At 67.7% G+C, this 451,013-nt stretch carries 453 protein-coding genes, 10 tRNA genes, 11 pseudogenes and 1 riboswitch (2 of these 475 only partly in view); of the genes and pseudogenes, 218 read left to right on the forward strand and 256 right to left on the reverse strand.

The window, feature by feature from the left end; translation table 11 throughout:
- The 4 genes from F1D05_RS16660 to F1D05_RS16675 all read right to left on the reverse strand — a co-directional run.
- Positions 1-544 carry the start of a glutamyl-tRNA reductase gene (locus F1D05_RS16660; RefSeq protein WP_185448515.1) on the reverse strand. Its footprint begins 743 nt before the window's first position, so 544 of the gene's 1,287 nt are visible here — the first part of the coding sequence; its start codon is at positions 542-544; its stop codon lies off the left edge, out of view.
- A 61-nt stretch (positions 545-605) separates the two neighbouring features.
- Positions 606-1,361 carry a redox-sensing transcriptional repressor Rex gene (locus tag F1D05_RS16665; protein WP_185448516.1) on the reverse strand — a complete coding sequence of 252 codons (756 nt, stop codon included), beginning with the start codon at positions 1,359-1,361 and terminating at the stop codon, positions 606-608.
- Between the two features lie 140 nt (positions 1,362-1,501).
- The gene (locus tag F1D05_RS16670) at positions 1,502-1,735 is read right to left on the reverse strand and encodes a glutaredoxin family protein (protein WP_185448517.1); all 234 of its coding nucleotides are present in this window, start codon (positions 1,733-1,735) and stop codon (positions 1,502-1,504) included.
- Positions 1,732-3,177, reverse strand: a complete 1,446-nt coding sequence (locus F1D05_RS16675; RefSeq protein ID WP_185448518.1) for a class I adenylate-forming enzyme family protein — start codon at positions 3,175-3,177, stop codon at positions 1,732-1,734. The genes F1D05_RS16670 and F1D05_RS16675 overlap by 4 nt, the downstream gene beginning before the upstream one ends.
- Positions 3,178-3,512: 335 nt before the next feature.
- Here F1D05_RS16675 and F1D05_RS16680 point away from each other — a divergent pair, with 335 nt between their 5' ends.
- Entirely contained in the window at positions 3,513-4,055 is a 543-nt protein-coding gene (locus tag F1D05_RS16680; protein ID WP_041289570.1) for a sigma-70 family RNA polymerase sigma factor, read from the forward strand.
- A 614-nt stretch (positions 4,056-4,669) separates the two neighbouring features.
- Positions 4,670-5,326 carry a hypothetical protein gene (locus F1D05_RS40350; protein ID WP_246486758.1) on the forward strand — a complete coding sequence of 219 codons (657 nt, stop codon included), beginning with the start codon at positions 4,670-4,672 and terminating at the stop codon, positions 5,324-5,326.
- Between the two features lie 75 nt (positions 5,327-5,401).
- On the opposite strand, the gene F1D05_RS16690 is transcribed toward F1D05_RS40350, so the two are convergent.
- From F1D05_RS16690 to F1D05_RS16710, 5 genes are all read right to left on the reverse strand, one after another.
- Positions 5,402-6,523, reverse strand: a complete 1,122-nt coding sequence (locus F1D05_RS16690) for a lysophospholipid acyltransferase family protein (RefSeq protein ID WP_185448519.1) — start codon at positions 6,521-6,523, stop codon at positions 5,402-5,404.
- Complete coding sequence (locus F1D05_RS16695; protein ID WP_246486759.1) at positions 6,516-7,523, reverse strand: NAD-dependent epimerase/dehydratase family protein; 1,008 nt, start codon at positions 7,521-7,523, stop codon at positions 6,516-6,518. The genes F1D05_RS16690 and F1D05_RS16695 overlap by 8 nt, the downstream gene beginning before the upstream one ends.
- Positions 7,524-7,586: 63 nt before the next feature.
- Positions 7,587-7,688: a 30S ribosomal protein bS22 gene (locus F1D05_RS16700; protein WP_008356322.1), complete on the reverse strand. Its 102-nt coding sequence runs from the start codon at positions 7,686-7,688 to the stop codon at positions 7,587-7,589.
- 216 nt (positions 7,689-7,904) lie between these two features.
- Positions 7,905-8,414, reverse strand: a complete 510-nt coding sequence (locus tag F1D05_RS16705; RefSeq protein ID WP_185448520.1) for a GNAT family N-acetyltransferase — start codon at positions 8,412-8,414, stop codon at positions 7,905-7,907.
- A gap of 29 nt (positions 8,415-8,443) precedes the next feature.
- The gene (locus F1D05_RS16710; protein WP_185448521.1) at positions 8,444-10,411 is read right to left on the reverse strand and encodes a BTAD domain-containing putative transcriptional regulator; all 1,968 of its coding nucleotides are present in this window, start codon (positions 10,409-10,411) and stop codon (positions 8,444-8,446) included.
- A 64-nt stretch (positions 10,412-10,475) separates the two neighbouring features.
- Here F1D05_RS16710 and F1D05_RS16715 point away from each other — a divergent pair, with 64 nt between their 5' ends.
- Together F1D05_RS16715 and F1D05_RS16720 are read left to right on the forward strand one after the other, a co-directional pair.
- Positions 10,476-11,330, forward strand: coding sequence for an alpha/beta fold hydrolase (locus tag F1D05_RS16715; RefSeq protein WP_185448522.1), 855 nt, complete (start codon positions 10,476-10,478; stop codon positions 11,328-11,330).
- A 52-nt stretch (positions 11,331-11,382) separates the two neighbouring features.
- Positions 11,383-11,544: a hypothetical protein gene (locus F1D05_RS16720; RefSeq protein WP_185448523.1), complete on the forward strand. Its 162-nt coding sequence runs from the start codon at positions 11,383-11,385 to the stop codon at positions 11,542-11,544.
- Between the two features lie 56 nt (positions 11,545-11,600).
- Here F1D05_RS16720 and F1D05_RS16725 read toward each other — a convergent pair whose 3' ends face one another.
- Positions 11,601-12,560: a helix-turn-helix transcriptional regulator gene (locus tag F1D05_RS16725; RefSeq protein ID WP_185448524.1), complete on the reverse strand. Its 960-nt coding sequence runs from the start codon at positions 12,558-12,560 to the stop codon at positions 11,601-11,603.
- A 241-nt stretch (positions 12,561-12,801) separates the two neighbouring features.
- Positions 12,802-13,560: an AIM24 family protein gene (locus F1D05_RS16730; RefSeq protein ID WP_185448525.1), complete on the reverse strand. Its 759-nt coding sequence runs from the start codon at positions 13,558-13,560 to the stop codon at positions 12,802-12,804.
- A gap of 944 nt (positions 13,561-14,504) precedes the next feature.
- Here F1D05_RS16730 and F1D05_RS16735 point away from each other — a divergent pair.
- Entirely contained in the window at positions 14,505-14,984 is a 480-nt protein-coding gene (locus F1D05_RS16735) for an NUDIX domain-containing protein (protein ID WP_206686237.1), read from the forward strand.
- Positions 14,985-15,023: 39 nt separating this feature from the next.
- Here F1D05_RS16735 and F1D05_RS16740 read toward each other — a convergent pair whose 3' ends face one another.
- The gene (locus F1D05_RS16740; protein WP_185448526.1) at positions 15,024-16,271 is read right to left on the reverse strand and encodes an amidohydrolase family protein; all 1,248 of its coding nucleotides are present in this window, start codon (positions 16,269-16,271) and stop codon (positions 15,024-15,026) included.
- Between the two features lie 104 nt (positions 16,272-16,375).
- On the opposite strand from F1D05_RS16740, the gene F1D05_RS16745 reads away from it, so the two are divergent.
- Positions 16,376-16,900, forward strand: coding sequence for a MarR family winged helix-turn-helix transcriptional regulator (locus F1D05_RS16745; protein WP_185448527.1), 525 nt, complete (start codon positions 16,376-16,378; stop codon positions 16,898-16,900).
- 177 nt (positions 16,901-17,077) lie between these two features.
- Here the strand turns inward: F1D05_RS16745 and F1D05_RS16750 are convergent, their stop codons facing one another.
- Both F1D05_RS16750 and F1D05_RS16755 read right to left on the reverse strand, forming a co-directional pair.
- Positions 17,078-17,293, reverse strand: coding sequence for a helix-turn-helix domain-containing protein (locus F1D05_RS16750; RefSeq protein ID WP_112248247.1), 216 nt, complete (start codon positions 17,291-17,293; stop codon positions 17,078-17,080).
- A gap of 166 nt (positions 17,294-17,459) precedes the next feature.
- Positions 17,460-18,635, reverse strand: coding sequence for an acetoin utilization protein AcuC (locus F1D05_RS16755; RefSeq protein ID WP_185448528.1), 1,176 nt, complete (start codon positions 18,633-18,635; stop codon positions 17,460-17,462).
- Between the two features lie 193 nt (positions 18,636-18,828).
- On the opposite strand from F1D05_RS16755, the gene F1D05_RS16760 reads away from it, so the two are divergent.
- The 4 genes from F1D05_RS16760 to F1D05_RS16775 all read left to right on the forward strand — a co-directional run bounded on the left by F1D05_RS16760 (position 18,829) and on the right by F1D05_RS16775 (position 21,607).
- Positions 18,829-19,032 (forward strand): hypothetical protein, encoded by a 204-nt coding sequence (locus tag F1D05_RS16760; protein WP_185448529.1) that lies wholly within the window; start codon positions 18,829-18,831, stop codon positions 19,030-19,032.
- Positions 19,033-19,226: 194 nt separating this feature from the next.
- Positions 19,227-19,613 (forward strand): PPOX class F420-dependent oxidoreductase, encoded by a 387-nt coding sequence (locus F1D05_RS16765; RefSeq protein WP_185448530.1) that lies wholly within the window; start codon positions 19,227-19,229, stop codon positions 19,611-19,613.
- Positions 19,614-19,883: 270 nt separating this feature from the next.
- Positions 19,884-20,852 (forward strand): tryptophan--tRNA ligase, encoded by a 969-nt coding sequence (trpS, locus tag F1D05_RS16770; protein WP_185448531.1) that lies wholly within the window; start codon positions 19,884-19,886, stop codon positions 20,850-20,852.
- Positions 20,849-21,607 (forward strand): endonuclease/exonuclease/phosphatase family protein, encoded by a 759-nt coding sequence (locus F1D05_RS16775; protein WP_185448532.1) that lies wholly within the window; start codon positions 20,849-20,851, stop codon positions 21,605-21,607. Before trpS ends, F1D05_RS16775 begins: the two co-directional genes overlap by 4 nt.
- Before the next feature lie 115 nt (positions 21,608-21,722).
- Here F1D05_RS16775 and F1D05_RS16780 read toward each other — a convergent pair whose 3' ends face one another.
- Entirely contained in the window at positions 21,723-22,073 is a 351-nt protein-coding gene (locus F1D05_RS16780) for a winged helix-turn-helix transcriptional regulator (protein WP_185448533.1), read from the reverse strand.
- 89 nt (positions 22,074-22,162) lie between these two features.
- On the opposite strand from F1D05_RS16780, the gene F1D05_RS16785 reads away from it, so the two are divergent.
- A complete protein-coding gene (locus F1D05_RS16785; protein WP_206686238.1) occupies positions 22,163-22,594 on the forward strand; it encodes a PPOX class F420-dependent oxidoreductase in 432 nt (143 codons plus the stop codon).
- Between the two features lie 173 nt (positions 22,595-22,767).
- Positions 22,768-22,992 carry a translation initiation factor IF-1 gene (gene infA / locus F1D05_RS16790; RefSeq protein WP_185448534.1) on the forward strand — a complete coding sequence of 75 codons (225 nt, stop codon included), beginning with the start codon at positions 22,768-22,770 and terminating at the stop codon, positions 22,990-22,992.
- Between the two features lie 57 nt (positions 22,993-23,049).
- Here the strand turns inward: infA and F1D05_RS16795 are convergent, their stop codons facing one another.
- The gene (locus F1D05_RS16795) at positions 23,050-23,613 is read right to left on the reverse strand and encodes a hypothetical protein (RefSeq protein WP_246486760.1); all 564 of its coding nucleotides are present in this window, start codon (positions 23,611-23,613) and stop codon (positions 23,050-23,052) included.
- A gap of 89 nt (positions 23,614-23,702) precedes the next feature.
- Positions 23,703-24,512: a pyrroline-5-carboxylate reductase gene (gene proC, locus F1D05_RS16800; protein WP_185448535.1), complete on the reverse strand. Its 810-nt coding sequence runs from the start codon at positions 24,510-24,512 to the stop codon at positions 23,703-23,705.
- Positions 24,513-24,633: 121 nt separating this feature from the next.
- On the opposite strand from proC, the gene F1D05_RS16805 reads away from it, so the two are divergent.
- Positions 24,634-25,143 (forward strand): hypothetical protein, encoded by a 510-nt coding sequence (locus tag F1D05_RS16805; RefSeq protein WP_185448536.1) that lies wholly within the window; start codon positions 24,634-24,636, stop codon positions 25,141-25,143.
- 19 nt (positions 25,144-25,162) lie between these two features.
- On the opposite strand, the gene F1D05_RS16810 is transcribed toward F1D05_RS16805, so the two are convergent.
- The 4 genes from F1D05_RS16810 to F1D05_RS16825 all read right to left on the reverse strand — a co-directional run bounded on the left by F1D05_RS16810 (position 25,163) and on the right by F1D05_RS16825 (position 30,456).
- Positions 25,163-28,015 (reverse strand): tetratricopeptide repeat protein, encoded by a 2,853-nt coding sequence (locus tag F1D05_RS16810; RefSeq protein ID WP_185448537.1) that lies wholly within the window; start codon positions 28,013-28,015, stop codon positions 25,163-25,165.
- The gene (locus F1D05_RS16815; protein WP_185448538.1) at positions 28,012-28,668 is read right to left on the reverse strand and encodes a hypothetical protein; all 657 of its coding nucleotides are present in this window, start codon (positions 28,666-28,668) and stop codon (positions 28,012-28,014) included. The genes F1D05_RS16810 and F1D05_RS16815 overlap by 4 nt, the downstream gene beginning before the upstream one ends.
- Before the next feature lie 109 nt (positions 28,669-28,777).
- A complete protein-coding gene (locus F1D05_RS16820) occupies positions 28,778-29,392 on the reverse strand; it encodes a hypothetical protein (RefSeq protein WP_185448539.1) in 615 nt (204 codons plus the stop codon).
- 71 nt (positions 29,393-29,463) lie between these two features.
- Complete coding sequence (locus F1D05_RS16825) at positions 29,464-30,456, reverse strand: proline dehydrogenase family protein (protein ID WP_428995017.1); 993 nt, start codon at positions 30,454-30,456, stop codon at positions 29,464-29,466.
- A gap of 258 nt (positions 30,457-30,714) precedes the next feature.
- Between F1D05_RS16825 and F1D05_RS16830 the strand changes: the two genes are divergently transcribed.
- On the forward strand, positions 30,715-31,755 hold the full coding sequence (locus F1D05_RS16830; RefSeq protein WP_185448540.1) for a DUF695 domain-containing protein: 1,041 nt from the start codon (positions 30,715-30,717) through the stop codon (positions 31,753-31,755).
- Positions 31,756-31,762: 7 nt separating this feature from the next.
- On the opposite strand, the gene F1D05_RS16835 is transcribed toward F1D05_RS16830, so the two are convergent.
- The 5 genes from F1D05_RS16835 to F1D05_RS16855 form a co-directional block, all read right to left on the reverse strand.
- Positions 31,763-32,425: an ABC transporter permease gene (locus F1D05_RS16835; protein WP_246486871.1), complete on the reverse strand. Its 663-nt coding sequence runs from the start codon at positions 32,423-32,425 to the stop codon at positions 31,763-31,765.
- Between the two features lie 72 nt (positions 32,426-32,497).
- On the reverse strand, positions 32,498-33,220 hold the full coding sequence (locus F1D05_RS16840) for an ABC transporter ATP-binding protein (RefSeq protein ID WP_185448541.1): 723 nt from the start codon (positions 33,218-33,220) through the stop codon (positions 32,498-32,500).
- Between the two features lie 48 nt (positions 33,221-33,268).
- Positions 33,269-33,907 carry a TetR family transcriptional regulator gene (locus F1D05_RS16845; protein ID WP_185448542.1) on the reverse strand — a complete coding sequence of 213 codons (639 nt, stop codon included), beginning with the start codon at positions 33,905-33,907 and terminating at the stop codon, positions 33,269-33,271.
- The gene (locus F1D05_RS16850) at positions 33,904-34,770 is read right to left on the reverse strand and encodes a sugar phosphate isomerase/epimerase family protein (RefSeq protein WP_185448543.1); all 867 of its coding nucleotides are present in this window, start codon (positions 34,768-34,770) and stop codon (positions 33,904-33,906) included. Before F1D05_RS16850 ends, F1D05_RS16845 begins: the two co-directional genes overlap by 4 nt.
- Positions 34,767-35,735 (reverse strand): Ppx/GppA family phosphatase, encoded by a 969-nt coding sequence (locus tag F1D05_RS16855; RefSeq protein WP_428995018.1) that lies wholly within the window; start codon positions 35,733-35,735, stop codon positions 34,767-34,769. The genes F1D05_RS16850 and F1D05_RS16855 overlap by 4 nt, the downstream gene beginning before the upstream one ends.
- Before the next feature lie 146 nt (positions 35,736-35,881).
- On the opposite strand from F1D05_RS16855, the gene F1D05_RS16860 reads away from it, so the two are divergent.
- Positions 35,882-36,628, forward strand: coding sequence for a hypothetical protein (locus tag F1D05_RS16860; protein ID WP_185448544.1), 747 nt, complete (start codon positions 35,882-35,884; stop codon positions 36,626-36,628).
- On the opposite strand, the gene F1D05_RS38900 is transcribed toward F1D05_RS16860, so the two are convergent.
- Together F1D05_RS38900 and F1D05_RS43015 are read right to left on the reverse strand one after the other, a co-directional pair.
- Positions 36,625-36,786, reverse strand: a complete 162-nt coding sequence (locus tag F1D05_RS38900) for a hypothetical protein (RefSeq protein ID WP_206686239.1) — start codon at positions 36,784-36,786, stop codon at positions 36,625-36,627. The genes F1D05_RS16860 and F1D05_RS38900 overlap by 4 nt on opposite strands.
- Positions 36,787-36,977: 191 nt before the next feature.
- A pseudogene (locus tag F1D05_RS43015) lies at positions 36,978-37,574 on the reverse strand (NAD-dependent epimerase/dehydratase family protein); the annotation flags it as partial.
- Positions 37,575-37,789: 215 nt separating this feature from the next.
- On the opposite strand from F1D05_RS43015, the gene F1D05_RS16870 reads away from it, so the two are divergent.
- Both F1D05_RS16870 and F1D05_RS16875 read left to right on the forward strand, forming a co-directional pair.
- Positions 37,790-38,422: a VOC family protein gene (locus F1D05_RS16870; RefSeq protein ID WP_185448545.1), complete on the forward strand. Its 633-nt coding sequence runs from the start codon at positions 37,790-37,792 to the stop codon at positions 38,420-38,422.
- A complete protein-coding gene (locus F1D05_RS16875) occupies positions 38,419-39,135 on the forward strand; it encodes a peptidase E (protein ID WP_185448546.1) in 717 nt (238 codons plus the stop codon). Before F1D05_RS16870 ends, F1D05_RS16875 begins: the two co-directional genes overlap by 4 nt.
- Here F1D05_RS16875 and F1D05_RS16880 read toward each other — a convergent pair.
- The 4 genes from F1D05_RS16880 to F1D05_RS16895 form a co-directional block, all read right to left on the reverse strand.
- The gene (locus F1D05_RS16880; protein ID WP_185448547.1) at positions 39,132-40,604 is read right to left on the reverse strand and encodes a WS/DGAT/MGAT family O-acyltransferase; all 1,473 of its coding nucleotides are present in this window, start codon (positions 40,602-40,604) and stop codon (positions 39,132-39,134) included. The two genes, F1D05_RS16875 and F1D05_RS16880, sit on opposite strands and share 4 nt — an antisense overlap.
- 249 nt (positions 40,605-40,853) lie before the next feature.
- A complete protein-coding gene (locus F1D05_RS16885) occupies positions 40,854-42,179 on the reverse strand; it encodes a beta-N-acetylhexosaminidase (RefSeq protein ID WP_246486762.1) in 1,326 nt (441 codons plus the stop codon).
- Positions 42,137-43,030 (reverse strand): MFS transporter, encoded by an 894-nt coding sequence (locus F1D05_RS40360; protein ID WP_246486763.1) that lies wholly within the window; start codon positions 43,028-43,030, stop codon positions 42,137-42,139. Before F1D05_RS40360 ends, F1D05_RS16885 begins: the two co-directional genes overlap by 43 nt.
- Positions 43,027-44,298, reverse strand: coding sequence for an aminotransferase class V-fold PLP-dependent enzyme (locus F1D05_RS16895; RefSeq protein WP_343066610.1), 1,272 nt, complete (start codon positions 44,296-44,298; stop codon positions 43,027-43,029). Before F1D05_RS16895 ends, F1D05_RS40360 begins: the two co-directional genes overlap by 4 nt.
- On the opposite strand from F1D05_RS16895, the gene F1D05_RS16900 reads away from it, so the two are divergent.
- The 13 genes from F1D05_RS16900 to F1D05_RS16960 all read left to right on the forward strand — a co-directional run bounded on the left by F1D05_RS16900 (position 44,246) and on the right by F1D05_RS16960 (position 59,357).
- On the forward strand, positions 44,246-45,634 hold the full coding sequence (locus F1D05_RS16900) for a PLP-dependent aminotransferase family protein (protein ID WP_185448549.1): 1,389 nt from the start codon (positions 44,246-44,248) through the stop codon (positions 45,632-45,634). The two genes, F1D05_RS16895 and F1D05_RS16900, sit on opposite strands and share 53 nt — an antisense overlap.
- Positions 45,635-45,717: 83 nt before the next feature.
- On the forward strand, positions 45,718-46,977 hold the full coding sequence (locus F1D05_RS16905) for an MFS transporter (RefSeq protein ID WP_185448550.1): 1,260 nt from the start codon (positions 45,718-45,720) through the stop codon (positions 46,975-46,977).
- A 38-nt stretch (positions 46,978-47,015) separates the two neighbouring features.
- The gene (locus F1D05_RS16910; protein ID WP_185448551.1) at positions 47,016-47,477 is read left to right on the forward strand and encodes a GNAT family N-acetyltransferase; all 462 of its coding nucleotides are present in this window, start codon (positions 47,016-47,018) and stop codon (positions 47,475-47,477) included.
- A 49-nt stretch (positions 47,478-47,526) separates the two neighbouring features.
- Positions 47,527-48,222 (forward strand): class I SAM-dependent methyltransferase, encoded by a 696-nt coding sequence (locus tag F1D05_RS16915; protein ID WP_185448552.1) that lies wholly within the window; start codon positions 47,527-47,529, stop codon positions 48,220-48,222.
- Between the two features lie 121 nt (positions 48,223-48,343).
- Entirely contained in the window at positions 48,344-48,898 is a 555-nt protein-coding gene (locus tag F1D05_RS16920; RefSeq protein WP_185448553.1) for a hypothetical protein, read from the forward strand.
- On the forward strand, positions 48,885-50,141 hold the full coding sequence (locus F1D05_RS16925) for an ABC transporter substrate-binding protein (protein ID WP_185448554.1): 1,257 nt from the start codon (positions 48,885-48,887) through the stop codon (positions 50,139-50,141). The genes F1D05_RS16920 and F1D05_RS16925 overlap by 14 nt, the downstream gene beginning before the upstream one ends.
- On the forward strand, positions 50,141-51,916 hold the full coding sequence (locus tag F1D05_RS16930; RefSeq protein WP_185448555.1) for an ABC transporter permease subunit: 1,776 nt from the start codon (positions 50,141-50,143) through the stop codon (positions 51,914-51,916). Before F1D05_RS16925 ends, F1D05_RS16930 begins: the two co-directional genes overlap by 1 nt.
- Positions 51,913-53,232, forward strand: a complete 1,320-nt coding sequence (locus F1D05_RS16935; RefSeq protein ID WP_185448556.1) for a hypothetical protein — start codon at positions 51,913-51,915, stop codon at positions 53,230-53,232. The genes F1D05_RS16930 and F1D05_RS16935 overlap by 4 nt, the downstream gene beginning before the upstream one ends.
- Before the next feature lie 45 nt (positions 53,233-53,277).
- Complete coding sequence (gene radA / locus F1D05_RS16940; RefSeq protein ID WP_185448557.1) at positions 53,278-54,687, forward strand: DNA repair protein RadA; 1,410 nt, start codon at positions 53,278-53,280, stop codon at positions 54,685-54,687.
- Positions 54,688-54,854: 167 nt separating this feature from the next.
- Positions 54,855-55,793 carry a beta-ketoacyl-ACP synthase III gene (locus F1D05_RS16945; RefSeq protein WP_185448558.1) on the forward strand — a complete coding sequence of 313 codons (939 nt, stop codon included), beginning with the start codon at positions 54,855-54,857 and terminating at the stop codon, positions 55,791-55,793.
- Positions 55,794-56,053: 260 nt separating this feature from the next.
- The gene (disA, locus tag F1D05_RS16950; RefSeq protein ID WP_185448559.1) at positions 56,054-57,148 is read left to right on the forward strand and encodes a DNA integrity scanning diadenylate cyclase DisA; all 1,095 of its coding nucleotides are present in this window, start codon (positions 56,054-56,056) and stop codon (positions 57,146-57,148) included.
- A gap of 152 nt (positions 57,149-57,300) precedes the next feature.
- On the forward strand, positions 57,301-57,873 hold the full coding sequence (locus F1D05_RS16955) for a PadR family transcriptional regulator (protein WP_185448560.1): 573 nt from the start codon (positions 57,301-57,303) through the stop codon (positions 57,871-57,873).
- Positions 57,849-59,357, forward strand: coding sequence for a DHA2 family efflux MFS transporter permease subunit (locus F1D05_RS16960; protein WP_185448561.1), 1,509 nt, complete (start codon positions 57,849-57,851; stop codon positions 59,355-59,357). The genes F1D05_RS16955 and F1D05_RS16960 overlap by 25 nt, the downstream gene beginning before the upstream one ends.
- On the opposite strand, the gene F1D05_RS16965 is transcribed toward F1D05_RS16960, so the two are convergent.
- Positions 59,354-60,028 (reverse strand): hypothetical protein, encoded by a 675-nt coding sequence (locus tag F1D05_RS16965; RefSeq protein ID WP_185448562.1) that lies wholly within the window; start codon positions 60,026-60,028, stop codon positions 59,354-59,356. The genes F1D05_RS16960 and F1D05_RS16965 overlap by 4 nt on opposite strands.
- Positions 60,029-60,060: 32 nt before the next feature.
- Here F1D05_RS16965 and F1D05_RS16970 point away from each other — a divergent pair, with 32 nt between their 5' ends.
- Positions 60,061-60,954 carry an A/G-specific adenine glycosylase gene (locus tag F1D05_RS16970; RefSeq protein WP_246486765.1) on the forward strand — a complete coding sequence of 298 codons (894 nt, stop codon included), beginning with the start codon at positions 60,061-60,063 and terminating at the stop codon, positions 60,952-60,954.
- A 133-nt stretch (positions 60,955-61,087) separates the two neighbouring features.
- On the opposite strand, the gene F1D05_RS16975 is transcribed toward F1D05_RS16970, so the two are convergent.
- Positions 61,088-62,041, reverse strand: coding sequence for a DivIVA domain-containing protein (locus tag F1D05_RS16975; protein WP_185448563.1), 954 nt, complete (start codon positions 62,039-62,041; stop codon positions 61,088-61,090).
- 72 nt (positions 62,042-62,113) lie between these two features.
- A complete protein-coding gene (locus tag F1D05_RS16980) occupies positions 62,114-64,195 on the reverse strand; it encodes a kinetoplast-associated-like protein (RefSeq protein WP_246486766.1) in 2,082 nt (693 codons plus the stop codon).
- Between the two features lie 106 nt (positions 64,196-64,301).
- Between F1D05_RS16980 and F1D05_RS16985 the strand changes: the two genes are divergently transcribed.
- Both F1D05_RS16985 and F1D05_RS16990 read left to right on the forward strand, forming a co-directional pair.
- Positions 64,302-67,223 carry a hypothetical protein gene (locus F1D05_RS16985; protein WP_185448565.1) on the forward strand — a complete coding sequence of 974 codons (2,922 nt, stop codon included), beginning with the start codon at positions 64,302-64,304 and terminating at the stop codon, positions 67,221-67,223.
- A 117-nt stretch (positions 67,224-67,340) separates the two neighbouring features.
- Complete coding sequence (locus tag F1D05_RS16990; protein ID WP_185448566.1) at positions 67,341-67,913, forward strand: hypothetical protein; 573 nt, start codon at positions 67,341-67,343, stop codon at positions 67,911-67,913.
- Between the two features lie 210 nt (positions 67,914-68,123).
- On the opposite strand, the pseudogene F1D05_RS16995 reads toward F1D05_RS16990, so the two are convergent.
- The 4 genes and pseudogenes from F1D05_RS16995 to F1D05_RS17010 all read right to left on the reverse strand — a co-directional run bounded on the left by F1D05_RS16995 (position 68,124) and on the right by F1D05_RS17010 (position 74,356).
- A pseudogene (locus F1D05_RS16995) lies at positions 68,124-70,665 on the reverse strand (ATP-dependent Clp protease ATP-binding subunit).
- A 334-nt stretch (positions 70,666-70,999) separates the two neighbouring features.
- Positions 71,000-71,329: a histone-like nucleoid-structuring protein Lsr2 gene (locus tag F1D05_RS17000; protein WP_185448567.1), complete on the reverse strand. Its 330-nt coding sequence runs from the start codon at positions 71,327-71,329 to the stop codon at positions 71,000-71,002.
- A 273-nt stretch (positions 71,330-71,602) separates the two neighbouring features.
- On the reverse strand, positions 71,603-73,123 hold the full coding sequence (gene lysS / locus F1D05_RS17005) for a lysine--tRNA ligase (protein ID WP_185448568.1): 1,521 nt from the start codon (positions 73,121-73,123) through the stop codon (positions 71,603-71,605).
- 9 nt (positions 73,124-73,132) lie between these two features.
- Positions 73,133-74,356, reverse strand: coding sequence for an MFS transporter (locus tag F1D05_RS17010; protein ID WP_185448569.1), 1,224 nt, complete (start codon positions 74,354-74,356; stop codon positions 73,133-73,135).
- A gap of 58 nt (positions 74,357-74,414) precedes the next feature.
- Here F1D05_RS17010 and F1D05_RS17015 point away from each other — a divergent pair, with 58 nt between their 5' ends.
- The 4 genes from F1D05_RS17015 to F1D05_RS17030 all read left to right on the forward strand — a co-directional run bounded on the left by F1D05_RS17015 (position 74,415) and on the right by F1D05_RS17030 (position 77,143).
- A complete protein-coding gene (locus tag F1D05_RS17015; protein ID WP_206686240.1) occupies positions 74,415-74,999 on the forward strand; it encodes an ArsR/SmtB family transcription factor in 585 nt (194 codons plus the stop codon).
- A gap of 92 nt (positions 75,000-75,091) precedes the next feature.
- Positions 75,092-75,538 carry an NfeD family protein gene (locus F1D05_RS17020; protein ID WP_185448571.1) on the forward strand — a complete coding sequence of 149 codons (447 nt, stop codon included), beginning with the start codon at positions 75,092-75,094 and terminating at the stop codon, positions 75,536-75,538.
- Entirely contained in the window at positions 75,526-76,380 is an 855-nt protein-coding gene (locus F1D05_RS17025) for an SPFH domain-containing protein (protein WP_185448572.1), read from the forward strand. Before F1D05_RS17020 ends, F1D05_RS17025 begins: the two co-directional genes overlap by 13 nt.
- A gap of 46 nt (positions 76,381-76,426) precedes the next feature.
- Entirely contained in the window at positions 76,427-77,143 is a 717-nt protein-coding gene (locus F1D05_RS17030; protein ID WP_185448573.1) for a DedA family protein, read from the forward strand.
- On the opposite strand, the gene F1D05_RS17035 is transcribed toward F1D05_RS17030, so the two are convergent.
- Positions 77,129-78,412 (reverse strand): fibronectin type III domain-containing protein, encoded by a 1,284-nt coding sequence (locus F1D05_RS17035; RefSeq protein WP_185448574.1) that lies wholly within the window; start codon positions 78,410-78,412, stop codon positions 77,129-77,131. The genes F1D05_RS17030 and F1D05_RS17035 overlap by 15 nt on opposite strands.
- An 83-nt stretch (positions 78,413-78,495) precedes the next feature.
- Here F1D05_RS17035 and F1D05_RS17040 point away from each other — a divergent pair, with 83 nt between their 5' ends.
- Complete coding sequence (locus F1D05_RS17040; protein ID WP_185448575.1) at positions 78,496-78,897, forward strand: TIGR03668 family PPOX class F420-dependent oxidoreductase; 402 nt, start codon at positions 78,496-78,498, stop codon at positions 78,895-78,897.
- Between the two features lie 58 nt (positions 78,898-78,955).
- Here the strand turns inward: F1D05_RS17040 and F1D05_RS17045 are convergent, their stop codons facing one another.
- Complete coding sequence (locus tag F1D05_RS17045; protein WP_185448576.1) at positions 78,956-80,206, reverse strand: hypothetical protein; 1,251 nt, start codon at positions 80,204-80,206, stop codon at positions 78,956-78,958.
- A gap of 21 nt (positions 80,207-80,227) precedes the next feature.
- Positions 80,228-81,499 carry a hypothetical protein gene (locus F1D05_RS17050; RefSeq protein WP_185448577.1) on the reverse strand — a complete coding sequence of 424 codons (1,272 nt, stop codon included), beginning with the start codon at positions 81,497-81,499 and terminating at the stop codon, positions 80,228-80,230.
- Between the two features lie 247 nt (positions 81,500-81,746).
- Between F1D05_RS17050 and F1D05_RS17055 the strand changes: the two genes are divergently transcribed.
- Complete coding sequence (locus tag F1D05_RS17055; RefSeq protein ID WP_185448578.1) at positions 81,747-82,301, forward strand: carboxymuconolactone decarboxylase family protein; 555 nt, start codon at positions 81,747-81,749, stop codon at positions 82,299-82,301.
- A gap of 1 nt (position 82,302) precedes the next feature.
- On the opposite strand, the gene F1D05_RS17060 is transcribed toward F1D05_RS17055, so the two are convergent.
- The 8 genes and pseudogenes from F1D05_RS17060 to F1D05_RS17090 form a co-directional block, all read right to left on the reverse strand.
- Positions 82,303-83,760, reverse strand: coding sequence for a multicopper oxidase family protein (locus F1D05_RS17060; RefSeq protein WP_185448579.1), 1,458 nt, complete (start codon positions 83,758-83,760; stop codon positions 82,303-82,305).
- 16 nt (positions 83,761-83,776) lie between these two features.
- Complete coding sequence (locus F1D05_RS17065; RefSeq protein WP_185448580.1) at positions 83,777-84,217, reverse strand: hypothetical protein; 441 nt, start codon at positions 84,215-84,217, stop codon at positions 83,777-83,779.
- 160 nt (positions 84,218-84,377) lie between these two features.
- Positions 84,378-84,611, reverse strand: coding sequence for a hypothetical protein (locus tag F1D05_RS42560; RefSeq protein ID WP_343066669.1), 234 nt, complete (start codon positions 84,609-84,611; stop codon positions 84,378-84,380).
- A 67-nt stretch (positions 84,612-84,678) separates the two neighbouring features.
- Positions 84,679-85,137 (reverse strand): annotated as a pseudogene (locus F1D05_RS42565) (type III pantothenate kinase); the annotation flags it as partial.
- Complete coding sequence (gene nadC / locus F1D05_RS17075; RefSeq protein WP_185448581.1) at positions 85,137-85,991, reverse strand: carboxylating nicotinate-nucleotide diphosphorylase; 855 nt, start codon at positions 85,989-85,991, stop codon at positions 85,137-85,139. The gene nadC and the pseudogene F1D05_RS42565, both read right to left, overlap by 1 nt.
- Before the next feature lie 4 nt (positions 85,992-85,995).
- Positions 85,996-87,657 carry an L-aspartate oxidase gene (locus tag F1D05_RS17080; protein WP_185448582.1) on the reverse strand — a complete coding sequence of 554 codons (1,662 nt, stop codon included), beginning with the start codon at positions 87,655-87,657 and terminating at the stop codon, positions 85,996-85,998.
- Positions 87,658-87,679: 22 nt separating this feature from the next.
- Entirely contained in the window at positions 87,680-88,507 is an 828-nt protein-coding gene (gene panC, locus F1D05_RS17085; RefSeq protein WP_185448583.1) for a pantoate--beta-alanine ligase, read from the reverse strand.
- Positions 88,504-89,280: a Rossmann-like and DUF2520 domain-containing protein gene (locus tag F1D05_RS17090; protein WP_246486767.1), complete on the reverse strand. Its 777-nt coding sequence runs from the start codon at positions 89,278-89,280 to the stop codon at positions 88,504-88,506. Before F1D05_RS17090 ends, panC begins: the two co-directional genes overlap by 4 nt.
- A gap of 59 nt (positions 89,281-89,339) precedes the next feature.
- Between F1D05_RS17090 and F1D05_RS17095 the strand changes: the two genes are divergently transcribed.
- Entirely contained in the window at positions 89,340-90,053 is a 714-nt protein-coding gene (locus tag F1D05_RS17095) for a 2'-5' RNA ligase family protein (RefSeq protein ID WP_185448585.1), read from the forward strand.
- A pseudogene (locus tag F1D05_RS17100) lies at positions 90,050-90,694 on the forward strand (SAM-dependent methyltransferase); the annotation flags it as partial. The gene F1D05_RS17095 and the pseudogene F1D05_RS17100, both read left to right, overlap by 4 nt.
- Positions 90,695-90,804: 110 nt before the next feature.
- Here F1D05_RS17100 and F1D05_RS38905 read toward each other — a convergent pair.
- Together F1D05_RS38905 and F1D05_RS17105 are read right to left on the reverse strand one after the other, a co-directional pair.
- A complete protein-coding gene (locus tag F1D05_RS38905; RefSeq protein ID WP_206686241.1) occupies positions 90,805-92,229 on the reverse strand; it encodes a PH domain-containing protein in 1,425 nt (474 codons plus the stop codon).
- Positions 92,226-92,714, reverse strand: coding sequence for a PH domain-containing protein (locus tag F1D05_RS17105; RefSeq protein ID WP_185448587.1), 489 nt, complete (start codon positions 92,712-92,714; stop codon positions 92,226-92,228). Before F1D05_RS17105 ends, F1D05_RS38905 begins: the two co-directional genes overlap by 4 nt.
- 142 nt (positions 92,715-92,856) lie before the next feature.
- Here F1D05_RS17105 and F1D05_RS43020 point away from each other — a divergent pair, with 142 nt between their 5' ends.
- Both F1D05_RS43020 and F1D05_RS17115 read left to right on the forward strand, forming a co-directional pair.
- On the forward strand, positions 92,857-94,080 hold the full coding sequence (locus F1D05_RS43020) for an NADH-quinone oxidoreductase subunit D (protein ID WP_428995019.1): 1,224 nt from the start codon (positions 92,857-92,859) through the stop codon (positions 94,078-94,080).
- A 109-nt stretch (positions 94,081-94,189) separates the two neighbouring features.
- Positions 94,190-95,152 carry a hypothetical protein gene (locus tag F1D05_RS17115; protein ID WP_185448588.1) on the forward strand — a complete coding sequence of 321 codons (963 nt, stop codon included), beginning with the start codon at positions 94,190-94,192 and terminating at the stop codon, positions 95,150-95,152.
- 60 nt (positions 95,153-95,212) lie between these two features.
- Here F1D05_RS17115 and F1D05_RS17120 read toward each other — a convergent pair whose 3' ends face one another.
- The 14 genes and pseudogenes from F1D05_RS17120 to dacB all read right to left on the reverse strand — a co-directional run bounded on the left by F1D05_RS17120 (position 95,213) and on the right by dacB (position 107,119).
- Complete coding sequence (locus F1D05_RS17120; protein ID WP_246486768.1) at positions 95,213-95,587, reverse strand: hypothetical protein; 375 nt, start codon at positions 95,585-95,587, stop codon at positions 95,213-95,215.
- Between the two features lie 77 nt (positions 95,588-95,664).
- Entirely contained in the window at positions 95,665-96,183 is a 519-nt protein-coding gene (locus F1D05_RS17125) for a DUF3180 domain-containing protein (RefSeq protein WP_246486769.1), read from the reverse strand.
- 2 nt (positions 96,184-96,185) lie between these two features.
- The gene (gene folK / locus F1D05_RS17130) at positions 96,186-96,752 is read right to left on the reverse strand and encodes a 2-amino-4-hydroxy-6-hydroxymethyldihydropteridine diphosphokinase (protein ID WP_185448591.1); all 567 of its coding nucleotides are present in this window, start codon (positions 96,750-96,752) and stop codon (positions 96,186-96,188) included.
- Positions 96,749-97,138, reverse strand: coding sequence for a dihydroneopterin aldolase (folB, locus tag F1D05_RS17135; RefSeq protein WP_185448592.1), 390 nt, complete (start codon positions 97,136-97,138; stop codon positions 96,749-96,751). The genes folK and folB overlap by 4 nt, the downstream gene beginning before the upstream one ends.
- On the reverse strand, positions 97,135-97,599 hold the full coding sequence (locus tag F1D05_RS17140) for a nuclear transport factor 2 family protein (protein WP_219733005.1): 465 nt from the start codon (positions 97,597-97,599) through the stop codon (positions 97,135-97,137). The genes folB and F1D05_RS17140 overlap by 4 nt, the downstream gene beginning before the upstream one ends.
- Positions 97,596-98,393, reverse strand: a complete 798-nt coding sequence (gene folP / locus F1D05_RS17145) for a dihydropteroate synthase (RefSeq protein ID WP_185449208.1) — start codon at positions 98,391-98,393, stop codon at positions 97,596-97,598. The genes F1D05_RS17140 and folP overlap by 4 nt, the downstream gene beginning before the upstream one ends.
- A gap of 153 nt (positions 98,394-98,546) precedes the next feature.
- Complete coding sequence (locus F1D05_RS17150) at positions 98,547-99,464, reverse strand: S1 family peptidase (protein ID WP_246486770.1); 918 nt, start codon at positions 99,462-99,464, stop codon at positions 98,547-98,549.
- Positions 99,465-99,864: 400 nt separating this feature from the next.
- Positions 99,865-100,437 carry a GTP cyclohydrolase I FolE gene (gene folE / locus F1D05_RS17155; RefSeq protein ID WP_185448593.1) on the reverse strand — a complete coding sequence of 191 codons (573 nt, stop codon included), beginning with the start codon at positions 100,435-100,437 and terminating at the stop codon, positions 99,865-99,867.
- An 84-nt stretch (positions 100,438-100,521) separates the two neighbouring features.
- Complete coding sequence (locus tag F1D05_RS42030) at positions 100,522-100,650, reverse strand: hypothetical protein (protein WP_281389007.1); 129 nt, start codon at positions 100,648-100,650, stop codon at positions 100,522-100,524.
- A pseudogene (ftsH, locus tag F1D05_RS17160) lies at positions 100,651-102,559 on the reverse strand (ATP-dependent zinc metalloprotease FtsH); the annotation flags it as partial.
- 436 nt (positions 102,560-102,995) lie between these two features.
- The gene (gene hpt, locus F1D05_RS17165) at positions 102,996-103,547 is read right to left on the reverse strand and encodes a hypoxanthine phosphoribosyltransferase (protein WP_185448594.1); all 552 of its coding nucleotides are present in this window, start codon (positions 103,545-103,547) and stop codon (positions 102,996-102,998) included.
- A 4-nt stretch (positions 103,548-103,551) separates the two neighbouring features.
- Positions 103,552-104,577, reverse strand: coding sequence for a tRNA lysidine(34) synthetase TilS (gene tilS, locus F1D05_RS17170; RefSeq protein ID WP_185448595.1), 1,026 nt, complete (start codon positions 104,575-104,577; stop codon positions 103,552-103,554).
- Positions 104,549-105,643: a zinc-dependent metalloprotease gene (locus F1D05_RS17175; RefSeq protein WP_185448596.1), complete on the reverse strand. Its 1,095-nt coding sequence runs from the start codon at positions 105,641-105,643 to the stop codon at positions 104,549-104,551. The genes tilS and F1D05_RS17175 overlap by 29 nt, the downstream gene beginning before the upstream one ends.
- Positions 105,644-105,754: 111 nt before the next feature.
- Entirely contained in the window at positions 105,755-107,119 is a 1,365-nt protein-coding gene (dacB, locus tag F1D05_RS17180) for a D-alanyl-D-alanine carboxypeptidase/D-alanyl-D-alanine endopeptidase (RefSeq protein WP_185448597.1), read from the reverse strand.
- A 50-nt stretch (positions 107,120-107,169) separates the two neighbouring features.
- On the opposite strand from dacB, the gene F1D05_RS17185 reads away from it, so the two are divergent.
- Positions 107,170-107,658, forward strand: a complete 489-nt coding sequence (locus tag F1D05_RS17185) for an inorganic diphosphatase (protein WP_185448598.1) — start codon at positions 107,170-107,172, stop codon at positions 107,656-107,658.
- Positions 107,659-107,718: 60 nt separating this feature from the next.
- Here F1D05_RS17185 and F1D05_RS17190 read toward each other — a convergent pair whose 3' ends face one another.
- Entirely contained in the window at positions 107,719-108,147 is a 429-nt protein-coding gene (locus F1D05_RS17190) for a class F sortase (protein ID WP_185448599.1), read from the reverse strand.
- On the opposite strand from F1D05_RS17190, the gene F1D05_RS17195 reads away from it, so the two are divergent.
- Positions 108,134-108,370, forward strand: a complete 237-nt coding sequence (locus F1D05_RS17195) for a hypothetical protein (protein ID WP_185448600.1) — start codon at positions 108,134-108,136, stop codon at positions 108,368-108,370. The genes F1D05_RS17190 and F1D05_RS17195 overlap by 14 nt on opposite strands.
- A gap of 79 nt (positions 108,371-108,449) precedes the next feature.
- Here F1D05_RS17195 and F1D05_RS17200 read toward each other — a convergent pair whose 3' ends face one another.
- Entirely contained in the window at positions 108,450-109,580 is a 1,131-nt protein-coding gene (locus F1D05_RS17200) for an ice-binding family protein (RefSeq protein WP_185448601.1), read from the reverse strand.
- A 450-nt stretch (positions 109,581-110,030) separates the two neighbouring features.
- Here F1D05_RS17200 and F1D05_RS17205 point away from each other — a divergent pair, with 450 nt between their 5' ends.
- Both F1D05_RS17205 and F1D05_RS17210 read left to right on the forward strand, forming a co-directional pair.
- Entirely contained in the window at positions 110,031-110,924 is an 894-nt protein-coding gene (locus tag F1D05_RS17205) for a LysR family transcriptional regulator (protein WP_185448602.1), read from the forward strand.
- Between the two features lie 25 nt (positions 110,925-110,949).
- Positions 110,950-111,654 (forward strand): SDR family oxidoreductase, encoded by a 705-nt coding sequence (locus F1D05_RS17210; RefSeq protein WP_185448603.1) that lies wholly within the window; start codon positions 110,950-110,952, stop codon positions 111,652-111,654.
- A gap of 65 nt (positions 111,655-111,719) precedes the next feature.
- On the opposite strand, the gene F1D05_RS40370 is transcribed toward F1D05_RS17210, so the two are convergent.
- The 7 genes from F1D05_RS40370 to F1D05_RS17240 all read right to left on the reverse strand — a co-directional run bounded on the left by F1D05_RS40370 (position 111,720) and on the right by F1D05_RS17240 (position 117,482).
- Positions 111,720-112,391 carry a C40 family peptidase gene (locus F1D05_RS40370; protein WP_246486771.1) on the reverse strand — a complete coding sequence of 224 codons (672 nt, stop codon included), beginning with the start codon at positions 112,389-112,391 and terminating at the stop codon, positions 111,720-111,722.
- 106 nt (positions 112,392-112,497) lie between these two features.
- Positions 112,498-113,154, reverse strand: coding sequence for a hypothetical protein (locus F1D05_RS40375; RefSeq protein WP_246486772.1), 657 nt, complete (start codon positions 113,152-113,154; stop codon positions 112,498-112,500).
- Between the two features lie 293 nt (positions 113,155-113,447).
- On the reverse strand, positions 113,448-114,263 hold the full coding sequence (locus tag F1D05_RS17220; protein ID WP_185448604.1) for an endonuclease/exonuclease/phosphatase family protein: 816 nt from the start codon (positions 114,261-114,263) through the stop codon (positions 113,448-113,450).
- Positions 114,264-114,325: 62 nt separating this feature from the next.
- Positions 114,326-115,420 carry a WD40/YVTN/BNR-like repeat-containing protein gene (locus F1D05_RS17225; protein WP_185448605.1) on the reverse strand — a complete coding sequence of 365 codons (1,095 nt, stop codon included), beginning with the start codon at positions 115,418-115,420 and terminating at the stop codon, positions 114,326-114,328.
- A 104-nt stretch (positions 115,421-115,524) separates the two neighbouring features.
- Positions 115,525-116,271 carry an RICIN domain-containing protein gene (locus tag F1D05_RS17230; protein WP_246486773.1) on the reverse strand — a complete coding sequence of 249 codons (747 nt, stop codon included), beginning with the start codon at positions 116,269-116,271 and terminating at the stop codon, positions 115,525-115,527.
- A gap of 59 nt (positions 116,272-116,330) precedes the next feature.
- Complete coding sequence (locus tag F1D05_RS17235) at positions 116,331-116,543, reverse strand: hypothetical protein (RefSeq protein WP_185448606.1); 213 nt, start codon at positions 116,541-116,543, stop codon at positions 116,331-116,333.
- Between the two features lie 87 nt (positions 116,544-116,630).
- Positions 116,631-117,482 carry a helix-turn-helix transcriptional regulator gene (locus F1D05_RS17240; protein ID WP_185448607.1) on the reverse strand — a complete coding sequence of 284 codons (852 nt, stop codon included), beginning with the start codon at positions 117,480-117,482 and terminating at the stop codon, positions 116,631-116,633.
- Positions 117,483-117,582: 100 nt separating this feature from the next.
- Here F1D05_RS17240 and F1D05_RS17245 point away from each other — a divergent pair, with 100 nt between their 5' ends.
- Positions 117,583-118,326, forward strand: a complete 744-nt coding sequence (locus tag F1D05_RS17245) for an SDR family oxidoreductase (protein WP_185448608.1) — start codon at positions 117,583-117,585, stop codon at positions 118,324-118,326.
- Positions 118,327-118,358: 32 nt separating this feature from the next.
- On the opposite strand, the gene F1D05_RS17250 is transcribed toward F1D05_RS17245, so the two are convergent.
- Positions 118,359-118,658 carry a thiamine-binding protein gene (locus F1D05_RS17250; protein WP_185448609.1) on the reverse strand — a complete coding sequence of 100 codons (300 nt, stop codon included), beginning with the start codon at positions 118,656-118,658 and terminating at the stop codon, positions 118,359-118,361.
- A 417-nt stretch (positions 118,659-119,075) separates the two neighbouring features.
- Between F1D05_RS17250 and F1D05_RS17255 the strand changes: the two genes are divergently transcribed.
- The 4 genes from F1D05_RS17255 to F1D05_RS17270 all read left to right on the forward strand — a co-directional run bounded on the left by F1D05_RS17255 (position 119,076) and on the right by F1D05_RS17270 (position 122,009).
- Positions 119,076-119,522, forward strand: coding sequence for a MarR family winged helix-turn-helix transcriptional regulator (locus F1D05_RS17255; RefSeq protein ID WP_185448610.1), 447 nt, complete (start codon positions 119,076-119,078; stop codon positions 119,520-119,522).
- Positions 119,519-120,739, forward strand: a complete 1,221-nt coding sequence (locus F1D05_RS17260) for an MFS transporter (protein WP_206686242.1) — start codon at positions 119,519-119,521, stop codon at positions 120,737-120,739. The genes F1D05_RS17255 and F1D05_RS17260 overlap by 4 nt, the downstream gene beginning before the upstream one ends.
- 202 nt (positions 120,740-120,941) lie before the next feature.
- Entirely contained in the window at positions 120,942-121,499 is a 558-nt protein-coding gene (locus tag F1D05_RS17265; RefSeq protein WP_185448611.1) for a TetR/AcrR family transcriptional regulator, read from the forward strand.
- Positions 121,500-121,508: 9 nt separating this feature from the next.
- Positions 121,509-122,009 (forward strand): DUF2867 domain-containing protein, encoded by a 501-nt coding sequence (locus F1D05_RS17270; protein ID WP_185448612.1) that lies wholly within the window; start codon positions 121,509-121,511, stop codon positions 122,007-122,009.
- 9 nt (positions 122,010-122,018) lie between these two features.
- Here the strand turns inward: F1D05_RS17270 and F1D05_RS17275 are convergent, their stop codons facing one another.
- Positions 122,019-122,582, reverse strand: a complete 564-nt coding sequence (locus F1D05_RS17275) for a TetR/AcrR family transcriptional regulator (protein WP_185448613.1) — start codon at positions 122,580-122,582, stop codon at positions 122,019-122,021.
- A 134-nt stretch (positions 122,583-122,716) separates the two neighbouring features.
- Here F1D05_RS17275 and F1D05_RS17280 point away from each other — a divergent pair, with 134 nt between their 5' ends.
- On the forward strand, positions 122,717-125,269 hold the full coding sequence (locus F1D05_RS17280; RefSeq protein ID WP_185449211.1) for a bifunctional FO biosynthesis protein CofGH: 2,553 nt from the start codon (positions 122,717-122,719) through the stop codon (positions 125,267-125,269).
- Positions 125,270-125,667: 398 nt separating this feature from the next.
- On the opposite strand, the gene F1D05_RS17285 is transcribed toward F1D05_RS17280, so the two are convergent.
- Together F1D05_RS17285 and F1D05_RS17290 are read right to left on the reverse strand one after the other, a co-directional pair.
- Complete coding sequence (locus F1D05_RS17285; RefSeq protein WP_185448614.1) at positions 125,668-126,285, reverse strand: hypothetical protein; 618 nt, start codon at positions 126,283-126,285, stop codon at positions 125,668-125,670.
- Positions 126,278-128,215: an acyl-CoA dehydrogenase gene (locus F1D05_RS17290; protein WP_185448615.1), complete on the reverse strand. Its 1,938-nt coding sequence runs from the start codon at positions 128,213-128,215 to the stop codon at positions 126,278-126,280. The genes F1D05_RS17285 and F1D05_RS17290 overlap by 8 nt, the downstream gene beginning before the upstream one ends.
- A 108-nt stretch (positions 128,216-128,323) precedes the next feature.
- Here F1D05_RS17290 and F1D05_RS17295 point away from each other — a divergent pair, with 108 nt between their 5' ends.
- The 10 genes from F1D05_RS17295 to F1D05_RS17340 all read left to right on the forward strand — a co-directional run bounded on the left by F1D05_RS17295 (position 128,324) and on the right by F1D05_RS17340 (position 140,875).
- Complete coding sequence (locus F1D05_RS17295) at positions 128,324-128,728, forward strand: TOBE domain-containing protein (RefSeq protein ID WP_206686243.1); 405 nt, start codon at positions 128,324-128,326, stop codon at positions 128,726-128,728.
- Positions 128,728-129,519: a molybdate ABC transporter substrate-binding protein gene (gene modA / locus F1D05_RS17300; RefSeq protein WP_185448617.1), complete on the forward strand. Its 792-nt coding sequence runs from the start codon at positions 128,728-128,730 to the stop codon at positions 129,517-129,519. The genes F1D05_RS17295 and modA overlap by 1 nt, the downstream gene beginning before the upstream one ends.
- A complete protein-coding gene (gene modB / locus F1D05_RS17305) occupies positions 129,516-130,325 on the forward strand; it encodes a molybdate ABC transporter permease subunit (RefSeq protein WP_185448618.1) in 810 nt (269 codons plus the stop codon). Before modA ends, modB begins: the two co-directional genes overlap by 4 nt.
- Positions 130,322-131,383 carry an ABC transporter ATP-binding protein gene (locus F1D05_RS17310; RefSeq protein WP_185448619.1) on the forward strand — a complete coding sequence of 354 codons (1,062 nt, stop codon included), beginning with the start codon at positions 130,322-130,324 and terminating at the stop codon, positions 131,381-131,383. The genes modB and F1D05_RS17310 overlap by 4 nt, the downstream gene beginning before the upstream one ends.
- Positions 131,384-131,467: 84 nt before the next feature.
- Complete coding sequence (locus tag F1D05_RS17315) at positions 131,468-132,433, forward strand: hypothetical protein (protein ID WP_246486774.1); 966 nt, start codon at positions 131,468-131,470, stop codon at positions 132,431-132,433.
- 260 nt (positions 132,434-132,693) lie between these two features.
- The gene (gene lanKC / locus F1D05_RS17320) at positions 132,694-135,267 is read left to right on the forward strand and encodes a class III lanthionine synthetase LanKC (RefSeq protein WP_185448621.1); all 2,574 of its coding nucleotides are present in this window, start codon (positions 132,694-132,696) and stop codon (positions 135,265-135,267) included.
- A gap of 3 nt (positions 135,268-135,270) precedes the next feature.
- Positions 135,271-135,405, forward strand: a complete 135-nt coding sequence (locus F1D05_RS17325; protein ID WP_185448622.1) for a SapB/AmfS family lanthipeptide — start codon at positions 135,271-135,273, stop codon at positions 135,403-135,405.
- 150 nt (positions 135,406-135,555) lie between these two features.
- Positions 135,556-137,523 carry a prolyl oligopeptidase family serine peptidase gene (locus F1D05_RS17330; RefSeq protein WP_246486775.1) on the forward strand — a complete coding sequence of 656 codons (1,968 nt, stop codon included), beginning with the start codon at positions 135,556-135,558 and terminating at the stop codon, positions 137,521-137,523.
- Positions 137,520-139,190: an ABC transporter ATP-binding protein gene (locus F1D05_RS17335; protein WP_185448624.1), complete on the forward strand. Its 1,671-nt coding sequence runs from the start codon at positions 137,520-137,522 to the stop codon at positions 139,188-139,190. Before F1D05_RS17330 ends, F1D05_RS17335 begins: the two co-directional genes overlap by 4 nt.
- A complete protein-coding gene (locus F1D05_RS17340) occupies positions 139,187-140,875 on the forward strand; it encodes an ABC transporter ATP-binding protein (RefSeq protein WP_185448625.1) in 1,689 nt (562 codons plus the stop codon). Before F1D05_RS17335 ends, F1D05_RS17340 begins: the two co-directional genes overlap by 4 nt.
- Here F1D05_RS17340 and F1D05_RS17345 read toward each other — a convergent pair.
- Positions 140,854-141,486: a response regulator transcription factor gene (locus F1D05_RS17345; RefSeq protein ID WP_246486776.1), complete on the reverse strand. Its 633-nt coding sequence runs from the start codon at positions 141,484-141,486 to the stop codon at positions 140,854-140,856. The genes F1D05_RS17340 and F1D05_RS17345 overlap by 22 nt on opposite strands.
- 534 nt (positions 141,487-142,020) lie before the next feature.
- Here F1D05_RS17345 and F1D05_RS17350 point away from each other — a divergent pair.
- Positions 142,021-142,644, forward strand: coding sequence for a transglycosylase family protein (locus F1D05_RS17350; protein ID WP_185448626.1), 624 nt, complete (start codon positions 142,021-142,023; stop codon positions 142,642-142,644).
- Positions 142,645-142,716: 72 nt separating this feature from the next.
- Here the strand turns inward: F1D05_RS17350 and F1D05_RS17355 are convergent, their stop codons facing one another.
- Genes F1D05_RS17355 through F1D05_RS17365 form a run of 3 tightly spaced genes read right to left on the reverse strand, consistent with a single transcriptional unit; the run spans position 142,717 to position 144,646 of the window.
- Positions 142,717-143,364: a class I SAM-dependent methyltransferase gene (locus F1D05_RS17355; protein WP_185448627.1), complete on the reverse strand. Its 648-nt coding sequence runs from the start codon at positions 143,362-143,364 to the stop codon at positions 142,717-142,719.
- A gap of 15 nt (positions 143,365-143,379) precedes the next feature.
- Positions 143,380-144,048, reverse strand: coding sequence for a Pr6Pr family membrane protein (locus F1D05_RS17360; RefSeq protein WP_246486777.1), 669 nt, complete (start codon positions 144,046-144,048; stop codon positions 143,380-143,382).
- A 40-nt stretch (positions 144,049-144,088) separates the two neighbouring features.
- Positions 144,089-144,646 (reverse strand): 2TM domain-containing protein, encoded by a 558-nt coding sequence (locus F1D05_RS17365; protein WP_185448628.1) that lies wholly within the window; start codon positions 144,644-144,646, stop codon positions 144,089-144,091.
- Between the two features lie 77 nt (positions 144,647-144,723).
- Here F1D05_RS17365 and F1D05_RS17370 point away from each other — a divergent pair, with 77 nt between their 5' ends.
- From F1D05_RS17370 to F1D05_RS17380, 3 genes are all read left to right on the forward strand, one after another.
- The gene (locus F1D05_RS17370) at positions 144,724-145,323 is read left to right on the forward strand and encodes a TetR/AcrR family transcriptional regulator (protein WP_185448629.1); all 600 of its coding nucleotides are present in this window, start codon (positions 144,724-144,726) and stop codon (positions 145,321-145,323) included.
- 114 nt (positions 145,324-145,437) lie between these two features.
- Entirely contained in the window at positions 145,438-145,956 is a 519-nt protein-coding gene (locus tag F1D05_RS17375) for an AAA family ATPase (protein ID WP_185448630.1), read from the forward strand.
- 61 nt (positions 145,957-146,017) lie between these two features.
- Positions 146,018-148,120, forward strand: coding sequence for a molybdopterin-dependent oxidoreductase (locus F1D05_RS17380; RefSeq protein ID WP_185448631.1), 2,103 nt, complete (start codon positions 146,018-146,020; stop codon positions 148,118-148,120).
- A 76-nt stretch (positions 148,121-148,196) separates the two neighbouring features.
- On the opposite strand, the gene F1D05_RS17385 is transcribed toward F1D05_RS17380, so the two are convergent.
- Positions 148,197-149,216 carry a LacI family DNA-binding transcriptional regulator gene (locus F1D05_RS17385; protein ID WP_185448632.1) on the reverse strand — a complete coding sequence of 340 codons (1,020 nt, stop codon included), beginning with the start codon at positions 149,214-149,216 and terminating at the stop codon, positions 148,197-148,199.
- Between the two features lie 446 nt (positions 149,217-149,662).
- Between F1D05_RS17385 and F1D05_RS17390 the strand changes: the two genes are divergently transcribed.
- From F1D05_RS17390 to F1D05_RS17410, 5 genes are all read left to right on the forward strand, one after another.
- Positions 149,663-150,409: a sugar phosphate isomerase/epimerase family protein gene (locus F1D05_RS17390; protein WP_185448633.1), complete on the forward strand. Its 747-nt coding sequence runs from the start codon at positions 149,663-149,665 to the stop codon at positions 150,407-150,409.
- Complete coding sequence (locus F1D05_RS17395) at positions 150,406-151,503, forward strand: Gfo/Idh/MocA family protein (protein WP_185448634.1); 1,098 nt, start codon at positions 150,406-150,408, stop codon at positions 151,501-151,503. The genes F1D05_RS17390 and F1D05_RS17395 overlap by 4 nt, the downstream gene beginning before the upstream one ends.
- Positions 151,500-152,102 carry an SGNH/GDSL hydrolase family protein gene (locus F1D05_RS17400; protein ID WP_185448635.1) on the forward strand — a complete coding sequence of 201 codons (603 nt, stop codon included), beginning with the start codon at positions 151,500-151,502 and terminating at the stop codon, positions 152,100-152,102. Before F1D05_RS17395 ends, F1D05_RS17400 begins: the two co-directional genes overlap by 4 nt.
- Before the next feature lie 42 nt (positions 152,103-152,144).
- A complete protein-coding gene (locus F1D05_RS17405; protein ID WP_246486778.1) occupies positions 152,145-154,631 on the forward strand; it encodes a glycoside hydrolase family 2 protein in 2,487 nt (828 codons plus the stop codon).
- A 280-nt stretch (positions 154,632-154,911) separates the two neighbouring features.
- The gene (locus tag F1D05_RS17410; RefSeq protein ID WP_206686244.1) at positions 154,912-155,337 is read left to right on the forward strand and encodes an antitoxin HicB; all 426 of its coding nucleotides are present in this window, start codon (positions 154,912-154,914) and stop codon (positions 155,335-155,337) included.
- A gap of 6 nt (positions 155,338-155,343) precedes the next feature.
- On the opposite strand, the pseudogene F1D05_RS17415 reads toward F1D05_RS17410, so the two are convergent.
- From F1D05_RS17415 to F1D05_RS17445, 7 genes and pseudogenes are all read right to left on the reverse strand, one after another.
- Positions 155,344-155,525: pseudogene (locus F1D05_RS17415) on the reverse strand (gluconate transporter); the annotation flags it as partial.
- Between the two features lie 7 nt (positions 155,526-155,532).
- The gene (locus tag F1D05_RS17420) at positions 155,533-156,753 is read right to left on the reverse strand and encodes a glutathionylspermidine synthase family protein (RefSeq protein WP_185448637.1); all 1,221 of its coding nucleotides are present in this window, start codon (positions 156,751-156,753) and stop codon (positions 155,533-155,535) included.
- Positions 156,753-157,175 carry a hypothetical protein gene (locus F1D05_RS17425; RefSeq protein WP_246486779.1) on the reverse strand — a complete coding sequence of 141 codons (423 nt, stop codon included), beginning with the start codon at positions 157,173-157,175 and terminating at the stop codon, positions 156,753-156,755. The genes F1D05_RS17420 and F1D05_RS17425 overlap by 1 nt, the downstream gene beginning before the upstream one ends.
- Positions 157,172-158,533, reverse strand: coding sequence for an APC family permease (locus tag F1D05_RS17430; protein WP_185448638.1), 1,362 nt, complete (start codon positions 158,531-158,533; stop codon positions 157,172-157,174). The genes F1D05_RS17425 and F1D05_RS17430 overlap by 4 nt, the downstream gene beginning before the upstream one ends.
- A gap of 56 nt (positions 158,534-158,589) precedes the next feature.
- Entirely contained in the window at positions 158,590-159,468 is an 879-nt protein-coding gene (locus tag F1D05_RS17435) for a polysaccharide deacetylase family protein (protein WP_246486780.1), read from the reverse strand.
- A gap of 124 nt (positions 159,469-159,592) precedes the next feature.
- A complete protein-coding gene (locus tag F1D05_RS17440; RefSeq protein ID WP_185448639.1) occupies positions 159,593-161,053 on the reverse strand; it encodes an NAD-dependent succinate-semialdehyde dehydrogenase in 1,461 nt (486 codons plus the stop codon).
- 89 nt (positions 161,054-161,142) lie between these two features.
- Positions 161,143-162,225 carry an MsnO8 family LLM class oxidoreductase gene (locus tag F1D05_RS17445; RefSeq protein ID WP_185448640.1) on the reverse strand — a complete coding sequence of 361 codons (1,083 nt, stop codon included), beginning with the start codon at positions 162,223-162,225 and terminating at the stop codon, positions 161,143-161,145.
- A 439-nt stretch (positions 162,226-162,664) separates the two neighbouring features.
- Here F1D05_RS17445 and F1D05_RS17450 point away from each other — a divergent pair, with 439 nt between their 5' ends.
- The 4 genes from F1D05_RS17450 (at position 162,665) to F1D05_RS17465 (ending at position 170,257) form a co-directional block, all read left to right on the forward strand.
- Positions 162,665-165,592, forward strand: coding sequence for a type 2 lanthipeptide synthetase LanM family protein (locus tag F1D05_RS17450; RefSeq protein WP_206686245.1), 2,928 nt, complete (start codon positions 162,665-162,667; stop codon positions 165,590-165,592).
- Complete coding sequence (locus F1D05_RS17455) at positions 165,589-165,801, forward strand: hypothetical protein (RefSeq protein ID WP_185448642.1); 213 nt, start codon at positions 165,589-165,591, stop codon at positions 165,799-165,801. Before F1D05_RS17450 ends, F1D05_RS17455 begins: the two co-directional genes overlap by 4 nt.
- Before the next feature lie 123 nt (positions 165,802-165,924).
- Complete coding sequence (locus F1D05_RS17460) at positions 165,925-168,846, forward strand: helix-turn-helix transcriptional regulator (protein WP_185448643.1); 2,922 nt, start codon at positions 165,925-165,927, stop codon at positions 168,844-168,846.
- A 160-nt stretch (positions 168,847-169,006) separates the two neighbouring features.
- Positions 169,007-170,257, forward strand: a complete 1,251-nt coding sequence (locus F1D05_RS17465) for an ROK family transcriptional regulator (protein WP_185448644.1) — start codon at positions 169,007-169,009, stop codon at positions 170,255-170,257.
- A 12-nt stretch (positions 170,258-170,269) separates the two neighbouring features.
- Here the strand turns inward: F1D05_RS17465 and F1D05_RS17470 are convergent, their stop codons facing one another.
- Positions 170,270-171,016 (reverse strand): alpha/beta fold hydrolase, encoded by a 747-nt coding sequence (locus F1D05_RS17470; RefSeq protein WP_185448645.1) that lies wholly within the window; start codon positions 171,014-171,016, stop codon positions 170,270-170,272.
- Positions 171,013-171,726, reverse strand: a complete 714-nt coding sequence (locus F1D05_RS17475) for a DUF998 domain-containing protein (protein WP_185448646.1) — start codon at positions 171,724-171,726, stop codon at positions 171,013-171,015. The genes F1D05_RS17470 and F1D05_RS17475 overlap by 4 nt, the downstream gene beginning before the upstream one ends.
- Positions 171,727-171,758: 32 nt before the next feature.
- Between F1D05_RS17475 and lysX the strand changes: the two genes are divergently transcribed.
- Positions 171,759-175,115 carry a bifunctional lysylphosphatidylglycerol synthetase/lysine--tRNA ligase LysX gene (lysX, locus tag F1D05_RS17480; RefSeq protein WP_185448647.1) on the forward strand — a complete coding sequence of 1,119 codons (3,357 nt, stop codon included), beginning with the start codon at positions 171,759-171,761 and terminating at the stop codon, positions 175,113-175,115.
- Between the two features lie 84 nt (positions 175,116-175,199).
- Positions 175,200-176,156 carry a hypothetical protein gene (locus F1D05_RS17485; RefSeq protein WP_185448648.1) on the forward strand — a complete coding sequence of 319 codons (957 nt, stop codon included), beginning with the start codon at positions 175,200-175,202 and terminating at the stop codon, positions 176,154-176,156.
- On the opposite strand, the gene F1D05_RS17490 is transcribed toward F1D05_RS17485, so the two are convergent.
- Both F1D05_RS17490 and F1D05_RS17495 read right to left on the reverse strand, forming a co-directional pair.
- Positions 176,157-176,591, reverse strand: a complete 435-nt coding sequence (locus F1D05_RS17490; protein WP_185448649.1) for a PIN domain-containing protein — start codon at positions 176,589-176,591, stop codon at positions 176,157-176,159. It lies immediately after the preceding gene.
- The gene (locus tag F1D05_RS17495; RefSeq protein WP_185448650.1) at positions 176,588-176,827 is read right to left on the reverse strand and encodes a CopG family transcriptional regulator; all 240 of its coding nucleotides are present in this window, start codon (positions 176,825-176,827) and stop codon (positions 176,588-176,590) included. Before F1D05_RS17495 ends, F1D05_RS17490 begins: the two co-directional genes overlap by 4 nt.
- A 45-nt stretch (positions 176,828-176,872) precedes the next feature.
- On the opposite strand from F1D05_RS17495, the gene F1D05_RS17500 reads away from it, so the two are divergent.
- Complete coding sequence (locus F1D05_RS17500) at positions 176,873-177,076, forward strand: hypothetical protein (RefSeq protein ID WP_185448651.1); 204 nt, start codon at positions 176,873-176,875, stop codon at positions 177,074-177,076.
- Positions 177,077-177,695: 619 nt separating this feature from the next.
- Here F1D05_RS17500 and F1D05_RS17505 read toward each other — a convergent pair.
- Positions 177,696-179,069, reverse strand: a complete 1,374-nt coding sequence (locus tag F1D05_RS17505; RefSeq protein WP_185448652.1) for an L-serine ammonia-lyase — start codon at positions 179,067-179,069, stop codon at positions 177,696-177,698.
- Positions 179,070-179,148: 79 nt separating this feature from the next.
- Positions 179,149-179,241, reverse strand: a riboswitch (glycine riboswitch).
- Between the two features lie 625 nt (positions 179,242-179,866).
- Between F1D05_RS17505 and F1D05_RS17510 the strand changes: the two genes are divergently transcribed.
- Positions 179,867-180,313 carry a hypothetical protein gene (locus F1D05_RS17510; RefSeq protein ID WP_185448653.1) on the forward strand — a complete coding sequence of 149 codons (447 nt, stop codon included), beginning with the start codon at positions 179,867-179,869 and terminating at the stop codon, positions 180,311-180,313.
- Here the strand turns inward: F1D05_RS17510 and F1D05_RS17515 are convergent.
- The gene (locus F1D05_RS17515; RefSeq protein WP_185448654.1) at positions 180,310-180,639 is read right to left on the reverse strand and encodes a DUF3817 domain-containing protein; all 330 of its coding nucleotides are present in this window, start codon (positions 180,637-180,639) and stop codon (positions 180,310-180,312) included. The two genes, F1D05_RS17510 and F1D05_RS17515, sit on opposite strands and share 4 nt — an antisense overlap.
- A 353-nt stretch (positions 180,640-180,992) precedes the next feature.
- Between F1D05_RS17515 and F1D05_RS43025 the strand changes: the two genes are divergently transcribed.
- A complete protein-coding gene (locus tag F1D05_RS43025; RefSeq protein ID WP_246486781.1) occupies positions 180,993-181,244 on the forward strand; it encodes an alpha/beta hydrolase in 252 nt (83 codons plus the stop codon).
- Between the two features lie 3 nt (positions 181,245-181,247).
- Here F1D05_RS43025 and F1D05_RS17525 read toward each other — a convergent pair whose 3' ends face one another.
- The 3 genes from F1D05_RS17525 to F1D05_RS40385 form a co-directional block, all read right to left on the reverse strand.
- A complete protein-coding gene (locus tag F1D05_RS17525; protein WP_185448655.1) occupies positions 181,248-181,484 on the reverse strand; it encodes a hypothetical protein in 237 nt (78 codons plus the stop codon).
- 230 nt (positions 181,485-181,714) lie between these two features.
- Positions 181,715-183,139, reverse strand: coding sequence for an aminopeptidase P family protein (locus F1D05_RS17530; protein WP_185448656.1), 1,425 nt, complete (start codon positions 183,137-183,139; stop codon positions 181,715-181,717).
- 19 nt (positions 183,140-183,158) lie between these two features.
- Positions 183,159-183,248 carry a hypothetical protein gene (locus tag F1D05_RS40385; RefSeq protein ID WP_246486782.1) on the reverse strand — a complete coding sequence of 30 codons (90 nt, stop codon included), beginning with the start codon at positions 183,246-183,248 and terminating at the stop codon, positions 183,159-183,161.
- Between F1D05_RS40385 and F1D05_RS40390 the strand changes: the two genes are divergently transcribed.
- The gene (locus F1D05_RS40390; RefSeq protein WP_246486996.1) at positions 183,220-183,387 is read left to right on the forward strand and encodes a hypothetical protein; all 168 of its coding nucleotides are present in this window, start codon (positions 183,220-183,222) and stop codon (positions 183,385-183,387) included. The genes F1D05_RS40385 and F1D05_RS40390 overlap by 29 nt on opposite strands.
- Here F1D05_RS40390 and F1D05_RS38915 read toward each other — a convergent pair.
- Positions 183,374-184,105 (reverse strand): GntR family transcriptional regulator, encoded by a 732-nt coding sequence (locus F1D05_RS38915; protein WP_206686247.1) that lies wholly within the window; start codon positions 184,103-184,105, stop codon positions 183,374-183,376. The two genes, F1D05_RS40390 and F1D05_RS38915, sit on opposite strands and share 14 nt — an antisense overlap.
- A 171-nt stretch (positions 184,106-184,276) precedes the next feature.
- Here F1D05_RS38915 and F1D05_RS17540 point away from each other — a divergent pair, with 171 nt between their 5' ends.
- Genes F1D05_RS17540 through F1D05_RS17555 form a run of 4 tightly spaced genes read left to right on the forward strand, consistent with a single transcriptional unit; the run spans position 184,277 to position 187,843 of the window.
- Entirely contained in the window at positions 184,277-185,587 is a 1,311-nt protein-coding gene (locus F1D05_RS17540) for an NRAMP family divalent metal transporter (protein ID WP_185448657.1), read from the forward strand.
- A 14-nt stretch (positions 185,588-185,601) separates the two neighbouring features.
- Positions 185,602-186,354, forward strand: a complete 753-nt coding sequence (locus tag F1D05_RS17545) for a LamB/YcsF family protein (protein WP_185448658.1) — start codon at positions 185,602-185,604, stop codon at positions 186,352-186,354.
- Entirely contained in the window at positions 186,354-187,010 is a 657-nt protein-coding gene (locus tag F1D05_RS17550; protein ID WP_185449218.1) for a 5-oxoprolinase subunit B family protein, read from the forward strand. The genes F1D05_RS17545 and F1D05_RS17550 overlap by 1 nt, the downstream gene beginning before the upstream one ends.
- Positions 187,007-187,843 carry a biotin-dependent carboxyltransferase family protein gene (locus F1D05_RS17555; RefSeq protein ID WP_185448659.1) on the forward strand — a complete coding sequence of 279 codons (837 nt, stop codon included), beginning with the start codon at positions 187,007-187,009 and terminating at the stop codon, positions 187,841-187,843. The genes F1D05_RS17550 and F1D05_RS17555 overlap by 4 nt, the downstream gene beginning before the upstream one ends.
- Before the next feature lie 47 nt (positions 187,844-187,890).
- On the opposite strand, the gene F1D05_RS17560 is transcribed toward F1D05_RS17555, so the two are convergent.
- From F1D05_RS17560 to F1D05_RS17580, 5 genes are all read right to left on the reverse strand, one after another.
- A complete protein-coding gene (locus tag F1D05_RS17560; RefSeq protein WP_185448660.1) occupies positions 187,891-188,892 on the reverse strand; it encodes a proline racemase family protein in 1,002 nt (333 codons plus the stop codon).
- Positions 188,889-189,791, reverse strand: a complete 903-nt coding sequence (locus F1D05_RS17565) for a dihydrodipicolinate synthase family protein (RefSeq protein WP_185448661.1) — start codon at positions 189,789-189,791, stop codon at positions 188,889-188,891. Before F1D05_RS17565 ends, F1D05_RS17560 begins: the two co-directional genes overlap by 4 nt.
- Positions 189,788-191,542: an FAD-dependent oxidoreductase gene (locus F1D05_RS17570; RefSeq protein WP_185448662.1), complete on the reverse strand. Its 1,755-nt coding sequence runs from the start codon at positions 191,540-191,542 to the stop codon at positions 189,788-189,790. Before F1D05_RS17570 ends, F1D05_RS17565 begins: the two co-directional genes overlap by 4 nt.
- The gene (locus F1D05_RS17575; RefSeq protein ID WP_185448663.1) at positions 191,539-192,717 is read right to left on the reverse strand and encodes an NAD(P)/FAD-dependent oxidoreductase; all 1,179 of its coding nucleotides are present in this window, start codon (positions 192,715-192,717) and stop codon (positions 191,539-191,541) included. Before F1D05_RS17575 ends, F1D05_RS17570 begins: the two co-directional genes overlap by 4 nt.
- Positions 192,718-192,840: 123 nt before the next feature.
- The gene (locus F1D05_RS17580; protein WP_185448664.1) at positions 192,841-193,434 is read right to left on the reverse strand and encodes a helix-turn-helix domain-containing protein; all 594 of its coding nucleotides are present in this window, start codon (positions 193,432-193,434) and stop codon (positions 192,841-192,843) included.
- A gap of 62 nt (positions 193,435-193,496) precedes the next feature.
- On the opposite strand from F1D05_RS17580, the gene F1D05_RS17585 reads away from it, so the two are divergent.
- Positions 193,497-194,414, forward strand: a complete 918-nt coding sequence (locus tag F1D05_RS17585; protein ID WP_185448665.1) for a cation diffusion facilitator family transporter — start codon at positions 193,497-193,499, stop codon at positions 194,412-194,414.
- 121 nt (positions 194,415-194,535) lie between these two features.
- On the forward strand, positions 194,536-196,245 hold the full coding sequence (locus F1D05_RS17590) for a hypothetical protein (RefSeq protein ID WP_185448666.1): 1,710 nt from the start codon (positions 194,536-194,538) through the stop codon (positions 196,243-196,245).
- A 49-nt stretch (positions 196,246-196,294) separates the two neighbouring features.
- Here F1D05_RS17590 and F1D05_RS17595 read toward each other — a convergent pair whose 3' ends face one another.
- A complete protein-coding gene (locus F1D05_RS17595; protein WP_185448667.1) occupies positions 196,295-196,474 on the reverse strand; it encodes a DUF3099 domain-containing protein in 180 nt (59 codons plus the stop codon).
- Positions 196,475-196,581: 107 nt separating this feature from the next.
- On the opposite strand from F1D05_RS17595, the gene F1D05_RS17600 reads away from it, so the two are divergent.
- Together F1D05_RS17600 and F1D05_RS17605 are read left to right on the forward strand one after the other, a co-directional pair.
- A complete protein-coding gene (locus F1D05_RS17600; RefSeq protein WP_185448668.1) occupies positions 196,582-197,265 on the forward strand; it encodes a response regulator transcription factor in 684 nt (227 codons plus the stop codon).
- Between the two features lie 119 nt (positions 197,266-197,384).
- Complete coding sequence (locus F1D05_RS17605) at positions 197,385-198,668, forward strand: HAMP domain-containing sensor histidine kinase (protein WP_246486783.1); 1,284 nt, start codon at positions 197,385-197,387, stop codon at positions 198,666-198,668.
- Here the strand turns inward: F1D05_RS17605 and F1D05_RS17610 are convergent.
- The 3 genes from F1D05_RS17610 to F1D05_RS17620 form a co-directional block, all read right to left on the reverse strand.
- Positions 198,658-199,908 carry a DUF1501 domain-containing protein gene (locus F1D05_RS17610; RefSeq protein WP_185448670.1) on the reverse strand — a complete coding sequence of 417 codons (1,251 nt, stop codon included), beginning with the start codon at positions 199,906-199,908 and terminating at the stop codon, positions 198,658-198,660. The genes F1D05_RS17605 and F1D05_RS17610 overlap by 11 nt on opposite strands.
- Before the next feature lie 8 nt (positions 199,909-199,916).
- Positions 199,917-201,239 (reverse strand): DUF1800 domain-containing protein, encoded by a 1,323-nt coding sequence (locus F1D05_RS17615; RefSeq protein WP_185448671.1) that lies wholly within the window; start codon positions 201,237-201,239, stop codon positions 199,917-199,919.
- Between the two features lie 82 nt (positions 201,240-201,321).
- The gene (locus F1D05_RS17620) at positions 201,322-201,777 is read right to left on the reverse strand and encodes a MarR family winged helix-turn-helix transcriptional regulator (protein WP_185448672.1); all 456 of its coding nucleotides are present in this window, start codon (positions 201,775-201,777) and stop codon (positions 201,322-201,324) included.
- Between the two features lie 133 nt (positions 201,778-201,910).
- On the opposite strand from F1D05_RS17620, the gene F1D05_RS17625 reads away from it, so the two are divergent.
- The 4 genes from F1D05_RS17625 to F1D05_RS40395 all read left to right on the forward strand — a co-directional run bounded on the left by F1D05_RS17625 (position 201,911) and on the right by F1D05_RS40395 (position 204,886).
- Positions 201,911-203,095, forward strand: a complete 1,185-nt coding sequence (locus tag F1D05_RS17625) for an MFS transporter (RefSeq protein ID WP_185448673.1) — start codon at positions 201,911-201,913, stop codon at positions 203,093-203,095.
- Between the two features lie 168 nt (positions 203,096-203,263).
- Positions 203,264-204,061, forward strand: coding sequence for a S1 family peptidase (locus tag F1D05_RS17630; protein WP_185448674.1), 798 nt, complete (start codon positions 203,264-203,266; stop codon positions 204,059-204,061).
- A gap of 116 nt (positions 204,062-204,177) precedes the next feature.
- A complete protein-coding gene (locus F1D05_RS17635; RefSeq protein ID WP_246486784.1) occupies positions 204,178-204,729 on the forward strand; it encodes a TetR/AcrR family transcriptional regulator C-terminal domain-containing protein in 552 nt (183 codons plus the stop codon).
- Entirely contained in the window at positions 204,722-204,886 is a 165-nt protein-coding gene (locus F1D05_RS40395; RefSeq protein WP_246486785.1) for a hypothetical protein, read from the forward strand. Before F1D05_RS17635 ends, F1D05_RS40395 begins: the two co-directional genes overlap by 8 nt.
- Before the next feature lie 164 nt (positions 204,887-205,050).
- Here F1D05_RS40395 and F1D05_RS17640 read toward each other — a convergent pair whose 3' ends face one another.
- Genes F1D05_RS17640 through F1D05_RS17650 form a run of 3 tightly spaced genes read right to left on the reverse strand, consistent with a single transcriptional unit; the run spans position 205,051 to position 208,630 of the window.
- The gene (locus F1D05_RS17640) at positions 205,051-206,556 is read right to left on the reverse strand and encodes a dihydrolipoamide acetyltransferase family protein (protein WP_185448675.1); all 1,506 of its coding nucleotides are present in this window, start codon (positions 206,554-206,556) and stop codon (positions 205,051-205,053) included.
- Positions 206,553-207,539, reverse strand: a complete 987-nt coding sequence (locus F1D05_RS17645) for an alpha-ketoacid dehydrogenase subunit beta (RefSeq protein ID WP_185448676.1) — start codon at positions 207,537-207,539, stop codon at positions 206,553-206,555. Before F1D05_RS17645 ends, F1D05_RS17640 begins: the two co-directional genes overlap by 4 nt.
- Positions 207,540-207,541: 2 nt before the next feature.
- Entirely contained in the window at positions 207,542-208,630 is a 1,089-nt protein-coding gene (locus F1D05_RS17650) for a thiamine pyrophosphate-dependent enzyme (RefSeq protein ID WP_185448677.1), read from the reverse strand.
- 239 nt (positions 208,631-208,869) lie between these two features.
- Between F1D05_RS17650 and F1D05_RS17655 the strand changes: the two genes are divergently transcribed.
- Together F1D05_RS17655 and F1D05_RS17660 are read left to right on the forward strand one after the other, a co-directional pair.
- Positions 208,870-209,349: an Lrp/AsnC family transcriptional regulator gene (locus F1D05_RS17655; protein WP_185448678.1), complete on the forward strand. Its 480-nt coding sequence runs from the start codon at positions 208,870-208,872 to the stop codon at positions 209,347-209,349.
- 25 nt (positions 209,350-209,374) lie between these two features.
- Positions 209,375-209,872, forward strand: a complete 498-nt coding sequence (locus F1D05_RS17660; RefSeq protein WP_185448679.1) for a hypothetical protein — start codon at positions 209,375-209,377, stop codon at positions 209,870-209,872.
- A gap of 25 nt (positions 209,873-209,897) precedes the next feature.
- Here the strand turns inward: F1D05_RS17660 and uppS are convergent, their stop codons facing one another.
- The 3 genes from uppS to F1D05_RS17675 are packed head-to-tail and all read right to left on the reverse strand — an operon-like array spanning position 209,898 to position 212,255.
- Positions 209,898-210,674 carry a polyprenyl diphosphate synthase gene (uppS, locus tag F1D05_RS17665; RefSeq protein WP_185448680.1) on the reverse strand — a complete coding sequence of 259 codons (777 nt, stop codon included), beginning with the start codon at positions 210,672-210,674 and terminating at the stop codon, positions 209,898-209,900.
- Between the two features lie 51 nt (positions 210,675-210,725).
- Entirely contained in the window at positions 210,726-211,232 is a 507-nt protein-coding gene (locus tag F1D05_RS17670) for an AAA family ATPase (protein ID WP_206686248.1), read from the reverse strand.
- A gap of 21 nt (positions 211,233-211,253) precedes the next feature.
- Entirely contained in the window at positions 211,254-212,255 is a 1,002-nt protein-coding gene (locus tag F1D05_RS17675) for a magnesium and cobalt transport protein CorA (RefSeq protein WP_185448681.1), read from the reverse strand.
- A 225-nt stretch (positions 212,256-212,480) separates the two neighbouring features.
- Between F1D05_RS17675 and F1D05_RS17680 the strand changes: the two genes are divergently transcribed.
- The gene (locus tag F1D05_RS17680; protein ID WP_185448682.1) at positions 212,481-213,452 is read left to right on the forward strand and encodes a 2-hydroxyacid dehydrogenase; all 972 of its coding nucleotides are present in this window, start codon (positions 212,481-212,483) and stop codon (positions 213,450-213,452) included.
- Entirely contained in the window at positions 213,445-213,828 is a 384-nt protein-coding gene (locus F1D05_RS17685) for an MmcQ/YjbR family DNA-binding protein (RefSeq protein ID WP_185448683.1), read from the forward strand. The genes F1D05_RS17680 and F1D05_RS17685 overlap by 8 nt, the downstream gene beginning before the upstream one ends.
- Positions 213,829-213,851: 23 nt before the next feature.
- Here the strand turns inward: F1D05_RS17685 and F1D05_RS17690 are convergent, their stop codons facing one another.
- Together F1D05_RS17690 and F1D05_RS17695 are read right to left on the reverse strand one after the other, a co-directional pair.
- Positions 213,852-214,319 carry a DUF402 domain-containing protein gene (locus tag F1D05_RS17690; RefSeq protein ID WP_185448684.1) on the reverse strand — a complete coding sequence of 156 codons (468 nt, stop codon included), beginning with the start codon at positions 214,317-214,319 and terminating at the stop codon, positions 213,852-213,854.
- Positions 214,320-214,350: 31 nt separating this feature from the next.
- Positions 214,351-214,803, reverse strand: a complete 453-nt coding sequence (locus F1D05_RS17695; RefSeq protein ID WP_185448685.1) for a VOC family protein — start codon at positions 214,801-214,803, stop codon at positions 214,351-214,353.
- A 134-nt stretch (positions 214,804-214,937) separates the two neighbouring features.
- On the opposite strand from F1D05_RS17695, the gene F1D05_RS17700 reads away from it, so the two are divergent.
- Positions 214,938-215,315, forward strand: a complete 378-nt coding sequence (locus F1D05_RS17700) for a VOC family protein (protein WP_185448686.1) — start codon at positions 214,938-214,940, stop codon at positions 215,313-215,315.
- A gap of 7 nt (positions 215,316-215,322) precedes the next feature.
- Here F1D05_RS17700 and F1D05_RS17705 read toward each other — a convergent pair whose 3' ends face one another.
- Both F1D05_RS17705 and F1D05_RS17710 read right to left on the reverse strand, forming a co-directional pair.
- On the reverse strand, positions 215,323-215,472 hold the full coding sequence (locus F1D05_RS17705; protein ID WP_185448687.1) for a hypothetical protein: 150 nt from the start codon (positions 215,470-215,472) through the stop codon (positions 215,323-215,325).
- Positions 215,469-215,678, reverse strand: a complete 210-nt coding sequence (locus F1D05_RS17710) for a hypothetical protein (RefSeq protein ID WP_185448688.1) — start codon at positions 215,676-215,678, stop codon at positions 215,469-215,471. The genes F1D05_RS17705 and F1D05_RS17710 overlap by 4 nt, the downstream gene beginning before the upstream one ends.
- A 335-nt stretch (positions 215,679-216,013) precedes the next feature.
- Between F1D05_RS17710 and F1D05_RS17715 the strand changes: the two genes are divergently transcribed.
- Positions 216,014-217,294 carry an alpha/beta fold hydrolase gene (locus F1D05_RS17715; protein ID WP_185448689.1) on the forward strand — a complete coding sequence of 427 codons (1,281 nt, stop codon included), beginning with the start codon at positions 216,014-216,016 and terminating at the stop codon, positions 217,292-217,294.
- On the opposite strand, the gene F1D05_RS17720 is transcribed toward F1D05_RS17715, so the two are convergent.
- Positions 217,291-217,566 (reverse strand): YggT family protein, encoded by a 276-nt coding sequence (locus tag F1D05_RS17720; RefSeq protein WP_185448690.1) that lies wholly within the window; start codon positions 217,564-217,566, stop codon positions 217,291-217,293. The genes F1D05_RS17715 and F1D05_RS17720 overlap by 4 nt on opposite strands.
- 142 nt (positions 217,567-217,708) lie before the next feature.
- Between F1D05_RS17720 and F1D05_RS17725 the strand changes: the two genes are divergently transcribed.
- The 3 genes from F1D05_RS17725 (at position 217,709) to F1D05_RS17735 (ending at position 219,510) form a co-directional block, all read left to right on the forward strand.
- Complete coding sequence (locus tag F1D05_RS17725) at positions 217,709-218,143, forward strand: GNAT family N-acetyltransferase (protein WP_185448691.1); 435 nt, start codon at positions 217,709-217,711, stop codon at positions 218,141-218,143.
- A gap of 281 nt (positions 218,144-218,424) precedes the next feature.
- Positions 218,425-218,823: a hypothetical protein gene (locus F1D05_RS17730; RefSeq protein WP_206686249.1), complete on the forward strand. Its 399-nt coding sequence runs from the start codon at positions 218,425-218,427 to the stop codon at positions 218,821-218,823.
- A 48-nt stretch (positions 218,824-218,871) separates the two neighbouring features.
- Positions 218,872-219,510 (forward strand): hypothetical protein, encoded by a 639-nt coding sequence (locus tag F1D05_RS17735; protein ID WP_185448692.1) that lies wholly within the window; start codon positions 218,872-218,874, stop codon positions 219,508-219,510.
- Between the two features lie 13 nt (positions 219,511-219,523).
- Here F1D05_RS17735 and F1D05_RS43030 read toward each other — a convergent pair whose 3' ends face one another.
- From F1D05_RS43030 to F1D05_RS42575, 3 genes are all read right to left on the reverse strand, one after another.
- Positions 219,524-219,979 (reverse strand): pyridoxamine 5'-phosphate oxidase family protein, encoded by a 456-nt coding sequence (locus F1D05_RS43030; RefSeq protein WP_185448693.1) that lies wholly within the window; start codon positions 219,977-219,979, stop codon positions 219,524-219,526.
- A 92-nt stretch (positions 219,980-220,071) separates the two neighbouring features.
- A complete protein-coding gene (locus F1D05_RS42570) occupies positions 220,072-220,794 on the reverse strand; it encodes a VanZ family protein (RefSeq protein WP_343066612.1) in 723 nt (240 codons plus the stop codon).
- 95 nt (positions 220,795-220,889) lie between these two features.
- On the reverse strand, positions 220,890-221,288 hold the full coding sequence (locus tag F1D05_RS42575; RefSeq protein ID WP_343066637.1) for a VOC family protein: 399 nt from the start codon (positions 221,286-221,288) through the stop codon (positions 220,890-220,892).
- Between F1D05_RS42575 and F1D05_RS17755 the strand changes: the two are divergent.
- The 5 genes and pseudogenes from F1D05_RS17755 to F1D05_RS17775 form a co-directional block, all read left to right on the forward strand.
- Positions 221,257-221,466 (forward strand): annotated as a pseudogene (locus F1D05_RS17755) (hypothetical protein); the annotation flags it as partial. The gene F1D05_RS42575 and the pseudogene F1D05_RS17755 overlap by 32 nt on opposite strands.
- 345 nt (positions 221,467-221,811) lie before the next feature.
- Positions 221,812-222,474: a DUF3558 family protein gene (locus F1D05_RS17760; RefSeq protein WP_185448695.1), complete on the forward strand. Its 663-nt coding sequence runs from the start codon at positions 221,812-221,814 to the stop codon at positions 222,472-222,474.
- A gap of 286 nt (positions 222,475-222,760) precedes the next feature.
- A complete protein-coding gene (locus tag F1D05_RS17765; RefSeq protein WP_185448696.1) occupies positions 222,761-223,063 on the forward strand; it encodes a hypothetical protein in 303 nt (100 codons plus the stop codon).
- A 451-nt stretch (positions 223,064-223,514) separates the two neighbouring features.
- Entirely contained in the window at positions 223,515-223,694 is a 180-nt protein-coding gene (locus F1D05_RS17770) for a hypothetical protein (RefSeq protein WP_185448697.1), read from the forward strand.
- A gap of 944 nt (positions 223,695-224,638) precedes the next feature.
- The gene (locus tag F1D05_RS17775; RefSeq protein WP_185448698.1) at positions 224,639-224,956 is read left to right on the forward strand and encodes a MerR family transcriptional regulator; all 318 of its coding nucleotides are present in this window, start codon (positions 224,639-224,641) and stop codon (positions 224,954-224,956) included.
- A 797-nt stretch (positions 224,957-225,753) separates the two neighbouring features.
- Here the strand turns inward: F1D05_RS17775 and F1D05_RS17780 are convergent.
- From F1D05_RS17780 to F1D05_RS17800, 5 genes are all read right to left on the reverse strand, one after another.
- The gene (locus F1D05_RS17780; RefSeq protein ID WP_206686251.1) at positions 225,754-225,948 is read right to left on the reverse strand and encodes a hypothetical protein; all 195 of its coding nucleotides are present in this window, start codon (positions 225,946-225,948) and stop codon (positions 225,754-225,756) included.
- A gap of 477 nt (positions 225,949-226,425) precedes the next feature.
- Positions 226,426-227,624, reverse strand: a protein-coding gene (locus tag F1D05_RS17785; protein ID WP_185443068.1) for an IS3 family transposase whose coding sequence is annotated in 2 segments (ribosomal slippage) — positions 226,426-227,360 and positions 227,360-227,624 — 1,200 coding nt in all. Because the reading frame shifts where the segments join, the coding sequence is not laid out codon by codon here.
- Positions 227,625-227,954: 330 nt separating this feature from the next.
- Positions 227,955-228,314, reverse strand: a complete 360-nt coding sequence (locus tag F1D05_RS43035) for an HD domain-containing protein (protein ID WP_206686252.1) — start codon at positions 228,312-228,314, stop codon at positions 227,955-227,957.
- A complete protein-coding gene (locus F1D05_RS17795; RefSeq protein WP_185448700.1) occupies positions 228,304-228,771 on the reverse strand; it encodes an NUDIX domain-containing protein in 468 nt (155 codons plus the stop codon). The genes F1D05_RS43035 and F1D05_RS17795 overlap by 11 nt, the downstream gene beginning before the upstream one ends.
- A complete protein-coding gene (locus F1D05_RS17800) occupies positions 228,758-229,537 on the reverse strand; it encodes a helix-turn-helix domain-containing protein (RefSeq protein WP_185448701.1) in 780 nt (259 codons plus the stop codon). Before F1D05_RS17800 ends, F1D05_RS17795 begins: the two co-directional genes overlap by 14 nt.
- A 104-nt stretch (positions 229,538-229,641) precedes the next feature.
- Between F1D05_RS17800 and F1D05_RS38925 the strand changes: the two genes are divergently transcribed.
- The 10 genes from F1D05_RS38925 to F1D05_RS38930 all read left to right on the forward strand — a co-directional run bounded on the left by F1D05_RS38925 (position 229,642) and on the right by F1D05_RS38930 (position 239,132).
- A complete protein-coding gene (locus F1D05_RS38925) occupies positions 229,642-229,827 on the forward strand; it encodes a hypothetical protein (RefSeq protein ID WP_206686253.1) in 186 nt (61 codons plus the stop codon).
- Positions 229,802-230,329 (forward strand): HAD hydrolase-like protein, encoded by a 528-nt coding sequence (locus F1D05_RS17805; RefSeq protein WP_206686254.1) that lies wholly within the window; start codon positions 229,802-229,804, stop codon positions 230,327-230,329. Before F1D05_RS38925 ends, F1D05_RS17805 begins: the two co-directional genes overlap by 26 nt.
- 201 nt (positions 230,330-230,530) lie before the next feature.
- Positions 230,531-231,253 (forward strand): aminoglycoside phosphotransferase family protein, encoded by a 723-nt coding sequence (locus F1D05_RS17810; RefSeq protein ID WP_281388959.1) that lies wholly within the window; start codon positions 230,531-230,533, stop codon positions 231,251-231,253.
- 62 nt (positions 231,254-231,315) lie between these two features.
- Positions 231,316-232,514 (forward strand): IS3 family transposase gene (locus F1D05_RS17815; protein WP_185449045.1). Its coding sequence is split into 2 segments (ribosomal slippage): positions 231,316-231,580 and positions 231,580-232,514, totalling 1,200 coding nucleotides; the frame shifts between segments, so codons are not numbered across the junction.
- Between the two features lie 406 nt (positions 232,515-232,920).
- Positions 232,921-234,171 (forward strand): methionine adenosyltransferase, encoded by a 1,251-nt coding sequence (locus F1D05_RS17820; RefSeq protein WP_185448703.1) that lies wholly within the window; start codon positions 232,921-232,923, stop codon positions 234,169-234,171.
- Positions 234,171-235,106 (forward strand): aminoglycoside phosphotransferase family protein, encoded by a 936-nt coding sequence (locus F1D05_RS17825; protein ID WP_185448704.1) that lies wholly within the window; start codon positions 234,171-234,173, stop codon positions 235,104-235,106. Before F1D05_RS17820 ends, F1D05_RS17825 begins: the two co-directional genes overlap by 1 nt.
- Complete coding sequence (locus F1D05_RS17830; RefSeq protein WP_185448705.1) at positions 235,094-235,696, forward strand: histidine phosphatase family protein; 603 nt, start codon at positions 235,094-235,096, stop codon at positions 235,694-235,696. Before F1D05_RS17825 ends, F1D05_RS17830 begins: the two co-directional genes overlap by 13 nt.
- Before the next feature lie 78 nt (positions 235,697-235,774).
- Positions 235,775-237,067, forward strand: a complete 1,293-nt coding sequence (gene serS, locus F1D05_RS17835) for a serine--tRNA ligase (protein ID WP_185448706.1) — start codon at positions 235,775-235,777, stop codon at positions 237,065-237,067.
- Between the two features lie 248 nt (positions 237,068-237,315).
- Entirely contained in the window at positions 237,316-238,089 is a 774-nt protein-coding gene (locus F1D05_RS17840) for a glycosyltransferase (protein ID WP_206686255.1), read from the forward strand.
- Positions 238,083-239,132, forward strand: a complete 1,050-nt coding sequence (locus F1D05_RS38930; protein WP_206686256.1) for a hypothetical protein — start codon at positions 238,083-238,085, stop codon at positions 239,130-239,132. Before F1D05_RS17840 ends, F1D05_RS38930 begins: the two co-directional genes overlap by 7 nt.
- 121 nt (positions 239,133-239,253) lie before the next feature.
- Here F1D05_RS38930 and F1D05_RS17850 read toward each other — a convergent pair whose 3' ends face one another.
- A complete protein-coding gene (locus F1D05_RS17850; RefSeq protein WP_185448708.1) occupies positions 239,254-239,658 on the reverse strand; it encodes a hypothetical protein in 405 nt (134 codons plus the stop codon).
- Positions 239,655-240,383 (reverse strand): restriction endonuclease subunit S, encoded by a 729-nt coding sequence (locus tag F1D05_RS17855; RefSeq protein ID WP_343066613.1) that lies wholly within the window; start codon positions 240,381-240,383, stop codon positions 239,655-239,657. The genes F1D05_RS17850 and F1D05_RS17855 overlap by 4 nt, the downstream gene beginning before the upstream one ends.
- A gap of 78 nt (positions 240,384-240,461) precedes the next feature.
- Here F1D05_RS17855 and F1D05_RS38935 point away from each other — a divergent pair, with 78 nt between their 5' ends.
- On the forward strand, positions 240,462-240,992 hold the full coding sequence (locus F1D05_RS38935) for a type I restriction enzyme subunit R domain-containing protein (protein ID WP_428995020.1): 531 nt from the start codon (positions 240,462-240,464) through the stop codon (positions 240,990-240,992).
- A 12-nt stretch (positions 240,993-241,004) separates the two neighbouring features.
- Positions 241,005-241,817 (forward strand): DUF3387 domain-containing protein, encoded by an 813-nt coding sequence (locus tag F1D05_RS38940; RefSeq protein WP_206686258.1) that lies wholly within the window; start codon positions 241,005-241,007, stop codon positions 241,815-241,817.
- A gap of 449 nt (positions 241,818-242,266) precedes the next feature.
- Here the strand turns inward: F1D05_RS38940 and F1D05_RS17865 are convergent.
- Positions 242,267-242,342 (reverse strand) — tRNA-Thr (locus tag F1D05_RS17865).
- Positions 242,343-242,802: 460 nt separating this feature from the next.
- Here F1D05_RS17865 and F1D05_RS17870 point away from each other — a divergent pair.
- From F1D05_RS17870 to F1D05_RS17930, 13 genes are all read left to right on the forward strand, one after another.
- On the forward strand, positions 242,803-242,982 hold the full coding sequence (locus F1D05_RS17870; RefSeq protein WP_185448710.1) for a hypothetical protein: 180 nt from the start codon (positions 242,803-242,805) through the stop codon (positions 242,980-242,982).
- 238 nt (positions 242,983-243,220) lie between these two features.
- Positions 243,221-243,295, forward strand: a tRNA-Pro gene (locus tag F1D05_RS17875).
- Positions 243,296-243,389: 94 nt separating this feature from the next.
- Positions 243,390-243,463 (forward strand) — tRNA-Arg (locus tag F1D05_RS17880).
- 4 nt (positions 243,464-243,467) lie between these two features.
- Positions 243,468-243,541: transfer RNA gene (locus F1D05_RS17885), tRNA-Leu, on the forward strand.
- An 89-nt stretch (positions 243,542-243,630) separates the two neighbouring features.
- Positions 243,631-244,077 (forward strand): HNH endonuclease, encoded by a 447-nt coding sequence (locus tag F1D05_RS17890; protein WP_185448711.1) that lies wholly within the window; start codon positions 243,631-243,633, stop codon positions 244,075-244,077.
- A 31-nt stretch (positions 244,078-244,108) separates the two neighbouring features.
- Positions 244,109-244,181 (forward strand) — tRNA-Gln (locus F1D05_RS17895).
- A 145-nt stretch (positions 244,182-244,326) separates the two neighbouring features.
- Positions 244,327-244,418: transfer RNA gene (locus F1D05_RS17900), tRNA-Ser, on the forward strand.
- Positions 244,419-244,446: 28 nt separating this feature from the next.
- Positions 244,447-245,640 carry an RtcB family protein gene (locus F1D05_RS17905; RefSeq protein WP_185448712.1) on the forward strand — a complete coding sequence of 398 codons (1,194 nt, stop codon included), beginning with the start codon at positions 244,447-244,449 and terminating at the stop codon, positions 245,638-245,640.
- Positions 245,641-245,927: 287 nt separating this feature from the next.
- Positions 245,928-246,017 (forward strand) — tRNA-Ser (locus F1D05_RS17910).
- Positions 246,018-246,034: 17 nt separating this feature from the next.
- Positions 246,035-246,106, forward strand: a tRNA-Glu gene (locus tag F1D05_RS17915).
- 12 nt (positions 246,107-246,118) lie between these two features.
- Positions 246,119-246,194, forward strand: a tRNA-Glu gene (locus F1D05_RS17920).
- Positions 246,195-246,207: 13 nt separating this feature from the next.
- Positions 246,208-246,288: transfer RNA gene (locus F1D05_RS17925), tRNA-Tyr, on the forward strand.
- A gap of 36 nt (positions 246,289-246,324) precedes the next feature.
- Positions 246,325-246,522 (forward strand): hypothetical protein, encoded by a 198-nt coding sequence (locus tag F1D05_RS17930; RefSeq protein ID WP_185448713.1) that lies wholly within the window; start codon positions 246,325-246,327, stop codon positions 246,520-246,522.
- 276 nt (positions 246,523-246,798) lie between these two features.
- Here the strand turns inward: F1D05_RS17930 and F1D05_RS17935 are convergent, their stop codons facing one another.
- From F1D05_RS17935 to F1D05_RS17965, 7 genes are read right to left on the reverse strand one after another with little or no spacing between them, the layout of a single operon-like run.
- Positions 246,799-248,175 (reverse strand): FAD-binding oxidoreductase, encoded by a 1,377-nt coding sequence (locus tag F1D05_RS17935; RefSeq protein WP_185448714.1) that lies wholly within the window; start codon positions 248,173-248,175, stop codon positions 246,799-246,801.
- Positions 248,172-249,047, reverse strand: coding sequence for a U32 family peptidase (locus F1D05_RS17940; protein WP_185448715.1), 876 nt, complete (start codon positions 249,045-249,047; stop codon positions 248,172-248,174). The genes F1D05_RS17935 and F1D05_RS17940 overlap by 4 nt, the downstream gene beginning before the upstream one ends.
- 2 nt (positions 249,048-249,049) lie before the next feature.
- Positions 249,050-250,399, reverse strand: a complete 1,350-nt coding sequence (locus tag F1D05_RS17945) for a lactate racemase domain-containing protein (protein ID WP_185448716.1) — start codon at positions 250,397-250,399, stop codon at positions 249,050-249,052.
- The gene (locus F1D05_RS17950; RefSeq protein ID WP_185448717.1) at positions 250,399-252,291 is read right to left on the reverse strand and encodes an IlvD/Edd family dehydratase; all 1,893 of its coding nucleotides are present in this window, start codon (positions 252,289-252,291) and stop codon (positions 250,399-250,401) included. Before F1D05_RS17950 ends, F1D05_RS17945 begins: the two co-directional genes overlap by 1 nt.
- Complete coding sequence (locus F1D05_RS17955; protein ID WP_185448718.1) at positions 252,288-253,742, reverse strand: aldehyde dehydrogenase (NADP(+)); 1,455 nt, start codon at positions 253,740-253,742, stop codon at positions 252,288-252,290. Before F1D05_RS17955 ends, F1D05_RS17950 begins: the two co-directional genes overlap by 4 nt.
- Positions 253,739-254,635: a fumarylacetoacetate hydrolase family protein gene (locus tag F1D05_RS17960; RefSeq protein ID WP_185448719.1), complete on the reverse strand. Its 897-nt coding sequence runs from the start codon at positions 254,633-254,635 to the stop codon at positions 253,739-253,741. Before F1D05_RS17960 ends, F1D05_RS17955 begins: the two co-directional genes overlap by 4 nt.
- A 13-nt stretch (positions 254,636-254,648) precedes the next feature.
- Positions 254,649-257,201, reverse strand: a complete 2,553-nt coding sequence (locus F1D05_RS17965) for a UxaA family hydrolase (protein WP_246486788.1) — start codon at positions 257,199-257,201, stop codon at positions 254,649-254,651.
- A 53-nt stretch (positions 257,202-257,254) separates the two neighbouring features.
- Here F1D05_RS17965 and F1D05_RS40400 point away from each other — a divergent pair, with 53 nt between their 5' ends.
- The 4 genes from F1D05_RS40400 (at position 257,255) to F1D05_RS17980 (ending at position 259,290) form a co-directional block, all read left to right on the forward strand.
- Positions 257,255-257,398, forward strand: a complete 144-nt coding sequence (locus tag F1D05_RS40400) for a hypothetical protein (RefSeq protein ID WP_246486789.1) — start codon at positions 257,255-257,257, stop codon at positions 257,396-257,398.
- Positions 257,399-257,524: 126 nt separating this feature from the next.
- Positions 257,525-258,205, forward strand: coding sequence for a GntR family transcriptional regulator (locus F1D05_RS17970; RefSeq protein ID WP_185448720.1), 681 nt, complete (start codon positions 257,525-257,527; stop codon positions 258,203-258,205).
- Between the two features lie 262 nt (positions 258,206-258,467).
- Positions 258,468-258,824 (forward strand): hypothetical protein, encoded by a 357-nt coding sequence (locus tag F1D05_RS17975; RefSeq protein ID WP_185448721.1) that lies wholly within the window; start codon positions 258,468-258,470, stop codon positions 258,822-258,824.
- Between the two features lie 91 nt (positions 258,825-258,915).
- Entirely contained in the window at positions 258,916-259,290 is a 375-nt protein-coding gene (locus F1D05_RS17980; protein ID WP_185448722.1) for a hypothetical protein, read from the forward strand.
- On the opposite strand, the gene F1D05_RS17985 is transcribed toward F1D05_RS17980, so the two are convergent.
- The 9 genes from F1D05_RS17985 to F1D05_RS18025 form a co-directional block, all read right to left on the reverse strand.
- Positions 259,287-260,978, reverse strand: coding sequence for a phosphodiester glycosidase family protein (locus tag F1D05_RS17985; RefSeq protein ID WP_185448723.1), 1,692 nt, complete (start codon positions 260,976-260,978; stop codon positions 259,287-259,289). The genes F1D05_RS17980 and F1D05_RS17985 overlap by 4 nt on opposite strands.
- Before the next feature lie 65 nt (positions 260,979-261,043).
- Entirely contained in the window at positions 261,044-261,841 is a 798-nt protein-coding gene (locus F1D05_RS17990) for an arginase family protein (RefSeq protein ID WP_185448724.1), read from the reverse strand.
- 24 nt (positions 261,842-261,865) lie between these two features.
- Positions 261,866-263,062: a Gfo/Idh/MocA family protein gene (locus F1D05_RS17995; RefSeq protein ID WP_185448725.1), complete on the reverse strand. Its 1,197-nt coding sequence runs from the start codon at positions 263,060-263,062 to the stop codon at positions 261,866-261,868.
- Between the two features lie 138 nt (positions 263,063-263,200).
- Complete coding sequence (locus F1D05_RS18000) at positions 263,201-263,701, reverse strand: glycerophosphodiester phosphodiesterase (RefSeq protein WP_246486790.1); 501 nt, start codon at positions 263,699-263,701, stop codon at positions 263,201-263,203.
- Positions 263,698-264,714: a 2-hydroxyacid dehydrogenase gene (locus F1D05_RS18005; protein ID WP_185448726.1), complete on the reverse strand. Its 1,017-nt coding sequence runs from the start codon at positions 264,712-264,714 to the stop codon at positions 263,698-263,700. Before F1D05_RS18005 ends, F1D05_RS18000 begins: the two co-directional genes overlap by 4 nt.
- A 29-nt stretch (positions 264,715-264,743) precedes the next feature.
- Positions 264,744-266,186 carry an FGGY-family carbohydrate kinase gene (locus F1D05_RS18010; RefSeq protein WP_185448727.1) on the reverse strand — a complete coding sequence of 481 codons (1,443 nt, stop codon included), beginning with the start codon at positions 266,184-266,186 and terminating at the stop codon, positions 264,744-264,746.
- A 76-nt stretch (positions 266,187-266,262) separates the two neighbouring features.
- Positions 266,263-267,063, reverse strand: coding sequence for a DeoR/GlpR family DNA-binding transcription regulator (locus F1D05_RS18015; RefSeq protein ID WP_185448728.1), 801 nt, complete (start codon positions 267,061-267,063; stop codon positions 266,263-266,265).
- Entirely contained in the window at positions 267,060-267,677 is a 618-nt protein-coding gene (locus F1D05_RS18020) for a histidine phosphatase family protein (protein ID WP_185448729.1), read from the reverse strand. The genes F1D05_RS18015 and F1D05_RS18020 overlap by 4 nt, the downstream gene beginning before the upstream one ends.
- Positions 267,674-269,107 (reverse strand): FGGY-family carbohydrate kinase, encoded by a 1,434-nt coding sequence (locus F1D05_RS18025; RefSeq protein ID WP_185448730.1) that lies wholly within the window; start codon positions 269,105-269,107, stop codon positions 267,674-267,676. Before F1D05_RS18025 ends, F1D05_RS18020 begins: the two co-directional genes overlap by 4 nt.
- 591 nt (positions 269,108-269,698) lie before the next feature.
- On the opposite strand from F1D05_RS18025, the gene F1D05_RS18030 reads away from it, so the two are divergent.
- The 3 genes from F1D05_RS18030 to F1D05_RS18040 all read left to right on the forward strand — a co-directional run bounded on the left by F1D05_RS18030 (position 269,699) and on the right by F1D05_RS18040 (position 271,449).
- A complete protein-coding gene (locus tag F1D05_RS18030) occupies positions 269,699-270,388 on the forward strand; it encodes a phosphatase PAP2 family protein (protein ID WP_185448731.1) in 690 nt (229 codons plus the stop codon).
- Positions 270,325-270,999: a phosphatase PAP2 family protein gene (locus tag F1D05_RS18035; protein WP_185448732.1), complete on the forward strand. Its 675-nt coding sequence runs from the start codon at positions 270,325-270,327 to the stop codon at positions 270,997-270,999. The genes F1D05_RS18030 and F1D05_RS18035 overlap by 64 nt, the downstream gene beginning before the upstream one ends.
- Positions 271,000-271,176: 177 nt before the next feature.
- Positions 271,177-271,449 carry a hypothetical protein gene (locus F1D05_RS18040; RefSeq protein ID WP_185448733.1) on the forward strand — a complete coding sequence of 91 codons (273 nt, stop codon included), beginning with the start codon at positions 271,177-271,179 and terminating at the stop codon, positions 271,447-271,449.
- A 13-nt stretch (positions 271,450-271,462) separates the two neighbouring features.
- Here F1D05_RS18040 and F1D05_RS18045 read toward each other — a convergent pair whose 3' ends face one another.
- On the reverse strand, positions 271,463-271,720 hold the full coding sequence (locus F1D05_RS18045) for a hypothetical protein (RefSeq protein WP_246486791.1): 258 nt from the start codon (positions 271,718-271,720) through the stop codon (positions 271,463-271,465).
- 95 nt (positions 271,721-271,815) lie between these two features.
- Here F1D05_RS18045 and F1D05_RS18050 point away from each other — a divergent pair, with 95 nt between their 5' ends.
- Positions 271,816-273,255: a glycoside hydrolase family 43 protein gene (locus tag F1D05_RS18050; protein WP_185448734.1), complete on the forward strand. Its 1,440-nt coding sequence runs from the start codon at positions 271,816-271,818 to the stop codon at positions 273,253-273,255.
- Between the two features lie 174 nt (positions 273,256-273,429).
- Here the strand turns inward: F1D05_RS18050 and F1D05_RS18055 are convergent, their stop codons facing one another.
- Positions 273,430-273,843 (reverse strand): discoidin domain-containing protein, encoded by a 414-nt coding sequence (locus F1D05_RS18055; protein WP_185448735.1) that lies wholly within the window; start codon positions 273,841-273,843, stop codon positions 273,430-273,432.
- Positions 273,844-274,028: 185 nt separating this feature from the next.
- Here F1D05_RS18055 and F1D05_RS18060 point away from each other — a divergent pair, with 185 nt between their 5' ends.
- From F1D05_RS18060 to F1D05_RS18085, 6 genes are all read left to right on the forward strand, one after another.
- The gene (locus F1D05_RS18060) at positions 274,029-274,640 is read left to right on the forward strand and encodes a transcriptional regulator (RefSeq protein ID WP_185448736.1); all 612 of its coding nucleotides are present in this window, start codon (positions 274,029-274,031) and stop codon (positions 274,638-274,640) included.
- Entirely contained in the window at positions 274,637-274,786 is a 150-nt protein-coding gene (locus tag F1D05_RS18065; protein WP_185448737.1) for a hypothetical protein, read from the forward strand. Before F1D05_RS18060 ends, F1D05_RS18065 begins: the two co-directional genes overlap by 4 nt.
- 1 nt (position 274,787) lies before the next feature.
- Positions 274,788-275,336, forward strand: coding sequence for a hypothetical protein (locus F1D05_RS18070; protein ID WP_185448738.1), 549 nt, complete (start codon positions 274,788-274,790; stop codon positions 275,334-275,336).
- A gap of 129 nt (positions 275,337-275,465) precedes the next feature.
- Positions 275,466-276,185 (forward strand): hypothetical protein, encoded by a 720-nt coding sequence (locus tag F1D05_RS18075; protein WP_185448739.1) that lies wholly within the window; start codon positions 275,466-275,468, stop codon positions 276,183-276,185.
- A gap of 407 nt (positions 276,186-276,592) precedes the next feature.
- Positions 276,593-276,733 (forward strand): hypothetical protein, encoded by a 141-nt coding sequence (locus F1D05_RS18080; RefSeq protein WP_185448740.1) that lies wholly within the window; start codon positions 276,593-276,595, stop codon positions 276,731-276,733.
- Positions 276,734-276,798: 65 nt separating this feature from the next.
- On the forward strand, positions 276,799-277,239 hold the full coding sequence (locus F1D05_RS18085) for a hypothetical protein (protein WP_185448741.1): 441 nt from the start codon (positions 276,799-276,801) through the stop codon (positions 277,237-277,239).
- A gap of 26 nt (positions 277,240-277,265) precedes the next feature.
- Here the strand turns inward: F1D05_RS18085 and F1D05_RS18090 are convergent, their stop codons facing one another.
- The gene (locus F1D05_RS18090; protein ID WP_185448742.1) at positions 277,266-278,990 is read right to left on the reverse strand and encodes a serine/threonine-protein kinase; all 1,725 of its coding nucleotides are present in this window, start codon (positions 278,988-278,990) and stop codon (positions 277,266-277,268) included.
- A gap of 62 nt (positions 278,991-279,052) precedes the next feature.
- Between F1D05_RS18090 and F1D05_RS18095 the strand changes: the two genes are divergently transcribed.
- From F1D05_RS18095 to ptsP, 7 genes and pseudogenes are all read left to right on the forward strand, one after another.
- The gene (locus tag F1D05_RS18095; protein ID WP_185448743.1) at positions 279,053-279,613 is read left to right on the forward strand and encodes an RNA polymerase sigma factor; all 561 of its coding nucleotides are present in this window, start codon (positions 279,053-279,055) and stop codon (positions 279,611-279,613) included.
- Positions 279,614-279,683: 70 nt separating this feature from the next.
- Positions 279,684-280,052, forward strand: a complete 369-nt coding sequence (locus F1D05_RS18100; protein WP_185448744.1) for a hypothetical protein — start codon at positions 279,684-279,686, stop codon at positions 280,050-280,052.
- Positions 280,053-280,097: 45 nt separating this feature from the next.
- Positions 280,098-281,102, forward strand: coding sequence for a dihydroxyacetone kinase subunit DhaK (gene dhaK / locus F1D05_RS18105; protein ID WP_185448745.1), 1,005 nt, complete (start codon positions 280,098-280,100; stop codon positions 281,100-281,102).
- A 2-nt stretch (positions 281,103-281,104) separates the two neighbouring features.
- A complete protein-coding gene (gene dhaL / locus F1D05_RS18110; protein WP_185449223.1) occupies positions 281,105-281,725 on the forward strand; it encodes a dihydroxyacetone kinase subunit DhaL in 621 nt (206 codons plus the stop codon).
- A 76-nt stretch (positions 281,726-281,801) separates the two neighbouring features.
- Positions 281,802-282,215 (forward strand): annotated as a pseudogene (gene dhaM / locus F1D05_RS42580) (dihydroxyacetone kinase phosphoryl donor subunit DhaM); the annotation flags it as partial.
- 54 nt (positions 282,216-282,269) lie between these two features.
- Positions 282,270-282,485, forward strand: a pseudogene (locus F1D05_RS43040) (HPr family phosphocarrier protein); the annotation flags it as partial.
- An 84-nt stretch (positions 282,486-282,569) separates the two neighbouring features.
- Positions 282,570-284,168 (forward strand): phosphoenolpyruvate--protein phosphotransferase, encoded by a 1,599-nt coding sequence (ptsP, locus tag F1D05_RS18115; protein WP_428995032.1) that lies wholly within the window; start codon positions 282,570-282,572, stop codon positions 284,166-284,168.
- On the opposite strand, the gene F1D05_RS18120 is transcribed toward ptsP, so the two are convergent.
- Genes F1D05_RS18120 through F1D05_RS18135 form a run of 4 tightly spaced genes read right to left on the reverse strand, consistent with a single transcriptional unit; the run spans position 284,156 to position 286,313 of the window.
- A complete protein-coding gene (locus tag F1D05_RS18120) occupies positions 284,156-284,800 on the reverse strand; it encodes a hypothetical protein (RefSeq protein ID WP_185448747.1) in 645 nt (214 codons plus the stop codon). The genes ptsP and F1D05_RS18120 overlap by 13 nt on opposite strands.
- On the reverse strand, positions 284,797-285,021 hold the full coding sequence (locus tag F1D05_RS18125) for a hypothetical protein (protein WP_185448748.1): 225 nt from the start codon (positions 285,019-285,021) through the stop codon (positions 284,797-284,799). Before F1D05_RS18125 ends, F1D05_RS18120 begins: the two co-directional genes overlap by 4 nt.
- 14 nt (positions 285,022-285,035) lie before the next feature.
- A complete protein-coding gene (locus tag F1D05_RS18130) occupies positions 285,036-285,368 on the reverse strand; it encodes a YnfA family protein (protein ID WP_185448749.1) in 333 nt (110 codons plus the stop codon).
- 9 nt (positions 285,369-285,377) lie between these two features.
- Positions 285,378-286,313 carry a helix-turn-helix domain-containing protein gene (locus F1D05_RS18135; protein ID WP_185448750.1) on the reverse strand — a complete coding sequence of 312 codons (936 nt, stop codon included), beginning with the start codon at positions 286,311-286,313 and terminating at the stop codon, positions 285,378-285,380.
- 201 nt (positions 286,314-286,514) lie between these two features.
- Between F1D05_RS18135 and F1D05_RS18140 the strand changes: the two genes are divergently transcribed.
- Positions 286,515-287,063: an RNA polymerase sigma factor gene (locus F1D05_RS18140; RefSeq protein WP_206686259.1), complete on the forward strand. Its 549-nt coding sequence runs from the start codon at positions 286,515-286,517 to the stop codon at positions 287,061-287,063.
- Positions 287,050-287,880 carry a hypothetical protein gene (locus tag F1D05_RS18145; RefSeq protein ID WP_185448752.1) on the forward strand — a complete coding sequence of 277 codons (831 nt, stop codon included), beginning with the start codon at positions 287,050-287,052 and terminating at the stop codon, positions 287,878-287,880. The genes F1D05_RS18140 and F1D05_RS18145 overlap by 14 nt, the downstream gene beginning before the upstream one ends.
- Positions 287,881-287,889: 9 nt before the next feature.
- On the opposite strand, the gene F1D05_RS18150 is transcribed toward F1D05_RS18145, so the two are convergent.
- Positions 287,890-288,393, reverse strand: coding sequence for a DUF1707 SHOCT-like domain-containing protein (locus tag F1D05_RS18150; protein WP_185448753.1), 504 nt, complete (start codon positions 288,391-288,393; stop codon positions 287,890-287,892).
- 190 nt (positions 288,394-288,583) lie between these two features.
- On the opposite strand from F1D05_RS18150, the gene F1D05_RS18155 reads away from it, so the two are divergent.
- Together F1D05_RS18155 and F1D05_RS18160 are read left to right on the forward strand one after the other, a co-directional pair.
- A complete protein-coding gene (locus tag F1D05_RS18155) occupies positions 288,584-290,659 on the forward strand; it encodes a hypothetical protein (RefSeq protein ID WP_206686260.1) in 2,076 nt (691 codons plus the stop codon).
- Between the two features lie 34 nt (positions 290,660-290,693).
- On the forward strand, positions 290,694-292,964 hold the full coding sequence (locus F1D05_RS18160) for a hypothetical protein (protein ID WP_185448754.1): 2,271 nt from the start codon (positions 290,694-290,696) through the stop codon (positions 292,962-292,964).
- A 516-nt stretch (positions 292,965-293,480) separates the two neighbouring features.
- Here F1D05_RS18160 and purL read toward each other — a convergent pair.
- The 4 genes and pseudogenes from purL to purS form a co-directional block, all read right to left on the reverse strand.
- Positions 293,481-295,739, reverse strand: a pseudogene (purL, locus tag F1D05_RS18165) (phosphoribosylformylglycinamidine synthase subunit PurL); the annotation flags it as partial.
- A gap of 2 nt (positions 295,740-295,741) precedes the next feature.
- Positions 295,742-297,793: a hypothetical protein gene (locus F1D05_RS18170; protein WP_246486792.1), complete on the reverse strand. Its 2,052-nt coding sequence runs from the start codon at positions 297,791-297,793 to the stop codon at positions 295,742-295,744.
- Between the two features lie 98 nt (positions 297,794-297,891).
- Positions 297,892-298,563 carry a phosphoribosylformylglycinamidine synthase subunit PurQ gene (purQ, locus tag F1D05_RS18175; RefSeq protein ID WP_185448756.1) on the reverse strand — a complete coding sequence of 224 codons (672 nt, stop codon included), beginning with the start codon at positions 298,561-298,563 and terminating at the stop codon, positions 297,892-297,894.
- Positions 298,563-298,814: a phosphoribosylformylglycinamidine synthase subunit PurS gene (gene purS, locus F1D05_RS18180; protein WP_185448757.1), complete on the reverse strand. Its 252-nt coding sequence runs from the start codon at positions 298,812-298,814 to the stop codon at positions 298,563-298,565. Before purS ends, purQ begins: the two co-directional genes overlap by 1 nt.
- 115 nt (positions 298,815-298,929) lie before the next feature.
- Here purS and F1D05_RS18185 point away from each other — a divergent pair, with 115 nt between their 5' ends.
- The 6 genes from F1D05_RS18185 to F1D05_RS18205 all read left to right on the forward strand — a co-directional run bounded on the left by F1D05_RS18185 (position 298,930) and on the right by F1D05_RS18205 (position 302,852).
- Entirely contained in the window at positions 298,930-299,457 is a 528-nt protein-coding gene (locus F1D05_RS18185; RefSeq protein WP_185448758.1) for a PadR family transcriptional regulator, read from the forward strand.
- Positions 299,454-299,987 (forward strand): ATP-binding cassette domain-containing protein, encoded by a 534-nt coding sequence (locus tag F1D05_RS18190; protein WP_246486793.1) that lies wholly within the window; start codon positions 299,454-299,456, stop codon positions 299,985-299,987. The genes F1D05_RS18185 and F1D05_RS18190 overlap by 4 nt, the downstream gene beginning before the upstream one ends.
- Positions 299,908-300,135 (forward strand): hypothetical protein, encoded by a 228-nt coding sequence (locus F1D05_RS40405; RefSeq protein ID WP_246486794.1) that lies wholly within the window; start codon positions 299,908-299,910, stop codon positions 300,133-300,135. The genes F1D05_RS18190 and F1D05_RS40405 overlap by 80 nt, the downstream gene beginning before the upstream one ends.
- Positions 300,132-301,472 carry an FtsX-like permease family protein gene (locus F1D05_RS18195; protein ID WP_185448759.1) on the forward strand — a complete coding sequence of 447 codons (1,341 nt, stop codon included), beginning with the start codon at positions 300,132-300,134 and terminating at the stop codon, positions 301,470-301,472. Before F1D05_RS40405 ends, F1D05_RS18195 begins: the two co-directional genes overlap by 4 nt.
- Before the next feature lie 284 nt (positions 301,473-301,756).
- Positions 301,757-302,245, forward strand: coding sequence for a CDP-alcohol phosphatidyltransferase family protein (locus F1D05_RS18200; protein WP_185448760.1), 489 nt, complete (start codon positions 301,757-301,759; stop codon positions 302,243-302,245).
- 118 nt (positions 302,246-302,363) lie between these two features.
- Positions 302,364-302,852 carry a hypothetical protein gene (locus tag F1D05_RS18205; protein WP_185448761.1) on the forward strand — a complete coding sequence of 163 codons (489 nt, stop codon included), beginning with the start codon at positions 302,364-302,366 and terminating at the stop codon, positions 302,850-302,852.
- Between the two features lie 12 nt (positions 302,853-302,864).
- On the opposite strand, the gene F1D05_RS18210 is transcribed toward F1D05_RS18205, so the two are convergent.
- Positions 302,865-303,737, reverse strand: a complete 873-nt coding sequence (locus F1D05_RS18210; protein WP_185448762.1) for a phosphoribosylaminoimidazolesuccinocarboxamide synthase — start codon at positions 303,735-303,737, stop codon at positions 302,865-302,867.
- Entirely contained in the window at positions 303,734-304,894 is a 1,161-nt protein-coding gene (locus F1D05_RS18215; RefSeq protein ID WP_185448763.1) for an FAD-dependent monooxygenase, read from the reverse strand. Before F1D05_RS18215 ends, F1D05_RS18210 begins: the two co-directional genes overlap by 4 nt.
- A 74-nt stretch (positions 304,895-304,968) precedes the next feature.
- On the opposite strand from F1D05_RS18215, the gene F1D05_RS18220 reads away from it, so the two are divergent.
- Complete coding sequence (locus F1D05_RS18220) at positions 304,969-305,625, forward strand: TetR/AcrR family transcriptional regulator (protein WP_246486795.1); 657 nt, start codon at positions 304,969-304,971, stop codon at positions 305,623-305,625.
- 15 nt (positions 305,626-305,640) lie between these two features.
- On the opposite strand, the gene F1D05_RS18225 is transcribed toward F1D05_RS18220, so the two are convergent.
- From F1D05_RS18225 to F1D05_RS18270, 11 genes and pseudogenes are all read right to left on the reverse strand, one after another.
- On the reverse strand, positions 305,641-306,060 hold the full coding sequence (locus F1D05_RS18225) for a hypothetical protein (RefSeq protein WP_185448764.1): 420 nt from the start codon (positions 306,058-306,060) through the stop codon (positions 305,641-305,643).
- A gap of 173 nt (positions 306,061-306,233) precedes the next feature.
- Positions 306,234-306,818, reverse strand: coding sequence for a hypothetical protein (locus F1D05_RS18230; RefSeq protein WP_185448765.1), 585 nt, complete (start codon positions 306,816-306,818; stop codon positions 306,234-306,236).
- Between the two features lie 25 nt (positions 306,819-306,843).
- Positions 306,844-307,971 carry a hypothetical protein gene (locus F1D05_RS38945; RefSeq protein ID WP_206686261.1) on the reverse strand — a complete coding sequence of 376 codons (1,128 nt, stop codon included), beginning with the start codon at positions 307,969-307,971 and terminating at the stop codon, positions 306,844-306,846.
- Entirely contained in the window at positions 307,940-308,881 is a 942-nt protein-coding gene (locus tag F1D05_RS38950) for a glycosyltransferase family 39 protein (RefSeq protein ID WP_206686262.1), read from the reverse strand. The genes F1D05_RS38945 and F1D05_RS38950 overlap by 32 nt, the downstream gene beginning before the upstream one ends.
- Positions 308,881-310,101, reverse strand: a complete 1,221-nt coding sequence (locus F1D05_RS18240; protein WP_185448766.1) for a bifunctional glycosyltransferase family 2/GtrA family protein — start codon at positions 310,099-310,101, stop codon at positions 308,881-308,883. Before F1D05_RS18240 ends, F1D05_RS38950 begins: the two co-directional genes overlap by 1 nt.
- Positions 310,102-310,178: 77 nt before the next feature.
- Complete coding sequence (locus F1D05_RS18245) at positions 310,179-310,625, reverse strand: hypothetical protein (protein WP_185448767.1); 447 nt, start codon at positions 310,623-310,625, stop codon at positions 310,179-310,181.
- A 16-nt stretch (positions 310,626-310,641) separates the two neighbouring features.
- A complete protein-coding gene (locus F1D05_RS18250) occupies positions 310,642-310,998 on the reverse strand; it encodes a hypothetical protein (protein ID WP_185448768.1) in 357 nt (118 codons plus the stop codon).
- Between the two features lie 6 nt (positions 310,999-311,004).
- A pseudogene (gene purB / locus F1D05_RS18255) lies at positions 311,005-312,379 on the reverse strand (adenylosuccinate lyase).
- A gap of 125 nt (positions 312,380-312,504) precedes the next feature.
- Entirely contained in the window at positions 312,505-313,347 is an 843-nt protein-coding gene (locus F1D05_RS18260) for a hypothetical protein (protein ID WP_185448769.1), read from the reverse strand.
- Between the two features lie 15 nt (positions 313,348-313,362).
- A complete protein-coding gene (locus tag F1D05_RS18265) occupies positions 313,363-313,872 on the reverse strand; it encodes a SigE family RNA polymerase sigma factor (protein WP_185448770.1) in 510 nt (169 codons plus the stop codon).
- Positions 313,873-313,986: 114 nt separating this feature from the next.
- Positions 313,987-314,958, reverse strand: a complete 972-nt coding sequence (locus tag F1D05_RS18270; RefSeq protein ID WP_185448771.1) for an NAD(P)-dependent alcohol dehydrogenase — start codon at positions 314,956-314,958, stop codon at positions 313,987-313,989.
- A gap of 144 nt (positions 314,959-315,102) precedes the next feature.
- Between F1D05_RS18270 and F1D05_RS18275 the strand changes: the two genes are divergently transcribed.
- Positions 315,103-315,771: a TetR/AcrR family transcriptional regulator gene (locus F1D05_RS18275; protein ID WP_246486796.1), complete on the forward strand. Its 669-nt coding sequence runs from the start codon at positions 315,103-315,105 to the stop codon at positions 315,769-315,771.
- Here F1D05_RS18275 and purD read toward each other — a convergent pair.
- Complete coding sequence (purD, locus tag F1D05_RS18280; RefSeq protein ID WP_185448773.1) at positions 315,764-317,047, reverse strand: phosphoribosylamine--glycine ligase; 1,284 nt, start codon at positions 317,045-317,047, stop codon at positions 315,764-315,766. The genes F1D05_RS18275 and purD overlap by 8 nt on opposite strands.
- A 178-nt stretch (positions 317,048-317,225) precedes the next feature.
- Here purD and F1D05_RS18285 point away from each other — a divergent pair, with 178 nt between their 5' ends.
- Genes F1D05_RS18285 through F1D05_RS18295 form a run of 3 tightly spaced genes read left to right on the forward strand, consistent with a single transcriptional unit; the run spans position 317,226 to position 320,349 of the window.
- Complete coding sequence (locus tag F1D05_RS18285) at positions 317,226-318,074, forward strand: carbohydrate ABC transporter permease (RefSeq protein ID WP_206686263.1); 849 nt, start codon at positions 317,226-317,228, stop codon at positions 318,072-318,074.
- On the forward strand, positions 318,071-318,919 hold the full coding sequence (locus F1D05_RS18290; RefSeq protein WP_185448774.1) for a carbohydrate ABC transporter permease: 849 nt from the start codon (positions 318,071-318,073) through the stop codon (positions 318,917-318,919). The genes F1D05_RS18285 and F1D05_RS18290 overlap by 4 nt, the downstream gene beginning before the upstream one ends.
- A gap of 20 nt (positions 318,920-318,939) precedes the next feature.
- The gene (locus tag F1D05_RS18295; protein WP_185448775.1) at positions 318,940-320,349 is read left to right on the forward strand and encodes an ABC transporter substrate-binding protein; all 1,410 of its coding nucleotides are present in this window, start codon (positions 318,940-318,942) and stop codon (positions 320,347-320,349) included.
- Positions 320,350-320,599: 250 nt separating this feature from the next.
- Here F1D05_RS18295 and F1D05_RS18300 read toward each other — a convergent pair whose 3' ends face one another.
- Positions 320,600-321,037, reverse strand: a complete 438-nt coding sequence (locus F1D05_RS18300; RefSeq protein ID WP_185448776.1) for an SDR family oxidoreductase — start codon at positions 321,035-321,037, stop codon at positions 320,600-320,602.
- A 40-nt stretch (positions 321,038-321,077) separates the two neighbouring features.
- Here F1D05_RS18300 and F1D05_RS18305 point away from each other — a divergent pair, with 40 nt between their 5' ends.
- Positions 321,078-321,383: a hypothetical protein gene (locus tag F1D05_RS18305; RefSeq protein WP_185448777.1), complete on the forward strand. Its 306-nt coding sequence runs from the start codon at positions 321,078-321,080 to the stop codon at positions 321,381-321,383.
- 163 nt (positions 321,384-321,546) lie between these two features.
- Here the strand turns inward: F1D05_RS18305 and F1D05_RS18310 are convergent, their stop codons facing one another.
- Positions 321,547-322,290 carry a hypothetical protein gene (locus tag F1D05_RS18310; RefSeq protein ID WP_185448778.1) on the reverse strand — a complete coding sequence of 248 codons (744 nt, stop codon included), beginning with the start codon at positions 322,288-322,290 and terminating at the stop codon, positions 321,547-321,549.
- Between the two features lie 68 nt (positions 322,291-322,358).
- Between F1D05_RS18310 and F1D05_RS18315 the strand changes: the two genes are divergently transcribed.
- The 3 genes from F1D05_RS18315 (at position 322,359) to F1D05_RS18325 (ending at position 324,366) form a co-directional block, all read left to right on the forward strand.
- Positions 322,359-323,228, forward strand: coding sequence for an alpha/beta fold hydrolase (locus tag F1D05_RS18315; RefSeq protein ID WP_185448779.1), 870 nt, complete (start codon positions 322,359-322,361; stop codon positions 323,226-323,228).
- Positions 323,229-323,286: 58 nt separating this feature from the next.
- Positions 323,287-323,658 carry an FKBP-type peptidyl-prolyl cis-trans isomerase gene (locus tag F1D05_RS18320; RefSeq protein WP_185448780.1) on the forward strand — a complete coding sequence of 124 codons (372 nt, stop codon included), beginning with the start codon at positions 323,287-323,289 and terminating at the stop codon, positions 323,656-323,658.
- A gap of 96 nt (positions 323,659-323,754) precedes the next feature.
- Positions 323,755-324,366 carry a hypothetical protein gene (locus F1D05_RS18325; RefSeq protein WP_185448781.1) on the forward strand — a complete coding sequence of 204 codons (612 nt, stop codon included), beginning with the start codon at positions 323,755-323,757 and terminating at the stop codon, positions 324,364-324,366.
- 22 nt (positions 324,367-324,388) lie between these two features.
- Here the strand turns inward: F1D05_RS18325 and F1D05_RS18330 are convergent, their stop codons facing one another.
- The 6 genes from F1D05_RS18330 to F1D05_RS18355 form a co-directional block, all read right to left on the reverse strand.
- The gene (locus F1D05_RS18330; protein WP_185448782.1) at positions 324,389-325,372 is read right to left on the reverse strand and encodes a TolB family protein; all 984 of its coding nucleotides are present in this window, start codon (positions 325,370-325,372) and stop codon (positions 324,389-324,391) included.
- Positions 325,369-326,613: an MFS transporter gene (locus tag F1D05_RS18335; RefSeq protein ID WP_185448783.1), complete on the reverse strand. Its 1,245-nt coding sequence runs from the start codon at positions 326,611-326,613 to the stop codon at positions 325,369-325,371. The genes F1D05_RS18330 and F1D05_RS18335 overlap by 4 nt, the downstream gene beginning before the upstream one ends.
- Position 326,614: 1 nt before the next feature.
- Positions 326,615-328,231, reverse strand: coding sequence for a discoidin domain-containing protein (locus tag F1D05_RS18340; RefSeq protein ID WP_185448784.1), 1,617 nt, complete (start codon positions 328,229-328,231; stop codon positions 326,615-326,617).
- Positions 328,232-328,583: 352 nt separating this feature from the next.
- On the reverse strand, positions 328,584-329,522 hold the full coding sequence (locus tag F1D05_RS18345; protein ID WP_185448785.1) for an ABC transporter ATP-binding protein: 939 nt from the start codon (positions 329,520-329,522) through the stop codon (positions 328,584-328,586).
- Positions 329,523-329,535: 13 nt separating this feature from the next.
- The gene (locus F1D05_RS18350; protein WP_185448786.1) at positions 329,536-330,594 is read right to left on the reverse strand and encodes a FecCD family ABC transporter permease; all 1,059 of its coding nucleotides are present in this window, start codon (positions 330,592-330,594) and stop codon (positions 329,536-329,538) included.
- Positions 330,594-331,664 carry a FecCD family ABC transporter permease gene (locus F1D05_RS18355; protein WP_185448787.1) on the reverse strand — a complete coding sequence of 357 codons (1,071 nt, stop codon included), beginning with the start codon at positions 331,662-331,664 and terminating at the stop codon, positions 330,594-330,596. Before F1D05_RS18355 ends, F1D05_RS18350 begins: the two co-directional genes overlap by 1 nt.
- Before the next feature lie 116 nt (positions 331,665-331,780).
- On the opposite strand from F1D05_RS18355, the gene F1D05_RS18360 reads away from it, so the two are divergent.
- Entirely contained in the window at positions 331,781-332,605 is an 825-nt protein-coding gene (locus F1D05_RS18360; RefSeq protein ID WP_185448788.1) for a siderophore-interacting protein, read from the forward strand.
- 71 nt (positions 332,606-332,676) lie between these two features.
- Here F1D05_RS18360 and F1D05_RS18365 read toward each other — a convergent pair whose 3' ends face one another.
- Positions 332,677-333,894: an alginate lyase family protein gene (locus tag F1D05_RS18365; protein ID WP_185448789.1), complete on the reverse strand. Its 1,218-nt coding sequence runs from the start codon at positions 333,892-333,894 to the stop codon at positions 332,677-332,679.
- Between the two features lie 191 nt (positions 333,895-334,085).
- Here F1D05_RS18365 and F1D05_RS18370 point away from each other — a divergent pair, with 191 nt between their 5' ends.
- Complete coding sequence (locus tag F1D05_RS18370) at positions 334,086-334,385, forward strand: IS110 family transposase (RefSeq protein ID WP_206686264.1); 300 nt, start codon at positions 334,086-334,088, stop codon at positions 334,383-334,385.
- Positions 334,321-335,049 carry a transposase gene (locus F1D05_RS18375; protein ID WP_206686265.1) on the forward strand — a complete coding sequence of 243 codons (729 nt, stop codon included), beginning with the start codon at positions 334,321-334,323 and terminating at the stop codon, positions 335,047-335,049. Before F1D05_RS18370 ends, F1D05_RS18375 begins: the two co-directional genes overlap by 65 nt.
- 272 nt (positions 335,050-335,321) lie before the next feature.
- Here the strand turns inward: F1D05_RS18375 and F1D05_RS18380 are convergent, their stop codons facing one another.
- Entirely contained in the window at positions 335,322-335,879 is a 558-nt protein-coding gene (locus tag F1D05_RS18380; protein ID WP_185448790.1) for an RNA polymerase sigma factor, read from the reverse strand.
- 288 nt (positions 335,880-336,167) lie between these two features.
- The gene (locus F1D05_RS18385; RefSeq protein ID WP_206686266.1) at positions 336,168-336,590 is read right to left on the reverse strand and encodes an ISAs1 family transposase; all 423 of its coding nucleotides are present in this window, start codon (positions 336,588-336,590) and stop codon (positions 336,168-336,170) included.
- Positions 336,591-337,055: 465 nt separating this feature from the next.
- Here F1D05_RS18385 and F1D05_RS18390 point away from each other — a divergent pair, with 465 nt between their 5' ends.
- Complete coding sequence (locus F1D05_RS18390; RefSeq protein ID WP_206686267.1) at positions 337,056-337,736, forward strand: glycoside hydrolase family 88 protein; 681 nt, start codon at positions 337,056-337,058, stop codon at positions 337,734-337,736.
- On the opposite strand, the gene F1D05_RS18395 is transcribed toward F1D05_RS18390, so the two are convergent.
- Positions 337,716-338,306 (reverse strand): TetR/AcrR family transcriptional regulator, encoded by a 591-nt coding sequence (locus F1D05_RS18395; RefSeq protein ID WP_185448791.1) that lies wholly within the window; start codon positions 338,304-338,306, stop codon positions 337,716-337,718. The genes F1D05_RS18390 and F1D05_RS18395 overlap by 21 nt on opposite strands.
- A gap of 91 nt (positions 338,307-338,397) precedes the next feature.
- On the opposite strand from F1D05_RS18395, the gene F1D05_RS18400 reads away from it, so the two are divergent.
- Entirely contained in the window at positions 338,398-339,099 is a 702-nt protein-coding gene (locus F1D05_RS18400; RefSeq protein WP_185448792.1) for an SDR family oxidoreductase, read from the forward strand.
- On the opposite strand, the gene F1D05_RS18405 is transcribed toward F1D05_RS18400, so the two are convergent.
- Entirely contained in the window at positions 339,096-339,335 is a 240-nt protein-coding gene (locus tag F1D05_RS18405) for a hypothetical protein (protein ID WP_246486797.1), read from the reverse strand. The two genes, F1D05_RS18400 and F1D05_RS18405, sit on opposite strands and share 4 nt — an antisense overlap.
- Here F1D05_RS18405 and F1D05_RS40410 point away from each other — a divergent pair.
- The 3 genes from F1D05_RS40410 to F1D05_RS18420 all read left to right on the forward strand — a co-directional run bounded on the left by F1D05_RS40410 (position 339,316) and on the right by F1D05_RS18420 (position 342,405).
- Positions 339,316-340,017, forward strand: coding sequence for a sialate O-acetylesterase (locus F1D05_RS40410; RefSeq protein WP_246486798.1), 702 nt, complete (start codon positions 339,316-339,318; stop codon positions 340,015-340,017). The genes F1D05_RS18405 and F1D05_RS40410 overlap by 20 nt on opposite strands.
- An 89-nt stretch (positions 340,018-340,106) precedes the next feature.
- Positions 340,107-340,259, forward strand: coding sequence for a hypothetical protein (locus F1D05_RS18415; RefSeq protein ID WP_185448794.1), 153 nt, complete (start codon positions 340,107-340,109; stop codon positions 340,257-340,259).
- 133 nt (positions 340,260-340,392) lie between these two features.
- Positions 340,393-342,405, forward strand: a complete 2,013-nt coding sequence (locus F1D05_RS18420) for a serine/threonine protein kinase (protein ID WP_185448795.1) — start codon at positions 340,393-340,395, stop codon at positions 342,403-342,405.
- 35 nt (positions 342,406-342,440) lie between these two features.
- On the opposite strand, the gene F1D05_RS18425 is transcribed toward F1D05_RS18420, so the two are convergent.
- Entirely contained in the window at positions 342,441-343,733 is a 1,293-nt protein-coding gene (locus tag F1D05_RS18425) for an adenylosuccinate synthase (RefSeq protein ID WP_185448796.1), read from the reverse strand.
- 338 nt (positions 343,734-344,071) lie between these two features.
- Complete coding sequence (locus F1D05_RS18430; RefSeq protein WP_185448797.1) at positions 344,072-344,557, reverse strand: VOC family protein; 486 nt, start codon at positions 344,555-344,557, stop codon at positions 344,072-344,074.
- Between the two features lie 89 nt (positions 344,558-344,646).
- On the opposite strand from F1D05_RS18430, the gene F1D05_RS18435 reads away from it, so the two are divergent.
- Positions 344,647-345,468, forward strand: coding sequence for a helix-turn-helix transcriptional regulator (locus F1D05_RS18435; protein ID WP_185448798.1), 822 nt, complete (start codon positions 344,647-344,649; stop codon positions 345,466-345,468).
- Here F1D05_RS18435 and F1D05_RS18440 read toward each other — a convergent pair.
- The 3 genes from F1D05_RS18440 to F1D05_RS18450 form a co-directional block, all read right to left on the reverse strand.
- Positions 345,459-346,691 (reverse strand): MFS transporter, encoded by a 1,233-nt coding sequence (locus F1D05_RS18440; protein ID WP_185448799.1) that lies wholly within the window; start codon positions 346,689-346,691, stop codon positions 345,459-345,461. The genes F1D05_RS18435 and F1D05_RS18440 overlap by 10 nt on opposite strands.
- Before the next feature lie 162 nt (positions 346,692-346,853).
- On the reverse strand, positions 346,854-347,606 hold the full coding sequence (locus F1D05_RS18445; RefSeq protein ID WP_185448800.1) for a 2-phosphosulfolactate phosphatase: 753 nt from the start codon (positions 347,604-347,606) through the stop codon (positions 346,854-346,856).
- Positions 347,607-347,683: 77 nt separating this feature from the next.
- Complete coding sequence (locus F1D05_RS18450) at positions 347,684-348,091, reverse strand: DUF3151 domain-containing protein (protein ID WP_185448801.1); 408 nt, start codon at positions 348,089-348,091, stop codon at positions 347,684-347,686.
- Between the two features lie 145 nt (positions 348,092-348,236).
- Here F1D05_RS18450 and F1D05_RS18455 point away from each other — a divergent pair, with 145 nt between their 5' ends.
- Both F1D05_RS18455 and F1D05_RS18460 read left to right on the forward strand, forming a co-directional pair.
- Positions 348,237-348,686, forward strand: a complete 450-nt coding sequence (locus tag F1D05_RS18455) for an HNH endonuclease (RefSeq protein WP_164601105.1) — start codon at positions 348,237-348,239, stop codon at positions 348,684-348,686.
- Positions 348,687-348,787: 101 nt separating this feature from the next.
- Entirely contained in the window at positions 348,788-349,846 is a 1,059-nt protein-coding gene (locus F1D05_RS18460) for a type IV toxin-antitoxin system AbiEi family antitoxin domain-containing protein (RefSeq protein WP_185448802.1), read from the forward strand.
- Between the two features lie 25 nt (positions 349,847-349,871).
- Here F1D05_RS18460 and F1D05_RS18465 read toward each other — a convergent pair whose 3' ends face one another.
- The 4 genes from F1D05_RS18465 to F1D05_RS18480 all read right to left on the reverse strand — a co-directional run bounded on the left by F1D05_RS18465 (position 349,872) and on the right by F1D05_RS18480 (position 353,555).
- Positions 349,872-350,525, reverse strand: a complete 654-nt coding sequence (locus tag F1D05_RS18465; protein WP_185448803.1) for an ElyC/SanA/YdcF family protein — start codon at positions 350,523-350,525, stop codon at positions 349,872-349,874.
- Between the two features lie 59 nt (positions 350,526-350,584).
- Positions 350,585-351,400 carry an LLM class flavin-dependent oxidoreductase gene (locus tag F1D05_RS18470; protein ID WP_185448804.1) on the reverse strand — a complete coding sequence of 272 codons (816 nt, stop codon included), beginning with the start codon at positions 351,398-351,400 and terminating at the stop codon, positions 350,585-350,587.
- Between the two features lie 247 nt (positions 351,401-351,647).
- Positions 351,648-352,673 (reverse strand): class II fructose-bisphosphate aldolase, encoded by a 1,026-nt coding sequence (gene fbaA / locus F1D05_RS18475; protein ID WP_185448805.1) that lies wholly within the window; start codon positions 352,671-352,673, stop codon positions 351,648-351,650.
- Positions 352,674-352,835: 162 nt separating this feature from the next.
- A complete protein-coding gene (locus tag F1D05_RS18480; protein WP_185448806.1) occupies positions 352,836-353,555 on the reverse strand; it encodes a GntR family transcriptional regulator in 720 nt (239 codons plus the stop codon).
- 147 nt (positions 353,556-353,702) lie between these two features.
- On the opposite strand from F1D05_RS18480, the gene F1D05_RS18485 reads away from it, so the two are divergent.
- On the forward strand, positions 353,703-354,722 hold the full coding sequence (locus F1D05_RS18485; protein ID WP_185448807.1) for an SIS domain-containing protein: 1,020 nt from the start codon (positions 353,703-353,705) through the stop codon (positions 354,720-354,722).
- 112 nt (positions 354,723-354,834) lie between these two features.
- Here F1D05_RS18485 and F1D05_RS18490 read toward each other — a convergent pair whose 3' ends face one another.
- A complete protein-coding gene (locus F1D05_RS18490) occupies positions 354,835-356,094 on the reverse strand; it encodes an alpha-amylase family glycosyl hydrolase (protein WP_185448808.1) in 1,260 nt (419 codons plus the stop codon).
- A 42-nt stretch (positions 356,095-356,136) separates the two neighbouring features.
- Positions 356,137-356,409 carry a hypothetical protein gene (locus tag F1D05_RS18495; RefSeq protein ID WP_185448809.1) on the reverse strand — a complete coding sequence of 91 codons (273 nt, stop codon included), beginning with the start codon at positions 356,407-356,409 and terminating at the stop codon, positions 356,137-356,139.
- 228 nt (positions 356,410-356,637) lie between these two features.
- Between F1D05_RS18495 and F1D05_RS18500 the strand changes: the two genes are divergently transcribed.
- From F1D05_RS18500 to F1D05_RS18510, 3 genes are read left to right on the forward strand one after another with little or no spacing between them, the layout of a single operon-like run.
- The gene (locus F1D05_RS18500) at positions 356,638-357,135 is read left to right on the forward strand and encodes a SigE family RNA polymerase sigma factor (RefSeq protein WP_206686268.1); all 498 of its coding nucleotides are present in this window, start codon (positions 356,638-356,640) and stop codon (positions 357,133-357,135) included.
- Positions 357,136-357,158: 23 nt separating this feature from the next.
- Entirely contained in the window at positions 357,159-357,962 is an 804-nt protein-coding gene (locus F1D05_RS18505) for a hypothetical protein (RefSeq protein WP_185448811.1), read from the forward strand.
- Positions 357,959-359,005 (forward strand): hypothetical protein, encoded by a 1,047-nt coding sequence (locus F1D05_RS18510; RefSeq protein ID WP_185448812.1) that lies wholly within the window; start codon positions 357,959-357,961, stop codon positions 359,003-359,005. The genes F1D05_RS18505 and F1D05_RS18510 overlap by 4 nt, the downstream gene beginning before the upstream one ends.
- Here the strand turns inward: F1D05_RS18510 and F1D05_RS18515 are convergent.
- Positions 359,002-359,673, reverse strand: a complete 672-nt coding sequence (locus tag F1D05_RS18515) for a TrmH family RNA methyltransferase (protein ID WP_185448813.1) — start codon at positions 359,671-359,673, stop codon at positions 359,002-359,004. The genes F1D05_RS18510 and F1D05_RS18515 overlap by 4 nt on opposite strands.
- A 24-nt stretch (positions 359,674-359,697) precedes the next feature.
- Here F1D05_RS18515 and F1D05_RS18520 point away from each other — a divergent pair, with 24 nt between their 5' ends.
- Positions 359,698-360,366: a DedA family protein gene (locus tag F1D05_RS18520; protein WP_246486799.1), complete on the forward strand. Its 669-nt coding sequence runs from the start codon at positions 359,698-359,700 to the stop codon at positions 360,364-360,366.
- On the opposite strand, the gene F1D05_RS18525 is transcribed toward F1D05_RS18520, so the two are convergent.
- The 5 genes from F1D05_RS18525 to F1D05_RS18545 all read right to left on the reverse strand — a co-directional run bounded on the left by F1D05_RS18525 (position 360,337) and on the right by F1D05_RS18545 (position 366,482).
- Positions 360,337-360,741, reverse strand: a complete 405-nt coding sequence (locus tag F1D05_RS18525; protein ID WP_185448814.1) for a hypothetical protein — start codon at positions 360,739-360,741, stop codon at positions 360,337-360,339. The genes F1D05_RS18520 and F1D05_RS18525 overlap by 30 nt on opposite strands.
- A gap of 128 nt (positions 360,742-360,869) precedes the next feature.
- Positions 360,870-363,866 carry an AfsR/SARP family transcriptional regulator gene (locus F1D05_RS18530; RefSeq protein WP_185448815.1) on the reverse strand — a complete coding sequence of 999 codons (2,997 nt, stop codon included), beginning with the start codon at positions 363,864-363,866 and terminating at the stop codon, positions 360,870-360,872.
- A gap of 352 nt (positions 363,867-364,218) precedes the next feature.
- On the reverse strand, positions 364,219-365,022 hold the full coding sequence (locus F1D05_RS18535) for a LemA family protein (RefSeq protein ID WP_185448816.1): 804 nt from the start codon (positions 365,020-365,022) through the stop codon (positions 364,219-364,221).
- 187 nt (positions 365,023-365,209) lie between these two features.
- Entirely contained in the window at positions 365,210-365,755 is a 546-nt protein-coding gene (gene pyrE / locus F1D05_RS18540; RefSeq protein WP_185448817.1) for an orotate phosphoribosyltransferase, read from the reverse strand.
- Positions 365,756-365,855: 100 nt separating this feature from the next.
- Positions 365,856-366,482, reverse strand: a complete 627-nt coding sequence (locus tag F1D05_RS18545; RefSeq protein WP_185448818.1) for a class E sortase — start codon at positions 366,480-366,482, stop codon at positions 365,856-365,858.
- Between the two features lie 135 nt (positions 366,483-366,617).
- Between F1D05_RS18545 and tdh the strand changes: the two genes are divergently transcribed.
- The 6 genes from tdh (at position 366,618) to F1D05_RS18575 (ending at position 371,617) form a co-directional block, all read left to right on the forward strand.
- A complete protein-coding gene (gene tdh / locus F1D05_RS18550; protein WP_185448819.1) occupies positions 366,618-367,676 on the forward strand; it encodes an L-threonine 3-dehydrogenase in 1,059 nt (352 codons plus the stop codon).
- A complete protein-coding gene (locus F1D05_RS18555) occupies positions 367,676-368,854 on the forward strand; it encodes a glycine C-acetyltransferase (protein WP_185448820.1) in 1,179 nt (392 codons plus the stop codon). Before tdh ends, F1D05_RS18555 begins: the two co-directional genes overlap by 1 nt.
- A 40-nt stretch (positions 368,855-368,894) precedes the next feature.
- Positions 368,895-369,170 carry a ribbon-helix-helix protein, CopG family gene (locus F1D05_RS18560; RefSeq protein WP_185448821.1) on the forward strand — a complete coding sequence of 92 codons (276 nt, stop codon included), beginning with the start codon at positions 368,895-368,897 and terminating at the stop codon, positions 369,168-369,170.
- On the forward strand, positions 369,170-369,580 hold the full coding sequence (locus F1D05_RS18565; protein WP_185448822.1) for a type II toxin-antitoxin system VapC family toxin: 411 nt from the start codon (positions 369,170-369,172) through the stop codon (positions 369,578-369,580). Before F1D05_RS18560 ends, F1D05_RS18565 begins: the two co-directional genes overlap by 1 nt.
- A 64-nt stretch (positions 369,581-369,644) precedes the next feature.
- A complete protein-coding gene (locus tag F1D05_RS18570) occupies positions 369,645-370,730 on the forward strand; it encodes a winged helix DNA-binding domain-containing protein (protein WP_185448823.1) in 1,086 nt (361 codons plus the stop codon).
- Between the two features lie 62 nt (positions 370,731-370,792).
- Complete coding sequence (locus tag F1D05_RS18575) at positions 370,793-371,617, forward strand: aldo/keto reductase (RefSeq protein ID WP_185448824.1); 825 nt, start codon at positions 370,793-370,795, stop codon at positions 371,615-371,617.
- 1 nt (position 371,618) lies between these two features.
- On the opposite strand, the gene F1D05_RS18580 is transcribed toward F1D05_RS18575, so the two are convergent.
- Positions 371,619-372,485: a LysR family transcriptional regulator gene (locus F1D05_RS18580; protein ID WP_185448825.1), complete on the reverse strand. Its 867-nt coding sequence runs from the start codon at positions 372,483-372,485 to the stop codon at positions 371,619-371,621.
- A gap of 101 nt (positions 372,486-372,586) precedes the next feature.
- Here F1D05_RS18580 and F1D05_RS18585 point away from each other — a divergent pair, with 101 nt between their 5' ends.
- Together F1D05_RS18585 and F1D05_RS18590 are read left to right on the forward strand one after the other, a co-directional pair.
- Positions 372,587-372,841, forward strand: coding sequence for a hypothetical protein (locus F1D05_RS18585; protein WP_185448826.1), 255 nt, complete (start codon positions 372,587-372,589; stop codon positions 372,839-372,841).
- Positions 372,798-373,715: a LysR family transcriptional regulator gene (locus F1D05_RS18590; RefSeq protein ID WP_185448827.1), complete on the forward strand. Its 918-nt coding sequence runs from the start codon at positions 372,798-372,800 to the stop codon at positions 373,713-373,715. The genes F1D05_RS18585 and F1D05_RS18590 overlap by 44 nt, the downstream gene beginning before the upstream one ends.
- A 188-nt stretch (positions 373,716-373,903) precedes the next feature.
- Here F1D05_RS18590 and F1D05_RS18595 read toward each other — a convergent pair whose 3' ends face one another.
- Positions 373,904-374,275, reverse strand: coding sequence for a winged helix-turn-helix transcriptional regulator (locus F1D05_RS18595; RefSeq protein WP_185448828.1), 372 nt, complete (start codon positions 374,273-374,275; stop codon positions 373,904-373,906).
- A 122-nt stretch (positions 374,276-374,397) separates the two neighbouring features.
- Here F1D05_RS18595 and F1D05_RS18600 point away from each other — a divergent pair, with 122 nt between their 5' ends.
- A complete protein-coding gene (locus F1D05_RS18600; protein WP_185448829.1) occupies positions 374,398-375,267 on the forward strand; it encodes an SDR family oxidoreductase in 870 nt (289 codons plus the stop codon).
- A gap of 15 nt (positions 375,268-375,282) precedes the next feature.
- Here the strand turns inward: F1D05_RS18600 and F1D05_RS18605 are convergent, their stop codons facing one another.
- The 6 genes from F1D05_RS18605 to F1D05_RS18630 all read right to left on the reverse strand — a co-directional run bounded on the left by F1D05_RS18605 (position 375,283) and on the right by F1D05_RS18630 (position 380,859).
- Positions 375,283-376,074, reverse strand: a complete 792-nt coding sequence (locus F1D05_RS18605) for a hypothetical protein (protein WP_185448830.1) — start codon at positions 376,072-376,074, stop codon at positions 375,283-375,285.
- Positions 376,075-376,167: 93 nt separating this feature from the next.
- Positions 376,168-376,935, reverse strand: a complete 768-nt coding sequence (locus tag F1D05_RS18610; protein WP_185448831.1) for an SDR family NAD(P)-dependent oxidoreductase — start codon at positions 376,933-376,935, stop codon at positions 376,168-376,170.
- An 81-nt stretch (positions 376,936-377,016) separates the two neighbouring features.
- Positions 377,017-377,772 carry a lipoate--protein ligase family protein gene (locus F1D05_RS18615; RefSeq protein WP_246486800.1) on the reverse strand — a complete coding sequence of 252 codons (756 nt, stop codon included), beginning with the start codon at positions 377,770-377,772 and terminating at the stop codon, positions 377,017-377,019.
- 36 nt (positions 377,773-377,808) lie between these two features.
- Positions 377,809-378,645, reverse strand: a complete 837-nt coding sequence (locus F1D05_RS18620; protein ID WP_185448832.1) for a carbohydrate ABC transporter permease — start codon at positions 378,643-378,645, stop codon at positions 377,809-377,811.
- Positions 378,642-379,607 (reverse strand): carbohydrate ABC transporter permease, encoded by a 966-nt coding sequence (locus F1D05_RS18625; RefSeq protein WP_185448833.1) that lies wholly within the window; start codon positions 379,605-379,607, stop codon positions 378,642-378,644. Before F1D05_RS18625 ends, F1D05_RS18620 begins: the two co-directional genes overlap by 4 nt.
- 4 nt (positions 379,608-379,611) lie before the next feature.
- Positions 379,612-380,859: an ABC transporter substrate-binding protein gene (locus tag F1D05_RS18630; protein WP_246486801.1), complete on the reverse strand. Its 1,248-nt coding sequence runs from the start codon at positions 380,857-380,859 to the stop codon at positions 379,612-379,614.
- A 272-nt stretch (positions 380,860-381,131) separates the two neighbouring features.
- On the opposite strand from F1D05_RS18630, the gene F1D05_RS18635 reads away from it, so the two are divergent.
- Together F1D05_RS18635 and F1D05_RS18640 are read left to right on the forward strand one after the other, a co-directional pair.
- Positions 381,132-381,821 carry a FadR/GntR family transcriptional regulator gene (locus F1D05_RS18635; RefSeq protein ID WP_185448834.1) on the forward strand — a complete coding sequence of 230 codons (690 nt, stop codon included), beginning with the start codon at positions 381,132-381,134 and terminating at the stop codon, positions 381,819-381,821.
- 128 nt (positions 381,822-381,949) lie between these two features.
- Entirely contained in the window at positions 381,950-383,998 is a 2,049-nt protein-coding gene (locus F1D05_RS18640) for a glycosyl hydrolase family 28-related protein (protein WP_185448835.1), read from the forward strand.
- A gap of 48 nt (positions 383,999-384,046) precedes the next feature.
- On the opposite strand, the gene F1D05_RS18645 is transcribed toward F1D05_RS18640, so the two are convergent.
- Entirely contained in the window at positions 384,047-385,594 is a 1,548-nt protein-coding gene (locus F1D05_RS18645; protein WP_206686269.1) for an MFS transporter, read from the reverse strand.
- 110 nt (positions 385,595-385,704) lie between these two features.
- Here F1D05_RS18645 and F1D05_RS18650 point away from each other — a divergent pair, with 110 nt between their 5' ends.
- Complete coding sequence (locus tag F1D05_RS18650; protein WP_185448836.1) at positions 385,705-386,148, forward strand: MarR family winged helix-turn-helix transcriptional regulator; 444 nt, start codon at positions 385,705-385,707, stop codon at positions 386,146-386,148.
- Between the two features lie 21 nt (positions 386,149-386,169).
- Positions 386,170-387,321 (forward strand): pyridoxal phosphate-dependent aminotransferase, encoded by a 1,152-nt coding sequence (locus tag F1D05_RS18655; RefSeq protein ID WP_185448837.1) that lies wholly within the window; start codon positions 386,170-386,172, stop codon positions 387,319-387,321.
- Positions 387,322-387,367: 46 nt separating this feature from the next.
- On the opposite strand, the gene F1D05_RS18660 is transcribed toward F1D05_RS18655, so the two are convergent.
- The 7 genes from F1D05_RS18660 to F1D05_RS18690 all read right to left on the reverse strand — a co-directional run bounded on the left by F1D05_RS18660 (position 387,368) and on the right by F1D05_RS18690 (position 398,021).
- The gene (locus F1D05_RS18660) at positions 387,368-389,293 is read right to left on the reverse strand and encodes a hypothetical protein (RefSeq protein ID WP_185448838.1); all 1,926 of its coding nucleotides are present in this window, start codon (positions 389,291-389,293) and stop codon (positions 387,368-387,370) included.
- A gap of 499 nt (positions 389,294-389,792) precedes the next feature.
- The gene (locus F1D05_RS18665; RefSeq protein ID WP_185448839.1) at positions 389,793-390,146 is read right to left on the reverse strand and encodes an ArsC/Spx/MgsR family protein; all 354 of its coding nucleotides are present in this window, start codon (positions 390,144-390,146) and stop codon (positions 389,793-389,795) included.
- A complete protein-coding gene (locus F1D05_RS18670) occupies positions 390,146-390,697 on the reverse strand; it encodes a hypothetical protein (RefSeq protein WP_185448840.1) in 552 nt (183 codons plus the stop codon). The genes F1D05_RS18665 and F1D05_RS18670 overlap by 1 nt, the downstream gene beginning before the upstream one ends.
- 105 nt (positions 390,698-390,802) lie before the next feature.
- Positions 390,803-393,385, reverse strand: a complete 2,583-nt coding sequence (gene clpB / locus F1D05_RS18675; RefSeq protein ID WP_185448841.1) for an ATP-dependent chaperone ClpB — start codon at positions 393,383-393,385, stop codon at positions 390,803-390,805.
- 171 nt (positions 393,386-393,556) lie between these two features.
- Entirely contained in the window at positions 393,557-394,219 is a 663-nt protein-coding gene (locus F1D05_RS18680; protein ID WP_246486802.1) for a response regulator transcription factor, read from the reverse strand.
- Positions 394,216-396,150, reverse strand: a complete 1,935-nt coding sequence (locus F1D05_RS18685; protein WP_185448842.1) for a sensor histidine kinase — start codon at positions 396,148-396,150, stop codon at positions 394,216-394,218. The genes F1D05_RS18680 and F1D05_RS18685 overlap by 4 nt, the downstream gene beginning before the upstream one ends.
- The gene (locus F1D05_RS18690) at positions 396,147-398,021 is read right to left on the reverse strand and encodes a sensor histidine kinase (RefSeq protein WP_185448843.1); all 1,875 of its coding nucleotides are present in this window, start codon (positions 398,019-398,021) and stop codon (positions 396,147-396,149) included. The genes F1D05_RS18685 and F1D05_RS18690 overlap by 4 nt, the downstream gene beginning before the upstream one ends.
- A 325-nt stretch (positions 398,022-398,346) precedes the next feature.
- Between F1D05_RS18690 and F1D05_RS18695 the strand changes: the two genes are divergently transcribed.
- Positions 398,347-399,576, forward strand: a complete 1,230-nt coding sequence (locus tag F1D05_RS18695) for a glycosyltransferase 87 family protein (protein ID WP_185448844.1) — start codon at positions 398,347-398,349, stop codon at positions 399,574-399,576.
- On the opposite strand, the gene F1D05_RS18700 is transcribed toward F1D05_RS18695, so the two are convergent.
- From F1D05_RS18700 to dnaK, 5 genes are all read right to left on the reverse strand, one after another.
- On the reverse strand, positions 399,557-400,102 hold the full coding sequence (locus F1D05_RS18700) for a GNAT family N-acetyltransferase (protein ID WP_185448845.1): 546 nt from the start codon (positions 400,100-400,102) through the stop codon (positions 399,557-399,559). The genes F1D05_RS18695 and F1D05_RS18700 overlap by 20 nt on opposite strands.
- Before the next feature lie 188 nt (positions 400,103-400,290).
- The gene (locus tag F1D05_RS18705) at positions 400,291-400,746 is read right to left on the reverse strand and encodes a heat shock protein transcriptional repressor HspR (RefSeq protein ID WP_185448846.1); all 456 of its coding nucleotides are present in this window, start codon (positions 400,744-400,746) and stop codon (positions 400,291-400,293) included.
- A complete protein-coding gene (gene dnaJ / locus F1D05_RS18710; RefSeq protein WP_185448847.1) occupies positions 400,746-401,927 on the reverse strand; it encodes a molecular chaperone DnaJ in 1,182 nt (393 codons plus the stop codon). The genes F1D05_RS18705 and dnaJ overlap by 1 nt, the downstream gene beginning before the upstream one ends.
- A gap of 27 nt (positions 401,928-401,954) precedes the next feature.
- Positions 401,955-402,650 (reverse strand): nucleotide exchange factor GrpE, encoded by a 696-nt coding sequence (gene grpE / locus F1D05_RS18715; protein WP_185448848.1) that lies wholly within the window; start codon positions 402,648-402,650, stop codon positions 401,955-401,957.
- Complete coding sequence (dnaK, locus tag F1D05_RS18720; protein ID WP_185448849.1) at positions 402,647-404,515, reverse strand: molecular chaperone DnaK; 1,869 nt, start codon at positions 404,513-404,515, stop codon at positions 402,647-402,649. The genes grpE and dnaK overlap by 4 nt, the downstream gene beginning before the upstream one ends.
- Before the next feature lie 239 nt (positions 404,516-404,754).
- Between dnaK and F1D05_RS18725 the strand changes: the two genes are divergently transcribed.
- Positions 404,755-405,240 (forward strand): GNAT family N-acetyltransferase, encoded by a 486-nt coding sequence (locus tag F1D05_RS18725; protein WP_246486803.1) that lies wholly within the window; start codon positions 404,755-404,757, stop codon positions 405,238-405,240.
- 4 nt (positions 405,241-405,244) lie between these two features.
- Here F1D05_RS18725 and F1D05_RS18730 read toward each other — a convergent pair whose 3' ends face one another.
- Both F1D05_RS18730 and F1D05_RS18735 read right to left on the reverse strand, forming a co-directional pair.
- The gene (locus tag F1D05_RS18730) at positions 405,245-405,811 is read right to left on the reverse strand and encodes a phosphoribosyltransferase family protein (RefSeq protein ID WP_185448850.1); all 567 of its coding nucleotides are present in this window, start codon (positions 405,809-405,811) and stop codon (positions 405,245-405,247) included.
- Positions 405,812-405,852: 41 nt separating this feature from the next.
- On the reverse strand, positions 405,853-406,869 hold the full coding sequence (locus F1D05_RS18735; RefSeq protein ID WP_185448851.1) for an exo-alpha-sialidase: 1,017 nt from the start codon (positions 406,867-406,869) through the stop codon (positions 405,853-405,855).
- A 697-nt stretch (positions 406,870-407,566) separates the two neighbouring features.
- On the opposite strand from F1D05_RS18735, the gene F1D05_RS40415 reads away from it, so the two are divergent.
- Positions 407,567-407,992 carry an endonuclease domain-containing protein gene (locus tag F1D05_RS40415; protein WP_246486804.1) on the forward strand — a complete coding sequence of 142 codons (426 nt, stop codon included), beginning with the start codon at positions 407,567-407,569 and terminating at the stop codon, positions 407,990-407,992.
- Positions 407,993-408,010: 18 nt separating this feature from the next.
- Here the strand turns inward: F1D05_RS40415 and hutI are convergent, their stop codons facing one another.
- The 9 genes from hutI to hutH form a co-directional block, all read right to left on the reverse strand.
- Positions 408,011-409,243, reverse strand: coding sequence for an imidazolonepropionase (hutI, locus tag F1D05_RS18745; protein WP_185448852.1), 1,233 nt, complete (start codon positions 409,241-409,243; stop codon positions 408,011-408,013).
- Positions 409,240-410,553, reverse strand: a complete 1,314-nt coding sequence (locus F1D05_RS18750) for a formimidoylglutamate deiminase (protein ID WP_185448853.1) — start codon at positions 410,551-410,553, stop codon at positions 409,240-409,242. The genes hutI and F1D05_RS18750 overlap by 4 nt, the downstream gene beginning before the upstream one ends.
- Positions 410,550-411,743 carry an allantoate amidohydrolase gene (locus F1D05_RS18755; protein ID WP_246486805.1) on the reverse strand — a complete coding sequence of 398 codons (1,194 nt, stop codon included), beginning with the start codon at positions 411,741-411,743 and terminating at the stop codon, positions 410,550-410,552. Before F1D05_RS18755 ends, F1D05_RS18750 begins: the two co-directional genes overlap by 4 nt.
- The gene (locus tag F1D05_RS18760; protein ID WP_185448854.1) at positions 411,740-412,672 is read right to left on the reverse strand and encodes an ABC transporter substrate-binding protein; all 933 of its coding nucleotides are present in this window, start codon (positions 412,670-412,672) and stop codon (positions 411,740-411,742) included. Before F1D05_RS18760 ends, F1D05_RS18755 begins: the two co-directional genes overlap by 4 nt.
- 21 nt (positions 412,673-412,693) lie before the next feature.
- The gene (locus F1D05_RS18765) at positions 412,694-413,407 is read right to left on the reverse strand and encodes an ABC transporter permease (protein WP_185448855.1); all 714 of its coding nucleotides are present in this window, start codon (positions 413,405-413,407) and stop codon (positions 412,694-412,696) included.
- Positions 413,404-414,063 carry an ABC transporter permease gene (locus F1D05_RS18770; protein ID WP_185448856.1) on the reverse strand — a complete coding sequence of 220 codons (660 nt, stop codon included), beginning with the start codon at positions 414,061-414,063 and terminating at the stop codon, positions 413,404-413,406. The genes F1D05_RS18765 and F1D05_RS18770 overlap by 4 nt, the downstream gene beginning before the upstream one ends.
- 28 nt (positions 414,064-414,091) lie before the next feature.
- The gene (locus F1D05_RS18775) at positions 414,092-415,090 is read right to left on the reverse strand and encodes an ABC transporter ATP-binding protein (protein WP_185448857.1); all 999 of its coding nucleotides are present in this window, start codon (positions 415,088-415,090) and stop codon (positions 414,092-414,094) included.
- Positions 415,091-415,245: 155 nt separating this feature from the next.
- On the reverse strand, positions 415,246-416,901 hold the full coding sequence (hutU, locus tag F1D05_RS18780) for a urocanate hydratase (protein WP_185448858.1): 1,656 nt from the start codon (positions 416,899-416,901) through the stop codon (positions 415,246-415,248).
- A gap of 29 nt (positions 416,902-416,930) precedes the next feature.
- Positions 416,931-418,475, reverse strand: coding sequence for a histidine ammonia-lyase (hutH, locus tag F1D05_RS18785; RefSeq protein WP_185448859.1), 1,545 nt, complete (start codon positions 418,473-418,475; stop codon positions 416,931-416,933).
- Between the two features lie 573 nt (positions 418,476-419,048).
- Between hutH and F1D05_RS18790 the strand changes: the two genes are divergently transcribed.
- Genes F1D05_RS18790 through F1D05_RS18800 form a run of 3 tightly spaced genes read left to right on the forward strand, consistent with a single transcriptional unit; the run spans position 419,049 to position 420,964 of the window.
- Positions 419,049-419,987, forward strand: a complete 939-nt coding sequence (locus tag F1D05_RS18790; protein ID WP_246486806.1) for a GNAT family N-acetyltransferase — start codon at positions 419,049-419,051, stop codon at positions 419,985-419,987.
- A 2-nt stretch (positions 419,988-419,989) separates the two neighbouring features.
- Entirely contained in the window at positions 419,990-420,181 is a 192-nt protein-coding gene (locus F1D05_RS18795) for a hypothetical protein (RefSeq protein ID WP_185448860.1), read from the forward strand.
- 24 nt (positions 420,182-420,205) lie between these two features.
- Positions 420,206-420,964: an IclR family transcriptional regulator gene (locus F1D05_RS18800; RefSeq protein WP_185448861.1), complete on the forward strand. Its 759-nt coding sequence runs from the start codon at positions 420,206-420,208 to the stop codon at positions 420,962-420,964.
- Positions 420,965-421,066: 102 nt separating this feature from the next.
- On the opposite strand, the gene rpsN is transcribed toward F1D05_RS18800, so the two are convergent.
- Positions 421,067-421,372: a 30S ribosomal protein S14 gene (gene rpsN / locus F1D05_RS18805; protein WP_185448862.1), complete on the reverse strand. Its 306-nt coding sequence runs from the start codon at positions 421,370-421,372 to the stop codon at positions 421,067-421,069.
- A 3-nt stretch (positions 421,373-421,375) separates the two neighbouring features.
- A complete protein-coding gene (rpmG, locus tag F1D05_RS18810) occupies positions 421,376-421,543 on the reverse strand; it encodes a 50S ribosomal protein L33 (protein WP_185448863.1) in 168 nt (55 codons plus the stop codon).
- A 139-nt stretch (positions 421,544-421,682) separates the two neighbouring features.
- Between rpmG and F1D05_RS18815 the strand changes: the two genes are divergently transcribed.
- From F1D05_RS18815 to F1D05_RS18825, 3 genes are all read left to right on the forward strand, one after another.
- Positions 421,683-422,045 carry a hypothetical protein gene (locus F1D05_RS18815; protein WP_185448864.1) on the forward strand — a complete coding sequence of 121 codons (363 nt, stop codon included), beginning with the start codon at positions 421,683-421,685 and terminating at the stop codon, positions 422,043-422,045.
- On the forward strand, positions 422,042-422,290 hold the full coding sequence (locus F1D05_RS18820) for a type B 50S ribosomal protein L31 (protein WP_185448865.1): 249 nt from the start codon (positions 422,042-422,044) through the stop codon (positions 422,288-422,290). The genes F1D05_RS18815 and F1D05_RS18820 overlap by 4 nt, the downstream gene beginning before the upstream one ends.
- Before the next feature lie 438 nt (positions 422,291-422,728).
- Entirely contained in the window at positions 422,729-424,150 is a 1,422-nt protein-coding gene (locus F1D05_RS18825) for an aromatic amino acid ammonia-lyase (protein WP_246486807.1), read from the forward strand.
- 12 nt (positions 424,151-424,162) lie between these two features.
- Here the strand turns inward: F1D05_RS18825 and F1D05_RS18830 are convergent, their stop codons facing one another.
- Both F1D05_RS18830 and F1D05_RS18835 read right to left on the reverse strand, forming a co-directional pair.
- Positions 424,163-425,404 (reverse strand): SGNH/GDSL hydrolase family protein, encoded by a 1,242-nt coding sequence (locus tag F1D05_RS18830; RefSeq protein ID WP_246486808.1) that lies wholly within the window; start codon positions 425,402-425,404, stop codon positions 424,163-424,165.
- Between the two features lie 98 nt (positions 425,405-425,502).
- A complete protein-coding gene (locus tag F1D05_RS18835; RefSeq protein ID WP_185448866.1) occupies positions 425,503-426,357 on the reverse strand; it encodes a hypothetical protein in 855 nt (284 codons plus the stop codon).
- A 78-nt stretch (positions 426,358-426,435) separates the two neighbouring features.
- On the opposite strand from F1D05_RS18835, the gene F1D05_RS18840 reads away from it, so the two are divergent.
- Entirely contained in the window at positions 426,436-427,326 is an 891-nt protein-coding gene (locus tag F1D05_RS18840; protein ID WP_185448867.1) for an alpha/beta fold hydrolase, read from the forward strand.
- A gap of 78 nt (positions 427,327-427,404) precedes the next feature.
- On the opposite strand, the gene F1D05_RS18845 is transcribed toward F1D05_RS18840, so the two are convergent.
- The 8 genes from F1D05_RS18845 to F1D05_RS40420 form a co-directional block, all read right to left on the reverse strand.
- Positions 427,405-428,421 (reverse strand): magnesium and cobalt transport protein CorA, encoded by a 1,017-nt coding sequence (locus tag F1D05_RS18845; protein WP_185448868.1) that lies wholly within the window; start codon positions 428,419-428,421, stop codon positions 427,405-427,407.
- A 113-nt stretch (positions 428,422-428,534) separates the two neighbouring features.
- Positions 428,535-429,212 carry a response regulator gene (locus F1D05_RS18850; protein WP_185448869.1) on the reverse strand — a complete coding sequence of 226 codons (678 nt, stop codon included), beginning with the start codon at positions 429,210-429,212 and terminating at the stop codon, positions 428,535-428,537.
- Positions 429,209-431,794, reverse strand: a complete 2,586-nt coding sequence (locus tag F1D05_RS18855) for a sensor histidine kinase (RefSeq protein ID WP_185448870.1) — start codon at positions 431,792-431,794, stop codon at positions 429,209-429,211. The genes F1D05_RS18850 and F1D05_RS18855 overlap by 4 nt, the downstream gene beginning before the upstream one ends.
- Before the next feature lie 23 nt (positions 431,795-431,817).
- Complete coding sequence (gene kdpC, locus F1D05_RS18860) at positions 431,818-432,462, reverse strand: K(+)-transporting ATPase subunit C (protein WP_185448871.1); 645 nt, start codon at positions 432,460-432,462, stop codon at positions 431,818-431,820.
- Between the two features lie 43 nt (positions 432,463-432,505).
- A complete protein-coding gene (gene kdpB, locus F1D05_RS18865; RefSeq protein WP_206686370.1) occupies positions 432,506-434,503 on the reverse strand; it encodes a potassium-transporting ATPase subunit KdpB in 1,998 nt (665 codons plus the stop codon).
- A gap of 8 nt (positions 434,504-434,511) precedes the next feature.
- Positions 434,512-436,173, reverse strand: a complete 1,662-nt coding sequence (kdpA, locus tag F1D05_RS18870) for a potassium-transporting ATPase subunit KdpA (RefSeq protein ID WP_185448872.1) — start codon at positions 436,171-436,173, stop codon at positions 434,512-434,514.
- Positions 436,173-436,262 (reverse strand): K(+)-transporting ATPase subunit F, encoded by a 90-nt coding sequence (gene kdpF / locus F1D05_RS18875; RefSeq protein WP_185448873.1) that lies wholly within the window; start codon positions 436,260-436,262, stop codon positions 436,173-436,175. Before kdpF ends, kdpA begins: the two co-directional genes overlap by 1 nt.
- Positions 436,263-436,431: 169 nt before the next feature.
- Positions 436,432-436,749 (reverse strand): hypothetical protein, encoded by a 318-nt coding sequence (locus F1D05_RS40420; protein WP_246486809.1) that lies wholly within the window; start codon positions 436,747-436,749, stop codon positions 436,432-436,434.
- A 166-nt stretch (positions 436,750-436,915) separates the two neighbouring features.
- Here F1D05_RS40420 and F1D05_RS40425 point away from each other — a divergent pair, with 166 nt between their 5' ends.
- Positions 436,916-437,083 carry a hypothetical protein gene (locus tag F1D05_RS40425; RefSeq protein WP_246486810.1) on the forward strand — a complete coding sequence of 56 codons (168 nt, stop codon included), beginning with the start codon at positions 436,916-436,918 and terminating at the stop codon, positions 437,081-437,083.
- On the opposite strand, the gene F1D05_RS18885 is transcribed toward F1D05_RS40425, so the two are convergent.
- Entirely contained in the window at positions 437,080-437,904 is an 825-nt protein-coding gene (locus tag F1D05_RS18885; RefSeq protein WP_185448874.1) for a PhzF family phenazine biosynthesis protein, read from the reverse strand. The genes F1D05_RS40425 and F1D05_RS18885 overlap by 4 nt on opposite strands.
- A 79-nt stretch (positions 437,905-437,983) precedes the next feature.
- Positions 437,984-438,403, reverse strand: a complete 420-nt coding sequence (locus F1D05_RS18890; protein ID WP_185448875.1) for a RidA family protein — start codon at positions 438,401-438,403, stop codon at positions 437,984-437,986.
- Positions 438,404-438,551: 148 nt separating this feature from the next.
- Here F1D05_RS18890 and F1D05_RS18895 point away from each other — a divergent pair, with 148 nt between their 5' ends.
- On the forward strand, positions 438,552-439,670 hold the full coding sequence (locus F1D05_RS18895) for a TIGR03118 family protein (RefSeq protein WP_185448876.1): 1,119 nt from the start codon (positions 438,552-438,554) through the stop codon (positions 439,668-439,670).
- A gap of 43 nt (positions 439,671-439,713) precedes the next feature.
- Here the strand turns inward: F1D05_RS18895 and F1D05_RS18900 are convergent, their stop codons facing one another.
- From F1D05_RS18900 to F1D05_RS18910, 3 genes are all read right to left on the reverse strand, one after another.
- Positions 439,714-440,565: a bifunctional helix-turn-helix transcriptional regulator/GNAT family N-acetyltransferase gene (locus F1D05_RS18900; RefSeq protein WP_206686270.1), complete on the reverse strand. Its 852-nt coding sequence runs from the start codon at positions 440,563-440,565 to the stop codon at positions 439,714-439,716.
- Between the two features lie 149 nt (positions 440,566-440,714).
- Complete coding sequence (locus F1D05_RS18905) at positions 440,715-441,113, reverse strand: hypothetical protein (RefSeq protein ID WP_246486811.1); 399 nt, start codon at positions 441,111-441,113, stop codon at positions 440,715-440,717.
- 196 nt (positions 441,114-441,309) lie between these two features.
- Positions 441,310-442,122 (reverse strand): class I SAM-dependent methyltransferase, encoded by an 813-nt coding sequence (locus F1D05_RS18910; protein ID WP_185448878.1) that lies wholly within the window; start codon positions 442,120-442,122, stop codon positions 441,310-441,312.
- A gap of 200 nt (positions 442,123-442,322) precedes the next feature.
- Here F1D05_RS18910 and F1D05_RS18915 point away from each other — a divergent pair, with 200 nt between their 5' ends.
- Complete coding sequence (locus tag F1D05_RS18915) at positions 442,323-444,026, forward strand: HNH endonuclease signature motif containing protein (protein ID WP_185448879.1); 1,704 nt, start codon at positions 442,323-442,325, stop codon at positions 444,024-444,026.
- A gap of 687 nt (positions 444,027-444,713) precedes the next feature.
- On the opposite strand, the gene F1D05_RS18920 is transcribed toward F1D05_RS18915, so the two are convergent.
- Both F1D05_RS18920 and F1D05_RS18925 read right to left on the reverse strand, forming a co-directional pair.
- Entirely contained in the window at positions 444,714-445,277 is a 564-nt protein-coding gene (locus tag F1D05_RS18920; protein ID WP_185448880.1) for a cysteine dioxygenase, read from the reverse strand.
- A gap of 109 nt (positions 445,278-445,386) precedes the next feature.
- A complete protein-coding gene (locus F1D05_RS18925; RefSeq protein WP_246486812.1) occupies positions 445,387-446,295 on the reverse strand; it encodes an amidohydrolase family protein in 909 nt (302 codons plus the stop codon).
- A 173-nt stretch (positions 446,296-446,468) separates the two neighbouring features.
- Here F1D05_RS18925 and F1D05_RS18930 point away from each other — a divergent pair, with 173 nt between their 5' ends.
- Positions 446,469-447,482 carry a LacI family DNA-binding transcriptional regulator gene (locus F1D05_RS18930; protein ID WP_185448881.1) on the forward strand — a complete coding sequence of 338 codons (1,014 nt, stop codon included), beginning with the start codon at positions 446,469-446,471 and terminating at the stop codon, positions 447,480-447,482.
- Positions 447,483-447,626: 144 nt separating this feature from the next.
- On the opposite strand, the gene F1D05_RS18935 is transcribed toward F1D05_RS18930, so the two are convergent.
- Complete coding sequence (locus F1D05_RS18935; RefSeq protein WP_185448882.1) at positions 447,627-449,075, reverse strand: helix-turn-helix domain-containing protein; 1,449 nt, start codon at positions 449,073-449,075, stop codon at positions 447,627-447,629.
- 112 nt (positions 449,076-449,187) lie between these two features.
- Here F1D05_RS18935 and adh point away from each other — a divergent pair, with 112 nt between their 5' ends.
- A complete protein-coding gene (gene adh, locus F1D05_RS18940; protein ID WP_185448883.1) occupies positions 449,188-450,711 on the forward strand; it encodes an aldehyde dehydrogenase in 1,524 nt (507 codons plus the stop codon).
- Positions 450,711-451,013, forward strand: the 5' portion of a protein-coding gene (locus F1D05_RS18945) for a DUF779 domain-containing protein (protein ID WP_185448884.1). It continues 75 nt past the right edge of the window; the window shows 303 of its 378 coding nt (coding positions 1-303); it begins with the start codon at positions 450,711-450,713; its stop codon lies beyond the right edge, outside the window. Before adh ends, F1D05_RS18945 begins: the two co-directional genes overlap by 1 nt.

The following is a 451,013-nucleotide window of genomic DNA, read 5'->3' on the forward strand; positions in this document are numbered from 1 at the left end:
GCGTGCGCCGGCCTTCGTAGCCACCGACGGCGTCGAGTCCGGCGGTGACCACCGAGCGGCCGGCGGCGTCGATGCCGGTCTCGGCGCGAGCCCGCTTGCCGACCCGCAAAGCGTGCTGGAACAGGGCGTTCAGATCGGTGCCGATCGTCTCCAGGTCCTGGCCGACGCGCAGCGACTGCTTCACCTGGCCGAGGATCTGGCTCTCGCCGACGATCATCGCGTCCAGCCCGGCAGCGACCTGGAAGAGGTGCGCGACGGCGCCTTCCTCGAAGTGCACGTAGAGGTGCTCGGCCAGGTCCAGCAGGGGGACGCCGGTGATATCGGCGAGGATCGCGGTGACCTCGTCCATACCGGCGTGGAACCGGTCGACGCTCGCGTAGACCTCGGTGCGGTTGCAGGTGGCGAGCACGGCCGACTCGGACACCGCCGGCGTGTGCTGGACGGCGAGGGCGAGCTTGGTCGCCGCGTCCGGATCGAGCGCGACCCGCTCCAGGACCGAGATGTCAGCGGACCGGTGCGAAATGCCGACGACCAGGTAACTCACTTTCCACCTCGCTTCGCGAGGTGAAGTGAGTTGAACTCGCTGTGCTTATTGCTTCGCTCGTTCACGCGACACCTCCACCGACACTGGGCAGATCGGTGACGACGCCGTTCATCGCTGGTAGCTCGGGCACCTCGGGGAGCGCCGCCTCTCCGGACTTTCGTTGTTCGTGGTACGCCAGGATCTGCAACTCGATCGAGAGGTCCACCTTGCGGATGTCGACGCCGGCGGGCACGGACAGCACCACCGGCGCGAAATTCAGGATGCTCGTCACGCCGGCCGCGACCAGCCGGTCGCAGACCTCCTGGGCGGGACCGGCGGGAGTGGTGATGACCCCGATCGAGACCCGGTCGGCGGCGACGATGTCCTCCAGCTCGGCGAAGTCGCGGACGACCATGTCGCCGATCTGCTCACCGACCAGCTCGGGCGCGGCGTCCAGCAGGGCCACGATCCGGAAGCCGCGGGTGCCGAAGCCGGAGTAGTTCGCGAGCGCATGACCGAGGTTTCCGATCCCGACGATGACGACGGCCCAGTCCTGGGTGACGCCGATCTCGCGGGCGATCTGGTAGCGCAGGTACTCCACGTCGTACCCGACCCCGCGGGTGCCGTAGGAGCCCAGGTAGGACAGATCCTTGCGGAGCTTGGCCGAGTTGACCCCGGCGGCGGTCGCCAGATCCTCGCTCGACGCGGTGGCGATCCCACTGTCCGACAAGGCGGTCAGGGCCCGCAGATACACCGGCAAGCGCGCGACAGTGGCCTCGGGAATGCCGCGTTCGGTTCTCGTCGGCGCGCCGGGGCGACGGCTGCGGGCAGGCGTCACGATTCTCCTGGAAATGGTGGTTCTCGAGTCACCGCCTCACGGCTGGCGACTACCCCACTCTAGGAGCTTGTGAACGTGAGAACAAAATCGAGAACGCCCTCAGTGACAGACAGCACTCGGTTGTCAAGGGATAGGCGGTACTAACTAGCCAGGGCCTTCTTCAGTCTGACCGGGTCCACCCGCCAGAAGTCGTGCTGGCGGCCGTCGACGAAGGTGACCGGGATCTGTTCGCCGTACTCCTCGAACAGCTTCGGGTCGGTGGTGATGTCGACCTCGTTCCAGCCGACGCCCAGCTCGGCACAGACCTGCTCGACGATCGCCCGGGCGTCGTCGCAGAGGTGACAGCCCGGTTTCCCGTACAGCGTGACCCTCATCCGTCGGCCCGCAACCGGCCCTTGGCCACTTTTCCGGTGACCGAGTGCGGCAGGTGGTCGACGACCTCGATCTCGACCGGGCACTTGAACCGGGCCAGCCGCGTCTCGGCGAACTGCCTGATCCCGGCCGGATCCGCGACCGCGCCGGTCTCCCGGACGACGAACGCCTTCACCGCCTCGCCGGTCTCCCCGGACGGGATGCCGATCACCGCTGCCTCGCGGACGCCCGGCGCCTGGACGAGAACCTCCTCGACCTCGCTCGGGAAGACGTTGAAGCCGGAGACGATGATCAACTCGCGCAGCCGGTCGACCAGGAACAGGTCGCTGTCCGCGTCGAGATAGCCGACATCGCCGGTGCGGTACCAGCCTTGGTCGTCCGGTCCGTCCACACCGTCCGGCCAGTAGCCGGAGAAGAGGTTGGCGCCGCGGACCAGGATCTCGCCGGGGTCGTCACCCTCGACGTCCTCGCCTTGATCGTCGGCGATCCGCAGCTCGACATTGGGCAGTGGGCGACCCACTGAGCCGGCCTTCGGGTCGTGCTCGCCCAGCGTGGTGGTGACGCCTGGCGATGCCTCGGTCAGTCCGTATCCCTGGTGCACGAACAGCCCGGTCGCCTGCTCGAACCGGTCCGCCATCCCCCGGTCCAGGCTGGACGCGCCGGTGAGCACCACCTTGATCGTCTCGAGGGCTTCCTTCAGGTCGTCCCTGGCGAGCAAAGCATTGAGCGCCGGCGGTGCCAGCGGCAACCGCGTCACGCCGTACGAGCGGATCTGCTCGAGCGTGTGGGTCGAGTCGAACCGCCGGTCGACGACCAGCGCCGCACCGGTGGCGACCACCCAGCCGAGGACCGCGTTCAGGCCGAACGCGTGGAACATCGGCAACACGCCGAGCACCACGTCCTCCGGGCCCATCCGGCCCTCACCGAGGTCGGCGAGATTCTTCACGTTCGCCGCGAGTGCCCGGTGGGTGAGCATCGCCGCGCGCGGATCACCACTGGTTCCGGACGTGTAGAGGAGGACCGCGAGTGTCTCCGGGTCGGTCTGTGGCGTAAGCGGAGCGTCACCGGTGAGCTCGCCCGCGCGGACCGTCCGGATGCCCTCGATCTTGTCCGCGAGGTCTCCGTCGGCGATCGCGAGGCGGGCCCCGGAGTGCTCGATCACGGTCGAGATCTCGCTCTTCGTCAGGCCCGTGTTCAGCGGTACGGCGACCAGTCCGGCGCGGAGAATCCCCAGGTAGGAGATGACAAACTCGACACTGTTCGCCATCAGGACGACCACCCGGTAACCGGGCACGAGGCCGGCCGCGGCGAACCCGCGGGCGGTGCTGTCGACAGCCGCCTCCAGCTCGTTCCAGGTCAGCCGCCGGTCCCCGTCGACCAGGGCCGGACGTTCGCCGTGACGTTGCGCTGTGTCACGAAGAATGTCCGCAAAGTTGAAGTTCACCATGCGAGTCTGTCACGAGCCCATTAGGGTGCTCATCATGACTGGAGCCTCGACCCGTGGGTCGCATCCACGGGCCGGGCTCGCCGGAGGTGGGCTGGGAACGATTGCACACTCGCCCGGCGGCGGCTATACAAGTGCACCAGGGGACGATCTTCACAGGGGTGATTTCCGGTTCGGACCGAAGGCGGCACGCCGCGCGCTGTTGACAGCGGGTGCTTCAGGCGTAACGCTCGGTGCTGTCTCAGCCGCTGTGGCCATTCGCGGATGCACCAGTCGTAGACGTGTCAGTTGAACGGGGAGAGAACTTGACGACGCCGGAGCCAAGCCCGGACGGGATGAGACGCGCAGAGCTCGTCGATCGCGCCCAGGCAGGGGACGTCGGTGCGTTCGGCGAGCTGTACGACGAGTACTCGCTGACCGTGTATCGGTACATCTACGCGCGGGTGTCGTCGTCGGCACTGGCCGAGGACCTGACCAGTGAGACGTTCGTCCGGGCGCTGCGCGCGCTGGACTCGTTCCGCTGGCAGGGCCGGGACTTCGGGGCCTGGCTGGTCACCATCGCCAGGAACCTGATCACCGACCACTACAAATCGGGCCGGGTCCGGCTCGAGGTGGTCACGGACGAGATCGAGACGCACGACCGGCAGACCGAGGGGCCGGAGGTCGATGTTCTGGCCGCCGCCACCGCCGAGGTGCTCCGGGACGCGGTCGCGGCCTTGCCCGACGAGCAGCGCGACTGCCTGACGATGCGGTTCTTCGCCGGTCTGTCGATCGCGGAAACGGCCAAGGCGCTGGAGAAATCAGAGGGCGCAGTCAAGCAACTGCAACTGAGGGCCGTCCGGCACTTGGCGAAGGTTATCCCCAAGGACTTGAGGTGAGGCGAATGACAACGCATGTCTTTCGTAACCCGTCAGGGAGTTTCCTCGTTTGCCTGGTGAGGACCTGTCGGTGACCCCGACTGGCCATTGAGGAGAACGAGCAATCATGAGTGACCTACACAGGGCTCGAGCGCGCGCGGAGACATTCGCGCACGCCGTCGATCACGGGCCCCGTCACTCTTCGCGACTGAGCGATGACCCTGAGCTGATGGACGCTGTGGAGCTGGTCGGACGGCTGAGGACCGCCGGCACAGTGGTACCGCGACCGGAGTTCACTGCCGAGCTGAGGCACCGCCTCCTCGAGCAGGCCGCGGCCCGTGCCGCGACGACTCCGACCGTGGTGCGCAGCACTCCGGATAGCCCTGATGACCCGCTGCCCCGCGAGGACGACGCGTCCGTGACAGATATCCGCCATCGTCACGGCCGGCGTATCCGGCTAGTGGCCAGTACCGCCGCGCTGGTGCTGCTCGGAGGTGGCATCGGTTCTGCCGCCGCCGCTCAGCAGGCGATGCCCGGCGACACGTTGTACGGGATGAAACGCAGCATCGAGAACGTCTCCACCAACGTCAGCGTCGGGGACGACTCCCGGGGGCCGGCGCGATCTCGAGCACGCGATGACCCGGCTCTCCGAGGTCCGGGGACTGGTGAACAACGGTGGCGACCCGGCCACCATCGACAACACCCTCGATCTGTTCTCGGGGCAGGCCCGCAAGGGCGTGTCGAGACTGGTCGCTTCGTATCAGCAGGACGGCGACACCACGTCGATCACGGCAATCACGGAGTTCATCACCCGCGCCCGCCAGGCGATCGGTGACCTTGCCCCGAAGTTGCCACCGGCATCACTGAAGTCCGCTGTCGAGGCGCTGGCGACGATCGAGCAACTCGCCCAGCACACCAACGTGGCGTGCCCCAAGTGCGACAAGCCCAAGCCGGCCAAGAACGCCGGCCAGCCGACGGTGACCAGCCCGGGTGACCGGTCCACGGATCCGTCCGCCGGGCCGACCAGCAAAACCTCCGCGAAACCGTCGACGTCACCGACCCAGGTGCCGAACACGACCATCGTCGAGGACCCGACGTCGGTGCCGACAGACCTGAAGACCCCACCGAAGCCGTCGGGCAAGCCGACGACGACTCCGTCGGGGCCGACCCTGCCCAGCCTTCCGACCCCGGCGACACCAAGCTGGCCCTGGCCCTTTCCGACCCTGAGCCTGCCGTTGCCGACCCTCAACCTTCCGGGTGTCATCAATTCTCTGCTGCCACCTTGGAAGTAGTCAGTCCCAAGCACCAGAAGAGCCCCGGTCGACCACCTCGACTCGGGGCTCTTCTGGTTCTGCGAGCTGGAACTACTAGAAGAAGACGCTGCGCCGCTGCATCAGGAGCGCGTACAAGGTCTGCTGGATGGTCTCGCGGACCTGGTCGGTGACGTTGAAGACCAGCATCGGGTCGTCGGCGGCACCGTCGGGGAAGTCGTCGGTGCGGATCGGTTCACCGAACTCGATCAGCCACTTCGACGGCAGCGGGACCAGGCCGAGCGGGCCGAGCAGCGGGAAGAACGGCGTGACCGGGATGTACGGCACGCCCACCAGCCGGGCCAGCGACGCCATGTTGCCGACCAGCGGGTAGATCTCCTCGGCGCCGACGATCGAGCACGGCACGATCGGTACGCCGGTCCGCATTGCCGCGCTGACGAATCCGCCCCGGCCGAACCGCTGCAGCTTGTACCGCTCGCTGAACGGCTTGCCGAGTCCCTTGAACCCCTCCGGCCAGACCCCGACCAGGTTGCCGCCGCGGAGCAGCCGCTCGGCATCGTCGTTGTTCGCCAGCGTCGCTCCACCCTTGCGGGACAGCTCGCCGACGAACGGGGTCTTGAACACCAGGTCCGCCGCCAGCGTGCGCAGCGGCCGATTCGTATGGTCCGCGACGACCAGCTGGGTGATCAGTCCGTCCAGCGGCATCGTGCCCGAGTGGTTCGCGACGATCAGGGCGCTGCCGGTCTCGGGGATGTTCTCGATCCCGCGCACCTCGACCCGGAACCACTTCTCCGCGAGTGGGCGCAGGAACGGGAGCAGCACCTGGTCGGTGAGGTCGGAGTCGAAGCCGAACTCGTCGAGCTCGTAGTCCCCGGTCAGCCGGCGCCGCAGGAAGGCCAGCAGCTCGGCGACCTTGCGTTCGCCGTCCGCGCCGAGCGTGTCCCGGATCATCCGCTCGAACCCGGCGAACTGACCGGCATCCGTCGCGGCTGGTTCGTGGGTGTCCTCGCCGGGCTCCTCGATCAGGAGATCGGCGTCCTCGACCTTGCGCCGCGACCGGTCACCGGCGGGCTTCCGCTCGCGCGATTTGGCCGACTTGGCTCCCGAGGCGCCCGGTCCGGCGAGTGCACGAGCCGCGGACGACGGCGTCGTACGGCGTCCGCTGCCGCGGCCCGGGCGGCCGCCGGAACCGATCGGGATCACGTCCGCGTCAGCCACGGAGTGCTCCGAGTCCGGCGGTCAGCAGCCGCGAGGCCGAGGTGACCGCACCAGGCCGAAGCGAACGGCGGAAGTCGTCGAAGGCGGCAGCGGTCGTGTACTCCGGCTCGAAGCCGAAGTCGGTTCGCATCCGGGTGGTGTCGACCGCACGGCCATAAGTAAGGAAGGTGATCTGGTCCGGCGAGAAGTCGGCCAGCCGGGCCCGGCGTACGACGGCGGCGGTACCGCCCGCGGTGAACGAGGGCAACGGGAACGCGGGCCGGCCGAGTCGCCGGATCGCCTGCGACAGCGAGAGCACGCCGTCGCCGGCCAGGTTGAAGGTGCCGGGCAGGTCGTTGACCGTGGCGTGGTGGATCGCTTCGACGCCGTCGTTCTCGTGCAGGAACTGCAGGCGGGCGTCGTACCCGAAGACGGTAGGGACGACCGCCATCGCGAAGTACCGGGTGATCGGTGAGTCGGTCTGCGGGCCGATCCAGTTGGCCATCCGCAGTGTGGTGACCGCCACATCGGGACGGCGCCGGGCGAACCCGCGCACATATCCCTCGACCTCGACGGCGTCCTTGCTCAACCCGGTCTGGTGAATCGCCCGGGGAGCCATCTCCTCGGTGAACATCGCGGGGTCGCGTGGACCCGCGCCGTACACGGTGGTCGAGGACTTCACCACCAGCTTGCGGACGCCGGGCGCCTTCTGGCACGCGGCGAGCAGTTGCATGGTGCCGATGACGTTGATCTCTTTCATCGACGACCGGCCACCGGCGCTGCCAGGGGTCGCCACGACGCCCGTGTGGACGACAGTGTCGACGTCCTCACCGGCTATGACTTTGGCTATCACGGGGTTGCGGATGTCCGCGCGGACGAACCGGACCCGACCGAGCTCGGCACGTGGCGGAACCACGTCGATGCCGATCACGGTCCCGATCGCTGGATCCGCGGCCAGGCGGCGGGCACAACGAGCACCGGCGTCCCGGGAGACGCCGGTAACCATCACTACCTGTGCCACGAGAACCCCCAGCCAGACAGCAACTCCTGAGCGCCGCTCTGGTAACCAGAGCGGCGGGACCTGCTACTTGCCGAGCTTGCGGCGCTGCACCCGCGTCTTCTTCAACAGCTTGCGGTGCTTCTTCTTCGCCATCCGCTTACGGCGCTTCTTGATAACAGAACCCACAGTTGGACCTTCCAAACTTAAAGAGAGCGTCAGCGAAGCCTACCCGCAAGTCGCCACTCCGACCTAAGTGAGGCGGCATCGAGGCCTCCGTGAGGTTAGCCCCTGGTTCGCCTGGGGTTCGCCGGAGGCCTTGCCCAGGCTGGCATTTCCACGCAACTGGAGGCTGAAATGACCGCTCGCTACAACGGCCTGGCGGCCTCCTCGGGCGCGGCGGACCTAGCCGAGGTGTTCCCAGGTGAGCAGGGAGACCTCGCGGCCCTTGTCCGTCACGACGGTCGGCGGGAGGTCAGTGAGTCGATAGCCGGCGCTTCGGGCCACTCCTGAGCTGGCGGCGTTGTCCCCCTCGATCTCCAGGGTCACGCGGGGCAGCCCGGCCTCCTCGTGCGCGTACGCCGTCAGCAGCTTCAACGCCCGTACTGCGAGGCGCTGGCCACGGAAGGCGGCCCCGACCGAGTAGCCCAGCGCCAAGCGGTCCGGCATCAGCAAGACCTCACCCATCGGCTCTCCCCCATCGACGGTGATCGCAAGCTGGATCCGCCCGTTGTCGCTGTGGGCGCGATCCAGATAGGCCTTCGCCGCCTCCAGATCGAACGGCGACACCAACGGCGTCCAGAAGGCGACCTCGGGATCGTCGAACAGCTTCACCATCGCCGCGAGATCACCCCGCTCCCACTCCCGCAGTACCAGCCCGTCCCCCACCAACCGAAGCCCAGATCTGTTCGCCATGTCCCCAGTCTCCCTCGCGTTCTCCCGGCTCAATCTTCCGCCAGCAGGTCCGACACCCAGCCGAAGGTGAGCAGGCCGGAGCTCGCGCCTGCCAGTTCCCCCGCTGCGGGCGCGAGCTCAGCCCTGGCCCGATCGGTCATCGGTTGGTTGCCGACAGCAACGGCAGCTCTCAGGAGCAGGCACCACATCGCTTCGTACATCAAGTCCTTGGGCGGATCGGGGATCGCGGTCAATGATGCTGCGGCTTCGTCGGGCCGGTTGTCGGCGAGTAGGACCAGAGGACGAACCCAGGGCTCGTAAGGTCCCCAGTCCTCGTCTCTGCCCGGCTGTCCGTGGACAGCGAGGAGAGCGAGCGGCAGGAGGCCGTGCTGCAGGCCGGGCATGCCTGCACCGTCGAGCGACTTGGCTGCCTCGCGGTAGGCGGCGTCAAGGCCGGCGGTTGGTGTCTGACCTTCGGCGGCGAGGCGCAGTACGCGGTACCACTGGGTGAAGACGCCGACCAGGGGCAGCTCCCGGCGTACGGCGAGGAGGTCTACTGCAGCCGCATGGTGGTCGGCCTGGGTGAAGTCTCCGAGCGCGCTGAGCGCCTGGATCCGGATGAGATGGCCAAGGACTTCATAGCTGACGAGGTCGTGAGCGGTAGCCAGGTTGATGAGCTCGGCGCCGATCTGGTCTCTGCGTGGTGCGAGGCCTGCACGTTGGAAGGTCTGCATGAAGACACCGTTGAGCGCGAATCCCAGCAGGCTCGGATCGTCCAGCCGGCGGGCGAGCTGTTCCGCTTCGGCAGCCGCCTCGGGGCCGCGCGATTCCCTGGTACCGCGTGACTCCAGCGCGATCGTGGCGAGCAGCCGTGCTCTCGCAGCGGCACGGTCGGCGGGGAGAGCGACCAAGGTCCGCTCTGCCGCAGCGACCACCTGCCGCGCGTGTTCCTCGTCGTCCGACCGCGTCCAGATCGCCGGTACGTCGTACGCGCCAATCACTCTCGCCGTGAGCTCCACATCGCCGATCTCCTCGGCAGCAGCGATCGCTGCCAACCTGTGGCGTCTCGCCGCCTCCAGGCCGCCGCCGCCCGTGACAGCCAGGTTCCGCAGCAACCCGACCGTCGACTCCAGTCGCGCCCGGGCTCCCGCACCCACCGCTTCGTCGTACGCCGCGGCCGCGTCCTCCCACACCTTGCCGACGCCAGTACTACGTACGCCGGGTGCGCGCAGATGCTCAGCCTGGTTGAGGATGTCGGTCTCCAGGCGACGCAACGCCGGGCCCGGGTCCACCGCGAGTTGCTCGACGAGGAGGGCGCGGGCGCGTCGTAGTACGGCAAGGGCGTCGCCCTGGCGGTCGGATTGGTACAGCGCGAGCGCCAGCAGTCGCCAGGCGTCCTCACGCCAAGGGTGCTCGGTCACGTGCGCATCCAGGTCCGGGATCGCTTCCCCTGCCAGTCCTAGTGCGAGCCGCGCTTCTGCTTGTTGCTCGGCTGCCCGCAGACGCAGCTCTGTCAGCCGGGACCGCTCTGCTGTCGCCCAGTGCGCCTCAGCAAAGTCCGCGTACGCCGGTCCACGCCACCAGCCGAGTGCCTCATCCAGTCGCTTCAACGCTTGCTCTGGTGCGAGCGTGGTGGACACGACCCGCTCGAAACGCCAGGCGTCCACCGCGTCCGGCTCGGCTCGGAACGCGTAGCCCGGCCCTACCGTCACCAGCACGCGCGGCGGCGTACGAGGAGCTCTGTCGGGCTCCACCGCTCGACGCAGCGCGGCGACGAAGGTGCGTACGGCGCTGACAGCTCCAGTAGGTGGATCCGCCCACAGGTCGTCGACCAGGAGCTCGACCGGTACTACGCGGCCGCGGGCAACGATCAACCGGCCGAGCACCGCGCGGTGCTGCGGGCCCTTGAGCGCCACCGGCTCACCGGTCTCTTCCCAGGCCACCACGGGTCCCAGTACTCCGAACTGCACCAGCTCAGCCCTTCCCGCAGAGATGCCGCCACCGTAACGCGTGCTCATCGGATGCTCATCCGCGCCGGGGAGGGTTCGGAGTACCGATTCCTTCACAGAGAGCAGGCGCGCCATGAAGATCAGCGGGTTCGACTACCAGCGGCTGGAGGGTGCCGACGGGGTCCGGCTCAACGTGGCGGTCGGGGGCACCGGGAGCCCGATCGTGTTGCTGCACGGATTCCCGCAGACGCACCTCATGTGGCGGGAGGTGGCTCGCGACCTCGCGGCGGACCACACGGTCATCTGCCCGGATCTGCGAGGGTATGGCGACAGCGACAAGCCTGTCGAGGGCTACTCGAAGCGAGTCATGGCGGCCGACATCGTCGCGATCGCCGGCGCGCTGGGGCATGAGCGGTTCGCGCTGGCCGGCCACGACCGTGGCGCGTTGGTGGCCTTCCGTGCCGGGCTGGACCATCCCGGCACGGTCACCCACCTCGCCTGCCTCGACGTACTGCCGACGCTGGACATGTGGAACGCCTTACAGGGCGTGAACGCGGCCGTGGCGTTTCACCTGTACCTGATGGCGTTGCCGCCCGGTCTGCCGGAAGAGCTGATCGCAGCCAGCCCGGACGCGTTCTTCGGGTACTTCCTCGATCTGTGGGCCAAGAGCCCCTTCCCCGCCGACGTACGGGCCGAGTACCTGGACGCGTGCCGGAAGGCGGTGCCTTCGATCGTCGCCGACTATCGCGCGACGGCCGGGATCGACGTACAGGAGGACCAGGCAGACCTTGCTACAGGCAACCAATTGCAGATGCCGGTGACCGTGCTGCAGCAGGACTGGGGCGCCCAGCTCGGCTTCGACGCCGCCTCGCTGTGGCAGGCCTGGGCACCGAAGCTGGAGCACCTGACCGTCGACTACGGCCACTTCATGGCTGAGGAGGCGCCGGCAGAGATCGCGGCGATCCTCCGTGGCCTGCTGAAGCGCTGATCGGCGGCGGAAGTATCCTGCGGGTCGTTCGCCGATTCGAAGGAGCACAAGGATGTGCCGAGCCGTGAAGTGCCGCCAGTGCGGTAAGACGACCTGGGCCGGCTGCGGTCAGCATGTCGCGCAGGTCAAGGTGACAGTGCCGGCGGACGACTGGTGTGGCGGCCACCCGAAGGGTGAGGGCCGCGGGCTGCTGTCGCGCCTCTTCGGACGCTGATCCTCGCCCAGCCACTGATCCTCACCCGGCGCTGATCCTCACCCGGGCGCTGATCCTCACTCGGGCGGCTGGACCGAGCGCAGCAGCCGACGGCCGATCTCTTCGGCCGCGGCCTGCAGCTCGGGTGACTTGAGGATCTGGAACGGAGCCCGGACGGCGGTCAGCTGTTCGACGTACCAGCCGGGGTTCTCCGTACTGCCGATCAACCGGGTAGTGGTCGGTGTGATCGCGTCCAGCCGGCCGAGCGCGCGCGGGAGGCAGGGCGCGACTTCGTCGAACGGCGCTTCGATGACGACCTCGACCTGGTACTTCCAGCCCTCTGAGAGTTGCTCCTCGAGCGCCTGCTTCGGGTTCAGGTCGGCCGGCGGGGTGAAGGTTCCGTCGAGCGTCTCGACGGTCCGGATCCGGTCGATCCGCAGGGCACGGCGCGCATCCTTGGCGTGCGACCAGCAGAGCAGATACCAGCGGCCGTGCCGGACGACGACCGCCCAGGGATCGACGTCCATCGGCCGCTCGGTGCCGGAGTTCAGGCGATAGGCCAGCCGCAGTGGGCTGGTCGAGGAGCAGGCCTGGACCAGCTTCGCGGTGGTTTCGGGTTCGGGCGTCGGCGGATCCTGGCCGCGGCCGGCGGCGATCCGCCGGACGGCGTCGACCGGGTCGGCGACCGACGCGGGCAGGACCCGCATGATCTTGCCGAGCGCGCTGCCCACCGGATCGGCCGGGTCGGCGGCGTTGTGGTGTCCGTCGAGGGCCGCCATCACCAGCGCGAGAGCCTCGGTGGTGGTGAACATCAGCGGTGGAACCCGGGCTCCCCGGCCGACGCGGTAGCCGCCGTACGGGCCACGGGTGGACTCGATCGGGACGCCCGCCTCGCGCACGATCCCGACGTACCGGCCGATCGCCCGCTCGGACACCCCGAGCCGCTCAGCCAGCCGGGACGCCCCGATGCCCGGGCTGTTCTGGATCAACTCGAGCAGCAGCAACGCCCGCGAGGTCGGGCTCAGGTCGTCGTACACCGGCAAACTCCCCCGAAGATTTCGGAAGTGGATCGTCGTGAACAGACACTAGCCCCTCACGCACCGACGCCTCGCTCACCGGCGCCCTCGCTCACCTGCGCCTCGCTCACCGGCAGCTCGCTGGCAGACCGGTGGTCTGCAGCGCAAGACCACCTTCGCCTCACCAGCAGCTGGCTTCGAACAGGAGGCGCTCGACGCGGCGTACCGAGCGCCCGGTACGCCGCGCCGGCCAGGTCACAGGTCAGCGGCCGCCGAGAAGTCCGCCCAGCATTCCGGCCACGCCACCGTCCTGGCCCGCTTGCTGGCCGCCGCCGGAGCCACCGATGAAACCGCCTGGCGGCTCCTCGGACGGCTGGACGACGACGAACCCCTGGCCGTTGAAGCTCATCGTGAACGCCTCGCCGGTGCTCCGGCCGAGCAGCGTGCCGAGGCCGATCGAGTCGGCCCGGGTGTACCCGGTCTGCAAGCTGGTCGACCAGCAGACCGCCGCCTGCGGATCGGCGTACGTCGGCTGGTCCACCGTCAGCACGACCGGCGTGCCCTTGGTCGTGATCGCGATCCGGCCCCGGCCGGTGAAGTTGCAGTTGAACAGCCCGGAGTTCGACATCATGCCGGCGCCCTGGACCATCTTGATGTCCCAGCTGAGCGTCGGCTCGAAGGCGAGCACGTTCGCCCCGTTGATGCTGAGCCCGTCGTGTGGGCCCTCCAGGTCGATCAGGTAGATGTCCGCGGCCCGGTCGGCGAGGAACACGTCGCCCTCGCCGCGCATCTTCATCAGCGGAATGCCTTCGCCGGTGAGTTTCTGCTTCAGGAACTTGCCGATCCCGCCCGAGCCCTGCGCCTCGAACTGCACGTTGCCCTGGTACGCGACCATCGCCCCCTGCCGCGCGAACACCTCGCCACGGAGCTCGATCTTGAGCAACTTCGAATTCTGCAACCGCAGACCGGCCTGAGCAGACTCCTGCTCCTGATTGGTCGCGGCGAACAGTTCACTTCGCATGATGCTTCCCCTCCCACAGTGATACGCCTGAGCGTAGACATGGACGCGCCCCAGCCGCCCCCGGTGCCATCGATCCTGCCCCCAAAGCCCACACCCCTTGCCGATCCTCCCACCCGCAAGCAATCCCCACCCAGGTCAGGCGTCGCCGCTCGGGAGAACTGAGCGTGGCGAACGTCGGTGGGAACCCTCCACGACACGCAGCTCCTAATGGGGGTTAGCGAGTCGCCTTCGGGCAGACTCGGGACTGGTAAGCCGCTAGCGGGTGAGCACTGGTCGCTCTCCGTCGGGCGCTGGTTGGTGCTGCCCACCATGGTTCGCCGCCACCTGGTTCCCGGGGTGCGGGTGGACCCTGGGATCGGGTCCGCTGACGCGATGTTCGGCCGATAGCGCGCTATAAGTCCGGCAGCGGACGAAGGACCCGGCAGCCGACGACCCAGACCCGCCCTCGTCGAGCAGGCTAAGCAACGTTCAACCGGTAGCAGCTGACACCCTTCCGCAACGCGAACCCGGGGGGCTTGTGCACCAGATGAGCACGGCCACCGCGGGGGATGCTCAACCGGTGCTCAAAGACGCCGAATCGGGGGTCGATCGGTCGGGGGCAACCCCCGGCCGGGGCCGGTCTTACCAAGGCCGGCACGAACCCGGGCCGGGCTCGCCGACCACACGGGCGGGTCACACCTGCCCGCAGGATCCGCGGAGCCGCGTCCCCACAGCTTGACCTCCAAGCTCCTGGGAGGTCTCCGTCGCTGGTGGATCAGGAGCACCGGTCCGGGGGCTCCATCTCCCGGGTGAACGTGGTCAATCCGCGCAGGTCAGGTGACAGAGCGGGAAGGATGGTGCTGCTCGGCAAAAGCTAGGCCAGAATGTCCGGGGCATAGGGTCCGCGACAGCCGTGCGGGCATACGATCCTGGGGCCCGCGTCGTCGTCGTACCAGGAGAGCCTTGTGCCGTTCCGATCGGTTGTGATGCAGCTAGGTCATCGGGCCCGGCGGGCTTGGTGGAAGGTGCGGAAGCCGACGACGTACGGGGTGAAGGCCTTGCTGATCCATCCGGACGATCCGTCGCGATGCCTGGCTGTGCGGCATTCCTATGTGGATCAGGAGTGGTGGGCGCTGCCCGGCGGCGGCTACAACCCGAAGCGCGAGACCGCCGAAGCCGCTGCGATCCGTGAGGTCGCCGAGGAACTCTCGATGCCGATCACCGCGCGGCCGATCGTGTTGCAGACGTTGACGACCAACCGCGAAGGAAAGGTCGACAACCTCACGATCGTCCAGGCGACGCCGACCTCCGAACACTTCCAGCTGTCCGCGGAGCTCAGCGAGGCCCGCTGGGTCTCCACCGATCCGGCAGACCTTCCCACCGACGAACCAACCTCCCGCTGGCTCCGACTCGCCCTGGCCTGCCGCCCCACAACACGATCCTGAGCACGACCGGCGGTAAGAGCAGCGCCAGAACGACACCGGCTAGGCGGCCAGGTGTTCGACCGTACGGCGTACTGCGTCCAGCACGGCGGGGAGGCCGGGGGCCAGGAGGTGGCCGTTGCGTTTGACGGGTTGGCCGGCGACCAGGACTGTGTCGATGTTGCCCGGGTGAGCCGCGGTGACGACGGTGCCGATCGGATCCTGTGAACCGCCGATCAGGTTGATGTCGGAGGCGCGGAGAAGGATGATGTCTGCTTGCTTGCCGGGCCGCAGCGAGCCGATCTGATCGGTGAGGCCGAGAGCCCGGGCGCCTTCCAGGGTAGCCATCTGGAGTGCATCGGCGGCCGACAGTGTTTGGTAGCCGAGGGCAAGGATCGAGTGCATCGCACTGAACATGTCACTGGGCGCCGTGGTCACCACATCGATCCCCAACCCGGTCGTCACTCCGGCGGCGCGCAACCGGCCGGCCATCGGGCCACCGATCTCCATTCGCGCCTCGACCGCCGGCGTGATCGAGACAGCGGCCCCGGATTCGGCGACCAGCTTCAGCTCGGAATCGGCCAGTGAATTGCCGTGCACGTAGAGGACATCGGAGCGCAGCAGGCCCTCAGCTTTCAATAGGGCCAGCGGTTCGAGCGCTACCGGCCCACTGCCGACGTGCAGCACGATCGGTAACCCGAGCGATGCGGCCAGCTGCCAGTCGGCGCGGACTACATCCAGCGGCGCGTACGACGGCCCGATCGCGGCCAGCGCGGCGGTGACCCGACCCGAGACGCGATCCACGACATGCCGCATTCCGGCCGGGTCGACCCGCGCACCGGTCAACGGCGATTGCCCATACCCGAAGACGGCGCGGATCCCACTGCTCTCCAATGCGTCCATGGCGGCGTCCGCATGCTCGATTCCCTGCTGGACATGGGAATAGTCCTGCACCGTGGTGATCCCGGCATCCAGGCACTCGAGCGCGCCGGCAAAGTTGCCTGCCGCAACATCTTCGGGCCGGTAGCGAGCACCGTGCTCCCCCAGGACCCGTTGCAGATAGCCACCGAGATCCATGTCGACGGCGCTTCCCCGCAGCGCAACCTGCCACAGGTGCCGGTGCGTGTCGACGAAACCGGGCAGCACGATCCGGTCGGAGGCGTCGATCACTTCGGCATCCGTTACGCCGAGGTCCCGCCCGACCGCGACGATCTTGCCGTCCTCGATCAGTACGTCGGTGTCGCGGCGCACGACGGGCGCGGGCTCGGTGTCGATCACGAGTCCCGCACGTAACAGCAGACGCTGGCTCATGTAGATCCCCTCACTAGAAAGCTTTCTAAAAAGCTATCACCAAAGGCATCTAGAATGAAAGATCTGTAGAGAGGCGAATGAAAGGCCTGTGGAGAGGGGTAGTCATGACTGAGCAGACTGGCGATCGGGTGGATCAGCTGATCTCGACCTGGGAGCGGGAGCTGCCGGCGGTGCTGTACCCGACCACGGAGCTGACCAAGCGGGTGATGCTGCTCGCGGACGGCCTGGGTGTGCTGACCCGGCAGGTGCTCCGCGAACTCGGCCTGACCACCGCGGAGTTCGATGTGCTCGTCTCGCTCCGCCGCTCGGGCGCGCCGTACCGGATGAAGCCGTCCGACCTCAGCCGCGGCCTACTGCTCTCCTCCGGCGGCACCAGCAACGTCACGAATCAGCTGGTCAGCCGGGGCCTGGTGGTCCGCGAGCCCGATCCGGAGGACGGTCGCGGCACCCAGATCAGGCTGACCGAGCAGGGTGTCGAGGCCGCGGAGCGCGCAGTACAGGCGAGCGCCGTCGCGCACGACGAGATGTGGGCCGGCATCCCGTCCGAGCAGCTCGATGCCGCCGCCGCCGCGCTCCGCGCGATCTTCGCCGCCGACCGCCCGGCAGACCGCGCTACCGCCAGGCAATGACCGGCAGACCAACAGCGCACTGACCCACAGACCAAAGCAGGTCGTCGGCCGACCGAGCCAGACACTGACTGACAAATCGGACCGGGCGCTTAGCGATAGGTTGGACGCTGAGCGACAGGTTGGACAGGGCGAAGCGGCCGGTTCCCGGGGGAGTCCGGCCGCTTGCGCTTCTCGTGGTTATCCGGCCTGGAAGAAGGCGCCCTTGAGGTAGTCGTGCACGGCGTCCTCAGACACCCGGAACGACCGACCCACCCGCACCGCGGGCAGCTCTCCGGAGTGCACCAAGCGGTACACAGTCATCTTGGACACGCGCATGGCCGTAGCGACTTCCGCCACGGTCAGGAACTTCACCTCGGCGAGCGGCGACTCACCGCCGGACTTCTTTGATGCCATTGCGCACCGCACTTCCAGCACGGGTCGTGCGCCGGCTTCCCCTCCGGCACTTCCGCCCGTGCATGAGCCGAGCGTAGTGGCTGTTGGTGCGAATGGGAAAGAGGGGGACTCCTGTGACTCGAAACAGCCCGAAAACCGGACTCCGGAGCCGAACGCGGTCCCGGGATCAGTAGGTCGGGTCGAGACCGAGCAGCGGGAACGAGATGTCCCGGGTCGCCTTGATCGAACGATCGAGCCAGGTGTCCGGGTTGTAGCCGGTCGACCAGTCGGCGTACGCCGCGTCCCGGCCGTCCGTCATCCGCGACGGCGCGACCCGCCCGTACCGGATCCGGATGTCCTCACGCCAGCTCTCCGGCACCGGTGTCGCCGGATCGATCGGCTGACCGGCCACGATCGCCAGCAGATGGGTCCAGGCGCGCGGGACCACGTCGATGATCGCGTAGCCGCCGCCCCCGGTCGCGACCCATTTGCCCTCGCAGACCTCGTGAGCCAGGTCGTGCAATGCCTGGTACGCCGCCCGCTGACCGTCGATCGTCAGGGTCAGATGGGCCAGCGGATCCTCCACGTGGGAGTCGCAGCCGTGCTGGGTGACCAGCACGGACGGCCGGAAGGCCTTCACCACGTCCGGCACGACCGCGTGGAACGCCCGGAGCCAGCCGGCATCCCCGGTTCCCGGCGGGAGCGGCACGTTCACCGAACTGCCTTCCGCATCCGGCCCGCCGGTCTCGCCCGCCGTACCGGTGCCGGGGAACAGCGTGGTCGGCGACTCGTGCAGGCTGACGGTCAGCACCCGCGGATCGTTGTAGAAGACGGTCTGTACTCCGTCGCCATGGTGCACGTCGACATCGACGTACGCGACCCGCTCCGCACCATGGTCGAGCAGCCACTGGATCGCCACGGCCGGATCGTTGTAGACGCAGAATCCACTGGCCAGCCCGGGCATCGCGTGGTGCAGCCCGCCGGAAATGTTGGCGGCGTGCAGGACGTCGCCCTCCCAGACGGCGCGGGCAGCCTCGACCGATGCCCCGACCACGTGGGCGGACGCCTCGTGCATCTGCGGAAAGCAGTAGGTGTCGTCGGTACCGAGACCATGCTTCAGGTCCGCTACGTCGGGATGCTCGCCGGCCCGCTTCACCGCGGCGATGTACTCGGCCGTGTGCACGGTCCCGATCAGCGCGTCGTCGGCGATCGGCGCGGGCACCACCTTCAGCAGGTCCAGGACGCCGAGCGCCCGGGCCAGCCGGACGGTCAGGTCGACCCGGATCGGGCTCATCGGATGGCCGTGCCCGAAGTCGTACGCCGTCAGGCCCTCGTCGAAGACCAGCATCGCCTCACCACTCATGCCCCGACCTTAGGCCACCAAGCCGGCGCGGTGCTGTCCTCACGTCACCGGTCCGGCGCCGACGGGTTAGGCCGGCCGAAGCGCGTGTTCAGCCGATAAGCGCCACCTCGGGCATGGAAGACGACCATCACCACCGCCCCTGGAGCCAGCGCGCCAAGAGCGGCTCGGTGGTGGTTGCCGGGATCGGACGGCGATGATCGGGCAGCAGCGGCAGGTTGCCACGCTGATGCCGGGCGACAACGCCGTACTGCGGGCCGGCCTGATCGGCGCCTTGACGATCGGAACCGTGATCGGCCGGCACCTGCTCGAGTTCGACGGACTCGCGGATGCGACGCCGGATGAGATCACCGCCGTACTGCGTCCCCTGATCCACGCCCTGGTGGCCGGAGAGGGGTAGGTCCCTTCGACTACCCAACGGCTGCACGGGGTTCCAGGCAGGTGGAATTGATGCTGGGGCGCCGACGAGAGCCGACGATCGACTGAACCCCTTCCGTCATAGAGGAGACAGCCCTCCACCGGGCTCGACGCGATCGAGTCAGCCCGGTACCGACCGCTTGACCTCAACCTGGGTTCAGGTTGAATGCTGGCGGCATGAGCATCTTCACTGAGCCCGAGCTCAGCTTCCTGGCCGGACAGAAACTCGGCCGGCTGGCGACGAAGGTGCCCGACGGGTCACTGCAGAACAACCCCGTCGGGTACTTCGTGGCCGCCGACCACGTCGACATCGGCGGCCACGGCATGGGCGCCAGCCGGAAGTTCCACAACGTCCAGGCCGATCCGCAGGTGTCGCTGGTGGTCGACGACCTGTCCACCGACCAGGGCTGGCAGGTCCGCGGCATCGAGATCCGCGGCCGCGCGGAGGCGATCGCCGACGCCGAGCCACCGATGCCCGGCTTCAGCCGCGAGATCATCCGCATCCACCCGACCCGCATCCTCAGCTGGGGCTTCGAAGGCAGCAGCAAACGAAACGTCTCATAGCGACTACGACCTGAAGATGGCGACGTGCCCTGAGCACCACCGGCGAACACGCCCTAGCCTCCTCGACGAAGGCGGATCCGCGCTGGCCGTGCGATGCGGGAGTGGCGTCGGCGATCGTCGTACCGCTAGTCTGATGCCGTGAACATCAACCTGCAGCAGTGGTGGGCCGCCTGACGGCGGACCCCTCGCGTTCACACGCATCCAAAAGGCCGCCTCGCCGAGGCGGCCTTTTTTGATGCCCCGGGCGAGGCCATCTCGGAAGAAGGAACCATGACCTCGCTCTCCGGCATCACCCCGTCCGGCCGGCTCACGCTCGGCAACCACCTCGGCGCCCTGCGCCGGTTCACCGACCCGGACGGCTTCTACTTCGTCGCGAACCTGCACGCGATGACCACGAAACACGATCCCCGCCGGCTCGTCGCGCTGACCCGCGAGATGGCGACCCTGATGCTCGCCGCCGGTCTTCCACCGGGCACGGTGTTCATCCAGTCGGACGTCCCCGCGCACGCCCAGCTCGCGTACCTGCTCGAATGCACCTCGTACGTCGGGGAGCTGTCGCGGATGATCCAGTACAAGGAGAAGGGCAACGGCCGACCCATGACCCGGGCCTCGCTGTTCACCTATCCGTGCCTGATGGCGGCCGACATCCTCCTCTACGGCACGGATCGCGTGCCGGTCGGCGGCGACCAGGATCAGCACGTCGAGCTGGCCCGGGACGTGGCGGTCCGGTTCAACCGCGAGTACGGCGAGACGTTCGTCGTACCGCAGTTGCAGAAGGCGGCCCTGGCGATGCGGATCAAGGACCTGCAGAACCCCACCGCCAAGATGAGCAAGTCCGACGAGGACAACGCCGTCGGGACGATCCGGCTGCTCGACCCGCCGGACGTGATCCGCCGTCAGGTGATGCGGGCCGTCACGGATTCCGGCGGGGAGGTCCGGCACGACGAGGCGGCCAAGCCCGGGATCACCAACCTGCTGGAGATCCTCGCCGCCTGCACCGACGGCGACCCGGTCGAACTGGCGAAGGCCTACCCGACGTACGGCGCTCTCAAGGCGGACACGGCCGACGCCGTACTGGCTGTGATCGAGCCTCTGCAGAAGGAGTACGCGCGGCTCGCGTCCGACCCAGTGGCGGTGGACGACCTGCTCGCCGAGGGGCGCGATCGGGCGATCGAGGCGAGCCGGCCCCGACTCCAGGCTGCGGTCCACGCGATGGGTTTGGCAGGATCAGGTGGGTGAGCCGGCAGCTGCGAGTAGCGACGTTCAACATCCGGAACTCGTCGGCACCCGACGGTGACAACGCCTGGCCGGTACGCCGGCAGGCCACCGTCGCGGCGATCGAGGCCCTCGACGCCGAGGTGGTCGGGCTCCAGGAGGTCTTGCCCGACCAACTCGACTACCTACGTGAGCAGTTCGCCGACTGGCGGATCGTCGGCGCGGGCAGGGACGACGGTGTGCACGCTGGTGAGCACTCCGTCGTCCTGATCCGGCCCGGCGACTGGCAGGTGGAGTCGCACGAGACCCGCTGGTTGTCGCCCGAGCCGTCGCGGCCGGGCTCGGTCGGCTGGGACGCCGACCTGACCCGGATCGCGACGCTGGTGCGCTTGCGGCATGCCGACGGGACCAGGGTCGGAGTGGCGAACACGCACTACGACCACGCCGGAGAGATCGCCCGGGTCGAGTCGTCACGCCTGCTCGCGCAGTGGCTGGCGGCCGAGCCGTCGCTGCACTGGATCCTGATGGGCGACCTCAACGCGACACCGGGATCGCCACCGCTGAAGGCGCTGACCGGCGCGGGGCTGCTGGACGCAGTACCGGAGAGCGAGGGTGGCAGTGAGCACGGTGAGTTCACCGGCGCCACCGACCGGGACCGGATCGACCACATCCTGACCGACAGTTCGTGGCGGGTCGTGGACGCGGCCGTCTCGCACTTCCGTCCGGACGGGCGCCTCCCCAGCGACCACTGGCCGGTCGCGGCGACGCTCTCGCTCTAGAGCTTGTTGAAGACCTCTTCGCGCAGTCTTTCGAGAGCGTCGAAGCGGCGGGATCCCTGGCCCAGCAGTCCGTCGGCGCCAGCTCGATCCCGTAGATCTCGTGCTCGTGAGACTTTTATGCACTCTCCTGAGCGGCCAGGACGGCCTCCCCGTTGTCCGCGGCCCAGGTGGTCAGCAGCCGGATCGGTTCCATCAGCGTCTTTCCGAGCGGGGTGAGGTCGTAGTCGACGCGCGGCGGCACTCCGCCGTACTCCGTCCTGGTCACCAATCCGTTCGTCTGCAGCCGTCGCAGTGTCTGCGTCAGCACCTTCTTCGAGATCCCGCCGATCAGGGCCACCAGCTCGCCGTGCCGGCGCGGGCCCTCGCTCAGACCCCAGAGCACCACCACGGCCCACTTGTCGGCGATCACCTCGACCGCCAGCCGGGCCGGGCAGTCAGCGAGGAAAACGTCACCGATACCGTCCACGTCGATCAGGGTACCCAGGGGTTCCCGTTGGGCTGGCTAACGTCTCGAGGACCACCTCGGCTCATGGACCAACTCGGAAGGGAACTCCGTTGCCGGCCATCGCTTTGCCTGCCAGCACCCACCGGCTCTTCGCCACGGACAAGCACGTCACCCTGGTCACGATCGACGCGGACGGTTCACCGCAGGCGTCGATGGTGTGGGCCGAGCGGGACGGGGACCAGCTCCTGATCGGGATCGAGAGCTACCACCGCAAGACGCGGAACCTGCGGCGCGATCCGCGGGTCACGCTGATCGTGCAGGACGACCAGAAGAGCGAGCGCGGTCTGGTGCAGTATCTGGTGATCCGCGGCACCGTAGTACTGGAAGGGCCGGACATCCCGGACGAGTACAACGCCTTGATGGACAAGCAGTCCCAGCGCTACCTCGGCAAGGACTACCCGTTCGAGAACCGCGGCTCCCGTACTGCGCTGATCGCGCGCGTGACCCCGGAACGAATCACCGGCGAAGGCCCCTGGAGCTAGAAAATGGGTGGGCAGCGCGGTGGTCGGGTTGCTACGGTTCTGCCGACCGTGTCAGCACGCCAGGAGGTGAGACCCATGACCGCAGGATCAAGGGTGCTCCCCCACGTGTCACGGTCGGGCGGCTGACGTAGCCGCCGGGAGTGCCGTCAAAGGCACTCTCGAGAGGCACGAAAATGGCAAGAACAGTGAAGGGCATCGAGCTCGAAGGCATCGTCGTGGAGTGTCTTCGCAACGCCAACTTCAAGGTGGAGCTCAGCAACGGGCACGTGGTGCTCGCGCATATCAGCGGGAAGATCCGGAAGAACTACATCAAGATCCTGCCGGAGGACCGGGTGCTCGTCGAGCTCAGCCCGTACGACCTCACTCGCGGCCGGATCCTGTTCCGCTACCGGAACTAGACCGCGAGCGGAACTGGTCCGCTGCCGGCCGGTGGCGGGACGGCGTCCCGCTGCCGGTCAGAGCAGGTGCCAGCGGATCAGGAACGCGCCGACCGACAGCAGCAGGTAGACGAGGACCAGCAGCGCGCCGAGTCCCGGGTGCGGGCGCGAGCGGCGTACCGGCGAGGCGTCGGCCTGGGTGCGGACCGCCTCCATCACGGCGGCGACGTACCCGGGCCGGCCCTTCTCGATGCCGTTGATCTCGTTCTCGTCCTTGCCACTGGTCAGCACGACCGAGTCGTCGACGATCTCGATCCCGTCGACGTCCTGCCAGGCGAGGCTGCGGACCAGCAGGCTCGTGCGGGCCTTGACCGCGGTCTCGGTCAGGTCGACGCGGTACAGCACGACGCCGCCCGCGACCCGGACCACCGAGGCGCCGATGATGGTGAACAGGGCGACCGCGAGGAAGTCGCGAGCGCCCATCCAGAGCCACGAGTTCAGGATGGGCACGGCGACGAAGGGGACCACGAACAGCATCCACGCCCACCACGGCGCCGGATCCAGCGGTACCCGCCAGGGCAACGCGGGGATCTGCTCGGTGACCTCCTGGTCCGAACCCTTCTGAGCTGGCTGACCCGACATGACCTATCCCTTGAAAGGCGCAAGAGTGCGGCGCTCAGAATAGCCTGTCCGGCGCCTCTCTATCAGTACAACCTCTCCGGCCGCAGGTATTACTCAGCGGCCAGGGCGCGCGAGCGGTTTCGGGCGGCTTCGATAGCGGACAGGAACGCCGCGCGGACCTTGTGGTCCTCGAGTTCCCGTACTGCGGCAGCGGTGGTGCCGCCCGGTGAGGTGACGCGCTCCCGCAGTACGGTCGGGTGCTCGCCGGTCTCGCGCAGCAGCTTCGCCGACCCGACCAGGGTCTGGACGACGAGCTCCGTGGCGGTGGTCCGCGGCAGGCCCATGTGCACGCCCGCCTCGATCATCGACTCGACCACGAAGAAGATGTACGCCGGACCCGAACCCGAGATCGCGGTGACCGCGTCCTGCTGCTTCTCCGGCACCCGGATCACCCGGCCGGTCGCGGCGAGCAGGCCCTCGGCCAGGACGAGATGGCTCTCGTCGCAGTGCGCGCCGCGGGAGATCGCGGCCATCCCCTCGTCGACCAGCGCCGGCGTGTTCGGCATCACCCGGACCACCGCGACGCCCTCGGGCAGCCGCGACTCGATGAACCCGGTGGTGATACCGGCGGCCAGCGAGACCACCGTCTGGGTCGGCTGGATGACCGGAGCGATCTCGGCCAGCAACTCCGGCATGTCCTGCGGCTTGACCACCAGGACCAGGGTTTCCGCCTTCGCCGCGGCTTCCACGTTCGTCACCACGTCCACGCCGTAGCGCTCGCGCAGCTCGGTGGCACGCTCCTCACGGCGCTCGGTGATCAGCAGCTCCCCCGGTCGCCGCCCCGCCCGCAGCAACCCGGACAACAACGTCTCACCCATCACACCGGCGCCAAGAATGGCCACCTGCCCGTTCGTACTCATGCCGACAGCGTAGCGGCGCACTCGCCCGCGCTGATCGAGATTGGTCGGGATGCGGGACAGCAGGCGGGCGCGCGAAACAAGGTGATCGAGTCCTGTCACCGCCCTTTGGAAGGACCATCCAATGCCCAAGACGTTCCGAACCGTTCGCCGGACCCTCGGCGCCTTCGCCGGCGCCGCCCTGCTCGTGACCGGCGCCGCAAGCCTGGCGTCGGCCGCGCCGACCGGATCCGCGCCCCTCAGCGGCGACGGCACCCCGAACGCACCGGTCGCGGCGACCCCGATCGCGAAGACCACCTCGACGATGACCACCCTGGCCTCACCGCCCTCGGCCTGCCGTCCGTACGTCCAGTCGTCCTACGCGATCTCCTGCTACGAGTACGACGGCGACGACCAGTGGATCCGCGACCTGGACGCCAACGGCTGGCAGGCCGTCGTCCATGTGCAGACCAACTACGGCAAGAACCGGTACTGCGGAGCGCTGCCGGCCGCACAAGGTTGGGGCCAGTGCGACTACGACCATCGCGAGGACGGCTGTGTGCGGTTCCGCTTCTACGAGCTGAAGGACGGCGTGACCCGCAACTGGACCGTCTTCAGCCCGTACTACCACGCCTCGACCGGCACCCTCTGCTGAGCTGGAGCCGCGTGGCGCACTAGTAGGTCGCGTGGATCTCGGCAGCCTCAGGGGTGCCGAGATCCACGAACAGAGCCACTGCCCGCTCCCGGTACGCCGCCCCGTCGGCGCCTTGCCTGCCCAGTACTTCGGACAGACCGTGGCAGGCGCGGGCGATCTCGTACCGATCTTCCAGCGTCTGCGCGACGACCAGTGCGAGCTGGTGCTCCTCCAGGGCCTGGTCCAGGCGATCCGCTGCCATCAGGGAGGCACCCAGGTCGTTGCGGATCTCCACGGTCATCGCGCGGCTGCCGATGTCGATCGTCAGGTCCAGTGCCTCCTGCTGCAGCCTGACGGCCACCCGCGGCTCACCTCCCGTCAAGCGCACGCGGCCCAGCAGGTTCAGTGCGTCGACCTCGCCCGAGCGGAACGCCAGCTTGCGTGACAGCGCCAGCGCGGCCTCGCCGTACTCCGTCGCCAGCTCGCGGCCGCCCAGGCGCGCGTGCGCGTTCCCCACGTTGGCCAGTGCATAGGCTTCTTCGAAGGTGCTGTCGCCCAGCAGCCGCGCGATCCGCAGGCTTTCGTCGAACCGCTCCAGCGCCTCAGCCGTGCGGCCGACCCGGAGCAGACTCCAGCCGAGCCCGCCGCGAACGGTGCTGGCGCTGGACATCCGCTCGTCGTTCTCCTCGTGGAAGATCGTCAGGGCCTGCTCGAAACAATCGATCGCGTCCAGGTAGCGGCCGAGCCGGAAGTGGCCCAAGGCAACATTCCCGACCGCCTTCCCGGTGCCGATCCGGTTGCCGGTCTTGCGGGTCAGGTCGAGGGCCCGTTGATAGCAGTCCCGCCCGTCGGCGTACCGGCCGAGGCGCCAATAGACACAGCCCAGATTGTTGTGGGCACGGCTGCGGCTGGCATCGTCGGTCGCGGCGGCGACCGCGCACTCGTGCAGCACCTCGGCCTCCCGGTAGTAGCCCGAGGTGTCCAGGTAGTAATGGATGACTGTCGAGATGTCGGTCACCGGTCTCGAACTGCCCAGCTCGGCGGCGGCCCGGACGACAGCGATCAGGTTCGACCTCTCCGCGTCCAGCCAGGCTCTGGCCAGGTCGCGACTTCCGAGCTGCGGGCACTCGGTTCCCGGGTCCTCGACCAGCGCTCGCACGCTGCCCTCGTGCGGGGCATATCCGGCCGCAGCCTGCGCGGCCGCCCAGCGGTAGTGGTCGAACAGCCTGCTCAGCGCGTCCCGCCGGACGGTTGCCCGATCCTCGTCGCGGGAGCGGTCACAGGCGAACACGCGGACCAGGTCGTGCAGGACGAAGCGACCTGCTGCAGCCGGCTGGAGCAGGCTGGCCCGGACCAGATCCGCGAGCACCCGGACCACCTGCTCGCGGCGCTGCCCGGACACGGCCGCCGCGGCGTACGAGTCGAGGTCGCGTCCCGGATGAAGTGCCAGCAGCCGGAGCAGCCGCCTGCGCTCGGGTGGCAGGGCCTCGTACGACAGGGCCAGGGCGGGCTCGACACTGTCCTCCAGCCGGAGCCGCTCGCGATGCTCGGTGAGGCGTTCCAGGTGGTCACCCAAGCACCAGCCGGGTGAATCGGTGATCCGGCCGGCCACCACGGCGAGGGCCAGCGGCAGGTGACCGACCAGCCTCGCGATCCGCGCCGCCGTCTGCCGGTCGGCGTCGATCGCTTCCTCGCCGGCGATGCCCCGGAGGAGGTCGAGTGACTCCGCCGGAGTGAACACGTCCAGGGCAAGACACTTGACGTCCGGAAGACCACCCAGCTGATAGCGACTCGTCACCACCGTCACACAGGTCGGGCTCTGCGCAAGCAGTGGCAGCACCTGGTCCTCTGTGGCCGCGTTGTCCAGCAGCACGATGGCCTTCCGGTCAGCCATCAGCTGCCGGAACCGCCGGGCCCTGCCGGCCAGGTCGAGCGCGTGAACCTGACTTCCCGGTACGCCGAGCCGCCGCAGGAACCCATCGAGCACAGCAGCGGGGTCGGCCGGCGGTCTGTCGGGGTCGAACCCGCGCAGGTCGACCGAGAGCTGCAGCTCGTTGCCGTGGCCCGCTTCGATCAGCCGGTTCGCGACATATCTGGCCAGCTGGGTCTTACCGACTCCCGCCATCCCGCCGAGCACGAATTGCGTCGTACCGGCGTCGCAGGCAGCCAGCAGGCCGGCGACCTCGGCGGACCGGCCGGTGAAGGTGCCCTGATCGGCCGGGATGCTGTCAGTGACGCTGACGATCGCCGCGTCCGCAGCGCGACCCGCGACGACTTGGTGGGCCTGCCGCCAGGCCGCTACCAGGGCCTCGTCCTGGAGCAACGCGGCGGCGATGTCGACGACCAGTTCGGCGTCCAGCCGGCTCCGTCCGGGCTGCAGGCAGCGGTAGACGGTGTTGTAGACGGGGATCTCGGCGATCCCCCGCCGGCGCCGGGACGCGGCCAGGCGGCGGTGGATCTCACGGTAGGAGACCCCCGCCCAGCTGTGCAAAGCCCGCAGCCGGGCAGCCAACTCGTCGACGGTCTGTGCGCCACCTGGTTCCGGCGGTGCCGTTCTCCCCGTGTGCCCCACTGCGCCTCCACCCGCTGACCCGATCGGCTCGCCGTCGTTCACGCCCCACCGAGTGTGGTCGACAACGACACCTGCGGCAATGCGAACCAGCACGGCCCGCCGCCGCAGGCGCGCAGTACGACGCGGTCCCCCGTGTGCCAGTTCCACCAGCGTCGCCCCGAGATCGTTGAGGGCCTGCGCCTCGCAGTCCTGGCCACCCATCTCGCGCGCGATCGACAGTGCTGTCTCCTGGGTCTTACGGGCTCCTTCGAGGTCGCCCAGCTTCCGCAAGGCCCGGCCGGCCGTGATCAAGGCGTAGGCCTCACCGACCCGGTTGTTCACCTCCTGAGCGATCCCGATGGCCGCTGACGCCTCCGCGAAAGCTCCGTCGGCGTCTCCCAGTCCGAGCAGGGAGTACCGGGCAGGAGAGGCAACAGCTGATCCGCGGATGCGGCGTTGTCCAACAGGATCAGGGCCCGCTTGCCGAGCAGTAGGTCGCGAAACCGCGCCGTACGGGCAGCCAGGTCCAGGCCGGCCAACTGGCCGCCGCGCAGACCGAGCGACTTGAGGAAGCCGTCCAGGACCGCGCCCGGGTCCGCGGGCGAACGGGCGGGATCGTGCCCTCTGAGATCGACGGTGAACACCACGGCCGGGAGCGCCATCCGGTGAGCTGCCCGTATGGCCAGGCTGGTCTTGCCGACGCCCGCCATACCGTCGATCACCACGACGACCGGCTGGGTGGAGGCCGACAGCTCGCAGAGGCGGCGTAGTTCTGCCGCGCGGCCGGTGAAGCCAGGCCGGTCGTCGGGCAGCCGGTCGCAGACGTTCACCACCGCGGCGTCGGCCGCAGTACCGGTGATCGCCTGGTAGGCCTGCCGCCACCTCGCCGCCGCCTGGTCATCGGTCAGCGCGCGGACGACGTCGACCACGAGCTCGACGTCCAACCGGCTCCGCCCCGGCTGCAGGCAGCGATAGACAGTGTCGTAGACCGGCACCTCGGCGACTCCCCGCGCCGTTCGCGCCCTGACGATCCGCCGATGCAGTTCGCGGTACGAAACCCCGCCCCAAGCAACCGATGTCGGCGAGCCGTCCGCCATACCCGGGCTAGGCAGGTGCGTTCGGTTCTTGGGAGTAGTCGACCGTCATCGCGGGGCTTCCTACGGACGAGACCAGTGACCAGAGCGACAAGACCGCCATGCCCAGGTAGCAAGCAAGAGCAACGATTCGCCAGCTCAGCGAGCAATCTGCACCGAGCACGACCCACGCCGTAAATCCGCAGATCACGAAGCCCATGGTCGCGTAGCAGGTCCAGAGGAGTATCAGGAAAACGCCGCCGGCCTGGCTGGGGGCATTCAGCTTCCGGGCCTTTGTAGGGGCGTCTATCCGGGCTTGCAGAGTGACGCCGAGCGAGTCCTTCATCGACAGCCGAAGGCGTTTCGTGAGGAGAGCCTCGAACTCCTTGCACGCCGATGATTTCAGCACCGCGACATTGGCGATGAGCACGGCGAAGGTGACCAGTGACCAGAGCGGCAGCGGGAGAAAGAGCACAACGATCACCGGGATGCCGTCGGACGCGGCTTGGGTCAAAGCGAAAACGACCAAGCCCACGTACGCGCTCGCAGCCCCGAAAAGCGCACCGTTGACGGTATTGAGCGCCTGCAGATCCTGCCGATCAGCCTGATAGACCGGCATCATCAAACCCAACTCATCATCGTTCATCTGGCCCCCTCAGCGATCCTCGACCGCCTTCGCGAGGCCGGTTCTATCTGAGCCCGGCAGGCATGACGCCGTCAAGCCCAACCACCTGCGGGCGACCATGGGTCCCCGAGCGGGGACGGAGGCCGCGCGGGGACTACTTCTTGCTGATCAGGGACCTGGCGAAGAATTGGAGGTTGGCGGGGCGTTCGGCCAGGCGGCGGACGAGGTAGCCGTACCAGTCTTCGCCGTAGGGGATGTAGATGCGCATGGTGTGGCCCTCGCCGGCGAGGCGGAGCTGCTCTTCGGGGCGGATGCCGAAGAGCATCTGGTACTCGAACGAGCCCGGGCCGGCGGTTCGCGCGGTCGGCCAGGGAGCCGGCGATCGCGATCAGGCGCGGGTCGTGGGAGGCGATCATCGGGTAGCCGGCGCCGTTCATCAGGACCTTCATCGCCCGGACGTACGCCTTGTCGACGGAGCGCTTGTCCTGGTACGCGACCGACTCGGGCTCCTTGTAGGCGCCCTTGCAGAGGCGGACCCGCGAACCGGTGGTGGCCAGGTCGCGGCAATCGCCCTCGGTACGGCGCAGATACGCCTGCAGCACGGCACCGGTCTCGGGGAAGTCCTGCCGGAGCTCGCGCAGGATGCCGAGGGTGGAGTCCGTGGTGGTGTGATCCTCCATGTCCAGCGTCACCGTGGTGCCGGCGTTGCGGGCCGCGTGGCAGATCGACCGGGCGTTCTCCAGGGCGATCTTCTCGCCGTCGCCGGGCAGCGCCTGGCCGACGGCCGACAGCTTCACCGAGACCTCGGCGTTCGCGGTCAGGCCGGCCGCGGACAGCTGCTTCAGCAGGGTCAGGTACGCATCGGCCGTCGCGGTGGCGGCGGCGACATCCGTGACGTCCTCGCCCAGGTGGTCGAGGGTGACGTGCAGGCCGTTGCTGACCAGCTTCTCGGTGGCCAGCACGGCCTCCGGAGCGGTCTCGCCGGCCACGAACCGGGCCACGATGCCATTCGAGACCGGCATCGCCGAGACGGCCTTCTTGATCTGGGGGCTGCGGGACACGCCCAGCAGGATTCGCCGAAGCACTTCGAGTTCCTCCTCGTTGCCCGTCCCGCCCGGCCCCTTGTGCCGGCGATGTTCCAGGGGTGTCTGCAGGCTACGCGCCTGGACCGAACGCTCCCTAATCGTGTGGCCCGGACCACACCAGTACGCCGACTGGTCCGGCCATCCAACCCGGCCCGCGCCCCACGCGCGGACTGGGCTGGTTCCCCATCGCCCCGTAAGTTGGGTGGGCAGGGCCGCCAAAGCGGGCGGCCTGGTCCCCGGTCAGGAGAGGATGCGGTAATGCGGATCTTCAAGCGTCGCCGGACCACGGCCGCGCCGGCCGACGCGATCGGTGCGTTCTGGACCTGGTGGCGGCAGACCGGTGCCACCCAGATCGCCGCGGCGATCGCCGAGCGGGATCTGACCGCGGCCGGCGCCGTACTGTCCGAGCGGGTGCACAAGATCCACGAGAACCTCGACTGGGAGCTCAGCCTCGGCCTGCACGCCAAGCACGTCCTGATCGTCACCGCCGCGGGCGACCCCGGCACCCGCGCCATCGCCCGTCGCTGGCTGCGCGCAGCCCCGGTCTCGGACCAGCTCTGGGAGTACGCCGACATGCGCCGGCCGTCCCCGGATGGCGGTATCAAGTTCGACGGTATGCCGCTGGTCGCCATCGAGACCGCCCTCGTCACGATCGAGCCGGACCGCCGCGAAGCCGCTCTGCACGTCGAGGTGCACCACCCGACGTTCCCGGCACTGCCCGAGGAGCTCCGCCAGCGGGTCACCTTCCGGCTGCTCGACCTGGTTCTCGGCGAGGAGCTGGTCGAGACCTGGATCGGCGCGATCAGTACGGCGGTCGAGCCGCCCGCGAACGCGGTACCGATCTCTGAACTGCTTCCGGCAGTAGCTTCATTCGCCGCGGCGCACGTCGCCGAGGACGGTGGGCCGAGCTGGCGGTTGATGGAGGGCGAGACCCCCGCCGGGGATCGCCTGGTCGCGACCGCGATGGTCCCGCTCCGGTCGATCCAGATGCCGCACCTGGACACCCACGTCGCCGTCGAGGTCCCGTACAAGGCCGCCCGCGAGGACGGGCTGCCCCAGGACGAGACGCTGAGCCATTTGCGCGACTTCGAGGACCACCTGTCCGACCGGCTCGGCGATTCGGGCCGGCTGCTCGCCCACGAGACGGCGGCCGGGTCGCGGATCCTGCACTACTACGTGGACGGGACCACGCCGGCGGCGGCCCAGTTGCAGGCCGCGATCACCGGCTGGCCGGACGGCCCCGTCACCCTCGCCGTCTCCACCGACGCCGGCTGGGAAGACGTCCGGCACCTCACCTAAAGGCCGACTAGGCCGTACGGCGTTTCAGCGTGGCCGCACCGAGCACAAGCGCGCCGACGATGAACGCGGCGACGACCAGCGCGTCGGTACCAGCACCGGACCCGAATCCGTTGCCCCCGGCAACTCCGACGACCGCGTCCACGGCGTACGAGAGTGGCAGCACGTCACTGACAGCATGCAGTACGCCGGGAAGCTGGTCGCGGGGCAGCAGCAACCCGCAAAGCAGGAGCTGCGGGATCATCACGGCCGGCATCATCTGGACCGCCTGGAACTCGGTAGCTGCGAACGCGCTCGCGAACAGACCCAGCGCAGTACCGAGAACTCCGTCCAGGACAGCGACCACACCGAGCTGCCACGCGGATCCCTGGATGTCGAGGTCGAGCGCGTAGAGCGAGATCGACACCACCACAACCGCTTGGACCACGGCGATCAGCGCGAAGGCCAGCGCGTACCCGAGCAGGAAGTCCAGTTTGCCCATCGGCAGCGTGAACAACCGCGGCAGCGTGCCACTGGTCCGTTCCCGCAGAGTGGCCACCGACGTCACGATGAACATGATGATCGCCGGGAACACCGCCAGCAGCGGCCCGCCGACCCGGTCGAACGTGGTCGGCGACTTGTCGAACATCCACCACATCAAGGTGATCAGCAAGGCCGGCATTACGATCAGCATCGCCACGGTCCGGTGGTCCCGGCGCAGTTGTGCCAGCACCCGGGCCCGCCATCGCGAACGTCACGCGCGGGGTCATCGCGCACCTGCTTTCCGGTCGATCAGCGTAAGGAAAGCCTGCTCGATGTCGTCCGTTCCGACCGACTGGAGCAGCGCGTCAGGAGTCTCGTCCGCGAGCAGATCGCCCTCGCGCATCAGCAGCAGCCGGTCGCAGCGGACGGCCTCGTCCATCACGTGGCTGGACACCAGCAGCGTCGCGCCGTCGTCCGCGAGCCGGTGGAAAAGCTCCCAGAGGTCGCGCCGGAGCACTGGATCCAGCCCGACGGTCGGCTCGTCCAGAACGAGCAACTCCGGGTTACCCAGCAGCGCGGCCGCGAGTGAGACGCGGGACCGCTGGCCGCCGGACAGCCGATCCACCCGTGCGTCGGTATGGCTGCGCAGGTCGACCGCCTCGATCACCCGGTCGACATCGTCGGAGGAGATACCGAGGACGGCGGCGAAGAAGCGGAGGTTCTCGGTCACGGTGAGATCGCCGTACACGCTGGGCTCCTGCGTGACATAGCCGATCCGGCCCCGCAGCTTGGCCGCACCGGCAGGCAGGCCGAGCACCTCGACAGACCCCGTGACCTTCGCCTGCAGCCCCACGATCGCCCGGATCAACGTGGTCTTGCCGCACCCCGAAGGCCCCAGCAACCCGGTCACGGACCCGGCGGCGAGGTCGAAACCCACCCCGTGCAGGACTTCCCGATCTCCCCGCACCACGACCACGTCGCGACACGTCACCGCGTTTTTCATCATCTGATGAATTTAGCGTGTACGACGTACTTCGGCAAGCGCCCGAGTCGCTCAGGCGGTGAGGTAGTGCTGGACGACGGGAGCGACCCGGTCGATCAACTCGGCGACCGGCGCGGAGGCGACCGGTTCGAGATCGACCAGGTAGCGGGTCAGGGCCAGGCCGATGAGCTGGGTGGCGACCAGCGAGACCCGGAGCCGGGCGTCCGGGACGCCGAGCGCGTCCGAGACCGGGCCGATGATCATCTCGGTGATGCCTTCGCGCATCAGCCGGGCGACATCCTCGCTGGTGACCACGCTGCGCATGATCGCCTTCATCCGCTGCTGGCCGTCGGGAGACTCCCAGACACCGAGGAAGGTGGTCAGGATGCGGCGGCCCAGTTCGTCGCGGGGGCCGGACAGGATCACCGCCGCGATCTGGCGCGGGTCGACGGGGAGCGCCATCGACTCGATGAAGAGTTCGTCCTTGCTGTCGAAATAGTGGTGCACGAGCGCCGCGTCGACACCCGCCTCGCGGGCTACCGCGCGCATCGAAGTACCGGCGAACCCCTTGCCCGCAAAGGATTCCCGGGCTGCCCGGAGAATCTCACCCCGGGTGTCCGGACCGCCCGGCCGGCGCCCGGGAGCACGGCTCGGCGGATCGGCCCGGCCGCGGCCCGCGGTACCGGCCTTGCGGCTTGCCGGACCGCTCACGGGGTCAGCTCCGACACCTCTCCGTCGCTGGTGACGGCGAAGGCCGACCGGCGAGGAACCGTGTCGGCGGTCCGGACGAAGTGCTTGCGGGTGAACTCCAGCGACTCGACCAGATCGATCTCGCGCTCGGACCGGCTGGAGCACCGGCGGGTGTTGATCTCGATGATGATGTGGCCGCGGAAGTCGTTGTCGGCCAGCCCGTTCAGCAGATCGGCCGCGCGCTGGGTGCCGCGACCGGGGACCAGGTGCTCGTCCTTGGCAGAGCCGGTGCCGTCGGTGAGGTGCACGTGCTTGAGGGTGCTGCCCATCGTCGCGGCCAGCTCGACACAGTCCTGCTCGGCGGTCGAGGAGTGGGACAGGTCGAGCGTGGTGTGCGCGTAGGTCTGCTCGGTCGGGTCCCAGCTCGGCGCGTAGGCCTGCAGCCCCTTGCCGGGCGCGCGCCACGGGTACATGTTCTCGACCGCGAAGATGACGCCGGTCTCCGCCTCCAGCCGGGCGATCCCCTCGACGAAACCGCGGGCGTAGTCGCGCTGCCAGCGGAATGGCGGGTGCACGACGACGACGTCGGCGCCGAGATCCTTGGCCGCCTCCGCACTGCGCTCCAGCTTCTCCCACGGGTCGGTCCCCCAGACCCGCTGGGTGATCAGCAGGCACGGCGCGTGGATCGCGATCACCGGCAGGTGGTGGTAGTCGACCAGCCGCTTCACCGCGTCGATCTGGGTGCTGAGCGGGTCGATCCCGACCATCAGCTCGACCCCGTCGTAGCCGAGCCGGGCGGCCAGCTCGAAGCAGCTGGCGGTCGACTCGGGATAGACGGAGGCCGTGGACAGGCCGATCTTCGCGGCGGTCTTGCGGGAGTTCATCGCACTACGCTTTCGAGGTTGTCATCGAGGGTCATCGGGGTTGCAACTGGTCCAGACGGGACAGGATCACGCCTTCCCGCAGAGCCCACGGACAGACCTCGAGCGAGGTCAGGTCGAACAGATCCATCACGGCATCCGCGACCAGCGCGCCGGCGACCAACTGGGTGGACCGGCCGGCCGAGACCGCGGGCAGCGCGGGCCCGCTCGGCGGCGGTCATCTTGATCAGCTTGGGCATCCACTCGGCCAGGTCGTCGCGGTCCAGCGAGCGCGGCACGTACGGGCCGTCGTCCGACGGAGCGGCACCGCAGATCCTGGCCAGCGACCGGAACGTCTTGCTGGTCGCCACCGCCCGCTGCGGCTTACCTGCTCGCAGTACGTCGCCTGCCACGGCCGCCATCTCGACCCGGATCCGCTTCCGCAGCGCCCGTACTTCGTCCTTGTCCGGCGGGTCCGCGGTCAGCGACTCGCGAGTCAGCCGGCCCGCACCGAGCGGCACCGACACGGCGACCGTCGGCTCCTCGTCGGACCCGGCCGCGATCTCCAGCGACCCACCGCCGATGTCGAACACGGCCAGCCGGCCCGACGACCAGCCGAACCAGCGTCGTACGGCGAGGAAGGTCAGCCGTGCCTCGTCCTGCCCGGTCAGGACCTGCAGGTCCAGCTTGGTCTGTTCGCGGACCCGGTCCAGCACCTTCTCGCCGTTCGGAGCCTCGCGGAGCGCCGAGGTCGCGAACGCGAGTACGGACTCGCAGCCCTTGTCCTCGGCGAGCTCGGCCGCCTCGGAGATGAACGAGACCAGCTCGTCGGCTCCGGACTGCGCGATCCGGCCGTCCTTCTCGAGGTGCTCGGCGAGCCGCAGTTCGGTCTTGTGCGAGTACGCCGGCAGTGGCGCGGCACCACGGTGCGCGTCCACCACCAGCAGGTGGACGGTGTTGGATCCCACGTCGAGTACGCCGAGCCGCATACCCTCCACGCTACTGGACTCCTGGTGTTCACCTGCCCGGCCCGCGGTGGTCCTGTCCCAGAATTGACCCCGCACCGCCCTTGTCCGGCAATCGCAGTACCGGCCGGGATGATCGCGTATCACTGCGGAGGACGTACGCTTTCCGGGTGCCTGAGGTATCTCTCGATTTCCCCCGTGCCTTTGTCGAGTTCGTCGATCCGGAAGACCCTGATCAGGTGTTCCGTTGTGACCTGACCTGGCTGGCGTCCAACTGGACCTGCATCTTCGGCGGTGGCTGTCGCGGCATCTACAAGGGCCGCCCGAACGACGGCTGCTGCACCCTTGGCGCGCACTTCTCCGACGAGGACGACGAGTTGCGGGTGAAGGGCTACGTCAAGCAGCTCGGCAAGGACGACTGGCAGTTCCGCAAGGAAGGCAAGACGAACGGCTGGGTCGAGACCGACGACGACGGCGACCGCAAGACCCGGGTCTGGGAAGGAGCCTGCATCTTCCTGAACCGGCCGGACTTCCCCGCCGGTGGCGGCTGCGCGCTGCACGGGCTCGCACTCAAGCAGGGCGTGCACTTCGTCGAGACCAAGCCGGATGTCTGCTGGCAGTTACCGATCCGGCGGACGTTCCGCGAGGTCGAGCGGCCGGACGGTACGACGTACACCGAGGTCGGGATCGGTGAGTACGACCGGCGCGGCTGGGGTCCGGGCGGGCACGACCTGGACTGGTACTGCACCGGCAACACCGAGGCGCACATCGGCGTCGAGGCGGTCTTCGAGTCGAGCAAGGTCGAGCTGCAGACCCTGATGGGGCTGAAGGCGTACGAGATCCTTGCGGACCTGTGCCGCCAGCGCCTCGAGTCGGCCAAGCAACTGCTTCCCCACCCCGCCTCGAAGTTGTCCTAGACCTTGTTGTTGGCGACCAGCCAGCCGAGTGCGTCGAGGGCGGTCTCCAGTGGGGAGTAGCGCGGCCGGAAGCCGAGTAGCCGACCGGCCTTCTCCATCGAGCAGTGGGGGCTGTGCGCGATGTGGTCGTGGGTTGCTGCGGCGGCACCTTCGGACACCGTCGCGACCCACTCGTCCCACGGCAGGAAGGTGAGGTTCGGCTGCTTGCCGAACCAGGGCCCGCCACGCCCTCGGCGTACCCGCGGAGTGTCATCGCACCGTCGGCGACCGCGTGGAAGCTCTCGCCGATCGCGACGGAGCGATTCGCCAGCGCGGCGAGGAAGACTCCGGCGACGTCGGCCGCGTGGACGTGCTGGACGGTCTCGAGGCCGAGGTTGGGCAGTGCCAGCTCGGTGCCGTCGGCAAGCTTCCGGAAGACGCCGGGATCGAAATTGCCGGCTGGATTGACGGGCACCCAGCCGGGTCCGCTGATGTGTCCTGGATGAACGATCGTCACGGGTAGTCCGTCGCGATGTGCCTTGGCCAACAGGTAGCGCTCGATCGCCGCCTTGCGGATGCCGTAGTCGCCGAAGGGGTGTCGCGGGGCGTCCTCGCGGGTCGGCACCATGGCGCTCGGGCCGTGCACCCAGATCGTGCCGCAGTGCAGCAGGTGCCCGACCTCGCTCTGAAGCGCCTCCGCGAGCTGCCGGGCGCTGTCCTCGGTGAAGCAGATCAGGTCGATCACAACATCCGCCCGCAGGTCCCGGACCCGCTTCCCGAAGCTGCCCGCGGCATCCTCGGCCTCACGATCCACCCGCTGCAACTCCACCTGCTGCCAGGCCCCGTCCTCCTGGTACGGCGCCCGCTCACCCCGACTGAGCACAACCACCTCATGCCCCCGCCGCACAAGCGCCGGGACCAGAGAAGTGCCGATATGACCAGTCCCACCGATGACCACAATGCGCATGATGTCGAGCCTAGACCTGCCCAAACACAGCCCACCTCAATCGCGCTCTTTTCTCCCCGCCCCGAGCGGAGCGAGGGTGGCTCTCACTCCCCGCCCCGAGCGGAGCGAGAGCGGCCCTCACTCCCCGCCCCGAGCGGAGCGAGGGGCGGTTAGGGTGCCCTTTGTCGACACCCCGGCGACAACAACTGTCGGTGGCGGGGACCAGAATGACCTGCATGCGCTTGGATCATCTTTCATATGCGGCCGGTCCCGACGGGTATCAGGCGACGGTCGACCGGCTGTCCGCCGCGCTCGGCGCCGAGTTCGTCGACGGCGGCGTGCACCCGCGTTTCGGCACCGTGAATCACATCCTCCCGCTCGAAGGTGACCGCTACATCGAGGTCGTCGACGTGCTCGATCACCCGGCCTCCGACAAGGCGCCGTTCGGCCAGGCCGTCCGCGCCCGCAAGGAGGTCGGCGGCGGCTGGCTCGGCTGGGTGGTGGCGGTTCGCGACATGCAGCGGATGGAGCAGCGACTCGGCCGCGAGTCCGTCCCGGGCAACCGGCACCGGCCGGACGGCGTCAACCTCACCTGGCGGCAGATCGGCGTCAAGGGCCTGATCTCCGACCCGCAACTGCCGTTCTTCATCCACTGGGACGACCTGACCCAGCATCCGTCGAACGGCGGCAAGGGCGTCAAGCTCACCGCGCTGGAGATCGCCGGCGACCCGGCCCGGGTGACCGAGTGGATCGGCCACCCGGCGGACCACCTGCTCGACGACCTGGACGTCGCCTGGGTCGGCCCGAACGGCCAGCCCGGCCTGGTCGCCGCCGTCTTCCAGACCCCCCAGGGCATCGTTCGGCTGTGACCTCGCAGATCTTCGCGATCTCGGGGATCCTGACCGGCGACCGTTCCCGCACGCGGGACCTCATCTCGTACGCCGTATCGCTGGCTGACGTCGGCGATCGGCCGGCCCGGTTCTGCTTCATCCCGACCGCCGAAGGCGACCACCCCGGCGCCGTGGACTGGTTCAAAGGTGCCTTCGGCAACGACCCGGCGGTCGAGGCGAACGTGCTCACGTTGTTCACCCAACCGAACGTTCCCGATGTCCGGTCCTTCCTGCTGGACCAGGACGTGCTCTGGGTCGGCGGCGGCAGCGTGGTGAACCTGATGGCGGTCTGGCGCGCGCACGGACTGACGGAGATCCTGCACGAGTGCTGGCAGAACGGCGTGGTGATGGCCGGCCAGAGCGCGGGCAGCCTGTGCTGGCACATCGGCGGACCGACCGATTCGTTCGGGGCCGGACTCGATGCCTACGGCAACTGCCTCGGCTGGCTTCCGTGGAGCAACGGCGTCCACGACGACCTGGCCGACCAGCCACGGCGTACGACGTACCGGCGGTTGGTTGCCTCGGGCGCGCTTCCTGGTGGTTATGCGACCGAGGACGGCGTCGGCCTGCACTACGTCGATGGCGAGCTGAAGGAAGCCGTCGGCGTGCTCCCCGACAAGCGAGCTTGGCAGGTCGAACCGGACGGCGTCGGTGGTTTCACCGAGACCGAGATCGTGCCGCGCCTGATCTAAAGCGCCTCGAGCTCCACCAGGGATGTCTCGAGGTGAGCCAGCAGGCGCTGGAGATGCGGGACGGTTCGCCGGCAGCCGGTGAGGCCGAAGTGGAGCTGGTGGTCGTAGCTGGTGACGCTGATGTTGAGTGCCTGGCCGTTGAGGACGATCGAGGCCGGGTACATCCCGAGCAGGCGCGAGCGGTTCCAGTACAGCGGACTCTCGGCCGGGCCGGGGATGTTGGAAATGACCAGGTTGTACGGCGGTGGCGCGTGGCCCGCGAGCCCGGGAATCACCGCCGCGGGACCTGCCGAACCGAGGCCGAGTGCGCCGATCATCAGGTTCTGCATCGGAGTCAGTTGCGACAGGACGCTCTTGCCGTACGTCGTGGACGCCATGATCCGCCTGATCCGGCGCTCCGGATCGCGCTCGTCGGTCGCGAGGTCGGCGATCAGCGTCGCCAGCGAGTTGCCGCCACCCGGCGCGTTCGCCGCGGCTCGCAGTGAGACCGGGACCATCGCCGTCATTCCCTTGTCCGGAAGGGCGTTCAGCTCCAGCAGATAGTTGCGCAAGGCCCCTGAACACATCGCCAGCATCACGTCGTTGAGCGTCGCGCCGGTGATCGCGCGGACCTTCTCCAACCGTTCCATCGGCCAGGACTGCGCCGCGAACCGCCGGGACCCGGTGATCGGCTGGTTGAACACCGTCTGCGGCGCCTTGAACGCGACCGACGAATGCTCGTGCTGCAGCGCGTAGAGCGCGCTCTTCAACCCGACCGGCGACAACCCGGCCAGGTCGGCCAGCAGCCGTCCGACGCCGCCCATCGCCTGGCCGGCTCCGCCCATCATCCGGCCGGCCTCGGCTGGGATCCGGCCGGCCGCCGCGACCAGTTCGGCCGGTGTGGGCAGCCCGGTCGGCCGCTCGCCGACCGGCTCCGCCAGGCGCGGCTCCTCGGGCAGCGCGTACGTCGCCGGCATGTCGGTGAGCATCGGATCCGCGGTCAGGGTCGCCTGCATCAATCGCAGCGCGCTGACGCCGTCGACGAGCGAGTGGTGGACCTTGGAATAGACGGCGAACCGACGCCCTTGCACGCCTTCGATCAGGTGCATCTCCCACAACGGCCGACGCCGGTCCAGCAGCGTGCCGTGTAGCCGGCTGGTCAGCTCGAACAGCTCGCGATACCGCCCCGGCCGGGCCAGTCCGGACAATCGGACGTGGTACTCCAGATCGATCTCGCGGTCCTGCTCCCAGGACCAGTAGCCGAGATCCAGCGCCCGGTTCCGGACCCGCCTGGTGAACAGCGGATTGACCGTCTGGTTCTCGATGATCTCCTGGTAGAGCCGTGACACATAATCCCTGGTGCCGTCCGGGAAGACCTGGTCCCGGGCGCCCTCGGGCAGCTCGAACAGCATCAGACCACCGACATGCATCGGCTGCTCGCGCGTCTCCCCCAGCAAGAACATCGCGTCCAGCGGCCCCACCGCGGTCATCCCGCCTCCCGAGCTGGCCTGGTTCTCGACGTCTCAGGCCGTCTACCCGTGCTAACAGCCTGAGCCGACTCTAGTTACCCGCTCAGTATCTGCAAGGCCAGGGACTCCAAGCCTCCTTTGTCTTTCCCTTTCCCTTCGCTCAGTGGAGGGAAAGGGAAAGACAAGGGGAAGGCGGAGTGGTGGTCGGTCAAGCGACAGGCCGTAGGTCAGTCAGTCGAGCGACAATTGGTCAGGCGAGGGGGCGGCGGGTCAGTCGAGGGGGCGGTAGGTGAGGCCGAGGGCTTCGAGGCGGGTCAGGTGCGGGCGGAGGCGGGTGAGGAACTCGTCGTACGAGGTCTTCTCCGAGCCCCAGGCGCGTTCGGCAAATGCGCTCAGGCGGGGGAAGAGCATGTAGCCGACCCGGTCCGGGCCCTCCATGTACTCGGTCCAGATCTGGCACTGGGTGCCGACGATCCGGGCCTCCTCCTCGGCAGTCAGACCCGGCGGGATCACCTCGAAGTCGTAGACCTTCTCCAGCGGCGTGAAGTGCCCGATCGCCAGCGGCTCGGTCTCCGGGTCGCCCTGGTAGTAGTCGAAGTACACGCTCTGGTTCGGCGCCATCACGACGTCGTGGCCGGCCTTCGCCGCCACCTCACCACGGTCCGGACCGCGCCACGCCATGATCACGGCGTCCTTCGGGCAGTCCGTCTCCACCATCTCGTCCCAGCCGACCAGCCGGCGGCCGTCCTCGGTGAGCACCGCCGCGACCTGCGCGGTGAACCAGCCCTGCAACTGGCTCGCGTCGGTCAGTCCGAGCTCGGTCTGCTTCGCCCGCGCGGCCTCGGACTCGCGCCACTGGACGTCCGGGCACTCGTCGCCACCGAGGTGGATGTACGGGCCGGGGAAGATGTCGAGCACCTCGCGCAGCACCGTCCGGACGAACTCCACCGTCTCGTCGTTGACGTTCAGCACGTCGTCGCTGATACCCCAGACCTGCCGTACGCCGAGCTGCTGGTCCGGGTGGTTGCCGAGCTCGGGGTACGCCGCGATCGCCGCCTGCATGTGGCCCGGCAGGTCGATCTCGGGGACCACGGTGATGCCCCGCTCGGCGGCGTACGCGACGATCTCGCGCAGCTCGTCCTTGGTGTAGAAGCCACCGTGCCGGGTGCCGTCGTAGCTGAACTCGGTCTGACCGTGCGACATCTTGCCGACCATGGTCTCGGGTCGCCAGGCGCCGATCTCGGTGAGCTTCGGATAGGCGTCGATCTGGACCCGCCAGCCCTGGTCGTCGGTGAGGTGCAGGTGCAGCACGTTCATCCGGTGCAGCGCGATGGCGTCGACGATCCGGAGTACGAACTCCTTCGGCATGAAGTGCCGGGCGACGTCGAGCATCATCCCGCGCCAGCCGAACCGGGGCGCGTCGGCGATCCGGACAGCCGGTACGGCGAAGCCGCCGTCGACCTGGCCGGCCGCGTCCAGCAACTGCCGGTACGTCGACTCGGCGTACAGCAGGGCCTCGGCGGAGCCACCGGACAGGCGGGCCCCTTCCGGCGTCACGTCGATCCGGTACTCGGTCTCGGCGAGGTTCTCCACCACCGTCCGGACGGCGTCGGCGGGCCGGGTCGGGAGTGACCCACTGGCCTTCTCCGGCGACGAGTTCGCGGGGGGCTGGGACGATCGCGATCGGTGCGGGCATCCGGACTCCTAGTGAGGAAGTGGCAGGACAAACGAAAGCTGTCAGCGAAAAGCTCGCTGACGGCGACCATACCCGCGTGGACCAGCCGCGCCACAGGTCCGGTCCACGCTCTGAGCTGCGCACAAGCCGTCGCTAGGCGCACTCCCGAACACTCCGAACCCTGCAACTGAGTCGCGGAGAAGATCGCGGCACCTAATCGCCGCCGCTGTGAGTACGCAGAGGATTGTCCGGCAGGTCTCGGAGCCTGATGACCGGCGAGAAGAGCAGGGCCCGCTATGTCAGCGGCAGATGAGCTCATGGCGAGCTTGGAACTGGCCTCGACATAGTGTCGAGGATCCTCGACCAGGGCCGGTACATAGGACATCCAGCTCACGTCGAAGAGAACGGACGCGACACCGATCGCACAGGCGATCACGAGCAGCAACGTCAGGTCGAGGACCTCTACGTAGTGCAGGACAGGAATCAGGGCCAATAACACCATTCGGGTGAGATTGGCACCGAGCATCACCCGCCGACGCCGGGCCCTGTCGACCCAGACACCGAAGATCAGCGCCAGACCGAGGTACGGCGCCAACTGCAGGAATCGCTGCAGTCCTACCTGGCGATCGGATGCGCCGAAGGAAAGTATCGCGGTCAGCGGGAGCGCGAGGGTCGTGACCTGAGTGCCGAGCAGCGACGCCGTCTCGCCGAACCAGAACCGATGAAAGTCTCGATTGCGCCCCAAGGTCGACGGCCTCGGGATCGTGGTCATCGGGTCGCCTGCAGTTCGGCGATCGCGGCGACGACCTCGCTGACCTCGCCGTCGGTGTTGTAGTAGTGCGGCGACAACCGCAAGCACCAATCGACGTCCTTGTCGGCAAAGTCGAATTGGGCGAAGCGGCGGAAGCTCAGTGCGGAGTTGATTCGCCGGGCGTCCAACGCGGTCTTGAACTCGTCGGCCTGCCAGCCGTCGATCGAGATCGTGACGAGCGCGCCCAACTGGTTGCCTTGGTCAAGAGCTCGTACGCCGGGCAGTGCGTCGAGGCCGGCTCGCAGCCGCCGGGCCAGCTCCGGGGTGCGCCGCGAGATCGCCTCGATACCGACCGACCGTGCATAGCGGACCGCTGCCACGCAGCCGAGAACCGTCGCATAGGGAAACTCCCATTCCTCGAATCGGGAGGCCGTGGCGCTCGGCCGATAGGTTCCGGCCGCGGTCCAGTCCGCGCCATGCATGTCGATGAACAACGGCTCATACCCAGCCCGCAGGAACCGATCCGACACGAACAGGAAGCCCGAGCCTCGCGGCCCTCGCAAGAACTTCCGGCAGGTTCCGGTGAGCAGGTCACAACCGATCTGCTCGACGTCGATCGGATACTGACCGACCGACTGGCATGCGTCGACCAGGTACAGCAGATCGAGCTCACGGCAATGCCGGCCGATCTCGGCGACCGGCTGAACGAGCCCGGAGTTGGTGGGAATGTGAGTCGCCGCGACCAGCCGAGGACGGTGCACCTTCATCAGCAGGGCCATCGCTTCCACATCGACACCGCCCGCCGGCAGATCCGGGGCGTGCACGATATCGACACCGAATCGCCGGCGCAGCGACAGGAACGCCAGTTGGTTCGAGACGAAGTCGTTGCGCGTGGTCAGGATGACGTCGCCACGTTCGAACGGGATCGCGGACAGCGCCGTGGCATAGGCGTGGGTCGCGCTACCCGCGAACGCGATATTGTCCGGTCCGCAACCGATCAAGGCTGCCAGCTCGGGGTAGAACTCACGAACCTCGCCGGCCCGCGCCGCGGCCGCCTCGTAGCCGCCGATCCTGGCTTCCAAGGTCAGGTGAGCCTGCATCGTTTGCAGGATGGGCGTCGCGAGCAGACCGCATCCCGCGTTGTTGAAGTGGATCACCTGTTCACAGCCAGGAGTATCCGCTCGCAGGGCAGGTAGTGATTCCCAGCTTGGCGCAGTAGCGCTACTATCATCCTTCATGAATGAGCGTAGCACTTCTGAGCAGCTGGTTGAGGTCCTGCGTGACCTCATCCGGCAGCTGAGTGCAGGAGACAGGCTGCCCAGCAGCCGGGAGCTGATCGATCGTCACGGTGTCGGCCCCGGGACGGTCTCCCGAGCGATCGCACAGCTCTCCGCTGAGGGTCTGGTCATCACACGCCCAGGAAGTGGCACGTATGTCGCGCTCCGCCCACAGCGGGCCGGGGTCGCTCCCGACACCGCTTGGCAGACGGTCGCACTAGCGGATCGGAGCATCGATCTGAGCTCAGTCAGCGAATCCGTCGGACCGGTATCGGAAGGGGCCATCCGCCTCGACGGCGGCTACCTGCATCCGTCGCTGCAGCCGACGCGCGAGCTGACTGCCGCTCTCGCCAGGGCGGCCCGTCGACCGGACGCCTGGGACCGCGCGCCGGCAAACGGTCTCAGCGCCTTGCGCACCGCCTTCGCCAGAATGGCAGGAGATGGTGCGACGCCGGACGACGTACTGATCACCGCGGGAGGTCAGAGCGCGCTGTCGATCGCCTTTCGTGCGATCGCCGGACCCGCAAGCCCGGTTCTGATGGAGTCACCGACGTACCCCGGCGCACTGACTGCCGCTCGGGCGGCCGGCCTCAGGCCGGTGCCGGTGCCGATCGACCAAGGCGGGCTCCGTCCCGACCTGCTGGCCGAGGCGTTCGCGAGGTCCGGAGCCCGTCTTCTGTACTGTCAACCGACCTATCAGAATCCGACCGGCGCTGTACTGGCGGCCGAACGGCGCCGGCAGGTGGTCGAGGTCGCTCGGGCCGCGGGAGCGTTCGTCCTCGAGGACGACTTCGCCCGCCTGCTCGGCCACCGCTCATCGGCTCCGAAACCGTTGCTCGCCGAGGATCGCGACGGCACGGTCGTCTATCTCACCTCATTGACCAAACCAGCCGCCCCGAGTTTGAGGATCGGTGCGCTGATCGCTCGAGGGCCGGTACTCGAGCGGTTGAGGGCGATGCGCCAGGTGGACGACTTCTTCGTACCCCGTCCGTTGCAGGAGGCAGCGCTCGAGCTGGTCAGTTCACCTTCCTGGGAGCGGCATCTCCGCGGTCTCGGGATCTCCTTGGCCGACCGTTGCCGTGAGCTCGCGCTGCAACTCGGCAAGACCCGGCCCGACTGGTCCATCAGCGGTTTACCTGACGGCGGTCTCCATCTGTGGGTACGACTTCCGGCAGGTCTGGAGGACACTGCGGTGACGGCCGAGGCCAGGCGACGCGGGGTGGTCGTCAGCGCCGGGCAGCGCTATTTCGCGACCGAGAGGTCCGGATCGTGGCTGCGCTTCAACTTCGCCGCGGCCGCTGATCTCGCCGAACTCTCGGAGGCGGCGCGTCGGCTCGCCCAGATCTGAGACGAGGGCCTGCTGGGTGGGTTCGATGGCCTCTCGGTGGCGGGGTTCCTGCCGCCGCAGCAACCCGATGAGAAGCTGAGCAGGTGACCCCCACCTCCTCCCCCAGCAACCACCCGACCACCAATACCACTGCGGCTGAGTTGCAGCGGGGGACGTTGCGGGTGCTGGTGGTCAGCAATGTGCTGGGCGGAGTGGCGGTGGCGAGCGGGTTCGCAGTCGCTGGACTGCTGGCCGAGAACATCTCCGGTTCGACCTCGATGGCCGGCCTGGTCGCCACTTCGACGACGCTGGGCGCCGCGATCCTCGCAGTACCGCTTGCTCGTCTTGCCCGCTCGCAAGGCCGCCGCGTCTCATTGACCGCCGGCTACCTGATCGCGACCGCGGGCGCGCTGCTCTCCATCGTCGCCGCCCAGCTCGGCTCGATGGCATTGCTGCTGTTCGCCGGCTGCCTGTTCGGCAGCGGCTCGGCCTCGAACCTGCAGTCGCGGTACGCCGCGACCGATGCCGCCGACCCTCGCCATATCGCCCGCTCGCTGTCGATCGTCGTCTGGGCGACCACCATCGGCGTGGTCGTCGGCCCGAACCTCACCGGTCTCGGCGGCTCCCTCGGCTCCTCGCTCGGCGTCCTGCCGCTGGCCGGCCCCTACCTCTTCTCCGTGGTCGCCTTCGGCCTCGGACTGGCAACCGTATGGTTCGGTCTGCGACGCCTCCAGCAGTTGACTCCGCGGGTGCGCCTGGAGCGCCAGCCGCTCGCGGCCACCTTCCGGCGGGTGATGGCGATCCCCCACGCCCGGCTGGGCCTGCTGGCGATCGCGACGGCTCACGCGGTGATGGTCGGCGTGATGTCGATGACCTCGGTACACCTCCGCCATCACGGCGCCTCACTGACGATCGTCGGCTTCGTCATCAGCGGCCACGTGGCCGGCATGTACGCCTTGTCGCCGGTGATGGGCTGGCTGACCGATCGCATCGGCCGGATCCCCACGGTCGGACTCGGCCTGACCATCCTCGCGTCCGCGATGGCCGTCGCGGCTCTCGCCCCGGACGAGGCGCACGGCCTGACCGCGCTCGCGCTGGTCCTGCTCGGCCTCGGCTGGTCGGCTTGCCTGGTGGCCGGATCGACCCTGCTGTCGCGATCCGTCCCCGAGGACATCCGTACGTCGGCGCAGGGCCTGTCCGACCTCACGATGGGCGCCTTCGCCTCGATCGCCGGTACCGCGTCGGGCCCGATCCTGGCGCACCTCGGCTTCCACTGGCTCGCCGTACTCTGCGCCTGTCTGCTGATCCCCGTCGCCCTGCTGGCGGTCGCCACCCGGGCCCGCGTGGCCGATGCCGTTGCTTAGAACGGTTTCTGTCGGAGGTCGGCGCTAGCGTGCCTGGTATGGAAGAAGTCAGCCTGCGGGCGATCACGCCGGACGATCTGCCGATCCTGTTCACCTTCTACTCCGACCCGGTCTCGGTGGCGATGGTCGGGATGCCACCGCGCGACGAGGAGGCCTTCTACGCCCACCGGGCCAAGGTCGCGGCGAACCCGGAGAACGAGACCCGGGCGATCACTGTCGGCGGCGAGTGCGTCGGCGACATGGGCAGCTGGGTGGACGAAGACGGCCAACGCCGCCTCGGATACTGGATCGGCCAGGAGTACTGGGGTCGCGGCATCGCGACGGCCGCGCTGACGGCGCTCATCGGCGAACTGACCGAACGACCGCTGTACGCCGATGTGGTGACGACCAACGTCGGCTCGATCCGGGTGCTGCAGAAGTGTGGCTTCCGGCTCCTGAGCGATGACGAGCGTGGACCCGACCACGACCCGGAGGAGTACACGCTGCGCCTCGACCGCTGACCGAAACTCGGTGGGGAGTGGGTCGGGACGGCGGTTAGGGTCTGGTCCCATGAGCATTGCCGACGGCGGGATCCCCAGTCCGAACATCTGGCATCACGCCGACGTCTACGAGCTCGAGAACCGGGCGGTCGATCCGGACGGCCTGATCGAGAAGGCGATGCTCGCCGTCCGCGACTGGGCCGGGGCGAACGTGCTCGATCTGGGCTGCGGGACCGGCTTCCATCTGCCCAGGTTCGCGGCGACCGCGGCGAAGGTGGTCGGGGTCGAGCCGCACGGGACACTCGCGGACGCGGCGCGACGCCGGGCGAAGGACTTGGCGAACGTCGAAGTACGGCAAGGAACAGCGCAGAAGTTGCCGGTGCCAGACGCGTCTGTGGACGTGATGCATGCTCGTTGGGCGTACTTCTTCGGCCCTGGGTGCGAGCCGGGCCTGATCGAGCTGGACCGGGTGATGCGACGCGGCGGGACCGCCTTCGTGATCGACAACGACGGCAGCCGCTCGACGTTCGGACGCTGGTTCAGCGAGTACTACCCGAAGATCAAGGCCGACGAGGTCGAGCGCTTCTGGACCGCCCGCGACTGGCAGCGAACCGCGCTCGACATGGGCTGGCGATTCGAGCGACGAGAAGACCTGGAAGCGGTGATCCGAATCGAGTTCAAGCCGGCGGACGCCGAAGCCATCATCGCTTCCCACTCCGGCACCGAAGTCGACTACGCCATCAACGTGTGGAGCAAGACCTACTAACAGCAAGACTTGCTGCTGTTAGGGAAGGCGTGGGGGTAGACGGCGCGCGGGGTGGGCTGCGGTGGACCGGTTGGGGCCCTAGGGTGAGCATTCGCACTGAACTGGGAGGCGCCAGGCCGGAATGGACGGACTGCTGCTCGAAGGATTGCCGGGGATACCGCGGCAGCTCCGCATCGATGTAGGCGAGCAGCGCGCCCTGGTGCCGGCCGACGCGGCCACAGCTCGACAGTGCGCCGACCTCATCACCGGCATAGGCGAGCCTGCTGACGACATCGTCGTGAAGGCAGGCGGCACGGTGCGCCTGGTCCCGGCGGAGGGCGGTCTGCTCCCGCACCTCACAGTGCTCGGCAACGTAGTCCACGGCCACACAGTGACTCACCGCGTGACCAATGACGCGGCTGCTGAGGAGAGCCGAGTGACTGCGGCTCGCTGCGGCCTGGAAGACGTCCTGCAACGCTACCCACACGAGATCACTCCAGGACGGCGTCGCCTGGCCGGAGTAGCTCGCGCCTTGCGTGCACACCCCGCAGTGATCGTGCTGGAGGACGCCGCAGGCCTTCCTACCTGGGGATCCCTACTGCGCTTGGAGCACAACCCCGAGCTCTGGTCTGTCGCTCTGCTCTTGATCACCACCGATCCAGCCCGAGCCACAGGATTCCGCCTTGTCACCGACTAGCCGCCGAGCATTCCTCGGAGCAGCTGCGACGCTTGTACTAGCGGGCTGCTCCGGCACGGGAGACGTCCTCGGTCTGAGGCGCAGCGTCCGGATCGCCGTCAGCTGGAGCAGTGCCGAGCTCCGCGCCTTCCACAGCGTGCTCGACGGGCTCGGCCCGCTCGACTACCCGGTCGAGGTGGTCCCGCTCGGCGACGACATCTCCACCGCTTTCGGCTCACGGTCCACCCGGCGGCCGGACATCGTGATGCTCCCGCAGCCAGGGCTCGTCGCTCAGCACCTGCGCGACCTGGAATCGATGCCGGAAGACCTGGCCGACCGCGGCCGCGCCCGGCTCTGGGACGAGCTCCTGGTGCACGACGGCACGACGTACGGCCTGCCGTTCAAGACCGCGCACAAGTCAGCCGTCTGGTACCGCCCGTCGGTCTTCAAGCAGGTGGGTGTAGAGCCGCCGAAGCTCTGGTCGGACTGGCTGAATGTGAACCGATCCCTGTCACAGGCCGGCATTCGCCCACTCTCGCTGGCTGCTGGGGACGGCTGGGTGCTCACCGACTTCCTGGAGAACATCCTGCTCGGCTCCTCCCCGTCCACCTATCGCGCTCTTGCGACAGCGGGCCGCCCGCTGCCTTCCCAGCAACCAGAGTTCGCGGCAGCGCTACGACTGCTCGGGACGATGTGGTCAGCGCCGGGCACCCTTGCCGGTGGCGTGGAACGTTCGCTGGTCCAGCAGTTCCCTGACGCGATCGTGGAGGTGTTCGGCCATCGCCGCGCGGCCATGGTGCTCGCCTCCGACTTCGCCGAACCGGTGGTGCACTCCTTCGCCGCGGACCCGTCCGACATCGGTCTGTTCACCTTCCCGCCGATCAGCGCCGGTACTGCGGCCCCGGTGGTCGTCGGCGGCGACGTGATGGTGCTGCCCCGACCGACCACCGACAACGCGAAGGACCTCGTACGCCGGTTGGCCGCGCCCGCCGCCGTGGATCCGTGGATCGCGACCGGCGGCTTCCTCGCCGACGGCCGGACCACCGGCTACTCCCCCGAGCTCACCAGGCTGGCGGAGCAGTTGGTGGCACCCGGTACGTCGCTGCAGTTCGACCTGTCGGACCGCCTCGGGCCGCTCGGCGACATCAACGGGTTGTGGCGCGTACTGACCGACTTCCTGGTCCGGATCGGCGACCGCGGCAGCGAGCTGGTACCGGACGCGGTGGAGCACGCGCTGGACGAGCTCGAGAAGGTGGAGGGCTGATGGGCCTGCAGAGCAACGGCCTGTCACTCGAGGTTGTCGGCCGCGAGATCAGCGGCCGTCCTGTACCGGGTAAGCCACGACGACCCGCAGGGCCTTTCCTACTTGGCCTTCCGGCCCTACTGCTGAGCAGCCTCTTGCTGGTGCCGATCGTGATCACCGTTGTAGCCGCCTTCCGCACGCCCGACGGCTCCTTCGGCTTCGGGAACTTCGCCGTGATGGGAGATCGCGCCGCACTGCATGCCGTGGGCAACAGTCTCGCCTGGGTCGGAGTGGCACTCGCACTCGTGGTGGTCGGGTTCCTGCTGGCTCTGCTGAGCTACCGACTGCCCGGCCTGACCTCATTCCTTCAGCCCGCACTGGTGATTCCGTTCGCGGTATCGGTGCTGGTGTCAGGCGCGACCTTCCGGCTGATCTTCGACCCGGCCCCCGAACACGGCACGGTGACGGCGGTGTTCACCAAGCTGTTCGGCTCCAGCCCGGTCTGGCTCGGCCCTGGCTTGTTCTGGCTGGTGCTCGTGTCGGCGTTCGGCTGGACCTGGCTCGGGTACGTCGTGTCGCTGTTCCGTGCGGGCCTCGACGCCATCCCGGACGACGTGAGCCGGACCATCGCCGCCGAGGGCGTCACCGGCTGGCGGCGACTCCGCGCACTCGAGTTGCCGATGCTCCGGCCCATCACGGGCGTCGTGACACTGACGCTGGTGATCGCCGCCGTCCGGGTGTTCGATCTGGTGCTGATCGTCGTCCCCGGTCCGATGCAGCGCGACGCCGACGTACTGGGACTCAACTGGTGGCGAGCAACCAGCGCCGGTGACGACACAGGCCGTACTGCGGCGCTCGGTGTCGTCCTGTTCGCAATAGTCGCGGCGGTAGCGGTCATCGGCGTACGAGGGTTGCGGCGCCGTCGCTGGGCGATGCCGGTCTCCGTGGTGAAGCCGGATCCGTCGCTACGCAGGCCGAAGCCGAGTCGCCGGGTGCGGCGTACGGGCTGGGTCGTCGGGTTCCTGGTCAGCCTGTTCTGGATTCTTCCTGCGGTGGTGCTGGTCGCCACTGCGCTGCATTCCCCGCGGCAGGCAGGACTGCGTGGCTGGTGGTCCACGGACGGCCTCGGGTTCTCCTCGTTCACCGCTGCAGCCAACGCCGGCCTGCTGCGTGCCTTGTTGTCGACCGTGTTGATCTCCGCGATAGCGACCGCAGTGCTGCTGGTCATCGCCGTACCGACTGCCTACCTGGTCGCTTGGGGCGGACTGCCGACGTGGCTCGGCCGCGTGGTCATGTCGGCGTTTGTGGTGCTCGCTGTCACGCCAGTGCAGATGTACGCCGCTCCGCTGCGCGACGCGATCGGCGCAGCCGGCTTGGCCGGGTCGCGGGTCGCGCTGGCCCTGGTCCACGCGGCTGCAGGCCTTCCGTTCGCAGTGTTGCTACTGCGATCCGCCTTCGCATCGGCTCCGCCCGCATTGGTAGCCGAGGCACTACAAGGGTCCGCACGACAGAGCGCAGTACTGGCTACTGTGCAGCGGACCTATCGGCCTGCGCTGGTGGCAGTTGCGGTGCTGGAGTTTGCCCTGGTGTGGAACGACTTCATCGTCGGCTTCCTGATCAGCGGAGCTGGCACTACGCCGTTGTCGCTGGTGCTGTGGGGTGAAGCGCGGCAGTTCTCGACCTCGGCCGGGACGGTGGCTGCCGCCGCTGTGGTCGCCTCCGTGGTGCCGGCCGTACTGCTGCTGACGTTCTGGCAGACGGTGGTCCGCGGGCTGACGGTCGGGAGCAAGCCATGACCTCACCGGAGTCGTCCGAGCAGGCTGCGGCCGAGGACAAGCAGGCGAAGGCCGCGCGGCGCCGGGGAGACATCTTCGGGATCAGTGCGCTGGCTTCGGCCCTGCTGTCAGGGCTGGCCGGCGACAAGTTGTCGCAGAGCCTCGACCGGGGCGGCTGGATCAGCGTCGTCGGCATCAGCCTGACCATCGGGTTCGCACTGATCTGGGCGATCTACAACGCACCGGTCGGACTGCGGAGGTATCGGGCCTGGCGTGCAGCCGCGCCGCATCAGGCGACCGAGCTGCACGCCGCAGCAGAGGAAGCCGAGCAGTGGTTGGTATCGCTGGGCTCGGACGCGGGTGGCATGGGCGCAGCCGAGTGGTTCGAGCAGAACGAGCCGCGACTGCGGGACCTACTGCTCGCAGAGAAGCCTCGGGAGGAGGCCGCGGACGACATCGCCAGGATCTGCGACGCACTGGATGCCTGGTACGTGCGCAAGCGGGCCGCCAGCGATCTGCTGACGGCCAGCGAGTACCTCGCCGCATTCGCCGACGCCTCGGGTCGCACCGACCTGGCGGAACTCGCCGCGGCGCGGGCGGCAACGGCGTACCGGTTGATGGGTGACCTGGAATCGGCGAACACCCGGCTGGGGATCTCCGGCAACATCGCGCCGGCCAGACGAGGACACAGCCGTACGGCGGCGGCACTGAGGACCCGGCGGGAGGTCGAGGGCGCACTGTGGCATCTGGCCCGGGCGGAGGCTATCCCCGCCGGATACGACCGGAACGAGGCGCTGTCGAACGCCCGGAACCGGCTGGACGACGCAAGACTCAGCAGGCCCGGGCCGGACCTTGCAGGCGACATCGCGATCCAGATCAACCTCGCGGTGGTCCAGCTGCATCAACAGGACCCAGCAGGTGCGCTGGATCAGCTCAGGGCTGCCGCTGCCCGGGCAAGCGCAGGTGGGGACGTCAGCGGCCAGGCACACGCCCTAGAGCTGACCGGAGTGGCTGCGTGGATGCAGCAGAGTCCTCACGAAGCTCGCCAGTGGTGGGAACACGCGGAACACCTGTACGCCGAGATCGACGAACGCGAAGGCCGCGCCCGTTGCCTGCAACACCTCGGCTCGGCCGCGGTGCTCACCGGTCAACTGAACAAGGCCCGAGAGCTGCTGCAGCAGAGCGAGTTGCTCCGCGGCGGCTCTGACCATCACCCGATCCTGGCGAAGTACCTCGCCGCGGCCCACGACGGCGAAGTACCGGTGGTCCCCGACGGAGCACCGCACAAAGCAGCCGCCAACTGGTTCCGTCGCCTCTTCGCCCGGCTGAAGGCGTAGCCCGGCTGCGGGGTTTTGTCGGTCGCTTCGCCTAGGTTGTCGGACATGGTGAAGGCAGCGGCGCAGACCAAGTCGAAGACGGGGAAATCGCCCTTCGCGTGCAGTGAGTGCGGGTGGACGACGCCGCGCTGGATCGGGCGTTGCGGCGAGTGCCAGGCGTGGGGCACGGTCGCCGAGGTCGGTGTGCCCAAGGCCGCCCGGATCACCGCCGGTCCGGTCTCCTCACCCGCGATGCCGATCGCCATGGTCTCAGCGGTCGAGGCCGAGTCCCGCCCGACCGGGATCGGCGAGCTCGACCGGGTGCTCGGCGGCGGTGTCGTGCCGGGCGCGGTCATCCTGCTCGCGGGCGAGCCCGGCGTCGGCAAGTCCACGCTGCTGCTCGAGGTCGCGGCCCAGTCCGCGCGCCAGGGCCACCGCACGCTCTACGTCTCCGGCGAGGAGTCGGCCGCCCAGGTCCGGCTGCGCGCCGGCCGGACCGACGCACTCGTCGACGAGCTGTTCCTGGCCGCCGAGACCGATCTGGGCGCGGTCGTCGGCCAGGTCGACGCGGTCGATCCGGTCTTCCTGGTGATCGACTCCGTGCAGACGATGGCGCACCCCGAGGTCGACGGCGCACCGGGCGGCGTCACCCAGGTCCGCGAGGTGACCGGCGCGCTGGTCCGGCTCGCCAAGGAGCGCAACATCGCGGTCGTGCTGGTCGGCCACGTCACCAAGGACGGCGCGATCGCCGGGCCGCGGATGCTGGAGCACCTGGTCGACGTGGTGCTCGCCTTCGACGGCGACCGGCACTCGGGTTTCCGGATGGTGCGCGCGACCAAGAACCGCTTCGGTCCGTCGGACGAGGTCGGCTGCTTCGACATGGTCGACACCGGCATCATCGAGGTCAGCGACCCGAGTGGCCTGTTCGTCTCCGAGCACGCCGAGCCGGTCGCCGGGACGTGCGTCACCGTGATGATGGAGGGCCGGCGCCCGCTGCTCGCCGAAGTACAGGCTCTCGTCGGTCCGTCGGCGGCGCCGCAACCACGGCGTACGACGTCGGGCCTGGAATCGTCGCGGGTCGCGATGGTGCTGGCCGTGCTGGGGAACAGGGCCGGCGCGAAGCTGACCGACAAGGAGGTCTACGTCGCGACCGTCGGTGGAGTGAAGATCACCGAACCGGTCGCGGACCTCGCGGTCGCGATCTCGGTCGCGTCGTCGTTGATGGACAAGCCGATCCACCCCGGCCTGATCGCGATCGGCGAGGTCGGCCTGGCCGGCGAGGTCCGCCGGGTCGGCGGCCTGGAGAAGCGGCTCGCCGAAGCCGCCCGGCTCGGCTTCACCAAGGCGATCATCCCGGCCGATGTCCCGAACCGGTCCAAGGACTCCAAGCCGATGGACATGCAGGCAAAGTACGGCCTGCGCACCTTCGCCGCCGGCGACATCCAGGCCGCTCTGCTGGCCGCCGGCCTCGCCTGAGGTCTGCCGGCCGGCCTGTGGCCATACCCACATCTCCCGCTCAGCGGTGAGACGGGCGGCGACCCGGCGGCCGGCCGGAACGTATTCTGGTGCCGCCCCTGTACTGCGGAGTAGGTACGCCTCGGACCCGCAGGCCCCCATGCTCGCTTCACCGGAGGAGCACTCGCATGACCGGTTCCAAAGTTGTCGCTCTCGGCCACTACCAGCCGGAGCGAGTGCTCACGAACGCCGAACTCGCCACGATGGTCGAGACCAACGACGAATGGATCCAGAGCCGGGTCGGGATCCGCGAGCGCCGGATCGCCGCCCCGGACGAGCAGGTCGACGAGATGGCCTGGCGGGCCGCCGAGAAGGCCATCGCGAATGCCGGCATCGACGTCGCCGAGATCGACTACGTCGTGGTGGCGACCTGTACCGCGCTCGACCGTTCGCCGAACATCGCGGCCCGGGTGGCGGCGCGACTCGGCCTCGGTAGTCCCGCGGCGCTCGACGTGAACACGGCCTGCTCCGGGTTCAGCCATGCGCTCGCGACCGCCGACCACGCCATCCGCGCCGGCGCCGCGTCGAAGGCGCTGGTGATCGGGGTGGAGAAGCTGAGCGACTTCACCGACTGGACCGACCGGACCACCTGCGTCCTGATCGGCGACGGCGCCGGCGCGGCCGTCGTGGTCGCGACCGACGAGCCCGAGATCGGCCCGGTCGTGTGGGGTTCGGTGCCGGAGATGTCGGACGCGGTCCGCATCGAGGGCCGGGACGGAACGTTCGCACAGGAGGGCCAGAGCGTCTTCCGCTGGACCACCACGCAACTGCCGGTGATCGCCAAGCAGGTCTGCGAGAAGGGTGGCGTGACGCCGGAGGAGCTCGGCGGCGTCGTCCTGCACCAGGCCAACCTGCGCATCATCGACCCGCTCGCCAAGCGGCTCGGCGCGGTCAACGCGGTGATCGCCCGCGACGTCATCGAGTCCGGCAACACCTCGGCCGCGAGCATCCCGATCGCGCTGTCCAAACTGGTCGAACGCCGCGAGGTCCCGGTCGGCGCCCCCGTCCTCCTCTTCGGCTTCGGCGGCGGCCTCTCCTACGCCGGCCAGATCATCCGCTGCCCCTGACCAACCCGCTGGACCGGCGGCGACGCGCCCGCGATGCAAGTCGTGAAGAAGCCGTAGTACTTCGAGTCGGCTGGAGTTCGGCGGCCGTCGGTGGGCGGGCGTAGTACGGGGGTTTGCGGTGGGAAGTGCGTTGCACAACGCTTGTGCACGATCGTTTGCACGGGCGTTTGCAAGCGCGACTCGGTCGCCGTCAAGCCGACGGGCCGTATTGGGGGCCACGCGTCCACAGCACACGCCTGAGCCGCATAGACTCAGGGACCGTGGCCCCCAATTCCAACAAGAACAGCACCAATGCGCGGATGCGAGCAACCCTCGCCGCCGTCGCGCCTGGTACCGAATTGCGTGAAGGCCTGGAACGGATCCTGCGGGGCCGGACCGGTGCCCTGCTGGTGCTCGGCCAGGACAAGACTGTCGACTCCATCTCCACCGGCGGTTTCGAGATCGAGGTCGAGTTCACCGCCACCGGCCTGCGCGAGCTGAGCAAGATGGACGGCGCGATCATCCTCGATCGCGACATGAGCCGGATGCTGCGCGCCGCCGTGCACCTGATGCCGGACCCGTCCATCCACACCGAGGAGACCGGCACCCGGCACCGCACCGCCGACCGGGTCGCCCGGCAGACCGGCTTCCCGGTCATCTCGGTCTCCCAGTCGATGCACATCATCGCCTTGTACGTCGACGACCAGCGCTACGTGCTCGAGGACTCCGGCGCGATCCTGTCCCGGGCGAACCAGGCACTGGCGACTCTCGAGCGGTACAAGCTGCGCCTCGACGAGGTGTCCGGCACGCTGTCCGCGCTGGAGATCGAGGACCTCGTCACGGTTCGCGATGTCGCCGCCGTCGCCCAGCGGCTGGAGATGGTCCGCCGGATCGCCACCGAGATCGACGGGTACGTCGTCGAGCTCGGCACCGACGGCCGGCTGCTCACCCTCCAGCTGAACGAGTTGGTCGCGGGCGTCGCCGGCGAACGGGAACTGGTCGTGCGCGACTACCTGCCGCCGTCGACCGGCCGCAAGTCCAAGACGGCCGACGACGTGCTGCTCGAGCTGGACGCCGTCAGCCCGACCGACCTGCTGGACATCGGCCAGGTCGCCCGCGCCCTGCAGCTGGGTGGCGCCGAGCAGCTCGACGCCGCGGTCACGCCGCGCGGTTACCGGCTGCTGGCCAAGGTGCCGCGCCTTCCGGGTGCGGTGATCGACCGGCTGATAGAGCACTTCGGCCACCTGCAGAAGCTGCTCGCCGCGAGCATCGACGACCTGCAGACCGTCGACGGCGTCGGCGAGAACCGTGCCCGCACCGTCCGCGAGGGCCTGTCCCGCCTCGCCGAATCGAGCATCCTCGAGCGGTACGTCTAGAACTCCTTCGTACTACGAAGGCGCGGCGCCGGCGGAACTTTCCGCCGGCGCCGCGCCTTCTCGTGCTGCCCCGAATCCACTTGCCGGATCAGCGATCACTGAGTAATACTCCAGATGGAACATTCAGGGTGGATCAATCCAGATGGAGGAGCATGCGAGAGCTGACGCCCCTGGCGATCGCCGTGCTGGCGTTGCTGAACGAACAGCCGATGCACGCGTACGAGATGTACCAACTGCTGCTGGCCCGGCAGAACCATCGACTGGTGAAGGTGCGGCCGGGTTCGCTCTACCACACGGTGGAACGGCTGGCCGGGCAGGAGTTCGTCCGCGCCACCGGCACCGAACGGGCCGGCAACCGCCCCGAGCGGACGACGTACGCGATCACCCCCGACGGCCAACGCGCGCTGATGAAGCGGGTCCGGACCGGCATCGAGAAGTACGAGTACGAGTACCCGCTGTTCCCCGTCGTACTGAGCGAGGCGCACAACCTCGACTCCGAGGACGCCCTGGCCAGGCTCCGGAGCCGGGTCGAAGAACTGGACGTGGCGGTGGCCGAGTTCGAGGCGACGATCGCCGACGTCCGGGCCCGCGAGGTGCCGGAGCAGTTCTGGATGGCCGGCGATTTCAACCGGGCCCAGATGGCCGGTGAACGTGAGTGGCTGAACACCCTGATCAAACGCATCGAGAGCAAGGACTTGGCATGGTCACACCGCAAGAACAAGTGAAGCCGGACGTGAGGCCGTGGCCCGCCCTGTGGGCCCTGGTCCTCGGCTTCTTCATGATCCTGATCGACTCCACCATCGTCTCGGTGGCGACACCGGCGATCCTGACCGACCTGAACTCCGATGTCGGCACCGTGGTCTGGGTGACGAGTGCCTACCTGCTCGCGTACGCCGTCCCGCTGCTGATCACCGGACGGCTCGGCGACAAGATCGGCCCGAAGAAGCTCTACCTGGCCGGGCTGATCGTCTTCACCCTGGCGTCGGTCTGGTGCGGGTTCACCGGCACGATCGAGATGCTGATCGTGGCCCGGGTCTTCCAGGGCCTCGGCGCGTCGATGATGACGCCGCAGACGATGGCCGTGATCACCCGGATCTTCCCGCCGGACCAGCGCGGCCGGGCGATGAGCCTGTGGGGCGCGACGGCCGGCGTGGCCATCCTGGTCGGGCCGATCCTCGGTGGCGTCCTGGTCGACAGCCTCGGCTGGCAGTGGATCTTCTTCATCAACGCGCCGGTCGGCGTGATCGGGTTCGTGCTGGCGATGCGGCTGGTGCCGGACCTGCCGACGCACGAGCACAAGTTCGACCTGATCGGGGTCGCGCTGAGCACGATCGGGCTGTTCTGCCTGGTGTTCGGCATCCAGGAGGGACAGAAGTACGACTGGGGCCAGATCAAGGGCCCGCTGTCGGTCTGGTCGCTGATCATCGCCGGCCTGGTGGTGATCGGGATCTTCTTGGTCTGGCAGGCCCGCAACAAGGGTGAGCCGCTGCTGCCGCTGACGTTGTTCAAGGACCTGAACTTCTCGCTGGCGAACATCGCGATCACCACGGTCGGGTTCGCGATCACCGCGATGGCCTTCCCGTTGATGCTGTACGCGCAGGAGGTCCGTGGTCTCAGCCCGACGCGGGCGGCTCTGCTGTTCGTTCCGATGGCCGTCATCTCCGGCGGGCTGGCACCCTTCGTCGGCCGGTTGACCGACCGGACGCCGCCGCGGTTCATCGCCGGCTTCGGCCTGCTCTGCTGCTCGGCGTCGATGTTCTGGCTGAGCAAGGCGATCGAGCCGACCGCACCGATCTGGAAGATCCTGCTCCCGCTCGCTTTGCTCGGGGTGGCGAACGGCTTCATGTGGGCGCCGATCGGCACGACGGCGACCCGGAACCTGCCGATGCACCAGGCCGGTGCGGGCGCGGGCGTCTACAACACCACCCGTCAGATCGGCGCCGTCCTCGGCAGCGCGGGTATCGCCGTACTGATGGAGTCGCGACTTGCTGCGAACCTGCCGGCGGCGCCCGGCGGCGGTGGCGAAGCAGGCGTGGGTGGCGGGAAACTGCCGGCCGCGTTGCAGCAGGGATTCAGTGACGCGATGGCGCAGGCGATCCTGTTGCCGGCAGCCGTCCTGATCATCGGCCTGATCGCCGTACTGATGTTCACCAAGCCCAAGCACCTGCAGCGTCCGGCCGACGCGCCGGTCGCGGCAGAAGCCGGCTAGCCGATCTGGAACGCTTGCGTGACCGAGGCCTGTCCGTCATAGACGGCCTTGGCCACGTACGTTCCGGGCTTGGCGAGCGGCTGACCCGGGAGACAGCCGGGCGCCGACCGGCGCCCGTTCCAGAGCACCGTCGTACCGGAAACCTTGCCCTTGGCAACAGGGAAGGTGGTGCGCGGAATCGCCTGCTCACAGTGGGTCGAGGTCCAGATCTGATCATTGCCGGAGGCAATCGTCAGGGACAGCACGGTCGGATCGATCGAGGCCTTGCACTCGTCGCCGAGCGCGGTCAGCTGGATCCCGAAGTTGAGCGCGGCGCCCGAGGCGATCGCCCGGGCGGCCGGGATCAGATCGATCCGGACATCCGAGCCGGTGCACTTCGCGTCCTTCGGCGTCGTCGGTGTCGACGGCTTGCCGGTGGTCTTCGTCGTCCTGCCCGTCGTCGGCCGGTCGGTGGGCGTCGAGGACGGCGTCGTGCTTGGACCGGCAGACGGCCCCGAGCTCGGTGTCTGGCCGGGATCTGTGGCCGCCGTGTTCTTCGGATCCTCGCCACCGCCGCTGAACAGACTGATGAGCAGCACCAGCAGGACCACGCTGACGGCGAGGAGGAGCCCCCGCCGGAACCAGTAGACACTGGCGGGCAGGTGCCCGACCGGTCGGAGCAGGCTGCTCATGCTGGCACCTTAGTGTCAGGATTGTGCTCGACATGTCAGACTCGCCGCTCCCCACCGCATCAGCCCTGCACGAGCCCGTCCTGGACTGGTACGTAGGGAACGCCCGCTCGTTGCCCTGGCGGGAGCCGGACGCGGGCGCGTGGGCCGTGATGGTCAGCGAGTTCATGCTGCAGCAGACACCGGTCGCCCGCGTGCTCCCGGCGTACAGGACGTGGTTGGAGCGGTGGCCGAAGCCGGCCGACCTGGCTGCAGAGGCGCCAGGCGAGGCTGTGCGGGCCTGGGACCGCCTGGGGTACCCACGGCGCGCTCTGCGGCTGCACGCGGCTGCCAAGGCGATTGTGGAGCAGCACGGCGGCGTAGTACCAGATGACCACGCTGCACTGCTCGCGCTGCCGGGTGTGGGGACGTACACGGCTGCTGCGATCGCGTCGTTCGCGTACGGGCAGCGGCACGCAGTGGTGGACACCAACGTGCGACGGGTCTTCGCCCGTGCGCTGACGGGGAGTGCGCAGCCGAGCATCTCGCCGACTGCGGCGGACCTGCGGCTCGCGGTCTCGGCACTGCCGGAGGACGAGCCCACTGCCGCGCGCTGGGCGGTCGCGACGATGGAGCTGGGCGCGCTGGTGTGCACAGCTCGGTCACCGCGCTGCGGCGAGTGCCCGATCCGTAGCCGATGCGCTTGGGTGCTCGCCGGGAGTCCGCCGTACGACGGACCGGCGCGCAAGGGGCAGACCTACGAGGGGACCGACCGGCAGGTCCGCGGCCGTCTACTCGCCGTACTGCGGGCTGCCGCCGGCCCGGTGCCGAAGGGTGAGCTCGACGCGTGCTGGCCTGAACAGGCGCAGCGTGAACGTGCACTCGACGGACTGGTCGCAGACGGCCTCGTGGATCCGCTGCCACGCGCCCGCTACCGCCTCCCGCAATGACGTTGCGTCCGAAGAGGCGTGGGTCAGGACCCACGGTGATTCGGACGCAAGCGGGGTGTGGGCGTGCTGGAAGCCGGCCTGGGGTCACGCGACCCCGGCCGGCTTCAGCGGATGAAGCAATAGCGGGTGGTGCTCAGTTCTTCTTGCTGCTGTTCGCCGTCGCCTCGTCGGCGTCGTCGGTGAGCAGGTCCAGCGGCATCGCCGGGCTGCCGGACAACGTGGCCAGCATCTGCCGGACGTTGGTCAGCTGCGCGTTGATGCTGTCACGACGCTGCGTCGCGGCCGCGAGCTCACGCTCGGACTCGGCGCGGATCCGCTCGGACTTGTCCTTCGCGGCGGCGACGATCTCCTGGGCCTGACGGTTGGCGTCGGCCAGCTGCTGCTGGGCCAGGCGCTCGGCCTCGGAGCGGGACCGGTCGGCTTCGCGCTGCACCTGGGTCGCACGGTCGGTGACCGCGGCCAACTGCTGCTCGGCCAGCGCCGTCCGGGCGGCGAACTCCTGCTCGACCTTGCCACGGCGCTCGGCCAGGGTGGTCTCGAAGGCAGCCGCTGCCTGGGCGGACTTGGCCCGCTCCTGCTCGTACAGCGCCTGGGCCTCGCTGCGGCGCGCGGTGGCGTCGCGCTCGGCCTCGTCACGCATGTCGTCGGCCTGGGTCCGCGCCTCTTCGAGGATGCGGGCAGCCTCGGCGTCGACCTCGCTCTTCCAGTCCAGGGAGTACTGCTCGGCCTCCTTGCGGACCTTCTTGGCGTGCCCTTCGGCGTCGGCGACGATCGCCTCGGAGTCGGTCCGGGCCCGGGTGACCAGATCGCGCGCCTCGTCGTCGGCCAGCGACAGGATCTTCGCCACCCGCTCACCGAACTCGGTGAAGGTGGGCTTGCGGTCCTTGTTGTCTTCCTGCGCCGAAATGACGGCCGACTCGGCGGCGTCCGTCCGGCTCTGCAGCTCCTGCACGTGCCGCTGCAACTGCTCGGACTGCTGCTGCAGTGCGGTCAGCGAGGTGGTCAGCTCGCGAACGTGCTGGTCCACCTGGGCAGGCTCGTAGCCACGCAGAACGGTGCGGAACGGGGTTGGGGCTTCACTGCTCATGTCTTCTGATGCTCACTTCGGTGGGTGGGTGGATCACACATTGTCACTGACAAGGATCTGACTGTCACGTCCTCATCCTGATTCCCCCGTGGAACCCTCGCCACCGGACATTCCACCACCTGCATGGAAGCCAGGGATAGCGAGTGCCTCGATCACACCCGAAAGCTGGGTGAGCTCCTTGGTGATCTCGTCACGGCGCTGGTTCAGCGCCGCGACCCTCGCCTCGGCGTCGGCGAGAAGTTTACGGGCCTGCGCGCGCAGCTCGTCGGCGTGCTCGCGGGCCTGCGCCTCGAGCCCCTGGGCCTCGGCGCGGGACTTGCGGATCAGCTCGTGCGACTGCCGCTGGGCGTCGGCGAGATCGGTCGCGGCCCGCTCGCGCAGTACCTGCGTGCTGGACTCGGCCTCGGCCTCGCGCCGGTTGGCCCGGTCGACGATTTCCTTGGCCTCGACCGAAGCGGCCGCCTTCAGGCGGTCGGCCTTCGCCTGGGCCTGCGCGGTCAGCCGCTCGGACTGCTGGGTCGCATCCGCCAGCAGGGACTGTGCCTGGACGGTCAGCTCGGCGTTGTTCTTCGCGGCCGCGCTCTGAGCCTCTTCGAGCTCCTTGGCGACCGCGGCCTGGGTCTCCCGCAGCCGGCTCGTCGACCGGCTGATCACCCGGCGCAGGTGCGCGCGCTTCTCCTTGGCCAACTGTGCGACGTCCACAGCGGCCTGGTCGCGGATGGCCTGGGCCTCCCGCTCGGCGGCGGCAACCAGCTCGTCGACCGTCTTCCTGCTCCAGGCCGTCTGCTTCTCGGCCTCGGCCAGCGCGGCCTCGGCGGCCCGGTTCGCGTCCTCAACGATCCGCTGCGCCTCGCCGGACGCCGTCCGGCGGTCCGCCTCGATGCTGTCGACGACCAACTTGGCCTGCGCCCGCGCGTCGGCCATCAGCCGTTCGTTGGCGCCCTCGGCCTCGGCCTTCTGCTCGGCGATGTCGTCGAGCGCGGCGGTCCGGAGCTTGTCGATCTCGAGCGTGATGGCCGCTAGCTTGGCCCGCTCGGTCTCCTCCAGCTCGGCCGTCCGTCGTTCCAGCTCGGACCGGTTCTCGCCGCGGAGGCGCTCGATCTCGGCATGCGCCTCGGCGATCTCGGTCCTGGACCGTTCCCGGGCGGCCTCGGCCTCACGCTCGACGGAGGTCCGCAGTTCGCTCGCCTCGGACTCCGCCCGGGCGATCAGCTCGGCCTCGGTCCGGACCGCGGCCTGGGAAACCAGCCGGGCCTGCTCACCCGCGTCCGCGACCAGCTGCTGCGCTTCCCGGCTGGCACGTTCGACGTTGTGCTGCGCGGCCTCCCGGGCAAGCCGCGCATCTTCGATCAGCTCGTCGGCATCTTCCTTCAGCCGGCCCGCTTCCGCTTCGGCAGCCGCGATCCTGCGGGCTGCCGCGGCCTGTGACTCGGCCCGCAGTTCGTCAGCGGCGGCCTGGGCCTCCGACCGCATCTGCTCGGCAGCCGCGGTCGCTTCGCTGGTGACCCGCTCCGCCTCGGCCAACGCGTCGGCCTTGACCCGCTCGGCCTCGGCCTCCGAGTCGGCCCGCAACTTCTCGGCCGCGGCTTCGGACTCGGCCCGCAACCTGTCAGCGGTGCTCTCCGACTCGGCGCGCAGGCGCTCGGCGCGCTCGGCCGCGTCCGCGCGAACCTGATCGGCACGCTCCTCCGAATCGTTCCGCAGTTGCTGTGCGGTCTGCTCGGACTCGACGCGGAGCTGCTCGGCCTGCTGCTCAGAATCAGTGCGGAGCTGCTCGGCTCGCTGCTCGGACTCGGCGCGAAGCTGCTCGGCCCGCTGCTCGGACTCGCTGCGGAGCCGCTCGGCCCGCTGCTCCGACTCGGTACGGAGTTGTTCGGCGGCGTGCTCGGCGTCCTTCAGCAGGCGCTGGGCGGCGGCCGTCGCCTCGGCGCGCACCTTCCGCGCCGCCTGGTCGGCCTCCTCGCGCAGTCGCGCCGACTCGACCCGGATCCGCTCGGCCGAGGCGAGGGCGGTGTCGTTCTCGTACTCCGCCTGCTCGCGCAAGGTGTCGGCGATCCGCTGTGCTCGCTCGAGCACTCCACCCGCTTGCCGCACGCCAAAGGAACCGGCGTCGGGGACCGGTTCCTGGGTCAACGGCAGACGCGGGGCGTCCATGCGACGAGATGATTCCATCTCCGACCCCCTCTCCAACAGTCCGGGTCCACTAGACGCAGTCACGCTCTTACAACGAGCCACATTGGGCGACGGGTAACTTCTTTTCATGCCGCTGCGCGATCTTCCCACCGAATCGACGGCTGCGGCGGCCTTGCTCCGGACCGAAGAGGTTCGGCTTCGAAGGACCTTACGGCGTACTCCATGGCACGGTGCGGCCCTCGCGTGTCTCGCTGTCGGGGCTGCTCTGTCGGTGCTGGTTCCTGGCCCAGCAGGCACAGACTGTTACCTCTGGCGGGCGACCACGCAGCCGGTCGACGGTCGCGGCGCCGCGCTCGCTCTACCCGTCGCGATGATCGTGCTCCTACTCGCGGATCGCCTTACCGCGGACAACTTCCGCCACCGCCAGCAGGTCCGCGGCTGGGGTGCCGTGGGACTTGCGGTCATCACCGCGACCGCCTGGATCGGCTTGGCCGGGCAAGGGCGGGCAGGCTGCTCCACCTCACCGACTGTGATCGGCATAGTCGCCTGCGGAACCCTCGCCGCGGCGGTCGCCGCCTACTGGGCGATCCGTACGCAAGTACGGGATCCAGTACTCGCGGAGGCCGCCGAAGACGCTTCCGACGAGCCTCTCAATCAGTCCGAATTGCGGGCAATCTTTCTCAGATTGACCTCGCTGGCCGATGTTCCGGCCCGATCCGCGCTGGTTCCGATCGTCGCCGGAACTCTCGCCGCACTGCTGCTGCTCTCGACCGCGCTCCCCTGGCGCGAGCTGATCGACCCAGTGTCGATAGGCCCCGCAGGCGCTGAGGCCGGGCTGGCTCGCGCCCAGCTCTGGGACCTGCCGTACGCATCCAGCTGGGCCCTAGCCATCGCCGGCACCGCTGTCGCCACGCTTGCGGCCGCCATAGTCACGTTGGTCCGCGCCAAGCCCACCTTGCTCGTACTACGAACAGCTGCGGTCGCCACCGGCTCTCTCGCCGTCACGGGTGTTCTCACCGCCCTTCTGCGCCTCCCCGCGAGGCTTCCCGACGGAGTCGGCTATCGCCCAGGTCTAGGAGCCTGGCTGGCCCTGGCGCTCGGCGTGCTCCTGCTCGCAGTCGGCCTGACCACCACAGTTCTCTCTGTACGTCGTCGGTCGCGCGGCTGGGCCTTGCGCCTTGGTGCTGTGGTCCTAGCCGGGCTGGTCGCGGTTGGAGCAGGAGTGGTCGCACCGGCCGCGGCAGCACCGCAGTACAGGCCGCAGGTCGTTGTAGGGGTGCCACACCAGCTCCTGGATCTGCACGGCGGCCAACTGGTCGACAGGCTGGGGATGCGGGTCGCCATCGGTACTTCGGATCCCCTCGACTCCATCGCCGGCACTCTGGACGGTAAGCCGGGCGAGTGGCTGCTGGGCCGGACCGGCTCCGAGGGATCGACTGTCTTCGAGTACCGCGACGGCTTCGCGCTGCCGAGAGTCTCGTTGAGCCACGGAGTCACGCCACCGGCGCTGCTGGGAGTTACTGACAACAAGCTGGTGATCCTGGCCGGCGGCGCTGCCGACAAACACTGGGCGATCCTGGCCATTCCGCTGAACCTCGTCGCGGCGGACGTCAGCCTCAGCCACACGAACCCCGACGGCACGCTGTACGTCACTCCTGGCATCGACACCTACGCGACCGGACGCGGTCCGGCACTCACCCATCGGAACGCGGATCGCTCGATCGTCATCTGGGGGTCCACCTCCTGCTGGCAGATCCCCGCGAACCAGCTGCGGACCGGGATGGACCTCAAGCAGTTCCTGGTCGCGCCTGGCCCCGGCGCTCCGGGCAACAGCGTCTCCACCGGCCCGGACGGCACGACGGCTTGGCGGACCGGCCAGACCGGGCTGGCTCTGCTCCGGCCTGGCGGTAAACCGCAGCAGGTGACCGGAGTTGCTCCTGCTGGGTGTCTGCCGAGTTCCGACGCGGCCAGCTCGTCTTTGACCGTCGAGGCCTTTGCTGTCGATGTGCGGGGCAATCTGTGGCTTGGCGGCAGCTCGCCTACCGCCGTGCTCACTCCGGACGGGTTGCTGCGCCAACTGCCAGGCGCTGTGAGCCAGGTGGACAGCATGGAGGCCAGGCCGGACGGGTCGGTGCTGCTGGGGGTGTCACCCGGCGGTGGGGACCAGGTCCTCGAGATCACCGATGCGGCCGCCTCTGCTTCGTCGTACCCGGTGCTGGGTGAACCCGAGCCACGGTGTGATCGCAGGAAGGTTGCGAGCGGCAGTACGCCGTACAGGGCGACGCTGATGCCTGCAGTACCAGTTGTCGCTCCGCCGGTGACGGCAGAAGGCGTTGTAGGTAAGGCGACTTCAGGGACCTCTACGCAGCTGGCGCTGGATTCGCGGGGACGGCTGGTGCGACTCGCAGTACCGAACGCCGCCCACGTGTGGGCTCCGGATGGGCAAGGTGGTGTCTGGTGGACCGTGTCGGGTCAGGGGGAACCCACGACCGAAGTGGCCGTCCATCTGACTGCCGGGAGAGCCACCGTGCTGCGAGATCCGAAGGAGGCCGCGCCCAACCAGCGCGGTGAATTCGCAGCCGCTGCCGGCGATCGGCTGGTGACGGCGATCGGCACCAACCTTTACAACTTCTACGGACCGGGACGCCAGGTGAGCCGGGTCAAGGTCAGCGGCACGCTACGGCAGAACGGCCTCGTCCAGCTCAGCTCGGGCGAGGTCGCGATGGTGATCGACGAGCAACTGCTGCTCACCAACGGCTCCGGCAAGACCACCAAGCTGTTCGGCGGCGATGCGACCGGCTGGCCGGTGGCGTCCGCCACCACACCTGACAAGTGGACCACCGACGGCAATTGGTTCACCGGACCGGACGGCAAGATCTGGGGGTACGACGGCAGCAAGCTGACCCGCGTGGACGGCCCAGGACGCGTCACGGTCGTCGCCGGCCCGGCGCAGGGCGTCCCCCAGGCAGCCGACGAGGTCACCGTGATCAACAACCACCTGTACTTCGAACTCGGCAACGACATCGTCAACCTGGAGCCCCTCCGATGAGCGAACAGACCTGTCGCTCCGAGCTGGAGCCCGCGACGAGCGAACCACCCCGTCCCTTCGAGCTGGAGCCCCCGCGACGAGCGAACCACCCCGTCGCCTCGAGCTGGAGCCATTGTGATGAGTGAGCCGACCCGTCGAGCCGGCTGGGCGCTGGCGGCGGAGGGGACGCCGGAGCGCGAGCTGGCGCCGGACGAGGAGCTCGCGCGGCGGCTTGACCTCGCCGAGCAGGCCCTTGGGACCAGGCAGCATCGCTGGTTCGCGCGAGCCACCTTGCTGGCGGCGCTGGCGACCGGGATCACGCTGCTGCTGCCGTGGACGTTCAGCCGGCGGCTGGGCGAATCGGTCTGGCAGCTCGGCGTCGAGGTCCAGCCGTCGCTCCTGCTGACCTGGCTCGCCGGGCTGATCGCCTCGATCCTGGCGCTGACCCTGCGGCCGGGGCACGCCGCTCAGGCCTGTACCGCGATCACCGGGGTCATCGCCCTGATCCACGTCGCCGGCAGCTGGCAGGCCACCGCCCAGGACTCCCTCAGCGACACCTGGCCAGGCCCTGGTCCCGCCTTCGCCATCGTCGCCGGCCTCAGCTGGATCCTCTGCGTCTCGGCCCAGCTGATCGCCGACCACCCCCACCCCAGCACCCCCACCGACGAGTCCCTCCAGACCGCGATCAGCCGCCTCCGCCACACCCGCTGACCCGCCCCGGCCGGCTCGGGACCGAGGCCGACCGAGCGGCGAGCCCACCGCGCACCTGCTCACCCGCCCCGGCCCGCTCGCGACCCGAGGCCGACCTGAGCGGCGAGCCCAACGCGCACCTGCTGACAGCGAGCCCGGCGTGCTTTGGACAGCGAAGAGCCCCGCGGACCCTGGGGTCCGCGGGGCTCCTGGCTGACCAATTCGTCGCTGTCAGCTGTCCTGGATGCCGGACGAACCGCCGGCGATCTCGGTCAGCTCCAGGTCGGGGTCAGGGCTGGTCGTCTTCGGGGTACCGATGAAGGTGAAGTACTCCGGCAGGCCGTCCCTGTCGACGGTGCCATCGGGGGCCACGTCGACGAGCACGATCTGACCGGGGCGAAGCTCCCCGAACAGGATCCTCTCGGCCAGCACGTCCTCGACGTCACGCTGCAACGAGCGACGCAACGGGCGAGCGCCCAGCACCGGGTCGAAGCCACGCTTGGCGACCAGAGCCTTCGCCGCCGGGGTGAGTTCGATGCCCATGTCCTTGTCCTTCAGCCGGTTCTCCACCTGCGCCACCATCAGGTCGACGATCTTGACGATCTCTTCCATGCCGTGCTGGTGGAACACCACGATCTCGTCGACGCGGTTCAGGAACTCGGGGCGGAAGTGCTGCTTGAGCTCCTCCGTCACCTTCGACTTCATCTTCTCGTAAGAGCCGCCGACATCGCTGGCCTGGGAGAAGCCGAGGCTGACGGCCTTGGCGATGTCCCTGGTCCCGAGGTTGGTGGTCATGATGATGACGGTGTTCTTGAAGTCGACCACGCGGCCCTGGGCGTCGGTCAGGCGACCTTCGTCCAGGATCTGCAGCAGCGAGTTGAAGATGTCCGGGTGGGCCTTCTCCACCTCGTCGAACAGCACCACGCTGAACGGCTTGCGACGGACCTTCTCGGTCAGCTGGCCGCCCTCTTCGTAGCCGACGTAACCAGGAGGCGAGCCGAACAGCCGCGAGGCCGTGTGCTTCTCCGAGTACTCCGACATGTCGAGGCTGATCAGCGCACTCTCGTCGCCGAACAGGAACTCGGTCAGCGCCTTCGACAGCTCGGTCTTACCGACACCGGACGGGGCCGGCGAAGATGAACGAGCCACTCGGCCGGCGCGGGTCCTTCAGACCCGCACGGGTCCGCCGGATCGACCGCGACAGCGCCTTCACGGCGTCGGTCTGGCCGATGTAGCGCTTGGCCAGCTCCTTCTCCATGTCCAGCAGCCGCGAGGACTCCTCCTCGGTCAGCTTGAAGACGGGGATGCCGGTCGCGGTGCTGAGCACCTCGGCGATCAGCTCCTCGTCGACCTCGGCGACGACGTCCATGTCGCCGGCCTTCCACTGCTTCTCCCGCTCGGCCTTCGCGTTGATCAGCTTCTTCTCGTCATCACGAAGAGAAGCCGCCCGCTCGAAGTCCTGGGCGTCGATCGCCGACTCCTTCTCCCGGCGGACGTTCGCGATCTTCTCGTCGAACTCCCGCAGGTCCGGCGGAGCCGTCATCCGGCGGATCCGCAACCGGGCGCCGGCCTCGTCGATCAGGTCGATCGCCTTGTCGGGCAGGAACCGGTCGGAGATGTAGCGGTCGGCCAGCTGCGCGGCGTTGACCAGGGCGGCATCGGTGATGGTCACCCGGTGGTGCGCCTCGTAGCGGTCGCGCAGGCCCTTGAGGATCTCGATCGTGTGCGCGATCGAGGGCTCGGCGACCTGGATCGGCTGGAAGCGACGCTCCAGGGCGGCGTCCTTCTCGACGTACTTGCGGTACTCGTCGAGAGTGGTGGCGCCGATGGTCTGCAGCTCGCCGCGGGCCAGCATCGGCTTCAGGATGCTCGCCGCGTCGATCGCGCCCTCGGCCGCGCCGGCCCCGACGAGGGTGTGGATCTCGTCGATGAACAGCACGATGTCGCCGCGGGTGCGGATCTCCTTGAGCACCTTCTTGAGCCGCTCCTCGAAGTCACCGCGGTAGCGCGAACCGGCTACCAGGGCGCCCAGGTCGAGGGAGTAGATCTGCTTGTCCTTGAGCGTCTCCGGCACGTCGCCGCGGACGATCTGCTGGGCCAGACCCTCCACGATCGCCGTCTTGCCGACACCGGGCTCACCGATCAGGACAGGGTTGTTCTTGGTCCGCCGGGACAGCACCTGCATGACCCGCTCGATCTCCTTCTCGCGCCCGATCACCGGGTCGAGCTTGGATTCGCGGGCCGACTGGGTGTAGTTCCGGCCGAATTGGTCGAGCACCAAGGAGCTGCTGGGAGCACCCTCCGCGGGTGTACCAGCGGACTGGGTCTCTTTGCCCTGGTATCCGCTCAGCAGCTGGATGACCTGCTGCCGGACCTTGTTCAGGTCCGCACCGAGCTTGACCAGGACCTGCGCAGCGACGCCCTCACCCTCGCGGATGAGGCCGAGCAGGATGTGCTCGGTGCCGATGTAGTTGTGACCCAACTGCAGGGCCTCACGCAGGGAGAGCTCCAGTACCTTCTTGGCGCGCGGGGTGAACGGGATGTGCCCACTCGGAGCCTGCTGTCCCTGGCCGATGATTTCCTCGACCTGGGAACGGACAGCCTCCAGCGAGATACCGAGGCTCTCCAGAGCCTTGGCGGCGACACCTTCACCCTCGTGGATCAGGCCGAGCAGGATGTGCTCGGTCCCGATGTAGTTGTGGCTGAGCATCCTGGCCTCTTCTTGAGCCAGGACGACTACCCGACGGGCGCGGTCCGTAAATCGTTCAAACATCGCCAAAGCGCTCCTTGCCTCAGAGGAGTCGGACGTGCCGTGTGTCCAACCCCCGTACATGCATGCTAGTCCCCGGCAACGACAGGCTCGCTCTCAGCGAACACGCCACCACCTCCGGTACGGCCTGGAGTGGGGATCACAAGGGAACAACCTCCCAGGTCACCCTGGTGTTCCCGACGCGCCCGGTGTTCGCCACCAGCGAATTCCGCACTTTGTTGCCCGATCAGGCACTGATCGTGAGAACTCGCTCACCCAGGTGTCCACAGTGTGAAACGGCCGGAATGCGGACGGTCCCGGTGCCAACCGTGGCACCGGGACCGGTAGTCCGCAGGAATTACTTGGCGTCGTTGTACGCCGCGCGTACTTCGGCCGAGATCCGGCCGCGCTCGCTCACCTCGTAGCCATTGTCCTTGGCCCACGCGCGGATATCCGCGGAGTCGGTCGCGGACCGGCCCCGTCCGCGCGCGCGGCCTGCGCTGCCCCGGCGGCCGGCGACCCGGCGACCGGCGCCGACGTATCCGGCGAGGGCGTCGCGCAACTTGGCGGCGTTCTTCTTGGAGAGATCGATCTCGTACGTCGAACCGTCCAGACCAAAAGTCACGGTCTCGTCGGCCTTACCACCGTCGAGGTCATCCTCGAGAACTACCTGAACCCTTTGCGCCATCGCTGACAGTCCTTTCCGCGCCCGTCAACGGGCACAATCCCCCTGCCGATTTACTTGCAACCTGATTTGTACCGCACAAACCGGTTCCGTGTCATTCAACAGGCGGAATGCGAGCTAAAGATGTGACTAAACCCTCCAAACGATCGACGCCGCCCTCGATCGTGACGATGGGTATTCATGTCACTCCGCGTACAGACCGCAGAACAAATCGGACCCGGGAATGGATATGACCGATGGTTGTGCTATGCAACGGCTCCCGGATCCGATTCCGGCCTACTCCGGACGAAGCAGCGGGAACAGAATCGTCTCCCGGATACCGGCACCGGTGAACAACATCACCAGCCGGTCCAGGCCCATCCCCAGCCCACCCGCCGGCGGCATTCCGAACTCCATCGCGCGGAGGAAATCCTCGTCCAGTTCCATCGCCTCGGGATCGCCGGCAGCGGCCAGCAACGACTGTGCTACCAGGCGTTCACGCTGGATGACCGGATCGTTCAGCTCCGAGTAGGCGACCCCTAGCTCGACCCCGTTGATGATCAGGTCCCATGCCTCGACCAGGCCCGGAATTTCGCGGTGCTGCTTCGACAACGGCCGCACCGACTCCGGATAGTCACGCACATAGGTGGGCTGGATCAAGGTGTGCTCGACCAGCTTCTCGTAGATCTCCAGTGCGATCTCACCCGCATTCCAGCCCGGCTGTAGCTCGACGTCGTGCTGCTCGGCCAACTTCGTCAAGGTCGCCGCGTCGGTGCTCGCGTCGACACCCTCGCCGACCGCTTCGGAGACCAGCTCGAAAAGTGTTGCGTGCCGCCATGGCTGGTCCAGATCGACGGTCGAACCGTCGCGCGCAGTAACCACTGTCCGGCCGACCGCACGGGCCGCGTTCCGGATCAGTTCCTGGATCAGTTCGGCCATCGAGTTGTAATCGCCATACGCCTGATAGGCCTCGATCATCGAGAATTCCGCGGCATGGGTAGAGTCCAGGCCCTCGTTGCGGAAGGTCCGGCCGATCTCGTAGACCCGGTCGACGCCGCCGATCATCGCGCGCTTGAGGTCCAGCTCCAGCGCGATCCGCAGCAGCATGTCCTGGTCGAAGGCATTCAGATGGGTCCGGAACGGCTTTGCCGCGGCACCGCCGTTGGTCAACTGCAAGACCGGCGTCTCCACCTCGATGAAGCCCTGGGCGTCGAAGGTCGACCGCAGCGACTTCAGCACCGCCGCCTTGGTCCGGACCATGTCGCGGGCCTCCGGGCGGACGATCAGGTCGACGTAGCGCAGCCGGACCCGGGACTCCTCGCTCAGCGGGGTGTGCTCGTTCGGCAGCGGCCGGAGCGTCTTGGCCGCCATCTGCCAGCCCGTGGCCTGCACCGACAGTTCGCCACGGCGGCTCGTGATGACCTCGCCCTGGACCGCCAGCAGGTCGCCGATGTCCACCAGCGCCTTGAACCGGGCCAGCTCCTCCTCGCCGAGATCCGCCAGCGACAGCATCACCTGCAGCTCGGTCCCGTCACCCTCCCGGAGCCGGACGAAGCAGAGCTTGCCGGTGTTGCGCAGGAAGATCACCCGGCCGACGACGGCCACCTGCTCGCCGGTCCGGGTATCGGCCGCCAGCTCCTGGGCGTCGTACCGATCCCGGAGCTCCTTCAGCAGGTGCGTCCGCTCGACCGCGATCGGATAGGGCTGCACCCCCTCGGCCAGCAGCCGGTCACGCTTCTCCAGGCGCACCCGCATCTGCTCGGGCAGGTCGTCCTGCCCACTGTCGGGGGTTGCCGGGGTCTCGCGTGCATCAGTCATGCCCAAAGGCTAGTGACTGAGCACCCCCTCGGCCGAATCCTTTGTCCACAGCCTGCTCCGCAGCACCAGTACGCCGGCGACCAGCGCGGCGAGGACGCCCAGCACTCCGGCCGTGATGAAGGTCGGGCGAATTCCCAGCAAAACTCCCGCCACACCACCGAGCGGGAGGGCCATCAGGCTGCAGGCGCGAACCGTTCCACCGAGAGCGGCGATGACCCGTCCGCGCAGGTGTTCAGCGGTCCTGGTCACCATCAAAGTACTGACGGCGGCGTTGAGCATGCCGCTGGCCCAGCCGATGGCTACCGACCCGATCGCCAGCATCACCACATTCGTGGCCAGCCCCAGCAGGACGCACGATGCCCCGATGCCCGCGATCCCGGCCGGCACGGCCCGTGATCGGCCGAGATCGGCCTTCAGCCGGCCGGTGATCCAGGCACCACCGATCGCGCCCGCGCCCGTCGCGGCCCCGAGGGCGCCGTACCCGATCGCCCCGATCCCGACCTCGTCGCGGATCAGGTAGATCTCCACCACGTTCACGCCCTCGCCGACCAGGACGAACACCCACAGCGACGGCACCAGGATTCGGAGCAGCCTGTCCTCGAAGATGCAGCGCAGTCCGATCATCAGATCGCCTCGTTCCCGAACGGCCCCCACCTCGGGCCGCCGCCGGGTCCGGACAAGCCGGGCGATCACCGCCAGTCCGACGAACGTCGACGCGTCCACCAGTAGAGCCCCGCCGTACCCGGACAGACCCACCAGCAGGCCGCCGGCCGCGGACCCGGCCAGAGTGGCCACCCCGATCAGAGCCTGGCTGGTCCCGGTAGTGCGACCGACCAGCTCCTCGCCGACCACCCGCGGGATCAGCGCACCCCAGGCCGGACCGGCAACGGCCTGCCCGAGTTGCAGTACGCAGACGAGCGCCAGCGTCGCGACCAGGCCGCTACTGAAGGCCAGGCCCACTCCCGTGACCGCTTGCAGCAGCGATGCCCACACGAGCACCTTGCGCGAGTCGTGACCGTCCACGATCCGGCCCGCGAACGGGATCATCACCACCGTCGGCAGCGCGAACGCCATCAGCAGCGCGGCGACCGCGCCCGGTCTCCCGCTGTCGTGGACCCGCAGCATCAGCGCCACCAGCGCGATCGAGTCGCCGGCGTACGAGACCGCACGGGCGGGCAGGACGAGGCGGATGTCGCGGAAAGACCAGATCGAAGTCTGAAGTGGTTGCTTCACAGTTGTGAAGTTAATGCTTCAGATTCCGCGATGTCAAGAGACCGGCTACGCTGTCGCCGTGGTCCCGAAGAACAAGCGCACAGTGAAGAAGCGCGTGGTGCTGACCGATCCGCGGGCGATCCGCGCCCTGGCGCACCCGGCCAGGCAGCGGATCATCGACGAGCTCTACAGCGGCAAGGTGCTGACCGCGACCGAGTGCGCGGAGCTGGCCGGGCTGACCCCGTCGGCGACCAGCTACCACCTCAGGGCGCTGTCACGCTGGGGCATCATCGAGCGCGCGGACACCTCCGCCGACGGCCGCGAACGTCCGTGGCGGGCACCGGCCCAGAGCCTGGTGATCTCGTCGCAGTCCACCGGCGCCGGCCGGCTGGCCAGTACGGCGATGATGCGGGCGAACGTCAACCGCGTGGTGGACCAGTTCGAGGAGATGTCCGACGACGACCCCTGGGACGACCTGAGCCTCCTGTCCCGGACCCGCCTGTGGCTCACGAAGACCGAGGCGGAGGAGCTCGGCAGGGAGCTCACCGGGCTGATCGACCGCTACCGCCGGGCCCGCACGGCGACGAGCCACCCCGCCGATACACGCCAGGTGGCCACTCTGCTGGCCGTAGTGCCACTAGGAAAGCCCTCCGCGGAGAGCTGACCCACGGGTACGACGTACTGAACTGTTAGGGACACATCGCGTGGGCGGGAGTACCTTCGAAGTACGAGGTATTCCGCCGTGCAGGTGATCGCATGCAGTCCTGGGTTTTGTGGTTGACCATTGCCGCCGTGCTTGGCATCGCCGAGCTGATGACGGCCACGCTTGACCTGCTGCTGCTCGCTGTCGCCGCGCTTGCGGCTGCCGGGGCGGGTGCGATCGGGCTGGGGACGGGCCTGCAACTACTGACGTTCGGCGTCGCGGCCGGCGCGATGATCACCCTGGTACGGCCGGTCGCACGCCGCCATCTCAACTCGCATCCCCAGCTGCGCACCGGCGTCGCGGCCCTGATCGGCCGGGAGGCCGTAGTACTGAGTGTTGTCGGCCGGGAGCCCGGACGGGTCCGGATCGGTGGCGAGGAGTGGAGTGCGCGTTCGTACGATCCTGACCTGCTGATTCCGGCCGGGACCACTGTCGACGTCTTCGCAATCGAGGGCGCGACCGCCCTCGTCCATCCCCGGGAGGATCCATGGCCGAACTGATCGTCGGGCTGGTCGTCGCCCTGCTGGCCGTCGTGCTCGTACTGCGAACGGTCCGGATCGTGCCGCAGGCCAGAGCCAGCAATGTGGAACGGCTCGGCCGGTACCTGCGGACCCTCGAGCCGGGTCTGAACATCGTGATCCCGTTCATCGACCGGCCCCGGGCGCTGATCGACCTGCGCGAGCAGGTGGTCTCGTTCGAGCCGCGCTCGGTGATCACCGAGGACAACCTGGTGGTCGACATCGACACGGTGCTGTATTTCCAGGTCACCGATCCACGCGCCGCGGCGTACGAGATCTTCAACTACATCCAGGCGATCGAGCAGCTGACCGTGACCACGCTGCGAAACGTGATCGGCAGCATGGACCTGGAGAGGACACTGACTTCGCGGGAGCACATCAACTCGCAACTGCGCGGCGTCCTGGACGAGGCGTCCGGCAAGTGGGGCATCCGGGTCAACCGGGTCGAGCTGAAGGCGATCGACCCGCCGCCGTCGATCAAGGAGTCGATGGAGAAGCAGATGCGCGCGAACCGGGAGAAGCGGGCCGTGATCCTCACCGCCGAGGGCCAGCGGCAGGCCCGGATCCTGACCGCGGAGGGTGACCGGCAGGCCGCGATCCTGCGCGCGGAAGGGCAGGCGCAAGCGATCGACACCGTGTTCCAGGCGATCCACCGCAACGATCCGGACCCGAAACTGCTGGCCTACCAGTACCTGCAGATGCTGCCCGAGCTCGCGAAGGGCCCCGGCAACACCTTCTGGGTGATCCCGTCCGAGGTCACGGCCGCACTACAGAACGTGACGAAGGCGTTCAACGGGACGAACCCTGAAATCCCCCGGGATTAACGGAGTTGTGAAGTAACTGGTTGCCTTCGGGTGCCAGGATGGAGGCATGGGGGCAACTATGCACGCGCTGGCCATCGCGATCCCGACCGGTGGGATCGCGATCGTGGCGTATCTGGTGGTCGGGCTGGTCATCGGCGTCGAGAGCATGGGGGTGCCGCTGCCGGGCGAGACCACACTGGTCGCCGCGGCGCTGCTGGCTTCGCAGGGTGACCTGAACATCTACTTCGTGATCGGCGCGGCCGCGACCGGGGCGATCATCGGCGACTCGATCGGCTACTTCATCGGGCGCAGGGCCGGCCGGAGCCTGTTCGAGCGGCTCGGCCGCCGGTTCCACCACTTCTCCGAGGCCCGGATCGTGAAGGCGGAGAAGTACTTCCACAAGTACGGCGTCTGGACGGTGTTCTTCGGCCGGTTCGTGGCGCTGCTGCGGATCTTCGCGGGCCCGATGGCCGGCATGCTCCGGATGCCGTACCCGCGCTTCCTCGCGGCCAACGCGGCCGGCGGCATCGCCTGGTCGACCACGATCGGCGTGGTGGCGTACAAGGTCGGCGACAACGCGGACAAGATCTTCGGCGAGGTGTCGGTCTGGGCGCTGGTCGCGATCGGCGTCGTCGCCGTCGGGGCGTACGCCGTCTACAAGATTCGCCGGCGCCGCGCGAACGCAGTACAGGATGGGACTCCGAGCGGTCCGATGCTCGCCGAGGCGTTGCCTGTCGCGGTACAGCTCACCCCGGAGGACGCGGAGACCTCAGCGGACGCGTAGCACCATGCTCGCCGTGGCCGTGCCGTAGACCGAGGTGCCTTGGTACTGCGTGCCGGGGACCAGGAACCGGTAGGCGAAGGTGCCTGGACGGACAGCCTTGAAGGCAATGCTCGCCCGGCCGTTCCTGATCGGGGCCTCCTTGATGCTCGCCCAGGCCTTGCCGTTCCAGAACTGGAAGATGGCCGCCTGATTCATGGCCGGCCGGACCCCCAGTGTCGCCGTGACCACGTCGTTGCGGTTGTGGACGTTGCCGCCGGCGTACCCGGCGCTGGCGATCTGGATCCGGCTGCGGCTCAGCGACGCCTTGCTGCTGGACGGCGTCGTCAGGGCCCCGACCCGGCTGGTGAGCGGGACGTAGGCGCGGTAGTTCCGCGTCCCGGCGGCGATCACCCGGATCTCGAAATAGCCGCCGAGCTGGGTCGTACTGCGGCCGACCTGGACCCACGGGCCGCCTGCCTTGCTCTGGGCCAGCAATACCACCGGCAGCCCGGCAGACGACGTTTGTTGCACTGCGCAACGACTCTCGGCGCAGCTGATCTGCTGCTGGACCGTCCGGCCGCGGATCGGCATCTGGCTGCCGAACGTCCACAGCGTCGGTACCCCGGTCGAGGTCGAACTCGTCCGCCCGGCGATCTCGGCACCGGTCAGTGAGGTCCACTCGTTCGTCGCCCGGAGCTGGAAGTAGTACGGCGGCCGGAGGTTCTTGACCACCTGCCGGGTCGTGGTCGTGCCCGGGCCGACGACGCGGAACGGTTGCCCGGCGCTGCCGACGATCGGGACGTAGAGCTGACTGTCGTGCGGCACGTCGAGCGGATCGCCCGGGGAGAAGTCCTGCTCCGGCGGTGGCACCTTCCAGCTCACCACCACGTCCTTGCCGGTGGGGGTCGCGATCGCGTCCGACGGCCGTAGCGGACCGTCCGTGTCGAACATCGGCGACAGCGCCGCCTTGCTGCTCACGCCGCCGATCGACGTACCGATCTCGACCGCGATCTTGTAGTTCCCGTCCGGCGGGAAGGCCGAGGCCGGGATCGCCCAGGTGTTCGGCTCGGTCGCGGGCAGGTACTTCACGTACGACGGGCTGGTGCTCACCACGCCCTGGATGGTGATCCGGTTCGGGGCGTCGGAGTCCTTCCAGCTGACCTGGACCGCCGTCCGGGTCTTGTCCGACCAGCCGATCGTCACTCCGGTCGGAACCGGGTCGGACGAGCAGGCGGTCAGCAGGGACGCGCCGAGCAGCGCGGTGAACGCAACGGCGAACACCTTGCGCATCACGTCTCACCCACCCCTCATAGCCGGACCGCGTAGACCATACATAGTCCGGACAAGCCGTTGACTACCAGTAGGGTCGAATCGTGATACTCGGGCCGGAAGCTTGCCGCGAACACCTGGTCGCCGCGGACCGCGCTTTCCTCGCCACCACCGGCGAGGATCTGCACCCGCACATCGTCCCGATCACCTTCGTCCTGACCGGCGACCAGCTCGTCTTCGCCGTCGACCAGAAGCCGAAGACCACTCGCTCGCTGCGGCGGCTGGCCAATCTGGGCTGGAATCCGCAGGCCGCCGTCCTCTGCGACCGGTACGACGCCGACTGGACCCAGCTCTGGTGGGTCCGAGCCGACGGCCACGCCACCGTCAGCTCTGACGGCCCTTTGACCGCCCTGGCCGCCAAGTACCCGCAGTACGCCGTAACTCCCCCAGCCGGCCCCTTCGTCACCATCACCATCGACAACTGGACCGGCTGGTCGTACAGCTAGGGAAGAACCTCAACACGAGCTGTACCCCGCTGCAGGCGCGGTGTCAGTGGTGAGATCCCTAGGGCTGGACGGTGATGACGAAGTTCGGGCTGTATGCGGCAGCGACGAGGTTGCCGCCGTACAGGTGGTTGGGGACGTAGTACCGGTAGGTGGTGCTGCCCAGACTTGCCCTGCTGATGGCGTTCCGGCCCCAGCCGTTGCGAAGGTTGACGTTCTGCACGAACACCCAGACCTTGCCGTTCCAGCGCTGCATGGCTGCCGCGCCTTCGATCGCGGGGCTCACGTAGACGTACATCTGTGGTGCTTCCCCGTAGTAGCGGTGGACCGTCCGGGAACCGTCAGTGGTGACCTTCTGCTGAACCGTGGTGGTCACGGCAGCGCTGTATCCGCCGTACCAGGCCGTCAAGCCGTCACTGCGGTTACCGATCGCCACCCGGTACTGACGGGTTCCCTGGCTCGGGATGGCGAATCGGTACTTGCTGCCGCTGAAGTCGCTGCCGGCAACGGCGTACCACGCGCTGGTCGCCGAGTTCCGTGCCTGCAAGGTGACCCTCGCCGTCGACGGCCCCGCGTAGGTACCGCTGACAACGGTGCTGGTGCCTGCGACCACCCAGCTCGGGACCGAGGCTGTGAAGGCTGTCGTCCGCGCGTGGCCCCGGGCACTGTCCACTCCGCGCGCCCACTCGTTCTCGGACCAGACGTAGAAGTCGTACGGCGGTTTGGGGCCCGCGAAGAACACCGTCGTCTCGGTAGTCGGCTTGCCGATCAGGACCGGAGCAGCGGAGCCGATCTGGTACGTCGGGTTGAAGGTCACCGGGTCAGCGCGGTCCAGCGGGTCACCAGGGTTCGGGTCCTGGTAGTTCCAGCCGTACCACCTGGCAGTCAAGGTGTTCGTTCCCGCCGGCCACATGTCCTCGAACAGCGGCTGCGCGGGGTAATGGATGTCGAAGGCCGCCGACACCGCGACCGGGCTCGTCTCGCCGGCCTCGGTCCCGGCGGCGACGCCGATCTCGAGAACGTCCTTGACTGTCGAGCCCTGTCGCACGGCGGACTTCGGTACGTCGAACGCGTTCGCGCCGTCGGCCGTTACGTGCCAGCCGGCCCGCTCGGTCGTCTCCCCCACCTTGCGTACGACGATCCGGTTCGGCTGGGGCGCGTCCTCGCTCCACGTCACGTGGATGAACTGGAAGGTGTCGTCCTTCCAAGAGACCTTCACGTCGGTGGGCGCCGAATCGGCGGCTGTCGCCGTGGGAGCGGTCAGGCCGACGGTGAGCAAGGCGAGAGTCAGTACTGCGGCGGCGTGCTTCACGAGATTCCTTGCGCTCGGCAACTAGCGGATGACGGAGAGGACGAAGTTCGGGCTGTAGGCGGCGGCGACCAGCATGCCGTCCTTAATGACGTTGGGCGAGTAGATCCGGTACGTCGAACTGCCGACGGCCTTGCCCGTGACCTTCGCCCAGCCGACATTGTCCTTCAGCGCGATGTTCTGCACGAACACCCACGTCTTCCCGTTCCACCGCTGCAACGCCACCAGCCCGGTCGGCAGGAACACGTTCAACTGCACATGCACGTTGGACGTCTGCCCCACCTTGATCGTCGGCGTCGTGAACACCCCGTAAACCCGCTGAAACGCCACGGTCTTCATCGGCGCGGAATACCCGCCGTAGAACATCGACCAATCGCCCCGGTCGGCCCCGCTTCGCGTGAACGAGTTGGCCATCGCGATGCGGTACTCCCGCGTCATGGCCAGAAAGCTGAACGAGAACGAACCGTCCTCGTACGACCCCACGTCATAGGTCACGACGTACCACGGGGAGGTTGGCGAGTTCCGTGCCTGCAGCACGACCCGCTGTTGCTGTCCGATCAGCTTTCCGTGGCTGCCGGTGATCTTCATCTCGGAGCCGTACTGCCACCGGGCCGGTGTCGTGGCTGTCAGCCTGGCGTGGTCGACGACCACGTCGTCCCCCGAAGCCACCGGAGCCCATCGGCTGCTGGTCTCGACATTGAAGGTGTAGTTGGGCGCAGGATGGCTGATGGAGAACTCGGTCTCCGTACCAGCCGGGCCGAGTGAGAACCGCTGCCGGTCGGCCGAGCGATACACCGGCTCATACTTCACCTGGTCATCCCCGTCCAGCGGATCCCCGGGGGTACTGTCCGGACCGGCCGTCGAGTGCGCCTTGACCGTGATGCCGGTCGCCGTCGGAGTGACCGCGTCGACCGTGGTGTCCGGCACGTAACCGTCGAACACCGCCGACCTACCCTCGGGACTCGTGACGGTGGTAACCGTTCCGGCCACCACCACGATCTGTAGATGAGCTCTGTTCCACAGATCGAGGGTGCCCACGGTCACTGTGTTCGGCCTGTCCGCGGCCGGGTAGAAGACCTCGCGGTCAGCGGACGCGTCGAGGTCGCGAACGACGACCTTGTTGGGCCGCGCCTCCGCCTCGTCCCAGGTCACCCGAATCGTGTGCGCGAAATGGGTGTCCCAGCTGACCTGCACATTCGTCGGCGCCGGGTCGGGGAGGTCGGCCGCGAAAGCTCCGGTTGGGAGCATGGATGTCAGCACGGTGGCGGTGACGGCGAGGGCGGGCCATTTCTTCATCAGGGCGGTGTCTTTCGGCAGAGGGCGATCAGTGTGTGGCGGTGGGTGCGGCCAGTCCTGCGGCCAGGAGGGCAGCGGGCAGGGCGGCGGCGATGACTTTCAAAGGAGTCCCCAGGGCTATTGCCGGCCTGTGTTCCCCCACTGGCCTCGGCTTGGGCATTCTGCAGCATGGTCGGTGCTCCCGACAACTAAGTTGCAGGTTGTTGCAGCCGGGTTTCGGCTCTACCTTGAGTCGAGGGGGTATCTCATGACATTCATCAGCACACCCGCGGCCGACGACTTCCTGGAAGCGAACCGGGCAGCGGCAGGGTACGTCCCCAATTTCGTCCATACCTTCGCGGCGCGGCCCGCGGTGTTCGAGGCGTGGAAGCAGCTCAACGGGGCAATCAAGGCGTCGATGGACCTGCGCCGGTACGAGCTCGCGACCCTGGCGGCCGCGACCGCGCTGAAGTCCAGCTACTGCAGCCTCGCCCACGGCCAGGTGCTGGCCGAGAAGTTCTTCACCGCCGAGGAGGTCGCGACCTTGACCACCAGCCCACCCGCAGATCCCGTCGACCGCGCGATCATGGCCTTCGCCCGCAAAGTGGCACTCAGCGCGGACCGGATCACCCAGTCCGACGTCGACGACCTCCGAGCCCTCGGCCTCTCCGATGAGGACGTTATGGACGTATCCCTCGCAGCCGCCGCCCGCTGCTTCTTCTCCAAAACCTTGGACGCCACCGGCACCAGCCCCGACCGCGAATACCACGACCTCCTCCCACCCGACTTGGTCAGCGCTCTGACCGTCGGCCGGCAGATCTGAGCTATTCCGGCTTGTTCTTGGCCGAGCCGTCGATTCGGTAGGGGGTTGTGACGCCCTCGTACATCAGGTGGGTCACCAAGCCCTGGGCCGCGTGGGGGAGGTTGTGGCAGTGGTCCATCCAGATGCCTGGATTGTCGGCCAGGAAGGCGATTTCGTAGGTCTCGCCGTCTTCGACGTTGAGAGAGTCGACTCGCCAGGGGCTGCCGGTGGCGGCTGTGCCGTTGCGGCTCAGGACGTAGATGTGGTGGCCGTGCAGGTGCATGGGGTGGACCTGGCCGCTGGTGTTCCTCACGGTCATCCGGACCACGTCTCCCTGCGCGACCATGAACATCGGTACGTCGGGGTACTGGTGGCCGTTGATCGTCCACCACAGCCCCGGTTTGCCGTTGAAGAGGCCGATCCGACGCCCGATCTTGTACTCGAAACGCCGATCCGCCTGCGAAGGATCGAACCCGAGCGGCGCCGGCTTTCCGTACGACAGCAGGTCCACCCGAGCTCGCGGTTCGGTCCCTGTCGGTGCGGCGCCTCCGTGCGGTCCCACGACCAAGGTGGTCGGTCCGCCGCCGAGGCCGACGCGTACCGCAGTACCGTCCGCCGGCACGGTCACCTGCAGATCAACACGTCCACCGGCCGTCACCAGCACCGACTTCCCCGAGACCTGCGGCGGCTGGTTCACCTCGGTCCCGTCCACCGCGACCACCTTGTACGGCGCGCCGTCGACCCAGGACGCCATCGGGCCGTTATCGGTGTTGATCAACCGCACCCGTACTACGGATCCAGGTGGAACGTCCGTACGACGTTCGCCGTACCCGCCATTGACTGTCCGGATCTTGTTGTACGTGTGCACTGCCGCGATCACGTCCTCGCCTGGCAGAGTCTTCTTCGGTGTCACCACCAGCGGACCGAACAGACCGTCCTTCACCTGCTCGTGCGACTGCTGGTGCGAGTGATACCAATACGTCCCGGCATCCCGTACGACGAATCGGTACACGAAGGTCTTCCCAGCCATCACCGCGTCCTGGGTGACCCCCGCGACCCCGTCCTCGGCGGCCGGTACGTCGACTCCGTGCCAATGCAGCGTCATCCCGTCGGAGACCGACTCGTTGACCAGCGTCACCTCGACCAGATCGCCTTGCATGGCACGGATCTCGGGCCCGGGCGAGACATGATTGAGCGTGTAGCCCTGCACGGATCCCCGCCCGGCGACCTCGAAGCGTTCCTTGCGCGCGACCAGCCGGACCATCAAGTCCGGCCGCCGATCGGCGGCCACGGTCAAGGTGCTGAGGTCGCGTTCGTGTCCCGCGTGCTCCGCAGCCATCCGCGGCCCGCCACCGTAGTCGGCGTACCCCATCGCCATCGGCGAAAGGTTGCCAGGCACCAGGCTGCGTTGCCAGAAGAACACAAGGGGAGCCAGCACGACCACCGTTGCGGCGATCGCGACCAGCTTGCGCCTCTGCACTAAGCGACGCCGTCCACTACGGCGTGACACCGACCGAAGTAGTTGCCTCAGGCGCCTTCATCTGCGCGGCCGCCCGCCGGCCCGCGATCGCCGCCACTCCGAGCAGCGCGAACGCGTTCAGCCCGTGCAGCGCACCGACCGCCGGCACCCCGAAGGACACGAACGCCAGCGTGATCTGCAGCACCACCAGTCCGACCACGATCGCCGCCCACTTCACGCCGCCGGCGACGTGCGCGAAGAACGAGACGATCAGCAACAGCAGCGCCAGGATCGGGATCACCATCATGCCGAACTGCCCATGCAGGGTGTGCCCGATGTTGCCGTCGTAGTTCTTGTCGATGACGAGGCCGTCGTCCATGTCCTTGATCGCGGTGAACCAGGCGAGCGCGATGAACATCGCCTGCAGCACCACCCCGGCCGCGATCAACATGGCCAGCACCCGATACGTCGCTTTCATGATCCTCCCCCGGACCCGCGCGACCCGCCCCCTTGCGACCACGCCCCAGGCCGTGGCCCCGAACCTGTCGGCCCAGGGATCGCTCACCTCATCGTGACGCCACCGCACCTCACATACAAGACGCATCCCCGCAGCCGGAACCTCACGCAAAGTAAGCGAATCAGTTGTTGCGAGCGTGCGCGTGGTGCAGACCGAGGAGAGGCAGGTACGGCTCGTGGTGGGTGATGGTCTGCGACTCGGGGACGATCAGGGCCGCGAGGGCTCCGGTCGCCACGACGGTCGCGGCCGAAAGCCCCTGCGCGGCGAGGATCCGGGTCACCAGGCCGTCGACCAGGGAGGCGAAGCCGAAGATGGCGCCCGACTGGAGGGCTTCGACGGTGTTCTTGGCGACCACCGAGCGGGGGCCGGATCAGTTCGACCCGGCGAAGCTGAGCGGCCACCGCGCCCAGAGCGTCGACCGAAGTTTCGATGCCCGGGGCAATCGCGCCACCGATGAAGGCCCCGGCCTCGTTGACCACATCCACCGTCGTCGCAGTACCGAAGTCCACGATCACACACGGAGCGCCGTACAGGTGGACCGCTGCCAAGGCGTTGGCGATCCGGTCCGTGCCGACCTCGCGGGGGTTGTCGACGAGGACGGGCAGCCCGGTCTTCACACCGGGCTCGACGACCACACTCGGGACTTTGGGGTAGTACCGCGCGACCAGGTCGCGCAGTTCGTGTAGGACACTCGGGACCGCCGAGCAGACGGCGACGCCGGAGACCGGCGACTCGCCTGCCAGCAGGCCGTCGAGGAGTACTGCCCATTCGTCCGCCGTACGGCGTGGGTCGGTCCCGACCCACCAGTGGCGCCTGACCGTTCCTTCGAAGATCAAGCCCACCAGGGTCCGGGTGTTCTCCACCGCGACGGCGAGCAGCATCAGGGTTCCTGCAGGTCCATCGCGATGTCGAGAACCGGCGCAGAGTGGGTGAGCGCTCCGACCGCGAGGTAGTTCACGCCCGTCTCGGCGACCTCGCGAGCAGCGCCCAGCGTCAACCCACCCGACGCTTCCAGCCGGGCACGCCCGTCGATCTTCTCCACCGCTTCCCGCAACAACGGCACGGCCATGTTGTCGAGCAGGATCAGCTCCGCGCCGGCCTCGACCGCGATCAGCGCGTCCTCGACCGTGTCGACCTCGACCTCGATCGCGATCTCCGGATAGGCCTTGCGGACCAGGCGGAACGCCTCCGCGACGCCACCCGCGGCGATCACGTGGTTGTCCTTGATCAGCGCCGCGTCGGACAACGCCATCCGGTGGTTCTTACCACCACCACAACGGACGGCGTACTTCTCCAGGCTGCGCAGCAACGGCATCGTCTTGCGGGTGTCGCGGATGACCGCACCGGTGCCGTCGACCGCGTCGACCCACCGGCGGGTGAGCGTCGCGACGCCGGACAGGTGGCAGAGCAGGTTGAGCGTCGTCCGCTCGGCCGTGAGCAGTTGCCGGGTCTTCCCGCGCACCGTCATCAGGATGTCGCCGGCCTTGACCGCGGCCCCGTCCACGACGGAGTGCTCGATCTCCACCTCTTCCTTGCCCGCGACCAGCCGGACCACCAGTTCGGCGACCTCCAGGCCGGCCACGACACCGTCGTCTCGGGCGACGAACTCCGCCACCGAGATCTGGTCAGCCTCGACGGTCGCCGTGGTGGTGACGTCGACACCCCCGGCCAGGTCCTCCTCGATGGTGGCCCGGACGAGGTCCTCGACCCATTGCCTGTCGAGCGTGTCATCCATACCGCTACTTCCCCTCCGGTGATTCCTTCAGTGCCACGAAAGCCGTGACGGGCCTACTCGAGTCGCCCTCAGCGGCCAGTGTGAGGTCCAGATTGCCCGACCAGTTCTCGTCGTCGCGATCCGGGTGGTCCTCACGCCAGTGTGAGCCGCGGCTCTCCTCCCTCGTGGTGGCAGCGGCGATCAGCGCGGAGGCGACCGTGAGCAGGTTCGTCGCCTCCCAGCCCGGCGTCCCCGGCTCGCCTGCGGGCTGCTCGATCAGCTTGGCCAGGGTGGCACCGGCCTCCGCCAGACCACTCGCACTCCGGATCACCCCGGCGCCGACCGTCATCACCCGCTGCATCTCCGGTACTACGTCCGCGTCGACCAGGCCCGGCACCCGAGCGTCGACAGCCGGTTCGCGGAACTCGGGCAGCTTCGCGGCCAGCGAATTCGTGATCCGCTTGGCGAAGACCAGGCCCTCCAGCAGCGAGTTCGAAGCGAGCCGGTTCGCACCATGGACGCCGGTACAGGCGACCTCGCCGCAGGCGTACAACCCGGGCACGGAAGTCTGACCTTGCAGGTCGGTCCAAACCCCACCGGACGAATAGTGGCAAGCGGGCGCGACCGGGATCAGTTCGCGGACGGGGTCGATACCGTGCGACCGGCAGGACGCCAGGATCGTCGGGAACCGGACCCGCCACTTCTCATCACCGAAATGCCGGGCATCGAGGAACACATGATCTTTGCCCGAGGCAAGCATCTGGCGCATGATCGCCTTCGCCACAATGTCGCGCGGCGCCAGGTCCGCAAGCTCGTGCCGGCCCTGCATGAAACGGTTGCCCTGGTCATCGACCAGGAACCCGCCCTCGCCACGCACCGCCTCAGACACCAACGGCTGTTGGCCTTTCGCGCTCTTACCCAGCCAGAGCACGGTCGGATGGAACTGCACGAACTCCAGGTCGCGTACCTTCGCCCCGGCCCGCAACGCCAGCGCCATCCCGTCACCGGTGGAGACACTCGGGTTCGTGGTCGCGGCGTACAGCTGACCGAGCCCACCCGAAGCCAGGATGACCGCGCGGCTGCGGATCGCGCCGACGCCGTCCAGTTGGCCCTCGCCCATCACGTGCACGGTGACGCCCGCGATCGCGCCGTCCTCGGCCGTCAACAGGTCGAGCACCAGGGCATGCTCCATCAACCGGATGTCGGGTGCCCGCTTCACCGCGGCCACCAAAGCCCGCTCGATCTCCGCTCCGGTCGCGTCGCCACCGGCATGCGCGATCCGGTTGCGGTGATGGCCGCCCTCCCGGGTCAGCGACAGGCCCCCGTCAGCAGCGGTGTCGAACCGCGCACCAAGCTCGATCAGATCCCGTACGGCGTCAGGCCCTTCGGTGACCAGGGCCCGTACCGCGACCGGATCGCTCAGCCCGGCCCCGGCCACCAGGGTGTCCTGCAGGTGGTCCTCAGGCGAATCACCAGGGTCGAGCGCGGCCGCGATCCCACCTTGCGCCCACTGCGTCGACCCCGAGGCGACAACGTCCTTCGTCACCACCAGCACCGTGCCGAGTTCGCGAGCCTTGAGCGCAGCCGTCAGTCCCGCGATCCCCGAACCGATCACCACCACGTCGACGGTGTCGGTCCAACCTGGTTCGGGCGCAGCCAGCCGTTGCGGCACAGCAGGAGCAGTCATTCAGCGACCGTATCAAGCAGTTTCACCGGAGCGTGATGGAAATGTTGTCAATGAGACGGGTGGCGCCGACCCGGGCGGCGATCAGCATCCGGGCCTCGCCTGGACCGATCACCGGGCCGAGATCCGGTGCTCGCAGGGCGAGATAGTCGATCTGCACGGACGGGACCGCCTCGAGCTCGGCGTGGGCGGCTGACATCACCGCGTCAGGGCCGTTCATCCCCGCCTTCGCGCCCGCGGTCAGTGCCCGATGGAGCACCAGCGCCTCGTCACGCTCGGTCTCTGTGAGGTAGCGATTCCGTGAGGACATCGCGAGGCCGTCGGGTTCGCGCACGGTCTGCACCGGGACGATGTCGACGTCCATGTCCAGGTCGCACACCATCTCCCGGATCAGCGTCAGTTGCTGATAGTCCTTCTCACCGAACAGCGCCAGGTCCGGCCCGGTCAGGTGCAGCATCTTCGACACCACGGTCAGTACGCCGGCGAAGTGGCCGGGGCGGACCGTCCCCTCCAACTCGTCGGCCAGCGGCCCGGGATGCACCGTGATCGACGGCTCGTTCGGGTAAAGCTCGTCACGGGACGGGTTGAAGACCAGGTCGACGCCCTCGTTCTTGGCGATCGCCAGATCGCTGGCCAGCGTCCGCGGGTACCGGTCGAAGTCCTCGGTCGGCCCGAACTGCAAGGGGTTCACGAAGATCGTCAGGACCACGCTGCCATCCGGCCCGACCCGTTCCCGGGCCTCGGCGAGCAACGCGGCATGCCCTTCGTGCAGGGCACCCATCGTCATCACCACCGCCCGCGGCCGGATCGCCGCGGCCGCCCGCAACTCCGCCTTCGTCTGGGTGAGTCTCATCGCGGTGCCTCCCCTGTCCGATCCCGCTCCAGCACCTCACCGAACCTGGCCGCCGTCTCCCGATCCAGCCGGCCGTCGCCTGCCGCCAACTCCACCGTCGCCCGCGCCAGTTCGGCGTACGTGCTCGCCGGGCGACCTCGCAGTACGGCCAGATGTGCCTGCACGGTGTCGACATCGCCCCGCAGGATCGGCCCGGTGAGCGCATCATGACCGGACCGCAGCGTGTTGTCGAGAGTTGCGGTCAGCAGTGGCCGAAGTGTGGCCGAAGGGTCCGCGATCCCGGCGGCACGCAGTACGTCGACAGCTTGGCTGACCAGCGTGACCAGGTGGTTCGCGCCGTGCACGAGACCCGCATGGTAGAGCGCGCGCCGCTCCTCGGCGATCCACTGCACCTCGGCGCCGAGGTCCTTCACCAGCCGCTCGACCAGCGCCCGATCCGGTGCGGTCGCGGTGAACACGACGCCGGCCAGACTCGCGGGAGCGTCGGTGAAGGTCATCGGGGGGTGCAACGCGACCGGGGTCGCGGCGATCCCCCGCAGTACGGCGATGCCGTGGGCGCCGGACAGATGCACGGCGTACTGGTCCTCGGTGAAGGGCAGACTGCCGGCGACCTCAGCGATCGCGTCGTCCGGTACGGCGAGGATCACCACGTCGGCGCGGCCGACCACCTCGGCGGGCTCGACGACCGGGACGTCCGGAAGAAGCCGCGCGGCGCGTTCCCGTGACGCGCGCGAGCGGGCGCTGACGCCGGTGACGGGATATCCGGCGGACACCAAGGCTGCTCCCAAGGCGCCACCGGCCCGGGCCGGAGCCGATGATGCCGATGCGTTCCATGTCCACCTTTACGTTCCAGTCCCTGCTCGGGTACCAGACGATTCGTGCGGTCTGCACCACCCTAAGGCCCGGCCACGGTCGCGGGTACTACGTGGTTCGTCACAACTGGTGGGAGCATGAGGGCGTGAGCGAACGAAACCCCTGGGCCGCGCGGACCGGATTGACGGCGATCCTGATCGCGGTCCCGGAACTCGCGGAATTCACGGATCGCTGGCGGTCCGTATCGTACTCCTCGGCCCGGCCGACGATGGCGCTGAGCGAGCTGATCCCGCCCCATGTCACCGTGCTGGTGCCGTGGCTGGCGGAACCCATGCCCGACAAGGTCCGGCGGCTGGAGGAGGCACTGGCCGCGGTCCAGCCGTTCGACCTCAGCTTCCCCACTGCCGGTCAGTTCCCGAACGGTACGACCTGGCTGCGGCCCGAGCCGTTCGACCAGGTCAGCGAGCTGATCAGGATCGTTCTCGACACCTTCCCCGAATGCCCGCCGTACGGCGGTGAGCATCCCGATCCGCACCCGCATCTGACCATCTCGTCGTCCGGGCAGGGCGGCTCGGAGGGCGGCGCGCGGGTGCTGGCCGAAGCCGAGGCCGCGCTGGCCGCCGAGGAGGTGCCGACCATTCGCCTCGACGACCTGACCATCTGGCGCGAGGGCGACGACGGCATCTGGCAGCTCACCGGCTCGGTCCCGCTCGGCGGCATCGGGCTCGAATGACCTTTCGGCAAGCCTGGGAGGCCGCGCTCTACGGCCCCGACGGCTTCTACCGGCGCGAACGGCCGGCCCAGCACTTCCGTACTTCGGTGCACGCCTCGGCCTTGTTCGGCCAGGCGCTGGCCGGGTTGGCCCGAGCTGTCGGGGCCACTCGGGTCGTCGACATCGGTGCCGGCTCGGGCGAACTCGGCAAGGTCCTGCGCTCCGAGGGTCTCGACGTGCTCGAGGTGGAACTCGACGACGACCTGCCAGCTCGGTTGACCGGTCTGGTGGTCGCGAACGAGTGGCTCGACAACCTCCCCTGCGAGCTGGCCGAGCTGGACGACGAGGGCACGCCGCGCTATCTGCTGGCCGACCTGAGCCTCGGCGAGGTTGTCGAGGGCAACGATTTGGGCTGGCTCTCGGCTTGGTGGCCGCTGCGCGAGCCGGGCGATCGGGCCGAGATCGGTCTGGCCCGCGATCTCGCTTGGGCCGAGGTGGTCCGCCGCCTGGATGGCGGTGTCGCGCTCGCGATCGACTACGGGCACCTGCGAACCGGGCGCCCGCCGTACGGGACTCTGACCGGTTTCCGCAATGGGCGCGAGTGCGAGCCTGTCCTGGACGGCAGCTGCGACATCACTGCCCACGTCGCACTGGATTCGCTGGCGGCAGCAGTGCCCGGCGGCACCGTCGTCATGCAGCGCGAGGCGCTACTGGCCTTGGGCGTCACAGCCACTCGCCCGGACCACGAGCTGTCCCGGACGGACCCCCTGCGCTACCTGACCGAGCTGTCGTCAGCAGGCGAGGCGGCAGAGCTACTGGATCCCTCCGGACTCGGCGGGTTCGGCTGGGTGTGGACCGGCACCGGGGACTCCGTCGTACGGCGTGCTTCGCGGGCCCTGTCGGCCTGACCCTCTACTAGCTGCGCAGCCTCGGCCAGGTCGCGGTGGAGGGCTACTGCGTCAGTGGGGCCCTGCGGGGTGTCCACGTGGACGTTGGCGAGGCCCAGGCGCCGCTGGATGGGTCCCTGCTGCAGACGGACCGACTGCGTTTTGTGGTGCAGCACGATCGACGTACGGCGGCTCACCCAGCCACGCGTAGTCACCATCACCTGGCCGTCGACGCCGTACGTGAGGTAGCGCCAACCGATCGGGCGCAGCCACTTGGCGCGCTCAGGTGCTCGATGCATCCGGATCGCGGCCAGGTCAGTGCCCGGCAGCACCCTCGCCAGCACGGCAGCGACCTCATTGCGCTCACCGACCGGCAGTAGCTGAGCGCCTTCGTGCTCGTCCTCGCCGTCGGACTTGGAGCCCGCCACACCGGCGATGTCCAGGTCCACCCGCGACCACCCGATCAGCCGCCAGATCAGCGGCTCGGTGATCAGCAGGCCCTGCACGCGCCCTGGCGGGACCGTCTGCCGCTGTACGTCGAACAGACCGCGCTTGGTCCGCAGGCCGTCCTGCGTCTCAGACAAGGTGAAGCCGTGGTTGCCGACGACCTGCTTCCAGATCGGCTGCACGACACCGAGCAGCAGCGGCAGACCGGCGAACAACCCGACGTGGAACTCGAACACCATGGTCGTCACGATCAGCCAGATCAGTGCGGCCGCACTGGCGAGCACTGTCGACGACAGCAGCGTCGCGCCGAGCAAACGCCCGGTCGGAACCACCAGCAGCGGCGGCGCCTCCACCTCGTGGGCAAGCTGCTCGTGCTCGACTGCTTGTTCGCCCTTCGCCCGGAGCAGCAGCGTGCCACGGAGCTTGGAGGCCTCGGCCTCGGTGAAGTAGCTCAGCTTGCCGTCGCTCTTGCCGCCACCGGCCACGTCCATCCGCAACTCGGCCATCCCGAACAGCCTGGCCACGAACGGCTGCGCCACATCGATCGTCTGGATCCGGTCGAACCGGATGATCCTGGTCCGCCGGAACAGGAAGCCGCTGTCGACCCGGATCGCGTCGCCGGTCAGCTGCCACTTGGTGAACCACCACGACAACGCGCCGAGCAGGATGCCGCCGATCAGTACGGCCAGCAGACCCAACCCGGCGATCTTCAGGTTGCTGCGCAGGCTCTCGTTGTTCGCCATCGCGACCGCCGCGACGACGAAGTACCCCCAGCCCTTCACGAACGGGGTCAGCGGGTGCAGCCGGTCGCCCGTCTTCTCGATCACGGCCACGGTCTGCGGCGGCGCGGTCGGCTCGGTCACAGGCCCCACGCCTGCGCCTGACCGAGCGCGGACAGCCGGTCCCGGAGCCTCGCGGCCTCATCGGGATGCAGCCCCGGGATCTTCGCGTCCGTCGCCGGCGTCGCGGTGTGCAACTCCACCGTGGCCATCCCGTATGCGCGCTCCAGCGGACCCGCCGCGACGTCGACGAACTGCATCCGCCCGTACGGCACCACCACCAGCTCGCGGAACATCACCCCGTGGCTGACCAGCAACTCGTCCTCGCGCTCGGCGTACTTCCAGGAGCGCTGGTTGCGGCCGATCAGGATCCACGCCCAGACGTACCCGAGCGCCGCGACGACGACCGCCAGTACGCCGTACGTCCAGCCGATCGTCAGCCCGAGGATCACCAGCGCGGCGGTCGCGAGCAGGCCCAGGGCGATGCCGGCGTTGAGTCGGCGGAGCTTCGCGAGGTTCGGTGAGACCGGCGTCCAGCTGACATCGGAAGGTGCGAAGAGGTCGTTCACAAGGCAAGCCTGTCACGACAGTGGGCCGTGAGCGACGTAGCTTGAACGATGTCGGTGGTCAGGTGCGTGCATCGGGGCGTTTGAGATGCGTGCCTGGGCGCCGACATCGTCAAGCTACGTCGCTCACGGCACACTAAGGGTCATGAGCGTGGAACGAGTGGTGGGTATCGGCGCGGGCGCAGCCGGGTTGGACCCGGTCTACGAGCGGGGCGGCACCGGCACCGCGTCGGAGCTGCCGACCACCGACATGGTGCTCAACATCGGGCCGCAGCACCCCGCCACCCACGGCGTACTCCGGCTGCGGCTGACCCTCGACGGTGAGCGGATCCTGCACTGCGAGCCGATCGTCGGCTACATGCACCGCGGCGCCGAGAAGCTCTTCGAGGTCCGCGACTACCGGCAGATCCTCGTGCTGGCGAACCGGCACGACTGGCTGTCCGCGTTCTCCAACGAGCTCGGTGTCGTGCTCGCGGTCGAACGGATGATGGGTCTCGAGGTGCCGGTCCGAGCCGTCTGGCTGCGTACGCTGCTGGCCGAGTTGAACCGGATCCTGAACCACCTGATGTTCCTCGGCTCCTACCCGCTGGAGCTCGGCGCGATCACGCCGGTCTTCTACGCCTTCCGCGAGCGGGAGACGATCCAGGCGGTGATGGAGGAGCTGTCCGGCGGGCGGATGCACTACATGTTCAACCGGGTCGGCGGTCTGAAGGAGGACATCCCGCTCGGCTGGCTCCAGCGCGCCGGGGCCGCGTCGGCCGCAGTACGGCGTCGTCTTCCCGACATCGAGAACCTGATCCTCGGCAACGAGATCTTCCGCGCCCGGACCGTCGGCGTCGGTCGGCTCTCGCCCGAACTGATCGCGGCGTACGGCGTCTCGGGCCCGATCGCCCGAGCGTCCGGGGTCGACGCGGATCTGCGCCGCGACGAGCCGTACCTGGCGTACGAGGAGCTCGCCCAGGACGGCGTACTCCGGGTGGTGACCCGCACCGAAGGCGATTGCTACGCCCGCTTCTCGCTCCTCCTCGACCAGGTGAAGGTCTCCCTCGACCTGGTCGATGCGTGCCTGGACCGCCTGCTGGCGATGCCGGGCCGGCCCGGTCAGCACCCGCCTCCCCAAGATCCTCAAGGTCCCCGAAGGCCAGACCTACTGCTGGACCGAGAACCCCCTGGGCATCAACGGCTACTACCTCGTCTCCCGAGGCGACAAAACCCCCTGGCGCCTCAAACTCCGCTCCGCCAGCTTCAACAACATCTCGGTCCTCCCCGAAATGCTCCCCAACACCATCGTCGCCGACATGATCGCCATCCTCGGCAGCATGTTCTTCGTAGTAGGCGACATCGACAAGTAGCCGCTCACCCGCCTTGAGTGGAAACAAACTTGCACCTGGCGATTGAAAGTTTCCAGCTAGCGGGCTCGGAACGGTTGTCCACAGGGCTGCCTGCAGAGCCGGCCAATTTCGCTCATCCTTGGGTGGATGGACTGGTGGTGGCGTCGGCAACTCGACAGCATGGGCCTCGACGCGCTGATCGATGCACAGCACCGAATCGTCTCGCGGGTTCAGCTCTTGGCTGCCCGGCGTACTGAGAGCGAGATCCGGCGCCGACTTCGACGCAGGACCTGGCAGACCGTACATCCCGGCGTCTACGCCACGCACACCGGACCAATCGGGTACGAGGAGCACCTGCTGGCCGGCCTCCTGTACGCCGGCCCGGAGGCAGCCTGGAGCCACTACACAGCAGCCGAGCAACTCGGTCTGATCAAACCTGACAGCGACCGACCGGTCCACCTGACGATCCCGGTCCACCGTCGGGTTCGAAGGCGGCCGAATCTCAAGATCCACCGGGTCGAGCGGTGGAGCGACCGGCTCGCAGCGGCGATCCCGCCCCGAAGCGCGCCGGCTCACGCAGTCCTGGAGGCGGCCGGCCTGACCGGCACGCTCGACGACGCGGCGGCGGTCGTCGCCGAGGCCTGCCAAAGTGGCCGGGTCGATCCGGCCGAAATCCTCCGGACCCTCGGCGACCACCGCAGGCACAAGCATGGCCGCCAACTCAGGGCGATCCTGGCGGACGTGGCTGCCGGCTCACACTCGCTGCTCGAGTTGCGATACCTACGCGACGTCGAACGAGCGCACCGACTTCCGACGGGGATCCGCCAGCGGCAGGTGGCTGATGAGTTCACCGATGTCGCCTACTCGGGCTTCGGGCTGGTCGTCGAACTCGACGGACGGTTCCATCTCTCACCGAACCGACGATGGAAGGATCTCGATCGCGACAACCGCGCCACCCTGCGAGCGGAATCGACGCTGCGCTACGGCTGGCTCGACATAACTACCCGGCCGTGCGAGGCCGCAGTACAGGTCCTGCAGGTACTACGCCGCAAGGCGCCCGACCTCACCGCGAACGTCTGCGGGCCAGGTTGCCCGCTACCGGCCAACTGACTGGAAACTTTTTATGCGTATTTGCAACTTTGTTTCCAGCCAACGACCGAGCGGCCGGCGTCAGGAGGCGGCTAGGCCTCGGAGTCTTAGGTCTACGACTGTGGGGGCGTCGGCGTGGGAGTGTTTGTCGCCGGCGGCTACGACGGTGGCTACCTCTTCGTCGATCTTGTCGAGGCGTTGGTCGATGCGGTCGAGGCGGCGTTGCATCAGGTCGACGAACTCGGCGTTCTCCACGACGCGGGCGTTGGTGATGCGGGAGTACTCCTGGGCCACCTGGGCGCGGTCGTCGCTGTGGGCCATGCGTTCGACCAGGAGCTGGTGGCGGATCAGGACCGAGACGCCGATGGCGACCAGGACGGCGCCGACCGCGGCTGCTCGCAGGATCCATTCGTTCTGCGAGAACAGAGCGATCGCGACGCTCACGCAGATGACCACCAACAGAGCGTTGGCGACTGTGAGAACGGTGGTCCTGGTTCGACGGCGGCTACCCCTTGACCCCATGGACCGACATGTTAGGGGGTGTCTTCGGGGTCATCGGGAATCCGACACGCCCGTTCGAGCAGCAATCCCGCCGTGACGACCAGGACCGAGATCACTGCCGCGATACCGGCTGTGATCACCCGGGTCCGTGGACCCGACGAACTCACCGCATCCAGGAAGGACAATGCGAACCCTGCGTACACGCCGGTACACAACGCACCGACGAAAGCGCTGGCTTTCCCTATCAGCAGAAGGAAAACGGCCCGCGACGGCTCGACCCGTTCGTGCCGGACCTGGATCCGCTGATGAGTGTTGCGGGCGGCAACGAAAAGTAACGACGCCAGGAACGTCCAGGCCACCAGGGTGAGCCAGGACACAGTCGGTACGACGCCGCCGCGCGACTCGATCGCCTTCACCAGGGTGACCCCGATCGCCGCCCCGAGGACGGCGATCGCGATCAGCAGCCGGCGAGACGTCGGCCGGACCGAACCCTCCGGCGGCGGCTCGTTGCCGGTACCGGGTGGTCGATCCGGACCGGGCCCGCCAGACACCACTACTGGAGCTCGATGGTGAGGTCGTCGAGGCGCTTGACGCCGTCCGTCCCCACCTTGGCGAGCAGTTCGGCCACCGGGCCAACCCCGGGCAGGACCGCGTCGGACTCGATGTCCAGCCACGGTGCCAGCACGAACGCGCGCTCGTGCGCCCGCGGGTGCGGCACCGTCAGCTCTTCGGTCTCGATCTCCTTCTTGCCGTAGGTGATCAGGTCCACGTCCAGGGTCCGCGGCGCGCCCTTCACACTGCGCTCCCGGCCGAACGCCTGCTCGACGGCATGCGCGCGGTCCAGCAGCGTCTCGACGGCCAGCGTTGTGTCGGCGAGCAGCACGATGTTCAGGTACGGCCCGGACTCGTCCGGGCCGCCGATCGGCTCCGTCTCGTAGACCGGCGAGACGTCGACGACCACGACGTCCGGGGTGTCCCGGAGCGCGTCGACGGCGCCCTGCAGGTTCGCCTCACGGTCGCCGAGGTTGCTGCCGAGCGACAGGATCACCTGGCGGATCGGCTTCAGGCCACCGCTGAGGGTGTCCGCGTCGATGACGTACGGACTAGGGGTCTCAGTCACGAGGATTCTCCGGCTCTGCGCTGCACGGTCAGGACAACGTCGTCGAACGGCACCTTGATCGGCGCCGAGGGTTTGTGGATGGTCACCGCGGCTGCTGTCACCCGCTTGTCGGCGAGGCACAGATCCGCGATCCGTTGGGCCAGTGTCTCAATCAGGTCGACGGGGTCGGTCTCGATGGCGGCGTGCACCTTCTCGGCGACGACTCCGTAGTTGACCGTGTCGGCCAGGTCGTCCGACGCCGCCGCGGGCCGGGTGTCCAGCTCGAGCCGGACGTCGACGACGAACTCCTGCCCGTCGGCCCGTTCGTGGTCGAACACGCCGTGCCGGCCGAAGCCACGGATGCCGCGGATCTCGATCACGTCAGGAGGCAGCTCGGGACCGCTCATTCCGCCTCCTCCAGTGGACCCCCAGACGACAGTACCGGGGACGCGTGGTGGATCCACAACCGCCAGCCGGAAGAAGTTCTCCGGAAGACGTTCGTGGCCAGCGCCTTTCCCCCCGCGAAACCCTCCTCCGGCGCACCTTCACCGGACGAGAGGACATTTTCCGTACACGTGACGTAGGCCACGTCTTCATCGACTCTTACCTGTACGTCGGTGAGGAAGAACTGGATGTACGGCGTGTTGGCGAAGATCATCGCCCATGCCCGCATCATCTCGCTATAGCCGTAGATCGCCGCGTTGCCCGGATGGATGCAGACCGGATCCGGCTCCGGCAGCCAGACCGCCGCCATCAGATCCAGGTCGCCCGCCTCGAAGGCGTTGTAGAACGCGGTGTTGGCGTTCATCACCACGGTCTCCGCGGTGACACCGCGCCCACGACCGGCCGGCTTCTGCTCTTCCGTCATACCCCTCCCCACCTGCGGGCCACCCGGACCGCATCCGCACTCGGCGCCACCGCGTGCGCCCTGACACACCAGGCGCCCGCCACTGCGGCGAGAGTGGAGACAGCCGCACTGGCGTCGTCTCGCCGTACGGCCGGTCTCGGCTCGCCGGTCTCCTCGTCGGCGAGCAGCCTACCGAGGAACGCCTTGCGGGACGCACCGATCAGCAACGGCAGGCCCAGTACGCCGAATTCCCGCAGCCGGCGCAGCACCTCCCAGTTGTGGTCCGCGTTCTTCGCAAAACCCAGCCCCGGGTCCAGCGCCACCCGGCCGAGGTCGACCCCGGCCGCGCGGATCGCTTCTACCCGCTCCGCGAGCTCGGCAATCACCTCGGCCACCACGTCGTCGTACTCGGCGCGGTTCTGCATGTCGACCGAGTGCCCGCGCCAGTGCATACACACGTACGGCGTACCGCGCTGCGCCACCAGCCCGAGCATCTCGGCATCGGCCTGGCCACCGGAGACGTCGTTCACCATCACGGCGCCCGCGTCGAGCGCGAGGGCAGCCACATCGGCGCGCATCGTGTCGATCGAGATCAGCGCGCCTTCGGCCGCCAGTGTCTCGATCACCGGCAGCACCCGGCGGATCTCCTCGGCGGGGGCGGGACGAACCGCGCCCGGCCGGGTGGACTCACCGCCGACGTCGAGCAGATCGGCGCCTTCGGCGAGCAACTCCCGGCCGTGCTTGATCGCGGCGGCCGGTTCGAACCACTCGCCGCCGTCGGAGAACGAGTCGGGGGTCACGTTGACGACACCCATCACCAGACAGCGGTCAGGCGTGGGCAGTCCTTCGACATGGCCCGAGAAATGACTCGGTGGGGCAGTTCGCACCCGACCACCGTAGTGGCCACGTCCGGACTGCCCCACCTAGGTACCAGGCCCCCATCAACTCCCGGCTCCCGCCGCGGGTCGCTAACCCAGTACCAATGAGGCGCCGCTAGCGGACAGCGCCTCACCGATCGGTTGGCTGTACGACTCGTTCTGCTGACCGTATTTCGCCAGGCACTGGCCGCTGACCAGAGCGGCACCGCTGGTGATTCCCTGCGCGTAGTCGCCGGACATGTTGGCACCACCGGAATCGCCGGCCTCGACGCAGGCGGTGTGCTGGAACAGGCCCCTGACAACCCTGTTGTTCCCGTAGTTCACGGTGACGTTCCGGGCCACGATCCGGCCGCAGGTCCACTTGGTGCTCTTGCCGGACTTGCAGACGGCCGAGCCGACGGTCGGGCTCGCAGTACCCCGTACTACGACGTCTTCGCTGCCCCAGCGCTCGACCCGGCCCTGCTGCTCCCAGCCGTCGATCACGCTGACCGTGCCGAAGTCGTTGCCCGGGAAACTCGAGGTCATGGTGTCGCCGAGGATGTAGCCGTTGCGCGACCAGGACGGCTTACCGCTGGTGCAGTGCCCCGCGGTGAGGAAGATGTGCTGGCCCTTCTCGGTGGTGGCATTGAAGCCCAGCGAGCAGGTGTAACCGGTGTTCTTGTCCACCTGGAGGCCGCCCAGGAGCCCGAACTCGCCCTCGGCGAGGGTCACCTTGCCCTGGGACCGCCGGACGGTCACCATGGCGCCGTTCTGCTCGGCCGCGCGCAGGAACCGCTTGGTGATCAGGTCACGGGCTCCGGAGGGCACCGTGACGACGACCGTCCCGGTGAGCGGGTCGACGTACCAGGACCTGACCTGACCGGCGCTTGAGCCGGTTGCCAGGTGGTCCAGCTCGCCCTGCACCGAGAACAGCTGACTGGCGGTGTAGCGGACCAGTTTGGGGATCGCGCCGGCCCGCGCGAACCGCGGCGGCGGTCGCCTGGTCGGAGACCGCGACGACAAGGTCACCGGAGGCGTCGAAGTAGCTGCCGACCGCCCGTGACCCGAACTTGTTCTCCAGATCAGTCGCCTGAACCAGTTGCTGGTCCCTGACGAGCTCTTGATTCGGCACCGGCAACTTGACGTCTTGTGTTGAATTCTTTCCCCGCCCCGCCGCCCCGGTCTGAGCGGTCCGGGGATCCGCTTGCGCGCCGTTCGCCGCGATCAAACCGGCCGCCGTGAGAACCACGATCCCGGTGAGTGCGGCGCCGACCCGAAAACGCCCTGACATACATCCTCCTCACGCCGGCGCCCCGCACCCGAGTCACAGCGCCACTACGGACCGTAGGCGTTCGGACACGGATTGTCTATGGGCAACAGCTCTGAATGTTCAACGAGGAGGCCCGGCCCCGGGCTACGGCCGACCTGCTCAGCCGACGATCAGACTCATCGCCTCGGCCCGCGTGACCGGGTCGCGGAGCTGGCCGCGAACGGCCGAGGTGATCGTCTTCGCGCCGGCCTTGCGGACGCCGCGCATCGTCATACAGAGGTGTTCGCACTCGATCACCACGATCACCCCGCGCGGCTTCAGCAACTCCAGCAGGGACTCCGCGACCTGGGTGGTCAGCCGTTCCTGGACCTGCGGGCGTTTCGCGTAGACGTCGACAAGCCGGGCCAGCTTGGACAGGCCGGTGATCCGCCCGTCCAGGCCCGGGATGTAGCCGACGTGGGCCACCCCGGTGAAGGGCACCAGATGATGTTCACAGATCGACCAGACCTCGATGTCCTTGACCAGGATCAGCTCGTCGTGGCCGAGGTCGAAGGTGGTGGTCAGGACGTCCTCGGCCCGCTGGCCCAGACCGGCCGCGATCTCGGCGTACGAGCGGGCCACCCGGGCCGGGGTCTCGCGCAGCCCCTCGCGGTCGGGATCCTCACCGATCGCGATCAGCAATTCGCGGACGGCCCGTTCGGCCCGGGCATGGTCGAATTCCGGCGCGGTCACCCGATCAACATAAGCGATGGCCCGGAATCCGCCAGGGATCCCGGGCCATCATCAAGTCACTCGCCCTGCCTCAGGCGACCGGTGTCACTCGGCCGGAGGGGTGGGCCCGCCGCCGTAGTTCGGACCGTGCGCGGCCTCATCCGGACCGATCGATCCACCAGGGATCACGTCCTGCAGCGAACCGTTCTGCTCACCACGCGACGGCAGTGGCATCACCGGCGGCTGCTCGGACGGCACCCGGGTCGACGATCCGGTCCAGGGCCGGCCGGATCTCACGCTTCTGGATCGGCTTGAACACCCGGGCGATCTCCGCCTTGTCGAGCGTCTCCTTTTCCAGCAGCTCCTCGACCAGGGCATCGAGCACAGCGCGGTTCTCGACGAGGATGTCGAAGGCCTCCTGGTGCGCGTTCAGGATCAGCTTGCCGACCTCTTCGTCGACCGCCGCGGCGATCTCCTCGGAGTAGTTGCGCTGGCTGCCCAGGTCGCGGCCGAGGAACGGCTCACCGGTGTCCTGGCCGTACTGGATCGCGCCGAGCCGCTCGGTCATGCCGTACTGCGTGACCATCGCCCGGGCGAGCGCGGTCGCCTTCTCGATGTCGTTGCTCGCGCCCGTGGTCGGGTCGTGGAACACCATCTCCTCGGCGGCGCGGCCACCGAGCATGTAGGCGAGCTTGTCGAGCATCTCGGACCGGGTGGTCGAGTACTTGTCCTCGTCCGGCAGCACCATCGTGTAACCGAGGGCGCGGCCACGCGGCAGGATCGTCACCTTGTGCACAGGGTCGGAGTGCGGCAGCGACGCGGCCACCAGAGCGTGCCCGCCCTCGTGGTACGCCGTCAGCACCTTCTCCTTGTCCGACATCAGCCTGGTCCGGCGTTGCGGTCCGGCGATGACGCGGTCGATCGCCTCGTCCAGCGCGTTCTTGTCGATCTGCTGGCGGTTCAGCCGGGCCGTGAGCAACGCAGCCTCGTTCAGGACGTTGGCCAGGTCCGCACCGGTGAAGCCCGGCGTACGACGGGCCACCGCGCGCAGGTCGGCGTCGTCCGACATCGGCTTACCGCGCGAGTGCACCTTCAGGATCTGCTCGCGACCCGGCAGGTCCGGGGCGTCGACGGCGATCTGGCGATCGAAACGGCCCGGGCGCAGCAGCGCCGGGTCGAGCACGTCCGGCCGGTTGGTCGCCGCGATCAGGATCACGCCGCCGCGGACGTCGAAGCCGTCCATCTCGACCAGCAACTGGTTCAGCGTCTGCTCGCGCTCGTCGTGGCCACCACCCATGCCCGCGCCACGGTGCCGGCCGACGGCGTCGATCTCGTCGATGAAGACGATCGCCGGCGCGTTGGTCTTGGCGGTCTCGAACAGGTCGCGGACCCGGGAGGCACCGACACCGACGAACATCTCGACGAAGTCCGAACCCGAGATCGAGTAGAACGGCACACCCGCCTCACCGGCGACGGCCCGGGCGAGCAGCGTCTTACCGGTACCGGGCTGGCCATAGAGCAGGACACCCTTGGGGATCTTGGCGCCGACGGCCTGGAACTTCCCCGGTTCCTGCAGGAACTCCTTGATCTCGCCGAGTTCCTCGATCGCCTCGTCACACCCGGCCACATCCGCGAAGGTCGTCTTAGGGGTGTCCTTGGTGATCAGTTTGGCCTTCGACTTGGCGAAGCTCATCACCCGCGAGCCGCCGCCCTGCATCGAGTTCATCAAGAAGATGAAGACGACGGCGATCAGCAGGAACGGGATCAGCGTCGAGAACACCTGGCCGATGAAGCTCGGCTTCGGGTTCTCCACGTCGTACTTGTCGATCTTGTTGTTCTGGAACAGGTTCTGCAGGTCGCTGCCCAGGGTGGTGGCCTGACCGTCGACCCAGTGCGCCCGCACCTTGGTGCCGTCGGTCTTCTCGATCCGGATCTCCTGATCGGGATCGATCAGCGTCGCCGACTTGATCGACTTCTCGCCGGCCGGGGCGTCCGTGGCCTGCTTGATCAGCTGCACCACCTGGCCGGTGGGTTCGGTCTTGTACCCGGTCGAGCCGGTCAGGAGCTGCCCGATCACCAGCACGCCCAAGAAGGCGACGACGATCCAGAACAGGGGTCCGCGGAAGATGCGCTTGACGTCCATGATCAGGGCAGGTGCCCCGTCCCTCCTAGCTCAGCAGGCCCGGGAAAACGGGCTTGTGACGGTAATACCAGTCCAAGTGTCTCGTGTCGGGCAAGCGTGCCCACCACGAGGGTCACCCAACGACGGTACGACCCTGTCTACAGGCTGTCACCAACTCCCGCCCCCAGCTTTGACTGAGGGAAGAAATGCGAGGTGAGGCAATGGCGCTGTCACCAACTCCCGCCCCCAGCCTTGGGCTGGGGGAAGAAATGCGAGGCGAGGCAATGGCGCTGTCACCAACTCCCGCCCCCAGCCTTGGGCTGGGGGAACAAATGCGAGGCGAGGCAATGGCGCTGTCACCAACTCCCGCCCCCAGCCTTGGGCTGGGGGAACAAATGCGAGGCGAGGGCGCTGTCACCAACTCCTGCTCCTGGGGGTGGGGAGAAGAAGTGGGGGTTCAGGAGTAGACGTGTGGGGCGAGGGTGGCAACGCAGCGCAGGTTGCGGTACTTCTCCGCGTAGTCCAGGCCGTAGCCGACCACGAACTCGTCCGGCAACTCGAGGCCGACGTACTTCACCGGCACCGACATCTTCGCGGCGTCCGGCTTGCGGAACGCCGTACAGATCTCCAGCGAGGCGGGCTTGCGGGACTGCAGGTTGCTGACCAGCCAGGTCAGCGTCAGGCCGGTGTCGATGATGTCCTCGACGATCAGCACGTGCCGGTTGGTGATGTCGGTGTCCAGGTCCTTCTGGATCCGGACCACCCCGGAAGACTTCGTTCCGGAGCCGTAAGAGGAGATCGCCATCCAGTCCATCTCCACGTGCCGGCTGAACGAGCGGGCCAGATCGGCCATCACCATCACCGCGCCGCGCAGGACGCCGATGATCAGCAGGTCCTTGCCCTCGTAGTCCTGCTCGATCCGGGCGGCCAGTTCCTTCAGCTTCGCCTGGATCTGCTCCTCGGTGAAATGAATCTGGGCCAGGTCTTTCTCGATGTCCGCCGCATCCACGCGATCAGGGTGTCACACCAGGCGCCAAGACGATGAACCCGGCCCGCCGGACCGCCCGGACCCCTTGCGGCAGGTCGATCCAGCGTTGTCCGCGCCAGTCGGTGACCAGCGCGTCGACGGCCGCGATGTGGCCCGCGGTGAGGTCGTTGGCCCGGCAACCAGCTTCCAGCGCCGCCTGCCGGAGCGCCCTGGTCCGGATCGCTGCCGGCTCCCCCTCGAGGAGTCCGACATCACACAACACTTCGCCGTCAGTACGCCGTACTGCGGTCTCGGCGAGGTCAGCCGCGAGTGCGTCCAGGGCGTCCGCATCGGCCCGCAGCAACCCCGCAGTACGGGCCAGTGCCTCGATCACACCCGGCCCTAGCGACTCCTCGAGCACAGGGAGCACCTCGTGCCGCACTCGCACTCTCTTGTACTTCGGGTCGTCGTTGTGCGGGTCGTGCCACGCTTGGAGCCCTGATGCCAGGCAAGCAGCCGTAGTGGTCGCCCGGGACAGTTCCAGGAAGGGTCTGCGCAGGATCCCGACCACGGGCGCCATCCCCGCCAGCGAGCGGGCCCCGGATCCCCGGGCGAGGCCGAGCAGGACAGTCTCTGCCTGGTCGTTGCGAGTATGCGCGAGCAGTACGACGTCGGCGCCGACCTCATTGGCTACGTCGCGTAGCGCGTCGTATCGCGCGGTCCTGGCGGCACCCTCAGGCCCACCCTCGTCGCCGACCTCTACAGCGCGAACGTGCACGGGTTCGAGCCCTAAAGACCTGCACTGCTCGGCCGCGGTCGCTGCCACGTCGCCGGACTTGGCCTGGAGTCCGTGGTCCACGATGACCGCGCCTGCTCGCAGTCCGAGCTTCGGCGCCTCGAAGGCGGTCGCTGCCGCGAGTGCGAGCGAGTCGGCGCCACCAGAGCAGGCCACCAGCACTGTGGTCGCCTGCGGCAGCCCCGCCAGCGCAGTACGGACAGCCTCCCGGACCCGGGCGACGGATGGGTGCAGCTTGCCCCGGTACTCAGCCGTGGAGTCTGCTGACCCAGGCATCCGGGTTGGCGATCTCGTTCTTGGTCGGCAGCGTGTTCGGCCCGGTCCAGACGCGGTTGAAGCCCTCCATGCCGACCTGCTCGACCACCCGGCGTACGAAGGCGGCACCGTCCTGGTACTGCCGCATCTTGGCATCCAGGCCGAGCAGCCGCTTCAGCAACTGGTCCACCGGGTTGCCGCCCGACCGGCGGGAGGTGAACTTGGACCGGATGGTGTCGACGGTCGGGATCACCGACGGCCCGACGCCGTCCATCACGAAGTCGGCGTGGCCTTCCAGCAGCGACATGACCGCGGTCAGGCGGTCCAGCACGGCCCGCTGCTCCGGCGACTGCATCAGGTCGACCAGGCTCAGCTCGGCCTCGCCCTTCACCGAGCGGCCGAGCCGCTGCACGGCTTCCCGGAACATCGCCGCGTACGCCGAAGCGTCCAACTCGGCCTGGTCGAGGAAGAGCGCGATCTCGGAGCGCAGGTGATCCCGGAGCCACGGCACGGCGGTGAACTGCACCCGGTGGGTCTCCTCGTGCAGGCACACCCAGAGCCGGAAGTCCCGCGGTACTACGCCGAGCTCGGACTCCACATGCATCACGTTCGGCGCGACCAGCAGCAGCCGGCCTGTCAGGTGCGGTCGGGAGGGATCCGGTTCGGACGGGTAGAAGGGGTCGAACTGGCCGAGCACGCGAGAGGACAGGAACGCCAGCAGCGCGCCTGCCTCGATCGCGGTCACCCGGGGACCTACAGCTGACGACAGACCACCAGTGCGCTCCTGCTTCTCGCGCAGCTTGTCGGCGAGCGGTCGCAGTACGGTCTTGAAGCCGTCGGCGTTGGCCTGCACCCAGCCGTACCGATCGACGATCACCACGGGCGCTGTGGCCGAGGTGGCCTGCAGCCCGGTGAAGTCCCGCACATGCTGCTCGGAGTCCACGGCGAACTGCCGCAGCTCGGCCACCACCTGATCCGCCTCAGCCCGGCTGACCGCCGGACCGGGCCGGAGCAGCTTTCGGGCGACCCCGGTCGCCAACTGCCAGTCGACCATGTCAGCCGAGGTATCGCCTTCCGCCGTACTCATGTTTCGACCCTAGTGGCAGGTTCCAACATGCGCCTGCCGAGAGCGGCAAGCTTGTCCGTCTCGGAACGCTGTCAGTTCGGTTTCAGCCCGCTTGGTCGCAGCCGCTTGGCTTCAGCCCGCGCAGCCGCAGCTGGCAAGGATGGCCGTGATGCGGTCGAGTGCGGCGCGGGCAGCCAGCGCCTTGTCGGGCGGTGCGCTGTCGGTGGCGACCGCGAAGACCAGGATGGTCCCGGTGCGATCCCGGGCCAGCCCGGCCAGCGAGTGCACTCCGGTGAGCGTCCCTGTCTTCGCCCGCACGATTCCGGTCCCCGGCTCCGAGCCTGGACCAGCGAACCTGTCTTCGAGGCTGCCGGTGAAACCTGCGATCGGCAGCCCGCTCAGCAGATGGCGTAGCTCGGGCTTGGTCACCGCGACCCGTACTGCGCCCGCCAGCGCCTCCAGCGGCACCTGGTTCGCGCGCGACAGCCCACTGCCGTCGTAGATCTGCGCCTTGGTCACGTCGATGCCGAGCTTGGCCAGCGTCGCCCGCAGGCCCTTCACACCGCCCGTGTACGAACCACCGTTGTCGGTTGCGATGCCTACCTGCCGCAGCAGCACCTCGGCGCCGTCGTTGTCGCTGTGCAGGTTGATGTACTCGACGATGTCGCCGAGCGAAGCCGACCGGACCTGCGCCAGCCCGTCAGCGGTCGCCGGTGCATCCACCGGCTTGAAGCTGCCCGTCACCTTGATCCCGGCAGTCCGCAGCAACCCCGCGAATGCTGTGGCGGCCGCTAGTGCCGGCGAGGGAGCCCGCTTCGCCATCCCGGGCGACACGCGCCCCTCGTTGACCCACAGTGCCGACGTACGGGCCGCGATCCCTTCGGTGACGTAGTTCGGCTCCCACTTGGCGTTCGCGGCCGGCCCGGTGAACAGGTTGGCGTCGTACCCGAGTGTCACGCTGGCAACACCCTGCGACCGCAGCGACTGCGCGGTACTGGTTGCCAGCTCCTGCAGCGTGGCGCGCGCCGGGAACTCCGTGGTCGGTCGTAGGGCCAGCAGCGGATCGCCGCCGCCGACCAGGATCACCGAGCCCCGTGACGGGCTGACTGTTTCCGTGGTGAACCAGTGGTCCGCCCCGATCGTGGCCAGCGCAGAGATGGTGGTCAGCAGCTTCATCGTGGATGCGGGCACGAACGGCTTGGCCGTACCGATCGACGCGAGTGCCTTGCCGCGCGAGGCGTCGTACACGTACACGCCGTGATGCTTACCGAGCGACGAATCGGCCATTACGGCCGCCAGGGCCTTCTGTACTCCGGTGGAGGTGGGTGCGACGCCCTCTGTCTTCGCCGGTGGCAGCACCAATGGGGCGGGCGTAGTACCGGTTCCGCTCTGCGACCGACCGGGCACAGCCTGCGCTCCTGCCGCTCCGACGAGCGCGGTCGGCAGTGTCAGCATCACGGCAAGCGTGACGAAGACCGCACGGGGAGGACGGGCCACCGGGCTGCTCCTGTCATTTGGTCGGTCCGAACCGTGACAGTATCTGCCGTATGGAGTTCGACGTCTTCATCGAGATCCCCAAGGGCACCCGCAACAAGTACGAGCTGGACCACAAGACGAACCGGCTACGGCTTGACCGCACCTTGTTCACGGCTACTCAGTACCCGTCCGACTACGGGTTCATCGAGGAGACCCTGGGCCAGGACGGCGACCCGCTGGACGCGCTCGTCCTGCTGAGCGAGCCGACCTTCCCCGGCTGCCTGATCAAGGCCCGGGCGATCGGCATGTTCCGGATGACCGACGAGAAGGGCCCGGACGACAAGGTCCTCTGTGTCCCCGCCGGTGACCCGCGCCAGGAGCACCTGCGCGACATCCACCACGTGCCGGAGTTCGACCGGCTCGAGATCCAGCACTTCTTCGAGGTCTACAAGGACCTGGAGCCGGGCAAGTCGGTCGAAGGCGCCTCCTGGGTCGGCCGCGCCGACGCCGAGGCCGAGGTCCGCGCCTCCTTCGAACGCCTGAAGACCGAAGGCCACTAGCCGGTACGACGGAGGACCCGCATCGCCTGTGGTCACGAAGTGCTGATCGCGCGGGTTCAGCTAGGCCGTCAGGTCGGCGAAGACCACGAGGTTGGCCTCGTACTTTCCGGAGACGTAGTCGAGTCCGCCGCAGGTGATCAGTCGCAGGCCCGCGTGGTCGAGATCGCCGTACACCGCTGCGCTCGGGAAGGTGGACTTGGGATACTGCTTGACCCTTACCACCTGGAACACCGCCGCCGAGTGGTTCTGCCGGGTAACCGTGATCTTGTCCCCCGGCTGAAGGCCACCGAGCCGGGCGAAGACGCCCGCGCGGCCGGACCAGCGGACATGCCCGGCGATGACGGCCGGGCCTTTCTCCCCCGGCGTCGGCCCGCCGGTGAACCAGCCGGCCGGGAAGCCGTTCGGCGGCACCTGTAGACCACCGTTGGATTTCAGGCCGAGGCGGATGAGGGCCGAGTCCACCCCGATCGCGGGGATGACAACCCGCACTGGGGTGGACTTCCGCATCGGCGCCGGCCTACTACGCCCCTGGCCGGGGCGTAGTGGCAAAGACAGTTCGGCGGAAGGCTTCGAGCGGAGTGCTGGGGTGGGTGTGCGTTCAGTTGTTGTGGTCGCCGGTCTGCTGACGAGGGCGGTCGGCGTGGGCGTGATGATGGTGGTGGGCGCAGCGATCCCGCTCGGTACGTGGTCAACCGACATCGGGGCTGCGTGAGTCGGCCCCGTGCCCGACTCACTGCTACAACCTGCCGCGCCGAGAGCCGCCAATACGAGCACGACCGCTGCGCCGGTCCTCATGACGCGGCCGGCGTCGTCCAGCCGAACCATGGGACGACCGGAGGCTCGACCAGCCAGACCGACCAGCCGGACCCATCACCTGTACCGACGGGACCTTGTGGTGTCTTGGTGACCTGCGGAGGCGTGGGCGAGGTCGTAGGTCGTGATGTCGGCGGGCTCGTTGGCGGCGACGTCGGCGGTGAGGTCGGCGGGCTCGTCGGAGGAGTGGTCGGCGGCGACGTCGGCGGGCTCGTTGGCGGAGTGGTCGGCGGCGACGTCGGCGGGCTCGTCGGAGGAGTGGTCGGAGGCGACGTCGGCGGGGACGTCGGCGGGCTCGTCGGCGGGCTCGTCGGAGGTGACGTCGGCGGCGACGTCGGAGGTGACGTCGGCGGGCTCGTTGGCGGAGTGGGGCGGCAGCGGGGTCTGGTGATCGTGTTCGTGTCCAGGGTGACGGCGCCGTTGCGGGCCAGCATCCGGCCGATCGACGTGGCTCCGGTCTGCATGGTGATGGAGGTCAACGCCAGGATGGTGCCGCGGAAGCTGGTCGCGGTGCCGATTGTCGCGGAGCTGCCGATCTGCCAGAACACGTTGCAGGACCGGGCTCCGTTGGTCAGCAGGACGCGGCTGCTGGAGGCCGTGGTGAGCGTGGAACCCGCCTGGAAGACGAAGACCGCGCCCGCGTCGCCTTCGGCATCCAGGGTGAGTGTGCCGGTCAGCCCGATCGAGGTGGCGGAGTTGTAGACGCCTTGGGTCAGGGTCTTGCCACCCAGGTCGTCCGTGATCGGTGCGGGCGGCGACTCTCCCGCGGCGACGTTGTACGCCGTGACCAGGTCGTCTTTCGCCCCTTGGGTGACGCTGTCGCCGGCGTGGTTCGTGCCGGTGATCGTCATCGTCCCGGTACCGCTGATCGCCGGATTGGGAAAGCTGCCGATGTCGCCGTTCAGCGTGGTCGGCCCGGTGTTGGTGATCCCCGCCCCTGCGAGGACCACGAAGCTCCCGGCGGTACCCAACGGCACCACCACGGCGGCCGCCTGAGCGTCCCTTCCGGTGGCCAGCAATCCACCCCCGGAGACTGCGACCGCTGCCGCGACCGCCAGCACGCTCAGTCGCCATCGGCCTCGGGCCGGCCCGTACCTGGAGAATTTCATGATCGATTCCTCAAATCCGTCGATGAGTCACCTGATCCAGCAGCCGGCGCAGCGAGTTGCTGCCGGCAGTTTCGCGGAGGAGGGCCCGTTGCTACACGGACGACATCCCGGCGGCCAGGCAAGGGCCGGCAACAGGACATCGGGAGACCGCCATCGGCAGGAACCCCCACTCCTGCCGCGAGTTGATGACGCGTTCGCACCCCGTTCGACCGGCGGCAGTCCAGCGAGGCTGTGATACGCCGATCACAATTTGTTACTGAAACTTGACGTTAGGTCACCGAATCCGGCCTGTCAATGCCCTGATGGATGTACTGGGCAACCAGTCGAAGTAGTTGCTATGTTCAACTAGCACCCCGAGCCCCGGGCAGGACAGCCGGACCACCCGAACCCTCCTCACACCCACCGGGCAGCGCCTAGGACGTGAAGGCTTGACCACCTAGCATGGCCGGTGTGGAGCTTCGGCAGATGCGGTACTACGTAGCCGTCGCCGAGGAACTCCATTTCGGGCGGGCGGCGACGCGGCTGCACATTTCCACCCCGACTCTCAGCCAGCAGATCAAGCAGGTCGAGCGCGAGATCGGCACCCCGCTGCTGATCAGACACAGTCGCGGGGTCGAGATCACCGCAGCGGGTGAGGTGTTCCTCGACCACGCCACCAAGACGATCGCCGCGGCGGAGCTCGCGCTCACCGAGACCCGCCGGGCGGCTGGACTCGACGAGCCAGAACTCCGCCTCGGACTTCTGAACGGAGTCCCGGGATCGTTGCCCAAAGCCCTCGAAAGCCTCGCATCAGAACGGTTTCCGGGATGCAAAGTCACCCCGATCGCCGGCACCACCACCGAGCAGCTGCGCCGGCTGAGCACCGGCGACGTCGACCTCGCACTGATCAGAATTCCCGTAACCTTGCCCCCGGCAACCGATTCGGCGAAGCTCGCGGAAGAGGAGCTCGGCGTGTTACTGACGGCAACCCACCCACTGGCCGACAGCACCGAGATCACCCTCGACCAACTCCGCGACCACGAGCTGATCTGGATCCAGCGTGAAGCCGCACCCGAGTTCTACGACGACGCCATCGAGCGCTTAGGCGGACCAGGACTGCGGATCAGCTCGACCGCAATGAGCCACTCCCAGCTCCGATCCGCGTTGCTCGTCCGCCCCGACGCGATCACCCTCGGATCCCGCCGCGCCGCGGACAGCGAGATCGTCTGGCGACCGATCCAAGGCCACCCTCTGATCGCCACCTACACAGCGATCTGGCGCACCGACAGCCGAAACCCGGTACTGCGGGCAATGACCGTTAGCCCCGGCCTCACGACCATGAGAAAACACGTCGTGGATCTCTGACCCCGCCGCTGGTTGGCTCGGAACCATGAAAACAGAACGCGTCGTCATCATCGGCGGCAGCTCCGGCATGGGCCTGGCACTGGCCACCGAACTAGTTGCGCAGGGCACTGAAGTCACCATCGCCGGCCGCTCAAAAGATCGACTCGAAGCCGTAGAACTCGAAGTACGGAAGGTCGTCACCGACATCGGTGACGAGCAGGACGTCGAACGTCTCTTCAAGACCACCGGCGAGATCGACCACATCGTGACGACCGCCGCCGATATCTCCGGCGCCTACCAGCCGATCAGGGAGTACGACGTCGCTGCCGCGCGGTCGTCGATCGAGTCCAAGCTGATCGGTCCGCTGCTACTCGCCAAGCACGGCGCACCGATGCTCGCGCAGGGCGGCTCCATCGTGTTCACATCCGGCATCGCGGCGTACCGGCCCGGGCCGCGCGGCTCGATGGTTGCCGCTCTCAACGGGGCGCTCGGCTCGATGGCCGCGGCGCTCGCGGTCGAGCTGGCCCCGATCCGGGTCAACGCCGTGTCGCCCGGCTGGGTCGACACTCCTATCTGGCAGGGCGTCGCCGGCGACGCCAAGGACCAGACCCTGGCCGCGATGGCCGATCGCCTGCCGGTGGGGCGGATCGGGCGGACCAAGGACATCGCCGATGCGATCATCGCCCTGCTGCGCAATGGATTCATCACTGGCACCGTTCTGCACGCCGACGGCGGACACCGGCTCGTCTAGTCATGGTCAGGACAGTCAACGCCTGAGGAGATCGGCCTGGGACTCACGCAAGTAGGCCAGGCCGATCAGGGACGACCGAAGAAGTCGGGAGTCTCCCAGTAGTAGACGTTCTCGAGCTTGACCGGCTTGCCGGTCCGCGGTGCGTGCACCATCCGGCCACCGCCGAGGTACATCGCGACATGGAAGATCGTGCCCGGGTCGTTGTGGTCCTCGGCCCAGAAGATCAGGTCGCCGGGCCGGAGCTCGTCCGCGGAGATGTGCTTGACCTGCTCGTACTGCGCGACGCTGTAGTGCGGCAGCTGAACGCCGGCCTTCTTCCAGGCGCCCATCGTCAGACCCGAGCAGTCCCACGAGCTCGGACCGGTCGCGCCCCATACGTAGGGGTCGCCGAGCTGGGACAGCGCGAACGCGATCGCCGCCGCGGCACCCCGCCGCGTCGAGCTGCCACCGCCGCCGTTGCCGTCGCCACCACGGTCGGGCTTGTGCCGCGGCTTGTCCTTCTTGTGCGGCTTGTCCTTCTTGTGCGTCTTGCCCTTCTCCCGCGCCTTCTCCTCGGCCTTCTCCCGCGCCTTCTCCTCGGCCTTCTCCCGCGCCTTCTCCTCGGCCGCTTCCCGGGCCCGCTCGACCGCCTCCCGGGCAGCGATCCGCTTGCGCAGCTCCTCGGCCTTCTTGGCCGCCAGCGCGGCGGCCCGCTGCCGGGCCAGCTCCTCCAGCCCGCGCTGCCGCTGGTCAGCCACCTGGTACGACGTGTTGCGCAGCGTCGCCAGCTGGCTGATCTGGGTCTTGCGCTCAGCGCCGATTGCGGCGACGGCGGCAGCCTGGTTGGCTTCGGCAGCCTCTGCTTCAGCCTTCGCCTTGGCGGCCCGCGTCGGTCGCGGCCTTCACCTTGGTGACCGCCTGGTCCGCCTGCAGCTTGAACGCGTTGGTGACCACCTGGGTCGCGGTGAAGCGAAGGAAGGAGCCCTGCATGGCCGTGGAGATCGAGTGCGCCGCACCGGCCGAGTCGAGCAACTGCTGCGGACCGTCGGCCGTGAAAAGCGGGCCGAGCTTCGCTATGTCGCCACCACCTTGGTACAACGCGGCCGCATACCGGCCGATCTGCTGGCGCTGGACTGCGAGCGTCTGCTCCGCCTTCGCCGCCCGTGCGGCAGCCGCGGCTGCGTCGGTCTTTGCCTGCTGCAACCGGTACATGGCGCCGTTGTAGTTCTCGTCGGCCTTGCCGGAGGCGATGCCGAGCCGCTCGAGCCGATCGTTGGCGGCGGCAAGCTGCTGCTCGATGGCGGCGACCTGGGCGGCCTTGGCGGCGGCGGCCTTCTTGGCCGCGTCGACCGTCGACTGGGAAGGAATCACCGGCGGCTTGGGATCAGCCTGCGCCGGAACCGAACTCAGGGCCATCGTGGCTGCCAGCGAGACCGCGAGCACCCCGGACAGCAGAACTCTGCCGGTCTTCAGTGTGCTCGAGCCCCGACCACCAGACTCAACCCCCGTTGGAGTCCGCATCGGGTACTTCCTTCCGCCGGTCACGATCCCCTTCCCCGGGGTTCGTGAACATTTGGTCCTTCTGGACCACATACGTGACACTAGTTGCCTGCAGCCCCATTGGGAACACCTTTCACACCAATAACTTTATTTCACCTGCGTGTCGGCTTGACAAACTACAAGCTTGTAATTCACGCGTCCCGGCGCAGCGCCCGATTTTCCGGGCCCCCGGCAACCACCCGGAACAGCAGCGGCGCCACCCCGGCCGTAGCCAGGTGGCGCCGCTCGAACGCGCAGGTCAGCTCGCTGAGATGTCAGCGACCGAACGTGTAGCTCGCGGTGACCGGGAGATGGTCCGAGGCGAGGGTGACGGGGACCTCGGCCGAGCCGGGGCGCAGGTCCGGCGTGTGCAGGAGGAAGTCGATCCGGGCGGTCGGGTTGTCGGACTCGATGGTGTAACCGGGGCCTACACCGACCTCGGCCCAGGTGTCGCGCCAGACGGCGGTCAGCGTCTTGATCTCCGGCGCCTCCGGCTTGGCGTTGAGATCACCGACCAGAATCGTCGGCTGCCGGGATCCGGCCAGCAGTTCCACCACCTTGTGAGCCTGCTCCAGCCGCTCGGCGTTGTTGTTCGAGGTCAGGTGGGTGTTCGCGAACCGCAGGTTCTGCCCGCGCACCTTGATGGTGGCGACGGCCAGGCCGCGCTGCTCCCCTTTCGGGTAGAGCGGCAGCAGAGTGTTGGTGAAGTTCTTGATCGGGTACTTCGACAGCATCGCCGTACCGTACTGACGGCGCGGTTCGCCCGGATTGACGGGCGGCAGATCGAGGTTCGCGGCGTACGCGAAGTGCATCTTCAGCCGCTGGGCCAGCCAGGCAGCCTGGTCGACCCAGTTGCTGCGCTCGCTCCAGTGCTTGTCGACCTCCTGCAGCCCGATCACGTCAGCGCCGGACTGCTGGATCACCTGAGCGATCCGCTCGAGGTCGAGGACGCCGTCGATGCCGGCGCCGTGGTGGATGTTGTAGGTCAGCACCTGCAACTGGCGAGCAGGCTTATGAGTAGGGGCGGCCGACGCCACTGCCGGGGTCAGCAGGAACAGACAGGTAAGGGCGACCATGAATCGTTTCCGCATGCCCTCATCCTGTCCGCATCCCGGCGACACCCGCACGACGTACGGGTGTCGCCGGCACGAACTCAGTGCTTGCGGACCAGCTTTCCGACCGCGCCGTTCGCACCCGACGCCCAGCAGCCGGCGTGGAAGCCGTGGCCGGCGCACTCGACGCTGTCGAAGCTGCCGTCGTAGAACTGCGTCCAGCTCCGGCCACCGTCCAGGCTGAAGTCACTACCCGACGGCCCGACCGCGACCACGGTTGCCGGCGACCACGGCACGAAGGCCGAGCCGCTGCGGTACCCCTTGGGCGCCTTGTCGGCCGCGACCAGCTTCCAGCTGCGACCGCCGTCGTACGTGACCGAGGCTGCGTTCACCGCCTCGGTCGGCTTCAGGAAGTCACCGCCGACCGCGACCCCGAAGAGCGGCCCGCGGAAGGCAAGGCTGAAGATGCCGGCCGCCGCACCACTGGCCATCGGCGAATCGGTCGCCTTCCAGTGCAGCCCGCCGTCGTCCGTGCGGAACACCCGCGGCCGGTCACCGCCGCCGGTCGCGAACCACGCGGTCCGTCCCGGCCCGGAGACCAGGCAGGTCCCGCTGGCCGCGAACGCGAATTCACCCGGCAGCGCTGCCGGCATCCCGGCGTTCGGCAGCACCGTCCACGACTCGCCGCCGTTCGAGCTCGACGCGATCCGGAACTTGCCGTCGACCGGGTCGCTCAGCGCGAGCCCGTGCGACCCACTGAAGTCGAGGCAGTCGTAGAACGCCGTCGCATCGGTGTTGCGGAACGTCTCGGTCCAGGTCTTGCCGCCGTTCGCGGTCCGGTATATCCGCGAGTCCTCGCCGTTGCCGATCGTCATCGCGACCGCCTGCTCGGAGCCGAAGGCCTCGATGTCGCGGAACTGCAGCGCCTCGGCTCCGGCCGGGCTGACGTTCTTCCACTTCTTCCCGCCGTCGGTGGTCCGCAGCACCTGACCGGCCGACCCCGCGATCCACGCGACGTCCGCGCTCACCGCAGCGAGCCCGCGGAACTGCGACGCGCTCCCCGGCGGCGTCAGCTCCCACTCGTACGACGGCCCGTGCCGCCCGCCGCTCGACGTACCGACAGCCTGAGCAGGCACCATCTGGGACACCGCCAACAGGATTCCCGCCGCCAGGGCGGCCGAGCGCAGGGTTCTCATGCCCGGCAAACTAACCCAGGACCCCGACATCCGATAGGCAACCCAACCAACAACTACAGCCGGTGAACCCGAGGTCACCCACGGGCCCACCGGCTGCTGGAAGGTCAGGCTGCGGTGAGGCGGAACGACTGGGCGGTGCTGCCGTTGCAGGTCAGCTGGACCAGTTGGGTGGAGTCGGCCGTGGAAGCGCCCGGTACTGCGAGGCACTTGTTGTTGAGGCGGCTGGTGAAGTGGAAGTAGCCGCTGCCCTCCGAGACTGCCTGCCACTGCTGGTTGGTGCCGTTGCTGTAGGTCCACAGCTGCAAGCCGGCATTGTCGGCCGAGGACACCCCGGTCACGTCGACCACCTTGGTGGCGTCGTTGCGGTTGTTGATCCGGACGAACCCGTCGGAGGTCGGCTGGAACTGGTACTGCTGCGCCTGCGATGAGTTGCAGGCGTATTGCTGAATGACAGTGCCGTTCGCGACACCGGCAGACCGGGCATCGACGCACTTGTTGTTGGCCTTGTTCGCCACCGAGTACCACGCGGTCGGCGACGGCTGGTCGACTGGCGGCACCGTCGTACCGCCACCGCCGAGCCACTTCAGCGCGTCCATCATGAACTGGTTCTGCGCCGGGCTGTCGAAGGTCGACGAGAGCCGGGTGTTCGTCTGGTAGTTCATCGCGTTGTGGCCGAAATTGGCGTAGATCATCTTGTAGTTCTTGTTGGCCCAGATGATCGGGTAGTAGCCGGAGTACCAGGTCTGGGCCGGGTCGGTGCCGACCGGGAAACTGGACGGGTCGATCGAGGCCAGGATCTGGATGTTCGGGTTGGTACGCAGGTCGTTCTGCCAGCTGTACCACTCACTCACCGACGAGCGGAACGTGGCAGGCGTGTTGACCAGTGAGGGGTGCGAGCGGTTCTCCGCCTTCAGGAGGCGACCAGCCCGTCCCAGTCCGGCAACCGGGGATTCTGGTACGCCGGTACGCCGCCGCTCGCCTGCGCGGCAGAACCGCCGGCCGGGAGCACCGGCGACGCGGGGGCGAGTGAGGGAACCGCCAGCACCATCGCACCGGCCGGCAGACCGATCAGGGCAGGCAGAACTTTCCGAGCGGCCCTTGGGCGGATCCCCTCAGTAACCAAGTCATTACGCGGAGAAATTTCAGGTCTTAAATTAACCTACGGACTAACCGGCGCAAAGACTTCGGCAAGCCTTTTCCGAAAGGTCTCTCACTTTTCCGTGCTGAGCAGCCGCTGACTCCCGATGACCGACAGCAGTTCGAGCCGCTCGGCGCTCACGCTGCCCGGCCTGGCGGTGAAAACCAGTAGTGTCTGCTGCTGCTCCAAGTCATCCAGCAGCTGGCAGTGCAGCTCCAGCTCGCCGACGCCCAGGTGGCGGAACCGCTTGGCTTCCAGGTGCCGGATCCCTACCTCGTGCACGCCCCAGAGCCGACGGAACTCCTCGCTACCGTCCAGCAGCGCTCGCAAGATGCTGCCCGCTCGTGACTTGTCCCCGTCGGTGGCGTAGACGGATCGCAGCCCCGAGACCAGGACCCGGCTGTGGTTGGCGCGCACCTCGTCATCGGCGTACAGGTCCCGTTCGCCTTCGCGCAGGAACCAGCGGTGGATGGCGCTCCGTTCGAGCCCTTCGAAGTTCGTCAGCTCGCCCTCGAAGGCGATGTCCATCGGCGTCTGCAGCAAGGTCTCGCCGAGCCGGTTCAGCACCTGGGCGGGGGTGTCGACCAGGCGGTCGATGATCCGTAGCAGGCCGGGATTCACGTGGTCGCCGCCGGCCGATCGCGGCGGAACGCCATGCCCTGCCAGGACATAGAGATGATCCCGCTCAGCCAGCGTCAGCCGCAGAGCGCGGGCGATGGCCGCGAGCATCTCCATCGACGGTTGCGGCCCACGACCGCCCTCGAGTCGGCTGTAGTAGTCGGTCGACATCACCGCGAGCGAGGCGACCTCCTCGCGGCGCAGGCCCGGAGTACGGCGCCGGCGGCCGCGTGGCAGGCCGATGTCCTCAGGCTGCAGAGCCTCCCGCCGTTTGCGCAGGAAGTCGGACAGTTCCAGGTACTCCATACCGTCCATTGTTCAGCAGCGGCGGACGTTAGCCACTGCTCGTCGAGCAGTGGCTGAACCGAGCCTGGTTGCGCGGTCCGATCCGCCCGACTGTGGAGACATGAAAACGACAGGCAACACGATCTTCCTGGCCGGCGGCACCTCCGGACTCGGCCTCGGGCTGGCACTGCGGTTCCGCGACCTCGGCAACAAGGTGATCATCAGCGGCCGGCGCAAGGAACTGCTGGACCGGCTGGCCGCCGAGCACCCAGGACTGGAGACGATCGCACTCGACGTCGCCGACCCGGACTCGATCACCGACACCGTCGAACAAGTCATCGCGGCCCACCCCGACGTCAACGTGGTGATCACGATGGCCGGCATCATGCTGCCGGAGAATCTGCTCGACGCGGGGCACCTGAGCGTCACCGAATCGACCGTGACCACGAACCTGCTCGGCACGATCCGGGTGATCAGCGCCTTCCTGCCCCACCTGGTGGCTCAGCAGGACGCGGCCATCCTCACCGTCTCGTCCGGCCTGGCCTTTGTGCCACTGGCGATCACACCGACGTACAACGCGACCAAGGCCGCCATCCACAGCTACACGCAGAGCCTGCGGCTGCAACTCGCGGACACGTCGATCCAGGTGATCGAGCTGATCCCGCCGGCCGTCCAGACCGCACTGATGGGCCAGGAGAACAGCGAGCACGCGCTGCCGCTCGAGGTCTACCTGACCGACACGATGGAGATCCTGCAGACCCGGCCAGACGTCGCCGAGGTCGTCATCGAGCGCGTCGAGTTCCTCCGCAACGCGGAGCCTGAGGGCCGCTACGACCAAACCGTCGCGGCCCTCAACTCACACTGACAACGCCCGCCGGCGCCACGCAGTACCAGGAATCAGTCGGCGAGCGCCTGCTCGATGCGCTCGACCTTGGCGGCGAGCTGGCCGGTGAAGCCGGGGCGGATGTCCGCCTTCAGCACCAGGCCGACGCGGGGCGAGACCGCGGTGACCGCTTCCACGGCCTGTTTCACCACCGCCATCACCTCGTCCCACTCTCCCTCGATGTTGGTGAACATCGCGTTGGTCTCGTTCGGCAGGCCGGAGGCGCGGACGACGCGGACCGCCTCGGCGACCGCCTCGCTCACGCCACCGGTCTCGTCCCCGGCAGCCGGGCTGATACTGAAGGCAACGATCATTCGTCCAGCATCTCAGCTGCCTCGTTGGCCCGGCGCTCGGCACCGGAGGTCGTCAGCAGCGGCTTCTCCTTGATGCACCGACATCATGAACAGATCCGCGGTCGCCGCGCCCGCAAAGGACGGCAAGGTCTTCTGCTCGACCCTGACCCCCGACCGCCGCTCGATGTGGTTGTGCACCGGCTGAGCATTCCTCCCCCGGAAAACACTCACCGGACGCACAAGGCGGTCAGCAGACCTTGCCGTTCCGCGCCTTTGTGCACGGCCTGAGCATGCGATCGGCCCAGAACACTCAGCCGATGCACAAAGACATCCGTACCGCGGGTAACCGGGGCGGGGTTTCCAGGCGCGGCCTAGGTGATCCGGTTCACGGTAAAGGCCTCTAGGGAAACATAGCTTTCCTATGTAATGTGGTTCTCCGTGATCGCTACTGACCTTTCGAAGCTTGGTGTTGATGTGGTGGTGGCCGCGGCGCGGCTGACGCGGCTGGCGAGCCGGGATGTGAGTTCGCTGCCGCATGCCGCGATGCGGCTGATGGGGCGGCTCGACGAGCTCGGGCCGACCCGGATCAGCGACCTGGCCAAGGCCGACCGTTGCTCCCAGCCGACCATGTCCAACCTGGTTCAGCGTCAGGAGGAGAACGGCTGGGTCCGGCGCGAACCCGACCCGGCCGACTCCCGCGCCAGTCTGATCAGCCTCACCGACGCGGGCCGGTCCGAGCTGGACCAGGCCCGGTACGAAGCCGGCGCGGCCATCGCCGCCCGGATGAGCCGGCTCGCGCCGTCCGACCTCGCCACCCTGCAGGCCGCGGTCACCGTCATGCATTCCATCCTCACCCTCGATCCGATGGAGGACACGCCCCGGTGAGTAGCAGCAACAGTTCCTTTCTGAAGCAACCCAAGTCGGTCTGGGCCGTCGCGTTCGCCTGTGTGGTCGCGTTCATGGGCATCGGCCTGGTCGACCCGATCCTCAAACCGATCGCGGAGCAGTTGCACGCGAGCCCGTCCCAGGTGTCGCTGCTGTTCACCAGCTACATGGCCGTCATCGGCGTCGCGATGCTGATCACCGGCGCGGTCTCGAGCCGGATCGGCGCGAAGCGCACGCTACTGATCGGCCTGGCCATCATCGTCGTGTTCAGCGCCTTGGCCGGTCTGTCCAACTCGATCGGCATGATCGTCGCCTTCCGGGCCGGCTGGGGCCTGGGCAACGCGCTCTTCATCGCGACCGCGTTGGCGACCATCGTCAACTCCGCCAGCGGATCCGTCGCGCAGGCGATCATCCTGTACGAAGCGGCGCTCGGCGTCGGCATCGCGGCCGGCCCGCTGGTCGGCGGTGAACTCGGCACGATCTCGTGGCGTGGACCGTTCTTCGGCGTCGCCGTGCTGATGACGATCGCACTCGCCGCGACCGCCTTCCTGCTGCCCGCATCGCCGCCGGCCCCTCGCCGTACGTCGATCATCGAGCCGTTGAAGGCATTGCGGCACCGGTCGCTGGCGACTGTCGCGGTCACCGCACTGCTGTACAACTTCGGCTTCTTCACACTGCTCGCGTTCACCCCGTTCCCGCTGGAGATGTCCGCCCGGCAGATCGGCCTGATCTTCTTCGGCTGGGGTATCGGCCTCGCGCTCACTTCGGTCTTCGCGGCTCCCCGGCTGCAGCGCCGGTTCGGCACGATCCCCGTAGTACTGACTTCGCTCGTGCTGTTCGGTGCCGACCTGGCCGTGATGGGCGTCTATGCGCACCACCGTCCGGTCCTCGCCGTCGGCGTGATCGTGGCCGGCCTGTTCCTCGGCGTGAACAACACCCTGATCACCGAGGCCGTGATGGCGGCAGCCCCGGTCGAGCGCGGTACCGCCTCCGCGGCGTACAGCTTCGTCCGCTTCTCCGGCGGCGCGGTTGCTCCGTGGCTGGCCGGCAAGCTCGGCGAAGAGGTCAACATCCAGCTCCCCTTCTACGTCGGCGCCTTCGCCGTACTGCTCGCGGTCGGTGTGCTCGCCTCCGGCTGGAAGCCGCTGTCCCACCTCCGTACTCCGACCGCCCACTCCGAGGCCGAAGCCGAGGCACTCACCAGCGCCGACGCCTGACCGGCACCCGCCCGCATCCTCTCCCTGATCCGGGGTTGTGTCCCGACCGACAGGCAATAGACCCGGAATCACCCCGCGCATCGTCCGGCTGAGCGTGCCGCCCGTACGCTCGGCCGACTATTACCTGTCGGTCGGGACGCGACCCCCGGATCGGAAGGCCTCTCTCATCAACCATACCAAACAGTATGGTATGTTCTGTGGCATGGCGACGAGAGCGGACTGGCTCGATACGGGTCTTCGACTGCTGGCCGAGGAGGGGGCGCCGGCCGTCACGATCGATCGGCTGACGGCCGGTCTCGGTCTCAGCAAAGGCTCGTACTACCACCATTTCCAGGGCGTCGGCGGCTTCCGGACCGCTCTGCTCGAGCACTTCGAGACGCTGTTCACCACCCGCTTGATCGACACGGTGGAAGAGAAGCCGGACACGACCGCCGAGGTGAAGCTGGTCCAGCTGATGGAACTCGTCCTGGCCGGCCCCGAAGACGCCAAGCTGGAGATCGCCGTCCGGGCCTGGGCGTTGCAGGACGGCGAGGCGCGGCAGGCGCAGGAGCGCGTGGACCGCGCGCGTACGCAGTACCTGCAGAGGCTTTGCCATGGTCTGGAAAGCAGCCTGATCGACCCGGACCGGCTGGCGGAGTTGCTTTATCTGATTCTGATCGGCGCCGAGCAGGTGCTGCCGCCCGTTCCGTCGGAACGGCTGCGCGGCCTGTACGCCGACACTTTGCGACTGGCCACCGGCAGGTCGCTGCTCCAGCCCTGAGGAGGCACCATGGCCGTTCGTACCGATCTGCCCGAGTTGACGGATCTCCTTCCCACCGCCGATGTCGTCGACGTGAAAACCGCGACCGGCACCGTCACCCTGCGCGAGTTCATCGCCGGTTCGCTCGGCTCGTCGCCGATCTGGATCAAGGCGCTGTTCGCGGTCCGCATCGTCGTCGCCAAGGCGCTGCGACTGGACACCGCCTGGGTGCCGCCGCAGCCCCGACTGCGACCCGAAACCGTCAGCTTCACACCAGGCGATCCGGCGGCGTTCTTCGAGGTCGTCCGCGGCGAGGAGGACCACTACCTCCTGCTCAAGGTCACCGACAACCACCTGATCGGCTACCTCGCCTACATCACCGACGACGCCTCCCCCGACCGCAATTTCAAGGTCGTCACCCTGGTCCACTACCTACGCCCGGTCGGCCGCTTCTACTACACCGCAATCAGCCCGTTCCACCACCTGGTCATCCACAACATGATCCGCTCAGGCCTACGCGCTAACCGCTGAACGTCCGCGCTACCGCAGTACGGCAAGGAGGGCGTGGAAGTCGGCTCGGTCGAAGTCGCGCGCGCCGATCAACGCCTGGAGGAGGATGCCGTCGAGGGCGGCGACGAGCAGGCTGGCCTTGTGCGGATCGCTGGTGAAGCTCCGTGCGATGTCCGTCAGCGGCCCGAGCCAAGCGGCCGCCGCCTCTCGTAGCGCGGGTCGACGGGCGGCCAGGAGATAAAGCTCGTACTCCGCGAGCGTGCGTCCCCGCCGATAGACCAGGCAGTGCTCGATCAGCCGGGCCAGCTCATCGGCCGGCCGGGCGCCGAGCTCATTGACCCGCTCCTGCAACTCGGCGGCAAGATCCTCGGCGGCCCATGTCAGCGCCGCCACCAGCAGGTCGTCGAGGCTCGCGAAGTGGTACGTCGTGGACGCCAGCGACACTCCGGCCTCGGCCGCGACCGCCCGGTGGCTGACCCCCGCGACGCCGTCGCGCTCCACCACGGCAAGGGTCGCGATCAGCAGCTCGGTCCGCCTGGCCTGACCGCGGACCCGGCGGCCGTCGACTCGCCTGGCAACGCCCCTGACCTGCACGAACGCCAAACTATCAGGACAGACGTACTGATTGTTTTTCGCCTCCCAAATCGGCGGAATGCGCCGAAACGCGACATAGGCTCGTCGCCGTGACCGATCACGACTCCTCCCCTGAGACCGGCCAGCTCCACACCATCTCGAGTCCTCCCCCCAGGCCCGCAACCCCCGCACCGACCAGTACCGCGATGCGCCGCGCGCTGAAGCGGGCCGACGACGGGAAGATGCTGGACCCGGCCGAGGTCGAAGTACTGCTGGCCGCTTCCGGCGACGCACTGACCGCCCTGATGGCGACGGCCGCCCGGGTCCGGGACCAAGGTCTCGCCGATGCCGGACGCACCGGGATCGTGACGTACTCCAAGAAGGTGTTCATCCCGCTGACCCGGCTCTGCCGCGACCGGTGTCACTACTGCACGTTCGCGACCACCCCCGGCCGCGTGCACGCACCGTTCATGAGCCCGGACGAGGTGCTGGAGATCGCCCGGCAAGGCGCCGCGCTCGGTTGCAAGGAAGCGCTGTTCACGCTCGGCGACGCGCCTGAGGACCGCTGGGACGCGGCGAAAACGTGGCTCGAGGAAGCGGGCTACGACAGCACGCTGGACTACGTGCGGGCGATGGCGATCCGGGTGCTGGAAGAGACCGGGCTGCTGCCGCACCTCAACCCGGGCGTGATGTCGTGGCAGGACCTGCAGCGGCTGAAGCCGGTCGCGCCGAGCATGGGCATGATGCTGGAGACCACCTCGCGCCGGCTGTTCGAGGAGAAGGGCCAGCCGCACTTCGGCTCGCCCGACAAGGACCCGGCGATCCGGCTGCGGGTGCTGGAGGACGCGGGCCGCTCGAACGTCCCGTTCACCTCCGGGCTGCTGATCGGCATCGGCGAGACCCTCGAGGAACGGGCCGACTCGGTCTTCGCGCTGCGCAAGATCGCCCGCCAGTACGGCGGGATCCAGGAGGTCATCATCCAGGGGTTCCGGGTGAAGCCGGACACGGCTATGCGCAACGACGCGGACATCCCGCTGGACGAGTGGCTGGCCGCGATCGCCGTCACCAGGATCGTGCTCGGACCGCGGATGCGCGTCCAGGCCCCGCCGAACCTGGTCGACCTGGCCGAGTGCAAGCTGCTGCTCGATGCCGGCGTCGACGACTTCGGTGGCGTCTCGCCGCTGACCCCGGACCACGTGAACCCCGAGCGTCCCTGGCCGCAGCTCGACGACCTGACCAAGGTGACGGCGGCAGCCGGATTCACCTTGCGGGAAAGGCTCACCGCGCACCCGGAGTACCTGCGTGAGCCCTGGCTGGACCCGCGGCTGATCTCGCACGTCGAGGCGTTGGTCGACCCCGAGACCGGGTTGGCGAACGAGGACGCGTACCCGAAGGGCCTGCCGTGGCAGGAGCCCGACGGCGGCTGGGACAGCGTTGGGCGGACCGACCTGCACACCGCGATCGACACCGAAGGACGTCGTACGGAGACGCGGTCAGACTTCGACGCGGCGTACGGAGACTGGGACGTACTGCGTGAGGACGTCGCCGCTCGCCGCGCCGGGGAAGTCAGCCCGGAGCGCATCGACGCCGATGTGAAGGCCGCACTCGCCGCCGCCGAAGACAACCCGGCCGGACTGTCCGACGCGCAGGCACTGACGTTGATGACCGTCACCGGTCCGGCGCTCGACGAGCTCGCCCGTATCGCCGACGACCTGCGCAAAGAGGTCGTCGGCGACGAGGTGACGTATGTGGTCAACCGGAACATCAACTTCACCAACGTCTGCTACACCGGCTGCCGGTTCTGCGCGTTCGCCCAGCGGCGCACCGACGCGGACGCCTACTCGCTGTCGATGGACGAGGTCGCCCAGCGCGCCGAAGAGGCGTGGGTGATCGGCGCGACCGAGGTCTGCATGCAGGGCGGCATCCACCCGGACCTGCCCGGTACGGCGTACGCGGATCTCGTCCGGGCGATCAAGGAACGCGTGCCGCAGATGCACGTCCACGCGTACTCGCCGATGGAGATCGTGAACGGGTCGGTCCGGACCGGACTGTCGATCGAGGAGTTCCTGATCTCGGTCAAGGAGGCCGGGCTGGACAGCATCCCCGGTACCGCGGCCGAGATCCTCGACGACGACGTGCGCTGGATCCTGACCAAGGGAAAGTTGCCGACGGCAAGCTGGATCGAGGTCATCTCGACCGCGCACAAGGTGGGACTGCCTTCCAGTTCGACGATGATGTACGGCCACGTGGACTCACCGCACCACTGGGTCCAGCACCTGCGCACCATCGCCGCGGTGCAGGACCAGACCGGCGGGTTCACCGAGTTCGTGCTGCTGCCGTTCATCCACACCAACTCGCCGATCTACCTGGCCGGCGTGGCCCGCCCGGGCCCGACGTACGACGAGAACCGCGCGGTGCACGCGATGTCGCGGATCATGCTGCACGGCCGGATCGACAACATCCAGTGCTCCTGGGTCAAGCTCGGCACCGACGGCTGCGTCGCCGTCCTCAACGGCGGCGTCAACGACATCGGCGGCACCCTGATGGAGGAAACCATCAGCCGGATGGCCGGCTCCAAACACGGCTCCCGCAAGTCGATCGAAGAACTCACCGCGATGGCCACCGCCGCCAACCGCCCCGCCCGCCAGCGCACGACGACGTACGGCGAAGTCCCCGCCCGCCCGCTGGGCGAGCTCGAGCTGGCCTGACCCGCAACACCCGGCACGGCCAACCAGGCAAGAAGAAACGCCGGCCGTGTCGGGTGTCGGTCACCACCTCACTGGCGACCGGCACCCCGGCGACACGGCCGGCGTCTTGCTTTGCCCCGAGAGGGCGTTCGGCCCCGAAGGAGGGAGGTACCGCCGTCTCATTCCGCAACCGGCAGGGGAGGTACAGTCCGGTTCCGGACGGGAGAGCCGCGAAACTTCCTAGAGCCTGTTGCCAGCGACCCGTCCGCCGCCGACAACTGAACGTTGTCACGCGGCGCCGGAGCGCCGCCACGAGCGGGATCAAACATTTGCATTGATCTTGACTAAGACCACGCTTCGTAAACAGCTGCTCACTAATCGTAGAGAAGTTGCCTGCCGCAACAACTATCAGGGTGATCTCAGTACGGGTAGGTGTCGTCCCGGCGGGTGGGATCAAGGTCCCACAGCGAGAACTCCACGACCTTGTGGGACTCCTCGCCACCGGCCGGGCTGAGGCCGAGGCCGTCGTAGTCCTTGGAGCCGATGCCGTCCAGGTAGCCGAGCAGCTCGAAGGCCGACCGGGCGTCCTCGATGTCGTCGATGACGTCGTCGTTCTGGGCCTCGTCGGCGCGGCTGCGGACGTAGGCGATGAACGCCTCCGGATCCGTCACCACGAAGTCGTAGCGGGCCTGGTAGCTCAGCCGGATCCCGTTCTCGGGGACCAGCGGCTCGTCCAGGTCGTCCAGCGCGGCGCCCTCTACCATCTCCCGGTAGTCGGCCGGATCGTCGAAGTCGTCCGGGCCGAGCGGCAGGTCGTCCAGCTCGTCGGGATCGTAGGAGTCGATGCCGAGGAAGATGTCACCCCAGCCGCGCTCATGGACGGCGTCGGCGAGCACGCGGGCCTGGACCCGGACGTTCTCGATCGCTGTGGTGGCCCGTAGGTCATGCAGGTCCAGCGCGTCGGCTTGTTCCAGCAACACCCTCGCCAGGTCGCGGGCGGCCTCGGCAGCCGACGCGGGCTCAATCGGCTCACTCATGCTGTGACGGTACAACCATCGGCACGTCGACCGCCGCGCCCGGTACGCCGAACGCGTCCACCAGGTCGTCCGCGTGCGGCCTGACCTGGGCGCAGAGCCCGTTCACCAGGGCCGTGACCGCCTTCGATCGCGGCCCCGACAACCGGCCGTGTTCGATGTACCAGGCGCGCTCCGCCTCGATCGTCGCCAGCGCGTGCAAGTCGTACAACTCCTTCAGCCGCTCCCGCGTCTCCCCCTCCGGAGCACCCTGTACGCCGGCCAGGAACGCCTCCAGTACGACGCGGTCCACGTGCGCCCGGCCGGCCGCGATCACGTGGTCCTGGCACCGGTTGAACACCTCGAACGGCTCGATCCCGGCGTCGATCCCCGCCTTCAGCCGACGGGCCACCCCGGCGAGCATGTGCTCCTCGCGGAACCGCACCATGCCGCAGTGGTACGCGTCGTCGCGGAGGCCCGCGTCGGGGTCGGCAGCGTCGTTCCGGTTCGGCACTACGTCACGTAGCCGCTCGACGAGAGTCCGCAGCGCTGTCTTCTCCACCGCGATCTCGACCGCCTGGGCCGCGATGAACCGGGCCGTACCGAGCGGGTCGAGCTTGCCGAACGACTCCCGGTAGCCGGTCAGTAGTCCCTTGGCGACCAGTTGCAGCAGGACGGTGTTGTCACCCTCGAAGGTGGTGAAGACGTCCGTATCGGCCTTCAGACCGGCCAGCCGGTTCTCCGCGAGATAGCCGGCCCCGCCACAGGCCTCCCTGCACATCTGGATCGCCTCCGTCGCGTGCCAGGTGCCGAGTGCCTTCGTTCCGGCCGCCTGGGCCTCGAGGGCGCGGCGGTCGTGCTCGTCGTCCTCGGTTCGGCCCTCACTGTCGAACAGCCGGACGAACTCAGCGACCAGCTCGGCCTGGGCGAAGTGCAGCGCATAGGTGCGGGCGAGCAACGGCAGCAGCCGACGCTGGTGCATCCGGTAGTCCAGGAGCAGCGCCTCCTCCGCACTGCCGGGCGCGCCGAACTGGCGCCGCCTCCCGGCGTACCGGATGGCGATCGTGAGAGCCACCTTGCTCGCGTTGATCGCGGCACCGCCGACCGAGACGCGCCCCTGGACGAGGGTGCCGAGCATGGTGAAGAAGCGGCGGTCCGGGTTCTCGATCTCGCTGGTGTAGGTGCCGTCGGCATCCACCTGCGCATACCGGTCGAGCAACGCCGTCCGGGGAACGCGGACCTGATCGAAGACGATCCGGCCGTTGTCGACGCCGTTCAGGCCGAGCTTGGGTCCGCAGTCGGTGAGCGTCACGCCGGGCAGCGGATCGCCGTCCTCCGAGCGGATCGGGACCATCAGGCAGTGCACGCCGTGAGTCTCGCCGCCGACCAAGAGCTGAGCGAAGACGGCGGCCATCCGGCCGTGCCGGGCGGCGTTGCCGATGTAGTCCTTGCGCGCTGCCGCGTCCGGGGTGTGGATGACGAATTCCTGCGTCGAGGGGTCGTACGTCGCGGTGGTGCCGAGCGCCTGGACGTTCGAGCCGTGCCCGGTCTCCGTCATCGCGAAGCAGCCGAGCAGCCGGCCGTTGATCGCGTCGGCCAGATACTGCTCGTGGTGCCGGGTCGTGCCCAGTTGCAGGATGGCGCCGGCGAACAGGCCGAACTGCACCCCCGCCTTCACCATCAGCGAGAGGTCGCCGAAGGCCAGCGTCTCGAACCCGGCGATGAACCCGCCGAGGTCACCCTGCCCGCCGTACTCCTTCGGGAACCCGCGGCCGGGATGCCCGTCCGCGGTGATCTGCTGCAGCATCGCGAGCACCTGGTCGCGGTACTCGTCGCGGGGCAGTCGCAGCCCCGCGTCCAGCAGACCGGCGTGCTCGGCCAGCCCGTCCCGGACGACATCGCGGGCAGCTTTGTGCGGCCCGTCCAGATAATCCCGCAGCCCCGTCGCGCTCATGGTCCAAACCTATGCCGCCGGGATGCACGCTCAAGAACCGTGGGCGGGGTGTCGTGAGCGACTGGTAAGCGAAAAGTGGCATACGAGATCCTCATCTGCGGCGATAAGATGCTGTCTGTGCCGAATTTGCGGATCAGTGAGGCGGCCGCGTTGCTCGGAGTCAGCGATGACACCGTGCGGCGCTGGGTCGAGCAGGACCGGTTGCCATCTGTGCAGGACGGCGGCCGGATGGCTGTCGACGGCCGGGAACTCGCGGCCTTCGCCCAGCAACTGGCCGAGACGCCCGAGCCGGGCGCCACGACGGCTGCCTCGGCCCGGAACCGGATGCGAGGCATCGTCACGCGGGTCGTCAAGGACGGCGTGATGGCTCAGGTCGAACTGCAGGCCGGACCGTTCCGGGTCGTCTCGCTGATGAGCCGGGAGGCCGCCGACGAACTCAACCTGGAGCCAGGCGTGATCGCAGTCGCGTCCATCAAGTCCACTCACGTAGTAGTCGAGATCCCGGAGGCCTGATGTTCCGCCGTACCGTAGCCGTGGCACTTACCGCGGTCGCCGCTTTTTCACTCGCGGCCTGTGGCAGCGAGGACACCCCGGCCGCCGGCCCGTCGTCGAGCTCGTCCTCGTCGTCCACCCCGGCACTGTCCGGCACGATCAACGTCTTCGCGGCCGCGTCGCTCACCGGCACCTTCACCCAGCTCGGCAAGGACTTCGAGGCCGCCCACCCGGGCGTCAAGGTGGTCTTCAACTTCGCCGGTAGCTCGGCCCTCGCGCAGCAGATCAACCAGGGTGCGCCGGCCGATGTGTTCGCCTCGGCCGCGCCGAAGAACCTGGACCAGGTGACCGACAAGGGCACCGCGACCACGTTCGTGAAGAACAAGCTGGAGATCGCCGTCCCGAAGGGCAACCCGGGCAAGATCACCGGGCTGAAGGACTTCGCCGACAAGGACAAGAAGATCGCCATCTGCGCCGTCCAGGTGCCGTGTGGCGCGGCGGCCAAGAAGGTCTTCGACGCCACCAAGATCGTCGCCCAGCCGGACAGCCTGGAGCAGGACGTGAAGGCCGCGCTGACCAAGGTGCGCCTCGGTGAGGTCGATGCCGCACTGGTCTACAAGACCGACGTACTGGCAGCCAAGGACAAGGTCGAGGGGATCGAGTTCCCGGAGGCCGACAAGGCGGTCAACGACTACCCGATCGCGACGCTGACCAAGGCGAAGAACCCTGACGGCGCGAAGGCGTTCGTCGATTACGTGCTGTCCGCCCAGGGCAAGACCGTGCTCACCGAAGCCGGCTTCGACGCCCCGTGAGTAGCCGCGGGCGCAGGAGGATCGGTGGGCGACTGCCCCTGATCCTTCTGCTGCCTGCGCTCCTCGGCCTGGCCTTCCTGCTCGTCCCGCTGATCGGCCTGCTCGCCCAAGCGCCTTGGTCGACACTGCCGTCACGCTTGTTCAGTGCAGACGTCGGGCAGGCCCTCAAGCTCTCTCTGCTCTGTGCAAGCGCCGCCACCCTGCTCTGTCTCTTCCTAGGCGTCCCACTGGCGTGGCTGCTTGCCCGTGCTGAGCTACCGGGCCGCGGTCTCATCCGCGCCCTGGTGACTGTCCCGCTGGTCCTCCCGCCCGTAGTAGGTGGTGTCGCGCTGCTCCTGGTGCTCGGTAGGCGCGGGCTGGTCGGGGAGCACCTCGACCTCTGGTTCGGCTTCTCGCTGCCATTCACCACAGCCGGGGTGATCGTCGCGGAGGCGTTCGTGGCGATGCCGTTCCTGGTGATCTCGGTGGAAGGCGCCCTGCGCGCGGCAGACCCGCGGTACGAAGAAGCAGCCGCCACTCTCGGCGCAGGCCGCTGGCTGACTTTCCGGCGGGTCACCCTGCCGTCGATCGCGCCCGGCATCGTGGCGGGCGCTGTGCTGTGCTGGGCCCGCGCCCTCGGCGAGTTCGGCGCCACAATCACCTTCGCCGGGAACCTTCCCGGCCGTACTACGACGATGCCGCTGGCTGTCTATCTCGCACTGGAGACCGACCCCGACGTCGCCGTAGTACTGAGCGTCGTCCTGCTCGCAGTCTCGGTCGTGGTTCTCGCCTGCCTACGGGAACGCTGGATCAGTGGTCTGCGATGACCCTGTACGCCGAACTCCGAGTCACCCGAGCCGCCTTCCAGCTGGACCTGGACCTCACCGTCGAGCCAGGCGAGGTGGTCGCCCTGCTCGGCCCCAACGGCGCGGGCAAGACCACCGCCCTGCGCGCTATCGCCGGGCTGCTGCCAGTCACCGGGGGGCGGATCCGTCTCGGCGACGAGGTCTGGGACGAGCCGCCACGGGTGTTCCGCTCCGCCGACCGGCGCCCGATCGGCGTGGTGTTCCAGGACTACCTACTGTTCAACCACCTCACCGCACTCGAGAACGTCGCCTTCGGACTGCGCGCCCGCGGCGTGGACAAGCGAATCGCCCGCGCCGAGGCAGCCCGCTGGCTCGAGCTGGTCGGACTCGGCGACCACCTGAAGAGCCGCCCGCGCTCGCTCTCCGGCGGTCAGGCCCAGCGAGTAGCCCTGGTCCGCGCACTGGCCACCTCACCCGAGCTTCTGCTCCTCGACGAGCCCCTGGCCGCTCTGGACGCCAGTACGACGCTGCACGTGCGCGCCGAACTGGGCGAGCACCTTCGGAGGTACGAAGGCCGCACTCTCCTGGTCACGCATGACCCGCTGGACGCGATGGTCCTGGCCGACCGTCTCGTCATCGTCGAGCACGGCCGGATCGTCCAGGAAGGCGCTCCGACCGAGATCGCTCGCCGCCCGAGGACGGAGTACGTCGCCCAGCTCGTCGGCCTCAACCTCTACCGCGGCACCGCCGACGGCACCACCGTCGCCCTGACCGGCGGCGGCTCCCTGACGATCGCCGCACCGACGTCCGGCAACGTCCACGTGGCGTTCCCGCCATCCGCAGTCAGCCTGTACGCCGAGCAGCCGGCCGGCAGCCCACGCAACACCTGGCCCGCGGTGGTCGCGGGACTCGAACAGCACGCCCACACCGTCCGCGTCCGCCTCGACGCCTCCCCCAGCGGCCCACCCACGCTCCTCGCCGACATCACCCCCGCCGCCGTCGCCGAGCTCCGGCTCACCCCCGGCCAGCACCTGCACGCCACCCTCAAGGCCACCGAGATCCAGACCTATCCCAGCTGACCGGTCCGACTCACAGACAGTTGCCTGCCGCAACGAAGGATTGAGCGGATACTGAGCACGACCGCTGGACCCGGGCGTTGGGAGATGGTTGTGGCTGAGCCGAGTACCGAGTGGCGTGAAGTGATCGCCGCGGACGAGCAGGAGCGGCACGAGCGGCAGGCCGCGGAGTTCGCCGCGATGCAGGAGCGGAAGTCCGCGAAGTACGGGACCGGGCGGGCGCTGCACCGCAAGCAGGTCGCCGCGCTCCGGGCGACCCTGGACGTGCCGGCCGACCTCCCGGAGTACGCCCGGCAGGGGCTCTTCAAGATCCCCGATCGGCACGACGCGTGGATCCGGCTGTCGAACGGCGGCTTCAACCGGGCGGCCGACGGCGTGCCCGACATCCGCGGCTTCTCCATCAAGGTGCTCGGCGTCTCCGGCCCGGCCGCGCTCGGCGGGGAAGCCGTCTCGCAGGACTTCGCGCTGATCAACCACGAGCGGTTCAGCTCCGCGACCAGCGAGGACTTCACCAAGGTGGTCACCACCGGCGGCAGCACCCCGGGCGGGATCCTGCTCCGGCTGCTGAAGAACCCGGGCATGATCCCCCAACTCAAGACGGTCTCGACCGCGCTCAAGTCGCCGTTCAGCGGGTTCGCCACTCACGACTTCTTCAGCGCCGCTCCGATCGCGTTCGGCCCGTACGCCGTCCGCGTGCGGCTGATGGCCGCGTCGGACCAGGTGAATCCGTCGGCGAGCGACGACTGGGCCACGGACATCTACGACCGGCTGATCGGCAACCCGCTCTCCTACGACCTCCAGGTGCAGTTCTTCACCGACGAGAAGGCCACCCCGATCGAGGACGCGTCGATCGACTGGGCCGCGTCGCCCTATCTGACCGTGGCCAGGTTGACCGTGCCGCGGCAGAAGCCGGACGAGACGCTGGCCACCCAGGTGGAGGCGGCCCGCTTCGATCCCTGGAACGCGCTGACCGACCATCGGCCGCTCGGCGAGGTGATGCGGGCCCGCAAGGTCGCGTACTACGCCAGCCAGCAGGCCCGCTCGGCCGAGTGACCCCTGTATACAAACAGTGATCAGCGGATTGCACGACGTAATCAAGACAAAGTTACGGGCTGTGATCTCACTGCCGCGAATTGACATCATGTAACGTCGATTTCACCGCTCAAAGTGATCTCGATGTAACAAAGAGTGATTACTTACTCACTCGTAGCGTATGTATTCTTCACGGGCTAGTCGTGACGTCATGCACTACGCCGACCCCTCTCGTGGTGCCCAAGATGTGCCGGGCAACCACGAGAGGGGGACGAACTGCGATGGAAAGTTACGAGCTGTACTGCCTGGCCGACCGGCGGTTCTACGACACCCCGGCGAACCGTGGCGCCGAGCATCCGGACTTCGCGCTCTGCTCGCGGCCCGTCCCGGACGGCTGGGATCACGTGCCCGGCGACCTGTGGATGCACTACGCGCCGGCCGGGCTTGAACTGCCGGCCCAGGGCTGGAAGATCCACGTCTCCTCCGGGCTCGCGGACGCCGAACGGGCGCTGACCGTGGTGTGGGACTACTGCGTCCCCCGCGGGATCGCGTTCAAGTTCCTCCGCAACGAGCCGGTCCTGGTGATGGTCAACTCGAAGTCCGCCCCGCGCGGTTCGAGCGGCAAGCTGGTGACGATCTACCCGACCGACGAGGCCCAGCTCGAGCTGGTGCTGAAGGAGCTCGACGACCTGCTGCGGGGCGTCCAGGGGCCGTACATCCTGAGCGACCTGCGATACGCCGAAGGCCCGCTCTTTGTCCGGTACGGCGCGTTCGTCAGCCGCTACTGCCTCAACGACTCCGGCGAGCGGGTCCTCGCGCTCGCCGACGACCACGGCCGGCTGGTGCCGGATCACCGCGGTCCGACCTTCTCGATGCCACCCTGGGCGACGTTGCCGTCCTTCCTCGAGTCGCATCTTGAAGCCCGGAACTCGGTCACCACCAACGAGCTGGCCTACACGATCGAGAGCGTCATCCAGTTCTCCAACGGCGGCGGCGTCTACCTCGGCCACCACAACGAGACGCAGGCGCGGGTGGTGCTCAAGGAGGGCCGGCCGCTGGCCGGGCTCGACATGGGCGGCCGGGACGCGGTGGCCCGGATCGGCCACGAGCGGGACATCCTGCAGCGACTCGTCGGCCTCGACGTGGTGCCGGACCTGCACGACTACTTCCAGCTGGGCGAGCACCACTTCCTGGTCCAGGAGCACGTCGACTCAAACTCCCTGCAGCGCGAGCTGGTCCGCCGCTATCCGCTGACCCACCCGGACGCGACCGAGGCCCAGCGTGCGGAGTACGCCGAATGGGCCACCACGACGGTTGCCCGGGTCGAGGCGGCGGTCAGTCAGCTGCACGGCCGGGGTGTGGTCTTCTGCGACCTGCACCCGGACAACGTGCTGCTCGGTGTGGACGACCGGCTCGTCCTGATCGACTTCGAGGTCGCGACGCTCGCCGAGGAGAAGGCCCGGTCGGCGCTCGCGCACCCTGGGTACGCCGCTCCGGGCGATCGCCAGGGCATCGACGTCGACCTCTACGCGCTGGCCTGCATCACACTTGGTCTCTACGCGCCGCAGGCGACGATGCTGCTGAATCTCCATCCCGGCAAGGCTTTCCAGCTCGCAGAGATGATCACCGAGACCTTCCCGGTGCCGCAGGCGACCGTCGCCGCCGCGGTCCGGACCATCGTCGGACCAGATGTCAGCAGTGATCCCGAGATGACCGATCTAGCCCTGCCCGGCAAGGCCGAGTGGACCGAGGTCCGCGCAGCGTTGACGACGGCAATCGTTGCCAGTGCCACCCCGGACCGCGACGACCGGTTGTTCCCGGGCGACATCGCGCAGTTCCAGCCGGGCGGCGGGACGAGCATCGCCAACGGGGCGGCAGGAGTTCTCTACGCCCTGGCCAAGACCGGCGCGGGCCGCTTCCCGGAGTACGACGAGTGGCTGCGCAAGCACGCACTCGCCTCGGACACCGGACCAGGCCTGTACGACGGGTTGCACGGCGTCGCGCACGTCCTCGACGAGCTCGGCTATCGCCAGGACGCACTCGACCTGGTCGACCGGACCCTGGCCGACGACTACGCGACCCGCGAGCTCGGGCTGCACTCCGGCCTGGCCGGCATCGGGCTGAACCTGCTGCACTTCGCGGCCGAGCCGGCCTTGCAGGCGAAGGCGATCCGGGTGATCGAGCTGGTCGCGGACCGGCTCGGTGACATCCACGACGTACCGGAGCTCAGTGGCGGGCCGCATCCGCGGGCCGGGCTGATGTTCGGGTCTTCAGGTCCGGCATTGCTGTTCCTGCAGGCGTTCGAGTGGTTCGGTGACACGGGGCTGCTCGACCTGGCCGAGATCGCGCTGCGGCAGGATCTGCGCCGTTGCCTGACGACGCCGGACGGCATGCTGCAGGTGAACCAGGGCTGGCGGACGCTGCCGTACCTCGAAGAGGGCTCGGCCGGTGTCGCGCTGGTGCTGGAGCGCTACCTGCGGCACCGACCCGACGAGGAGCTGGCCGCGTCGCTCGAAGGCCTGCGCCGGGTCACCCACTGCTCCTACTACGTCCAGCCCGGGTTGTTCATGGGTCGCGCCGGCTTGCTGCTGACGGCAGCCCAGTTGACCGAGCCCCAAGAGACCCTCGACGACTTGGTGAAGGGCCTCGGCTGGCATGCGATGCCGTTCGCCGGTGGCCTCACCTTCCCCGGTAACCAGTTGCTCCGTCTCTCGATGGACCTGGCGACCGGATCGGCCGGCGTCCTGCTGGCCCTGGGAACCGCGCTGCACGAGCGGCCGGTGTCCCTCCCGTTCCTCGGACCTCCCCAGTGGTCCGAGTCCACATCCCTACCAACTGCATCGAAGGAGGTGTAACACATGGCACTTCTCGACCTTCAGGGTCTGGAGACCCCGAGCTACGGCGGCGGCCACCACGGTGGTGGTTCGACGCTGACCGTTCTCGGCTGCGCTTCGCACACCCCGAGCAACCTGAGCCTTCTGCTCTGCCACTGATCGGTTCCGGCGCATCGGTTCTGAGTGGCCGGTGCAAGGGTTTCGTCGGCCCTGGGCGGAAGCAATTCCGCCCAGGGCCGAACCCGTGAAGCGATGGGTGAGGTCAGGGAAGGAAGGCGGTGGATTGAGGACCGCCGGAAGGAGGCACTCGTGCACCACCAGGCACCTACCGAAGCTTCTGACGTACGGCGATTGCCGCTGGTCGAGGAGCTGCACGGCCATGCCGTCGCGGATCCCTACCGCTGGCTGGAAGACGCCGCGAGCCCGGAAACCCTGCGCTGGCAGGAGATCCAGGACCAGCTCTGGCTGAATCACACCGCAGGTCTGTCGAGCCGCTTCCGGCTCCGGACCGGGGTCAAGAATCTCTCCGCCGTCGGATCGACGTCAGCTCCCGTCTGGCGGGGCGACCGCGTTTTCGTACTCCGCCAAGAGGCAACCCGTGAGCATCCCGTGCTCTTCGTCGACGACGTCGCGCTGCTGGATCCACAGCAGCTCGATCCGACCGGATCGACGACGCTCGACAGCTGGCAGCCATCCCCGGACGGATCTCTGCTGGCTTGCCAGCTCTCCAGCGGCGGCACCGAGCAGGCAAGTATGTCCGTGCTCGACGTGGCCACCGGTGAGGTCGTGGACGGCCCGATCGACGGCTGCCGCTACTCCCCCGTCGCCTGGCTCCCGGACGGAAAGTCCTTCTACTACGTGCGATTCCGCCAGGTCCGGCGGCATCACCTCGGCTCGGCCGATGACGACCAGGTGCTCCCCGGCGAAGCGTCGTACGGGCTGGAGCTCAGCGCGGACGGGCGCTGGCTGACGATCTCCGCGGTGCGCGGGGCCGCCAACGATCTCTGGCTCGCCGACCTGAGCAAGGGCGAGCCGCCGGCCGTCATCCAGCAGGGCGTCGACGCGATCACCCTGATGTCAGTGGGGCCTGACGGCCGGATGTACGTCGTGACGACCCGCGACGCCCCGACCGGCCGGATCTGCGTGGGCGACCCGGAAGCTCCACTGGTCTGGCACGACTTCGTCCCGGCCGATCCGGAAGCGCCGCTGAGCAGCCTGGCGATCCTCGACAAGGTCGTCCTCGTCGGCCGGACCAGGCGTGCGCTCGGCGAAATCGTGGTCCATGACCTGGTCACCGGTCGCAGGCTCGGCGAGGTCGAACTGCCCGGCGCGGGCTCGGTCGGCTCGCTGACCAGCCGCCCAGAAGGCGGCCACGAGGCCTGGTTCAGCTACACCGACAGCATCACCCCGGCCGCGATCATGCGGTACGACGCCGGCACGGCCCGGACGACGCGATGGTCGGATCCGCCCGGTGCAGTCGAAGGGCTGGAAGCCGAGACGCAGCAGCTGGAGTACAGCTCGGCCGACGGCACGGTGCTGCGGATGCTGGTGATCGCGAAGCCGGGCGCCGGGCCGCGACCGACAATCCTCTACGGGTACGGCGGATTCGGCCAGTCGTTGACGCCGACGTACTCGGCCTTCGCGCTCGCCTGGGTCGAGGCAGGCGGGGTATTCGTGACCGCGAACCTGCGCGGCGGCGGCGAGGGCGGCGACGCCTGGCATCGGGCCGGGACGCTGGCCGGTAAGCAGAAGGTGTTCGACGACTACATCGCGGCGGCGGAGTTCCTGATCGCTGGAGGCTGGACATCAGCCGACCAACTCGCGCTGTGCGGTGAGTCCAACGGAGGACTGCTTGTGGGCGCGGCGCTGACCCAGCGGCCAGAGCTCTTCGCGGCCGCCGTCTGCTCGGCGCCGCTGCTGGACATGGTCCGGTACGAGCTGTCCGGTCTCGGGCCGAGTTGGGTGCCGGAGTTCGGCTCGGCCTCGGATCCCGTGGCCTTCGAGAACCTGCTGAGCTACTCGCCGTATCACCGGGTGGTTCCGGGGGTGAAGTATCCGGCTGTGCTGTTCACGGTCTTCGGTGGTGACACCCGGGTGGATCCACTGCACGCCCGCAAGATGTGTGCTGCGCTCCAACATGCGACCGCCGGGCAGGGCCCGATCCTGTTCCGCCTCGAACAGGACTCCGGTCACGGCGCCCGGTCGGCAGGCAAGGGCATCAGCCTGGCCGCCGACATGCTCGCCTTCCTAGCCACCGAAACCGGCCTCAGCTCATGACCGCCGCCGGTCGTACGTCTGACTTCCGGGCCGTGGTGCGGCACGGGCGGGCGTGGCTGCCGGTGCTCGGAGTGACCGCGTTGCTCGGCAGTGCGGTGACACTCGCCTTGCCGACCGTCCTCGGCCGGTCCGTCGACGCGATCGTCGCCAGACACGGATACGGCCAGTGGTTCGCGCTGGCCGCCGGGTTGATCGCAGTCGGGATCGTCTGCGCGCTCGTCGAGGTGTTCACCGGCACTGCCTGTGTCGCCGGCACGACGGCCTGGTTGCGGCATCGCCTAGTCACCCACGTCGTCCGCAGCGGCCCGGAGGGGACACGCGAATTCGACACCGGCGACCTGGTCAGCCGGGTGAGCGGCAACGCGGTGGACGCGGCCCAAGCCGGACCGGCAACAGTCTCAGCCTTCGCCGCGATCGTGCCACCGGCGGGCAGCCTTGTCCTGCTCGCCTTCATCGACCCCTGGCTAGCAGTCGCCTTCTTCGGTGGCATCCTGCTGGTCATCGCGGTGCTCTGGGTCTTCGCCCGGCGCACCGCGGAGATCAGCCTCGCCTACCAGGAGACCCAGGGCCGGATCGCGAGCCTGCTGACCGAAGCCCTCACCGGCCTCCGCACGATCACCGCCGCCGGCACGACAGCTCGCGAAGAACGGCGGATCCTCGGTCTCCTTCCCGAGCTGCACAAGCACGGCCTGCTCACCTGGCAGGTCCTGGCCCGCTCCGGCGCCCAGGCCGCCATCGTCGGTCCTCTTGTCCTGGTAGCCGTTCTGGCCGTCGGCGGTCTGCAGCTCGTGGCCGGACGGATCACCGCCGGCGACCTGTTCGCAGCCAGCCAGTACGCCGTACTGGGTGCCGGCCTCGGCAGTCTGACCGGTGTCCTCGGTGAGCTGGCCCGAGCGCGCGCCGGGAGTCAGCGGGCCGGCGAGGTCCTCGCCGTCAATACCGTTGCCCACGGCACCCTTCCGTTGCCGCCCGGCCCCGGTCGGCTCACCTTCGACGGCGTATCGGTCGTCGTCGGCGAAACAGTCTTGCTGGCCGGGGTGAACCTGGAACTGCCAGGCGGAGCCACCGTCGCGGTCGTGGGACCGGGCGGCGCAGGCAAGTCGGTGCTCGCCGCCCTGGCCGCCCGGCTTCGCGATCCGTCGACCGGACAGGTGCTCCTGGACGGCGTGCCGCTACCGGCAGTCAATCGACAGGCGCTCCGCACAGCGATCGGCTGTGCCTTCGAGCGGCCCCAGCTGGTCGGCACCACTGTTGGCGATGCGATTGCGCACAACGCGATCAGCCCGGTCCGCACCCTGGCCGCCGCCCGCGCCACCCACGCTCACGACTTCGTCAGCCGGTTGCCCGACGGCTATCGAACACCGTTGCTCACGGCACCTATGTCGGGCGGCGAGCGGCAGCGGCTGGGCCTCGCCCGGGCCTGGCAGGCGAACCGTCTGCTCGTGCTGGACGACGCCACCTCGAGCCTCGACACCGCCACCGAGATGCAGATCAGCAAGACGCTGACCGAGGACCGGCACCGCCGCACCAGGCTGATCGTCACGCACCGGACCGCGACCGCCGCCCGCGCCGACCTGGTGATCTGGCTGGACCGCGGCGTCGTACGAGCGGTCGACTCCCATGCCGAGCTCTGGCAGGACGCCTGCTATCGCGAGGTGTTCGGGTGAACCGCGAGCTGCGCTACGGATTCGCCGCGCTGCGGAAGCGCCCGGCACTGAAACTGGCTGCCTGGTCCTTCCCGGAGATCCTGCCGACTGCTATCTACGGTGTCGCCGTCGCCCACGCGACGGACAGCTTCCTGGCCGGGCATGCCGGGCGAGGCCTCGCTTGGCTGGCCGGGCTCATCGCCACCGCCTGCCTCGGCGCCGCCGGTGCCCGCCAGGTCTACGGGCGGCTCGGCGAGCTGGTCGAACCACTACGCGACGACCTCGTACGCCGGGTGGTGTCGGGCGCACTGCATACCGGCGATGATGCGTCGGTCGCCCGGCTGAACCGCCAGGTGGAGATCGTCCGCGACACCTTCGCCGGGTTGGTGCTGGTGATCCGGAACTTCGGCGTCACGCTGTTCGGCGTACTGGCCGGTCTGCTCTCGCTCGCGCCAACAGTCGCAGCGTTCGTCGTACCGCCGTTCCTGCTGGGCTTCGTGGCTTCGCTTGCAGTGTTGGGGATGGCGGCCGATCGGGTCCGGGCGTCGTTGCAGGCCGACGAGGAGTTGGCGACGACCGCTGGGATGGCGTTCAGCGGGGTTCGCGACATCACGGCAACCGGCTCGGAGGAGTTCGCCGAGCGGATCGTCGGCCGGCCGATCGAGGAGCAGGCCGCCGCAGAGCGATCGCTGGCACGAGTGGCCGCGCTGCGGACGTTGTGTTTCGCACTGGGCGGCTGGGCACCGTTGCTGATCCTTCTGGCGACGGGCCCTTGGCTGGTCAGCCACGGGGTCAGCACTGGCACGCTGCTCGGTGGCCTCACCTACGTACTGATCAGCCTCCAACCTGCTTTGAACACAGTGATGGGTGCGCTCGGCGACAGCGGGCTGCGGTACGTCATCACACTCGGGCGGATCCTCGACAGCACGGCGTACCAGGTCCCGCCGCGGCCGATGGCCGACTCGAGGGGTCATCAACTCCGGCTGCGTGGGCTGACCTTCGCCTACGGGCCGAACGCCGAACCGGTGCTGGCGGATCTCGACCTCACCGTGACCGAAGGCGAACACCTCGCCGTCGTCGGACCGAGCGGGATCGGCAAGTCGACGCTGGCCGGCCTCATTTGCGGAATGCTCGAGCCGGCAAGCGGCCGACTGCTCCTCGGCGGTGTGCCGCCCAGTGAGCTGTCCACCGACCGACTGGCGATGACGCGAGTGCTGATCCCGCAGGAGGCCTACGCCTTCAGCGGGACAGTGCTGGAGAACCTGATCTATCTGCTGCCCGATGCTTGTGTCGCCGAAGTGGAGCAGGCGGTTGCGGCCATCGGCGCGAGTGCACTTGTCGATCGGCTGGGTGGGCTGCGGGGCCGGCTACGGCCAGGTGATCTGTCTCCCGGCGAACGGCAGCTGATCGCGTTGACCCGCGCCTATCTCTCGCCGGCACCATTGGTCGTGCTGGACGAGGCGACGTGTTTCCTCGATCCCGAGACCGAACGCCGGGCAGAAGAAGCGTTCGCGGCGCGCGGCGGCACCTTGATCGTGATCGCGCACCGGATCAGCTCGGCGCTACGGGCGCGGCGGATCCTCGTCCTCGACGGCAACTTGGCCGCCGTCGGCACGCACCAGACGCTGCTGCGGACCTCACCGCTCTACCGCGAACTCCTCGGTCACTGGCAGCCCGGAGGTGATCAGATCCAGCCCGCGTCCTGAGCCTTCCGGATCGCCTCGATCCGGCTGCGTGCACCCGTCTTGGCGAGGATCCGGGACAGGTAGTTGCGTACTGTCCCCGCGCTGAGACTGAGGGTGCGGGCGATCTCCTGCGCGGTCGCACCGGTGGTGACCTGGCGCAGTACTTCGCATTCGCGATCCGTGAGTGGATTGTCGCCGGCCTTCAGCGCCGCGACCGCGAGCCGCACGTCGACCACCGGCAGCCCCTTCGCCACATCCCGGATCGCCTGGATCAGCTGGTCCGTGGTCGCGTCGGTCGCGATCAACCCGATCCGGGGAGCCTGCTTGACCAGCGCCAGGCTGGTCGCGGCGATCGCCTCGTGGTCGATCAGCACCAGCACCCCGCGGCCGGTGAGCTTCCGGCACAGGTCCTCGATGCCGACCTTGCCCGGCAGTTGTGGATCCAGCAGCACCACATCCGGCCGGCGGGCCACCGAGGGCAGCACGTCGTCCGTGCGGTCCAGCTCGGCCACCACATCCAGATCGGTCTCTTTCGCCAACACCGCGGCCAGTGCACCTCGCACCAACGTGCCGCGGTGCCCGAGGACTACTCGGATCACCACTTCCCCCATCATCTCGATCGCCTCAACCACCGGCCTCCCCCGAGGGCCCGCTTATCGATCAACGACCGAACCTCCCGGATGGCACGCGCGAAGGCCGCAAAAAGGATCGTTTGAAACGCCCCGGACAGGAACCGAAACCCGCCGGTACGGGCCGGAAACCGTTCTGTTGTTGAGTTTTCGGTTCCTCACAGTCAGCGAAAGTTTCGGCCGATTTGGGCAGAACCCTTGCGTTCTCATCGCGGGTCGCGCACGATGACTCGGGTCACGTCGTTACCGGTACGTGATCATTCGGACGCTGTCTCGTGACCTGTCCGGATGCCGGTCCCCTGCCCCCTCGAAAGGGAGTGGTAGCTCACCCAGACTGCGGAGCCCGGTACGGCCGCCCGAAGTTGGGAACGCGGCCGGCGATCCGAGCCTCACGTACTCAGGTGACCTCCACCTTCGTCTCGTTCCACCGGCCCTGCACTCACGGTGCCCGAGGTTCTCAGGGGAAGTGCGCACGCGGCTGAATCGGCCGGGCAGGAGAAATTTCACCATGCCCAGCTCACAAGGAGCAGAACGCTGATGTCCAAAGCTCGACATGCCCGACCCCGCCGGAGTACCCGCCGGGTGGTCCGGACCCTCTCCATCGCCGGCCTCGGTGCCGGCATCACCGCCGCTGGTGCGGGCGCTGCCTTCGCAGCCGACTACACGGTCAAGCCCGGCGACACGCTCTCCGAGATCGCCCAGGCGAACGGTGCCGACTGGCATCAGCTGGCCGAGCTGAACCACCTGAAGGACCCGAACCTGATCCTGATCGGCCAGACCCTGCAGCTCGACGGCGCGAAGAAGGCCGTCGTCACCGAGCGCCGGACGGTCAAGAAGCCCACCAAGACGGTGCACAAGCCGCAGCGCACGGTCCGCGCGAACCGGTCGGAGACCAGAGCTCCGGCGAAGGCCGGCGGCAAGGCGAACCTGAGCGGCGCCTGGGCCAAGGTCGCCAACTGCGAGTCGAGCGGCAATCCGCGTGCGGTCAACCCGGCCGGCTATTACGGCCTGTTCCAGTTCGACAAGCAGACCTGGCGCAGCGTCGGCGGCTCCGGCAACCCGATCAACGCGTCGGCCGCCGAGCAGCTCATGCGCGCGAAGAAGCTCTACTCCCAGCGCGGCGCCTCCCCGTGGCCCGTCTGCGGCCGCTTCCTCCGATAGACACGGTCTCCGTAGCAGCGCCAGCTGACAGGCAGGCGGGGTGCGCCCCTCAATACGTACCCCGCCGGCCCATCAGCGAGACAGCACGAGCATCTTGTCGGCATCCACCTGGAACTCGTAGGGCACCTGACGGATGGTCGCGGTGACCTCGGTGAGCTCTGCCAGCAACTCGGGCAGGTAGGCGACGGGTTCGCCGGCTCCTTGCTGGACGAGCGGAAAAACGCGGACCTCGGACCGGCTGACCCGGACGAGTTCGCGCAGCGCGGCGAGATGCCACGCCCGGTCGTACTTCTCGGCCCAGGTGAAGAGCAGGTGCGAGCAGAGCACCAGGTCGAAGCGCTGATCCTCGAACGGCAGCTCCGGCAGGCTTCCGTGCACGTAGCGTTCCGGCGCGCTCGACACATCCTGCAGGAACCGGTCGGCGGCCTCGATCCGCATCTCGTCCTTGCGGGCGGGATCCCCATACCAGTTCCAGACGAAGCTGGCCGCGTGCTCGTCGACGATCGCGGCGCCGGCCGGCAGGCCCCGCCGTACGGCGTCGACCAGGTCCGGGGTGGACAGGTCGTAGACCGGGTCGACCGCGATCGCATCCACGCCACGGGCGGCCGCCTCGGCGGTGAATCCCGAGCCGCCGGCGCAACAGTCCAGCACGGAGGCGGGTAGTTCGGTCAGGTCGAACATCGCCTCGTACTCGGCGTACGAGCGAGATGTCACCAGCATGCCCCCAGCACCGTCCTACCTCTTTGTCGTCGAGCTCCTCGATCCGATCCGGCGGTCGAGCGCAGCAGCTCCGAACGCCAGAGCCAGGAACAGTAGCGCGACGAACAGACAGTTCAGCAAGACCGTCCCGTAGCCGTGCAGCGCGACGTCGACGAACGGATACGGGTAGAAGCCCGTCCCCTCACCGCGGATCAAGGTGAAGACCAGCCACAGCAGCGGATACACGATGGACCAGCCGACGATGCGCAGATCGGTCTGGCCGCGAGGCCCGAACAACAGCCACCCCAGTACGCCGAGCAGCGGGGTGATCGTGTGGATGAGAAGGTTCGCGAAGGCAGCGCCACCGGACAAGTCGTCGGAGCCGGCCAGGACCAGGTGGTAGACGATCCCGGTGACCGCGATGCACAGCACGCCATTGAGGCGCAGGGTCCTGAACAGCGCCGTCTGCCAGCGCGCCGGATCGAGCGCGAGCAGCAGGCAGGTCCCGCCGAGCAGCAAGTTCGACTGGATGGTGAAGTACGCGAACACGTTGAACACGCGATCCGGGTTGTCCGGGAAGTATCCGTCGCTGCCGCCCGCCGTCACGAACAGCTGAACGACGATCCCGACCACAACCACCAACGCCGTGACCGCGAACCAGATCCGCCCCGCATCGGTCTTCTGTGCCATCGAACGCTGCGTCATGTCCGAAATGTACGGTGTCGAGGCGGCCTGGGCCGGGATCTCAGACGGTCTGCTTCTCCTCAGCCGAACTGTCAGCCTCCTTCGCGCTGTAGAAGGAGTAGCTGAAGGAGACGATCGCGTCGATGACCAGCACGATCGTCCACGACCAGGCGGGCCCCAGCAGAGCGTCGTACCCGTCACCCGACAGGACGCCGAGCAGCAGCATCAGTCCGACGCCGATCGCGTACGCCAGCAGGTGCCGGAACCAGCCCTGCCGCTCACGACGAGCTCGATCAGGACCACCCTTCGGCGGCTTCACCGGCCGTGGGGCGCCGGCCAGCCAATACGCGGCCCAGCGGTCCGCCCAGGCGATGGTCTGATGCCCGAAGGCCACGCTGACTCCGATGAAGATCGCGGCCAGCGAGTGCTTGTAGGAAGGCTCCCCGCCCTGGCGCAGGTCGATCACACTGGCGACCAGCATCACCACGTCAACCAGCGGCACGCCGGCCAGCAGGACGAGGCCTGCCTTGGGCCGTTTCAGCAGGTAGCGCGTCGCCATCCCGGCGGCGAGCAGCACCCAGAAGCCGATCTCACAGCCGGCGATCACAGCGAGCAGCACGATTTCCACCTTCCTGTTTATTTGGTACGATCGTATTTCTAAGATTGACCATAACACGGGTGTGCTAAAAAGAGCAGATGCCGAAGATCGTCGACCATGACGCCCGCCGCGAGGAGATCGCCCGGGCACTGTGGCGAGTGGTCCGGCGGGACGGCATCCGGGCCGCCTCCGTCCGCACCGTCGCCACCGAAGCCGGCTGGTCCGCCGGCGCCGTCCGCTACTACTTCCCCGACCAGGACGGCCTGCTCAACTTCGCGATGGATCTGGTCTCGCGCCGGGTGCGGGAGCGGATCAGCGCGCTCCAGCCGACCGGCCGCGCGACCGAGATCGCGCTGCGCTACCTGGAAGAGGTCATCCCGCTCGACAGCGACCGGCAGGCCGAGTTCGACATCTGGCTGTCGTTCGTCGCCCAGGCCCAGGCCGAGTCGGGCGCCGGCGGTCTGCGCGAGCACCTCGGCCCGATCCAGGACGGCCTCCGCGGGCTGTGCCACTCACTACTGGTGACTCTTGCCGACAACGGCGGCCTCCGGACCGGTCTCGACCTCGAACTCGAAACCGAGCGGCTGCACGCGCTGATCGACGGGCTCTCGTTGCACACGTCGATGCAGCCGTCGGTGACCACTCCGGCCCGGGTGCGCGAGATCCTCACCGATCACCTGAACACCTTGCGGGCCTGACAGACCACAACAAATGGAAAGCAAGCGATTGCGGCAGGTACTGACAGTGTCCAGCCGCGAACAAGAATGGACGAAGCCTGACTAAAAGCCTGGTCTGCGTGGCACGATCCCCTCATGGAATCCGAGGGGGTGATCGTCGTCAGCGGAATCATGGCGGCCGGGAAGTCCACGGTCTCCCAGTTGCTCGCCGAGAGATTCCAGTACGGCGTCCATCTCCGCGGCGACGTGTTCCGCAGGATGATCGTCAGTGGCCAGGCCGCCCGGGATGCCGAGGACGGGGCCGAAGCCCAGAAACAGCTGAAGCTCCGGTACCGGCTGGCCTGCCAGGCAGCCGACGGCTATGCACAGGCCGGCTTCACCGTCGTCCTCCAGGACGTGGTGATCGGCGAGCTGCTGCGTGAGTTCCTGGACGGCATCGAGACCCGGCCGCGCTACCTCGTAGTACTGACGCCGCGGCCCGAGGTGATCTCCAACCGGCTCGGCGGTGCGCACGACCATTCGGTCGACGAACTCGACTACGAGCTGCACGCGTTCTCCCCGCGCCGCGGGTTGTGGCTGGACAACTCCGACCTGTCCCCGCACGAAACCGTCGACGCGATCCTTGGCCGGCTCGACGAGGCCATCTTCGACTGACCACTTCCGACTGACACGCGGGAGTCTGTCCGCGGGCGTTACCCGGGGGTAGTTTGGGCGGATGGCGACCACCGTGCGCAGGACCTCGTGCAACTTGTGTGAAGCGATCTGCGGCGTGCTGGTGACGGTCGAGGACGGCCGGGTCACCGACATCCGCGGCGACGAGGCCGATCCGCTCTCCCACGGTCACATCTGCCCGAAGGCGGTCGCGCTCAAGGATCTGCAGGAGGACCCGGACCGGTTGACCAAGCCGGTACGCCGTACCGCGGACGGCTGGGCCGAGCTCGGCTGGGACGAGGCGTACGAGCTGATCGCGACCCGGCTCGGCGAGATCCAGCAGGCGCACGGCCGGAACTCCGTCGGGGTCTACCTCGGCAATCCGAATGTGCACAGCCTCGGCGCGATGACCCACATGCCGACCGTCGTGCGGCTGCTCCGGACCCGGCAGCGGTTCAGCGCGACCTCGGTCGACCAGCTCCCGCACATGCTCGCCTCGCACCTGCTCTACGGCCACCAGTTGATGGTTCCGGTCGCGGACATCGACCGTACGTCGTACCTGCTGATCCTCGGCGCGAACCCGCTCGCGTCCAACGGCAGCATGATGACCGCGCCCGGCTTCGGCCGGCGACTCAAGGACGTTCGCAAACGCGGTGGTCGCGTGGTCGTGATCGACCCGCGGCGGACCGAGACGGCGACCGTCGCCGATGAGCACCATTTCGTCCGGCCGGGGACGGATGCCGCGTTCCTGCTGGCGCTCATCCATCAGGTGATCGCGGACGGCAACGCCAAGCCGGCGCAGTACGTCGACGGGCTGGACGCGGTCTCCGAAGCGACCCGGGACTGGACACCCGAGGCGGCTGCGCGGGTGACCGGGATCGACGCGGACACCATCCGCCGGATCGCACGGGAGTTCGCCGCTGCCGACAAGGCCGCTTGTTACGGGCGACTCGGTGTTTCGGCGCAGCAGTTCGGCGCGGTCTGTCAGTGGGCGGTGCAGGTGCTCAACATCATCACCGGCAACCTCGATCGCCCCGGCGGCGCGATGATTCCGCGGCCCGCCGTCGACACCTTGCGCGGGATCGGCAAGGGGCACATCGGCGCTTGGAAGAGCCGGGTCGCCGGTCGGCCCGAGTTCGGCGGCGAGCTGCCCGCGGCCGCGATGGCGGAGGAGATCCTGACTCCGGGCGACGGCCAGATCCACGCGATGGTGACGATCGCGGGCAACCCCGTCCTCTCCACTCCCAACGGGCGGGCCCTCGACGAGGCGCTGGACACGCTGTCCTTCATGGTCTCGGTCGACCCGTACATCAACGAGACCACCCGGCATGCCGACGTGATCCTGCCGCCGACGCCACCGCTCGAGCGGGACCACTACGACCTGGCGTTCCACCAACTCGCAGTCCGGAACACTGCGCGGTGGAACGAGGCGGTGCTGCCTCGGCCGGCTGACTCGCGGCACGACTGGGAGATCTTCCGCGACCTCGGGCTGGCGTTGCTTCGCCGTACGCCGAGGAGCCGGAAGAAGGCGCTGGCCTCGCTGCGGCTCCGGCTGAGTCCGCGCCGGGTCGTGGACCTGGGGTTGCGGATCGGGCCGTACCGGTTGTCCGTGCGCAAGTTGAAGAAGTCGGTGGGTGGCATCGATCTGGGTCCGCTGCAGCCGGCCTTTCCGAAGGCGCTCCACACCAAGGACAAGCGGATCGGCCTTGCGCCACAGCTGATGCTGGACGGGATCGATCAGGCCCGAGCCGTGTTGCTGGTCGAGGGGGACGCCGACGATCTGCTGCTGATCGGGCGACGGCATCTGCGCAGCAACAACTCGTGGATGCACAACTCGGCCCGGCTGGTGAAGGGCAAGCCGCGGCATCAGCTGCTGATGAACCCGGACGACCTGAGCAAGCGGGATCTGAAAGACGGCCAGCTGGTCCAGCTCAGCTCGGCGTCGGGATCCGTCGCCGTTGAAGTTGCCGCTAGCAACGACATGATGCCCGGCGTGGTGAGCCTGCCGCACGGGTTCGGGCACGGTCGCGCCGGCGCGCGGCTGACGGTCGCGAACCAGGTTGCCGGCGCGAGCGCGAACGACGTCACGGACGCGACCCTGACCGACCCGCTCGCCGGCACCGCCGCCCTGAACGGCGTACCGGTGACGGTGACAGCGGCGGGATAGGCCGGTCGGCCCGTAACGTCCGAAGAAGTGAAGGTGACGTCCCTCCGCTTCTTCGGACGTCAGAGGCCGACGGGGGTCAGCTCGGTCGCGGCGGCGGGCCAGAGCTTTCGCGGACCATCAGGGCCGGGGTGGAGTAGAGGTGCGCCTGATGCCGGGCACCGTCCAGCAGGTCGAACAGGCGATGCGTGACCTCGGCGCCGTAGTCCACGATGTTGTGGCTCATCGCCGTCAGCGTCGGATGCGTCAGCCGGCACAGCGTCGAGTCGTCCCAGGCGATCAGGGTGACGTCGTCGGGTGACTTCATCCCGAGTCCGTTGATGACCGACAGCCCGGCCACGGCCATCAGGTCGTTGTCGTAGATGAGCGCTGTCGGCCGGTCCTCGGCCGCCATCAACTTCCGCGTCGCGGCGGCTCCTTCCTCACCGGAGAAATCGGTGTGCACCACCCGTATGTCGAGGCCGAGCTCGCGGCTGATCGCGGCGAACGCCTGGTCGCGGATCCAGACATGCCCGTGCTCCGGCGGGCCGGCGACGCGTGCGATCGTCTGGTGCCCGAGCCGGGCGACATGCTCCACCGCGGCGTTCATCGCGGCGGTCCCGTCGGTCCAGACACACGTCAACCCGTCGGCCAGCGCGGGGTCCCCGACCAGCACGGCGGGGAGCTCCAGCTTGCGCAGCAACGGGATCCGCGGATCGTCGACCCTGATGTCCACCACGATCACGCCGTCCACCCGGCGCTCCGCGGACCACTTCCGGTACGTCGCCATCTCACCGGCCAGGTCGGGCACGACCTGCAGCGCGAGCGCGTACGACTTCTCACTCAGCACGGACTCCACGCCACCGACGAAGCCCATGTAGAACGGTTCCTCACTGAGGGTCTTGGCCGTCCGGGCCAGGACCAGGCCGAAGGTCTCCGACCGAGCGGCCGAGAGTTGCCGGGCAGCGCGGTTCGGCACCCACTCCAGCTCCTCGGCGACCTTCAGCACCCGCGCCCGGGTGGCCTCGGAGACCCCCGGCTGGTTGTTCAGCGCGTACGACACCGCACCTTTGGAGACGCCGGCCCGTCGGGCAATCTCCTTGATCGTGATTCGGGGCACGATGGCCTCCTTCGAACGGGCGGTCCGAACCGTGACGGGCGGTCCGGCAGGCCCCCATTCTGCGGCCACCGCCTACTGATCGTCTCTAGGTAAACGCTTGCCATCACTCTCCGCAATCACCTTACCCAAACCTCTGCGAGCGCCACGCAGCGTGACGGCCTCACCGCCAGCCCGGAAGCGGGGGTCGGGACACCTTTTCGGGGGTTCGGGCAGGTTATTTCCTGTGCGAACCCCCGACTGGATGTCCTGACCCCCCGGCCCGTGGCGCCCGCGGTACGGGTAAGCGTTTGCCTGGGTGGAGGCGGAATTGGTTCGGGTGGTGGATTGAGGGTGGTCGGGTGGGGGGATGCTGGGATAGGCTCCAAGACGTTACTTAACCGGTTCGGCAATTGGTCGGAGACCGCCAAGGGCAGCGGTCGGTGCTTCGGCGACGAGGAGAGAAGAACATGGTCGCAGTGGACAACCTGTCCCTCCAGCTCTACACGGTCCGGCACAAGCTGGAGGAGGACTTCGACGCCACGCTGGCCCGGATCGCGGAGATCGGGTACAAGCAGGTCGAGCCCTTCGGCGTGGTCGGGCTGGCCGACAAGCTGGCCGAGGCGCTGCCCAAGTACGGACTGACGGCGCCCACGACGCACGCGGGGCTGCTCAAGGAGGACTCGGGCCCGATCTTCGAGACCGCGAAGCGGCTCGGCATCAGCACCGTCATCGACCCACACGTCGACCCGGCGCGCTGGCAGACGGCGGACGACATCAAGGCGACGGCCGAGGCCCTGAACAAGGCGGCCGCCGAGGCCGCCGACCACGGCATCACCGTCGGGTATCACAACCACCACTTCGAGCTGGAGTCCGTCATCGACGGGGTGCACGGCCTGGAGATCCTGGCCGACAACCTGTCCGACCAGGTCATCCTCGAGGTGGACACCTACTGGGCAGCGGTCGGCGGCGCCGACGTACCGGCCCTGCTCGGCCGGCTCGGCGAGCGGGTGAAGGCGCTGCACGTCAAGGACGGCGACGGCACCCTGAACAACAAGGCGCAGGTCGGGGTCGGCGCCGGCTCCATCGACGTGATCGGCATCCTCAAGGCGTCTCCGGGCACGCTCCGCGTGGTCGAGCTCGACGACTTCGAGGGCGAGATCTTCGACGCGGTCGCAGGCAGCTTCACGTACCTGACCGGGGAGGACGTTGCATGAGCTCTGTCGGTGTAGGCGTGATCGGCGCCGGAGTCATCTCCGACGCCTATCTGAAGAGCATGCAGAGCTTCCCCGACCTGAACGTGGTCGCGATCGGGGACCTGCGGCCGGAGGCGGCGAAGGCGAAGGCCGAGGAGTTCGGCATCGAGACCCACGGCGGTCCCGAAGCCGTACTCGGCCACCCGGATGTGGAGATCGTGGTCAACCTGACCATCCCGATCGCCCATGTCGAGGTCGCCCTCGCAGCTGTTGCCGCAGGCAAGCACGTGTGGAGTGAGAAGCCGTTCTCGCTCGACCAGGAGAGCGGACTGAAGCTGCTCGCGACCGCTCAGGACGCGGGACTCCGGCTCGGTTGCGCACCGGACACGTTCCTCGGTCCTGGCCTCCAGACGGCCCGGCGGCTCATCGAGAAGGGCGAGATCGGTCAGCCGCTGACCGCGCTCACCCTGATGCAGTCCCCCGGTCCGGAGTCCTGGCACCCGAACCCGGCCTTCCTGTTCCAGGAAGGGGCCGGCCCGCTGTACGACATCGGCCCCTACTACCTGACCGCGCTGGTGCAGAGCTTCGGCCCTGTCGCCGCCGTGGCGGGTCTGGGCTCCAAGTCGCGGGACAAGCGCGTGATCGGCTCGGGCCCGCTGGCCGGGCAGGAGTTCGACGTGACTGTGCCCAGCCACGTCAGCGCGATCGCCCGGTTCGAGTCGGGCCAGTCATCGCAGAGCATCTTCAGCTTCGACTCGCCGCTGCCGCGCTCCGGCTTCGTCGAGATCACCGGGCTGGACGCGACGCTCGCCCTGCCGGATCCGAACAACTTCGCCGGTGAGATCAAGATCCGCCGTCGCGGTGGCGAGGACTGGGAGACGATCGCCGAGACCAAGGCGACCGCCGAGCGCGGTACGGGCGTACTGGACATGGCGCGGGCGATCCGGGAGGACCGGCCGCACCGGGCCACCGGGGCGCTGGCGTTCCACGTCGTCGACGTGATGGCCTCAATCGCCGAGTCGATCGACACCGGCGCCTTCGTCGATGTGACCAGCACAGTCGAGGTCCCCGACGTCCTGCCGGACGACTGGGACGCGCACGCCGCCACTTTATGAGCGACGGACTTCTCGGACCCCGGCGAACCGTTGTGTTCGCCGGGGACTCCGTCACGGACTGCGGCCGGCGGGGCGACCCGGCCGGCCTGGGCGACGGCTACGTCCGGAACCTGTACGACGACCTCGCGGCGAGCCGCCCGCGGATCGTTAACTCGGGCATCAGCGGCCACCGCGCGGTCGACCTGGTCGCGCGGTGGGAGCAGGACGTACTCGCCCACGAGCCGGATCTCGTCTCGGTGCTGGTCGGCATCAACGACACCTGGCGTCGCTACGACGAGGACGACCCCACCTCCACCGAGTCCTTCGAGGCGTCGTACCGCGAACTGCTGGCACCGGTGACCGCGAAGCTGGTCCTGATCGAGCCGTTCCTGCTGCCGGTGAAGCCCGAGCAGCGCGCCTGGCGCGAGGACCTGGACCCCAAGATCGAGGTGGTCCGCCGGCTCGCTGCCGAGTACCACGCGATCCTGGTCCCGGCCGATGTGGAGTTCAACCGGCAGGCGCTCACCGTCGGCGCGACCACCCTCGCCGACGACGGGGTGCACCCGACAGCAGCTGGACACCGGCTGCTCGCCGAGCTCTGGCACCGTACCGTTAGCTGAATCTGAACCGGTTCAGCACCTTCTTCCGAAAGCGATCCGCCTGTGCCTTCCACGCTCCGAACCGTTCCGCTGACCACCGACGGCGGCGCCGCCTGGACCGTGCGTGCGATCGACGGTCCCGTGCCGGACCGGCACAGCGCACTGCTCGCGGCACCGGTGCCGGCGACCGTGCCCGGTGAGGTGCACACCGACCTGCTCGCGGCCGGCGTGATCCCGGATCCGTTCGACGGCGACAACGAGGGCAAGCTGTTCTGGATCGGCAGGACGAGCTGGAGCTACCGGACCGTCTTCGACTGGGAGGCCGACGAGCACGCCGTCCAGGAACTCGTTGCCGACGGCCTCGACACGGCCGCGCGGATCACCCTGAACGGCACCGAGCTCGGCAAGACCTGGAACCAGCACCGGTCCTACCGGTTCGCGGTCACCGGACTGCTGGTTGCCGAGCGCAATGAACTGGTGATCGAGTTCGCCTCACCGGTCGCGACCGCCAACCAGCTGCGCGAGGCGTCCGGGATGTGGCCGCACACGAATCTCCATCCCTACAACGCGATCCGCAAGATGGCGAGCAACTTCGGCTGGGACTGGGGCATCGACGTCGCGACCGCCGGGATCTGGCGGCCGCTCCGGATCGAGTCGTGGAGCGGGGTCCGGATCGACTCGGTCCGGCCGCTCGCCGGGCTCGACCGCGACAACGGCGTACTCGACACCAGACTTGCCCTGGCGTGGGCGGACGATGCCACTGACGATGCGGCCATCACGGTCGAGGTCGGCGGCACCACCACCGAGATGACGGTGGCCGCGGGTACGGCCGAGGCCGGTGTCACTTCGACGATCGACGCCGTGGACCGCTGGTGGCCGCGCGGGTACGGCGAGCAGCCGCTGTACGACGTACAGGTGTCGCTTCAAGCCGGGGCGAACGAGGATGCCTGGCAAGGGCGGGTCGGGTTCCGCACGATCACGATGGACGTGGCGCCGGACGAGCACGGCGGGCCGTTCATCCTGTCGGTCAACGGCAAGCCGGTCTACGTCCGCGGCGCGAACTGGATCCCCGACGACGCCTTCGTCACCAGGCTGAACCGGTCGACGTACGAGGCCGGCATCACGGACGCGATCGACGCGAACATGAATCTGCTCCGCGTCTGGGGCGGCGGGATCTACGAGAGCGACGACTTCTACGACGTCTGCGACGAGCTCGGGGTGCTGGTCTGGCAGGACTTCCTGTTCGCCTGCGCCGCGTACTCCGAGGACGAGCCGCTCTGGAGCGAGGTGAAGGCCGAGGCGGAGCAGGCCGTCACCCGGTTGAGCCGGCACGCGAGCCTCGCCTTGTGGAACGGCAACAACGAGAACATCTGGGGATACGTCGAGTGGGGCTGGCGCGTGCCGCTGGCCGGCCGGAGCTGGGGCGAAGGTTACTACTTCGATCTGCTGCCGGGGATCGTCGCTGAGCTCGACCCGCGTACGCCGTACTCGGCCGGCAGCCCGTTCTCGTACGATCGCTACATCCACCCGAACGACGAGCGCAACGGCACGATGCACGTCTGGGACGTGTGGAACCAGGTCGACTACTCGACGTACCGCAAGTACAAGCCGCGCTTCGTCTCCGAGTTCGGCTTCCAGGGACCTCCGGCCTGGTCGACGCTCACCTCCGTGGTGCACGACGAGCCGCTCGACCCGTATGGCGAGCAGATGCTGGTGCACCAGAAGGCGCACGAGGGCAACCTCAAACTCGAGCGCGGCCTTGGCGACCACCTGCCGAAGTGGTCGAGCATGGATGACTGGCATTGGACCACGCAGCTGAACCAGGCGCGTGCTGTTGCCTACGGCATCGAACACTTCCGCAGCCTGTTCCCGTTGAACACCGGCGCGATCGTCTGGCAGCTGAACGACAACTGGCCGGTCGTCTCCTGGGCCGCCGTCGACGGCAACGGCATCCGCAAGCCACTCTGGTTCGCGCTCCGCCGCGTCTACGCCGACCGCCTGCTCACCGTGCAGCCGTGCGAGGACGGCCTGGTAGTTGCCTCCCACAACGACACAGATGTTGCCTGGAGCACCGAGCTGACCGTCTCCCGCCGGAGCACGCGGCCCGGTGGCGAGGTGTTCGCCAGCGAGCAGTTCATCCTGGAGGTCCCGGCCCGCTCGAACGCCCTCAACGAGTTCCCGGAGTCCATCACGACCCCGACCGACGCAACCTCGGAGTACATCGAGGTTCGCGCGGCCGACGGCACCACGGCGTACTGGTACTTCGTCGAGGACACCGCACTCCAGTTGACCGCCAACCCCTGCACCGCTGAGGTGACGGCAACCCCGAACGGCTACACCGTCACCGTCACCGCAACAGCCCTGACCAAGGACCTGGCCCTCTTCCCAGACCGCCTGGACCCCACGGCCCGAGTAGACACCTGCCTCATCACCCTCAACCCCGGTGACACCCACACCTTCCACGTCACCAACACCACAACCGCCCCCACCACCATCACCATCACCATCACCAAGCCCGTACTCCGCACCGCAAACGACCTGATCACGTAAGACCCCGCCGACAACCGTCGCGTTTACCCTGGCTATACATTGAGATTTTAGCCGGGCTAAATTAGCCTGCATGGTGAAAGCGGCGAAGTATCGCGTGCTGGCGGCCGCGCTCCGACGGAACGGCTGCGAGGTACGGCAAGGTAAGGGTGATCACGAGGTCTGGACCTGCGCCTGCGGCGCGAGTCATCGCGTCGTACTCACCCAGACCACGAACATCTCGCCGGGGCCTGGTCCGTCAGACGATCCAGCGGCTGCCGTGGCTACCGGAAGGGTGGTTGAAATGACAAAGACGTATCGCGTCACGGCCCGGCGGTGGGAGCACGGGTGGGAGTTGCAGGTTGACGGTGTCGGGGTGACCCAGTGCCGGCCGTTGGCGGATGCGGAGCGGATGGCGCTCGACTATCTCGCTACCGAGCTTGGTGGTGAGGCTGCGGACTACGCCGTCGACATCCGTCACGATCTTGGCGGGGTCGAGGTCGAGGCTGCAGCCGTTCGCCAGCGCATGGTCGAGGCCCAGGCGGCAGTTGATACGGCGGCCGATGACATGCGACGCGTTGTTCGCCAGCTACGTGGCGACGGACTGTCCGTGCGCGACACCGCGACGATTCTCAAGGTGTCGCCCGGGCGCGTCTCGCAGCTCGCCAACGATCATCCGAAGTCCCGGAAGGCTGTTCCCAGGGTTGGGGCTCCGCGGCAAGTTGCCTGATCGGCGCTAGAAGATCAGGGACAGGAGGAGGGTCATGGCCAGGCCCATGATGGAGATGATGGTTCCATTACGGACCAGGTTTTGATGGTTTCGCCTACGGTGAGGCCGAAGTACTCCTTGACGAGCCAGAAGCCTGCGTCGTTGACGTGGGAGAAGAAGAGGGAGCCGGCACCGACGGCCAGGACGAGCCCCGCTTTATTCGTTCAGCCAGGATTGGATCGTTTCGGCGTCCGGGCGGGCTTCGGTACCGATGGCGTGCGGCACGAAGCGGGCGTAGTAGTCGGTGATCGGTCCATCCGATTCACGAACCATCATGCCCGCTGCGACGCCGTCGACGACCCAACTGCCGATCACAGCCCGATTTCCTTCGTACGACGGCAGCGGGTACCACTCCTGGTAGACCATCGTGTCCGTGTCGTACGGCCCCGACTGGATGTGGTCGACCGGCTCGGCGATCGTGTGGATCCGGATGTTGCTGCCTTCGCGCCCGTGCAGCGGCTTCGCCACCCATTCGAGCAGGTCGCCCGGCGAGCCGAGGTACGCCGGGAGCAGGTTCGGGTGGTCCGGGTAGAGCTCCCACAGCACCGGCAGGATCGCCTTGGTGGACAGCATCGTCTTCCAGATCGGCTCGATCCACTGCACGGGCTCACGCTCGACCCCGGCCAGGATGTACTTGCCGAACTCGTCGTCGAGCATGTCCTCCCACGGGTACAGCTTGAACGCGGTCCGGATCTTCCGCCCACCCCAGTCCACGAAGGCGCGCTGCGCCGACTCCCAGCCGAGGTCCTCGATCTCGTGCCCGTACGTCGCCAGCCCGGCCATCGCCGCGGTGTCGCGCAGGTAGGCGACCGTCATCGCCTCTTCGCCGGTGGTCTCGGACCCCGAGTTGAAGAAGTGCGCCTCGTTACCGGGAAAGGCGCCGGCCGTACGTCGCTCGGTCCACCACTTGACCAGCCGGTCGTGCACCGAGTTCCACTGGTCGGCATCCGGGAACACGTCCTCGAGCCAGTTCCACTGGATCACCGCGGACTCCAGCAGCCCGGTCGGGGTGTCGCCGTTGATCTCCAGCATCTTCGGCTCGACCCCGGACCAGGCCAGGTCGAACCGCGCGTAGACGGACAGGTCCTCCCGCTTCAGCGACTGCTGCACCAGCGACAACGTCCCGGACGCCAGCCCGAGCTGGTCGTCGCTGAACCTGGTCACCATCACCGAGGCCGCGTGCTTGCACATCTGGTAGAGCTCCTCGGTGACGCGTTCGAGGTGTAGCACCTCGTCCATCGTCACTTCGTACCAGGCGCTCTCGTTCCAGTACGGCCGCTCGCTGCCGTCGGGCATGTCGGTCATCGGGAACACCAGCCCCTGTTCGACGACCTTGTCCTTCCAGCCGGGTCGCGGCCGGATCGAGTGCCGCCACATCAGCCGCCCGAGCCTCCCTTGCCCGCCTTGCCGAATCCGCCCCGGCTGATCTTGCCGATGTCGCCGCCCTTCGTGTCCAGGCCGCCACGCTTGATCGTCGGCGAGCCACTCGCGCCCGGGCGGGTGCTCGGAGTCGTGAAGGTCCCTTGGCCGGTGTTGTACCGGCCGCCGATCGGCGGCACGAGGCCGCCGCCCCGGGTCGCCATGTAGAACCAGAAGAAGCCCGCGCCCGACCCGTGGTACTCGCGCTCGTCCTTGCAGTTGCCGTCGTCGGTCCGCTCCTGCGTCTGCGGGTCGACGCAGATCGCGGCGTAGTCGGGCTGGTCGTCGTCGTTGGAGCAGCCGGTCAGCGAGGCCGCGACCAGAGCAGTCAGGCCGAGCGTGATCCCGGCACTTCGCATCCGTCTGCGCTGTTCCGTCACGACGCCACCTCCCCTTCGGTAGGCGGCTTCATCGAGAACATGATGATCGCGCCCACCACCATCGTCACACCCACGACAACCAGGGAGCCTGTCGCGGCGTTCGCGACCGCCAGCACCAGAATCAGGACGAATCCCGCCGTCGCCAGCAACGGCACCACTACCCGTTGCAGCACCCGCCCCCGGATCTCACCACTGAAATAGACCGGTACTGCGGCCGCGGTCGTCACGTAGTACAGGGAGACCAGGATGGAGACCGCACCGACCGAGTCGGCCAGCACGGCGTCGGAGGTGAGCACCAGCACCACATAGATCAGCAGGCTCACTCCGGCGAACGCCCAGGTGGCGACACTCGGGGTGTCGAAGCGGGACGAGATCCGGGCGAACTGCCCCGGGAACGCATCGCGGCGGGCCATCGACAGCATCGTCCGCGCGGTCGGCAGGATCGTGGTCTGGGTCGAGGCGAGCGCCGAGGCCAGCACCGCGGCGATCAGGAGCTTGCCACCGGCCGTACCGAGCAGGTCACCGGCCAGGACCGAGAAGAAGTCGCCGTCCGAGACCTCCGCGAGCGTGTCCGTCCCGGCGTACGCGATCGCGGACCAGGCGACGACGACGTACAGGACGACCAGGATCGCGTTCGCGGCGAGTGCGGCTACCGACGGCGTACGGCGTGGGTCGCGCGTCTCCTCGTTGACGCTGAAGGACGAGTCCCAGCCCCAGTAGAGGAACACCGCGATCAGCAGGCCGGTCGACCAGCTGCCTTCGCCGGTGGTCGAGAGCGCGGGGATCCTGAAGGAGTCGGCCGCCCAGAAGGCGTTGACCGCGAACCAAAGCAGCGCGAGCAGCTCGATGCCGAGCAGCAGCAACTGGGTCCAGGCGGCGATCCGGATCCCGCGGTAGGCCAGCACCGCCATCCCGACGATGAACACGGCACCGAGTCCGGCTTGGGCGACGCGCGAGTCGGCGGCGCCATCGAGTCCGAACAACACGTACGTGTAGACGGAGGCGACCTGGGCCAGGTTCCCCATCACCAGCACGCAGGCCATCACGGTGGTCCAGCCGACCATCCGGCCGATCCCGCGGCCGAACGCCTTCTCGGTCCAGCGGAACGTCGTACCGCAGTCCGGCTCGGCGGCGTTCAGCTCGCGGAAGCACAGCGCTACCAGGACCACCGGGATCGCGCTGACAGCCAGCATGAAGGGAGTGGCCGCGCCGACCGTGCCGGCGAGCAGCCCGACGGACACGGCCAGTGAGTACGCCGGCGCGGTCGACGAGACGCCGATTGCAGTGGAGGCGCCGAGCCCGAGAGCGCCCTTGCGCAGACTCCGGCCGCGCGAGCGCGAGTCACGGGTCGTCGTCATGGTCCGGCCAAGACTGCCATGCCGGACGGGCGGGGCTCATCAACCCGCCGGTGGATTCAGTCGCTCATCAATTGGGTAACGGTGACGAGCGTGTAGCCGCGGGCACGGAGCGTGCGGACGATCTCGGGGATCGCCTCGTCGGTGAACGGGGCGTTGTCGCCGCCGTGCAGGTGCAGGACGACGATCGAGCCGGCGCGCACGTTCGACAGCACCTGCTTGATGATCGGCTTCGGCGACTTGGCGAATCCGTCGGCGCCGGGCACATCGAGGCCGACCGCGGTGACGCCGGACGGGGCGAGTTCGTGCAGGGCGGTCCCGTCGTAGCAACCTCCGGGGAACCGGAACCATCTGGTCGGATGCGGATCCAGCTTGTCCAGGAGGTCGACCGCCCGGCGTACGTCGGCCAGCATGTCGGCGACGGGAACAGTGCCCAGCGTGTAGCAGTGTTTGGTGAAGCCGCGATGGTCGTAGGTGTGGGTGCCGAGCTCGAACAGCGGATCCGCCGCGAGCTCCCGGGTGCGGTCGGGGTACTGCTCCATCCACATCCCGGTAAGGAACAGCGTGGCAGGGACCTTCATGGCACGAAGCTCGTTGATCAGCGCCTCGTTGTAGTACGACTTGACCTTGCCGTGCTGGAGGCGCTGGCGCATCAGGGCGGTGAGATCCGCGTCGAAGGTGAGCGCGATCCGCTTCTTGTCCCGAGGCCCGTGCTGCACGATCGGCAGCAGATTCGTCTCGTGCGACTCCCCCGGCCTACTGGTCGGCCGCGGGAACGACGACGGGCTGCTGGGCGGAGGTGACGTCGTAGTACTGCCAGTACTTGGAAGCGTCTGGTTCGGAGTAGGAGTAGCCGCCGGCCCATCTCCGCATCCAGTCAGTACTACGCACGCAATCGCGACAAGCGCCGCAATCCTGATTCCCCAGTAATCAGTCATAGTCCCCAGTATGACTGGGGCTACTCGACGACGAGGTTGAGGCGCTGGATGCCCCAGTTGTCGGTGGTGAGAGCCGCTCGACCTACTTAGTCAAGGTCTCGATGTAATTACCTTCCAGCCACTGTCAGTCCAGGTTGACGGCGATGTATTTCACGTCCAGGTACTCGTCGATTCCGACCGTGCCGCCTTCGCGGCCGAGGCCGGACTGCTTGACGCCACCGAACGGCGCGGCCGGGTTCGAGACGATGCCCTGGTTGAGCCCGACCATCCCGCTCTCGAGCGCCTCGGCGACCCGCAGCGCACGACTCAGGTCCTTGGTGAACAGGTACGACACCAGGCCGAACTCGGTGTCGTTGGCCATCCGGACCGCCTCGTCCTCGTCCTCGAACGAGGTCAGCGGCGCGACCGGCCCGAAGATCTCCTCCTTCTGCAGCCGGGCACTCGCCGGTACGCCGGCCAGTACCGTCGGCGGATAGAAGTACCCGTTGCCCTTGGCAACCAAACCACCGAGCAGCACCTCGGCGCCCTGGGCAATCGCATCGGCCACCAGATCGGCGACCTTGTCCCGCTGCTTCGCGTCGATCAGCGGCCCGACGTCGACACCGTCCTCGGTCCCACGGCCGACCTTGAGCGCGCCCATCCGCTCGGTCAGCTTCGCACCGAACTCGTCGATCACCGACGAGTGGACGTAGATCCGGTTCGCCGCAGTACAGGCCTCGCCGCCGTTGCGCATCTTCGCCAGCATCGCGCCCTCGACCGCCTTGTCCAGATCGGCGTCCTCGAACACGAGCAGCGGCGCGTTCCCGCCGAGTTCCATGCTGGTCCGCAGCACCTGGTCGGCGGACTGCTCGATCAGCTTCTTGCCGACCGGCGTCGAACCGGTGAAGGACAGCTTGCGAGCCCGGCCGTCCTTGATCAGCGGCTCCATCACGCCGCCGGAGTCACTGGTGGTGAGTACGTTCAGTACCCCGGCCGGCAGCCCGGCCTCGGTCATCAACTCGGCCAGCTTCAGCATCGACAGCGGCGTCTGCGCGGCCGGCTTGATCACCATCGTGCAGCCCGCCGCGACCGCCGGTCCGATCTTGCGGGCGCCCATCGCGGTCGGGAAGTTCCACGGGGTGATCAGCAGACAGGGGCCGACCGGCTGCCGCATGACGACGAAGCGGCCCTTGCCGTTCGGGGCGATCTGGTAGCCGCCGTCGATCCGGACCGCCTCTTCGGCGAACCAGCGGAAGAACTCCGCGGCGTACGCGATCTCGCCCTTGGACTCGGCGACCGGCTTGCCCATCTCCAGCGTCATCAGCAGCGCGAGCTCATCGGCCCGGGCCGTCATCAGTTCGAAGGTCCGGCGCAGGATCTCGCCGCGGTCCCGGGGCGGCGTGGCAGCCCACTCGGCCTGTGCCGCGACGGCCGCATCCAGCGCTGCCAGGCCGTCGGCAACACTGGCGTCGGCTACCGAGCAGAGCGTCGTACCGGTGGACGGGTCCTCCACTGCGAGGGTCTTACCGCCCTCTGCCGCTCGCCACTTGCCCCCGATGAACAGGTCGGTAGGACACGCTTCGACGACTTCCTGCTCTCGCGACATCTGCTCTGCCTCTCCAGGGATCCGTACTGTCGGCCGTACCCACACTAAGCCGATCGGATTCAGGCAGTGTCGATCTCAGGCAGCAGCAATCAGGCAGTTGCTACGAAGTGCGGCGCAGAGCGCGCGACACTTCGTACCGAGCGAGTCAGTCCAGCCGCGGCGGTCCGCAGGATGGCGGAGCGGATCAGTCCGTCGTAGGCCAGCGGGACCAGCATGATCTCGTCAGCTCCCGTGTCGGCTGCCAGCGAGGCCAGCTCCGAGGCGACAGTCGCCCGCGATCCGACGATGTGTCCTGGGTCGTCCAGCAGGCGTTCAGCCTTGTGCCGCTCGCGAGTGGTCAGCGGCGGGGCCAGCAACTCCATCAGCTCAGCTGTCGTCGCTCTGGACCCCGCTGCGTTCAGGCGGAGCTTGATCCGGACGTACTCCGCGAGCCGGATCACCGCCTCCTCGTCGGAGTCGGCCGCCACCAACCCGACAGTGACAGCGAGGTACTGCTTGCCCGTGGGCCCTGTCGCCTGGAAGGAGTCCCGGTACGCCGATGCTGCCGCGAGCGTTGTCTGTGACGTCGTGTGGTGAGCCAGGAACACCGGCAACCCCCGTACTGCGGCCACCTGCGCCTCGTGCGGCGAACCGGCGAGCACGAACACGGGTGGCGGCAAGCCGGCCAGTGCGAGCCGGACATCCCCCACCGGAGCACGCCCGGGCAGACCGTCCCGGAGGAAGCCGCAGAGTTCGTCCAGCCGCTGGGGGAACGCGTCCCAGCCGACATCGGTCTTGCCGAGTGCGGCCGCGGTGGTCGGTGCGGCCGCGACCGGGGCCTTGCCGACACCCAGATCGATCCTGCTCGGGTACGCGGCCGCGAGTGCCGCGAACTCCTCGGCGATGACAAGCGGCTGGTGGTTCGCCAGCATCACCGCGCCCGAGCCGAGCCGGATCCGGTCGGTCCGGGCGGCCAGGACCGCGGCGAGCACTGCAGGAGCCGCACTGCCGATCCCGCGCACACCGTGGTGCTCCGCGACCCAGAAGCGCCGATAGCCGAGGTCGTCCGCCGCCTGGGCGACCTCGACGGTCTCCCGCAGCGCAGCCGCCGCCGACTGCCCGGCCAGCTGCGGCACCACGTCGAGGACCGAGTGGGCAGAGACCGGGAGACCGGGCGTAACAGGGCTGAACACCTAGCCACCGTCGCAGTTGCCCGGCCGGCGCACATGGGTGATCGGCCCCCATGTTCACGTCGGTCTCCACGTACGTGAACACCGGGTGGGTGGGGAGGGAATTTGGGTGTCCGGAGCTCTTGCCCGGTCCATCACGGCTCAGGCATCGTTCACGGCGTTCGGTCACATCCATCCCTAGAAACGCAACCGAAGGAGGCCATCGTCGAGAACGCAGAGCAGCGGGGGCCGGCCAACGGTTGCCCGTACTACCGGAGTTCCTGATCCGGCCTGACCTTCCACCAGAGGTTCGACCGGCCAGGCGCTGCTGCCGCGGGATGGTCAACCCCCAGTCGCCATCCCGCGGTGCGGCAGCACTACCCACCCGGAGCTCGTGCCGGGTGAGGAATATGGGGGCTCGGTACCCATGGCAGCACCCGGTAGCCGATGGCACCCTGAGCCCGTGCTCAACTCCGCGACCACCGGGACGCTCCCGGCCGGCCAGGCAGACGCCTGGTGGACGGCCGGTATCGGCCCGCACGAATCAGGCCGGCAGATGCCTGCCTGGGCGGAGTACGTAGAACGTAGTACCGCCTCGACCGCCGACCGTACGCCGGTGGCGGGCGACTGGAGACAAGCTCTGGTCAGCTGCCTCGCACCGTTGCTGGACTCGGCCCGCCACGACCTGGCCGCGGCCGGACACAACGGCGTAGTGGCCGAGCAGTTCCTGCAACGACTAGGACATCGCCTGGTCCGGTCGGCAGCTCGCACCCTGGTGCTCGAGCTGGCCCGGGCCCGGAGCCGGAAAGAACTGGCCGGCGCGACACCGGCCGAGCGTTTCCTGAACTTCACCCACCGGCTCACTGGAGGGAGCGAGCTGGCGGAATTCCTGGCCGCATACCCAGTGCTGGCCCGGGTTTTGGGCGAGGCGTGCCGACAGGCTGTCGAGGGTCACCTCGAACTGCTGGCCCGCCTCGCCGAGGACCGCGAGCTACTGGTGACCGAATTGCTGGCCGGCGTCGATCCCGGCGCACTCGTCAGCGTCGAGCCCGGGGGCGATCCCCACCGTGGCGGACGATCGACAGCCACCCTCACCTTCGACGACGGCACCCAGGTGGTCTACAAACCCCGGCCGCTCGACCTGCACCTGCACTTCAACGAGCTGACCGACTGGCTGAGCGGCAAGACCGGTCTGGGCCTGCGGACCGTCCAGGTGGTGCCCCGGCCGGGCTACGGCTGGCTCGGGTTCGTCGAGCACCAGCCCTGCGCCGACCTGGCCGAAGTACGCCGCTTCTACTACCGGCAAGGTGCTCTACTGGCCCTGCTGTACGTGCTGGACGGCACCGACATGCACTACGAGAACCTGATCGCGGCCGGCGACCAACCGGTGCTCGTAGACGTGGAGACACTCTTCCATCCGAGCCAGCAAGGTATCGGCGTACTAGGACAGGACCCAGCTCACTCGGCGCTCCGCAGCTCGGTCTACCGCACCGCCCTGCTGCCGTTGCTCTTCACCGGCGAGCACGGCGTCACGGACATCTCCGGACTGGGCGGCGACGCCGGCGAGGTTTCGCCTGTCAACAAGGTCGACTGGGCCGACGCAGGCCTGGACACGATGCACCTCGTCCGGCGTCCCGGCACGACACCCGGTGCTCGCAACCGTCCCCGGCTCGACGGGGTCGCGATGGAGCCGCGGGACCACGAGATCGCTTTACTGACCGGGTTCCGGGCAGCGTATGAGGCGATCGCCTGGCACCGCAAGGAGTTGCTCGGGCCGGACGGACTCCTGGCCCGCTGCGCGACCGACGAGATCCGGTACGTCGCCCGGCCGACACACACCTACGTGACCCTGCTCGAGGAGTCGACGCATCCCGACGCGCTCCGCGACGCGGACGGCCGGAGCCAGCTGCTCGACCTGCTCTGGGAGGCCGACCCGTCGGTACGCCGGCTGGTCCCGTACGAGCTGGCCGACCTCTGGGCAGGCGACGTCCCGCTCTTCACCGCCCGGCCGGACAGCCGCGACGTGTGGGCCGCCGACGGCAGCCGGGTGCCACAACTCCTTGCCAGCAAGGGACTTGCCGAGGTCGAGGCGAAGATCGCCGCGATGAGCGAGGTCGATCAGCACCGCCAGCAATGGCTCATCTCGGCCTGCCTGGCCACCCGCCCGGAACCGGTCGTCCATGCCTGTACGACGAACAGGGCCGGCCTCGGCGCGGCGGAAGCCGATCCGGAACGGCTGCTCGCGGCCGCCACCGACATCGCCGACGAGATCATGGCGCAGGTCCTCGGCAGCAGCGGCGGCGCGGCGAACTGGCTGAGCCTCGAACTGCTCGACGACCACCATTGGGCCGTGATGCCGATGGGCGCCGGCCTGTCGAACGGCTTCACGGGGACCGCGCTCTTCCTGGCCCAGATCGGTGCGCTCACCGGCGCCCAGAAGTACAGCGACCTGGCCAGGGACGCGATCCGGCCGATTCCCTTGCTGCTGGAAGCGCTCTCGGCCTGGCCGGAGACGGCACAGATCGTCGGGCCCGGCCTGCACGGCCTCGGGGGAATCAGCTACGGCCTCGACCGGCTCAGCTATCTGCTGGACGACCCGGACGTCACCAAGTGGCTGGCGGCATCCCTGGAACTCAGCGAGCAGCTCAGTCCCGACCCCGACCACTTCCCCGGCTACGTCGAGGGCGCGGCCGGCGGACTCGCCGCTATGCAAGCGATCCGCGGTCTGCCTGCCGCCGCGCGACTCGCGGCCCGGTACGCCGACGAACTGGTCTCGGCAGTGGACCGCGCGATCCCCGCCCCCGGCCCAGGGTTCGCCCGTGGATACCAGGGAATCGGCTGGGCGCTCGGACAGTACGGCCTACCAGGCAGCCCGTACGCCGACGCGGCGCGGGCAGCCATCGACCTGGCTGCTGTCAACCAAGATGGGCGCGACCAGCCGGCCGACGCCGGCTGGTGCGCGGGCGGAGCCGGTGCCACCCTTGCCCGGCTCTCCGCCGGCACCCCGACGGACCTCGACACCTATCTGAGGACCGCCACAGAACGTCCGGTACTCGCCGACATGAGTCTGTGTCACGGCGAGCTCGGCGCGGTCGAGCCGTTGTTGTGGCTCACCGGAAGCGATCACCCAGCCACAGAGGCGGTCCGGAAGCGCCGGGCCGGGCTGGTGCTCGCCGCAGTACAGCAGTACGGGCCGCACTGTGGCACGCCGCGAGCCGTCACCTCACCAGGCCTGCTGACAGGCCTGGCAGGGATCGGCTATGGCCTGCTCCGGCTCGGTTTCCACGGACAGGTTCCGTCCGTACTGCTGCTGGAACCCACCACCGGTCTGCGGCGCCCATCACAGCGCACCGGCCGGACAGAACACCATTCGACAGGGGAAACACCATGACCGCCCAGCACAACCAGCCGCAGGACCCGCTCGCCACCCAGCCGGTCGACGAGCCGATCGACCCGATCGGCCCCATCACCCTGCCCTCGCGCGGCCGGCTCGGCCTGCGGGCCCTGGCCCTGGTCGGGACCGCCAGCGCACTTGCCGTCGGCGTCATCGAGATCGTCGACGGCTGCGGGACCTTCACCTCGATCAGCGCTCCGCACTGACCGACCGGCCGCCAACCGCTCCGGTCGGCCCGGCTGCAGCAAACGTTTGACGCAGCCGGGCCGCCGGAGGCGACCGGCCGAACCCACTGCGATCGCCCGGGTCCGTGGATAGAGTTTGCAATCATGCAGACCCATTCGCCCGGTGTGGTCGGCAGAGACGGGGAGATCGATCAACTCGACCACCTTCTCGCCGAGGCTCGTGCCGGGCGTGGGGCTGCGGTCTTCCTGGTCGGCGAGCCCGGCATCGGCAAGAGCCGGCTGGCCGCGGTTGCCACGACGCTGGCACTCGATCAGGGCATGGCGACGCTCCGCGGCCGGGTCGGCGCGATCGGCACGATGGTCCCGTTCCGACCGTTCACCGAAGCCCTGCTGTCGTTGATCCGGCGCGGTGAGATGCCCGATCCGGAGCGGCTCGGGCTTTATCGCCGGGTGCTCGGCCGGCTCGTTCCCGATTGGGGCGACGGCGATGTGCCCGAGGGCGGGATCTCCGCCGTCGTCCTGGGTGAGGCGATCCTGCGGCTGCTCCAGCTGGTCGGCCGGGACCGCGGCTGCCTGCTCGTGCTCGAGGACCTGCACGGCTCCGACCCGGAGACCCTGGCCGTGATCGAGTACCTGCTCGACAATCTCCAGGACCAGCCGATCGCCGTCGTCGCCACCCTCCGTCCGGACCGTACGCCGGCCGCCGAACTCGCCCAGCTCGCGGCTCAGCGCGGGACCGCGGCGCTGGTCGAACTGCGCCCACTCGACCGCGAGAACGTCAGAGAGCTGGCGGCCGGTTGCCTGGAGGTCCCGTCGACAGGAGTTCCCGATCGGCTCGCCGAGCGGCTGTGGACCGACAGCGCCGGCGTCCCTTTCATCGTCGAGGAACTGCTGCAGGAGGCCAGCCGGTCCGGACAGCTGGTCTCGGCGACCGATGGCACGGTCCAGGTCGTCGACGACTTCCGGATGACCGTGCCGGCCGCGGTGGTCCGCAGCATCAGCAGCCGGACCGACCAGCTCGGACCACAGTCGCGGGAGATCCTGGTGCTGGCGGCCGTGATCGGCCATCGCTTTCCGCTCAGCGTGGTCAGGCATGCCAGCGGCGTCGACGAGCGGCAACTCCTCGCGACCCTGCGGGCCGGACTCGCGGCGCAGCTGGTCGGTCCGGACGAGCCGGTGCCGGACTGGTACGCGTTCCGGCATCCGCTGACGGCCGAGGCGTTGCTGGCCGGCCTGAACCCGACCGAGCGGGCCGGCCTGGCCCGGCGCTGCGCCGATGCGATCGAAGAGCTGCACGCCGGCCTTCCGGGCGAATGGTGCCCGATGGTCGCCGAGCTCGCCCGGGTCGGCGGCGACGTGGCCCGCGCCGGCCGGCTGTTCGCACTGACCGGCCGACGGTCCTTCGACGAGGGCTCGATGGCCTCCGCGGTGAACCTGCTGGACCGCGCCAACACCCTGCTCGCCGAAGATCCCGACATCGCCTACCGTGCCGAAGTACTCGGATCATTGCTGCTCGCCTTGGGCGAGACCGGTCAGTTCGAGCACCCCGCTGTCACGGCGGCCGCGATCGAGGACCTGGCCAACCGCAATCTCGACAGCCGCAAGGTGGCGGCTCTGCACGTCCGGCTGGCGGGAGTCGAGCACTTCGCCGGCCGCTGGTCGTCGGCGTCCACCCATGTCGCCGTCGCGCGGTCCCTGCTCGGGCCGGACGCGGACGACTCCGACCTCGCACCGCTCGACGCGATGGCAGCGGCCCTCGAACTGGCCAAGACGAGCCCGGGACGGTTGAAGTCGGCGGCCCAGCTCGCCACCCGGGCGGCCGAGGCGGCCGAACGGGCCAAGCTCCCGGCGGTCGCCGTCGAGGCCTGGCAGCTGCTCGGCATCCTGTCCCGCGAGCACGATCTCGACCAGTCGATCGGCTACTTCCGGCGGGCCCGGCAGGTGGCGGCCGAGCACAACATGGCCGTCCAGCAGAACCTTTCGCACATCTTCCAGGCCGGCACGATGTGCCTGGCCGACGGCGACGTGACGGAGCTCGAACACGCCCGCCAGCAGGCGCTGCGGATCGGCGCGATTCCGAGCGCCTACGAGGTCGACGGCGCACTCGGCCAGCAGGCGATCCTGCGGTCGGAGTACGAGAAGGCAGCCGAGATGATCGAGGCCTGTCTGACCGTGACCAAGCGGCTGAAGCTCACCCGCGGCGCGCCGTACGTGCTGGTCACCAAGGCCGTCCTGGCCGGCCATCAGGGCCGCCGGACCGAGATGGAGGCGATCCTCTCGGAGCTGGCGACCTGGGGCGAGCGCGCCTCGCACGAACTGCCGCTGTCCTACGGACTCGCGCGGACCTTCTGCGCCCTGCTCGAGGAGAACCGCGAGCTGGCCGAGTCCGACATGGCCCAGGCCCTCGCGTACGACGCGCAGAACCCGACCACCTTCCACATGGCCGGGAAGAACGGACTGGGGCTCCTGCTGGGTGTGCTGGCCGGGCGCAACGGCTGGCCGCATTTCGAGGCCGTCTCGGCGACGGCGGGCAGCCGGATGCGATGGAACCGGCAGTTCGTTCAATGGGCACATGCGGTGCTGCTGGGCCGGGACGGACGCCCGGAGGAGGCCGACGCGAAGGCGGCCGAGGCGATGGAGACGTCCTCGCTCTATCCGATGGCGCGGCATCTCGGGCTGCGGATGGTGGCCGAGCCGGCCCATGCCGATGGGTGGGGTGAGCCGGTCGCGTGGTTGCGGCAGGCCGAGGACTACTTCCACATCGCGAACGTCCAGCCGGTGGCGAGCGCGTGCCGGAGTTTGATGCGGCAGTTGGGGGCGACGGTCTCGCAGCGCCGTACCGGGACCGACCAGGTGCCGGCGAATCTGCGCCAACTGGGGATCACCACCCGGGAGTACGAGGTCTGCCGGTTGCTGGTCGACCGGATCGGGAACAAGTCGATCGCGTCGAGGCTGCACATCTCGCCGCGGACCGTGGAGAAGCACGTCGCGAGCCTGATGACCAAGACTCAGCAGCCCGACCGTGAGGCACTGAGCAGCTTTGCCCGCACAGTGCTGCAAGACTGACCTCAGGGCGTTGTAGGACTGATCCCTGAGCGGGTGCGTGTGCTGGGCAGCACGGCGCCCGGACAGTGATAGTTGTCAACTCACGGATTTCCAGAACGCACCGCCCGCGCCTGGGAGTGGTTTAATTTATGAACGCTCGCTTTATATATAAGATGGGCGAGTGGCAGGCAAGGGGTCGGACATGGGCAAGGGAACGGTCGGCGGCGGCGGTACGACGATGCTGCGGCGGATCAACGTCGCTGCTGTGCTGGACGCGGTCCGCCGCTCGGCACCGGCCCCGCTGCGAGTCGCCGAACTGGTGGAACGGACCGGTCTGGCCAGACCGACCGTCGCACAGGCGGTCGACGAGTTGCTGGACAACGGCTGGCTGCAGCAGCACGGGCCGGATTCGGCGGACCGTTCGCTCGGCCGGCCGGCCATCCGGGTGTCGCTGCGCGGCCGCGCAGCGCCGGTGCTCGGCCTGGACGTCGGTCCGCACCGCGTCACCGTGGGCGTCTCCGACCTGGCCGGTCGCAAGCTTTCGCTCGTCCGCCGGTCCGGCCCCGGGTGGACCGCCCAGGAGCTGCTCGGCGTCATCAGCGAGGTGATCACCGAGGCACTGGCCGAGGCGGAGGTGCCGGCCGAGGACATCGCGGCCGCGGTCGCCGCCAGCCCCGGCATCGTGGACGAGCACACCGGCCGCGTCCAGCTGGTGCCGAGTGTGCCCGGCTGGTCCGCGGTCGACCTGACCAAGCATGTCCGTAGCCTGCTCGACTGCCCGGTCATGCTGGACAACGACGCCAACCTGGCCGCACTGGCCATCGCCGCGGCCCGGGGTGGCACCGGGACCCTGCTGGCGATCCAGTGGGGTGAGCGGCTCGGTGCCGGCATCGTGATCGACGGCCGGCTGCACCGCGGCACGGGTGCCGCCGGTGAGATCGGCTTCATCGCCACCGCGCCGGACGACGTGATCAATCCCGAGGACAGCCGCGGACCGCTGGAACGTGCGGTCGGCTCCGAGGCGATCGCCGAGCTCGGACGGCAGGCGGCGCTGGCCAACCCGGACTCGCGACTGGCGGAGCTCGGTCGCGACCAGCTGGACACTGCCGATGTGTTCGCCGCGGCTGCCGAGCGCGACCCGGTCGCCCAGGCCGTCGTGCAGCAGGTCGCGCGGGACTTCGCGAGGGCACTTGCCCCCGCAGTACTGGTTCTCGACCCGACGGCCGTGGTGATCGGTGGCGGTGTGGCCCGGGCGGGCGCCGTGCTGCTCGACGCCATCTCCGACCAGCTCCGGTTGCTGACGCTGAACCACCCGAAGCTGGAGCTGTCCGCTCTTGCCGAGGACGCGGTCGTCACCGGTGCGATGCGGATGGCGCTGGACGAGGTCTGGCAGCGCAAGCTTCCGACACCGGCGCTGACTACTCCTGCTTAGTCGCTCAGCGCCCTAGTCGCTCAGGGCGTTGGCGATGGCGTCGGGGCGGTCCAGGTGGACCAGGTGCGCCGAGTCGCTGAGCACTTCGATGCCGATTGTGTTGAGCTTCGCGGCCAGCTTGCGTTGACCGGCCAGCCAGCTCTTCGCGGTGAAGCGGGAGCTGCCGCCGGTGGCTACCAGGACGACCGTCGGCGGCAGGTTCGACGGCAGGCTCTGGAGCAGCGCCTCCACCTCTGCGGCCAGCGTCCAGCTGTTCGCCAGGTCGTCCCAGAACAACAGCCAGGAGTTCGCCGCGCCGTACCGGGCCCTGGCGGTTGCCTTGGACAACAGATCGCGGTTGGTCGCACTGCCGACCCAGACCAGTAGCCGGCGCAGGCTGGGTCCGATCAGCCGCGGCAGGCCGGTCCGGCCGACGGAGGTCAGGAACGAGCGGATCATCCGGTCGGCCGGGGTGCCCGGATAGAGCCAGCTCCAGCCCGTCTCCGAGGTGAGGCTGGTGTCGATCAGGACGAGGCGCTCGATCTCGCCGGGATGGGTCAGGGCCCAGCGCAGTACTGCGAGGCCGCCGATCGAGTGGCCGGCCAGGCGGACCGGAGTACCGGCTTTGGTTGCCGCTCGCAATTCGTCCACCGACGAGGCGACCGGGGTCTGCCACGGGTCGAGCACCCGGATGTCGCGTCCGGGCAGCAGGCCGAGGACCCGGTCGAACTCCTCGGGAGTCTCGGCCAGGCCGGGCAGCACGATCCACGGTGTACTCATTTGATGAAAGCCTGCCTCAAGCCTGGTAACAGCGTCGCCATCAACAGACAGACCAGCAGGACGGAAACCCGCTGCAGGATGCCCGGCGGATGCAGATCGTTGCCGGTCAGCACCTCCACGCCGGTCTCGATCCCGAGCCAGGCCTGGGTCACCGCGACCCCGCCCGCCAGCACCGCGATCGCCTTGGCCGGCACGCCGCCCCAGCCCAGCCGGCGCAGTACGAGGACCGCGAAGATGCCCATGGCAACACTCCCGACGCCGGCCAGTGTCGAGGTCGTCTCGTGCAGGATCAGCGCCGCGCCGGTCTGGCCGTTCGCCTCGGCATCGCGGCACGCCTGGCTCAGGGACGGCGCGCAGTCCATCGGGAATACCGCGTCGGACATCGTCCCGACGCCGAACACAGCCGCGCTGACCAGCAGCCCGCCCACATCGCGGTGTATCCGGATCGCTGGACGGCCGAGGATCGCGGCGAGCACCAGCAACACCCCCGAGCCGAGATCCATTGCTCGCGCATACGGACCGGTCGATTGGTCCTTCGCGCCGAGCTCACTGAGGAACGAGTAGTGGATATTCAGCGGGAATCCGGCCGCTACCTCCAGCAGCAGGCTGCAGTAGAGCACTCCGGCGCCGACCATCACGTCGCGCATCAACCGGTACTGGAGCCGGGCGGGGACGGCCATCATGCGGGCCAGAGTCGCATATCGGTTCAAGTCCGCTCCTGGCAGGTGGGATGATCAGTCAGGTGTCATCGGAACAGGTGATCCCCAAGTGGCAGCAGCGGGCCGCGGTGTGGATCGGTCGCGCAGTCTTGTTCGCCGCCGTCTGCTCGTTCATCGCCGTCCCGGTGCACTTGTTCGCGCCGGAGTTCGTCAAGGACGCGGAGGACGTGATCGAGTTCTTCGGCATCCCGGCCGGCCACACCTTCCTGTCCGGGGTGTACCTGACCGTTGTCGGCAGCGCGCTGCTGCGCGGCAAGCGGGCGGCGCTGCTCTGGGTGCTGTTCGTCTTCGAAGGGCTGTGGCTGCTCGGGCAGATCGTCACGGTGGGCTTCCTCAGCGTGCTGATCAGCAACCCGAACGACCCGGACTTCAAGAAGCCGGGCTTCGCCGACCTCGGCGTCTCGGACCTCGAGTGGAGCATCGCCAGCCTGATCGTCACGCTGGGCATGATCTGGCTGCTCTGGCGGATCCGCGGCGCTTTCCCGGCCCGCCTCGCGCCCGGCACGCGGCGGCTCGCGATCTTCGTCCTGATCACCGGTCTGGCGATCTCGGCAGCGGCCAGCATCACGCTGACCCAGGTGTTCCCGCATACGCTGCACGGGCAGCGGCAGAAGGTCGGCTGGGCCATCTTCGCGGCGCTCGGGCAGAGCAAGACCAGGATGGGCGGTGACCACTCGGGCCACAACTGGGTCGGGCTGTCGGTCGGCTTCCTGTCCGCCCTGTCCCTGGTGATCGCCTTCGCGATCTTCCTGCGCTCGGTCCGCCGGGTCCGCTACCTCAGCCAGACCGAGGAGTTGCAGCTCCGCCGGCTACTCCTCCAGTACGGCGAACGCGACTCGCTCGGCTACTTCGCCACCCGGCGCGACAAGGCCGTCGTCTTCTCCCCCGACAACAACGCGGCGATCGCGTACCGGGTGGTCAACGGAGTCAGCCTCGCCAGCGGCGACCCACTCGGTGATCCCTTGGCCTGGCCCGCCGCGATCCAGCGCTGGCTCGCCGAAGCCCGGACCTACGGTTGGTCCCCAGCGGTCGTGTCCGCGAGCGAGGAAGCTGCCCACGCGTACGTCGACGCGGGTCTGCGCGCGCTGGCGATGGGCGACGAGGCGATCATCGACGTCGCCGACTTCAGCCTCGAGGGCCGCACGATGCGGCCGGTCCGGCAGGCCGTCACGCGGGCCCAGCGCGCCGGGTACCACGCGGAGGTACGTAGGCACGACGATCTGTCTCCGGCCGCCCTGCAGGAGTACGTGAAGCTCGCCGAGAAGTGGCGTGGCGCCCAGACCGAGCGCGGCTTCTCGATGGCCCTCGGCCGGCTCGGCGATCCGGCCGACGCGCGCTGCGTGATGGTGATCGCGCGCGACGCGGACGGCGCAGTACGAGGCCTCCTGTCGTTCGTGCCGTGGGGTGTGCGAGGGGTCTCACTCGACCTGATGCGCCGCGATCCCGAGTCGGTGAACGGCCTGATGGAGTTCATGGTCACCGCTCTGGTCGACGCCTGCAGCGACCTCGGTCTGCACCACATCTCGCTGAACTTCGCCATGTTCCGGGAGATCTTCAGCGACGCCGAGCGGGTCGGAGCCGGCCCCGTACTGCGGTTCACCAACGCGTTGCTGACGGGTGCTTCCAGGTTCTGGCAGCTGGAGAGTCTGTACCAGTCCAACGAGAAGTACCTGCCCCGCTGGTCGCCGAGGCTGATCTGCTACTCCCGCAGCGCCTCGCTCGCGAGGGTGCTGCTCGCCGCCGGGACCGCGGAGGGCTTCCTGCCCGCACCACGCCCGTGGACCCGGGTGGACACGACCGAGACCGCCGAGCGGCACGCGATCATGGCTGCCGACGGCGGCCAGTTCACCGCGGCCGTACGGGCCCAGGAAGAGGACCTGCTCCGGCCGGCACTGCCGGACCGGCGACTGACCGAGCAGGAGCAGATCCGGCGGACCAAGCTCGCCGAACTCGTTGCTGCCGGCATCGAACCGTATCCTGTCTCGGTGCCCCGGACGGAAACCCTGGAACGGATCCAGGAGCTGCACCAGAACCTGCCGGCCGATCACCACACCGGCCATCAGGTCTCCGTCACCGGCCGGGTGAGCCGGCTGCGCAACCACGGCGGGCTGGCGTTCGCGCAACTGCAGGACGGGCTGGCCGATCTGCAGGTGATGCTGGCGGCGGATGCGTGCGGCGTCGAAGCGTTGGCGTTGTGGCGCAAGCTGGTCGACATCGGCGACCACGTCAGCGTCACCGGCGAAGTGGTGACGAGCCGGCGTGGCGAGTTGTCGGTCGCGGTGACCGGCTGGGTAATGGCCGCCAAGTGCCTGCATCCCTTGCCGGACAAGCGAAAGGGCTTCACCGATCCCGAGGCCCGGGTCCGGCAGCGCCATCTCGACCTGGTGATGAACCCGGACTCGCTGCGGATGATGCGGCACCGCAGTACCGCGGTACGGGCCCTGCGCAACGGATTCGAGACGCGCGGCTTCATCGAGGTGGAGACGCCGATGCTGCAGGCGGTGCACGGCGGCGCGAACGCCCGGCCGTTCATCACCCACATCAACGCTTACGACACCGAGCTGTTCCTGCGGATCGCGCCCGAGCTGTTCCTGAAGCGGCTGAGTGTCGGCGGGATGGGCAAGATCTTCGAGCTGAACCGGAACTTCCGCAACGAGGGCGCGGACGCGACCCACAACCCGGAGTTCACCTCGGTCGAGGCCTACCAGCCGTACGCCGACTACCACACGATGCGCGAGCTGACCCGGGAGCTGCTGATCGAGGCCGCCACCGCGGTGTTCGGCAAGCCCGTGGTCAAGCGCCCCGACGGCGAGCTCGACATCTCCGGCGAGTGGCCGGTGATCACCGTGCACGACGCGGTCAGCCACGCGACCGGCGTACAGATCGACTCCGGTACGCCGTGCGAACGGTTGCGTGAGCTGTGCGCGGAACACGGTGTCCATGTCGCGTTCGCGCTGTCGCCGGGCGAGCTGGTGCTCGAGCTGTACGACGAGCTGGTCGAGCCGAAAACCACGATGCCGACGTTCTACACGGACTTCCCGCTGGAGACGTCGCCGCTGACGCGGACGCACCGGTCCGACCCGCGGCTGGCCGAGCGCTGGGACCTGGTCGCCTTCGGCGCGGAGATCGGTACGGCGTACTCGGAGCTGGTGGATCCGGTCGAGCAACGCCGCCGGCTCACCGAACAGTCGCTGAAGGCGGCCGCCGGCGATCCGGAGGCGATGTCGCTCGACGAGGACTTCCTCAGCGCACTCGAGTACGCGATGCCTCCCACTGGAGGCCTCGGCATCGGCGTCGACCGGGTGATGATGATGCTCACCGGCCAGAACATCCGCGCCACCCTCGCCTTCCCCTTCGTCCGCCCCACACCGCGCCCCTAGTGTTCCGGCACGGGGCACTAGCAGTTGTCGGTCCCACCCCATAGGCTTTCCTTTCAAGGGGAAATCAGGGGACCTGGGGGGATTGTGAAGAAGTTTTCGGCTGTCATGATCGGGCTTGCCATGCTCGGTCTCGCGACCGGTTGCGGGACTTCGTCGAAGGACGACGCGAGCTCGAAGACGTTACAGACCACGTCGGCGCCTACCACGACGGGCAGTGAGCCGGTGGAGACGCCTACTCCGGTCGTCACGACGCCGGCCGGGCCGCTGACCGCGCCGGAGTACCAGAAGAGTTTGTCCGATCTGGACTACCGGCTCGCTCCGGCCATCAAGGCGCTCAGCGTCGCCAACAACGGCGACAACCTGGCCGATGCGATGACGGGTCTTTCGCAGTTGCTGGAGAGCGAGAAGTCAGAACTTGAGAGCGTGAAGCCACCGCCTGCTGCGGCCGCCGCGCACAAGGCTTTGCAAGCGCGTCTCCAGGTTGCCAGCGACGACCTGTCGGGGACGGAGAACGACGAGGCTGTCAGCAACGCCAAGTGCGGCGGCGTCGTCTACACCTCGCAGAACATGCAGCGGAAGCTGACGGCAGATCTCGCGAGTGCTGTCGCCGGGCTGAAGAAGGCCGGGATCCGCTTCGGCAGTACCCTGCCGAACCTTGGCCCCGAGCCGGCTGACCAGCGGCCGTCGAACGGCGACATCATCGTCCGCTCCGGCTCACGCGGCTCCGGCCGGCTACAGGTCGAGAACGGTACCGACAAGGACGTCGCGATCTCGGTCGTCACCGACGGGCAGCCCCCGGGCAAACCGCACGTGATGATGTTCGTGCAGGCCAAGAAGACCGCGACGATCAGCCGGATCGGCGGGAAGTACCACATCTACTACAAGACCGGCAGCGACTGGAACGCCAAGCGCCGCCAGTTCAGCTCCAACTGCAGCTTCTCGAAGTTCGACCAGGGCTTCGGCAAGAACGAGGGCTGGAAGATCGGCCTGAAGCCAAGCCTCCTGGGCAACGCCTCCACCACCGACGTCGACGCCTTCTGACTACGCGTCGTCGGGCATCAACCGAAAGGCTGGGTGCGAGGTGAGTGGGCGAATCGCCCGGAAGGCACGCCTGTCCAGCGTGAGTAGTGCATCGGTCCGGTAGTCGGCAGCCAACGCGACGTTGACAGCATCAGCAAGGTCAAGATCCAGGTCGGCATAGCGATCGCGCACCGCCATGGCCGTCTCGAGGATCTCGGTCGTGACATCAGGGACCTGGAATCGCATCCGCCGCACCTGCGTGAGCAAGGCATTGAGGACAACACCACGGGCGGTTCCACCCAGGCGCGCGCCGGCCAAGTGGTCGACCTCTGCAAGGACCAGCGGCGACAGGATGACCGTGCCCGCTTCCTGCAGTAGCTTCCGGCAACTGTCCGCCTCCGGTGCGTTCCGATCGAACGCGGCGATGATGCCGGAGGTGTCTGCGACCAGGATCACCGCGGTTCGGTCCGACGTGCGATCTCGGAGCGGACTTCATCCTTGGTGACAGGCACACCGCTTCCATCGAAGCTCGGCCAGTCCAAGGGTTCGTCCCACACCCGGTTGGCCATCGCGGCGAGGTGGATCCCCTCCCGGATGATCTCCGCTTCCGGGATACCGCGCCGGGCAGCCGCCTCCTTGATCAACGCGAGGTCCTCAGGGTCGGCGTACACGTTCGTCCGCTTCATCGACATGTACCAACGCTAACACATGTACCACTGAACTCTAGGCGAGGGAACATGCTCACGATCCAGTACGCCCGCCGGCATCCAGACATGCGGATCAACGTCGTCGATCCCGGCTACACCGCGACCGATTTCAACGGCCACAGCGGCGACCAGACCATCGAACAGGGCGCCGAGATCATCATCCGGCTGGCCTCGATCCCCAAGGACGGCCCCACCGCCCAGTACCTGAGCCTCACCGGAACTGTCCCCTGGTGAAACGCGCTGTTCGAGGTTGCTGCGATGACGGTTTGCTCCTGCGCGGACTCGGGGCGACCAGCCGGGTGTGGGACGGCTGGCGCTCCCTGTACGGCGACGCCTCGCCCCGGTCACGCCGCGGCAGCGCACCTCTCGGTGTACACGTTCTCCTCCATGGCAGCCGCCGTCGCCGCGGATCTACCAGTACGACCTGGCCTCACTTCGCCGTCGGCGCCTCACCTACCGCCCCCAGTACGGCGTCTTGTGCACCGGCTGAGCGTTCCGCCGCCAGAAAACGCTCACCGGATGCACAGAGGCCGGCAGCCGACGCCGGCGCACCGCGCCCTTGTGCACGGCCTGAGCACGCGACCGGCCAAGAACACTCGGCCGGTGCACAAAGCCCCCTGTTTCGCGGTGTGCCAGGTGCTACCGGTTGAAAGCTGCTAAGCCTGCTCGCCGAGGGCGGGTCTGGCTCGTCCGCTGCCGGGTCCTTCGTCCGCTGCCGGACTTATAACGCGCTATCGGCCGAACATCGCATCAGCGGACCCGATCCCTGGCCCACCCGCACCCCGGGGAACCAGGTGGCGGCGAACCATGGTGGGCAGCACCAACCAGCGCCCGACGGAGCTGCGTGGGGATCTCAGCACTCGATTACGTTGACGGCTAGGCCGCCGCGGGAGGTCTCCTTGTATTTGATCTTCATGTCGGCGCCGGTTTCGCGCATGGTCTTGATCACCTTGTCGAGGGTGACGACATGGACGCCGTCGCCGTGCATCGCCATCCGGGCCGCGTTGATCGCCTTCACGGCCGCCATCGCGTTGCGTTCGATGCAGGGGATCTGGACCAGCCCGCCGACCGGGTCGCAGGTCAGGCCGAGGTTGTGCTCCATCGCGATCTCGGCCGCGTTCTCCACCTGCTCGGGACTGCCACCCAGTACTTCGCAGAGCCCGGCCGCCGCCATCGAGCAGGCAGACCCGACCTCACCCTGACACCCGACCTCAGCACCCGAGATCGACGCATTCTCCTTGTACAGAACGCCGATCGCAGCAGCGGTAAGCAGGAACCGGACAACCCCGTCATCAGTTGCCCCAGGCACGAATCGCCGGTAGTAGTGCAGTACGGCGGGAATGATGCCCGCAGCACCATTCGTCGGCGCCGTCACGATCCGCCCGCCGGACGCGTTCTGCTCGTTGACCGCGAGCGCGAACAGGTTGACCCAGTCCATCACCTTGAGCGGATCCACCGACCACGGATCACGCGTGAGCTTGCCGTGCAGCAGATGCGCCCGGCGCGGCACCTTCAGCCCACCCGGCAGGATCCCCTCGGTCTCGCAGCCCTCCTGCACGCAGTCCTGCATCACCTGCCAGATATGCAGCAACCCCGAACGGATCTCGGGCTCGGTCCGCCACGCCAGCTCGTTCGTCAGCATCACTTCGCTGATCGGCAGCTGCGACTCGCGGCAGCGGTCGAGCAACTCCGCCCCGCTGAGGAACGGGTACTTCAGCGGCGTCCGGTCCAGCACGATCCGGTCGCCGGCCGCGGCGTCCTCGTCGACGACGAACCCACCGCCGACCGAGTAGTAGGTGCGCTCACGCAGTACGGCGCCGTCGGCGGACCGGGCGACGAAGGTCATCCCGTTCGGGTGGTACGGCAGCGCCTTGCGCCGGTGCATCACCAGCTGGGTATCCGGGTCGAAGTCGATCTCGTGCTCGCCGACCAGCCGGAGCCGGCGCGCGGCCAAGATCCCCTTGACCCGCTCGTCGACGGACTTGGTGTCGACCGTCTCGGGATCTTCCCCCTCGAGCCCGAGCAGGACCGCCTTGTTGCTGCCGTGCCCGTGCCCGGTCGCGCCGAGTGAGCCGAACAGCTGCGACTCGACGGCCGTCGTACGGGTGAGCAGGCCGTCGGCGGCGAGGCCGAGAGCGAAGGTCCGGGCGGCTCGCATCGGTCCCACCGTGTGGGAACTCGACGGGCCGATCCCGATACTGAACAGATCGAAGACACTGATCGCCATGTGGAGGAATCCTTCCGGTCATCGTCGACCGTTTGGTTTGCCTCCCCGCTCTGTCAGACCTGACGTCTTCCAGAGGTGCCTCGCCCGTGCGGTGAAGGTGCCTGAGAGATTCTTGGGGAGAGTTGCTCCTACGGCGCCCGGGTCGTGCCCGGGTCTCTCCCGCACGGGTTCATGCGGCTGTGCGGTTGTTTTGTCGGACGCCGTGACCGTACGGCGCTCCGACAGCAGCCGTCAATCCAGCGATGGACCCGCTTCCCCCGAGCGATGGATCCGCGGCACCCCCGGGCACCCGGAGGCTGGTGCCATGACAACGATCGCCCGTACTGCGAACGCCACGTCGGCGCCCGGCTGGATGGCCTGGGCGCCGCGGCTCGCGCTGGGCTGGGCCGTCGCCTACGGCGCGATACGAGTGTGGTTCGCCACTGGCCACGCTCCCAACTGGATCCTCCCCAGCGACCTGCTGATCCCCGGCTGGGCATCGGTCGCGGGCCTGCCTGGCAAGCGCCGCCCTAGCAAGCGCCGCTCTGACCGGCGCGATCGACCATCGAGGGCGCTCGAAGGTACTGATCGCCACCACCTGGGCCGCAGCGGCTGGATGGGTCGCCGCCTGTGCCCTGTCCCTCCTGGACTTCGTCGGCGCGATCCTGCCCGGCCTCGGACTCCCCTTCGATCTCCCAGCACTGCTGAGCAGAGCAGGCGGTCTCACCGGCGCCCTCCTCCTCGGCGCCACCGCCCTGGCCCGCCAACGCCAACTGGACCCAAGCTGCCTGCAGTGCACCGGCACCGGCAGCCGCACCTTGCCGGCCAAGTGGGCAACCCTCGGTGCCTGGCTGGCAGTAGCCGGCTGCCTCGGACGCTTGGCCGCCCAGGCGGCTATCGGGTTCGACAGCACTCCATACGGCGAGGGCAACGCGATGCTGCTGTTCGAGGGCGGCTTCCTGCTCGCGGGTATAGCCCTCCCACTACTGCTGGTCTACCGGCCCGGCCAGGTGTTCCCCCGCTGGATGCTGCTGCTTCCAGGAGCCGGGCTGGGCGCCGGCATCACGGCGTACTTCGGGGCCGGCCTGATCCAGATGATCGTGGAGGCACTGCGCGGCGAACGCGCGTTCGCGGGCAGCGACCTGCCGACGGCCTTCTTCTGGGTGGCGGTGCCGTGCTATCTCGTTTGGGGACTCGGCCTGGCCACGGCGACGTACGGGTACTACACCCGGACTCGCAAGCCCTGCAAAGGCTGCGGCCGTTAGCGGGTCAGGCGGTTGGTGCGCTCGGCCCAGAGCTCGAAGAACCAGGTGAACAGGGGCGGGATGCTGGCGGCGAGCGCGAGCAGCGTGGTCGACCAGCTCCAGCGCAGCGGCTTGCGGACGACAGCCACCGTGATCACGTAGGCGACGAAGATCGTGCCGTGGATCGGCCCGAAGACCTTCACGCCGATCTCGTTGTCGGACAGCACGTACTTGAACAGCATGCCGATCAGCAGGCCGGTCCAGGAGACCGCCTCGGCGATCGCCACCGCACGGAACCAGGTCGCGTGCTTCGGCCGGACGGGCGCGTCGAGAGTCGTCTCAGTCATCAGGTCAGTGACCCTAACAAGTCCCCCAAGCCGGTCGGGGGATCGGCCAGGGGAGAACCCCGATGCGCCACGGAATCCGGTTGCCGAGGATCAGTACGTCCCCAACCGAAGGACGAGAAGGACAAGGAGCTCATCAAGGGCTCGCAATGCGCCACCTTGCAAGTGCCGGTCGACTGGAACCGCCCGAACGGACCGACCTTCGGACTCGCCCTCGCCCGCCGTACCGCGAAACAGGCGCGCGTGGGTTCGCTGGTGTTCGGACCAGGCGGGCCAGGCGATTCCGGCGTCGACCGGATCAGGACCGGAATGAGTCGTGCCTCGGTCTGCCCAAGGCGCCCAATCCCCAACAGGACTTGGAGATCCGCCACCTGAAGACGCCGATCCTGCTGTCCAACTCGATCCACGATCCGGCCACCGGCTACAACTGGGCAACGGACGTGGCTCGGCAGCTCGGCCGGAACGGCGTACTGCTGACCTACCAAGGCTGGGGACACGGCAGCTACAACAAGAGCCCGTGCGTCCAGTCCGCGATCGACGACTACCTGGTCTCCTTGAAGGTCCCTGCGCGTGGAAGCAGTTGCCCGGCCGTAGCACCGACCGGCTGACCCTCAGACCTGGACCAGGTGTGCTTCCTGGACCCTGGTGAGTTGGCGACCGGAGATCGCCTCGCCCGACAGCGACAGCAACTGGGCGCAGGCGATCTCGAGCGCCCGGGACTGGGTCGGGCAGCCGTCGACGAACCAGAACGGGTCGTCGTTCTGCAGGTCGTCCGCATCATCGATGTCGGCGAACCAGTGATGGTTCCCGCTGCAGACGCAGCGCACCACCCGCACTCGCAAGTTCATCGGTAAAGCTCCCCCGTACCTGGAACCGCCCTGGGTCCCCCCCGGGTCCCAGTCGGGGTCAGCCCGGCCGGCGCGTGGTCGCGGCCCCCCACTGCCACGCGCCGAGCCGAGTTTGACCCTCCCCCGCTCGCTACATCGTTCGCGGGCCCCCGAGTGTTACTGCAGGTGACCAGATTTTTTTAAGTGACTACTTCACTACGCGCAGTGATCACTCGACCTCCCCGACAGCATCAGCTCGGCAGGTTTGCCTTGACCCACTGCTCGAGGCCGGTGGCGGTGATCGGGAGGTCGGCGGTGAGGATCTCGGTGCGATCCGCGTGCACGACCACGTTGTCCTCGATCCGGATCCCGATGCCACGCAACTCGGGCGGCACCGTCTCGTCGTTCGGGTGGAAGTAGAGACCGGGCTCGACCGCGAGCGCCATCCCGACCGCCAGGTCCGCGGCGAAGTACGTCTCCGGCCGGGCCGCGTCGCAGTCGTGCACGTCGAGGCCGATGTAGTGGCCGAGTCCGCACACGACGTACCGGCGGTGCTGCTGTCCGTCCGGCCCGAGCGCCTCGTCCAGCGAGACGTCGATGAGCCCCCAGTCGCGCAGCCCTTCCACGAGCACGCGCATCGCTTCGTACTGGAAGGCCCTGTACGGCGCTCCCGGGCGGACCGCGTCGAGAGCGGCGAGCTGCGCCTGGTGAACCAGGTCGTACACCTGCCGCTGCGCATCCGTGTACTCACCGGTCACCGGGAACGTCCTGGTGACGTCAGCCGTGTAGAGCGTCCGGGTCTCCACGCCCGCGTCGAGCAGGATCACGTCGCCCTCACGGACGGCGCCGTCGTTCCGCACCCAGTGCAGCACCGGCGCATGGTTGCCAGCAGCAATGATCGAGGCATAGCCGACCCCGTTCCCGGCAGTCCGCGCGCGCCGGTCGAAGGTCCCCTCCAGCCAGCGCTCGCCACCCCCACGCACCGCCTCGGGCAGTTCGCGCGCCACATCGGCGAAGGCCTGCACACTCGCGGCGACGGCCTCGCGGAGCTGCTCGATCTCCCAGTCGTCCTTGATCCGGCGCAGCTCGGCCAGCGTCTGCCGAAGCGCGTTCCCGTCGTACGGCGAAGTGCGCACCAGTCCGTCGAGCACCGGATCCACGCCGTACGTCGCGAGCATGAACGGTACGGCGCCGCGCACGGCCGAGGGCAGCTCTTCGAGCGGGCGGCAGGCGATCCCGAGTGCGTCCGACCAGTCCTTCAGCCCCGGAACCGGGCCGATCCACAACTCCCCGTCGCGCGCGTTCGCGAAGAAGTCGACCTCGTCCGGGCCGGCCGTCTCGCGCAGGTACAGAGTCGAGTCGCCGTCGGCCGAGATCACCAGGACGGCACCTTCGGCCTGGCAGCCGGTCAGCCAGACGAAGTCGCTGTCCGCGCGGAACCGGAAGTCGGTGTCATTCGACCGGACCGGCGAATGGCCCGCGGCGATCGCGATCCGGCGGCCGGGCAGCGCCGCGGCCAGTTTCCGCCGGTGCTCGGCCGCAGCCTCCGCCAGACCGTCGGGCAGCACTACCGACCGGTCCACCGGTCCCCAGCTCCGGCTGATCGACTCGCGGAAACCCTTCGCATCGATCGGGCGGTACGACTTGCGCTGTTCCTCGGTCCGGTCTTCAGTCATGCTTCGCTCCCCCTCAGAGTTAGAGCTGTCTGTAGGCACTGTCCGGCACATCGGTCACGAATATGTGCCCGGGGGCATGGGTGATCGCGAACGAGGGCCGTGAATCCATCAACGCAGCTTGGGGTGTCACTCCGCAACCCCAAAACCGGCAGATCGCCCGGCTCGGCCTGAATCGGTTCACCGAAGTCCGGCCGATCCAGGTCTGCGACGCCCGGTCCGGCTACGCCCGCAGTACTAGCGCGCCTTGAACGCGGAGAGCAGGCCTTGCTCGGAGTCGACCAGGTACTGGTGCAGATCATCGGCCGCCTGCTCGTACTCGCGGGCTTCGAGCAGCTCGAAGATGGCCTCGTTGCGCGTGATGTAGGGCTCATAGAGCTCGCGCGGGGTCGCAATGACATGGAAGAGCAGCCGCAACTCGGCGAGCAACCGGCCGGTAATAGCGTCCAGGCGCGAGCTGTCGGCGAGACCGATGAGGTTGCGGTGGAAGCGGATGTTCGCCGTACCGACAGCGGGCCAGCGGCCGGCCAGCGCGGCGGCCCTGGCGCTCTCGATGTCGTCCCGGAGCGGCTCGAGCCTGCTCGCCGGCAGCTCGGGGTCGCGCCCGGCGAGGCCACGAACCACGTCGACCTCCAGCACCCTGCGGAGCCGGTAGAGGTCGACCACGTCGGTCTCATCCAGCTCGGGGACGAACACCCCGCGGTGCAGCTTGTAGACCAGCAGCCCCTCGTGGGTGAGCAGCCGGAATGCTTCACGCAGCGTGTTCCGGCTGACCTCGAGGACCTCGGTGAGCTCGACCTCGGAGAGCTGGGCGCCGGGCTGGAGCGCACCCTCCGTGATCGACCGGCGCAGGACGTCGGCGGCGCGCTCGGCGGAGCTGCTGCGGTCCAATCGGGCCACGTCGGCGGCGACACCGCGCAGCCAGGCCTGCCTGCCTTCGTCGTCGTCGGACCGCTGAGGGATGGACACCTGTGCATCATCGCTCACTCCTGGGCCCAGAGGAAACTTTGGTGGAACAAGAGTCTTGCAGGATTGTTGAACAATCTCTACTCTCAATCTCACCGAAGGCGATCGACCACCTACTGACCGCACTGCAGGAGCACCGTCCGACAGCTTTCTGAGGATCCAGGAGCCACCGCCATGCCGAAGCCACCCAGCAAGCCGACCTCCAAGCCCACCACCCGCCGCAGCGGCGGGGCGTCCCGCAGTACGGGCAAGCAGTTGTCTCCGGCCGCCGGTAAGAAGACGGCCGACACCGCGATGAAGACGAGCACCCGGTCGACCCTGATCGGCGCGATGTTCCTGATGGCGACCTCGGCCATCGGCCCTGGTTTCATCACCCAGACGACCACCTTCACGGTCTCGCTCGGGGCGGCCTTCGCGTTCGCCATCGCGGTGTCGATCCTGGTCGACGTCGCCCTGCAGCTGAACGTCTGGCGGGTGATCGGCGTCTCCGGCCGACGGGCGCAGGAGCTCGGCAACCTGGTCGTGCCCGGCCTCGGCTGGGTGATGGCGGCGCTGCTGTTCGTCGGCGGGCTGGTGTTCAACATCGGCAACGTGTCCGGCACGGGCCTGGGCACGGACGCGATGTTCGGCCTGGATCCCAAGTGGGGCGGCGCCCTCTCCGCGGTGATTGCCATCGGCATCTTCTTGTCGAAGAAGGCCGGACTGGCGATGGACCGGGTGGTGCTCGTGCTCGGCCTGCTGATGATCGCGCTGACGACGTACATCGCGATCACCTCCAGCCCACCGGTCGGCACCGCGCTGAAGAACGTAGTACTGCCCGACCAGGTCCAGTTCCTGTCGATCACCACCCTGATCGGCGGCACGATCGGTGGCTACATCGTGTACGCCGGCGCCCACCGCCTGCTGGACTCGGGCGTCTCCGGGCCGCAGCACATCCGCGACATCAGGCGCGGCTCGATCACCGGCATCCTGATCACCGGGGTGATGCGGATCGTGCTGTTCCTGGCGATCCTCGGTGTCGTCGCCGGTGGCAGCAAGCTGGATCCCAAGAACCCAGCTGCGTCGGCATTCCAGCACGCGGCGGGCGAGTTCGGGCTGCGCGCCTTCGGGATCGTCCTGTGGGCGGCCGCGATCACCAGCGTGATCGGCGCGTCGTACACAACGGTCAGCTTCATCACCTCGCGGACCAAGACGACCGACCGCACCCGGACCATCCTGGTAGTCGCGTTCATCGCCGTGAGCACGGTGATCTTCCTGTCCGTCGGCACGGCGCCGACTCAGCTGCTGGTGTTCGCCGGGGCCTTCAACGGGTTGCTGCTGCCAGTCGGGATCGGTGTGCTTCTCTGGGTGGCATGGCAGCGTCCGGATCTCCTTCGTGGGTACCACTACCCACGCTGGCTGCTCGTGCTCGGCGGTGCGGCCTGGCTGCTGACCATCTATCTGGCCGTCCGCTCGGTCAAGCCGGTCTTCGAACTGTTCTCCTGAGGAGCTGACTGACGATGGATCTCAACGCCGATCTCGGTGAGGGCTTCGGGTCCTGGTCGATGGGTGACGACGCGGGCCTGCTCGATGTCGTCACCAGCGCCAACATCGCCTGCGGATTCCACGCCGGCGACCCGTCGATCATGCGCCGCGTGACCGGCCAGGCGGTCGAGCGCGGGGTCGCGATCGGGGCGCACGTCGGGTACGACGACAAGCCCGGTTTCGGGCGGCGCTTCATCGACATCGAGCCCGCCGTACTGCGTGACCAGGTCGTCTACCAACTCGGCGCGCTGGACGCGTTCGCCCGGATCGCGGGCGACCGGGTCCGGTACGTCAAACCGCACGGGGCGCTCTACAACACGATCGGATCGCACGAGGAGCAAGCTGCGGCCGTGGTCGGCGCCATCGTCGACTACGACCGGTCGCTTCCGGTGCTCGGGCTGCCGGAGTCGGCCTGGCTCCGGCTGGCGGCCGAGGCCGGGCTGACCGTCGTCCACGAAGCTTTCGCGGATCGGGCATACACACCTGCCGGGACGTTGGTGTCCCGGCGCGAGGCCGGCTCGGTCCTGCACGATCCTGACGAGATCGCCGCCCGCTGTACGGCGATGGCCGCCGGTTCGCCGATCCAGGACAGCGAAGGTGGAGCGCTGAAGCTCGATCCCGCGTCGATCTGCGTCCACGGGGACACCCCGGGCGCGGTCGAGATCGCCCGGCGGGTCCGGCACACCCTGGAGGGAGCGGGCGTCACCTTGAGCTCGTTCGCTGTGTGATGCGATTCCTTCCTGCTGGTGACAGCGCTCTGCTTGTAGAGCTGCAGACCCTGGACGAGGTCCTCGGGTACTACGCGGCGCTCACCGCCGATCCACCGGAAGGCGTCATCGACATCGTCCCAGCCGCGCGCACAGTCCTCGTCACCGCTGCCCCCCAATCCGCACGAAGCGGAGCAGAGAAGCAGCAGGCCGGGGCGCCAAGCGTCTCGCTGCAGCAGTTGGAGCGGGCACTCCGCGCCGTTGTGCCTGTCGCCGGGCAGTCCAGCGGCGGGGACCTGCTGGAGATCCCGGTCGTCTACGACGGCGAGGACCTCCAGGACGTGGCTGAGCTGCTCGGATGCAGCACCAGCGACGTGATCGAACGCCACACCGGCGAAGAATGGACCGTCGCCTTCTGCGGATTCGCCCCCGGCTTCGGCTATCTGACTGCCTCCGCGAGCTGGGACATCCCGCGCCGGAAGTCACCCCGCACGAAGGTGCCGACCGGGGCCGTCGCATTGGCCGGCGAGTTCAGCGGCGTCTACCCCCGCGAGTCCCCCGGCGGCTGGCAGCTGATCGGCCGGACCGACCTCCGCGTTTTCGATCAGGACCGGGACCCGGCCGCCCTATTCCACCCCGGCCGCCGCGTCCGCTTCACCGTCGCGGATCCCGGATGACCGCACTGACCGTTCTCGAAACGGGGCCATTGGCAACAATCCAGGACCGCGGCCGCAGCGGCCAGGCCGCTCTCGGCGTACCGGGTTCCGGGGCTTGCGATCCCGCGTCGTACGCCCTGGCGAACCGGCTCGTAGGCAATCATCCGGGCGCGTCCGCCCTCGAGATCACCTTCGGCGGTCTCGTCCTGCACGCCGACACCGACCTCACCATCGCCATCACCGGAGCACCCTGCATCGGCGTACCTCTCAACGCTCCCGCCGTACTGCGTGCCGGTGAAGTGCTCCGTTTCGGCCCACCCCGCAGCGGCCTGCGCACCTACCTCGCGGTGCGAGGCGGCATCGACGTACCGCCGGTCCTGGGATCCCGCTCCACCGACCTACTCTCCGGCCTAGGCCCCGCACCACTACAACCCGGCCAGACCCTCCCGATCGGCTGCGCCCACAACCCAATGCCCGGCGTCGACCTCGCCCCCGTCGCGGATCCACCCGCGGGCGAAGTGGTTCTCCGGGTCACTCCTGGTCCACGACGCGACTGGTTCACCGACGCGGGTTGGACGTCGTTCATCACCCAGACCTACGACGTCAGCAGCAACAGCAACCGCGTCGGCGTACGCCTGGACGGCAATCCCCTGGAGCGCGCCCGCGACGGCGAACTCGCCAGCGAAGGCATGGCCCTAGGCGCCATCCAGATCCCGCCTTCCGGCCTCCCCGTCATCTTCCTAGCCGACCACCCAGTAACCGGCGGCTACCCCGTCATCGCCTACCTCACCGCCCCCTCCATCCCCGCCTGCGCCCAACTCCGCCCGGGCCAGTCCGCCCGCTTCAGCTGCTAGCCGATGCCAGTGGACCGTCCGGACCGGCTCAGGTGAGCAGCCGTCCACTAGAGGACGAAGCCGGTGGGGAAGGGGTCGTCCGGGTCGAGAAGATAGTTGGCGGTACCGGTGATCCAGGCTCGGCCGGTGATGGTCGGTACGACGGCCGGCCGATCGGCGAGCATGGTCTCCTCGATCAGGCGACCGGTGAAGCGGGTACCGATGAAGGACTCGTTGACGTAGTCGGTGTGCAGGTCGAGCTCGCCTCGGGCGTGGAGCTGTGCCATCCGGGCCGATGTCCCGGTGCCGCAAGGAGACCGATCGAACCAGCCCGGGTGGATCGCCATCGCATTGCGCGAGTCGCTGCCGTCCACGCCCGGAGCAGTGAACTGGACGTGTTTGCACCCATTGACACCAGGGTCGAGCGGATGGACCGGCCGGTCGGTGGCGTTGATCGACGCCATGATGTCGAGTCCCGCTTGCAGGATCCGGTCCTTCTCGGCCCGGTCGAAAGGAATGCCGAGCTGATCCAGCGGCAGGATCGCGTAGAAGTTGCCGCCGTACGCCAGGTCGTAGGTGATCGTCCCAAGACCGGGAACGTCGACAGAGGCATCCAGCGCATGACTGTACGACGGAACGTTCCGCAGCGTCGCGTGTTCGGCACGGCCGTTGCTGACAGCAACATCCACGACGATCAGCCCGGCCGGGGTATCGAGCCGGACCACGGTCACCGGCTCGGTCACCTCGACCATCCCGGATTCGACCAGCACGGTCGCGACGCCGATCGTGCCGTGCCCGCACATCGGCAGGCACCCGGACACCTCGATGTAGATGACTCCCCAGTCGGCATCCGGCCGGGACGGCGGCTGCAGGATCGCTCCGCTCATCGCGGCGTGCCCGCGTGGCTCGTTCATCAGGAACAGCCGCAGGTGGTCCAGGTGCTTCAGGAAGTACTCACGGCGTTCGGCCATCGTCGCGCCCGGCACCACGCCGACGCCGCCGGTGACGACGCGGGTCGGCATCCCCTCGGTGTGCGAGTCGATCGCGGTGATGGTCCGGATCGATCTCATGCCAGCGACTCCACTGCCTTCTTCATGTCCTGCTCCAGTTGGGCGACGTGTTCCGGCACGAGCGGGCCACGCGGCGGGCGGCAGGGACCGCCGTACCGGCCGACGTAGTCCATGCCGTACTTGATCGCCTGCACGAACTCCACCCGCGAGTCCCATCGGAACGCCGCGACCAACGGCTCGTACAAGTCCTTCGCCTCTTGCAGTTTGCCCTCTAGCGCGAGGTCGAACAAGCGCGCCGACTCCGCCGGGAACACGTTCGGGAACCCGGCGAACCACCCGGTCGCCCCCATCAGCAAGGCCTCGAGCGTGAGGTCGTCGGCGCCGGCCACGATGGTCAGACTCGGCGCGAGCTCTTTGATCTCAAGGATCCGCCGGACGTCGCCGGAGAACTCCTTGACGGCGACGACGTTCTCGAGCTGCGCGATCTCGGCGAGCAGGTCCGGGGTCAGGTCGACCTTCGTGTCGTGCGGGTTGTTGTAGACCATCACCGGCAGGCCGGCTTTCGCGACCTCGGCGAAGTGGTGGATCACCTCGGACCGGTTCGCGCGGTACATGGTCGGTGGCAGGCACAGTACGCCGTTCGCGCCGTCCTCGGCCGCCTTCTCGGCCCAGGAGCGAGCCTGGTGCGCACCGGCGCCATGAACACCGACGACTACGATGCCGTCGTTGCCCACGGCCTCGATCGCGGTTCTGGCGACCGAGCGGCGTTCGTCGTCGGTGAGGGAGGAGTACTCCCCCAGAGACCCGTTCGGGCCGACGCCGCGGCAACCGTTGTCGACCAGCCAGCGGCAGTGTTCGGCGTACCGGTCGAGGTCGGGGCGCAAGCCGGCCGGCGCAGCGGCATCCTCGGCATACGGCAGGGCGGTGGCGACGATCACGCCGTCCAACTTCTCGGTCACAGGTCCTCCTGGATAGCGGCTAGGTCTTGGAGCCTTACTGGTACGGCGATCGGCCGGCGATGGCCGGCCTGAATCCCCGTCAGGTCGGCGGTCGTCCGCGAGCAGACCCGCCCTTGGCACAGGCCGAGACCGGCCCGGCTGGTGAGTTTGAGGCTTCGCTGGCCGGTGACGTCGCGGTCGGCCACTGCTTCTTCGATCTGGCCACGGGTCACCTCTTCGCAGCGGCAGACGACGGTGGTGCCGCCACTCCAGCTACGCCAGCCGGGCTGGATCGGATAAGCCTTCGCCAACGCGGCAGCGAATCTCTTGCCCTTGGCAACTTGCTTGCTTGCGGTCGGCGCTGTGCCGCTAGTCGTTCCGAGGAGATGGGCGGCTGCGGCACCGGCGAGCCGGCCTTCGGCGGCGGCAAGGTCGGCGCCACCGATGCCGGTCAGCTCACCGGCGGCGAAGACTCCTGGTCGAGAGGTCTGTTGATACTCGTCGACCTGCGCGGCTGATCCGCCGTCGGGACCTGGCCCGAGCTCGCAACCGGCCGAAACAGCGAGTTCGAGCTGGGCGGTGAAACCGAACCCCAGACAGACAGCATCCACTTCCAGGTCGCGTTCGGTGCCCGGGATCGGATGCCAGGACTTGTCCAGCTTCGCAGTGGTCACGCCCTCCACCCGGTCACTGCCATGCGCGGCGATGACAGTTCTTCCTTGCAGGAAAGGGATTCGGTGCCGGGCGAGCAAAGCGGCGTACGCGATGGCTTCGCGCGTCTTGCCGGGAAGAACGCGCGGATCGGACAGCCATCCTCTGGCCGACCGCGTGAGGCGATTCGCTTCCAGGAGCCCGACGACTTCGGCGCCGACACCGAGGAGCGACTCCGCCACCGGGAGCAGGAACGGACCGGTCCCGGCGAGAAGAACCTTGCGCCCTACGGCGATCCGCTGTCCCTTCGCCAACGCTTGTGCTGCGCCAGCGCTGTACACACCCGGCAGATCCCATCCCGGAAAGGGCAGCACCCGATCGTAGGCACCAGTCGCCAGCACGACCGCCTTCGCATCAACCGCCCGGATCTTCCGGCCCGCTGCATCCGCCGGCCCGGTCTGCAGCCACAGCCGGTAGCTGTCGGCGCGCGACTCGATCGCCCACACGGAGGTCTCACCCAGTACGTCGATTCGCTCGTGCCCGTTGATGCGGTCGAGCAACCTCTTGAACGAACCCCACCCATGCTGCAACCGCTCGGGCTTCCCCGCGTTGAACTCAGCCGGCAACTGCCGATGGAACTGCCCCCCGAGCCGCCTCCCCGCATCAACCAAGACCACCTCCACCCCGGCATCAGCCGCCACCACGGCAGCCGCCACCCCCGCCGGCCCGCCCCCAACGACAACCACCACCCCTGCGTCCGAAGAGGCGAGGGTTCTACCCCTCGGCTGTTCGGACGCAAGCACTCGGTTGGGGAGGACTGCGCCGGTTTGGGTGGTGATGGTGTCGTCCGGGGCGATCGTGCGTTGACAGGCTCGGACATCGGGGGTGCCGTTGACGACTACCAGGCAGTCGAAGCAAGCGCCGATACCGCAGAACACGCCGCGCGGGCGACCCGCAGTACGGGTTGTTCGCCAGGATTCACGACCGGCTGCCATCAGCACGGCGGCTACGGTCTGCCCGGGAAGGGCTTCGGTGGGCGCGCCGTCGACCACGACCGAGATCGGCTCCTGTGGTCGCGGCTGGGCCGGATCGCCTTCGAAAGAACGGAGATAGGGACTCATGCCGTCGGCTCCATCGCGTCGATGACGGCCGGGCGATCGACGCGGAAGGGATTCGCCTCGATGTGCGGCTCCAGCCCGAGGAAGAGTTCGGTGATCAGCCGCCCGGTCGACGCGGCAAGCCCGATGCCCGCGCCCTCATGCCCGGTCGCATGCCACAGACCCTCTACGCGCGGATCGGGACCGATCACCGGCAGATGATCGGGTGCGTACGGACGGAACCCGCCGTACGCGCGCATCACCGCGACCTCGCCGAGGAACGGAAACAGCCCGACCGCCTTCCGCGCCAGTTCCCGCAGAACCTTGACCCGCACGGACTCGTCGAACCCGATCCGCTCCCGGCTGGACCCGATCAGCACCGTCCCCGCACGAGTGGACTCGACCACAGTCGACGTCTGCAGGTCCGCGTCCCCACTACCCACCGCGCCGACATAGTCCGCGTCGTACACCTTGTGCCGAATGCAGTCGGGCAGCGGCGCGGTCACCAGGATCATGCCGCGCCGCGGATGGATCTCGATCGCACCACCCGCCGCCGCACTGAACGGCCCGGCCCACGGACCACAGGCATTGAGTACTGCGCCGCAAGGGATCACGCCCGCATCGGTCTCGAGCGCGATCACACGCCCGCCCGCGTCACGTAGTACGGACTGGGCGGTGACGCCCGCGCGCACTTCGCCGCCACGAGCCCGTACTGCGGCCAGCAGGGCTGTCGCAGCCAAGACCGGCTGGAGCTGGGCGTCTTCGGGGTAGTAGACGGCCGTCGTGACCGCTCGGGTCAGGAGGGGTTCGAGCTCGAAAGCGTCTGCCGGGGTGATCGCGCGGGCGTCGACTCCCGCGTTCCGCTGCTTGGCCGCGAAGGTCTCCAGCGGTCCAGGATCGGTCGTCGCCACGACCAGGCCGCCCTTGTCCTCCCATTCGACATCCGCGACCCGCTCCGGCAAGCGGTCCAGTACTGCGGGCCACTCGCGGCGGGAGGCGATCGCGAGCGCGAGCTCCGGTCCGGGCTCCTTGTCGGACACGAGGATGTTGCCCTCGCCCGCGGCGGTGGTCCCGCCGGCCGGCGCCCCGCGATCGACGACGATCACCCGAACGCCCGCCGCCGAGAGAGCCTCAGCGCACGCGGCACCGACGATCCCCGCGCCGACGACAACCACGTCGACGCCACCCGGCTGGACCATCGGACACCTCGCTACCGTTCAATAGAATGAACGATCCGAGCGTAAGCTCGGCCGGCATCCCCAGTCAATGGGTCACCTCGGCGCCTCACGGCCCTGATCGCGGGCGCGGGCCCTCGCCCTTGGTCAGTTCGGCGGGTGGATCGAGGTGAGGGTGGGGGTGGCGAGGTCGGACGGGTATTCGAGCAGTAGGACCGAGGCGACCGGGCCGTCCAGCGCCTCGTACTCGTGTGGCCCGTCAGCGCGGAAGGCCAGATAGTCCCCGGCGCCGATCTCGTGGTCGCGCCCGCGGGTCGTCAGCCGGAGTCGGCCGGACAGGACGACGTGGTGCTCGGTGCCGGGATGGCCGGTCGAGTGCTGGACCACGCCGGGGCGGATCCGCTGGTCGTAGATCTCGAACAGGCTGCCAGGGTGTTCGAGCCGGCGCAGCATCCGCAGGTCGACGGCGTCGCCGCTGAGCACATCCAGTTCGGCCGAGCGGACGACGACCAGATCCGAGGCCGGCGGCTCGTTCAGCAGTGCCGAGACCGGGACACCGAGAGCGTTCGACAAACTGAACACCGTCTCGATCGTCGGATTGCCCGCGCCCGACTCCAGCTGGGACAGCGTGCCCTTCGCGATCCCCGATCGCCTGGCCAGCTCGGACAACGAGATCCCCTGCTCGTCGCGCCGCGCCCGCAGATTGACACCCAGCACCCGGCCCGCTCCCTGGCTACCCACCCGGGGAGCATCCCATATCGCGACGGTTTGGCTTTCGGGTCGCGCGGGCACCGAGCCGGTTGATGGCTGAAGAATCCCAGGGAACCGTACTCCTCGCCGGCGTTGCCAATCTCGCGATCGCGGTCGCCAAATGCATCGCCGGACTGCTCTCAGGATCAACAGCCCTGCTGGCGGAGGCCGCGCACTCCGTCGCGGACACGCTCAACCAGGTCTTCTTGCTGACGGCACTCAAACGCAGCCGCAAACCTGCCGATGGCCAGCACCCGTTCGGTTACGGCATGGAGCGCTATTTCTGGGCGCTGCTCGCCGCTGTCGGGATCTTCGTCCTCGGTGCCGGGTTCTCGATCGCCGAGGGCATCCGCGCGATCCTGCATCCCGAGCCGGTGGCCGCGCTCGCGCTGGCGTACGGCGTACTCGTGATCTCGTTCATCTTCGAGGGGATCTCCTGGCTGAAGGCCGTCCGGCAACTCCGCCGCGAGGCGGCCGAGGACGGCAGCCCGACCCTCGAACACCTCCGCGAGAATGCCGAACCGGCCGTGAAGACCGTCGCCTTCGAGGACTCGGCCGCGCTGATCGGCCTGCTGATCGCCGCCGTCGGGATCACCTTGAGCGCGATCACCGGCAAGGAGTACTTCGACGGCGCCGCATCCGTCGCCATCGGCCTCTTGCTGATCGGCGTCGCCTACATGCTCGGCAAGGACAACAAGTCGATGCTGATCGGCAAGGCGCTGCCGGAGGACGTCGAGGACAAGATCCGCGCCGAGATCGCCCGTACGCCCGGCATCGACGCGGTCGTCGAGCTCCTCAGCCTCCGACTCGCCCCGGACGAGGTCCTGGTCGTCGTACGGGTCGACCTCGACAACTCCCAGACCACCGGCGCCGCGGTCGAACAACTCGCCGAACAGGTCGACGCGCAGGTACGCCGTGAGTTCCCGACGGTCCGTCATCTCTTCCTCGACCCCACCCCGAGCCCTACCTGACGATGCTCCCTCTTACACATTTCCGAATCGGATCGAGTGTGACCTTTCCCCTTGTGGATAAGGAGAAAATGGTTCGACCCTGATTTGGTGCGGCTTCGCTGGATGGCTTAGAATCGAACACATGTTCGCCACTGATTTCAGCCACTGCGACGTCGCCCAGACCTTGTCTGCCGCAGTCGTCGCACACGAGCGGCAGCGACAGGGCGAACTCGACCTCATCCTCCTCGCCCAGCACTATGCCGACCTGCACCCGTCACGGGCGACGGTCCGCGACGACGGTTTGCCGGGCGGTGAGCAGACCCGGGTCTACGGCGGTGAAGGCTGCCCTGAGATCACCGAATTCGCGGCCGCCGAGTTCGGCGCGGTCACCGGCCGATCTGCTGGATCAGCCGCCGTCTTCATCGGCCGGGCCGTCGCCCTACGGGAGCGATTCCCCCAGACCTGGAAACGGGTCAAGTCCGGTCACGCCACCGGATGGAAAGCCTGCCTGATGGCCCAGGACTGCGTGACTCTCTCGTTCGAGGCCGCAGCGATCGTTGATCGACGGGTCGCGGACATCATCGATTCGGTCACCGGCCAACAACTGAGAAAGATCATCAAAGCCGCGAGCTGGGACGCCGATCCCGACGCCGCCAAAGCAAAGGCCGAAGAGAAGGCGAAAGAACGCGGTGTGTGGGTCGGCCGCACCGACGATCACGGCACCACCACCTTGTTCGTCAAGGCCGCAACCGGCGACATCATCCAGTTGAACGCGACCATCACCCAGCTCGCCAACGCCCTCGCGGCCCTCGGCGACACCACCTCCCGCGACCAGCGCCGCGCCAAAGCCGCCGGCCTCCTGTCCGACCCCGAGCTGGCCGCCGACCTCCTCGCCGCAGCCCACCACCTCGCGACCACAGATTCGGCCACCGGTCAGACCGACCCGGACAATCGAAGGGACCTCCTCGAAGACGCCACAACACCGGATGTCGCGTCGGGCTCGTCCACCCGGCGGGTCCCCGACCGGGTCATTCGCACGGACGCCCGCGGCGACGAAGACTCCTTGCTGGACGATCTCGCCGAGCCCGGTCCGGACGACGAGGCCGACCGCGACACCCCGCACCCGGACACACCGGACCATCCACTCGACCAGGACCGTCCACTCGCCACTCCGGGCGATCCACCTGGCGAGCGACGGCCCATGCTTCGTCGCGCCCTCGGCTCAGGTGAGTCACCCGCGCCGGTAGACGGCCCTGCCCGGCCGGGCATGGATACTGCCGCACGCCTCGAACTGCGCCGCAAGATCAACGCCACCCGATGCGACCACCCCAACCAGGGCCGCCGCACCTACCAGACCGTGGTCAACCTCCACATCACCGACCAGACCCTCCTCGCCGGTGAAGGCACCGCACGGGTCGAAGGCTACGGACCCGCCTACACCGACCGGCTCGAAGAACTCCTCGGCCATCACCGCATCGTGCTACGCCCCGTCATCGACCTCAATCAGGCCATCAGCGTCCACGCCTACGAAATCCCCACCCGCATCCGCGACCACATCAACCAGCGCTACCCGGTCGAACAATTCCCCTACGGCTCCGGCGAGACCACCAACTCCACCGACCTCGACCACCTCCAGCCCTACCAGCCCGAAAACCCAACCGCACAAACCAACACCGAAAACCTCGCACCACTACGCCGGTTCAGCCACCGCCTGAAAACCCACGGCGACTGGGAGGTGCGCCGCATCGACGCGCACACACTCGAATGGATCAGCCCCCACGGCTACCAGTTCCACGTCGACCACAACGGCACCCACCCAGCCCCCACCCGAAACCGTCTGCGGGATGGGTGACCAGAGACACGGAAGGACTCAGTCTCCCGCCGAACCCGTCAGCAGTTGCTCAGTCTTCGGGTCGGTTGGCGACGATCACGGCTATCGGTGGGAGGACGGCGGCGACGCAGCTCATCCCGATCGCGACCGGGATCGAGAACAGGCGCACGACGAACCAAGCCAGGCCGATCAGGGTCAGACAGGTCCCCATCAGCCAGACGTAGGCCTTCACCCGCTTCTGTCGCTTCATCTGCGGTTCCTTCCACTACTTCGACCATACTCACGTCGCTGAAGTTCTGCTGAAGGTTGTGGCGGTTGGGATCGGCGCACAGCACCGTCGGGTGCGACGATGGGCGGATGGCGGCGAGGGTCCTGGTGGTCGAGGACGCGGAGGCGATCCGGACCGCGGTCGGGATCGCGCTGGAGGATGCCGGCTACCTGGTCCTGACGCGCCCCGACGGCGAGCTGCTCGAGCGTGATCTCGCCTCGTTCCGCCCGGATCTGGCGTTGCTGGACGTGATGCTGCCCGGCCGCGACGGTTTCGAACTGCTGGAGGTCGTACGGCGACTCTCAAGCGCCGGGATCGTCTTGCTGACCGCCCGGGACGCAGTAGAAGACCGCCTGCACGGCCTACGAACCGGCGCCGATGACTACGTCGTGAAGCCGTTCGTCCTCGCCGAGCTCATCGCCCGCGTCGAGGCCGTGCTCCGCCGCATGGGCCGCCTCCGAACCGTCCTCGAGATCGACGACCTCCAAATCGACGTGGAAGCGAACTCGGTAACCCGCGCCGGCCAACCGATCGACCTGACCGCCACCGAACTAAAGCTGCTGACCTTCCTGGCCGGCCGCCGAGACAAGGTAGTAGGCAAGGCCCAGATCCTCGCCGCCGTCTGGGGCTACGACGACTACGCCGCCAACCTCGTCGAAGTCCACGTCAGCGCCCTCCGCCGCAAACTGGAGACCACCGGCCCCCGCCTCCTCCATACCATCCGAGGCTCCGGCTACATCCTCCGAGCCACCCCTTCAAGCGAATCCCCATGACCCAACCCATCCCAGACCCACCAACCCCACCGCCAGGCGGGCTCCCACCCACCACGCCTTCCCTAACCCCAGCGACAGGCGGCCTGCGCACTGTCTCTCTCCGGCGGCGCGTCACCCTGATGGCACTGGTAGTCCTGCTCGTAGTACTCCCCATCACCGGCCTGGCCGTGAAAGCCATCTTCGACGCGCAAGCCGAGCGCAACCTCAACACCCTCCTGAACGGACGCGCACAACTCGCCCAACAACTCGCTCGCCAGAACGTCGCACCAGCCAACCTCGTCCGCAGGATCGACGCCGACGGCATCCGCGTCACCCTCACTCTGCGCACCGGTCAACAATTCGGCGCTCCTCCGGTCGAGCCCACCGGCAAGATCCGCGAAGTCCGCGCCACCCTGCAAGCCGGCCAACGCACCCGCGGCGCGACCCTCGTCCTCACCGCCGACACCTCACTCCTCGACGGCGCCAGCCGCACCCTCCGCCGAGTCCTCCTCATCTCCGGCGCCGCAGCCCTACTCATCACAGCCCTGGCCCTCATCCTCGGCATGCGGCTAGCCCTCGCCCCGCTGGACGCGATGACCTCACTCGCCCGATCGATCGCCGCCGGACGACGAGGCGGCCGCCTGCAACCCACCCGCACCGACACCGAACTCGGCCGAACAGCAGCCGCATTCGACGAGATGCTCGACTCACTCGAAGGCGCCGAACGCACCGCGCGCGGCTCCGAACAGCGAATGCGCCAGTTCGTCGCAGACGCCGCCCACGAGCTCCGTACGCCGGTAGCCGGCCTCCAAACCGCAGCAGAAACCCTGCTCCAGTTGACTCCTGACGCCCCCTCGCACCGCCGCGAGGAACTCGAACTCCTCCTCGTCCGCGAATCCCGCCGAGCCGGCACCCTGGTCGCGGACCTCCTCGAACTCGCCAGAATCGACGCCGGCCTGGAACTCCGCCGCCGCCCGGTCCACCTCCGCGCCCTGGCCACCACCCAACTGGACCGCCTGCGCCTGACCGCCCCCACCCTCACCATCAACTTCACCGGTCCCGACCTCTCGGTCTTTGCCGACCCCGACCGGCTGACCCAGATCCTCGCGAACCTCCTGGACAACGCCCGCCACGCCACCACCGGCCACGGCCAGATCGACATCCTCGTCAAACCCGCTCCCGACCTGATCGAGATAGTGGTCCAGGACAACGGACCCGGCGTCCCACCCCAAGCCAGGGAACGAATCTTCCAGCGCCTGGTCCACGGTGAGCGCAGCAAGGGCTCTGGCCTCGGCCTCCCGATCGCCAGAGGATTCGCCCGCGCCCACGGTGGCGACCTGGTCTGCATCGACCGCCCCGACGGTCGACCAGGTGCGGCCTTCCGTTTGACGTTGCCAGCAGCAACCACCCCGCTCAGACCTTGAGCAATCCCTCGACCTGCCCGTCGTACCCATCGAGCACCTGCCCGGCATCCGCGCCGAGCACATCCCGCAGTACCGTGCCGTAGACGTCGCGGAAGTCCGTCGTCGCCTTCAGATCGCCGTTGTCCAGATCCGTCAGGCTCGGCTGCTCCCCGAAGAACCCGCCCTTCACCTTGTCGCCGACGACGAAGAGCGGCCCGGCCGTCCCATGGTCCGTCCCGTCACTCCCGTTCGCATGCACGCGCCGCCCGAACTCGGAGTACACCAGTACGACGACCTGCCGGCCCCGATCGCTCTTCCGCATCCGCTGCACGAACGGCGCCAACGCCCCATCCAGCTCACCCAGCAACCGTTGCTGAGTGCCCCTTTCATCAGCATGCGTGTCGAACCCACCCAGCGACACGGAGTACGCCCGAGTCGGCACGCCCGCCTCGACCAGCCCAGCCACCAACTCCAACTGCGCACCCAACTGAGACCCACCGCCGGCGGAAGCACCCTTGGTCTTCTCGTCGTCCTCCTCGTCCTCGGTCTCCGCCTGATCGTGCACGGCACCACCAAGCACCCGAACCGCTTCCTGCAAGTCCTGTAGCGATTTCGCCGCCTGCGCCTGCCAATGCTCCTCACCAGAACTCGGCTTGCCCAACGCGGCGAACGCAGTACCGAGCTTCCCCTCGGGCAACTTCAGCCCACGAACCGGTAGTGACGCCGCCGCCGTCGTCGCCCCTGCTAACAACGGCGGCAGCGTCGGCTCCACCGACACCGCGTGCAGCGGATCCGCGCCGGTGGCGTCGAGCCAACGCCCCAGCCAGCCGGTCGGCACGGGCGTCTTCGGCGACGCGGTCTGCCAGATCGCCATCGACCGGAAGTGGCTGCGATCCGGATCCGGATAGCCCACCCCGCGCACGATCGCGAGCGACTTGTCGTCCCAGAACCCCTTCAGGCCCCTCAGTCCCGGGTTGAGCCCAAGCCCATCGCCGAGATCCAGCACCTCGTCCGACTGGTAGGCCAGCTCAGGCCGAGCCTTCTGGTACGCCGGATCACCGGCCGGGACCACCGTATTCAGGCCGTCGTTCCCGCCATACAGCGTCACCACCACCAGCACGGAATCCTCACTCTGCAAGGGATTCCGAACTGCGGCAGTCATCAGATCGGACCAGCTCACCTGGGTGGCGCCGACCGCGAGCGCACCCGCGGCCGTCACCCCGCTCATCGTCAGGAACCGGCGCCGGGTCACGTTGTCCATGATTCTCCTCAACCACTCACGACGTATTCGGGCGCACAGGCCGCGACAGCGACCAGTTGCGCGGGTTCGCTCACACCACTCAACGCAGCTCGAGTCCGGGCCGACCACTGATCGACCCCGAGCAGAGCCCGTACTCCGTCGACGCGCGCGCTGGACTTCTGCAACTGCCCGAGCTCGGCATTCCTTGCCAGCAAGAGCGCAAGCTGCAACCGGGTCACACCGGCCGAAGTCGTCAACCAGCTTCCGCCCGACGGCCAACCACCAACGCTCGGCGGCCGCAACGGCAACTGCCCCATCCCCCGCAACCCCGCGATGACCTTCATCCGGGTCTTGTCATCGAGCTTCGCCGGCCGGATTCCGAGCGCCCGCATCAGCCCGATCACCCATTCCACCGGCTGCTTCACCAACGCCGAAGCGCTGTCCCTGAAGGCAGGTTCCGCGGTGATCGCCTTGAGTACGGCGCCGACATCCCGGCGTACCCCGTAAGCCGTCACGAGACGATCCATCGTCGCGGCCGGCGGCGGCGTCGCGGAAACGAGGCGGAACCAGATCCGCCCGATCACGAACGGAGCCGACTCGGGCTTGGCAAGCGCCAGGTCGACGAAACCTTTCGCATCGAAGTTCCCGGTCTTCCCCAGCATCGTCTTCGGCTCCGAATCGTGCCTGCCCGGGACGAATCGCGTTTGTGTCGACGTACGGCGAATCGTCCACCCGGTCAGCGCGCGAGCGCCTTCGAAGACATCGGTCTCGACGTAGTGCCCGATCCCGAGCGTGAAGAGTTCGAGGAACTCGCGCGCCAGGTTCTCGTTCGGCGAACCCTCGCGATTGTCGTTCCCGTCCAGCCACCGGATCAGCGCCGCATCCACGACGAGCGCCTGGGCGAGATCGCCGAAACTGCCACGAGCGAACTTCCGGAACGTCTGGTTCTGAGCCAGCATCAACTGCGGGCTCCGCACCTTCTGCTCACTGGTCGCGAAGTGCCCATGCCAGAACCACGTCATCCGCTCGGTCGCGGCCCCCGCCGGCCCACCGACTGCGCCGCCACTCGCAACCATCCGATCGAGCCACCACGCCGTGATCTTCGCCTCTTGGGCAACCCGCGCCTTGTTCGCCGCCTTCTTGGCTTCCTTGTCCCGCTTCTCCCCCTTGGCCGGCTTCTCGACCGGCGCCGGCGGGGTCAGCGCGGGCGGTGGCGCACCAGTGTCGGCGTACGGCGCCAGCAGCCGCCCGACCGTCGCGTCATACCCAGCCCCCGCGTCACCCGGCCCCAGCCCGAACCCCAGCCGGTCATGCAATCGCCGCACAGCGGCCCGCTCAGCTATCTCACCCATGCTTCGATCCTGGCCAGGTCTGCCCCACCAGACCAGCGTCCACCCGCGATCTTCAGCCAACCCACAGCCGGCCGGCCTGGATTCAGACCTTGGCGGGGAGAGCCAGCTTGGCGAGGGCTTTGACGAGGGGGGAGAGCTCGGGGAGTTCCGCGGCCTTGTCGAGCGCGCCGGTCAGCACTGCGTCGTGAGTGGGCTGCGCCTGGTCGAGAAGGTCGCGGCCGGCCTGGGTGACCTCGGTGTAGATACCTCGGCGGTCGGTCGGGCAGAGGTAGCGCTCGAGGAGCTTGCGGTCTTCCAGGCGGTTGACCAGGCGGGTCGTCGCGGACTGGCTGAGCACCACCGCGTTCGACAGCTGGTTCATTCGCAGGTGGTAGTCGTCCTGGCGGGCGAGCACGTCGAGGACGCTGTACTCACTCACCGAGAGCCCGTGCTGCTTCTGCAGTGCGCGCTCCAGCTCGTCCTCGATCCGGGCGTGCAGAGCCGCGAGCGTCCGCCATCCCTGGGCACGCGCCTCGGCGGCGTCATCCGCTAGTCCCACAGCTCCTCCTCGGGCCCGCACTTGAACAACACCGTTGCATCAGGCAGTATGACGCTTATGCAATAGCCCGCGTGTGCAACTATCGCGGACGCCGGTAACAGTCACAAGACTACATTCGAGGAGAGAAGAAGCCATGCCTGCCGCGTTGCTTGCGCTGGCCATCGGCGCCTTCGGGATCGGCACCACCGAATTCGTCATCATGGGCCTGCTGCCCGAGGTCGCCACCGACTTCGGCGTCAGCATCCCGTCGGCCGGCCTGCTGATCTCCGGCTATGCCCTCGGCGTCGTGGTCGGCGCCCCACTGCTCACCGCGATCGGCTCGAAGATCTCCCGCAAGACGGTGCTGATCGCCTTGATGGGCGTCTTCATCGTCGGCAACCTGATCTCGGCGCTCGCTCCGTCGTACGGCGTACTGATGACCGGCCGGATCGTCGCTGCCCTGTCCCACGGAGCGTTCTTCGGCGTCGGCTCGGTGGTCGCGGCATCGCTGGTGCCGAAGGCGAAGCAGGCCAGCGCGATCGCGTTGATGTTCACCGGCCTGACGGTGGCCAACGTGCTCGGCGTACCGGGTGGCACCGCCCTCGGTCAGCACTTCGGCTGGCGTTCCACCTTCTGGGCCGTCACCGTGCTGGGCGTGATCGGTCTGATCGGCATCGTCGCGCTGATTCCGAAGCAGACCGTGACCGAAGGTCCTGGCCTGCGCAGCGAACTGGCCGTGTTCCGCAACCTGCAGGTCTGGCTCGCGCTGGCGATGACCGCTCTCGGCTTCGCCGGAGTGTTCGCGTCGTTCACCTACATCGCGCCGATGATGACCGAGGTGGCCGGCTTCGCCACCGGCACAGTCACCTGGCTGCTCGTGTTGTTCGGCGCCGGCCTGGTGGTCGGGAACCTGCTCGGCGGCAAGGCGGCCGACCGATCGCTGATGCCGAGTCTCTACGTGATCCTCGCGCTGCTGTCCGCAGTACTGGTGATGTTCGTCTTCACCGCACATGCACAGTTGCCGTCGGCAATCACGATCGCGCTGTTCGGAGCGGCTGGGTTCGCCACCGTGGCACCCCTGCAGAAGCGGGTGATGGACAAGGCGAAGGGCGCTCCGGCGCTCGCGTCCGCCGCGAACATCGCCGCCTTCAACCTAGGCAACGCGGGCGGCGCGTACCTCGGCGGCCTGACCATCGAACACGGCCTCGGCTACACCGCCCCCAACTGGGTCGGCGCCGCACTGGCCGCATCCGGCCTGGCCGTGGCACTCATCTCGGGCCTGCTCGACCGACGCAACCGCACAGCAGCGGAGCCCACCGCAGTACTCACCACTGTCTAAAGGCGCAACACTGGCCCCTCACCCGCGACGTTGAGTCACGGCACAGGACTGCGCCGTCACCGATGTGCCCAATCAATCGCTTGCGCTACCCACCGTGTTCGGACAACTCTTCTCCGCATAGGGCCGCTCCGCCCATTCGCGGCCCGAGACGAACCCGGAGTGTGAGGCATGACAGGAAAGCTCAAGTTCGCCCGTGCGGCTCTCATCGCGGCTGCGGTCGCCGTGGCGTCGGCCGGCGCGGTCGGTACCGCCCAGGCGCGGACAGCTCCGCCGAAGACCGACATCGTCGGCGGCTCGCTGGCGAGTACCGCGCAGGCGCCCTGGGCGATCGCCCTGAACAACAACCACTCGCCGGTGCCGAGCGGCCAGTACTGCGGTGCCACGCTGGTCAAGGCGAACAAGATCGTCACCGCCGCCCACTGCGTCACCGAGTCGCGCAGCTCCTACACCGCCATCCAGGGCCGTGACAGCCTGTCGAGCACGGCCGGCAAGACCTCGAAGATCTCCAAGATCTGGAAGGACCCTCAGTACGGCCGGGTCGCCGGTCACGACGTCGCGGTGATGACGCTGACCACGCCGTTCACCGGCGTCGCCACTCTGCCGCTGGAGACCAGCCGCTCAGCGGACGCTGTCGGTGCCCAGTCGACCGTTTACGGCTGGGGCGACACCGAGCAGACCGGCCCGGCGGACCGCTTCCAGAAGGTTCTCGTGCCGGTCCTCGGCGACGCGTACTGCGGGGACGTCTACGCGAGCGACGGCTACGTGGCCAACGGCGAGATCTGCGCCGGCTACAAGGAGGGCGGCAAAGACTCCTGCCAGGGCGACTCCGGCGGCCCGCTGGTCCTGAACGGCCGCCTGTTCGGCGTCGTCTCGTGGGGCATCGGCTGCGCGGACGCCGGCAACCCCGGTGTGTACGCCGAGGTCGCGACCTACGCCACTGCGCTGACGACCCAGATCAACAACTAGCTCCTCCCCCCACACGAATGGCCGGTCCCACGGGGACCGGCCATTCGGTTTGCCTGAGGTCTCGCCTGGAACGTCGTATTAGGTTCTGGGACGGCGTTTTAGCTAGGATTCGGCGCATGGCGCGCGAGGCGGATGCGAAGACGGTGCTCGGGTCCGTGTGGTTGCGCGCGGAGCCTGGCGAGACGCGGGCGCCGCTGAGTCGCGAGGACATCGTCGAGGCCACGATCGAGATGCTCGACCGGGACGGCCTGGAGAAACTCTCGATGCGGCGGCTTGCCGCTGAGCTCGGTACGGCGGCGACGTCGGCCCTCTATTGGCGAGTGGCGAACAAGAACGACCTGCTCGAACTGGTTGTGGACACCGTGCTCGGTGAAGCATTGGTGCCGGCCGACGACGGCGACTGGCGTGATCGGCTGACGGTGCTCGCGCGAGCTGCGTACGACGTACTCGGGCAGCACGCGTGGGCGCCCCAACTGCTCGCGAGTCACGCGGGGCTCGGCCCGAACTACCAGGCGTACGCCGAGCGCGTGCTCACGATCCTGAGCGCGGCTGGGTTCAAAGGTGTCCACTTGGATGCCGCGGTCTCAGCCGTCTTCCACTACGTGGTCGGGGCGGCCGTCACGGACGCGGCCCTGGTCCGCGACCGTCCAGCGGAGCGGGATGACTGAACAGCAATGGGCCGACTCCGCGGGCGACCAGCTGGGTGTGGGCGCCGCAACCCTCGCGGCCTACCTCAACCGCGAGGACCTGGCCGGCCCCCAAGCCCGCTTCGACGCCGGCCTCCGCGCCATCCTGATAGGCCTCCGCCCCCGCCAACTCCGTTAGCCGCCACCCCAGCCGTGCTGGCCGAAGGCTGGTGTGGCCGGACCGCCAACACTCATCAAACGGCGGAGCTTGGGGTTGGCTGAGCGTGGTGGAGCTGGCTTGGGGCGGTGAAGGCGAGGTCGGTGAGTGTTGGCGGTCCGGGGTCGATCGGTTCGGCCCGCGGGTTAGAGGTCGGCGAAGGCTGAGGTTGGGGACTCGAAGGCATCGGCGACGAAGCGGAGGAAGCCCGCGGCTACACCGCCGTCGCAGACCCGGTGGTCGAAGACGAGTGACAGCTGGGTGAGCTTGCGGATCGCCAGTTCGCCGTCCACCACCCACGGGCGGTCGATGATCCGGCCGACGCCGAGGATCGCCACCTGCGGGTGATTGATGATCGCCACGCTGCCGTCGACCCCGAAGCTCCCGTAGTTGTTCAGCGTGAACGTCCCGCAGGACAACTCCCGTGTCGTCAACCGCCCATCCCGCGCGGACGCGGTCAGCCGGCGGATCTCGGCATCCAGCCCGCGGCTCGTCAGCGCATGCGCGTTGGCAACCGCCGGTACGACGAGGCCGCGCTCGGTCTGTGCCGCCAACCCAAGATTGATCCCGTCGTACTGGACCAGCTCCTCGCGCTCGGTGTCGACGAACCCGTTCAGCTCCGGGTACTTCTGCAGCCCAGCCACGACGAACCGCGCCATCAACGCGAGCAGCCCCGGCCCCGGATCGGTTGCCGTCCGCAACGACTCTCGCAACTCGACCAGCGCCGTCGCATCCACGTCCACCCAGGTGGTCGCCTCCGGGATCTCCGCCCGGCTCCGACTCAACGTCGCCGCAACCGCCTTCCGGAACCCACTCATCCCCGTACGCCGCAACTCCGGTAGTCCGGTCCGCCCCGCCGCCAGGTCTCCCGCCGCAACAACCGACACACTTTCCGTCGTTGCCGGCCCGCTCTCGGCTGTCGCCGTCCGGGTTTCCGGCGTTGCCGCCCAGCTCTCGGCTGTCGCCGTCCGGGTTTCCGGCGTTGCCGCCCAGCTCTCGGCTGTCGCCGTCCGGGTTTCCGGCGTTGCCGGGCCGTTTTCCGCAGTTGCCGCCCGGTTTTCCGGCGTCGACGCGGCGATCGCTGCGTCCACGTCCCGGCGAGTGATCACTCCGCCGGCACCGGACCCGTTCACCATCCGCAGATCGACCTGCGCATCGCGCGCCAGCCGCCGCACCAGCGGTGAAATCACCAACGGCACCCGCAGCCCAGCTGCACGCGGAGCCTCCGCGTCACCCGCGGCAGCAGCGGCAGCAGCGGCAGCAGCGAGGTCTCGGCTGCCGGCGCCGGGAGACGCAAACGTTTTCCGGCGGCGACGGCGGCCGGTTGTCTGACCTTCTGGAGTGCCGTAGCCGATCAGGACGTTGCCGGAACCGGCCTTCTCTTCCTCGCGGTAGGTCTCGGCGGCTGGGACCACCACACCGATGGTGATCAGCGGCTTGCCGACGTCGATCGTGCTACCCGCGTCGCCGTGCAGTTCGGCGACCACCCCGGCGTACGGCGATGGCACCTCCACGATCGACTTGGCCGTCTCGACCTCCGCGACCGGCGCGTCGACAGCGACCACGTCGCCGACCGCGACCAGCCAGCGAACGACCTCCGCCTCGGTCAGCCCTTCACCGAGGTCAGGCAGCAGGAACGTCTGCGTGGTCACGAGTCCTCCCACTGCAGATCGTCGACCGCGTCGAGGATGCGATCGACACCCGGCAGGTAGTGGCGCTCCAGCTTCGGCGGCGGGTAAGGAATGTCGAACCCGGTGACCCGTCGGATCGGCGCCGCCAGCGAGTGGAAGCACCGCTCGGTCACCCGCGCCACGATCTCCGACGAAACACTCGCGAACCCGCTCGCCTCGGCAACGACAACAGCCCGGCCCGTACTACGAACAGCCGCGCAAACCGTCTCGTCGTCGAACGGCACGATCGACCGCAGATCGACGACCTGGAGCTGCCGTCCATCTGCAGCCGCGACCTCGGCCGCTTCCAGCGCGATCGGCACCGCCGGCCCGTACGCGATCAGAGTCGCGTCGCTGCCTTCCCGGCGTACGACGGCGGTCCCGATCCCAGGCTGCTCGACCGACAGATCGACCTCGTCCTTCGCCCAGTAGAGCTTCTTCGGCTCCATGAAGATCACCGGGTCGGGGTGCTCGATCGCCTTGCGCAGCAGGGTGTACGCGTCGGCGACAGTGGCCGGCGCGACCACGGTCAAACCGGGAGTGTGCGCGTAGTAGCTCTCGGACGAGTCGCAGTGGTGCTCGACGCCGCCGATGCCACCGGCGTACGGCATGCGAATCACCATCGGCAGCGAGACCCGGCCGCGGGTGCGGTTCCGCATCTTGGCGACATGCGACACGACCTGCTCGAACGCCGGATACCCGAACGCGTCGAACTGCATCTCGACGACCGGACGCATCCCGTTCATCGCCAGCCCGACCGCCATCCCGACGATGCCGGATTCGGCCAACGGGGTGTCGAAGCAACGATCCTCGCCGAACTCGGCGGTCAGCCCGTCGGTGATCCGGAAGACCCCGCCGAGCGCGCCGACGTCCTCACCGAACATCAGTACGGTGTCGTCGGCCTTCATCGCGTCCCGCAGCGCCTGGTTGAGCGCCTGCCCCATCGTGAGCTTCACGTGCGTCATGGTCAGGCTTCCTCTCGCGCTAGCTCGTCGCGCAGGAACGCGGCCTGTTCCTTCAATTGCGGAGTCTGCCCGGCGTACAGATGCTCGAACAGCTCCGCGGGATCCGGGTGGACCTCTTCCATCAACCCGATCCGGAGCGCCTCGGCCGCCTCGTCCGCAGCCGCCGCGACCTCGCTCTTACGTGCATCGTCGAGGAGACCGCGCTCGACCAGGTACCCCTCGAGCCGCTTCAGCGGGTCCCGCTCGAGCCAGGGCGCAACCTCGGCGTCGTTGCGATAGCGAGTGGCATCGTCCGCGTTCGTGTGGGCCTGCACGCGATACGTGTGCGCCTCGATCAGCTGCGGGCCCTCACCGGCCCGCGCTTTCTCAACAGCCTGTCCGAGTACTGCGAGCAGGCCGGCCAGGTCGTTGCCATCGGCCCGTTCTCCCGGGATGCCGTACCCAATGCCCTTGTGCGCAAGGGATGGGGCGATCGTCTGGCGGGCAAGCGGCACAGAGATCGCGTACTCGTTGTTCTGGATGAAGAACACCACCGGCGCCTTGAACACAGCCGCGAAGTTGAGCGCTTCGTGGAAATCGCCCTCGCTGGTCGCGCCGTCACCGCACAACGCCATCACGACGGTGTCCTCGCCCTTGAGCCTCGCGGCGTGCGCGACTCCGACAGCGTGGATCAGCTGGGTCGCGAGCGGGGTGGCCTGCGGGGCGACGTGCCGCTCGTACGGGTCGTAGCCGGAGTGCCAGTCACCGCGCAGCAGCGTCAGCGTCTCGATCGGGTCGACCCCGCGGCTGATGATCGACACCGTGTCGCGGTACGTCGGGAAGAGCCAGTCCTGGTCGCGCAGCACCATCGTGGCCGCGACCTGACATGCCTCCTGCCCGTGCGACGACGGGTAGACCGCGAGCCGGCCCTGGCGGACAAGCGCGCCGGCCTGGTCGTTGATCCGGCGACCCTTGACCAACTGCGCGTAACCGTCGACCAGTGTCTGCTCAGCGGGCAGCTCGTACTGCGAATGGTCGTGCGGTACGCCGTGTTCATCGATCAGCTGGACCGGTTCGGCGGAGGGGAGCAAGCGCTCTTCGACGGTGGTCATCGACGTCCTCGCTTCGCTCCGGGCGCCGATGAGGCGCGGAGTGGACTGTGCTCGACGATGAACTCGCTTCGCTCGTTCATGGACCCTCCTGCGCAGGAGACGGACGGATGGCTCATCGTCGTACTTCTGGCCAAATGGATCCATAGCTGGAAAAATCACGAGATGTTCGGTCACTTCGAGGCAGTTTGAGGAGCATTTTGTCCGACAAGGCATCACCCGCGTCCGCCGAGGCTGGACAGATGGCCGCTCCCGCCACGCCCGAGGCCGACCACCACTTCGTCGCGCCGGCCCTGGACGAGATCGACAGGCAGCTCGTCGAGGCGCTCGGGCGGGACGGGCGGAGGTCGATCCGGGCACTTGCCGAGCAGGTTCACATCTCTCGCGCGAACGCCTACGCCCGGGTCGAGCGCCTCACCCAGACCGGCGTGATCACGGGATTCACGGCGACGGTCGACCCGTTGAAGCTCGGGCTGGCCACCTCGGCGTACGTGACTCTCAGTCTCCGCCAAAGCTCCTGGCGCACGCTCCGCGCCCAACTCCAGGCCATCCCCGAGGTCAAGCACATGGCGCTCGTCGGCGGCGATTTCGACGCCATCCTGCTGGTCCGCGCCGCCGACAACGAGGGCCTCCGCCGGGTCGTCCTCGAAAAACTCCAGGCCATCCCCGAAGTCCTCGCCACTCGTACGGCGCTCATCTTCGAAGACCTCGCCTCACTCTGACTCCCTGCTGCCCTACGCTGCCGGAATGCGCCCGTCCCGGCTCCTGCTCGCAGCAGCGCTCATCTGTTCACTGCTGACCGGCTGCAGTCCGGGCCAATCCGGCCAGATCGGCCTGACCGTCGACGACTCAGGCGCGACGATCGTCGTACTGCGCGACTGCAAGGGCGACATCGACGAACTCAAACTCTTGGACGTCGGCCGGACCGAAAGCACCGGAGACGACACCGTCCTGGCCGAATGGTCCAACAAGAAGTCTCCCAAGGGGATCGTCCAGTTCCCGTTGGCCGACGGCGCCGGCCGCTGGAAACCGAACCAGCCCATCGCGGCCTTCGACGTCACCAAGCGCTATTCGCTCCAAGGCCGCAAGGACAACGACACCAGCAAAGCCATCGGCATCACCTTCACCCCGACCATGCTCGGGGGTGTCACCGCCGGCATGATCCTCCGATCAAAACAAGGCCTCGATCCCTACGCCACCGAAGCCGTATCCCTGGCCGACTTCACGCCTGAGGACTGCGGCTGACCGGCTGACCGGCTGACGATTCGTACTACGCGCCGCGGCGGCGGTGGCGGTCGGCGTACGAGCGGAGCGCCCGGAGGAAGTCGACCTCGCGGAAGGCGGGCCAGTAGGCCTCGCAGAAGTAGAGCTCGGAGTAGGCGCTCTGCCAGAGGAGGAAGTTCGACATCCGCTGCTCGCCGCTGGTGCGGATGATCAGGTCGGGATCCGGCTGGCCGACTGTGTAGAGGTGCTTGGTGATGTCGTCGGCGTTGAGGGTCTCGGCCAGGCTGTCCAGGTCGTTCCCGGCGTCGGCCTCGGATTCGAGCAGCGAGCGGACCGCCTCGACGACTTCCTGCCGGCCGCCGTACCCGATCGCCAGCGTGATGTGGTTCCCAGTCGCGCAGTCCTTCGTGGCCTCGACGGCGTTCTTCAGCGCGTGCGCCGTACTGTCCGGCAGCAGGTCCAGCAGGCCCGCGATATGGACCTGCCAGCGACCGCCAGGCTGCGAGAGGCGGCTCGCGACGATCTCCTCGGTGACCTCCATCAGGTACGCGACCTCGGCGTCGCCGCGCTTGACCAGGTTCTCGGTGGAGCAGAGGAAGACGGTCACGTGGTTCACCCCGGCGGTCTCGCACCAGCCGAGCACCTTCTCCACATGCAGCGCGCCGTACCGATGGCCGACGCTCGGATTCGCGTGTCCCTTGCCGCGCGCCCAGCGCCGGTTGCCGTCCATCACGATCCCGATGTGTTCCGGCAGCGGCCGCCCCTTCAGCTGGGTCCGAACTCGGCGCGCGTACAAGGCATAAACGAGATCCTTGAAAGACATCCCCGTAACCTACTCACCCATCACTAATCAGCGCATCCTGATGACCACGTCTTAACCTGCGCCGGCAACTAGGCCGGTCTCGCGGAGGATCCTGCGGACCGTTTCGTCGAGGGTGCTGGTCTCGTCGATGATCACTTCCCCGGGCCGGCCGAGCGGATCGTGCCCGCGGTACCACTCCCGCATCGCGGCGGCATCGAACGCACTCGCCTTCGTCCGCGTCGCATGCCGCCGTACGGTCTCGTCGAAGGAGACATCCAGGAAGTAGACGAACGCGCGATGCCGATCAACCAACTCGCCGAGCATCTTGCCGTACCGGATCGTCGGCATGATCCCCTCGACAACGGTGTGGAACCCCCGACTCATCGCAAGCTCCGCCAACTGCCCGATCGCCGCGATGTTCGCCCCGTCCGGCTCGTCGAACTCCTGAAACATCATCCGCCGCACATGATCCTGCTCGATCCACGCCACCCCCCGCCCGTACGCCGCCCTGACCCCCTCCACCACAGAACTCTTCCCAGCCCCTGAAGGCCCCCTGACCACAATCAACCGCGGATCCACCCCCGCAGACTAACCGGCGTACTACGTGCGGTGGCGGGCTGCTCGTTGGCGGCGGAACCAGATGAAGAGGGCTACGCAGGGGATGAGGAGGCCGCCGATGCCGAGGACGAAGAAGTCCCATTCCTTGTTGACATGGTCGACGAGCCAGCCGAAGTTCTGGCCGAAGAAGCCGGTGACGAAGGTGAGGGGGAGGAAGACGGTCGCGAGGATCGTCAGTTGCTCGATGGTCGCGTTCTGCTGGACGCTCACCTTGGTCTGTTCGACCGAGATCACCGCCATGTTCGCCTCCAGCACGGTCGTGAGCAGGTCGCGTTGGGCGGCGACCTCCTCGTTCACCAGCACCAGGTGGTCGCGGACGTCGCGGAAGTACGGCAGCAGACCGGTGTTGCGCGCACCGCGTTCGAGAGTCGCCAGTACTGCGAGGAGCGGGTGCACCGCGCGGTAGAAGTCGGTCACCTCGCGGCGCAGGAAGTAGATCCGCTCGGTCGGCGCGACGGATCCCGCGAACACCGTCTTCTCGACCTCCTCGATATCGCGCTCCAACTCGGCGACGACCGGGCCGTAGGTGTCGACCACCTGGTCGAGGATCGCCCAGAGCACCGAGTTCGTGCCGTTCTCCAGCAGCTCGGACCGTTGCTCGAGCCGGGTCCGGGCGCCGTGCAACTCGCTCGCGACGCCTTGCCGGACGGTGATCACGAAGGCCGGCCCGACGAACACGCTCACTTCGCCGAAATCGACCTCCTCCCGCTCGTCGTCGTACCGGGCGGTGCGCAGGATGACGAGCCGGATGTCGCCCTCGTACGGTTCGACCTTCGGCCGCAGGTGGAACGTCTGCGCGTCCTCGACGGCGAGTTCGTGCAGGCCGAAGGACTCGCTGGCCTGATCGAGTTCCTCGGTGGTCGGGTCGAACAGCCCGAGCCAGACGAAGCCGCCCTCCCGGCAGCGCTCGGCGGCATCCTCGATCGACATCGCCCCGACATGCTGGCGACGCCCGTCCCGGTAGTACGCGCAGTCGATGATCATGGCCGGCTCCTCACAAGTGCGCCGTGTCGGAAGTTCCGTTGCGCTATCGGCGCACTTTGTTCCCCTCCGATGGTGCGGCCGGTACTGCGGATCGCGGTACCCCCGCGGCGCGACGTACTGGCAACACCACCCCCCGATCCTGATCTGCCAGGCGGATGGGAAATAGGGTTGATCGGGCGCTGTGTTGATGAACATTTGGCTGTGATGACCTTCAGAGGAGATCCGATGGCGCTGCCCACCGTTTTGATGCCTGGTCCGATGAACCGCTCGGTGCCGGACGGGCTGGACGGCCGGTTCGAGGTGATCCGGCTCTGGGAGGCGGCCGACTCGGGCGCCGTCCTGGCCGAGCGCGGCAAGGACATCGTTGCTGTCGCCAACGCGGGTACGACGATCGACGGCGCGTTCCTCGACCGGTTGCCGGCGCTGCAGCTGGTGGCGAGCTTCGGGGTCGGGTACGACAAGATCGACGCGAAGGCGGCGGCGGACCGTGGCGTCGTGGTGACGAACACCCCTGGCGTACTCGATGACGAGGTCGCCGACACCGCTCTCGGCCTGCTGTTGATGACCGTTCGCGAACTCCCCCAGGCGGAGCGGTATCTGCGCGCTGGGCAGTGGCAGGAGCGGCCGTATCCGCTGACGCCGTCGACGCTGAGCGGTCGCACGATGGGCATCATCGGGCTCGGGCGGATCGGCGAGGCGATCGCCAAGCGGGCCTCGGCATTCGGCGTCTCCGTTGCCTATCACAACCGCCATGCGAAAGATGTTGCCTACCGCTACTATCCAACGCTGCTCGAACTGGCGCAGGACGTCGACATCCTTATGATTGTGGTCCCGGGCGGCGATGACACCCGGCATCTGGTGAACGCCGACGTACTGGCTGCGCTCGGTCCCGAAGGCATCCTGATCAACGTGGCCCGCGGATCCGTGGTCGACGAGGTAGCGCTGGTGGATGCCCTTCGTGCCAAGACGATCCTCGGTGCCGGGCTGGACGTCTTCGAGCACGAGCCGGCTGTGCACCCCGGTCTGCTGGAGGTGGACAATGCCGTACTGCTCCCCCACGTCGGCTCCGGAAGCGTCCCGACCCGAGACGCGATGGGCGGTCTCGTCGTCGCGAACCTGGTCAGCTGGTTCGACCACGGCGTACCGGTGACCCCTGTCCCGGAGTCAGCCAACCTGGTACGACGTGAGGATGGCTGACCAAGACGACGTACGCCGACTCGCACTCGCGCTGCCCGAGGTCACGGAATCCGCCGATCGCTTCGCCTTCTCGGTCCCGAACAAGGGCAAGGACAAAGGGTTCGCCTGGACCTGGAACGAGCGCGTCGACCCGAAGAAGCCCAAGGTCCCGAACCCCGAGGTGCTCGCGGTCCCGGTCGCCGGCGAGGCCGCCAAACAAGAACTCCTCGCGGCCGATCCGGCCAAGTTCTTCACCGAACCCCACTACAACGGCTTCCCCGCGATCCTGGTCCGCCTGCCGGCCATCGACCCCACCGAACTAGCAGAACTCCTCACCGAGGCCTGGCGCTGTCAAGCCCCCAAACCCCTGACCAAGCAGTACGAGGCAGACCACTGACGCATCCCTCCGCATGGCGCGTATCAACCCGGAGGCGAGGCGAAGCTCTCGACTGACCAGGCTGCGCCCTCCTTGCGGAGGTCCGACGGGAGGGTCGGGATCGGCCAGCTGCCATCGGGGCGCCAGGTGATCCACCTCGGGTTGAAGGGGCCTTCGGCGAGTTCGAGTTGGCGTAGTACGCGGGCTGCTTCTTGATCCACGTCAACCCGTACGTCGAGGATGCCTCGGTGGATGGCCTCGTCGTAGTCGTCCTGGTCTTTGAGTTTCGGGCTGCCGGTGGGGTCGATGAGCAGGTCCAGGATGAGATCCATCGTCTGGAGACCGTACGGCGTTTCGACGTACGGGGTCTCGAAGTTGACGTACCACCCGAGGAAGTTCCAGTCAGGCTGGGACCAGCCGACATTGATGCTCGTGGACGAACCGCGGGTGTAGAAGGTCAGGGTCGCGAGATCCAGCGGCGCCTCGATGACGTTGTAGACAAGGGTTTCCATCGCGACGAGCTTGCGCTCCGAGCGGGAGAGATCATCCCGACCGGGTACGCCGCGGCTGGTCGCGTAGACGCCGACAGCGCCGGCCGGCGCGAACGTGATCCAGTGGTCGCTCGATCTCTCCACCACCAACTGCGGAACGGCACTCCACAAACGCCCGCGCCACACCTCGGTGACGGCGACCGACTCCGGCCAGCTTCTCGTAGTACCCGCGCAGGTCATCGCCGTCGTCCCCGCTGAGGCTCACCGACATCGTGGTCCCCGGCTTGAACTCCATCTCCGCCGGCGTGTCCGAGCCCATCAGCGTGAACCCGTTCGGCGCCTCCAGGCTGGCGTGCATGATCTTGTCGGCATCCGGCGTCTCGGACGCGCCGAACTCGCCGAAGGTGTTCATCGCCAGCTCGCCGCCGAACACGCCTTGGTAGAACTCGAACGCCTCCCGCGCGTTGCCGTTGTAGCTGATGTACGGATTCAGTCGTGACGCCATCAGAAAGCTCCTTGCCCGAGTCAATTGTTCCCCTTGGCTCGCACAGTAGACCCACCCACGGACAATCCGCGACACCCTGACTCCGCAGCGAAAATATGGGTCGAACAAGGCGTACGACGGCGTTAGAGTCGGCCATGATCTTTCGTCATCTGACCATCGACTGCGCGAATCCCTACGAGCTGGCGACCTTCTGGAGCGAGGTCACCGGCTGGCCCGTCTCCGCCTCGGATTCGCCCGCCGACGACGAGGTACTCATCGAGGCACCGAGCCCGTTGCCCGGGTTCCTGTTCATCCGCGTGCCCGAGCCCAAGACGGTCAAGAATCGCCTGCACGTCGACTGGGTGCCGACCCAACGCACCCGCGACGAGGAGGTCGAGCGCCTACTCGCCCTCGGCGCCCGTCTCCACGAAGACCACCGGTCTCCCGAGGGCCCGGGCTGGGTCACGCTCACCGACGTCGAGGGCAACGAGTTCTGCATCGAGAGAAGCCAGGCGGAAAGGGACGCCGGCTGACACGCCTTCAGGCTGGAACGTGCCGGGCGGCGTCCGCCAGTTCGGTCATGCTGTGGACGATCGCGTCGGCATCGGCCAGTTCGAGTCCGCGCTTCGGGTTCTTCGCGAGACCGATCGCCGCCAGTCCGGCACGATGTGCGAACTCGATGTCGGTCACCGCATCGCCCACCATGCATGCTCGCGTCTAGCGGTTCGGTCAGAGCCGTTGCCTGGGACCACCGGACCCGCCAGCCGGACGTCGGCGGTGTGCAGCTTGTCGGCGGTCGCGACATCGGCCGCCACGAGTGACCGGAGCCGCGTCCGCTCCAACTCGGCCAACTCATCCGCGAGCGCCGCCGTACCGGAGTTCGAAGTCTCACCCATGCCACCGACCCTACGAGACGACTTCAGCAGACCTCCCCGTCCGGCAATCATCGCCCATGGTCCTGGGCCTGGTGATGCGTCATGCTCGGTGCATGTGGTGGCGTCGGCGGCGGAAGCGCGGTGAGTCGGAGGAATCGGCCTCGCGAGGTAGCGAGGAATCGAACTGGCGTGCGCCGCGGCCGCCGGCAGAGGTCAAGGATCTGCGGGCGCGGCTGACCTCCGAGGGGCACAACCTCAAGCACTGAGGCGGTTTGCCGGTGCGGCCTGGTTTTGTCGGTGAGCCTGGTTTTGCCGGTGAGCCTGGTTTTGTCGGTGGGGGCTGGGAGCCTCTTCGCATGGATGATGGCGAGCTGGTCGACGTTGGGGACGTCACGCTGTTCGTGCGCGAACTCGGGGAGCGTAGCGAGCGGCCTTCGCTGGTGGTGATCCATGGTGGGCCGGATGTCGGGCATGGCTATCTCCTGCCCGGCTTCGAGCCGCTGGCGCGCGATCACCACATCGTGTTGTTCGACTTCCGCGGGTGTGGGAGGAGCACCCGCGGGCTTCCGGACGACGCGCTGCAGCCGGAGTACGTCGTGGAGGATGCTCATCGGCTGATCGACAAACTCGGCCTTGGTGAGGTCGATCTGCTCGGGTTCTCGACCGGTGGTCGGGCTGCGATGCAGTTCCTGGAGAAGCATCCTGACCAGGTACGACGGCTCGTGCTCGCGTCGACCACGGCGTACACGGACTTCGAGCCACAACTGGCGAGCTGGGACGAATACCAGCGGCGACGGCAGGCTGGCGAGAGCGTCTCCGTGTGGGATTTGGAGCTCGCGCCGGCGTACGACGTACTGCGGGCCGGGCTTGGTACGGACAAAGGCGATTGGAGCTATGAGAGAGCGATCAGCGGCGCCATGCATCCGTGGGCTCCGGCCGATCCCGAGCGCGTACTACGGGACGCAGGCAAGCCGATCCTGATTCTGCACGGCGAGCAGGACATGGGATTCCCCGTGGAGGTGGCGCATCGCCTCCACTCCGCAGTACCGGGTAGTGAACTGGCCATCATCCCCTCAGCCGGGCATATGTGCCACTTCGAGAAGGCCGAGCTGTGGTCGGGGCAGATCCGGAGATTTCTCGACGCACCGCTCGCGAATCGTTCTGGCGATTGGCATCCTGGTGCGATGGAGACCGTCTATGAGGCCGCGGGTGGTAGCGAGGGCATGGTCCGGCTGGCCGAGGCGTGGCATTCGCGGGTGATGGCCGACGAGGTGGTCAGCCACGCGTTCAGCCATGGGTTTCACCCTCAACACAGCGAGCGGCTGGCGGCGTACTGGGCCGAGGCGCTGGGCGGGCCGACCACCTACTCATCGGACTTCGGCGACGAGTCGACCGTTGTACGGACCCATTCCGGCAACGGGCCGCATCACGAGATGGATCGTCGCGCGATCGCCTGTTTCGATCAGGCTCTCGACGACGTCGGGCTGACGGATCCGCTCCGGCAGGTGTTGCACGACTACTTCGCCTGGGCGACCACGACGAGCATGACGCAGTACACCGGGACCAAGAGCGACGTCCCCGACGGCCTCAGCATCCCACGCTGGTCTTGGGAGGGCCTAGTTCCTGCTGCGAGCTAGAGGCTGAAGGCGATCGACCGCAGGATCAGTACGGCGATGAACACCACGGTGAACGCGATATCGAACGACAGCCCACCAGCATTCATGGGCCGTAGCCGTCGCCGTACAGGCGCAATCACCGGCTCCGTCCCCGCATGAGCGAACGCCCGCGCCCGACTGACCCACGGCGGACCTTGAGCCACCACGCGCCCCCAGTCCAACACCATCCGCGCAAGCAACAACAAAATGAACAGCGACAACGCGTATCCGACCAGAGTTCCGATAACACTCATGCCCGACTCCTTCACAACGACCGTCTTACAAGTGTGAACGACCTCCCCACCCCGAAAATGTCCCCAAACCCAACTTCTTAGCCGACTTTCAGGCCCCTCGGCCTTCCTCGTCAGCCGCAACTGTCTCTGTAGGGTCCTGAAGATGGCCGTCAGAGTTGAAGTACTGGATCAAGTCACCGACGAGGTTGTGGAGGCCTTTGGGCGGTTGTTGCCGCAGTTGTCTCGATCGGCTCCGGCGCTCGATGCGGCTGCGCTGCAGGAGCTGGTGTCGTACGAGACCAACACGGTGCTGATCGCGCGTGGCGCTGACGGAATCGTCGGCACGTTGACGCTGGTGATGTTTCCGATCCCGTCCGGTCTGCGGGCCTGGATCGAAGACGTTGTTGTGGATGAGAGCGCACGTGGTGAGGGCGTTGGTGCCGCGCTGACCGAGGAGGCGCTCCGACTGGCGCGAGCGGGCGGTGCTCGGACCGTGGATCTGACCTCGCGACCTGAGCGCGGCGCCGCCAACCGCTTGTACCAACGCCTGGGTTTCCAGCTCCGCGAGTCGCAGGTCTATCGCTTCCCCTTCGAATGACCGTGCGAGCATCGTTGCCATGGGCACTGGTGCATGTCTGATCCTTCTGGCACTGGCGGCGATCATCAGCGCCCAACTGCTCATGATGATGGACCGCCGCACATCCTTGACGAAGCGACTCAGAGACCGTAATCGGCCTCGCCCCGGGATTCCTGAGTTGGACCGCCGCGGCAATCTGGGCGCACAGAGACCCCAACCAACCACCCGCCCGGCACCGCGAAGGACCCACGAGTTAGGCACGACAGACTCGAAATGTCGGAGCCGTTTGCCACACTCTGGATGTGACTTACGTTCGGTACCAGAGCCCGACTCCCAACTCCCGAGGCGCCTTTACCGGCATCTTCGGCCTGGTCAATAATCTCGCGCGCGACGGTCTGCTGACTCCGGCCGAGGAAGGCTTCCGTCGTACCAACAACGACTGGTATGACGCGTCGTACACCGACCCGACGACGGTGGACCCGACCGTCTACGACCGCGCCATCAACCCCCTCGCCGCCTCCTGGTTCCGATCGGGCGCCGCCGACTGGCTCCTCGCGCCCCTACCCGGCTATCTACAAATCCTCCACACTCACCAAGTGGCTTGCGTCGAGGTCCGCTCCCCCGACCCCGGCCGCATCATCTACTCCGACGATCACCAGATAGTCGTCGTCCCACATCGCGACTTCCGGCAAGATGGCTGACATCACCGACGACCCGCACATCCTCGGCCTCGACGCCCAGCTTCAGCCATGAAGCGCCAACCGGAAGACTGGCGGGACGAGGGCGACGACTCGGTCTGGATCACCAGCACGAAACTCACTGACGCCGACATCGACCGACTCCAAAGTGTGCGGTACCTGACGCTTCTGGACACACGCGTGCCCGATGGCTTCCTTGATCAGCTTCCGCAGCTGGAGCTGCTCGATCTCCGCGGGGCCCAGAGCGCCGGCGCCGTACGCCGAGTTGCCGCTTTGCCGAAGCTCCGCGCACTCGCTATCAGTCATGCACGCAACCTGATCGAGCTGCCGAATCTGGAATCTCTCACCTCGCTTGAGTTCCTCGACCTCTATGGGCTCGCTCAACTGGTTGCGTTGCCTCCCATGCGTGAACTGGTAAGGCTGCGACGCGTCAACCTCGGACAACTCGGCCGCCTCAGCGACTGGGCATCACTGACCAGTCTTACCGCGCTCGAAGAGCTTGAACTCAACAACAGGCTGACCCCGGACCTCGACGTACTCGCCCAGTTGGCCGTACGCCCGTCCTTCACCGGCTTCATGTGGTCGGCCCCAGACGAGCCGCAGCGCAAAGTCGCCGCAGCCGAGCAGGCGGCGAACCGGCCCAAGCCCCAACACGTCCGGATAAGAGACCTCTGGAACAGCCGAACCTGAGATCGGCCGACGGTCAGAGCGGAAGGGCGATCGGTACGCGGATGTCCGGGCCATCATCGGCCAGGAGCACAGAGGCTTCGAGGGCGTGTGCAACGTAGAGGCGAAGCGGCTGGGGCGCCCGTAACCGTTCGGGGGAGAACGAGGCGAGCTCGGGCAGTCGGCCACGGAAAATGTCAGTGCACCTTGCGAGATCCGCTTCGCCGACCTGTAAGGCATGAGCGGTCAGGTAGACGGCTTCACCAACGAAGAGCGGCACCTGGGAGTCAAAGATGACGATGCCAACCTCAGACCGATCCGCGAGGTTGCTGGAATGGCGGCTCTCCGGCCGCGAAGCCCAGTAGAAGTCCCTGCCCCCATCGGACGTGTAGCAAACCGGCGACGCCCACGGTCGCCCGTCCCGATCAGCAGTGGCAAGGGTCATGTACTGGTTGGCATCAACAATCCGGCGAGCAACATCTTGCGGCGTCATAAACCCAGCATCACCCGACGACCCCGGGCAAGGAAAGCGCCCTCTGACCTGGGGGTTCGGGGTGGAGCCGGAGGCGAAGAGGTTGGCTGACCTCACCTGTCGGTCCGGTGGGGTTTGCTGCTTCCTTCGCCTGCCGCGACAGGCAGCCTGCCTGCAGATGACGTGGTCAGCTGCTGAGAGACCAGCAAATGATGGACGCTCGATGAGATGGTCGCTGCGATCGTGCAGCCGACGGTGTTGAGCAGGATGTCTGTGACGTCACCTGCGGTCCCGAGTGGGGTGAAGGTTTGCACAACCTCGATCACCGAGGAGAGCAGGGCTGCACCTACTAACGCGACCCCTATGGTCCGTTGCCGTTTGGCATGGCGCGCGATCCATGGCAGGAGGAATCCGGCGGGCATGAACAACAGGAAGTTCACGACGATCTCGGATACCACGGCCTGGCTGGCGAACGGAGCCCAGTTGAAGTACACAGTTCCATTGCCGTCTTGAGGTCTGCCTCCGAGGGTCACCAGCAACAGTCCTATCCCCCATAGCGCACCAACTGTGGTGGCCAGTCGAGTAGCTCGGGTGGCGTCGCGTCGCAGGGTTAGCCGGACCAGCCGGAGCAGCACCCACGCAAGGAATGCCAGTGCTACCACGGCTACCGGAATGATGAGGTTGCTTGGGGTCACGAGAAGCTGACTACCACAGTTCCGGCCATGACCTGACCCTCGATGAACACGTTCTTCTTGCCGCGGGTCACGATGACGACCACTCGCGACGTCCACTCGCCCCTGCGGATCGGGGAAGCGCTGGGCCTTCGATGTAGCCATCCATACCGCCGACAGTCACTACCTGTTCTTCGGCTGCGGTCGACACCGGTCTCTACAGACTTGAGCTGGACCAACTGTGAGACCTCGGGTGCGTCTCATCCGTCGCGGCCCTGCCAGGTGGTCACGCATATTTCGTTGCCCTCCACGTCGGCAAGCACCCAGAACGCGGGGGCCCGAGTCGCGGAAACCAGCCGGCCGCCGGCTGCGAGCGCGGCCTCAATGCGCTGGGGTGCCTCGTCATGCGGAGCACAGAGGTCGAAGTGAATGCGGTTTCGCTGCGGGCGCTCCCGATCCATCCGCTGGAACCAGATCGCGGGACCGTCAACCGTGCGCAGCAGGTTCGAATCCTGCCGGGGGGACCGTACAAATGCGCTGCTCAGACAGTTAGCGCCGAGAGGAAGTCTCTGGCGCTGGCATCTGCCTCGTGAGCTCGAACGATCGAGGTTCTCATTACGAGGAGGAATGACCGCGTGTCGTAGGTCGGGTGAACGGATTCAGACCGATCAACGCGTGGACGTGACAACCGCCGCCGGCCCTTCCGTTGCCGACGGCATCGTCATCGTCGACAAACCGGCCGGCCTGACCTCGCACACCGTGGTGAAGATCCGGCGGCTGGCCGGAACGCGCAAGGTGGGTCATGCGGGCACCCTGGACTCGATGGCCACCGGCGTACCGGGCACCCGATCATTAGAAGACGGATCGCGCGATCGAGGAACTGATCGAAGAAGAGACACAGGCTGCTGAGATGTGGATCTGCCGCGGGGCCCGGGCTACGTCGAGGGTGTTGTCGTAACGCTCGCCTGGATCTGGCGGCGGTCGGGCGTCCCACCGATCGAGGTCGAGCACGCCCACGCCAGCTGACCCTCACGTCACCGCCGACCTAGTTGCAACAACCTGCAAATGCGCTGGTCGCGTAGCGGTTCCGGTGGTTACGGTCCAGAGATGACTGGTGCTCCAAGCAACGACCCGCAGCGCCCGGCGTGGCCCGTACCGCCCGGCAGGTGTGACAATCTCGCGGTGCGAATTCTCATTGCTGCCCTGGCGCTCGCGCTGGTGACCGGTTGCTCGTCAGAGGACACATCTACGCCGCGCTCGGAGTCGACGCCAACTGTCACTCCGCGGTCCTCTCCAGCGGTTTTGTCGAGCTCGACCGCTGCGCCCGACGCCTGCGACCTGCTGACAGCATCCGAGATTGCGCCACTCATGGACGACGCTGGACAAGCGAAGCCCGGCCTGAAAGGTGGACTACCCAACTGCCAATGGGAGAGTCCCGACGGTCGGTTCGTACAGGTGGTTGGCATCGACGCCTCGGAGTGGGCACGATCCATTCCAGAGATCGTCCGCGCACTTCAGGCCTCGGGGCAGTTCTCGGATGCGGAGAACATGCGAAAGCTTCGTGCCGCGGCGAAACTTGTCGAGGCCGGACAGGACCTCGACGCACACGAGGCGTGTTCCTTGTTTTCACAGATGGTGGAGTTGCAGGGTCAGCCGCCGAAAACGTCGTTGGCCGTCTCGGTGCTGCCCACGCGCGCGAATCCGAAGGCTGTATCAGGCCAAATGTGCAGCGTCGGGACCTACACTTCCGTCATGGTTGCCGACGCGAAAGGGCTCAACGGCCCGCTACCCATCAATGGGGTCACGGCGATGACCAAGTTGGCCCATCGTCGAGCCATGAGGTGATGCGCTGTCGGCAGCTCCACGTGTGGCGCACGTCCCTGGCGAGCGGCGGCGTATGACGCGAGGACGTCGGCATGACCAGTTCAGAGCGCGACGCAGCCTTGGCCGGGACGAGATGGGGCCGGTGGCAGGCGATGGGCAGGACAGCTCGTCCCATTGTGGGGCCTCGCCGTCACCGGCGTCACGGGGGTGTTTGTCAGGCAGGGACCTCCCGAACAGTTCTCGTACGGCCCTAGAACGACGCACGTCGCGTGCACCAGCCACGGGCTGGTTCCTCGCCCTGCTGCCGGTGACGTGGGTCGTCTTTGACGTCCTCGCCCTCGAACTGTTCGGCGCAGGAGAATCTCTCGAGGGGGCACTCCTGTTCGCGGCGCTCACGAACTGGGTAGTGGTCGTCGCAGACTCTACGGCGCTCCGCACAGCGGGCGTACGGGTCTCGCCGTGGTGGGGCATCCTCCTTCTCCCCGTCTATATGGTCCTGCGTACGAGGCGTGCGCGCAGTTCGCCAGTAGTCCCCGCTGTGTTCCTCGCACTCGCCGTGGCATACCTGGTCTTCGGCGATCTCATCCTGAATGAGCTCGACCTGCCCTGACGCGCTCTTCACGTGGTGGGCGGTCCATGCGATCGCCGTGGCGGACCCCCCATTCCTCTCCGTCGATCTCCCAGACGATCCGGGCGTCGACGGCGACGTGGTACTGACTGCCGCGTCGGTGTGGCTCGGATCGGGAGCTGACCACGGAGGGGGCGGGCTTGAACGGGTTCGCCCTCGAGGTCCCGGCCGGCACCTTCCGCCAGATCGGCGGAGCAGTCGCCATCGCCGTCTTCGGCGCACCGGCCTGCGCATCAGCCACGCCGCAGCAGCAACCCCCCTCTTACTCGCAGCAGCAAACAGCACCCGAATCCAACCGAGAGCCTGACGAACACGCCACCCACCCAGGCACCCAATCACCTCCGAGCAGAACGGGTCGCGCACCTAACTAGTGCAGAGAAGGTCGTGGCTCTCGGTACAGTTCCTCCGGATTCCCGGCGACACCCTCTACCCCGTGCCCCTGGCCCTAACTCTGTTGTCGGGAGTGACGATCTTCTTCCCCCAGGTCGAGCCGTTCCTGGCGAAGAACTGGTGGCGCCTGCGAGAGCCGTCCGACCTGGAACTGAACCGCATTGCGCCCGCCTGGTTCGCGGTCTGCCAGGCCGCCGGCGTCGCGCGTCGAGGTACGGACTGAAGCGAAACGTAGCGCCTTCTACGGTCGGCTCGCGTGGTTTGTCGGGCGCGGTTCGTCGATCACTGGGGTGTCTCGGCGGAGTCAGCTGGCTCGGAGTCGTTGTCCGGCGCGGACTGCGTGATGTCGTTGGTCGCGGGCCCTGGCAAGCTCCAGTTCCACGGGGCCCGTCGAGTTCGGGCGACAAGTTGCCCACGGCCACAGTGTCGCTCGGCAACCAGACAAGCGAACAGTCCGGGCGCGTCCCCATCCGACGGAGGCCCTCAGCGGGGGCCGAAGGTTCTCGCGACACTCCCAATATCTACCGTGGCGGGATTAGACATTGCCAGATGGGGTGTGTAGTGTTCCTCGTGTTGACAGAGAAGCACAGCGAAGCTGACGTGGACAGCTAACGTCCTGTCCAAGAGTGTGATTGTGAAGTGAAGTTCGACGGCGGACTCCGCCGGGCCGATCAGTGAAGGGGCTCGGGTTTCCCGCCAGGATCTGGTCAGAGTCACTGGAGCCAGTGGTCGGAAGGGGTTCCAGGCTTGACGGATGCAAGCAGCAGTTCGCAGTTGAAATCTGTAGTCGCAGGTGATGTTGCAGTTTGTACCCGTAGGAGCAGGTTCGCAGTTGCAGTTTCGTACTCGCAGTAGCTGTTTGTGGTTGCAGTAGCGGTAGGTAGTTGTTCGAGAAAGAAGGGAAGGGATTACACCGTCGGATCGCCCGCCAGTGCCAGTACTTCGCCGGGCGGGTGCCGTGGTTCCATCGGATTGGAAGGTGGTCTTCGGTTACGCATTCAGCGATCCCCGCAGTGACAGCCTTCACGTGGCGTCCTGCGGATCTGTAAGACCGGCCTCACGGCCGGTAGATGGTGACAATCCATAACCTCTGGGCCCCGGTGCTTCGGCACCGGGGCCCTTCGACATGGAGGCCCGATGACCCCAGACCTGTACACGGAGACCCCGATGAGTACACCCCCGACCACCGGGCCGGCCCACTTCGACGACGACGACTACCCCGCGTTCACGATGGGGCGGGCCGCGGAGATGCTCGGCACCACACCGGGATTCCTGCGGAGCCTGGACGAGGCGAAACTCATCACCCCGCAACGCTCCGACGGCGGCCACCGCCGCTACTCCCGCTACCAGCTGCGTCTAGCGGCCAGGGCCCGCGAGCTCGTCGACCAAGGCACCGCCCTCGAAGCCGCCTGCCGGATCATCATCTTGGAAGACCAACTCGCCGAAGCCCTGCGGATCAACGAGCGGCGCAAGGAGCAGGACTAGCAGCGGATTCGCTGGGCTTCAACACCGGAGGCGACGCGCTGCAAAGCCCGAACCACCTCGACCCTGAGGAAGAGTCCGCACGAGGAAACCTCATTGGCGATTCGTCTGCCGCGCGGCAGGCTAGAACGAGCCAACGGCGGCACCCACCTCATCGCCGAACACCTCCAGAGACTTCCGCTAATACGACGCGCCGCACGGTGGACGGCTTCTTCGAGTCCGGAGGCGAGGTTGACCCGTTTGCCGGGTCGAGGCCGTGTTCGGAGCCTCTACGGGCCCTAGGGAGCCGCTCAGGACGTCGATGGCGCTGTCGGTGGTGGTCATAGCGGGCCCTCCTTTTCGAGACGTTTGGGTCCGTTTGCTGGGGGTTACTGGGTCATTACGATCACCCTTTGAGTCCCGGCCGGGGTTGGGTTGGTCCAGGCCTTGGCGTTCCGACCCATGTGCGCCAGGGCCGCCCTTTTGCCCGGTTGACGGTTATGTGTCAGGCGGTGGCGAAAGGGCGGGTTCTAGTTCGGTGGTGCCGACAGCTGGCCGAGGACGAACGCGGCGCGCCAGGCATCGATGATCTCCAATTCGTACGTCCGAAGAGTTGACCTAGGCTCGATCCGACCAGAGTTCCGCCCCGCCCAACACGTCGAGCGGTGGGGAACACGGCCAGGCCGCGATCTCCGAGCCAGTGCGCCGCACACGCGAGCCGCCCCACGCTGAGGCCATTTCTGCGGGTGCTGTCCTTCAAGTGCCTTTCGATCAACTGCTCAACAGTCGCGTCCGTCCGAGGATTGCGCCGTTGATAGACCTCAGCGACAAAGTCCAGCGCGGACTGTCTCAGCCTTCTCCCAAGCATCTGGGCCGGCTGGAACCGTCTCCTCCAAGTACATCTTCGTCTTCTTGACCGGGTCGATGCCGGAGTAGACGCGCACCCGAAGCGAACCGGAGGGCAGCGCGTGGATGCCACCGGCCTGACGCTTGTGGGAACTGGTCTTCTTTGCCACAAGCGGCATCGTAAGGGCCGTTGGATCCACGAATGGATCCACGAAGGTCGACCGAAGGAGAGAGCTGACCTGCGTTTCCGCAGGTCACGGGTGGAGCCGCCTATCGGAATCGAACCGATGACCTTCTCAGTATCCAAGCGTTCTCGACATAATGCCTGGTCAAAGAGTCGCCCCGCTATGAACTGCCTGATCAGACCACGATTCACTGGATCCTTAAGGGCTCAGGTCGGTTCGTCAGGGATCACTGAGGAGCTCTCGCTTTGTGTACTTTTGAGAGTACTTTTTGCGCGCCGCGAACGCCTGCGGCGCGTACTAAATCGCACCCTTCAGCAGTATCGCGGGGTACGACTTGATACAAACTCCTTCGGAGCTGCCGCGTCGTTCATATCCACGGCTGGCGAACCTGCATCAGAGGAGTTGTCCGCAAGAACTGTCTGAGGTGCCGCGCGTTTCCCGGACAGCTTTTTCACGGTTAATTCACGCTGCGAGCTGCTTTTCCAGGTACTCGTCATGGGCTTGTTGTGGGGTTCGATAGCCAAGCCCTGAGTGGCGACGTTTGGTATTGTAACGCAATTCGATGTAGCGGGCAACGTCGCGGCGTGCATGTTCGCGGGTGGGATATTCAGTGCGATAGATACGCTCGTTCTTGAGAGTTCCGAAGAACGATTCAGCCATGGCGTTGTCGTAACAGATGCCGGTCCGGCCGACCGATTGGCGAAGATTGTTCTTCTTCAAGGTGGCGGCGAACTGGGCGGACGTGTAATTACTGCCACGGTCGGAATGAAAGATAGCGCCGTCAGCGAGTTCATGGTTCCGGACAGCCATTTCGATGGCGGCCTCGATCAGTGGGGTCTTGTAGTTATCGTCCATCGCCCACCCGACCACCGCCTTGGTGTGGCAATCGATCACGGTCGCCAGATAGAGCCAGCCCTCCCAGGTCGAGATGTAGGTGATGTCGCCGACCATCTTGAGACCTGGAGCTTCCGCGGTGAAGTCGCGCTCGACCAGGTCCGGGATCGCGCCGGCCAGGCCATCTCGCTCGGTCAGACCGTGCCGCCACGGCCGCGGCTGACACGGCTCCAGGCCCAGCTCCCGCATCAGGACCCGCACCAGTTCGAGCCCGCACGGCACGCCCCAATCCACCAGATCGGCATGCACCCGCCGGTACCCGTAGGTGTCGTCGGACTCCTCGAACGACTTGCTGATGATCAGCTTGAGATCGGCTCGGCGCTTCGCCGTCACCGAGACCGGCCGGTTCCGCCACTCGTTGAAACTGGACCGGCCCACCCCGAACCATCGGCACATCTGAACAATCGATGGCGCATCAGCGTCCTTGTAAGCCTTATTATCCGCATATTCCGCGTCGATGAACTCGAACCTTTCGCTCATCGATGATCCTTGGCGAAGTACGCTGCGGCTTTTTTCAAGAACGTGAGCTCCATCTGCAACTCCCGCGTCTCACGCTCAAGCTCACGCAGCCTGGCCCGCTCATTCACAGTGAGCGGCGGCTCCTCGCCGGCATGATCACGCCGATACGCAGCTACCCAATTACTCAAAGTCCCCGGATTGATACCGAGCTCTTTCGCTACCTGAGCTACTGGCCGCGAAGTCTCGATCACCGACTTCACAGCTTCCTCCCGATACTCAGGAGTGAAATTCCTCTTCGAACGCGGCAAAATCTTTCCTTTCCAGACAACCCAATCTTAGTTTGGGCACTGTCCGGAAGGTTCGTAGCACCTCAGTCACCTGGGCCGAGACCTGTCAGCACTCCTGACCACGGCAGACACGCTCGCTGTCACATGTCGCCTTGACTGCGACGGACAAGTCTCCAGGTCACTTCCGCCGCTGAGCGCAGGTTAGGAGCTGCACGCTGGACCGACCGATGGACGACGTGGTCCGGCGGGTAGCGCGTCAGAATCTCATCCAAGCGCTGATCTATGGTGACCCGGCCGCCAGTTGGCCCGGTGGTCATGTCGGCGTATGTCAGCGCATTGAGCGCCATTCGATCAGGCATCTCGAACTCGTCGCCTGGAGGCGGAAGCCCACGCTCTGACGCCTCGAACTCCGATCCCGAATGATGTGCCACGAGGCAGTAGATCGTGGGGGCCGCAGTCGGTTCCGTCTCTCAGGTAGCGCGCGCCGTCGGCGGGATGAAACCCGGACGCGGCGATCACTGGGGAGTATCCAATATCGTGAAGCCAGGCCGCTGCCTCGAGGGTGCTCGCCATGCCCCGGAGTCCCGGAGCGAGTTCTCTCGCTGCCTCGGCTACCCCGATCGTGTGAGCCCAGCGACGGGGAAGCGGCTGCTCTAACAGGCTCTGCGCGAGCGTCGCCGCCCATGTGACCAGTGCCGCTTCAGTCGACATGTGAACGGACGCCGTCTCGGTAAGCGTCGATCTGGCGCGTCATCGACGGATGAATATCCAGCTCTGCCAGCTCGTCAAAGGCGAACCAAGCAACATCACTGGCTTCGTCATTGATCGTTGGCTTCCCTGCGACCGGGCGGCCAGTCATCGTTATTTCAAACTCCTGACGCGTCTCGCCGTCGTCATATCTGACGATATGGCCCGGATCCGAGAATACGCCAAGGAGCCCGGTTATTTCGGCAGTAACACCGGTTTCCTCCATGCATTCGCGGATCGCACATGCACTTGGCGTCTCGCCCAGTTCCTGGGCGCCACCCGGTAGCGCCCATTGGCCCGTGTCCCGGCGTCGTTGCAGGAGGATTCGACCACTATCGTCGACAACAGCCATATTGCACGCCGGGATCAACGTGTTGGGCTTCGGCGCCTCAGGGTCATTATAGTATTCAGTTCGCGGCATCTTGAATCCTTCCCGATATGGGCGCCCACGGAGCCGCAGATCCCCAGACAGCTTCGAAGCTGTCGCGATAATGATCAAAGAGTCCCGCAGTCGTTGGATCAACGCGGCGGAAATGAAGTAGGGGGTTCATACTCGCGGGATGGCCCCAAACGTGCGGATTTGCCAGCAGATTGTCATCGAACCTGAAGATTGAGTTGTAGAGGGTCGTCTGATGTAGACGAACCTCACAGCCTTCGACTGACATGATGGACCGAAAATATGTGCGCGCCGCGCGAATCTTCGAAGACAGCGTCCCCTCCAAGCCTTCTTCTTCGTCTCGTCGCGCCACAGCATCGCATCCTGGATCACCAAAACAAATCCGGATTCTGACTCCCATGCGGCAGCGCGCTTCGAGGATGCGACTGATGTTTGGCATCTGCGAAAAGAATGTACCGCTGTACACCAGCACATCAATTGCTTCCGCCGATTCATTGATCAGCGTCTGCCAAGCTTGCAGCGACATTGCCGCCCGATTTGGATACAGACGGACGAGTTCGGATATCGACTCAACCTTGCGGCGATGCTGCTGCTGGTCGACGATCGCAGGCCAGAGATAGGTCTCATCAGAGCCCAACAAGTTGGCGGCAACCCACCTGTACTGCCGGTGCGGCACCCGGCTCTTGGACAGCCAGCGCTCGACGGTCTTGGGATCGACCGCACACGCCTCAGCAAGTGCCTGCACGCTGAGTCCGCGCTGACTCATCGCGGTTCGTAGCCGGTCGTTCATCCTCTGTATCATTCAGGACGCTCAGGGACTTATCAAGAGCGTCCTGTACGTCCCATATGTCTCAGGCGAGGCCTTTGCGCGTGGCAGGCCGTAGGGTCGGGACGGTGAGCCAGCTACTGCTGTGGGATGTCGACCACACGCTGATCGAGAATTCGGGTATCAGCAAGGCGATCTATTCTTCGGCCTTCAGGCGCCTGACCAGTCAGGCCCCCCATCAATCCGCCGATTACGGCCGGTATGACGGATCGCCTGATCATGCGGAAGATGTTCGTGTCGAACTCAGTGTCTGACCCTGGGTGGCCACGAACACGTGATGCGCTTCAGGCCGCTGGTGCCGAGCGTCAGTCCGAGTTGCGCGAGGTCGGCTACGTGCTTCCCGGGGTTCGCGAAGTGTTGCAGCATATCCGTACCCGAGCAGAGGTCATCCAAGCCGTGGTAACCGGAAATATTGTGCAAAATGCAGCGCTCAAGCTCGCCACATTCGCCCTTGAAGACTTCTTTGACCTGGATGCCGGCGCCTATGGCGGAGACAGCGAGGATCGGCACGACTTGGTCCGCCTTGCGAAAATTCGTGCCGAGCGGCTCTACGACGCGGTGTTCGACGAGAAGAACACAACAGTGATCGGCGACACCCCACGCGATGTAGAAGCCGCCCACGAAGGCGGTGCGCGAATCGTGGCTGTCGCAACCGGGGTCGACTCAGAATGGGAGCTCCGTGCCGCAGGTGCGCACCTGGTCCTTCAGGACCTGTCGGACGTCGACCAGGCGGTCTCAGTGATTTTGGGCAGGTAGCACGCCCCAGCGCCGCAAACCTGAGGGTTTTGACGATCGCCGATCGGCGAACCGGTGATTGGAACGACGCAATTCCCGAGGGACGTTCTGCGACCTCAGGACGTCCCGAGAGCGTCCCTCATGGTGGTGATGCCGTCCCCCGCGCTTTCCGTACGGTCCTCCACATCAAACAATGCCGAAGGTATTGGGAGGGCGTAGCTAATGGAGACCGCCACCGGGGACGACTTGCTCAAGACGCAAGTCCATGGCCTGGCCAGTCCCTCCCAGCAGCGGGCAAGTAGCCCATTGAGCCGGCGGGCAGACGTACCGGACCCTGCGCCTGCGTCTGCCCGCTGTTCCAGCTGGCGCACAGGGTCAGACTCGGAACTGCAGCCTGAGTGGTCCGCCGAGGCGGTCGTCAAACCTTTCTCTGTCACACGTTTGTCCGCCGATCGACGCAGCATCATGAAGACCTACCGCGGAATCGACCCGTACCGCCGTCAGCTTCGTGAAGTCGAAGCTCTGCAGCTCGCAGGTCGTTGGGGAATCGCAGTCCCGAAGGTGCTCGCAACCGGCGCCGAGGCGGACGAGCCATGGACCATCTTCAGCGTTGTCCCAGGATCAGTACACCCTGTCCGCACTGGCCAGGATGTTCGGCGGTACCTGCGAAACGTACGCAACCTAACTGCACGACTTGAGGCCCACACCGTCGAAGTAACGCCTGGCGTCGGCTGGAGCCAGCCCTACAGCGAAACCCCATCGAAAAACCGGCAGTTCATGATTGGACAGCTAACTGACCGTTGTCGAACATACGTATGGTGGAGCGCGCTCTGCGCAAGGTTGTCGATCGTCGAAGCCGATCCCACCGTTTACCTCCACGGTGACCTGAAGGCTGAACACTTCCTGATGACGGCCGACGAAGTTCATGTCGTCGACTGGGAGTGAGGTGCCACGAACCTTCCGGACAGCGGCTCAACTAAGATTGAGCTGTCCGGAAAGGGAAGATGTTGCCGCGTCCGAAGAAGAATTTCACTCCTGAGTATCGGGAGGAAGCTGTGAAGTCGGTGATTGAGACTTCACGTTCTGTCACTCAGGTCGCGAGAGAGCTCGGCATCAACCCGGGAACCCTCAGTAACTGGGTGAGCGCCTTTAAGCGAGACCATGCCGGCGAGGAACCGGCATTGAGCATGGACGAGCGTGCGCGGCTCCGCGAGCTGGAGCGGGAGACGCGAGAACTCCGGATGGAAAACGAGTTCCTAAAAAAAGCCGCAGCATACTTTGCCAAGGATCATCGTTGAGCGAAAAGTTCGAGTTCATCGATGCGGAGTATGCCAACAGGTTGACCCGAGAGAACGGAAATGCGCCGTCGATTGTGAAGATGTGCCGGTGGCTCGAGGTGAAACGGTCCAGTTTCAATGATTGGCGGAGCCGTCCGATGTCGGCGACTGCGCGCCGCCAAGGCGAACTCAAGCTGATCATCGTCAAGTCGTTCGAAGAGTCCGACGAGACCTACGGGTACCGGCGGGTGCATGCCGACCTGGTGGCCTGGGGTGTGACCTGTGGGCTGGAGTTGGTGCGCAAGCTCATGCGTGAGTTGGGTTTGGAGCCGTGCCAGCCGCGGCCGTGGCGGCACTGTCTGACCGAGCAGGATGGCCAGGCCGGCCCGATCCCGGATCTGGTAGATCGGGACTTCACCGCTGATGCTCCGGGGCACAAGATGGTCGGAGACATTACCTATGTCTCGACCTGGGAAGGGTGGCTTTATCTGGCGACCGTGCTCGATTGCCACACCAAAGCTGTGATCGGGTGGGCCATGGACGACAATTACAAAACCCCGCTGATCGAAGCCGCGATCGACATGGCGGTGCGGAATCACGATCTTGTCGACGGCGCAATCTTTCACTCCGACCGGGGCAGCAACTACACTTCCGCCCAGTTCGCCGCGACTTTGAAGAACAATAATCTTCGCCAATCAGTCGGGCGGACCGGTATCTGTTACGACAATGCGATGGCCGAATCGTTCTTCGGCGCTCTCAAGAACGAGCGTACCCACCGAACCGAGTACCCGACCCGCGACCATGCACGCCGCGATATCGCCCGCTACATCGAATTGCGCTACAATACTAAACGCCGTCACTCAGGGCTCGGCTACCGGACCCCACAGCAAGCCCACGACGACTACCTGGAAACACAATCCGCCGCCTGAATCAGCCATCAAAAAGCTGTCCGGAAAGCGCGTGGCACCTCAGAGGCCTGTAGCCGAGGGCCGGCAGTATGCGACAGCGCAGATGTCGTCTTCCACGTCCTTCGCGACCTGCTCTACGCCGGGCACGTCGTCCAACCGACGACGGTCGTCCTGCTCGGCCGGCTCGGTACACCCGGTGTCGTCTTGGCATGGCGACTGATCCGCTGGGCGGATCGCCGCCGCGCCGGCGACCTGGCGCTCATCCCATCGCGCGACCTCGATGAGCTCAGCCTTGAGGCGAACCCAATCACAGCCTGCCAGCAGCTCACGCGACTCATCGTCGCCTTACGGGCTCGCGGCGTCCCGCGCTGACGCCGGCTCTACGCCACCTTGCGGTACCCCAGTTGACTCTGAGATTGGACCTGATATGCCACGATCCAGTACAGCCTCCGGTCCCGACCACATCGTCATCGAGACCGGCACGACACGACCGGGAACGACTACGATCGTTGAGCGTAAAGGGATCGGTCATCCCGACACGCTCGCTGACCATCTGGCGGAGCGTCTGTCACGCGCCTACAGTCGCTACACGCTGGACCGCTTCGGTGCAGTCCTGCACCACAACTTCGACAAACTCGCCCTCCTCGGCGGCGCATGCGAGGTTCGCTACGGTGCTGGCCGTATGACAGCTCCAGTACGGGTCCTTGTTAACGGCCGGGCCGCTCACACGTGCGGGAACGACGCGATTCCGGTCACTGAACTGGTCGATGCCGAAGTCCGGGCATTCTTCGGCGAGCGCCTTCCCGAGCTGACGAATCATCTCGACATCGTCTTCAACATCACCAGTAACTCCAGCCCGGGCGCGGTCATCACGGACGACTCTGTTCCGGACCGTGTCCGATGGTTCAACCCACGCTCGATCGACGATCTCCGTGAGAGACGAACCCGGCTGTCGAACGACACCTCGCTGGGGACTGGCTGGGCGCCAGAGAACCCCTTCGAGTCATTCGTTCGTGAACTCGTCAACCGCTTCTCAGGACGATCCGAGTTCACGCTCGCCCATCCCTGGTGCGGCTCGGACGTGAAACTCATGGGCTACTTCGACAAAGACCTCGCCGATGTCGTCCTCTGCGTACCGCAGAAGTCGAGGTTCGTCAGCAACCGCGCAGAGTACTTACGAAACCTCGAAGTCGTGCGCGAGGAGTGCTACCGGCTAGCCGCAGCACGGCTGCCAGATTCCGAAGTGCGATTCCGTCTCAATGCGCGGGATGTTCCCGATCGTGACGAGTTGTATCTGACACATACCGGCAGCTCGATCGAGTCCGGCGACGAAGGAGTGGTCGGTCGAGGCAATCGGGTGAACGGTCTGATTACCCCGCTCCGGCCGATGAACCTAGAAGGTGCCAACGGCAAGAATCCCGTGTACCACGTGGGCAAGCTCTACAACATCGTCGCCCAACGACTGGCGGAACGACTCTCCGACGAGACCGGAGACCACGCAGAGGTGCACCTTGTCAGCCTGACCGGACAGCGACTCGATCAGCCTTGGCGTGTCCTGGTACGGCTCACGGACGACGCCGCTGACGTAGACAAGGTCCGGGCGCTTGTTACTGACGCCCTGGCAAGTTTCCCTGCCGTGACTGACGAGCTGGTAACGAACGGGATTGTGTTGAGCTGATGGCTCTTGGCGAGGTTTCCGAGGGCTGCCGGCGACGGCTTGTCGGACACTACGGAGCAGCAGCTCTCGAGTGGGTTGAAGAGGCCCCCGGATTACTCCAGGTCGCGGCTGCTCGGTGGGGTTTGTCGCTGATGAACTACCACGACGCTGGCCACGCGTCAGTTGTGTCGACCGCAGTCGACCAGCAGGGTCGACGACTGATGGTCAAGGCATGGACCGATCCAGCGCGGTATCGACATGAGGTCGCGGCACTTCGTCACTGGGCTGGTGGACCGGCCGTAGAGGTGATCGAGACAGCGGATGACTTGTGTGCGGCCGCCTTGGAGATGGTTGGCGGGGAACCGGGGGGTCGCGGTCGACCGGCCGGCGAGCTCACGCTGGTAGCGGAGGCGCTACAGCATCTCCATGCCCTCGGCCGGCAGCGTAGTCCTGCTGGTTTTCCGCTGCTTGCCGATTACTTGCAAGGCGAGGTTGCCCCGCGAGTTTGGAAGCGGCTGCGAGACCAGGACCTCGGCCAGTGGCGACCGGTGGCCCAGGCTGGCCTCCACGCTCTGCGAGAGGCCGCCGGTGCTCATCCAGATGGCACCGGGCAGCAAACTCTGCTTCACGGAGATCTCTACCGCGAGAACGTGCTGTTCTCAGACTGCCAGCAGCCAGTTTTCCTTGACCCACTGCCGATGCTGGGATCGGAAGCCTTCGACTGGGCCTTCTGGGTCGTGTACTACGAGGTTGAATGCGGTTTCGAGGATCGGTTGGCGCTTGCCCAGACGGTCTCCGGTCTGCCAGTTCAAGGCATCCGTCGGTGGTGCACAGTCCTGTTCCTGGACGGGCTCCTCTACTACCTCGAAACCCATGATCCGAGAACTTCGTTGCTGGGCAACATGGCCACCGCGTTCGTCCGGAACAACGAGGGGAGAAGCTCGTGGTCAACTTGATTTGTCGCCACGCTCAAACGGACTACAGCGTCCAGCACCGCGTGAATGGCGACCCTACTTATCCGATCCTGCTGAATCGCGTGGGGCGCCAAACATGCCGTCAGGCACAAGCTTCTTCGCGCCTCTCCGGTGTGCAGGGCTGGATCACCAGTGAGTTCCCACGCGCACGCCAGACCGTCCAGCTCCTCATGGGGCCGTCCACCCGCGAACCATTGGTCGAGCCGCACCTCAACGAACTCGACTACGGAGTCTTCGAGGGCACCCCGTTCCTTTCGTATGGGGAGTGGCTCAGCCGACACGGTGCAGATGAGCGGCCCGAAGGAGCAACGGAGTCTCAGCGAGAGGGCATCCTGCGAATGCTCAGTGCGTTGGCAGGCATGCCCAACCACCTCGGCGATCGCGTGATAGTCGGCCACGGCCTACTGACATCCGTACTGACCTGGGGCCTCAGCAGCCACCACTTCGAATCGCTTCCACTCTTTCTGCCCGAAGCGCCGTACGTCGAACCACTTGCGCTATCTGACGACGAACTGAACGACCTGGCAACAGCCCTACATGATCGGATCGCGCCATCCGAGCTGCACCGGTGACGTCCACAGGCGGCGATCGCCGCCTGACTGCTAACTTCGACGGCACATGTCCACTGCAGGAAATGAAGGATTGTCGCCATGCATGATGCACGTGTTCTCATCGAGATGGGTCCCGAAGCCGTCCGTCGACTGGCCCGTCGGGGTTACAGCCTGGATCTGTCGGTGCTCCAGAACCTGCAGTCTCGACGGAACCAGAGTATTCATTCGATCGACGAGCTCAGGGCCGAGTCCAAGCGGGCAGCCAGCGAGGTCCAGGCGACAGCACGCGCTGGCGGCGACATTGCGGCTCTCAAGGAGACCGCGCGCAAGCTCAAGGAGCAGATCAACGATATCGAGGACGAGCTGGACGGAGTGCAAGAGGAACTCACGACTCTTCTGCTGAGTATTCCGAACCTCCCGGACGACCGCACGCCCGAGGGCGACTCGGACGAGTTCGCGACCGAGGTCCGACGTGTCGGAGCCCAACCTGCCTTCTCGTTCACGCCGAAGGACCACGTGGACCTCGGCGAGACGACTGGAATCCTCGACTTCGCCCGGGCCACCAAGCTGTCCGGGCCGCGCTTCGCGGTGACCCGTGGAGCAGGCGCAGCACTAGAACGTGCGCTGTCCACGCTCTTTCTCGACCTACACACCCGCCGCCACGGCTATGTAGAGCACTCAGTCCCCTATCTGGTCAGCCGCAAGACCATGACCGGGACCGGTCAGCTACCGAAATTCGAGGCCGACCTCTTCAAGACAAGTGTCGCCGACCGTGACCTCTTCCTGATCCCAACAGCTGAGGTCCCGCTCACCAACCTCTACGCCGACGAGATCATCCCGGCCGCAGAACTACCGGTGGCGATGACAGCGAATACACCCTGCTTCCGATCCGAGGCCGGGTCCTACGGCCGCGACACCCGCGGCTTGATCCGCCAGCACCAGTTCACCAAGGTCGAGATCGTCCGGATCGTCGAACCCGAGCAGGCCGACTCCGAACTGGAAAACATGCTCGGCCACGCTGAGGCCTGCCTCAAAGAACTCGGCCTCGCCTACCGGGTCGTTATGCTCGCCGCCGGCGACACCGGCTTCTCGGCTCAGCTCACCTACGACCTCGAGGTCTGGTTCCCAAGCCAGAACACCTACCGCGAGATCTCTTCCGTCTCCAGCTTCGGCTCCTTCCAGGCCCGCCGCGCAAACATCCGAACCCGCGGCGCCGACGGCAAGCCGAAGCTGGTCGCCACGCTCAACGGTTCCGGACTCCCCATCGGCCGGACCCTCGCTGCGGTGCTCGAGCAGCACCAGCAAGAAGACGGATCGATCCTGCTCCCCCAATCGCTCGTCCCCTATCTCGGCTTCCGCCGCATCGCGGCGGACGGATCACCGGAGGAATAGTGCTTGTCGGCGTCTGCGACTTCCCAAGTGACTACCCGTTTCCGCCCGTCGCCTACGGCGGTATAGAGCGTTGGCTCTGGGCGGTCGCTGCTGGCGCCCGGGCCGCAGGCGCCGACGTACACCTTCTCGGACCAGGCTGGATCCCCGACCTCGACCAGGACTGGACCCGAAAGCCAGTCCGCCTGGAAGACGTCACCGCCGGCTCACTAGCGGAGCGAGAGCTGCGCAGTACGGCGTACGACCTGCTCGTGGTCGGGCACGAGTACCCTTCACATCCCGAATGGGTCCGCACTTGGGCGCAGATGGACTGCGATGTCGCGACATTTCAGCACTCACCGACCTTCGAGCACTCGGCGGACGCCTTCGACGGCAAGCGATCACGTCTTTACTGCTACTCACCCGAGATGCTCGAACGCTACGAGGATCACCAACCGATAGCCGAACTTGCAGTCCACCTCGGTATCGGCGAACAGGAGCCCCAGGCAACCACCGGCGACGACTTGGTCTGGCTCGGCAGAATCGACAGCGACAAAGCCCCGCACCTTGCCGCCAGAGCCGCCCAACTGCTCGGCCGGCGGATTCGCATCATCGGCCCAATCTTCGACAAGTCCTACGTCCATGCGCACGAACACCTCCTCGGCGCCGACCATGTCGAACTGACCGGCGAGCTGGGTGGACCTGCCAAGATCGCAGCACTCCAGGCCGGATCAGTCTTCGTCTACACCTACGCACGCAACTACATCGAGGCGGGCGCCGCTGTCTTCGGCGAGACCCTGCGTGCCGGAACACCGATAGCGGCACTCAGCTGGCGAGAAGGCACATGCGCCGACGCAGCCACCTGCGATCAAACAGGCGTCGTCGCAGTCGCCGATCCTGCCGAGGACGACGAGAGTACAGCTCATCGCCTGGCAGAGGCCATCGTTCAAGCCGAGGAACTCGAACACTCGACAGTCCAGGAGATCGGCCAACAGCGCTTTCATCCCCTGCGCCACTTCGAAGCGCTGACGTCTGCACAGTGCTGACCTCGGATCCGGCGGGATGGATCCCCGATTCACTCCGCCGGACACTCGGCGCCAGATGGGATATCCGTCTCGAAGGCGATCTGTTGACAGCCCTGCACCGCGATCACTCAGACCACTACACGCCGCCACGACGCTCTCTCGCCTTCGCCGACTTGCTCGACGTCCTAGAGTCCAACTTCGCGATGCACGGCGTACCCCGCGCCCGACCTCTACCGCTTCGTTGGGGGCGGGACACCGACCTCACAGTATCCGCTGTCCAAGCACTCGATCCCTTCCTCAAAGATGGCCAGGACAGGGTCTACCGATCAGGCTTCCTGCCTCAGCCAGTCGTGCGCCTCACCGGACAGCGCGACGACCACGGCGAACTACGCGACGGATTCCTCACCTCGTTCGTCAACATCTCCCACATCCAGCCGATCACGCACCACGACGAGTTCGCAGAGGCCATCGACATCTGGCTCTCTGTCCTCTCACGACTCGGCATGCACGCCCGGCACATCACCATCTACGGTCACCTGAAGATCTGGCAACGCGACCAGGTCCAAGGCATAACGCTGCGCTTCAGACACCTAGACCTGACGGTGGGAGACATCAATCTCCTCTGGAACGCCAATCAACCCCAACGCATGGCCGTCGACCTCGGCAGCGGCCTCGAGCGCCTCGCGTGGGCGAGATCCCGATCCGACTGGAAAGACCTCGTGTTCGGCCCCTTCGCAACCGCCGCGCCACTAGCAACCCTCGACGCCATCCGCACCACTACCCTCCTGCTCGGCCATGGCATCCGCCCAGGGCCCCAGAGGCGCCGCCGGCACAACCCGCCGAATCATCAACACCATCGCGCCCGACTCAGCACCCCTCGGGCTAGACGCGATGGTCCGCTTCTCACACCGCTACTGGCAACCGTTGTCTGCCCTCGCAGTCGAATGGCCAGCCATCGCTTCAGCAATCGAAGACGAACGGTCGCGATAGATTGTCGGTGCTGCCGGAGGTCAGACAAGGGAGCATCCGGGTCGACCACGGCCTCGTTGTCTGGTCCACGCTGAGTAAATTGGCCCATCCCTCTCGGACCTGAGTTGGGTCAGATGCGGGACGAGTAGCGACACTCCGCCCGGATTCACCGCGCACAGCAAGCAGCAAGATATTTGGGCGGAGGCATGTGGACAGTCACTCTAAGGAATCTAAGGCAGGCACTGGCCACCCGAGGTAGTGCCGAGCGAGCTCGGTCGGCCGAGTGACTTCCTGAACGCCACCCGAGGACGTCCACGTCGCGATCAACGTCAGCCCTGCCGCCACGGCTGGTTCCCAGTCATGACTTGGCCCCGGATCTGGCTCCCACTCGTCGGCCGCCCACGCAGCCGCATCCACGCTGAACCAGCGGTCGCCAAGAGCAACTGTCCTAAGCCAGACAATTCCATCGTCCTTGCGAATATAGACGCCCTCCTCGCTCTCGTGCCCGAGGAGATACACCGTCGCACCCTTGTCCGCAGCTAGCCGAGGAACTGCTGGCCCCATCGCGAGAAATGGCGCCGCGACGAGGTCATCGCGGCGATCACTTTTCTTGCCGGTCATACCGCCTCCATCCAGTGAACTCGGGCAACTCCGAGTTTCCCACCACAGCCTGACAGATCGATGGCACCCTTGAGCTCCACAGTCTGATAACTACCATTATCAACAAATCGTGCAATCGAATCGCCGGAGTTGCGTATCGTCTGGGTGCGAGCCTTGCCGGCGTCACCGTTCGTGTTGCTGCGGATTCTGGCCCGACGCCAGAGTTCGCGAGCCATTGCCGCGACGCGCTCATTGGCCACGATCTTGTCGTCGAGCGCCCCTATTATGCCAGCGATTGCTCTCTGCTCAGGTAGCTCCGGCAGCGAGATCTGAACTCGTTTAATGTAATTCCGGTTCAGCATGGGCTGAGCGGCACCAGAGTTATATCCGGAAAAATCGATCAGACCGAGCAGATAGTAGACAAACCTTGGATCGTTCCCAAGGAAATCTGTTACATAGAGAGACGTGTTGAGGGGCCAGAAGTCAACATCGCAATACGTCGCCTTACCCATCGACGCTCCAGCACGACCGAGCACAACCCCGGGCGCCTTGACTAGCGCGGTGTCATGGGTTCCGCTCTGTCCCGCCGCGCCCATGACTGGCACACTCCCATTTCTCCGCTGCGACGTCGGAAGATCGTGTCCGCGCTGGAGCTTGACCAACTGGTCCAGCGTTGCCGGGCGCCACTCACCCACTGATCCTCCCCAACTGCTCCCGCACCACCACATCCAACCGAGTCGATTCATCCAATTGCTCGAAAAGTTCCTCCGTCAGCCTTGCAATCCGTTCTTCCACTGGCTCCGCATCCGGGTCCTCCTCGACCTTTGCCGCTCCCACATAAGAAGCGCGCAAAGGACCCCGACGACGAGCTGGAACTGCTCATCGTCCACTCGATGCTGCTCACCGGCTACGACGCCCCGCCGATTCACACTCTGTACATGGACCGCCCGATGCAGGGGGCCAACCTGATGCAGGCGCTCGCCCGGGTCAATCGTCGTTTCCGCGGCAAGCAGGACGGCCTGCTCGTCGGCTACGCGCCTCTCACCGACAACCTCACCAAGGCCCTGCGTGAGTACTCGGACCAGGACCGCAGGGACCAGACTCTCGGCGCGGACATCGAACGGGCCGTCACCGAGGTCAAGAATGCGCTGGCCACGATCAAGGGCCTGCTAGCTGGGAGCCGGTGGAAGGTATGGCTCGGCGACAACGGCCGCCCTGACTCCCGCAGGCGGGCGCTGCGCCTGACCGCTGATTTCCTGCGCAATCCGAAGACCCCGGGGAACAAGGTTGACCCTCCCGGCAAGCCGCTCTCCGTCCGATTCAAGGACAGTGCCGCTCGGCTGGACCGCTTCTAGCGTGTCTGTGCAATGAGCAAGGAGATCGCCGAGCGCTGCGAAGACATGGATGACTGGCGTCGTGACATCTCCTTCTTCAGCGAGGTCAGGGCGTGGATGATCAAGCTCGACGCTGCCCAGCGTGAGGCGAACGGAGAGCCGCTCAGCGCCGAGGTCCAGCGCTATCTGCAAGCCCTCGCGGCCTCGGTCGTCGACGCCGACGAGATCACCGACCTGTACGTGGAGGCCGGGATCGGACGGTTGGACATCACCCGCCTCAACGAGGCTCAGCTGCGCAAGCTTGAGAACTCCGAGACCCCGCACCTGGTCACCGAGGCCCTGCGCCGCATGATCCAGCAGAAGATGCGTGAGGTGACCAAGCACAACGTCGTGCGCAACGAAAGCTTCACTGAGCGTCTGAACGACCTGATGAGGCGATACATGCTTCAGCAGCTCACCAGCGCCCAGGTAATCGCCGAACTCGCCGCCCTGGCACGGGAGGTATCCGCGGAGGCCCGCCGTGGCGAGCGGTTCGACCCGCCGTTGACCCACGCCGAGCTGGCCTTCTACGACGCCGTCGCACACCGCGACATGGCCGAGGTGATGGAGGGCGGCGGCGACGCCCTCGCCAAGATCGCCCGTGCCCTCGTCAAGGACATTCAAAAGAACCTGTCCGTCGACTGGCTCTCCCGCGAACCCGTCCGGGCGAAGCTCCGTACCCGCATCCGCCGCGTCCTGGCGATGTTCGACTACCCGCCGGAGGAGGAACGCGAGGCGGTCGACCTGGTACTCAAGCAGATGGAGATCATTGCCGCCCTGTGGGCGCCCGCGGCAAAGGAGGGATAGCACAGGAGGTACTGCGATTGCGGCGAAGCTGCCCTGGGGTTGGTGATAACTACGCCGACCCAAGGGGCACGCGGATGAACCCAGGGTGCGGTACCTCAAGGACTCTGCGTGGCTCCTTGGCCGCCGCAGCCTGACGCCACACCGACGAGAGCGCGATCGGCCCCTGCACCAACGGAGCGCGCAGGTCCAGGCCGGGCTGATCAGTGTCCAGCCACAGGCCGGACTTGGCTAGTCAGTAGCCGGGTCACTACGGCCGTCAACAGGTGCGGACGGCCTGTCCGTGCCGATCGGGGGCTACCCCGGTCTCGCACAGCCGGCACGGCCTACTGGTTCCACCGGCACGCGCAGGACCTCAAACTTCTTTGTGTACTTTTGTGTGTACCTGCCACGTCCGGGACACGAAGAAGCCCCTCTGGCCGAGGCGTTTTGCCTGGTCAGAGGGGCCTTGCTGGAGCCGCCTATCGGAATCGAACCGATGACCTTCTCATTACGAGTGAGACGCTCTGCCGACTGAGCTAAGGCGGCGCGGCCCGGGGGCCGATGCAAGAGTGTAGCGGGAGGTTCGGCCGATTCCGAATCGGATACCCCGCGCGGAGGCTTGGGAGGGGCGAGGGCCGGTACTGCGGGGCTGGGGTCGGCGCCGTCTGTACGCCGGGGTGCGGGGGGTCGGGCCAGCACTGCGAGGCCGGTGCGGGGGGTCGGGCCTGTACTGCGAGGCCGGCGCGGGCGGTTGGGTTTGCACTGCGGGGGGCGGGCCGCAGGTGGTTGGGGCTGTACTGCGAGGTCGGTGTGCGGCAGGTGGAATGGGGTGGGGAATGGTGGGGAGGGCGGGGAACTCGGGGGTGGGATGGTGCGTCGGAGATGGCGTGTGGAGTGCGGAGGAAATGGCGAGGGAATAATTGTCGTAGGAAATGCATTGACTCGGAGTGTGTTGGCGGGTGAAACTTATGCCCGCAAGATCAACCAGACCTGATAGGAGCCGGCGATGTTCGGGAAGCAGAACGTAAGGCGGGAGTGGCGCGAGCAGTACGCCACCGCCTCAGCGTCCCTGCGATCCCTGCGATCCCTGCGATCCCTGCGATCCCTGCGATCCCTGCGAGGTTACGCCCACGCCTATCTGATCGATGCCGAACTCAGCCCGGCCTCCGGCGGCCCACCTGTCTGATCTCCAGCAGATCACCAGGAGCCGCCCGAGTCGGGATACCGACCGAGGCGGCTCTTTCTTTTCCCTAAAACCGTCGTCGGTGAGCAATGGCTGCAGGCCGGATTCCAAACCCGCGCCCAGAGGGTTCGATTCCCTCCACCGATGCTTTGTCGACGCTTACGAGCGGCGAATTGCAGAATTGACAACTGGATATGCCATTGCAATTCCCCGGGGTGCCCGCACAGGCCCCCGGGGAGAGCGAGCTGTGGGCCAGCGGCAGGCCACCTCATTTGGGATGAGGGGAACGGGAGTTCGAATCTCTCCAGCTCGACCAGGCGCCCGCAGCAAGCTCTGCTACCGGCCGAGCGGGCGCCCCCAAACGTGCCCTGCGCCGGAAATCCGCAGTCCATCCGGCGCAGGGCCGGCGAACGCCCGTGGCTCAATCGGAGAGAGCACCTGCCTACGAAGCAGGAGGTTGCAGGTTCGAGTCCTGCCGGGCGTACTGAGCGGCTCTGGCCCAATTGGAAGAGGCGCCTGGCTTAGGACCAGGAGGTTCAGGGTTCGAGTCCCTGGAGCCGTACCGCACGCAACAAGTCAACTACCAGCCGCACCGAGATACCCGTCCTGGCTACGAACAGTCGGGCACACTGGACGAGAGGAGGTACCAGCATGAGCGGTGTCATAGTGCTCAACGCCTCATATGAGCAGCTCCACGTAGTGTCGATCCAGCACGCCATCCGGATGCTCGTCCGGGAGGTGGCCGTCGTCGAGGAAGCGCACGTCGGCGCCAGCATCGGCCCGTTCCCCCTCCCCCGCGTGCTGCGACTGGTGCGCTACGTAGTGACCAAGTGGCGCTACGCATCCGGTCGACTGCAGTACACGCGAGTCGGCGTACTGAAGCGTGACAAGTACACCTGCGCCTACTGCGGCCGTACTGGCGCCAGCACGATGGACCACGTCGTACCGCGGTCCCGTGGCGGGCGTGGCGAGTGGCTGAACGCAGTAGCGGCCCATGCCTCCTGCAACGAGAAGAAGGGCTCACGTACGCCCGAGGAAGCCGGCATGCCGCTGCTGTGGCAGCCGTGGATTCCCTCGCGTGCTGAGTTAGCACTCTGACCCGGCGCCCCCAGGTGTCGCGTCAGAGCGATGCCAGGTGGGCGAAGGCGTCCCACCCTCGGTTCTGACCCGAGGCCCCGCAGGTTCGAGCCCTGCCCTGGCAGCTTGTACTGCGTACGCCACGCAGTACGTCGTACTGCGTGGCATCGCGCAGCACGGGGATCGCGTCGGCACGCGGGTGACCCTTGCAAGGTCGCTTCACCGGGTTCGACACCCGGGATCTCCACGCAACCGCAAACGTAAGAGCAAGGCGAAGTAAGCCGAGTTTCGGCCTATCGGCAGCCGTTTCGAAAACGGCCGGCCCTTCAGTGGGCGTGCAGGTTCGAGACCTGCCTTCGCCGCAGTCAAACCGATCAAAGGAGTGGGGAGATGAACGTTCAGTACCCGGTCCCGCTGAGTGGGGCCAAGAGCTCCACTCTGATGTGGGCTCAGGAGCATGAGGTCGGCGCGCAGGCGCTCCAGCAGCTGCGGAACATCGCCGCGCTGCCGTGGGTGTACGGCGTACGGGTGATGCCGGACGTCCACCTCGGCAAGGGCGCCACGGTCGGTTCGGTGATCGCGATGTACCAGGCCGTGTCGCCGGCCGCGGTCGGGGTCGACATCGGTTGCGGGATGGAGGGTGTGCTCACCTCGCTGACGGCGTCGGACCTGCCGGACGACCTGAGCGGGATCCGGTCGCGGATCGAGGCGGCAGTACCGGTCGGTTTCCATGGTCACGAGAACGCGGTGAGCATGCGCAAGCTCGGGCTGGACCGTGGCTGGGATCGCTTCTGGGGGACGTTCTCGAGCCTGCACGACGGGGTTCAGGACCGGGAGAAGAAGGCGCAGCAGCAGATGGGTTCGCTAGGTGGTGGCAACCACTTCATCGAGGTCTGCCTGGACGACGACGACCGGGTCTGGCTGATGCTGCACTCGGGTTCGCGCAACATCGGCAAGGAGCTGGCCGAGCGGCACATGCGGATCGCGAAGGCGCTGCCGCACAACGCCGATCTGCCGGACCGCGACCTGGCCGTGTTCCTGACCGGTACGCCGGAGATGGACGCGTACCGGCGCGATCTCACCTGGGCGCAGGAGTACGCCTCACGGAACCGCGCGGTGATGCTCGCCCTGGTGGTGCAGGCCGTGCGGGAGTCGTTCGACCAGCCGATCACCTTCGAGCAGCCGATCTCGTGCCACCACAACTACGTGGCGGAGGAGACGATCGACGACCTCGACCTGCTGGTTACCCGCAAGGGCGCGATCCGGGCCGGCAAGGGCGACCTCGGGCTGATCCCGGGGTCGATGGGAACCGGCTCGTACGTCGTTCGCGGTCTCGGCTCGGAGCGTTCGTTCTACTCGGCCTCGCACGGGGCAGGCCGGCGGATGAGCCGCAACGAGGCGAAGCGCCGGTACACGGTCGACGACCTGATCGCCCAGACGGCCGGCGTCGAGTCCCGCAAGGACGCGGGTGTGCTCGACGAGCTGCCCGCGGCGTACAAGGACATCGAGTCGGTCATCGCAGCCCAGTCCGACCTGGTCGAGGTCGTCGCCCACTTGAAGCAGGTCATCTGCGTCAAGGGTTGATCCGCAGGTGCGCCGCAGGACGCGCTGCGTTGGAGCTGGTCGTGCGTTGCTGTCGCTGGTCGTGCGTTGCTGTCGGGAGTGCACTGCGGTTGATCCGCAGGTGCGCGCTGCCCGTGCGCCCCTCTTCCTCTTTCACTAAGCGTACAAGTGAGAGGCCGGGGTGGCCGGGTGTTATCCACAGGCGGACCGTCGTGTTCAGGGGACACGACGGTCCGTGAAGCCTGCCACCGGAGTCGCCGGGGGCATCGGAGAGCCCGGTCGTCGTGGGGGCACGGCGGCCGGGCCGAGGTGAGGTCCGCCTGATGGCAGGGGCAGCGGTTTGCTAAACCGTCGATCGGCCGCTGGCTGGTCCGTGAGTTCGAATCTCACCCTCACCGCGCGACCGGAAAGGCAAGCCCCGTTGGTCTAGTGGAAGGACGTCCGGTTCTCAGCCGGAAGATCGCCGGTTCGAATCCGGTACGGGGTACGCGAGATGTCTGGCGCAGTGGACGAATCGGAAGAGTCGCCGCGCTTTCACCGCGGGTCGTTTGCGGGTTCGAATCCCGTCTGCGCTACCCAGACATCCGAGCAGGAGCGCCATCGTGGGAGAGGGGGGCGGGTTGTAGACCCGCTGTCTCGGCTGAGCAGGTTCGAATCCTGTCTCCTGCACTCCAACCAACAACAAGTAAGAGAGGAGGACCGGCCATGGCCGACCTCAGAAACAAGCGAAGGAAGATTCCGGGCGGCAGGTCCGGTGCTCCGGTCCAGCAAGGTCACGCCTTGCGGCGGGTGCAGCTCGCCTGCGGGCACGTGCAGCGCGACCGGATCGCGCACACCGGCGACCACGTCTGGTGCGAAGCCGACTGCTCCGACTGGGTCCGCGTCATCTCAGTCGAGGAGTAGCAGCCCATCCGCGTACTTCGCCCCCGGCCGTGGGGGTTCACCCACTGCTATGAGGGTTCGCCCATTGGCATAGCAGTGGGCCAACCCCAACTGCGGAGGCGAAGCGCACCGTTTGAGCGCGCCCGCCGCCGGTGGGCCGCGCTCCGCCGACTCTCTGGTGACGGATGCACGCCTGGCCCTCCGAAGGCCGGGTCCCTGGTTCGACTCCAGGCAGGGAGACCCGTTGCGTCCGAAGAGGGCGAGGTCAGGACCCTCGGCTCTTCGGACGCAGGAGACTCATAGGAAGAGCTTGTCCGGGTTGAGTAGGTTGCCAGGGTCGAAGACGGACTTGAGCTGGCGTTGCAGCGCCAAACCAACCGGGCCCAGTTCTTGGGCCAGCCATTGGCGTTTTAGTTTGCCGATGCCGTGTTCGCCGGTGATGGTGCCGCCGAGGGCCAGACCGAGGTCCATAACTGCGCCGAACGCCTCCAGGGCGCGGGCCTCGGCGGCCGGGTCGTCGCGGTCGAAGACGACGGTCGGGTGCATGTTGCCGTCGCCTACATGCCCAGGGCAACAAATCAGTACGTCGTACTTCGTGCCGATCGCCGCGATTCCGTCGAGCAGCGCGACCAGCTTGCTGCGCGGTACGGCGACGTCGTCGACAAGCGTGACACCGAGAGGCTCCAGCGCCGCGTTCACCAATCTGCGGGCCTCGAGCAACATTCGGGACTCTTCGGCATCAGAGGCCACCGCCACGTCAACGGCGCCATGGGCCGAGCAGATCGCGGCCATCGCCTCCACGTCCTCGGCAGCGCGTGGACCACGATCCGATTGGGCAATCAGCAGCGAGCCGACATCAGCCGGCAGCCCCATGTCCCGATAATTCTGAATCGCCCGAGCAGTCGGCCCGTCCAAGAACTCAAGCAGCGAAGGACGGAGCCCGGCTGCCATCACGGCTGCGGCCGCTGCGATCCCGTCCTCGATCGACAGGAAGGTCGCCGCCGCGGTCAACGCGGCCTCGGGCGCGGGACGTAGCGCGAGAGTCGCCTCGGTGACGACGCCGAGCGTCCCCTCCGAGCCCACGATCAGCCGCGTCACGTCATACCCGGCGACACCCTTGACCGACCGCCGACCGGTCCGAATCACCTCACCGGAAGCCAGCACAACCTCAAGCCCGCGGACGAAATCGCCGGTCACGCCGTACTTCACGCAACACAACCCGCCCGCATTGGTCGCGATGTTCCCACCGATCGTGGACATTTCCCACGACGACGGATCCGGCGGATAGAACAACCCCTGGCCGAGCACCGCCTTGGACAACGCGGAGTTCACCACTCCCGGTTGCACGACAGCGACCTGGTCCTCGACCGAGACCTCCAGGATCTGGTTCAGCCGCGACGTCGACAGCAACAAACACCCGTCCAAAGCGTTGGCCGCACCCGACAATCCGGTTCGCGCGCCCTGCGTCACAACCGGTACGCCGTAATCCGAGGACGCCCGCAGCACCTCCTGCACCTCGGAGGTGGACGCCGGCCGCACCAGCACCCGCGGAACCCCCGCAGAGCAGAAGGTCGCGTGGTCATTGCGATGGCTATCCAGTACGTCGGGATCGGTAACAACCGCCTTCTCCCCGAGCGAGGAGCGGAGGCGGGCGACGAGCGGATCGGAAGTCACTGTTCCTCATCTTGTTCAGCCAGCAGCCGCAGCACCAACTCGGCCCGGCGAACCCGTTCGCGCCCCAGCGCTTCGGCCGTCGCCGCCAGATGCAGCCCAGCCGGATAGATGTTCGGCGCGTTCCGCAACCCCATCTTCAGGTAGACCGGCGACGCGACCCGCACCACCTCGGGCACGTCGTAGAACCGCACGTGTCCGCCCTGGTCGTCCGGCACCTCGATGTACATGTCGATCGGCACCCTGGTCGCCGCGCGGATCTCCGCCAGCGCCCCCAGCGGCAGATCGGTCGACACGTTCAGACTGCTCGCGCCGAGCCGCTCGTACAAAGCCGCCGTCGGACCATTCGCCAACGGCATCAACACGGACGTCTTCAGGACCAGGTCCGAAGGCAACGAACCGTCCTTCTTCAGCAAGCCAAGCAACTCCAGTACGCCGAGGTCGCCAACCAGCAGACTCCGTACGCCGAGCTCGACCGCGCGGAAGGCATCACACAGCGACGCGGCAACCATCTCATTGCCTCGGGCAACTCCACCGACCGCCGCCGAGACCTTGGCCTGTCCGCCGATGTCCCAAACACCTCGCGGCCCGAGGAACAGGCACACCTCGACCTCATGAGCCCGGCCCAGCTCGACCATGTCGTCGATCTCGCGGTCGGTCAGCATCATCACACCGCTGCCCTGCGAGACCCGATCCACGTTCACGCCCCGCTCGATGGCCTCGCTCAGCACAGCGGCCATCACCAGCGGACCTTCACAACTGGGAATCTCGATCTTGTACTGCGTATCGTCGGCGAACCGCCTTCCCGGCTCCCCGGACCCGCCGATCGTGTGACCGCGCTCGGCCAGCAGAGCCCGCGCTTCCCGAAGATTCATCCCTACTCCTTGCCCGAGCCGACGTCGTCGTCATCCTGCCAGCCGCCGAGCGACCCGGACGCGTCGGTCAGATCCCGTGCCGTCCCCGCGATCTCCAGGTCGAACCGCTCCGCCGCCTCGGTCAGCAACGCCGGCGTCACCATCAGCTCGTTCGGCGACAAGGTGTCCCGGATTCGGGCCAACCGCAACTCAGACCAGTCTCGTCGCCCGCTCATCGTGACAGCAGCGAGCACCGCCGCAGCGTCGTCCTCCAGCACCATCGGCAACCGGGACCGCCGCGCTCCCCCGGCGCCCGACGTCAGCGCGTTCACATAGCTCGCCCGCAGATCGATCTGCTCCAGCAGTCGAGCCGGGATCACATCCGCCAACCCGAGCCCGGAGGCGTTCCCATGCGAAGCCGCCGACAGCCGATGCACGCTGATCGCCGCGATCGACGGCGACTCGAACTCGGGGATCCCGTGCACCCAGCACCGCCCGAGCACGTTCGTATCCATCCCCGTCCCCGACTTGTCCTTGCCCATCTCGTCCACCACCAGCACGTCCAGCTCGTCGAACGGCAGCCGGCCCATCAGACTTCCAGCTCGCTGCAACAGGGCGGTCTCGGCCGCATCAGCGATGCCGTCGGCAGCCACCAACTCCACTGCGGCTGTCCGCTCCAGCATGTTCTCGACAATCGCCAGCCCGCCCAAGATCTTGCCCTGGGCAATCACCACTCGCGCCGCGGCCTCGATCGCGCCACCCAGCGAGGGAATCCCGCCCGCATGCAGTGCGGCGGCACCAGCGTGATTGCCTAGCCCGATCGCAAGGATCTTCGCGAGCCCACTCTCCACCGGCCCATGGAAATCCGTATGCGGCTTCACCCGGTTGACCAGCAGAACACCGTCCGCCTTCGCAGCCAAGGCGTCATGGTGCACCGGCGTACCATCGGGCAAGTTGCCCAGCACAACGGTTTCCATGGTCGCCTCGATCGGGCAACCCACAGACTCCGCGGTGACTCCGAGCCCGGCCAGCATCTCCCGCTGCCCGTCAGCCGTCGCACCGCCATGCGATCCCATCGCCGGTACTACGAACGGCTCCGCTCCGGCCGCCCGAAGCCAGTCGACCGCCGCCCGGACCACGACCACCAGATCGTGAATACCCCGGCTCCCGGCGGTGACGGCGATCCGCGCACCGGGTCGCACCGCCGAAGCCAACGGCGCCAGGGCCGCCTGCGCAGCGGCGTACGGGTCCTGCTCTGTCGGCACGTCTGGGAGCAGTCGCCGGATCGGCGTGACCTGCGGGATCACACCGTCCGGCCGAAGTCCGCGGATCGCCTCGAACGGCCCCCAGCCGGCGGCCGATGAGCCGGACATCAGTGACTCTGCCGGGCCACGGCCGAACCACTCCGCCCGACCAGGAAGTCCAGATCGCAGCCCAGGTTGGCCTGGGTGACATGGTCGACGTACAGTCGCGCCCAGCCGCGATCCGACGGCGCGGTCACCGGTTGCCAATCCGCCCGACGCTTGGCCAACTCCTCCTCGGACACGTCGAGATGCAACGTCCGGGCCGGCACGTCGAGCTCGATCCAGTCACCCGTCCGGACCAGCGCCAGCGGACCACCAACGGCCGCCTCTGGCGCCACATGCAGCACCACAGTCCCGTACGCCGTACCGCTCATCCTCGCGTCGGAGATCCGGACCATGTCGTCGATACCCTGCTCGGCAAGCTTGCGCGGGATCGTCATGTTGCCCACCTCGGGCATGCCCGGATAGCCCCTTGGCCCCGCGTTCTGCAGGACCAGCACGGTGTCCTCATCGACATCTAGATCCATGTCGTCGACAGCCAGGTCATACTCCTCGATGCTGCTGAATACGAGCGCCTTGCCGCGATGCTGCAACAACCTCTCGGAAGCCGCCGACTGCTTGACGACAGCACCATCGGGAGCGAGATTCCCCTTCAGTACTGCGGTTCCCGCGCCGCTACCGAGCGGGTTGCCGACGGCACGGATCACCTCGGTGTCGACCGTCCGCTCCGACTGCGCAACGTTCTCGCCGATCGAGCGACCGGTCACGGTGATCGCGTCCGCCTTCAGCAGCGGCAGGATCTCCCGCAGTACGGCGGGCAACCCACCGGCGTAGTAGAAGTCCTCCATCAGGTATCTCCCGGACGGCTGCAGGTCGACCAGCCACGGCACGCCGCGGGCCCACTCGTCCATGTCCTCCAGAGTGAGCTTCACGCCGACCCGCCCCGCGATCGCGAGCAGGTGGATGACCGCGTTGGTCGAACCACCGATCGCGGCGTTCGCGCGGACCGCGTTGGCGAACGCGTCGCGGGTGAGGATGTCGCTCGGCTTGAGGTCTTCCTCGACCATCTGCACGATTCGCTGACCGGCCTGCTGGGCGATCGCGTACCGGCGGGAGTCGACCGCGGGGATGGCCGCCGACCCGGTCAGCTGGAGGCCGAGCGCTTCGGCCATGCACGCCATCGTGGATGCCGTGCCCATCGTCATACAGTGCCCGTTGCTGCGGGACATCCCGGACTCGGCGGCGGCGTAGTCCTCCTGGGTCATCCGGCCCGCGTTGACGTCCTGGGTGAACCGCCAGACCGCAGTACCGGAGCCGATGTCGCAGCCGCGGAACTTGCCGTTCAGCATCGGTCCGCCGGTCACCACCAGCGTCGGCAGGTCCACACTCGCGGCGCCCATGATCGAGCCCGGCGTGGTCTTGTCGCAGCCGGTGAGCAGCACGGTGCCGTCGATCGGGTTGCCCCGCAGGGATTCCTCGACGTCCATGCTGAGCAGGTTGCGGAACAGCATCGCGGTCGGCCGGAGCATCGTCTCGCCCAGCGACATCACCGGGAACTCGAGCGGGAAACCGCCGGCCTGCCAGACGCCGCGCTTGACCGATTCGGCCAGCCGGCGCAGGTGCGCGTTGCAGGGTGTCAGCTCGGACCAGGTGTTGCAGATCCCGATCACCGGGCGCCCGTCGAACACCTCGTCCGAGAACCCCTGCGCCCGCATCCAGGACCGATGGATGAACCCGTTGCGGTCCTTCTCCCCGAACCAGTGATCGAAACTCCGCCGACCGGTATGTGCCGCGGACCGGTCGGCCGGGATCGCCCGGCTCGGCGGCTCGGCCGCAGGCCGCCCGGTTTTCTCCGGCGTCGGCTCGCCGGTGGAACCGGCCGGCAGACCAGTCCCGTCCTGGGTCGGCGCGCCTGTCAGGCCCGGGCTGTTCGGATCCTCGACCGGTGGTAGGTCGCTCATCGAGACACCTCTCCTGTCGTCACCGTTCCGTTCACCCGGCGGCTGATGCCGGCGGGGTTCCCATCACGCAGTACTGCGGGGAGCACCACGTCGGGAGTGTCCTGGTAGGCCACGGGGCGCTGGAAGCGGCGAGCGGCCGTCACTCCGACGCTGGTGTGGATCGAGCCGACGCTCGAGGGGAAGGGGCCGCCGTGATGCTGCGCCCACGACACGGCGACTCCGGTCGGCCAGCCGTTCCAGAGAACTCGTCCAGCCCTTGCCGTCAGCAACGGAAGCAGCTTGCCGGCCAGCTCCGCGTCCGCGGACTCTTCCGCCTGCAGCGTCGCGGTCAGGTTGCCTTCGAAGGCTTCAACGGCTGCTTGCAACTCGTCGGTCGACGAGTACTCGACCACGATCGAGACCGGGCCGAAGCACTCCTCCAAGATCTCCTCAGGCCGCGCCAGCAACTCGGTCACCGTCGTACCCAGCAAGGTCGCGCCGCCGTCGCTCAGCACGCGGATCCCGTCGATCTTGCGCAGCCGGTCGAGGCCGGACGAGAAGCCTTCCGCGATCCGGTCGTTCAGCATCGGCGCCTCGGCGACGCCCCCGGCTGCCTCGACCAGCTTGTCCTCCAGGCCGTGACCGGCCGGCAGGAAGAGCAGGCCCGGCTTGGTGCAGAACTGGCCGACGCCGAGCGTGAACGACCCGACGTACCCGGTCGCGATGTCGTTGCCGCGAGCATCGACAGCGGCCTGGGTGACGAAGACCGGGTTGAGGCTGCCGAGCTCGCCGTAGAACGGGATCGGCTCGGGCCTGGTCACCGCGATCTCGTGCAGCGCCTTCCCCGCCGGGACGGATCCGGTGAAGCCGGCGGCCGTGATCCGGGGGTCCTTCAGGGCGGTGACGCCCACGTCGTACCCCTGGATGAGCCCGAGCGTGCCGGCCGGCGCGCCCGCAACTCTGAGCGCCTCGATCATCACCTCGGCGGTCCGGACCGACAGCTCCGGGTGTCCCGGGTGCGCCTTCACGATCACCGGGCACCCCGCGGCCAATGCCGACGCGGTGTCACCTCCGCAGACGCTGAACGCGAAGGGGAAGTTGCTCGCGGCGAACACGAGCACCGGGCCGAGCGGCACGAGCAAGCGACGCAGGTCCGGCCGGGGTACCGGCTTTGCCTGCGGGTCGGCGGTGTCGATGATGACCTCGAGCAGCGAGCCCTCTTCGAGCGCGTCCGCGAACATCCGGAGCTGGCCGCTGCTGCGACCGACCTCGCCGCGCAGCCGTGGCTCGGGCAGTGCGGACTCACGCATCGCGATCGGGACCAGCTCGTCGGCCGCGGCATCCAGCGCATCGGCGACGGCACGGATCCACCCGGCCCGGACGGCCGGCTCCGATGCGGCCAGCGGGCCTGCGGCGTCCGCGGCGTCGGTCAGGGCCTGCTCGAGCTCGGCAGGGGTGGTGTCCGTGGTCATCGGGTCTCCTCCAGGGTCTCGGCTGCCAGGAAGGCGAAAGGTTCCCGGCCGACTGCCACCGTATTCGTCAACGTGCCGATCTCGCTGATCGCGATCTCCACCACGTCACCGGCCTGGAGTGCGAAGTCGAGTTCGGGAACGATCCCGGTACCGGTCGCGAGGATCACGCCGTCCGGGAACTCGTTCGGCACGAACAGGACGTCGATCAGGTCCTGGAGTTCGCGGACGAGGTTCTTGGTGGACGTCGTACCGGTGAACACCTCATCCTCGCCGCGGCGGATCACCAGGTCGATGGTCAGGTCCTTCGGGTCGGCGACCTCCCAGGCCGGCCGGATCCCGGTGGCCAGCGCGCAGCCGCCCGCGAACACCTTCGCCTGCGGGATGTAGAGCGGGTTCTCGCCCTCGATCGAGCGTGAGCTGACGTCGTTGCAGATCGTGAAGCCGACGATCTCGCCGCGGCTGTTGGCGACGATCGCGAGTTCGGGCTCCGGTACGTCGTGCCCGGAGTCGGTCCGGATCCCGATCGGGTCGCCGTCGGTGACGAGCCGCCACGCGGGCGACTTCGGGAACAGCTCCGGCCGGGGCGCGGAGTACACCCGGTCATACACGGACTGCTCGGTGCTCTCCTCCATCCGGGCGCCGCGGGAACGCTCGTACGTGACCCCCGCGCACCAGACCTCGCCGTATCCGTCGAGCGGTGGCAGCAGCCGTACGTCGGCCAGCAGGACCTCGTCGCCGAGCCGGTCCTCGCCGACGGCGGCGCGGAACTCCTCCGCCGACAGGCGCAGGAGCTCCGCCATCCCCGCGCCACCGCGTACCGGTGCGACCGTGTCACCGGTTCGGACCCCGGCCTGGGGCGGTTGGCCTGGGAGCTGGAAACGGACCAGGTGCATCAAGTTCTGCCTCTCACATTGAGGTACCGAGTAGACCGCGGGTGATCTGGAATCCAACGTTGCCTGCAGCAACTGCTTTGGGAATCTGCCGACGGCTTGCCACTGCGGCAATCACGTCCAGCCCGGCTCGGGCTTGCTCATCGGCGTCACCGATGGCCACAGCATCCAGGTCTTCCCCGTACTTCGCGACCGTCGGCGGATCGCTGCTGAATTCGACGACCGGGACGAACCGCTGGGCCGACAAGGTGCCGCCGGCAACGTGCGCGAGAATCTGCTGTACTCCGCCCGCGCCGAATCCGGTAGCCGTCTCCATCCAGTCGGTACCCGGCATCCGCATCACGTGCCATCCCGGCGCGGCGAACCGCTGCCCGTGCGCGACCGTCGGCTCCACCGCGGCGGGAGAGCCGAAGGCGGCGTACCGGAAGCTCTCGTCGGCGACCAGGGCGCCTCGCGAGGAGAGTACGACCGAGCCGCCCGAGCCGACGATCTCGCGGCCGATCAGGGCCATTGCCTTGGCCGTCTCCGGGGTGAGTGCGCCGCGGGCTTCGAGCGCGACGGTGAGGTCGCCGACTGTTCCTTCCACATCCTCAGGTGCGGGGAGGTCGAAGCTGCCGAACCAGTCCTTCACCCTGGTCGCGACCGCGTCGAGTCCGCCGTCGGCCTGAATACTCGCCCAGCCGAACCGGGACGGGTCCGCGCCGGCTTCGACCAGCCGGCAGCGGAAGTAGTCGTTGTGGGTCTTCTCGCAACCGTGTTCGAGCAGGAGCGCCATCCGGATGTTCGGGTGCAGGAGGTAGCCGAGCATCGTCCGCGCGAACGTCTCCTCGGACGCACCGCCGCTCGATCCGCACCCCTCGGTGTGCGGCAGCGCGACCAGCCGGGTGACGGAATCTCCGGCCCACCGTTCTGTTTCCGCTGTTTCCGCAAGCCTCAGTGCGATCTGCCCGGAGCACAAGCTGGTCGGCAGGATCAGCCCGACCTGTTCCGGCAGACGTTTTCCGTTTTTTCCGTCGCCCTTCAGCAGGGCAGCGCGGGTAGCAGGCCTGTCCAGCGTGGTGGCGACTGGCAGCGGCGTACCGGCCAGTGGGGCATCGCGGTCTTCGGCGGGGAGGTCGGCCAGGTTGCGCGAAGTACGGCCGTCGGTGGTGATCGAGATGCCTTCGCGCGGACCGCTCTGCCGCCAGTTGCGCCAGATCGAGACCTGGCTGTGGCCGGCGCGCTCCCCCGCACTCGGCTCGCCCGACGCCACCCGGACGGTGAGATCGAACGTCTCGCCGGTCAGGTCGTCCATCGGCGTACCGGTCAGATAGCGCCCGGCGTCCACGTCCATCTCGGCGTGCAGCAACTCGTACCGGGTCGAGGTGGTGACGAACTTGATCGTCGGAACGAACGGGAAATTGGTGATCGAGCCGTTCCCGGTGGTGAAGAAGATGAGGTTGCAGCCGCTCGCGACCTGACCGGCGACCGACTCCAGGTCGTTGCCAGGGCTGTCCATGAAGACGAAGCCGTTGCCGGGCATCCGTTCGGCGTAGTCGATGACGTGGTCGAGGCGGACGTCGCGATCGAGTTTGCGGGCGGCGCCGACGGACTTGAGCACGATGTTGTAGAGGCCACGGTAGACGTTGCCGCCGGACGGATTGCCTTCCGCCGTGTGGCCGTGCCAGCCGACACGTTCCTTGAACGACTGCACTGTTCGGAGGAACCTGCGCGCGGTCGGGAGATCGCGGACGTTCTTCAGTACGTAGCCTTCCGCGCCGATCAACTCGTCGGTTTCGGCCAGTACCGCGATGCCGCCGTGCCGGATCACCTCACGGGCGACGGCTCCGGAAAGCGGGTTCGCGCTGACGCCGGAGAACGCATCCGATCCTCCGCATTGCAGGCCGATCCACAGGTCCGCGAGGGGGACCTCCTCGCGGCGTTGCGCCGCCACGATCGGCAGCCAGGGCTCGACAAGCTCAGCCGCTTGGGCGAGATCTTTGCCGAATCCACCGTGCCGGGTGAAGTACGCGTGCGGCACCCGGATCGGCGGATACCCCTGCTCGGCCATGAAGTCCTGGATCGCCTGCCCGGAGACGAGATCCTCTTCGCTGTCGACGATCAACACGGCGCCGACGTTCGGGTTCAACGCGAACCCGGCAAGCGTCGCCAGCAAGATGTGCAGGTTGTTCGGCGTCCCCTGCTCACCACCCTCGGTGTGCGCAACCGGAACCACCCCGTCAAAACCCTCGGCTCCTGCGAACTTCTTGGCGAGTTCGGTGACGAAGCCGCTGCTGCGGGAGCTGGTGGCCAGCAGTACTACGTGGTTGCGGGTGCCGGCCGGGCCTTGTTCGCGGGGGTAGCCGAGGAACGTGCCGGGCTGCTCGACCGAGGTGACCTGCTGGCCCAGGACGAGGGCGTTCTCGTCCAGCTTGTACGGATCGAGGGGTTCGTTCTCGGCCGACGGTTCGCTCGGCAGGCCCTCGACGCCTCTGGCCGACACAGCGGCCAGGCTGGTCGGAGTACAGACGTAGTCGCCGATCTGCAGATCCCGACGGGCCCGGGCGAACGGGGTGTGCCAGGACAGCAACGCCTCGCCGGCCCGCGATCGGGTGGGCGACGATCCGGTGCCCTTCGAGCACCGTGTGCGGCAGCGTCACCGCAGTACCGGCGAAGTCGACCACCGCGCCCTGTTCCAGCCGGCGCGAACAGATCGCGACGTTGTCGCCGGGCTCGGGCAGTACGCCGATCTCGTCGAAACTGACCATCGAGGGCGCCTCCCAGTAGCTGTGCGGTGCCAAATCGTGCATGATGCATGATTACAGTGCCACCCTGCCGAACGGAACGGGCCGGGTCAAGGGCGCGACCAGTCCCTGGAGAACGCGATCCTGGAGATCTGATGACGGAGATGCGATGACGGAGACCGTGGAGCCGCGGGATCGCCGGCTGCTCCGGCGCCAGATGCTCGCCGACGACGTGTACGAGGCGATCAAGACGATGCTGATGGATCACGGCATCCGGCCCGGCGCGCGAATCTCCATCGACGGACTCGCGCGCGACTTCCAGGTCTCGTCGACGCCGGTGCGCGAGGCGCTGGCCCGGCTGGAGTCCGAGGGGCTCGCGGACAAGGAACCGCTGAAGGGGTACCGCGCGACGCCGCTGCTCTCACTGGCGGAGTTCGATGACCTGTACCGGTTCCGGCAGTTGCTGGAGCCCTGGGCTGCGCGACGTGCCGCGGAACGGATCGATGACGCGGGCCGAGCTCGCCTACGCGCCGAACTCGCGACCGCGGTGGAGCCGACCGCGGTGGACTACGCGGGCTACAAGTCCCTCACCGCGCACGACAACCGCTTCCACACGCTGATCACGAGTTTGTCCGGCAGCGAACAGGTCCGCCTGGCCTTCGAGCGGACTCACTGCCACCTGCACATCTTCCGCCTCCATTACGACCGCGACACCGGCCCAGAGGTCCTGGTCGAACACCGCCAGATCGTCGAAGCGATCACCACCGGCACCCCCGCCGCCGCCGAAGCCGCCATGAACCAGCACCTGGAAAACTCCATGACCCACCGCCTCCGGAAGATCTACGAGTAGCGGGCGACGTACTCGTGGACCATCGCGAGGGTTCTCCTCCACCGGGTGAACGGCGTCGAGAGTCAGATGCGGGAAGACCAGCGGCGGGTACTCCGCTCCAACCCGGTCGGCACGCCGAGCGGCTTGAGCGCGCCCGACGAACCTAGCCGGGCAGAACAACAACCTGGTCGGATTTGGTCGGGAACCGGGTCAGTGGCAGGTCCGGCGGCCAAGCTGACCGGACGGACGGCGTGAGGTCGTCCCGAGGCAATCGGAGGATGACATGGTCGCCAAACGTATTCTCAGCACGCTGGGCGCAGTGCTGGCCGTGGGTGGCGGTTCCCTGCTGACCGCCAGCCAGGCCCAGGCAGTTCCCGTCTACGACTGCTACTGGAAGACCAACACCGGGATCACGCTGTTCCGGTCGGCAACCTCGACCACGGGCGACTACTTCGTCGGCGCGAACGTCAAGATGATCGACTTCGGCTGCAACGGGCAGACGACCGGCCGGTCGTACAGCGACTGTGGCGGCGACAACCGGTGGGTCGACATCGACAGCGTCGCCAACGCGCCGGCCAAGCACGGGTTCGCCGCCTACGGCTGCATCACCTACACCGGCCGGGTGCTGCACACCACCTGACGCACCGTCGTCGCCGGCCCGGGAGCACCGGGCCCGGCGACGGCCGATCTCGGCGGAGCGGCAAGGCGGGGCGAAGCGGCCGCCGCGGTGGATGCGGGTTGTCGCGGCGGTGGTGACGGTCGTGTACTGCGTGCTGTTGATTCCGGACCACGAGCTTCGAGATGTGGTGAAGACTGTCGGTCTTGCGCCGCTCTATCTCGTGTTCGCGATCGAGCCTCGTGGGTTGTTCGACGGGCGTTCAGAGGCGTGGACGCGACGGCATCCGATAGCTACCGGCGTTGTCCTGTTCGTGTTTCTGAGTGCGCTGTGTTCGTCGGGGCTGTCGGAAGTTCTCGACTGGGGACCTGCCTTGGCGATCACGCTGCCGGCGATGGCCGTCATCGTTGCGGTAGGCACCTACTTCTTTCATCGTCGCCAGGGCGCGGTGTCGAGACCTGGCGACGACGAGGGACAGATCGCGGGCTAGCGTGTTGGGGTGACCACCAGGGCGTCTCCTACCGGGCGTTCGCCGGTGGCGTCCGAGGGGCTGTTCACGACCTTGCCGTTGGCAACCATTGTGGTGGAGCCGCCACCGTCGAGGTTGATGGCGTTTTGAAGGCCGAAGGACTTGGCGACCGCGGCGGTTTCGCCGATGCCGAGACCGAGACTTGCTTCTGAACGACCGTCGGCGGTGATGATGACCGTCCGGCCGAGAGCGTCTACGCCGGCGAGCGTACGGGGGTTCCGCTTGTGGACCCAGCCGTAGTAGAAGCTCGGGTTGCCGACCGGTGCCATGCCGTCAGCCGCAGGAGTGGCATTCAGGCGACCGTCGCGAATCAACTCGGGCCCACCGTTGACGACGGTCGTGTGGGACGAGAGCCGTACGTCGTGGCCGCGGGTGTCGGTCAGCGAGGCGCGGATCTCGAGTCGCTTGCCGAACTTCGCTGCGGCCAGGAGGAGCGGCACCTGGTTGCCGATGGCTTGGACCGTGCGGCCGCCCTCGGGAATCGCGCCGCCGCGCGCCGTAGTACGGATTGCTGTGACTACGCCGTGGCGGTCGACGATGACTTCAGCGCCAGGGCCGCTCGGGGTCGAGGCCGCGTACGCCGAGTCGAAGGCGATCAGCTCGTCGGCGTCCGTGCAGGTCACGTCGTGCAGAGGCTTCGAGGTCGGCAGGTCATCGGCCGTACCGCCGCAGTTGCGGATCAGTCCGGGCACCCGGTCGAGACCGTCGAGCGGCAGCGAACGACCGATTCCGCGGATCTCGCCGTGCCAGCGGAAGCGCTCGACCGCGGTACCGCGGGCGTTGTCGCTGATCACCAGCGCGGGACGACCGGCGATCGGCTCGCTGACCAGGCGTCCGTCGTACACGGCGACGCCGGCGGGGTCACCGGGAGCGCCCGCCTTCGGGTCGAGGACGAAGAAGCCCGCATTGGTCGCCGCCGTCGCGCCGGTGAGTGCGGTCAGGGTGCTGGTCGTCTCGCGCGCCTCGATGTCGAGCCCGTACGACGCGTCGAGGCCGCCGCGGAACTTCTTCGGATCGATCGTCAGCACCTGGACGTGCCAGGGGCCGGTGGATCCGCTGACATCATCCGGCTCGCCGTCCCAGCCGGTGAAGATGCTGGAACCGCCGAGCCCGGTGGCGACAACCTTCGTGCGCAGCGCCTCGGCCTCGGCCTTCGTGGCGAACGAGCCGAGCCGGACCCGGTAGCCGAGGCTGTTACCACCCGCGTCGGCAAGCTTGGGCGTGGGCACGTCCTCCACCCGCGGCTCCAGACCGGCGGCTCGCAGTCGCACGGCAGCCGCATCAGCAGTCGCCCGGTCGGAGATCGCGGTGGCGGGCGCGTCCGGGTCGGGCGAGCTTGACGGGATCGCCACCTCGACCGTCCAGACAGACTTCGGATCCGCCTGCCCACGCACGATCTTCGTCAGTGTGACGCCCGGCTGCAGGACTCGGACATCCCGCGTTTCGGGCAGATCAGCAGGACCGAGTGGCAGCTTTGCCTGACCCACGGCAGCGGCCGGCAAAGGCGGGCGCGCGGGCTGAGCGGACGCAGTACTGGCCAGGGCTGATCCCGCGACGAGCGTTGCGCTCAACGCGAGGCCGGCGACGGCTTGGCGGGAGCGCCATCGAGGGATCTGCACTGGACGGGAGGCAGGACGGCGGGAAGTCATAGTTCATTCCTATGCCAGCGGCCAACCACCCGCAAGGCCCCCGCAGTGAACTACCAACGACCTGATCAGGAACTGAACATCGGCGCCAACGCGTCGATCAGCTCGTCGGCCGTCGCCTGACCTTCACCTTCGAACTCGGCCACTTCGACCCCGACGATCTCGCTCCGCGCCACTGCTTCCGCACATTCGCGGAGACCATCGAGGGAAAGGCCGGCAGGCACCTGGTAGTCGGTCTGGACCACTCCCGGCTCCAGCACGTCGCAGTCGAGATGGAAGGAGACCGGTCGACCCGCGATCACCTCCGCGAGGCGGTCACCCAGACCTGGCCCCAACTCGACCAGCTCGATACGACCCGCTCGTACGTGCTCGGCCTCGTTCGGGTCGAGATCCCGGGAGCCGACGAGGACGGCCTGCCCCTGGGCGAAGCCGGCACCGAGGCCGGAATCCCACCAGCCCAGCGGTCCCGACAGTGCCAGCCCACCGAGGAAGCCTGTCTCGGTGTCGTCGGGCACGTTGATGTCCGCATGAGCGTCGAGCCAGACGACGACCGCGTCGGGCCGATGGCGCGCGATCACCGGTTGGGTGGCGAGCGCCACCGCACACCGGGTGATCGCGGACACCGGCAACTGGCCGGCGGACATGACCGCCTCGATCCTGGCGGCCAGGTCCTCCAGTGGGCCACGGGCCCGCTCGAGCTCGATCTCCCAGGACTGCGGATCACTCGGTACCGGCCGGCCGATCACTGTCGGCTCGACGTTCGACCGTCGCGCGACCGCCTCGCCGACGAGCCGGACCGCCTGCATGGCCCGGTCGTTGTGGTCACCCGCCGGCCCGACGTACGTCGTCAACCCAATCGAAGTCATGCCCCGATCGTAAGAAGGAAGAGGTCAGGCGGGGGCGTCGCCGTGGTCCGGGATCTCCAGTTGTACGCCGCCTTGGAGGGCGGACTGGTGGGCGTAGATGCCGGGGAGGGTGAAGCGGGCGGCGACCCAGGCGTTGACCGGCGGGACGGTCTTGTCGGCGACCGCGCGGACGAAGTCGTCGGCGAGGAAGTGGTGCGAACCCTCGTGACCGTTGTGCAGGCCGTCGAACTCGGCCGGCAGCCGGCTGCGATCGTGCACCGGCGACAGCCCGGAGCGGAACGCGTCCCGGAGCGCCGGATCCACGTTCGCGAGGTCGGAGTCGTCCAGTGAGCTGCTGGGCTTGGTCTCCATCAGCCGGCTGACGTCCTCGACGCCTTCCTTGGTCTGCCACAGGCTGGTGGTGGCGAGCTGCTCGAAGCTGCCCTCGGTGCCGAAGACACGGAGCCGGGACTCGCGGATGTGCGACGGGTAGCCGACGCGGCGCATCTCGTTCGTCCGCATCACGCCACCGTCGGCCAGCTTGAACAGCGCGGTCGCGTTGCTGAAGTCGTTGTCGAACTCGCTGACCTCTTTGTCGAACACGCCGTCGCCGCGGTCGTCCTGCACGCCGATGCAGGACACGTGTGTGGCGTGCTGCCCGGTGACCGAGAGGACATTTCCGACCGCGTGGGTCGGGTACAGCATGGGCGGGAACGAGGCGGTCTTCTTCCAGTCCTCGCCACCGGAGTACTGGTAGGCGGAGTAGAAGCCGAGATCCATGTCATGGACGTAGTCGCCCTCGGAGTAGAAGACCCGGCCGAACTCACCCTTGGCGAGCTTCTCGCGGCAGTAGACCGACGACGGGTAGTAGAAGCTGGTCTCGCCCATCATGTAGGTCAGGCCGGTCTCTTTGACCAGCTCGATGATGCGGGCGATCTGGTCGGCCTCGATCGCCATCGGCACGGTCGAGTACACGTGCTTGCCGGCTTCGAGCGCGCGGATCGCCATCTCGCCGTGCAGCCAGCGCTGGGTGAAGATCGCGACCGCGTCGACGTCGGAGTCGAGCATCTCCTCGAACGACTGGTACGTGACGGGGATGCCTTGCTGGGCGGCCATCTCGGCCAGCCGATCCGGGAGTACGTCGGTCAGGCTGACCGAGGAGACGTCCGGGTGCGCGGTCCACAACCGCAGGAACGAAGGGGCGAACTGGCCGGCGCCGACCACACCGATGCTGATGCTCATGAACCAAGGCAATCACACATTTCCTGTTCATGTAAGAACAATTCCGCACACCAAGACAGTTGGGGTGCGGCACTCGACGCCGGGCGTCGGCGAGGAGACGGTCGGGGTGGTCGGTGGTTGTGCCGTCTACGGCTGGGGCTATTGCTTTGGTGAGGGTTTCTGGGTCAGGGCGGGCCAAGCGGTGACGGTCAGGCCGTGGGCGTGCAGGTCGGCTACGCCTTCGGGGGTCAGGCCGTTGATGCCGCAGAGGGCCCAGTTGGCCTGAGCGCCTTCGCAGAGGGTGATGACGTCCTCGATCGGCGGGGTGCGGCCGAGGATCAGGCCGGTGTCGGCGGTGGGCATCAGGCGACGTACGGACAGGAGGATTTCTGATTGGGAGGAGGTGATCAGGGTGCGGGCGGCGAAGGTGAGGTCCGCGACGGCGCCTGAGCCATTGGTGGTTCGGTCGACCGTGGCGTCGTGGAGGACGACCAGTTCGCCGTCTGCCGTGACCCGGAGGTCGAGTTCGATCTCGTCGCAGCCGTCGTCGACCGCGCGGCGGAAGGATCGCAGCGTGTTCTCCGGTTCGGATCCGAGCGCGCCGCGATGGCCGGTGATGAGTAGCAACTGGACCCAGGTGTCGGAGGGTGGCAACCTCACGAGACGAGACCGACCGGATCCCGGCCGGTCAGGTAGGCAGATACTGCCTCGGCGGCGATGGATGCTGCTCGATGTGCGGTCTGCCGGGTAGCTCCGGCCAGGTGCGGCGTCATCACGACATTGGGGGCCGTCAGCAACCGCGACCCGGCGGGCAGCGGCTCGGAGGGGAACACGTCGAAAGCGGCCGCGGCCAGCTGGCCCGATTCCAGGGCATCCACGGCCGCGTCGTAGTCGAGCAGACCACCACGAGCAGTGTTCACCAGTACGCCGCCTCTCGGCATCCTCGCGAGTTGCTCCGCACCGATCAAGCCACAGGTCTCGTCGGTCAGCCTCGCATGCAAGCTCACCACATCCGACTGCCGAAGCAACTCGTCGAGCCCGGTCACCTCGATCCCGTCCGGCGCGGTGGCGATGAACGGGTCGTTCACCAGCACCCGTGCACCGCACGCGAGCATCACCCGCGCGACCCGGCGCCCGATCGCGCCGAAGCCGATCAGCCCGACGGTCGCACCGTCCAGCTCACCACCGCACTCCTCGTACGCATACAGATCGCTGCGCCACTCCCCGTCCTCCAGCGTGCGTTGCAGCCGAGGAAGGTTGCGCAGGGCACCCAACATCAAGGTCACCGCATGCTCGGCCGCCGCGCCAGCATTTCGTCCGGGCGTGGACGACACGATGATCCCCCGCTTGGTTGCCGCAGGCACGTTCACGTTCACCGGCCCGCCGCGACAGCAGACCAGGAACCGCAGCTCCGGCGCGGACTGCAGGACCCGCTCGGTGAACGGCCCCATCTGCGTGACGGCCACCTCGACCCCCGGCAGCGCTTCGATCAACTGATCCTCGGCGTCACTGGCCTCGTCCACCTCGGCCACCCGCCCGTACGGCGTCTGCGGCCAGGGCAAGGTGACCTCGCGAAAATCGAACGCGACGTCCGGAAGCTTGCCGAGCTCAGCCGCCAGCAGGTCGTTGCGGACGAAGTGGTCACCGGCGAGCAGCGTGGGGACGGTTCTCATCAGGCTCCTGGTTCTCAGCTTGTTCTCTGTCAGCGGGGCGCCGGGTCGGCCCAGCGCGGCCGGGCGAACTCGATCCGGCGCAGGTAGTGGGCGTATCCCTCGTCGTAGAAGGCGGCCCGCCCGGGATCGGGATCGAGCTGCCGCGTCTCCGCGATCCACTCGGATCCGGTGCCGTCCGGCGAAGCAGCGCGGCGCGCACTGATGACGGCACCTCGCGCTGCGACCTGGGATGCGTCGGTCGTGTGTAGCGGACTGTTGAGTACATCGGCGAGGATCTGGGTCCATTCGGTACTCCGTGCGCCGCCGCCGCAGACCGTCACGCGCCCCGTCCACCCGGCCGCTTCCAGGCAATGCCGAGCCGCATAGGCGATCCCTTCGCAGGTCGCGCGCACGAGATCCGCCTGCGTGGTGGACAGGTCGATCCCGTCGAAGGTCCCCCGCGCTCCGGTATCCACGAAGGGCGCACGCTCGCCCGCCTCCGACAAGTACGGCAGGACGGTCACGCCACGAGCCCCGGCCGGGCTTTCGGCCAGCAGACCGGCCAACTCGGTGGTCCCAAGGCCCACGAGTGCGAGCACCCGATCGAGCGCCGCCGTACCGACCATCGCCGGCATCGCCCGCAACCACGTCCCCGGCGTCCAGGTCCCCAGGAACAACCCAGCAGGCTCCCCGTCCATCGGCAACTCCTGCGTCACCACCTGACACGCAAGCGTCGTACCGACTGTCAGCAGAGCGTCGCCGGCCTCAATCACTCCGGCCCCGGTCGCGGCCGCAGGCAGATCATAGGGACCGGAGGAAACCCTTACTCCTAAGGCCAAACCAGCACTCGGGTCCGTGAGCTCACCAACCGGACCGGGTTCGACCGGAGCAAGCAGATGCCCCCACTCCTCCAGACCGCAAGCAGCCAAGGCGTCAGCGTCGTACTGGCCGGTCCGCGGATCCAGAAATGGCGCAGACGCATCAGAGACATCGGTCGCACGAACCCCAGTGAGCCGCTGCATCACCACGTCCTTGCAGTACGCCGCTGTGTGGGCGCGGGCAAGAACGTCAGGCTCCTCTGCCAGTACTGCGGCCAGCAGCGGGCCGGAAGCGCCCGGGAACATCCGGTTCCCAGATCTCCGGAACACCCGATCCGCAACACCTTCACCGGTCCAGCGCGTCAGGATCGGACTACTGCGCGCATCCAGCCAAGAGATCGCGGGCCGGACCGGACGGCCATCGGAATCCACCAGCCAAAGGCCGTCGCCCTGCGCGGTGAGCGCCAGCACGCCGGGCCGATCGCCGACCGTCGCCGCCAGCTCCCCGACGACTTCATTGACCGAGGCAACGATCTCGTCGGTGTCGTGCTCGAACCGGCCGCCACCCGGCCGGACCAGCCGGGTCGGCCGGGACGCCTCGGCGAACTGCCGTCCCTCGTCGTCGAAGGCGACGGCCTTGGTGACCGTCGTCCCGACATCGACACCGATGTCCATGCTGCCTCCCTGGTGCAACGGAACCTTCGTACGAGAGCGGGCTGCCGACCGAGTACGGCGTACGGGGCCACGGCGCCTAGAGCGGTGCGACCTCGACCGTGGCGCCATGGTCGCGGAGGGCCTCCACCAGGTCGGCAGGGGTCTTCTCGTCGACCACCACGAGATCGAAATCGGTCAACGGGGCAAGTCGGTGCAGGGCGGTGCGCTGCAGCTTGCCATGATCGACGAGCAGCACCTTGGTCCGCGCGGACCGCAGCATCGCCTGCTTGACCAGGACGATCTCCTGCTCCTGATGGAACGCGTGCGTCGCCGACACCGCCGAAACGCTGCAGAACAAGAGGTCCGAGTGCAGCGCCTCGACCGCCTGCGCACACGGCAGTCCGCCGAACGAGTCGTGCGACGGCGAGTAGATCCCCCCGAGCGCGAGCAGCGTGACATCGCGAAGCTGGCTCAGCTTGCCGATCGCGGGCAGGAAGTTCGTCGCGACCGTCAGCGGTGTGATGTCCTCGAACAGGTCGATCAGCGCCAGCGCACTGGTCGAGTCGTCCAGCATCACCGACATGCCGGGCTCGATCATGGCGCGGGCATGCCGGGCGAGCGCGGACTTCTCCGCCTGCGCGGTGTTCAGCCGGTACGCGACGTTGCTCTCGAACACGCTGGTCGGCTGAGCCGTCACGCCGCCGCGATACTTCCGGACGATGCCTTGCCGTTCCAGTTCGTCCAGGTCGCGATGCACGGTCATCACGCTGACGCCGAACGCCTCGACCAGATCGTTCGCCGAGACGGAGCCATGCTTCACGACGTACGCCGCGATCTCGGCCTGACGCCGGGCCGGCCGGCTCAGCTCCGGGGAGTCACCATCGAGCTCGGAAGTCATGCCAGCTTCTCCATTCGCACTGCCGGGACGTTGTACGCCTCGAGGCCAACTGTGTCGGGTTGCCAGCGGAAGCGCACCAACGCAGCCGGCCCGAGCGCTGGCAGCAGTCTGCGGTAGTCCCGCAACTCCAGCCCAAGCACCCTGCAGGTGAGCAGCCGGATCAACGTGTTGTGGGCGACCACGAGCACCTTCTGACCGGCATGCTCCTTCCCGATCTGCTGGAAGGCGTCGTACACCCGGTCTGCCGCCGCGGCCGGATCCTCGCCACCCGGGAAGTGCCAGCCGACCGGGTCGAGCTCGAACGCCTTCGCCACGGCATCGGGGAGCTCGCTGAGCATCCGCCCCTCCGCAGTACCGAAGTCCACTTCGCGGAGGCGCGCGTCCACGACGGGCTGGAGCCAAAGGGCCTCGGCGGTCGGGGCAGCGGTCTGCCGGGCGCGCAACATCGGCGAGGACCAGAGGGCATCGGGGGCGAAGTCCTGCGCCCAGTCCCGGAGCTGGTCTGCCTGTAGCAGGCCGACCTCGTCGATCGGCAGGTCCGTGGAACCCGTGTACCGGTTGCCGTGATGCCACTCGGTCCGGCCGTGTCGAGCCAGTACGACGATGGTCTTCATCCCAGATACCCCCGGCGGTCCAGCTCGGCGACGAACTCGCCGCACAGGTGCTCGAGTCGCCCCTGCGGGTGTGGCTCCAGCACGTTCGCGACCTTCACCATCCGGGCAGCGGTCTCCGTCACCGATCCACCCTCCGACGCCGCGAGGATCGCCATCCCGTACGCCGGGTCGGGCGTGGCCGGGAGCTCCACCGGTACGCCGAGGACGTCGGCGCGGAGCTGGTTCCAGTAGCCACTCCGTACTGCGCCGCCCGTGAGCGAGACGGATCCGACTGGCTCGGCGCCGAGCGTCACCAGGTGCTCGAAGGCAAGTCGCTCGATGAAGGCGACACCCTGCAGCACCCCGGCGTACCGATGCAGGTCGTCGGGGAGGTCGCCGAGCTCGAAGCTGGTGGCGTCCGGTGCGACGAACGGGAACCGCTCGCCGCGCTTGGTGATCGGGTAGATCGCGGCATCGATCGGGCCGAGTTCGCGCGCCTGCCGGTCGAAGGCGTCGAGGTCGGCGCCGGGAAGCATCGCGGTGAGCGCGCCGGCGCCGGTGTTCGAGGCGCCGCCGGGGAGCCAGCCGCCGTCCGGGTGGCGGTGCGAATAGACCGCGCCGGTCGGATCGTCGAGCAGGTCCCGGCTGACGCCCTTGAGGACGAGCGTGGTGCCGAGAACGGAGTTCCAGGAACCTGGGGCGAGTGCGCCCGCGGCGATCTGGGCGGCACAGCCGTCGGTCATCCCGGCGTACACCGGAGTTCCTTCGGGAACCCCGGTGAGCTGGGCTTTTGCCGCCGAGACCAGGCCGAGCCGGGCGCCGGGCAGGACTACGTCGGGGAAGGATTCGCGGGCCAGGCCGAGGCGGTCGAAGGCGTCGTACGGCCAAGTGCCGGCGACCAGGTCGTAGCCGGTCTTGAGCGCGTGGCTGGTGTCGGTCGCGACGGGGTGGCCGGTGAGCTGGGCGGCGACAGCGTCGGCGCTGTGGGCGATCCGCCAACCGGCACGCTGATTGCCGTTGTGAGCGAGCTGCGAACCGGCAGCCTGATGGGCGGCGAGCCAGAGGATTTTGGGGAGCGCCCAGGTGGGCTGCATCGCCGTCGACCAGCGAGCTGGATCGGCGGCGACGATGCGTGGGAGCTCCGCGGCGGCCCGGGCATCGTCGTACATGAGGGCCGGGGTGAGCGGGTGGCCAGTGCCGTCGGTGAGCAGAACGGTGCCGGAGGTCGAGCAGATCGCGATGCCATCGACGGACGGATCCGCGACCTCGCTCAGGGTGGCGTCGACGGCTGCGAACCAGTCGAGCGGGTCCTGCTCATGCCGCTCGGCATCGGGGTGGGAGCTGGTCAGCGGGCGGGCGGCTCGGCCGAGCACGGCCCCGGACGCGGCGACTCGGACCGCTCGCACGCTCTGGGTGCCGAGGTCGACGCCGATCCAGGACGCTTCCCCCACGCTTCCGCCTCCTGTTGTCCCACCCGAAATGTTATGTCGATTGGTAACATAACATCAGAGCGCGATAACAAGACCTCTGGGCGGCGGAAACCACCTAAGACTTCCGCCGGTCCGGGGTGGATCAGGAGTGCATCAGCAACAGCGAGCGGTCGGCGGTGGCGAGCTGGAGGCGGCCGGCGTCGACCGCGCCGTACGCACCGATCGGGCCGCTGGCGCGACGGGCCGTGCCGGTTGAGCCAGAAGCCCCAGCCGGCCGGCGCGTCCGGCCACTCGGGATTCGGCTCCCAGCCGTGCGGCGGACGCCAGCTGTCACTCGGAGGCTCAGGCCAGCTGGGTGGTGGATTGAATCGATGCACGGGCGGCCCTTCCGGATCCCCCAGAGGACCCGATGATCGGAAGTGTCTGACAGATCAACGATCACTGCGACCGAACGTCACGGCTAAATCTCGGTAAAGAATATTGCCCGATACCCCTGTCTGACCAGATCAGCAGGTAGTGACGATTCGCGACTCTCCGCAACCATCGCCACTGGCATCGAGCTCGCCACGCCCTCGATTGAGCCACGTCGGCGGCCGACGTAATCTCGGACGCATGGTGGTCCACGTCGTTCAGACGCGAAGCTGGCGTCTCGTTCGCGCCGCCGGGGCCATGACGGCGTTCGCGCTCCCCGTCGTACTGCTCGGGTTCGCGGTGCGGCAACGGTTCGATCCCTTGATCAATGCCGACGAGGCAGCGATCAGGTCGGCCACCCGCTTCAGCATCAGCCATGGCCTGGTGCCGACGCTGACCGTGATCCAGGTCGTCAGTCAGCCTGTCTTCGTCTACCTGGTGGCCACCGTCGTCGTGGTCTGGGTCTGGAAGGCGAAGAAGCTCAAGGGACGGGCACTGTGGGCCTTCGTCACGATGGTGCTCGGCTGGGGGATCGGGAGCGCCTCGAAGCTCGTCGCCCAGCGCGCCCGGCCGGTCGTCGACCAGGCGGTGCCGCACGCCCAGGGCTATTCGTTTCCCTCCGGCCATGCCCTGAACATCACCCTGGCGGCCGGCGTGATGATCTTCCTGCTGTGGCCGCTGCTCTCACCCACCCGCCGTCGGATCGCTGTCACGCTCGCCGTTGTCGTGGTTGTCGTCGTCGGCCTGGACCGGATTTTCATCGGAGCACATTTCCCGTCCGACGTCGTCGGCGGGCACGTACTCGGTCTAGGCATTATGTTCGCTTCATGGATCGGATTCATCGGCAAGACGGCAGCGACCTCCTCACCCGGGCCGTCGCACCCTGCATAGCCCTCGGCGGCCTCATCACCGGCATCGGTCTCATCCTGCGTGGACCGCTCGACGGGTTCTCCCGCTCCGAGCAGACGGTCAACAGGGACCTGGTCGGCGACCGGACCGCCACCTGGAACTCCATCACGTACGCGTGGTCGGAGCTCGGCAACACGGTGGCCGTCATCGGCATCTGCGTGATCGTCGCGGCAGTGCTGCTGTGGCGAACCCGCGACTGGCGCCTGGCCGCCGTCCCGCCGCTGGCGATCGCCATGCAGGGTCTCATCTTCCTGATCGCAGCCAAGGTGGTGGACCGTGACCGGCCGGCCGTCCCCAGACTCGACAAGTCGCCGCCGACCGCGAGCTTTCCCAGTGGGCACGTCGGCGCCTCGACGGGCCTGTACCTCGCCTTTGTGCTGATAGCGCTCGGCATCACCCGTGCGTGGCTGCGATGGACGACGATCGTCATCTGCCTGGCCATGCCGTTACTGGTGGCGTTCTCACGCCTGTACCGCGGGATGCACAGCGTCACGGACGTCAGCGCGGGAATGCTCAACGGCGCCGTCTGCGCCCTGATCGCCTACGGCTGGTATCGCCACCGCCAACGAGATCGCAGCCCGGCAAGGCGCTGACCGTCTGGGCCTCTTGACATCGGTCTGCGGCGGGCAGACCTTGAAGGCAGTCGATCGGCGTCGTGGGGGGACCATGGATACTGATCTGGGCACGCTCGTGCCACGCACACCATCCAGGCTGGGCGACGTCCCGGACCCGAGGCGGTCACGCCCTGGCTCGAAGAACTGTCGGTTCCGTTGAGCGAAGCCTGGGCCGTGGTGCTGACGGGCGAGCGACTCAGGCTGCGGCTGAACGGGGTCGCGGCACACCGGATCGCCTTGCAACGAGTGACGTTGCGGAGTAACACGGAGCTGCTGATCATGGTGGCGGACAGCGCCCGTGAGTTCGAGTCGACCGGAGTCAGCCGGCGGCTGGATCCCGACCTGACCGCGCCCCGCATCGCTGCCCTGACTCAGGTAATAATTGCCCTGGACAACAAATTCCTGGACGCCAATCCGATCTGGCGCTAGCGGCCACACGCCACTAGGCCGCCTGGGAGGTCGCCCCGCTCAGCCGGATGGGCAGGACGCCTGCCGCCATCGACTGGTCGTACCCGGCCAGCTGGGCGCACGCGGCGGTGAGGGCCTCCGACTGGGTGCGGCAGCCGTCGACGTACCAGTAGGGGTCGTCCGGCTGACGGTCGTCGGCTTCGTCGATGTCGGCGTACCAGCACTCGATGCCCTGGCGGCAGTAGTGCACCACGCGAACCTTGAGCTTCATGCCGGATACGACGTTCCTCATGCATTCGACGGTTCCACAGCCGGTTGCGGATGACCAACTATTTAATGCTGGTGTGAACGGTTTACAGCCGGTTTGCAACGTTGTAAGAACAGATCATGAGGTTAATCCGCCCCGCCCTGGTCATTGCGGCCCTCGCAGTACTGCTGACTGGTGTCCATGCCAGTCAGGCGCCGGCCGCCGAGTCGCCCGACAAGCAGGAGAACGTGGTGATGGCACAGAACTTCCGGAACCCGGTGAATCCCGGAGCCGACCCGTCGCTGCTGTTCTACAACGGCAAGTACTACGTCGCCACCACGACCGGCGACCACATCGGCATCTGGTCCTCCCCCAGCATCGCTACGCTGCTGGTCGCGCCGGAGCAGGTGGTCTGGCGCGATACGGACACCAGCCGGAACACGCAGATGTGGGCGCCGGCGTTCCGGCACGTCGGCAGCCGCTGGTACGTCTACTACACCGCCTCCGACGGCGTGGACGCGAATCACAGGATGTACGTGCTCGAGTCGTCCGGCGACGACCCGATCGGGCCGTACCACTTCAAGGCCAAGATCGCCGACTTCGGTGAGTACGGCATCGACGGTGAGCCGATCACCCACAACGGTCAGCAGTACTTCGTCTGGACCGGGCCCGGCCGCGGCCAAGGTGGTCCCGCCCAGCTCTACATCGTCCGGATGAGCAACGCGTGGACCGCGACCGGCGCCCGCGTCGCCATTCCTGCCGACGGTGGTTGCCCCGAAGTACGGGAAGGTCCTACGCCGCTCTATCGCAACGGGCGGACGTTCCTGACGTACTCGACCTGCGACACCGGCAAGCCCGACTACCAGTTGTGGATGAAGAGCATCGCGAACGGCGCCGATCCGATGGTGGCGTCGAACTGGGTCCAGCACGCCGGGCCGATCTTCTCCCGCAACGACTCGACCGGCGTCTGGGGACCGGGCCACCACTCGTTCTTCACCTCGCCCGACGGGACCGAGGACTGGATCGCCTACCACGGCAAGAACACCAGTACTTATACGTACTCCTTCCGCACCTCCCGGGTGCAGAAGATCAGCTGGAATCCTGATGGCACGCCGAACCTCGGCAGCCCGCTGGCGGCCGGAGCGACCCAGAACCTGCCGTCCGGCGATCCCGGCGCCTCCACCTACTGGATCAACGACACCGACACCGGCACCGGCCCGAACCAGGTCCAGTACGCCGGAAACTGGAGCTCCGGATCAGGCTGCGGCAACCAGTGCTTCTGGGGCAACGACCACTGGTCCGGCGAGACGAACGCGTCGGCCACGATCAGGTTCACCGGCACGAAGATCGCGCTGCTCAGCGTCGTCGACACCGGCAACGGCATCGCCGGCATCTCCATCGACGGCGGCCCCGAACAACGAGTCGACTACTACAGCTCGATCCGCGTCGGCGAGCAGTTGCGCTACATCAGCCCGACACTGCCCGCCGGCCCCCACACGCTGAAGGTCCGAGTCACTGGAGACAAGAACGCAGCGTCTTCCGGCACGATCATCAGCCTGGACCGAATCGAGGTCTACTAGCACTGCACTGCGCCGCTCCCCAGTCGCCTCGGCACCGACTCTCCAACCGCAGTCCGCAGCCGGGGGCTGGGACACCCCGCCGGGTCCTGGGACAAGAAATAGCTTGTCCCAGGACCCGACATCTTGTCCGAGGTCACCAGCCCGGTACGGCGATTGCCGCCCCAACAAGGGGCACTAGCCGCCGTAGGCCTCTAGTTCGACTATTCGGGAGTAGGTGGGGCCCTCGTTGCTTGTGAGGGTCAGGACTCGTAGGGCGGTGGTTGTGGTGGGGGTGAAGGTGGTGCTGGTCAGGCCGGACTGGTTGTTGCGGACTGAGGCGACTGTTTGCCAGGCACCGCCCACCTTGGCCTGGATGTCCCAGTCCTTCAGGCCGTAGGAAGCGGCTGGGTACTGCTTTGAGTTGAGGGTGTAGAGGTTGACTCGTCCGGCCGTTTCGGGTTGGTCGAAGGTGAGCTGAAGCCAGTCCGGGAAGTTGCCCTTGGTTGCGTCGTTCCAGCCGGTGGATTTGGCCCAGTGTTCGGAGTCGCGGTCGCCGTCGACCGCTCCGCAGGCCGGGTAGACAGGAAGGTGGTCGCTGGAAGCGGTCACCGGTACGTAGCGGCGAGGTTGCCGGTGGTGTCGGTCGGCGGCTCGTCAACCTTCACCGGGAGGGTCAGCTTCTGGTCCCCGGCGGTGATCGTGATCGAGTAGGACCGGCGGTCACTTGAAAGGATTCAGAGCAGGCGCGGGCCGACGAAACCGGCGGCGTCCCCGCCGGATGTCAGAATGGCGCTGTGCCTGAGACGACCCGTGCCCTGCTGAGTGGCCAGGAGACGGCCTGGAGACTCATCCTGGATCACCCGTTCGTGGCTCAGACCTCCGCCGGCACGCTGCCCCTGAGCGCGTTCGACCGCTGGCTGGCCGAGGACCACTACTTCGTCCGGTCGTTCCGTGCGTTCCTCACCGAGCTGATCGCCATCGCGCCTGACGAGCAGGCACGCGAGGTGCTGGCTGGTGGGCTGGCCGCACTCGTCCCCGAGCTGGAGCTGTTCGAGACCGCGGCAGCGGAGCGCGGGCTCGACCTCAGCGCCGAGCCGTCCCTGCTCAACCTCGGCTACTCGTCGTACCTCACGGCATCGGTCCGCGAAGGCTGGCCCGTCGGCATCACAGTTCTGTACGCCGTTGAGAAGGCGTACTACGACGCCTGGGCCTCGGTCCGCGACACGACCGGCCCCGATACGCAGTACGCCGGCTTCATCGCGAACTGGTCATCACCGGACTTCTCCGCGTACGTCGACCAACTCGGCGTACTGGTAGATCGCGAAGAGCTGACCCCGGCCCTGACCCGCGCGTTCGACCGGGTGGTCCGTTTCGAGCTCGCGTTCTGGGACCTGGTGGCTGAGTGAAGAAGCCAGTACTGGTGAGCGGCATCATCCTGCTCGCCCTCCTCGGCGCCGCCGGCGGCTACTACGGCGGCAACGAACTAGAAGCCAACCCCTCGGTCCACGAGGCCGGCCCCCGCCGCGCCATTGACTATGGTCAGCCCGCCTGAGGTGCTTCCCCGCAAGGTCCCCGAGCCGAACGATCTGCCTGCTTTCAAGTCGAAGGGACTCACCTTCCGGGAGCAGACCTTCTCGGTGCATCCCGCCGACATGGGCACCGTCAAGCTCTCGATCAGAGCACCGCGTGGCTGGCAGCTGACCCGGTCGCCGAGGACGCCGGGCGAGGTGAAGTTCCTGGATTCGCTGAAGGAGCGGGGTCTGCGGGTCGAGGCGGTCCCACCGGTCCTCACTCCCGTGGACCAGATGACCAAGCTGATCGAGCAACTCAAGGCCAGCCAGGCGTACGAGAACGACTTCCAGATCCTGTCCCAGACCGACGGGCAGGTGCAGGGCGAGGACGGCGAGCAGCGGACCGTCGCGACGCTGATCTACACCTTCATCCCGATCAAGACCGTGCGCTATGTGGTCGTCCGTTGGGTCGCGACCGGCAGCGACGACATGGCCACCGTGGAGATGAGCATCACAGGCCTGCCGCAGGACGCCGCCGGCCTCGCCGCAGTCACCGCCCAGGCCAGCGAGACGGTTCAGCAGCAGGACTGACCTGCTGTTCGCGGGGGTTTGCCCTAAAGGGCTGGGTCACGGTTGTGTGACATCTGGGGGGCGGTCGCAACCCCGGGGGCGGTCTAGCGTGTCAAAGGACGTAGCTGGTGTGGGGACCGGGGAGGAGGGGTGAACGTGGCCAGAGGCGGGATTGGGCGCGCTCTACTCGGTTCTGGACTGCTCGCGGTGACCCTGCTCGGGGGAGCAGGGGGATACGGCATCGGGCTGTTGACGAGTGCCGCTTCGGAGGTCACCGGGCAGGCGGTGCCGCTGGGGTTGGTGACTCCGACCACACCGGTGACCACGCAGACACCGACGAAGCCGCCGAGGACAGCGACGCCGGACAACACGAAGCCGCTGGATCCGGATGACCTGAGCTATCAGACCAGGACTGCCTACTCGGAGCAGGTGGTGCGTTCCCGGATCACCGTGAACGTGCCGCGGAACTGGTGGTTGTCCCACTCCGATCCACCGCAATATTCCTGGTTCTCCGATCCGACCCGCAAGCGGAAGCTCCGGATCGAGGCAGGATTCAGCGTCACCCGGCCACCGGCCGCCTCGATGGCGGAACGAGTCGGGATCCTCGAGGCTCTGTCGGCCGACCGCCTGCTCACGATCCTCGACCAGAAGATCGACGCGAAGGCGCGGACCGCAACCCTGACCTACACCTACATCCCGGAGAACGAGACCTCGCTCCGGCGCATCATGGTCCGCTGGGTGGCCACCGACGACAGCGGGAATGTCGGGGTAGAGCTCAGCTCGATCGGCCTGCCGCAGGACAAGGACGCGATCCTCGACGTCCTCGACCATGCCAGCGAGAGTGTGACCCGTTCGGACTCTGAGCTTTAGTTGCCTGGGGCCAATAGTTTGAGGTCTGCCAGGTCCTCGCGCCCGGCTGGGGTGAGGTCGACGGCGCGTTGACGCGGACGGCGGGTGATCCAGTCGCGGTCGAAGAGCGAGGTCGCGAGGATGCGCCGAGGCGGCCGGCCAGGTGGTGGCTCTGCTCGCTCCAATCGACACAGAACCGCAGTAGACGTCGCGACGATCCTCCTGCTGACAGGTCGATTCCGAGCTCACCGAAGACCTCGGCTGCGGCCGGACCCAACTCGTAAGGGCCGTCCGGCATTTGCTGAGCCAGTGGGTCGTCCGGTCGCCGATCAGCACCGGATCCGCCATCGGTTCGTACGAGCGCCTCCCGGCGTACGAGAGCTTCCAGTAGGGCGACTCCGAGCCGCCCGGCGACGTGGTCGTAGCAAGTGCGGGCTTCGCGGAGCGCGGCCGCTCTGGTGCTCTGCCGCAGCGAGCTGATCGGCTGGGGACGGGCGATCCTGGCTACGGGCTTCTACTGCCGCTGCTACCTCGGGACCGGCCAGGCGGTAGTACCTATGGCGGCCTGAGCTCTGTACTGCGAGCAGTCCGCCGTCCAAGAGCTTGCGGAGGTGCGAGCTCACCGTCTGCGGCGATGACGGCCGGGCTGCTGCTTGGAGCTGCGGGATCAGCCTGTCTGCTGTTAGTGCGGCCAGCCAGCGCGTACGGCGTCGTCGTACCGGTTGAGCTGGGTCTTGGCATCGGGATGGGGTTGCTGACAGCTGCAGCCGTCAATGCAGCTATTGCGTCACTGCCGCCGGACCGCGCCGGTTTCGCCAGTGGAGTCAACAACACCGCCCGGCAGGCGGTCGGAGCGCTAGGGATAGCCCTGTACGGCGGTATCGCGGGCACCCCGGCGACTGGGCGAGGGTTCGTCCACGGGTTGCATCAGCTGGCGTGGATCGGCGGCGGGCTCTGGTTGTTCGCAGTACTGGTGACCTGGCTGACAATCAGGTCAGCGCGGCCAGATGGTCCGGAACACGGCCGAGCGCAAGCGGTAGAAGCGGCGCCGGCTGGACTGGATCAGCGCCGGTGAGGGCCGGAATCGCTCAATGTCGAACCTCACGAGATGCCGCCACCTGAGTAGGCGATCGAATCGGCGATCTTGGTCGCGGCAGCCTCGTCACCTTCGGCTACCTGAACCTGGATCAGCAAGGAGTAGCCGTTGGGAGAGGTCGCGACCCGCTGGAGCAGGAGATTGCCGCCGGGGCAGCCGGTCGAGACGCGCTCGCGCGCGTCGTACCCGTTGACGGTGGCCGCGGTGGGCTCAGTGTCGGTATTGCAGCCGTACGACTGCCCGGAAGCCAGCAGCTTGTCCGGATCGGTCGTGGTTCGCATGACGCCGACGAAAAGCCCGTGGGTGGCTGATCCCGCTGCACCCCAGCTTTCGTCCTTGCTGACCCGGAACGATTGCTGCTCGGCCGGCGCGCCGGGCGGCGTCCACGTTCCCTCGACGACGAAGCCGGCCAGCTCCTTCGGCAGTTTGGCCGTGAACTGGCCTGAGCCGACGGTGATGACGCGGCGCGGTTCGTAGTACCGCTGGCCGAAGAAGCCGGCACCACCGCCGATGATCAGGGCGAGGAGCGCGGCGATCACCCAGCGGCCGCGACGCCGGCGCTTCGGTACGGCGATCGTCGCCTTGCCGTCCTGAGCGTCTGCCGGCTTGCCATCCTGAGCGTCTGTCGGCGCGTCGAGGAGGCCGACGGCTGCTGTTGCGGCCTCGGCTTTGTCATCCGCTCCGGAGTCTTTCGGACCTGGAAGAGCGTCCTCAGCGGCTGTTTCGCCGGGCGTGGTCTTGATCACGGTCGGCTGGTTCGAGTCGCTCAGCGCGGTCGTCTCGCCGGTGGGGTCTACCGTCGCCGTCTCGGCGTCGGCGGCCGGCTCGGTCTTGACGCCGCCGGCGCCCACCGGCGCGGCGACAGTTTCCGCATCGCGCGCGATGACCGACTTGGCGGCGGGGACGAAGTTCTGGGTGGTCTCGTCGAGCGCGCCGACGAGTTCGCGGGTGAAGGAGGCGACATCCGGCCAGCGCTTCTCCCGGTCCGGGTCGAGGGCACGAACGATCGCGGCGTCCACGCGATCCGGTACGGCGAATCCCAGCGAGCTCGGCGGCGGTGGCGCGGCGACGCGCCCAGCCGCGCCCAGACCGTCCACCTGATGCGGCGAACGGCCGGTCAGCGCGGCGTAGGCGACAGCGCCGAGCGAATACTGGTCGGCGCGCTGGTCGAGCCGGTCCCCCATCGCCTGCTCGGGCGCGACGTACGACGGCGTACCGCCGGGCATGGTGATCCTGGACACTTCGTCGAGTGCCTTGCCGAGGCCCAGATCGGACAGGACGGCCCGGTCCCCCTCGTCCGTACTGCGGAAAAGCACGTTGGCGGGCTTCACGTCGCGATGGAGGAGCCCGCGCCGGTGCAGCGCCTGCAGACCGCGGCCGACCTCGACGACCACGCCGATCGCCGCCTCCAGGGCCAGCGGCTCCTTCTTCAGCCGGTCCGCTAGCGTGCCGCGGTCGGCGTAGGTGAGCACCAGGAACGGCCGACCGTCCTCCAGCTCGCCCACATCGTGGACCTGGACGACGTGCTCGGACTCCACCCGACGCAGGAACCGGCCTTCTTCGAGGAACCGGCGGCGCACCGAGTCGTCATGAGCCCAGTTGTCGGCCAGCACCTTGACCGCGACCTCGGCGTCCAACTGCTCGTCGTAGGCAAGCCAAACCGTCGCGAAACCGCCTGAGCCCAGGCGGCGGCGCACGACGTACCGGCCTAGTCTGGATGGGACCCCCATACAAGGCATTATGGAGTACTGGGAGTCCCCTGCCCGAGGGACCGCTGACAACGAAGGCACAGATGAGCGAGAGCAGCAGCCCGACCGACGACCTCGGAGTCCTGGCCGAGCGCGCCGCCGGCGGTGACAAGAACGCGATGGACGACCTGTTGCGACTGGTCCACCCCCGCGTCCTGCGGATCTGCCGCAGCGTGCTGCCGTACTCCGCCGACGCGGAGGACGCCGCTCAGGAGGCGCTGCTCAACATCGCCACCAAGATCCACACGTACTCCGGCCGGAGCAGCTTCTCCACCTGGGTCCACTCGGTCGCGGCGAACTCGGCCCGCTCGACGTACCGCAAGCTGAAGCGCACCGCCCAGGCGGCGCACAACCCCGAGCAGATGGACAGGCCCGACCCGCGCACCACCAGCGTCATCGCCGGCACCCGGCTCGACCTGCTGGAGGCCCTGGAGACGCTCGAGCGCAGCCGGCCGCAGATGGTCACGCCGCTGGTGCTACGGGACGTCTACGGCCTGTCGTACGAGGAGATCGCCGCCGAGGTCGGGGCGCCACTGGGCACCATCAAGTCCCGCATCCACGACGCCCGCGAGGTAGTCCGCCCGCTGCTCCGCCCGAAGGACTGAGTCCTCTGCCCTGAGCACAATCACTGCTCAGGGCCCGCTTTCTGGTCCAGTCCGTCCGTACGCTCGCGGCATGCCGGGACCACTCGCGGTCGCGTTTGCGGCGACCGCTTTCACGACCCGGACGGCCGTCCTGGTCGCCTTGCTGGCGGCCGCGATTTTCCTGGTCCCCTCCTTCAACTCCGGATTGTTCGGGTATCAGGTGATGGTCACGCCGGACGGGATGCAGGGTCGCGCCCAGAGCGCGATCTGGTTCCTGGCCAACACCACGAGCCCGCTGGCCCCCGCCATCGGTGGAGTTCTGCTCGGGTCCGCCGGAGCACGAATCGCGCTCCTCGTCTTCGCCGCGGTCATCGCCCTGGCGGCCGTCCTCCTGACTCTCAGTCACGCGATCCGCTCGATTCCCCTTCTCTCCGATGTCGCGGCGGAGCAGTCCGCCTGACTTGGGGGCTCCCGTGGGGGCGTTCTGTGTGCTCAGATGGGCTCTATGAAGAAGCTCATCAACGACCCTGCCGATGTTGTGAGTGAAGCGCTGCTGGGGATGGAGGCCGCGCACCCTGATCGCCTACGGGTGGATCACGAGAACCGGATCGTCTACCGCAAAGAAGCACCTAGATCCGGGAAGGTCGGGCTGATCTCCGGCGGTGGCGCCGGGCACGAGCCGATGCACGGCGGATTCGTCGGGCTCGGAATGCTCGATGCCGCCTGCGCGGGCGAGGTGTTCACCTCGCCGGTGCCGGACCAGATGATGGCCGCGACCAAGGCTGTGGACGCGGGCGCCGGCGTACTGCACATCGTGAAGAACTACACCGGCGACGTGATGAACTTCGAGATGGCTGCCGAGCTGGCCGCCGCCGACGCGGGCACCGAAGTACTGTCCGTCGTCACCGACGACGACGTCGCCGTCCAGGACAGCCTCTACACGGCCGGACGCCGTGGAGTCGGCGTGACCGTGCTGCTGGAGAAGATCGTCGGCGCCGCCGCCGAGGAAGGCCGCCCGTTGCAGGAGGTCGCCGACCTCGCCAAGCGGGTGAACGACAACGGCCGCAGTATGGGGATGGCGCTCACCTCGTGCACGGTTCCGGCCGCGGGCAAGCCGACTTTCGAGCTGGCCGAGAACGAGATGGAGGTCGGCATCGGCATCCACGGCGAGCCCGGCAGGCATCGGTTGCCGCTGGCACCGGCCAAGGAGATCGCGGCCATGCTGCTCGATCCCGTGCTCGGCGATCTGCCTTACAGCAAAGGCGATTCGGTGATCGCGTTCATGAACGGGATGGGCGGGACGCCGCTGATCGAGCTGTACCTGATGTACAACGAGGTCGCGCAGCTGCTCGACCGCGCGGGCATCACGGTCGCCCGGTCGCTGGTCGGCAACTACATCACCTCGCTGGAGATGGCCGGCTGCTCGATCACGCTGCTGAAGGTGGACGACGAACTGGTACGTCTCTGGGACGCTCCGGTGAACACCCCCGGCCTACGCTGGGGCGCGTGAGCATGGGAGTGGACGACTTCGCGAACTGGTTGCGGGACCTGGCGAAAACGCTGCACGAGAACGCGGCGTACCTGACCGAGCTCGACTCGGCGATCGGGGACGCGGACCACGGCAGCAACATGGATCGTGGTTTCACGGCCGTGGTCGCTGTGCTCGACGAGAGCTCCTTCGAGTCTGTCGACGAGTTGCTGAAGAAGGCCGGGATGACGCTGGTCAGCAAGGTCGGCGGGGCGAGCGGGCCGTTGTACGGGACGTTCTTCCTGCGCTTCGGGACTGCGTTGGCAGGCGTCGAGGTCACGCCGGCTTCCGTTGGCGAGGCGCTGAAGGCGGGCGTGGGCGGGATTCTTGCCCGCGGCAAGGCTGAGCTCGGCGACAAGACCATGTACGACGCTTGGGCGCCGGCCCTGGAGGCGTACGACGCGGCCGTCGCGGGCGGATCGGATCTCGCGGGGGCACTCGGTGCGGCGGCCGAGGCAGCGGCGAAGGGGCGGGACGCGACGACCCCGCTGGTTGCCCGGAAGGGCCGCGCCAGCTATCTCGGTGAACGAAGCGCAGGTCACCAGGATCCTGGTGCGACGAGCACGACGCTGCTGCTGGAATCGGCAGCTCGCACGCTCGCATGAAGGCCGAACGCGCTAACGTCCGAAGTGGCGAGGGTCCTGCCCCTCGCCGCTTCGGACGTAGTGGCCGGGGTGGTGGCTGGTGATCGGGATTGTGGTCGTGTCGCACAGCCGTGCGTTGGCGGAGGCGGCCGTCGGGCTGGCTTCGGAGATGGTGGCCGAGGCGGATCGGCCGGTGATCGCGATCGCGGCCGGGTTGGACGAGACGACCTTCGGGACGGACGCGGCCGCTGTTGCGGAGGCGATCGGGGCGGCGGACAGCGCGGACGGCGTACTGGTGCTGCTGGACCTTGGCAGCGCGGTCCTGAGTGCCGAGATGGCCTTGGAGTTCGTGGATCCTGAGGTTGCGGAGCGAGTGAAGTTGTCGAGCGCTCCGCTGGTCGAGGGCCTGGTCGCGGCGGTGGTGACCGCATCAACGGGCGCGTCACTGGACGCAGTACTGGCAGAGGCTTCGCGGGGATTGGCCGGGAAGCAAGATCATCTTGGTGATGCTCCTGTTTCCGAAGCTCCTGTTGTTGCCTCGGACAACTTCGCTGAAGTTGCTGTTGGCAATGAGCACGGGCTGCACGCGCGACCGGCGGCGAAGCTGGTCGCGTTGGCCCGGCGCTTCGATGCCCAGGTCACGCTGACGAATCTGACCACCGGACGAGGGCCGGTTGATGCGGGCAGTCTGAGCATGGTGGCGACGCTCAACGCGCAACAGGGTCATCGACTACAGGTCGGCGCGAGTGGTCCGGACGCCACTGAGGCGCTGGCGGCGATCAGTGCGTTGGCCGATCGCGACTTCGACGACGTGCCGGTCGAGTCGGCTCCGCGGCCGGTCGGCAAGAGCGGGTCCGGGCTGGACATGGCGCTTGGGGCCGCGATCGTGGCGGACGGAGAAGTCGACCTAGGTGGGTACCAGGCCGGCTCCGACGCCGTCGAGCGGGAGCGTGCTCAGGATGCACTGCGGGTGGCAGCAGAGCAGCTGACCACTCTTCGGGACCAGGCGGCCATCACCGCGGCTGCGATCTTCGATGCTCAGCTGGCGTTGCTGGACGACGCCGTGTTGCTCGATCCGGTCTTCCAGGGGATCACACAGGGCGAGAGCGCACCGGCGGCCTGGAAGTCGGCCCTGGATGCGCTGGCCTCGACCTTCGAAGGGCTGGACGATCCGTACCAACGCGAGCGGGCGCAGGATGTCCGGAGCGTGCGCGATCGGGTGCTGCGGGCTCTCACCGGCGCCCGTGAGCAGGAGGCTCCGACGGACGGCGTCCTCGTAGTACGGGAGCTTGATGCCGCGACGGCCGCGAGTTTGGACGCGGAGCGGATCGCGGGCGTCGCCGTACGAGCTGCGGGAACGACCGGGCACGGCGTGATTGTCGCGCGATCTCGCGGAATCCCTTTGATCACAGGGATCGGGGACGTCGCAGTACCGCCTGGAGCGATGGTCGGCTTCGACGCACGAGCTGGCTCGTTCGTGGTCGACCCGGACGAAAACGTTTTCCGTACTGCGATCCGCGCGCGCACCGCCGAACGCGAAGCGGCCGTTGCTGATGCCGGGAAGCCTGCGGTGACCGTGGACGGGCAGACGATCCAGGTGCTCGCGAACGTCGGATCGGTGCAGGACGCGGTGGACGCGCGCGGGGCCGACGGCTCCGGGCTGGTCCGGACGGAGGTGCTCTTCGGCAATCGGAAGGTGGCGCCGACCGTCGAAGAGCAGGTCGAGACGTACCGGGCGATCGCCGCAGCGTTCGGCGGGAAGCCGATCACGATCCGCAGCTGGGACATCGGTGGCGACAAGCCGCTCCCGTTCCTGCCTCAGGCCGCGGAGGCGAACCCTTTTCTGGGCGAACGAGGCATCCGCGTCTTCCGGCGCCGCCCCGAACTCCTCCGTGACCAACTGAAGGCAATCTGCCAGGTCGCACTCGAGACGCCTGTGCAGGTGATGTTCCCGATGGTCACGACCGCCGAAGAGGTCGCCTGGGCCCTGGCCGAACTGGCCGACGTCGGCTCCTCGGGCTGGGGCGTCAAGGTCGGCATCATGGTCGAAGTCCCCGCCGCCGCCCTGCGCATCTCGACCCTGGCCGAGGGCCTGGACTTCGTCAGCATCGGCACCAACGACCTGACGCAATACACAACCGCCGCCGACCGAGGCAACAGCGCCGTCGCCTCCTTGGCCGACGCTCTGGACCCAGCCGTTCTCCAACTCATCGACCGAGTCGTCCGCAACGTGCCCACCGGCGTAGAGGTAGCAGTCTGCGGCGACCTGGCCAGCGACCCCGACGCCGCGGTCCTCCTCGCAGGCCTGGGAATCCACGAACTGAGCGCCGTCGGCCCTCAGGTCCCCCTCATCAAGTCCCGCCTCCGCCAAACCACCCTCACCGAAGCCACCAAAACCGCCGTCGAGGCCTTGACCCTCCCCACCGCGACGGCAGTCCGCGAACTCCTCGCTCAGCGGGCGTAGTACAGGAGTTCCACCAGGTTGAAGCCGTTGGTTTGGGTCGGTTTGATGGGGAGGGTGTGGGAGTCGCCGGGGTTTAGATAGGTGACTGTGGGGTTGGTGAGGTCGAGGTCGATGACCAGAGTGGGGTGGGGGCCGGTGCGCCAGGTGTAGGTCTCGCCGGGGGCGGTGGTTACGTGCTGGACGCGAACGTCTGGGTCGTCGACGACTGTCTTCGTCGGGATCTCGCCGGGCTGATCGAAGCCGCTCTGCTGGGTGATGCCGGCGGCGTCGTACGGGGCTCCGCCGGCCTCTTCGCCTAGGTCGAGGAGTTCGATCAGGCGGTTGAGGTACGGGGAGTCGCCGTCGTTGGTGAGCATGTGGATCGGGGAGACCGGGCGGTAGACCGAGCCGCCGACGGTTTCGCTGAGTTCGCGGGCAGCGCTGCCGTCGAGCCAGTCCATGTGGCAGGGAGAGGTGGCGAGGCAGAGGACGACGTACGGGTTGTGGTGCAGGTGCCAGCCCTGCGCCTCGCCGGCCTCGAGGGCGACCTCCCAGACGCGGACGCGCTGGTTCTCCAGGAGGACCCTGGTGCCGATCTCGCCGAGTACGACCTCGGTGCCGTCGGGGGCCTGGACGGTGGTGCCTGCGGTCATCGTGCGTCTCCGTTCTGGTCAACTGAGCGTTCCATCGCGACGCCACCGAGTACGGCGCCGTCGGGCATCGTCAGCTCGGCGGTATCGACCTCGGTGAAGCCGAAAGCCTTGTAGAGCGGAACGCCGGGAAGTGTCGCCATCAACGCCAGCACGGAGGCGCGCATCAGCTCCGCGACGGCCGGTGTGTCGGCTGGCTTGGCAAGGCGTTGCTCGGCGATCACCCGGTCAGGCTATTTCAGCCGCGGGGCGCGTACATGATCAGGCCCACCCCGATGAGACAGACGGCGGCCCCGGCGAGGTCCCACCGATCCGGCCGGAACCCGTCGAACAGCACACCCCAGAGCAGCGAGCCGGCCACGAAGATCCCGCCGTACGCCGCCAGGATCCGCCCGAAGTTGGGATCCGGCTGCAGCGTCGCCACGAACCCATAGGCGCCCAGGGCAACCAAGCCGCCGAGCACCCAGAGCACTCCCCGATGCTCCCGAACCCCCTGCCAGACAAGCCACGCCCCACCGATCTCGGCCACCGCGGCCACCCCGAACAACCCGATCGAACGCAGCACGGTCATGGTCGGACTCTAATCCTCCTTTCCGGCCGCTGAGCGCCAAGCAAGGTAGATCCAGAGGGCGGAGAACGAGAAGAATATGGCGCCGCCGATGTAGTCGTCCGAGGTCGATGCAGTGAGCAGAACGATGAGACCGATGATCACGAACGGCAGCGTGACGAGAGATCTCACGACGAAGGCGGCCCCGCTCCAGCGAATCTTCCGTGGCGGCGGCAACTGCTCGCCGTACAGCGGAGGCGGGCGGAGGCCGTCGAAAACCGCGATGAGCTGCCCGTGCAGAGTGGCCACTCGCAGCAGCCCCTCTCGCTTGGCCAGCTCTTTCGCGTCGAACAGACCCAGCTTGTGTTGTTCGGTCAACTCGGCAGAGCAAACAGCCCGGTCATAGTCGGACAACGGCTGCCCGGCCATCCTCTCGCGCGTCGCGGCTACACCCGCCTGATGGGTGGCCGCCGCTATGGCGTTCAGGGTTCGGCCGATGGTGACCGGCCCGTCTGTCAGCAGACCCCGCAGCATTGCCCGCCTGCCGACCCCGTTGGGAGTCAGCCAGTACTCGGCGCGCTCGTCCTGCCCGTACGCCGCCACGAACCCGCCGCGCATGAGTCGTAGAAGCAGCTCGTACACCGCCGAGGCGGACATACCCGTCGCTCCGGCCAACTCGGTCACGGAGTACGGCGTCGTCTCCGACAGCGCGTTGAGCAAGTTGCACTCAGCCGGGTCCGTCAGGGCAGTGACCCGATCCAGCTCGTCCAAGCCCCGCTGAGTCAGGCCGTACTGCGGTCTGCCGCGCGTCTGCGGCACCTTGGCTACCAAGGACTTCCGGATCAGGGCGTCCAGTTGGCGGCCGGCCGCTGGTTCCGAGAGGCGAGCTGCCGAGGCCACTCGGTCACGGGCCAACTGGCCGTGGGCCAGAGCAAGCAGCACCCTGCCGGCCTCGTCGCCATCGTCCATCTGAGCCCCCAGCGACCGGACGCGGTCCACCCCAGACCGACCCACCAAGTGTTCCAGGCTAGGCGGTCATCGGAGGGTGGGTGGACCGGCAGGTTGGTGCAATGGGGGCTGCGTGAAATGGACGGCTGAGGTGCCGGACATGTGTGGGGTATGACGTTGACATCGACGAGAGCCCGAGTGGGGCCGGAGAGCGAGGCGGGTGTGGGGGACTTGCCGCGGGATCGCCGGCGCGAGAGGTTCGAGGAGTTCTTCGCGGCTGATCGTGAGGCGGTGCTTGGGTATCTGCTCAGGCGGACCGGGAGTCGTCACGATGCGGCCGATCTGCTGGCCGACACGTTTCTGGTGGCCTGGCGGAGGCTTGACGAAGTACCGGGCGGGGATCAGACCAGACCGTGGCTGTACGGCGTGGCGCGGCGCACGCTGGCCAACCACCGGCGTGGCGAGGACCGCCGGCATGCACTGGCGGACAAGCTTCGCGGCGAGTTGGCCGAGTCGGCGCCGACGCGGGCGCCGGACCTGGATGATTCCCCCGCCGGCCGGGCGTTTCGGGAGCTGCCTGAGCAGGACCGCGAATTGCTGAGCCTGGTGGCCTGGGAAGAGCTCGACAACGCGCAGATCGCGACCGCACTCGGGTGCTCGCGCAACGCGGTACGGATCAGATTGCACCGGGCCAGGAAGCGGTTCGCGAAGTTGCTGACGGCAACGGATCGGCCGGTTACGACAGGAGTGGTTTCGCATGGAGACGCCTGACATCGACGCCGTCACCCGCGGCCTCAACCCGTCGCCCGACACCCACATCAGCGAGGCCGCCTGGACCGAGCTGTCCGCCGGCATCACTGAGACGGTCGGGGAGCCGATAGCTCGCAGTGCGGCCAAGGCTCCGGGCCGCCTGCGGCTGGCGCTGGTCGCCGCCAGCCTGCTGCTCATCGGCGGAGTGGTCGCCGCGACCGTGATCGATCACCCCGGCCAGGACCGCCCGGAAGCGCTGTCGGTGACCGCACGCGGCGATCACCTGATCATCCGGGTGGTGGACCCGACCGCTGATCCGAAGCGGTACAACGCCGAACTCAAGAAGCTCGGCCTGCACATCACCGTGAAGGCGGTCGCGGTCAGCAAGCCGTTCGTCGGCACGATGGTCAGCTATTCGGGCCGTGACGAGCACGACACCGACCAGTTGCGCCGGCTGGAGCCGGGCGAGCTCTGCAACGGGACGCTGAACGCATCCGATCCGGGCTGCCAGGACGGTCTCGAAGTACCGGTGAACTACGACGGAGAGACCGAGATCCAGTTCGGGCGGGCGGCGAAACCGGGTGAGCAGTACTGGCACTTCAGCAGCAACGTGGACGATCCGGGCGAAGCGATGCACGGCGCGAAGTGGCGCGACCGGACGATCGCCGAGGTCAAGCAGGTCCTCGCGGAGCGCGAGCTGAAGGTCCTCGAGTACTACGACGCCAACCAGCCGCGGGACGCGAAGGCGATCCCGACGCCGCCCGACGACTGGTACGTCCGGGACGCCAGCGAGTATGTCGCGGGCGAGATCACCCTCTACGTGGCGCCGACCAGGTAGAGCGCGAAGTCAGCGGCGGCGCTCGGGTGCGGTTCGGGCCCGGGTGCCGTTGCGGGCCCAGCGCCAGGTGGCCAGGATCCAGAGGATGGACGGCACGCCGAAGATCGCGGCCGTCATCTCGCGGCCGAAGACCAGGAAGACCAGCCCGGTCAGCATGAACGGCAACGCCAGCCAGACCGCGCCGATGAAGGCCGCCCAGCGCCAGCGGCCGGACTTGCGAGGCTCGCGGATGTAGAGCTGCGGGACCGGCAGGCCCTCGAACACCGGCACCAGGTCGCGATGGGTGACGGCCACCTGCAGCAGATCGAGCCGCTGATCCAGCTCGCCGACATCGAGCCGGCCGACCGCGAACTGCTCGGCAAGGTCGTCCGAACAGAGCCGCCGTTCCTCGTCGGTGAGCCGGATCGTCTGCATCTTCCGGCGCGCCGCAGCCTCCCGAGCCTCCCGCCCCGCGGCAGCAGCCATCCCGGTCAGCTGGCTCAGATTCGCTGTCGGCTTTGCCTTGTCGGCCATTCAACCTCCCCACTTGCCTCGCTTCGAGTGTGCCAGACGACTGGTCAACGGACCCGTCGAAAGATTCAGCCGGGCCGGCCCCGGAAGAGGCCAGGAATGAACTCCCGCCGGGCGACGGCCGACATCTTGCCGGGGCTCCATGGCTGCGGCATCGTGGCAGTCATCTTCCAGCCGGAGGGGGGCCTGACCGGTGGCGGACAATCCGCGGACCGTCATGATCCAGGACTGGTTCACAGTTCCGGCCGTGCCGGACGAGACGCTGCGCACGATCTACGGACAGCGAACGCCCGACCCTCGGGTCGAGTTCGTCGCGCTGACCGTCGAGTACTATGTCCGGGCACAGGCAGTGCGCTCGCTGACCCGTACCCGGGTCCTGGACGCGATGCGCGGCCGGATCACCGCGGACAACGTCTGGGACCTGGTCCGGTTGCTGGCCCGGCTCGGACTGGCCGAGGAGTTCTTCGCCCTGGCCGCCCTCGAGGTGGACCGTGACTCCGCCTTCCGCGGCTTCCTCGTCGGGCTCGACCCGGTGCTGATGGACGCGATCCGGCACTACTCGTTCTGGAACACAGTGAACCCCAAGCTCTTCTTCGAGGGCTTCGTGGTCGGAGTCGCCGAGTCCTACGCCACTGTCGTGGTCGATCTGGTCAAGCTGATGCAACTGATCGGCCGGCTGCAGAACGAGGGCTTCAGCACTGTCTATCTACTGGCCACCAAACCGGATGCCGGGCTGCATCGCCTGGACGAGCAGGTGGCGGTGGTCAAGCAGGTCTTCTCCGCGCTGCTCGACGAGGTCGATCCGGCCGCGCTGCCCGCCAAGCTGGTGAAGGTCTGGCGGGACTGGAACCGCGAGTTCGAACACGACCTGGAGAACTTCGACTGGTTCGCGGCCGGCAAGCGCCTCGGCCGGATCGGCGGCGATCTCTTCCAGTTGCTGGTCGGTCTCGCCGAACTGATGGCGTTGCTGAAGGTCGCGGTCAAGGCCGCGATCCGCTACGCGCCGCTACTCTTCGGCGTACTGCGAGGCGCTGCTGCTCAGGTCGCTCAGCTGACCAGACAGCTCGTCCAGGTCTTGGTCGCGATCGGAAAGGCGGTGGTCGAAGCCGCCCCGCGGGTGGGGATGGACTTCCTGCGCACACTCTTCCCACCTGAGTTGCTGCGATCGCTGATCCGGGAGGGCCGGGCCTTCCTGGCGCAGGGCGAATTCACCTTGTCCGTGGTGTTCCAGTCCGCCCACGCCGAGGCGTTCGCAGGCGCCGGAGCGGGCACCGGGTACGGCGTACTGGTGAGCCAGGACGCCAAGCCGGTGTTCATGGCGGCGAGCTCCGAGCTGGTGTCGTCGGCCGGACGGCAGGCGACCCGGGCCGAACTCGACGAGGCGCTCGACGCGATCCTCCAGCAGCTCGACAAGGCGTTCGCCGGCTATCAGAAGCCGGCGAAGCTCGCCGGCACCGCCCAGGCCGTCAGCTACGCGACGAAGGCGGCGCAGTTGGCCCAGCGGCTCACGACCCGGTTCAACACTCTGCTCCAGGAGGTCGCGTACGCCGCGTTCGTGGAGCTTCGCAAGGCCGGCCGGGTCAAGCCGTGGGTCCTCGGTCAGCTCATCCACGAGCGGATGGCGGCCGAGGTGGCAGAGCTGATCGCGACCGCCTCGCCAGGTCTGAAGCCCTTCACGGAGAAGACCCTCCGGACCACGTTGCAAGCCGTCCAGGCATCGACGCCGGAGCTGAAGACCGCACTTGCCGGCGCCGGCGAGGCGCTGGACAAGACCGTCGCCCAGATGCTGCTCGCCCACAAGGAACGCGACCTGCTGCTCAAGTTGATCGGTTTCGACGCGGCCGGCGCGGCCGACACCGAGCGGGCCCTTGCGACGTACCTGAGCAAGCGGTTCGGCTGGAAGACGACGACCACAGTCGGCGATCTCAAGTCGGACCTGTTGTTACTGGACCCGAACGCCCGTCGCGTCACCAACGTTGACTGGACGTCGTCGACCAAGCTGGAGAAGTTCGAGCAGACCTGGGGCACGGTCGCCGACGACCTCGGCGCGAAGTTCGACGGCAACTGGGAGGCGATCGCCGACGCCTACCGCAAGGCCGCCAAGAGCGGGCCGTCGGCCGAGCTGGTCAAGGCGCTGGAAGAACTCACCACCCACGCCGTCCGGGAGACCGTCGTGCGGCAGGCGGCGTTGCAGTCCGTCTTCGGTGAGCTGTTCTACGTGCTCTCGCACGAGATGACCTACAAGGGTCTGAATTCGCTGTTCAAGTAGTTCGACCGGGCCTCGCGCCCAGGGGGAATCACCGATGAGCAAAGTGGTCGTTGCGGATGTCGACACCGAAGGCCTCGGCTTCGCCGCCGCCTTCTCCGACCGGTACGTGTACTCCAACTACTTCGTCCCGGTGCTGATCACGTTCGATGACGAGGTCACACCGATCCTGCCGTTCTACTCCAAGCAGCAAATCCTCGAAGCGCTCCGGTACGGCGGACTGAACCGGGACAACCTGCCCGGCATCCTGAAAAAGCTCGGCCTGAGCCGGCTCTGGGACGCCAACAACATGGAGTCGGCGGACCAGACCCTGCCGGTCGTCGACTCGACGATGGTCTTCGCGGAACGGCCGCAGGCCCGGCCGACGCTGCTCACTTCGCAGGAGACCGAGTTCGTGGCCGGTCTGCTCAAGTCGGATCTCGGCTACGCCTTCCTGGACCGGACCAGGATCCGGCCGACCGGGTTCGCGCTCGGCGAGCACCTGTACGCGCTCGCGCTCGCGCCCGGCGAGGAGGTCGTGCTCGAGCAGAAGACGTACACGAAACGCCAGCTGACGCTGGAGGAGCAGGACGAGACCGAGCGGCAGTTCGACCTCGAGCTGACCAGCAGCCTGAGCACCGAGATCCAGGAGGGCTTCGAGCGGCAGCGGACCCTCACCGACAACTGGGGGCTGAACGCCAGCCACACCGGCGAGTACCACAGCCCGGAGTTCTTCTGGGGCAAGTTCAACGCCAGCCACACGATCGCCTACACGAAGAATGTCACCGACGCCCACCAGGAAACGACCCGGCGGGCGGTCAAGGACAACCAGACGGCCAGCTCCAAGGTGGCCGCGAAGTACCGCACCCAGCACAAGACCGACTTCAAGCTGGTCACCGAGTCCGGCTCGGAATCCGGTTCGAAGCGCACCCTGCGCAACCCGAACCGGGTCACCCCGATCACCCTGCACTACTTCAAGGTGCTGCAACGCCTGCAGTTGCAGCAGGAACGCTACGGCGCGCGGCTGTGCTGGGCACCGAGCATCAAGGATCCCGCGCACACCTTCTCCGACAAGATCCTGAAAGGCCGGCTGGCGATCATGGCGGCCGCGACTGCCGGGCTGCCACCGGTGCCACCGGAGCCGAAGAAGGTCGAACAGGTCCCCGGGCCGAATCCGACCGAACCGGCCACCCAGGTGAACGTCTCGGCCGTCGTCCCGGCGAACCAGTGGGGCTGGACGGGCGACATGCGCGCCGACTACGACATCGATGTTCCATTCGACTCGGCCGGCTTCCAGTGGGACGACGACGCCGACTTCATCAACGACAACATCAACGTCATCACCAGGCGGCCGCAGGAAACCGTCAGCCGGTACGTCGTGGGGACGCCGTACCCGACCGCGGCGGACGGCGCCTCCGTACTGCGGGTGCGGCTCCACATCGGCTGCCCGTCCTGGCTGGGCGGTCCCGGCATCGAGTTGCAGCTGAAGGCACGGTTCCGGGAGCGGCCGACCATCGTCCAGCAGATCGGTGAGGACACCAAGTACAACGCGGACCTCGCGGCGTACCGAACCGCTCTGCAGGCCTGGACGGACAAGCGCGATGCCGCCCTCGAGCAGGCACACGCCGACGCCGACGCGCTCGAGCAGCGGATGAAGCGGGGCCTCGACCCGGTGAACGAGATGATCTCGCAGATCATCGAGGAGCGTTTCCCGGCCGGCGTCCGCGACGAGTGCTGGGAGATCGACTACTGGCAGCGCATCTTCGACTGGGAGCGCGCCTCGTTCGTCGCCTACCCGAGCTGGTGGTCGAGCGGCGAGACCCGGGAACCGACGCTGGATCCGTCCGACTTCGTCAACGCCAGCTGGGCGAAGCTCTATCTGCCGGTGCGGGCCGGGATGGAGCTCTTCGCGTTGCGCTGGATCTTCGGCAAGTCGATGGCGACACCGCTCGGGGCAGCGGTCGAGAAGCGGTTCGAGGAACTGATCGAGGACCTGCGCAAGTTCCGGGGAACGATCATCGGGGAGCCGGACGAGGTGCCCGTGCTGACCACCGACTGCCAGGACACGCCCGAGAAGGTGTACTGCGTCGCTCACTGGAACGAGCTGATGCCGACCGACGGCACCCATCTCGAAATCGTCCAGGGCGCCACGAGCGCGGCCGATGCGGTCACCAGCCAGGAGATCAAGGACGCCGAGGCGATGCGGGCAGCTCTGCTGGCCGGTGAGGAACAGGCCGCCAAGCTCAAGGACGCCGCCATCGACCAGATCACCCAACCCGCCGAGCTGGAGGTCCACATCGGTACGCCGCCGACAGCCACCGGCGGCTGACCGGGCGGGCCGTCAACTGGTCAGGCGCTCACGAACCCGGTCGAGCTGCTCGAAGGTGAGGCCGCTCGCGGTGAGGTAGCCGGGGATGTCGGTGGAGCCGAGGAAGGCGAGCATCGCCAGGCAGGCGTCGGCGCAGTACAGGTCGAGCGCGGTGTCGCCCAGTGGCTCTGGGGCAGCCTCGTTCCCGGCGCGGAGGTCGAGTTCGTAGTCGTCCAGGATGTCCGGGACCGGCCTCCCCGCGAGCGTCCGCAGCATCGCGGCGATCATCGAGGTCCGGTCCCCGAAGATCAGGACTTCGCCCGGCTCCGCATCCGCGAGCTGCGCGAAGACCGACGTGATGCGACCGGGTGAGCGCCGCAACGCCTCCCCGTAGTACGCCGGCCCGCCGGGCTCCTCGTCGGGGACCTCGATGCCGGTGACACCGGCATCGATCAACTGCTCTCGTACTGCGTCACTCGGCGGACCGGATCGGTAGACCCGGCCGCCGAGTTCGTGCGCGCCTTCCCAGTCCATCAGCCCAGCGCGGGCCGGGAGGGTGGCGGTCCAGGTGGTGCGGAGGTCGGTCAGGGAAACCTCGAACTGGTCCTGGACGTCGAGGGACTCGCCAGTGACGACGCCGATCTTGGTGTGCGGGAATCGGCGGGCGGTGCACATGTCGGTGAACCGCACCTCCTCGGTCCGCGGTACGGCGACGACGGCGCGGCCGGCCGACTCGGCGAACAGGAACAGGAACGGGTCGAGGCCGTCCGGGGTCCAGACCCGGGCGCCGACGCCACCGCGCAGCGCGGACTCGACCAGCACCTGGGCGACACCGCCGTCGCTGACGTCGTGGGCCGCGTCGATCAGGCCGTCGCGGGACGCGTTGATCAGGATGTCCGCGAGCTGTGCCTCGACAGCCAGGTCCACCGCCGGCGGACGACCGCCGAGGTGACCGTGGATGACGTGCGCCCACTCCGAGCCCGACAGCTCCTCCTCGGTCTCGCCGAGCAGGTAGAGCTGGTGGCCTTCCATGTCGGCGGTGAAGCCGATCGGCGTACGGCGGGTGACGTCGTCGATGACACCCAGCACGCCGACGACCGGCGTCGGCAGGATCGGGGTCTCACCGGTCTGGTTGTAGAACGACACGTTGCCGCCGGTCACCGGGATGCCCAGCTCGATGCAGCCGTCCACCAGGCCGCGGATGGCCTCGGTGAACTGCCACATCACGCCCGGGTCCTCGGGCGAGCCGAAGTTCAGGCAGTCCGTCACCGCGGCCGGGCGGGCGCCCGTGGTGGCGACGTTGCGGTAGGACTCGGCCAGCGCGAGCTTGGCGCCGGTGTACGGGTCGAGCTTGGTGAAGCGCCCGTTGCAGTCGGTGGAGACCGCGACGCCGAGGCCGCTCGTCTCGTCGACCCGGATCATCCCGCTGTCCTCGGGCTGCGCGAGCACCGAGTTGCCCAGCACGTACCGGTCGTACTGGTCGGTGACCCACGACTTGTCGCACAGGTTCGGCGACGCGATCAGCTTGAGCAGCGTGTCCCGCAGCTCCTCACCGGTGGTTGCCCGCGGCAACTTCTCGGCGCCGTCCGCCTGCAGCTCGTCCTGCCAGGCCGGCCGCGCGTACGGACGCTCGTAGACCGGGCCGTCGTGCGCGACAGTCCGCGGCGGTACGTCGACGACGCGCTCGCCGTGCCAGTCGATCTGCAGCAGCCCGGTGTCGGTGACCTCACCGATCACGTCGGCCTGGACATCCCACTTCGCACAGATCTTCAGGAACTTCTCGACGTTGGCCGGCGTGACGACGGCCATCATCCGCTCCTGCGACTCGCTCATCAGAATCTCTTCCGGAGCAAGGGATGCGTCCCGCAGCGGCACCTTGTCGAGCGAGACGTGCATGCCGCCGTCGCCCGCGCTGGCCAGCTCGGAAGTCGCACAGGACAGGCCCGCGCCACCGAGGTCCTGGATGCCCTCGACGATCCGGGCCGCGAAGAGCTCGAGCGTGCACTCGATCAGCAGCTTCTCCATGAATGGGTCGCCGACCTGTACTGCGGGGCGCTTGGTCGGACCGCCATCGGCGAAGGTCTCCGAAGCCAGCACGGAGACGCCGCCGATGCCGTCGCCGCCCGTCTTCGCGCCGTACAGGATGATCTGGTTGCCGACACCGGTCGCGTTCGCGAGGTGCAGGTCCTCGTGCCGCATCACGCCGACGCAGAGCGCGTTCACCAGCGGGTTGCCGAGGTAGGTCGAGTCGAAGACGACCTCGCCGCCGATGTTCGGCAGGCCGAGGCTGTTGCCGTAGCCGCCGACGCCGGACACGATGCCGGGCAGCACGCGCTTGGTGTCGGGCGCGTCCAGCGGACCGAACCGCAGCGGGTCCATCACCGCGACCGGGCGGGCGCCCATCGCGAGGATGTCGCGGACGATGCCGCCGACGCCGGTCGCCGCGCCCTGGTAGGGCTCCACGTACGACGGGTGGTTGTGCGACTCGACCTTGAAGGTGACGGCGTAGCCCTCACCGATGTCGATCACGCCGGCGTTCTCGCCGATACCGGCCAGCATCTTGCCGGCCGGGGTCTCCTGCGGGATCTCACCGAACCGCTTGAGGTGCACCTTGGACGACTTGTACGAGCAGTGCTCGCTCCACATCACCGAGTACATCGCCAGCTCGCAGCTGGTCGGCCGCCGGTCCAGGATGTCGCGGATCCGCTGGTACTCGTCCGGCTTCAACCCGAGCTCCGCCCACGGCTGCTCCACGTCCGGCGTGCTGGTCGCGTTACTGACGGTGTCGGTCGACACTTTTATGACTCCTGTACTAGGTGGGACTCGGGTGAAACGGTAGCTGGGGTCTCCACGCCGATGGCCAGGAGATGGGCTACAAGCAAAGGAAGGGCGAAGCCCGTCATGATCGCGGGTAGGGCGACGCCCGCGTCGTTCAGCAGCATTCCGACCAGGCCGCAGGTGGACAGCGCGAGCAGGGTCGGCCGGATCATCGGCCGGCTTACGTAGTACCGGCGGTAGCTCTCGAAGGGCACCTTGTTGGGCCAGACGGTCGCGATCATGGCCAGCACGACACCGGCGAGCATGAACCAGCCGGCAGGTGCATAGAAGAAGCTCGCAGACATCTGGAGCTTGCGGATCAGCACGTCGCCGACGTCGCCGTCGAGCAGCCGCGCCACGAAGGTACCGAAGTGGCTGCGCTGGTCGGCGGGCCGCAGGTAGTCCAGGAAGGCGACTGCTGACACCGCGACCACTCCTGCGATGCCGATGCCGATCAGGGCCTTCAGGGAGATGCTGCCACGCCACGTCAGCCACGCAAGCAGCAGCACTGCGGGCGTCAGCGCGATGATGCCGCCGAAGTCGGTCCCCCAGCCAGGCTTGCCGTCCACGATGATCGCCAGGCCGCCGATGATCAGTACTGCGAGTGCTGCCTGCATGCGGCTTCGGTCAAGCAGCTTCTGCGCGACCCAGCCGGCTGTGACGAGCGCAGCGACGGCCAGTGTGGCGAAGGTGGAGTTACCGAACCCGTAGAACCGGCCACCGATCACAGGGCCGTCCGCGAACATGCTGCCGAACTGCAGCGGAGTCCCCAGCACGCCGTCGACCAGCAAGATCGCGTACGCCGCCAGGAGGATCCCCAGACCGGCGTACTGCTTCAGGAACGCCTTGGCCAGCCCGGCGAAGGCAGCGCTGATCGCCAGCACCACGCAGTACAGGGAGAGCCCGGGCGATGGCCAGCGCCACCAGACCGTCGCCGTGGACAGGAAGACAGCAATGAAGAACCCACCCTGCGCCAACAGCGTGAATTCACTCGTACTCCGCGCCCGCCGGCTCCTGGTGATCAGGAACCACCCGAGCGCGGCCAACTGCGCCACCAGCAACGTCATCGCGACGGCGATCAGGACCGGGCGGGGATGCTCGAACCGCTCGTTCGTGTCGAGCCGGTCCTCGATCACCGCACTCGCGTCGGTGTGCTGGTCGCCGGTGAAGAAGATCTCGTTGCCGTCGAGCGGGCTGTCCTTCTCGGCACCGGCCGGGTCGATCGGCTTCGCCTCGCCGCGCAGGACGGTCGCTGTCACATCGGTGAGCTGAATCAGGCCGGGCCTGCGGGTGGAGTCGCTGGTCAACCAGCGTGGGCCGTTGTCGGGCGGCAACTGCATCGCGACCAGCGGTTCCTGGTGTGCGTTGGCGGTCACCTGGCTGACCCCGACCAGCAACACCCAGGAGTCGACCGCTGCGGCCTTGGCCTGCTTGACCAGCTCGGCGACTCGCTTGCGAGCCTCGTCCCGGCCCTCCCGCAGCGGCATGGCTCCAGCGTCGATGACGGCGTCGCGACAGCTCGTGCTGCCCAGTTTGGCCAGGTCGACGGTCGGCTCCCAGTTGCTGACCGTGCCGTCGGTCCGGGCGACCGCGATGGCCGCGCCAGGACCGAAGCCGCAGACGCGGTCCCGGCTCTCACCGAGGCGGCCGAGTGGGGCACCGGTGTGGTGCTCGGCCTGGCGGTCGACGTACGTCTGCCAGTTCTGAACCTTGCCGTCGACCAGGCCGGGGAGGTCACCACAGGCTTGGTCGGGGACATTGCCCCAGGCCCTGGTCCCGGCGCTGATGGTCAGCCAGCCGTCGACCGGGCAGGTGTGCGGTCCGGCCGTCTTCACAGTGATCGAGCCGACGTGCGACTGGTTCACGAGCGCTGTCAGGTCAGGTGAGCCCTTGACGTCGTACCAGGTGAGACCGGGGACGCCGACCACGATCACCTTGGCCAGCAGGCTCTGGTTCGCCCGCGGCACCTGCTGGTCCGCCGGCGACGCGGCGTACGCAGTACTGGCTGTTGCGGTAGCGGCCGATCCCGCCACCACCGCCAACCCAAGAGCTAGTGCCCTGTGTCGGAAGCCTAGCGTCCGAAGAAGGGTGGGGCCCGCCCCACGGTGCTTCGGACGTAAGCGGAACTTCATCAGGAGGAGACGACGGCCTTGAGCACCGAGGTGAAGAAGCCCAGGCCGTCCGTACTCGGACCCGTCAGGGTCTCGACGCAGTGCTCCGGGTGCGGCATCAGGCCGACCACGTTGCCGCGCTCGTTGCTGATCCCGGCGATGTCGCGGTACGAGCCGTTCGGGTTGTCGTCGAGGTAGCGCGCGACCACCAGGCCCTCGCCCTCGAGCCGGTCCAGGGTGGTCTCGTCGGCGACGTAGCCGCCGTCCTGGTTCTTCAGCACGATGGTGATCTCGTGGTTCGCGTCGTAGTCGCTGGTCCAGGCGGTGCGGTTGTTCTCGATCCGCAGTGCCTGGTCCTTGCAGATGAACTTGCGGTGGTTGTTCTTGATCAGCGCGCCGGGCAGCAGGTGCGACTCGCAGAGCACCTGGAACCCGTTGCAGATCCCGAGCACCGGCAGACCCTCGCCCGCCTTCTTGATGATGGTCTCCATCACCGGGGCGAACCGCGAGATCGCGCCGGCGCGCAGATAGTCGCCGTACGAGAAGCCGCCGGGCAGGACCACCGCGTCGACCCCGTGCAGGTCGGCGTCGCCGTGCCAGAGCGCGACCGCCTCGGCACCGGCGACCGCGGCCGCGCGGCGGGCGTCCGCGTCGTCCAGGGAGCCCGGGAAGGTGACGACCCCGATCTTCATTACGCGTCGACCTCGACGTGCAGGGTGTAGTCCTCGATCACCGGATTGGCCAGCAGCGTGTCCGCCGCCTTGCGGATCTCGGCGACCTTCTCCTCGGTTGCCTCACCGTCCAGGGTGATCTCGAATCGTTTGCCCTGACGGACATCGGCCACGCCGTCGAAGCCGAGCCGGCCGAACGCACCGTGCACCGCCTTGCCCTGCGGGTCGAGAATCTCGGGCTTGAGCATGACGTCCACGACAACGCGGGCCACTGACACTCCTGGTTTCGATGCGGCGCTGACGGGCTGAATCCTACCGACCGCTGCCCCAGACTCCCGCATCGACAACTATTCACTGAGTACATACATCGTGTGTATAGTCCCTTCCATGGCAACTGCTGAACTCGTTCTGGGACTGCTGCACAGCGGTCCGGCGCACGGGTACGACGTCAAGCGCGGGCATGACGCCTGGTTCCCGGACAGCCGCCCGCTCGCGTTCGGGCAGGTGTACACGACGCTGTCCCGGCTGGAGCGCGACGAGCTGGTGGAGGTCGTCGATCGCGGCTCGGAGGGTGGCCCCGAACGGACCGTCTACGGACTCACCGAGAAGGGCCGCGAGCACCTGGCCGACTGGCTGGCCGAGCCGATCCAGCCCGCTCTCGGCGCGGTGGACGAGATGGTCCGCAAGGTGGTCGCGACCATCCACACCGGCGAGGACGCGACCGCGTTCCTGGCCCGGCAGCGGTCCAGCCATCTGCGCCGGATCCGCGAGCTGAGGGCCGCGTCGGCCGATTCCGGCGACGACACCCCGGCCCGGCTGGTGCGGGATTTCATCGCCGTCCACCTGGACGCCGATCTGCGCTGGCTTGACGCCGCGCTGGATCGAATCACCGATCTGAAGGAGACCAGTCGATGACCGACCTCGCCCTGGAGCTGCTCCGGGTGGAGTACGCCTACCGCCGCGACGTGGCCCTGCGTGGAGTCTCGCTGAAGGTCAAGCCCGGCGAGGTCGTGGCGATCACGGGTCCGAGCGGCTGCGGCAAGTCCACCCTGCTGCACTGCGCAGCTGGGATCCTCCGGCCACAGGCCGGGACGGTCCAGCTGGTCGGACAGGACCTGGCGGACCTGTCCGAAGCAGTGCGGACGCGACTACGGCGTACGCAGGCCGGTGTCGTGCTGCAGTTCGGGCAGCTGGTTCCTGACCTCACGCTGATCGACAACGTGGCGCTGCCGCTGCTCCTGGAGGGCCACGACCGGGCCGGAGCTCGGCGGGCCGCCAAGGAGTGGCTCGACCGGGGCCGGGGTCGGAGAGGACGCCACTGCGGTGCCGAGCGAGCTCTCGGGTGGGCAGAACCAGCGGGCGGCCGTGGCGCGGGCACTCGTCACAGGACCGGCGATCGTGTTCGCCGACGAGCCCACCGGCAGCCTGGACAGCGTCGCCGGTGAGCAGATGATGGACCTGCTGCTCTCCTCCGTGCGCAACGGCGGAGCAGCTTTGGTACTGGTCACCCACGACAACATGGTCGCCGCGTACGCCGACCGCGAGGTCCGCCTCCGCGACGGCGTCGTACAGCACGAGGTGGCACTGTCGTGAACCTCGCCACCCTCTTCGAGCTGGCCCGGCCCCGCTCTGCCACCGACCGCAGCCGCTTCCGGCTGCTGGTGGCCACTATCGCGATCGCTGGCGCATTCCTGCTCGCCGCCTGGCGCATCAAACGGCTGGGCTTCCGCGGCTACTACTACTCCGACCAGTACAGCGACTACATCCAGGAAGACGGCATCCGCACCGGTGTCGCCTTCGCTGCCGTCCTGCTGGCCGTCGCGTCCTGCTTGCTGGCGTTCCAGGCGCTGAAACTCGGTACTGCGGCTCGCGACCGCCGGCTGGGCGCGTTCCGGCTGGCCGGTGCCACTCCCAACCAGGTCCGCGCACTCGGTGCCGTCGACGCGGGGATCGCGGGCCTCATCGGTGGCCTCCTGACGGGTCCCCTCTATCTCCTGCTCGCACTGGCGATCCAGACCTTGCCCAGGACGGCCCGGATGCTGCCACCGGCCAACTCGGTGGATCTGGCGACCTGGCCGATCGTGGCCGTAGTACTGGCCGTCGCAGCCGCCATCGTCGGCGCCCTGCTCGGCCGTGGCGTGGTCGCAGAGCCACGCGAGCGGCCGGCCAAGACCGCGAACGTCACGCGGGCGGCAGTTGCCTGCGCGGTCGGGATCGGGCTCGTCCTGCTGAGTGGTCTCGTCTATCGCGCGAGCTCCAGCTTCCTGGTCCTCATAGGCCTCGGTCTCGTGGTCGTCTGTCTAGCGCTGCCTACGGTGCTGGTGGCCTGGCAGGGCAACCGGCTGGAGCGATCGGGGAATCCCCTGAAGGTGCTCGCCGGCGGACGCCTGCTCAGGACCGTCCGCCCGCACGCCCGGACCCTAGCTCTGCTGGTGTTGTGCGGAACCGCGCTGGGCTTCGTGGGCGCAATGGGATTCGAGTCCCTCCGCCCTAAGTCGTACAGCTACGACACTGCCTTCTATGTGCCTGGACTGGTCTTCGCCGCCGGTGCCGCCGTGTTCATCGCCTTGATCGCGGGCATCTCCCTGCTGGCCGGAACGGCTGATGACCTGCTGGATCAGCGCCGCCAGCTGGCCGCGCTCAACGTCCTAGGCGTCGGCGAGGCACAGCTCCGTGCCTCTGTGCGCTACCAGCTGACAGCCGGCATCACCTGGGCGGTTGCCTGCGGACTGCTGATCGGCGGAGTGCTGTACGCGCACCTCTCATCGATCGGTTCGTACTCACCCGACCAATCCCTCGGACTACTGGTGACCGCCGGGGTGGCGGTTGTGGGCGCCGGGCTCGCCTGGCTGGTCGGCGCCGCGGCGGCGTTCCTGCTGCGCGGCCACGTGCACGAGGCGGCCGCCCCGGAGAACCTGCGGTCCACCTGAGGCCGGGCGGCTCCTCTTGCCGCCCGGTCCCGGCAAGCCACAGGTTATTCATAACTCAGTACTGTGCAATGTGTAATAGCCTGTCATTGCGCGATCACTCGGATGGAGGGGGCCTGGAATGGCTACGACGCAGGTGCCTACAGCGACGACGGCACAGCGGTTGGCACTGCCGTCCCCGCCTGCACTGTTGCTCGGCGTACCGAACAGAGTCACGCTGGTCCGCACCTTGCTCGCGATGGTCGTCGCCACGGTGGCGTTCCGCACCGGCGACCCGGGCCTGGCTGGTGGCGGGCTACGCCGCCTACTGGCTCGGCGACATGGCCGACGGCGCGGTCGCGCGGTACCGGCACGAGGAGACGGTGGCCGGCGCCGTCTTCGACATCGTCAGCGACCGGGCCTGCTCGTTCCTGCTGGCGGCGGCCTTCATGGCGACCTACCCGGATGTGATCGGCCCGCTGGCAATCTTCCTGATCCAGTTCGGGGTGCTCGACACAATGCTGTCGCTGGCCTTCCTGCTCTGGCCGGACCTGCTGAGCCCGAACTACTTCTACCGGGTCGACCGGCGGATCTACGCGTGGAACTGGTCCCGGCTGGCGAAGGCGTTCAACACCGCCGCCGTGGTGATCTCGCTGGTGGCCGGACATCTGGCCGGGACGATCTGGCCGGCGTACGCCGTGGCGCTGGCCGCGGTCGTCGTCAAGGTGCTGTCCCTCGGCCGGCTGCTCGCAATCCTGCGCGGCCGGCGGCCCGCAGTACCGGCCGGCGTTCGATGAGCCGTCCAACCCAGGGCTGTCAAGGGAGGCCCGACCCGGACCGCAGTGGCGCCTGGTTCACTCGCAGGTGGTGCTGACCTCCGTGTTGTCGCCGGCGGCCGGGCATAACATCGGTGGCATGTGGGTCTGGCAGCTGGCCTTGGCGGTGGGCTTCGGGATCGGGTCCGCCGTCATCCCTGTGATGAACGCGGAGGCGTACGTCCTCGTCGGCGGCGGCTCCGGCGCACTGGACCCGGTAGTCGCCGCGATCGGCGTCTCGGTCGGCCAGACCATCGGCAAGGTCGCGATGTTCCTGGCCGTCCGCTACCGGCCCGGGTACGCCAAGAAGGTGGCCAGGGAGCCGAAACCGGTCGACCTCGGCACCCGGCGCGGCCGGTTCATCCAGTGGAACCGTGGGGTTAGCAAACGCCTGCTCGACGCGATGAGCGATCGCCGCTGGGGGATCCCGGTGACTTTGCTCAGCGCATCGGTCGGCATCCCACCCCTGTACGGCGTCGCCCTGATCGGCGGCGCCAGCCGGATGGGCGTCGTCACCTTCGGCCTCTCGACCCTGGTCGGCCGGCTGGCCCGCTTCATCACCCTGGCGTTGGGCGTCGGCCTCTTCTAGCTTTTGGAGTGTTCAGCTGAAGGTGCGGCCGGTGAGGCTTTCGTAGGCGTCGATGTACGCCGAGCGGGTGCGCTCGATCACCTCGTCGGTCAGCGGCGGCGGCGCCTGTCCCGACTTGAGATCCCAGCCCGACTCGAACTGCAGCCAGTCGCGCACGATCTGCTTGTCGTACGACGGCTGCTGCTTGCCCGGCGCCCACTGGTCGGCCGGCCAGAACCGGCTCGAGTCCGGCGTCAGCACCTCGTCGGCGAGCACGATCGTGCCGTCGGCCCGGGCGCCGAACTCGAACTTGGTGTCGGCCAGGATGATCCCGCGCTTCTCGGCCCGGGCGTGCGCATCGCGGTAGAGGTCCAGGGTCAGCTTCCGCAGCGCGTCGGCAGTCTCCGCGCCGACAGTCGCCACCACCGCGTCGTACGAGACGTTCTCGTCGTGGTCACCCAGGTCGGCCTTGCTGGCCGGGGTGAAGATCGGCTCGTCCAGTCGCGAGCCCTCGACCAGTCCGGAGCGCAGCGGGATGCCGCAGACCTCGCCGGTCGCGTTGTAGTCGAGCAGGCCGGTTCCGCTCAGGTACCCGCGGGCCACGCACTCGACCGGGAACATCTCGAGCTTCTCGCAGAGCACCGCACGGCCCGCGACCTCGGCCGGGACGTCGGTCGAGCGGATGTGGTTCGGCACGTCCAGCTGCTCGAACCACCACAGGCTCATCGCCGTCAGCACCTTGCCCTTGTCCGGGATCGGCGTCGTCAGGATCCAGTCGAACGCGCTCATCCGGTCACTCGCGACCATCAGCAGCTCGCCGGACTCCAGCTCGTACAGGTCCCGGACCTTGCCGGAGTGGAGATGCTTCGCACCGGGGATCTCGACGGCCTGCGGGAGTGTGGTCATACCCGGGATTGTTCCATCCGGCGCCGCTTCCCCCGCAACGAGGCCGCCTCGCCTGCCAGCCCGAGGACGCCGTCCCGGACCGCGATGAGGATTCCACTGTCCAGTTGGCCGAGCCGCCCAACCGCACGCGACCGCTTGACCAGCTTGGTGGTGACAGGCCGCCGCTCAGCGTCGTACCGACTGAGCGCAGTACTCAGGTCCGGGGTGGCGCGGAGGTGCTTGGCGAGGGCGCCGGCGTCTTCGATGGCCGAGCAGGCGCCGCGGCCGAGGTTCGGTGTCATCGCGTGCGCGGCGTCGCCGAGCAGGACCACCCGGCCCTCGACGAACGGAGGCAGCGGTGTCGCCAGGTCGTAGATGTCGTTCTGCAGCACGGCTTCCGGCGGCGTACCGGCCAGCAGCGCCGGGATCGGGTCATGCCAGTCGGCGAACGCCGCGGTGACGTCGCCATGCAGTCCGCCAGGTCCAGCGGGCGCACCCGCAGGCCGGTTCGCCGTCGCGTACCAGTAGATCCGCCCGTCGATCAGCTTCGCGAACCCGAAGCGCTGGCCACGCCCCCACGTCTCACCACCGCCGTCGCCGGTCTCGACCTCAGCAATCCCCCGGTACGCCGTGTAGCCCGAGTACCGCGGCCCCGCATACCCCTGGTGAAGCGCGCCCCGCACCACACTCCGGATCCCATCCGCCGCAACCACCAGCTCCGCAGTGAACTCCTCGTACTGCGTACTCACGCTCACGCCACCCGACTCCACGGCGACGCCTCTGACGACTACGCGAGCCGCGTTTTGGGTCACCTCGGTGACGGTGATGCCGGTGCGGATCGTGACTGCTGGGCCGAGCTTGTCGGTGATCAGCTCGTGGAGCTGCGCGCGGTGGATCATCACCGGCAGTTCCAGGCCGAGATCGGGAGCCTCGACCACCCACCGCCCGTCCGATCGCCGCATTCCGGCCGGGTCGCCGGCCGCCGCGACCTTCTGGAGGCCCGCCACCCCTAGCCCCTCCAGCACCCCGGCCGCGCCTGGCCAGACCGAGATCCCCGCGCCGATCTCGCCGAGCTCGGCCGCCCGCTCGAGCACCGTGACCTGCCAGCCGCACTGCTCCAGCGCGACGGCCGCCGTCACCCCACCGATCCCCGCTCCCACCACAATCGCTGTCTTCATGCCTGGACTCTACATTTGTAGAGGATGATTGGATAGAGTGAGCCCCATGAACGCCGATACCGGAGACTTGCCGCGTGACAGAGGCTGCTGAGACGACGGGCGCTGAGACTGGGCCAGCTGGAGAGCGGGCTGCTGGAGAGCGGCCCGCCGGAGCGAAGGCGGTGCCGCTGGGTGAGGATCGCCGGGATGCGATCGCCGACGCGGCGATTCATCTGGTCGCCACCCGTGGGCTCCGCGGGCTCACCCACCGCGCGGTGGACGCCGAGGCCGGGCTGCCGCCGGGCTCCACGTCGTACTACCTGCGTACCCGCAACGCGCTGCTCACCGCCTGCGTGAACCGGATGCTCGCCCGCGACCTCACCGCCACCTCCCCCGATCCAGGCAGTGCCCCACTGGAGGAGTTCATGGTGGGGATGGTCGTCGGCTTGGCGAACGAGCGGGCCGACGACCTGGCCGCGAGGTACGAACTGTCCCTGGAAGCCCGCCGCCAACCGGAACTCCAGGACGCGATCATCCAGGGCGGCCGCCAACTGCGCGAAGGGCTGGCACACATGCTGGCAGCGCTGGGCATCCCGGACGCCACCGAGGCCGCCTGGCCGGTCGCGGCGATGATGGACGGCCTTCTCTACGACCGCCTGGCCGGCGCCGGCACCACGCTGTCACCCAAGGCCTACGAGCACGCCGTACGCCGCTCCCTCACCGCCCTACTCGCCGGCCTCAGGCCTCACTGACCGGCTGCGTGCGGGTCAGAGGCGCTCGGTGACGGTGATGAAGGTGAAGTAGGCGACACCGACCACCATGCCGACGTGGCCGAGGATCGAGAGGCCGGCACCGGAACCCCAGGCGTCGGCCGCCGCTCCCTTCGCGTGCTTGCTCGCGCTCGGCAGCCAGCGGGCCAGCAGCAACAATCCGATGATTGCCAGCAGCCACCACCCCGCCAGCGCGGCGAGCGCGATCAGCCGCGTGCCGGTGACGAGGGCAACGATCCACACGATCAGAGTCAGTACTCCGATCGTCGTGTGGATCCGCACCAGGGCAGACGAAAAGTTGGAGACGCCGCTCGCCCGGTGGCCGTCGCCGGACTCACCGCCGAGCCGGATGCGTGTCAGCAAGACGACGACAGCGCCCAGGGCGGTCAGGAACCAGGTGACGTTCGACCATTCCACGCCCCGATCTTTACCCCACTCTCCGGCCAACGGAACCCTTCGTGTGTCATCCCACCCAGTGGACCACTCTCAACGCTGGTCTCAGACGCAACCGAACCGCCAACCTTGCTGGGCTGGCGGTCCGGTCGATACCGGTTCAAACAGTGCGGTCTTGACCGCTGGACTGGGCGTGGTCAGGTAGTGCGCGTCTGACCGCTGGACTGGGTCGGGTCAGGCACCTGCTGACCCGAGTCCTGCGTGCCGGTGCTGGGCTGCGCCCCCGGCAGCTGATTCGGGTCGGTCCCTTGCCCCGGCACGGTCCCCTGCCCCGGCACAGTGCCCTGACCTGTACCGTTCTGGCCCGTTCCACCCTGTCCGGTTCCGTTCTGGCCCGTTCCACCCTGTCCGGTTCCGTTCTGGCCGGTGCCGCCTTGAGTTTGGCCCGGGAACTGGCCGAAGCGACCACCGCCACCCGGTCCGCCGAACTGCGTCTGGTCGGTACCAGCCGAGCCACCCCAGGCATGCCCGACGGCAGTGCCACCAAGGAACGCCAGTACTGCGAGCAGCGACCCAGCACCAGCTAACGCCAGCCCGGTCGGCTTCCCGTCCGACGACCGCCACCTCGCCTTCCCACTCACCGCAGCAACTCCCTGCCCAGCAGGCTGACCACCAACCGGGTACTGCTCCGCGGGGTGTTGCTGCTCCGCAGGTGGCTGGCTGCCGGCGATCCACTGGGGAAGCTCGGGGGTGTACTGCGGGCTATTGGGGTTCTGTGTCATTTCGTACTCCGGTTGGTCGAGGCGGTCAGTTGCCGGTGAGGTCGTAGACGGTGGTGCTGCCGACGGTCTGGGCCTGGAAGTTCGCGGTCACCCAGGCACTGATCTCGCTAGAGGTGCCGTTGCTACCGCCGCGACCGCCCATGCCGCCACCACCACTGCCGATGAAATAGTGCACCTTGCCTTGAGCAACCAGTTCCTGGAATTCGGCGAGCGACGGCGCCGGGTCGGTGCCGTTGAACCCGCCGATCGCCATCACCGGTACCTCGGACGCGATCTGCAGCGGAGCCGCCCCATTGGCCGTGACCGCAGCCGCCGCCCAGGTGTATCCCTTGGCGCCCTGCTGCAGCAGCGTGACGAGCTCACTCGAAACCCCGCTGGTCCCAGCACCACCAAGGAAGCGGCCAATGCCGCCTCCACCTTGGGGCGCGGTCGCCGTACCACCCTGGCCATTCGTACTACCCGCGCCACCAGTACCAGTGCCGCCCTGTCCTGTCGTAGCGCCAGGAGACGTTCCCATGCGACCACCCATGCCACCCGGACGCCCTCCACCGAAGCCACCACCCGCACCAGCGGGTCCGGCTGTCGGGATGGCACCGGAGTGTGCGGTGCTGATGGTCTGCACCGAGTACGCCGCAGGTCCGGCGAGTGCCGTCAACGCCAGCAGCGCCCCGGCGAACAGCCCGGCCCGGCGGAGCGCAGTACGGTGCAGCTGCAACTCCGGCAGGAGCAGCACCAGGCCGGCACCGATCACACCAGCGATCAGCACGGTCCACCGCAGCCACGGCTGCCAGGTAGGTGTCGCATTCAGCAGCGAGAAGCTCCAGCCAGCCGTCAGCAAGGCGCCTCCGGCAAGAGCCGCCCTGGCCAGCCACTCGCTCCGGCGCCGCCAGAGAACCGACGCGGCCGCCCCGATCAAGGCAGCGATCGCAGGAGCAAGCGCGATCATGTAGTACGGGTGGATGATCCCCTGCATGTAACTGAACACCAGCCCGGTGACGACCAACCAGCCGCCCCACAGCACTGCGAATGCACGGGTCTTGTCAGTACGCCCAGCTCGTCCCGCCGCAACCACCAGTACGACAAGCGACAACAGTGCAGTCGGCAGCAACCACGCGATCTGACTACCGAACTCGCCGCCGAACAGACGCTGCAACCCGGTCGCGCCACCCCAGCCGGGGTTGCCGACGCCACCGCCGACCGAGCCGGCCCTCGTCCCCCGTCAACCGCCCGAGCCCGTTGTAGCCCAACGTCAGCTCGAGAATGCTGTTCGTCGAGGATCCACCGATGTACGGTCGCGCCGACGCCGGCAGCAACTCCACGATCGCGACCCACCAGCCTGCCCCCACGATCATCGCGCCGAGAGCGACGGCGCTGTGCGCGATCCGCTTCCCGAGTGCCGGCTTGCCCGCGATCAGGTACGCCAGTCCGAAGGCCGGCAACACCAAGAACGCCTGCAGCATCTTCGTCAGGAATCCGAAGCCCACCAGCATTCCGGCCAGCGCCATCCAGCGCCCGGCGTACTTGACCGAGTCGATCGCCCGGGTCACAGCCCAGGCGCCGGCGATCAGCAACAGGATCAGCAGCGCATCGGGGTTGTTGAAGCGGAACATCAGTACTGCGACCGGCGTCAGTGCCAGCACGGCTCCGGCGAACAACGCGGCGTTGGCCGAGAACCAGCGCCGTACCGACACGTAGAGAACGCCGACGCCGGCCACACCCATCAAGGCCTGCGGGACCAGCATGCTCCAGGTGCCGAACCCGAAGATCCGGCCGGACAGGCCCATCACCCACAACGAGGCCGGCGTCTTGTCCACGGTGATGAAGCTCGACGAGTCGAAGGACCCGAAGAACCAGGCTTTCCAGCTGGTCGAGCCGGCCTGCACGGCCGCCGCGTAGTACTCGTTGGCGTAGCCGTTCTTGGACAGGCCCCACAAGTAGGCGATTGCTGTTAGCAACAAAAGGCCGCCGAACACGGCCCTCTCCCGGCCGATCGCCAGGGACAAAGCCCGCGGCCGGGCCCGCGAAGGTGCGGCGAGGTTTCTCGGTTCTGTCAGGGTACTCATCAGTGACTCCGGGTGTTGTCGATCAGCGCGGGCGTCTCGAAGGTGGGAAGGGTGGGGGCGTCGTCGTCGAAGACCCAGCTCTGGAAGAGGCTGAAGCGGACCAGCGTCGCGGCCAGGTTCGCGGCCGTCAGGACGACGATCTCGACCCCACGGGCCGGTACTGCGACTGCCGTGTGCAGCAGCCACAACGACGAAGCGGTCAGGCTCCAGCCGATGGCGAAGGTGACCAGGCCACGCAACTGATGCTTGACCTGGTTCTGGCCGCCACGGACGCCGAAGGTGACTCGGCGGTTGAGTGCGGTGTTTCCGACCGCGGTCACCAACAGGGCAAGCAGGTTGGCGACCTGGGCCGGCATCGCGTGCCGCATCACGAGGTACAGCAGGATGTAGGCGAGGGTGCTCAGCACGCCGACCGCGCAGAATCGCAGTACGCGAGCCGCCAGCGCCGTCTTCGGATCCGCGATCGCGGGACGGCCGAAGGTACGCCGTACGGGCTCCAGGTCGACGCGACTCCGGCTCATCCTGGCGATACCGCGCAGGTCCTCGGCGACGGTCTTGGCGATCTTGACCCGGGAGTCGAGATCGTCCACCCAGTCCACCGGGACCTCGTGGATCCGCAGCCCGGCCCGTTCGGCGAGCACCAGCAACTCGGTGTCGAAGAACCAGCTGGTGTCCTCCACCAGTGGCAGCAGCTCGACGGCGACGTCGCGGCGGATCGCCTTGAACCCGCACTGCGCGTCGGAGAAGCCGGTCGCGAGAGTTGCCCTGAGCAACAGGTTGTAGCCGCGCGAGATCGCCTCCCGCTTCGGCCGCCGGACCACTCGCGAACCGCGCGCCAACCGGGTGCCGATGGCAACATCACTGTGCCCGGCGACCAGCGGTGCCACCAGCGGCAGCAGCGCGTTCAGGTTTGTCGACAAGTCAACGTCCAGGTACGCGAGCACGTCCGCGCCACTGGACGACCAGACCTGCTTCAGCGCACGGCCGCGACCCGGTTCCTCGATCCGGACCGCCCGGACCCCGGACAGCTCGGTGGCCAGCAGGCAGCCGATCTCGAAGGTGGCGTCGGTACTGCCGTTGTCGGCGATGCAGACCTCGGCCGCGAACGGGAACGCGGTGTCCAGGAACTCCCGTAACCGGCGAATATTCGGGCCGAGGTCGTACTCCTCGTTTTTGACGGGTACGACGATCTCGACCCGAGGACGACCTGAAATCTGCATGTCACCGATGCTGGCCGGTGAACCTGAGTCACTCCCTGTGGCGAGCTGGCAGTTCGCTGGGAGTCAGCGGTACGCCGTCAGCTTTTCGCGGTACGGCGGAGCCAGAGCAGCCCGAGGATCGGGAGGACGAGCGGGACGAACCCGTAGCCCTGACCGAAATGCGACCAGACGGTCTGGTCCGGGAAGTCGTCGGGAGCGGCGTAGCTGAAGGCGCCGATTCCGATCACGCCGACGAGCTCCACGATGATCGCGACGGTTGCGACGCGACGAGACACGACGGTCGCCTTGGCGAGTGCGAAGGTCGCCGCGCAATAGATGATCGCGGCGACGGCCGACAGGATGTAGGCGAGCGGCGCCTCGGAGTACTGCGTGGCGATCTGTACGCCGGCGCGCGAGGTCGCCGCCAGCGCGAAGACCCCGTAGACCAGGATCAGGATCCGCCCCGGCCCGTGCCTGGTCGCCCTGGCGTCGGCATTGCCATCGGCATTGCCATCGGCATCGGCATCGGCATCGGCATCGGCCATCTCAGCTCACCATCTCTCAGCCGGTCCAGACGTCGTGGATCCGGAGCTCCAGCGCCGGGATCACCAGACAGGCGATCGCCAGCGCTCCCGCGCCCCAGCGGCTGCTCTCCGCGAGCGCCCACAGCGCGCCGAACGGCAACACGATCAGCGAGGCGACCAGGTAGCCGATGAAGAGCACCGCGGACACGTCCCGCTCGGTGCCCGCCACCTGGACGATGCCGATCACGAGTTGGGCCAGCAGGACGACCTCGACCGCACCGACCACTCCCAGCAGCCACCAGTTGATCCGGCGGTCCAGGGCGGCCAGCACCACCGCGAAAACCATCGCGGCCAGCGAGAGGGCGACCAGCACCCAAGTGAGCGGTTCGTACATGTCGAGCTAGAGGATGTCACCAGGGGTGTAGGCGGCGGCCTCGGGGTACCGCTTGGCGAGCTCGTCGATCTTGGTGACCATGGCGTTGACCTGGGCGACGGCCGCGCCGGTGAACGACAGCGGCTCGCCGACGATCCCGACGATCTGCTCCTCGGTCAGCCCGAGCCGGCCGTCCTCGCCGAGGCGGCGGAACAGATCGTTGCCCGACGAACCCTTGCGCAGGTCGAGCGCCATCGCGACGGCGTGCTCCTTGATCACCTCGTGCGCGGTCTCCCGGCCGACGCCGTTCTTCACAGCCGCCATCAGCACCTTCGTAGTGGTCAGGAAGGGCAGGTACCGCTCCAACTCACGGGCGACCACGGCCCGGGTAGACGCCGAACTCGTCCAGCACCGTCAGGAACGTCTCGAACAGCCCGTCGAGCGCGAAGAACGCGTCCGGCAGGGCGACCCGGCGTACGACGGAACAGAAGACGTCGCCCTCGTTCCACTGGTTGCCGGCCAGCTCGCCGGCCATCGACGCGTATCCGCGCAGGATCACCGCGAGCCCGTTCACCCGTTCGCAGGACCGGGTGTTCATCTTGTGCGGCATCGCCGAGGAGCCGACCTGGCCTTCCTTGAAGCCCTCGGTGACGAGCTCGTGCCCGGCCATCAGCCGGATCGTGGTCGCCAGGCTGGACGGGCCGGCCGCCAGCTGGACCAGCGCGGTGACGACCTCGTAGTCCAGCGACCGCGGGTAGACCTGGCCGACGCTGGTCATCACCCGCCGGAAGCCGAGATGCTGGGCTACCTCGGCCTCGAGGCCGGCAAGCTGCTTCTCCTGACCGCCGAACAGGTCGAGCATGTCCTGCGAAGTACCGACCGGGCCCTTGATGCCGCGCAGCGGATACCGCTCGATCAGCTCCTCGAGCCGGGCGATCGCGACCAGCAACTCGTCCGCCGCCGACGCGAAACGCTTGCCCATCGTCGTCGCCTGCGCCGCCACGTTGTGGGACCGGCCGGTCAGCACCAGCGCCGCGTGCTCGGCCGCCTTCTGACCCAGCTGTACGGCGGCCGCCACGGCCCGGTCGCGAACCAGCTCGAGACCGGCGCGGATCTGCAGCTGCTCGACGTTCTCGGTCAGATCGCGGCTGGTCAGGCCCTTGTGCACGTGCTCGTGCCCCGCCAGCGCGTTGAACTCCTCGATCCGCGCCTTCACGTCGTGCCGCGTGACCCGCTCCCGGGCCGCGATCGACTCCAGGTCGACCTGGTTCAGTACCCGCTGGTAGTCCTCGATCACCCCGTCCGGCACCGCCACGCCGAAGTCCTTCTGAGCGCTCAGCACCGCCAGCCAGAGCTGCCGCTCGAGCACGATCTTGTGCTCCGGCGACCACAACTCAGCCATCGGCAAACTGGCATAACGAGCAGCAAGAACATTCGGAATCCGGGGCTTACTGGAAGTCGACACAACCACATTCTCCCTCCCCCCGAAGGAGACCCCGTACGACGGGGTCTCCCATCAGCTATCGATCACGGGAACCTGACTGAGTCGAGCACCTGCTGACCGTGCAGCGGAACGAGCTTGCCTGCTGCGTCATAGGCGCGGTAGGCGGGGGCGACCAGACCGTTCGGACCGGTTGCCCACATCACGGCGTACCAGCCGTCCTTGACCGGTACGTCGAGGGTGTGACCGTTCTTGGCGTCGACATGGATCTTCACCACCTGCTTCGGCACCCGGTCCGCATTCACGATCAGGAAGCCCTTGCACAGGCGCGGGCCCGTCTCGGTCGAGCAGTTCAGCCCGGACGACAACAGATTCGGGCTCATCACCGTCGGAACGAAGTCCTTCGGCCAGACGTGGGTGGTCGAGCTCTGCCCCCAGCCGGCCGGCACCGACCTGCGGTACAGATCACAGGTCGCGAATCCCTTGCCGTCGGGTGCGGCCGCGACCAGCAGAGTACCGATCTTGGGCAGCGTCGTCCTGACGACCACTCGCCAGCCAGTGAGATTCACGTTCGCCGACCCACCCCCGTTGGGCGTAGCCAGCTTGGCCGTGCAGCCCCGGAGCAGGGTCGCGTCGTCCACCTGCGGATCATCGAACACCGGATGCCTGGCGGTCGGCGTGGTACTGGGCTGGGTGGCCGCGTTCGGCGGACCGGACGCCGGCGGCTCGGCCGAACCGTTGAGGTTCGGGAGCAGCGAGGCACTCACCGCGACCACTGCGATTCCACCGGCGACACCTGCCGCCGAGAGCAGCCGCCGACGGCGCCGGCCCTTCCGGGCCCCGTTCCAGCAGCGTCGCCGAACTGATCGGCCCGAGCGGATCGACTGCCACCATCCGGTGGAGTTCGGCGCCGATCTCCTCTTCGTCATACATCTGTGTCTCCTTCACTGGGCCCGGCCGATCGACCGGGCCGCATTGATGGCGTGCCGGAGAGTTTCGAGACCGCGCGATGCCTGACTCTTCACGGTGCCCGCGGAACATTCGAGGATCTCGGCGGTCTGCTCGACCGACAGATCCTCGTAGTACCGGAGCACCACACAGGCCCGCTGCCGCGGCGCGAGCACGGCCAGCGCAATACGGAGCTCGTCGTGGTCCGCCTGCGCACCGGCCGGATCGCTTTGCTGCAGACGATCCGGCGGCCTGTCGGTCGGCACCTCCCGGCACCAGGGGCGCCGACCGCTGTCCAGAGCCGCATTCACCACGACGCGACGGGCGTACGCGAGCGGATTGCCGCTGCGATCCACCTTCGCCCAGGACAAGTACAGCTTGTAAAGCGCGTCCTGAACCACGTCATCAGCCCGATGCCAGTCCCCGCAGACCAGGTACGCCGTCCGTCGTAGCGACGACCCCGCCGCCTCGACAAACTCCACATAGTCCCGATCCCGGTCCACCATCGCGCCTCCCACTCTCCCTCTGTCCCCCTCAATACGAAAGCTCCACCTCCCGAGGTTGCATCGCCCGGCCGTCGTCCTACTGGGCCAGCAACTGCGGGCCCAACAGCGTCGCCGTCACGGGAACACCACGGCGACCTTGCCGCGGATCCGGCCGGCTTCGAGGCGGCGGATGGCGTCCGGGACCTCGTCCAGTGAGCAGGTGCAGTCGAGAGACGGGGTCAATCGGCCTTCTTCGATGAGGCTCTTGAGTACCTCGAGGTCGGCGGCATTCTCCTTGCACAGGAAGCCGGTCAGTCGCTGGCGGACGACCAGGGACAGCAGAAGCGCTCGCAACTGACGGTCCATGCCACCGGTGAGGTCGCCGCCTTCCTCGCCGCCCGCGATGACGGCAGTGCCCCGAGCCGTCAGCGCTCGTCGTAGCCGCGTCGGTGACGGGTTGCCCGCGAGGTCAATGATCAGGTCGTAGTGGTGCCGGCCGTCGGCGAAGTCCGCCGTGGTGTAGTCGATGACGTGGTCGGCTCCAAGGTCCCGGACGAGCTCGAGCTTCGCCGTACTGCAAAGCCCGGTGACCTCCGCACCAAACGCTTTGGCCAGCTGTACGGCGTACGTCCCGACACCGCCGGATGCGCCGATGATCAGCACCTTCTGCCCGGCCTGGATCCTGCCCGCGTCCCGAAGAGCCTGCAAGGCGGTCAATGCCGAGATCGCCACCACCGAGGCCTGCTCGAAGCTGAGGCTCGCCGGCTTCAACGCCAGTTTGTCCTCGCGCGCCACGGCGTACTCGGCGAAGGTCCCGACGCCGATCCCGAACACCTCGTCGCCCACCGAGAATCTGGTCACCGCCGAACCGACCGCGGTCACCGTCCCGGCAACTTCGCTGCCCCGCACCCGGCGCTTCGGTCCGCGTAGGCCGAAGACCAGCCGGAGCAGGTACGGTCGTCCGACCATCAGGTGCCAGACACCCTTGTCGAGACCGGCCGCCCGAACCCGCAACTGCACCTCGCCGGGCGCGACCTGGGGCCGGGCGATCTGCTCGACCCGCAGTACGTCGGCCGGCCCGTACCGGTCCTGCAGCACCGCCTGCATCACTCCCCCTGGCGCTGCAGCTCCACTGCTCGAAGCTCTCTCCCCCACCACGTGCGATCCCATCTCATGCCCTCCCGAATCAGGCCAGCCGTACTTAGTACGGGAACGTATCTTACTTAGTACGAAAGTGCTATGGTCCGACCGATGCCAAGACCAAAAGCAGTCACCCCGGACCGCACTCCGCTCAGCCGGGAGCGGGTACTACGCAGCGCGGTCGCGATCGCTGACGCAGGCGGGATCGCGGCGCTGACGATCCGGTCGCTGGCCGAGGATCTCGGCGTCAAGCCGATGTCGGTCTACCACCACGTGGCCGGCAAGGCGGAGATCCTCGACAGCATCGTCGATCTGGTCTTCGCCGAGATCGACCTGCCGACGCCGGGCGGCGACTGGGAGGCGGAGATCCGTCGCCGGGCCCATTCCGCCCGCCAAGCACTACGCCGGCACCCGTGGGCGATCGGCCTGATGGAGTCCCGGACCAGCCCCGGCCCGGCGACCCTGAAACACCACGACGCGAACATCGGCACGCTACGCGCGGCCGGCTTCTCCGTCGCGATGACAGCACACGCGTACGCGCTGATCGACAGCTTTGTGTACGGCTTCGCGCTGCAAGAAGCCGCGTTGCCGTTCGAAGGTCCGGACACCGTCGCGGAGGTCGCCGCGCCGATGATGGCGCTGTTCACCACCGGTCAGTACCCGCACCTGGTCGAGCTGGCGACCGAGCACGTCCTCCAGCCCGGGTACGACTTCGGTGACGAGTTCGAGTTCGGCCTGACCCTGGTCCTCGACGGGCTGGCGAGATACCTGTCTAGCTGATCAGGTGGATGTCGCCGCGGGCGGCCTTGAGCGCGATGTCGGTGCGGTGCTGGGAGCCCTTGATCCGGATCTGGCCGACACCGGCGTACGCGCGCTGGCGGGCCTCGTCGAGATCCTTGCCGATGCCACTGACCGCCAGCACCCGGCCGCCGGCCGTGACGACCTCGCCGTCCTCGATCGCGGTGCCGGCGTGGAAGACGCGGACCCCACCGGCCTCGGCCTGGTCGATCCCGCTGATCACATCACCGCTGCGAGGCTTGGCCGGGTACTTTTTGGCGGCCACCACGACCGCGACCGCCGAACCCGGCTTCCAGGCCAGCGGCTCGATGTCGGCCAGTTTGCCCGTCGCCGCGGCGTTCAGGAGGCCGCCGAGCGGAGTCTTGAGCAGCGGCAGCAGCGCCTGCGTCTCCGGGTCGCCGAAGCGGCAGTTGAACTCGATCACCCGGACGCCGCGCGAGGTGAGCGCGAGACCGGCGTACAGCAGGCCGCTGAACGGTGTACCGCGGCGGCGCATCTCGTCGACGGTCGGCTGGAGGACCTTCTCGGTGATCTCCTCGACCAGCTTTTCCGGTGCCCAGGGCAACGGAGTGTAGGCGCCCATACCGCCGGTGTTGGGGCCTTCGTCGTTGTCGCCGAGCCGCTTGAAGTCCTGGGCCGGCTGCATCGGCAGCACGGTGGTGCCGTCGGTGATCGCGAACAGCGACACCTCGGGGCCGTCGAGGAACTCCTCGATCAGCACCTGATCGCAGTCGGCCGCGTGCGCCAGCGCCTCTTCGCGATCGGAGGTGACGACGACGCCCTTGCCCGCGGCGAGAGCGTCGTCCTTGACCACATAAGGGGGGCCGAAGGCATCGATCGCCTCGGCGGCCTGCTCCGGCGTCGTACAGATGTAGGCCCGGCCGGTCGGGACGCTCGCCGCGGCCATCACGTCCTTGGCGAACGCCTTCGAACCCTCGATCTCGGCCGCCTGTCTGGACGGGCCGAAGACCGCGATCCCGGCCGCGCGGAGCGGATCGGCCATCCCGGCGACCAGCGGTGCCTCGGGCCCGACCACGACCAGGTCGGCGCCGAGTTCGGTCGCGAGCGCGAGCACCGCGTCGTGGTCCGAGATGTCCACCGAGCGGCAAACGATCGTTTGCCCGTCGTACGCCGGTTGCAACGTGGCGATGCCAGGGTTGCCCGGGGCCGCGACGACCTGCTCGACGTCAGGATCCTGACTCAAGGCCCAGACCAGTGCGTGTTCACGGCCGCCTGAGCCGATAACTAAGACCTTCACGGGCCCTGAGCCTAGTCCACTACGGCTGGGTACAGGTCCTGTGCTGGGCGCGTGCTGGGTTCGTCCGGCCCTGGGCGGTGTAAGACTGCGCCTTACTGGAGGTACTCGATTGACTACTAGCTCAACGCCGGCACGCGCCAGCCGCCGGCCCACCCCTGCCTCGCTGGCATCCTGGTTGATGCTGATCCCCTGCGTGATCATCTTCGCGCTGTTCATCATCTGGCCGCTGGGCAAGTCCGTCTCGCTCTCGCTGCACGGCTCCGACCTGTTCGGCCGCCCGGACGCGTTCGTCGGGCTGCAGCACTACCGCGACATGCTCGGCTCGCCGGAGTTCCGGCACATCCTGTGGGTGACGTTCGCCTTCGTGCTGCTGACCGTGATCCCCGGCGTACTGGGCGGGCTCGCGGTCGTGTTGTTGCTCGAGCAGCACATCAAAGGCATCCGGATCTTCCGGACCGCCTTCGCGCTGCCGTTCGCGTTCTCGGTCGCCAGCGCGTCGGTCATCTTCGCGACCATCTACAATCCGGCGATCGGACTGGCCAACGGGATGCTCGGCCGGTTCGGCGTCGACCGGGTCGGCTGGCTGACCGATCCGTCCTGGGCGCTGATCAGCGTCGCGATCACCACGGTCTGGATGAGCATCGGCTACAACGTGCTCGTGCTGTCCGCCGGGATCGGTGCGATCCCGACCGAGATCAACGAGGCGGCCACGCTGGACGGCGCCGGCGGCTGGCGGGCGGCCCGGTTCATCACCGTGCCGATGCTCGGCCCGCAACTGTTCTTCCTGGTCGTGATCTCGACGATCCAGTCGCTGCAGGGCTTCGGCCAGATCAAGATCCTCACCCCAGAGGGCGGTCCGGAACAGTCGACCAAGACGCTCGTCTACTCGATCTATCACACCGCGTTCGCGAACAACGCCAGCGATTTCGGCGCCGCGTCCGCGCAGGCGATCGTGCTGCTGGTGATCCTGCTCGCCTGTACGGCGATCCAGTTCGGCGTCCTCGAGAGGCGGGTGCACTACAAGTGAGGAACCTGACCGTCGGCCGGGCGATCACGTACGCCGTACTGATCCTGGCCGCGCTCGCAGTGATCTTCCCCGTGTACTACGTGATCGCGGGCTCGATCATGTCGCCCGGCCAGATCTCGTCGTACCCGCCCGACCTGTTCCCGCACGGGCTCTTCACCGGCAACTACGAAGGCGCCACCTCCACCACGGCGATCGGTCGGCAGTACCTGAACTCGGTGCTGCAGACCTCGGTGATCACGCTCAGTCAGCTGATCACCAGCGTGCTGGCGGCGTACGCGTTCGTCTTCATGAAGATGTGGGGCCGGACCGTGCTGTTCGGGCTGTTCCTCGGCACGCTGATGGTGCCGTGGGAATCGATCGTGCTGCCGAACTATCTGACCATCACCGGCTGGTCGGTCGGCGGCGAACGGCTCACCGCGTCGTACGCCGGAACGATGATCGCCCTGGTGCTCCCGTTCCTGGCCAACGCCTTCGGGGTGTTCCTGCTCCGGCAATCGTTCCTGCAGTTCCCGACCGAACTGCGCGACGCGGCGATCATCGACGGCTGCGGGCACTGGCGGTTCATCCGCCGGATCCTGCTCCCGCTGAACAAACCGGCGCTGACGGCTGTCGGTCTGTACGTCTTCCTGGCAGCTTGGAACCAGTTCTTCTGGCCGTTGCTGATCGGCGACAACGCCAACCGGCGGACGCTGCAGATCGGTATCAGCCAGCTCAACGACGTCGAGGCGGCCGACCCTGGCCTGATCCTCGCGGGCGTCACCCTGTCCATCCTTCCGACCCTGGCCATCGTGATCTTCGGTCAGCGTTTCATCGTCCGCGGGCTGACCGCGGGCGCGATCCGGTAATGCAGAAGAAAGGCACAGCGATGCGATCTGTCCGACAACGGCGTGCGGCGACCGCGGCGGCGCTGCTGGCAGTGGTGGCACTTGTCGCCGCCGGCTGCGGCGGTAGTGACAACTCCGGCGACAAGGCGACCGGCGGCCAGGACGCGCCCGGCGCCGACGCGCTGGACAAGGCGAGCGGCGTCACCAAGGTGACGTTCTGGCACGGCATGAAGGGCGCCAACGGCGCGGCCGTCGACAAACTGGTGAAGGCGTTCAACTCGGCCAATACCGGCAAGATCGAGGTCACCGCGGTCTACCAGGGCGACTACGACGACACCATCACGAAGTACAAGACGTCGGTGCAGCAGGGCAACACGCCCTCCGTCGTACAGATCTACGACATCGGCTCGCGGTTCATGATCGACTCCAAGCAGACCGTGCCGGTGCAGAGCTTCGCCGACAAGGACGGCTACTCGCTGGGCTCGATCGAGCCGAACATCGCCAACTACTACTCGATCGACGGCAAACTGAACTCGATGCCGTTCAACACGTCGATGCCCTTGCTGTACATCAACAAGGAAGCCTTCGTGAAGGCCGGCCTCGACCCGTTGAAGCCGCCGACGAACCTTGACGAGATCATGGCGGCCGCGAAGAAGCTGACCATCAAGCAGGGTGGCAAGACCGTCCAGTACGGCTTCAACGCCGCGATCTACGGCTGGTTCATGGAGCAGCTCATCGCCCAGTCCGGGACGACGTACTGCGACAACGAGAACGGCCGCAAGGACCTTGCCACGAAGGTGAACTTCGCCGACGAGCAGGGCGTCAAGATCGCCGACTGGTACCAGCAGATGGTGAAGCTCGGCTACATGCCGAACACCGGCAAGAAGACCGACGACGCGCAGGCCGTGTTCAAGTCCGGTACGTCGGCGATGCACCTGGAGTCGACCGGTTCGCTGCGTGGCTACATCGACGCGGCGAAGGGCAAGTTCACCGTGCTGACCGCGCCGTTCCCGAAGGTCGGCGCTTCTGACACGGGCGGGCCGATCATCGGTGGCGCCTCGTTGTGGGTCGACGGTCAGGGTCACTCGGACGCGGAGAAGCGCGCCTCGTGGGAGTTCGTGAAGTTCGCCTCGTCGCCTGAGCAGCAGGCCGCTTGGCACACCGGCACCGGGTACTTCCCGATCAACTCGAAGGCCCTGGACCTGCCGGCCGACAAGGCGTGGGTGGCGCAGTACCCGCAGTTCACCACCGCGATCACCCAACTCCACAACACCAAGCCGTCGAACCCCTCCTCGGGCTGCATCCTCGGCGTCATGCCCCAGGCCCGCAAGGCCGCCGAAGACGGCATCGAGAAGGCCGTCCTCGGCACCGACCCCCAAAAGGCGATGACCGCGGCCGCCGACTCCATCAAGCCCCAGATCGACCAGTACAACAAAACAGTCAAGAAGTAGTCCATCACTAGGTGCGGCCGATCCCACGGCCGCACCTAGTGCGCCCGGACCGCCAGGCCATCAATGGTGGCTGTCGCCGTTTGGTTGGGAGCGTGGCGGGCGCGCCGCAGGTGGCTGGGACGGGGGTATTGATGGGCTGGCGGTCCGGTGCGTATCGAGCGGCCTGGAATCTGGTCCCACTCAGGCAGAGCCGGCGCCTGCAGGTGCTGGCCGTTACGGCGCCGCGGCGGCTCGGCAATCGTGGCTGGTATCAGGCGACGAGGCCCGCGCCACCGTCTGTTTCGATGACGGTGCCGGTGATGTTGGGGTTGGCGGCCAGCAGCACGATCGCCTCGGCGATGTCCGCGGCAGTTGCGATCCGCTTGGTAGGCAGACCATCGGCTGCCTGCTTGAAGAACGCGGTTCGCTCCTCAGGGCCGAATCCATTCCACCACGGCGTGTCGATGTACCCGGGCGAGACGGCGTTCACCCGGATAGGCGCCAGTTCGCTTGCGAGCGGCTGGACGAGCCCTTCGATGGCGGCGTTGAGTGAACCGATCCCGGCCGTGCCGGGCACGGCAGCCCGTGCTGTGACGGCTCCGACGAGCGTGATCGAGGCATGCTCGCCCGCGGCGCCCCCGCGCGAATCGTCAACATCGCCTCGCTCGGCCAAGCCCCGATCGATCTCGAGGACCCGTCGCTGGAGCACAACTACTCGGGCGCGCGCCTACGGTCAGTCCAAGCTGGCGATGATCACCACAGGCTTCGTGACCGCCCGGCGACTTGACCCGCGCCAGGTCACGGTCAACAGCCTGCATCCGGCCACCTACATGCCGACCAAGATGGTCCTGGAATCGATCGGGTACAGCATCGATTCCCTCGACACCGGGCTGAATGCGACCTTGCGCCTCATCCTCGCCCCCGAACTCGAAGGAGTCACCGGGGAGTTCTTCGACCGCGCCAGCGCCGCTCAAGCCCATCCAGACGCCTACAACGCCCGAATCCAGCAGCAGCTCTGGGACCTCAGCACAAGGCTCACCACGCAGCCCAGCTGAACTCGGTCAAGACCAGCAGGTGCTCTTCTGGTGTTGGCCACTGCCGGGCAACACCATCAACCCCTGACAACCCGTTGCGTTCGTGCTCAGGTGCCTCGAGCTGTTCCTGGCTGCCGGGATCCCGATCGCCCGCCGCATCCACCCGACGGCCTCCGACCGGCGGTCAGTAGTGCCAGTAGTACCTGGCTTCGGCGTTCCAGGTGACGGGGACTGTGGTGTGGTTGGTGAAAGCTGGGCCTTTGCCGCGCGCGATTTCCAGGGAGCGCGCGAGTTGGAGGGCGTAGGGGTGGTTGTTGTCGTCCCACCACTGCTCGAACTGGGTGATGCAAGTCTGGGCGGTGAAGTAGGCGTTGGCGCAGGGGTGGGGTGGGGACCATTTCTGGAGGTGGCGGAAGTTGACTGTGGTGGAGCCGTTCGGGGGTTTGATCGTGCCGACGGCGTCCAGGCAGTAGCCCGTTGCCGGGATGGTCCACTTCACGTAGTGCTGTTTGCCGCCGTCCGACGGGATCGGGGTCATCGCGTCGCAGGTGGCGGTGCCGATCTGCTCCGAGGTGACTCGCTGGACCTGGGTGAGCGGGCGGCCGGCGCCGTCGTTGTAGCCGTCCAGCAGGACCCAGTCGCCGGAGTGGATGAAGTGCTCGGCCGACTTCGGCGGCCAGGTCTTCGGGTCGCCCCAGGAGATGTCCGACTCGGTCGCCGACAGCGGGGTCCACGCCCATTGGCCCGCAGCCGCGCCGCCTGCCCAGTACTGACCGGCCGACCTTTCGAACATCAGCGAATACTGGCCGTAGTTCTCGGCGGCGGCCACGCTTGCGCTCGCAGTACTGGCGTCTGAAGCCCGTGACACGGAGACGGCGGCGGCCAGCAGCGCGGCGGCCGTGGTCAGCAAAGCAAGTTTCTTCCGCATGGGTGTCGACGCTAACCCCGCAGGGGTGCATGAATAGGTCCAAGCAAAACCGAACTCGAGGAGCGCTCATGCCGGACCCCGTCACCACCACCGTCGACGTACCAGGGGCAGTCCTCACGTACGACGTACACGGTGAGCTCGCCGACCGCGATCAGCCGGTGCTGCTGATGATCGGCTCCCCGATGGGCGCGAGTGGCTTCCCCACCCTGGCGTCGAATTTCGCGGACCGGACCGTGGTGACCTACGACCCGCGCGGGGTGGAGCGCAGTACCCGCACCGACGGCACCGGCGAGCTGTCGCCGGACGACCACGCCGGCGACCTGGCCGCCCTGATCGAGACGCTCGACGCCGGACCGGTCGACCTCTTCGCGAGCAGCGGCGGGGCGGTGAACGCGCTGGCGTTGATGGCGAAAAGGCCCGAGCTCGTACGCCGGTTGGTCGCCCACGAGCCGCCGCTGGCCGCACTCACCGCGGATCACGTGAACGCGCTCGCGGCCACCGAGGACATCTACCAGACCTACCAGCGCGACGGGATGGGCGCCGGGATGGCCAAGTTCATCGCGATCGTCAGCTACCAAGGCGAGATCCCGGACGACTACACCGAGCAGCCGGCGCCGGACCCGGCGATGTTCGGCCTGCCGACCACCGACGACGGTTCCCGCAACGACTCCCTGATCGGGCAGAACCTGCGCGGCTGTACGTCGTACCAGCCGGACGTCGACGCACTTGCCAAGGTCAAGGAGCAGATCGTGATCGGCGTCGGCGAGGAGTCCGAGGGCCAGCTCGCCCGCCGGGGCGGCGAGGCGATCGCGGAGCGACTCGGCCTCACGCCGGTGGTGTTCCCGAGCAACCACGGCGGCTTCCTCGGCGACGAGTACGGCCAGCCCGGCAAGCCCGCCGAATTCGCCGTCACTCTGCGTGAAGCCTTCACCGGCTAACGCGCCGGAGTACGGGGTTGTGAAAACCATCGCACGGACGATCTGGTTAGCTTGAGGTATGACTGACAAGCCTGAGATCGACTTTCCGGACACCCCGCCGCCGGCGGATCTGGAGATCACCGACATCACCGAGGGCGACGGCGACGAGGCGAAGGCCGGCTCCCGCGTCAACGTCCACTACGTGGGCGTGGCCCACTCCACCGGGGAAGAGTTCGACGCCTCGTACAACCGCGGCGCCCCGCTGGCCTTCCAGCTCGGTGTCGGCCAGGTCATCCAGGGCTGGGACACCGGCGTCCAGGGGATGAAGGTCGGCGGCCGGCGCAAGCTGGTCATCCCGCCGCACCTGGGCTACGGCGACCGCGGCGCGGGCAGCGCGATCAAGCCCGGCGAGACCCTGATCTTCGTGGTCGACCTGATCAGCGTCAGCTGATCTCCAACCAAGAAGCCCCCGGCTGCGTCACAATGACGGGCGGGTTCACGTAGTTGTACTCATCCGCAGTCGGGCCCGCGCGGCTTCACTGGAGGTATGACGACAATGGTTGCCACGACGGTCCCTGCTACCGGCAAGCCCGCCTGGTTCCGGTACGCCGCCCTTGCGGCGAAGGCCGCGCTGTTCCTTCTGTTGCTCTCGGCCCTCATCTGGCCCGACCTGAGCGGCATCAAGGGCAAGGCCTCGACCGCACGCCTGATCGTCTACCCGATCGGCGCCCTGGTCCTGCCGCTGTGGTGGTACGCGTACGGCCGGGCGAAGAGCAGACTCCACAAGGCCTTCCCCTGGACCGCGGATCTGTTGATGACGCTGCCCTGGCTGGTGGACCTGATCGGCAACCGGCTGAACCTGTTCGACACCATCACCTGGTGGGACGACGCGATGCACTTCATCCTGTGGGCGCTGCTCACCACCGGGGTGATGACGGCCTTCGCGCCACGCTCACTGACCCGAGCACTGACCGTGTTCGTCGCGCTCGGCTTCGGCGCCACCGCGGCCGTCGTCTGGGAGCTCGGCGAGTACGTCGCCTTCGTCCGCCACTCGACCGAACTCCAGACGGCCTACACCGACACCCTCGGCGACCTCACCCTCGGCAGCCTCGGCGCACTCCTGGCCGGCCTCGTCTTCTACCAGGTACGCAAGGCTTGACTACGCGTAGTCGTGCCGGTAATCACCCGTACGCCGGGCTGCTCGCGTCCGGGATGAGCAGCGTCGGCGTACCGGCCCCGTTGGCCGGGACCGACCAGACGTCGGAGGCGTCACCGTCTCGGCGCAGGGCGTAGAGGATCGTGGAATCGTCGCGCCACAAAGGCTGGTCGTCGACGCTGCGAGTCTCGGCCAGCTGGGTCACCGTCCGAGATGCCAGATCCACCACGGCGAGCCGCCAGACACCGTCGGAAACCTTTTGTTTGAAGGCGATTCGCTTACCATCCGGCGACAGCGACGGGCATTCGACATTCTCGAGGATCGCCTCGCCGCGATAGCGCTTGTAGTCCGTCTCGATCAGGTAGGTCTTCCCCTTGCTGCCGAGTGTCGCGTAGAACCGGTTGCCGTCGGCACCGAAGGTGATTCCCCAGAAGTTCGCGTCGCGGGCGAAGTACCGTCGTCCACTGATGAAGACAGCGAGTTCCTCGATGGTCTTCACCAACTGCCCGGTCTGCACCTCGTAAAGTCCGCTGCGAGTGGAGAACCCGGTCGCGGAGTACGAGTCGCCCGAGACGAACAGCGTCCAGTAGACGATCTTTCCATCCGAAGAAACGCGTGCCCTGCTCGGCGTTCCGGGCAAGGTCTCCCGATGCCGGACAGCCTGATCGGGACCGAGCACCAGCAGGTCGGTCACCGGCGGCAGCGATCCCTGCTTGACACTGAGACACACCCCCGTACCGCGAGCGACCGCATAGCGGTCGCACCGGAGATCTCCGACCTTCCGCGCCGCGGTCGGAGCGGTTCTCGGCACCGCGGCCAGCTTGCCGAAATCCGGGCCCTTGGCAACATTCCGGAAGTACAAGCTGCGGCCGTCCAGCGCCATCGACTGTCCGGTGACCACCGGGACCGCGTTCTCGGCGGGACCGTCACCGCGAGCGGACACGACGTAGGTGACCGCCACGCCCGCGAAGACGGCGAACCCGGCCAACGCGATCAGAACCTTCTTCATCCCCTTGCCTCCCAGGGTTTGACGACAGCCGCCGCGATCGTGACGACCACCAGAAGACCGGCTGTCACGACCAAGGACGGACCCAGGTCCCACAGCGTCCAAGCGAGTCCGAAGAGCACAGCCGACGCCATCCGGGCCAGCGCCTGGCCGGTCTGCAGCAGAGCAAGACCGCTTGCCCTCAGGTCTTCCGGCAACAGTGGTCCTGCAGCCGCAGGAAGAACCCCGTCCGTCGCCGCATAGAAGATCCCGTGCAGGGCAAGAGCTCCGATGATCGACAACGGCCCACCGACCGGTCCGCAGACCAGCACCAGGCAGATCACCAACGCGAGGTGACCTCCGACGAACACTCGCCAGCGGCCGAAGCGATCAGCGATCCGGCCGAGCGGAACGGCCAGCAGCAGGAAGACCCCCGTCGTACCCAACGGAAGCAGCGGGAACAGCGTGCTGCTGATATCCCACCTGCGCTGCAAGGCCAAGTAGACAAAGGAATCCGTGATCGTCACCAGGCCGAGAAGGGCAGCCCAGCCGCACATCCGGCGAAAGCTTCTCCCTCCCAGCAAGGCGAACATCGCCCGCAACGGGATACCTGAAGCCCGATGAGTCCGCACCTTGTCGCGAACTGCCACGACGAGGAGCAGCACACCGAAGCAGGCGATGCAGAAGCTGGTCACGAAGACGGAGCCGTAGTCGCCCAGGCTGACCCACAGCACGCCCATCGCGACCAGCGGACCGAGGAACGCACCGGCGGTGTCCAGCGCCCGGTGGACGCCGAACGACCGGCCGAGCGTCTCCGGCTTGCTGCTCAACGAGATCAGGGCATCCCGAGGGGCGGTCCGGATGCCCTTCCCCGCACGATCGACAGCAAGAACAGCGCCGATCCCGGCCACTGACGAGCCGGCCAGGATCAGGCCGAGCTTGCAGATCGCCGAGAGTCCGTAGCCGACACCTGCGACGGTCTTGAGCCGGTGCCAGCGATCCGCGGCGTACCCGCCGACGAGGCGCAGTACGGCAGTCGCACCGGCGTACAGACCGTCCAACAGCCCGAACTGCAAGGGGTTCAGGCCGAGTCCGAGTACCAGGTAGAGAGGGAGAATCGCGGTGACCATCTCCGACGAGATGTCGGTGACGAGGCTGACCAGACCGAGTGCGACGACATTGCCGGACACTCGGCGCCAGCGGAGCGCGGTGCTACCGGTGGCCGGGCCGCCACTGTCGGCGGCCCGGCTGCTGGCTAGATACATGTCAGTGGCAGGTGTAGGTCGGGCTGCTGTCCAGCACCGTGTTGTCGAGGCCGATGAGCTGCTCGGCGAACGTGGTGTCGGTCATCGACAGCTTGAGCACACCGCTCTTGTCGTGGATCAACTTGGCCGTGGCGGGGTGAGCCGCGTGGACCGGGTAGAACGACGCACCGCCGGTGCCGCCGATGATCTGCATCGGACCGTTCGGGTCCGGCTGACCGTTGACGTTCTGCGGCAGGAACCGTTCGTAGTGGTGATCGTGACCGTTCAGCACCAGGTCGACCTTGGCATCGACCAACGTCTGCCAGAGCTGGGCGGCGTCGGGGTTGTCGCCGTGGTCGCCCGAGCTGAAGCGCGGGTGGTGGTAGTAGGCCGCGATGCAGCCCTTGGTGTTGCCGGCGAGGTCCTGCTTCAGCCAGGTGAGCTGGGCCGGGTCGGTGGCAGCGGTCTTGCCGGCCTCCTCCTTCACGAAGTCGTTGGAGTCCAGCGCGATGAAGTGCCAGTTGCCGCGTTCCCAGCTGTAGTAGTTCTTGCCCTGCGGCGTGGCGATCGATCCGAAGTACTTGTGGTATCCGTCGAACGACGGCTCGTCGTAGGTCTCGTGGTTACCTGGGATCGGCTTGGTGATGCTCTTGAACTTCCCCCAGGTCTTGTCGTAGTAGTTCTGGAAGTCCGACAGATGCGCGTCGTCGTACTGGTTGTCGCCCATCGTGATGACGTTGGCCGGGTTTATCGCCTGGACCAGCGCCGCCGTCTTGGGGTGAATGCAGCTGGAGCTGGATGCCGTGCACTGCTCCGCGATGTCGCCGGCGGCCGCGAGGACGAACTGACCGCCACCGCCACCGGCCGTCGTCAGCACGCTGAGGGCATCGCTGGGGTTGGAGACGTTTCCGGCGAGATCACGAGCCTTCACGGTGTACTTGTACGTCGTACTCCCGCTCAGGCCGGTGTCGTTGTACGGCGGCTGTGCGACGTTGGCGATCACGACGCCGTCCCGCAGTACGTCGTACGAGTTGACGCCCACGTTGTCGGTAGAGGCGGTCCAGCTCAGGGTCGCGGTGGTCGCCGTGACGCTGGTGGCCTTCAATCCAGTCGGGACTGTGGGCGCCTGGGTGTCACCGCTGGAGTCTGCAGCGCCGTACACCTCCAGCTCCCACAGGGAGTAGCCGTAGCTCGTGCCTCGCTTGGTGCCGACCAGACGGACGTACCGCCCGTGTCCCTGCAGGCCGGTCAGGTCATCGGTGGCGCCGTTGCCGTTGACGACATCCTTGACGGTGGTGAAATTGGTGCCGTCGTCCGAGACCTCGATCCGGTAGTTCTTCCCGTACGCCGCCTCCCAGCTCAGCTTGACCCGATGGATGGCGGCGGCCTGACCGAGGTCGACCCGGATCCACTGCGGATCCACGCCTTCCGCGCTGGCCCAGCGCGTCGTCCCGCTCCCGTCGACGGCGAGATCGCCGCCGAAGGAACTGGTCTCGAGACTGGACGCCAGTACCGGTTTACGCTGGGACAGCAGAGCGTCCGCCGCTGCTTCGGCACTTGAATTGAGTCCGATCCCGGCCACCAGAGCGGCGACCACAAACGGGGGTACTACCTTGAGCAACACGCGCCTTCGAGCCATGAGCCACTCCAGAGGGGCGATCGGGAGTATTTTGCTAGGTGGATTTACCTAACAACAATTGTTAGGAAAGTTACCTAACAGTCCTGACCTCGTCAATGGCCCACGTATGTCGAGCCCGCCTCGTGCCCTCCTCCGTCGCGGCTAGAAAGCGCTCGGCTCGGATTGCCGATCCGGGGACACCGACCGGCGTACCGTCGTCCTGGACGAATCAGGTTTCCAGCCATCGCCCACGTCATCCGATCCGCGACGGAGCGGCCGGCCGCCCCGGCTGTTCGCTTGAACCTGGACCAGCGGACCACGTGCGGCTGACCGCTAGTCGCGACGGAGGAGGGCGCGAAGCGGGGGTCTTTCGTCAGCGTTGGGTGGGTCGGCAGATTCCGTTCGCGGCGGAGGACGCGGCGAGGGCCTTCGCGGCTGGGTTCTCGGTCCCGACACCCCCGCTGACAGCGTTGTCGGCGGCAACGGGTCCGCCGGCCGCGTTGGTGCGGGGGGTGTGGCGGCCGATGGGGACGACCATCGGCGTACCGGCCACCGGGTCCGGGATCACCTTGACCGCCAGGCCGAAGACGTCCTGGACCACCTGCTCGGTGATCACCTCGGCCGGGTTGCCCTCGGCAACGATCGCGCCGTCCTTCATCGCGATCAGGTGGTCGCCGAAGCGGCAGGCCTGGTTCAGGTCGTGCAGCACCAGGACGATGGTCCGATCGTCTCGCTTGTTCAGGTCGACCAGCAGATCGAGCACCTCGAACTGGTGGGTCAGGTCGAGGAAGGTGGTCGGCTCGTCGAGCAGCAGGATGCCGGTCTCCTGCGCCAGCGCCATCGCGATCCAGACCCGCTGGCGCTGACCACCGGACAGTTCGTCGATCGGGCGGTCGGCGATCTCCAGTACGTCGGTCGAGGTCATCGCGTCGGCGATCGCCTCGTCGTCGGCCGACGTCCACTGCCGGATCCAGCCCTGCCGCGGGTACCGGCCGCGACCGACCAGGTCCGCGACCGTGATGCCTTCCGGCGCGGTCGGCGACTGCGGCAGCAGACCGAGCCGGGTCGCGACCTCACGGGTCGGGATCTGGTGGATGCTCTTGCCGTCCAGCAGCACGGATCCCCTGCTGGGCTTGAGCAACCGGGCCAGCGTCTTCAGCAGGGTGGACTTGCCGCACGCATTGGCGCCGACGATCACACTGATCTTGCCGGCCGGGATCCGGACCGACAGGTCGTGGATGATCTCGCGATGGTCGTAGCCGACGGCAAGGTTCTCGGCGGCCAGACTGTGGTCCACCGCAGGCTCGATCATGGGGGTCTCCATTTCAGCCACCACTCCCCACCCGGTTGGCCCGGGCCAGCAAGAACATCAGGTACGGCGCGCCGACGACGCCGGTGATGACACCGACCGGCAACTGGGTCTCCCCCAGCGCGTGCTGCGCGATCAGGTCGGACAACGACACCACGAAGGCACCGATCAGAGCGGACACGATCAGCGCCGGCCCCGCCGACCGGGTCAGCCAGCGGGCGATCGGCGGCGCCACGAAGGCCACGAAACCGATCGGCCCGGCCGCGGCCGTCGCCATCGCGGCCAGCAGCACGGCAACCACGATCAGCCCGAGCCGCGAAAGCTCCACTCGCAAGCCCAGCCCGTACGCCGTTTCGTCGCCGAACTGAAGGATCCGCAACCGATGCACCAGGAAGATCAGCACCGGCGAAAGCACGACGAGGGTGATCGTCATCCAGCGGACCTGCGTCCAGTCCCGCCCGTTCAGGCTGCCGGTGAGCCAGATCAGCGCTTGCTGGGCGATCTCGACCCGCGCCTTGGTCAGCAGGTACGACGTGAGGCTGGTCGCCATCGCGCCGATTCCGATCCCGATCCCGACCAGGATCAGCCGGTAGCTGGAGACACCGCGTCGCCACGCGAGCAGGTACATGATGATGGCGGTCAGCAGCGCTCCCGCGATCGCGAGTCCGGCGATCGCAGCGCCGGCCAGACCAAGCGTGACGATCGCGAACACGGCGAACGCACTGGCGCCGTACGTGACACCGATGATGTCCGGGCTGGCCAGCGGATTGCGGGCGATGCTCTGGAAGATCGCACCGGACAAGCCGAGAGCGAGGCCGACCAGGAGACCTGTCAGCGCCCGGGGCAATCGGAGCGTGTTCACGATGAACTCGGTCGCCTTGTCGCCGCCACCGAACAGCGTCTTCACCACGTCGCTCACCGGGATCTTGAAGTCCCCGAGTGAGAGCGAGACGCAGAAGATCACGAACACCACAGCGGCGAGGACGGCCGTCACGACCAGCGACCGGGCCCGCCGGGCAGCCCGGGCCCGCGAGATCACCTGGGCCGGCGAATGTTCCGCGGTCACGCTCGCCATCAGAGGTCCGCCAGCTTCCGGCGGCGTACCAGGGCGATGAAGAAAGGCGCCCCGAGCACGGCGGTGACGATGCCGACCTGGAGCTCGCCCGGCTGCGCGGCGACCCGGCCGATGACGTCGGAACCGAGCAGCAGGATCGGGGCCAGCAGCATCGAGTACGGCAGGATCCAGCGGTAATCCGGCCCGGTCACCAGGCGCGCCACGTGCGGGATGGTGAGGCCGACGAAACCGATCGGTCCCGCCGCGGCGGTGGCAGCTCCACAGAGCAGCACGACTGTGACCGCGGTGAAAATCCGTGCCAGCCCGACCCGCTGCCCCAGCGATCGGGCCACATCGTCACCGAGTGACAGAGCGTTGAGCACCCGGCCCGAGACCAGCGCGAGCGCGATGCCGATCAGGATGAACGGCGCCACCTGGCCGACGACGTCCGAGCCACGGGCGGACAGCGACCCGACCGCCCAGAACCGGAACTGGTCGAAGGTGTCGACGTCCCCGATCAGCAGCGCGGTCGTGAGCGACCCGAGCATCGCTGTCAGGGCCGCGCCCGCGAGCGCGAGTTTCACCGGCGTCGCGCCTTCTCGTCCGAGTGAGCCGAGCGCGTAGACCGCGACCGAAGCGGCGGCCGCGCCGGCGAAGGCCAGCCACACGTACGCCGTCAGGCTGGTCAGGCCGAACCAATAGATGCCCGCGACAACGAAAAGCGCCGCGCCACCGTTGACGCCGAGAATGCCCGGATCCGCCAGCGGGTTGCGCGTCACGCCTTGCATCAACGCACCGGACAGTCCGAGCGCGGCGCCGACCAGCAGTCCGACCAGGGTTCGCGGCACTCTGAGCGAGTGGACGATCACGTGATCGGTGTTGGACGCGTCATAGTGGCGCAGGGCATCGAACACGGTCGAGAGCGGGATCTGCCTGGAGCCCACGGCGATGCTCAGCAGACAGACCACCACCAGCAATGCCACACAGCCGACCAGGCCCAGGATCAGCGGGGTGCGGCGGGCACGCGAGCGGCGCCTGGGCGCAACTGCGGTCGCTGGCCGGGTTGCGGCGGCTGTAGGCGGCGGGGGCATTGGATTTATAGATCCTCTTAGGTAAGGCTAACCTTTAGATGCCTGAGGATAGCCCGCTCGTCATCGGGCCGCACCCGAGCACCCCTGCCTTGTCAGTACTTTCATCGGAGACCGGTATGACGACAGTGCTCGAGCGCCCGATCGCGTTCGACTCGGTACTCGCCACCGTGGCGTCGATCGAGGACCTCAGCCCGCATCTGCGCCGGGTGACCTTCGTGGCGCCCGAGCTCGCCGAGGTGGTGACCGCCGGTCCGGATCAGCGGATCAAGGTGCTGCTCTCCCCGCCCGACGGCGGCGTACTGCGGTTGCCGGTCGGCCCCGAGTGGTACGCCGACTGGTGCTCGATGCCGGCCGAGGAGCGCTTCGTCATGCGCACCTACACGGTCCGCGCGCTGCGGCCCGAGGTGGCCGAGCTCGATATCGAATTCGTCCTGCACGGTGTGAACGGGCCCGCGTCGGCCTGGGTGAGCGACGTCGAGCCGGGTGACGAGATCGGTCTGATCGTGCCGTTCTCGGTCGACACCAGCAGCATCAAAGGCCTGCTCAACTCAGGCGTCGACTACGTTCCGCCCGCGACGAGCATCAGCCGCGTCCTGGTCGCCGACGAGACCGCGCTGCCGGCACTGGCGGGCATCCTCGAGCAGCTTCCGGCCGCAGTACGGGCCACTGTCTTCGTCGAGGTTCCCGATCTGCGCGATATCCGCCCGCTGCCGAGCCCGGGCGAGGTGGACATCACCTGGATCACCCACGCTGATGCGTCCAATTCATTGCCCGCGGCCCTCAAAGCCGCCGATCTTCCGGACGACGTCGATTACGCGTGGGTGGCCGGCGAGTCCGGCATGATCAAGCAGGTCCGCCGCCACCTCGTCAACACCGTCGGCCTGCCCAAGTCCGCCGTCTCCTTCCAGGGCTACTGGAAACGCGGCGAGGCCCAGATCTGACTCGTCGCCGGTCCTTACGTCCGAAGAAGCGGAGGAACGTCCACTCCACTTCTTCGGACGTAAGCGAGGTGTCAGCTGGGGTTCTCAGCGTGGGTGAGGGTTTCCCAGGCGACGAACAGGTTGTTCGAACCTGCCGGGCGCTTGGACTCGGTCAGGGCCTGGGTGTTGGACATCGCGATGCCGAGACGGGTATGCAGGGCGTTGTAGCCGACTTCGGTGATCGGGCCGAGGCCGCGCTTGACGGTGCCGCCACAGAGCCAGGACGGAACTGCCTCCAGATTGCGCTCCCACCGGGACTGGAAGCCGAGCGCCTGACGCAGCCGCTCACCGAACTCGGGGTACAGGTCGATGCCCTGGATCCGGGACGTCTCCAGCACGTGCGAGATCGATGAGATCCCGTAGCCGGTGTGCGTGAAATCGCGGCAGGTCTCCTGGGTCAGCCCGTCGACGAAGGTGCCCTGGCCCTGCCAGTAGGCGACGATCTTGTCGCGGGTATTGAGGTTCTGGCTCGGCTTGGTCTTCGGCAGCGCGCCGTCCGAGGAGAGGTAGACATAGGCGGGCGTCCGGACCCGGAACAGTGAGATCGCCTTGTCGTAGACGGTCTGGTCGTCGAGGAACACCCCGATGCCCTGGATCGCCTCGGTCATGCTCAATTCCCAGTTGCCGTTGGAGTTCGAGCCGTTGACGATCTCGGGCAGGTAGACGTTGCGCAGCATCGTCTCGAACCGGCCCGCGTTCGGCCAGTTGCCGTAGACGTGCTTGATGATCTCGGCGGCCTTCGGCCACGACGAGGCCGACCACGCGGTCTGCAGCGGAGCGTTGCTGTTGGTGTGGTCGCTGATCGTGTTCGACCAGGCGTCCATCAGCGCGATCGACTTCTGCGCATAGCGATCGTCGCGGCCGATGTACCAGATCAGGGCGTCGGTGTACGCCGCGATCGCGTCCTCGCGCTCGTTGGTGCAGCCGAGGTTCGGGTCGGAGTACGGACCGCATTCCACCACCGCGCGTGGAGTCGGCGTCCGGCTCAAAGACGCGTAGTTGCTGTTCTTGGCCTGGTTGTAGGCGTTCGTCCACGGTTGGGCGCCGGCCTGCACCTTGGCGCGGACGAAGTCCAGCTGGGCGCGACTGGAGCCGACACCGGGATGAGTGAAGGAGGCCGGCGCGTTCACCGCGGCCGGCGCGCTGACAGCAGCCGGTCGCTGGGCCGCGGAGGCGGGATTGCTCAGTGCACCGGCGACCACGGCTGCGCAGGCAGCGGCGACCACGGGGATCAATGCCTTCTTTCGCATGGGCGGATGTCCTGTTCTAGGGGCGGTGGACTCCACGCTGCGGTCATTGGCAATCTGGCCCCCGCATACCGCAGAGTCTTTTCGGAAGTTTGACGACAGGGCGTGAAGGCGTCAATATCCCAGCAGCGGGAATTTGTTCTGGAACAAAGTAACGATTTGTCCCATCCCGCAATGGAACAAAGTGAGGTCCCGTGCATTTCACCACCAAGCACTCCGCGGAGGGGATCGTGCTGCTGATCCGCAGCCTGGCCGAACATGGTGACGCGACCGATATCCCGATCGGGATCGAACGCCCGAACGGGCGGCTGGTCGACCTGCTGCTCGAGGCCGGACACCCGGTCGTGCCGGTCAGCCCGAACGCGACCAAGACCTGGCGCGAAGGCGAGGTGCTGTCCGGAGCCAAGTCCGACGCCGCCGACGCCGCGGGTGATCGCCAAATACCTGCGGTTGCGCCAGCACCGGCTGCGCACGGCGGCGCCGTACTCGGGTGAGACCAAGGCGGTGCGGACCGTGGTCCGGACCCGCGATGACCTGGTCGAGATGCGGGTCGCGGCGGTCAACCAGCTGGCCGCGCACCTGGGCGAGAAACGCCTCGCGGCGTTCTGCCGCGCCCGTGGCTACTCCGGCAAACGACCCGCGGCTGGCTTGCTCCAACGGCTGCGGTCGGCCCCGGCCGGCACGACCGACCCAGCCCTGACCACCGCGCTGCGCGATGCAGTCCTCGCCCTGGTCAACGTCGTGAAAGCGGTCAACGCCGCCGTCAAGGACCTGGGCCGCTCGGTGACCGCCCGACTCGAGGAGAACCCGGACGGCGGGATCTTCACTTCGCTGCCAAGGTCGGGTCAGATCAACGCCGCCCAGATACTCGCCGAGTGGAGCGACTGCCGCCAAGCCTACAAGGACCCCGATTCTATCGCTGCACTCGCCGGCTGCACACCCGTCACCAAAGCCTCTGGCAAACATCAGGCAGTGCACTTCCGGTGGGTCTGCAACAAACGGTTCGCAAAGCCATCACCATGTTCGCCGACAGCAGGCGCCACGCCAGCCCCTGGACCGCACGCCCTACAACCCCACCAACCACGGCGCCGCAGCAACGCTCAACCAGCAGACAGCCTCTCGACCTGCTGCCTGAGGTTGACACAGGGAGTGTCATGAGATGTCCCTCGACGGCTCCAATCGGCATTGCCCATCCACACATTTCCGCTCTAGGCGTCCGCGGGATATGGTCTGCACCAGTCCGACCACCCAGCACGTCGGACAGCCACGGAGCGCCACCACGCCCGCAGGCAGGAGCAGCAGGCTGATCCACCCGACGACGGGGGCCAGCACAACCGAGGCGGCGACGAGGCCGAATCCGATGACTCCACGCGCCAGATGAACGGGTAGGGACCTGCTGGCGAACGACGGTGGCTTGGTCTCTTGATTGCTCATTGAGGTGTGCTCTCCTCCGGGATGTCCAGGCGGGCTCGCACGGTGGCGCGGGCGCGGTGCAGCCGCGACTTCATCGCCGCTGTGCTCAGCCCGAGCAACTTGGCGACTGTCTTTCCCGGCAGGCCCTGAATGTCACGCATGATCAGCACGCGGCGCTGATCGTCGGGCAACGACGCGATGGCGGCTGCCAGGCGTTCGACCTCCAGCCTGCTCAGCACGTCGTCCTCGGCAGAGGGGGCGACTACCTCAGGGAGCGTCTCATCGCGCTGTGCAAGGGTCCGCGCACGGCGCAGACATTCGTTGCGCACGATGCGGAACATCCACGACGCGAGCGCGGTCGTCGCCCGCAGCGTTCCGATCTTGCGAAACAGAACGATCATCGCCTCCTGGGCCGCGTCCTCGGCATCCTGGCTGCTCGCGCACAGCGAGAACGCGAAACGCCGGACATGTGGGTACGCACCTGAGACCAGCACGGCGATCGACGCCTCGTCACCACGCTGCGCTGCCAGAACGAGCTGGTCGGCCGGCCAGGACGATGGGGCGAAGTCAGCCATGGTTCGACCTCTTGCGCATCCGCAGGAACACAACACAACTGCACACCAGCACCGCCACGACCACCATAGCGACAATGACTACGGTCATCGAACCTCCTTCAACGCGTCGGCCTCGTGGCCGCTCATCCATAAGAGCCGTCAGCCCGGAGAAAGGATTCGGCCTCCGCCTCAAGTTCCTCTGGCGCATCGAACACGAATACCGCGAACTCAAGACCGGCGTCGGCCTGGACCACTTCGAAGGCCGCAGCTGGACCGGCTGGCACCCCAGGGTCCCGGCAAAGTCGCGTTTTAGCTGGTCAGGAGCAGGTTGAGGATGGTTTTGGGGTCTCGGGCGTGGTGTCGTAGGCGTTGGGCGATGTTGTCGGTGCCGGTCAGTCGTAGGAGGCTGATCGCGGTGTTGCGCAGGGTGGCCATGACTTGTGGGCTGTTGCCGGTGCGGACTTGGGAGCGGTCTTCGTCGTAGGTCACGTCGCGGATCCAGTGGAGCCGGTTCTCGATGCCCCAGTGGCCTCGGACCCAGGCCGTGAGGGTGGCTGGTGGTGCTTGCTGGTGGCCTGCTGAGGTAGTCAGGTAGACGACTTCGATGGTTTTCTTGCCGTTGCGTGTGACGGTCCGCCGGACCTGTGCGATCTGGGTGGCGCCGGCGAACTCGACCCAGGGCCGGGGCGGTGGTGACCTTGATGGTCCGGGTTGTTCTGCGGCCGTGTCCACGGCTGGTGACGGTGTGGCTCGGAACGTCTTTCCAGGGCAGGCCTTTGCAGGCTTTGTGGAGGTTGGGCTGATTGCCTTTGACAGTGAAAACGTAGTCACCTCCAGCGGTGGTGATCTGCTGCGCGGTGTCCGCAGTGGGAGAAGATGACATAGACGGGTGTGGTTCTCCGGTTGGACGGTGAGTGTGAGAACTTCCATCCAAGCCCCACGAGCCACACCCGTCACCCACGCCACACCGATCACACAGGCCTAAACCCGCAGGTCACAGCCCCATGCAACGACTTTGCCGGGACCCTGTGAGGTCCCGTCCCATGAGAAGACGCGTATTCCTGAGTCTCGGAACCGCCGCTCTGGCCGCCCCGGCACTACCCTCCGCAGCAACCGTCGCCCCGATTCCGAAGACGGGTGGGCCCGGTCCACCTTCTTCTCCGGCCTGATGGCCGCCTTTCGGCTGACCGATGACCGATGACCGATGACCGGCGATATCTCGATTACACCAGGAGCTGGGCCGAGAAACACGCCTATGGAATTCCCGGCGGCGTCACGACCCGGCACGCCAACAATCACCATTGCACAACCACACCAAGCGGACCCGTGGCCTGTGGGTCTCGTCGAGCCGGCCTCTGGTACTGCGACGACCGATTCCTGCCCGGCAAGATCGTCTCGCCGAACGGGAAACCGGTGCTCTGGTCCCGCGGCAACGGCTGGGTCGGCGCCGCCCACGTGAAGACCCTGAAGGCGCTACCCGCAAATCAGCAGAACGTCGCCGAATACAGCAGTACGTTGACCCAATTGGTCACCGTTTTGCGGCCGATCCAGCGGTCCGACGGATTCTGGACCGTCAACCTCGGCGACCCGCAGCACCTACCGGGTCCGGAGACCAGCGGGACCGCCTTCTTCACCTACGCGACGGCGTACGCGATCAAGGCCGGCCTGGTCGCGGCCACGTCGTACCAGGCGGTCGCGGCCAGGGCCTGGAACGGGATGGTCGCGACGGCGGTCCACCCGGGCGGCTTCCTCGGCTATGTCCAGAAGGTCGGCGACGGGCCGGAGTCGAGCCAGCCGATCACCTACGACTCCACCGCGGACTTCGGGGTTGGCGCCTGCCTGCGGGCAGGCTCCGAGCTAGCGGGTCTGGCCGGCTAACTCGGAAGGCCGCACACCCGCCGCGATGAGGATGGCTTCAGCCATCCTGATCCCGGCACCACCGAGCGCCTGGGCCCGTACGACGGCCCGGGCGCTCGCGCCGTCGAAGACCATCGTCAGCTGGACCGCCAACTCTTCGGGGGCGGCCGCTCCGGCAGCCAGCAGTTCGCCGTGGAAGAAGTCGGTCAGCCGCTGCTTGAAGTGCCGCGCCACCACGCTGCCCGGGTGCTCCGGGTTCTTCAGCTCGACCGCCGTACTCAGGAACGGGCAGCCGTAGAACCCGTCCCCCGCGGTGAGCCGGTCCTGCTTCTGAAAGACCGCCAGGATCCGCTCCCACGGCGTCGACCCGTCGTCGACGCCCGGCTCCAGCGCCTGCTGGTACGCCGGTCCGACACTGGCCAGGCTCTCGGCGATCAACTCGTCCTTGGAGCGGAACAGCTGATACATCGACTTCTTCGAGACGCCGGCCGCCTTGCAGAGCGCGTCCACGCCGATGTTCAGGCCGTCTCGGTAGAAGAGTTCGCCCGCCGCGTCCAGCAGCCGCTGACGGGGTGTCGCCTGGGTGGTCATACCTCGAGCGTACCGGCTCGGCTTGCGTTTGGAAACAGATCGGTTTACAGTGGGGAAACCGAATTGTTTCCCCTCTCTTACCGGAGTCATCGTGACCACACTCGAAGGTGCAGTCGTCCTCGTCACCGGCGGCAGCCGCGGAATGGGCAAGGCAATGGTGGACGACCTGCTCACCCGTGGGGTGAAGAAGGTCTACGCCACCGCCCGCAGCCCGAAGCCGAGCACCGACGACCGCGTCGTGAACGTGCCGCTGGAGGTCACCGACCCGGCCTCGATCGAGGCGCTGGCCGCAGCCGCCCCGGACGTCACCGTTCTGATCAACAACGCCGGGGTCACCGGCGGCAGCAGCCTCCTCGAGTCGCCGGTGGAGGAGATCCGCGACGTCTTCGAGGCCAACTTCTTCGGTCCGCTGAACGTGATCCGCGCCTTCGTGCCGATCATCGAGCGCAACGGCGGCGGCCACGTCCTGAACATGCACTCCGTGCTCTCGTGGATCACCTTCGGCGGCGCGTACCCGGCCAGCAAGTCCGCCTTCTGGTCGCTGACCAACGCGCTGCGACTCGACCTGCTCGACCGTGGCATCGGCGTCACCGGTCTGCACGTCGGCTACGTCGACACCGACATGACAGCCGGCATCACGGACCCGAAGTCCAAGCCGGAGGACATCGCCAAGCAGGCGCTGGACGCGATCGAGACGGGCGCCTTCGAGGTGGTCGCCGACGAGATCAGCCGCAACGTCAAGGCCGGCCTCTCCGCGGACCTCACGGCCCACTACCCGCAACTCAAAGGCTAACTGCCCCAGCGAAGGATCCACCGGACCCCGGCTTCCGCGAGCAACATCGCGCCGGTGCAGACCGAGCCGATCCAGGCCAGCCGCGGCGCGAGTTCGGCGATCCGGGCCGGGATGATCCCGCGACGGGCTTCGGCCCAGGCGCCCCGCTCGGCCCGGTTCATCCAGCCACCGCCGGGGACGAACAACCCGTCCGGCATACCGAGACCCGCAGGCGCCTTGAAGCGCAGCCCGTTCATCCCCTCGACCTCGACCGGCCCGTCGAGACCGACCAACGCCAGCTCGATCCCGTACGCCGGGAGGCGGAGCTCCACACCTCGAACGGGGCAGTCGAATGCCGAGGCGGCCAAGTTCAACGGCGCCGCGAACGGCGAGGAATCCCCCTATCTGCGGAGCTTCGGCAGCTCGACCTCGGACGGGCCGATCTCCGGCGCCGACCGGGTCTGGCACTACGCGACCGGTGACGTCACCACCCAGTCGGGCTCGGTCGGGCAGTGGGCGATCCGGATGGGCCGGCGGCTCGTCGACACCTACAAGGTTCCGGTGGCCTTGTTCAACGGCGCGCACGGCGGTCAGCCGATCGCGTTCTTCCAGCGCAACGATGCGAACCCCGACGACCTCGCCACGAACTACGGCAGGCTTCGGCAACGGCTGCAGGCGGCCGGTGTGATGGCCCAGGTCCGCGGCGTGCTCTGGTACCAGGGCGAGTCCGACAACGACAACGTCCCGGTCCACGTCACCGGTTTCGCCTCGCTGATCCAGGACTGGCGATCCGACTTCGGCACTGCGGTCTCCGGTGGCAGCCGGTACTACGTGTACCAAGTCCGCACCTCCCCCTGTGGCAACACGACCGCCGTGAATCTCCGCGAGGCCCAGCGCCGAACCCGGCCAGCGTCACCGCAAACGGGTCGCAGTTCGTAGTACAGCTCCGATCGTCTGATCCGCTCACTGTCGACGCCGGCGCAGCTGCCGACTTTCGGGTAGAGGGTTCAGCCGCCACTGTCACATCTGTGGCCTACCAACCGGGCGGCAAGCTCGTGCTCACTCTCTCCGGCCCAGGCGCCACCGGCCTGACGTACCAGGGCCACCTGGGCGCCGGCCCGTGGATCACCAACGCCACTGGGACCGGACTGCTCGCGTTCACCCTGCCAGTGACCCCCTGACGAGGACGCGGCCGGTGCCCACCGCCTCAGGGCACCGGCCGTTGCTTGTGAGCTGCGCTATTTGCCGAAGTGGGTTGAACGCGTTCGGTAACGAACCGCACGAGTGGGCTTGCGCCGACGTACCTTAGATTCCATGTCAGTGACAGGGGGACGTCCTACCGCACCGGTAGACGTGGATGCTGCCACCGTGATGGACGAGCAGGTCGGGCCTTACAAGCTGCTCCGCCGACTCGGCCAAGGCGGCATGGGGGTCGTGTACCTGGCCGAGGGGCCGGTACACAAGGAGGTCGCGCTCAAGGTACTGCGGCCGCATGTCGCCCACGACCCGACCGCCCGGGCCCGCCTCGAGCGGGAAGCGACCACCCTGACGAAGGTCAGCCACCCTGGCGTCGCCGGCATCCTCGACCACGATCTGCGCAGTGACAGGCCGTACCTGGTCACCCGATTCATCCCCGGCCGGCCACTGGACGAGCAGGTGGACGACCGTGGGCCACTGACCCCGCAGCGCTGGCTGCCGCTGGCCGGCTGCCTCGCGGAGTCGCTGCAAGCGGTCCACCAGGCCGGTGTGATCCACCGCGATCTCAAGCCGGGCAACGTGATGATGTTCAACGGAAAGCCGGTGATGATCGACTTCGGCATCGCCCAGGCCGCCGACGACCTCCGGCTCACCCAGACCGGCCTGGTGATCGGTACGCCGGGTTACCTCGCGCCGGAGCTGATCGAGGGCGAGATGGTGTCCGAGTCGGCCGACTGGTGGGGCTGGGCCGCCACTGTCGCCTACGCGGCCACCGGGCGGCGCCCGTTCGGCAAAGGCCCGTTCGAGGTCGTGCTGCATCGCGTCCACACCGGCAAGGCCGATCTGGAAGGCCTGGACCCGCGGCTGAAGCCGTTGCTGGCGGCCGCGTTGTCACCGGCCCGCGGGGACCGGCCGACCCAGCTCGAGATCATGACCGGCCTCAACCGGTACGCCGAGGGCCGCGACGCGCTGATCCCGGATCCGACGACCGCGGTGGTCGAGAAGGAGACGGTCCAGGTCAATCCGCCGACCGCAGTGATGACTCGGGTGATGCCGGCGGACGCGATCGCCGCTACGGCGGTTGCCGGCCACGACCCGGCCGAGGTCGCGGGCCTGGTGCCGTCGGTCATTCCGCCGCTGTCGGCCTTCTCGCCACTGCGGGACAAGCTGCGGGACGTGGCCGCCCAGCAGAAGGCGAAGGCGGCGACTCCGGCGCCGGTCCACCCCGCTACCTACAGTCCGGTGCCAACTGCAGCGGCGCCACCTGCGATGCCCTTGTCTTACCAAGGCGCGCCCGGACAGGGCATCGCGCCGTACCAACCGACGTACCCGCAACCGTCGTATCAACCCCAGTACCAGCCCCAGACCTACCAGCCTCAGCCGCAACCGTCGTACCGGCCGGAGCCGCCGCCGTACCAAGGTCCGCAGCCAGGGCACGGCGTGGTGGCCAAGCAGCCTGCTGGAGACACTGCAGCACCCGCCAACCAGCAGGCAGCTCGCTCTGTCGTCCTGGTGGCTCTCATGCTCGCCCTGTCCGGACTGATGGCTCTCTACCCGGGCTTCGGGCTACTTGTCACCGCTCTGCTGCTCGCGTTCGCCAGGACGGTCGACCGCGGCAGTACTGCGCTGATGCGCCGTCGCCAGGTTCGCGGTGGACGCGGTAAGTCGGACGGTGTGATCGCGATCGCGGCCAGCCCGGTTCACCTGATGGCAGCATCGCTGATCACGCTGTTCTGCCTGATCCTGCCGGTCGTCATGGGCTTCATCGTCGGCGGCGTCGTGACCGCCGGAGCGGCAAGCTCACACGGGACCGACTGGGAGCCGCTCTCCGCGATCGGCTTCGGCGCCGGCGGCGTCGCGGGACTCCTCACCGCCTGGTGGGGACCAGGTGGCAGCTCGTTGCGACGAGGCGCCAAGATCACCGTGCGCTCGGCCTTCCGGCCGGCCTGGTTGAGCCTGCTCGTCGCCGTCCTACTGCTGGTTCTCGCCGTCGCATCGTTCGTCGGTGCCACCAACGGCTCCGGCTCCCAGTGGGCGCGTGGCGACATCCACCTGCCCTCGACCTCCAGCCTGACCGACTTCCGCGGCTACCCCCTGATCCGCGACCTGCCCATCATCGGCCGCAACTGACGCCACCCCCGGAGTGTCCGGGGGTGGCAGCAGCCTCAGATCCGGTTGTCGAGGATCACCATCTGGGAGCGCTCCGGGCCGACGCCGACCGCGGAGATCGGCGCGCCGCTGATCGCCTCGACCGCCTTGACGTAGGTCTGGGCGTTCTTCGGCAGGTCCTCGAACGTCCGGCAGCCGGTGATGTCGTCGTCCCAGCCGTCGAACTCCTCGTAGACCGGCACGGCGTGGTGGAACTCGGTCTGCGTCATCGGCATCTCTTCGTGCCGGACCCCGCCCACGTCGTACGCGACGCAGACCGGGATCTTCTCGCGCCCGGTCAACGTGTCCAGCTTGGTCAGTACGAAGTCGGTCACGCCGTTCACGCGAGCGGCATACCGGGCGATCACGGCGTCGTACCAGCCGCAGCGCCGCGGCCGGCCGGTCGTCGTACCGAACTCGAAGCCCTGCTGGCGCAGCCATTCACCGTCCGCGTCGAGCAGCTCGGTCGGGAACGGCCCCTCGCCGACGCGGGTCGTGTAGGCCTTGATGACGGCCATCACGCGGTCGATCCGGGTCGGCGGGATGCCGGAACCGGTGCACGCGCCCGCGGAGATAGCGTTCGACGAGGTGACGAACGGGTAGGTGCCGTGGTCGACGTCCAGCAGGGTCGCCTGACCCGCCTCCATCAGGACCGTCTTGCCCGCGTCCAGCGCCTTGCCGAGCAGCAGCGGTGTGTCCGCGACCATCGGCCGCAGGCGCTCGGCGTACCCGAGCAGCTCCTCCATCACCTCGGCGATCTCGACCGCGCGGCGGTTGTAGACCTTCACCAGCAGCTGGTTCTTCTGCTCCAGCGCGCCGGTGACCTTCTGCTCCAGGATCTTCTCGTCGTACAGGTCCTGGACCCGGATGCCGATCCGGTTCATCTTGTCCGCGTACGTCGGGCCGATGCCGCGCCCGGTGGTACCGATCTTGCGGCTGCCGAGGAACCGCTCGGCCACCTTGTCCAGGGTCCGGTTGTACGGCGGGATCAGGTGCGCGTTGGCGCTGACCACCAGCCGGCTGGTGTCGACACCGCGGGCGTTCAGCGCGTCGAGCTCCTCGAACAGCACGCTGAGATCGACCACCACCCCGTTGCCGATCACCGGCGTCACGCCGGGTGTCAGGATCCCGCTCGGCAGCAGGTGCAGCGCGTACTTCTCGGTGCCGATCACCACCGTGTGGCCGGCGTTGTTGCCGCCGTTGAACTTCACCACATAGTCGATCTCGGCCCCGGTGTTGCCGAGCAGGTCGGTCGCCTTGCCTTTGCCCTCATCGCCCCACTGGGCGCCGACGAGCACGATTGCGGGCATCTCAGCCCTCCTCTTCACGCGTCGGCCCGGGACGACTTCATCGCCGTCGCACAAGCCGGCCGCTCGGAAAACGGTGAAGCCCGGACATCACCGGATGTTCGTCCGGCGACCGTCCAGGCTCTTGCGACAGGAGTCTACCGGACCTGCGCATTACCATGCTGCGGCCGCTCCGGATGGGCACCACGTGACATCCAAGTGTCACGGCGCACGCAGTTCGTCACGACGGGTTGCAGATTTCCGTGATCACGTGCACACTCTTAGTCAGCGGCCCGCCGAAACTGCCGCAGGGGACGGTTCCGGCGGGCCGCTTTCTCGTGCCCGGAGGTCGGTAGAGGCCCTCAGTCGAGGCCCTCGGGGTTCGAGGCGAGCCACTCCTTGACCCGGCGGTCGGCCTCCTCGCGGGAGACGTCCTCCACCTTCGTCAGGATCGCCCAGCGATGCCCGAACGGGTCGATCACCGTGCCGAACCGGTCGCCGGTCATGAAAGTCTGGACCGCCTCGACCTGCCGCGCGCCCGCCTCGATCGCCCGGGCGAAGGTGGCGTCCACATCCGGCGTGTAGTGCACCAGCGACGAGTGCACCCACTCCCCGTTCGGCGCCCGCAACCCGATCTGCGGCATCTCGTTGCTCAGCTGCAGCATCGAGTTCCCGATCTTCAACTCCGCCTGGCCGAGCCGGCCGTCCGCCATGTCCTGCCGGCTGATCACCTCGGCGCCGAACGCCTGCTGGTAGAACTCGATCGCCTTCGGACCGTCGTCGACCGCGAGGTACGGAGTGAGCGAGTGGTAGCCGTCGGGGATCGGGTTCACCTTGTTCGTCGTCATGGCATCAGTCTTCGCGGCGGGCACCCGGCCGGTCTTGTAAGAACGCGACAGGCCGGATTCTGTCGGCGGCTTGTCGTAGCTTTGGGGCTGTGCCGACTGAGCCGACCGACAGCGAGAAGGGCATCCTGCATCCGCGCGAGCAGGCCCGGCACCGAAGCCTGAAACGGCTCGCGGCCGGTCCCCGCATCGACCGGTTCGTGGAGTGGTACTGGATCGTCGAGTGGGACCTCCGCGAGCCGTACGTCGCTGAGGTGCTGCCCTACCCGAGCGTGAACGTCACCTTCGAGCAGCCGGGTGGCGCGTTCGTGAACGGCGTCTGCACCCGAAAGTTCGAGCGCGAGCTGACCGGCCGCGGCCGGGCCTTCGGGGTGAAGTTCTGGGCCGGCGGGTTCGGCGCGGTGACCGGCCTCGACGTCGGCTCGTTCCGCGACCAGGTGCTGCCGCTGCGCGACGTGTTCGATGACGCCGACCGGCTGGCCGACCTGGTCTTCGCCGAGGACTCCGACCTCCGCCGGCGCGCGGTCTTCGAGGCGTTCCTGTCCGACCACCTGGTCGACACCGACCCGTCGTACGAGCTGGTCCGGACCGTCATCGCGGCGATGGGCGCGGACCGCACCCTCACCCGCGTCGACCAGGTCACGGACCGCTTCGACCTGCCGATCCGCAAACTCCAGCGGCTCTTCCGCCGCTACGTCGGCGTCGGCCCCAAGTGGGTGCTCCGCCGCTACCGGCTCCACGACGGTGCCGATCTGCTGGCCCGCGGCGAGGTCGCCGAACTGGCCGACCTCGCCCACGCCCTCGGCTATTTCGACCAGGCCCACTTCTCCCACGAGTTCAAGGAACAGATAGGTCTGACCCCTGCCGACTACGCGACCCGAGCCAGCATCGAACGCCAAACCACTTACCGCTGACCGGCCGTTCTGGAACGGGTTCTGGCCACGACGATCGCCATGGTGGCGGCGAGGAGCGTGGCTAGTAGGGCTTGGGCGAAGCCCAGGCGGGGGCCGTGGGTGTCTACTGCGCGGCCGGCGATGGCGGCGCCCAGGGCTATGCCGGCGGCGCTGCCAGAGTTCAGCCAGGTGAAGGCCTGGGTGAGGATTGCGGGTTCTACCTCGGACTCAACGAGCACTGAGGACAGGACCTGGATCGGCGCCAGAGCGAGACCCGGTAAGGCCAGTGCGAAAGCGAGGCCCAGCGGGCTGTCGACGAACAGCAACGGGACGCAGGTGACGGACAGGATGGCCATGGCTGCGACGAACTGCATGCGGGCAGGTAGCCGCCAACGCCTTGTGCCATAGACGAATCCGGCGATCAGGCTGATCAGACTGGTGATGCTGTAGAGCGGTCCGGCGAGAGAGGCTGATCCTCTGCCGACAGCAAAGGCTGTCACCGAGACCTGCATGCTGCCGAAGAACAGGCCGACGCCGACGGTCGCACCGACCATCGCCAGGAATCCCCTGTGCAGCAAGCGTTCTGAGCTCACCTGAGGGCGGCCAGCAGTTGCTGGCGGCGCAGTACTGCGTTGCACGGCGAGCGAGAAGCCACCGGCTAGCAGCAGGCTGGTTGCCAACACGGAGCCGACTACCGGGGATACCAGGGCGCTGACTGTTCCGATCAGCGCGGGGCCGACCAGGAAGGCCAGGCCAGTGCCCAGTGATTCCAGGGCGAAGGCCGACGAGATGACGGGATCACCTCGGAGCACATGGGACCACCGTGCTGCGGTCTGCGCTCCGATCTGCGGTAGCGATCCACCAGCGAGTACTCCGGCCAGGACCAGCATCCACAGTGGTGAGGCGGCCAGGGTCAGAGCGATCAGTAGGGCCATTGCCGATGCGTGCAGCAACAGGGTGATCGGCAGCATGCGGCTCTGGCCGTACCGGTCGATCAGCTTGGCGACCTGTGGTCCACCGACCGCTTCAGCTACTGCGAAGCCTCCGGTCACGGTGCCGGCGACGGCGTACGAGCCGGTTGAGCCGTGCACCATCCAGACGATGCCGAGGCCGGTCATGGCGATGCCGATGCGAGCGGGCGCAGCGGCTAGGTAGAACTTCCACGCTCCGGGAGTACGCAGTACGGCGCTGTAGCCGCTCTGCTGCCTTTCGGGCGTGCGGATCCGTCCGGAGAGAACCGGCACGGTAGTACCTTCCGCTGCCCGGCGGGGCGGTGATCTGACCGTGGGCGTCCTGCGATGCCGGTCCGTCGATGCCGCCTACAACCGTCCATTTTCGGTAGGAAGCGGGGACGCACGCCGCCTACCGGCTCTATCACCGGGCAGTAATGGGTTTGGGTGACGCAGTCAGTCTACGCCGAAGACGCCAGCGCGCAGTACCGGGACGGACCGACTGGCGTCGACCTCGGCCGCGATCTCCACATCTTCCCTGAATCCGTACGCCGTGAGCTCGCGTCCCCCCGCGCACTCGTACAGCAGTTCCGGCAGCTCGGCCCCGACGTCTCGGTAAGCAGCGGCTGCAGCTCTGGCTTCCGGAGACAAGGGACCGACACCGCTGTCGGCCAGCGCGGCCAAGAAGGCACCTGCACCCCACAGATCTTCCACTGCCGGACGCAGGGAGCCGTCCTTCCATCTCTCACCGGCGGCGATCGCCACTGCCGTCAGGGATGGATCCTCTGTCAGCTTGCGGGCGACCAGTGCGGCAGCTGCTGAGGCGTTACGCAGCGACACCGCCAGCACGGTAGATCCACTGTCCTGTAGTTGCTGGGAGATCGTCGAGCCGTTGGGCGACGGCAGCACGAGCCGCCGTACGTTCTGCGCCCGCCGGATCGTCGCCGGCGACAAGCTGATGCCGTCGGCACCGGCCTGCCCACGGCCGACAGCCAGCGCGGCGTCGTGTTCCTTGGCGAAGGCCACAGCTGACTCGTCCCGCCAGCGATAGGGCAGCACGTCGATGCCGTTGTCCACGGCTACAGTCACCGCCGTGGTGAAGGACAGCACGTCCACCACGGCGACCAGGTCACCACGGACCGCGGCCGCACCGACTGGACCCCAGTCGAAGCCGAGGCGATATCCGACTTGTGCATAAGGGCTGGTCACCGGCGGATCATGCCCCGCCGGTGCCAGCCCCGACAACCGGATTCAGCTCACCGGCTGCGTTACGCAGTACAACAGCCTCAGCTCAAGACGTCCGCGGCGGTCGGGGACGAGTCGCGCAGGAAGGTGGCGCAGCGCTCGGCCTCCTCCTTCTCGTCGATGACGGCAGCGGCTTTGCCCAGCACGGCGAGGCAGCGCAGGAAGCCGCGGTTCGGCTCGTGCTCCCACGGGACCGGGCCGTGACCCTTCCAGCCGTTGCGGCGGAGCAGGTCCAGGGCACGGTGGTAGCCCGTCCGTGCGTAGGCGTATGCCTCGATGGTGTGGCCGTCCTCGAATGCCGCCTCGGCCAGCACCGACCAGGCCAGCGAGGAGGTCGGGAACTTGGCGGCGACGTCCACCGCGGCGGCCCCGGCGGCGAGTTCCGCCGCGGCCGGGTCTACGGGGAGTAATGTCTCGGGTGGGCCAGAGAGCAGATTGTTCAATTCCATAGACACATCTTCGCCGATCACGCTTCGATTCCGGCACGTGACCGTCTGGCGAAATCCGTTGACCGTTCACCGGACGGCCACGGATGCTTGAGACCCTGCGTCAAGGCCGCCGTGGTTCCCAGCTACGGCCGGAAGGAGGCATCGGATGAGTGTCATCGTTCTGAACGCGTCATATGAGCCGCTGCACACCGTGTCGATCCAGCACGCCATCCGGATGCTGGTCCGCGAGGTCGCGGTGGTCGAAGAGGCGCACGGCGAACGGACCATCGGCCCCTTCCCGGTTCCTCGCGTCCTCCGCCTGGTCCGGTACGTGGTCACCCACTGGCGGTACGCGGCCGGCCGGATGAAGTACAGCAAGCACGGCGTACTGCGGCGGGACAAGTTCCACTGTGCCTATTGCGGCCTGGCGAACGCGGACACGATGGACCATGTCCAACCCAGATCCAGGGGCGGCCGGACCGAATGGCTGAACGCGGTCGCGGCCCATGCCTCGTGCAACGAGCGCAAAGGCAACCGGACGCCGTCCGAGGCCAACATGCCGCTCCTGTGGCAACCGTGGGTACCGACCCGCGCCGAGCTCGTCATACAGACATGACGGGCTTTTTTCATGCCCGTTTGTCCACAGCTGAGAAGTAGGAGCGGCGATCCGGGGCTGAGGCCTGCATCTTCTCCGGTGCGAACCCACAACTCAGCGTGATGACCCTCATCCGTGGCGGGGTGTTCACCCGTGCCGATGCGCGCGCGTGTGGCTACCCCGACCCGGACATCGACTCCTTGCTGGACACCGGCAGCTGGCGCCGGATCCGGCGCGGCACCTATGCGCCGTACCAGGTGCTCACCGTGGTGGACGAGCGGATGCTGCACCTTCGCCGGGTCTACCGGCTACTCCGGGACGGCGAGGCCGGGCTGGCCGCCAGCCATCAATCGGCCGCGGCTCTGCATGCCCTGCCAACGTGGGGGCTCGACCTCGGGCAGGTCCACGTGACCGCTCGCGACGGGCGACCAGGACGGCATGCCGGCGGTGTGCATCGCCACGTCCGCGACCCGGTCGGGCCCGGCCTGCTGACCTGGAACAAGGTGCGGATGGCATCGCCGGCACGAGCCGTCGCGGAGGTCGCCGCCGTCGCCGAGCTTGCACCGGGTGTCGCCCTGGCCGAGGCCGCCCTGTACTCCGGGCTGGCGACTCCGGCTGCGCTCAAGCGCGCGGCCAACCAGCTGACCCGAGGTGCCGAGCGAGCCCACCGGGTGCTTTTGCGGGCAGGGATGGAGTCGGCGTCGGTCGCGGAGTCCCGGCTGCGGCTGATCCTGTCCGAAGCCGGACTGCCTGCGCCGTCGTCCAGTCCCCCGCCCATCGATCCTGCACTCATCGACCAGGCACTCGTCGATGAGAGTGACTGGGAGAGCTCTGCCCTGTGGTTCCCCGACGAACGCACGGTGGTCGAGTTCGAGCCTCGATTCCCCTTCCCTTGTTGCCTTTCCGACGACGACCCCGAGGAGGTCCCAGACCATGCGAGCCCAACCGACGAGCCGACCGCTGCCGATCTCGGGTCCGCACCGGAGCCACTGGAGTACTGCTGGATCTCCTGGTCCGACCTCGACGACCCGGCCGAAGTGGTGGACCGCATCCACACCACCTTCACCCGAGCCACCCGCCGTACCGGCATCCGCCCGTTCGACCCCACCCGTCGCCGAAAGCCCCACTCTCGCCGACGCCAGCCCGCAAGGTTCGCCACCGAAGAGGACCTCCCTAGCTGACCGATGCTTATCAGCTGGCGGTCTGTCAGCGGGTGGTGTCTGTCGGCGAGGTGTCGATGGAGTGGAGGTTGCGTTTGCCCACGATGGCGAGGAACGGCTTGGCGAGGATCCACTCACCGAAGCGGTAGTCCTTGGCGCGGACCAGGCGGGCGGCGAGATCGGGGCGGAGGAGGTGCAGGTAGGCGCGGGCTTTCTCCGCGTGCAGGGAATGGGAGACGATCTTGATCCGGGCCGCATCCTCGAGCAGTGGGATGGCGTTCTTAACGTTCTCCCAGGTGCTCAAGCTGGTCGTCTCCAGTTCCATCTCGCCTCGGTAGCCGCACGTTCCCTTTGCATACAAGGCCATCAGCTCCGCCTCGGAGACCGCGCCGCCGGCGGGCCCACCACACAGCACCAGCCGGGTCAAAGCCGCTGCAGGCTGCCGAGACCGCAACGCCGCCCGAACCCGCCATCGATTCACCGCATTGGCCCGCCGCCCGCCATTGCGGAAACCGAGCACCACAACAGCCTCAACCCCAACCCCGGCGGCGGCGGGGCCACGCGCTACGCCTGCCGTGGAGGCGACAGCAGGCGTAAGGCCCAGGCGGCGGTGGGATGCGCGCCAGTGTTCGTATTCGCCCCACAACAAGAGCAGGACAGTGCCGCCGACAACCCCGGAGGTCGCTCGCCGGAAAGCCATTCGGCAACTCTATGGACCGTCGGTGTCACACACCGAGCCGAGCCGACGCGACGGCGACGCTAAGAGAAGGGGCCTCCGGCAACTATTGCTTCTACTTCGGCACGACGGATGGCGTGGGGGTCGAATTCGGTCAGGGTCCAGGTCGCGCCTGCCGCCGCGTAGGGAGCGGGGTCGGTGCCTGGAGGAAGCGCGACCACCACGTCGTACGGTGCGGTGGGGTCGGTGCGGAGTTCCTGGACCCCTTCCACTGCCTCGGCGAGTTCGTCGGGGTGGGTGAGGTTGACCGGGAAGAAGCCGTCGTACCGGGCTGCCCGGCGACGCGGGCGGACCTTGCCCGGGAAGCCGGCGATCCAGATCGGGACACCGTTGTCCTGGGCCGGTCGGGGCAGGAACTCGACGTCGTCGACGGTGTAGTTGGCGCCGTGATGACGAACGGGTTCGCCCGACCACGCCGCCTGCAGGATGGTGAGGGCCTCGTCGGTCAGTTCGGCGCGCTTGCGTTCGTCGGCCTCGTCGCCGAAGCGGGTGAACTCCTCGCCGAACCGATCGCTGCCCAGACCGACCCCGAGGGTCAGCCGCCCACCACTCAGTACGTCGAGAGTCGCGGTCTGCCGGGCGACGACGGCCGGCCGCCGGCGGGCCAGTGGCGTCACCATCGGGCCGATCCGCAGGGTCTCCGATGCCATCGCGGCGGCGGTGAGCGCGACCCACGGGTCCGCGACCGCGCGGACCGGGTGCCGCCAGCGCACGTGATCCCACACGAACAGCCCGTCCCACCCCGCTTCCTCGGCACTCGCGGCCAGCCTGGCAATCACCCGCGCATCGGCGAGTTCGTCGAACAGGGGCACCCAGACCGCAGACTTCAGTGGCTTCATGTCATCGACGATAGAAAGCCAAGTCGATCATGAAAAGCAATCAATTCCGATGAATACGATCGCTGAACACGATGGTTTCTGCCTGGAACAGCGCGAGGCCCGTCACCTGCGGTGACGGGCCTCCCGGAGCTGGTGGCAGACGAGGTCTGCCGGGTGATGCTGAGTGTGCTGGCAGATGGGGTCTGCCGGTGTGGTGCTGGGTGTGCTGGCAGACGGGTCCGCCGGGGCGGTGCTGAGGTGTGCTGGGTCAGGCGAGGAGGGAGGTGCCGGTGGAGCGGAGGCTTTCGCAGGCCTCGGCTACGCGGTTGGCCATGCCCTCTTCGGCTGCCTTGCCCCAGGCGCGCGGGTCGTAGGCCTTCTTGTTGCCGACCTCGCCGTCGAGCTTCAGGACACCGTCGTAGTTGCCGAACATGTGCCCGGCGACCGGCCGGGTGAAGGCGTACTGCGTGTCGGTGTCGACGTTCATCTTGATCACACCGTGGTCGACCGCGGCCCGGATCTCTTCCAGGGTCGAGCCGGAACCGCCGTGGAAGACGAGGTCGAACGGGCGCTCCTTGCCGACCTTGGCGCCGACCTGGTCCTGGATCTCCTTCAGGATCTCCGGCCGCAGCTTGACCGAACCCGGCTTGTAGACGCCGTGCACGTTGCCGAAGGTGAGCGCGGTCAGGTAGCGGCCGTGCTCGCCGGTGCCGAGTGCCTCGACCGTGGCCAGGCCGTCCTCGACGGTGGTGTAGAGCTTCTCGTTGATCTCGTTCGCGACGCCGTCCTCCTCACCACCGACGACGCCCACCTCGATCTCCAGCACGATCCGGGCCGCCGCGGCCTTGGCCAGCAGCTCCTTGGCGATCTCGAGGTTCTCCTCCAGCGGCACCGCGGAACCGTCCCACATGTGCGACTGGAACAGCGGGTTCTCGCCGCGGGCGACCCGCTGGGCGGAGATCTCCAGCAGCGGCCGGACGAAGCCGTCCAGCTTGTCCTTGGGGCAGTGGTCGGTGTGCAGCGCGATGTTCACGTTGTAGTTCTTCGCGACCTCGTGCGCGTACGCCGCGAGCGCGACCGAACCGGTCACCATGTTCTTGATGGTCGATCCGGACAGATAGTCCGCGCCGCCGGTGGAGACCTGGACGATGCCGTCCGAGCCGGCCTCGGCGAAACCGCGGATGGCAGCGGTCAGCGTCTGCGACGAGCTGACGTTGATGGCCGGGTAGGCGAAGCTGTTCTGCTTGGCCTTGTCCAGCATCTCGGCGTAGACCTCAGGGGTGGCAATAGGCATGTCTCGCGGTACTCCTCACAGCAAAAGAACGTGTGGGTCGAGCTCCAGTATCACCGTCACGTACGTCGTCGTACGCGGCGGCCTCCTTGCCGGGCCGGCCAGGTAGCCGGGGAGCGAACAGCTGGCGAACAGACCAGTTGATGACAGGACCGGTCCAGTAAATTACGCGGAACCGGCGCGCGGACCCCTTGGTGTCAGGGCCATGTGCAGGCGATAACGGTCGGCGCGGTAGGCCGACCAGGACAGTTCGACGACCTTGCGGCCGGCGAAGGTGGTGCGCTCGAGGACCAGCAGGGGTGCCCGCCTGGCCACGCCGAGGACGCGGGCGACATGACCGTCGGCGTTGTCCGCCCGGACGGTCTGTTCGCCGGAGGTGACGACGACGTCGTACTCGCTCGCGAAGACGTCGTACAGGGTGCCGAGCTCGCGGCCGAGCAGACCGGGGAAGAGCGCGGACGGGTAGTAGCCGATCTCGTAGGCCATCGGCGAGGCGTCGGCGGTCCGCAGCCGCTCGACCCGGATCACCTTGGTGCCCTTCGGGACGCGCAGTCCCTTGGCCGTCTCGTCGGACGCCTCGATCTCGGTCGCCGAGAGCACCACGGTGCCCGGTTCGAGCCCGCGGGCCCGCATCTCCCGGGAGAACGAGGTCAGGTGCAGTTGCGAGTCGACCTGGGGACCGGTGACGAAGGTGCCCTTGCCGTGCACGCGTTCCAGCGCGCCGGACTCGACCAGGTCGCTGATCGCCTGCCGGACGGTGACCCGGGAGACGTTCAGCTTGTCCACCAGGGCCCGCTCGGACGGGATCGGATCACCCGGGTGCAGATCGACGTCGATCAGCCGTTCCAGCACCGATCGGACCTGGGCCCGCTTGGTAGCCACCATCGAATCTCGATCCTCCAGACCTGGGCGGGAACTCGGGGGGTGCCCCGGTACGCCGCTCACTGCTATCGTGCGCATCATACCTGTTAAGACCAGATAGGACCAGTGATCGTTGTGGTGTCAACGCCCGTCCCCGCCCCTGTGACCCAGATGGCGCGCGAGATCGCAGAACAGCCGGCCGCACTGGCCGCGACCTTCGAGGCTCTGCTGCCCCTGCGCCACGACGTGACGCGGCTGGCCGCGGGGCGCCGGCACGTGATCTTCGTGGCCCGGGGGTCGTCCGACAACGCCGGCGTCTACGGGCGGTACCTGACCGAGATCCACGCCGGCCGGCAGGCCTCCCTGGCCGCGCCTTCGGTGGCCACCCTGTACGGCGCCAACCTCGACCTGTCGAACTCGCTCGTCGTCGCGGTCAGCCAGTCCGGCGCCACCCAGGAGATCGTCGACACGGCCGAGTGGGCCAAGCGCAACGGCGCGGCGATCGTCGGTATCACCAACGACGGCGACAGCCCGCTGGCCTCCGTCGCCGACGTCGCCCTGATCACCCAGGCGGGCAAGGAACTCGCGGTCCCGGCGACCAAGACCTACACCACGCAGCTGGCCGCGATCACCGTCGCCGTCGACGCGCTGGCGCAGAAGCCGGGCACCCTCGACGCCGACATCGCCCGGGTCCCCGACGCCGCCGCGAAGATGCTCGAGGGATCGGTCGAGGCCGCCGCCGACCTGCTCGCCGGCGCCCACGACGTGCTGTCCAGCGGCCGTGGTCTCACCTTCGGTACGACGCTCGAGGTGGCACTCAAGCTGGAGGAGACCTGCCTGCAGCCGGTTCGCGGACTCTCGTACGCCGACCTAAAGCACGGCCCGATCGCCGTGGTCGACGCGGACCTGGTCACCATCCTGGTCGCGGCCGCCGACGGACCGGCGCTGCCCGGGATGACCGAGCTGGCCGCGATCGTGCGGGAGAAGGGCAGCAAGATCCTCGGCATCGGCGGCGACGCGACCTTCGCCTCCCGGTGCGACGTGAACCTCCCCGGCCCCGACCTGCCGGAGACGCTGTCCCCGCTGGCCCTGGTAATCCCGGCCCAGCGCGCCATCGAGGCCCTCGCCCGCAAGCTCGGCCTCGACCCCGACGCCCCCCGCGGCCTCCGCAAGGTCACCCAGACCGACTGAAATCCGTTACGTCCGAAGAGGTGAGGGGCAGGACCCTCACCTCTTCGGACGCAAGGTCAGAGTCGGCCGCGCCGTCGACAACGTCGTACTGACAGAGGCCTTCGAAGCCTTGCTAGGGCGACGTTAGGATTCGCCAGCTGTGCGGTGGGACCAGCAACGGCTCCTCCGGTAGCAGCGAACCCTCTGGCTGAGCTGCGATGACGAGGCCCGCTACTTCGACCGGGAAGTGGTAGGCCTCGTCTCCGACGTTCAGTAGCAGCAGTAGCTGGCCGCGCGCATCGCCTGATCGCAGCGCGAGTGCCTTGTTCTTCAGGTGGGCCACCTTGGTACGCGACCGCGTCAGCCACGCGTTGCGACGCCGTACGCCGATCAGTCGCTGGTGCAACCGGTACGTCGGCCAGTCCGTCACAGCGAGCTGGTCCGGCTTCTCCGGGAACTCGGGACGGATGGCGTCGTCGCCGCCGACCCGGTCCTCCTTGAGCCCGGTCATCGCCTGCTCGTCACCCGCATAGATGCTCGGAATCCCGGCGACGCCGAACAGGATCGCGAGCGCGAGCCCGAGATGCCGGTCGTCGTCGAGCTTGGTCGCGATCCGGGTGACGTCGTGGTTGCCGACGAACGTCTGCGGCACCATCGGGTCGACCACGGCCTGATGCCGCTCCAGCGCGTAGGCCAGCTCGAAGAAGTTGCCGTCGTTCAGCGAACTCCAGATCGCCTTCCACAGCTCGTACTGCGTGATCGAGTCGAGCGTGCTCGTCGCGGCATAGCCGGCGTAGTCGCCGTGGATCAGCTCGCCCACGAACCACGCTTCGGGGAATCGCTCCCGGACCTGGGCCAGCACTCCGGCCCAGAATTCCGGCGCCACCGCGTACGCCGCGTCGAGCCGCCAGCCGTCGATACCGCGGCCGAGCCAGTGGCACATCACTTCCACGACGTACTCACGGACCGCGGGAAGGTCGTGGTTCAGGACGAGCAGGTGCTCATGTCCCTCGAAGAAGGCCTGTGTCCCGTCGGGATGGAGGCGGAACCACTCCGACGGCGCCTGGAACGACCGGGCCACATGGTTGAACACGCCGTCCAGGACCACCCGCAGCCCGCGTTCCTTGGCCGCGGCGACCAGGGAGTCGAACTCCGCGTAGTCACCCAGTCGTGGGTCGATCCGGAAGTGGTCGACGGTGTCGTAGCCGTGGGTCTCCGACTCGAAGACCGGCCCGAGCAGGAGGCCGGAACAGCCCAGCTCGATCGCGTAGTCGAGCCAGTTCTCCAACCTGCCGAGGCGAGATGTCCGGCCGTCGGTCGCCGTGGGCTCCGCACCCACGAATCCCAACGGATACACCTGCCACCAGATCGCATGGTCGGCCCACTGCGGCATCGCTGCTCCTCCCGAAGGACGCTCACCACAGTAGTGCCCGGCTCAGCTCGCCAGCCCAGGCAACTCGCAGCTCACCTCCTGCACGAGCGCGACGATCTCGGCGGTCTCGGCCTCGAGCAGCTTGAGATAAGCGGTCCGCGACTCGTCGCTGCGGGCTTCCACAGCGGCGGTCGAGATCGCCTGCACAGTCGCTACTTCGTGAACCAGAACGCCCCAGATCTCTTCCAGCCGCTCGGCGGTCACCGGTCTCGCGACCGCTACCTGCGCGATCTCACCGAGCTCCGACGCCCGCCGGACATGCAAATTCGAACTCATGGTCCAACCCCCACTGCCGTTACTGAATCCGATACGGCAGCTCAAAGGACCCCCGTCCTTTGTGCCTCGCTGCTCCAACGCACGTCGGCGCCCCGGGGTTACGGCTCCTGCGCCGACAACTTTCCGGGCAACTTTCTCCGGGCAACCTTCTTCGGGCCGGATGCAACAAGACCGGTCCCCGCGTGCTCTTACCCCTTTGACAGCTGGTTGGCCGACGGAAGGGTGATCGTGAGTGCCGATCTCGAGGAGTTCAGCGAATTCGCCGCCGCACGCGGTACGCAACTGTTCCGGATGGCCTATCTGCTGGCCGGTGACCGGCACGCGGCCGAGGACCTGACCCAGACCACGCTCGGCAAGCTCTACGCCGCCTGGTCCAAGGTCAGCCGGGCCGACAACCCCGTCGCCTACAGCCGCACCGTCATGGTCCGCACCTACATCGCCTCGCAGCGGAAGACCCGCTGGGAGCGACCCACCTCCGAAGTACCGGACGACGGCCGGTACGGCGAGGACACCGCGTTGCGGCTGACCTTGTTCGCCGCACTCGCCGAACTGTCGGGCCGCGACCGGGCGATCGTCGTACTGCGCTACTGGGAGGACCACAGCGTCGAGGACACCGCCACGATCCTCGGCGTCAGCTCCGGCGTGGTCCGGACCCGCAGCCAGCGCGCACTGCTCAAGTTGCGGGCCCGGCTCGGCACCGAAATCAGCGAGTTGACCGGGCGATGAGCCCAGAACCGGAAGGACCCCCGATGGGCTTCGAAACCGAACTCAGCGACCGGCTGCACGCCGAAGCCGACGACACCCCCGTCGACCTCGGCCCGCTCCTGACCGGGAGCGTTGCTTATGGCAACAAATTGGTCCGCCGCCGGCGGCTGACCCAGATCTTCGCCGGCGCGGCGGCCGTCGCAGTACTGGGTGGCGCTTTCGCGTACGCCGGTTCGCTGGCCCACCCGGGAGCCGCCGGCTTCGCCCCCGCCGGAAGCACCGGCGCGCAGCAGACCGGCCCGATCACTCCACAGGCCGCGGCCAAGATCCTGCTGGATGCGTTGCCCGATGCCGGCAAGGCGTCCCACTACCGAGGCGGCGTCGAAGGCATCGGTACGCCGGACGGTGTCTACGCCGATCTCGACTACACCGACGGCGGCAGTACGGCGATGGTCCGGGTGCGGGTGCTGTCGAAAGCGGACCGCATGGCCTGTGTGCCGCAGGCCGACCAGAGCTGCCGGATCGTCAAGCTGGCCGACGGTTCCAGGCTGCAACTGGTCGAGAACCAGTCCAACGGCAGCAGCGGCAACTACAAGCACCTGCAGGCGAATCTCGTCCGCGCCGACGGCCTCGTCGTCACCCTCCTCGCGGAGAACCGCGAGTCGGAGAACCCGAACACCTCACCCACCCGCGCTCCGCTGAGCCTGGCCCAACTGCAGACCGCCATCACCGATCCCCACTGGCAACGACAACTCGACCAAGCCTTCCTCGACGCCTCCGCCGACCTGTTCGTCCCCTCGCCGGTCACCAGACCCTCCGCACCCACCTCCCCAGGAGCCAGCAAATGAAGCTCATTCTCGCCGCCGGCCTGACCGCCACCACCCTGATCCTCGGCACCGGGCCCGCCCTCGCAGCGCCGTACGACTGGCACGAAACCCCAACCGGGCTGAAGGGCTTCATTCCTTACGCTCTCGATTCCGGCGGCGGTGCGCTGTGGACCGTCGGTGCGCTCGATGGGGAGAATTTCGAGCCGGTCGCCGCTCGATGGGACGGCAAGAGCTGGCAAAACACCCCGCAGCCCATCAAGGTGGGCCGATTCCTCGCCGTCTCCGCGCAGAGTGCCGGCACCGCCTGGGCAGTCGGTTCACAGCAGACCCCCGGCGATCCGTCGTACCAGGACAGGTTGCTGGTGGAGCGCTGGAACGGGAAGGCATGGAAGGTGGTGCCCACCCCCACCTTCAACGACGACGAGAGCCGTGAGTTGACTGCTTTGGCGGTCCAGGGCGGGCAGGTCTGGACGGCCGGCCTGGCTCAGTCGTCGACTTTCGCCTACCGGTACGACGGTAAGAAGTGGGTCAGCGTCAGTGATCCGGTAATCGCCCGGTCCGGCTACATCTACGACCTCGCGGCGATCTCCCCGACCAACGTCTGGGCGGCGACCTTCGACGGGCTGCTGCACTACGACGGCCGCCACTGGCAGTCGGCGAAGCTGCCCGGCGACACGTCGAATATCGTCCTGAGCAGCCTGGCCGTCACCACCGCGAACGATATCTGGGTGGTCGGGCACAGGGAGGACCCCGAGTTCCGGCGACGCCCGCTGGCCTACCACTACGACGGCAAGTCCTGGACCGAGGTCGCCACCCCTGCTGAGGGCGCGGAACTCCGCTCGGTCTCCCTGATCGACGGACAGCCGGTGGCGGTCGGCGAGACGCGAGCAGGCGGCCCGTACCTCCTGGCGATGACGGCCAAGGGTTTTGCCCGGCAGCCCGATCCCGCCGGGGCCTCGAACCTGTTCACCTCGACCACGACCGAGGGGCGGCTCTGGATCGGTGGCATCGGCGACGGGTCCGGCTCAGCGGACAGCTACGTCGGATTCACCAAGACGGGCTAGTCAGCCCTTTGCCGGAAGGTGTGGCGGCGGATCCACGCGTGCATCGCGATGGCCGCCGCTGCACTGGCGTTGATGGACCGGGTCGAGCCGAACTGGGCGATCGACAGGACGTCGGTGCAGATCGCGTGGGCGGCCTCGGTGAGCCCCGGGCCTTCCTGCCCGAACAACAGCAGACAGTTGGCCGGGAGTTCGTAGGTCTCCAGCGGGACCGAGCCGGGCAGGTTGTCGATCCCGATCACCGGCAGCTTGCGCTCTTCGGCGTACGCCGCGAGGCCCGCCAGCTCGGGATGGTGACGGACGTGCTGGTAGCGGTCCGTCACCATCGCGCCGCGGCGGTTCCACTTCCGGTTGCCGACGATATGGACCTCCTCGGCCAGGAAGGCGTTCGCGGTCCGGACGACCGAACCGATGTTCAGGTCGTGCTGCCAGTTCTCGATCGCGATGTGGAACGGGTGCCGGTGAGAGTCGAGATCCTCGACGATCGCGTCCAGCCGCCAGTACCGGTATTTGTCCACCACGTTGCGGCGATCGCCGGTCGCGAGCAGTTCGGGATCGAAGCGGGGGTCGTCCGGCGGATCGCCCTGCCAGGGGCCGACCCCGACCTCCGGGGCGGCGACCAGATCGGTTCCGATCAGGTCGGTGGCATTCTCGCGATTGGCTTCCTGCATGGGTCGGGACGCTACCCTGTGCCCGTGCTCTTACAGATCGCGATGCTGCTGCCGAATTGGATGGACCCGGAATTCCTGCTGAACTGGCTGGGCGACTGGGCCCTGTGGGGTACGGCCGCGGTCGTCTTCATCGAATGCGGTCTGCTGTTCCCGATCCTGCCCGGTGACTCGCTGTTGTTCGCGGTCGGACTGTTCATCGCGGCCGGCACGATCGGCGTGCCGCTCTGGCTGGCCTGCGTGATCCTCACCGTGTCCGCGTTCCTGGGCAACGTGTCCGGCTACTACATCGGCCGGGCACTCGGTACGTCGTTGTTCCGGAACCCGGACGCGAAGTTCCTGAAGCCGAAGTACATCGCGCAGACGCACGAGTTCTTCGAGCGGTACGGACCGCGCGCGCTGGTACTGGCCCGGTTCGTGCCGATCGTGCGGACCTTCATCACGGTCGTGGCCGGCGCGGGCCGGATGGACCCGCGGAAGTTCTTCCTCTGGACCGGGATCGGCGCCGTCCTGTGGGCCTCCGGCATCACTTTGCTCGGCCACGCGCTCGGCAAGGTGAAATTCATCCACGAGCACCTCGAGTCGGCCCTGATCCTGCTGGTGCTGATCTCGCTGGTCCCGATGCTCGTCGAGTACCTGCTGGCCAGGCGCCGCGCCCGCAAGAACTCAATGGGCGAAGGGGAAATGCGCGTCTGACCAGACGTAGTCGGTGCTGAGCGCGCTCAGTTCGGCTACGCCCACCTGGCCGGTCGGCAACGGGCCGACCACCTGACCGGACCCGAGTGAACAAGCCACCCGGATCCGGTCTGCCGCCTGGTACCAGACCAATGCCCCCCGTGGCACCGCCCCTTCGTGCAGCAGGGCGTGATGGTCAAGCCAGCTCAGGGCGTCGGTTGGATCGTGCCAGCCGCTGTCCTGCGCGTATCCGAACGCCATTCGCTGGAACTTCAGCGACCATTCCTGCCAGGCCGCCGACCCCACCCGCTCCAGTTGCCAACTCAGCGCGGACTCTGGGTCGCGTGGATTGGAAACCCACTCCACAGTCCGGCGCTCCACCGCGATCTCCCCCATGGCCGTGCTCCCCCATCCGCCGGCCTCTGCCGTGGCAAGCAGAATCTTTACTCGCCCGCATACACCGCCGATACATTCCAACCATCAACCACCCACAGCAATCAGACGATTGCTGGAGGTTCAGGGGGTCAGCCGACGGCTTGGGTGGTGGGGGTGAGGGATGACAGGGCTTGGCGGGACTCGGTGACCTTGGCGTCGTTGCCTACCTGCTGCCAGGCCCGGGTGGCGCGAGTCAGGTAGCGGCGGGCGAAGTCCTCGTTGCCGGTGTTCGCGTGCAGCCGCCCGAGGTGCAGCGCCGCGGCTCCCTCGACGCTCCGGTCGCCCAGCCGGCTACCGATCTCGATCGCGTCCAGCAGCATCCGGCGCGCGGCCGCACCTTCACCGACCACGATCAGCGCGTTTCCCAGTTCGGCCCGCGTGTGGGCCCCGCAGTGGTCGTCGCCGAGTCCGTTGAAGATCGCCAGCGACGCCTGCAACTGGCGAACAGCCTGAGCCGGGTGGCCCTGCTGCACCCGGAGCCCGGCGATCCCCCGGCGTATCTTGGCGACCCGGTGCACATCGCCACGCCGTACGCCGATCAGATACGCCTCGGCCAGGTACCGCCCGGCCATCGTCAGATTCCCCTGCGCCCGCCAGATCGACGCGGCCGCAGTACGAGCCACCGCCTCGCCGTTCGCGTTCTGCACCTCGACGAAGGCCTCGAAAGCCCGCTCGTACTGCGCGAGCGCCTCGTCCGGACGGCCGCGTTCGCGCAACCAGGTCCCGAGTCCGACGGCGCTGACCCCGATCCCGAGCCGGTCCCCGACCTCGGCGAACATCGACGCCGCCTCGTTCAGGTGGTGCCAGGCCGGCTCCCAGTCGTCGCGGTAGAGCGCGAGCTGGCCGAGGTTGCGATGCATGATCGCCTCGCCGTGCCGGTTCCCGCACTCGATCGCACTCACCAGACCGGCCTGGTGCGACTCGTTCCAGTCGTCGAAGCCGGCCCGCATGTCCAGGTACGGACCCCAGCCGGCGGCGATCCGCCAGGCGTACTCGTGCAGCCCGTTCTGCGCCGCTGCCCTGATCGCCGGGACGAACGTGCTCCGATCGCTGTCGAACCACGCGATCGCATCCGCGTCCGTGAACGGCGACGGCCCTGGCGACGGGGGCGGACCAGGCTGATCCAGCACCCCGAAGTACACGACAGGCAAGGCCGCGCCGGCCCGGCGCACCTTGTGCAGCAGGGCATCGAGCACAGTCGTGAGGTCCTTGACCGCCTGTGCCTTCTGCTCCTCGTCACCCACCCCGATCGCATGCAGCCGCAGCAGGTCATGGACCCGGTACCGCGCTTTGCCGCTGTCGTCGACCGAGCTGATCTGGACCAGGTTCACCTCGATCAGGCGATCCAGGCTGCGGCGTACCGATGCCGGTGAGGCGACCGGTTCGAGGACCCGGGCGGAGAAGACGCCGACCGCGAACCGCCCGATCAGCCGGTAGAGCCGGGCCTCCTCCGGACTCAGCGAGCCGTAGCTCAGATCCGCGCTGGTCCGGACGGCGAGCTCGCCGATGCTGAGCTCGTCCAGCCGCTGGGTCTCGTCCCGCAACCGCCGGGCCAGCTCCATCGGACTCAGGTCGGGGCGCTGCTTCAGCCGGCTCGCGACGATCCGGATCGCCAGCGGCAGGTTCCCGCAGGCCGTCAGGATCTCCTCGGCAGCCGCCGACTTCGAATCGACCCGGCCGGTCCCGGCGACGCGCTGCAGCAACTCGGAGGCTTCGCTGTCATTGAACGTGTCCAGCGGCATGATGTCCGCACCGGCCAGGTCCATCAGCCGGTTGCGGCTCGTGACGACCACAGCGGAAGCGCCGGTACCGGGCATCAGCGGCGCGACCTGGCTCGCCGACGCGACGTCGTCCAGCACGATCAGCACCCTGCGGCTGGCCAGCTCGGACCGCAGCATCGCCGACCGGCGCTCGGGATCGGTCGGTACGGCGAAGTCGGGGATATTGAGGCTGAGCAGCAGATCCGTCAGCGCACCACCGGCGTCGCGGGGCTGGGTGGCGCCGCGCATCTCCAGGTAGATCTGTCCGTCCGGGAACGACTCCCGGACCAGATGGCCAAGCCGGACGGCCAGCGAGGTCTTCCCGGTCCCGGGCGCTCCCGAGATCACCGCCACCGGCGGCCTGACGGGGTCGCGTCCGCAGACGAGGTCTCGCAATTGCTCGAGCTTCTCCTGCCGACCACTGAAGTCGGCCAGGTCGAGCGGCAACTGACTCGGCGCTCGCCGCGGCTCAGTGAGCACCGGCGCGGCCCACAGACCAGGCGCTGCGTCCTGCGGATCACCGGATGACGGGCGATCCGCAGTACGGGCTGCTGGGATGCCCGGGTCGGGCCAGTTCGCCGAGCGGCCGTTCTCGGCGCGTGCGCCGGCTGCCTGGAGCTCCGGGCTCGGGTCGATGCCCAGCTCATCGGCGAGAGTCTGCACGGCCCTCCGGTACGTCGCGCGCGCTTCGCCGGTCCGGCCGGCTGCGACCAGGGCATCCACGAGCCGTCGCCAGAGCTGTTCGTCGTACGGGTCCTCGGTGAGGCGCCCGCTGAGCAGCACGGCCGCGCCGGTCGCGTCGCCGTACTCGAGTCGCAGGTCGAGCAGACTGTCGACCAGCCCGCGGTGCTGCGTCTCAAGTCTGGCGACCGAGCCTTCCCAGGCCGCGGACATCGTCAGGTCCGCCAGCGGATGACCGCGCCAGAGGGTGTGGGCGCGGGACAGCACCTCCATCGCCTGGCGCCCCTCACCGGCGTCGCGGAGGTGACCACCTTCGGCCAGGAGCGACTCGAACAGGCTGGAGTCGAGCTCGTCGACGCCGACCTCGATGCTGTACCCGGCCGCGGACGTGTCGATCGGCGCGGGCACGCCGGCCTCTTGCAGGACGCCACGCAGGACCCGGACATAGGTGCGGATGTTCGCGGTCGCCGAGCGGGGCGGACTGCCCTCCCAGAGCGCGTCGGCGATCAGGTCGGTGGAGACGAAACGGTTCGGGTGCAGCAGCAAGGTGGCCAGCAGCTGGCGCGGCTTGCTGGCCCTGAGCGGCTCGCCCTGCACGTGGCCGAGACGCAGAGGTCCGAGGATCTCGTACCTCAGACTCTCCACTTGGCTGCCCTCTCCGACGCCTGACCGCCCCATCGTGGCATCCCGCCGTACCCGCCGGGAAGGTTCCGGCGGTGCGATGTACGTCGCGATGTACGCGCGATGTATCTCCGCCCGGCACTGTTGTCCTCGGTACCGGGGGGAGGGCAGGCCCGGGAGTGGCGAATGACCATCGTCGCACCCGGGCCTGGAATTGGACCGGGGTTCACTGAGCTTCGGCTTCGGGGGCGGAGCCGGGGGGAGATCGCGACAGCGGGTCGGGGGACGGCGAAACGGCCGGAACCGCATCTTGCGACACGGCCCCGGCCGATGCTCAGGGAACCCGGAGCAAACACCGGTGGCGGTCTCGGGGGCGTTACTGCCCACCGGTGAACGGCGGTTGGCCGTCCTGCGGTCCAGGGGCACCCGCAGGCGGCCCACCCACCGGCGGCTGGCCGGAGTACGGCGACTGGCCGGCCGGCGGGAACTGGCCCTGGTTCTGCTGGGGATAGCCGCCCTGCTCGTTACCCGGCATCTGCGGCTGGATCTGGCCCGACGACTGGTTGCCCTGCTGCATCTGCGGCGGCGCCTGCTCACCGGCGACCGAACCGATGGTGCCGAACGAGACCTGCGGGACCGAGCGGACCGACTCGTCCTTGACCTCGAAGTAGCCGGCCTTCTCGAACTTGAAGCCGCCCGCGATCAGGTTCGACGGGAACGACTCGACCCGGGTGTTGTAGTCGCCGACGTTCGCGTTGTAGAAGCGGCGGCCGGCGGCGATCCGGTCCTCGGTGTCGGTCAGCTCGCGCTGCAGGTTGAGGAAGTTCTGGTTCGACTGGACCTGCGGGTAGGCCTCGACCGAGATCATCATCTGACGCAGCGCGCCGGACAGCTCGCCCTCGGCGGCGGCCCGCTGCTCGGGCGAGGCGCCCTGCACGTTCACGGCCTGGGTCCGCAGCCGCGCGACCTCTTCGAACACGTGCCGCTCGTGCGCGGCGAAGGCGCGGACGGTCTCGACCAGGTTCGGGATCAGGTCGTAGCGCCGGTGCAGCTCGACATCGATCTGCCGCCAGGACTCCTGGATCAGGTTCCGCTGCTTGACGAACCGGTTGTACGAAACAATCAGCGCGATCGCCAAGATCACGATGATCGCGACGATCACAATGATGACAAACGTCATTCCCAGCTCCCGGGTGTCGATGATGCTGCCAGCGACTCTAACGCCGCCCCGGGTCCGGCGTCAGTCAGCTGAGCCGTTGGCGCCGCCCGTAGTCGCGCCAGACGTACGGCGGGATGTTGTCGGTTACCAGCTTCAGGAGCTGGAGGCGGTTCATGATCTCGACCGAGCCGTGCCGGGCCGGCGTCCATCAGCCGAGGCCGAGCTCCTCGAGGCCGAACACCGTGCGGTACTCCAGGCCTTCCGACTCGACCTTCTCCCGCGCTCCGGTGGACCGGTCCACGATCACCGCGACGGCGACGACCTCGGCGCCCGCCTCGCGCAACGCCTCGACCGCCGTCAGCACCGAACCGCCGGTGGTCGACGTGTCCTCGACCGCGAGCACCCGGCGGCCCTTGACGTCCGGTCCTTCGATCCGGCGCTGCAGCCCGTGGGTCTTCTCAGCTTTCCGTACTACGAACGCGTCCAGCTTGCGTCCCTGCTGAGCCGCCGCGTGCAGCATCGACATCGCCACCGGGTCCGCACCCAGCGTGAGGCCGCCAACAGCGTCGTACTCCAGGTCGGCGGTCAGCTTCAGCAGCGCCGGCCCGATCAGCGGCGCCGCCTCGGCGTCCAGCGTGACCCTGCGCAGGTCGACGTAGTAGTCGGCCTCCTTGCCCGAGGCCAGCGTCACCCGCCCATGCACGATCGCCTTGGTCTTGACCTGCTCCAGCAACGCATCCCGATCAAAGCTCATAACCCCCAACCCTAGATGAGCCCAAGCCCACGACTCCCTTACGTCCGAAGAAGTGGAGGGACGTGTACCTCACTTCTTCGGACGTTAGCGATGGAGCGCGTCACTTCTTGGCGACCTTGGTGAGGTGGGCGAAGGCTACTGAGCGGTCCGGGGAGTGGAAGAGGTCCTGGCAGGTGGTGAGGGTGAGGGTCGAGGCCGTCGGTACTTCGGCGGGCTTGCCGGGGACCGGGTCGAGGACCCAGGTGTCGCCCGGTTTGACGGTCAGGTCGCGAGGCGACGCGTCCAGCTCGTAGGTGTAGACGGAGTCGGCGGTCTCCACGATCACCTGGTCGCCCTTGGCCAGGTCGAGCAGCTTGCCGAACGGCGACCCGTGCGTGACCCGGTGCCCGGCGAGCGCGAAGTTGCCCGGCTCTCCCGGCAACTGGGTATCGGGGTAGTGACCGATCCCCTTCGCCAGGTCGTCCTTGCCGACACCCTCGACGACCGGCTTCTCCCAGTCCTTGCCGAATTTCGGGATCCGCAGCAGCACTACCGCGGTACCGGCTGTTTTCGGCGTCTTGTCAGGGACTTTGCCCGTCCAGCGGTCGCGGAGATCCTGCTCGCCCTGGTCCATCTTGTGGTTCGAGGTGAAGCCGGTTCCGAAGTACTGCCAGCCGACCCAGCCGAGCAGCCCGAGCCCGGCAATGAGTACGGCGATGCCCAACCCCCGTACTACGCCCCGTGCCATGGCGACCAGTATCCCTGCGAGCCCCGGGACCCGTTCGTGCAGGGGAACTGCACAGGCTGTGTACGACGTGTCGATGGACGGGGGTGGTTGCTCCGGATAACGATGTGGGAGGCAATCGTCTGAGGAGGTACTTAGGTGTTGGCGCTGGTCAAGGCCGAGAGCAAGCCGGGACTGTGGTTGCAGGACGTCCCGGAGCCGCAGATCGAGGCGGACGAGGTGCTGATCAAGGTACTCCGGACCGGTCTGTGCGGCACCGATCTGCACATCCAGAGCTGGGATGGGTGGGCCCAGAAGAACGTGCCGGTGCCGATGGTGACCGGGCACGAGTTCTGTGGCGAGGTCGTCGAGGTGGGCGCAGGCGTACGGGATGTCGCTGTCGGTGACCTGGTCAGCGGCGAGGGTCACCTCGTCTGCGGCCGCTGCCGCAACTGCCGCGCGGGCCGTCGCCACCTCTGCATCAAGACGCGTGGGCTCGGCGTCCACGTGCCCGGCGCGTTCGCGGAGTACGTGAAACTGCCGTCGATGAACGTGTGGGTGCATCGCGATCCGGTGGATCTGGAGGTCGCCGCGATCTTCGACCCGTTCGGCAACGCGGTCCACACCGCGCTGTCGTTCCCGGTCGTCGGCGAGGACGTGCTGATCACCGGTGCCGGGCCGATCGGGATCATGGCCGCGGCGGTCGCCCTGCACGCGGGAGCGCGCAACGTGGTGATCACCGACCTGTCCGACTTCCGGCTGGAACTGGCCCGCAAGATCGGCGTGACGCAGGCGGTGAACGTCGGCGAGCGGAGCATCGCGGACGCCCAGCGCGAACTCGGCATGCGGGAGGGCTTCGATGTCGGGATGGAGATGTCCGGGCAGCCGGCCGCGCTGCGCGACATGCTGGCGAACATGAACCACGGCGGCAAGATCGCCATGCTCGGCCTGCCCGCCGACGAGATCGCGATCGACTGGGGCACCGTCGTGCTGAACATGCTGACCATCAAGGGCATCTACGGCCGGGAGATGTTCGAGACCTGGTACTCGATGTCGGTGATGCTGGAGCGCGGCCTGGATCTCGGCCCGGTGATCACGCACCGGTTCGGGTACGCCGACTTCGAGGCCGCCTTCGACGTGGCGCGGCAGGGGCAGTGCGGCAAGGTGATCCTGGACTGGACCAAGGCGACGTACGAGTCGATTGAGGGAGCAAACTGATGTTCGGCCGGATGCGCGAAGACCTGGTGGGCACGATCGGCGAGATCCGCGACGCGGGACTGTACAAATCCGAGCGGGTGATCGACTCACCGCAGAACGCGGAGATCTCCGTTGCCTCAGGCAACGTGCTGAATTTCTGCGCGAACAACTACCTCGGCCTGGCCGACCACCCCGAGGTGATCGCGGCAGCGCGGGACGCCCTGGACCGGTGGGGTTTCGGGATGGCTTCGGTGCGCTTCATCTGCGGCACCCAGCAGATCCACAAAGACCTGGAAGATACCTTGAGCAACTTCCTGGGCGCCGAGGACACCATCCTCTACAGCTCGTGCTTCGACGCGAACGGCGGGCTGTTCGAGACGCTGCTCGGGGCCGAGGACGCGGTCATCTCCGACGAGCTCAACCACGCCAGCATCATCGACGGCATCCGGCTGTCGAAGGCCAAGCGCTACCGGTACAAGAACCGCGACATGGCCGACCTCGAAGCACAGCTGAAGGACGCGGCCGACGCGCGGTACCGGCTGATCGCGACCGACGGCGTCTTCTCGATGGACGGGTACGTCGCCCCGCTGGACGAGATCTGCGACCTGGCCGACCGGTACGACGCGCTGGTGATGGTGGACGACTCGCATGCCGTCGGCTTCGTCGGCCCGGACGGCGCCGGTACGCCGTCGCTCTTCGGCGTGAAGGACCGCATCGACATCACCACCGGCACCCTCGGCAAGGCGCTGGGCGGTGCGTCGGGCGGCTACGTCTCCGCCCGCCGCGAGATCGTCGAACTCCTCCGCCAGCGCTCCCGCCCGTACCTGTTCTCCAACTCGCTGGCCCCCTCGGTCACAGCCGCCTCCCTCAAGGCGCTGGAACTCATCGGCAGCACCAGCGACCTCCGCGACAAACTCGCCGCGAACACCAAGCTCTTCCGCACCGAGATGACCGCGGCAGGCTTCGACATCCTCCCCGGCGACCACCCCATCTCCCCGGTCATGATCGGGGATGCCGCCGAAGCCGGCCGCCTGGCCGACAAACTCCTCGAACTCGGCGTCTACGTCATCGGCTTCTCCTACCCGGTGGTCCCCCACGGCAAGGCCCGGATCCGCGCCCAACTCTCCGCCGCCCACTCCACCGAAGACGTAGAACACGCCATCGCAGCCTTCATCGAGGCCCGCGCCGCCCTCGCCTGATCGGTGCCAGCTACGGTACCGAAAGTGGTACCGTAGCTGTATGGCTGTGAATCTGCGACTCACCCCCGAGATGGCCTCGGCGCTGCAAGCGGAAGCCGAGCGCACTGGTCAGTCGCAGCAGGAGATCCTCCGGGAGGCAGTCACCCGGCACCTCCACCTGGTCGAAGACGATCGGCAGACCAGCGACCGTGATCGCGCGAGGACCGCCCAGGTCGTGCGGCCGGCCAGAGTGGCCTATCGCAAGGTGAAACCCCGCCTGCGACTCCCGGAGGGCACCGACAGCCTCGACCTTCTCGAACGGGATGACCGCTTCTGATGCGCGTCTACCTGGACAGCAGCGCACTGATCAAGCGCGTGATCGAAGAGAAGGAATCGGACGAACTGGTGGAGTTCCTCGATACCCACTATCAGCAGGCGGATCTCCTGGCTTCGTCCTCGCTTGCCTGGGTCGAGGTATCTCGCGCTGTACTCGCCCGGGCCAAGTCGGTCGCGACGGCCGGTCAACTGATCGAGGACGCGATGTCCGGTGTCGACGAACGATCGATGTCGGCAGAAGTTGTGAGTGTCGCCCGGCGGATCGAACCGCTGGTACTACGAAGTCTCGACGCGATCCACCTGGCGACGGCCGTTCTGATCGACGCAGACCTCGTCGTCACCTACGACGATCGACTGGCAGATGCATGCCGGCGCAACGCGCTCGCGGTCGCAGCGCCGGGGCGGGACTGAATCCGCCCAACTGGCCTGATCGTGGTCGGCTGACAGTGTCGGTGGGGGTCGTCATGATGTCCGTATGACGACCCTCTCGGCCGGCGCCATCAATCGCGCGACGCTTGCTCGGCAGCTTTTGCTGGAGCGCGCCGATGTGGGGGTGGTGGGCGCTGTTGGGCAACTGGTGGGGATGCAGGGGCAGGAGGCCAAGCATCCGTATGTCGGGTTGTGGTCGCGGCTGGTCGGGTTTGCCGATGAGCAGCTGACCAAGGCTGTCGAGGATCGGGAAGTGGTTCGGGCGACGTTGTTCCGGGGGACGTTGCATCTGGTGACCGCGGCGGACTATCTGCGGTTCCGGAGCACGATCGGGCCGATTCTGGAAGCCGGGTTGAAGCTGCTGGGCGATCGGGCCGAGGGGCTGGACGTCGGCGAGGTGGTGAAGGCCGCGCGGAAGATCCTCGCGAAGGAGCCGCTGACGTTCACCGAGGTGCGGGATGCGCTGGTCGAGCAGTTCCCCGGGGTGAACGATCGTGCGCTCGGGTTCTGCACGCGGATGATGGTGCCGCTGGTGATGTTCCCGACCGACACCCGCTGGGGGTGGCCCTCGAACGCACGGTTCACGCCTGCTGAGGAGTGGCTCGGGGCGAAGATCCGGCAGGCCGCAGTACCGGAGGAGTTGGTGGTCAGGTATCTGGAGGCCTTCGGACCCGCGACGCCGGCCGACTTCCAGACCTGGTCGGGGCTGCCGAAGGCGAAGCCGCTGTTCGACAAGCTCGAGCTGGAGCAGTTCAAGGACGAGAACGGCAAGACTCTGTACGACGTACCGGAGGCGCCGCGTCCGGATGCGGAGACGCCGGCGCCCGTCAGGTTCCTGCCGGAGTTCGACAATCTGCTGCTCGCGCATGCGAAACGTGAGCGGATCATCGCCGACGAACACCGCCCGGCCGTCTTCACCAAGAACCTGCGGATCAAGTCGACGTACACGGTCGACGGGCTCGTCGCGGGCCTGTGGACGGCGGAGAAGAAGCGCGGTGTGGCCACTCTCACGCTCACCCCGTTCGGCCGGACGCTGAAGAAGACGGCCGCCGAGCTCGAGCGGGAAGGGAGCGCGCTGCTGCGGTTCCTGGAGCCGGATGCGAAGACCTATGAAGTGGTTACGGCCAGTTGATGAGGTAGTTGTCACACGTCGGATGACTGGGCTAGGACCGCCGGTAAGAGTGGAATAGACGGATGAGCACAGTCCCCACCATCACTCTGGACAACGGCGTCGAGATCCCGCAGCTGGGCCTGGGGGTCTGGCAGATCGACGACGCGATTGTCACCGGCGTGGTCGAGTCGGCCCTCGAGGCCGGCTACCGGCACATCGACACGGCGGCGATCTACGGCAACGAGGAGGGCGTCGGCCGGGCACTCGCCGCCGCCGGCCTCCCCCGCGAAGAGCTCTTCGTCACCACCAAGGTGTGGAACAGCGAGCAGGGGTACGACTCCACCCTGAAGGCGTTCGACGAGAGTCTCGCCCGTCTCGGGCTGGACCACGTCGACCTGTACCTGATCCACTGGCAGGCCCTGAAGAAGGACAAGTACGTCGAGACCTGGAAGGCGTTCGAGCAGCTGTACGCCGACAAGCGGGTGCGCGCGATCGGGGTGTCGAACTTCCACATCCCTGCCCTGCAACGGCTCTTCGACGAGACCGACGTGCGCCCGACGGTCAACCAGATCGAGTTGCACCCGGCGTTCCCGCAGGACGAGCTGCGCGCGTTCAACGCGGAGAACGACATCGTCACCGAGGCGTGGAGCCCGCTGGCCTCGGGCGAGTTGCTCGGCAACGCGACGCTGGCGAAGCTCGGCGAGAAGTACGGCAAGTCGCCGGCCCAGGTCGTCATCCGCTGGCACCTGCAGCTGGGCAACGTGGTGATCCCGAAGTCGAAGACCCCGGCCAGGGTCGCGGAGAACATCGACGTGTTCGACTTCAAGCTGGACAACGAGGACATGGCCGCGATCGCCGACCTCGAGACCGGCGTCCGGGTCGGCGGCGACCCCGACACCTTCGGCTGAGTCAGACCAGCTGGAGGAACCGCTCCAGCACCGGCGAGGAGTTGTCCGGCGACCACGCCACCGAGAGTTGCCACAGCGGCAGGTCGTCGGACAACTTGCGGTAGACGACGGCCTCGGGGTCGATCGGCGGGGTCGGCGCGATCAGCAGCGAAACCCCGAGCCCGGCCGTGACCAGCGACACGATCGTCTGTACGTCGGCGCCCTCCTGCACGATGCGCGGCACGAATCCGGCCGCCCGGCAGTAGCCGACGATCGTGTCGTGCACGGACGGCCCGGTGGTCCGCGTGTAGAGCACGAACGTGTCCTCGGCCAGGTCGGCCAGACTGATCCGCTTCCGCTTGGCAAGGCGGTGCTTCGCCGGCAGCGCGGCCACCAACGGATCCTGCGAGACCATCCGCGACGACACACCTGGCTCGGCCGCCGGTAGCCGCAGCAGGCCGACGTCGATCCGGCCGTCGCGCAGCGCGTCCGTCTGCCGCAACGTCGTCATCGTCTCCAGGTCCAGCACTACCTCGGGATAGGCCGCCCGAAACGCGCCGAGCAGTCGCGGCAGCGCCTCGAAGGTCGCGGACTGGACGAACCGCAACCGCAGCGTCCCCAGCTCACCCCGCTGCGTCCGCTGAGCAGTGCGAACCGCTTCGTCAGCCCTGCGCAACAACTCCTTCGCGTCGGCGAGGAACGCCGTACCGGCCGCCGTCAGGACGAATCGGCGGCGCACCCGGGCGAACAGTTCGACCCCGAGGTCGTGCTCGAGTGCCGCGATCTGCCGACTCAGCGACGGCTGGGTCAGGTGCAGCCGGACGGCCGCCCGGCCGACGTTCAGCTCCTCGGCGACGACCACGAACGAGTTCAGCTGGCGAAGCTCCACGGTCGACATCATGCACCAGACGCATCAATTTGGCCCAATACCTTCATTGGACGTATCGACGTCACGGTCCTTACCGTCGACAGGACGAAAGGAACCCACTGATGTACTTCTTCCCGATCTCCGTGATCAACAAGGTGGCCGAGGAGAGTCGCTCCGGCCGGCCGGCCGCGCCCGTCGTCCCGCACGAACCGCCCCGCCTCAGCTGGTTCAGCCTCGAACGACGGCTGGAACGCGCCACCCGGCGATCGCTACGGCGGGCCGGCCGCGCGCACGGCACCGACGCCGCGGCGGCGTTGTGCGAAGCTGAGCCCCGTGATCGAAGTCCGAAGGTTGCGGGTGCTCCGCGCACTTGCTGATCACGGCACCGTGACGGCGGCCGCCGAGGTGCTGCACCTGACCCCGTCGGCCGTCTCACAGCAGTTGGCCGCATTGGAATCCGAGGTCGGCCAGGAACTCCTCGAACGCCGCGGCCGCCGGGTCGCGATCACCTCGGCCGGTCGGCTCCTGCTCACCCACGCCGACACCATCCTGGCCGACGTCGAACGCGCCGAGGACGCGATGCGCCTGTACGCCGAAGGCGCCACCGGCGAACTCCGGGTCGCCGCTTTCGCGACCGCGATCAGCCTTCTGGTCGCCCCGTCACTGGCCCAGCTCCGGGCCAGCACGCCCGGCCTGCGCCTCGTAGTACGAGATGCCGAAGGTCACCAGGGCATCACCCAGCTCCTCGACGGCGAGGTGGAACTGGCCGTCGCCGTCGAGCACCGTGGATCACTCCGCTCTGACGACCACCGGGTGACCCGGATCCCCTTGTACGCCGAGCCTTTCGTCGCACTGCTTCCTGCCGGCCACCCGGCCGCCGTCGACGCCGCGGTCGACCTCGCGAAACTGGCCGACGACGACTGGATCATGACCTCGATCGGCAACCCGATCCGCGACGTCGTCCTGCTCGCCTGCGAACAAGCCGGTTTCGCTCCTCGCATCACCCACCACTCCGACGACTTCAGCGCAGTGGCCGCCCTGGCCGCCGCCGGTGCGGGCGTCTCGCTGGTCCCCCAGCTGGCGCTCCCGCATCCGGGCACCGCCGTACTGCGTCCGCTCGCGCCGCCGACGCCAACTCGCCGCGTCTACGCCGCCACCCGCACCGGCCGCGCGGACCACCCGTTGATCAAGGCAACCATCAGCGCGTTGTCCGAAACGGCCGCGGCGCTCCCGCTGAGCACAGCGAAGTGACGCAGGTCACAGAACTGATCCAGCCGATGAGGCGGTCCATGCTGGTGACAACTACACCCGGTTCAACCTGAAGCAGGGCTACCTCGCCATCGCCGAGCAGTCACCGCTCTCGTCGTACCTGACGAACTTCACCGCGATCGCCGCCTCGGTCGAACTGACCGCCGCGAACGGGGACCCTGTGCGGTGAGTCAGGCCTTGGCTTCGTCGTACGCGGCGCGGGCCGCCTGCACGTCGGGGACCCTGCGCTCGACCCAGCGGGCGAGGCTGGAGACCTGGCCGGCGGCTTCTTCACCCAGCGGTGTGAGTGCGTAGTCGACGCGGGGCGGGATGACCGGCTTGGCATCCCGGAGGACGAAACCGTCCCGCTCGAGCGCCTGCAGGGTCTGCGCGAGCATCTTCTCACTCACCCCACCAACGTGGCGGCGGAGCTCGCTGAATCGGTACGAGCGCTCGAGGAGGGCCGCGAGGACGAGGACACCCCAGCGGCTGGTGACGTGTTCGAGGATCACGCGCGACGGGCAGTTGACGCGGTTCACGTCGGGAATCAGCAGCTCGGTCATCGTCGGTCTCCTCTTGCTCACCTGAGTAGCAGTACCTTACTTCAAAGTGGGTACTTCCGTGAAGGTAGTACCCACTCTACAGTTAGTGTCACAACCAAGCGACCTAACTCAGGAGTCTTTCGATGAGCATCGTCATCACCGGCGCGACCGGTCAGCTCGGCCGCCTCGTCATCGCCGAACTGCTGGCCGCCGGGGTCCCCGCCGACGGGATCACCGCCGTTGCCCGCAGCAAGGAAAAGGCGGCCGACCTGGCCGAGCAGGGAATGCGCATCCTCGAGGCTGACTACGACAAGCCCGAGACGTTCGAAGGCGCGTTCGACGCCGCGGACCGGGTGCTGCTGATCTCGGCGAGCGAGGCCGGCCGCCGGATCCCGCAGCACCAGGCCGTCATCGACGCGGCCAAGGCGGCGGGGGTGGCGCAACTGGCATACACGGGCATCTTCGGCGGCCCCAAGGCCGACTTCCTGCTGGCGGCGGACCACCGCGCGACCGAGCAGGCGATCCTCGACTCCGGCCTGCCCTACACGTTCCTGCGCAACAACTGGTACACCGAGATGCTGACCGGCGGCCTCGCCGGAGTCGTCGAGCACGGCGCGGTCGTCAACGGCGTCGGACCGGACAGCACCCTCGCGACCGCGACCCGCGTAGACTACGCGGCTGCCGCGGCCGTTGCCGTCAGCACCGATGGTCATCTGAACAAGGCGCACGAACTCAGCGGCGACACCGCTTGGACCTTCGGCGACTTCGTAGCCGAAGTCACCCGGCAGACCGGCAAGCCGGCGGTCCACCAGACGATCAGCCACGAGGAGAACCTTGCCCGCCTGGTCGGCTACGGCATTCCCGAAGGCTTCGCGGAGATCCTCGCCGACGTGGACGACGCCATCAGCCGCGGCGCCCTGTCCGGTACGCCGGGCGACCTGTCCCGCCTGATCGGCCGCCCGACGACGCCACTGGCCGACACCATCGCCGCAGAGCTCGCGGCGACCAGCTGATCCGGCGTACCGGCGCTATGGGAGGTGGGCAGCGGCGAGGCGGGCGAACTTCTCGAAGTTGGCCGGCTTGACGCCCTTGCCCATCTCGCGGAAGGCGACCACGCTCACGACGCTGCCCTTGAGCGTCACGGCGTACGGGAAGCCACCGTCCTCGCTGCCCGGATCGGACGGCAGTGGGTAGTCGTACCAGCGCAGGATCGAGGTCGCGTCGCCCGCCGCCAGCGTCCGGTTCTCGGTCAGCTTGCGAGCGTGGGTCGGCGCGGGTCTCGCCGCCTTGCAGGACTTGATCGTCTTCACGATCGACTCGTACGCCGCCTTCGCCGCGGCCGGCGTCTTGTAGCGGGTGAGCCACTGCCCACCGGATGCGTCCAGGCCGTTCGCGTAGTTGCGGCTCAGGCTGCCCGCGACCCCATCCCCTCGCGTCGACGCACGCCCGCAGATCGGCGTACTGGCACTGCCAGTGGTCTCAGCCCAGCGCCGATTCGGATCAGCCTTGGCCACCTCGACCCCAGTCAGCAGCATCGAGGCGACAACCCTGACCGGCGCACTCGGCGAGGAAGTAGGGGTGGGCCCACCAGGAGTCTGACTCGGCCCGTCACCCGGCGTCGCAGTACCAGGCTTCGGCGGCAAACGGGACGGCGTCACAGTCGGCGTACCAACCGTCTCGGTCGGCATCGAAGTCGGAGCACCGGTCGGGGTGCCACTCCCCGCCGTCGGCTTCTGATCGTTGCCACAAGCCACCACCAAAAACCCGACCGCCGCCGCCGTAGCAACCACCGCGACCCGCTTCGATCCCCGTACGCCCATCCCCAACCAACCTTCCCGCGAAGCTTCCCTTGCCCCCTGGACGCTAGCGAGAAGCATGAAGTTGAGTTGGGATTTCGGCTGCGACCGGCCGAATCAGGCTCGGCGGCGGCCGTCGAGGCCTACGGTGGAGAGACGGGCGATGAGGGTGCGGGGGGTGTAGCGGGCGGCTGCGGTGATGAGTTTGTAGCGGCGGCTCGGGATGGAGATCGCCTTGCCGCGCATCAGGTCGGACCAGGCCTCGTCGACCAGGTCGGTCGCGTCCAGCCACATGAACGACGGGATGATCGTCTTGTCCATCCCCATCCGCTCGTGGAACTCGGTGTGCACGAAGCCGGGGCACAAGGCCATCACGGCAACACCCTTGGAATGCAGCTCGATCGCGAGGCCGGCGGTGAAGTTGGTGACCCACGACTTGTGGGCGCTGTAGCTGCCACGCTGCAGGAATCCCGCGACCGACGACACGTTGATCACCGCACCGGAGCCACGCTCGATCATCGGCAGCACGGCGGCGTGGGTGAGCCGCAGCACGACGCGAACCAGGAGATCGAGTTGCTTCTCCTCGACCTCGACCGGGTTCGCCCAGAACGGCTTCTGCTGGCCGAAGCCGGCGTTGTTCACCAGTACTTCGATCGGCCCGGTGGCGAACCGCTGCTCGACCCGGGCGAGTTGCCCGGGCTCCGTCAGATCCGCCGCCAGCACCTCGCACGCCACGCCATGCAGCCGGGAGATCTCCGTGGCGACCTCCTTCAGCCGCGCCTCGTCCCGCGCGACCAGGACCAGGTCGTAGCCCTCACCCGCCAACTTGTCCGCAAAGGCCCGGCCGATCCCGGCAGTAGGTCCAGTGATGAGTGCCGTCGCCACAGCTTCATTCCTCCCGTCGATGACCCAGCCAGTCTGTCACTACTCTGCCCAGATGCCGCTCGACATCGTCGACGGGTGTGGCTACTTCTGAACCACCCGATGATCGGCGGCGAGGCAGCTCGCCAGGTCGATCGTTGCCTCGTCCAAAGCTGCCGAAGGTGTAGCGCCGTACGAGGTGAGGATGCGCTGCTCGACTGCATTCATCTGCAGGCCGGGGATCTCTGACGACAGGGAGCCGACCGAGGCTGCGTCGAAGGGCAGGTCCAGGTGGCGGTAGATGTCTGTCAGCAAGGGTCGGACGACCCGGTCGTCGCCGGCCACGATCAGCGCGCTGAAGAGCCAGGCGTTGCGGACGACGCGTTGGCCGGTGCCGACCAGTTTCACGACGCCGCGGGCGTTGACGCTGTGGGCGCCTGGGCAGTACTCACCCGGTACTGCGCCCACCCGGGCGTCGATGCCGAGGCCGCGAAGGACGTCGGCGTACAACGCACCGTAGTACTGGAAGCGTGTCTCCAAACCGCCTGGCGCCAGCGGTTCGTGTCTGACGTGGTCGACCACCATGGCCTCGGAGGTGTAGGCGACCGGGCGGCCGCCGACCGCGCGCACGAGCGGCTCGAAACCGGCCGAGCGGGCTGCCCGCACTGCGGCTGGGAAACCTGGGAGCCGGGTGTCCCGGCGGCCGAAGACGACGACCGGCGCGGACGGCCGGTAGATTCGCAGCGCCTCGGTCAGCTCACCACTCGATGCGCGGCGCACGAGCGCGTGCGCGACGGCCAACTCCATCGCCTCGTCGCCGCCGACCGACCCGCCCGCGTAGAGCCGCACCCCGGTCGCCACAGCTTCAGTCCTCCCATCGACGCCTGGCCCAGTCTGTCACTCCTTGACGGCGCCGGCGGTGAGGCCTTCGACGATGTAGCGGCTGGCGAAGGCGAAGAGCACCATGGTCGGGACGATGGACAGGACCGCGGCCGCCGACATCGATCCCCAGTCGATGTTGTAGCTGCTGATAAAGCCGTTCAGGGCGGCCGGGATCGTCTTGTTGTTGTCACTGTTCAGCAGGGTGACCGACAGGAACAGTTCGTTCCAGCAGTTCACGAAGTTGAAGATGTACGACGCGGCCAGGCCCGGCGTCATCACCGGGACGAGCACCCGGAACAACGCGGACAGCCGCGAGCAGCCGTCCACCATCGCGGCCTCCTCGAGCGAGGCCGGCACGTTCTCGAAGAACCCGCGCAACATCACCGTGCAGAGCGGGATCGAGACCGCGACATAAACGAGAACCAGACCCCACCTGCTGTCGACCAGGTACAGCTTCGTCATCAGGATGTAGAGCGACCCGAGCGCGATGAAACCGGGGATCATCTGGGTGACCAGGAACGCGCCCATGACCGCGCCCTTGGAGACGAACTCGAACCGAGCCAGCACGTACGCCGAGAGCAACGAGATCACCGTCGACAGCGCGGCCGCGACGGTCGAGACGATCAGGCTGTTGACCAGGAAGACCGCGAAGTTCGACTGGCTGAAGAGTCCGCGGTAGTTGTCCAGTGAGAAATCACCCGGCCAGTACTTCAACGGGTAGGCGAAGATCGCGCCCGGATCCTTGAACGACGTGACCAGGATCCAGTAGAGCGGGAACACGGTGACCAGCAGGCAGATCCCGAGACCGCCGAACCTCGCGATCCGGCCGGCCAGGGTTTCGGAGCGGATCATCCGGCCACCTTTCGTGTCGTAATACGGGGTGTTCTGGGCCGGATCGCGAGCAGGTAGAAGATCGCGAACAGGATCAGCACGAACACCACCATCACCCCCATCGCCGAGGCGCGGCCGTAGTCGCCCTCCTGGGTGACCTGGATCATGTACGACGTGACCGTGTGGGTCGCGTTCGCCGGGCCGCCACCGGTCATCCCGAAGATCAGTTCGGGCGAGTTGAAGATCCAGATCACCCGGAGCAGGACCGTCAGGGCGAGCGTGGTCCGGATCGACGGGATGGTGATGCCGAACAGGGTGCGCACCTTGCCCGCGCCGTCGATCGCGGCCGCCTCGTAGAGCTCGTCGGGCACCGACTGGAGCGCGGCCAGGATCATGATGGCGAAGAACGTCACGCCGTACCAGACATTCGCGATGATCACGGCGACCATCGCGTACTTCGCGTCAGCCAGCCACGGCACCGGGGTGTCGATCAGGTGCGCCTTCATCAGCAGGTCGTTGACCACCCCGAACTCACCGTTGAACATCCAGCGGAACAGGATGCCGATCAGGAAGCCGGAAACCGCCCAGGGGAAGAACACCAGCGCCTGGTAGATGCCGCGGAACCTGAACTTCCGGCGCAACCACAGCGCCATCGTGAAGCCGATCAGGAACTGCGGCACCAGCGAACCGACCACCCAGACGACCGAATTCTTCACCGTGCCGCGGAACATGTCGTCGTGCAGCAGGGTGCGGAAGTTCTTCAGCCCGACCCAGGAAGTGTCCGACAGGTCGTTCAGGTTGTAGTTGCGGAACGCCATCTGGATGCCGCTCAGCAACGGGTAGTAGGTGAACAGCCCGACGAACACGATCGCGGGCAGCATGAAGGCGAGCAGGACCAACGCAGTACGGCCGGTGAACTGGCGTCTGTGACTTGTCCTGGCGTGCGGCCGGCGTACTGGCCGTTCAGTCTGGAGGACAGCCATCAGCTCACTTCCCGGCCCACTTCTGGGTCCAGTACTCGTCCCAGCCCTTCAGGATCTCGGCCGGCTGCGCCTTGCCGGTGATCAGCTTCTGTACGGCGGCGTCGGACTTGTTGCCCCATTCGGTCGACCACGGCACCCCGCGCGGCTGCGTCACCACGACGTAGGTGCCCGGGGAGGAGTTCATCGCGACATACGACGCCCAGGGGCCGTCCTTGAAGTACGGGTCGTCCGCCGCGCTCTTCAGGATCGGGACCAGGCTGTTCTCCTTCGAGAACGTCATGGCCGTGTCGCCGGAGGTGAGGAACTTGATCAGCTTCACCGCGTCCGCCTTGTGCTCACTGCCCTGGGCGACGCCCCAGCCCGCGTTCGCCAGTGGCTGCGCGGCCTTGCCGGTGGGACCGACGGGGAGCGGCGCGGTACCCCACTGGTCTTCCTTGATCGTCTTGGATTCCTTGACCGTCGCGATCACCTCCGGGTCCTGCAGCAGGAAGCCGGTGGTGCCGGAGGTGAAGCCCTGCACCATCTCGGGATAGCCCCAGCTGACCGAAGACTTCGGCGAGCCGTTCTTGAACAGGTCGAGGTACAGGTTGAGCGCGTCGACGGCTTTCGGCGAGGAGAAGATGGTCTTGCCGTTGGTCAGCTTGAACGCGTTGTCGTGGTTGAGCTCGTCGATCACGTAGCCGGAGATGATCGCGATCGCGTTGCCGCCCGCGCCGAGTCCGCCGCGGAACGAGTAACCGTACCGGTTCTTCGACGGGTCGTTGATCTTCTTGGCCTGCTCGACCAGCTCGGCCCAGCTCTTCGGCGGGCCGCTGAATCCGGCCTGTTGGACGAGGTCCTTGCGGTAGAACAGCGACAATCCGTAGAAGCCGTACGGAACCATGTACGACTTGCCGCCCTGCTGGGTGACCTTGAGGGCGTTCTCGGTCAGCGCGTTCAGGCCGTCCCAGCCTTTCAGATCCGGGGCCATGTCGTAGATCCACTTGTTCGTGGAGAACGGGCCAACGGTGGTGTCGCGGACCTCGAGGACGTCGACGCCCTTGCCGGACTGCAGCATCTGCTGGATCTTCTGGTCCGCCTGGTTGGTCGGCGGCGAGATGAGCTGCACCTTGATCCCGCTGTTCTTCGCCTCGAAGTCGGCGATGAGCTTTTTCAGCAGCGCGGTTCTGGTCGGGTTGGTCAGGCTCTCGACCATCTGCAGCTTGACCTCGCCGTTCGCCTTCTCGGCCGGGCCGGGGCCGCAGGCCGCCACCGCCGCGAGCACGGCGGCCCGCGGCGATCGATGCGAACATCTGTCGGTAGCGCATGGCGCTTCTCCTCAGGGGGATGTGGGCCAGGAGTTGGCATCAGCTGCCGGGGTTCCGCCCAAAGTTTGCTCTGACATCTGATGAATCGGTCAACCGATCCCTGCACCTTGCCAGAATTACGCTTCGGCGACAAGCACTTGCGAGCGGTCTGGCCGTAAGTGGTCTGAGGACTTATCCTCAGGGGCATACTCTGGGGGCGAGCGAAGGGGAGGTGCCGATGGCAGCCACGGACAAGGCGCTGGCCGGACTGCGGCAGATGATCGCGTCGGGGACCCTCGGGCCGGGTCAGAAGTTCCCGCCCGAGCCGGAGCTCTGCGATCGGCTGGGCGTCTCCCGCAGTTCGCTCCGGGAAGCGGCGCGCTCGCTGGCCGCGCTCGGCGTGATCGAGTCCCGGCATGGCTCGGGCACCTATGTCTCCGCCCTGGACCCGGCCGAGATCATCAGCCGCTTCTCCCTGTCGGTCGAGCTGATCCCCCTCGAAGGAGTGCTCGAACTCCTCGAAGTACGCCGGGTCCTCGAAGCGCACGCGACCGCGGCGGCCGCCGCCCGGCAGGACTCCGAACTCGAGACCCGGCTGGGCGACATCCTCGACCGCTTGGAAGCGACCACCGACGCCGCAGAGATCCAGGCCCTCGACGCAGAGTTCCACGGCGCGATCTGTACCGCGGGCGGCAACCCGACCGTCACGGCGCTGACCGGAGTGATCCGCGGCCGGGGTGGCCACTACCGGATCTTCGAACCGGGGGCCGACTTCGATGCGATCAAACAGACCAGCGACCGCGGCCACCGCGCCATCCTCGCCGCCATCGCCGGCCGCGATCCGGCTGCCGCGGCCACTGCCGCCTCCGCTCACATCGCCCAGACAGAACTCTGGCTCCGAGCCCTCCGCCCGGTCCCCCAGGTTTGAGGTAGACGCGGGAAATTACTTCCCACTGTCGAGATCTTGCAGGGAATCGTCGGGATGCGTATCGTCCGGGCCAAAGCGGTGACGCCTGTCGTGCCTCGATGAGCAGGTGCGGCCGAACTTCTGAGGGGATGTCGCCCGTGTCCCACAAACCCTTGTCCCGACGCCGGCTCGCAGTGACCAGCCTGGCGGTCGGCACACTGCTCTCCACCGCCGCCTTGTCGGCCGCGGCGCACCCGGCCGCACGCCCGCCCGGCGCCCCGAGCACCGCGGCCCCAGCCGCGCAGGGCTCAGCCGGTCCGAAAATCACCCGGGCCGGCTTGGATCCCGCGCTGGTACAGGGCCGTGGCGCCAGTCTCCGGTTCGTCGAGCAGGAGGCGGAGAACGGCTTCAGCACCGGCGAGAAACTCGGCCCTGGTCGCGAGGCGTACACCTTGGCGGCCGAGGCTTCCGGGCGTACCGCAGTACGACTGTCTTCACCCGGGCAGTATGTCGAGTTCACCCTGTCGCAGCCCGCCAACGCGTTGACCCTGCGCTACAGCATCCCGGATGCCGCGGGAGGTGGCGGTCTGCGCGCGCCTCTGGACGTGACCGTCAACGGCAAGCACCTGCAGACGATGACGCTGACGTCGGAGTACGCCTGGCTCTACGGCATGTATCCGTTCTCCAACGACCCGAATGTCGATCCGACCCCCGGCTGGTGGAAGCCGGAGCCGGACCCGGTGGCGAAGCCCTTCCGGCCGAACCATTTCTATGACGAGCAGCGGCTGCTCCTCGGCGAGACGTACAAGGCCGGCGACAAGGTCCGCTTCCAACTGCCGGCCAACTCCGCCGCCGCCTGGACCGTGCTCGACGTCGCCGACTTCGAACAGGTGGCGGCGCCACTGCGGCAACCCTCGAAGTCCTTGTCCGTCAGGCTTTTCGGCGCCGACCCGACCGGCCGGTACGACGCGGCGCCGGCGATCGAGCGAACCATCTCGGCCGCGAAGAAGCTCGGCTGGACCGTCTTCATCCCGCCGGGCACCTATCAGGTGAATCGGCACATCGTGGTCGACAAGGTCACCGTCCAGGGCGCCGGCAACTGGTGGACGATCATCAAGGGCAAGGTGCTCCCGCTGGCCGAACCCGCGCCGGACCAGTCGGTGCACAGCGCGCCCGGCTTCTACGGCAAGTACGCCGCCGACGGTGGCAGCACCAAGGTGCACCTGTCCGACTTCGCGATCGAGAGCGATGTCCGCGAGCGGATCGACACCGACCAGGTGAACGGCATCGGCGGCGCGATCGGCGGCGGTTCGACGATCCGGAACCTCTACCTGCACCACACCAAGGTCGGCATCTGGCTGGACGGCCCGATGGACGGCCTGCTGATCCGCAACAACATCATCACCGACGCCGTCGCCGACGGGATGAACCTGCACCTGGGCGTATCCCACGTCCGCGCGACCAACAACTTCGTCCGCAACAGCGGCGACGACGGGCTCGCGATGTGGTCCGAGACCAACCCCGAGGGACTGGCCAACCACAACAACGTCTACGACCACAACACCGTGCAGACCCCTGTACTGGCGAACAACATCGCCATCTACGGCGGCAAGGACAACGCGGTCACCGACAACCTGGTCGCCGACCCGATCCGCGAGGGCAGCACCTTGCACGCGGGTTCGCGGTTCAACTCGACACCGTTCGAAGGGACCTTGTCGTTCGCCCGGAACACCACGGTCCGTGGCGGTCCGCGTGACCTCAACTGGAATATCGGCCTGGGGTCGATCTGGCTGTACGCCCTGCAGTCGAACATGTCCGGCAAGATCGACGTCACCGACTCCTCGTTCCTCGACTCGACCTACAACGCGATCATGTTCGTGGTCGACTGGCCGGTGAAGGACGACTACGCAATCACGAACGTTGCCTTCCGCAACATCAAGGTGGATGGCACCGGCACAAACGTGGTCAACGCCCGGGTCGGCGGCTTCGCGACCTTCGAGAACGTCGACGCCCGGAACGTGGGCGCGCCGTTCATCAACAACTGCGGCACTTTCCACTTCACGGGAACGCCGGAGTTCGACGTACGACTCATTGGCACCAGCAACGACGGCGGCTGGACGGCCGACGCGGGAGCACCCGGCCACTGCGAGGACCGGCCGCCGGTGGTTCCGCCGGCACCGCCGGGCCCCTGGCAGTAACGCATTGGAAGTGCGGTGGGTCCGCCCCGACCCACCGCACTTTCCGCACTAGCCGTCGATACCGACAGGCTCCAGCTTCGGCTCTTCTTCCTCCGTACTACGGCGCGCCCGGAACGCGATGATCATCACGATCGCGCCGACCAGCGCACATCCCGCGGCCGTCACGGCGGCGATGTGCATCGAATGGATGAAGGCATCGTTGGCCGCGTGCACCAACTCGGGTCGACCGAGCGCAGCTGCCGTACGCCGGGTCGCCTCGGCAGACCCTTCCGCCGTTTCCCTCGCACTAGCAGGCAAACCGGCCAGCGACGGTGCGATCGAATTCTGGTAGACGTTCGACAGGATCGTTCCCAGCACCGCGACTCCGAGCACGCTGGCGACCTGGCGGATCGCGTTGCTCACGGCGGATCCGGCGCCGATCCGGTCGACCGGGAGGGCGGCGATGATCGCTGCCGAGGTCGGCGCGACCGCTGCACCGATGGCCACACCGGCGACGAACCCGACCACGCAGAACCAGACCAGAGGCGTGTCGATCACGTAGGTGAGGTTCATCGCGTGGCAGAGCGCGAACACGGCGAGCGCAGTACCGCAGACCGCCGCAATGCTGAAGCGACGTACCAACCGGGCTCCGAGCGGGGCGCCGATGACGACGCCCAACGCGCCAGGCAGGGAGAGCAATCCGGCATGTAGCGCGGTCATGCCGCGGGCGCCCTGCAAGTAGAAGGTGACGTAGAGGCTCTGGCCGGTGATGGTCAGGAAGAGCGCGGCGAGCGCGAAGTTGCCCGCCGCGAACCTGCGATTCCGGAACAGCCTCGGGTCGAAGCTGGGCTGCTTCTCTTTCCACTCCGAGAAGAGGAATCCCGCGATCAGTACAACGCCGGCCGCGATGCTGCCCCAGACCTGCCAGCGGCTCCAGCCGCCACGGTGGCCGCCTTCGATCAGGCCGTACGCGACCCCGAGCAGGCCGAAGGTGGACAGCCCCAGCCCGAGCGGATCCAGCCTGCGGCGCTGCGGACTGCGCGGATTCGGTACGACGAGCGCGGCGCCGATCAGGCCGGCTGCGACCAGCGGCAGGTTGATGAGGAAGACCGAACCCCACCAGAAATGGTCGATCAGCAGACCGCCGAGAACCGGGCCGGTGGCGACGCCGACGCCCGCCGAGGATGACCAGACCGCGATGGCACCGGCTCGCCGCTCGGGCGGGAAGGTCGCGCCGATGATGGCCATCGAGGTCGGCATGATCATCGCGCCGCCGATACCCATCAGCGCGCGGGCCAGGATCAGCGAGACCGGCCCGGTCGACCAGGCGGCCCAGGCCGACGAGGCGCCGAAGACCACCATGCCGGCCATCAGCACGGTGCGATGGCCGTACCGGTCGCCGAGCGCGCCCGCGGCGAACAGGGCGGTGGCGAAGAACAGGGAGTAGATCCCGAGTGCCCATTGCAGCTGCCCGGGAGTCGCGCCGAGGCCGTCGACCGGGTCGGCCAGACGCTCCAGGGCGATGCCGAGCACGGTCGAGTCGATCCAGATCAGGACCGCCGACACAACGAGGATGGAAAGGATCCGGCGTTGCCGCCGGCGATCGACAAGGTCCACGTCGACTCCGTATGATTGACAGGTTCCTGACGTGAATGAGAATCACATAATCGTCAGGAACCTGTCAATCATGTTTTCCGCCCATCCCGGATGCCGGGCAGAATGGCCGCATGGACTTCGTCGAAGAGAACGGCTGCGTCACCTTCCTGGTGCGGCACGCCTGGCTGAGCATGCGGTCGGCCGTCGCGGCCGTGCTGGCCGAGCACGAACTCTCCGTCCCGCAGTACGGCACGCTGCTGATCCTGAACGACCGGCCCGGCTGCACGATCGCCGAGATCGGCCGCAAGGTCGGCACCGCCCGGCAGTCGGCGAACGAGCTGATCACCGGGATGGAGCGCGCCGGCCTGATCGAACGCCGGCCGAACCCGAACGACCGCCGGTCGCAGCTGGTCTACCTGACCGCGGGCGGCAAATCGCGGATCTCGGCCGCCACGCCGGCTGTCCGCGCGGTCGAAGCGGAACTCGAGGCCGACTTCAGCACCGCCGACCGGGCTGCCGCCCGCGCCTGGCTGCAACGCATGGTCAACTCCGAAGTCCCCATCGACGAACCCTGACGAGCGGTTAGGGTCGGAGGCATGCGCGATCACGCTCAGCGGTTGCAGGGACTCGGGACGACGATCTTCGCCGAGATGTCGGCGCTCGCGGTCCGGACCAACTCGGTGAACCTCGGCCAGGGCTTCCCCGACACCGACGGCCCCGACTCGCTCCTGGAAGGCGCGATCGCGGCGATCCGCGCGGGCGCGAACCAGTACCCACCCGGCCGCGGCATCCCCGCGCTCCGGCAGGCGATCGTCGATCATCAGCAGCGCTTCTACGGGCTGGTTTACGACCCGGATACCGAGGTCCTCGTCACCACCGGCGCCACCGAGGCGATCGCAGCCTCGCTGCTCGCCTACGTCGAACCGGGCGACGAAGTGATCGCCCTTGAGCCGTACTACGACTCGTACGCCGCCTGCATCGCCATGGCCGGCGGACACCGCGTACCCGTCACCCTGCGCGCCCCCGACTTCCGGCTCGACCTCGACGAACTCCGGGCCGCGGTCACCCCGAAGACCAAGGTGCTGCTGATCAACTCGCCGCACAACCCGACGGGCACCGTCCTCGACGACACCGAGCTGCGCGGGATCGCCGAGCTCGCCGTGGATCACGACCTGCTCGTCATCACCGACGAGGTCTACGAACACCTCATCTTCGACGGACTCCAGCACCGCCCACTCACGTCGTACGACGGAATGGCGGAGCGCACCGTCTCGATCGGCAGCGCCGGCAAGACGTTCTCGGTCACCGGCTGGAAGATCGGCTGGGTCACCGGCACCCCCTCGGTCGTCACTGCCGTGAACACCGCCAAGCAGTTCCTCACTTACGTCTCCGGCGCCCCCTTCCAGCCGGCCGTCGCCGAAGCTCTTGCCTTGGGCAACGAATACTTCGACGATCTTCGCACCACCATGCAAGCCAAACGCGATCTGCTGTGTGACGGCCTCGCCTCCCTGGGCTTCGGCGTCCACCGCCCCCAAGGCACCTACTTCGTCACCACCGATGTCCGCCCCCTCGGCTACACCGACGGCGTCGACTTCTGCCGCATGCTCCCCGAGAAAACCGGCGTTGTAGCCATCCCCCACCAGGTCTTCTACGACAACGTGGACGCCGGCCGCCCCTTGGTCCGCTGGGCCTTCTGCAAAAAACCCGAGGTCCTAGAAGAAGCTTTAGCCCGCCTAACCAAACTCTGACCGCCGCTCCGGTCGTCGACGCAGGACATCCGGTCGCTATGAAGCGTCAGTCGTGCTGCGCCTGTGCGCCTCGGGTTGATAGAACAAGATCGGTGGCGGACCGAAGCCGAAGAACGTGTGCTGGTTGGGCGTCCGGGTCCTCAGGTGACCCCGCTCGTCCTGGTCGGCGGCGCCTTTCCGGATCCAGGTCCCGGTCCCGGTCCCGGTCCCGGTCCTGGTCCTGGTCTTTGGGGATGGGGTGGGTTCCGGTGTGGTCGATGTGGAAGGTGTAGCCGTGTTTGGTGGTCCATTCGAGGGTGTAGTTGTCGATGCGGCGCAGTTTCCAGTCGTCGTGGGTTTTGAGGCGGTGGCCGAATCGGCCTTGGGGTGCGAGGTTGTCGGTCGAGGTCTGGTTCGGGGGTCCTCCTGTCTTGTAGGGCTGGATGTGGTCGAGGTCGGTCGAGGCACTGCCTCCACCGGTGCCGGTGTGGTTGGGGGTGGTGCGGGTTTCGGTGGTGCCGTAGGGGAATTGTTCGATCGGATAGCGCTGGTTGACGTGGTCTGAGATGCGGTTGGGGATTTCGTAGGCGTGGACGCTGAGGGCGGTGTTCAGGTCGATGACGGGGCGGATGACGATGCGGTGGTGGCCGAGGAGTTCTGCCACTTGGTCAGTGTAGACAGCGCCGTAGCCTTCGACCCGGGCAACACCTTTGCCGGCGAGGAGGGTTTCGTCGGTGATGTGGAGGTTGACGACGGTCTGGTAGGTGCGCCGGCCGGGTTCGGGGCGGTCTTGGCGGGTGGCGTCGACCTTGCGGCGCAGTTCGAGGCGTGCGGCAGCGTCCATGCCCGCTCGGGCACGGTCGGGTACCGGTTCGGGTGGTTGTCCCGTACCGGGGCTGCCGCTCAGCAGTGGCGGTCGCTGACCGGGCGACCGGTCTGGTCGGTCTGGCCGAGTCGGATCGACGGAATCGTCACCAGGACGACCACGTGCAGCGTCGTCGAGGGGCGTGGTAGTTGAGGGTTCGACCGGGAGCTGGATTGCGTGGTCGAGTGGATGGCCTGGGGTGTCGGGGTGCGGGTGGTCGCGGTCGGCCTCGTCGTCGGGGCCGGGTTCGGCAACAGCAACCTGCTGGTCGGTGTCCCCGTGCGCCTCGGTCTCCGGGTCATCGGCCTGCATGGCGGGCTCAGCAGCAGGCCTGCCAGTGGGCTCGGTAGTGGGCTGGGTAGTGGCGAGGTGTTGGGCGGCGGCGAGGAGGTCGGCAGCCAGGGCGGGATCGGACAGGAGACCGGCGGCTTTGGCGCGGCGCTGGTCGATGGTGCCGGTGTCACCGAGCGCGGCGAGGGCTGCGGCGAGCTGGGTGATGGTCGCGTACAACTGGATCACATCACCGGTCGCGCCCTTCAAATACAGCTTGGTACTGCCGTGCTCATCGGTACGCCCGACCCACACACCGCGTTCTTTGGCCGATGCTTTGGCTTTCGCGTCGGCGGCTTCGGGGTCGGCCCGCCAGGACGCGGCTTTGATGATCTTCTGCAACTGCGCCAAGGTGACCGTGTCGACGAGATCAGCGACGCGCCGGTCCACGATCGCCGCGGCTTCGGCGGACAGTTCGACGCATTCCTGGACGACCTGGAGTGCTCTCCAGCCGGTGGCGTGACCGGACTTCACGCGTTGCCAGGTCAAGGGGAACCGGTGGCGTAGCGCGACACACTGTCCGACGAACCTGGCTGCCGAGCCGGGTGAGCGGCCGATCATGACCCCGAATTCGGCGACGGCGAACTCGGCGATTTCGGGGTTGCCGTCGCCGCCGTAGACGCGGGCCTGTTCGCCGCCGGGGCGGCCGTGGCTACGGCCGGGTCGGGGGTGGAGGTCGGCGTGGTGCTGGGCGGTGAGGATCAGGTCGAGTTCACTTTGGCGCTGCTGCTCGTAGGCGGCTGAGGCCGCGGCGAGGGTCTGCGCGGCGTCGCAGTCAGTGAAGTCGGTGGCGAACATGTGTTCGACTATACGCCGCCGTGAAGACCCGCAGCAAGCCGCCAGAGAGCCGCTTTCGCCTTATCCACAAGGGGAAACCTCACACTCGACTCAGGCGAAGAACGGATATACAGGCAAGGCGGGCTTGTGACACTGAGCCAGTTTCCTGCCGCCTCGTGGATCTGTTCGGCATTCGCGGCCGGGATATCCTGGGCTGAGTAGAGCACCAGCGAGGCGATCTCCACGAAAGCTTCGAAGTCGGACGCCAAGCGCTCACGGCATCGTCGGCTTCGCCTCGATCGCGCCGGAGGCGAGCGCGATCGAACACTCATGGTCGGCGCGGTCGGCGCCATGGGCCGAGCAGACCGAGCGCGGTCATCTGACCGTGAGGCATCCGACCCCACAGCCGATAGCGACCGATACGTTAACCATCACCCCGACCAGCAGCCTTTACCTGCAAGGGCTATCGGCCTCGGAACACATTTCGCCGAGCTCGACCAAGAGCTCTCACCTGCAAGGGCTATTGGTTCAGGAGGCGCGCGAGGGTTTCGGGGTCTCGGGCGATGGCTGTGGTGTTGTCGTCGGTGGTGATGATGGGGCGTTGGATGAGGATGGGGTTGGCGACCATCGCTTCGATCCAGTCCTGGCGGTGGGGCTCGTCGCGAGGCAGGTCGCGGAGGGCAGCGGCGGCGGGTTCGTTCAGGCGAACTGCGTGCCAAGGGTCGAGGTTCAGACGGGTGAGGACTGCAGCGAACTCTTCGGCTGTGGGTGGGTCGTCGAGGTAGCGGCGGACTGTGTACTCGACGCCGGCCTCATCCAGGGCCGCAGTGGCGGCGCGGCATTTGGAGCAGGCTGGGTTGATCCAAATTTCCACTAGCGACGGGCTTCCGCGAACCAGAGTTTGGTGGGGGTCTGGAGCATCAGGACGAGCAGGGCGACGTGCAGCGCGAGCCCGAGCAGGCCGCCGGGAAGAGCGCTGACGCTGCCGGCGATACCGAAGGCGGCGACGACGATCAGCATCGTCCGGGCCCACGGGCGTTGGTTGCGCAGGAAGATCGCCGGCAGGAAGTAGGCGGCGCTGGAGAGCAGGGCGGCGACGAGGATCACGCCCCGAGCGTTCTCGTCGCCGGTCAGCATCTTCGCGATCGGCGCCCCGGCCGACGTCAGCGCGAACAGGCCGAGCAAGACGGAGAGCACACCCAGAGCCAGCGCGATCACCGACGCGATGGTCACCTGCTTGGGCGGACCCGAGTGGAGCTGCGAGTACGGATTCGGTCGGCCGAAGGACCCGCCGTACGGCGAAGGCGCCCCGCCACGAGGCACGGGAGGCAGGGCGGACGAACCGGACTGACCGAAGACGCCACCGTAGGGCCCCGGCCGGTCCTCGTCCCGCGGCGGCGGTGGGTCGCCGTACTGGTCACTCATTGCCCTGGCAGTCCTTCCCTGAGCAGCACCGACCGCGCCGCTGCCGTCGATCCTCCCAGATCAGCCCAAAGCCGGGATCCCGTCAAGCAGGATCCCGACCAAGGGTCAGGCGGAGGTGACCTCGAGGGCGTCCTTGGCTTCGCTCAGGGCGACCTTGACGGTGTCGCTGTCGCGGATGGCGCCGGAGAGGAGGCCGCGGGCCAGTTCGTCGCCGATCGCGGACTGGACCAGGCGGCGGAGCGGACGGGCGCCGTAGACCGGGTCGTACCCAGTCATCGCCAGCCACTCCATCGCGTCGTCGCCGACCTCCAGCGTGATCCGCCGGTCCGTCAGCCGCTTCTGCAGGGCGTTGATCTGCAGCCCGGCGATCTTGGTCAGTTCCTCGCCGCCGAGCGCGTCGAACAGCACGATCTCGTCCAGCCGGTTGATGAACTCCGGCTTGAACGCCTGCCGGACCACGTTCATCACCTGATCGCGCTTCAGGCTGTCCTCGATCGACATGTCCGCCAGGTACGCCGAGCCGAGGTTGCTGGTGAGCACCAGGATCACGTTCCGGAAGTCGACCGTCCGGCCCTGGCCGTCAGTCAACCGGCCGTCGTCCAGCACCTGCAGAAGGATGTCGAACACCTCGGGGTGAGCCTTCTCCACCTCGTCCAGCAGGATCACCGAGTACGGACGGCGCCGGACGGCCTCGGTCAGCTGCCCGCCTTCTTCGTAGCCGACGTACCCCGGAGGCGCACCGACCAGCCGCGAGACGCTGTGCTTCTCGCTGTACTCCGACATGTCGATCCGGACCATCGCCCGCTCGTCGTCGAACAGGAAGTCCGCGAGCGCCTTGGCGAGCTCGGTCTTGCCGACACCGGTCGGGCCGAGGAACAGGAACGAGCCCGTCGGCCGATCCGGGTCGGAGATGCCCGCCCGCGCCCGGCGTACGGCGTCGCTGACGGCCTTCACCGCTTCGCGCTGGCCGATCAGCCGGCGCCCCAGCTCGTCCTCCATCCGGAGCAGCTTGCCGGTCTCGCCCTCGAGCAGCCGGCCGGTCGGGATACCGGTCCACATCGCGATCACCTCGGCGATCTCGGTGGGCCCGACCTCCTCGTTCACCATCGCCTCGGGGGCCTCCGAGGCGATGGGCTCGGCCGAGGCCTCCTCCAGCTCCTTGGTCAGCTCGGGGATATCGCCGTACAGGATCTTCGAGGCGGTCTCGAAGTCGCCGTCGCGCTGGGCCCGCTCGGCCTGGCCGCGGAGCTCGTCGATCCGCTCCTTGACCTCACCGATCCGGTTCAGGCCGGACTTCTCCTTCTCCCAGCGGGCCTCGAGCGCGCGCAGCTCCTCCTCGCGATCGGCGAGGTCGGCGCGCAACCGGGCCAGCCGGTCCTGCGAAGAGGCGTCCTCCTCGCGGGACAGCGCGAGCTCCTCCATCTTCAGCCGGTCGACCGTACGCCGGAGCGAGTCGATCTCGACCGGGGAGGAGTCGATCTCCATCCGCAGCCGGGACGCGGCCTCGTCGACCAGGTCGATCGCCTTGTCGGGCAGCTGCCGACCGGAGATGTACCGATTGGAAAGCGTCGCCGCGGCGACCAGCGCACTGTCGGAGATGGCAACCTTGTGGTGCGCCTCGTACCGCTCCTTCAGGCCACGCAGGATCGCGATCGAGTCCTCGACCGACGGCTCCCCCACGAACACCTGCTGGAACCGCCGCTCCAGCGCCGGGTCCTTCTCGATCCTGGTCCTGTACTCGTCGAGCGTGGTCGCGCCGATCATCCGGAGCTCGCCGCGGGCCAGCATCGGCTTCAGCATGTTGCCGGCGTCCATCGCGCCCTCGCCGGACGCACCGGCGCCGACGACGGTGTGCAGCTCGTCGATGAAGGTGATGACCTGACCGTCGGATTCCTTGATCTCGGTCAGCACGGCCTTCAGCCGCTCCTCGAACTCGCCGCGGTACTTCGCGCCGGCCACCATCGCGCTGAGGTCGAGGCTGATCAGCCGTCGTCCGCGCAGGGACTCCGGCACGTCGCCGGCCACGATCCGCTGGGCGAGCCCCTCGACGACGGCGGTCTTGCCGACGCCGGGCTCGCCAATCAGTACCGGGTTGTTCTTGGTCCGGCGGGACAGCACCTGGACCACCCGGCGGATCTCGGAGTCCCGGCCGATCACCGGGTCGAGCTTGCCCTCGCGAGCCCGCTCGGTCAGATCGACGCCGTACTTCTCCAGGGTCTTGGTCGTCCCCTCGGCCTCCGGCGACGTGATCCGCCGATTGCCCCGCGCGGCGTCGAACGCCTGCAGCAGCGCATCCGCGGTCACCTTCAGGGCGGTCTTCGCCGTCCCCTCGACCGTGGCCAGCGAGATCAGCAGGTGCTCGGTGGAGACGAACTCGTCCCCCAGCCCCAGCGCCCGCTGCTCAGCCTGGCTCAGCACATCGCTGGTCCGGCCGGACAGGCTCGGTGCCTGCACGCTTCCGCCACTCGCCTTCGGCAACCGCGCCAGCTGCTCCGCGGTACGGCGGCGTACTGCGTCGATGTCGGCTCCGGCGGCCTCGAGCAGACCGACAGTGGTCCCCTCGGGCTGCGCCAGCAACGCCGACAGCAGGTGAATCGGTTCCACGGTCGGATTGCCCGCCGCGGAGGTCTGACGGATCGCCACCGACAGGGTCTCCCGGGCCAGCGTCGTCAACCGTTGAACATCCATCTGGTTCCAGCCTCTCAAGCTCAGTTACAGGTCCTACTAGAGACAACTTATCCAAACTTGAGTCCATTCCGCTCAACTCTTAGAAAACCTGGGGATAACTCAGGGTCGCCCAGCACCCACCGTGATCACCCGATCACCTCCCACCGACATTTCGACGGTCGGCTCCACCCGCTAGGTGCGTTGGCCGGCTGAGACCAGGCCGGTGTCGTAGGCCAGGATGACGGCCTGGACGCGGTCGCGGAGGCCGGTCTTGGCGAGCATCCGGCTGACGTGGGTCTTCACGGTGTGCTCGGTCAGGTGCAAGGCGGCCGCGATCTCGGCATTCGAGTTGCCCTTGGCAACCAGTACGAGGACCTCCCGCTCCCGCGCGGTGAGCACGTCCAGCCGCGCCACCACCGACGGATCGAGCCGGTTGTCGGCGAACCGGTCGATCAGCCGCCTGGTCACCGGCGGCGCCAGCAACGCGTCGCCGTCCGCGATCACCCGGACGGCGTTGATCAGCTCGTCCCGCGAGGAGCGCTTCAGCAGGAACCCGCTCGCCCCCGCCCGCAACGCGTCGTACACGTACTCGTCCAGATCGAAGGTGGTCAGGATCAGCACCCGGGGCGCGTTCGGCCCGCCGACCAGCCGCCGGGTGGCCTCGATACCGTCCATGACAGGCATCCGGACGTCCATCAGGACCACGCTGAGATCGAGGACGGCGGCCGCCTGGTGCAGCGCGTCGGCACCGTCGACGGCCTGCGCGGCCACCTCGATGTCCGGCTGTCCGTCCAGGATCATCGAGATCCCGTCCCGGACCAGATCCTGGTCGTCGACCACCATCACCTTGATCACTCGGTCCTCTTCTCCATCGCCGTTTCCTGCTCAGGCACCGGGATCCACGCGCTCACGGTCGTGCCCCGGCCGGGTGCCGAATCGATCGTCAGCCGCCCGTCGTGGATCCGGACCCGCTCGCGCATCCCCGCCAGGCCGTGCCGCCCGCCTTCCCGCGCGACCTCGGGATCGAATCCGTGACCGTCGTCGGCCACCTCGACCATCAGCTCGTCGGCGCGCACGTCCAGCGTCACCGTCACCTTCGCCGCCTCCGCGTGCCGCACCACGTTGGTCAACGCCTCCTGCACCAGCCTGTACGCCGTGAGCTGGTGCCCCTCGGGAAGGCCGCTCGTGTTGCCGTGCAGGTCGAGATCCACCTTCAGTTCATGGGACACGTCCTGTACCAGTTGCGGCAGCTCGGCCAGTCCCGGCTGCGGCGTCAATGCCGGATCAGCTAGGCCCTCCGAGTCACGCAGTGCCGACAGCATCCGGTCCAGCTCACTCAGCGCCCGCCGACCGGCGTCCCCGATCCGCTGGAACCCAGCAAGTACGTCCTGGTCGCCCCGCTCCAGCAGGTCCGGCCCGGTCTCTGCCTGGATCACCATCAGGTTCACCGCGTGCGCCACCACGTCGTGCAGGTCGCGCGCGATGTGCGACCGTTCGGTCAGCACCACCTGCGCCGCGTCCTGCTCCAGCGCCCGCCGCTCCAGCTCGGCTTCCCGGACAGCCCCTTCCCGCGTACGCCGGTACACCCTCGCCAGCAGACCGAACACCGTCGCCAGTGCGAGCACCAGCGACAGCGAGATCGGCCAGACCCGTTCGGCCACCCGGAAGTACTCGTAGCCGTAGTCCAGCGGGTGGCCGTAGTCGATGTCGAGGTCGACGTTCTTGGTCAGCACGGGGAAGAACCACAGCTGGATCTTCCAGTGCTCGATCGCCTGCCTGCTCAGCACCGGTACAGCGGTAAGCAGGACGACCGCGACCGGCACCGCCAGGAGGCGCCGTCCGTGTGAAGCCAACGAGAAGAGCGCGATGGCGAGTGCCACCAGCAGGAAGGTGATGTCGTCGGCTGCCCAGAAGGCAGGGATACTCACTGCCGCCAGCAGCACACACGGAACGATCGGCAGATACCGCCGCAGGACAAGGCTCAGCGGCATCGCCGCGATGGTGTAGACCAGCCAGTCGGGCGCCACCCACCAGTTGCCCATCGCCTGGCCACGACGGATGTCCAGCAATTGCAGCGCGGTCATGGCGATGGCCAGCATCGCGTCGAGCCACAGCACGTTCTCCCGACGAGCCGCGAACTGCCGCAGGCTCTCCAGCCAGTCGCCCGGAGTGCCGTGCCTGCCGATCACTGGCGCCTGCTTGCGGTACCGGCGTACGAGGAACGCTGTCAGCCAGACCGCGGCGAGGGCCACAGACAACCACCAGGGCCACTGCTGGTTCGTGAACCGGCTCACGTCCTCCGGCGCGATGCCGTGGGAGAAGCCAGGAACCATCTGGCCCTGGTATTCCACCAGGCCGCTCTGCGCGGTCCGATTGAAGGCGCTCGGAACCACGACCATCCAACCCCACGAAGCGAACAGGGGAAGACCTGCTACCACTCCTACGGCCGCAGCCACCGACGGCCAGGTCCCCAAGGCGGCGACAGACCACAGGGCCAGCGCACAACCACCGATGAGCACCGCGTCGAACTCGCCCAGGATCAGAGCGACCAGGGCCGCTCCCATCATGACCACAGCGACCGGGATCGGCGCCACCCGCCGCAACGCGATCAGTGCCGGCGCAAGCGCGACCAGGATCACCAGTGGCAGGTCGCCGTACGACCAGCCCGCGGACGGATGCCAGGTGCGTGCCAGTGAGACCACCAGCCCGGTCAAGGCCAGTGCGAGGTCGACGCCCGTGGCCCGGCGGGCGCCTGTCGACAGCGCGGTCTGCTCGGAGATCGTCATCGCGTGGCCACCGGCAGCCAGGCGCTGACTGTCGCTCCATCGCCGGGGCTGGACCTGATGCTCAACGTGCCGTTGTGGATGCGGACCCGCTCCTGCATGCCGGTCAGGCCGTGCCGGCCGTCCGGGCGGGTGGCCGGATCGAAGCCTTGCCCGTCGTCGACCACCTGGACCGCAACGCCCGTCTCGCCTCGCTCGATCAGGATCTTGGCCCCGTCCGCCTTCGCGTGCTTCGCCACATTGGTGAGCGCCTCCTGGACCAGCCGGTACGCCGTGAGCTGGATCCCGTCCGGAACGCCGTCGGTGCTCCCCCGGAGCTCGAACTCCACCGGCAGGCCCTGATCCGACAGGCTCTTCGCGAGCGGGCCGAGGTCGTCCAGACCCGGCTGCGGACTCAACGCCGGATCCGGCACTCCCGCCGCATCCCGCAAGGCCGACAGCATCCGGTCCAACTCCCCCAGAGCCCTCCGGCCGGCATCCCCGATCCGCTGGAATCCGGCCAGCGCGTCCGCGTCTCCGCGCTTGAGCAGATCCGGCCCGGTCTCGGCCTGGATCACCATCAGGTTCACCGCATGCGCCACCACGTCGTGCAGGTCCCGGGCGATGTGCGACCGTTCCGTCAGTACGACCTGTGCCGCGTCCTGCTCCACCGCCCGCTGCTCGAGCTCCGCCTCGCGCGCCGCGGCCGAGCGGTTCCGGCGATTGAGCCGGGCGAGCACACCGACAAAGACCGCCAGCACGAGGATCAGCGACAATGTGATCGGCCACTGGCGATCCACCATCTCTTCGTAGATGGTGTTGTGCAGCCTGTTGTCCGGTGGATCGTGCATGTCGCCGGAGGTCAGGTACTGACGCTTGAGGGCAGGGAAGATCAGCACCATCTGCGGGTAGCGGATCACGGTGGCGATCGCCGGCGCCGCAGCCAGCACAACCGTTGCGACCGGCAACGAAAAACGCAGGGCCCGTCCGGTGGCAAGCGAGTACAGAGCGATCGCCAGCGCCCCCAGCACGGTCCAGCACTCGAACATCTGCCAGTAGGCGACCATCGCGCCGGCCATCAGCAGAGCAACCGGTACTACGGGCCGGCGGCGCCGGAGTACGAGCGTGAGTGCCGTGGCCGCGACCGCGCAGGGCATCCACTTCGGCGCGCTCCACCAGTTCCCGACGACCTGGTCATGCCGGATCTCCAGCAGGACGACGGAGGCGGCAACGAAGGCGAGCACGGTGTCGAGGGCCCACACTCGATCCTTGTCCAGCAGGAAGACTCGCAGGTCGTCCAGCCGCTCGCCGGCGGTCCGCAATGTCGGTGGCACCGCGCCTCGCCGCCAGTAGGCCACCGCTGCCAGTCCGATCAGCAGCAGCAGCGCCGCCAGCCACCAACGCCACGGCATCGCCTGGATCTGGTCGTACCGGTGCTGGGTGAGCCCGGAGGTCGTCTCCACGACTCCGTCCTTGTCGGTGAACCGGGAGTAGATCGATGGATAGGCCCAGTTCAGCAGACTCACCCACTTGCTCGCGGCAACCACAGTCAGCCCGGCTACCGCGAGCGTCGTGGCCACTGCGGTGCCCAGCCGGCAGCGGGTCGGCAGCGACCACAGCGCGAGAGCGCAGCCGGCCAGCAAAACCCAGCTGAGCTGGCCGAGCAGGAGCGACCCGATCGAGCCAGCAGCCAAGCCGACCGCGGCCAGCACGGGATCCACCCGACGGACAGCGATCAAGGCGGGCGCCAGCGCGACAAACACCGGCAGCGCCAGCCGCGCGTGCTGCCAACTCTCGGCGATCTGGACGATCCGAAACTGGGTGACGGCCAGCCCGATGACAGCCAGTACCAAGTCGGCAGACCTGCCCGTCAAAGCAGTGCGCAGGGTGCTCATCCGTCGGCCGCGGCGATAGGCCTGCGCCCTAAAGCAGCCGGAAGCTCGGCCCGGGCCCGGGCAGGCGCGATCTCTCCGCTCACCCGTTCATTCTGGGGTCCGGCAGGGGCCAGGGCCGTCACTCTTTGGAGTGACACCTGTGCGTGGCGACTCATCCGTTTCACTGACCACAGTCGGCACTTGACGGCGATGTGGCGGCAGGGGTGCAGCGGCGAGGGTCGGAAACATGACGATAAGTCCCGTTCGACCGACACCTGAACCGGCTCCTGACAGACCCTTGGTCACGGCCGGCCGCAGCACCCCTACGGCACCGCTGTTCTCGGCTGTGACCGTCCGGATCACCCGCCGCCCGGTGCTGGCCTTGAGCCTGGCCGCGGCGGCATTCCTCGTCATTTGCGCCTGGAGTTGGTCACCGACCTCCCTGCAGTACGACCTCCGTGTGTATGTCGTGTCCGCGCGAGCCTTCTTGCACGGCCAGGACATCTACACCGCTCACCTCGCGTTTCCGAAGGACATGGCGCTCGGATTCACCTACCCACCGTTCGCCGCACTGGTCTTCGCGCCGATCGCGCTGCTCAGCACCGGGGCAGGCCGCGCAGTGATGACACTGACCTCTGCCATGGCCCTGCTGGTCAGCGGGACAGCTACGGTCCGTGCTATTCGTCCCCAGTGGTCCACCTATCGAGTGATGGCGTCCGGCCTGGCTCTAGGCGCTGCCGGACTCGCGCTGGAGCCGGTGCGCTCCTCGTTCGACCTGGGCCAGATCAACCTGGTTCTGCTCGCCATGCTGCTGGTGGATCTGCTCGGGCACCTACCGCGCCGGTTCCGCGGCGTACTGGTCGGCGTGGCAACAGGGATCAAGCTCACGCCAGGAATCTTCATCATCTACTTGCTGGTGACACGGCGGTACCGGGAAGCGGCCACTGCTTCGGCCGCGACCGTGGGGACGATGGTGCTCGGCGCAGTGGCGATGCCGGACGCGTCGCGGCAGTTCTGGGGGCATTTCATCTTCGACCCGAGCCGCCCCGGCGCGACCCACTTCATCAGCAATCAGGCCTTGCGTGGCGTATTCGCACGACTGGCGGGCGGGATCCAGGGCATCGGCCCGGCCTGGCTGCTCGCAGTCGCCATCACCTGCGCAGTCGGCTTCCTGGCGGCGCGGCGTGCGTACGACCGTGGCTACCTGCTGGAGTCCATCCTGCTCACGGCCACAGTCGGGCTACTCGTGTCACCGATCTCCTGGACCGGCCACTGGGTCTGGGCAATCCCGGCTTGCGCCCTGCTCTGGACGCGCGCAGTAGAGGCCTACCAAGCCGGCGGCGTCCGCACTGCCCGCTTCCGCGTACTGGCCGGGCTCGCTGCCCTCTGGACGGTCACGATGGCTGTCGGCCTGCCCTGGCGTGCGCCGTACCTGAGTGACAAGGAGTACCACCACCACGGCTTCCAGCTCTTCGTCGGCAACTCCTACGCCGTCTGTGCGGTCGCCCTACTGCTCGCGGCCGCCTACGAGTTTCGGCGGAAGGGCGCGAATCTTCTTAGTGGTTCAGGGTTTTGAAGTCGGCCGCGCGGATCCGGTACACCTGCAGATTGAGGTCGTAGTACTTGTCGGTCTCGCCGACCCACTCCATCCCGAGCCGGCGGGAGGTGCCGATCGCGCGCTTGTTGTTCGGCCGGGCGACGGCGAACAGCTCGTCGACATCGTGGGTCTCGAAGGCCCAGCCCATCAGCGCCTTGCTCGCCTCGCTGGCGAACCCGTTGCCCCAGCTCGACGGCCTGAACTGCCAGCCGATCTCCAGGTCCTCCTCGTACGGCGGCAGCAGCCGGATCAGCAGCCCGCCGATCACCACGCCGTCCTCCTTGCGGACCACGGCCCAGCGCCCGGCCGGTACGACGAAGTTCGGCTGGGCCTCGATCCAGGCCTGCAGGATGACGCGCATCGTCGCCTCGTCGGTGACCTTCTCGATCGCCGGCGACAACCACTGCGCCACATCAGCTGAGCCATAGATCTCCTGCGCGGCCTCAGCATCGTCTTCTACCCAGTCCCGGATCAGCAGCCGGTCGGTCTCCAAGGTGAGCGTCACCTCGCCAGCGTACGGCCGGAGCAAGGCAGCGGGACCGAAACGCTGGGAAGCCCTCGGACCCGGGGTTGGGTCCGAGGGCTCGGCCGGAGGCGTCGTTTGGGGGTGACTACCTCCGGTCCCGGGGACACCGTGGGGGGATGGGGTGTCTCCGGGGAACCGGAAACCTCGGGTATCGAGGCTTCCGGAGGTCAGTGCCGCCCGAGTTCGAGCGGCTGGGTGCGGATCCACCGGGTGGTGGTCTGCTGCCGGCCCATCGCGATCACGTCGCCTGCCGGACCGGCCGAGAAGACCCGGCTGTTGGTGTGCTGGCGGGAGATGCCGACACCGCGTTGCACTTCGGCAAGCAGCTGGTTCACCCGCCTGCGCAGATCTTCTACTTCCGACTGTAGCTCGAGGATGTGCTGAATTCCCGCGAGGTTCACACCGTCTTCCTGCGACAGGTGCTGGACGTAGCGCAGCTTCGCCACGTCGTACGCCGAGTAGCGCCGGCCGCGGCCGGACGCCCGGCTGGGCGTGACAAGCCCCAGCCGGTCGTACTGGCGCAACGTCTGCGGGTGCATGCCGGCCAACTGGGCCGCCACCGAGATCACGTAGATCGGGGTGCGGTCGTCCCAGGTCGGCACCTGGCTGAACGGGATGCCCATCAGGAACTCCCGAACAACCCGGCGCGCAGGTCGGGCTGGTCGGCCGCCGTGGAGAACTCCTGCAGCTTGACCCGCTGCTCGTCGCTCAACTCGTGCGGCACCTGTACCTCGATGGTGAGCAGCAGGTCGCCTCTGGTGCCGTCCCGCCGGGCCGATCCCTTACCGCGCACGCGCAGCTTGCTGCCGTTCGCGGTACCAGCCGGGATCCGCACCGTGACGGGAAGCCCGTCCAGGGTCGGAACCTTGATCTCGGCACCCAGCGCGGCCTCGGTGAAGCTCACCGGCACGGCCAGCGTCAGGTGCTCGCCCTGCCGCCCGAAGATCCGGTGCTGCTTCACGTGCACGCTGACGTAGAGGTCGCCCGCGGGGCCACCCCGTTCGCCGGCCGCGCCCTTGCCCTTCAACCGGATCCGCTGGTTGTCCTGCACACCCGCCGGGATGCGGACCTGCATGGTCTTGCTCGACTGCCCGCGGCCGGAGCCGTGGCAGGTCTCACAAGGCTGGTCCACGACCAGACCGCGACCCTTGCACTCGGTGCACGGCTCGGTCATCGCGAAGACACCGCCCTGGACCGAGGTCTGCATGCCCGTGCCTTCGCACTTCAGGCAGACCTTCGGAACAGTCCCGTACTTCGCCCCGGTGCCGCGGCACGTCTTGCAGGGCTCATCACTGGTCATCCGCAGCGCGACAGTGACACCGTTGACGGCCTCGGCGAACTCGATCGTCGCCTCGGTCTCGATGTCGGCACCGCGCCGCGGCCGGGCCGTCGACGTGGTCGTCGTCCGGCCGGTGTTGCCGCCGCCGAACATGCCGCCCAGGATGTCGCCGAGGCCACCGCCACCGGTCGAGTTCGACCGGTTGAACAGGTCGCCGACATCGAAGCCGAAACCGCCCTGCCCGGCGCCGCCGGCGCCAGCGCTGCCCGGCATCCGGAACCCGCCACTGCCGAACAGCCGGCGCGCCTCGTCGTACTCCTTGCGCTTCTTGACGTCGCCGACGACGTCGTAAGCCTCGGAGACCTCTTTGAACTTGGCCTCGGCCGACGCGTCCCCGGCGTTCGAGTCCGGGTGGTACTTACGCGCCAGCTTGCGGTAGCTCTTCTTGATCTCGTCCGGCTCCGCGGTCTTGGAGACGCCGAGAACCTTGTAGAAGTCCTTCTCCAACCAGTCCTTCGTGCTCATCGACGTCCCACCTCCTGACCGAATCGCTTACTCAGCGGGCTTTTCACTGGTGCCGGTCTCGTCGGCCGGCCCAGCATCGGGCAACTCTGTCGCCGGCAACTGCTCGGTCGGCTCGGAGACGGCCACCCGGGCCGCCCGCAGGATCCGCTCGCCGAGGCGGTACCCCGGCTGCATCACCAGCGTGGCGGTCGGACCGTCCACCTCGTCGGAATAGTTGTGCAGCAGGGCCTCGTGGATCCGCGGGTCGAACGCGTCGCCCACTTCCCCGTACTTCGTCAGGCCGAGCTTCTCGGTGACCCGCTCGACCGATTCGGCCACCGCCTTGAACGCGCCTTCGAGCTCACCCGCGTCGCGGGCCCGGCCGATGTCGTCCAGGGTCTGCAGCAACTCGGTCAGCACCGACCCGATGACGACCTCGCGGTTCGCCACCCGGTCGCGGTCCACCCGGCGCTTGTAGTTCACGTACTCCGCCTGCAACCGCTGCAGGTCGGCGGTACGTTCCGCCAGGGCTTCGGTCAGCAGGGCCTCCTGCGCGGACGGCCCGATCAGGTCCGAGGGATCCCGCGGCGGCTGGGCGCCCGGCGTACCGGGTGCGGGCCCGCCACCCGCGGGGGCCTCGGAAGGCTCCCGCATGTTGCCGGTCTCCGGATCGATCCGGCGCTTGTCGCGGATGACGGGGTCGCCGTCACCGAACTCGCTGCCAGGATTGGAACGATCGGTCACTTGGTGTCCTCAGGCTTGGAATCCTGCGGGCGGTCCTCGTCCACGATCTCGGCGTCGACCACGTCGTCGTCGGTGTTCGCGCTCGGGCCGTCTTCGGTCGAGGTGCTCTCGTCCGACGTCCCGGCTGCCTGAGCGTTCGCGTACATCGCGGCGCCCATCTTCTGGCTGGACTGGGCGAGCTTCTCCGACCCAGCCTTGATCGCGTCGTCGTCGGTGCCCTCGAGCGCCTTCTTCAGCTCCTCGACGCCGTCCTTGACCTCGGTCTTGACGTCGTCGGGGACCTTGTCCTCGTTCTCCTGCAGGAACTTCTCGGTCTGGTAGACCAAGCCCTCCGCCTGGTTGCGGGACTCGACGGCCTCGCGGCGCAGCCGGTCCTCCTCGGCGTACTGCTCGGCGTCCTTGACCATCTGGTCGATGTCGGTCTTCGGCAGCGCGGAGCCACCGGTCACCGTCATCCGCTGCTCCTTGCCGGTGGCCAGGTCCTTGGCGTTCACGTGCACGATGCCGTTCGCGTCGATGTCGAAGGTGACCTCGATCTGCGGCACGTTCCGCGGCGCCGGCGGCAGGCCGGTCAGCTCGAAGTTGCCGAGCGACTTGTTGTCGCGGGCCATCTCGCGCTCGCCCTGGTAGACCTGGATCATCACCGACGGCTGGTTGTCCTCGGCCGTGGTGAAGATCTCCGAACCCTTGGTCGGGATCGTGGTGTTGCGCTCGATGATCTTGGTGAACACGCCACCCTTGGTCTCGATGCCCAGGCTCAGCGGGGTCACGTCGAGCAGCAGGACGTCCTTGACCTCACCCTTCAGCACACCGGCCTGCAGACTGGCGCCGACGGCGACGACCTCGTCCGGGTTGACGCCCTTGTTCGGGTCCTTGCCACCGGTCAGTTCCTTGACCAGCTCGGCGACCGCGGGCATCCGGGTCGAACCACCGACGAGGATGACGTGGTCGACCTTCGACACGTCCACGCCGGCGTCCTTGATGACGGCCTTGAACGGCGCGCGGGCGCGCTCGAGCAGGTCGTTGGTCAGCTTCTGGAACTCGGCCCGGGAGAGCTTCTCCTCCAGGTGCAGCGGGCCGGAGTCGGTCAGGCTCAGGTACGGAAGGTGGATGGAGGTCTCGGCGGCGCTGGAGAGCTCGATCTTGGCCTTCTCGGCGGCCTCCTGGAGGCGCTGCATGGCCATCTTGTCGCCGGACAGGTCGGTGCCGTTCTTGTTCTTGAACTGCTTGACCAGCCACTCGACGATGCGCAGGTCCCAGTCGTCACCACCGAGGTGGTTGTCACCGCTGGTCGCCTTCACCTCGAAGACGCCGTCACCGATCTCCAGCAGCGACACGTCGAAGGTGCCGCCACCGAGGTCGAAGACCAGGATGGTCTGCTCGGTGCCCTTGTCCAGGCCGTACGCCAGCGCGGCCGCGGTGGGCTCGTTGACGATCCGGTGCACGTTCAGACCGGCGATCTCGCCGGCCTCCTTGGTGGCCTGGCGCTGCGCGTCGGAGAAGTAGGCCGGCACGGTGATGACCGCGTCCGTGACCTGCTCCCCGAGGTACGCCTCGGCGTCCCGCTTCAGCTTCTGCAGCACGAAGGCGCTGATCTGCTGCGGGGTGAACTTCTTGCCGTCGATGCTGACGTTCCAGTCCTCGCCCATGTGGCGCTTGACGGACCGGATCGTGCGGTCGACGTTCGTGGTGGCCTGGCGCTTGGCCACCTCGCCGACCAGGACCTCGCCGTTCTTGGCGAAGGCCACGACCGAGGGCGTCGTACGCGCTCCCTCGGCGTTGGGGATGACGGTGGGCTCGCCACCTTCCAGTACGGCGATGACAGAGTTCGTCGTACCGAGATCGATACCGACCGCGCGGGCCATGTGCGTTACCTCCACGAAGTTGAGTGATGCAGACTCAATGTTGCCTCTCCGAGGGTCCGGATTCAAATCCGGACCTCGTCCGGTTCGGCAGACTTGAGTTCACCTGGCTCAACATTGCCGCACCGCCGGGTCATTCCCAACCCCGGGTCCGGATTTTCGGGGATTCACCAGGGACATGCGGCGTACTGCCCTGATCAGACCCCTGCCGCGGAAGGCACCGCGCGTGGGAAGGTGTGCTCGTGAAACTCCGCCCCATGACCTCTGCCGACGAGCCGGCCGTGCTCGCGCTGAACGCAGCCGCGGTCGAGCAGACGGACCCGCTGGGCCCCGACCGGCTGGACTGGCTCCGGCTGATCGCTGCCCATGCCGCCGTGGTGGAGATCGAGGACGAGGTCGCCGCCTTCGTCCTCACCTTCGCCCCCGGCTCCGCCCATGACAGCCTCGACTTCCAATGGTTCAACGCGACCTACGCGGACCGGTTCCTGCACCTGGACCGGATCGTCGTCGCCGAGAAGCACCGCCGGCAGGGCATCGCCACCGGCGTCTACCGGGCCGTCGAACGCTCGGCCAAACCCTTCGACCGCCTCGTCAGCCGGGTCCAGTCCGATCCGCCCGACGTCCCCTCGCTCGCCTTCCACGCCGCCCGCGGCTTCGTCGAGGTGGGCAAGCTCCGCCGCCCGAACCACACCACCAGCGCCATGCTCTCCAAGGAACTGTCCGAATAGTCCCCTAGAGATTCCGTACGTCGAGGAGCGCGCGCAGCGGGAGGTCGTGCCGGAAGCGCGCATCGCCGAGCGCGTCGACGATGCAGGCTGCGCCGATCCACTGCGCACCACAGTCGTCGACCAGCGCGCGGACCACGCGTGCGGTCTCGCCGGTGGCAGCCCAGTCGTCAACCATCAGCACCCGGTCGCCCGACTGGACGAGATCGCGGCGGAACCCGAAGACGACGTGCCGGTCCTGGTAGTCCGGCCCGGTGGTCCGCCGTATCCACCGATCGCTGTCGGTGGCCTGCCCGTCGTTCTTGCGAACCTCGACGAACCCGACCCCTAGCGCGGCCGCTGCCAGGGCCCCGACCAAGGCACCGCGAGAGACCGGCCCGACGACGACGGTCGGGCGTACGTCGTACAGGCCGGCCAGGGCGGGCCCAAGTTCGCGGAGAAGGTCGGGATCGCGCCACCAGCCGGTGAGGTCGGCATAGCTGGCGTACACACCGCGGTCCGAGGTCCAGCTGAAGGCAGCAGCCAGTCGCCGGCGGAAGTCTCCGTCGACTCTGGCGACCGCGGTCCTGGACATACTCCAAGCGTGACGACTGCCCGTGTCCGCCGCACCAGGTTTTAGGCCAGGGCGGCGCGGGGCAGCAGTTCGCCGACGATCTCGCGGGTGAAGATGTCGTAGCTGATCACCAGCAGGCGATCGCCGGGGAGCTCGACCACGGCCGGGTTCGACTGGTCCTGGGTGTCCTGCCCCGCGTCGATCACCAGGTGGAGCGGGTCCTGGTCCCATCGGCCGAGCGGATCCTTGACGATCGTGGCGACCGTCGGACGGCCGGAGTTGAAGCGCTTGGAGACATCGCCGTACGCGACCAGTACTGCGCCATCGGACAAAGTGAGCGTGTCTGCCGACGAGGCGTGCAGGCCGCACGGCTCCGGCTCGGACCAGGTCACCCCGTTGTCGTCGGATCTGGTGAGCTCAGCCTCTTCGTCGGTCCGCAGCAACGCCACCACCTGACCACCGGGCAACAGGGTCAGCACCGGTTCGACGTACTCGTGATCGGCCTTCCGCCCCAGCACCACTTCGCTCTCGGCCGGCCAGGTCCGCCCGCCATCGGTCGACCGCACCACGCTCGCCGAGTGGCACGCATCCCCAGGGAACACCCCGTAGACGGGCGCCAGCAGATCGCCGTTCGGCAACTCGAGGATCTGCCCGTGCGCCACGATGTGCCCAGCCCGGAACCGGTGCCAGACCTCCTCGGTCTCCTGCACCATCGCCGACCCGACCGCGACCGGCTCTCCCCAGCTCTTCCCGCCGTCAACCGACCGCGCGACCAGCACGCCCGGACACGTGTACGGCTGCACCGTCCAATCGATCTGGAACCAGCTCAGCAACAGCTCCCCGTTGCTCAACTCCACCAACATCGGATCCCGGTCGTCGTACACCCCATCCATCACCACCCGAGGCTCCGACCACTCCACCCCACCCGCACTCTCGGCCAGCACAATCCGCCCCACACTCCGGACGTGGCCGCGCCCTTCCCGCCACACCACCAGCACCCTCCCGTTCCCGGTGCTAATCGCGTTCGGAAAGTACGGCAGCTGGCCCTGAACCGTGCGAGCGATGGCAATGCGCGACATTGCGCCAAGGTAGCCGCACCGCCAAGCCATCAGTACTCGCCTCGCGACCCTGCGACGTCGTCTCGGCGAGCGTGAGCCCGTCAGCCACGCCACCGAGTCCGCGCGTACGGATGGCGTGGCGGTCCGCCTGTGGATGGAGCTCGGCATCGAGCCGGCAAATTGCGGCACGCTTTCGCCATGGCCGACGTCGTCGAGGTACTCCGCCGCTCCGGGGGCAGCGCCACCTTCGCTCAGTTGCGGGTGTCGAACTCAGGCAGGGCGATCCGTGCCGCGCTCTCCGATGGCGTCATCCAGCGGGTGGCGAAGGGCGTCTACGCACTGCCGCCGGCCACCGACCCGCTGGCAGCCGCACGAGCCCAGGGCGGGGTCGTCTCCCACCAGAGCGCCGCTCTTCTTCACGGCTTCGAGGTGCTTGATCGACCGGACATTCCCCAGGTAACGGTTCCACGCGGTCACCATCGGCGCGCCAGCCGCCTCGACTGTGAACTGCACTGGTCCGACGACGTACCGGCCATTGACGGAATCACCACCAAGCTTCGGACGGTGGTGGACTGCTTGCGGGTGTTGCCGTTCGAGGCCGGTCTGGTGGTGGCGGACTCGGCGTTACGCTCCGGCGCGATCTCGCTGGATCAACTGCTCGCCGCGACGGCGAAGGTGCGCGGCCCCGGGACGCGGGCGGGCCTGGCGGGTCGCCACGGTGGCCGACGGCCGGGCGGAGTCGGCCCTCGAATCCGTCCTGCGCGCGATTCTGATCGAGGCCGGTATCGAGAGATTCGTTCCGCAGGTCGTCGTCCGGCACGGGAAGTTCACGGCCCGGCTCGACCTCGGCGATCCGATCCGCCGGATCGCGCTCGAGGCCGACAGCTTCGCCCATCACGGCACCCGGGGCGCGCTCGCCCGGGACTGCCGGCGGCACACCAACCTCACCCTCCTCGGCTGGCGGCTGATCCGCTTCTCCTGGGAGGACGTGATGTTCGATCGCGAGTGGGTCCTGGAGGCAGTCGAGCGGGCGGAAGCGGGGCATCCGGACATCCAGGCCATCAGTAGTGGCGCAGGCGGGCGCGGAATCGTCGGGGATGAACGGGGCTGGGCGCAGGAAGGCCGTGCCGATTCGCAGTACTGATGGCCTGGAGGTTCGGGGCTAGACGGGTCTTCCGGCGATAAAGGTCTGCGTGACCAGGGGGACGCCGGGGCGGTACGCGAGGTGGAGGTAGGTGGGGGCGTCCAGGACTGCGAGGTCGGCGCGTGTGCCGGGGGCGATGCAGCCGATGTCGGTGCGGCGGAGCGAGGCGGCGCCGCCTGCAGTTGCGGACCAAAGGGCTTCAGCGGGGGTCATGTGCATCTCGCGTACGGCGAGGGCGATGCACAACGGCATCGAGGACGAGTAGCAAGAACCCGGGTTGCAGTCGCTCGCCAGGGCGACGGTGACGCCGGCGTCGATCAGGCGGCGGGCGTCCGGGTACGGCGAACGGGTGGAGAACTCGACTGTGGGCAGCAGCCCTGCCACCACACCGGAGGAAGCGAGGGCGTCGACGTCAAGGTCAGACAGGTGCGTGCAGTGGTCGGCCGCGGCCGCACCTAGCTCGCAGGCAAGCTGTACGCCGGGGCCGAAGCCGAGCTGGTTCGCGTGCACTCGCAAACCCAGTCCCTTGGCGGCACCGCTGGTCAGGATCGCCCGCGCCTGGTCCGCATCGAAGGCACCCCGCTCGACGAAAACGTCCACCCACTTCGCATGGCCCGCGGCCGCATCCAGCATCGGCCCGGTCACCAGCGATACGTACGCCGCCGGGTCATCCGCGAACTCGGGCGGCACCACGTGCGCTCCGAGGTAAGTGGTCTCGTCGGTGAACTCCGAGGCGATCGCCAACGCACGCGACTCGTCCACAGAGGTCAGGCCGTAGCCGGACTTGATCTCGACCGTGGTGGTCCCCTGGCGACGCATCTCGGTCACCAGCCGGGCCACGTTCGCCCGCAGTTGCTCGTCGGACGCCGCGCGGGTCGCGGCGACCGTGGTCCGGATCCCGCCCGCGCTGTACGGCGTACCGGTCATCCGCGCGGCGAACTCCTCGGCCCGATCACCCGCGAAGACCAGATGCGAATGCGAATCCACGAAGCCCGGGATCACAGCACGCCCGCCGAGATCCAGCGAGCTGTCCGCCGCCGGTGCGTCCCGGCGCGACCCGACCCAGGCGAACCGCGACCCTTCGATCACCACCGCCGCGTCCCGGATCTCGCCCACGGCAGCATCATCCGCGCCGCCCGAGCCAGCACCACCAGAGCCGGCGCGACCGCGCGCCGAGCCGCCTGGCAGCGCGCCACGCTCCGGGTCGTTCGTTACCAGAGACCCGATCCCCGTCAGCAAGAGCGAGGTCATCCCGTCACCGCCCCGATCGAGGCAGCCAGGTCGGCCGCCACATCCAGCTTCACATGATTGCCGTCAGCAACCACTTGCCGTCCGGAGACGACCACATCGGTCACATCAGGCGCAGAAGCAGCAAACACCAGCGTCTCCAGCGACGCCCCGGTTCCAGCCGTGCGCACACTGGCAGCCCGTACTGCGACCAGATCCGCCCGCGCGCCGCTCTCGATCACCCCCGCATCCTCGAAACCGAGCGACCGATGCCCATCGACAGTCGCGGCAGCCACCAACTCCGCCGCCGACCAGTGTCCGCGTTCCTGCGAGGCCAGCCGTTCATCCAGCTCCACGGCGCGCATCTCCTCGAACAGGTCGATCACCGCGTGACTGTCCGATCCCAGCGTCAGCCGCGACCCCGCGTCCCGCAGCGCGACCGACGGACCGATCCCGTCGGCCAGGTCGCGTTCGGTCGTCGGGCAGAAGCACGAGTACGTCGCCGAGCTGCCGAGCAGCCCCACATCCACAGGCGTCAGGTGAGTCGCATGGACCGCGCTCGTCCGCGCATCCAGGAACCCGGTCTCATCGAGCACCTGCGCCGGCGTACGCCCATAGGCCGCCAGACAAGCCACATTCTCCGCCACCTGCTCGGACATATGGATGTGCAGCGGCGCGTTCGGCAGCACCGAGGCCACGGCGCCAAGCTGGTCAACCGGAACCCCACGCACCGAGTGCGCGGCCGCGCCGATCACCACATCGTCCGAAGAATCAGTCAGCGACAGCACCCGCGAGGCCCAACCGGACGCATCACCATCACTGAATCGTTGCTGCACCTCGTTCAGCGGCTGGTCGATCCCGCCTGCCACATAACAGGTGTCGAGCAACGCGATCCGCAAGCCGGCATCCCGCGCGGCCGCGATCAGAGCCTGACCCATCGCGTTCGGGTCGTCATAGCGCTTACCGCCGGGCGCGTGGTGGAGGTAGTGAAACTCCCCCACCGCAGTGATCCCGCTCAGCACCATCTCGCCGTACACGGCCCGCGCGAGCTGGTAGTAACTGTCGGGCGTCAACACCGAAGCCACGGCGTACATCTGCTCACGCCAAGTCCAGAACGTCCCGCGCTCGGTCTGCGTGCGGCCGCGCAGCGCACGGTGGAACGCGTGACTGTGGCAGTTCGCCAACCCAGGCAGCACGATCCCGCTCAGCCGGACCGCATCGCCAGGCGACGCGTCTGCCTCGACTGAGGCGAACCGGCCGTCCACCACCGTGACCAAGACGCCCGAAGCCAGGCCCGTCGGCAACAGCGCCTGCTCACACCAGAAAGAGGTCATCGAGCGAGATCCTTCAGTACTGCGGCGAGCGCTTCGACCCCCACCAGGCAGTCGTCCATCTCCGCGTGCTCGGCCGGCGAATGCGAGATGCCGGTGGGATTCCGTACGAACAGCATCGCGGTCGGGATCCCGGCATCCGAGAACACGCCCGCGTCATGACCGGCGCCGGTCGGCAGCACCGGCGCATCATCCAGTACTGCGGCCAGCCGGTCACGCAGTCCCGGCTGGAATTCCACGATCGGCGAGACCGATTCTGGCGTGACCTCGACGCTGGTGCCGTCCCGCTCGGCTCGTTCCACCGCTTGCCGGCTGATTGCTGAGAGCAACGACTGGAGCACCTCGTCAGTCGCCGCGCGAGCATCCAGCCAGGCTGTCACCTGCGACGGCACCGCGTTCGTCCCGTTCGGCTCGACCGACAACCGGCCGAAGGTGGCGCGCGCGCCGGCGAGGCGGGCCTGCTTGTTCGCGGCGAGTGCGGTCATCGCGTAGGTCAGCATCGGGTCATGCCGGTCTTCCATCAATGTGGTACCGGCATGGTTCGCCTCGCCCGTGAAGGTGAAGCGAAAACGCCCGTGCGGCCAGATCGAGCTCGCCACTCCCACCGGAGCGGTCAACGCGCGCCCTTGTTCGACATGCAGCTCGACGAACGTCCCCATCCGGTCGAGCAACGGCGACGGGCCGACTCCGGCCGGGTCGATCCCCAACTCGGACAGCGCCGTCGACAACGGCACGCCGGCACGGTCCCGCAGAGCAAGAGCCTTCTCGGCAGGCAGTACGCCGGTCGCGATCCGAGACCCGAGACAAGGCATCCCGAAGCGCGATCCTTCCTCTTCTACAAACGCACCCACCCCGATCGGCACCGAAGGCTCAAAACCCTCCGCCCGCAGGCGATCCACAGCAGCCAACGCGGAGACGACACCAAGCGGCCCGTCGAAGGCGCCGCCGTCGATGACGGAATCAAGATGACTTCCAGTAACCACACCTGTCTGATCGGAAGGGCCCCACCAGGCGACGAGGTTGCCTAGGCCGTCGGATTCGAGGGCCAGGCCGCGGGCGGCGCACTGGTCGCGAAACCAGTCGGTCGCCACCCGCTCGGTGGGGGTCCAGCCGCCTCGGTGGTACCCCCCGGACGAGGGGTCCTTGCCGATCGCGGCCAGCGCCGCCCACATGGTTTCGAAAGAGTCGGTCAAGACAGCGGGTTCTTCGACAGCCAGTCCTTGGCCACCGCGTCGGCGCTTTCCTTCTTGACCTCGACCCGGGTGACCAGGTCGGTCAGGCCGTCGGTGGTCAGCTTGGCCTGCACCGCGTTCAGCGTGGACGCGACGTCGGGGCTCTTGTGGTCGGTCCGGATCAGCGGAAGGATGTTGTTCGGCAGGTGGATGTGCTCGGGGTCCTCCAGGACGACCAGCTTGTTGTCCTTGATCGCCGACTGGGTGGTGAAGAACTGGGTCACCTGGATGGTGTTGTCCTTCAGCGCCTTCAGGCTCAGCGGACCACCCGCGTCCAGCGTCTTGAACTCCTTGAACTCGACGCCGTACTTGTCCTTCATCCCGGCCAGCCCGGCGGTCCGGGTCTTGAACTCGGGGCCACCACCCGCGACCAGCGTCTTGCCGACCGCCTTCAGGTCGCCGATCGACTTCAGCGAGTACTTCGCGGCGGTCTCCGGGGTGACCACGATCGCGTCCTCGTCGGCGGCCGCCGACTTGTCCAGCACCTCCAGGCCCTTCGGTAGTGCGCCCGGGATCGCCTTGTAGACGGCCTCGGCCTCGTTCTCCGTCGCGTCCTTCTTGAAGTAGACCAAGGTGGCGCCGGTGTACTCCGGGAGCAGGTCGACCGACTTGTCCTGGATGGCCGCCATGTACAGCTCGCGGGCACCGATGTTGAGCTTGCGGTTCACCTTGATGCCCTTGGCCTCCAGAGCCTGGGCGTAGATCTCCGCGAGCAGCTGGCTCTCGGCGAAGTTCGCCGAGCCGACCGTCAGCGAGTCGACCTTGTCGGGCGCCGATCCGCCGCCCGCGCCGCTGCTGCCACCCAGCGGGTCGTCGTTGCCGCCACCGCAGGCCGCCAGGGCAAGCACGGTCGTCGCGGCGATGGCGCCGATGAAGGTTCTTCTGAACACGGGATCCTCCAGGGTCCGTTACTACACTCCGGCTGGTGCCGGAGCAGTTGAAGTCTTGGTGTCAGTGTTGCGACGCAGCCGGCCGGTGAGGCCGGCGGACACGGCGTACCGCCCGATTGCGGCGAAACAGAGATCGAGCAGGATCGCCAGCACCGCGACCAGCACGGCACCGGTCAGCATCTGCGGGAAGTCCCGCAGGCTGAGTCCGTCGATCACGTACCGCCCCAGGCCACCGAGCGCGACGTACGCCGCGACGGTGGCGGTGGAGACGATCTGCAGGGTGGCGCTGCGCAGGCCCGAGATGATCAGCGGCAGCGCGATCGGGATCTCCACCTTGGTGAGGATCTCCCGCCCGGTCATGCCCATCCCGCGGGCCGCGTCGATCGTGGCCCGGTCCACGCCCGAGACCCCGGCGTACGTCGAGGCCAGGATCGGCGGGATGCCGAGCACCACCAGGGCGATGATCACCGGCACCTTGCCGATCCCGATCAGCAGCACGACCAGGGTCAGCAGGCCCAGCGTCGGCAGCGCGCGCCACGCGTTCGCCGTGTTGATCGCGATGAACGCGCCACGCCGGGTGTGGCCGATCAGCAGGCCGACCGGGAACGCGATCACCGCGGCGATCAGCAGCGAGAGGAAGGTGTAGCCGAGGTGCTGCGCGATCCGGTTGCTGATGCCTTCGGCACCCGACCAGTTCGCCGGGTCGGTGATGTAGTCGAGGAATCCCTGGATCATCGGACGACCTCCTTGACCGGCACGACCGCGCGGGCCCATGGCGTCAGCAGGCGTTGCAGGCCGACCAGCGAGATGTCGGCGATCAGCGCCAGCGCGAGCGACAGCACCACGCCAACCACGATCGGGGTGAGGAAGTCCTGCTGGAAGCCGAGGGTGAACAGCTGACCGAGACCACCGACACCGATGATCGCGCCGACGCTCACCATCGAGATGTTCGCGACCGTGACGACCCGCAGCCCGGTGAAGATCACCGGGACCGCGATCGGCAGATCGATGGTCACCACCCTCCGCAGCGTGCCATAGCCCACCGACACCGCGGCCTGCAGAACGTCTTCGGGTACTGAGCGGAGTCCGTCGATCACGTTCCGGATCAGCAGCGAGACGGCGTAAATGGTCAGCGCGATGATGATGTTCGCCTGGGACAGCACCTTGGTGCCGATGATGGCCGGCAGCACGATGAACAACGCGATCGAGGGCAGCGAGTAGAGCACGCCGCCCAGCGCGACCAACGGGTTCGCGAGCCAGCTGAACCTGGTCGCCACGTAGCCCAGCGGCACCGAGATGACCAGTCCCAGCACCATCGGGATCAGCGACAGATAGATGTGCTGCCCGAGCTGCGTCCAGATCAGGCCGGTGTTGTCACCGATCCAGGTCATGAGGCCCCCACATGCGGCAGGTGCACAGTCATGGGCGCAGCACCCCGGCGAGGGCGGTGTAGTCGATCACGCCGACCGCCTTGCCTGCCTCGTCGACGCAGATCCCCTGCCCGACCGGCGACGTCAGTACTGCGTCCATCGCGGCCCGCAGCGAGTCGCCCGTCTGGAAGGCGGCGCCGATCGGCAGCAGTTCGCCGTTGCTCTGCCAGCCCAGGGGTTCGCCGTTGTCGCCGAGCGAGAGTTCTGCCGGTACCGGCCCGAGCGGCAGCTGATCCGCCTTCAGGAAGGTGAGTTTGCGGTAGCCACGATCCTGGCCGATGAAGCTCTCGACGAAGTCGTCGGTCGGGTTCGCCAGCAGTTCCTTCGGCGGATCGAACTGGGCCAGCTTGCCGCCGACCCGCAGTACGGCGACGTTGTCACCGAGCTTGATCGCCTCGTCGATGTCGTGCGTGACGAACACGATGGTCTTGCCGATGTCGCGTTGCAGCCGGAGCAGTTCCTCCTGCAGCTGGTGCCTGACGATCGGGTCGACCGCACTGAACGGCTCGTCCATCAACATGATCAAGGGATCGGCGGCCAGCGCGCGAGCCACTCCGACCCGTTGCTGCTGGCCACCGGACAGCTGGGCCGGATACCGCTCGGCCAGCTTGAGGTCGAGGCCGACCCGCTCCAGCAGCTCCATCGCCACCGACCGGGACTTCTTCTTGTCCCAGCCCAGCAGCTTCGGCACCGTGGCGACGTTGTCGACGACCGTCTTGTGCGGGAACAGCCCGGCATGCTGGATCACATAGCCGATACCGCGCCGCAGGGCGACCGGGTCCTTGTCGTTGATGTCCTCGCCGTCGATCGAGATCCGGCCGCTGCTGCGCTCGATGGTCCGGTTGATCATCCGCAGCGAGGTCGTCTTGCCGCAGCCCGAGGGCCCGACGAAGACGGTGATCTCGTTGCTCGGGATCCGCAGGCTCAGCTGGTCGACGGCGACGGTGCCGTCCGGATACTGCTTGGTGACGTCTTCGAACTCGATCATGGCGCCCCTTCGCGCTCGTCGGAGATCGCCCGCACGATCCTAGGTGAACGAGAGCCCGGTGCCACCCCAGATGACCGAATCTCGTTCCTAACGAATGTGCACCTTAGCGCTATGGATTGCCGTGGTAGCACAGTGCAAGATCTCCGGGTAACGATTCAGCTCTCCCGCATCGGGATCCTGACTCCCTGCTCGGCCGCAACCTCTTCAGCTCGTTGGTACCCGGCATCCACGTGCCGAATCACACCCATCCCCGGGTCGTTGGTGAGTACCCGTTCCAGCTTCCGCCGGGCCAGCTCGGTGCCGTCGGCAACCGACACCTGACCGGCGTGGATCGACCGGCCCATCCCGACCCCACCACCGTGGTGGATGGAGACCCAGGAGGCACCGCTGGAGACATTCACCATCGCGTTCAGCAGCGGCCAGTCCGCGATCGCGTCCGAGCCGTCCAGCATTCCCTCGGTCTCCCGGTACGGCGAGGCGACGGATCCCGTGTCCAGGTGGTCCCGGCCGATCACGATCGGCGCTTCCAGCTCGCCGGAGGCAACCATGTCGTTGAACCGTACCCCGGCCTTGTCCCGTTCGCCTTGGCCCAGCCAGCAGATCCGGGCCGGCAGCCCCTGGAAGGCGACCCGCTCCTGCGCCATCTTGATCCACCGGGTCAGGTGCTCGTTGTCCGGGAACAGTTCGAGGATCGCCTGGTCGGTCTTGGCGATGTCGGCCGGGTTGCCCGACAGCGCGGCCCACCGGAACGGGCCCCTCCCCTCGCAGAACAACGGCCGGATGTACGCCGGTACGAAGCCGGGGAAGTCGAATGCGCGGGAGTAGCCGGCCTTGCGGGCCTCGTCGCGGATCGAGTTGCCGTAGTCGAACACCTCGGCCCCCGCGTCCTGGAAGCCCACCATCGCCTCGACGTGCCGCGCCATCGACTCCTGCGCGCGCTCGGTGAAGCCGGCCGGGTCCTTCTCCCGTGCGGTGGTCCAGTCCTCGAACTCCACACCCACCGGCAGGTACATCAGCGGGTCGTGGGCCGAGGTCTGGTCGGTCACGATGTCGATCGGCGCACCGCGCCGCAGCAGGTCCGGCACGATCGAGGCCGCGTTGCCGAGGACACCGATCGACAACGGCTTGCGGGCCGCCCGCGCTTCCTCGGCCAGCCGCAGCGCGTCGTCCACGGACTTCGCCTGTACGTCGAGGTAGCGGTGCTCGATCCGCCGCTTGATCCGCGAGTCGTCCACGTCGATGCAGATCGCCACGCCGTCGTTCATCGTCACCGCGAGCGGCTGCGCGCCACCCATGCCGCCGAGTCCTGCGGTCAGCGTGACCGTGCCGGCCAGCGTGCCGTTGAACTTCTTCGCCGCGACAGCCGCGAACGTCTCGTACGTGCCCTGCAGGATGCCCTGGGTGCCGATGTAGATCCACGACCCGGCCGTCATCTGGCCGTACATCGTGAGCCCCATCGCCTCCAGCTTGCGGAACTCCTCCCAGTTGGCCCAGTCGCCGACCAGGTTGGAGTTCGCGATCAGCACCCGCGGCGCCCACTCGTGCGTCTGCATCACGCCGACCGGCCGACCGGACTGCACCAGCATCGTCTCGTCGTCCTTCAGCGTGGTCAGCGTCCGGACCATCGCGTCGAAGGAGTTCCAGTCGCGCGCCGCCTTGCCGGAGCCGCCGTACACGACCAGCTCGTCAGGGTGCTCCGCGACCTCGGGGTCGAGGTTGTTCTGCAGCATCCGCAGCGCGGCTTCCTGCTGCCAGCCGCGGGCGGTGAGCGTAGTACCGCGAGCGGCGCGAACGGGACGTGGTCCGGACATGTGTGATCCAGCCTTTCTGACGGTGTCTTTCAAGACAGCGGACCGGTGACGGCCTCGACGGCGGACAAGTAGGTGCCGTCAGCAACGAGCCGGACGGAGTGCGCGATCTCGGGGGCGAGGTGCCGGTCGGTGCCAGGTCCCTCGACGTGCTCCCGCAGTACAGCCCGTACTGCGGTGGTGGCGGGCGACGGTTCCAGCGGTGCCCGCATGTCCAGGGCGCGTGCCGCGGTCAGGATCTCGACCGCCAGCACCTGCTGGAGTCCGTCGATGCTCTTGCGGAGCTTGCGTGCGGCGGACCATCCCATCGAGACGTGGTCCTCCTGCATCGCGCTGCTCGGAATGGAGTCGACGCTGGCCGGAACCGCGAGCCGCTTCAGCTCGGACACGATCGCGGCCTGCGTGTACTGCGCGATCATGTGACCGCTGTCGACGCCCGGATCGTCCGCCAGGAAGGCATTGAGGCCGTGGCTGCGCGAGACGTCGAGGAACCGATCCGTACGCCGTTCGCTGATGCTGGCCACGTCGGCGACGGCGATCGCGAGGAAGTCGAGCACGTACCCGACAGGCGCGCCGTGGAAGTTGCCGTTGGACTCGACACGACCGTCCGGAAGCACGACCGGGTTGTCGATCGCGGCGGCCAGCTCCCGGCCGGCCACGGTCGCCGCGTGCGAGCAGGTGTCCCGCGCAGCACCGTGCACCTGCGGCGAACACCTCAGAGAATAAGCATCCTGGACCCGGTTGCAGTCCGGTCCGCGATGGCTGGCGACGATAGGACTGTCAGCCAGTACTGCGCGCAGGTTGGCGGCGGCCGCGCCCTGCCCCGGGTGCGGGCGGAGTGCTTGCAGGTCGGCAGCGAATACACGGTCGGTGCCGAGCTGACCCTCCACACTCATGGCGGCGGCGATGTCGGCGGTCTTGAGTAGGCGATCCAGGTCGGCCAGCGCGAGCACCAGCATGCCGAGCATGCCGTCGGTGCCGTTGATCAGCGCCAGGCCTTCCTTCTCGGCCAGCACGACCGGCTTCAACCCGTTGGCTTCGAGGGCCTCACCGGCGTCGCGGAGAGTGCCGTCGGCATCGCGGACCTTGCCCTCACCCATCACGGCGAGAGCCACGTGCGACAGCGGAGCCAGGTCGCCCGAACAGCCGAGGCTGCCGTACTCGTGCACGACGGGAGTCAGCTTCGCGTTCAGCAACCCGGCGTACGCCTGGGCGGTCTCGGGTCTGACCCCGGTCCGGCCGGTCGCGAGCGTCGACAGCCGGAGCAACGCGAGCGCCCGCACCACCTCGGTCTCGACCTCGGGCCCGGAGCCGGCCGCGTGCGACCGGACCAGACTGCGCTGGAGCTGGGCCCGGAGCTCGGGCGCGATGTGTCGCGTCGCCAATGCCCCGAACCCGGTGGACACGCCGTAGTGCGGGGTGTCCGCGTGGGCGAGCGCCTCGATCGCAGCCCGCGACTTCGCGATCTGCTCGAGAGCCTGGTCATCGATCCGCACCGGCGCCCCGTACCGCGCCACCGCGACGACGTCGTCCGCACTCAGCGGCCCGACCCCAACAACTACCTCTACTGTCTGCACCCGCCCATTGCACCCCTCCCCACCCCGCACCGATAGCACCGCCACCCCACTTCCTGTCTCAAACCCGAGACACCTGCCCACCAAGATTCCCCGCCCCACGTCCCACCGCCCTCGCCCAGCCCAGCCCAGCCCAACCACGGCCACCTGCCAAGGTGTGGCCAACCCAGCCACGGCCACCTGCCAAGGTGTGGCCAACCCACCGATATGGGGGTTCCCCCCCTCCAATGGGGGTTCCCCCACAGGCACAGCAATGGGGTAACCCCCACAGGAGAGGCGAAGCACCGGGTCCTGCGCGATGGACCGGCGACGTGAGTGTGCTTAGCCCACCGGTGTGGGGGTTCGCCCATCGGTGTGGGGGTTCGCCCACCGGTGTGGGGCTTAGCCCATCGGTGTGGGGGTTCGCCCACCGGTGTGGGGCTTAGCCCATCGGTGTGGGGGTTCGCCCATCGGTGTGGGGCTTAGCCCACCGATGTGGGGTTCGCCCATCGGTGTGGGGCTTAGCCCACCGATGTGGGGTTCGCCCATCGGGTTCCAGGGGTTATTCGCGACCCCGGGCGGCTTTAAGGTCAGAGGATGGGGTTCGAGATCCGGGCGGCGGCGCCCGATGACGCGGTGGGGATCGCAGCCGTGTGGGCAGCGGCGATGCCGCACCTGGTGAAGACCGCGCGGGGTGTCGAGGCCGAGCTGCGAACCAACAGTTCGCGCATCGTGCTGATCGCCGTCGAAGACGAGAAGGTCGTTGGCTACGGCAACGTCTATCTGCCGCCTCCGGGGACTCCGGACGGCTCGCGGCTCCGGGTCACGGTGCAGGTGCCGCCCGCGGACCGTGGTCGTGGGATCGGCGGCGCACTCACCGAGGCGATCACTCGCGCTGCAACGGAAGCGGGCGGCGGCGGTCTGCTGATCGTCGTTTCTGATGACGACGAGTCGCGGCGGTTCGCGGCCAGTCACGGATTCACCCTGACCCGGCAGATGAGCCACGCCAGGGCCGAGCTGAACCAGTTGCCCGAGCCGGCCGCGGTACCGGACGATCTGCGGCTGGTCGACTTCGACGACGTCGATCCACACCGGCTCTGGGAAGCCTGGGGTGCCGTCGCCGGTGGCGATCCGAGCGGCCTGTCGAACACACCGGAGTACGACGAGTGGCTCGCGGCGGATTGGCACCATCCGGACCTCCGGCACGATCTGAGCATCGCCTTGCTGGCTGAGGACGGGTCGGTGGTGTCGTTCGTGAGCACCACGGCCGACGCGGAGCGCAAGGTGATCTGGTCGAACCTGACCGGCACCATCCCGGCGTACCGGGGCCGTGGGCTGGCCAAGGTGGTGAAGTCGGTCGCGCTGGCTCGCAGCAGGGACGCCGGGCTCGTCACCGCGTTCACCGGCAACGACAGCAACAACGTGCCGATGCTCGCGGTGAACCGCTGGCTCGGCTACCAAGTCACTGCCGGCGCCTGGACCGCCGTGCGAATTCTGACCCCACCCCACCACCCCGGTCAGGAAAAGGCCCTCTGACAATGACCAGATTCTTCATCGCCATCGGCGTCTTCGCCGCCCTGGCCATCGCGGTCGGCTTCCTGCTGTCCGGCAAGGCGGACTTCGCCTGGGGCGTCGCCCTCGGCCTGTTCGGCCTGGCCCTGATCGGCGAAGGCCTGCGGCTCTGGCTGAGGCACGACCGCGCCAAGAGCCGCCAATCGTCCGAAATCTGAGAGCTGGGCGCTACTGTCGCTGTTGTGAGCGGCAACGTTCCCGCCTCGACCCGCACCCTGCGGGTGCTGACGTTCCTGGCCACCCAGCCCGGTCCGGTACCGATGGAGCGCATCGCCTCCGCGGTCGGCCTGCCGCGCTCGTCCACCTATCACTTGCTCAAGGCAATGATCGGTGAGGGCTTCGTGGTGCACCTGCCGGAGGAGAAGCGGTACGGCCTCGGCGTCGCCGCGTTCGAGATCGGATCGGCCTATCTCCGCCACGATCCGCTCGAGCGACTGGCCCGGCCGTTGCTCGTCCAGCTCGTCGCGGACGTCGGCCAGACCGCGCACCTGGGTGTCCTGCACGGCCGCGAACTCGTCTACCTGCTGAAAGAACAGCCGCCCCGCCCGGTCACCCTCGTCACGGACGTCGGCGTCCGCCTCCCGGCCACGCTCACAGCCTCCGGCCGCGCCCTCCTCGCCGAATTGCCGGCCGCCCAGGTGCGCGCCTTGTTCCCGGCGCCGGAGAGCTTCGTACGGCGTACCGACCACGGGCCGCAAACGCTGAGCCAGCTACGCAGACTCCTTGCGGACGAACGCCGGCAGGGCTTCGCCATCGAGGAATCGCACATCACCCCAGGATTCGCCTCGGTCGCCAGCGTCGCCGTCGACCACGCCGGTCACCCGGTCGCCGCCATCAGCGTCACCTTCCGCACCGAGTCCGTCCCACCCGAAGCCCGGCCATCCCTGGCACGGCGTACAAAACAAGCAGCCGACGCCCTGACTCGCCGCCTGCACGGCTGAGAAGCAGCAAAAACGCGACGGCCCTCCCGGAGCCACCTGACTCTGGGAGGGCCGTCGGACCTGCTGCTCGCCGGGCGCGGCATCCACGTCGCGCGGGGCGGGCTACCAGGAGGACTTGGTGATGCCCGGGAGTTCGCCTCTGTGCGCCATGGTGCGGAAGCGGACCCGGGAGATGCCGGCCTTGCGGAGGAATCCGCGCGGGCGGCCGTCGGCCACATCGCGGTTGCGGATCCGGATCGGGCTCGCGTCGCGTGGCAGCTTCTGGAGTTTCAGCTGAGCCTCGTCGCGGGCGTCGGAGGAGCTGACGGGATCGGCGATGATCCGCTTCAGCTCCGCCCGCCGCTCGGCGTACAGGGCCACTGTCTTCATGCGTTGCTCGTTCTTGGCGATCTTGCTCGTCTTCGCCACGCTCTACCGCTCTTCGCGGAACTCGACGTGCTGACGGACCTTGGGGTCGTACTTGCGGATCGTCAGCCGATCCGGGTCGTTGCGCCGGTTCTTCCGGGTCACGTAGGTGAACCCGGTGCCCGCCGTACTGCGCAGCTTGATGATCGGGCGAACTCCGTCGCGCTTGGCCATCTGACCTTTCCTTCCAGGCGTGTCCCACGCCATCGAACCCTTGAGTACCGTGAACAGCGGCCGTCCGGTGGGCTATTCCCGGTAGCCTCCAGCAGTGTACGTTGTACTGGTTATCATTTTCAATAAGACGGGAGACGCGGTGATCCTGAGCAGCGACGACGAGACGGCCGCAGCGCTGGCCCGGGCAATCAATCCGCAGGCGCTGGTTCGGACGACCCCGGCCGACCTCCTCGGAGTACGGCTGCATGATCCCGACACGGCCGAGACCTGGGTCGAGCCCGGCGCCATCAGCGCGCCGCTGCAGGACGGCGGCCGGGTCCGGACGCTGGAGTGGCACCCCGAGCACGGCGACCGCGCGACGTACCTGTCCATCACCGGAATCGACCTGGACATCTGGGAATTGGAGCGCCGCCTGGATGGTTGTGTACTTCGTGCGGATGAATCGGCCGGCCAGCTGACTGATCCGTTCGCCCCTTATCTGGAAGGAAGTGCAGCAGCATGAAGAATGATGTTCACCCCGACTACCGCCGGGTCGTTTTCCGCGACAAGTCCGGTGACTTCAGCTTCCTCACCGGCTCGACTCGCACCAGCACCGAGACCATCGAGTGGCACGACGGGAACACCTACCCGGTCGTCGATGTCGAGATCTCGTCCGCGACTCACCCGTTCTACACGGGTCAGCAGCGCGTGATGGACACCCAGGGCCGCGTCGAGAAGTTCAACAAGCGGTACGGCAAGGCTTCTTGATCCGCAGCCGGCAAAGGCCCGCCGCTCTTCGGGAGCGGCGGGCCTTTCGCATTCCCGTACGCCGGTCCGACGGCGACCCCGCCGCGTTCTAGCTTCGGTGCCATCCCCTGGCCCCCTAACCTCCGCCCGCCTCGGCACCGCTTACGTCCGAAGAAGTGGAGGGACGTGTTGTCCCTTCTTCGGACGCAAGCGGAGACGCCACGGTTCAGTACTGCGGTGACCGAACAGGCCGTACATGGTCACATCGTTGCCGTTGACAACCAGACCGTTCGCCGGTGGCGGCCGGACGTCGTACCGGGGTCTGGTCGAGGTCGCGCCGGGCAGCCATCCGCTCGAGGAACCCGCTGAACAACCGCGCGGTGCGGGTGTCTCGGGTTTCAGACACCAGAGCGGGTGCGGGTACGGCGTGAGGGGGGTCACAGGTCGCACACTGTGCAGGTGGAGCCGATCGAGATTTCCGGGGTGGGGCTGACGCCGTTGGACGCGGTCTCGCTCGGGCAGCGCCGGACGCCGGTGCAGCTGGCCGAGACCGCCCGCAAGAAGATGGCCGAATCGGCCGTGGCGGTGGCCGAGATCGCCCTGCATCGGCCGGTCTACGGGCGGACCACCGGCGTCGGCGCCAACCGGGACGTGCTGACCAGCGACCCGGAACACGGCGCCCGGCTGCTCAAATCCCACTCGACCACCGGCACCACGTCGTACCCGAAGGACGTGGTCCGGCTCGGGCTGCTGATCCGGGTCAACCAGCTCGCCGCCGGTGGGTCCGGCTTGGCGCCGGAGGTGGCTGACGCGATCGTTGGCCTGCTCAACAACGACGCCCTCCCCGATCTGCACCGCGGTGGCGCGATCGGCACCGGCGACCTCGGCCCGCTCGCGGAACTCGGCCTCGCCCTCGGCGACGTCATCGACGGCACCAGCGCACTGCCGCTGCTGTCCAGCAACGCACTCACGCTGGCCGACACCTGCCTCGCGTACGTCGAAGCGGCCACCCTGATCAACGTCGTACCGCTGGTCGGGGCTCTGTCCCATGTCGCCCTGCGCGGCAACGCCGAGGTGTACGACGAACGGGTTCACGAGGCGCGACCGCAGCCCGGCCAGGTCCGCGTGGCCCGCCGGATGCGTGGCCTGCTGGACGACCTCCCGCTGCCACCGGCGCGAGTCCAGGACCCGTTCGGCCTGCGCGCGTTCGCTCAGGTGCTGGGGCCGGCCGTCGACCATGTCGATGCCCTCGGCAACGCTTTGATGATCGACATCAACGCCTCCGCCGAGAACCCGTTGGTGGCCGGTGACACTGTGCTGCACAACGGAAACTGGCACGCGATGCCGATCGCACTGGCCCTGGATTCGCTGCGGCTGAGCCTGCACAGCGTCGCGACGCTGTCCACGTCCCGTGTCGCGAACCTGGTCGATCCGGACTTCACCGGGCTCAGCCGCTTCCTGGCCAGCGGCGCCGAGGCGAGCTCTGGCGTGATGATGATCGAGTACGTCGCGCACGACGCGCTTGCCTCGGTCCGCTCGACCGCGCAACCGGCGACGCTCGGCACGGCGACCTTGTCTCGTGGCGCCGAACACCACGCCAGCTTTGCGCCGCAGGCCGCAGTACTGACTGCTCAGTTGCTTGACGCACTCCGTGACGTCCTCGCCTGCGAGCTCGTCACGGCTGTCCGCGCGGTCCGGCTGGCCGGCATCGAACCTGACCAACTCGCCCCGGCCTCCGTCGGTCCATGGCTCGCGGATGCGCTGGCCGCGCTCCCCGGCGACCTCACGGACCGATCCCTGCGCGACGACCTGGAGATCGGCCGGGGTCTGCTGACCCAGTGGGGCGATCGCCAGGTCGAGCACCCGGCCGAGTCGGGCTAGCGCGTTAGTCGGTCAGCCGACCAGGTTCAGGTCGAAGCTGCGGGCCATCGCGCTGAAGCCGGCCGCGTTCGGGTGCAGGTGGTCGCCGCTGTCGTACCCGGGCATGATCCGGAGCGGCTGCTTCGGGTCGCGGACCGCGGCCTCGAAGTCGACGACACCCTCGTACTCACCGGACGTCCGGATCCAGTGGTTCACGGCCTGGCGGGCGATCTCACCGCCGACCGTGTACTGCGGCGAGGCCCAGTACGGCGTGAGTGTCGCGCCGTACGCCTTCAACCCGGCGGCGTGCGCCCGCGCGATCAACTGCCGATGCGCCGCGATCACCTGCGTCGCCGAGATCGCGCCCCGGGTCAGCCGGATGTCGTTGATCCCTTCGAGCACGACGACACCCTGTACGCCGGTCCGCCGGACCACGTCTCGCTCGAACCGGCCGATCGCCGCCTCACCCGAGTTCCCGGCGTTCGCGAGCAGCCTGTTCCCCGCGATCCCCGCGTTCAGGGCGCCGACGCCGCGCAGGATGAGCAGGTCCGCGAGCTGGTCCGGGTAGCGCAGGTTCTTGTCCATCGGCGTCGCCGCGCCGTCGGTGATCGAGTCGCCGAACAACACCAGCGCGCCCCTCGCCGTCCCACGCACATCCACCTCGGAGACGACGAAGCGGGCCATCCCGGGAACCTTCCGGTACTGCGGTCCGCCGCCGGCCGTCTGCTCGCCGTACGCGCTGAAGGCCGTCGCATACCCGGCCGGGTGCTGGGTCAACGGCCCGGTCGCGGTCGGGAAGTAGGTGCTGACCACCAGGTCGCTGTCCTCCGCGACCGGCAACGCCAGCGGATCCGACATCACCTCGGCGCCGACCGGGATCGTGACCGCGCCCTTGCCCCGGAAGGTGATCGGAAGCACCTGCAGGATCTCGACGTTCGGCGTCGCGGCCGGCATCGTCTTGCGCGGTACGACGGTGGTCCGGCCGACGACCAACGGCCTGGTCCCGAACCGGTTGGACAGCCGCACCCGCACCGAACTGCCACCGACGGAAAGGTGCGTCACCTGCCGCAAGGTCGCGTTGGCGACGCCGGTCGCGGACAGACCGGTCTTGTCCGCCTCCGTGACCGCGGTCGCCCAACTGCCGACCCAGTCCCCCGCCTTGCGAACCTGAGCAGGCGGTTGCCCACCCTCTGGCGGGAGCGGCGCGGCCGGCTGCACAACGGCGACGACAGCAGCGATCGCAGAAATCAGCGACTGCACCCAGCTGTCACTCACCACGATCAGTCGGCCTCCTCACGACCGCCGATTCTGTCACGACCACACAGTCATCCTGCCCGCCTCGTCCCGCCCTATACCAAATCTGAACGCGGCGATCAGCTCGTCGGTAGCCGGTCGTAGGCCTTCAGGACGCGGAGGGCCCGGAGGGTTTCGACGCCGCGGTACTCGAGTTCGGCGGCCGGGCCCGGGGGCTCCCAGGTGATGGCCCAGCCACCGTCGGGCTGCTGGTCGGCGATCAGGCGGTCCAGGTGGCCGGCGATCTGGTCGTCGGTGAACAGTGGTCGCCAGGCGCTGTCCGGCGCCGGAGCGAAGTGCAGAGGCGTCACGCCGTACTCCGGGTCGTCGGCCCTGGCTCGGTAGAAGGAGACCTTGGCGAGGTGCTCCCGGACCGGTTCGAGGTCGACCTCACCCGGTCCGTGTTCGAGGTACTCCATCGACTCGTGCAGGGCGTGGGCGTCACCGGGGAAGCCGTTCGCGAGGATCTTCGCACACCAGGTCGCCGCCTGCTCCCGCCACGGGTGCTCGACGCCGAGCGCGTACAGCCGCCCCACCAACCCCGCTGTCGGGTTGAGGTCGGGCTGGTAGGTCCATTCCGCCATGTGCTCGGCGCGCGGATAGTTCTCGATCGCGGGAGTGCACAACGAGACGGCGCCTTCGGGGGTCGCGACCGACTGCAGCCAGTCGCAGGCACGGCGTACCACCTCGTCGTCGCGGGCACCGGCCGCAAGCAGGACGTCGAAGGCGGTCTCCACATCGAGACCTTGGCTGTCCGGACACCGCTTGTCCGGTTCCAGCGCGTGCCCGAAGCCACCGTCGGCGTTCTGGTAGCCGCGCAACGCGTCCACCACCCCGACCGGATCGGCACCTTCGAAGACGGTCGCGAACAACCGGCGTTCGACCAGCCGGCCGTCGGTACGGAGGAAGTCCCTGGCAGCAGTGAAGAGATCCATACCGCAACCTTCCCCCACCCGCCGCAGCGCTGTCTTGAAGGAATCGGACGACCCCAACGGGGTGGCATGATCGCGGGCATGATCGACGACCTGTATACCGATGTGCTCGACGAGGACCTGGTTCGCCCTGACGGCAGGACAGTGGCCTGGACCCGGACAGGATCCGGTACGCCGTTGCTGCGGCTACCCGGTACGCCGGGCTCACGGTGGAGCATCCGGGCCGATCGGTCGGCCTGGACCGAGCGTGGATTGCAGGTCATCACGACCGAGCGACCCGGCTTCGGGCGATCCAGCCGACTGCCCGGACGGAAGTTCCGGGACCACTCGGACGACCTGGCCGCGATCCTGGATCATCTCGGTCTGGACCGGGTCTATCTGATGGGCGGCAGTGGCGGCGGTCCGCACGTGCTCGCGTTCGCCGCACATCACCCGGATCGGGTCATTGCTGCCACGATCACGGTCGGCTCCCCGCCGATGGAGGACCACGAGTACGACGAGATGATCCCGCTCAACGCTGCCGCCTTCCGGGCCGCGCGGAACGGCGACGAGACCGCCCTCCGGGAGGTTCTCACCCCCTCGTACGAGGCGATGGCCACGGCGCCGCTGGCCGGGCTGGAAGCAGCGATGACGGCCGCGCCGGCGTCCGACCTCGAGGTGATGAGCGACCCGCAATGGCGGATCGGCCTGACCAAAGCGCTCCAGGCCGCCTTCGCGCAGGGCATCGACGGCTGGGTGGACGAGACGCTCGCGATCGGCGCCGAGTGGACCGATATCGACCTGACCGCGATCAGCACCGCCCTGACCTGGTGGCATGGGGTGGCCGACCGCAACTGTCCGTTCGAAGCCGCCCAGCGGCTGATCGACAAGTTGCCGACAGCAACATTGCGCGAACTCGGCGACGCCGGCCACTTCGAGCCCTACCGCCGCGAGCCGGAGATCCTCGACGAGCTGCTCGCCCGCGGAGCCTGATCTGCCGCTAGTGCCCCGAGTTCGAAGTTGTTTGACAGTGGGCGCCGGTCCACGTCAAAGAACTTCGGACTCGGGGCACTAGAGCCAGCCGCGCTTCTTGAAGACGGCGTACAGGCCCAGGCTGACGCAGAACATCAGGACCAGGGCGAACGGGTAGCCGACCTGCCAATGCAGCTCCGGCATGTGGGTGAAGTTCATCCCGTAGACCGTGCCGACCAGGGTCGGGGCGAACAGGATGGCGGCCCAGGAGGAGATCCGCTTGACCTCTTCGTTCTGCCGCAGGCTCAACTCGGACAGCCGCTGCGTCTCGTCGTTCTGGCGCTGCGCGACCAGCGTGCCGTTGACGCCGATCAGGTTGATCAGCAGCACCTTGAACCCTGCCGACTGGTCCACCACCCGTTCGACATGGTCGGCCACGTCGCGCAGATTGCGCTGCAGCTCCTCACCGATGCCGTACTTCTCGAACCCGGCCCGCAGCTCCGCCAGCATCGCCGGCAGCGGCTGGGTGGCGCGCATGAACTTCACCACCTCGCGCAGCAGCTCGTAGATCCGTCGCGACACCTCGGGATCGCCGTTGAAGACCTGGTCCTCGATCTCGTCGATGTCACCCTGCAGCCCGTCGACGACCGGCTGGTACTCGTCGACGACCTGGTCGAGGATCGCGTAGAGGACCGCCTCGGGCCCGAGCTTCAGCAGCTCCGGCGTCTCCTCCAGCCGTTTGCGAACCTCACCCAGGTCGGGCGATTCGGCCTGCCGGACCGTGACGACGAAGTCCTTGCCGGTGAAGACGTGCAGCTCGCCGAACTCCACCCGTTCGACGTCGTCCTGGTACCGCGCTGAGCGCAGTACGGTGAAGAGCACCTCGTCGTACCGCTCCAGCTTCGGTCGCTGGTGGGCGGAGATGGTGTCTTCGACCGCGAGCCGATGGAACCCGAACTCGTCCCCGACCGACTCGATCTCCACCGGATCCGGCCGGTAAAGCCCGATCCAGGCCATCCCACCGGTTCCCCGGAGTGCCTGATAGGTCTCGTCGAGGCCGTCCGGCTCGGCGGTCCGCCGGCCGTCCACATAGACGGCGTTGTCGACCACACTCACAACGGAACCTCCTTCACGGCATCTGTCTTCCCTTCGCCTTCTTCCTTCCCTTCGCTTTTCTTCCTTCCCTTCGCTTTTCTTCCTTCCCTTCGCTTTTCTTCCTTCCCTTCGCTTTACGGCTCGAAGCGGTAGCCCATTCCAGGCTCAGTCAGTAGATGCACCGGCCGGGCCGGGTCGGCCTCGAGTTTGCGGCGTAGCTGACCCATATAGAAGCGCAGGTTGCCGCTGGCCGACTCGTAACCCGGTCCCCAGACCTCGATCAGCAGTTGCCGCTGCGACAAGAGTTTGCCGGGGTGCCGGATCAGCACCTCCAGCAGGTGCCACTCGGTCGGGGTCAGCCGGATGTCCTCTCCACTGTCCAGTGTGACTCGTTTCGCCGACAGATCCACGCTGGCACCGCCGACCACGACCACCGGCTGGTCCTGGGCCAGGTTGCTCCGGCGCAGTACCGCGCGCATCCGGGCGAGCAGCTCGTCGATGCCGAACGGCTTGGTCACGTAGTCGTCCGCGCCGGCGTCGAGGGCCTCGACCTTGTCCGTGCTGTCGGTCCGCCCGGACAGCACCAGGATCGGCGCCTCGGTCCAGCCCCGCAGCCCCCGGATCACCTCGACGCCGTCGAAGTCCGGCAGCCCGAGGTCGAGAATCACCAGATCAGGCGGGTACTGCGCGGCGACCTTGAGCGCCGCCGTACCGCTGTCGGCCACGTGCACCTCGTACCGCCTGGCCTTCAGGTTGATCTGCAACGCGCGGACGATCTGCGGTTCGTCGTCGACCACCAGGATCCTGGTCATCCCTGCACCTCCGGGCCGGACGCGGACCGCTCCCGGCTGCCCGGGACCGGTGCATCACCTGACTGCAACGTTGCTACTGGCAACGATACGACCATGGTCAGGCCGCCTCCCGGGGTGTCGTCGGGTTGCAGCGACCCGTTCATCGCCTCGGTCAGCCCGCGCGCGAGCGCAAGCCCCAGCCCGACCCCGGTGGTGTTGTCGGTGTCCCCCAGCCGCTGGAAGGGCGCGAACACCCGGTCGCGATCCGCCCGCGGAATCCCCGGCCCGCGATCCACCACTCTGATCTCGACCTGATCGCCCAGCGAGCTGCCAGTGACCAGTGGCCCCCGGCCGGCCGGTGAGTGCCGGACCGCGTTGGCCAGCAGGTTCGCGATCACCCGCTCCAGCAGGGCCGGGTCCGCGTCGACCAGCGGGAGCGTGTGCGGCAGGTCGACCGTCACCTCGTCGGCGGCGTCGCCCAACTCGGCCAGGACTCCGGGCATGATCTCGTCCAGCGCCATCGGCCGGGTTAAGACCGGCAGTACTCCGGCCTGCAGGCGGCTGAGATCGAGCAGGTTGTCCACCAACCGGGTCAGCCGGTCCAGCGACTCGTCCGCCGTTTCGAGCAACTCGTCCCGCTCGGACGGACTCCAGTCCACGTCCGAGCTTCGAAGGCTGGTCACCGATGCCTTGGCCGACGCCAGCGGCGATCGCAGATCGTGGCCCACCGCCCGAAGCAGCGCAGTACGGAGTTTGTCCGCCGCTGCCAGGGGTTTCGCCTCGGCGGCGGCTTCGCTGAGCCGGGCCTTGTCCACCAGTGCGGCAGCGTGGGCCGCGAAGGCGCCGACCAAGCGACGCTCGTCGGCAGCCAGCGTCCGGCCCTGCAGAACCAGGACCAGGCCGTCCCGGCCGGGGATCTCGGCGTCGCCGTCCTCCGGGCGCCGGCAGGTCGGCGTACCGGCTGATGCGATGGGTCGCCAGGTCTCCGTCAGCTCATCGGTCTCCAGCCGTTCCATCAGGCAGGCGCCGGCCATGCCGAAGGCCTCCCGGACTCGCTCGAGCAATGCGGGCAGCGCGGTCTCGCCGCGCAGGACGCTGCCGGCCAGGGTCGCCAGCGTCTCCGACTCCGCCGCGGACCGGGCGGCCTGCCGGGTCCGCCGGGCAGCGCGGTCCACCACCGAACTGACCAGGCCGGCAACCAGGACGAAGCTGATCAGCGCCAGCACGTTGTTGACTTCGGCAATGTTGAAGGTCCGGGTCGGCGGGGTGAAGAAGTAGTTCAGCACCACACTGCCGGCCAACGCGGCCAGGATCGCCGGCCAGAGTCCACCCACCAAGGCGACTACGACGACCGCCAAGAGGAACGCGAGCACGTTGCTGGTCAGGTTGAGGGTGTCGCCACCCAGGTCGAGCAGGACGGCCAGCACCGGCGGCAGGAGCACGGCCAGCGCGAACCCATAGATCAGTCGCCGCCGGGACAGGCTGCCCTCGACCCGGGGCAGCCGGCCACGGCCGCGCTCGGAGTGCGTGACGATGTGCACGTCGATGTCGCCCGAGTTCCGGATCGAACTGGTCCCGATCCCCGGCCCGCTGAACAACGCCGCCAGCCTCGACCGGCGGCTGTCACCCAGCACCAGTTGGGTGGCGTTCTCGGCGCGCGCGAACGACAACAGCGCTTCGGTCACGTTCTCGCCGACGACCTGGTGATAGCTGCCGCCGAGACTCTCGACGAGCTGACGTTGCTGGGCCAGCTTGGCCGGGTTGGCGCCGGTCAGCCCGTCGGAGCGGGCGATGTGGAGGGCGAGCAGATCCCCGCCGGAGGAGCGGGCGGCGATGCGAGCGGCACGCCGGATCAGGGTCTCGCCTTCGGGTCCGCCGGTGAGCGCGACCACGACCCGTTCGCGCGCCTCCCAGGTGGAGTCGATGTCATGTTGGGAACGGTACTGCTGCAGGCCGGCGTCGACGCGGTCCGCCAGCCACAACAGGGCCAGTTCGCGCAGGGCGGACAGGTTGCCGACCCGGAAGTAGTTGCCCAGGGCAGCGTCGATCTTGTCCGCCTGGTAGACGTTCCCGTGCGCCATCCGGCGGCGCAACGCCTCCGGGGTCATGTCGACCAGCTCGATCTGGTCCGCGGCCCGGACCACCCGGTCCGGCACGGTCTCCTGCTGCGGTACGCCGGTGATCTTCTCGACCACGTCGTTGATCGACTCCAGGTGCTGGATGTTGACCGCCGAGATCACGTCGATCCCGGCCGTCAGCAGCTCGTCGATGTCCTCCCAGCGCTTGGCGTTCCGGCTGCCCGGAACGTTGCTGTGGGCAAGCTCGTCGACGAGCACCACCTCGGGCCGCCGGGCCAGCACCGCGTCCAGGTCGAGTTCGGTGAAGCTTGCGCCCCGGTGGTCCAGGATCTTGCGCGGGATCACTTCGAGGCCTTCGATCATGACAGCGGTGTGCTCGCGGCCGTGGGTCTCGACCAGGCCGACCACCACGTCCGTACCGCGTTCCCGCCGCCGGGACGCCTCGCCCAGCATCTTGTAGGTCTTGCCGACGCCGGGCGCGGCACCGAGGTAGACCCTCAGATGCCCGCGACCGCTGCTACTCATAGCTCCATCGTCTCAGCCCATACCTACTTCTGAGCGGCAAGCTCGGCGTTGAGCGTCACCACGTTCACCGTCGGCTCACCGAGGAAGCCCAAGGTGCGCCCTTTGGTGTTCTCCTTCACCAACTGCCGCACCTGGGCGACATCGAGCCCGCGCTCACGCGCGACCCGATTCACCTGCAAGGCGGCGTACGCGGGGCTGATCTGCGGGTCGAGCCCGCTGCCGCTGGCCGTGAGAGCGTCCGGCGGCAGCTGGGACGGGTCCACTCCCTCCAACTCGGCGACCGCCCGCCGCCGCTCCTGGATCGCCGCCAGCAGATCGGCGTTGTCAGGCCCGTACTGCGAGGCCGCGCTGCCCATCGCGTCGTAGTCGACGGCCGACGGGCGGGTCTGGAACCAGAGTGGATCGGCGACCATCACCGGCTTGCCGTCGGCATCGACCTCGGGCTTGCCGTCCTTGGTCGCCTGCTTGGTGTAGGCCTGACCGATCAGGTGGGAGGCGACGTCCTTGCCCTGGACCTGGATCAGCGAGCCGTTGGCATTGCCGTGGAACAGCACCTGCGCCACTCCGGTCATCGCCAGCGGGTAGATCACCCCCAGCAGGATCGTGAACGCCACCAGCGCCCGGGTCGCCACCCCGAACTGCCGAAGAGTCGCGGGGACTCTGCTCATTTCAGTTGCCCCTTCACTAAATATGGTCCGTCAGTAGACATGGTCAGCGGATACCCGGAATCAGCGAGACCAGCAGATCGATGAGTTTGATGCCGATGAACGGGCTGATCAGCCCGCCGGCGCCGTAGATCAGCAGGTTGCGCCGCAACATCGCGGACGCCGAGGACGGCTTGTACCGCACGCCTCGCAGTGCCAGCGGGACCAGCGCGACGATCACCAGCGCGTTGAAGACGATCGCGGACACGATCGCCGACTGCGGCGAGTGCAACTGCATGATGTTCAGCTTGTCCAGACCCGGGTACGCCGTCGCGAACAGCGCGGGCAGGATCGCGAAGTACTTGGCCACGTCGTTGGCGATCGAGAACGTGGTCAGCGAACCGCGGGTGATCAGCAACTGCTTGCCGATCTCGACGATCTCGATCAGCTTGGTCGGATTGGAGTCGAGGTCGACCATGTTGCCGGCCTCCTTGGCGGCCGACGTACCGCTGTTCATCGCGACGCCGACGTCGGCCTGCGCCAGCGCCGGAGCGTCGTTCGTACCGTCACCCGTCATCGCGACGAGCCGGCCGCCCTCCTGCTCCTTCTTGATCAGCGCCATCTTGTCCTCGGGCGTCGCCTCGGCCAGGAAGTCGTCGACCCCGGCCTCCTCGGCGATCGCCTTCGCGGTGAGCTGGTTGTCGCCGGTGATCATCACGGTCCGGATGCCCATCGCGCGCAGCTGGTCGAACCGCTCCCGCATCCCTTCCTTGACGACGTCCTTGAGGTGGATCACGCCCAGCGGGTGGGCCGCACCTTCCTTGCTGATGGCAACCACCAGCGGCGTACCGCCGGAGGAAGAGATGCCGTCGACGATCTCGCCGAGCTCCGCCACCACCGTGCCGCCCTGGTCGTGGATCCAGGCGCTGATCGCGCCGGCCGCGCCCTTGCGGATCTGCCGCCCGTCGACGTCGACACCACTCATCCGGGTCTGTGCCGTGAACTCGATGAACGTTGCGTGCGGCAACTCACCGGTGTGCCGCTCGCGCAGCCCGTACCGCGTCTTCGCCAGTACGACGATCGACCGGCCCTCCGGAGTTTCGTCCGCCAGGCTGGACAATTGCGCCACATCGGCCAGCTCGGTCTCGGAGGTGCCGGCCAGCGGGATGAACTCGGCGGCCTGCCGGTTGCCCAGGGTGATCGTGCCGGTCTTGTCCAGGAGCAAGGTGTTCACGTCGCCGGCGGCCTCGACCGCGCGGCCCGACATGGCCAGTACATTGCGCTGGACCAACCGATCCATGCCGGCGATACCGATGGCCGACAACAGCGCCCCGATCGTGGTCGGGATCAGGCAGACCAGCAGGGCCACCAGGGTGACGATGCTCAGGTCGATGTGCGCGTACGCCGCGAAGGTGGGCAGCGTCGCCGTCGCGATCAGGAACACAATGGTCAGGCCGGCCAGCAGGATGTTCAGCGCGATCTCGTTCGGCGTCTTCTGCCGGGAGGCGCCCTCGACCAGCGCGATCATCCGGTCGATGAAGCTCTCGCCCGGCCTGGTGGTGATCTTGACGACGATCCGGTCCGAGAGCACCTTCGTCCCACCGGTGACCGCGCTCCGATCACCGCCGGACTCCCGGATCACCGGCGCCGACTCCCCCGTGATGGCGGACTCGTCGACGCTGGCGACCCCCTCGACGACGTCACCATCGCCGGGGACGATCTGACCGGCCTCGACCACGACCAGGTCGCCCAACTGCAGCGACGCGGCCGGTACCTCCTGCTCGGTGAGACGGTCCGCGGACAGCTTGCGAGCGGTCGTATCTGTCTTCGCCCGTCGCAGGGTGGCCGCCTGGGCCTTGCCACGTCCTTCGGCGACGGCCTCGGCCAGATTGGCGAAGATCACCGTCAGCCAGAGCCAGACCACGATCCACCAGACGAACACAGTGGAGTCGGTGAAGGCGAGGATCGTCGAGGCGATCGCGCCCACCTCGACCACGAACATCACCGGGTTCTTCACCATCACCCGCGGGTCGAGCTTGCGCAGCGCGTCCGGCAGGGCGGTCATCAGGGTGGTCACAGTCCCTCCGCGAGGGGTCCGAGAGTGAGTGCGGGGAAGTAGGTCAGGCCCGTGACGATCAGCACGACGCCGATCAGCATCGTCACGAACAAGGCCTTGTGGGTGGGCAGCGTGCCCTGGGTCACCGGTACCGGCGCCTGTTGGGCGAACGAGCCGGCCAGCGCGAGCACGATGACGATCGGCACGAACCGGCCGAGCAGCATCACCAGCCCGAGAGCCGTGTTGTAGAAGGGGATGTTGGCGCTGATCCCACCGAACGCACTGCCGTTGTTGTTACCGGCTGAAGTGAAGGCGTACAGCACTTCGGAGAAGCCGTGCGGGCTGTCGGTGTTGAAGATCGACGCCCGTGCGGTTGCCAGTCCCATCGCCAGCGAAGCGCCGACCAGTACGACGGTGGGCGTAGCCAGGATGTAGAGCGAGACCAGCTTCATCTCGCGCGCGGTGATCTTCTTCTTCAGGTATTCCGGGGTCCGGCCGACCATCAGCCCGGCCACGAAGACCGTGAGTACGGCGAGCACGAGCATCCCGTACAGACCCGTACCGACCCCACCCGGTGTGACTTCGCCGAGCATCATGTGGAACACCGTGGTGCCACCACCGAGTGGCGTGAACGAGTCGTGCGCCGAGTTCACCGCGCCTGTCGACGTACCGGTGGTCGAGCTGGCGAAGAGTGCGGATGCCCACTCGCCGAACCGCGTCTCCTTGCCCTCCATCGCCGCCCCGGCCGCTTGCGTCGCGGTACCGGCTCCTTGGGTCTCGAAGAAGGTCGCGGCGAAGGTGAAGGCCGCCCACAGCGTGCCCATCACGCCGAGGATCGCGTAGCCCTGCCGCTTGTCCTTCACCATCAGGCCGAAGGTGCGGGTCAGGCAGACCGGGATCAGCAGCAGGAGGAAGATCTCGAACAGGTTCGACAGGCCGTTGGGGTTCTCGAACGGGTGCGCGGAGTTGGCGTTGTAGAAGCCACCACCGTTCGTACCGAGTTCTTTGATGACCTCCTGGCCGGCGACCGGACCGCCGGGGATCGTCTGGGTCTGGCCGATCACCGAGGTGACCTCATGGCCGCCGGAGAAGTTCTGGACGACGCCCATCGCGACCAGGATCAGTGTGCCCAGGACCGCCAGCGGGAGCAGGATCCGGAGCACCGTCCGGACCAGGTCGACCCAGAAGTTGCCCAGCCGGTCGGTCTTCGACCTGGCGAAGCCCCGGATCACCACGACCGCGACGGTGATGCCGACCGCGGCCGAGAGGAAGTTCTGCACCGCGAGGCCGGCGAACTGGACCAGGTGGCCCATCGTCACCTCGGGCGAGTACGACTGCCAGTTGGTGTTCGATACGAAGGAGGCGGCCGTGTTGAAGGCGAGGCCCGACCCGACGTTCGGCAGTCCCAGCGACAACGGCAGGTGCGACTGCAGGCGCTGGATCAGGTAGAGCAGGATGACGCTGACGGCGGAGAAGGCGATCGCGGACCGGGCATAGACGGCCCAGGTCTGGTCGGCCTTCGAGTCCACCCCGAGCAGCTTGTAGGTGCCATGCTCGACCCGCGAGTCCTTCCCGGTGGTGTAGACGTGGGCCAGGTAGCCGCCCAATGGCCGGTAGACGGCGGCCAGGAGCGCGACCAGTAGGCCGACCTGGAGCAGGCCGGCGACGGTGTCGGACATCAGAACCTCTCGGGGCAGACCAGGGCGGCGACCAGATACAGAACCAGGGCCACGGCGACCACGAGGCCGGCGATGTTCTCGGTACTCATGCCTCCACTGCACACCGCTGACTGCCTCGTCAGCGGTCTTCTCGCAGCTCTCTCACACAGGAGCGCGCAGCCCTCACAGTCCTCTCATGCGGACAGCTCCTGGACCCGGCTTCGGTATCTCCGCCTGAGTGCGCATACTTACGCCTGGCAATGAGACGCCCTCGGATAGTTAAGGAATGACGCAGTGACTGAAGTGGATGAGCCGCAGTTCTCCGGGGACCAGTTCTTCTCGGAAGAGAGCCGGAAGGCTCTGGCCGAGGCAAGCCAGTTGCTCGCCGACCGCCTCCAGGCCCACACCCAGGCCCTGCTGGCGATGACCGGCGGCGCGGACGAGCAGGACGCCCTGTACGAGCAGAACATCGCGCTGGAGGAGCTCGTCGAGGGGTGGAACGACGCGGTCTTCGAGCACACCGGTACCGCGCCGCTGCTGCTTGAGGAGGAGACCGAGGAGGCCGACGAAGAAGAGGAGCCGCTGGAGCAGGACCACCTGATCACCGTGGTGTCGCGGTACGACCTGCGCGTGGTCGACCTGGACGCACTGCTCGACGCCGGCCCGGGCCGCGCAGGAACGGCACCCTGCCGAGCTGGACGACTCAGGCGAGCCGGATCCGGTCGATTCCGCCGAGCAGGCGATCTACGAGATCAGCCGCGAGGTGGGCGAGGCCTGGTTCGAGCTGCCCGGGGTCGACCTGGTCGCCGGCGCCCGCGCGTACGTCGTACCGGAGTACCCGTTCGAGCCGCTGGAAGCTGACGCGGACGACGTGATCACCGAGATCGCTGCCCCGAACGGCATCGTCACCCACGCGGAGACCTGGGCCTAGATCTTGAGCTCACCGTCCAGCACGGTGACCGCGCGGCCGGTGAGGTAGACCCGGTCACCGGCCGGCACAGCACGAACGAAGCCGCCTCGGGCGGACGCCTGGTAACCGACCAGGTCGTCCCGCCCGAGGCGCTTCGCCCAGTACGGCGCCAGCGCGGTGTGCGCGCTCCCGGTCACGGGATCCTCAGGCAGCCCGTCGCCCGGCGAGAAGAACCGCGAAACAAAGTCGTACTCCGCTCCGTCAGCCGCGACCGCGGTCGGCACGATCCCGCGCAGGTCCTCCCGCTCGGTGATCTTCGTGAGCGCATCGAAGTCCGGCTCCAGACCCCGAACCGACTCATCGTCGGCTAGGACGACAAGCAGGTCCCTGAGCCTCCCCGTCCCATAGACAGCCTCCGGTACGCCGCCCAGCGCTGCGGCCAGACCGTCCGGCGCCGGCCTCTCCGTCGGTTCCGCGATCGGGAAGTCGAGCGTGATCCAGCCATCCGTGCCTACTTTTGCGACCAGGATCCCGCTCCGGCTGGTGAACCGGACCTCGCCGGCTGCCTCGACCAACCCATCGGCGACCATCGAATGAACAGTCGCGAGCGTCGCATGGCCGCAGAGGTTCTCCTCGACGACCGGCGTGAACCAGCGCAGATCCCAGTCGGCGTCCGGCTGCTCGGACGGCCGGGCGAACGCGGTCTCCGAGTGCCGCATCTCCGCGGTCACCGCCCGCATCCACCCCTCGTCCGGCCAGTCCCCGGCTGCCAGTAGACAGACGCCGGCCGGGTTCCCGGTGAAAGGCTTGTCGGTAAACGCGTCCACCACTCTGATTCGCATACCCCCGACGCTAGCTACCCACCGGCGCCCAGATCCATACCCACTTCGCCCCCACTGGCCTCGCTGGCACCCGCTGCGCTCAGGCCATCGCGATGGCGTCTATCTCGAGTAGCCATTCTTCGGCGTAGATGTCGCAGATGATGATCGTGAGTGCGGGCGCGTGGTCACCGAGGATCTCGGCCCGGATCTCCGAGTTCTCCGCGCGATACTGCCGGTCGGACAAGTAGGTCGTCACCTTGACCAGGTTCGGCGTGCTCAGGCCGGACTCGGCGAGCACCGCGAGGACGTTCCGCCAGACCATCCGGCACTGTGCACCGAAGTCGTCCGGGATCTTGCCGTTCTCGTCACCCCATGGAACCTGCCCGCTGACGAACACCGTCCGGCTCGCCCCGTCGATCTGGACACCGTGCGTGTAGTTCCCGCTCGGCGGCGGCAGGACCGCCGGATCGATCGGCCGGATCGCCAGTTCGGGCCCGGCCGACGACGTTGCTTCTGACATCACACATACCCCCAGCGTTAGGCACCCATGAGACAGCCTTCCACACCCACTTCGGCCCAGGTCGGCTTTTTCGGGGCGGTGGGGTTGAACCGGTGCCGGGTTTCGTCCGTGTAGGCGGTGATCCATTCTCAACCGACAGGAAAGTGTCATGTCGCTTCGTACGAAGGGCCGATCACTAACCGTTGCCACCGCCTTGCTCGGCGGACTGGCCCTGGTCGCGCCCAGCACCGCCAGCGCACACCAGTCCTCCGGTCAGCATCACGGCCTGGCCGTCCAGCAGGTCAACCTGGTGTCGGACGTGCCGGGCCAGGCCCCCCTGCTCGACCCCGACCTGGTCAACCCCTGGGGTCTGTCTCTGGGCGCCACCTCGCCGCTGTGGTCGTCGAACGAAGGAACCTCGTCGTCGACGCTGTACTCCTCAGCCCCCGGTGCGACCACCGCCACCAAGGTGCCGACGGTCCGGGTGACCGTGCCCCAACCGACCGGGCAGGTCAACAACGCCAGCGCAACCAGCTTCCTGCTCAGCAACGGGACGGTCAGCGCACCGGCGCGCTTCATCTTCGCCACGCTGACCGGCCAGATCGCCGCCTGGGGACCGCCGATCACCCCGCTGATCGGCGCCGCCGAGATCAAGGCGACCGTGCCGGGCGCGGCCTACACGGGCCTCGCGATCGCCACCGCGTCGAAGGGAGACCAGCTGTACGCCGCGAACTTCGCGCAGGGCAAGATCGACGTCTTCGACAACGCCTTCCAGCTGGTGAAGCAGCCGTGGTGGGCGTTCCGCGACTTCCGCCTGCCGAGTAGCTACCACCCGTTCAATGTGCAGACCCTGAACGGCCGGATCTTCGTCGCGTACGCAAAATTCGACCCGCAGACAGGTGACGAGGTCGCCGGCAGGGGCCAAGGCTTCGTCGACGAGTACACCGTGGACGGCCACTTCGTCGACCGGATCGCTTCCCGCGGCTCGCTGAACGCGCCCTGGGGTCTCGCGATCGCCCCCGCCGCGTGGGGCAAGGACGCCGGCTCGCTGCTGATCGGAAACTTCGGTGACGGCCGGATCAACGTCGTCAAGGCCAAGTCGCACGGCCGCTTCGACCACAAGATCGACAGCCAGGTCAAGGACACCCACGGCCACACCCTGGTGATCCCCGGCCTCTGGGCCCTGCTCCCCGGTACGGCGACCACCGGCGGCACCGACTCGGTCTGGTTCTCGGCCGGCATCGCCGACGAAACCCACGGCCTCCTCGGCGTACTGCGTCACCCGTAACCCAAGCCCAACAATCGGTGGTGTGACTGAGCAGCCGAGGGGTCTACTCAGCCACGCCACCGAGCTGCTTCTCGAACCAGTGGTGGGCGGATGGCTCGTCGTTGAAGGCGGGCACCTCTTGGTAGCCGGACGCGCGATACAGGGCGATCGCCTCCGTGAGATTGCGATTGGTTTCGAGACGCAGTACTTCGGTGCCGCGGGCTGAGGCCTCCTCCTCCAGCTCGGCCAGCAACCGGCGACCGAGACCGAGCCCGCGAATCTCCGCCGACACCCACATCCGCTTCACCTCGGCCGGCTCGCCAGGATGAAACTTCAGCCCCGCACACCCGACCGGCTCACCATGCAAGGTCGCCACCAACAGCAGCCCAGCCGGCAACGTCAACTCGTCGACGCCGGCCGAGATCGTAAGCGCGTGGTCGAAACCCCCGTCGAACCTCGTAGCCAGCTCCTCGAAGTACGACTCTCTGCAGAACCGGGCCTCCGGACACCGCGGATCGACGACATCGACCTGCACGGTCGACGCCGTCAGCAACCTTTCGACCTCGCCCATCGCGGCGATCAACCGCTCCCGCTGCCGCTCACTGAGCGGCTCGAGAATCGACTCGGCCAACTCGTCAGACCGCTGATCAAGCACCGCCCGCTCAGCCCGCCCCCGACCAGTCAACCGAGCCGTCCGCACCCGCCCATCCTCACCACTCTGCTCGACCTCGACGAGACCGTCGTTCTCAAGAACCCGCAGCAGCCGGCTCAGATACCCGGAATCAAGATCAAGCCGCGCCCGCAACGACCGCAGATCACACCCGTCCGCCCCGATCTCCCACAACACCCGCGCCTGCCCCAACGGCCGATCCCGCGACATATATGCGTCATTCAACGCCCCGATCCGCTGCGTCACGGTCCGATTGAACCGCCTGACATCACCGATCCCCATCCTCTGACTATAGTCAGAGGATTCGGCTGGATCCCCTGCCCAGCAGCGAATCTGCGTCCCGATCGACAGGAAATGATCCACGGGAGCGGCCAGAAAGTGGCGCGGCGCCCGACTCAGCCGACGGGACCTGCTGGAAGCCGTTCGCGGTTTGAGAAGACGAGGTCGATCACGTCGTGGCGTTGGTAGGGTCGCCAGCGGGTCAAGTGGGGATGGACGAGCCAGCGGGTGCGGCCGGTCGATTCGGTGAAGGTATCTGGCGCCGGTATCCAGTCGGCGGGGCCGGTGTGGAGTACGCCGTCCGCCGCGGCGACCTGAGCGGCGGGGATCGAATCGGGCGCAACGAAGAACCACCAGCGCTTGCGAAATGACGCCATGGCCGTCGGACAGGTTGCCTTGAGCAACTGATTCAGCAGCGCGCCGTACTGCGGTGGCACGTCGATCACGTCGTACGAGTCGGTGATCAACGCGATGTCCCACGGGTGCTCACTCCAGATCGCTTCCGCCTGAGCCACGCTGCGGACGACTGGTCCGGCCAGGTGTGGGTCTACGCAGTCCCCACGAACGCAGAGGCACACCCCGTCTCTGGGAACAGCCAGCGGAGCAACAGTCCAGCCGTTCTCCACATACCGCACCGCGCGCCGGCAGACCCGCTCCCGCCACCGCCGCCAAGCAAACCCTCCACCCCAGCACCGTGCGGCCGACATACAGTCAGGCACGCTGGCCGACTGCGAAGAAGAGGGAGCTGACTGCGACCAGCTCCGGATGATTGTCGGCGATCCGGGTGCAGGCCAGCGCGGTCTGCAGCGGGTCGGGGTCGCTCATCGTCGCCGGTAGCGGCTGGTCCTTGAAGTGCGCGTCGATGGTGAGGGTCAGCCAGCCGCCCGGTCCGGTGAGCCCGTGGACCGTGACGGCCCGCAGCCCGGCGTTGGTCAGCTCGGTCCGCAGTTGGGTGACCGTGTGGTACGTCGTCTCGGCCATCCGCTCGTTGTCCGGACTGAAGCCGCTGTCCAGGATCTCGCGAACGATCTTCTCCCGCTGCTGCAGCTTGTTCGCGAGCATCGAGCCGATCAGGTTCGCGGCCCGGTTGATCGCGATCACCGCGATGAACCCGCCCGGCTTGATCACCCGGACGGCCTCCCGCAACGCCAGCCGCCGGTCGGCCGCCTCGGGCAGGTGGTACATCGGCCCGGCCAGGAGGACGGCGTCGAAGTGCTCGTTGTCCCACGGCAACCGCCGCGCATCCCCTTGTATTGCGTCAATCCCAGCCGCCGCGGCCTGCTCGACATGCCGCTGGACCGGATCCAGCAGCTCGACGTCGTACCCCTTCTCCTTCAACCAGCTCGCATGTACTCCGGGTCCGCCACCGATGTCCCCGACCGTCGCGGGCGGCTCGGGCAGGTACCGCTCCAACAAGTCCCGCACTCTGGCGAGCTCCAACTGCCCCTTCAACGTCGACCCCAGCCTGCTCGCCTCGTCATGGCGGGTCGTGTAGTGCGTCTCAAGATCCACAGAGGTCGTCATGCCACTGAGTCTCGAGCCCGCGAACCCCTTCCAACAGGGCATTTCGCAGGGCATCCCGGGGCAGCTTCGGGCAGATCGCCTCATCCACAGGCCTCCGATTGCTGTGGACAACTTGACCAGATGTGTTCGGTCTCGAATCCCTTGAAAATAAGGGCTCTTCGATTGGGAAACTGTCGGAGGGGGTGGCTATTGTTAGTGGCATGGAACCCGTCGAGGCGCGTCCGATCCGGTCGATGAGCGGCAAGGAAATGCTCGACGCCCTCGACGCTGTGCACGACGAACTCACGCGCCTGCAGACCTACCGCCACCAGCTCCTTGCCGCCTTCGACGAGGCCGGTCACGCGAATACTTTCGGCGCGAAGGACACCGTCGAGCTCGTGTCGTTCCGCCACCGGCTCCCGGCCGCCCAGGTCCGCGCCGAGCTCAAACTCGCCGCTGCCCTCCAGAAGTACGTCGCTGTCTGCGGTGCGCTGCCCAGCCTGCTGGACGAGGATGCCGACACGGACGAGGGTGACTATTTTCTACACTTCGGTCAGGCGAAAGCCATCGTCACGGCACTGGAGAGGATCCCTCGGTCGGCAATGGTTCCCGTCGAAGATCTGGACGCGGCGGAACAGCAGCTCGTCAAGGCAGCCCAGCACCTGAACTCCGCTGACCTGGCCAGAGCCGGCAAGCAGGTCCGCGACATCCTCGACACCGACGGTCCCGAGCCGGCCGAGGAGGACGCCTACCGACGCGAGGCCCTTTGGTATCGCAAAGCCGACCAGGGCATCTGCCTCGGCGGCTACCTCGCCAACGAGAACGCCGAATTGTTCAGCACCCTGATCCACGCCAACGCCAAGCCCCACAAGACAAAGGACGGTCAGCCCGACCCCCGCACCCGAGACAAGCGCCAGGCAGACGCCCTGGTCGCCGTCCTCACCGCCGCCGCCACAGGCACAGGCACCCCCAGCCCGAACATCACCATAACCATCGACTACAACGCCCTGAAGAACGCCACCGCCCACAACGCCAACCGCACGCCAACTCCCAACCACCCCCGCCCCGCCACGCCCGGCCGCACGGACAAGACCGACCGATCGAGCACAGGCCAAGCGCCCACCCCAGCCGTCACCGCTACTCCTGACTCTGCAGACGCTCTGACCTCAGCCGGCACCAACAGCCTTGCAAACAACGATCTATCCATCGGCCACAGCAACCCACAACCTCCACCCGACGGTCACGGCAACCCACAACCCCTACCGGTCGGTCTCGACGGCGCACGGCGTCTGCCGTTCGATCTTGGGGAGGGGAGCGGGATGGGTGAGCTCGTCTTCGGCGACAACCTGTCGGCCGCCGCGGTCCGCCGTCTCGCCTGCGACTCCGGCGTACTCCCGGTCGTCCTTGGTTCGAACTCGCAACCCCTCGACGTCGGGATGACCAAACGATTCGTCACTGCCCCGATCCGCAACGCCCTGATCGCCCGCGACAAGGGATGCATCATCTGCAACGCACCCCCGATCATGTGCGACGCCCACCACCTCGCGCACTGGATCGACGGCGGCCCGACGTCGCTCGCCAACCTTGCTCTCTTCTGCAAACTCCACCACCGCGAAGTCCACCACCGCCAATGGTCAGTCACCATCATCGACGGCATCCCTCAGGTCACCCGCCCACCCTGGGCCGACCGCACCCCACCCCGCCGAAGACTCCGCGTCCCACCCAACCATCCACCCGAGACCAGCCCCGGTTGGCCGCCGCCTCCTGCCCGCGCCAAGGCCGAGCAGCACAACCCCGGCGAAACGCCAACCCGCTCCTGGCCGCACACCGACGACATCCCCTGGATCACCCCAGCAGACGCCACCCTCCTCAACCCCTGGGGCGACCACCCCACCCAGTCCACCCCACCACCCCTAGCCTCCTAACCCCCCACCTCCACCGCTCCCCGCCCTGCCTGCCTGCCCCGCCTGCCCCGACTGCCCTGCCTGCCTGCCTGCCCCCATCGTCACCACTCCCTGGCCTCCTCCCCCAGCTCCATCACTCTCTAGCGTTTTAACCCACCAACGTCCCGGCCTTGGACTCCGCTCATGTCCGGTCGCCAGCACCAGGTCACCCGAAGACCCGCCGCTGCCCAACTCCTGCAGCCGAACCGGACCGCCCACTCCCTGCGCGGCGGCGGGGTGATCGAGGAGTTCGTTGACGCGACCGTGGCTTTGCCTGGCGCATTGATGGCCACGCCGAGTCCTGGGATCAGCAGCAGCACGAGCAGCACCCAACTACCAAGGCGGCCGCGCGAGCTGGTGGGCCGCCGGTGGAGGTGGCCCACCAGAACGGCGCCTGACAGAACTGCGTTTGGCGGAGCGAGCATCTGGCGGAGCGGGCCGGCCGGCTGTGCGAGCGGGGCCGAGTGGGCTGATTACGTGGGGCTGTACCGACGGACAGGAGGTAGTCGGCTGGTTGGTTGGTGCCCGCGCTCAGCCGGGTGTGGCACGGGTGCGCTCCGTGGACTACCTCCTGTCCGTCGGTACGCGCTCCCGCTGCTGCCTGCGCCTGGGGGAAAGACGGACCGCCCGGCTCCAAGGGGGTGGAGGCGGGCGGTTCGGGGGTAGGAATTAGTCCAGTGGGCGGAGTTCGTCGGCGTAGGAGACTGAGACCCGGCGGAGGACGTTGTCCTTGACGGAGTACTGGCCCATTCGCCACAGGGGTGGGCTGTAGGCGTGGACGGTGACGCTGCCCTTGTCGAGGCCGACCACGCGGTGGATGTGGTCGGGGCCGAAGCCGTAGACGTCGCCGGCCTCGATCTCGGTCTCGACGGAGTCGACGCCGATCGCCAGGTTGTGCTCGACGAGCTTGCCGCGGGCGACGGCGACCGCGCCCGAGGAGACGTCGTGGTCGTGCCAGCCGGTGTCGTTGACCGGGGTCCAGCAGATCAGCCAGACGTCCACGTTGGCGTCGCGGTGCAGCGAGGCGAAGACCCGCTCCTCGTCGCTGTAGGCGACCTTGTCCTCCCACAAATGCGGCTGGGCCGCGATGCCGCCGGCCAGCTCGGCCAGCTCGCTCGGTTCGAGATCACGCCCCGGCAGGTTGTCCAGCGACAGACAGCCGTTGAGCTCCACGAGCCGGCTGGCCTGACGCGCGGGTACGACGGGTGCGTCGGAAACGTGCTGAACAGTCACTGCACTCCCCTCTCGGAGAAGACGCCGATGGCTTGCGGGCCATGGCTTGGGTGGATGTGGTGGTTCCCCGTACTACGTGTCGCGGGGTCGCTGGAAGGTCTGAGGTGATTCATCGCTCCGCCGCCGCTGGATCGATGCCGTACAGCAGGCGGTGCGGATTGTTGTAACGGATCACGGCGGTAGCGGCCGCGCCCTGGCGAAGGTCGACGGTCCCGGCGTACGGGCGGTCGGTGCCGTGGACGACCTGGTCGATCCCGAGCACCCGGGCGACCGCGTCGATCCCCTGCGGTCCGTAGCTCGAGGTCTCGACGAAGAGGTTGGGATCGATGGTGCCGAGTCGGCCGCCACGCGCAGCGAGTCGCTCGTGGTGAACGGGCGCCAAGCCTGCTGCGGCGACGAAGCAGAGCCGGAGCTTCGGGAAGGCGGTGCGACCACCGAAGGCGTGCCAGGCCCACCAGGCCGCCTGCAGTTGGAGGGTGTAGTCGGCCACCGGCGCCCACCATCCCGGCACGTCGCCGGCCGGCAGGGTCGCGGTCCCGGGATGCACGAGTATCGGCTTGCTCGACCGCTCGGCAACCGTCAGCAAGTCGCCGAGGTCAGCCCAGGCGGCCGGCGTACCGAGCACGTGAGCCGGCAGCTGCAGTCCGATAAAACCTCTACCCAGTAAGGATTCCAGGCCGTCGACGTCCGGCTCGACGAGATCGATGGCGGCCCAGGCCTTGAAAGGCTCAGGCAGCGACAACGCACCCTCATGCCAAGCGTCGAGCAAAGCGGTGTCGCCAAGCTGCTCGATGCCGAGCGGGCTGGACAGCGACACCCCGGCCAGTGCGGTCTGGGCATCCTGCTCCAGCGCGACCCGCTTGCCGAGCTCATGTGCCGCCGGATCGACCTCGTACGCCGGCTCGCCGGCCGTGTGCAACGTCCAGCCGTCCAGGTACGGCGGTTCGGTGCGGGCCCGGAGCCGGTCGACGAACCCGGCCGGCCACAGGTGCTGGTGAACATCGATCACGCCGGTCACGGGCACACCTCTCCGTCAAGGTTGACTCGGTTCATACTGGCGGGGAGCTTCGCTTTGAAGCGCTTCAAGACATCCGTAGTGAAGCGCTTCAAAGACGGTGTTGTCAAGCTCGTATCCAGCACGTAAGCCCTGGCGCCCAGCTTTTGTCGGCGCGGTGGCCTAGGGTCGATGCCATGTCCGGAACAGGCCGCAGGCCGACGCTCAAGGACATCGCGGCGGAGACCGGCCTCTCGATGGCGGCGGTCTCGTACGCGCTGCGAGGTCTGCAAGGAACGCCGGAGACGCAGGCGCGGGTGCAGGAAGCCGCCGAACGTCTCGGGTACCAGGCCGATCCCGTGGCCCGCGCGCTCGCGTCCGGCCGGAGCGGTTCGATCGGCGTGCTCTGCGCCTCGCTCGAGGACCTGTGGCAGCAGCGCCTCGCCGCCGCGCTCGGCCGGGAGCTGCTCGCTCCGGACCGGAACGCCTGGATCATCGACTCGGCCGGCGACGCCGACCGTCAGCTCCAGCTCGCCCAGCACCTGGTCGACCACCGCGCCGACGCGATCGTGGTGATCCCGATCGATCCGGGCGCCAAGGCCTGGGCCAAGATCGCCCAGCAGGCGGCCGTGATCGCGATCGGCGACGCGCTGCCCGCCGCGAAGGCGAAGTCCGAGGTCCTCTTCGACAACGAGGCCGGCGTCAGTACGGCGCTGCGCAGACTGGCCGAGGCCGGTCACCGCAACGTCGCGGTGCTCAGCCCGTCCCGCCGGTTCGAGGTGGAGCGGCCGGCCGAGGAGATCGCCCAGCGGGTCGCCTTCGGGCTGAGGCTCAAGATCCGCATCGTCCCGTGTCCGCACGACCTGGCCGGCGCGACCGAGGTCGCCCGCGCGATGCTGACCAGCGATCCGCGGCCGACCGGCGTGCTGGCGCTCGCCGACTCGATGGCCTTCGGGGTGTACGCGGCCTGCTCCGAGCTCGGCATCCGCCTGCCCGACGACCTGTCCCTGCTCGGGTACGACGACCAGCCGATGTCTCAGCTGCTCTGTCCGCCGCTGTCCACGTTCCACTGGCCGCTCGACGACCTCGTGGCGGACGTCGTCGCCCGCGTCACCTCGGCCGTCGACACCAACCGCCGGGTCCGCCGGACCACCGTCGAGCCGACCCTGATCGAGCGCGGCTCGGTCGCCGCCCCGCCCACCACGGCATGACGGCGACTTCCCGGCCACAGCATCCACCCTGCGAAACTAGACTAATCCAGTCGACTTAAAAGACACTGTCCAGGATGCGGATGCACCGCTGAACAGTCAGTGATCGACAGACCACTACCTCGACAGGTCTGGCGACCGACAAGATCAGCCGGTGAGACGATGCAGTCTGGCGCCGACTGCCGACCGGCGGGAATCGCTGCTGGGCAGCACCCGGGCCAGCGCCTCGAAGATCTCCAGGTCCTCGGCGCCGATCGAGGTCTGGGCGAAGCGCCAGATCAGGTCGGCATCCTTCGAATCCAGTACCGCGCCGCGCAAGGTCGCGTCGAGCTCGTCGCGTTCCGTCCGCAGGGCCGGCGCATCGGAGTGCTCCAGCAACGGACCGGAGTACAGGTCCGTCGCCGTCGCCAGATCGCCGGCGCGGATCGCGGCCTGGACATCGGTGACGTCGCTGGAGGCGTCGGCGCGGATCCGGTACGGCTTGGTGTCCAGGATCCCCTCGCCGAGCAGGTTCCGGAGCCGGTGCATCTCGGCCCGGACCGTCGTCGGGTTGCCCTCGTCGCCGTACAGCTGCAGCATCAGTTGCTCGGCGGTGAGCCCGGCCGGATGGAGCAGCAACAACCCGAGCACCTCGGCCCGGCGAAGTGTCAGCGGGATCTCCCGGCCGCGGACCACCGCACTCGGCCTGCGCGCGCCGAGCAACTTCAGCCGTAGCGACGCGCGCGCCCGGCGTACGCCGCCGGGGATCCGCAGCAGATAGCCCTCTTCGAGTGCTTCGACCACGGCCTCGCGCCCGTCGCCCAACTCGACCCGATCCACGCCGGCGGCGATCTCCACCCGGTTGGGCAGCCAGGCGAGCGGCTGTACTGCGAGCACCCGGCCGGTCGGCGTCAGCAGGGCACCCGGCTCATCGCCGAGGGCCGTCAAGTGCCGCATGTTCCGGGCGCGAAGCTGCTCGTCGGCGGCCGCCATCCGCACCCGCAGTTGCCCTTCGGCCAGCTGGGCGGCTGCCGTCACCAGCGCCATCATGGCCGGATGGACCGTGCGCAGCGGCCCGGAGACATCGATCGCGCCGATCAACTTCCCGGTATCCGGATCGTGCACCGGCGCGGCGGCACAGGTCCACGCGTGGATCCGCCGGACCAGGTGTTCGGCCGAGTGGATCTGCACCGGCTGGTCCGCGGCGAGCGCCGTACCCATGCCGTTCGTGCCGATCGCGTCCTCGGACCAGATCGCCCCTTCGGACAATGCGATCCGGTCGGCCTGCCGGCGAACGTCGGCGGCTCCTTCGCGCCACAGGATCAGCCCCTGCGCGTCAGTGACGATCATGATGTGCGACGCCTCGTCCGCGATCGTGGTCAGCGTCTGCCGCAGGATCGGCAACACCGCACGCAGCGGATGGTTCTCCCGCAGCGACTCGAGCAGTTCGTTCGAAATGACCACCGGCGATGCGTCGAGCTCGGGATCGACGGCGGCCGCGAGCGACCGCTGCCAGGACTGGGCCACCAGTGGGCGCGGCACACCTGGCACCCGGCCACCGCCGAGCACCTCGTCGTACAGCTCAGTGAGCCGACGCGCCTGCTCCAGTGCGTCCACGCTCCAGCGTCGCCCGGAAACCCCCGCCGTTCAAGAGCAGAAAGTCATGCAACGTTGATGCAACGTGACGAGTCCTACGGTGCCGACCTGGCACATCTGAGCAGGAGGACCGATGACGATCTATGCGGCGCCCGGGCAGGACGGCAGCCCGATTGAGTTCAAGTCACGCTACGACCACTACATCGGCGGTGAATGGGTGCCGCCCGCCAAGGGCCAGTACTTCGAGAACCCGACGCCCGTGACCGGCGAGACGTTCACCGAGATCGCCCGCGGGACGAGCGACGACGTCGAGCGCGCCCTCGACGCGGCCCACGGCGCCGCCCCCGGCTGGGGCCGGACCTCGGCCGCCGAGCGCGCGAACATCCTGAACAAGATCGCCGACCGGATCGAGGGCAACCTCGAACTGCTCGCCGTCGCCGAGACCTGGGACAACGGTAAGGCGGTCCGCGAGACGCTGGCCGCGGACATGCCGCTGGCGATCGACCACTTCCGGTACTTCGCCGGCGCGCTGCGGGCCCAGGAGGGCTCGATCTCGCAGGTCGACGACGACATGGTCGCCTACCACTTCCACGAACCGCTCGGCGTGGTGGCGCAGATCATCCCGTGGAACTTCCCGATCCTGATGGCGACCTGGAAGCTGGCACCCGCACTGGCGGCCGGCAACGCCGTCGTCCTGAAGCCGGCCGAGCAGACCCCGGCGTCGATCCACGTGCTGATGGAGCTGATCGGCGACCTGCTCCCGCCGGGTGTACTGAACATCGTCAACGGGTTCGGCGTCGAGGCCGGCAAACCGCTTGCCTCCAGCAACAGAATCGCCAAGGTCGCGTTCACTGGTGAGACCACGACCGGCCGGCTCATCATGCAGTACGCCTCGGAGAACATCATCCCGGTCACGCTGGAGCTCGGCGGCAAGAGCCCGAACGTGTTCTTCGACGATGTCGCGAGCGTCAAGGACGACTTCTACGACAAGGCGCTCGAGGGCTTCACGATGTTCGCGCTGAACCAGGGCGAGGTCTGCACCTGTCCGTCCCGCGCGCTGATCCAGGCCGGCATCTACGACTCGTTCCTGACCGACGCGAAGGCCCGGACCGAGGCCGTCAAGCAGGGCAACCCGCTGGACACCGAGACGATGATGGGCGCGCAGGCGAGCAACGACCAGTACGAGAAGATCCTGTCCTACATCGACATCGGCAAGGCCGAGGGCGCGAAGGTGATCACCGGCGGCGAGAAGGCCGACCTCGGCGGCGACCTGAGCGGCGGGTACTACGTCCAGCCGACCATCTTCGAGGGCGACAACAAGATGCGGATCTTCCAGGAGGAGATCTTCGGCCCGGTCGTCTCGGTGACGAGGTTCGACGACTACGCCGACGCGATCAAGATCGCCAACGACACCCTGTACGGGCTCGGCGCCGGCGTCTGGTCGCGCGACATGAACACGGCCTACCGCGCGGGCCGCGAGATCCAGGCCGGCCGGGTCTGGACGAACTGCTACCACGCGTACCCGGCGCACGCGGCGTTCGGTGGGTACAAGAACTCCGGCATCGGGCGCGAGAACCACAAGATGATGCTCGACCACTACCAGCAGACCAAGAACCTGCTGGTCAGCTACCGGCCCACCAAGGACGGCTTCTTCTGATGGTCGACCGGGTTTCGCTGACGGCGGAGGCGGCGGAGTTGCTCCGCCGGCTCACCGAACTGCACGGCCCGCTGATGTTCCACCAGTCCGGCGGGTGCTGCGACGGCAGCTCCCCGATGTGCTACCCCGACGGCGAGTTCAAGACCGGCAACGCGGACATCCAGCTGGGTGAGCTCGACGTCGACGGGCTGGACAAGCCGATCTCGTTCTGGATGTCGAAGAACCAGTTCGAGTACTGGAAGCACACCCACCTGACCGTCGACGTCGTCAAAGGCCGCGGCAGCGGCTTCTCCGTGGAGGCC

The sequence above is a fragment of the Kribbella qitaiheensis genome (genome assembly GCF_014217565.1).
GTDB lineage: Bacteria > Actinomycetota > Actinomycetes > Propionibacteriales > Kribbellaceae > Kribbella > Kribbella qitaiheensis_A.

Bases quoted from the DNA above. Each gene is read 5' to 3' on its own strand.
- F1D05_RS17495 (WP_185448650.1), bottom strand. From the start codon at position 176,827: ATGTCGATGAAGCGGACGAACGTGTACGCCGACCCTGAGGACCTCGCG.
- F1D05_RS16730 (WP_185448525.1), bottom strand. From the start codon at position 13,560: ATGCGAAGTGAACTGTTCGCCGCGACCAATCAGGAGCAGGAGTCTGCT.
- F1D05_RS17285 (WP_185448614.1), bottom strand. From the start codon at position 126,285: ATGAGTGAGCCGATTGAGCCCGCGTCGGCTGCCGAGGCCGCCCGCGAC.
- F1D05_RS17025 (WP_185448572.1), top strand. From the start codon at position 75,526: ATGGCCGAACTGATCGTCGGGCTGGTCGTCGCCCTGCTGGCCGTCGTG.
- fbaA (WP_185448805.1), bottom strand. From the start codon at position 352,673: ATGCCTATTGCCACCCCTGAGGTCTACGCCGAGATGCTGGACAAGGCC.
- F1D05_RS18595 (WP_185448828.1), bottom strand. From the start codon at position 374,275: ATGACCGAGCTGCTGATTCCCGACGTGAACCGCGTCAACTGCCCGTCG.
- F1D05_RS17525 (WP_185448655.1), bottom strand. From the start codon at position 181,484: ATGAACTTGCGAGTGCGGGTGGTGCGCTGCGTCTGCAGCGGGAACCAT.
- F1D05_RS17960 (WP_185448719.1), bottom strand. From the start codon at position 254,635: ATGCACCTGGTCCGTTTCCAGCTCCCAGGCCAACCGCCCCAGGCCGGG.
- F1D05_RS18310 (WP_185448778.1), bottom strand. From the start codon at position 322,290: ATGCGGAAGAAACTTGCTTTGCTGACCACGGCCGCCGCGCTGCTGGCC.
- F1D05_RS17995 (WP_185448725.1), bottom strand. From the start codon at position 263,062: ATGAGCATCAGCATCGGTGTGGTCGGCGCCGGCCAGTTCGCCCCTTCG.
- F1D05_RS16720 (WP_185448523.1), top strand. From the start codon at position 11,383: ATGTGCCGAGCCGTGAAGTGCCGCCAGTGCGGTAAGACGACCTGGGCC.
- F1D05_RS17460 (WP_185448643.1), top strand. From the start codon at position 165,925: ATGCAGACCCATTCGCCCGGTGTGGTCGGCAGAGACGGGGAGATCGAT.
- F1D05_RS16920 (WP_185448553.1), top strand. From the start codon at position 48,344: ATGGACGGACTGCTGCTCGAAGGATTGCCGGGGATACCGCGGCAGCTC.
- F1D05_RS18120 (WP_185448747.1), bottom strand. From the start codon at position 284,800: ATGACCGCAGGCACCACCGTCCAGGCCCCCGACGGCACCGAGGTCGTA.
- F1D05_RS17590 (WP_185448666.1), top strand. From the start codon at position 194,536: ATGTTCGCCACTGATTTCAGCCACTGCGACGTCGCCCAGACCTTGTCT.
- F1D05_RS17690 (WP_185448684.1), bottom strand. From the start codon at position 214,319: ATGGAAACCCTTGTCTACAACGTCATCGAGGCGCCGCTGGATCTCGCG.
- F1D05_RS17725 (WP_185448691.1), top strand. From the start codon at position 217,709: ATGGCCGTCAGAGTTGAAGTACTGGATCAAGTCACCGACGAGGTTGTG.
- F1D05_RS17550 (WP_185449218.1), top strand. From the start codon at position 186,354: ATGCGATTCCTTCCTGCTGGTGACAGCGCTCTGCTTGTAGAGCTGCAG.
- F1D05_RS18005 (WP_185448726.1), bottom strand. From the start codon at position 264,714: ATGAGAACCGTCCCCACGCTGCTCGCCGGTGACCACTTCGTCCGCAAC.
- F1D05_RS18320 (WP_185448780.1), top strand. From the start codon at position 323,287: ATGACTGACAAGCCTGAGATCGACTTTCCGGACACCCCGCCGCCGGCG.
- F1D05_RS17735 (WP_185448692.1), top strand. From the start codon at position 218,872: ATGAAGCGCCAACCGGAAGACTGGCGGGACGAGGGCGACGACTCGGTC.
- F1D05_RS18315 (WP_185448779.1), top strand. From the start codon at position 322,359: ATGCCGGACCCCGTCACCACCACCGTCGACGTACCAGGGGCAGTCCTC.
- lanKC (WP_185448621.1), top strand. From the start codon at position 132,694: ATGGAAAGTTACGAGCTGTACTGCCTGGCCGACCGGCGGTTCTACGAC.
- F1D05_RS17080 (WP_185448582.1), bottom strand. From the start codon at position 87,657: ATGACTGCTCCTGCTGTGCCGCAACGGCTGGCTGCGCCCGAACCAGGT.
- F1D05_RS18325 (WP_185448781.1), top strand. From the start codon at position 323,755: ATGACGACAATGGTTGCCACGACGGTCCCTGCTACCGGCAAGCCCGCC.
- F1D05_RS17940 (WP_185448715.1), bottom strand. From the start codon at position 249,047: ATGAATCTTCGGGAAGCGCGGGCTCTGCTGGCCGAGCGCGGTCACACG.
- F1D05_RS17685 (WP_185448683.1), top strand. From the start codon at position 213,445: ATGGCTGACCAAGACGACGTACGCCGACTCGCACTCGCGCTGCCCGAG.
- F1D05_RS18585 (WP_185448826.1), top strand. From the start codon at position 372,587: ATGTACTTCTTCCCGATCTCCGTGATCAACAAGGTGGCCGAGGAGAGT.
- F1D05_RS18015 (WP_185448728.1), bottom strand. From the start codon at position 267,063: ATGACTTCCGAGCTCGATGGTGACTCCCCGGAGCTGAGCCGGCCGGCC.
- F1D05_RS18360 (WP_185448788.1), top strand. From the start codon at position 331,781: ATGACGACAGTGCTCGAGCGCCCGATCGCGTTCGACTCGGTACTCGCC.
- F1D05_RS18145 (WP_185448752.1), top strand. From the start codon at position 287,050: ATGGAGACGCCTGACATCGACGCCGTCACCCGCGGCCTCAACCCGTCG.
- F1D05_RS17050 (WP_185448577.1), bottom strand. From the start codon at position 81,499: ATGAAGAAATGGCCCGCCCTCGCCGTCACCGCCACCGTGCTGACATCC.
- F1D05_RS17515 (WP_185448654.1), bottom strand. From the start codon at position 180,639: ATGACTGAGACGACTCTCGACGCGCCCGTCCGGCCGAAGCACGCGACC.
- F1D05_RS17455 (WP_185448642.1), top strand. From the start codon at position 165,589: ATGACCGCCCAGCACAACCAGCCGCAGGACCCGCTCGCCACCCAGCCG.
- F1D05_RS18390 (WP_206686267.1), top strand. From the start codon at position 337,056: ATGACCGATGACCGGCGATATCTCGATTACACCAGGAGCTGGGCCGAG.
- kdpA (WP_185448872.1), bottom strand. From the start codon at position 436,173: ATGTCCGACACCGTCGCCGGCCTGCTCCAGGTCGGCCTACTGGTCGCG.
- F1D05_RS40360 (WP_246486763.1), bottom strand. From the start codon at position 43,030: ATGACCACGATCCCGAGGCCGTCGACCTTGGGGCGCAATCGAGACTTT.
- F1D05_RS17680 (WP_185448682.1), top strand. From the start codon at position 212,481: ATGGCGCTGCCCACCGTTTTGATGCCTGGTCCGATGAACCGCTCGGTG.
- trpS (WP_185448531.1), top strand. From the start codon at position 19,884: ATGACCTCGCTCTCCGGCATCACCCCGTCCGGCCGGCTCACGCTCGGC.
- F1D05_RS17505 (WP_185448652.1), bottom strand. From the start codon at position 179,069: ATGGCGATCAGTGTCTTCGATCTGTTCAGTATCGGGATCGGCCCGTCG.
- F1D05_RS17195 (WP_185448600.1), top strand. From the start codon at position 108,134: ATGACAACCCGCACTGGGGTGGACTTCCGCATCGGCGCCGGCCTACTA.
- F1D05_RS18460 (WP_185448802.1), top strand. From the start codon at position 348,788: ATGACCCTCATCCGTGGCGGGGTGTTCACCCGTGCCGATGCGCGCGCG.
- F1D05_RS18100 (WP_185448744.1), top strand. From the start codon at position 279,684: ATGCCGGGACCACTCGCGGTCGCGTTTGCGGCGACCGCTTTCACGACC.
- F1D05_RS18480 (WP_185448806.1), bottom strand. From the start codon at position 353,555: ATGGTGGCTACCAAGCGGGCCCAGGTCCGATCGGTGCTGGAACGGCTG.
- F1D05_RS17990 (WP_185448724.1), bottom strand. From the start codon at position 261,841: ATGACTTCGATTGGGTTGACGACGTACGTCGGGCCGGCGGGTGACCAC.
- F1D05_RS18650 (WP_185448836.1), top strand. From the start codon at position 385,705: ATGGACTTCGTCGAAGAGAACGGCTGCGTCACCTTCCTGGTGCGGCAC.
- F1D05_RS18245 (WP_185448767.1), bottom strand. From the start codon at position 310,625: ATGGCCGATGCCGATGCCGATGCCGATGCCGATGGCAATGCCGATGGC.
- F1D05_RS18670 (WP_185448840.1), bottom strand. From the start codon at position 390,697: ATGAGTGACCAGTACGGCGACCCACCGCCGCCGCGGGACGAGGACCGG.
- F1D05_RS18775 (WP_185448857.1), bottom strand. From the start codon at position 415,090: ATGATCGAGTTCGAAGACGTCACCAAGCAGTATCCGGACGGCACCGTC.
- F1D05_RS18850 (WP_185448869.1), bottom strand. From the start codon at position 429,212: ATGACCAGGATCCTGGTGGTCGACGACGAACCGCAGATCGTCCGCGCG.
- F1D05_RS17695 (WP_185448685.1), bottom strand. From the start codon at position 214,803: ATGGCGTCACGACTGAATCCGTACATCAGCTACAACGGCAACGCGCGG.
- F1D05_RS17020 (WP_185448571.1), top strand. From the start codon at position 75,092: ATGCAGTCCTGGGTTTTGTGGTTGACCATTGCCGCCGTGCTTGGCATC.
- F1D05_RS18635 (WP_185448834.1), top strand. From the start codon at position 381,132: ATGGCAGCCACGGACAAGGCGCTGGCCGGACTGCGGCAGATGATCGCG.
- radA (WP_185448557.1), top strand. From the start codon at position 53,278: ATGGTGAAGGCAGCGGCGCAGACCAAGTCGAAGACGGGGAAATCGCCC.
- F1D05_RS17560 (WP_185448660.1), bottom strand. From the start codon at position 188,892: ATGAGATCGATCCGGACCATCACCGCGATCGACTCGCACACCGAGGGG.
- F1D05_RS17175 (WP_185448596.1), bottom strand. From the start codon at position 105,643: ATGAGTACGGCGGAAGGCGATACCTCGGCTGACATGGTCGACTGGCAG.
- F1D05_RS16870 (WP_185448545.1), top strand. From the start codon at position 37,790: ATGCGCTTGGATCATCTTTCATATGCGGCCGGTCCCGACGGGTATCAG.
- tilS (WP_185448595.1), bottom strand. From the start codon at position 104,577: ATGCCTGGGTCAGCAGACTCCACGGCTGAGTACCGGGGCAAGCTGCAC.
- F1D05_RS17315 (WP_246486774.1), top strand. From the start codon at position 131,468: ATGGTTGTGGCTGAGCCGAGTACCGAGTGGCGTGAAGTGATCGCCGCG.
- F1D05_RS17200 (WP_185448601.1), bottom strand. From the start codon at position 109,580: ATGAAATTCTCCAGGTACGGGCCGGCCCGAGGCCGATGGCGACTGAGC.
- F1D05_RS16740 (WP_185448526.1), bottom strand. From the start codon at position 16,271: ATGAGCCAGCGTCTGCTGTTACGTGCGGGACTCGTGATCGACACCGAG.
- F1D05_RS16705 (WP_185448520.1), bottom strand. From the start codon at position 8,414: ATGGCGAACAGATCTGGGCTTCGGTTGGTGGGGGACGGGCTGGTACTG.
- F1D05_RS18160 (WP_185448754.1), top strand. From the start codon at position 290,694: ATGAGCAAAGTGGTCGTTGCGGATGTCGACACCGAAGGCCTCGGCTTC.
- F1D05_RS16820 (WP_185448539.1), bottom strand. From the start codon at position 29,392: ATGAACGATGATGAGTTGGGTTTGATGATGCCGGTCTATCAGGCTGAT.
- F1D05_RS18230 (WP_185448765.1), bottom strand. From the start codon at position 306,818: ATGACACAGAACCCCAATAGCCCGCAGTACACCCCCGAGCTTCCCCAG.
- F1D05_RS16670 (WP_185448517.1), bottom strand. From the start codon at position 1,735: ATGAGGGTCACGCTGTACGGGAAACCGGGCTGTCACCTCTGCGACGAC.
- F1D05_RS16955 (WP_185448560.1), top strand. From the start codon at position 57,301: ATGCGAGAGCTGACGCCCCTGGCGATCGCCGTGCTGGCGTTGCTGAAC.
- F1D05_RS16910 (WP_185448551.1), top strand. From the start codon at position 47,016: ATGGAAGAAGTCAGCCTGCGGGCGATCACGCCGGACGATCTGCCGATC.
- F1D05_RS17630 (WP_185448674.1), top strand. From the start codon at position 203,264: ATGACAGGAAAGCTCAAGTTCGCCCGTGCGGCTCTCATCGCGGCTGCG.
- F1D05_RS18690 (WP_185448843.1), bottom strand. From the start codon at position 398,021: ATGAGCACCCTGCGCACTGCTTTGACGGGCAGGTCTGCCGACTTGGTA.
- F1D05_RS18560 (WP_185448821.1), top strand. From the start codon at position 368,895: ATGGCTGTGAATCTGCGACTCACCCCCGAGATGGCCTCGGCGCTGCAA.
- dnaJ (WP_185448847.1), bottom strand. From the start codon at position 401,927: ATGAGCACGAAGGACTGGTTGGAGAAGGACTTCTACAAGGTTCTCGGC.
- F1D05_RS18575 (WP_185448824.1), top strand. From the start codon at position 370,793: ATGAGCACAGTCCCCACCATCACTCTGGACAACGGCGTCGAGATCCCG.
- F1D05_RS18750 (WP_185448853.1), bottom strand. From the start codon at position 410,553: ATGACCTCTTTCTGGTGTGAGCAGGCGCTGTTGCCGACGGGCCTGGCT.
- F1D05_RS18515 (WP_185448813.1), bottom strand. From the start codon at position 359,673: ATGCAGGAAGCCAATCGCGAGAATGCCACCGACCTGATCGGAACCGAT.
- F1D05_RS17140 (WP_219733005.1), bottom strand. From the start codon at position 97,599: ATGACGGAAGAGCAGAAGCCGGCCGGTCGTGGGCGCGGTGTCACCGCG.
- F1D05_RS17950 (WP_185448717.1), bottom strand. From the start codon at position 252,291: ATGAGCGACCTACCACCGGTCGAGGATCCGAACAGCCCGGGCCTGACA.
- F1D05_RS16985 (WP_185448565.1), top strand. From the start codon at position 64,302: ATGCCGCTGCGCGATCTTCCCACCGAATCGACGGCTGCGGCGGCCTTG.
- F1D05_RS18565 (WP_185448822.1), top strand. From the start codon at position 369,170: ATGCGCGTCTACCTGGACAGCAGCGCACTGATCAAGCGCGTGATCGAA.
- F1D05_RS17700 (WP_185448686.1), top strand. From the start codon at position 214,938: ATGATCTTTCGTCATCTGACCATCGACTGCGCGAATCCCTACGAGCTG.
- F1D05_RS17310 (WP_185448619.1), top strand. From the start codon at position 130,322: ATGACCCTGTACGCCGAACTCCGAGTCACCCGAGCCGCCTTCCAGCTG.
- F1D05_RS17225 (WP_185448605.1), bottom strand. From the start codon at position 115,420: ATGAGAACCCTGCGCTCGGCCGCCCTGGCGGCGGGAATCCTGTTGGCG.
- F1D05_RS18050 (WP_185448734.1), top strand. From the start codon at position 271,816: ATGAGGTTAATCCGCCCCGCCCTGGTCATTGCGGCCCTCGCAGTACTG.
- F1D05_RS17805 (WP_206686254.1), top strand. From the start codon at position 229,802: ATGTTCGTGTCGAACTCAGTGTCTGACCCTGGGTGGCCACGAACACGT.
- F1D05_RS18525 (WP_185448814.1), bottom strand. From the start codon at position 360,741: ATGGGGGAGATCGCGGTGGAGCGCCGGACTGTGGAGTGGGTTTCCAAT.
- F1D05_RS18425 (WP_185448796.1), bottom strand. From the start codon at position 343,733: ATGCCCGCAATCGTGCTCGTCGGCGCCCAGTGGGGCGATGAGGGCAAA.
- pyrE (WP_185448817.1), bottom strand. From the start codon at position 365,755: ATGAGCTTTGATCGGGATGCGTTGCTGGAGCAGGTCAAGACCAAGGCG.
- F1D05_RS17400 (WP_185448635.1), top strand. From the start codon at position 151,500: ATGAGCGACGGACTTCTCGGACCCCGGCGAACCGTTGTGTTCGCCGGG.
- F1D05_RS18490 (WP_185448808.1), bottom strand. From the start codon at position 356,094: ATGCCGCAGTGGGCCGACCATGCGATCTGGTGGCAGGTGTATCCGTTG.
- F1D05_RS18350 (WP_185448786.1), bottom strand. From the start codon at position 330,594: ATGGCGAGCGTGACCGCGGAACATTCGCCGGCCCAGGTGATCTCGCGG.
- F1D05_RS16805 (WP_185448536.1), top strand. From the start codon at position 24,634: ATGCCCAAGACGTTCCGAACCGTTCGCCGGACCCTCGGCGCCTTCGCC.
- F1D05_RS18250 (WP_185448768.1), bottom strand. From the start codon at position 310,998: ATGTACGAACCGCTCACTTGGGTGCTGGTCGCCCTCTCGCTGGCCGCG.
- F1D05_RS17810 (WP_281388959.1), top strand. From the start codon at position 230,531: ATGGAGACCGCCACCGGGGACGACTTGCTCAAGACGCAAGTCCATGGC.
- F1D05_RS18095 (WP_185448743.1), top strand. From the start codon at position 279,053: ATGAGCGAGAGCAGCAGCCCGACCGACGACCTCGGAGTCCTGGCCGAG.
- F1D05_RS18420 (WP_185448795.1), top strand. From the start codon at position 340,393: ATGTCAGTGACAGGGGGACGTCCTACCGCACCGGTAGACGTGGATGCT.
- F1D05_RS17380 (WP_185448631.1), top strand. From the start codon at position 146,018: ATGGCGACCACCGTGCGCAGGACCTCGTGCAACTTGTGTGAAGCGATC.
- F1D05_RS18735 (WP_185448851.1), bottom strand. From the start codon at position 406,869: ATGTCGCGCATTGCCATCGCTCGCACGGTTCAGGGCCAGCTGCCGTAC.
- F1D05_RS18600 (WP_185448829.1), top strand. From the start codon at position 374,398: ATGAGCATCGTCATCACCGGCGCGACCGGTCAGCTCGGCCGCCTCGTC.
- F1D05_RS18340 (WP_185448784.1), bottom strand. From the start codon at position 328,231: ATGGCTCGAAGGCGCGTGTTGCTCAAGGTAGTACCCCCGTTTGTGGTC.
- F1D05_RS17605 (WP_246486783.1), top strand. From the start codon at position 197,385: ATGGCACTGGTAGTCCTGCTCGTAGTACTCCCCATCACCGGCCTGGCC.
- F1D05_RS17775 (WP_185448698.1), top strand. From the start codon at position 224,639: ATGAGTACACCCCCGACCACCGGGCCGGCCCACTTCGACGACGACGAC.
- F1D05_RS18330 (WP_185448782.1), bottom strand. From the start codon at position 325,372: ATGAAGAAGGTTCTGATCGCGTTGGCCGGGTTCGCCGTCTTCGCGGGC.
- F1D05_RS16895 (WP_343066610.1), bottom strand. From the start codon at position 44,298: ATGAGGTCACGCAGGACCTCAACCAGCTGCTCAGAAGTGCTACGCTCA.
- F1D05_RS17660 (WP_185448679.1), top strand. From the start codon at position 209,375: ATGCGCCCGTCCCGGCTCCTGCTCGCAGCAGCGCTCATCTGTTCACTG.
- F1D05_RS17250 (WP_185448609.1), bottom strand. From the start codon at position 118,658: ATGATCGTTGCCTTCAGTATCAGCCCGGCTGCCGGGGACGAGACCGGT.
- F1D05_RS40375 (WP_246486772.1), bottom strand. From the start codon at position 113,154: ATGCGGACTCCAACGGGGGTTGAGTCTGGTGGTCGGGGCTCGAGCACA.
- uppS (WP_185448680.1), bottom strand. From the start codon at position 210,674: ATGTCTTTCAAGGATCTCGTTTATGCCTTGTACGCGCGCCGAGTTCGG.
- F1D05_RS17240 (WP_185448607.1), bottom strand. From the start codon at position 117,482: ATGGAGTACCTGGAACTGTCCGACTTCCTGCGCAAACGGCGGGAGGCT.
- F1D05_RS17115 (WP_185448588.1), top strand. From the start codon at position 94,190: ATGGACTGGTGGTGGCGTCGGCAACTCGACAGCATGGGCCTCGACGCG.
- F1D05_RS16945 (WP_185448558.1), top strand. From the start codon at position 54,855: ATGACCGGTTCCAAAGTTGTCGCTCTCGGCCACTACCAGCCGGAGCGA.
- F1D05_RS16990 (WP_185448566.1), top strand. From the start codon at position 67,341: ATGAGTGAGCCGACCCGTCGAGCCGGCTGGGCGCTGGCGGCGGAGGGG.
- F1D05_RS18455 (WP_164601105.1), top strand. From the start codon at position 348,237: ATGAGTGTCATCGTTCTGAACGCGTCATATGAGCCGCTGCACACCGTG.
- F1D05_RS17210 (WP_185448603.1), top strand. From the start codon at position 110,950: ATGAAAACAGAACGCGTCGTCATCATCGGCGGCAGCTCCGGCATGGGC.
- F1D05_RS18535 (WP_185448816.1), bottom strand. From the start codon at position 365,022: ATGACGTTTGTCATCATTGTGATCGTCGCGATCATCGTGATCTTGGCG.
- F1D05_RS17610 (WP_185448670.1), bottom strand. From the start codon at position 199,908: ATGGACAACGTGACCCGGCGCCGGTTCCTGACGATGAGCGGGGTGACG.
- F1D05_RS18470 (WP_185448804.1), bottom strand. From the start codon at position 351,400: ATGAAGCCACTGAAGTCTGCGGTCTGGGTGCCCCTGTTCGACGAACTC.
- F1D05_RS18215 (WP_185448763.1), bottom strand. From the start codon at position 304,894: ATGAAGACAGCGATTGTGGTGGGAGCGGGGATCGGTGGGGTGACGGCG.
- adh (WP_185448883.1), top strand. From the start codon at position 449,188: ATGACGATCTATGCGGCGCCCGGGCAGGACGGCAGCCCGATTGAGTTC.
- F1D05_RS18915 (WP_185448879.1), top strand. From the start codon at position 442,323: ATGGAACCCGTCGAGGCGCGTCCGATCCGGTCGATGAGCGGCAAGGAA.
- F1D05_RS16930 (WP_185448555.1), top strand. From the start codon at position 50,141: ATGGGCCTGCAGAGCAACGGCCTGTCACTCGAGGTTGTCGGCCGCGAG.
- panC (WP_185448583.1), bottom strand. From the start codon at position 88,507: ATGAGACTCACCCAGACGAAGGCGGAGTTGCGGGCGGCCGCGGCGATC.
- F1D05_RS17650 (WP_185448677.1), bottom strand. From the start codon at position 208,630: ATGACCACCGTCGAAGAGCGCTTGCTCCCCTCCGCCGAACCGGTCCAG.
- F1D05_RS17360 (WP_246486777.1), bottom strand. From the start codon at position 144,048: ATGACGCAGCGTTCGATGGCACAGAAGACCGATGCGGGGCGGATCTGG.
- nadC (WP_185448581.1), bottom strand. From the start codon at position 85,991: ATGGATGACACGCTCGACAGGCAATGGGTCGAGGACCTCGTCCGGGCC.
- F1D05_RS18305 (WP_185448777.1), top strand. From the start codon at position 321,078: ATGATCACCACAGGCTTCGTGACCGCCCGGCGACTTGACCCGCGCCAG.
- F1D05_RS18485 (WP_185448807.1), top strand. From the start codon at position 353,703: ATGGCGCGCGAGATCGCAGAACAGCCGGCCGCACTGGCCGCGACCTTC.
- F1D05_RS18150 (WP_185448753.1), bottom strand. From the start codon at position 288,393: ATGGCCGACAAGGCAAAGCCGACAGCGAATCTGAGCCAGCTGACCGGG.
- F1D05_RS17715 (WP_185448689.1), top strand. From the start codon at position 216,014: ATGGATGATGGCGAGCTGGTCGACGTTGGGGACGTCACGCTGTTCGTG.
- F1D05_RS17245 (WP_185448608.1), top strand. From the start codon at position 117,583: ATGAAAACGACAGGCAACACGATCTTCCTGGCCGGCGGCACCTCCGGA.
- kdpF (WP_185448873.1), bottom strand. From the start codon at position 436,262: ATGAGTACCGAGAACATCGCCGGCCTCGTGGTCGCCGTGGCCCTGGTT.
- F1D05_RS16980 (WP_246486766.1), bottom strand. From the start codon at position 64,195: ATGGACGCCCCGCGTCTGCCGTTGACCCAGGAACCGGTCCCCGACGCC.
- F1D05_RS16680 (WP_041289570.1), top strand. From the start codon at position 3,513: ATGAGACGCGCAGAGCTCGTCGATCGCGCCCAGGCAGGGGACGTCGGT.
- F1D05_RS18835 (WP_185448866.1), bottom strand. From the start codon at position 426,357: ATGGATCTCTTCACTGCTGCCAGGGACTTCCTCCGTACCGACGGCCGG.
- F1D05_RS18625 (WP_185448833.1), bottom strand. From the start codon at position 379,607: ATGGCTGTCCTCCAGACTGAACGGCCAGTACGCCGGCCGCACGCCAGG.
- F1D05_RS17500 (WP_185448651.1), top strand. From the start codon at position 176,873: ATGCTCACGATCCAGTACGCCCGCCGGCATCCAGACATGCGGATCAAC.
- infA (WP_185448534.1), top strand. From the start codon at position 22,768: ATGGCAAGAACAGTGAAGGGCATCGAGCTCGAAGGCATCGTCGTGGAG.
- F1D05_RS40350 (WP_246486758.1), top strand. From the start codon at position 4,670: ATGACCCGGCTCTCCGAGGTCCGGGGACTGGTGAACAACGGTGGCGAC.
- F1D05_RS17375 (WP_185448630.1), top strand. From the start codon at position 145,438: ATGGAATCCGAGGGGGTGATCGTCGTCAGCGGAATCATGGCGGCCGGG.
- F1D05_RS17370 (WP_185448629.1), top strand. From the start codon at position 144,724: ATGCCGAAGATCGTCGACCATGACGCCCGCCGCGAGGAGATCGCCCGG.
- lysS (WP_185448568.1), bottom strand. From the start codon at position 73,123: ATGACTGATGCACGCGAGACCCCGGCAACCCCCGACAGTGGGCAGGAC.
- folB (WP_185448592.1), bottom strand. From the start codon at position 97,138: ATGAGCGGTCCCGAGCTGCCTCCTGACGTGATCGAGATCCGCGGCATC.
- F1D05_RS17390 (WP_185448633.1), top strand. From the start codon at position 149,663: ATGGTCGCAGTGGACAACCTGTCCCTCCAGCTCTACACGGTCCGGCAC.
- F1D05_RS16715 (WP_185448522.1), top strand. From the start codon at position 10,476: ATGAAGATCAGCGGGTTCGACTACCAGCGGCTGGAGGGTGCCGACGGG.
- F1D05_RS18240 (WP_185448766.1), bottom strand. From the start codon at position 310,101: ATGCAGATTTCAGGTCGTCCTCGGGTCGAGATCGTCGTACCCGTCAAA.
- F1D05_RS18790 (WP_246486806.1), top strand. From the start codon at position 419,049: ATGGGGTTCGAGATCCGGGCGGCGGCGCCCGATGACGCGGTGGGGATC.
- F1D05_RS18465 (WP_185448803.1), bottom strand. From the start codon at position 350,525: ATGGCTTTCCGGCGAGCGACCTCCGGGGTTGTCGGCGGCACTGTCCTG.
- dhaK (WP_185448745.1), top strand. From the start codon at position 280,098: ATGAAGAAGCTCATCAACGACCCTGCCGATGTTGTGAGTGAAGCGCTG.
- F1D05_RS18705 (WP_185448846.1), bottom strand. From the start codon at position 400,746: ATGGGCATCCCGTTCAGCCAGGTGCCGACCTGGGACGACCGCACCCCG.
- F1D05_RS16850 (WP_185448543.1), bottom strand. From the start codon at position 34,770: ATGAACTCCCGCAAGACCGCCGCGAAGATCGGCCTGTCCACGGCCTCC.
- F1D05_RS18510 (WP_185448812.1), top strand. From the start codon at position 357,959: ATGAAGCTCATTCTCGCCGCCGGCCTGACCGCCACCACCCTGATCCTC.
- F1D05_RS17635 (WP_246486784.1), top strand. From the start codon at position 204,178: ATGGCGCGCGAGGCGGATGCGAAGACGGTGCTCGGGTCCGTGTGGTTG.
- F1D05_RS17470 (WP_185448645.1), bottom strand. From the start codon at position 171,016: ATGAGTACACCGTGGATCGTGCTGCCCGGCCTGGCCGAGACTCCCGAG.
- ptsP (WP_428995032.1), top strand. From the start codon at position 282,570: ATGGCGCTTGGGGCCGCGATCGTGGCGGACGGAGAAGTCGACCTAGGT.
- F1D05_RS17625 (WP_185448673.1), top strand. From the start codon at position 201,911: ATGCCTGCCGCGTTGCTTGCGCTGGCCATCGGCGCCTTCGGGATCGGC.
- F1D05_RS17945 (WP_185448716.1), bottom strand. From the start codon at position 250,399: ATGTCCGGCTCATCGGCCGCCGGCTGGGGGCCGTTCGAGGCGATCCGC.
- F1D05_RS43020 (WP_428995019.1), top strand. From the start codon at position 92,857: ATGAGCGTGGAACGAGTGGTGGGTATCGGCGCGGGCGCAGCCGGGTTG.
- F1D05_RS16750 (WP_112248247.1), bottom strand. From the start codon at position 17,293: ATGGCATCAAAGAAGTCCGGCGGTGAGTCGCCGCTCGCCGAGGTGAAG.
- F1D05_RS17325 (WP_185448622.1), top strand. From the start codon at position 135,271: ATGGCACTTCTCGACCTTCAGGGTCTGGAGACCCCGAGCTACGGCGGC.
- F1D05_RS40395 (WP_246486785.1), top strand. From the start codon at position 204,722: ATGACTGAACAGCAATGGGCCGACTCCGCGGGCGACCAGCTGGGTGTG.
- F1D05_RS17435 (WP_246486780.1), bottom strand. From the start codon at position 159,468: ATGACTGATTACTGGGGAATCAGGATTGCGGCGCTTGTCGCGATTGCG.
- F1D05_RS17985 (WP_185448723.1), bottom strand. From the start codon at position 260,978: ATGACTTCCCGCCGTCCTGCCTCCCGTCCAGTGCAGATCCCTCGATGG.
- folP (WP_185449208.1), bottom strand. From the start codon at position 98,393: ATGGGTGTCGTCAACGTGACCCCCGACTCGTTCTCCGACGGCGGCGAG.
- F1D05_RS17410 (WP_206686244.1), top strand. From the start codon at position 154,912: ATGACAAAGACGTATCGCGTCACGGCCCGGCGGTGGGAGCACGGGTGG.
- F1D05_RS17825 (WP_185448704.1), top strand. From the start codon at position 234,171: ATGGCTCTTGGCGAGGTTTCCGAGGGCTGCCGGCGACGGCTTGTCGGA.
- F1D05_RS16760 (WP_185448529.1), top strand. From the start codon at position 18,829: ATGATCGGGCAGCAGCGGCAGGTTGCCACGCTGATGCCGGGCGACAAC.
- F1D05_RS17800 (WP_185448701.1), bottom strand. From the start codon at position 229,537: ATGAACGACCGGCTACGAACCGCGATGAGTCAGCGCGGACTCAGCGTG.
- F1D05_RS18345 (WP_185448785.1), bottom strand. From the start codon at position 329,522: ATGATCGAGCCTGCGGTGGACCACAGTCTGGCCGCCGAGAACCTTGCC.
- F1D05_RS18685 (WP_185448842.1), bottom strand. From the start codon at position 396,150: ATGACGATCTCCGAGCAGACCGCGCTGTCGACAGGCGCCCGCCGGGCC.
- F1D05_RS18795 (WP_185448860.1), top strand. From the start codon at position 419,990: ATGACCAGATTCTTCATCGCCATCGGCGTCTTCGCCGCCCTGGCCATC.
- F1D05_RS18620 (WP_185448832.1), bottom strand. From the start codon at position 378,645: ATGATCCGCTCCGAAACCCTGGCCGGCCGGATCGCGAGGTTCGGCGGT.
- F1D05_RS18355 (WP_185448787.1), bottom strand. From the start codon at position 331,664: ATGCCCCCGCCGCCTACAGCCGCCGCAACCCGGCCAGCGACCGCAGTT.
- F1D05_RS18430 (WP_185448797.1), bottom strand. From the start codon at position 344,557: ATGACGACGAACAAGGTGAACCCGATCCCCGACGGCTACCACTCGCTC.
- F1D05_RS18205 (WP_185448761.1), top strand. From the start codon at position 302,364: ATGTGGGTCTGGCAGCTGGCCTTGGCGGTGGGCTTCGGGATCGGGTCC.
- hutU (WP_185448858.1), bottom strand. From the start codon at position 416,901: ATGTCCGGACCACGTCCCGTTCGCGCCGCTCGCGGTACTACGCTCACC.
- F1D05_RS18495 (WP_185448809.1), bottom strand. From the start codon at position 356,409: ATGAGTTCGAATTTGCATGTCCGGCGGGCGTCGGAGCTCGGTGAGATC.
- F1D05_RS16840 (WP_185448541.1), bottom strand. From the start codon at position 33,220: ATGATGAAAAACGCGGTGACGTGTCGCGACGTGGTCGTGGTGCGGGGA.
- F1D05_RS17035 (WP_185448574.1), bottom strand. From the start codon at position 78,412: ATGCGCAAGGTGTTCGCCGTTGCGTTCACCGCGCTGCTCGGCGCGTCC.
- F1D05_RS18285 (WP_206686263.1), top strand. From the start codon at position 317,226: ATGCTGATCCCCTGCGTGATCATCTTCGCGCTGTTCATCATCTGGCCG.
- dnaK (WP_185448849.1), bottom strand. From the start codon at position 404,515: ATGGCCCGCGCGGTCGGTATCGATCTCGGTACGACGAACTCTGTCATC.
- F1D05_RS18030 (WP_185448731.1), top strand. From the start codon at position 269,699: ATGGTGGTCCACGTCGTTCAGACGCGAAGCTGGCGTCTCGTTCGCGCC.
- F1D05_RS17430 (WP_185448638.1), bottom strand. From the start codon at position 158,533: ATGACGACGACCCGTGACTCGCGCTCGCGCGGCCGGAGTCTGCGCAAG.
- F1D05_RS16965 (WP_185448562.1), bottom strand. From the start codon at position 60,028: ATGAGCAGCCTGCTCCGACCGGTCGGGCACCTGCCCGCCAGTGTCTAC.
- F1D05_RS17710 (WP_185448688.1), bottom strand. From the start codon at position 215,678: ATGGGTGAGACTTCGAACTCCGGTACGGCGGCGCTCGCGGATGAGTTG.
- F1D05_RS17655 (WP_185448678.1), top strand. From the start codon at position 208,870: ATGGCCGCTCCCGCCACGCCCGAGGCCGACCACCACTTCGTCGCGCCG.
- F1D05_RS17530 (WP_185448656.1), bottom strand. From the start codon at position 183,139: ATGACTGAAGACCGGACCGAGGAACAGCGCAAGTCGTACCGCCCGATC.
- F1D05_RS18890 (WP_185448875.1), bottom strand. From the start codon at position 438,403: ATGTCAGAAGCAACGTCGTCGGCCGGGCCCGAACTGGCGATCCGGCCG.
- F1D05_RS16855 (WP_428995018.1), bottom strand. From the start codon at position 35,735: ATGCGGCTCGGCGTACTCGACGTGGGATCCAACACCGTCCACCTGCTG.
- F1D05_RS18295 (WP_185448775.1), top strand. From the start codon at position 318,940: ATGCGATCTGTCCGACAACGGCGTGCGGCGACCGCGGCGGCGCTGCTG.
- F1D05_RS17440 (WP_185448639.1), bottom strand. From the start codon at position 161,053: ATGTCGCGAGAGCAGGAAGTCGTCGAAGCGTGTCCTACCGACCTGTTC.
- F1D05_RS18185 (WP_185448758.1), top strand. From the start codon at position 298,930: ATGGCAACTGCTGAACTCGTTCTGGGACTGCTGCACAGCGGTCCGGCG.
- F1D05_RS17975 (WP_185448721.1), top strand. From the start codon at position 258,468: ATGGTCGCCAAACGTATTCTCAGCACGCTGGGCGCAGTGCTGGCCGTG.
- F1D05_RS16835 (WP_246486871.1), bottom strand. From the start codon at position 32,425: ATGCTGATCGTAATGCCGGCCTTGCTGATCACCTTGATGTGGTGGATG.
- F1D05_RS17970 (WP_185448720.1), top strand. From the start codon at position 257,525: ATGACGGAGACCGTGGAGCCGCGGGATCGCCGGCTGCTCCGGCGCCAG.
- F1D05_RS18660 (WP_185448838.1), bottom strand. From the start codon at position 389,293: ATGTTCGCCACCGACTTCACTGACTGCGACGCCGCGCAGACCCTCGCC.
- F1D05_RS16710 (WP_185448521.1), bottom strand. From the start codon at position 10,411: ATGAGCACGCGTTACGGTGGCGGCATCTCTGCGGGAAGGGCTGAGCTG.
- dhaL (WP_185449223.1), top strand. From the start codon at position 281,105: ATGGGAGTGGACGACTTCGCGAACTGGTTGCGGGACCTGGCGAAAACG.
- kdpB (WP_206686370.1), bottom strand. From the start codon at position 434,503: ATGACCGCCCTGCCGGACGCGCTGCGCAAGCTCGACCCGCGGGTGATG.
- F1D05_RS18640 (WP_185448835.1), top strand. From the start codon at position 381,950: ATGTCGCCCGTGTCCCACAAACCCTTGTCCCGACGCCGGCTCGCAGTG.
- F1D05_RS17290 (WP_185448615.1), bottom strand. From the start codon at position 128,215: ATGAGCGCGACGGGGCTGCGGGATTATCTGGACGGGCCGCACAAAGCT.
- F1D05_RS17030 (WP_185448573.1), top strand. From the start codon at position 76,427: ATGGGGGCAACTATGCACGCGCTGGCCATCGCGATCCCGACCGGTGGG.
- F1D05_RS18555 (WP_185448820.1), top strand. From the start codon at position 367,676: ATGTTCGGCCGGATGCGCGAAGACCTGGTGGGCACGATCGGCGAGATC.
- F1D05_RS17270 (WP_185448612.1), top strand. From the start codon at position 121,509: ATGGCCGTTCGTACCGATCTGCCCGAGTTGACGGATCTCCTTCCCACC.
- F1D05_RS18270 (WP_185448771.1), bottom strand. From the start codon at position 314,958: ATGCAGGCGGTGCTGCAGGACCGGTACGGGCCGGCCGACGTACTGCGG.
- F1D05_RS42030 (WP_281389007.1), bottom strand. From the start codon at position 100,650: ATGCCACTGCCGTCGCGTGGTGAGCAGAACGGTTCGCTGCAGGACGTG.
- F1D05_RS18045 (WP_246486791.1), bottom strand. From the start codon at position 271,720: ATGAGGAACGTCGTATCCGGCATGAAGCTCAAGGTTCGCGTGGTGCAC.
- F1D05_RS18260 (WP_185448769.1), bottom strand. From the start codon at position 313,347: ATGACGAAGAGGAGATCGGCGCCGAACTCCACCGGATGGTGGCAGTCG.
- F1D05_RS17055 (WP_185448578.1), top strand. From the start codon at position 81,747: ATGACATTCATCAGCACACCCGCGGCCGACGACTTCCTGGAAGCGAAC.
- F1D05_RS18765 (WP_185448855.1), bottom strand. From the start codon at position 413,407: ATGATCCAGGGATTCCTCGACTACATCACCGACCCGGCGAACTGGTCG.
- F1D05_RS18910 (WP_185448878.1), bottom strand. From the start codon at position 442,122: ATGACGACCTCTGTGGATCTTGAGACGCACTACACGACCCGCCATGAC.
- F1D05_RS16745 (WP_185448527.1), top strand. From the start codon at position 16,376: ATGACTGAGCAGACTGGCGATCGGGTGGATCAGCTGATCTCGACCTGG.
- F1D05_RS18210 (WP_185448762.1), bottom strand. From the start codon at position 303,737: ATGACCACACTCCCGCAGGCCGTCGAGATCCCCGGTGCGAAGCATCTC.
- F1D05_RS18395 (WP_185448791.1), bottom strand. From the start codon at position 338,306: ATGACCACCCAGGCGACACCCCGTCAGCGGCTGCTGGACGCGGCGGGC.
- F1D05_RS17930 (WP_185448713.1), top strand. From the start codon at position 246,325: ATGGCCGACCTCAGAAACAAGCGAAGGAAGATTCCGGGCGGCAGGTCC.
- F1D05_RS38950 (WP_206686262.1), bottom strand. From the start codon at position 308,881: ATGAGTACCCTGACAGAACCGAGAAACCTCGCCGCACCTTCGCGGGCC.
- F1D05_RS18085 (WP_185448741.1), top strand. From the start codon at position 276,799: ATGACGGCCGGGCTGCTGCTTGGAGCTGCGGGATCAGCCTGTCTGCTG.
- F1D05_RS17585 (WP_185448665.1), top strand. From the start codon at position 193,497: ATGGCTGAAGAATCCCAGGGAACCGTACTCCTCGCCGGCGTTGCCAAT.
- F1D05_RS17420 (WP_185448637.1), bottom strand. From the start codon at position 156,753: ATGTGGCGGCACTCGATCCGGCCGCGACCCGGCTGGAAGGACAAGGTC.
- F1D05_RS17540 (WP_185448657.1), top strand. From the start codon at position 184,277: ATGCCGAAGCCACCCAGCAAGCCGACCTCCAAGCCCACCACCCGCCGC.
- F1D05_RS17855 (WP_343066613.1), bottom strand. From the start codon at position 240,383: ATGAATCGACTCGGTTGGATGTGGTGGTGCGGGAGCAGTTGGGGAGGA.
- F1D05_RS17065 (WP_185448580.1), bottom strand. From the start codon at position 84,217: ATGAAAGCGACGTATCGGGTGCTGGCCATGTTGATCGCGGCCGGGGTG.
- F1D05_RS17600 (WP_185448668.1), top strand. From the start codon at position 196,582: ATGGCGGCGAGGGTCCTGGTGGTCGAGGACGCGGAGGCGATCCGGACC.
- F1D05_RS16900 (WP_185448549.1), top strand. From the start codon at position 44,246: ATGAATGAGCGTAGCACTTCTGAGCAGCTGGTTGAGGTCCTGCGTGAC.
- F1D05_RS16960 (WP_185448561.1), top strand. From the start codon at position 57,849: ATGGTCACACCGCAAGAACAAGTGAAGCCGGACGTGAGGCCGTGGCCC.
- F1D05_RS43035 (WP_206686252.1), bottom strand. From the start codon at position 228,314: ATGTCGACTGAAGCGGCACTGGTCACATGGGCGGCGACGCTCGCGCAG.
- F1D05_RS17575 (WP_185448663.1), bottom strand. From the start codon at position 192,717: ATGGTCCAGCCGGGTGGCGTCGACGTGGTTGTCGTCGGCGCGGGGATC.
- F1D05_RS17220 (WP_185448604.1), bottom strand. From the start codon at position 114,263: ATGCGGAAACGATTCATGGTCGCCCTTACCTGTCTGTTCCTGCTGACC.
- F1D05_RS18545 (WP_185448818.1), bottom strand. From the start codon at position 366,482: ATGGCACGGGGCGTAGTACGGGGGTTGGGCATCGCCGTACTCATTGCC.
- F1D05_RS17720 (WP_185448690.1), bottom strand. From the start codon at position 217,566: ATGAGTGTTATCGGAACTCTGGTCGGATACGCGTTGTCGCTGTTCATT.
- F1D05_RS18020 (WP_185448729.1), bottom strand. From the start codon at position 267,677: ATGAAGACCATCGTCGTACTGGCTCGACACGGCCGGACCGAGTGGCAT.
- F1D05_RS18885 (WP_185448874.1), bottom strand. From the start codon at position 437,904: ATGCGAATCAGAGTGGTGGACGCGTTTACCGACAAGCCTTTCACCGGG.
- F1D05_RS43030 (WP_185448693.1), bottom strand. From the start codon at position 219,979: ATGACGCCGCAAGATGTTGCTCGCCGGATTGTTGATGCCAACCAGTAC.
- F1D05_RS16755 (WP_185448528.1), bottom strand. From the start codon at position 18,635: ATGAGTGGTGAGGCGATGCTGGTCTTCGACGAGGGCCTGACGGCGTAC.
- F1D05_RS18450 (WP_185448801.1), bottom strand. From the start codon at position 348,091: ATGGAATTGAACAATCTGCTCTCTGGCCCACCCGAGACATTACTCCCC.
- F1D05_RS17185 (WP_185448598.1), top strand. From the start codon at position 107,170: ATGGAGTTCGACGTCTTCATCGAGATCCCCAAGGGCACCCGCAACAAG.
- F1D05_RS18130 (WP_185448749.1), bottom strand. From the start codon at position 285,368: ATGACCGTGCTGCGTTCGATCGGGTTGTTCGGGGTGGCCGCGGTGGCC.
- F1D05_RS18190 (WP_246486793.1), top strand. From the start codon at position 299,454: ATGACCGACCTCGCCCTGGAGCTGCTCCGGGTGGAGTACGCCTACCGC.
- F1D05_RS16970 (WP_246486765.1), top strand. From the start codon at position 60,061: ATGTCAGACTCGCCGCTCCCCACCGCATCAGCCCTGCACGAGCCCGTC.
- F1D05_RS17795 (WP_185448700.1), bottom strand. From the start codon at position 228,771: ATGCCGCGAACTGAATACTATAATGACCCTGAGGCGCCGAAGCCCAAC.
- F1D05_RS17265 (WP_185448611.1), top strand. From the start codon at position 120,942: ATGGCGACGAGAGCGGACTGGCTCGATACGGGTCTTCGACTGCTGGCC.
- F1D05_RS18730 (WP_185448850.1), bottom strand. From the start codon at position 405,811: ATGTCCAGGACCGCGGTCGCCAGAGTCGACGGAGACTTCCGCCGGCGA.
- hutI (WP_185448852.1), bottom strand. From the start codon at position 409,243: ATGACCTCGCTCTTGCTGACGGGGATCGGGTCTCTGGTAACGAACGAC.
- F1D05_RS17850 (WP_185448708.1), bottom strand. From the start codon at position 239,658: ATGACCGGCAAGAAAAGTGATCGCCGCGATGACCTCGTCGCGGCGCCA.
- F1D05_RS17395 (WP_185448634.1), top strand. From the start codon at position 150,406: ATGAGCTCTGTCGGTGTAGGCGTGATCGGCGCCGGAGTCATCTCCGAC.
- F1D05_RS16935 (WP_185448556.1), top strand. From the start codon at position 51,913: ATGACCTCACCGGAGTCGTCCGAGCAGGCTGCGGCCGAGGACAAGCAG.
- F1D05_RS18855 (WP_185448870.1), bottom strand. From the start codon at position 431,794: ATGAGTAGCAGCGGTCGCGGGCATCTGAGGGTCTACCTCGGTGCCGCG.
- F1D05_RS18505 (WP_185448811.1), top strand. From the start codon at position 357,159: ATGGGCTTCGAAACCGAACTCAGCGACCGGCTGCACGCCGAAGCCGAC.
- F1D05_RS17675 (WP_185448681.1), bottom strand. From the start codon at position 212,255: ATGATCATCGACTGCGCGTACTACCGGGACGGGCGTCGCCAGCATGTC.
- F1D05_RS16975 (WP_185448563.1), bottom strand. From the start codon at position 62,041: ATGAGCAGTGAAGCCCCAACCCCGTTCCGCACCGTTCTGCGTGGCTAC.
- kdpC (WP_185448871.1), bottom strand. From the start codon at position 432,462: ATGAGCAGAGTCCCCGCGACTCTTCGGCAGTTCGGGGTGGCGACCCGG.
- F1D05_RS18380 (WP_185448790.1), bottom strand. From the start codon at position 335,879: ATGGCTGACTTCGCCCCATCGTCCTGGCCGGCCGACCAGCTCGTTCTG.
- clpB (WP_185448841.1), bottom strand. From the start codon at position 393,385: ATGGATGTTCAACGGTTGACGACGCTGGCCCGGGAGACCCTGTCGGTG.
- F1D05_RS17545 (WP_185448658.1), top strand. From the start codon at position 185,602: ATGGATCTCAACGCCGATCTCGGTGAGGGCTTCGGGTCCTGGTCGATG.
- F1D05_RS18570 (WP_185448823.1), top strand. From the start codon at position 369,645: ATGACGACCCTCTCGGCCGGCGCCATCAATCGCGCGACGCTTGCTCGG.
- F1D05_RS16795 (WP_246486760.1), bottom strand. From the start codon at position 23,613: ATGTCGGGTCAGCCAGCTCAGAAGGGTTCGGACCAGGAGGTCACCGAG.
- F1D05_RS16765 (WP_185448530.1), top strand. From the start codon at position 19,227: ATGAGCATCTTCACTGAGCCCGAGCTCAGCTTCCTGGCCGGACAGAAA.
- F1D05_RS18335 (WP_185448783.1), bottom strand. From the start codon at position 326,613: ATGTATCTAGCCAGCAGCCGGGCCGCCGACAGTGGCGGCCCGGCCACC.
- F1D05_RS17355 (WP_185448627.1), bottom strand. From the start codon at position 143,364: ATGCTGGTGACATCTCGCTCGTACGCCGAGTACGAGGCGATGTTCGAC.
- F1D05_RS18405 (WP_246486797.1), bottom strand. From the start codon at position 339,335: ATGAACGGGCTGCGCTTCAAGGCGCCTGCGGGTCTCGGTATGCCGGAC.
- F1D05_RS17905 (WP_185448712.1), top strand. From the start codon at position 244,447: ATGAACGTTCAGTACCCGGTCCCGCTGAGTGGGGCCAAGAGCTCCACT.
- F1D05_RS17980 (WP_185448722.1), top strand. From the start codon at position 258,916: ATGCGGGTTGTCGCGGCGGTGGTGACGGTCGTGTACTGCGTGCTGTTG.
- F1D05_RS18770 (WP_185448856.1), bottom strand. From the start codon at position 414,063: ATGACCTGGATCGGTGACAACACCGGCCTGATCTGGACGCAGCTCGGG.
- F1D05_RS17595 (WP_185448667.1), bottom strand. From the start codon at position 196,474: ATGAAGCGACAGAAGCGGGTGAAGGCCTACGTCTGGCTGATGGGGACC.
- F1D05_RS16830 (WP_185448540.1), top strand. From the start codon at position 30,715: ATGCGGATCTTCAAGCGTCGCCGGACCACGGCCGCGCCGGCCGACGCG.
- F1D05_RS17095 (WP_185448585.1), top strand. From the start codon at position 89,340: ATGTCCACCTTTACGTTCCAGTCCCTGCTCGGGTACCAGACGATTCGT.
- F1D05_RS18840 (WP_185448867.1), top strand. From the start codon at position 426,436: ATGATCGACGACCTGTATACCGATGTGCTCGACGAGGACCTGGTTCGC.
- F1D05_RS17335 (WP_185448624.1), top strand. From the start codon at position 137,520: ATGACCGCCGCCGGTCGTACGTCTGACTTCCGGGCCGTGGTGCGGCAC.
- F1D05_RS18655 (WP_185448837.1), top strand. From the start codon at position 386,170: ATGCGCGATCACGCTCAGCGGTTGCAGGGACTCGGGACGACGATCTTC.
- modA (WP_185448617.1), top strand. From the start codon at position 128,728: ATGTTCCGCCGTACCGTAGCCGTGGCACTTACCGCGGTCGCCGCTTTT.
- F1D05_RS18275 (WP_246486796.1), top strand. From the start codon at position 315,103: ATGCCAAGACCAAAAGCAGTCACCCCGGACCGCACTCCGCTCAGCCGG.
- F1D05_RS16915 (WP_185448552.1), top strand. From the start codon at position 47,527: ATGAGCATTGCCGACGGCGGGATCCCCAGTCCGAACATCTGGCATCAC.
- F1D05_RS17000 (WP_185448567.1), bottom strand. From the start codon at position 71,329: ATGGCGCAAAGGGTTCAGGTAGTTCTCGAGGATGACCTCGACGGTGGT.
- F1D05_RS18090 (WP_185448742.1), bottom strand. From the start codon at position 278,990: ATGGGGGTCCCATCCAGACTAGGCCGGTACGTCGTGCGCCGCCGCCTG.
- serS (WP_185448706.1), top strand. From the start codon at position 235,775: ATGCATGATGCACGTGTTCTCATCGAGATGGGTCCCGAAGCCGTCCGT.
- purQ (WP_185448756.1), bottom strand. From the start codon at position 298,563: ATGAAGATCGGGGTCGTCACCTTCCCGGGCTCCCTGGACGACGCGGAC.
- F1D05_RS17955 (WP_185448718.1), bottom strand. From the start codon at position 253,742: ATGACCACGGACACCACCCCTGCCGAGCTCGAGCAGGCCCTGACCGAC.
- F1D05_RS42570 (WP_343066612.1), bottom strand. From the start codon at position 220,794: ATGGCTACATCGAAGGCCCAGCGCTTCCCCGATCCGCAGGGGCGAGTG.
- proC (WP_185448535.1), bottom strand. From the start codon at position 24,512: ATGAGTACGAACGGGCAGGTGGCCATTCTTGGCGCCGGTGTGATGGGT.
- F1D05_RS16880 (WP_185448547.1), bottom strand. From the start codon at position 40,604: ATGACCGCGGTGGGGCCGCTGGACGCGATGTTCTTGCTGGGGGAGACG.
- F1D05_RS40385 (WP_246486782.1), bottom strand. From the start codon at position 183,248: ATGGATTCACGGCCCTCGTTCGCGATCACCCATGCCCCCGGGCACATA.
- F1D05_RS18930 (WP_185448881.1), top strand. From the start codon at position 446,469: ATGTCCGGAACAGGCCGCAGGCCGACGCTCAAGGACATCGCGGCGGAG.
- F1D05_RS17555 (WP_185448659.1), top strand. From the start codon at position 187,007: ATGACCGCACTGACCGTTCTCGAAACGGGGCCATTGGCAACAATCCAG.
- F1D05_RS17890 (WP_185448711.1), top strand. From the start codon at position 243,631: ATGAGCGGTGTCATAGTGCTCAACGCCTCATATGAGCAGCTCCACGTA.
- F1D05_RS18265 (WP_185448770.1), bottom strand. From the start codon at position 313,872: ATGGTGGACCGGGATCGGGACTATGTGGAGTTTGTCGAGGCGGCGGGG.
- F1D05_RS18605 (WP_185448830.1), bottom strand. From the start codon at position 376,074: ATGGGCGTACGGGGATCGAAGCGGGTCGCGGTGGTTGCTACGGCGGCG.
- F1D05_RS17615 (WP_185448671.1), bottom strand. From the start codon at position 201,239: ATGGGTGAGATAGCTGAGCGGGCCGCTGTGCGGCGATTGCATGACCGG.
- F1D05_RS18035 (WP_185448732.1), top strand. From the start codon at position 270,325: ATGGATCGGATTCATCGGCAAGACGGCAGCGACCTCCTCACCCGGGCC.
- F1D05_RS18895 (WP_185448876.1), top strand. From the start codon at position 438,552: ATGTCGCTTCGTACGAAGGGCCGATCACTAACCGTTGCCACCGCCTTG.
- F1D05_RS17570 (WP_185448662.1), bottom strand. From the start codon at position 191,542: ATGAGTCCCTATCTCCGTTCTTTCGAAGGCGATCCGGCCCAGCCGCGA.
- F1D05_RS38940 (WP_206686258.1), top strand. From the start codon at position 241,005: ATGAGCAAGGAGATCGCCGAGCGCTGCGAAGACATGGATGACTGGCGT.
- F1D05_RS17350 (WP_185448626.1), top strand. From the start codon at position 142,021: ATGTCCAAAGCTCGACATGCCCGACCCCGCCGGAGTACCCGCCGGGTG.
- F1D05_RS17820 (WP_185448703.1), top strand. From the start codon at position 232,921: ATGCCACGATCCAGTACAGCCTCCGGTCCCGACCACATCGTCATCGAG.
- F1D05_RS17645 (WP_185448676.1), bottom strand. From the start codon at position 207,539: ATGACGCACGTGAAGCTCACGATGGGGCAGGCGCTCAACCAGGCGCTG.
- F1D05_RS17870 (WP_185448710.1), top strand. From the start codon at position 242,803: ATGTTCGGGAAGCAGAACGTAAGGCGGGAGTGGCGCGAGCAGTACGCC.
- F1D05_RS18365 (WP_185448789.1), bottom strand. From the start codon at position 333,894: ATGCGAAAGAAGGCATTGATCCCCGTGGTCGCCGCTGCCTGCGCAGCC.
- F1D05_RS18010 (WP_185448727.1), bottom strand. From the start codon at position 266,186: ATGGACATCGGTGTCGATGTCGGGACGACGGTCACCAAGGCCGTCGCC.
- F1D05_RS18820 (WP_185448865.1), top strand. From the start codon at position 422,042: ATGAAGAATGATGTTCACCCCGACTACCGCCGGGTCGTTTTCCGCGAC.
- F1D05_RS17295 (WP_206686243.1), top strand. From the start codon at position 128,324: ATGCTGTCTGTGCCGAATTTGCGGATCAGTGAGGCGGCCGCGTTGCTC.
- rpmG (WP_185448863.1), bottom strand. From the start codon at position 421,543: ATGGCCAAGCGCGACGGAGTTCGCCCGATCATCAAGCTGCGCAGTACG.
- F1D05_RS18135 (WP_185448750.1), bottom strand. From the start codon at position 286,313: ATGGACGATGGCGACGAGGCCGGCAGGGTGCTGCTTGCTCTGGCCCAC.